Source organism: Lactobacillus sp. CBA3605 (genome assembly GCF_002970915.1).
Lineage (GTDB): Bacteria > Bacillota > Bacilli > Lactobacillales > Lactobacillaceae > Lactiplantibacillus.
The window spans coordinates 57,672-519,044 of the sequence record NZ_CP027190.1 but is presented as its reverse complement, the minus strand read 5'-3'; the positions used below and the strand labels follow the sequence as shown (position 1 = coordinate 519,044).

Annotated in this window: 447 protein-coding genes, 22 tRNA genes, 4 rRNA genes, 1 other RNA gene, 4 pseudogenes and 1 riboswitch (2 of these 479 running past the window's edge); of the genes and pseudogenes, 356 read left to right on the top strand and 122 right to left on the bottom strand. The window is 42.6% G+C overall.

Annotated elements, in window-relative coordinates:
• The 4 genes from C5Z25_RS02685 to trxA all read left to right on the top strand — a co-directional run.
• Positions 1-1,031 carry the 3' portion of a WxLIP family cell surface protein gene (locus tag C5Z25_RS02685; RefSeq protein WP_105451210.1) on the top strand. It extends 28 nt beyond the left edge of the window, so only the last 1,031 of its 1,059 coding nucleotides appear in the window; its start codon lies beyond the left edge, outside the window; the stop codon is at positions 1,029-1,031.
• Positions 1,032-1,215: 184 nt separating this feature from the next.
• On the top strand, positions 1,216-1,467 hold the full coding sequence (zapA, locus tag C5Z25_RS02680; RefSeq protein ID WP_105448713.1) for a cell division protein ZapA: 252 nt from the start codon (positions 1,216-1,218) through the stop codon (positions 1,465-1,467).
• A 55-nt stretch (positions 1,468-1,522) separates the two neighbouring features.
• A complete protein-coding gene (locus C5Z25_RS02675; protein WP_105451209.1) occupies positions 1,523-3,889 on the top strand; it encodes an endonuclease MutS2 in 2,367 nt (788 codons plus the stop codon).
• A gap of 84 nt (positions 3,890-3,973) precedes the next feature.
• The gene (gene trxA, locus C5Z25_RS02670) at positions 3,974-4,291 is read left to right on the top strand and encodes a thioredoxin (protein WP_105448711.1); all 318 of its coding nucleotides are present in this window, start codon (positions 3,974-3,976) and stop codon (positions 4,289-4,291) included.
• A gap of 128 nt (positions 4,292-4,419) precedes the next feature.
• Here trxA and C5Z25_RS02665 read toward each other — a convergent pair whose 3' ends face one another.
• A complete protein-coding gene (locus C5Z25_RS02665; RefSeq protein ID WP_234002773.1) occupies positions 4,420-4,950 on the bottom strand; it encodes a YslB family protein in 531 nt (176 codons plus the stop codon).
• A 199-nt stretch (positions 4,951-5,149) separates the two neighbouring features.
• On the opposite strand from C5Z25_RS02665, the gene racE reads away from it, so the two are divergent.
• From racE to C5Z25_RS02635, 6 genes are all read left to right on the top strand, one after another.
• Positions 5,150-5,962 (top strand): glutamate racemase, encoded by an 813-nt coding sequence (gene racE, locus C5Z25_RS02660; RefSeq protein WP_105451208.1) that lies wholly within the window; start codon positions 5,150-5,152, stop codon positions 5,960-5,962.
• Position 5,963: 1 nt separating this feature from the next.
• Positions 5,964-6,566, top strand: coding sequence for an XTP/dITP diphosphatase (locus C5Z25_RS02655; RefSeq protein ID WP_199774926.1), 603 nt, complete (start codon positions 5,964-5,966; stop codon positions 6,564-6,566).
• Positions 6,563-7,081, top strand: coding sequence for a metallophosphoesterase family protein (locus C5Z25_RS02650; protein WP_105451206.1), 519 nt, complete (start codon positions 6,563-6,565; stop codon positions 7,079-7,081). Before C5Z25_RS02655 ends, C5Z25_RS02650 begins: the two co-directional genes overlap by 4 nt.
• Positions 7,082-7,169: 88 nt before the next feature.
• Entirely contained in the window at positions 7,170-7,661 is a 492-nt protein-coding gene (gene cbpB, locus C5Z25_RS02645; RefSeq protein WP_105451205.1) for a cyclic-di-AMP-binding protein CbpB, read from the top strand.
• Positions 7,662-7,683: 22 nt separating this feature from the next.
• Positions 7,684-8,394, top strand: coding sequence for a 2,3,4,5-tetrahydropyridine-2,6-dicarboxylate N-acetyltransferase (gene dapD / locus C5Z25_RS02640; protein ID WP_105451204.1), 711 nt, complete (start codon positions 7,684-7,686; stop codon positions 8,392-8,394).
• Positions 8,395-8,411: 17 nt separating this feature from the next.
• Positions 8,412-9,566, top strand: a complete 1,155-nt coding sequence (locus C5Z25_RS02635; protein WP_105451203.1) for an N-acetyldiaminopimelate deacetylase — start codon at positions 8,412-8,414, stop codon at positions 9,564-9,566.
• 63 nt (positions 9,567-9,629) lie between these two features.
• Here C5Z25_RS02635 and C5Z25_RS02630 read toward each other — a convergent pair whose 3' ends face one another.
• Positions 9,630-10,520: a mechanosensitive ion channel family protein gene (locus C5Z25_RS02630; RefSeq protein WP_105451202.1), complete on the bottom strand. Its 891-nt coding sequence runs from the start codon at positions 10,518-10,520 to the stop codon at positions 9,630-9,632.
• Between the two features lie 231 nt (positions 10,521-10,751).
• On the opposite strand from C5Z25_RS02630, the gene C5Z25_RS02625 reads away from it, so the two are divergent.
• The 3 genes from C5Z25_RS02625 to C5Z25_RS02615 all read left to right on the top strand — a co-directional run bounded on the left by C5Z25_RS02625 (position 10,752) and on the right by C5Z25_RS02615 (position 12,738).
• Positions 10,752-11,168 carry a DUF948 domain-containing protein gene (locus C5Z25_RS02625; RefSeq protein WP_105451201.1) on the top strand — a complete coding sequence of 139 codons (417 nt, stop codon included), beginning with the start codon at positions 10,752-10,754 and terminating at the stop codon, positions 11,166-11,168.
• A gap of 2 nt (positions 11,169-11,170) precedes the next feature.
• Complete coding sequence (locus C5Z25_RS02620; protein ID WP_234002772.1) at positions 11,171-11,704, top strand: YtxH domain-containing protein; 534 nt, start codon at positions 11,171-11,173, stop codon at positions 11,702-11,704.
• A gap of 80 nt (positions 11,705-11,784) precedes the next feature.
• On the top strand, positions 11,785-12,738 hold the full coding sequence (locus C5Z25_RS02615; RefSeq protein WP_105452834.1) for an aldo/keto reductase: 954 nt from the start codon (positions 11,785-11,787) through the stop codon (positions 12,736-12,738).
• Positions 12,739-12,802: 64 nt separating this feature from the next.
• On the opposite strand, the gene C5Z25_RS02610 is transcribed toward C5Z25_RS02615, so the two are convergent.
• Positions 12,803-13,912 (bottom strand): M24 family metallopeptidase, encoded by a 1,110-nt coding sequence (locus tag C5Z25_RS02610; protein ID WP_105451200.1) that lies wholly within the window; start codon positions 13,910-13,912, stop codon positions 12,803-12,805.
• 269 nt (positions 13,913-14,181) lie between these two features.
• Between C5Z25_RS02610 and ccpA the strand changes: the two genes are divergently transcribed.
• The 20 genes from ccpA (at position 14,182) to C5Z25_RS02510 (ending at position 30,352) form a co-directional block, all read left to right on the top strand.
• Positions 14,182-15,192, top strand: coding sequence for a catabolite control protein A (gene ccpA / locus C5Z25_RS02605; RefSeq protein ID WP_105451199.1), 1,011 nt, complete (start codon positions 14,182-14,184; stop codon positions 15,190-15,192).
• Positions 15,193-15,271: 79 nt separating this feature from the next.
• Entirely contained in the window at positions 15,272-16,138 is an 867-nt protein-coding gene (locus C5Z25_RS02600; protein WP_105451198.1) for a TIM barrel protein, read from the top strand.
• A 4-nt stretch (positions 16,139-16,142) separates the two neighbouring features.
• Positions 16,143-16,463 (top strand): DsrE family protein, encoded by a 321-nt coding sequence (locus tag C5Z25_RS02595; RefSeq protein WP_105451197.1) that lies wholly within the window; start codon positions 16,143-16,145, stop codon positions 16,461-16,463.
• A 128-nt stretch (positions 16,464-16,591) separates the two neighbouring features.
• Positions 16,592-17,320 (top strand): YebC/PmpR family DNA-binding transcriptional regulator, encoded by a 729-nt coding sequence (locus tag C5Z25_RS02590; RefSeq protein WP_105448698.1) that lies wholly within the window; start codon positions 16,592-16,594, stop codon positions 17,318-17,320.
• A 136-nt stretch (positions 17,321-17,456) separates the two neighbouring features.
• A complete protein-coding gene (gene rbsK / locus C5Z25_RS02585) occupies positions 17,457-18,377 on the top strand; it encodes a ribokinase (RefSeq protein WP_105451196.1) in 921 nt (306 codons plus the stop codon).
• A 119-nt stretch (positions 18,378-18,496) separates the two neighbouring features.
• Positions 18,497-19,474, top strand: a complete 978-nt coding sequence (comGA, locus tag C5Z25_RS02580) for a competence type IV pilus ATPase ComGA (RefSeq protein WP_105451195.1) — start codon at positions 18,497-18,499, stop codon at positions 19,472-19,474.
• Positions 19,410-20,459 carry a type II secretion system F family protein gene (locus C5Z25_RS02575; protein ID WP_234002771.1) on the top strand — a complete coding sequence of 350 codons (1,050 nt, stop codon included), beginning with the start codon at positions 19,410-19,412 and terminating at the stop codon, positions 20,457-20,459. The genes comGA and C5Z25_RS02575 overlap by 65 nt, the downstream gene beginning before the upstream one ends.
• Positions 20,456-20,803, top strand: a complete 348-nt coding sequence (gene comGC / locus C5Z25_RS02570; RefSeq protein ID WP_105451194.1) for a competence type IV pilus major pilin ComGC — start codon at positions 20,456-20,458, stop codon at positions 20,801-20,803. Before C5Z25_RS02575 ends, comGC begins: the two co-directional genes overlap by 4 nt.
• Positions 20,787-21,239, top strand: a complete 453-nt coding sequence (locus tag C5Z25_RS02565) for a type II secretion system protein (protein ID WP_105451193.1) — start codon at positions 20,787-20,789, stop codon at positions 21,237-21,239. The genes comGC and C5Z25_RS02565 overlap by 17 nt, the downstream gene beginning before the upstream one ends.
• Positions 21,223-21,432: a histidine kinase gene (locus tag C5Z25_RS02560; RefSeq protein WP_158682893.1), complete on the top strand. Its 210-nt coding sequence runs from the start codon at positions 21,223-21,225 to the stop codon at positions 21,430-21,432. The genes C5Z25_RS02565 and C5Z25_RS02560 overlap by 17 nt, the downstream gene beginning before the upstream one ends.
• Entirely contained in the window at positions 21,425-21,847 is a 423-nt protein-coding gene (locus C5Z25_RS02555; protein ID WP_158682891.1) for a prepilin-type N-terminal cleavage/methylation domain-containing protein, read from the top strand. Before C5Z25_RS02560 ends, C5Z25_RS02555 begins: the two co-directional genes overlap by 8 nt.
• The gene (locus tag C5Z25_RS02550) at positions 21,844-22,041 is read left to right on the top strand and encodes a hypothetical protein (RefSeq protein WP_105451190.1); all 198 of its coding nucleotides are present in this window, start codon (positions 21,844-21,846) and stop codon (positions 22,039-22,041) included. The genes C5Z25_RS02555 and C5Z25_RS02550 overlap by 4 nt, the downstream gene beginning before the upstream one ends.
• Before the next feature lie 98 nt (positions 22,042-22,139).
• The gene (locus tag C5Z25_RS02545) at positions 22,140-23,150 is read left to right on the top strand and encodes a class I SAM-dependent methyltransferase (protein ID WP_105452833.1); all 1,011 of its coding nucleotides are present in this window, start codon (positions 22,140-22,142) and stop codon (positions 23,148-23,150) included.
• 12 nt (positions 23,151-23,162) lie between these two features.
• Positions 23,163-24,359 carry an acetate/propionate family kinase gene (locus C5Z25_RS02540; RefSeq protein WP_105451189.1) on the top strand — a complete coding sequence of 399 codons (1,197 nt, stop codon included), beginning with the start codon at positions 23,163-23,165 and terminating at the stop codon, positions 24,357-24,359.
• Positions 24,360-24,693: 334 nt separating this feature from the next.
• On the top strand, positions 24,694-26,076 hold the full coding sequence (locus tag C5Z25_RS02535) for an amino acid permease (protein WP_105452832.1): 1,383 nt from the start codon (positions 24,694-24,696) through the stop codon (positions 26,074-26,076).
• 129 nt (positions 26,077-26,205) lie between these two features.
• Entirely contained in the window at positions 26,206-26,814 is a 609-nt protein-coding gene (locus C5Z25_RS02530) for a metallophosphoesterase (RefSeq protein WP_105451188.1), read from the top strand.
• A gap of 68 nt (positions 26,815-26,882) precedes the next feature.
• Positions 26,883-28,268 carry a bifunctional metallophosphatase/5'-nucleotidase gene (locus tag C5Z25_RS02525; protein WP_105451187.1) on the top strand — a complete coding sequence of 462 codons (1,386 nt, stop codon included), beginning with the start codon at positions 26,883-26,885 and terminating at the stop codon, positions 28,266-28,268.
• 16 nt (positions 28,269-28,284) lie between these two features.
• Positions 28,285-28,920, top strand: coding sequence for a YutD family protein (locus C5Z25_RS02520; protein WP_105451186.1), 636 nt, complete (start codon positions 28,285-28,287; stop codon positions 28,918-28,920).
• A gap of 15 nt (positions 28,921-28,935) precedes the next feature.
• Positions 28,936-29,727: a TIGR01457 family HAD-type hydrolase gene (locus tag C5Z25_RS02515; RefSeq protein ID WP_105451185.1), complete on the top strand. Its 792-nt coding sequence runs from the start codon at positions 28,936-28,938 to the stop codon at positions 29,725-29,727.
• The gene (locus C5Z25_RS02510) at positions 29,711-30,352 is read left to right on the top strand and encodes a TIGR01906 family membrane protein (RefSeq protein ID WP_105451184.1); all 642 of its coding nucleotides are present in this window, start codon (positions 29,711-29,713) and stop codon (positions 30,350-30,352) included. The genes C5Z25_RS02515 and C5Z25_RS02510 overlap by 17 nt, the downstream gene beginning before the upstream one ends.
• A gap of 55 nt (positions 30,353-30,407) precedes the next feature.
• Here C5Z25_RS02510 and C5Z25_RS02505 read toward each other — a convergent pair whose 3' ends face one another.
• On the bottom strand, positions 30,408-31,064 hold the full coding sequence (locus C5Z25_RS02505; protein WP_105451183.1) for a VTT domain-containing protein: 657 nt from the start codon (positions 31,062-31,064) through the stop codon (positions 30,408-30,410).
• A 178-nt stretch (positions 31,065-31,242) separates the two neighbouring features.
• Between C5Z25_RS02505 and C5Z25_RS02500 the strand changes: the two genes are divergently transcribed.
• From C5Z25_RS02500 to C5Z25_RS02365, 28 genes are all read left to right on the top strand, one after another.
• Positions 31,243-31,827, top strand: a complete 585-nt coding sequence (locus C5Z25_RS02500; RefSeq protein WP_105452831.1) for a peptidylprolyl isomerase — start codon at positions 31,243-31,245, stop codon at positions 31,825-31,827.
• 128 nt (positions 31,828-31,955) lie between these two features.
• Complete coding sequence (locus C5Z25_RS02495; protein ID WP_105448684.1) at positions 31,956-32,360, top strand: CvfD/Ygs/GSP13 family RNA-binding post-transcriptional regulator; 405 nt, start codon at positions 31,956-31,958, stop codon at positions 32,358-32,360.
• Positions 32,357-32,737 (top strand): hypothetical protein, encoded by a 381-nt coding sequence (locus C5Z25_RS02490; protein WP_105451182.1) that lies wholly within the window; start codon positions 32,357-32,359, stop codon positions 32,735-32,737. The genes C5Z25_RS02495 and C5Z25_RS02490 overlap by 4 nt, the downstream gene beginning before the upstream one ends.
• A 362-nt stretch (positions 32,738-33,099) precedes the next feature.
• Positions 33,100-34,673 (top strand): 16S ribosomal RNA (locus C5Z25_RS02485).
• 206 nt (positions 34,674-34,879) lie between these two features.
• Positions 34,880-37,800 (top strand): 23S ribosomal RNA (locus C5Z25_RS02480).
• Positions 37,801-37,874: 74 nt separating this feature from the next.
• Positions 37,875-37,991, top strand: a 5S ribosomal RNA gene (gene rrf, locus C5Z25_RS02475).
• Between the two features lie 6 nt (positions 37,992-37,997).
• Positions 37,998-38,070, top strand: a tRNA-Val gene (locus tag C5Z25_RS02470).
• 3 nt (positions 38,071-38,073) lie between these two features.
• Positions 38,074-38,146 (top strand) — tRNA-Lys (locus C5Z25_RS02465).
• Positions 38,147-38,193: 47 nt separating this feature from the next.
• A 5S ribosomal RNA gene (gene rrf / locus C5Z25_RS02460) occupies positions 38,194-38,310 on the top strand.
• The 16S, 23S and 5S rRNA genes sit together here with 21 tRNA genes alongside, the layout of an rRNA operon.
• Positions 38,311-38,316: 6 nt before the next feature.
• Positions 38,317-38,389, top strand: a tRNA-Val gene (locus C5Z25_RS02455).
• 3 nt (positions 38,390-38,392) lie between these two features.
• Positions 38,393-38,465, top strand: a tRNA-Lys gene (locus C5Z25_RS02450).
• A gap of 95 nt (positions 38,466-38,560) precedes the next feature.
• A tRNA-Thr gene (locus C5Z25_RS02445) sits at positions 38,561-38,633 on the top strand.
• A 16-nt stretch (positions 38,634-38,649) separates the two neighbouring features.
• Positions 38,650-38,721, top strand: a tRNA-Gly gene (locus tag C5Z25_RS02440).
• A 14-nt stretch (positions 38,722-38,735) separates the two neighbouring features.
• A tRNA-Leu gene (locus C5Z25_RS02435) sits at positions 38,736-38,821 on the top strand.
• A 10-nt stretch (positions 38,822-38,831) separates the two neighbouring features.
• Positions 38,832-38,905, top strand: a tRNA-Arg gene (locus C5Z25_RS02430).
• 5 nt (positions 38,906-38,910) lie between these two features.
• A tRNA-Pro gene (locus C5Z25_RS02425) sits at positions 38,911-38,984 on the top strand.
• Between the two features lie 32 nt (positions 38,985-39,016).
• A tRNA-Met gene (locus tag C5Z25_RS02420) sits at positions 39,017-39,090 on the top strand.
• 15 nt (positions 39,091-39,105) lie between these two features.
• Positions 39,106-39,179: transfer RNA gene (locus tag C5Z25_RS02415), tRNA-Ile, on the top strand.
• A 43-nt stretch (positions 39,180-39,222) separates the two neighbouring features.
• A tRNA-Ser gene (locus C5Z25_RS02410) sits at positions 39,223-39,312 on the top strand.
• 8 nt (positions 39,313-39,320) lie between these two features.
• A tRNA-Met gene (locus C5Z25_RS02405) sits at positions 39,321-39,394 on the top strand.
• A 2-nt stretch (positions 39,395-39,396) separates the two neighbouring features.
• Positions 39,397-39,470, top strand: a tRNA-Asp gene (locus C5Z25_RS02400).
• A gap of 33 nt (positions 39,471-39,503) precedes the next feature.
• Positions 39,504-39,576: transfer RNA gene (locus tag C5Z25_RS02395), tRNA-Phe, on the top strand.
• A 14-nt stretch (positions 39,577-39,590) separates the two neighbouring features.
• Positions 39,591-39,661: transfer RNA gene (locus tag C5Z25_RS02390), tRNA-Gly, on the top strand.
• An 8-nt stretch (positions 39,662-39,669) separates the two neighbouring features.
• A tRNA-Ile gene (locus tag C5Z25_RS02385) sits at positions 39,670-39,743 on the top strand.
• A 2-nt stretch (positions 39,744-39,745) separates the two neighbouring features.
• Positions 39,746-39,833 (top strand) — tRNA-Ser (locus C5Z25_RS02380).
• Between the two features lie 20 nt (positions 39,834-39,853).
• Positions 39,854-39,926: transfer RNA gene (locus tag C5Z25_RS02375), tRNA-Glu, on the top strand.
• A gap of 13 nt (positions 39,927-39,939) precedes the next feature.
• A tRNA-Met gene (locus C5Z25_RS02370) sits at positions 39,940-40,013 on the top strand.
• Between the two features lie 2 nt (positions 40,014-40,015).
• Positions 40,016-40,089 (top strand) — tRNA-Asp (locus tag C5Z25_RS02365).
• Positions 40,090-40,210: 121 nt separating this feature from the next.
• On the opposite strand, the gene C5Z25_RS02360 is transcribed toward C5Z25_RS02365, so the two are convergent.
• A complete protein-coding gene (locus C5Z25_RS02360; protein WP_105451181.1) occupies positions 40,211-40,711 on the bottom strand; it encodes a hypothetical protein in 501 nt (166 codons plus the stop codon).
• A 130-nt stretch (positions 40,712-40,841) separates the two neighbouring features.
• Here C5Z25_RS02360 and C5Z25_RS02355 point away from each other — a divergent pair, with 130 nt between their 5' ends.
• From C5Z25_RS02355 to pepF, 5 genes are all read left to right on the top strand, one after another.
• The gene (locus C5Z25_RS02355; RefSeq protein ID WP_105451180.1) at positions 40,842-41,585 is read left to right on the top strand and encodes an MBL fold metallo-hydrolase; all 744 of its coding nucleotides are present in this window, start codon (positions 40,842-40,844) and stop codon (positions 41,583-41,585) included.
• Positions 41,586-41,878: 293 nt separating this feature from the next.
• Positions 41,879-42,277: a transcriptional regulator SpxA gene (gene spxA, locus C5Z25_RS02350; RefSeq protein WP_105451179.1), complete on the top strand. Its 399-nt coding sequence runs from the start codon at positions 41,879-41,881 to the stop codon at positions 42,275-42,277.
• A 138-nt stretch (positions 42,278-42,415) separates the two neighbouring features.
• Entirely contained in the window at positions 42,416-43,147 is a 732-nt protein-coding gene (locus tag C5Z25_RS02345; protein ID WP_105451178.1) for an adaptor protein MecA, read from the top strand.
• Positions 43,148-43,239: 92 nt separating this feature from the next.
• The gene (locus C5Z25_RS02340) at positions 43,240-44,325 is read left to right on the top strand and encodes a competence protein CoiA (protein ID WP_105451177.1); all 1,086 of its coding nucleotides are present in this window, start codon (positions 43,240-43,242) and stop codon (positions 44,323-44,325) included.
• Between the two features lie 78 nt (positions 44,326-44,403).
• Positions 44,404-46,212 (top strand): oligoendopeptidase F, encoded by a 1,809-nt coding sequence (gene pepF, locus C5Z25_RS02335; RefSeq protein ID WP_105451176.1) that lies wholly within the window; start codon positions 44,404-44,406, stop codon positions 46,210-46,212.
• Between the two features lie 76 nt (positions 46,213-46,288).
• On the opposite strand, the gene C5Z25_RS02330 is transcribed toward pepF, so the two are convergent.
• Positions 46,289-46,921: a DsbA family protein gene (locus tag C5Z25_RS02330; protein WP_105451175.1), complete on the bottom strand. Its 633-nt coding sequence runs from the start codon at positions 46,919-46,921 to the stop codon at positions 46,289-46,291.
• A 299-nt stretch (positions 46,922-47,220) separates the two neighbouring features.
• Here C5Z25_RS02330 and yjbM point away from each other — a divergent pair, with 299 nt between their 5' ends.
• The 3 genes from yjbM to C5Z25_RS02315 are packed head-to-tail and all read left to right on the top strand — an operon-like array spanning position 47,221 to position 49,571.
• Positions 47,221-47,880 carry a GTP diphosphokinase gene (yjbM, locus tag C5Z25_RS02325; protein ID WP_105451174.1) on the top strand — a complete coding sequence of 220 codons (660 nt, stop codon included), beginning with the start codon at positions 47,221-47,223 and terminating at the stop codon, positions 47,878-47,880.
• A 3-nt stretch (positions 47,881-47,883) separates the two neighbouring features.
• Positions 47,884-48,687 carry an NAD kinase gene (locus tag C5Z25_RS02320; protein WP_105451173.1) on the top strand — a complete coding sequence of 268 codons (804 nt, stop codon included), beginning with the start codon at positions 47,884-47,886 and terminating at the stop codon, positions 48,685-48,687.
• A complete protein-coding gene (locus tag C5Z25_RS02315) occupies positions 48,684-49,571 on the top strand; it encodes an RluA family pseudouridine synthase (RefSeq protein WP_105451172.1) in 888 nt (295 codons plus the stop codon). Before C5Z25_RS02320 ends, C5Z25_RS02315 begins: the two co-directional genes overlap by 4 nt.
• 47 nt (positions 49,572-49,618) lie before the next feature.
• On the opposite strand, the gene C5Z25_RS02310 is transcribed toward C5Z25_RS02315, so the two are convergent.
• Positions 49,619-50,257, bottom strand: a complete 639-nt coding sequence (locus C5Z25_RS02310) for a copper homeostasis protein CutC (protein ID WP_105451171.1) — start codon at positions 50,255-50,257, stop codon at positions 49,619-49,621.
• Positions 50,258-50,273: 16 nt separating this feature from the next.
• Positions 50,274-51,299, bottom strand: coding sequence for a lactonase family protein (locus tag C5Z25_RS02305; RefSeq protein WP_105451170.1), 1,026 nt, complete (start codon positions 51,297-51,299; stop codon positions 50,274-50,276).
• A gap of 134 nt (positions 51,300-51,433) precedes the next feature.
• On the opposite strand from C5Z25_RS02305, the gene C5Z25_RS02300 reads away from it, so the two are divergent.
• The 3 genes from C5Z25_RS02300 (at position 51,434) to C5Z25_RS02290 (ending at position 53,597) form a co-directional block, all read left to right on the top strand.
• The gene (locus tag C5Z25_RS02300) at positions 51,434-51,793 is read left to right on the top strand and encodes a PTS glucitol/sorbitol transporter subunit IIA (RefSeq protein WP_105451169.1); all 360 of its coding nucleotides are present in this window, start codon (positions 51,434-51,436) and stop codon (positions 51,791-51,793) included.
• A gap of 19 nt (positions 51,794-51,812) precedes the next feature.
• A complete protein-coding gene (locus tag C5Z25_RS02295) occupies positions 51,813-52,940 on the top strand; it encodes an AI-2E family transporter (RefSeq protein WP_105451168.1) in 1,128 nt (375 codons plus the stop codon).
• A gap of 108 nt (positions 52,941-53,048) precedes the next feature.
• Complete coding sequence (locus tag C5Z25_RS02290) at positions 53,049-53,597, top strand: hypothetical protein (protein WP_105451167.1); 549 nt, start codon at positions 53,049-53,051, stop codon at positions 53,595-53,597.
• Between the two features lie 127 nt (positions 53,598-53,724).
• On the opposite strand, the gene rpsN is transcribed toward C5Z25_RS02290, so the two are convergent.
• Positions 53,725-53,994, bottom strand: a complete 270-nt coding sequence (rpsN, locus tag C5Z25_RS02285) for a 30S ribosomal protein S14 (RefSeq protein WP_105448667.1) — start codon at positions 53,992-53,994, stop codon at positions 53,725-53,727.
• A 192-nt stretch (positions 53,995-54,186) separates the two neighbouring features.
• Between rpsN and C5Z25_RS02280 the strand changes: the two genes are divergently transcribed.
• Complete coding sequence (locus C5Z25_RS02280) at positions 54,187-55,038, top strand: methyltransferase domain-containing protein (protein WP_105451166.1); 852 nt, start codon at positions 54,187-54,189, stop codon at positions 55,036-55,038.
• A 267-nt stretch (positions 55,039-55,305) separates the two neighbouring features.
• Here C5Z25_RS02280 and brnQ read toward each other — a convergent pair whose 3' ends face one another.
• Positions 55,306-56,649 (bottom strand): branched-chain amino acid transport system II carrier protein, encoded by a 1,344-nt coding sequence (gene brnQ, locus C5Z25_RS02270; protein ID WP_105451165.1) that lies wholly within the window; start codon positions 56,647-56,649, stop codon positions 55,306-55,308.
• Positions 56,650-56,791: 142 nt separating this feature from the next.
• On the bottom strand, positions 56,792-57,439 hold the full coding sequence (locus tag C5Z25_RS02265; protein ID WP_105451164.1) for an NAD(P)-dependent oxidoreductase: 648 nt from the start codon (positions 57,437-57,439) through the stop codon (positions 56,792-56,794).
• A 154-nt stretch (positions 57,440-57,593) separates the two neighbouring features.
• Between C5Z25_RS02265 and C5Z25_RS02260 the strand changes: the two genes are divergently transcribed.
• From C5Z25_RS02260 to C5Z25_RS02220, 10 genes are all read left to right on the top strand, one after another.
• Entirely contained in the window at positions 57,594-58,106 is a 513-nt protein-coding gene (locus C5Z25_RS02260; RefSeq protein ID WP_105451163.1) for a tRNA (cytidine(34)-2'-O)-methyltransferase, read from the top strand.
• A 319-nt stretch (positions 58,107-58,425) separates the two neighbouring features.
• Positions 58,426-58,500, top strand: a complete 75-nt coding sequence (locus C5Z25_RS12610) for a hypothetical protein (RefSeq protein ID WP_234002793.1) — start codon at positions 58,426-58,428, stop codon at positions 58,498-58,500.
• A gap of 15 nt (positions 58,501-58,515) precedes the next feature.
• A complete protein-coding gene (locus tag C5Z25_RS02255) occupies positions 58,516-59,655 on the top strand; it encodes an RNA-guided endonuclease TnpB family protein (RefSeq protein WP_105451162.1) in 1,140 nt (379 codons plus the stop codon).
• 205 nt (positions 59,656-59,860) lie between these two features.
• Positions 59,861-62,191, top strand: a complete 2,331-nt coding sequence (locus tag C5Z25_RS02250) for a DNA translocase FtsK (protein ID WP_105451161.1) — start codon at positions 59,861-59,863, stop codon at positions 62,189-62,191.
• Positions 62,192-62,394: 203 nt separating this feature from the next.
• Positions 62,395-63,198: an SDR family oxidoreductase gene (locus C5Z25_RS02245; RefSeq protein WP_105451160.1), complete on the top strand. Its 804-nt coding sequence runs from the start codon at positions 62,395-62,397 to the stop codon at positions 63,196-63,198.
• A 15-nt stretch (positions 63,199-63,213) separates the two neighbouring features.
• Positions 63,214-65,070 (top strand): BglG family transcription antiterminator, encoded by a 1,857-nt coding sequence (locus C5Z25_RS02240; protein WP_105451159.1) that lies wholly within the window; start codon positions 63,214-63,216, stop codon positions 65,068-65,070.
• Position 65,071: 1 nt separating this feature from the next.
• A complete protein-coding gene (locus C5Z25_RS02235) occupies positions 65,072-65,575 on the top strand; it encodes a transcriptional regulator GutM (protein ID WP_234002770.1) in 504 nt (167 codons plus the stop codon).
• A gap of 16 nt (positions 65,576-65,591) precedes the next feature.
• Positions 65,592-66,158: a PTS glucitol/sorbitol transporter subunit IIC gene (srlA, locus tag C5Z25_RS02230; protein ID WP_105451158.1), complete on the top strand. Its 567-nt coding sequence runs from the start codon at positions 65,592-65,594 to the stop codon at positions 66,156-66,158.
• Between the two features lie 14 nt (positions 66,159-66,172).
• Positions 66,173-67,174, top strand: coding sequence for a PTS glucitol/sorbitol transporter subunit IIB (srlE, locus tag C5Z25_RS02225; protein WP_105452829.1), 1,002 nt, complete (start codon positions 66,173-66,175; stop codon positions 67,172-67,174).
• Positions 67,175-67,198: 24 nt separating this feature from the next.
• Complete coding sequence (locus tag C5Z25_RS02220; protein WP_105451157.1) at positions 67,199-67,582, top strand: PTS glucitol/sorbitol transporter subunit IIA; 384 nt, start codon at positions 67,199-67,201, stop codon at positions 67,580-67,582.
• 59 nt (positions 67,583-67,641) lie between these two features.
• Here C5Z25_RS02220 and C5Z25_RS02215 read toward each other — a convergent pair whose 3' ends face one another.
• Together C5Z25_RS02215 and C5Z25_RS02210 are read right to left on the bottom strand one after the other, a co-directional pair.
• On the bottom strand, positions 67,642-67,764 hold the full coding sequence (locus C5Z25_RS02215; protein ID WP_105448656.1) for a DUF4044 domain-containing protein: 123 nt from the start codon (positions 67,762-67,764) through the stop codon (positions 67,642-67,644).
• Between the two features lie 76 nt (positions 67,765-67,840).
• On the bottom strand, positions 67,841-68,797 hold the full coding sequence (locus C5Z25_RS02210) for a magnesium transporter CorA family protein (RefSeq protein ID WP_105451156.1): 957 nt from the start codon (positions 68,795-68,797) through the stop codon (positions 67,841-67,843).
• Positions 68,798-68,910: 113 nt separating this feature from the next.
• Here C5Z25_RS02210 and C5Z25_RS02205 point away from each other — a divergent pair, with 113 nt between their 5' ends.
• The 36 genes from C5Z25_RS02205 (at position 68,911) to C5Z25_RS02030 (ending at position 106,315) form a co-directional block, all read left to right on the top strand.
• A complete protein-coding gene (locus C5Z25_RS02205) occupies positions 68,911-69,273 on the top strand; it encodes a DUF3397 domain-containing protein (RefSeq protein WP_105451155.1) in 363 nt (120 codons plus the stop codon).
• Positions 69,274-69,456: 183 nt separating this feature from the next.
• Positions 69,457-69,882: a division/cell wall cluster transcriptional repressor MraZ gene (gene mraZ, locus C5Z25_RS02200; protein WP_105452828.1), complete on the top strand. Its 426-nt coding sequence runs from the start codon at positions 69,457-69,459 to the stop codon at positions 69,880-69,882.
• A 33-nt stretch (positions 69,883-69,915) separates the two neighbouring features.
• Positions 69,916-70,875 carry a 16S rRNA (cytosine(1402)-N(4))-methyltransferase RsmH gene (gene rsmH, locus C5Z25_RS02195; RefSeq protein ID WP_105451154.1) on the top strand — a complete coding sequence of 320 codons (960 nt, stop codon included), beginning with the start codon at positions 69,916-69,918 and terminating at the stop codon, positions 70,873-70,875.
• Positions 70,876-70,895: 20 nt separating this feature from the next.
• Positions 70,896-71,279 (top strand): cell division protein FtsL, encoded by a 384-nt coding sequence (gene ftsL / locus C5Z25_RS02190; protein ID WP_105451153.1) that lies wholly within the window; start codon positions 70,896-70,898, stop codon positions 71,277-71,279.
• The gene (locus tag C5Z25_RS02185; RefSeq protein ID WP_105451152.1) at positions 71,276-73,417 is read left to right on the top strand and encodes a penicillin-binding transpeptidase domain-containing protein; all 2,142 of its coding nucleotides are present in this window, start codon (positions 71,276-71,278) and stop codon (positions 73,415-73,417) included. The genes ftsL and C5Z25_RS02185 overlap by 4 nt, the downstream gene beginning before the upstream one ends.
• 29 nt (positions 73,418-73,446) lie before the next feature.
• On the top strand, positions 73,447-74,412 hold the full coding sequence (mraY, locus tag C5Z25_RS02180) for a phospho-N-acetylmuramoyl-pentapeptide-transferase (protein ID WP_105451151.1): 966 nt from the start codon (positions 73,447-73,449) through the stop codon (positions 74,410-74,412).
• Between the two features lie 37 nt (positions 74,413-74,449).
• Positions 74,450-75,829, top strand: a complete 1,380-nt coding sequence (gene murD / locus C5Z25_RS02175) for a UDP-N-acetylmuramoyl-L-alanine--D-glutamate ligase (RefSeq protein WP_105451150.1) — start codon at positions 74,450-74,452, stop codon at positions 75,827-75,829.
• Complete coding sequence (gene murG, locus C5Z25_RS02170; RefSeq protein ID WP_105451149.1) at positions 75,829-76,923, top strand: undecaprenyldiphospho-muramoylpentapeptide beta-N-acetylglucosaminyltransferase; 1,095 nt, start codon at positions 75,829-75,831, stop codon at positions 76,921-76,923. The genes murD and murG overlap by 1 nt, the downstream gene beginning before the upstream one ends.
• 30 nt (positions 76,924-76,953) lie before the next feature.
• Entirely contained in the window at positions 76,954-77,826 is an 873-nt protein-coding gene (locus tag C5Z25_RS02165) for a cell division protein FtsQ/DivIB (RefSeq protein ID WP_105452827.1), read from the top strand.
• Positions 77,827-77,951: 125 nt separating this feature from the next.
• Complete coding sequence (gene ftsA / locus C5Z25_RS02160) at positions 77,952-79,298, top strand: cell division protein FtsA (RefSeq protein WP_105451148.1); 1,347 nt, start codon at positions 77,952-77,954, stop codon at positions 79,296-79,298.
• A gap of 30 nt (positions 79,299-79,328) precedes the next feature.
• Entirely contained in the window at positions 79,329-80,636 is a 1,308-nt protein-coding gene (ftsZ, locus tag C5Z25_RS02155) for a cell division protein FtsZ (protein ID WP_105451147.1), read from the top strand.
• A gap of 24 nt (positions 80,637-80,660) precedes the next feature.
• Positions 80,661-81,077, top strand: coding sequence for a cell division protein SepF (locus C5Z25_RS02150; protein ID WP_105451146.1), 417 nt, complete (start codon positions 80,661-80,663; stop codon positions 81,075-81,077).
• Between the two features lie 22 nt (positions 81,078-81,099).
• The gene (locus C5Z25_RS02145) at positions 81,100-81,354 is read left to right on the top strand and encodes a YggT family protein (RefSeq protein ID WP_199774942.1); all 255 of its coding nucleotides are present in this window, start codon (positions 81,100-81,102) and stop codon (positions 81,352-81,354) included.
• Positions 81,355-81,377: 23 nt separating this feature from the next.
• Positions 81,378-82,163: a YlmH family RNA-binding protein gene (locus tag C5Z25_RS02140; protein WP_105451145.1), complete on the top strand. Its 786-nt coding sequence runs from the start codon at positions 81,378-81,380 to the stop codon at positions 82,161-82,163.
• A 23-nt stretch (positions 82,164-82,186) separates the two neighbouring features.
• Positions 82,187-82,888: a DivIVA domain-containing protein gene (locus C5Z25_RS02135; protein WP_105451144.1), complete on the top strand. Its 702-nt coding sequence runs from the start codon at positions 82,187-82,189 to the stop codon at positions 82,886-82,888.
• 309 nt (positions 82,889-83,197) lie between these two features.
• Entirely contained in the window at positions 83,198-85,996 is a 2,799-nt protein-coding gene (gene ileS, locus C5Z25_RS02130) for an isoleucine--tRNA ligase (protein WP_105451143.1), read from the top strand.
• A 180-nt stretch (positions 85,997-86,176) separates the two neighbouring features.
• Entirely contained in the window at positions 86,177-87,175 is a 999-nt protein-coding gene (gene dapF, locus C5Z25_RS02125) for a diaminopimelate epimerase (protein WP_105451142.1), read from the top strand.
• Between the two features lie 139 nt (positions 87,176-87,314).
• On the top strand, positions 87,315-87,875 hold the full coding sequence (locus C5Z25_RS02120; protein ID WP_105451141.1) for an NUDIX hydrolase: 561 nt from the start codon (positions 87,315-87,317) through the stop codon (positions 87,873-87,875).
• Complete coding sequence (locus tag C5Z25_RS02115; protein WP_105451140.1) at positions 87,868-88,119, top strand: hypothetical protein; 252 nt, start codon at positions 87,868-87,870, stop codon at positions 88,117-88,119. Before C5Z25_RS02120 ends, C5Z25_RS02115 begins: the two co-directional genes overlap by 8 nt.
• A gap of 18 nt (positions 88,120-88,137) precedes the next feature.
• Positions 88,138-88,833, top strand: coding sequence for a 5'-methylthioadenosine/adenosylhomocysteine nucleosidase (locus C5Z25_RS02110; protein WP_105451139.1), 696 nt, complete (start codon positions 88,138-88,140; stop codon positions 88,831-88,833).
• Between the two features lie 26 nt (positions 88,834-88,859).
• On the top strand, positions 88,860-90,011 hold the full coding sequence (locus C5Z25_RS02105) for a cysteine desulfurase family protein (RefSeq protein ID WP_105451138.1): 1,152 nt from the start codon (positions 88,860-88,862) through the stop codon (positions 90,009-90,011).
• Between the two features lie 22 nt (positions 90,012-90,033).
• Positions 90,034-90,375 (top strand): DUF1831 domain-containing protein, encoded by a 342-nt coding sequence (locus tag C5Z25_RS02100; protein WP_105451137.1) that lies wholly within the window; start codon positions 90,034-90,036, stop codon positions 90,373-90,375.
• Positions 90,376-90,492: 117 nt separating this feature from the next.
• A complete protein-coding gene (gene mnmA, locus C5Z25_RS02095) occupies positions 90,493-91,617 on the top strand; it encodes a tRNA 2-thiouridine(34) synthase MnmA (RefSeq protein WP_105451136.1) in 1,125 nt (374 codons plus the stop codon).
• A 148-nt stretch (positions 91,618-91,765) separates the two neighbouring features.
• Positions 91,766-93,115: a TrkH family potassium uptake protein gene (locus C5Z25_RS02090; RefSeq protein ID WP_105451135.1), complete on the top strand. Its 1,350-nt coding sequence runs from the start codon at positions 91,766-91,768 to the stop codon at positions 93,113-93,115.
• A 16-nt stretch (positions 93,116-93,131) separates the two neighbouring features.
• The gene (locus tag C5Z25_RS02085) at positions 93,132-93,794 is read left to right on the top strand and encodes a potassium channel family protein (protein WP_105451134.1); all 663 of its coding nucleotides are present in this window, start codon (positions 93,132-93,134) and stop codon (positions 93,792-93,794) included.
• Between the two features lie 172 nt (positions 93,795-93,966).
• Positions 93,967-94,632, top strand: a complete 666-nt coding sequence (locus tag C5Z25_RS02080) for a histidine phosphatase family protein (RefSeq protein WP_105451133.1) — start codon at positions 93,967-93,969, stop codon at positions 94,630-94,632.
• A gap of 13 nt (positions 94,633-94,645) precedes the next feature.
• Complete coding sequence (locus C5Z25_RS02075; RefSeq protein ID WP_105451132.1) at positions 94,646-95,332, top strand: tetratricopeptide repeat protein; 687 nt, start codon at positions 94,646-94,648, stop codon at positions 95,330-95,332.
• Positions 95,333-95,344: 12 nt separating this feature from the next.
• Complete coding sequence (recD2, locus tag C5Z25_RS02070; RefSeq protein WP_105451131.1) at positions 95,345-97,846, top strand: SF1B family DNA helicase RecD2; 2,502 nt, start codon at positions 95,345-95,347, stop codon at positions 97,844-97,846.
• A 126-nt stretch (positions 97,847-97,972) separates the two neighbouring features.
• Positions 97,973-98,938 (top strand): ribose-phosphate diphosphokinase, encoded by a 966-nt coding sequence (locus tag C5Z25_RS02065; RefSeq protein WP_105448629.1) that lies wholly within the window; start codon positions 97,973-97,975, stop codon positions 98,936-98,938.
• Positions 98,939-99,046: 108 nt separating this feature from the next.
• Entirely contained in the window at positions 99,047-100,045 is a 999-nt protein-coding gene (rbsR, locus tag C5Z25_RS02060) for a ribose utilization transcriptional repressor RbsR (RefSeq protein WP_105451130.1), read from the top strand.
• Between the two features lie 107 nt (positions 100,046-100,152).
• Positions 100,153-101,070 carry a ribokinase gene (rbsK, locus tag C5Z25_RS02055; protein WP_105451129.1) on the top strand — a complete coding sequence of 306 codons (918 nt, stop codon included), beginning with the start codon at positions 100,153-100,155 and terminating at the stop codon, positions 101,068-101,070.
• A gap of 1 nt (position 101,071) precedes the next feature.
• Positions 101,072-101,467, top strand: a complete 396-nt coding sequence (gene rbsD / locus C5Z25_RS02050) for a D-ribose pyranase (RefSeq protein ID WP_105451128.1) — start codon at positions 101,072-101,074, stop codon at positions 101,465-101,467.
• A gap of 35 nt (positions 101,468-101,502) precedes the next feature.
• On the top strand, positions 101,503-102,387 hold the full coding sequence (rbsU, locus tag C5Z25_RS02045) for a ribose/proton symporter RbsU (protein ID WP_105451127.1): 885 nt from the start codon (positions 101,503-101,505) through the stop codon (positions 102,385-102,387).
• A 339-nt stretch (positions 102,388-102,726) separates the two neighbouring features.
• Positions 102,727-103,902 carry an MFS transporter gene (locus C5Z25_RS02040; RefSeq protein ID WP_105451126.1) on the top strand — a complete coding sequence of 392 codons (1,176 nt, stop codon included), beginning with the start codon at positions 102,727-102,729 and terminating at the stop codon, positions 103,900-103,902.
• 512 nt (positions 103,903-104,414) lie between these two features.
• Positions 104,415-105,935, top strand: a complete 1,521-nt coding sequence (locus tag C5Z25_RS02035) for a C40 family peptidase (protein WP_105451125.1) — start codon at positions 104,415-104,417, stop codon at positions 105,933-105,935.
• A gap of 176 nt (positions 105,936-106,111) precedes the next feature.
• Positions 106,112-106,315 (top strand): hypothetical protein, encoded by a 204-nt coding sequence (locus C5Z25_RS02030; RefSeq protein ID WP_105448621.1) that lies wholly within the window; start codon positions 106,112-106,114, stop codon positions 106,313-106,315.
• Positions 106,316-106,364: 49 nt separating this feature from the next.
• On the opposite strand, the gene C5Z25_RS02025 is transcribed toward C5Z25_RS02030, so the two are convergent.
• From C5Z25_RS02025 to C5Z25_RS02015, 3 genes are all read right to left on the bottom strand, one after another.
• Complete coding sequence (locus C5Z25_RS02025) at positions 106,365-107,324, bottom strand: diacylglycerol/lipid kinase family protein (RefSeq protein ID WP_105451124.1); 960 nt, start codon at positions 107,322-107,324, stop codon at positions 106,365-106,367.
• Between the two features lie 82 nt (positions 107,325-107,406).
• The gene (gene rnjA, locus C5Z25_RS02020) at positions 107,407-109,083 is read right to left on the bottom strand and encodes a ribonuclease J1 (RefSeq protein ID WP_105448619.1); all 1,677 of its coding nucleotides are present in this window, start codon (positions 109,081-109,083) and stop codon (positions 107,407-107,409) included.
• The gene (locus C5Z25_RS02015) at positions 109,080-109,298 is read right to left on the bottom strand and encodes a DNA-directed RNA polymerase subunit epsilon (protein ID WP_105448618.1); all 219 of its coding nucleotides are present in this window, start codon (positions 109,296-109,298) and stop codon (positions 109,080-109,082) included. The genes rnjA and C5Z25_RS02015 overlap by 4 nt, the downstream gene beginning before the upstream one ends.
• 276 nt (positions 109,299-109,574) lie before the next feature.
• Here C5Z25_RS02015 and C5Z25_RS02010 point away from each other — a divergent pair, with 276 nt between their 5' ends.
• Positions 109,575-110,117, top strand: a complete 543-nt coding sequence (locus tag C5Z25_RS02010) for a hypothetical protein (RefSeq protein WP_234002769.1) — start codon at positions 109,575-109,577, stop codon at positions 110,115-110,117.
• Positions 110,118-110,176: 59 nt separating this feature from the next.
• On the opposite strand, the gene def is transcribed toward C5Z25_RS02010, so the two are convergent.
• Complete coding sequence (gene def / locus C5Z25_RS02005; RefSeq protein WP_105451123.1) at positions 110,177-110,737, bottom strand: peptide deformylase; 561 nt, start codon at positions 110,735-110,737, stop codon at positions 110,177-110,179.
• Positions 110,738-111,042: 305 nt separating this feature from the next.
• Between def and pdhA the strand changes: the two genes are divergently transcribed.
• The 18 genes from pdhA to holA all read left to right on the top strand — a co-directional run bounded on the left by pdhA (position 111,043) and on the right by holA (position 132,195).
• Positions 111,043-112,155 (top strand): pyruvate dehydrogenase (acetyl-transferring) E1 component subunit alpha, encoded by a 1,113-nt coding sequence (gene pdhA, locus C5Z25_RS02000; protein ID WP_105448616.1) that lies wholly within the window; start codon positions 111,043-111,045, stop codon positions 112,153-112,155.
• Position 112,156: 1 nt separating this feature from the next.
• Positions 112,157-113,134 (top strand): alpha-ketoacid dehydrogenase subunit beta, encoded by a 978-nt coding sequence (locus C5Z25_RS01995; protein ID WP_105448615.1) that lies wholly within the window; start codon positions 112,157-112,159, stop codon positions 113,132-113,134.
• A gap of 56 nt (positions 113,135-113,190) precedes the next feature.
• Positions 113,191-114,489, top strand: a complete 1,299-nt coding sequence (locus tag C5Z25_RS01990; RefSeq protein WP_105451122.1) for a 2-oxo acid dehydrogenase subunit E2 — start codon at positions 113,191-113,193, stop codon at positions 114,487-114,489.
• A 7-nt stretch (positions 114,490-114,496) separates the two neighbouring features.
• A complete protein-coding gene (gene lpdA, locus C5Z25_RS01985) occupies positions 114,497-115,909 on the top strand; it encodes a dihydrolipoyl dehydrogenase (RefSeq protein WP_105451121.1) in 1,413 nt (470 codons plus the stop codon).
• Positions 115,910-116,110: 201 nt separating this feature from the next.
• Positions 116,111-117,043: a lactate dehydrogenase gene (locus tag C5Z25_RS01980; protein ID WP_105451120.1), complete on the top strand. Its 933-nt coding sequence runs from the start codon at positions 116,111-116,113 to the stop codon at positions 117,041-117,043.
• Complete coding sequence (locus tag C5Z25_RS01975; RefSeq protein WP_105451119.1) at positions 117,033-117,320, top strand: UPF0223 family protein; 288 nt, start codon at positions 117,033-117,035, stop codon at positions 117,318-117,320. The genes C5Z25_RS01980 and C5Z25_RS01975 overlap by 11 nt, the downstream gene beginning before the upstream one ends.
• Positions 117,321-117,331: 11 nt before the next feature.
• Positions 117,332-118,108: an inositol monophosphatase family protein gene (locus C5Z25_RS01970; RefSeq protein ID WP_105451118.1), complete on the top strand. Its 777-nt coding sequence runs from the start codon at positions 117,332-117,334 to the stop codon at positions 118,106-118,108.
• 190 nt (positions 118,109-118,298) lie between these two features.
• A complete protein-coding gene (gene typA, locus C5Z25_RS01965) occupies positions 118,299-120,137 on the top strand; it encodes a translational GTPase TypA (RefSeq protein ID WP_105451117.1) in 1,839 nt (612 codons plus the stop codon).
• A 204-nt stretch (positions 120,138-120,341) separates the two neighbouring features.
• Entirely contained in the window at positions 120,342-121,508 is a 1,167-nt protein-coding gene (locus C5Z25_RS01960) for an FtsW/RodA/SpoVE family cell cycle protein (protein WP_105451116.1), read from the top strand.
• Positions 121,509-121,535: 27 nt separating this feature from the next.
• Positions 121,536-124,967, top strand: a complete 3,432-nt coding sequence (locus C5Z25_RS01955) for a pyruvate carboxylase (RefSeq protein WP_105451115.1) — start codon at positions 121,536-121,538, stop codon at positions 124,965-124,967.
• 148 nt (positions 124,968-125,115) lie between these two features.
• Positions 125,116-125,415, top strand: coding sequence for a YlbG family protein (locus tag C5Z25_RS01950; RefSeq protein ID WP_105451114.1), 300 nt, complete (start codon positions 125,116-125,118; stop codon positions 125,413-125,415).
• A gap of 15 nt (positions 125,416-125,430) precedes the next feature.
• Complete coding sequence (rsmD, locus tag C5Z25_RS01945) at positions 125,431-125,994, top strand: 16S rRNA (guanine(966)-N(2))-methyltransferase RsmD (protein WP_105451113.1); 564 nt, start codon at positions 125,431-125,433, stop codon at positions 125,992-125,994.
• Between the two features lie 3 nt (positions 125,995-125,997).
• A complete protein-coding gene (gene coaD / locus C5Z25_RS01940; RefSeq protein WP_105451112.1) occupies positions 125,998-126,483 on the top strand; it encodes a pantetheine-phosphate adenylyltransferase in 486 nt (161 codons plus the stop codon).
• On the top strand, positions 126,483-127,526 hold the full coding sequence (locus C5Z25_RS01935; protein ID WP_105451111.1) for a SepM family pheromone-processing serine protease: 1,044 nt from the start codon (positions 126,483-126,485) through the stop codon (positions 127,524-127,526). The genes coaD and C5Z25_RS01935 overlap by 1 nt, the downstream gene beginning before the upstream one ends.
• 88 nt (positions 127,527-127,614) lie before the next feature.
• On the top strand, positions 127,615-128,367 hold the full coding sequence (locus C5Z25_RS01930) for a helix-hairpin-helix domain-containing protein (protein ID WP_105451110.1): 753 nt from the start codon (positions 127,615-127,617) through the stop codon (positions 128,365-128,367).
• Between the two features lie 53 nt (positions 128,368-128,420).
• The gene (locus tag C5Z25_RS01925) at positions 128,421-128,906 is read left to right on the top strand and encodes a ComE operon protein 2 (protein WP_105451109.1); all 486 of its coding nucleotides are present in this window, start codon (positions 128,421-128,423) and stop codon (positions 128,904-128,906) included.
• A 39-nt stretch (positions 128,907-128,945) separates the two neighbouring features.
• Positions 128,946-131,195: a DNA internalization-related competence protein ComEC/Rec2 gene (locus tag C5Z25_RS01920; RefSeq protein ID WP_234002768.1), complete on the top strand. Its 2,250-nt coding sequence runs from the start codon at positions 128,946-128,948 to the stop codon at positions 131,193-131,195.
• Positions 131,173-132,195: a DNA polymerase III subunit delta gene (gene holA / locus C5Z25_RS01915; protein WP_105451107.1), complete on the top strand. Its 1,023-nt coding sequence runs from the start codon at positions 131,173-131,175 to the stop codon at positions 132,193-132,195. Before C5Z25_RS01920 ends, holA begins: the two co-directional genes overlap by 23 nt.
• Positions 132,196-132,286: 91 nt before the next feature.
• On the opposite strand, the gene rpsT is transcribed toward holA, so the two are convergent.
• Positions 132,287-132,541 (bottom strand): 30S ribosomal protein S20, encoded by a 255-nt coding sequence (rpsT, locus tag C5Z25_RS01910; RefSeq protein ID WP_105448600.1) that lies wholly within the window; start codon positions 132,539-132,541, stop codon positions 132,287-132,289.
• A gap of 238 nt (positions 132,542-132,779) precedes the next feature.
• On the opposite strand from rpsT, the gene rpsO reads away from it, so the two are divergent.
• From rpsO to C5Z25_RS01850, 12 genes are all read left to right on the top strand, one after another.
• A complete protein-coding gene (gene rpsO / locus C5Z25_RS01905) occupies positions 132,780-133,049 on the top strand; it encodes a 30S ribosomal protein S15 (protein ID WP_105448599.1) in 270 nt (89 codons plus the stop codon).
• Between the two features lie 189 nt (positions 133,050-133,238).
• Entirely contained in the window at positions 133,239-134,114 is an 876-nt protein-coding gene (gene dapA, locus C5Z25_RS01900) for a 4-hydroxy-tetrahydrodipicolinate synthase (RefSeq protein WP_105451106.1), read from the top strand.
• 15 nt (positions 134,115-134,129) lie between these two features.
• Positions 134,130-135,845 carry a ribonuclease J gene (locus tag C5Z25_RS01895; protein WP_105451105.1) on the top strand — a complete coding sequence of 572 codons (1,716 nt, stop codon included), beginning with the start codon at positions 134,130-134,132 and terminating at the stop codon, positions 135,843-135,845.
• A gap of 59 nt (positions 135,846-135,904) precedes the next feature.
• Positions 135,905-136,825 carry a hypothetical protein gene (locus C5Z25_RS01890; RefSeq protein ID WP_105451104.1) on the top strand — a complete coding sequence of 307 codons (921 nt, stop codon included), beginning with the start codon at positions 135,905-135,907 and terminating at the stop codon, positions 136,823-136,825.
• Between the two features lie 215 nt (positions 136,826-137,040).
• Entirely contained in the window at positions 137,041-138,228 is a 1,188-nt protein-coding gene (gene tuf, locus C5Z25_RS01885; protein WP_105448595.1) for an elongation factor Tu, read from the top strand.
• A 205-nt stretch (positions 138,229-138,433) separates the two neighbouring features.
• Complete coding sequence (tig, locus tag C5Z25_RS01880; protein ID WP_105451103.1) at positions 138,434-139,750, top strand: trigger factor; 1,317 nt, start codon at positions 138,434-138,436, stop codon at positions 139,748-139,750.
• Positions 139,751-139,977: 227 nt separating this feature from the next.
• Positions 139,978-141,243 (top strand): ATP-dependent Clp protease ATP-binding subunit ClpX, encoded by a 1,266-nt coding sequence (gene clpX, locus C5Z25_RS01875; protein ID WP_105451102.1) that lies wholly within the window; start codon positions 139,978-139,980, stop codon positions 141,241-141,243.
• 168 nt (positions 141,244-141,411) lie between these two features.
• Positions 141,412-142,005 carry a ribosome biogenesis GTP-binding protein YihA/YsxC gene (yihA, locus tag C5Z25_RS01870; protein ID WP_105448592.1) on the top strand — a complete coding sequence of 198 codons (594 nt, stop codon included), beginning with the start codon at positions 141,412-141,414 and terminating at the stop codon, positions 142,003-142,005.
• Positions 142,006-142,007: 2 nt separating this feature from the next.
• Positions 142,008-142,304 (top strand): nucleoside triphosphate pyrophosphohydrolase family protein, encoded by a 297-nt coding sequence (locus tag C5Z25_RS01865; protein ID WP_105451101.1) that lies wholly within the window; start codon positions 142,008-142,010, stop codon positions 142,302-142,304.
• Between the two features lie 169 nt (positions 142,305-142,473).
• Positions 142,474-142,881 carry an iron-sulfur cluster biosynthesis family protein gene (locus tag C5Z25_RS01860; RefSeq protein ID WP_105451100.1) on the top strand — a complete coding sequence of 136 codons (408 nt, stop codon included), beginning with the start codon at positions 142,474-142,476 and terminating at the stop codon, positions 142,879-142,881.
• Positions 142,882-143,085: 204 nt separating this feature from the next.
• Positions 143,086-143,592: an SRPBCC family protein gene (locus C5Z25_RS01855; RefSeq protein ID WP_105452826.1), complete on the top strand. Its 507-nt coding sequence runs from the start codon at positions 143,086-143,088 to the stop codon at positions 143,590-143,592.
• A 132-nt stretch (positions 143,593-143,724) separates the two neighbouring features.
• Positions 143,725-144,189 (top strand): MerR family transcriptional regulator, encoded by a 465-nt coding sequence (locus C5Z25_RS01850; protein ID WP_234002767.1) that lies wholly within the window; start codon positions 143,725-143,727, stop codon positions 144,187-144,189.
• Positions 144,190-144,241: 52 nt separating this feature from the next.
• Here the strand turns inward: C5Z25_RS01850 and C5Z25_RS12565 are convergent, their stop codons facing one another.
• On the bottom strand, positions 144,242-144,415 hold the full coding sequence (locus C5Z25_RS12565) for an SPJ_0845 family protein (protein WP_199774925.1): 174 nt from the start codon (positions 144,413-144,415) through the stop codon (positions 144,242-144,244).
• A 193-nt stretch (positions 144,416-144,608) separates the two neighbouring features.
• Here C5Z25_RS12565 and C5Z25_RS01845 point away from each other — a divergent pair, with 193 nt between their 5' ends.
• The 3 genes from C5Z25_RS01845 (at position 144,609) to uvrC (ending at position 148,781) form a co-directional block, all read left to right on the top strand.
• Positions 144,609-146,084, top strand: a complete 1,476-nt coding sequence (locus C5Z25_RS01845) for an ABC transporter substrate-binding protein/permease (protein WP_105451098.1) — start codon at positions 144,609-144,611, stop codon at positions 146,082-146,084.
• Positions 146,077-146,817, top strand: a complete 741-nt coding sequence (locus C5Z25_RS01840) for an amino acid ABC transporter ATP-binding protein (RefSeq protein ID WP_105451097.1) — start codon at positions 146,077-146,079, stop codon at positions 146,815-146,817. Before C5Z25_RS01845 ends, C5Z25_RS01840 begins: the two co-directional genes overlap by 8 nt.
• A 149-nt stretch (positions 146,818-146,966) precedes the next feature.
• Positions 146,967-148,781, top strand: coding sequence for an excinuclease ABC subunit UvrC (gene uvrC, locus C5Z25_RS01835; protein WP_105451096.1), 1,815 nt, complete (start codon positions 146,967-146,969; stop codon positions 148,779-148,781).
• An 83-nt stretch (positions 148,782-148,864) separates the two neighbouring features.
• On the opposite strand, the gene C5Z25_RS01830 is transcribed toward uvrC, so the two are convergent.
• The 4 genes from C5Z25_RS01830 to C5Z25_RS01815 all read right to left on the bottom strand — a co-directional run bounded on the left by C5Z25_RS01830 (position 148,865) and on the right by C5Z25_RS01815 (position 154,007).
• A complete protein-coding gene (locus tag C5Z25_RS01830) occupies positions 148,865-150,181 on the bottom strand; it encodes a metallophosphoesterase family protein (RefSeq protein ID WP_105451095.1) in 1,317 nt (438 codons plus the stop codon).
• A gap of 176 nt (positions 150,182-150,357) precedes the next feature.
• Positions 150,358-152,310 carry a PTS fructose transporter subunit IIABC gene (locus C5Z25_RS01825; RefSeq protein WP_105451094.1) on the bottom strand — a complete coding sequence of 651 codons (1,953 nt, stop codon included), beginning with the start codon at positions 152,308-152,310 and terminating at the stop codon, positions 150,358-150,360.
• Positions 152,311-152,337: 27 nt separating this feature from the next.
• The gene (gene pfkB / locus C5Z25_RS01820; protein ID WP_105451093.1) at positions 152,338-153,255 is read right to left on the bottom strand and encodes a 1-phosphofructokinase; all 918 of its coding nucleotides are present in this window, start codon (positions 153,253-153,255) and stop codon (positions 152,338-152,340) included.
• Positions 153,252-154,007, bottom strand: a complete 756-nt coding sequence (locus C5Z25_RS01815; protein WP_105448583.1) for a DeoR/GlpR family DNA-binding transcription regulator — start codon at positions 154,005-154,007, stop codon at positions 153,252-153,254. Before C5Z25_RS01815 ends, pfkB begins: the two co-directional genes overlap by 4 nt.
• Before the next feature lie 234 nt (positions 154,008-154,241).
• On the opposite strand from C5Z25_RS01815, the gene obgE reads away from it, so the two are divergent.
• Entirely contained in the window at positions 154,242-155,537 is a 1,296-nt protein-coding gene (obgE, locus tag C5Z25_RS01810; protein WP_105451092.1) for a GTPase ObgE, read from the top strand.
• Between the two features lie 58 nt (positions 155,538-155,595).
• On the opposite strand, the gene C5Z25_RS01805 is transcribed toward obgE, so the two are convergent.
• Entirely contained in the window at positions 155,596-155,877 is a 282-nt protein-coding gene (locus C5Z25_RS01805; RefSeq protein ID WP_105451091.1) for a hypothetical protein, read from the bottom strand.
• A gap of 145 nt (positions 155,878-156,022) precedes the next feature.
• Here C5Z25_RS01805 and rnz point away from each other — a divergent pair, with 145 nt between their 5' ends.
• From rnz to C5Z25_RS01745, 11 genes are all read left to right on the top strand, one after another.
• Positions 156,023-156,949, top strand: coding sequence for a ribonuclease Z (gene rnz / locus C5Z25_RS01800; protein WP_105451090.1), 927 nt, complete (start codon positions 156,023-156,025; stop codon positions 156,947-156,949).
• 19 nt (positions 156,950-156,968) lie between these two features.
• Positions 156,969-157,760 (top strand): SDR family NAD(P)-dependent oxidoreductase, encoded by a 792-nt coding sequence (locus C5Z25_RS01795; RefSeq protein WP_105451089.1) that lies wholly within the window; start codon positions 156,969-156,971, stop codon positions 157,758-157,760.
• Positions 157,761-157,772: 12 nt separating this feature from the next.
• Positions 157,773-158,123, top strand: coding sequence for a lipopolysaccharide assembly protein LapA domain-containing protein (locus tag C5Z25_RS01790; RefSeq protein ID WP_105448578.1), 351 nt, complete (start codon positions 157,773-157,775; stop codon positions 158,121-158,123).
• A gap of 23 nt (positions 158,124-158,146) precedes the next feature.
• On the top strand, positions 158,147-160,480 hold the full coding sequence (recJ, locus tag C5Z25_RS01785; RefSeq protein WP_105451088.1) for a single-stranded-DNA-specific exonuclease RecJ: 2,334 nt from the start codon (positions 158,147-158,149) through the stop codon (positions 160,478-160,480).
• 18 nt (positions 160,481-160,498) lie between these two features.
• The gene (locus C5Z25_RS01780; protein WP_105448576.1) at positions 160,499-161,017 is read left to right on the top strand and encodes an adenine phosphoribosyltransferase; all 519 of its coding nucleotides are present in this window, start codon (positions 160,499-160,501) and stop codon (positions 161,015-161,017) included.
• Positions 161,018-161,216: 199 nt separating this feature from the next.
• Positions 161,217-161,651 carry a MarR family winged helix-turn-helix transcriptional regulator gene (locus tag C5Z25_RS01775; RefSeq protein ID WP_105451087.1) on the top strand — a complete coding sequence of 145 codons (435 nt, stop codon included), beginning with the start codon at positions 161,217-161,219 and terminating at the stop codon, positions 161,649-161,651.
• Positions 161,652-161,948 (top strand): DUF2316 family protein, encoded by a 297-nt coding sequence (locus C5Z25_RS01770; RefSeq protein ID WP_105451086.1) that lies wholly within the window; start codon positions 161,652-161,654, stop codon positions 161,946-161,948. It begins immediately after the preceding gene.
• A 112-nt stretch (positions 161,949-162,060) separates the two neighbouring features.
• On the top strand, positions 162,061-162,483 hold the full coding sequence (locus C5Z25_RS01765) for an Rrf2 family transcriptional regulator (protein WP_105451085.1): 423 nt from the start codon (positions 162,061-162,063) through the stop codon (positions 162,481-162,483).
• Between the two features lie 84 nt (positions 162,484-162,567).
• Positions 162,568-164,319, top strand: coding sequence for a thiamine pyrophosphate-dependent enzyme (locus C5Z25_RS01760; RefSeq protein ID WP_105451084.1), 1,752 nt, complete (start codon positions 162,568-162,570; stop codon positions 164,317-164,319).
• Between the two features lie 131 nt (positions 164,320-164,450).
• Positions 164,451-164,870, top strand: a complete 420-nt coding sequence (locus C5Z25_RS01755; RefSeq protein ID WP_105451083.1) for a PTS glucose transporter subunit IIA — start codon at positions 164,451-164,453, stop codon at positions 164,868-164,870.
• Positions 164,871-165,566: 696 nt separating this feature from the next.
• Positions 165,567-166,757, top strand: coding sequence for an NUDIX hydrolase (locus C5Z25_RS01745; protein WP_105451082.1), 1,191 nt, complete (start codon positions 165,567-165,569; stop codon positions 166,755-166,757).
• Between the two features lie 399 nt (positions 166,758-167,156).
• Here C5Z25_RS01745 and C5Z25_RS01740 read toward each other — a convergent pair whose 3' ends face one another.
• From C5Z25_RS01740 to C5Z25_RS01705, 8 genes are all read right to left on the bottom strand, one after another.
• Complete coding sequence (locus tag C5Z25_RS01740) at positions 167,157-168,320, bottom strand: site-specific integrase (RefSeq protein ID WP_105451081.1); 1,164 nt, start codon at positions 168,318-168,320, stop codon at positions 167,157-167,159.
• 162 nt (positions 168,321-168,482) lie between these two features.
• A complete protein-coding gene (locus tag C5Z25_RS01735) occupies positions 168,483-169,205 on the bottom strand; it encodes an MAE_28990/MAE_18760 family HEPN-like nuclease (RefSeq protein WP_105451080.1) in 723 nt (240 codons plus the stop codon).
• Between the two features lies 1 nt (position 169,206).
• Positions 169,207-170,265: a DUF262 domain-containing protein gene (locus C5Z25_RS01730; RefSeq protein WP_158682889.1), complete on the bottom strand. Its 1,059-nt coding sequence runs from the start codon at positions 170,263-170,265 to the stop codon at positions 169,207-169,209.
• A gap of 1 nt (position 170,266) precedes the next feature.
• The gene (locus C5Z25_RS01725; protein WP_105451078.1) at positions 170,267-171,319 is read right to left on the bottom strand and encodes a DNA cytosine methyltransferase; all 1,053 of its coding nucleotides are present in this window, start codon (positions 171,317-171,319) and stop codon (positions 170,267-170,269) included.
• 179 nt (positions 171,320-171,498) lie between these two features.
• Positions 171,499-172,161 (bottom strand): DUF6037 family protein, encoded by a 663-nt coding sequence (locus C5Z25_RS01720; RefSeq protein WP_105451077.1) that lies wholly within the window; start codon positions 172,159-172,161, stop codon positions 171,499-171,501.
• A 107-nt stretch (positions 172,162-172,268) separates the two neighbouring features.
• Positions 172,269-172,946, bottom strand: coding sequence for a hypothetical protein (locus C5Z25_RS01715; RefSeq protein WP_105451076.1), 678 nt, complete (start codon positions 172,944-172,946; stop codon positions 172,269-172,271).
• A gap of 185 nt (positions 172,947-173,131) precedes the next feature.
• Positions 173,132-173,608, bottom strand: coding sequence for a hypothetical protein (locus tag C5Z25_RS01710; RefSeq protein WP_105451075.1), 477 nt, complete (start codon positions 173,606-173,608; stop codon positions 173,132-173,134).
• A complete protein-coding gene (locus tag C5Z25_RS01705; RefSeq protein ID WP_105451074.1) occupies positions 173,609-174,043 on the bottom strand; it encodes a helix-turn-helix domain-containing protein in 435 nt (144 codons plus the stop codon). It lies immediately after the preceding gene.
• Between the two features lie 279 nt (positions 174,044-174,322).
• Between C5Z25_RS01705 and C5Z25_RS01700 the strand changes: the two genes are divergently transcribed.
• A complete protein-coding gene (locus C5Z25_RS01700) occupies positions 174,323-174,544 on the top strand; it encodes a hypothetical protein (RefSeq protein ID WP_105451073.1) in 222 nt (73 codons plus the stop codon).
• 2 nt (positions 174,545-174,546) lie between these two features.
• The gene (locus C5Z25_RS01695) at positions 174,547-175,275 is read left to right on the top strand and encodes an ORF6N domain-containing protein (RefSeq protein ID WP_105451072.1); all 729 of its coding nucleotides are present in this window, start codon (positions 174,547-174,549) and stop codon (positions 175,273-175,275) included.
• A 197-nt stretch (positions 175,276-175,472) separates the two neighbouring features.
• On the opposite strand, the gene C5Z25_RS01685 is transcribed toward C5Z25_RS01695, so the two are convergent.
• Entirely contained in the window at positions 175,473-175,853 is a 381-nt protein-coding gene (locus C5Z25_RS01685; protein WP_158682887.1) for a DUF2513 domain-containing protein, read from the bottom strand.
• A 57-nt stretch (positions 175,854-175,910) separates the two neighbouring features.
• Between C5Z25_RS01685 and C5Z25_RS01680 the strand changes: the two genes are divergently transcribed.
• The 44 genes from C5Z25_RS01680 to C5Z25_RS01475 all read left to right on the top strand — a co-directional run bounded on the left by C5Z25_RS01680 (position 175,911) and on the right by C5Z25_RS01475 (position 212,911).
• Complete coding sequence (locus tag C5Z25_RS01680) at positions 175,911-176,171, top strand: hypothetical protein (RefSeq protein ID WP_105451069.1); 261 nt, start codon at positions 175,911-175,913, stop codon at positions 176,169-176,171.
• A 169-nt stretch (positions 176,172-176,340) separates the two neighbouring features.
• The gene (locus C5Z25_RS01675; protein WP_105451068.1) at positions 176,341-176,613 is read left to right on the top strand and encodes a hypothetical protein; all 273 of its coding nucleotides are present in this window, start codon (positions 176,341-176,343) and stop codon (positions 176,611-176,613) included.
• Complete coding sequence (locus C5Z25_RS01670) at positions 176,603-176,803, top strand: hypothetical protein (RefSeq protein ID WP_105451067.1); 201 nt, start codon at positions 176,603-176,605, stop codon at positions 176,801-176,803. The genes C5Z25_RS01675 and C5Z25_RS01670 overlap by 11 nt, the downstream gene beginning before the upstream one ends.
• Positions 176,804-176,812: 9 nt before the next feature.
• On the top strand, positions 176,813-176,980 hold the full coding sequence (locus C5Z25_RS12495) for a hypothetical protein (protein ID WP_158682885.1): 168 nt from the start codon (positions 176,813-176,815) through the stop codon (positions 176,978-176,980).
• 146 nt (positions 176,981-177,126) lie between these two features.
• Positions 177,127-177,990 carry a DUF1351 domain-containing protein gene (locus tag C5Z25_RS01665; RefSeq protein WP_105451066.1) on the top strand — a complete coding sequence of 288 codons (864 nt, stop codon included), beginning with the start codon at positions 177,127-177,129 and terminating at the stop codon, positions 177,988-177,990.
• A gap of 2 nt (positions 177,991-177,992) precedes the next feature.
• Positions 177,993-178,745, top strand: a complete 753-nt coding sequence (locus C5Z25_RS01660; RefSeq protein WP_158682883.1) for an ERF family protein — start codon at positions 177,993-177,995, stop codon at positions 178,743-178,745.
• Positions 178,746-179,099, top strand: a complete 354-nt coding sequence (locus C5Z25_RS01655) for a single-stranded DNA-binding protein (RefSeq protein ID WP_105451065.1) — start codon at positions 178,746-178,748, stop codon at positions 179,097-179,099.
• A gap of 12 nt (positions 179,100-179,111) precedes the next feature.
• Positions 179,112-179,804, top strand: coding sequence for a putative HNHc nuclease (locus C5Z25_RS01650; RefSeq protein WP_105451064.1), 693 nt, complete (start codon positions 179,112-179,114; stop codon positions 179,802-179,804).
• Positions 179,805-179,845: 41 nt separating this feature from the next.
• Positions 179,846-180,676: a phage replisome organizer N-terminal domain-containing protein gene (locus C5Z25_RS01645; protein ID WP_105451063.1), complete on the top strand. Its 831-nt coding sequence runs from the start codon at positions 179,846-179,848 to the stop codon at positions 180,674-180,676.
• The gene (locus C5Z25_RS01640; RefSeq protein ID WP_105451062.1) at positions 180,663-181,448 is read left to right on the top strand and encodes an ATP-binding protein; all 786 of its coding nucleotides are present in this window, start codon (positions 180,663-180,665) and stop codon (positions 181,446-181,448) included. The genes C5Z25_RS01645 and C5Z25_RS01640 overlap by 14 nt, the downstream gene beginning before the upstream one ends.
• Before the next feature lie 123 nt (positions 181,449-181,571).
• Positions 181,572-181,955, top strand: coding sequence for a hypothetical protein (locus C5Z25_RS01635; RefSeq protein ID WP_105451061.1), 384 nt, complete (start codon positions 181,572-181,574; stop codon positions 181,953-181,955).
• A gap of 65 nt (positions 181,956-182,020) precedes the next feature.
• Positions 182,021-182,455: a DUF1642 domain-containing protein gene (locus C5Z25_RS01630; RefSeq protein WP_105451060.1), complete on the top strand. Its 435-nt coding sequence runs from the start codon at positions 182,021-182,023 to the stop codon at positions 182,453-182,455.
• A complete protein-coding gene (locus tag C5Z25_RS01625; RefSeq protein WP_105451059.1) occupies positions 182,452-182,880 on the top strand; it encodes a DUF722 domain-containing protein in 429 nt (142 codons plus the stop codon). Before C5Z25_RS01630 ends, C5Z25_RS01625 begins: the two co-directional genes overlap by 4 nt.
• A 339-nt stretch (positions 182,881-183,219) precedes the next feature.
• Positions 183,220-184,254 (top strand): DUF6731 family protein, encoded by a 1,035-nt coding sequence (locus C5Z25_RS01620; protein ID WP_105451058.1) that lies wholly within the window; start codon positions 183,220-183,222, stop codon positions 184,252-184,254.
• A gap of 28 nt (positions 184,255-184,282) precedes the next feature.
• Positions 184,283-184,828, top strand: a complete 546-nt coding sequence (locus tag C5Z25_RS01615) for a hypothetical protein (protein ID WP_105451057.1) — start codon at positions 184,283-184,285, stop codon at positions 184,826-184,828.
• A 152-nt stretch (positions 184,829-184,980) separates the two neighbouring features.
• A complete protein-coding gene (locus C5Z25_RS01610; RefSeq protein WP_105451056.1) occupies positions 184,981-185,454 on the top strand; it encodes a hypothetical protein in 474 nt (157 codons plus the stop codon).
• Positions 185,455-185,501: 47 nt separating this feature from the next.
• The gene (locus C5Z25_RS01605) at positions 185,502-186,308 is read left to right on the top strand and encodes a terminase small subunit (RefSeq protein ID WP_105451055.1); all 807 of its coding nucleotides are present in this window, start codon (positions 185,502-185,504) and stop codon (positions 186,306-186,308) included.
• Complete coding sequence (locus C5Z25_RS01600; protein WP_105451054.1) at positions 186,308-187,582, top strand: PBSX family phage terminase large subunit; 1,275 nt, start codon at positions 186,308-186,310, stop codon at positions 187,580-187,582. The genes C5Z25_RS01605 and C5Z25_RS01600 overlap by 1 nt, the downstream gene beginning before the upstream one ends.
• 11 nt (positions 187,583-187,593) lie before the next feature.
• Positions 187,594-189,111, top strand: a complete 1,518-nt coding sequence (locus tag C5Z25_RS01595) for a phage portal protein (RefSeq protein WP_105451052.1) — start codon at positions 187,594-187,596, stop codon at positions 189,109-189,111.
• Entirely contained in the window at positions 189,023-189,316 is a 294-nt protein-coding gene (locus tag C5Z25_RS01590; protein ID WP_105451050.1) for a ribosomal-processing cysteine protease Prp, read from the top strand. Before C5Z25_RS01595 ends, C5Z25_RS01590 begins: the two co-directional genes overlap by 89 nt.
• A 144-nt stretch (positions 189,317-189,460) precedes the next feature.
• Positions 189,461-191,176, top strand: coding sequence for a minor capsid protein (locus C5Z25_RS01585; protein ID WP_105451049.1), 1,716 nt, complete (start codon positions 189,461-189,463; stop codon positions 191,174-191,176).
• Entirely contained in the window at positions 191,163-191,336 is a 174-nt protein-coding gene (locus C5Z25_RS12560; protein WP_199774924.1) for a hypothetical protein, read from the top strand. The genes C5Z25_RS01585 and C5Z25_RS12560 overlap by 14 nt, the downstream gene beginning before the upstream one ends.
• A gap of 202 nt (positions 191,337-191,538) precedes the next feature.
• Positions 191,539-192,210, top strand: a complete 672-nt coding sequence (locus C5Z25_RS01580; RefSeq protein ID WP_105451046.1) for a capsid assembly scaffolding protein Gp46 family protein — start codon at positions 191,539-191,541, stop codon at positions 192,208-192,210.
• 14 nt (positions 192,211-192,224) lie between these two features.
• A complete protein-coding gene (locus C5Z25_RS01575; RefSeq protein WP_105451043.1) occupies positions 192,225-192,575 on the top strand; it encodes a hypothetical protein in 351 nt (116 codons plus the stop codon).
• A gap of 16 nt (positions 192,576-192,591) precedes the next feature.
• Entirely contained in the window at positions 192,592-193,602 is a 1,011-nt protein-coding gene (locus C5Z25_RS01570; protein WP_105451041.1) for a major capsid protein, read from the top strand.
• A gap of 11 nt (positions 193,603-193,613) precedes the next feature.
• Positions 193,614-193,787 carry a conjugal transfer protein gene (locus C5Z25_RS01565; protein WP_105451038.1) on the top strand — a complete coding sequence of 58 codons (174 nt, stop codon included), beginning with the start codon at positions 193,614-193,616 and terminating at the stop codon, positions 193,785-193,787.
• 11 nt (positions 193,788-193,798) lie between these two features.
• Positions 193,799-194,131: a phage head-tail connector protein gene (locus C5Z25_RS01560; protein WP_105451037.1), complete on the top strand. Its 333-nt coding sequence runs from the start codon at positions 193,799-193,801 to the stop codon at positions 194,129-194,131.
• Positions 194,131-194,490 (top strand): hypothetical protein, encoded by a 360-nt coding sequence (locus tag C5Z25_RS01555; protein ID WP_105451035.1) that lies wholly within the window; start codon positions 194,131-194,133, stop codon positions 194,488-194,490. Before C5Z25_RS01560 ends, C5Z25_RS01555 begins: the two co-directional genes overlap by 1 nt.
• Positions 194,483-195,031: an HK97-gp10 family putative phage morphogenesis protein gene (locus C5Z25_RS01550; protein ID WP_105451033.1), complete on the top strand. Its 549-nt coding sequence runs from the start codon at positions 194,483-194,485 to the stop codon at positions 195,029-195,031. The genes C5Z25_RS01555 and C5Z25_RS01550 overlap by 8 nt, the downstream gene beginning before the upstream one ends.
• Before the next feature lie 2 nt (positions 195,032-195,033).
• Positions 195,034-195,399 carry a hypothetical protein gene (locus C5Z25_RS01545; RefSeq protein WP_105451031.1) on the top strand — a complete coding sequence of 122 codons (366 nt, stop codon included), beginning with the start codon at positions 195,034-195,036 and terminating at the stop codon, positions 195,397-195,399.
• 14 nt (positions 195,400-195,413) lie between these two features.
• Positions 195,414-195,887: a phage tail tube protein gene (locus C5Z25_RS01540; protein ID WP_105451029.1), complete on the top strand. Its 474-nt coding sequence runs from the start codon at positions 195,414-195,416 to the stop codon at positions 195,885-195,887.
• A gap of 88 nt (positions 195,888-195,975) precedes the next feature.
• Positions 195,976-196,377 carry a DUF6096 family protein gene (locus C5Z25_RS01535; protein WP_105451027.1) on the top strand — a complete coding sequence of 134 codons (402 nt, stop codon included), beginning with the start codon at positions 195,976-195,978 and terminating at the stop codon, positions 196,375-196,377.
• Between the two features lie 17 nt (positions 196,378-196,394).
• Entirely contained in the window at positions 196,395-196,751 is a 357-nt protein-coding gene (locus C5Z25_RS01530; protein ID WP_234002766.1) for a hypothetical protein, read from the top strand.
• Positions 196,752-196,766: 15 nt separating this feature from the next.
• A complete protein-coding gene (locus C5Z25_RS01525; protein WP_234002765.1) occupies positions 196,767-202,706 on the top strand; it encodes a phage tail protein in 5,940 nt (1,979 codons plus the stop codon).
• 13 nt (positions 202,707-202,719) lie between these two features.
• Positions 202,720-203,082 carry a DUF6711 family protein gene (locus C5Z25_RS01520; RefSeq protein WP_105451025.1) on the top strand — a complete coding sequence of 121 codons (363 nt, stop codon included), beginning with the start codon at positions 202,720-202,722 and terminating at the stop codon, positions 203,080-203,082.
• 15 nt (positions 203,083-203,097) lie between these two features.
• On the top strand, positions 203,098-209,397 hold the full coding sequence (locus C5Z25_RS01515) for a gp58-like family protein (RefSeq protein ID WP_105451023.1): 6,300 nt from the start codon (positions 203,098-203,100) through the stop codon (positions 209,395-209,397).
• Between the two features lies 1 nt (position 209,398).
• Positions 209,399-209,833 (top strand): DUF1617 family protein, encoded by a 435-nt coding sequence (locus tag C5Z25_RS01510; RefSeq protein WP_105451021.1) that lies wholly within the window; start codon positions 209,399-209,401, stop codon positions 209,831-209,833.
• Positions 209,834-209,835: 2 nt separating this feature from the next.
• Entirely contained in the window at positions 209,836-210,078 is a 243-nt protein-coding gene (locus C5Z25_RS01505; protein WP_105451019.1) for a hypothetical protein, read from the top strand.
• An 11-nt stretch (positions 210,079-210,089) separates the two neighbouring features.
• The gene (locus C5Z25_RS01500; RefSeq protein ID WP_105451018.1) at positions 210,090-210,473 is read left to right on the top strand and encodes a hypothetical protein; all 384 of its coding nucleotides are present in this window, start codon (positions 210,090-210,092) and stop codon (positions 210,471-210,473) included.
• A complete protein-coding gene (locus tag C5Z25_RS01495) occupies positions 210,448-210,672 on the top strand; it encodes a hypothetical protein (RefSeq protein WP_199774923.1) in 225 nt (74 codons plus the stop codon). The genes C5Z25_RS01500 and C5Z25_RS01495 overlap by 26 nt, the downstream gene beginning before the upstream one ends.
• Positions 210,672-210,956: a phage holin family protein gene (locus C5Z25_RS01490; RefSeq protein ID WP_105451016.1), complete on the top strand. Its 285-nt coding sequence runs from the start codon at positions 210,672-210,674 to the stop codon at positions 210,954-210,956. Before C5Z25_RS01495 ends, C5Z25_RS01490 begins: the two co-directional genes overlap by 1 nt.
• Positions 210,953-211,882: a GH25 family lysozyme gene (locus C5Z25_RS01485; RefSeq protein WP_234002764.1), complete on the top strand. Its 930-nt coding sequence runs from the start codon at positions 210,953-210,955 to the stop codon at positions 211,880-211,882. The genes C5Z25_RS01490 and C5Z25_RS01485 overlap by 4 nt, the downstream gene beginning before the upstream one ends.
• Before the next feature lie 350 nt (positions 211,883-212,232).
• On the top strand, positions 212,233-212,499 hold the full coding sequence (locus tag C5Z25_RS01480; RefSeq protein ID WP_199774922.1) for an AbrB/MazE/SpoVT family DNA-binding domain-containing protein: 267 nt from the start codon (positions 212,233-212,235) through the stop codon (positions 212,497-212,499).
• A gap of 76 nt (positions 212,500-212,575) precedes the next feature.
• Positions 212,576-212,911 (top strand): type II toxin-antitoxin system PemK/MazF family toxin, encoded by a 336-nt coding sequence (locus C5Z25_RS01475; protein WP_105451014.1) that lies wholly within the window; start codon positions 212,576-212,578, stop codon positions 212,909-212,911.
• A 379-nt stretch (positions 212,912-213,290) separates the two neighbouring features.
• Here C5Z25_RS01475 and C5Z25_RS01470 read toward each other — a convergent pair.
• Positions 213,291-213,378 (bottom strand) — tRNA-Ser (locus C5Z25_RS01470).
• A 420-nt stretch (positions 213,379-213,798) separates the two neighbouring features.
• Between C5Z25_RS01470 and C5Z25_RS01465 the strand changes: the two genes are divergently transcribed.
• The 5 genes and pseudogenes from C5Z25_RS01465 (at position 213,799) to C5Z25_RS01440 (ending at position 219,625) form a co-directional block, all read left to right on the top strand.
• A complete protein-coding gene (locus tag C5Z25_RS01465) occupies positions 213,799-215,895 on the top strand; it encodes a DUF1430 domain-containing protein (protein ID WP_158682881.1) in 2,097 nt (698 codons plus the stop codon).
• Positions 215,885-216,541: an ABC transporter ATP-binding protein gene (locus C5Z25_RS01460; protein WP_105451010.1), complete on the top strand. Its 657-nt coding sequence runs from the start codon at positions 215,885-215,887 to the stop codon at positions 216,539-216,541. The genes C5Z25_RS01465 and C5Z25_RS01460 overlap by 11 nt, the downstream gene beginning before the upstream one ends.
• Before the next feature lie 114 nt (positions 216,542-216,655).
• Positions 216,656-217,216 carry a sugar O-acetyltransferase gene (locus C5Z25_RS01455; protein WP_105451008.1) on the top strand — a complete coding sequence of 187 codons (561 nt, stop codon included), beginning with the start codon at positions 216,656-216,658 and terminating at the stop codon, positions 217,214-217,216.
• Between the two features lie 196 nt (positions 217,217-217,412).
• Complete coding sequence (locus C5Z25_RS01450; RefSeq protein WP_105451006.1) at positions 217,413-217,973, top strand: TMEM175 family protein; 561 nt, start codon at positions 217,413-217,415, stop codon at positions 217,971-217,973.
• Between the two features lie 483 nt (positions 217,974-218,456).
• Positions 218,457-219,625, top strand: a pseudogene (locus C5Z25_RS01440) (hydroxymethylglutaryl-CoA synthase).
• 48 nt (positions 219,626-219,673) lie between these two features.
• Here C5Z25_RS01440 and C5Z25_RS01435 read toward each other — a convergent pair.
• Positions 219,674-220,279: a hypothetical protein gene (locus tag C5Z25_RS01435; protein WP_105451003.1), complete on the bottom strand. Its 606-nt coding sequence runs from the start codon at positions 220,277-220,279 to the stop codon at positions 219,674-219,676.
• A 138-nt stretch (positions 220,280-220,417) separates the two neighbouring features.
• Between C5Z25_RS01435 and C5Z25_RS01430 the strand changes: the two genes are divergently transcribed.
• Positions 220,418-221,059 (top strand): DNA alkylation repair protein, encoded by a 642-nt coding sequence (locus C5Z25_RS01430; protein WP_105451001.1) that lies wholly within the window; start codon positions 220,418-220,420, stop codon positions 221,057-221,059.
• Positions 221,060-221,094: 35 nt separating this feature from the next.
• On the opposite strand, the gene lexA is transcribed toward C5Z25_RS01430, so the two are convergent.
• On the bottom strand, positions 221,095-221,727 hold the full coding sequence (gene lexA, locus C5Z25_RS01425; RefSeq protein ID WP_105448560.1) for a transcriptional repressor LexA: 633 nt from the start codon (positions 221,725-221,727) through the stop codon (positions 221,095-221,097).
• Between the two features lie 154 nt (positions 221,728-221,881).
• On the opposite strand from lexA, the gene C5Z25_RS01420 reads away from it, so the two are divergent.
• The gene (locus C5Z25_RS01420) at positions 221,882-222,121 is read left to right on the top strand and encodes a DUF896 domain-containing protein (protein WP_105448559.1); all 240 of its coding nucleotides are present in this window, start codon (positions 221,882-221,884) and stop codon (positions 222,119-222,121) included.
• A gap of 97 nt (positions 222,122-222,218) precedes the next feature.
• Positions 222,219-222,455 (top strand): YneF family protein, encoded by a 237-nt coding sequence (locus C5Z25_RS01415; protein WP_105448558.1) that lies wholly within the window; start codon positions 222,219-222,221, stop codon positions 222,453-222,455.
• 20 nt (positions 222,456-222,475) lie between these two features.
• Here C5Z25_RS01415 and C5Z25_RS01410 read toward each other — a convergent pair whose 3' ends face one another.
• Complete coding sequence (locus C5Z25_RS01410) at positions 222,476-223,111, bottom strand: lysophospholipid acyltransferase family protein (protein WP_105450999.1); 636 nt, start codon at positions 223,109-223,111, stop codon at positions 222,476-222,478.
• 112 nt (positions 223,112-223,223) lie between these two features.
• Here C5Z25_RS01410 and C5Z25_RS01405 point away from each other — a divergent pair, with 112 nt between their 5' ends.
• The 3 genes from C5Z25_RS01405 (at position 223,224) to C5Z25_RS01395 (ending at position 225,321) form a co-directional block, all read left to right on the top strand.
• Positions 223,224-223,976, top strand: coding sequence for a tRNA1(Val) (adenine(37)-N6)-methyltransferase (locus C5Z25_RS01405; RefSeq protein ID WP_105450997.1), 753 nt, complete (start codon positions 223,224-223,226; stop codon positions 223,974-223,976).
• On the top strand, positions 223,966-224,238 hold the full coding sequence (locus C5Z25_RS01400) for a GIY-YIG nuclease family protein (protein WP_199774921.1): 273 nt from the start codon (positions 223,966-223,968) through the stop codon (positions 224,236-224,238). The genes C5Z25_RS01405 and C5Z25_RS01400 overlap by 11 nt, the downstream gene beginning before the upstream one ends.
• An 84-nt stretch (positions 224,239-224,322) precedes the next feature.
• Positions 224,323-225,321 (top strand): D-2-hydroxyacid dehydrogenase, encoded by a 999-nt coding sequence (locus C5Z25_RS01395; RefSeq protein ID WP_105450993.1) that lies wholly within the window; start codon positions 224,323-224,325, stop codon positions 225,319-225,321.
• A 126-nt stretch (positions 225,322-225,447) separates the two neighbouring features.
• Here the strand turns inward: C5Z25_RS01395 and C5Z25_RS01390 are convergent, their stop codons facing one another.
• Positions 225,448-226,170 carry an HAD family hydrolase gene (locus tag C5Z25_RS01390; protein ID WP_105450991.1) on the bottom strand — a complete coding sequence of 241 codons (723 nt, stop codon included), beginning with the start codon at positions 226,168-226,170 and terminating at the stop codon, positions 225,448-225,450.
• A gap of 223 nt (positions 226,171-226,393) precedes the next feature.
• Here C5Z25_RS01390 and rpsB point away from each other — a divergent pair, with 223 nt between their 5' ends.
• The 28 genes from rpsB (at position 226,394) to dltD (ending at position 258,253) form a co-directional block, all read left to right on the top strand.
• Entirely contained in the window at positions 226,394-227,197 is an 804-nt protein-coding gene (rpsB, locus tag C5Z25_RS01385) for a 30S ribosomal protein S2 (RefSeq protein ID WP_105450989.1), read from the top strand.
• A 101-nt stretch (positions 227,198-227,298) separates the two neighbouring features.
• On the top strand, positions 227,299-228,177 hold the full coding sequence (tsf, locus tag C5Z25_RS01380; RefSeq protein WP_105448551.1) for a translation elongation factor Ts: 879 nt from the start codon (positions 227,299-227,301) through the stop codon (positions 228,175-228,177).
• A gap of 156 nt (positions 228,178-228,333) precedes the next feature.
• Positions 228,334-229,056, top strand: coding sequence for a UMP kinase (pyrH, locus tag C5Z25_RS01375; RefSeq protein WP_105448550.1), 723 nt, complete (start codon positions 228,334-228,336; stop codon positions 229,054-229,056).
• Position 229,057: 1 nt separating this feature from the next.
• Positions 229,058-229,621, top strand: a complete 564-nt coding sequence (gene frr / locus C5Z25_RS01370) for a ribosome recycling factor (RefSeq protein WP_105450987.1) — start codon at positions 229,058-229,060, stop codon at positions 229,619-229,621.
• A 119-nt stretch (positions 229,622-229,740) separates the two neighbouring features.
• A complete protein-coding gene (gene uppS, locus C5Z25_RS01365; protein WP_105450985.1) occupies positions 229,741-230,520 on the top strand; it encodes an undecaprenyl pyrophosphate synthase in 780 nt (259 codons plus the stop codon).
• 16 nt (positions 230,521-230,536) lie between these two features.
• Complete coding sequence (locus tag C5Z25_RS01360) at positions 230,537-231,322, top strand: phosphatidate cytidylyltransferase (protein WP_105450984.1); 786 nt, start codon at positions 230,537-230,539, stop codon at positions 231,320-231,322.
• Positions 231,323-231,365: 43 nt separating this feature from the next.
• Complete coding sequence (rseP, locus tag C5Z25_RS01355) at positions 231,366-232,643, top strand: RIP metalloprotease RseP (protein WP_105450982.1); 1,278 nt, start codon at positions 231,366-231,368, stop codon at positions 232,641-232,643.
• A 40-nt stretch (positions 232,644-232,683) separates the two neighbouring features.
• Positions 232,684-234,393: a proline--tRNA ligase gene (locus tag C5Z25_RS01350; RefSeq protein ID WP_105450980.1), complete on the top strand. Its 1,710-nt coding sequence runs from the start codon at positions 232,684-232,686 to the stop codon at positions 234,391-234,393.
• A gap of 132 nt (positions 234,394-234,525) precedes the next feature.
• A complete protein-coding gene (locus C5Z25_RS01345) occupies positions 234,526-238,842 on the top strand; it encodes a PolC-type DNA polymerase III (protein ID WP_105450977.1) in 4,317 nt (1,438 codons plus the stop codon).
• A 136-nt stretch (positions 238,843-238,978) separates the two neighbouring features.
• A complete protein-coding gene (rimP, locus tag C5Z25_RS01340; protein ID WP_105450975.1) occupies positions 238,979-239,455 on the top strand; it encodes a ribosome maturation factor RimP in 477 nt (158 codons plus the stop codon).
• Positions 239,456-239,474: 19 nt separating this feature from the next.
• Complete coding sequence (gene nusA, locus C5Z25_RS01335; protein ID WP_234002763.1) at positions 239,475-240,689, top strand: transcription termination factor NusA; 1,215 nt, start codon at positions 239,475-239,477, stop codon at positions 240,687-240,689.
• A gap of 18 nt (positions 240,690-240,707) precedes the next feature.
• On the top strand, positions 240,708-241,007 hold the full coding sequence (rnpM, locus tag C5Z25_RS01330) for an RNase P modulator RnpM (RefSeq protein ID WP_105450972.1): 300 nt from the start codon (positions 240,708-240,710) through the stop codon (positions 241,005-241,007).
• Positions 240,997-241,302, top strand: a complete 306-nt coding sequence (locus tag C5Z25_RS01325; RefSeq protein WP_105448541.1) for a L7Ae/L30e/S12e/Gadd45 family ribosomal protein — start codon at positions 240,997-240,999, stop codon at positions 241,300-241,302. Before rnpM ends, C5Z25_RS01325 begins: the two co-directional genes overlap by 11 nt.
• A 14-nt stretch (positions 241,303-241,316) precedes the next feature.
• Positions 241,317-243,956, top strand: a complete 2,640-nt coding sequence (gene infB, locus C5Z25_RS01320) for a translation initiation factor IF-2 (RefSeq protein WP_105450969.1) — start codon at positions 241,317-241,319, stop codon at positions 243,954-243,956.
• A 27-nt stretch (positions 243,957-243,983) separates the two neighbouring features.
• The gene (gene rbfA, locus C5Z25_RS01315) at positions 243,984-244,337 is read left to right on the top strand and encodes a 30S ribosome-binding factor RbfA (RefSeq protein WP_105448539.1); all 354 of its coding nucleotides are present in this window, start codon (positions 243,984-243,986) and stop codon (positions 244,335-244,337) included.
• 112 nt (positions 244,338-244,449) lie between these two features.
• The gene (gene truB / locus C5Z25_RS01310; protein WP_105450967.1) at positions 244,450-245,373 is read left to right on the top strand and encodes a tRNA pseudouridine(55) synthase TruB; all 924 of its coding nucleotides are present in this window, start codon (positions 244,450-244,452) and stop codon (positions 245,371-245,373) included.
• 14 nt (positions 245,374-245,387) lie between these two features.
• Positions 245,388-246,392 (top strand): riboflavin biosynthesis protein RibF, encoded by a 1,005-nt coding sequence (gene ribF / locus C5Z25_RS01305; protein WP_105450965.1) that lies wholly within the window; start codon positions 245,388-245,390, stop codon positions 246,390-246,392.
• 3 nt (positions 246,393-246,395) lie between these two features.
• Positions 246,396-247,109, top strand: a complete 714-nt coding sequence (budA, locus tag C5Z25_RS01300; protein ID WP_105450962.1) for an acetolactate decarboxylase — start codon at positions 246,396-246,398, stop codon at positions 247,107-247,109.
• 191 nt (positions 247,110-247,300) lie between these two features.
• Positions 247,301-248,344, top strand: coding sequence for a heat-inducible transcriptional repressor HrcA (gene hrcA / locus C5Z25_RS01295; RefSeq protein ID WP_105450959.1), 1,044 nt, complete (start codon positions 247,301-247,303; stop codon positions 248,342-248,344).
• A gap of 20 nt (positions 248,345-248,364) precedes the next feature.
• On the top strand, positions 248,365-248,961 hold the full coding sequence (gene grpE / locus C5Z25_RS01290; RefSeq protein ID WP_370447206.1) for a nucleotide exchange factor GrpE: 597 nt from the start codon (positions 248,365-248,367) through the stop codon (positions 248,959-248,961).
• Positions 248,962-249,002: 41 nt separating this feature from the next.
• Positions 249,003-250,862, top strand: coding sequence for a molecular chaperone DnaK (dnaK, locus tag C5Z25_RS01285; RefSeq protein WP_105450955.1), 1,860 nt, complete (start codon positions 249,003-249,005; stop codon positions 250,860-250,862).
• A gap of 104 nt (positions 250,863-250,966) precedes the next feature.
• Positions 250,967-252,118, top strand: a complete 1,152-nt coding sequence (dnaJ, locus tag C5Z25_RS01280; protein WP_105448532.1) for a molecular chaperone DnaJ — start codon at positions 250,967-250,969, stop codon at positions 252,116-252,118.
• A 438-nt stretch (positions 252,119-252,556) separates the two neighbouring features.
• Positions 252,557-253,735 carry a serine hydrolase domain-containing protein gene (locus tag C5Z25_RS01275; RefSeq protein ID WP_105450953.1) on the top strand — a complete coding sequence of 393 codons (1,179 nt, stop codon included), beginning with the start codon at positions 252,557-252,559 and terminating at the stop codon, positions 253,733-253,735.
• A gap of 34 nt (positions 253,736-253,769) precedes the next feature.
• Positions 253,770-253,919 (top strand): teichoic acid D-Ala incorporation-associated protein DltX, encoded by a 150-nt coding sequence (locus C5Z25_RS01270; RefSeq protein ID WP_105450951.1) that lies wholly within the window; start codon positions 253,770-253,772, stop codon positions 253,917-253,919.
• Between the two features lie 38 nt (positions 253,920-253,957).
• On the top strand, positions 253,958-255,484 hold the full coding sequence (gene dltA, locus C5Z25_RS01265) for a D-alanine--poly(phosphoribitol) ligase subunit DltA (protein WP_105450950.1): 1,527 nt from the start codon (positions 253,958-253,960) through the stop codon (positions 255,482-255,484).
• A complete protein-coding gene (dltB, locus tag C5Z25_RS01260; RefSeq protein WP_105452819.1) occupies positions 255,484-256,701 on the top strand; it encodes a D-alanyl-lipoteichoic acid biosynthesis protein DltB in 1,218 nt (405 codons plus the stop codon). The genes dltA and dltB overlap by 1 nt, the downstream gene beginning before the upstream one ends.
• A gap of 32 nt (positions 256,702-256,733) precedes the next feature.
• A complete protein-coding gene (gene dltC / locus C5Z25_RS01255; RefSeq protein WP_490329878.1) occupies positions 256,734-256,970 on the top strand; it encodes a D-alanine--poly(phosphoribitol) ligase subunit DltC in 237 nt (78 codons plus the stop codon).
• Positions 256,967-258,253 (top strand): D-alanyl-lipoteichoic acid biosynthesis protein DltD, encoded by a 1,287-nt coding sequence (gene dltD / locus C5Z25_RS01250; protein WP_105450948.1) that lies wholly within the window; start codon positions 256,967-256,969, stop codon positions 258,251-258,253. The genes dltC and dltD overlap by 4 nt, the downstream gene beginning before the upstream one ends.
• Before the next feature lie 121 nt (positions 258,254-258,374).
• Here the strand turns inward: dltD and C5Z25_RS01245 are convergent, their stop codons facing one another.
• Positions 258,375-259,637 (bottom strand): ISL3 family transposase, encoded by a 1,263-nt coding sequence (locus C5Z25_RS01245; protein WP_105452818.1) that lies wholly within the window; start codon positions 259,635-259,637, stop codon positions 258,375-258,377.
• A 196-nt stretch (positions 259,638-259,833) separates the two neighbouring features.
• Between C5Z25_RS01245 and lepA the strand changes: the two genes are divergently transcribed.
• Positions 259,834-261,669 (top strand): translation elongation factor 4, encoded by a 1,836-nt coding sequence (gene lepA / locus C5Z25_RS01240; protein WP_105450946.1) that lies wholly within the window; start codon positions 259,834-259,836, stop codon positions 261,667-261,669.
• A 305-nt stretch (positions 261,670-261,974) separates the two neighbouring features.
• Here the strand turns inward: lepA and C5Z25_RS12490 are convergent, their stop codons facing one another.
• Together C5Z25_RS12490 and C5Z25_RS12600 are read right to left on the bottom strand one after the other, a co-directional pair.
• A complete protein-coding gene (locus tag C5Z25_RS12490) occupies positions 261,975-262,148 on the bottom strand; it encodes a hypothetical protein (RefSeq protein WP_158682879.1) in 174 nt (57 codons plus the stop codon).
• 274 nt (positions 262,149-262,422) lie between these two features.
• Positions 262,423-262,620, bottom strand: a complete 198-nt coding sequence (locus C5Z25_RS12600) for a hypothetical protein (protein ID WP_234002791.1) — start codon at positions 262,618-262,620, stop codon at positions 262,423-262,425.
• A 270-nt stretch (positions 262,621-262,890) separates the two neighbouring features.
• Between C5Z25_RS12600 and C5Z25_RS01230 the strand changes: the two genes are divergently transcribed.
• Positions 262,891-263,268, top strand: coding sequence for a hypothetical protein (locus C5Z25_RS01230; RefSeq protein ID WP_105450944.1), 378 nt, complete (start codon positions 262,891-262,893; stop codon positions 263,266-263,268).
• A pseudogene (locus tag C5Z25_RS01225) lies at positions 263,253-264,554 on the top strand (APC family permease); the annotation flags it as partial. The gene C5Z25_RS01230 and the pseudogene C5Z25_RS01225, both read left to right, overlap by 16 nt.
• Positions 264,555-264,687: 133 nt before the next feature.
• Here C5Z25_RS01225 and C5Z25_RS01220 read toward each other — a convergent pair.
• Positions 264,688-264,981 carry a hypothetical protein gene (locus C5Z25_RS01220; protein ID WP_105450942.1) on the bottom strand — a complete coding sequence of 98 codons (294 nt, stop codon included), beginning with the start codon at positions 264,979-264,981 and terminating at the stop codon, positions 264,688-264,690.
• A gap of 259 nt (positions 264,982-265,240) precedes the next feature.
• Between C5Z25_RS01220 and C5Z25_RS12595 the strand changes: the two genes are divergently transcribed.
• The 8 genes from C5Z25_RS12595 (at position 265,241) to C5Z25_RS01180 (ending at position 271,849) form a co-directional block, all read left to right on the top strand.
• On the top strand, positions 265,241-265,525 hold the full coding sequence (locus tag C5Z25_RS12595; RefSeq protein WP_105448518.1) for a hypothetical protein: 285 nt from the start codon (positions 265,241-265,243) through the stop codon (positions 265,523-265,525).
• A 33-nt stretch (positions 265,526-265,558) separates the two neighbouring features.
• Positions 265,559-266,194, top strand: coding sequence for a DNA-3-methyladenine glycosylase (locus C5Z25_RS01210; protein WP_105450940.1), 636 nt, complete (start codon positions 265,559-265,561; stop codon positions 266,192-266,194).
• Between the two features lie 13 nt (positions 266,195-266,207).
• Complete coding sequence (prmA, locus tag C5Z25_RS01205; protein WP_105450938.1) at positions 266,208-267,158, top strand: 50S ribosomal protein L11 methyltransferase; 951 nt, start codon at positions 266,208-266,210, stop codon at positions 267,156-267,158.
• A 15-nt stretch (positions 267,159-267,173) separates the two neighbouring features.
• On the top strand, positions 267,174-267,926 hold the full coding sequence (locus C5Z25_RS01200) for a 16S rRNA (uracil(1498)-N(3))-methyltransferase (protein ID WP_105450936.1): 753 nt from the start codon (positions 267,174-267,176) through the stop codon (positions 267,924-267,926).
• Between the two features lie 69 nt (positions 267,927-267,995).
• On the top strand, positions 267,996-268,319 hold the full coding sequence (locus tag C5Z25_RS01195) for a hypothetical protein (protein WP_105450934.1): 324 nt from the start codon (positions 267,996-267,998) through the stop codon (positions 268,317-268,319).
• 93 nt (positions 268,320-268,412) lie between these two features.
• Entirely contained in the window at positions 268,413-270,677 is a 2,265-nt protein-coding gene (locus C5Z25_RS01190; protein ID WP_105450932.1) for a RelA/SpoT family protein, read from the top strand.
• 13 nt (positions 270,678-270,690) lie between these two features.
• Positions 270,691-271,137, top strand: coding sequence for a D-aminoacyl-tRNA deacylase (dtd, locus tag C5Z25_RS01185; RefSeq protein ID WP_105450931.1), 447 nt, complete (start codon positions 270,691-270,693; stop codon positions 271,135-271,137).
• Between the two features lie 88 nt (positions 271,138-271,225).
• Positions 271,226-271,849 (top strand): HAD family hydrolase, encoded by a 624-nt coding sequence (locus C5Z25_RS01180; protein ID WP_105450929.1) that lies wholly within the window; start codon positions 271,226-271,228, stop codon positions 271,847-271,849.
• Between the two features lie 69 nt (positions 271,850-271,918).
• Here C5Z25_RS01180 and C5Z25_RS01175 read toward each other — a convergent pair whose 3' ends face one another.
• Positions 271,919-272,767 carry an N-acetylmuramoyl-L-alanine amidase family protein gene (locus C5Z25_RS01175; RefSeq protein ID WP_105450926.1) on the bottom strand — a complete coding sequence of 283 codons (849 nt, stop codon included), beginning with the start codon at positions 272,765-272,767 and terminating at the stop codon, positions 271,919-271,921.
• 389 nt (positions 272,768-273,156) lie between these two features.
• Here C5Z25_RS01175 and hisS point away from each other — a divergent pair, with 389 nt between their 5' ends.
• The 7 genes from hisS (at position 273,157) to C5Z25_RS01140 (ending at position 281,065) form a co-directional block, all read left to right on the top strand.
• Positions 273,157-274,440, top strand: a complete 1,284-nt coding sequence (gene hisS / locus C5Z25_RS01170) for a histidine--tRNA ligase (RefSeq protein ID WP_105450923.1) — start codon at positions 273,157-273,159, stop codon at positions 274,438-274,440.
• Positions 274,441-274,459: 19 nt separating this feature from the next.
• The gene (gene aspS / locus C5Z25_RS01165; protein WP_105450921.1) at positions 274,460-276,238 is read left to right on the top strand and encodes an aspartate--tRNA ligase; all 1,779 of its coding nucleotides are present in this window, start codon (positions 274,460-274,462) and stop codon (positions 276,236-276,238) included.
• A gap of 86 nt (positions 276,239-276,324) precedes the next feature.
• On the top strand, positions 276,325-276,861 hold the full coding sequence (gene msrA, locus C5Z25_RS01160) for a peptide-methionine (S)-S-oxide reductase MsrA (protein ID WP_105450918.1): 537 nt from the start codon (positions 276,325-276,327) through the stop codon (positions 276,859-276,861).
• Between the two features lie 118 nt (positions 276,862-276,979).
• Complete coding sequence (locus C5Z25_RS01155; protein ID WP_105450914.1) at positions 276,980-277,855, top strand: YitT family protein; 876 nt, start codon at positions 276,980-276,982, stop codon at positions 277,853-277,855.
• A 217-nt stretch (positions 277,856-278,072) separates the two neighbouring features.
• Complete coding sequence (locus tag C5Z25_RS01150) at positions 278,073-279,200, top strand: CDP-glycerol glycerophosphotransferase family protein (RefSeq protein WP_234002790.1); 1,128 nt, start codon at positions 278,073-278,075, stop codon at positions 279,198-279,200.
• 27 nt (positions 279,201-279,227) lie between these two features.
• Entirely contained in the window at positions 279,228-280,046 is an 819-nt protein-coding gene (locus tag C5Z25_RS01145; protein WP_105450909.1) for an ABC transporter permease, read from the top strand.
• A gap of 122 nt (positions 280,047-280,168) precedes the next feature.
• Positions 280,169-281,065 carry a deoxyribonuclease IV gene (locus tag C5Z25_RS01140; protein WP_105450907.1) on the top strand — a complete coding sequence of 299 codons (897 nt, stop codon included), beginning with the start codon at positions 280,169-280,171 and terminating at the stop codon, positions 281,063-281,065.
• Between the two features lie 48 nt (positions 281,066-281,113).
• On the opposite strand, the gene C5Z25_RS01135 is transcribed toward C5Z25_RS01140, so the two are convergent.
• Positions 281,114-281,929, bottom strand: a complete 816-nt coding sequence (locus C5Z25_RS01135) for a pyruvate, water dikinase regulatory protein (protein WP_105450905.1) — start codon at positions 281,927-281,929, stop codon at positions 281,114-281,116.
• Between the two features lie 231 nt (positions 281,930-282,160).
• On the opposite strand from C5Z25_RS01135, the gene rpsU reads away from it, so the two are divergent.
• The 11 genes from rpsU to rpoD all read left to right on the top strand — a co-directional run bounded on the left by rpsU (position 282,161) and on the right by rpoD (position 293,118).
• Positions 282,161-282,349 carry a 30S ribosomal protein S21 gene (rpsU, locus tag C5Z25_RS01130; RefSeq protein WP_105448502.1) on the top strand — a complete coding sequence of 63 codons (189 nt, stop codon included), beginning with the start codon at positions 282,161-282,163 and terminating at the stop codon, positions 282,347-282,349.
• A 40-nt stretch (positions 282,350-282,389) separates the two neighbouring features.
• The gene (locus C5Z25_RS01125) at positions 282,390-282,833 is read left to right on the top strand and encodes a GatB/YqeY domain-containing protein (protein ID WP_105450903.1); all 444 of its coding nucleotides are present in this window, start codon (positions 282,390-282,392) and stop codon (positions 282,831-282,833) included.
• A gap of 174 nt (positions 282,834-283,007) precedes the next feature.
• Positions 283,008-283,985, top strand: a complete 978-nt coding sequence (locus C5Z25_RS01120; RefSeq protein WP_105450901.1) for a PhoH family protein — start codon at positions 283,008-283,010, stop codon at positions 283,983-283,985.
• Between the two features lie 12 nt (positions 283,986-283,997).
• Positions 283,998-284,471, top strand: a complete 474-nt coding sequence (gene ybeY / locus C5Z25_RS01115) for an rRNA maturation RNase YbeY (RefSeq protein WP_105450899.1) — start codon at positions 283,998-284,000, stop codon at positions 284,469-284,471.
• Positions 284,455-284,868, top strand: a complete 414-nt coding sequence (locus C5Z25_RS01110; protein WP_105452817.1) for a diacylglycerol kinase family protein — start codon at positions 284,455-284,457, stop codon at positions 284,866-284,868. Before ybeY ends, C5Z25_RS01110 begins: the two co-directional genes overlap by 17 nt.
• A 17-nt stretch (positions 284,869-284,885) precedes the next feature.
• Positions 284,886-285,791 (top strand): GTPase Era, encoded by a 906-nt coding sequence (gene era, locus C5Z25_RS01105; protein ID WP_105450897.1) that lies wholly within the window; start codon positions 284,886-284,888, stop codon positions 285,789-285,791.
• Positions 285,792-285,820: 29 nt separating this feature from the next.
• The gene (recO, locus tag C5Z25_RS01100) at positions 285,821-286,597 is read left to right on the top strand and encodes a DNA repair protein RecO (RefSeq protein WP_105452816.1); all 777 of its coding nucleotides are present in this window, start codon (positions 285,821-285,823) and stop codon (positions 286,595-286,597) included.
• Positions 286,598-286,883: 286 nt separating this feature from the next.
• Entirely contained in the window at positions 286,884-287,783 is a 900-nt protein-coding gene (gene glyQ, locus C5Z25_RS01095) for a glycine--tRNA ligase subunit alpha (RefSeq protein WP_105448497.1), read from the top strand.
• Positions 287,783-289,864 carry a glycine--tRNA ligase subunit beta gene (glyS, locus tag C5Z25_RS01090; RefSeq protein WP_105450895.1) on the top strand — a complete coding sequence of 694 codons (2,082 nt, stop codon included), beginning with the start codon at positions 287,783-287,785 and terminating at the stop codon, positions 289,862-289,864. The genes glyQ and glyS overlap by 1 nt, the downstream gene beginning before the upstream one ends.
• 252 nt (positions 289,865-290,116) lie before the next feature.
• Entirely contained in the window at positions 290,117-291,985 is a 1,869-nt protein-coding gene (dnaG, locus tag C5Z25_RS01085; protein WP_105450893.1) for a DNA primase, read from the top strand.
• Between the two features lie 14 nt (positions 291,986-291,999).
• On the top strand, positions 292,000-293,118 hold the full coding sequence (gene rpoD / locus C5Z25_RS01080) for an RNA polymerase sigma factor RpoD (protein WP_105448494.1): 1,119 nt from the start codon (positions 292,000-292,002) through the stop codon (positions 293,116-293,118).
• 81 nt (positions 293,119-293,199) lie between these two features.
• Here the strand turns inward: rpoD and C5Z25_RS01075 are convergent, their stop codons facing one another.
• A complete protein-coding gene (locus C5Z25_RS01075) occupies positions 293,200-294,060 on the bottom strand; it encodes a helix-turn-helix domain-containing protein (RefSeq protein ID WP_105450891.1) in 861 nt (286 codons plus the stop codon).
• Between the two features lie 244 nt (positions 294,061-294,304).
• Here C5Z25_RS01075 and C5Z25_RS01070 point away from each other — a divergent pair, with 244 nt between their 5' ends.
• The 4 genes from C5Z25_RS01070 (at position 294,305) to clpB (ending at position 300,004) form a co-directional block, all read left to right on the top strand.
• Positions 294,305-295,012 (top strand): tRNA (adenine(22)-N(1))-methyltransferase, encoded by a 708-nt coding sequence (locus tag C5Z25_RS01070; protein WP_105450889.1) that lies wholly within the window; start codon positions 294,305-294,307, stop codon positions 295,010-295,012.
• Positions 294,999-296,024, top strand: coding sequence for a Nif3-like dinuclear metal center hexameric protein (locus C5Z25_RS01065; RefSeq protein WP_105450887.1), 1,026 nt, complete (start codon positions 294,999-295,001; stop codon positions 296,022-296,024). Before C5Z25_RS01070 ends, C5Z25_RS01065 begins: the two co-directional genes overlap by 14 nt.
• 20 nt (positions 296,025-296,044) lie before the next feature.
• Complete coding sequence (gene pepT, locus C5Z25_RS01060) at positions 296,045-297,286, top strand: peptidase T (protein WP_105450886.1); 1,242 nt, start codon at positions 296,045-296,047, stop codon at positions 297,284-297,286.
• 114 nt (positions 297,287-297,400) lie between these two features.
• Entirely contained in the window at positions 297,401-300,004 is a 2,604-nt protein-coding gene (gene clpB, locus C5Z25_RS01055) for an ATP-dependent chaperone ClpB (protein WP_105450884.1), read from the top strand.
• Positions 300,005-300,059: 55 nt separating this feature from the next.
• Here clpB and C5Z25_RS01050 read toward each other — a convergent pair whose 3' ends face one another.
• The gene (locus tag C5Z25_RS01050; protein ID WP_105450882.1) at positions 300,060-300,260 is read right to left on the bottom strand and encodes a YjzD family protein; all 201 of its coding nucleotides are present in this window, start codon (positions 300,258-300,260) and stop codon (positions 300,060-300,062) included.
• 127 nt (positions 300,261-300,387) lie between these two features.
• Here C5Z25_RS01050 and dnaE point away from each other — a divergent pair.
• The 35 genes and pseudogenes from dnaE (at position 300,388) to topA (ending at position 337,379) form a co-directional block, all read left to right on the top strand.
• A pseudogene (gene dnaE, locus C5Z25_RS01045) lies at positions 300,388-303,740 on the top strand (DNA polymerase III subunit alpha).
• 113 nt (positions 303,741-303,853) lie between these two features.
• Positions 303,854-304,816 (top strand): 6-phosphofructokinase, encoded by a 963-nt coding sequence (gene pfkA, locus C5Z25_RS01040; protein ID WP_105450879.1) that lies wholly within the window; start codon positions 303,854-303,856, stop codon positions 304,814-304,816.
• A gap of 74 nt (positions 304,817-304,890) precedes the next feature.
• Positions 304,891-306,651, top strand: a complete 1,761-nt coding sequence (gene pyk / locus C5Z25_RS01035; protein WP_105450878.1) for a pyruvate kinase — start codon at positions 304,891-304,893, stop codon at positions 306,649-306,651.
• Positions 306,652-306,784: 133 nt separating this feature from the next.
• Positions 306,785-307,243, top strand: a complete 459-nt coding sequence (locus C5Z25_RS01030) for a DUF441 domain-containing protein (RefSeq protein ID WP_105450876.1) — start codon at positions 306,785-306,787, stop codon at positions 307,241-307,243.
• 16 nt (positions 307,244-307,259) lie between these two features.
• Positions 307,260-308,147 carry a CvfB family protein gene (locus tag C5Z25_RS01025; protein WP_105450874.1) on the top strand — a complete coding sequence of 296 codons (888 nt, stop codon included), beginning with the start codon at positions 307,260-307,262 and terminating at the stop codon, positions 308,145-308,147.
• A 7-nt stretch (positions 308,148-308,154) separates the two neighbouring features.
• Positions 308,155-309,045: a site-specific tyrosine recombinase XerD gene (gene xerD, locus C5Z25_RS01020; RefSeq protein ID WP_105452815.1), complete on the top strand. Its 891-nt coding sequence runs from the start codon at positions 308,155-308,157 to the stop codon at positions 309,043-309,045.
• Between the two features lie 14 nt (positions 309,046-309,059).
• Complete coding sequence (locus tag C5Z25_RS01015; protein ID WP_105450872.1) at positions 309,060-309,440, top strand: N-acetyltransferase; 381 nt, start codon at positions 309,060-309,062, stop codon at positions 309,438-309,440.
• On the top strand, positions 309,412-310,176 hold the full coding sequence (locus tag C5Z25_RS01010; protein WP_370447205.1) for a segregation and condensation protein A: 765 nt from the start codon (positions 309,412-309,414) through the stop codon (positions 310,174-310,176). Before C5Z25_RS01015 ends, C5Z25_RS01010 begins: the two co-directional genes overlap by 29 nt.
• Positions 310,163-310,771 (top strand): SMC-Scp complex subunit ScpB, encoded by a 609-nt coding sequence (gene scpB, locus C5Z25_RS01005; protein ID WP_105450870.1) that lies wholly within the window; start codon positions 310,163-310,165, stop codon positions 310,769-310,771. Before C5Z25_RS01010 ends, scpB begins: the two co-directional genes overlap by 14 nt.
• The gene (locus tag C5Z25_RS01000) at positions 310,771-311,487 is read left to right on the top strand and encodes a pseudouridine synthase (protein WP_105448480.1); all 717 of its coding nucleotides are present in this window, start codon (positions 310,771-310,773) and stop codon (positions 311,485-311,487) included. The genes scpB and C5Z25_RS01000 overlap by 1 nt, the downstream gene beginning before the upstream one ends.
• Positions 311,488-311,545: 58 nt before the next feature.
• A riboswitch (FMN riboswitch) is annotated at positions 311,546-311,667 on the top strand.
• 116 nt (positions 311,668-311,783) lie between these two features.
• Entirely contained in the window at positions 311,784-312,368 is a 585-nt protein-coding gene (locus C5Z25_RS00995) for an ECF transporter S component (protein ID WP_105450868.1), read from the top strand.
• A gap of 131 nt (positions 312,369-312,499) precedes the next feature.
• Positions 312,500-313,540 carry a YpbB family protein gene (locus C5Z25_RS00990; RefSeq protein WP_105450867.1) on the top strand — a complete coding sequence of 347 codons (1,041 nt, stop codon included), beginning with the start codon at positions 312,500-312,502 and terminating at the stop codon, positions 313,538-313,540.
• Complete coding sequence (locus C5Z25_RS00985) at positions 313,527-314,966, top strand: RecQ family ATP-dependent DNA helicase (protein ID WP_105450865.1); 1,440 nt, start codon at positions 313,527-313,529, stop codon at positions 314,964-314,966. The genes C5Z25_RS00990 and C5Z25_RS00985 overlap by 14 nt, the downstream gene beginning before the upstream one ends.
• A gap of 61 nt (positions 314,967-315,027) precedes the next feature.
• Positions 315,028-315,654 carry a LysM peptidoglycan-binding domain-containing protein gene (locus C5Z25_RS00980; RefSeq protein ID WP_105450863.1) on the top strand — a complete coding sequence of 209 codons (627 nt, stop codon included), beginning with the start codon at positions 315,028-315,030 and terminating at the stop codon, positions 315,652-315,654.
• Between the two features lie 34 nt (positions 315,655-315,688).
• Positions 315,689-316,372 (top strand): (d)CMP kinase, encoded by a 684-nt coding sequence (gene cmk / locus C5Z25_RS00975; protein WP_105450861.1) that lies wholly within the window; start codon positions 315,689-315,691, stop codon positions 316,370-316,372.
• Between the two features lie 89 nt (positions 316,373-316,461).
• Positions 316,462-317,757, top strand: a complete 1,296-nt coding sequence (rpsA, locus tag C5Z25_RS00970; protein WP_105448474.1) for a 30S ribosomal protein S1 — start codon at positions 316,462-316,464, stop codon at positions 317,755-317,757.
• A gap of 81 nt (positions 317,758-317,838) precedes the next feature.
• Positions 317,839-319,149, top strand: a complete 1,311-nt coding sequence (gene der / locus C5Z25_RS00965; RefSeq protein WP_105450859.1) for a ribosome biogenesis GTPase Der — start codon at positions 317,839-317,841, stop codon at positions 319,147-319,149.
• A 246-nt stretch (positions 319,150-319,395) separates the two neighbouring features.
• Positions 319,396-319,671: an HU family DNA-binding protein gene (locus C5Z25_RS00955; protein ID WP_105450857.1), complete on the top strand. Its 276-nt coding sequence runs from the start codon at positions 319,396-319,398 to the stop codon at positions 319,669-319,671.
• A gap of 118 nt (positions 319,672-319,789) precedes the next feature.
• Positions 319,790-321,058: a tetratricopeptide repeat protein gene (locus C5Z25_RS00950; protein ID WP_105450855.1), complete on the top strand. Its 1,269-nt coding sequence runs from the start codon at positions 319,790-319,792 to the stop codon at positions 321,056-321,058.
• A gap of 65 nt (positions 321,059-321,123) precedes the next feature.
• A complete protein-coding gene (locus C5Z25_RS00945) occupies positions 321,124-321,921 on the top strand; it encodes a Cof-type HAD-IIB family hydrolase (protein ID WP_105450853.1) in 798 nt (265 codons plus the stop codon).
• Positions 321,922-322,046: 125 nt separating this feature from the next.
• Complete coding sequence (dapB, locus tag C5Z25_RS00940; protein WP_105450850.1) at positions 322,047-322,832, top strand: 4-hydroxy-tetrahydrodipicolinate reductase; 786 nt, start codon at positions 322,047-322,049, stop codon at positions 322,830-322,832.
• Entirely contained in the window at positions 322,829-324,052 is a 1,224-nt protein-coding gene (locus C5Z25_RS00935) for a CCA tRNA nucleotidyltransferase (RefSeq protein ID WP_105450848.1), read from the top strand. The genes dapB and C5Z25_RS00935 overlap by 4 nt, the downstream gene beginning before the upstream one ends.
• A 60-nt stretch (positions 324,053-324,112) precedes the next feature.
• Positions 324,113-324,565 (top strand): hypothetical protein, encoded by a 453-nt coding sequence (locus tag C5Z25_RS00930; RefSeq protein ID WP_105448468.1) that lies wholly within the window; start codon positions 324,113-324,115, stop codon positions 324,563-324,565.
• A 144-nt stretch (positions 324,566-324,709) separates the two neighbouring features.
• Positions 324,710-326,602 (top strand): ABC-F family ATP-binding cassette domain-containing protein, encoded by a 1,893-nt coding sequence (locus C5Z25_RS00925; RefSeq protein ID WP_105450845.1) that lies wholly within the window; start codon positions 324,710-324,712, stop codon positions 326,600-326,602.
• 13 nt (positions 326,603-326,615) lie between these two features.
• Positions 326,616-327,566 carry a thymidylate synthase gene (locus tag C5Z25_RS00920; RefSeq protein WP_105452813.1) on the top strand — a complete coding sequence of 317 codons (951 nt, stop codon included), beginning with the start codon at positions 326,616-326,618 and terminating at the stop codon, positions 327,564-327,566.
• An 11-nt stretch (positions 327,567-327,577) separates the two neighbouring features.
• Positions 327,578-328,078, top strand: a complete 501-nt coding sequence (locus tag C5Z25_RS00915; protein WP_105450843.1) for a dihydrofolate reductase — start codon at positions 327,578-327,580, stop codon at positions 328,076-328,078.
• Positions 328,079-328,172: 94 nt separating this feature from the next.
• Positions 328,173-329,024, top strand: a complete 852-nt coding sequence (locus C5Z25_RS00910) for a DegV family protein (RefSeq protein ID WP_105450841.1) — start codon at positions 328,173-328,175, stop codon at positions 329,022-329,024.
• Between the two features lie 66 nt (positions 329,025-329,090).
• A complete protein-coding gene (locus C5Z25_RS00905) occupies positions 329,091-330,035 on the top strand; it encodes an SGNH/GDSL hydrolase family protein (protein ID WP_105450839.1) in 945 nt (314 codons plus the stop codon).
• A gap of 13 nt (positions 330,036-330,048) precedes the next feature.
• Complete coding sequence (locus tag C5Z25_RS00900; protein WP_105450836.1) at positions 330,049-330,690, top strand: YpmS family protein; 642 nt, start codon at positions 330,049-330,051, stop codon at positions 330,688-330,690.
• A 12-nt stretch (positions 330,691-330,702) separates the two neighbouring features.
• Complete coding sequence (locus C5Z25_RS00895) at positions 330,703-330,924, top strand: YozE family protein (RefSeq protein WP_105448462.1); 222 nt, start codon at positions 330,703-330,705, stop codon at positions 330,922-330,924.
• A gap of 30 nt (positions 330,925-330,954) precedes the next feature.
• A complete protein-coding gene (locus C5Z25_RS00890) occupies positions 330,955-332,454 on the top strand; it encodes a S41 family peptidase (RefSeq protein ID WP_105450835.1) in 1,500 nt (499 codons plus the stop codon).
• Positions 332,455-332,607: 153 nt separating this feature from the next.
• Positions 332,608-333,462: a ribosome biogenesis GTPase YlqF gene (gene ylqF / locus C5Z25_RS00885; RefSeq protein ID WP_105450833.1), complete on the top strand. Its 855-nt coding sequence runs from the start codon at positions 332,608-332,610 to the stop codon at positions 333,460-333,462.
• A complete protein-coding gene (rnhB, locus tag C5Z25_RS00880) occupies positions 333,455-334,222 on the top strand; it encodes a ribonuclease HII (RefSeq protein ID WP_234002761.1) in 768 nt (255 codons plus the stop codon). The genes ylqF and rnhB overlap by 8 nt, the downstream gene beginning before the upstream one ends.
• Before the next feature lie 36 nt (positions 334,223-334,258).
• Positions 334,259-335,131 carry a DNA-processing protein DprA gene (gene dprA, locus C5Z25_RS00875; RefSeq protein ID WP_105450829.1) on the top strand — a complete coding sequence of 291 codons (873 nt, stop codon included), beginning with the start codon at positions 334,259-334,261 and terminating at the stop codon, positions 335,129-335,131.
• Between the two features lie 88 nt (positions 335,132-335,219).
• Entirely contained in the window at positions 335,220-337,379 is a 2,160-nt protein-coding gene (topA, locus tag C5Z25_RS00870) for a type I DNA topoisomerase (RefSeq protein ID WP_105450826.1), read from the top strand.
• Between the two features lie 105 nt (positions 337,380-337,484).
• On the opposite strand, the gene C5Z25_RS00865 is transcribed toward topA, so the two are convergent.
• Entirely contained in the window at positions 337,485-339,023 is a 1,539-nt protein-coding gene (locus C5Z25_RS00865) for a gluconokinase (RefSeq protein ID WP_105450825.1), read from the bottom strand.
• 227 nt (positions 339,024-339,250) lie between these two features.
• On the opposite strand from C5Z25_RS00865, the gene trmFO reads away from it, so the two are divergent.
• The 5 genes from trmFO to C5Z25_RS00840 all read left to right on the top strand — a co-directional run bounded on the left by trmFO (position 339,251) and on the right by C5Z25_RS00840 (position 344,457).
• Positions 339,251-340,573: an FADH(2)-oxidizing methylenetetrahydrofolate--tRNA-(uracil(54)-C(5))-methyltransferase TrmFO gene (gene trmFO, locus C5Z25_RS00860; RefSeq protein WP_105450823.1), complete on the top strand. Its 1,323-nt coding sequence runs from the start codon at positions 339,251-339,253 to the stop codon at positions 340,571-340,573.
• 69 nt (positions 340,574-340,642) lie between these two features.
• Positions 340,643-341,554, top strand: a complete 912-nt coding sequence (gene xerC / locus C5Z25_RS00855; protein ID WP_105450821.1) for a tyrosine recombinase XerC — start codon at positions 340,643-340,645, stop codon at positions 341,552-341,554.
• A 16-nt stretch (positions 341,555-341,570) separates the two neighbouring features.
• Positions 341,571-342,113, top strand: a complete 543-nt coding sequence (gene hslV, locus C5Z25_RS00850) for an HslVU peptidase proteolytic subunit (protein ID WP_105450819.1) — start codon at positions 341,571-341,573, stop codon at positions 342,111-342,113.
• A 14-nt stretch (positions 342,114-342,127) separates the two neighbouring features.
• Positions 342,128-343,555 (top strand): ATP-dependent protease ATPase subunit HslU, encoded by a 1,428-nt coding sequence (gene hslU, locus C5Z25_RS00845; RefSeq protein WP_105450818.1) that lies wholly within the window; start codon positions 342,128-342,130, stop codon positions 343,553-343,555.
• A gap of 23 nt (positions 343,556-343,578) precedes the next feature.
• A complete protein-coding gene (locus tag C5Z25_RS00840; RefSeq protein WP_105450816.1) occupies positions 343,579-344,457 on the top strand; it encodes an aldose 1-epimerase family protein in 879 nt (292 codons plus the stop codon).
• Positions 344,458-344,638: 181 nt separating this feature from the next.
• Here C5Z25_RS00840 and plsY read toward each other — a convergent pair whose 3' ends face one another.
• Positions 344,639-345,253, bottom strand: coding sequence for a glycerol-3-phosphate 1-O-acyltransferase PlsY (gene plsY, locus C5Z25_RS00835; RefSeq protein WP_105450814.1), 615 nt, complete (start codon positions 345,251-345,253; stop codon positions 344,639-344,641).
• Between the two features lie 371 nt (positions 345,254-345,624).
• On the opposite strand from plsY, the gene parE reads away from it, so the two are divergent.
• The 7 genes from parE to msrA (C5Z25_RS00800) all read left to right on the top strand — a co-directional run bounded on the left by parE (position 345,625) and on the right by msrA (C5Z25_RS00800) (position 354,163).
• The gene (parE, locus tag C5Z25_RS00830) at positions 345,625-347,631 is read left to right on the top strand and encodes a DNA topoisomerase IV subunit B (RefSeq protein ID WP_105450812.1); all 2,007 of its coding nucleotides are present in this window, start codon (positions 345,625-345,627) and stop codon (positions 347,629-347,631) included.
• A 12-nt stretch (positions 347,632-347,643) separates the two neighbouring features.
• Positions 347,644-350,094 (top strand): DNA topoisomerase IV subunit A, encoded by a 2,451-nt coding sequence (parC, locus tag C5Z25_RS00825; RefSeq protein WP_105450810.1) that lies wholly within the window; start codon positions 347,644-347,646, stop codon positions 350,092-350,094.
• A gap of 174 nt (positions 350,095-350,268) precedes the next feature.
• On the top strand, positions 350,269-351,228 hold the full coding sequence (locus C5Z25_RS00820) for a LysR family transcriptional regulator (RefSeq protein WP_105450808.1): 960 nt from the start codon (positions 350,269-350,271) through the stop codon (positions 351,226-351,228).
• Between the two features lie 22 nt (positions 351,229-351,250).
• The gene (locus tag C5Z25_RS00815) at positions 351,251-352,180 is read left to right on the top strand and encodes a manganese-dependent inorganic pyrophosphatase (protein ID WP_105450806.1); all 930 of its coding nucleotides are present in this window, start codon (positions 351,251-351,253) and stop codon (positions 352,178-352,180) included.
• A gap of 435 nt (positions 352,181-352,615) precedes the next feature.
• The gene (locus C5Z25_RS00810; RefSeq protein WP_158682877.1) at positions 352,616-352,966 is read left to right on the top strand and encodes a transposase; all 351 of its coding nucleotides are present in this window, start codon (positions 352,616-352,618) and stop codon (positions 352,964-352,966) included.
• Positions 352,967-353,193: 227 nt separating this feature from the next.
• Positions 353,194-353,631: a peptide-methionine (R)-S-oxide reductase MsrB gene (msrB, locus tag C5Z25_RS00805; RefSeq protein ID WP_105450802.1), complete on the top strand. Its 438-nt coding sequence runs from the start codon at positions 353,194-353,196 to the stop codon at positions 353,629-353,631.
• A 13-nt stretch (positions 353,632-353,644) separates the two neighbouring features.
• Positions 353,645-354,163 (top strand): peptide-methionine (S)-S-oxide reductase MsrA, encoded by a 519-nt coding sequence (gene msrA, locus C5Z25_RS00800; protein ID WP_105450800.1) that lies wholly within the window; start codon positions 353,645-353,647, stop codon positions 354,161-354,163.
• Between the two features lie 49 nt (positions 354,164-354,212).
• On the opposite strand, the gene C5Z25_RS00795 is transcribed toward msrA (C5Z25_RS00800), so the two are convergent.
• The 12 genes from C5Z25_RS00795 to C5Z25_RS00740 all read right to left on the bottom strand — a co-directional run bounded on the left by C5Z25_RS00795 (position 354,213) and on the right by C5Z25_RS00740 (position 365,159).
• Positions 354,213-354,413, bottom strand: coding sequence for a YozE family protein (locus C5Z25_RS00795; protein WP_105450799.1), 201 nt, complete (start codon positions 354,411-354,413; stop codon positions 354,213-354,215).
• Between the two features lie 156 nt (positions 354,414-354,569).
• The gene (locus C5Z25_RS00790) at positions 354,570-355,421 is read right to left on the bottom strand and encodes a phage integrase N-terminal SAM-like domain-containing protein (protein ID WP_105450797.1); all 852 of its coding nucleotides are present in this window, start codon (positions 355,419-355,421) and stop codon (positions 354,570-354,572) included.
• A gap of 554 nt (positions 355,422-355,975) precedes the next feature.
• Positions 355,976-356,443, bottom strand: coding sequence for a hypothetical protein (locus C5Z25_RS00785; RefSeq protein ID WP_158682874.1), 468 nt, complete (start codon positions 356,441-356,443; stop codon positions 355,976-355,978).
• A 58-nt stretch (positions 356,444-356,501) separates the two neighbouring features.
• Positions 356,502-356,906, bottom strand: a complete 405-nt coding sequence (locus tag C5Z25_RS00780) for a hypothetical protein (RefSeq protein ID WP_158682872.1) — start codon at positions 356,904-356,906, stop codon at positions 356,502-356,504.
• Between the two features lie 25 nt (positions 356,907-356,931).
• Positions 356,932-357,531 carry a hypothetical protein gene (locus C5Z25_RS00775; protein ID WP_105450791.1) on the bottom strand — a complete coding sequence of 200 codons (600 nt, stop codon included), beginning with the start codon at positions 357,529-357,531 and terminating at the stop codon, positions 356,932-356,934.
• 17 nt (positions 357,532-357,548) lie between these two features.
• Positions 357,549-359,006 (bottom strand): glycosyltransferase family 2 protein, encoded by a 1,458-nt coding sequence (locus tag C5Z25_RS00770; protein ID WP_234002760.1) that lies wholly within the window; start codon positions 359,004-359,006, stop codon positions 357,549-357,551.
• A gap of 282 nt (positions 359,007-359,288) precedes the next feature.
• On the bottom strand, positions 359,289-359,546 hold the full coding sequence (locus tag C5Z25_RS00765; RefSeq protein ID WP_105450789.1) for a type II toxin-antitoxin system RelB/DinJ family antitoxin: 258 nt from the start codon (positions 359,544-359,546) through the stop codon (positions 359,289-359,291).
• 172 nt (positions 359,547-359,718) lie between these two features.
• On the bottom strand, positions 359,719-361,620 hold the full coding sequence (locus tag C5Z25_RS00760; protein WP_105450787.1) for a CDP-glycerol glycerophosphotransferase family protein: 1,902 nt from the start codon (positions 361,618-361,620) through the stop codon (positions 359,719-359,721).
• A gap of 25 nt (positions 361,621-361,645) precedes the next feature.
• The gene (locus C5Z25_RS00755; protein ID WP_105450785.1) at positions 361,646-362,758 is read right to left on the bottom strand and encodes a CDP-glycerol glycerophosphotransferase family protein; all 1,113 of its coding nucleotides are present in this window, start codon (positions 362,756-362,758) and stop codon (positions 361,646-361,648) included.
• Complete coding sequence (locus tag C5Z25_RS00750; RefSeq protein WP_105450783.1) at positions 362,746-363,771, bottom strand: ribitol-5-phosphate dehydrogenase; 1,026 nt, start codon at positions 363,769-363,771, stop codon at positions 362,746-362,748. The genes C5Z25_RS00755 and C5Z25_RS00750 overlap by 13 nt, the downstream gene beginning before the upstream one ends.
• 1 nt (position 363,772) lies before the next feature.
• Positions 363,773-364,474: an IspD/TarI family cytidylyltransferase gene (locus C5Z25_RS00745; RefSeq protein WP_105450781.1), complete on the bottom strand. Its 702-nt coding sequence runs from the start codon at positions 364,472-364,474 to the stop codon at positions 363,773-363,775.
• 265 nt (positions 364,475-364,739) lie between these two features.
• Entirely contained in the window at positions 364,740-365,159 is a 420-nt protein-coding gene (locus C5Z25_RS00740; RefSeq protein WP_234002759.1) for a MarR family winged helix-turn-helix transcriptional regulator, read from the bottom strand.
• A 149-nt stretch (positions 365,160-365,308) separates the two neighbouring features.
• Here C5Z25_RS00740 and C5Z25_RS00735 point away from each other — a divergent pair, with 149 nt between their 5' ends.
• The 4 genes from C5Z25_RS00735 (at position 365,309) to C5Z25_RS00720 (ending at position 370,252) form a co-directional block, all read left to right on the top strand.
• Positions 365,309-366,259: an alpha/beta hydrolase gene (locus C5Z25_RS00735; protein WP_105450779.1), complete on the top strand. Its 951-nt coding sequence runs from the start codon at positions 365,309-365,311 to the stop codon at positions 366,257-366,259.
• 535 nt (positions 366,260-366,794) lie between these two features.
• Positions 366,795-368,144 carry a hypothetical protein gene (locus C5Z25_RS00730; RefSeq protein ID WP_105450777.1) on the top strand — a complete coding sequence of 450 codons (1,350 nt, stop codon included), beginning with the start codon at positions 366,795-366,797 and terminating at the stop codon, positions 368,142-368,144.
• A 21-nt stretch (positions 368,145-368,165) separates the two neighbouring features.
• Positions 368,166-369,767, top strand: coding sequence for an L-lactate permease (locus tag C5Z25_RS00725; protein WP_105450774.1), 1,602 nt, complete (start codon positions 368,166-368,168; stop codon positions 369,765-369,767).
• Between the two features lie 131 nt (positions 369,768-369,898).
• On the top strand, positions 369,899-370,252 hold the full coding sequence (locus tag C5Z25_RS00720) for a hypothetical protein (RefSeq protein ID WP_105450771.1): 354 nt from the start codon (positions 369,899-369,901) through the stop codon (positions 370,250-370,252).
• 37 nt (positions 370,253-370,289) lie between these two features.
• Here the strand turns inward: C5Z25_RS00720 and C5Z25_RS00715 are convergent, their stop codons facing one another.
• Positions 370,290-371,633, bottom strand: coding sequence for an amino acid permease (locus tag C5Z25_RS00715; protein ID WP_105450768.1), 1,344 nt, complete (start codon positions 371,631-371,633; stop codon positions 370,290-370,292).
• 193 nt (positions 371,634-371,826) lie between these two features.
• Here C5Z25_RS00715 and C5Z25_RS00710 point away from each other — a divergent pair, with 193 nt between their 5' ends.
• The gene (locus C5Z25_RS00710) at positions 371,827-372,684 is read left to right on the top strand and encodes a DUF368 domain-containing protein (RefSeq protein ID WP_105450765.1); all 858 of its coding nucleotides are present in this window, start codon (positions 371,827-371,829) and stop codon (positions 372,682-372,684) included.
• Positions 372,685-372,760: 76 nt separating this feature from the next.
• Here C5Z25_RS00710 and C5Z25_RS00705 read toward each other — a convergent pair whose 3' ends face one another.
• Together C5Z25_RS00705 and C5Z25_RS00700 are read right to left on the bottom strand one after the other, a co-directional pair.
• Complete coding sequence (locus C5Z25_RS00705) at positions 372,761-373,069, bottom strand: DUF960 domain-containing protein (protein WP_105448425.1); 309 nt, start codon at positions 373,067-373,069, stop codon at positions 372,761-372,763.
• Between the two features lie 24 nt (positions 373,070-373,093).
• Positions 373,094-373,426 (bottom strand): hypothetical protein, encoded by a 333-nt coding sequence (locus C5Z25_RS00700; protein ID WP_105450762.1) that lies wholly within the window; start codon positions 373,424-373,426, stop codon positions 373,094-373,096.
• Positions 373,427-373,574: 148 nt separating this feature from the next.
• Between C5Z25_RS00700 and C5Z25_RS00695 the strand changes: the two genes are divergently transcribed.
• A complete protein-coding gene (locus C5Z25_RS00695; protein ID WP_105450760.1) occupies positions 373,575-373,886 on the top strand; it encodes a hypothetical protein in 312 nt (103 codons plus the stop codon).
• Between the two features lie 63 nt (positions 373,887-373,949).
• Here C5Z25_RS00695 and C5Z25_RS00690 read toward each other — a convergent pair whose 3' ends face one another.
• The 7 genes from C5Z25_RS00690 to C5Z25_RS00660 form a co-directional block, all read right to left on the bottom strand.
• A complete protein-coding gene (locus tag C5Z25_RS00690; RefSeq protein ID WP_105450757.1) occupies positions 373,950-374,717 on the bottom strand; it encodes a DUF4931 domain-containing protein in 768 nt (255 codons plus the stop codon).
• A gap of 70 nt (positions 374,718-374,787) precedes the next feature.
• Positions 374,788-375,075, bottom strand: a complete 288-nt coding sequence (locus C5Z25_RS00685) for an RNA-binding protein (RefSeq protein ID WP_105450756.1) — start codon at positions 375,073-375,075, stop codon at positions 374,788-374,790.
• A gap of 92 nt (positions 375,076-375,167) precedes the next feature.
• On the bottom strand, positions 375,168-375,920 hold the full coding sequence (locus tag C5Z25_RS00680; RefSeq protein WP_105450753.1) for a hypothetical protein: 753 nt from the start codon (positions 375,918-375,920) through the stop codon (positions 375,168-375,170).
• 261 nt (positions 375,921-376,181) lie between these two features.
• On the bottom strand, positions 376,182-376,922 hold the full coding sequence (locus C5Z25_RS00675) for a DUF975 family protein (RefSeq protein ID WP_105450751.1): 741 nt from the start codon (positions 376,920-376,922) through the stop codon (positions 376,182-376,184).
• Positions 376,923-377,175: 253 nt separating this feature from the next.
• Complete coding sequence (locus C5Z25_RS00670) at positions 377,176-377,607, bottom strand: GNAT family N-acetyltransferase (RefSeq protein ID WP_105450749.1); 432 nt, start codon at positions 377,605-377,607, stop codon at positions 377,176-377,178.
• Positions 377,608-377,609: 2 nt separating this feature from the next.
• Positions 377,610-378,476: a DegV family protein gene (locus C5Z25_RS00665; protein WP_105450746.1), complete on the bottom strand. Its 867-nt coding sequence runs from the start codon at positions 378,474-378,476 to the stop codon at positions 377,610-377,612.
• 91 nt (positions 378,477-378,567) lie between these two features.
• A complete protein-coding gene (locus C5Z25_RS00660; protein ID WP_105450745.1) occupies positions 378,568-378,990 on the bottom strand; it encodes a MarR family winged helix-turn-helix transcriptional regulator in 423 nt (140 codons plus the stop codon).
• A gap of 220 nt (positions 378,991-379,210) precedes the next feature.
• Between C5Z25_RS00660 and C5Z25_RS00655 the strand changes: the two genes are divergently transcribed.
• Positions 379,211-380,914, top strand: coding sequence for an NFACT RNA binding domain-containing protein (locus C5Z25_RS00655; RefSeq protein ID WP_105452810.1), 1,704 nt, complete (start codon positions 379,211-379,213; stop codon positions 380,912-380,914).
• 65 nt (positions 380,915-380,979) lie between these two features.
• On the opposite strand, the gene C5Z25_RS00650 is transcribed toward C5Z25_RS00655, so the two are convergent.
• The 9 genes and pseudogenes from C5Z25_RS00650 to C5Z25_RS00610 all read right to left on the bottom strand — a co-directional run bounded on the left by C5Z25_RS00650 (position 380,980) and on the right by C5Z25_RS00610 (position 393,353).
• Positions 380,980-382,758, bottom strand: a complete 1,779-nt coding sequence (locus tag C5Z25_RS00650) for a glycosyltransferase family protein (RefSeq protein WP_158682870.1) — start codon at positions 382,756-382,758, stop codon at positions 380,980-380,982.
• A 296-nt stretch (positions 382,759-383,054) separates the two neighbouring features.
• Positions 383,055-383,537: a PTS sugar transporter subunit IIA gene (locus C5Z25_RS00645; RefSeq protein ID WP_105450741.1), complete on the bottom strand. Its 483-nt coding sequence runs from the start codon at positions 383,535-383,537 to the stop codon at positions 383,055-383,057.
• A gap of 17 nt (positions 383,538-383,554) precedes the next feature.
• On the bottom strand, positions 383,555-384,400 hold the full coding sequence (locus C5Z25_RS00640; RefSeq protein ID WP_105450740.1) for a MurR/RpiR family transcriptional regulator: 846 nt from the start codon (positions 384,398-384,400) through the stop codon (positions 383,555-383,557).
• Between the two features lie 39 nt (positions 384,401-384,439).
• A pseudogene (locus C5Z25_RS00635) lies at positions 384,440-385,924 on the bottom strand (PTS transporter subunit EIIC); the annotation flags it as partial.
• Between the two features lie 18 nt (positions 385,925-385,942).
• On the bottom strand, positions 385,943-386,830 hold the full coding sequence (gene murQ, locus C5Z25_RS00630; RefSeq protein WP_105450736.1) for an N-acetylmuramic acid 6-phosphate etherase: 888 nt from the start codon (positions 386,828-386,830) through the stop codon (positions 385,943-385,945).
• Entirely contained in the window at positions 386,827-387,882 is a 1,056-nt protein-coding gene (locus C5Z25_RS00625; RefSeq protein ID WP_105450735.1) for a MupG family TIM beta-alpha barrel fold protein, read from the bottom strand. The genes murQ and C5Z25_RS00625 overlap by 4 nt, the downstream gene beginning before the upstream one ends.
• Before the next feature lie 336 nt (positions 387,883-388,218).
• Positions 388,219-389,970 carry a hypothetical protein gene (locus C5Z25_RS00620; RefSeq protein ID WP_105450733.1) on the bottom strand — a complete coding sequence of 584 codons (1,752 nt, stop codon included), beginning with the start codon at positions 389,968-389,970 and terminating at the stop codon, positions 388,219-388,221.
• Between the two features lie 349 nt (positions 389,971-390,319).
• Positions 390,320-392,362 carry a hypothetical protein gene (locus C5Z25_RS00615; RefSeq protein WP_105450731.1) on the bottom strand — a complete coding sequence of 681 codons (2,043 nt, stop codon included), beginning with the start codon at positions 392,360-392,362 and terminating at the stop codon, positions 390,320-390,322.
• Complete coding sequence (locus C5Z25_RS00610) at positions 392,355-393,353, bottom strand: glycosyltransferase family 2 protein (protein ID WP_105450729.1); 999 nt, start codon at positions 393,351-393,353, stop codon at positions 392,355-392,357. The genes C5Z25_RS00615 and C5Z25_RS00610 overlap by 8 nt, the downstream gene beginning before the upstream one ends.
• Positions 393,354-393,678: 325 nt before the next feature.
• Here C5Z25_RS00610 and C5Z25_RS00605 point away from each other — a divergent pair, with 325 nt between their 5' ends.
• Both C5Z25_RS00605 and C5Z25_RS00600 read left to right on the top strand, forming a co-directional pair.
• Positions 393,679-396,255, top strand: coding sequence for a YfhO family protein (locus C5Z25_RS00605; protein ID WP_105450727.1), 2,577 nt, complete (start codon positions 393,679-393,681; stop codon positions 396,253-396,255).
• Between the two features lie 530 nt (positions 396,256-396,785).
• Positions 396,786-397,190 carry an iron chaperone gene (locus C5Z25_RS00600; protein ID WP_370447204.1) on the top strand — a complete coding sequence of 135 codons (405 nt, stop codon included), beginning with the start codon at positions 396,786-396,788 and terminating at the stop codon, positions 397,188-397,190.
• Between the two features lie 61 nt (positions 397,191-397,251).
• On the opposite strand, the gene C5Z25_RS00595 is transcribed toward C5Z25_RS00600, so the two are convergent.
• The 8 genes from C5Z25_RS00595 to C5Z25_RS00560 form a co-directional block, all read right to left on the bottom strand.
• Entirely contained in the window at positions 397,252-398,322 is a 1,071-nt protein-coding gene (locus C5Z25_RS00595; RefSeq protein WP_105450725.1) for a GDSL-type esterase/lipase family protein, read from the bottom strand.
• A gap of 225 nt (positions 398,323-398,547) precedes the next feature.
• The gene (locus tag C5Z25_RS00590) at positions 398,548-401,115 is read right to left on the bottom strand and encodes a carbamoyl phosphate synthase preATP-grasp domain-containing protein (RefSeq protein ID WP_234002757.1); all 2,568 of its coding nucleotides are present in this window, start codon (positions 401,113-401,115) and stop codon (positions 398,548-398,550) included.
• Entirely contained in the window at positions 401,112-402,194 is a 1,083-nt protein-coding gene (locus C5Z25_RS00585; protein ID WP_105450723.1) for a carbamoyl phosphate synthase small subunit, read from the bottom strand. The genes C5Z25_RS00590 and C5Z25_RS00585 overlap by 4 nt, the downstream gene beginning before the upstream one ends.
• Before the next feature lie 31 nt (positions 402,195-402,225).
• Positions 402,226-402,750, bottom strand: coding sequence for a bifunctional pyr operon transcriptional regulator/uracil phosphoribosyltransferase PyrR (gene pyrR, locus C5Z25_RS00580; protein WP_105450720.1), 525 nt, complete (start codon positions 402,748-402,750; stop codon positions 402,226-402,228).
• 125 nt (positions 402,751-402,875) lie between these two features.
• The gene (locus C5Z25_RS00575) at positions 402,876-403,799 is read right to left on the bottom strand and encodes an RluA family pseudouridine synthase (RefSeq protein ID WP_105450718.1); all 924 of its coding nucleotides are present in this window, start codon (positions 403,797-403,799) and stop codon (positions 402,876-402,878) included.
• A 20-nt stretch (positions 403,800-403,819) separates the two neighbouring features.
• Positions 403,820-404,269 (bottom strand): signal peptidase II, encoded by a 450-nt coding sequence (gene lspA, locus C5Z25_RS00570; RefSeq protein WP_105450716.1) that lies wholly within the window; start codon positions 404,267-404,269, stop codon positions 403,820-403,822.
• Positions 404,270-404,409: 140 nt separating this feature from the next.
• Positions 404,410-406,065 (bottom strand): formate--tetrahydrofolate ligase, encoded by a 1,656-nt coding sequence (locus C5Z25_RS00565; RefSeq protein ID WP_105450714.1) that lies wholly within the window; start codon positions 406,063-406,065, stop codon positions 404,410-404,412.
• Between the two features lie 118 nt (positions 406,066-406,183).
• The gene (locus C5Z25_RS00560; protein WP_105450712.1) at positions 406,184-406,561 is read right to left on the bottom strand and encodes an EbsA family protein; all 378 of its coding nucleotides are present in this window, start codon (positions 406,559-406,561) and stop codon (positions 406,184-406,186) included.
• A gap of 35 nt (positions 406,562-406,596) precedes the next feature.
• Here C5Z25_RS00560 and C5Z25_RS00555 point away from each other — a divergent pair, with 35 nt between their 5' ends.
• Positions 406,597-406,983: a ribonuclease HI family protein gene (locus C5Z25_RS00555; RefSeq protein WP_105450710.1), complete on the top strand. Its 387-nt coding sequence runs from the start codon at positions 406,597-406,599 to the stop codon at positions 406,981-406,983.
• Here C5Z25_RS00555 and C5Z25_RS00550 read toward each other — a convergent pair.
• The 6 genes from C5Z25_RS00550 to C5Z25_RS00525 all read right to left on the bottom strand — a co-directional run bounded on the left by C5Z25_RS00550 (position 406,980) and on the right by C5Z25_RS00525 (position 418,781).
• Positions 406,980-408,086, bottom strand: coding sequence for an NAD(P)/FAD-dependent oxidoreductase (locus C5Z25_RS00550; protein ID WP_105450708.1), 1,107 nt, complete (start codon positions 408,084-408,086; stop codon positions 406,980-406,982). The two genes, C5Z25_RS00555 and C5Z25_RS00550, sit on opposite strands and share 4 nt — an antisense overlap.
• A gap of 148 nt (positions 408,087-408,234) precedes the next feature.
• The gene (locus C5Z25_RS00545) at positions 408,235-409,770 is read right to left on the bottom strand and encodes a GH25 family lysozyme (RefSeq protein WP_199774919.1); all 1,536 of its coding nucleotides are present in this window, start codon (positions 409,768-409,770) and stop codon (positions 408,235-408,237) included.
• 318 nt (positions 409,771-410,088) lie between these two features.
• Positions 410,089-410,691 carry a nitroreductase family protein gene (locus tag C5Z25_RS00540; protein WP_105450704.1) on the bottom strand — a complete coding sequence of 201 codons (603 nt, stop codon included), beginning with the start codon at positions 410,689-410,691 and terminating at the stop codon, positions 410,089-410,091.
• 292 nt (positions 410,692-410,983) lie between these two features.
• A complete protein-coding gene (locus tag C5Z25_RS00535; protein WP_105450702.1) occupies positions 410,984-416,596 on the bottom strand; it encodes a beta strand repeat-containing protein in 5,613 nt (1,870 codons plus the stop codon).
• Positions 416,597-417,055: 459 nt separating this feature from the next.
• On the bottom strand, positions 417,056-417,829 hold the full coding sequence (locus C5Z25_RS00530; RefSeq protein ID WP_105450699.1) for an ABC transporter permease: 774 nt from the start codon (positions 417,827-417,829) through the stop codon (positions 417,056-417,058).
• A gap of 16 nt (positions 417,830-417,845) precedes the next feature.
• A complete protein-coding gene (locus C5Z25_RS00525; protein ID WP_105450696.1) occupies positions 417,846-418,781 on the bottom strand; it encodes an ATP-binding cassette domain-containing protein in 936 nt (311 codons plus the stop codon).
• Between the two features lie 144 nt (positions 418,782-418,925).
• Between C5Z25_RS00525 and C5Z25_RS00520 the strand changes: the two genes are divergently transcribed.
• The 6 genes from C5Z25_RS00520 (at position 418,926) to C5Z25_RS00495 (ending at position 423,775) form a co-directional block, all read left to right on the top strand.
• Complete coding sequence (locus tag C5Z25_RS00520) at positions 418,926-419,444, top strand: MarR family winged helix-turn-helix transcriptional regulator (RefSeq protein WP_105450694.1); 519 nt, start codon at positions 418,926-418,928, stop codon at positions 419,442-419,444.
• Between the two features lie 153 nt (positions 419,445-419,597).
• A complete protein-coding gene (locus C5Z25_RS00515) occupies positions 419,598-420,701 on the top strand; it encodes a hypothetical protein (protein WP_105450691.1) in 1,104 nt (367 codons plus the stop codon).
• A 184-nt stretch (positions 420,702-420,885) separates the two neighbouring features.
• Positions 420,886-421,641: an alpha/beta fold hydrolase gene (locus C5Z25_RS00510; RefSeq protein ID WP_105450688.1), complete on the top strand. Its 756-nt coding sequence runs from the start codon at positions 420,886-420,888 to the stop codon at positions 421,639-421,641.
• A gap of 146 nt (positions 421,642-421,787) precedes the next feature.
• Positions 421,788-423,089 (top strand): Y-family DNA polymerase, encoded by a 1,302-nt coding sequence (locus C5Z25_RS00505; protein ID WP_105450687.1) that lies wholly within the window; start codon positions 421,788-421,790, stop codon positions 423,087-423,089.
• Complete coding sequence (locus tag C5Z25_RS00500) at positions 423,082-423,402, top strand: acetyl-CoA carboxylase (RefSeq protein WP_234002756.1); 321 nt, start codon at positions 423,082-423,084, stop codon at positions 423,400-423,402. The genes C5Z25_RS00505 and C5Z25_RS00500 overlap by 8 nt, the downstream gene beginning before the upstream one ends.
• On the top strand, positions 423,395-423,775 hold the full coding sequence (locus C5Z25_RS00495; protein ID WP_105450680.1) for a hypothetical protein: 381 nt from the start codon (positions 423,395-423,397) through the stop codon (positions 423,773-423,775). The genes C5Z25_RS00500 and C5Z25_RS00495 overlap by 8 nt, the downstream gene beginning before the upstream one ends.
• 272 nt (positions 423,776-424,047) lie before the next feature.
• On the opposite strand, the gene C5Z25_RS00490 is transcribed toward C5Z25_RS00495, so the two are convergent.
• From C5Z25_RS00490 to C5Z25_RS00465, 6 genes are all read right to left on the bottom strand, one after another.
• Positions 424,048-424,401, bottom strand: a complete 354-nt coding sequence (locus tag C5Z25_RS00490; protein ID WP_158682868.1) for a hypothetical protein — start codon at positions 424,399-424,401, stop codon at positions 424,048-424,050.
• Positions 424,402-424,589: 188 nt separating this feature from the next.
• The gene (locus tag C5Z25_RS00485; RefSeq protein ID WP_158682786.1) at positions 424,590-425,021 is read right to left on the bottom strand and encodes a hypothetical protein; all 432 of its coding nucleotides are present in this window, start codon (positions 425,019-425,021) and stop codon (positions 424,590-424,592) included.
• A 231-nt stretch (positions 425,022-425,252) separates the two neighbouring features.
• Entirely contained in the window at positions 425,253-426,401 is a 1,149-nt protein-coding gene (locus C5Z25_RS00480) for a THUMP domain-containing class I SAM-dependent RNA methyltransferase (RefSeq protein WP_105450676.1), read from the bottom strand.
• 181 nt (positions 426,402-426,582) lie between these two features.
• Positions 426,583-426,961, bottom strand: an RNA gene (gene rnpB, locus C5Z25_RS00475) — RNase P RNA component class B.
• 15 nt (positions 426,962-426,976) lie between these two features.
• Positions 426,977-427,318, bottom strand: a complete 342-nt coding sequence (gene gpsB / locus C5Z25_RS00470) for a cell division regulator GpsB (protein ID WP_105448383.1) — start codon at positions 427,316-427,318, stop codon at positions 426,977-426,979.
• Positions 427,319-427,392: 74 nt separating this feature from the next.
• A complete protein-coding gene (locus C5Z25_RS00465; protein ID WP_105450674.1) occupies positions 427,393-427,962 on the bottom strand; it encodes an SLOG family protein in 570 nt (189 codons plus the stop codon).
• Between the two features lie 275 nt (positions 427,963-428,237).
• Between C5Z25_RS00465 and recU the strand changes: the two genes are divergently transcribed.
• Together recU and C5Z25_RS00455 are read left to right on the top strand one after the other, a co-directional pair.
• The gene (gene recU / locus C5Z25_RS00460) at positions 428,238-428,846 is read left to right on the top strand and encodes a Holliday junction resolvase RecU (RefSeq protein WP_105450672.1); all 609 of its coding nucleotides are present in this window, start codon (positions 428,238-428,240) and stop codon (positions 428,844-428,846) included.
• Between the two features lie 32 nt (positions 428,847-428,878).
• A complete protein-coding gene (locus C5Z25_RS00455; RefSeq protein WP_105450669.1) occupies positions 428,879-431,200 on the top strand; it encodes a transglycosylase domain-containing protein in 2,322 nt (773 codons plus the stop codon).
• Between the two features lie 91 nt (positions 431,201-431,291).
• On the opposite strand, the gene C5Z25_RS00450 is transcribed toward C5Z25_RS00455, so the two are convergent.
• The 5 genes from C5Z25_RS00450 to C5Z25_RS00430 all read right to left on the bottom strand — a co-directional run bounded on the left by C5Z25_RS00450 (position 431,292) and on the right by C5Z25_RS00430 (position 438,010).
• On the bottom strand, positions 431,292-432,023 hold the full coding sequence (locus tag C5Z25_RS00450; RefSeq protein WP_105450668.1) for a DnaD domain-containing protein: 732 nt from the start codon (positions 432,021-432,023) through the stop codon (positions 431,292-431,294).
• A 72-nt stretch (positions 432,024-432,095) separates the two neighbouring features.
• The gene (asnS, locus tag C5Z25_RS00445; RefSeq protein ID WP_105450666.1) at positions 432,096-433,394 is read right to left on the bottom strand and encodes an asparagine--tRNA ligase; all 1,299 of its coding nucleotides are present in this window, start codon (positions 433,392-433,394) and stop codon (positions 432,096-432,098) included.
• A 17-nt stretch (positions 433,395-433,411) separates the two neighbouring features.
• Complete coding sequence (locus C5Z25_RS00440) at positions 433,412-434,611, bottom strand: pyridoxal phosphate-dependent aminotransferase (protein ID WP_105450664.1); 1,200 nt, start codon at positions 434,609-434,611, stop codon at positions 433,412-433,414.
• 22 nt (positions 434,612-434,633) lie between these two features.
• The gene (locus tag C5Z25_RS00435) at positions 434,634-435,134 is read right to left on the bottom strand and encodes a cell wall elongation regulator TseB-like domain-containing protein (RefSeq protein WP_105450662.1); all 501 of its coding nucleotides are present in this window, start codon (positions 435,132-435,134) and stop codon (positions 434,634-434,636) included.
• Positions 435,135-435,205: 71 nt separating this feature from the next.
• Positions 435,206-438,010 carry a helicase C-terminal domain-containing protein gene (locus C5Z25_RS00430; protein WP_105450660.1) on the bottom strand — a complete coding sequence of 935 codons (2,805 nt, stop codon included), beginning with the start codon at positions 438,008-438,010 and terminating at the stop codon, positions 435,206-435,208.
• A gap of 358 nt (positions 438,011-438,368) precedes the next feature.
• On the opposite strand from C5Z25_RS00430, the gene mvk reads away from it, so the two are divergent.
• The 4 genes from mvk (at position 438,369) to fni (ending at position 442,597) form a co-directional block, all read left to right on the top strand.
• Positions 438,369-439,307, top strand: coding sequence for a mevalonate kinase (gene mvk, locus C5Z25_RS00425; protein WP_105450658.1), 939 nt, complete (start codon positions 438,369-438,371; stop codon positions 439,305-439,307).
• Between the two features lie 14 nt (positions 439,308-439,321).
• Positions 439,322-440,302, top strand: coding sequence for a diphosphomevalonate decarboxylase (mvaD, locus tag C5Z25_RS00420; protein ID WP_105450656.1), 981 nt, complete (start codon positions 439,322-439,324; stop codon positions 440,300-440,302).
• 69 nt (positions 440,303-440,371) lie between these two features.
• Positions 440,372-441,463: a phosphomevalonate kinase gene (locus tag C5Z25_RS00415; RefSeq protein WP_105452807.1), complete on the top strand. Its 1,092-nt coding sequence runs from the start codon at positions 440,372-440,374 to the stop codon at positions 441,461-441,463.
• Positions 441,464-441,556: 93 nt separating this feature from the next.
• Entirely contained in the window at positions 441,557-442,597 is a 1,041-nt protein-coding gene (fni, locus tag C5Z25_RS00410) for a type 2 isopentenyl-diphosphate Delta-isomerase (RefSeq protein WP_105450654.1), read from the top strand.
• A 479-nt stretch (positions 442,598-443,076) separates the two neighbouring features.
• Here fni and C5Z25_RS00405 read toward each other — a convergent pair whose 3' ends face one another.
• Positions 443,077-444,444, bottom strand: coding sequence for an RsmF rRNA methyltransferase first C-terminal domain-containing protein (locus tag C5Z25_RS00405; RefSeq protein WP_105450652.1), 1,368 nt, complete (start codon positions 444,442-444,444; stop codon positions 443,077-443,079).
• Positions 444,445-444,590: 146 nt separating this feature from the next.
• Here C5Z25_RS00405 and C5Z25_RS00400 point away from each other — a divergent pair, with 146 nt between their 5' ends.
• Positions 444,591-445,400 carry a Cof-type HAD-IIB family hydrolase gene (locus C5Z25_RS00400; protein WP_105450650.1) on the top strand — a complete coding sequence of 270 codons (810 nt, stop codon included), beginning with the start codon at positions 444,591-444,593 and terminating at the stop codon, positions 445,398-445,400.
• Positions 445,401-445,445: 45 nt separating this feature from the next.
• Here the strand turns inward: C5Z25_RS00400 and C5Z25_RS00395 are convergent, their stop codons facing one another.
• From C5Z25_RS00395 to C5Z25_RS00370, 6 genes are all read right to left on the bottom strand, one after another.
• Positions 445,446-445,781, bottom strand: coding sequence for a hypothetical protein (locus tag C5Z25_RS00395; protein WP_105450648.1), 336 nt, complete (start codon positions 445,779-445,781; stop codon positions 445,446-445,448).
• A gap of 196 nt (positions 445,782-445,977) precedes the next feature.
• Positions 445,978-446,751, bottom strand: coding sequence for a potassium channel family protein (locus C5Z25_RS00390; RefSeq protein WP_105450646.1), 774 nt, complete (start codon positions 446,749-446,751; stop codon positions 445,978-445,980).
• Between the two features lie 162 nt (positions 446,752-446,913).
• The gene (locus C5Z25_RS00385) at positions 446,914-447,306 is read right to left on the bottom strand and encodes a tautomerase family protein (protein WP_105450644.1); all 393 of its coding nucleotides are present in this window, start codon (positions 447,304-447,306) and stop codon (positions 446,914-446,916) included.
• 118 nt (positions 447,307-447,424) lie between these two features.
• Positions 447,425-448,747 (bottom strand): diaminopimelate decarboxylase, encoded by a 1,323-nt coding sequence (gene lysA / locus C5Z25_RS00380; protein ID WP_105450642.1) that lies wholly within the window; start codon positions 448,745-448,747, stop codon positions 447,425-447,427.
• An 86-nt stretch (positions 448,748-448,833) separates the two neighbouring features.
• Positions 448,834-449,028, bottom strand: a complete 195-nt coding sequence (gene thmT / locus C5Z25_RS00375) for a 2-hydroxymuconate tautomerase (protein ID WP_105448366.1) — start codon at positions 449,026-449,028, stop codon at positions 448,834-448,836.
• A gap of 51 nt (positions 449,029-449,079) precedes the next feature.
• Complete coding sequence (locus C5Z25_RS00370) at positions 449,080-449,973, bottom strand: YitT family protein (RefSeq protein ID WP_105450640.1); 894 nt, start codon at positions 449,971-449,973, stop codon at positions 449,080-449,082.
• A 125-nt stretch (positions 449,974-450,098) separates the two neighbouring features.
• Between C5Z25_RS00370 and C5Z25_RS00365 the strand changes: the two genes are divergently transcribed.
• The 3 genes from C5Z25_RS00365 to C5Z25_RS00355 all read left to right on the top strand — a co-directional run bounded on the left by C5Z25_RS00365 (position 450,099) and on the right by C5Z25_RS00355 (position 452,946).
• Entirely contained in the window at positions 450,099-451,538 is a 1,440-nt protein-coding gene (locus C5Z25_RS00365; RefSeq protein WP_105450638.1) for a C69 family dipeptidase, read from the top strand.
• Between the two features lie 129 nt (positions 451,539-451,667).
• Positions 451,668-451,883, top strand: a complete 216-nt coding sequence (locus C5Z25_RS00360; RefSeq protein ID WP_105448363.1) for a CsbD family protein — start codon at positions 451,668-451,670, stop codon at positions 451,881-451,883.
• Between the two features lie 433 nt (positions 451,884-452,316).
• Positions 452,317-452,946: a hypothetical protein gene (locus tag C5Z25_RS00355; RefSeq protein WP_105450636.1), complete on the top strand. Its 630-nt coding sequence runs from the start codon at positions 452,317-452,319 to the stop codon at positions 452,944-452,946.
• 91 nt (positions 452,947-453,037) lie between these two features.
• On the opposite strand, the gene C5Z25_RS00350 is transcribed toward C5Z25_RS00355, so the two are convergent.
• The 11 genes from C5Z25_RS00350 to ftsY all read right to left on the bottom strand — a co-directional run.
• Positions 453,038-453,904 (bottom strand): SPFH domain-containing protein, encoded by an 867-nt coding sequence (locus C5Z25_RS00350; RefSeq protein WP_105450635.1) that lies wholly within the window; start codon positions 453,902-453,904, stop codon positions 453,038-453,040.
• A gap of 149 nt (positions 453,905-454,053) precedes the next feature.
• On the bottom strand, positions 454,054-455,598 hold the full coding sequence (locus C5Z25_RS00345; protein WP_105450633.1) for an MFS transporter: 1,545 nt from the start codon (positions 455,596-455,598) through the stop codon (positions 454,054-454,056).
• Positions 455,591-456,166, bottom strand: a complete 576-nt coding sequence (locus C5Z25_RS00340) for a PadR family transcriptional regulator (RefSeq protein ID WP_105450631.1) — start codon at positions 456,164-456,166, stop codon at positions 455,591-455,593. Before C5Z25_RS00340 ends, C5Z25_RS00345 begins: the two co-directional genes overlap by 8 nt.
• A 192-nt stretch (positions 456,167-456,358) precedes the next feature.
• Positions 456,359-456,715 carry a 50S ribosomal protein L19 gene (gene rplS / locus C5Z25_RS00335; RefSeq protein ID WP_105450629.1) on the bottom strand — a complete coding sequence of 119 codons (357 nt, stop codon included), beginning with the start codon at positions 456,713-456,715 and terminating at the stop codon, positions 456,359-456,361.
• Between the two features lie 117 nt (positions 456,716-456,832).
• Positions 456,833-457,573 carry a tRNA (guanosine(37)-N1)-methyltransferase TrmD gene (gene trmD, locus C5Z25_RS00330; RefSeq protein ID WP_105450626.1) on the bottom strand — a complete coding sequence of 247 codons (741 nt, stop codon included), beginning with the start codon at positions 457,571-457,573 and terminating at the stop codon, positions 456,833-456,835.
• Positions 457,573-458,097, bottom strand: a complete 525-nt coding sequence (gene rimM / locus C5Z25_RS00325) for a ribosome maturation factor RimM (RefSeq protein WP_105450624.1) — start codon at positions 458,095-458,097, stop codon at positions 457,573-457,575. Before rimM ends, trmD begins: the two co-directional genes overlap by 1 nt.
• Before the next feature lie 70 nt (positions 458,098-458,167).
• Entirely contained in the window at positions 458,168-458,425 is a 258-nt protein-coding gene (gene khpA, locus C5Z25_RS00320) for an RNA-binding protein KhpA (protein WP_105448352.1), read from the bottom strand.
• Between the two features lie 17 nt (positions 458,426-458,442).
• Entirely contained in the window at positions 458,443-458,715 is a 273-nt protein-coding gene (gene rpsP / locus C5Z25_RS00315; protein ID WP_003638633.1) for a 30S ribosomal protein S16, read from the bottom strand.
• A gap of 96 nt (positions 458,716-458,811) precedes the next feature.
• Positions 458,812-460,251 carry a signal recognition particle protein gene (ffh, locus tag C5Z25_RS00310; protein ID WP_105450622.1) on the bottom strand — a complete coding sequence of 480 codons (1,440 nt, stop codon included), beginning with the start codon at positions 460,249-460,251 and terminating at the stop codon, positions 458,812-458,814.
• A gap of 24 nt (positions 460,252-460,275) precedes the next feature.
• The gene (locus C5Z25_RS00305) at positions 460,276-460,623 is read right to left on the bottom strand and encodes a putative DNA-binding protein (RefSeq protein WP_105448350.1); all 348 of its coding nucleotides are present in this window, start codon (positions 460,621-460,623) and stop codon (positions 460,276-460,278) included.
• 76 nt (positions 460,624-460,699) lie between these two features.
• A protein-coding gene (gene ftsY / locus C5Z25_RS00300; protein ID WP_105450620.1) for a signal recognition particle-docking protein FtsY crosses the window boundary here: on the bottom strand, positions 460,700-461,373 show its 3' portion. The gene runs 664 nt beyond the window's last position; 674 of the gene's 1,338 nt are visible here — the last part of the coding sequence; the start codon falls outside the window, past its right edge; the stop codon is at positions 460,700-460,702.

Sequence of the window (461,373 nt, the reverse complement as noted above, 5' to 3'; positions counted from 1 at the left end):
TAACCGGTTGGTGGCTAATTGCGTTGAGTTTTTGGCTGCTAAGTGTTCCGTTATTAGCGAAAGCCGATACGGGCGCCGGCTTTACGCTCCAAATGGTGCGTGATCACCACCAGTTAAAGCAAAAGCGGGTGTCGTATTTTGATTTACAAGTTAAGCCGAACGAGCAAGGCACGTTAAAGGTGTTGGCGACTAACTTGACAGATCAGCCATTGACGCTCAAGTTGGCGGTGAACAGTGGCTATACAACTGAAAGCGGCTCAGAAGCCTATGATACGACAAACTTAACTGCGCAACAAACGACGGTGCCGTATCAATTGAAGGAACTCTTTCAAGTGCCGCAGCAGGTGACACTTCAGGCACATGAAAAACGCCTAATTAAGCTAACGTATCACGTCCCACAAGCGGCGTTTAAGGGCATGTTAGAAGGGGCGCTCTATGTTGTCAATACCGCAAAGTCGACGGGAAAAGCGACTAACAAAAAAGGCTTTCGAATTCACAATCAATATGCATTAGCGCTAGGAATTGTGTTGCGTGAAGATGTGGTCGACGTAGTTGCGCCACAGCTGAAGTTAACTAAGATTACAACGGGGACGGATAGTCAGGCAAAGTTCAGTCCGGCCGTGTTAGTTAATTTAGCAAACCCGGCGCCACAGCTCATTCAGAAGTTAACGATTAATAGTAAGGTGATGACGCAAACTGGTAAAACTGTTTATACGTCTCGCCAAAATGATTTAGGGATGGCGCCGGATTCTGACTTTGATTATAAAATCAATACGAATCAGCAGCGATTAAAGGCTGGCAAGTATCGCCTACACTTAGTGGCGAAGTCAGGGACCCAGAGCTGGGTTTTTAATCGGAACTTTACGATTACAGCTGCGCAGGCCCAACATGCCAACCGGAACTTACAAAAAACGACTCATTTCTGGTGGTGGTTGCTCATTGGGCTGCTCTTACTCATTATTTTATTGGTCCTATTAGCTTATTACTTGGGTCGAAGACGATCGAAGCGTTCTGCAAAAAAACACGAATAAGTTAAGTTTGGCCATTGTTGGTAATCGATGCTTGATTACTGGCAATGGCTTTTTTGAGATAGCCTGATTAAGTTAATGGTGAGTTTGGGTCTTCTTAGGCTCAAAGGTCGCATAACCACGGCTTTCATGCTAAAATATACTTAGGTTACAAAGTATGTGTTATTGAATAAGGAGCTGGATGTTGATGACTGCGAACAAGCGGCGTTTTAAAGCCGAGATTGATGGTCACACCTATACGATCATCGGCAGTGCATCCGATCGTCACATGCAAACGGTGACGCGGATGATGAACGACCAAATTGAACAATTAAAGAAGTTAGCCCCGGATCTGTCCGACCAAGAGATTGCGACGTTACTCGCTTTCAATGCGATTTCAGATCAGGTGGATAAACAAGCAGAATTATTAAAGATGCAAGCGGATGATGCCAATGAATAACTGCATCGTCTTTTTTTTGCCATCTAGGTAAGTCGTACAATGAGAGGGGATTACATTGAATTCCAAAGTATTAACCACCTTAGAATACCAACAAGTTAAACAGCAGCTCTTACCCTATGTGGTCTCGGCTGCTGGTCAAAAAGAACTGAATGAGTTACAGCCAATGACCGCTTTAGACGCTGTTCAATTGGCCCTAGATGAGACCAACGACGGGGCCGAGGTTTACCGACTTAAAGGCGGTATTCCAATTGCTCGGTTAGCGGATATTGCGCCACATATGAAGCGTTTAGCCATTGGTGCGACGTTAAATGGGAGTGAACTTGGACAAATTGGCCGGGTCTTAAAAACGACGCAAGCGATTACGCGCTTTTTTGAGGACCTCTTAGCGGAAGCACCAGAAAATGGCGTCCGCCGCTTATTTGATGAAGTCCAAGCACTGGTCACTTTACCAGCGGTGACGAAACAATTAGCGAATGCTATCGAAGGTGACGGTCACATCACTGACTCAGCGTCACCGGAGTTAAGCAGCATTCGAGGGCATATCAGTAAAACAGCAGCTGAGATTCGGGCAAAAATGGAACAATATACCCGTGGTAAGGATTCCAAGTATCTCAGTGATCCAATCATCACCATTCGTAATGATCGTTACGTGATTCCCGTTAAGGCTGAAAACCGCAGTCGCTTTGGGGGAATCGTCCATGATCAAAGTGCCAGTGGACAGACGTTATTCATTGAACCACAAGCTGTGATGGCACTAAATGACCGGTTACGACAGAATCAAGTTGCTGAAAAGCAAGAAGAACAGCGTATTTTAGAGGAACTATCCAATTTGATTGCCCCTTATCAGACAGAAATTTTAGCTAATGCCGCGATTCTGGGCCATTTTGATTTTATCAATGCGAAGGCGCGATACGCCCATGCCATGCATGCGACTGAACCACAAGTTTCTAGCAAAAATGAAGTCTTTTTACGTCAAGCCCGGCATCCGTTGATCGATCAAAAGAAGGTCGTGGCTAACGACATTACATTGGGGACGGATTACCAAGCGATTGTCATTACCGGTCCTAATACTGGTGGGAAGACCATCACGTTAAAAACGTTGGGACTCTTACAATTGATGGGGCAATCTGGGTTGTTTATTCCCGCGGATGAAGGTAGTCGGATTGGGATTTACGATGAAATTTTTGCCGATATTGGTGATGAACAGTCGATTGAACAAAACTTAAGTACGTTTTCATCCCACATGGAAAATATCGAAAGCTTTCTGGCCCAAATCGATGACCGTAGCTTGGTCTTAGTGGATGAATTGGGTGCCGGGACTGACCCACAAGAAGGGGCCGCATTAGCTATTGCCATTCTGGACGCCATTGGGGCTAAGAATACCCAAGTGGTTGCTACGACCCATTATCCCGAATTAAAAGCATATGGATTTAACCGGCCGGATACCATCAATGCCAGCATGGAATTTGATGAAGCCACGTTGAAGCCGACTTATCGCTTATTGGTGGGTATTCCTGGGCGGAGTAATGCCCTCGATATTGCACAACGATTAGGGATTCCAGCTAGTATTGTTGCGCAAGCTCGGTCATTAACAGATACGGATAGCCAAGACCTGAATGCGATGATTGCCGACTTAGTTGCTAAGCGCAAACAGGTTGAAGACGAACAGTTGCAGCTTACAACTGACCTAGCTGACGCGGATAAACTCCATAAGCAGTTAAAGAGTGAGTTCAATGCTTATGAGCAACAAAAAGATCAATTAGTTGAGGCTGCTAAGGCTCAGGCTAATGCAATTGTTGAAAAGAGTAAAACGCAAGCGGATGCGATCATTAGTGACCTGCGCAAGAAGCAATTAGCTAGTGGGACAGCGACAATCAAAGAAAACGAGCTAATTGATGCGAAGGGCGCCTTAAATGCCTTGGAGCAGCAACCTAAGCTTAAAAAGAATCGGGTCTTGCGACATGAAAAGGCGAAACAAGATTTCCATCAAGGCGACGATGTGCTAGTTAAGTCATATGGGCAACGCGGCGTCTTAGTACGGTCGATGGGGGCCAAAGCTTGGGAAGTCCAACTGGGGATTCTAAAAATGAAGATCTCAGTGGCTGATTTAGAAAAGGTCAAGCCCGAAGCCGAACCAAAGCGAGCCCGCGCAACGGTCCAAAGTGCTAATGCCAGTCATGTGGCACCGAACCTTGACCTACGTGGCGTGCGGTATGAAGATGCAATGACGCAAGTCGATCGCTACATTGATGCGGCCTTGTTAGCAGGCTATCCTGCCGTCACGATTGTGCACGGTAAGGGGACTGGTGCGCTGCGACAAGGAATTACTGACTATTTACAAACGAACCGCCAAGTGAAGTCATTCCACTTTGCTGCGCCGAACCACGGTGGCAATGGGGCGACCGAAGTTAATTTCAAATAGGTTGTAGGCAAATTAGTTGTTCTTTTGGGCATAACTGATATACTTACAAATAGTAAATAACTAATTATAGGGAGGCCGATCAAAATGGTCGAAGCTACTACTGATAAGACTTTTGAAACGGATACTGCAAAGGGCGTTACACTAACTGATTTTTGGGCAACATGGTGCGGTCCTTGTCGGATGCAATCACCAGTAGTTGAACAATTAGCCGGTGAGATGGGGGATCAAGTTACTTTCAACAAAATGGACGTAGATGCGAACCCAAACACGGCGCAAAACTTTGGTATTATGAGTATTCCAACTTTATTAGTTAAAAAAGACGGTGAAGTGGTCGATACCTTGGTTGGTTACCATTCAAAGGAACAAATTAAAAAGACCTTAGCAACTTACGTTGAAGCATAGACGGTTATGACGAGGTTAAGGAGGCGCGCAGTTCAGGCTGTGCGTCTTTTTTTGCGACAAAAAAGGCTAAGTGATGGCGGTTGGCCTAACTTAGTCTTTTTTTCAACCATCAGTTAAAAAGTGATGGGTTAGTTTTGATTCTCAGGGGTGGTCTCGTCAGCTGGGGTGTCGTCAAGTAACGGCTGCACGATTTCAATTGGGGTGGCTGGATCGTGATTGGTGATGGGTTGTTTATGATCAATCGTAACGGCAATCCGGATCCGCATCTTATTTTGAAAGGTCAACTTAGCCTCGCTAACACAGCCAACGCGTTGAACAGCTTGTTCAGCGAGAAAGCCAGTTTCGAGCATAAAGTCTGGTTTTTTGATGGCATAACTTCGACGAGCGACGGGTTCGCCGGTTAATTCATAGGTAATTAAATCTGCGCTTTCTTTGATGACTAGTAAGTGTCCCCAACCAGCCTGTTCAAAAAAAGTGACCAAGTCAGCCGTCGTTGCGACTGGAAATTGGCGCGCTAAATCCTTACCAGCCCAGTAAAGAATCCCACTACTATCTGCTCCCAGCAAGTTTGGTAACAAGGCATCACGTAAAACTTCAACACTTAAAACTGAAGTCTTAATCGTGTTACCTGCAAATTGAGAATAAAAGGCATTCGTCATGATAAGTCCTCTCCATGTCTAATCGCGGCATCATTGCCACTTCATAATAAATATTATACCTTGTTTCTGGACAGATGCAGAACTTTTTCGACCATCTGAGTGGAAACTTTACTAATTTAAGCCGCTGGGTCTGGCTTGAAATCAGTTTCAAAAAAGACCATAATGAAGTTTCAGAATTCAGCGAACGGAGATTTTTAATATGGCAAATGAACATGCAATTGGTTTCATGGATTCCGGCGTGGGTGGCTTAACGGTCGTCAAGCAAGCGCTTAAGCAATTGCCACGGGAAACCATTAATTTCATTGGCGATCAGGCCCGGCTCCCTTATGGGCCGCGACCGAGTGAACAAGTCCGCGACTTTTCCTGGCAGATGGCGTCTTTTTTGCTAAAACAAGACATCAAAATGCTGGTGATTGCCTGTAATACGGCCACCGCTGCAGCTTTGCCCGATTTACGTGCGAAACTTAAAATTCCAGTGATTGGGGTTATTTCTCCGGGGTCACGAGCGGCGCTCAAGGCATCCAAGAACAACCGAATTGGTGTGATTGCGACAGAAGGGACGATTCGCAGTAATGCGTATCGAGATGCAATTCTAGCCAAAGATCCGACTGCTACGGTGATTTCCAAGGCTTGTCCGAAGTTTGTTCCATTAGTGGAATCTAACGAGTATCAGTCAACAGTCGCTAAAAAAGTCGTTGCAGAGTCGCTGCAATCGTTTAAAACGAGCGGGATTGACACGTTGGTCTTAGGGTGCACCCATTATCCATTGTTGCGTCCCTTGATTCAAAATGTCGTTGGCCAAGATGTGACTTTGATTGATTCGGGGGCCGAAACGATTAATGACGTCTCTTTCATGTTAGATTATCTTGGGATTGAAAATACGAGTGCGACCAAAGCTTATCCAGATGCCTATTATACGACTGGCTCGCCGGAACATTTTGCGACGATTGCCAAAAATTGGCTTCAACAACCAGCTTTTCAAGTCACACAAACAACTTTAGGTGGGGACTAAATTGAAAACTTTAATTATTGCGACAAATAATGAAAATAAAGCCCGTGAATTTAGCGCAATGCTTGCGGCATATGCGATTGAGATTAAAACGTTAGCGGATTTTCCAACGATACCACCGATTAAGGAAAATGGGATAACCTTTGAAGAAAATGCGACTAAGAAAGTGACTGCCGTCGTTCAAGCGACTGGGTTACCAGCTATTGCTGATGATTCGGGATTAATGGTGACGGCGTTGCATGGTGATCCGGGTGTTTATTCGGCGCGGTATGCGGGTGATCATAATGATGCGGCCAATAATGCGAAATTATTAGCCAACTTGGGTGGTGTGCCGGAAGCGCAACGGACAGCGACATTTCACACGACTTTGGTTGCGCTGCAACCGACTGGCGAAAAATTAGTTGTCACCGGTGAGTTAAAAGGACGTATCCTAATTGCCCCCCGTGGCGATAATGGTTTTGGCTATGATCCGTTGTTTTGGTCAACTCAGTATCAAAAATCATTGGCGGAATTAACGGCGGCTGAGAAAAATGCGATTAGTCATCGCGGCGCAGCCTTACGTCAATTAATGACTAAATTTGATGAATGGTGGGCACCTCAAAAATGAAATGTTTAGTTGTGAGTGACAGTCATGGTGATCGCGATATTTTGGTGCAATTACTAGCGGCTTATCAAGATAAAGTAGATGCTTTTTTCCATTGTGGTGATTCAGAGTTGGCAGCGGATGATGCTGTCTTTGATCAGATGCATGTCGTTCAAGGTAATATGGATTTTGATAATCAGTACCCAACGGCGGTGACAACTACAGTGGCGGGCGTTAAGGTTTATATGACGCATGGTCATCTAGTTGGTGTTAATCTGAGCTTGGATCATCTGATTGCGACTGCACAAGCGGCAAAAGCCCAGCTGGCTTTCTTTGGGCACACCCATCAATTGGGCGTAGAACGGCATGCTGGTTTATTGGTTTTAAACCCTGGCAGCATTAGTTATCCGCGTGGTGAATTCACCCAGTTAGGTGGGACATATGCGATTGTCGATGTGCAAGCAACCGCAATTGATGTGCAGTATTATGACCGTCAGCAACAGCCAGTTACAGCATTGAAATTTCACTTTGCTCGCTAAAAAATCCTTAAAGATGAGCAGATTCCCCGCAACTTACCTTGATTTTCGGTTAGAATAAAGGGGTAGCTTCTTAAGGGAGGGTCACACGATGCTAATTAAACCAGTAGCGGATTTATTAATGCGCAATACAGACCATTTTTTAATTCCGGCCGATATTGTCGCTAACGTCCAAACTGATAACAATTTGTACCATGCCTTTTTAGTATTGACGAAGATTAAATATTCGCGAATTCCGGTATTGGATAATGGAGGGCATTTTGAAGGCCTGATTTCATTACCATTAATTACTGAACAGATGCTTGGTTTTGATCAATTGAATACGGATGTTTTAATGAAAAAACGGGTCTGTGATGTGATGGAAACCGAGGTTAAAACCGTGGCAACCGTGACGGATGTCGAAACCACATTACACTTAATGGTCGATAATCCATTTGTGCCGGTGGTAACGGCTGACCGCGTTTTCCGTGGGATTATTACGCGCCGGGAGTTTATGAAGAGTTTTAACTTCTTAGCCCACGAAATTGGTAAGCAATATGATATGATTGAGAAAGATTTTTCCGTTAGCGAAAAAGCTAAATAAAAAACATCATGGAGGGGTTCCAATGGCAAAATTAGATGCACAAGCAATTATTAACTACATTGGTAATGCGAAGAAAAAAACACCAGTGAAAGTTTATGTGAAGGGTCAATTAGACCAATTAGACGCACCAGCGACAATTAAGACTTTTTTTAGCGGTGACGCTGGCGTTTTGTTTGGCGACTGGACCGACGTTGAACCCTTTTTAAAGGCTAATGCAGCATTAATCACGGATTCTGAATTAGAAAATGATGCGCGCAACTCAGCGGTACCCTTAACTGATTTGAAGCAATATAATGCGCGAATTGAACCTGGTGCGATTATTCGTGATCAAGTTTTGATTGGCGACAATGCCGTGATTATGATGGGGGCCTTAATTAACATTGGTGCCGAAATCGGTGAAGGTTCCATGATTGATATGGGCGCTGTTTTAGGTGGCCGGGCCATTGTGGGTAAGAATTGTCATATTGGTGCCGGTACTGTGTTAGCTGGTGTGGTAGAACCACCGTCGGCACAACCAGTTCGGATTGATGACGATGTTTTGATCGGAGCCAATGCCGTCGTTTTGGAAGGCGTGCATGTTGGTAAAGGCGCCGTGGTTGCAGCTGGGGCCATCGTGATTAATGATGTTGAACCAAACACCGTTGTCGGCGGGGTACCTGCACGTAAATTAAAAGATATTGATGATAAAACTAAGAGTAAAACAGAACTCATGAGTGAATTACGTCAACTCTAAGCGTGGAGGGACAACCAATGGTCTTACAGGAAACTGAGTTAATACCAATTTATAAACATCTCCACCAAATTCCTGAGCTTGGCTTGGAAGAACACGAAACGCAGGCGTATCTGCTATCAATTATTAAAGCGATGCCACAAACATGGTTGACCATCAAAACGGTCGCTGCGGTACCAACGGCTATCTTGGTTAAAGTGAGTGGTCAACGCCATGACTATCGCATCGGTTATCGGACTGATATTGACGGGTTACCCGTGACGGAAGCAACCGATTTACCATTTGCGTCACAACATCCAGGTAAGATGCATGCGTGTGGGCATGACATTCACATGTCAGTTGCACTGGGAATTCTAAGTTATTTTGCCGCTAATCAACCAACGACGGATATGATTTTCATGTTTCAACCAGCGGAAGAAAATGCTTCTGGTGGCAAACGCCTGTACGAAAGTGGCGCTTTGGATGACTGGATGCCTGATGAAATTTTTGCATTTCATGATAATCCTGCTTTACCAGCGGGGGCCATCGGGTGTCGCATGGGGACTTTGTTTGCGGGAACGTGTGAGATTCACGCCCATTTAATTGGCAAGAGTGGTCATGCCGCTTTTCCACACCAGGCCAATGATATGGTCGTTGCGGGTGCCGCTTTGGTCCAACAATTACAAACAATTGTCGCGCGTAATGTCGATCCCATTCAAAGTGGGGTGGTCACGTTAGGCCACTTTACGGCGGGAACCATTGGGAATGTCATTGCGGGTGAAGCCCAGATTGATGGGACGATTCGGGCGTTAACGCAGGAAATGAATTTGCATATTCAACGACGTGTACGAACGATTGTCGAAGGCATTGCGTTAGCTTACGATTGCCAAATTGATTTGGATTTGCATCAGGGTGGTTATTATCCGGTCGAAAACAATGACCAAATTACCGCTGATTTTATGACGTACATGCAAAATGATGCTGCTGTTAACTTTATCGAAACTCAGCCAGCAATGACGGGTGAAGATTTTGGGTATCTGATTCACCAAATTCCTGGGACGATGTTCTGGCTAGGCGTGGATAGTCCGTATTCTCTTCATTCAGAGCACATGGTGCCAAATACTAGTGCCATCATGGCCGGAGTTAATGCGATGACTGGCTATTTGACGCATCGTAATCAGTTACGAACTGTGTAGAACTGCAAAAACAAGCCTCAGTCGAACCCATTAGGGGCTCGGCCGAGGCTTGTTTTTTGTCACTTAAGCTTTCGAATGCGGTTGTAACGTTAAGGTTGGTGATGGGAGTTGAATGTCAGCTGCTTGTGCTGCGGCCAAGTAAGCCGCTAAAAAATCTCGTTGAATGGTTACTTGCATCCCATTTTTTACGTAAAATTGCACGCGAAAGACTAAGGTGCCATCTGTTTGAGTGGCCACACCCTGAATATCCGGGTCACCGATAATGTCTGGATACTTAGGGACTAAAGTACGATTTGTTGCTTTAATCACAGTCGCCAAGGCCTCAATCGGGGTGTCGGTATTGATATGTAAGTCAATTAAAACGCGCATATCGTTGCGAGATTGATTACTGATAATCATAATCTTACGATTGGGAATGAAGTTCAATGAACCGTCGGGACTAGTGACTTGGGTCGTTCTTAGGCCAATTGCTGAGACAGTGCCTTCAATAGTTTCAATCTTAACGTAATCCCCCACGTCGATTTGATCTTCTAATAAGATAAAAAATCCGGTGACGATATCACTAACAAAACCTTGGGCACCTAAGCCTAATGCAACACTGAAAATCCCAGCACTGGCAATTAAGGTCCCCACAGGAACTCCCAAAACGGATAGGAGCGCATAGAGCCAGAAGAAGATAATCACATAATGGAAAATGTTCAAGGATAACGTGAAAATCGTCGAAATACGATTAGAAGCCGTATCATTGGTCTGAGCGTTAGTGAGAAACACATGATGAATCAAGTGTTTACCTAAGCGGTCGATGATCCAAAAGAGTAAACTGAATAGTACGATTTCGAGTAGCTTACCACCAATGTTGATTAAGATTTGTTGCCAATCAATTTTAGCCGCGAGTTTTACCCACACGGAGACTTGCTTGGGGGTATTGACCCCTAAGTGTGTTGAAAAAAACATGTTTTCACCCTCGTTAAGTTGGTCTGCAGTCTAGTTTAGCAGATTTGAACGTGGGAACCAAGCTAGCGGTTGGGTATTACAGGGCGTGTGCGAGCTAACAACAGTGGTAACGGTTTAATAGAACTGGTAGACTATGCTCACGTGGATGTAAGCACTTTTTTCGTTGCAGTATTTTTATGACAATGCTATGCTTATTCTAATGTTAAAGGCAGTTGAAGGAGGAATTTTAAGATGATTACACATATTGCGGGAATCATTGCCGCTATCGCATTCTTACTACTAGTTTGTTTCATTGGGATTTTCTTAGTGCGAATTACGAAAACGATGGGAGAAGTTAACCGGAGTTTGAGTGCCATCACGGATGATGTCGATGCACTCTCACATGAAACTGAAAAAATCATGTCCAATGCGAATGAATTATTAAAAGATGTTAATGGTAAGGTCGCCACCATTGATCCAGCGTTCCAAGCAATGGGAGACTTAGGCCAGAGTGTTTCTGATTTGAATGCAGCGACCCGTGAATTAACGGCTAAAGTTGGAAAAAGCAACGAAAAGCGCAGCAAGTTTTCAAGTGCTTCCAAGGTTGGTAAAGCGGCCTTTGATGTTTATCGGAACCGGCGATCAAAGAAAAATAGCGAGGAGGATTAACAATGTCAAAAAAAGGATTCTTATTCGGATTAGTATTGGGTGGCGCCGCGATTACGACGGCTGTCATGAAGCTAGATGCTGATAAAAAAGCCGCTTTAAAGGAACGGGCACAACAAGGGGTGGCTGACTTTAAAGACCGGGCGATTGACTATGCCTTTTACGCTAATGATGTTGCGGCTGATTTTAAAGATGAAGCTAGCCAGCAATTTGCAGATGCTAAACAAAAAGTCGCTGATTTTGCTGATCAATATCAAGCCACTAAAGGTGAGGCGGGTGAAAGCTTCAGTTCTAGCTTAGATCAAGCTACGGATAGTTTACGCTCTGAATTAGCTCGTGTTGAAGCTGATTCAACGGACACCAATGATGATATTGTAATTGATAGCGCAGCGGCTTTTGGTGATTCAGCAGATGCTGACTTAGCTACGGCAACTAGTGAGGCGACCAACGCAATGCCAGATGATGCGGAAAGTGACACAACTAACGTGGCCACTGATGCTGATGATTCAAGCATTACGCCGGACACCACTAAAGAATAAAATAATGATATCTGCTAGACTGAGCATTGAGCTCAGTCTTTTTTTGTGTAGCTAATGAAGTTGGAGGGAGTTTTATGGCAATGAAAACAATTCAATTAGGATCAACGACCACGTCGGTTTCGGCTGTGGCCTTGGGCATTATGCGGATGGTGAGCTTGACACCCACTCAGGCAGCACAGGTATTAGCAACTGTCCACGATCAAGGGGTTAACTTTATTGATGGTGCCGATATTTATGGGAATGGTCAATCAGAGACGACTTTTGGGATGGCGCTTAAACAAAGTGGTTTAAAGCGTGAGGATTTCTTTATTCAATCTAAAGGTGGCATTGTGCTTGACCCCAAGCGAAGTAAGGGCGACTTAGTATTTGGACAACGGTATGATTTTTCAAAGGCCCATTTAATTTCGGCTGTCGACGGTATTTTAGAGCGCATGCAACTTGATTATTTGGATGCATTCTTATTGCATCGCCCGGATGTTCTGATGGAACCAGCTGAAGTAGCCGCAGCTTTTGATGAATTACAAGTCGCTGGCAAAGTTCGTCACTTCGGGGTATCTAACTTTAACCCAATGCAAGTGGACTTATTACAATCAGCTTTAAGTCAACGCTTAATTGTTAACCAATTACAATTTGGGGTGATGCATACTGGGCCGATCGACTTTGGTTTGCATACCAATATGCAAGATAATCGCAGTATTAATCATGACGGTGAAATCATTGAATATTCGCGGTTACACCAGATGACGATTCAGGCTTGGTCGCCTTATCAATATGGGATGTTTGCCGGAACATTTATTGATAATCCTAAGTTTCCGACCTTGAATACGAAACTGCAAGCCTTGGCAACCAGTCGCGGGGTGACTAAAAATGCGATTGCGACAGCTTGGATTCTCCGGCATCCGGCAAATATGCAAGTCATCCTTGGTTCAATGAATCCGCAACATTTAACGGAAAGTATTGCTGGGACTGGCGTAAATCTGACCCGGCAGGAATGGTATGATATTTACTTTGCTGCGGGCAATGATTTACCTTAACGCAAAAAAAATCGCTCGGCCATCAGCTATCCAGCTGGTGTCCGAGCGATTTTGACGTTAGTGATTAAAGGGCTAAGATCTTCAAGTCTTTGGAGGTGTGTGTGAATGGTTCGAAGCCATCCTTAGTAACGACCCCACAGTCTTCAATCCGGACGCCGGCTACTCCTGGAATATAGATTCCAGGTTCAATTGAGAAGCACATCCCTTCAACTAATGGCATGTGATTCCCGGCCATGATAGATGGAAATTCATGGTCAGTTTGGCCGAGGCCATGACCAAGGCGGTGAATGAAGTAGTCACCATAGCCTGCTTTGGTAATGACATCGCGGGCTAGCTTGTCGACGTCTTCAGCTGGCATTCCTGGTTTAACAGCGGCTTGGGCCGTCAACTGGGCTTCGAGACAAACCTCATAGATTTCTTTTTGCTTAGCAGTTGGTTGACCGTAAGCAATTGTCCGCGAAGCGTCTGAGGCATAACCGTCCCACATCACACCTAAGTCGAAGAGCACTAATTCATTCGGTTTGATTTGGGTTTGATTGGTGGCGCCATGAGGTTCGGCCGCGTGGGTACCTGCCTGAACTAACGTGCCGAAACTCATTTCCATAACCCCTTTTTTCATTAAGGCATATTGAAGTTCGGCTGCAATTTGTTGTTCAGTCCGGCCAGCTTTGACGGCTGCAAAGCCTTGTTCAAAGGCAAAGTCTGCCCATTTGCCGGCAACGTGTAGTTTTTCAAGTTCGGCCGGTGTTTTGACTAGGCGTAACTTCTGAATCATTGGTGACAGATTTTTATCGAAGTGAGCTGCTGGGAATTGTTGTTGAATCGCTTGGAACCGATCTAACGTTAAGTTGCCAGCTTCTAACGCCCAAACTTTAGGGTCAGTTAATTGGGCCGTAATATGGTTGGCAATTAAAGCATAGGGATCTTCATGATCTAAATAACCATATACAGGGTAAGGCCAGCCGGTACCTTTGATTGCTTCAACTTCTAAAGCTGGCGCGAATAGGAAGGGTTCCGCATCCGCAAAAACGAATAAGGCTAATGTTCGTTCAATCGGGTCACTACCGAATCCGGTTAAATATGAAATTGTGTGAAAGTCACTTACATAGGTGACGTCAACGTGATTATCGACGGTCCATTGGCGTACTTGTTGCAGGTTGGTGTAATCTGCCACTTCAATCACTCCTCAAAAATAAGTTTTTGTTTCCTACCATATAAGATAGTATAGCGCTGTTGCTTGAGAAAAGGGGCAGATTTAATGGTGAAAATTTGGTTAAGGCGTTGCAAAATCTTGAATTTTGGAAACAAGTAAGGTATTATTTTCATGAAAGCGATTTCAACAGGTTATAAAGTTGCAACAATGCCATAATTTTGCTATATTGGTTGATGTTGCATGAAAACGAATGAAAACAAATGATACCAAGTAAGAAAGGGCTATTTTATATGGAAAAACAAACAGTAACGATTTATGATGTGGCACGCGAAGCGGCGGTTTCAATGGCGACAGTTTCCCGGGTCGTTAATGGGAACCCAAATGTTAAACCAGCTACCCGTAAGAAGGTTTTGGCGGTTATCGAACGGCTTGATTACCGACCAAATGCGGTTGCACGTGGATTAGCTAGCAAACGTTCAACGACGGTCGGGGTCATTATTCCCGACGTCACTAATATTTATTTTGCGTCACTTGCTCGGGGGATTGATGATATTGCGATGATGTACAAATACAATATTATTTTAACGAACTCCGATGATGCCGGTGAACAAGAAGTTAACGTGTTAAATACGTTGATGGCTAAGCAAGTTGATGGGATTATCTTTATGGGGAACCATATTGATGATAAGTTACGTGCTGAATTCAAACGGGCTAAAGCACCAGTTGTTTTGGCCGGGACGGTTGATCCTGAAGGGGATACGCCTAGTGTCAATATCGATTATGTGACAGCAGTTGAAGAAGCGGTGACTAATTTAATTAAGCGTGGTCATGAAAAGATTGCGATTGCCTTAGGACCCTTGTCACAATCAATTAATGCAGAATACCGCTTAGCTGGTTACAAGCAAGCTTTGAGCAAAGCGAATGTGGCATTTGACGATAGCTTGGTTTATGAAGCGGGCTATTCTTATGATGCCGGTAAAAAATTACAACCGGTCATTGCAGACAGTGGCGCCACCGCAGTTTTCGTTGGTGACGACGAAATGGCTGCCGGTATCATTAATGCTAGCATGGCTTCGGGTGTAGATGTCCCTGGTGACCTAGAAGTGATTACGAGTAACGATACGATTATTACTCAGATTACGCGGCCTTCAATTACGTCAATTACCCAACCCTTATATGATATCGGGGCAGTGGCGATGCGGATGTTGACCAAATTAATGAACGATAAACCACTCGAAGAAAAGACAATCACCTTACCATATGGGATTGTCCGGCGTGATTCAACCAAATCCGCTGAATAGTTTCAGGTAGGGTATACTAGGCTTAGAACTTCGGTTCTGAGCTTTTTTTGCGATAGAAGTTAGAAAGAAGGCATGCGAGATGGCAACATTGAAGTTACCGAAACGACCGGGAATTGTCCAATTAGGCTTAAAGGCGTCTACCGAGCCAGACCAATTGATGAATCGGTTGCAATACCGACCGACGACCTTTGAATTTTTTACGAGTGCAGCCGATTTTGAACCCGCGGCCTTTCAGCGGTTAAAACAAGCGATTACTTTTGTTAAGGAACAGGTTACAGCGGATGTAATCGTCCATCATCCGATGAGTTATCAGGGTGTTCATTTAGACCAACTATTAGACCCTAACCGTGAAGCTAAGGCATATCAATTTTTACAGCAATCAACGACTCAATTAATAGAAGTAGCCATTGAACTGGATGTTCGATTGTTGGTTCATGGTGGCTATGGTGGTCCTGAAAGTGAAGCATTGGTTGCAGAATACGCCTCGCTGGCTGATGCTCGAACTACTGTTTTTGAACGCTTAGATAGGTTAGTACGGCAAGGTCAAGGGCACGTGATGATTGAGAATGGCATCACGCCAAGTTTTATGTATGGTGATCCGCAGTTGGATGAACTTATTATTCAACATCACTTACCGTTAGTTTGTGATTTGAGCCATGTTTTTATTGGGTTGCACGGAGATATGGCATTGACCATGCTGAGCTTAAAACGGCTCCGACCATTAATTCAACATTATCATTTGGTGGACTCATTGGGCCAACAACATGATAGTTTACCTTTAGGTGCCGGGCTGATTGATTGGCAACGCGTCTTGCCAGTACTAAACGCAACGGCCAGCATGATTTATGAGGTGCCCGATGAAACGGATGCAACTTGTGCGAACATGTTGGCGAGCTATCACTATTTAAGAAATCTTGAAGTTAAAGGATTAGAAAGTCGACGGTGAAATAATGGCAAAAGTTGTGGTGCATTTAGATGAAGTGGCAAAAGTTGCAATGGCGATGAGTAATATTGAAAATTTGCTGGCGGCGGATGCGACTAGTGAAATTGTGCTAGTGGTGAACGGACCGGCTGTGACCACTTTAACGTCAGCTTCGTGGCAACCATTTATTCAAGCACAGCCCCAAGTTGAGATTGATGCCTGTCAAAATGCATTGAATAGTCATCACGTTGCCACTAGTGAGTTAGTGACCGGGGTGACGGTCGTGCCAGCCGGGGTTGTCCGGATTGTTGAATTAGAGGGTCATGGCTTTGCCTACTTACGACCTTAATGGATGCCTGAGTTTGACGTGAAATCGGTTAGACTAGGTCTAGACCTTGAAATGAACCGTTTTATTTGTTAAACTACTAACCGTATGTTTAATCATAAATCGAATAAATAAAGAAAGAAGGAGTCACAATGTCAGGACATTCAAAATGGCATAACATTCAAGGACGTAAAAACGCCCAAGATTCTAAACGTGGGAAGATTTTCCAAAAAATCTCTCGCGAACTTTACATGGCTGTTAAAGCCGGAGGTCCTGATCCAGATTCTAACTCGCAATTGCGGTTGATTATGGATAAGGCTAAAGCTGCCAACATGCCTAAAGATAACATCAAACGGGCAGTGGATAAAGGTAGTGGCTCCGGTGCGGCGAACTACGAAGAAGTTACCTACGAAGGCTATGGCCCTGGTGGTATCGCTGTTCTGGTTCACGCATTGACGGATAACAAAAACCGGACGGCCGCAGCGGTTCGTTCAGCTTTCACCCATCATGGTGGTGCTTTAGCGGCCTCTGGTGCAGTGAGCTACATGTTTGATCGTAAAGGTTACATCGTGATTGTGCGTGAAGATTTAGACACGGACGAAGACACGATGTTGATGGATGTTTTAGATGCTGGTGGCGATGATTTACAATCCAGTGATGAAGCCTTCGAAATCTATACGGATCCAAAGCAATTGGCTGAAGTTCGGGATGCCTTGGAAGCTAAGGGGTATAAGCTTGAAAATGCGGAATTAACCATGATTCCTGAAACCTTGACGGATGTCCCAACGGATAAAGTTGAAAAGTTACAACACATGATTGATGAACTTGAAGATAATGACGATGTTTCAGAAGTTTATGAAGCCGCTAATTTCCCAGATTAATCAATTTAAAGTGACTGGTTTAGTCTTATAATGAGACTAAACCAGTCTTTTTTTATAATTATATTGGCTCAAACTGGTGATTGAGACGGCACTTTGCTAAAATTAGGCTAGCGTATTTTTGAAGGGACGAAAAATAATGAATAAAGTAACCGTATTAGGTAGTTTGAATGTCGATACTATTCTTCAGGTGAAACGCTTTCCTAAGCCTGGTGAGACGTTGCCGCTGACTGGTAAAAGTATTGCTGGCGGTGGTAAAGGGGCTAATCAAGCCATTGCCGCGGCGCGGGCCGGTGCTCAAACTACATTTATTGGTAAGGTCGGCCAAGATGCTGAAGGGCAATTTATGGTCAAACAATTAACGGCTAGTGGTGTGGTGACCGATTATGTGCAACATAGTACGGCTGCTAGCACTGGTTCGGCCTTTATCTTGTTGGATAATAGCAGCGAAAATCGAATTCTAATTGATGGTGGGACAAATCAACAAGTGACCCCGGCGGATGTGGATTTAGCGCAGCCGGTGATTGCCGCCAGTGATTTTTTGATTGCGCAATTTGAAACGCCACAAGTAGCGACGCAACATGGCTTTGAATTAGCACAAGCCGCTAATCGGCGAACTATCTTGAATCCTGCACCGGCGACAAACACAGTGCCCGCACAACTATTAGCCGTGACTGATTTGATTGTCCCAAATGAAACGGAAACAGAAACCTTGACTGGGGTGCACATCACGGATGAACACTCTATGATTAAAGCTGCAGAAAAGTTCCAAGCGATGGGGGTTAGCACCGTCATCATCACTGTTGGTAGTCAGGGGGCTTTTTGGATGCGAGAGCACGACCATGGATTTGTCCCTGCTTATAAAGTGGCTGCGATTGATACCACCGCTGCGGGGGATACCTTTATTGGTGCCTTGAGTTCCGTATTGCAAGCTGATTTCAGTAATTTAAATGCGGCGGTACGCTTTGCCAACCGGGCTTCTTCATTGGCTGTACAAAAGTTGGGTGCGCAACCGTCAATTCCAACGGTTGCTGAAATTTCTGCTGCTGAACGCGCTTAGACGAAAAAAGACGTTAATTATGTGACCACCTGAATTAAGTTATTTCTTAATTCGGGTGTTTTTTTTTCGTCTGAATAAACTGATTTTACGGAGTTGTGGGATGAAAGGAGCGTGAAGCGATGTCCGTTGAAACACAATTAATGACGATTATTCAGGCAGCCGTTGCGCAACAAGCTAGTGATATTTATTGGCTACCAGCGACGACTGAGTATCAAGTTTTGCTGCAAGCAGCGGGACAATTACAACCATTAATGACATTAGATTTAGCAACTGCTCAACAAGTCATTAATCATATTAAGTACCAAAGTAATATGGCCATTAGCGATCATCGGCGGCCACAATTAGGGGCGATGACGTATACACTAGCGGCGACCGTTTTGAACTTGCGGATTTCTACTGTGGGGGATTTCTTGGGGCGGGAGTCATTAGTGATTCGATTGCTTTATCAGGCCAGTGAGACGCCTTTACAGTATTTGATTCCGAGTCAACGCAACCAATTACAGCAGTTGATGCAACGTACTGGGTTAGTGCTGTTTTCAGGACCAATGGGGTCAGGCAAAACGTCAACTATGTATGATTTAGTTCGCCAAGTTGAACGACCTCAGGTAGTCATGACGATTGAAGATCCAGTTGAAATATATGAACCTAAATTTTTACAGCTACAAGTTAATGACGCAGCCCAGATGACCTATGCTGATTTATTAAAGGTGGGGTTGCGACACCATCCGGAAGTTTTTATTATTGGTGAAATCCGGGACGAAAAGACGGCCCAGGTGGCTATTCAAGCAGCCTTAAGTGGGCATTTGGTGTTGAGTACGATTCATGCCCGGGGCGTGTTTGGGATTGGTCCCCGGTTGCAACAGTTAGGGATTGCACCGGCGACTTTGCAACAAGCCTTAGTGGCGGCGACTTATCAACGGTTAGTCGCCACGACCGATGGCTCACAGGCTGCGTTATTTGATATTGTGACGACACCGGCGCAGGTCACTGCACAATCAACGACGATGATGACGGCAAGATGGGGGCAATTAATTGAAGAACAACAAGCCATTGGCCGGATTAGTGCGACACTGGCCCAACGACTCCAGGCCGAATAAACGGTTGAGCATCCGGGTACAAGCTATTTTATTTGAAACCTTAGCTGATTTGATTAGTAATGGGTTTTCATTACGTGATGCCATGCGGTTCATTGTTGATATTCATGGGCAAAAGTTTAAACGTCTTACCCCGGTTATTGCACGACTGCAGGCGGGGGATAACTTAGCAGCTGCCTTGCAAGCTTATATTGGCATTGACTTATATTATCAATTGTTGATTGCCGAACAACATGGTGATTTAACGCCAACTTTAGTGCAAGCCGGCCATTTAATGCGGACCAAAGCACTTCAACAGCAGCAAATCAAACGCTTGTTACAATATCCACTGGTTTTATTGTTACTACTTGTGGGAACTTTAGTGATGGTGAAGACGACCATTTTACCGAATTTTAGTCAGGTTGCTACGGCGCCGGCCCAAGCACGGACTTGGCAATTATTACTGGGAAGCTTCGGTACGCTAGGCTTATTGAGTTTAAGCATTGTTGGCGCACACCTAAAGCACCTGCCAGTCCGTGAACGTTTTCGCTGGTTAGCACCATGGCCGTTAATTGGGCCATTGGTGAAAACATATTGTGGATATTATTTGACCTTAAATGCTGGCATGCTGTTATCAGGTGGACTGGGGTTACGAGCAATCTGTGAGGTCAGCGCACACTTTAAAGCCCAATCTTTATTACAGCAACAGGGCACTTTTGTTGAACAGGCTTTATTAGCCGGGCAAGCACTGCCAGCAATTATTAAGGCTGATCGGTTATTACCGAATGAGTTAGCGTTATTAGTTAGTAAAGAAAGTCCAACTGAACAACTGAGCCAAGAATTACTCTATTTCGCCACTGTCCAATATGACCGCTTGATTCGCGACTTAAATCGGCTAATTAGCTGGATTCAACCGCTGATGTTTATGGTGATAGCGGTGGTGATTGTCGGAACTTACTTGAACTTGTTATTACCAATGTATAATTCAATGGGGGATATTTTAAAATGAAAACTGTCAAGCAATTCTGGCATAAAGTCAGCGCACCACGCCGAGGGTTCACGTTAATCGAAATGGTGATTGTTTTGTCGATTATTGCCTTGTTAATGCTAATCGTAGTCCCAAATTTAAATGCCCAACGCAAGACGGCGGGGAATCGTCAAAATAAAGCGTTGACTGAAGTCGTACAAAATCAAGCTGAAATGTATGCTAATGATATGAATAAAGATATTACGACAGTCAACATTCAAGATCTTCAGACCGCTAAATATTTGAATTCACAACAGGCCAAGCAAGCGTTAGACCAAAAAATTGATCCAGTCCGGCCAGAAAATAAAAATGCGAAAACCACTTAAAGGTTTTACGCTAATTGAAACGACCGTGGTTTTGGCCTTGCTGGGGACGATGTTACTAATTGGCGCTTATCGATTTCCTAGTCAACCGCAGCAGCGAGTGCATGAAAAACTTTTTTGGGAGCAATTTCAAACATTATGGCAAGAACAAGTCTTTTTGGCGAGCGCCTATGGTCATCGCCAACAGGTTGAAATTCACGGTAATTTCATTCGATTTAATCAGTGGATTCCAGGTGAACCGACGACTTTTTCCCAAACGGATGTAAAAATGCCGGCGACACTTTTTCATGCTGGTGTTGTGCAATTCATTAGTATTAATAAAAATGGTCATGCAAATTTATTGACGGTGTATCTACAGTCAAGTTTAAGACCAAATGTACGAATTAAATTAACGTCAATTATGGGGTGGGGAGCGTATCGAATTGCCTATGTTACTTAAACGACGACCGGGTTTTGTGATGGCTGAAACGCTAGTGGCATTAAGCCTATTAACGATGGCGGTCAGCTTTTGGGGTGGTCTGGAGGTCATGATGCAACGACGTGATCAAGCAATGATTCAACAGATTGAACAAGCGCGTTATCAGTATGAACAGCAACGATTACCACAATTGAATGCGGTTGCGGATGCGTAGGCGGGCTGGATTTACCCTGATAGAAGTCGTGCTGGCGCTAAGTGTGTTATTAATTGTGGGTCAATTTTTATTTCAAGGGCAGCGTGATTTAATGAGTCGCGGGAAGAAAACCATGCCTGCTATTGAGTGGTATCTGATGTTACATGAATTAGAAAACCCAGCTCATCATTTTAAAGTTGGTCGAATTTCGCCAGGTGGCACGGTTGAGTTGTTTGCAGACCAGAAAACGTATCTATTAAAGTATGATGGGCGACAAATTAAATTAGTCGATGTCCATACAAAAAGTGGCTATATTTATTTAATGGCACACGTTAAAAAGTATGCCGTCACTGCTAATCAACAAATGACGATTGTGACCGACCGTGGACAGACCTTTAAGGCCCGGTTATTGTTACCTAAACAGGTGCCAGCATGAAGAAACGGCGTGGCATGATGCTATTATCAGTCATGAGCTTTTTATTGATTTTTGGTGCCTTTGAAAGTCATCGGTATATCAGTTACGTGCAGCGACAAACGATTTATCGGTATATGCTTAAAGCGTATCGTGAACCATTGCTGTTGCAACCTAGTCCAATCACTAAAACATCAAACTCGGTTGCGACTAATTAACGGCTATTTTTAGCGCATCATCAAAGCTCCAGCTTGAACTCAACCCATAAAATCGGTAAGATGAGTGAGTATTTAAGTTTTTTGGAGAGGTGAGTATTCTGGCACAAACAGCAACTGAGACGCTTTTTAAGGTCTTAGATCAATCAGTGACAATTTTAATGCAACAGCTATCAGTCTCTTATGTCGATGCGTTGATTGAAACCGGCGATAATTTATTAAGTCAATCAGTCCATGTCGAAGATGGGAAGCCTGATGCTGCCCAGGTGACAACTTTGGAACAGCTCTATCAGACGGTAACGTTAAGCCAATATGATGCGGAGACGATCCGCCGATCATTACAACTCGCATTATTAAAAGCGATTCATAATGACCGGGTAGACCCGAATCATCAAATGACGCCAGATTCAATTGGGTTATTGACTGCCTATTTAATTGCTAAGTTAGTTGGGTCGAATGAACAATTAGCCATTTTAGATATTGCAGTCGGTACCGGTAACTTGTTGACAACGGTGATTAATCAGCTACAGCCAACGCGGTCAACGCCTATTCAAGGTTATGGGGTTGATAACGACGATAACCAATTGGCAATTGCAGCGATGAGCATGGAATTACAACAGTCACAAGTTGAGCTATTTCATCAAGATGGGATTGATCCATTAGTGATGCCTAAGACTAATGTGGCGATTGGTGATTTACCGGTCGGTTATTATCCATTAGACGAACGGGTTAAAGATTTCGAAACAAAAGCAACTAATGGGCATTCATATACCCATCATCTGTTGATGGAACAGGCCATGTCACAATTATTACCAGGCGGTTGGGGCGTTTTCTTAGTGCCAACAACTATTTTCCAATCCCAAGAAGCCCAGGGCCTATTGAAATGGATGAGTTCAGCGGCTTATTTGCAAGGCTTGTTGAATTTACCGGCTAATTTGTTTTTGGATGAAAAGTCACGTAAATCAATAGTCGTCTTACAAAAACGGGGCGGGCAAGCGCAGCAAGCTGGTAAAGTCTTATTAGGCGAATTTCCATCCTTTGAAGATAAAACCGCTTTTGAGGCGTTTACTGCCCAAATTGATACTTGGGTTGGTCAAAATATTATTCGCTAGGAGTGAATCGGTATGGGGAAAACGATTGCAATTAATGCTGGTAGTTCGACGTTAAAGTTTAAATTGTTTGAAATGCCACAAGAACGGGTGATTGCGAGTGGGGCGATTGAACGGATTGGCTTCAAACAGTCACCAGTTCATATTCGGTATGGATTAGATCATAAATATCGTGAAAATGAGACGGTACCGAACCATCTCACTGCTGTTAATATCATCTTAGATGAGCTTATTAAGTTACACATTATTGAAAACTACGATGAAATTACGGGCGTGGGCCATCGGGTGGTTGCGGGTGGTGAAATCTTTAAAGACTCTGTTGTGATTACAGCTAAAGTCTTACAACAGATTGAAGATTTAGCTGAATACGCACCGTTGCATAATCCGGCTAATGCGGTTGGCATTCGGGCCTTTAAGCGGGTATTACCCAATGTACCAGCCGTCGCGGTTTTTGATACGTCATTTCATACGAGTATGCCGGCCGTGAATTATTTATATTCACTACCCTATGACTACTATGAAAAATTCGGTGCCCGTAAATTTGGGGCTCATGGCACCAGTCATCGTTATGTGGCTGAACGTGCCGCCCGTTTGCTAAACCGACCGTTGACCGCTTTAAAGTTAATCACGGTTCATTTAGGGGCGGGCAGTTCCATCACTGCGATTCAGAATGGCAAAAGTATCGATACGTCAATGGGTTTTACGCCACTGGCGGGGATTACGATGGCGACCCGTTCTGGTGACTTGGATCCATCGTTGATGGTTTATTTGATGAAAAAACTCAAGTTAACTGATTCTGATGAGATGTTGAAAATTTTGAATACGCAGTCAGGATTATTGGGGCTGGCGGGTTCTGCCGATATGAAGGAATTAGAAGAACGGTGCGATTATGATCCGATGGCCCAATTAGCCATTGATATCTTTGTTAATCGCATCGTCAAGTATATTGGTAGTTATATTGCCGAACTACAAGGCGTTGATGCAATCGTAATCACGGCTGGCATTGGTGAACGTGATGCCCGGATGCGCCAACGGATTGCTGATAAGTTGAGCTATTTTGGCATTAAACTTGATCCTACTAAGAATCAGGTTAGTGGGGTTGAACGGGACTTGAGTGCTGATGAGGCTCAAGTACGTGTCGTATTAATTCCAACTGATGAAGAATTAATGATTGCGCGTGACGTTGAACGTGTTGGTCATCCTGAAGGTTAGCTGATAACTAGTGAGTTAGACGTAACGCTGTAAAACCAAATTGGTTTTACAGCGTTTTTTCATGGTCACGTTTTAAGGCCATGCTGTATTCAATTGAAACTTATTCATCTTAATGTGCTTTGACTTCATGTTGTTCATGCTAATTGGTTAGTTAGTTGACTCAATGATAATCCATAGCTAATGCTGAAATGGTCGAACGCAAGCGACCCCGTGGCGACGTACATTGGCGCTAATCACCGTCACTGGACTATACCAATAGCGGTAAAAACTAGAGCGTGCCCTTTTGAATGCGGTTCTGATGACCCGTATAATGAGTGCTAAGGGGAGTGCTGATATTATGAAAGAAAATCAACAGCCTGCCGAGAAGACGCAACTTTCTCGCGGGTTAAAAAGCCGCCATGTGCAGTTAATTGCGATTGGTGGCACGATTGGGACCGGTCTGTTCTTAGGTGCTGGTCAGTCCATCCACTTAGCTGGCCCGTCGATTTTAATTGCGTATTTAGTGACGGGACTGGTGTGTTTCTTATTAATGCGGGCTTTAGGTGAGTTACTATTGTCTGATTTAAATACCCATTCTTACATTGATTTTATTAAGCAATATCTAGGTGATCGGACTGGTTTTGTGGCTGGTTGGACCTATTGGGTTTGCTGGGTCACAATTGCGATGGCTGAAATTACCGCTGTCGGTGAATATATGCAATTCTGGTTTCCAAAGTTGCCACAATGGATTCCAGGGTTTGTCATCCTGATTTTGTTACTAGGTTTGAACTCAGTCAACGTTTCGGCTTTTGGGGAAACCGAATTTTGGTTCGCAATTATTAAGATTGCGGCAATTGTGGCGCTGATTGCAGTTGGTATTGGCATGGTCATTTTTCGGGTGAAGACGCCCGTTGGTCATGCTGGTTTAGGCAATTTAGTGAATTATGGTGGTTTTATGCCACATGGACTCAAAGGGTTGATTCTCTCATTTCAAATGGTCCTTTTTAGCTTTATTGGGATTGAAATGGTAGGGATGACTGCTTCAGAGACTGAAGATCCTAAAACAGTTATTCCGAAGGCCATTGATAATATTCCCCTCCGAATTATTTTATTTTACGTGGGGTCATTATTCTTCTTAATGTGTATGTATCCATGGCGGTACTTTTCAGCGGCGCATAGTCCATTTGTGCAAGTTTTTACGAACCTTGGGATTACCGCTGCGGCCGCGATTATTAACTTTGTCGTGTTAACGGCGGCGGCCTCATCGTGTAACAGTGCGTTATTCAGCACCGGGCGTATGCTATTTTCATTAACCTATGGTGGTCAAGGTAAGTTTGCTAAAAAGATGGGGCGCTTATCAACACGTCAGGTGCCAACACACGCCTTACGGTTTTCAACGTTAGTTATCGGTTTTGCCGTTTTATTGAATTTGTTTATGCCAGGGAAGGTCTTTTCACTGATTGCCAGCATTTCAACGACGTGTTTTATTTTCATCTGGGGCGCGATTGTGCTCGCTCATTTGGCTTATCGCAAACAGGCTGGTCGTCAACCGAAAAAGCGATTTAAGATGCCATTGGCACCATATTCAGATTACTTCATTCTGATTTTCTTGGCCTTTATTGCGGTGGTACTTTGTCTGAAGACTGAGACGTTAATTGCGCTTATTGCGTCCTTGATTTGGTTAGTCTTACTATATGTCATCAAAGTTGTGCAGGAACGGCTTGCGACCACTAAATAATAAAAATTGGGCATTTGGTATTAAAAACCAAATGCTTTTTTGGTGCGCTGAAACGTAGGACAGTGTGTTTTAGGAGGCGAAGCGGTACAATTAAAGCTAACGTCAATTAATAAAAAACGAGGGACTAGTATGCAATATTTTACTTCGGATACGCATTTTTATCATGCCGATTTGTTAGGTCAAAATGATTTTGCACCGCGATTATTTCCAGATGTCGCAACGATGAATCAAGCGATTATCACGCATTGGAATGCGCGGGTGACAGATCAAGATACGGTTTATCATTTGGGTGATGTTGCCTTGTACTTTACCCGGCCGGCTAAGTTATCTTACGAACGGGTCTTAGCGATTTTAAGTCAGTTACATGGTAAGATTATCTTCATTAAGGGCAACCATGATTCGCGTGACTTTTTTAAGTATTTGGCGGCGCATGATCCGCAGTTAAATGGGCAGCCTAAGTTTGAGTTCCATGATGTGGGCGTCTTGATTAAGTATGATCACCGGCAGTATTACATGACCCACTATCCAATGATGTTGGGTATTGTTAATCAGATTATTAATCTACACGGGCATATTCATCACTATGCTGTTAACGTTAAAGAGAATTTAAACGTGGGTGTTGATACGCCAGAAGTGGCCTATCTAGACCATTCGGTGCCCTTTGGTGCGCCGTTATCATTAGCAGAGATTGAACAAATGGTCATTGGCAAAGCTGCTGATTTTGCTAAACGGCACTAGTCGGGTGCTTGACCGGTTTCGTGGAATGCTTTAGGATTAACAGAGATAATTATTGAGAGGCGACGATGATGAGTGAACAAGTAACCATTTTGCATACGAATGACTTACATTCACATTTTGAAAATTGGCCACGGATTCGCCGATACTTACTAGCGCAACAGGCATTTCAACGGGCGGCTGGAACAACGGTCGTTACCTTAGACTTAGGTGATGCGGTCGATCGGGCGCACCCGTTGTCAGAAGCGACGCGTGGACAAGCGAATGTTCAGTTATTGAATCAAATTGGGTATGATGCGGTCACGATTGGCAATAATGAAGGCTTAGGTTTGACTCATCAGGAGTTAAATCAGTTATATGTAGCGGCTAATTTTGAGGTGGTTTTAGATAATATCACGACTACTCAGACTGGCGCGCTACCAGACTGGGCTCAGCCGGTTAAGTTCATTACGACATCTGCTGGGACTCGAATCATGTTGTTGGCCTTTACGGCGCCGTTTATTTTAACGTATCCGCTTAATGGGTGGACCCCGACGAGTGTTAAGGTACGTTTACCACAACTACTGCAAGCCTATGCCGGTCAGTATGATGTATTAGTAGTCATGTCACATTTAGGTATTAATGTGGATCGTTGGTTAGCGAAGCACTTTCCGTCCATTGATGTGATTATCGGGAGTCATACGCATCATTTACTGGTGAATGGTGAAAATGATCATGGCGTCTTAGTTGCCGCCGCTGGTAAATATGGGGAGTATGTCGGTCAGATTAATCTTACGTTAAACGGTCACCACCAAGTCGTAGCTAGTCAGGCACATACGGTCGCAACCAAAACGTTACCAGTAGTGGCAACGGATGCAGGTGAGATTACTGGGTGGCAAGCACAAGGCGAAGCGTTATTAGCGCAACAGGTTGTCGCCGTGTCGCCGCAACAGTTGCGACCACATTGGCATCATAAAAGTGATTTGACCAAGCTTGGTTTAGCGGCGATTACGAGCTATGCTGGAACTGAATTGGGGATGCTAAATGGCGGCCTGTTCATGCGTGATTTGCCGGCTGGACCGGTGAATCTGAATGACTTGCATACGATGTTACCCCATGCCATGCATGTTATTAGTGTCACTTTATCGGGGCAAGCATTATGGCGCTTGGTTTACGAGATGGAAATTGCCCGGCCATTTTTGAATAAGTATCAAATTCATGGCATGGGATTTCGCGGCCAAGTCTTCGGCTATATTCAGTATCAAGGCCTCCAATGGTTGCCGCAAGAGCATCAGTTATTAGTGGCGGGTCAGGCTGTTGATTTCACAAAAAATTATCAAATTGCTTTGTTAGATCATCATTTATTCATCCCGTTTTTCCCGACCTTAACGATTGATGGTCGGACAGAAATTTTATTTAAAGCATTGTTTAGAACGGTTGTCGGGGATTATTTACGAACCCAATGGCCGTTATCATAAGAAAGGTGGTGTCGCTTTGAATCGCGAGCATATTGATGAACTTGCTGAACAACAAGCCGAACGACGGCGAAATCTGTATCAAGGACTGCGAACGGATAAAACGCATGTCGAAGTCAATAAACACCCGTTTGAGATTGTTTTTGAGTACCATGATGGCTTTGATCTCGATAAATTTGTCGAGCGGTTTAGCCCAATTTTAAATAAATATGATTATATTGTGGGCGACTGGGGCTTTGAACAATTACGGTTAAAAGGTTTTTTCCGTGATGAAACTAAAGAAGTCCAGCGGTCACAAACAATCGGGGCTGTTCAGGATTATTTGTATGAATACTGTAACTTCGGTTGCGCTTATTTTATTTTAAAAAACGAACGGGTCATTAAGCCGAAACGGACCAGCCATCCGCGTAAGGATGACCGACATGGCAAACGGGGCAGTGGTAATACGACTAACCAGTCACGCGGCCGCAGCAATCGCAGTAGTAGTAAGAGTAAGCAGCGCCATAAGAGTAAGAGCTTTACGACGAAGCAAAAAGCGGCGCCGTTCAGCGAAAAACGTCAGACACCTGCAAAAGTTAATGCTGGCAGCGGACGACAAGCACAGACCACTAAACAAACGAGCGGTAAACGGCATTTTACCATTCGGCAGAAGTAGAGAGGATTTTTTAGATTGGGTAAGTATAAGGGTTATTTAATTGATTTAGACGGAACGGTGTATCGTGGGCGGGAACGGATTCCAGCAGCCAAGCGTTTTATTGAACGCTTGCAGGCAACAGAAACTGATTTTTTATTAGTGACTAATAATACGACGAAGTCACCAGCGGATGTTGCGGCGAACTTGGCGGACAATCATGATATTCATGTAAGTCCCGCCAATGTTTATACGGCGGCCTTAGCCACGGCTGATTATGTCAACGATTTAGCGGGAAATGGTGAAAAGTCGATGTATGTCATCGGTGAACTTGGTTTAAAAGGTGCGATGTTGTCGCAGGGCTTTTACTTTGATGAAACGACGCCTAAGTTCGTTATTGTCGGCTTGGATTATGATGTGACTTACCATAAGTTTGAATTAGCGACTTTAGCGATTAAGCGGGGCGCAAAGTTTATTGGTACGAACGCCGACACTAATTTACCTAATGAGCGTGGACTTGTGCCGGGGGCCGGATCGGTTATTGCGATGGTTGAACGGGCCACGCAACAGCGGGCGACGTATGTCGGTAAACCTGAAACCATCATTATGCAAAAGGCGGTTGATCGCATCGGTTTAGCCAAGCAAGACTGTGTCATGGTTGGGGACAACTATATGACTGACATTTCAGCAGCAATTAACTTTGATATTGATTCATTATTGGTTTATACAGGCGTTTCGACACCGGAATTAGTGGCGCAACAGTCGATTAAGCCAACTAATGAAGTGAATTCATTGGACGAATGGGACTTAGACAATGGTGTGGCTAAATAAGCTAAAAAATTGGTTACAATGGCTAGGATTGTACCTATGGTTGCTTAGTGGGACCATTATCTTAACCATTAATGCAACTTGGTTGTATTATATCAATGCTTGGAGTCAACATCTCGGAGCTTTGGTGAATCTGTCGCTTGGTCGGCTAATGACGAATTATTTTCAATTGTTGGCCTACCTTAACTTTCCGTGGGTCAGGCAATTAAAGATGACTGATTTTACGGATTCAACTAGTGCTTTGGTTCATTTTGCGGATGTTAAAAATTTATTTTTGTTAGATTACGTCGTCTTTATCGTGACTAGTGTGACAACCTATTATTTTTGGCGTCGGTTAAAGCGACAACGGCAACTATGGCGGTTAGTTTTACCTATGCAGACTGCGCTGTGGGTGCCCTCATTAGTAGCAGCAATCATGGCAGTTAATTTTGATCAGTTTTTTATTTTCTTTCATGAAGTTCTGTTCCGCAATTCAGATTGGTTGTTTGATCCCTTATTGGATCGCATCATCATTGTTTTGCCGGATACGTTTTTCTTACAGTGTTTTGGGTTAGCCATTATAATTTTAGAATGGGCTTTCGCATACGGTTTGTCAGTTGGAAAGCAAGCCCTAAAAACCTTAGATTAAAGCAAAAAAGCACGTCACCGTGAATGGGTGACGTGCTTTTTTGCTGAATTAGATATTAATCATCACTAGTTGTTGGTTGACCAAAGCGGGCCTTTAGGGCGGAATAAACGGCTGGAATTAAGGAAACTAAGATAATGCCGATGACCACCATGGAGAAGTGCTCTTTGACGAACGGAATGTTACCAAAGAAGTAACCCCCACCACAACATAATGCGACCCAAAGGAGACAGCCAATGACGTTATAGCGGATGAATTGACGATAGTCCATGCGGCTACTAGCGGCTACGAAGGGGACGAAGGTCCGGATAATGGGCATGAAGCGAGCAATTGTTACGGTGATACCACCATGTTTCTCAAAGAACTTTTCAGATTTAGCCAGTTGTTTTTGATTAATGAGTTTACCAAACCACGACGTTCTGGTCAGTGCTTCACCTAAGGAGTGGCCAATTAAGAAGTTCAACGAGTCACCGGCTAAGGCTGCAACTAAGAATAATCCAACAAAGGTCCAGATGTGCAGGCCATAGCTGGGGTTAGCTGCCAAAGCACAAGCAGCAAAGAGTAATGAATCACCAGGTAGGAAGGGGAGAATGACCGCACCGGTTTCAATGAAGATGATGGCGAACAGGATTAAATACGTCCAGATGTCAAAACTATTGACGATTGTGATCAAGTGTTGATCAATATGTAGCACAAAATCAATTAAAAAACTCATAGGTACCTCCAAAGTAGTTATAAATATTTCTGATATAGCATACCAGATAACGTTAATGAATACTATTCGTGTCGACAAATCGCAAACAAATCGTTAAGAAATTAGACGAACTTTACTAGCATTTATCGGGATTCTCTTGTATCATCGAAGTATTCTAAAGAGAAGACAGGTGATTTTGGTGGCTTATCCACAATTAGATTTATCCAAGGTCGAAGGACCAAAAGCAACAATTAAGACTAACTATGGGGACATTAAGGTACAATTATTCCCAGAACAAGCACCTAAAAGTGTTGAGAACTTTGTTGGGCTAGCGAAAAAAGGTTACTATGATGGCATTATTTTCCACCGTATTATTCCAGACTTTATGATTCAAGGTGGTGACCCAACTGGAACTGGCATGGGCGGCGAAAGTTTGTGGGGCAATCAGTTCGAAGATGAATTTTCACCAGAAGTATTTAACATGCGCGGGGCCTTATCAATGGCTAATGCTGGGCCAAATACTAATGGTAGTCAATTCTTCATTGTGCAAAAGCCACAGTTAGATGCTGGCATGGCTGATCAAATGAAGTCAGCAGGTTATCCAGAAGAAGTTGTCACAGCTTATGGTAATGGTGGCACACCATGGCTTGACTTTCATCATACTGTCTTTGGTGCAGTTAGTGATGGCATGGCAATCGTTGATCAGATTGCAGCTGTTGAAACGGGTATGCAAGATAAGCCAGTTAAAGACGTTGTTATTGAAACGATTACCATTGAAGATTAAAGTTTTAAAGAAGAGGGTTGCGAAAGCAGCGCTCTTTTTACATATCTTTTGAAATCCAATTGATTCAGGTTATAATACATGAGACTATTAATTTAATGACGATAACTTATTTTAGGGAGGGATTACGAATGAGCGATTATCGAATTGGCATGCAAGTCCATGGACACGTCACTGGTATTCAACCTTATGGGGCGTTTGTCACATTAGATGCTGATCATCAGGGACTAATTCATATTTCCGAATGTCATGAAGGCTATGTTAAAAGCGTGGCTGATTATTTAGAAGTTGGTCAAGCTGTGGATGTTGTTGTTTTAGACATTGATGAATATACGGAGAAAATCAGCTTGTCGTTACGCTGTGTTGAACAACGACCAGACCAGACGACTAGTGATCTAGAGATTTATAAGACGTTCCGGCATAAACACTTTTGGACGAATCGCCATGTCCATAATGGCTTTCAACCAATTGCAACTCATTTAGATGGTTGGATTGAAGACTCATTACATCGTTTGAAAACGGAGGCCCATTCATGACTAAGCAAGTAGCGGCAACGATTATTAATATGGATACGACTGGGACGAGCTTTTTAGTTCAGCAGCAAAAGAATCAGTATCGCTTCTATCATTTAACGGTTCTAACTGGGCAAAGTCCCTTAGCGTCAGTGTTATCGGAATTAAGAAATGGTGTTGGGATAGATGTTAACCAACTCCGACTATATGATTCCGTCACTGCTGAAGTTGATGGTGAAAAGATTGCACTATTTGTTTTTAACCATTTGCAAGTTAATGCTGATGTTCGTCAATCCTTTGCCAATAGTGGGTTAAACTTTGTTTCTGCTAGTCAGTTACATGGATTATTTACTAGTGTTAAAGTGGATATGACCCCTGCATTTGAAAAATTATCAAAATAAATTCAAATAAGGGGTTGACCTGCATACTAATTCTTGATAATATATATCTTGTCGCTGCGAGAGAGCTAGCAAACAGCTAGTCCAAAACGTTTCGATAGTATAATTGAAAATCATCGTTGTTGTATAAATATTCAACTTTTGAAAAAAGTTGTTGACACGATAAAGATGAGATGATATTATGTAATAGTTGCGTTGAGGTAATCAACCAACAAATTAGACCTTTGAAAACTGAACAAAGTTTCGACAAATCAAATGTGTAGGGTCTATCAATTCTTGAATTGGTAGCAAACATTTGCGAAGTCAATTCGTAAACAAACAATTTTTAAATCAAGTACTAAATGAGCTTTTTTAGAACTCATCATTAATTTGAGAGTTTGATCCTGGCTCAGGATGAACGCTGGCGGCGTGCCTAATACATGCAAGTCAAACGAACTCTGGTTGTTGAATGACGGTGCTTGCACCTGAGTGATATAACATTTGAGTGAGTGGCGAACTGGTGAGTAACACGTGGGAAACCTGCCCAGAAGTGGGGGATAACACCTGGAAACAGATGCTAATACCGCATAACAACTCGGACCGCATGGTCTGAGTTTGAAAGATGGCTTTGGCTATCACTTTTGGATGGTCCCGCGGCGTATTAGCTAGATGGTGGGGTAACGGCTCACCATGGCAATGATACGTAGCCGACCTGAGAGGGTAATCGGCCACATTGGGACTGAGACACGGCCCAAACTCCTACGGGAGGCAGCAGTAGGGAATCTTCCACAATGGACGAAAGTCTGATGGAGCAACGCCGCGTGAGTGAAGAAGGGTTTCGGCTCGTAAAACTCTGTTGTTAAAGAAGAACATATCTGAGAGTAACTGTTCAGGTATTGACGGTATTTAACCAGAAAGCCACGGCTAACTACGTGCCAGCAGCCGCGGTAATACGTAGGTGGCAAGCGTTATCCGGATTTATTGGGCGTAAAGCGAGCGCAGGCGGTTTTTTAAGTCTGATGTGAAAGCCTTCGGCTCAACCGAAGAAGTGCATCGGAAACTGGGAAACTTGAGTGCAGAAGAGGACAGTGGAACTCCATGTGTAGCGGTGAAATGCGTAGATATATGGAAGAACACCAGTGGCGAAGGCGGCTGTCTGGTCTGTAACTGACGCTGAGGCTCGAAAGTATGGGTAGCAAACAGGATTAGATACCCTGGTAGTCCATACCGTAAACGATGAATGCTAAGTGTTGGAGGGTTTCCGCCTTTCAGTGCTGCAGCTAACGCATTAAGCATTCCGCCTGGGGAGTACGGTCGCAAGACTGAAACTCAAAGGAATTGACGGGGGCCCGCACAAGCGGTGGAGCATGTGGTTTAATTCGAAGCTACGCGAAGAACCTTACCAGGTCTTGACATACTATGCAAATCTAAGAGATTAGACGTTCCCTTCGGGGACATGGATACAGGTGGTGCATGGTTGTCGTCAGCTCGTGTCGTGAGATGTTGGGTTAAGTCCCGCAACGAGCGCAACCCTTATTATCAGTTGCCAGCATTAAGTTGGGCACTCTGGTGAGACTGCCGGTGACAAACCGGAGGAAGGTGGGGATGACGTCAAATCATCATGCCCCTTATGACCTGGGCTACACACGTGCTACAATGGATGGTACAACGAGTTGCGAACTCGCGAGAGCAAGCTAATCTCTTAAAGCCATTCTCAGTTCGGATTGTAGGCTGCAACTCGCCTACATGAAGTCGGAATCGCTAGTAATCGCGGATCAGCATGCCGCGGTGAATACGTTCCCGGGCCTTGTACACACCGCCCGTCACACCATGAGAGTTTGTAACACCCAAAGTCGGTGGGGTAACCTTCGGGAGCCAACCGCCTAAGGTGGGACAGATGATTAGGGTGAAGTCGTAACAAGGTAGCCGTAGGAGAACCTGCGGCTGGATCACCTCCTTTCTAAGGAATATTACGGAAACCTTACACATGATTGTTGAAACTTTGTTTAGTTTTGAGAGGTCTAACTCTCAAACTTGTTCTTTGAAAACTAGATAATATCAAATATAATTTTTCATAATTAAACCGAGAACACCGCGTTTTTTGAGTTTTTTAAAGAAGTTTTAAATCGCTAAACTCATTAATCGCATTTTCCGTTAGGAAAATGAGGTTAAGTTAACAAGGGCGCATGGTGAATGCCTTGGCACTAGGAGCCGATGAAGGACGGGACTAACACCGATATGCTTCGGGGAGCTGTACGTAAGCTATGATCCGGAGATTTCCGAATGGGGCAACCCAGCAGTTTTAATCAACTGTTACCGCTAGATGAATACATAGTCTAGTCGGAGGTAAACGCTGTGAACTGAAACATCTCATTAGCAGCAGGAATATAAAGAAATTTCGATTCCCTAAGTAGCGGCGAGCGAACGGGGAACAGCCCAAACCAGAGAGCTTGCTCTTTGGGGTTGTAGGACTGAACATTTGAGTTACCAAAACGTTTGATAGTCGAAGGATTTGGGAAAATCCGCCATAGATGGTGATAGCCCAGTAGATTAAATTAAACGTTCTCAGTTCAGGATCCTGAGTACGGCGGAACACGTGAAATTCCGTCGGAATCCGGGAGGACCATCTCCCAAGGCTAAATACTCCCTAGTGACCGATAGTGAACCAGTACCGTGAGGGAAAGGTGAAAAGCACCCCGGAAGGGGAGTGAAATAGTTCCTGAAACCATGTGCCTACAATAAGTCAGAGCGCGTTAATGCGTGATGGCGTGCCTTTTGTAGAATGAACCGGCGAGTTACGATCCCGTGCAAGGTTAAGACTTAAAAGTCGGAGCCGTAGCGAAAGCGAGTCTGAAATGGGCGTTTTTAGTACGAGGTTGTAGACCCGAAACCAGGTGACCTATCCATGTCCAGGTTGAAGGTGCGGTAAAACGCACTGGAGGACCGAACCCGTGTAAGTTGAAAATTGCTGGGATGAGGTGTGGATAGCGGTGAAATTCCAATCGAACTTGGAGATAGCTGGTTCTCTCCGAAATAGCTTTAGGGCTAGCCTCGGATGAAGGATCATGGAGGTAGAGCACTATTTGGACTAGGGGCCCGTCTTGGGTTACTGAATTCAGATAAACTCCGAATGCCATTGATTCATATCCGGGAGTCAGACGATGAGTGATAAGATCCACCGTCGAAAGGGGAACAGCCCAGATCACCAGTTAAGGTCCCTAAATGTATACTAAGTGGAAAAGGATGTGGAGTTGCACAGACAACTAGGATGTTGGCTCAGAAGCAGCCACCATTTAAAGAGTGCGTAATAGCTCACTAGTCGAGTGATTCTGCGCCGAAAATGTACCGGGGCTAAGTATACTACCGAAACTGTGGATGTGACCATTAGGTCACGTGATAGGAGAGCGTTCTAAGGGCGGTGAAGCAAGATCGTGAGGACTTGTGGAGCGCTTAGAAGTGAGAATGCCGGTATGAGTAGCGAAAGATGGGTGAGAATCCCATCCACCGAATGACTAAGGTTTCCTGGGGAAGGCTCGTCCTCCCAGGGTTAGTCGGGACCTAAGTCGAGGCCGAGAGGCGTAGACGATGGATAACAGATTGATATTTCTGTACTAGTTAAATGCGTTTGAACGATGGAGGGACGCAGTAGGCTAAGATGTGCATCCTGTTGGATTAGGATGTCCAAGCAACAAGTCTTTTGATGAGTCAAATGCTTATCAATTTAAGGACAAGTTGTTATGGGGAGCGAAATTTAGTAGCGAAGCGTCTGATGTCACACTGCCGAGAAAAGCTTCTAGTGAGTATTTAACTACCCGTACCGCAAACCAACACAGGTAGTCGAGGAGAGAATCCTAAGGTGAGCGAGTGAACTCTCGTTAAGGAACTCGGCAAAATGACCCCGTAACTTCGGGAGAAGGGGTGCTGATCGCAAGATCAGCCGCAGTGAATAGGCCCAGGCGACTGTTTATCAAAAACACAGGTCTCTGCAAAATCGTAAGATGACGTATAGGGGCTGACGCCTGCCCGGTGCTGGAAGGTTAAAAGGATGGGTTAGCTTCGGCGAAGCTCAGAATTGAAGCCCCAGTAAACGGCGGCCGTAACTATAACGGTCCTAAGGTAGCGAAATTCCTTGTCGGGTAAGTTCCGACCCGCACGAAAGGCGTAACGATCTGGGCACTGTCTCAACGAGAGACTCGGTGAAATTATATTGTCCGTGAAGATGCGGACTACCCGCGACAGGACGGAAAGACCCCATGGAGCTTTACTGTAGCTTGATATTGAGTGTTTGTACAGCTTGTACAGGATAGGTAGGAGCCATAGAAACCGGAACGCTAGTTTCGGTGGAGGCGTTGGTGGGATACTACCCTCGCTGTATGACCACTCTAACCCACACCACTTAGCGTGGTGGGAGACAGTGTCAGGTGGGCAGTTTGACTGGGGCGGTCGCCTCCTAAAGAGTAACGGAGGCGCCCAAAGGTTCCCTCAGAATGGTTGGAAATCATTCGCAGAGTGTAAAGGCACAAGGGAGCTTGACTGCGAGACAGACAGGTCGAGCAGGGACGAAAGTCGGGCTTAGTGATCCGGTGGTACCGTATGGAAGGGCCATCGCTCAACGGATAAAAGCTACCCTGGGGATAACAGGCTTATCTCCCCCAAGAGTCCACATCGACGGGGAGGTTTGGCACCTCGATGTCGGCTCATCGCATCCTGGGGCTGTAGTCGGTCCCAAGGGTTGGGCTGTTCGCCCATTAAAGCGGTACGCGAGCTGGGTTCAGAACGTCGTGAGACAGTTCGGTCCCTATCCGTCGCGGGCGTAGGAAATTTGAGAGGATCTGTCCTTAGTACGAGAGGACCGGGATGGACATACCTCTGGTGTACCAGTTGTGCCGCCAGGCGCATCGCTGGGTAGCTACGTATGGATGTGATAAACGCTGAAAGCATCTAAGTGTGAAACACACCTCGAGATGAGATTTCCCATTCCTTTATGGAAGTAAGACCCCTGAAAGATGATCAGGTAGATAGGTTAGAAGTGGCAGCACGGTGACGTGTGAAGCGGACTAATACTAATCGGTCGAGGACTTAACCAAGTAATTGGTGTTCCGGTAAGATGAAAAATACAATTTGATATTAGCTAGTTTTGAGAGCACAAGTTTCTCAATAGTGTGGCGACGATGGCAAGAAGGATACACCTGTTCCCATGTCGAACACAGAAGTTAAGCTTCTTAGCGCCGAGAGTAGTTGGGGGATCGCTCTCTGCGAGGGTAGGACGTTGCCATGCACATTTGGAGGATTAGCTCAGTTGGGAGAGCGTCTGCCTTACAAGCAGAGGGTCACAGGTTCGAGCCCTGTATCCTCCATTTGAGCCGTTAGCTCAGTCGGTAGAGCATCTGACTTTTAATCAGAGGGTCGACAGTTCGAACCTGTCACGGCTCATTTAACCGCAAGGTTAAATGTAACATTTGAAAATTTAGTTCCAATAGTGTGGTAGCGATGGCGGGAAGGATACACCTGTTCCCATGTCGAACACAGAAGTTAAGCTTCTTAGCGCCGAGAGTAGTTGGGGGATCGCTCCCTGCGAGGGTAGGACGTTGCCATGCACATTTGGAGGATTAGCTCAGTTGGGAGAGCGTCTGCCTTACAAGCAGAGGGTCACAGGTTCGAGCCCTGTATCCTCCATTTGAGCCGTTAGCTCAGTTGGTAGAGCATCTGACTTTTAATCAGAGGGTCGACAGTTCGAGCCTGTCACGGCTCATTGGCACGGTTCAATAGTTAAGTTTTAAAAAGTTTTTATTGCTTTACATGACCTAACATGATAAGATGTTATAGTTGTGGTAATCGTTAAGTCATGCCGACTTAGCTCAGTTGGCAGAGCATCTGTCTTGTAAACAGGGGGTCGGAGGTTCGAATCCTCTAGTCGGCATTAACTGAATAATTATGCGGAAGTAGTTCAGTGGTAGAACATCACCTTGCCATGGTGGGGGTCGCGGGTTCGAATCCCGTCTTCCGCTTTTCAATAAGTGTTGCCGGGGTGGCGGAATTGGCAGACGCACAGGACTTAAAATCCTGCGGTTAGTGATAACCGTACCGGTTCGATCCCGGTCCTCGGCACTTTTATGAAGCACCCATAGCGCAATTGGATAGAGTGTCTGACTACGAATCAGAAGGTTGTAGGTTCGACTCCTACTGGGTGCATATAACGGGAAATAGCTCAGCTTGGTAGAGCACCTGGTTTGGGACCAGGGGGTCGCAGGTTCGAATCCTGTTTTCCCGATTAGATAGTCATTATTGATTATTTATCAAAATCGCGGTGTAGCTCAGCTGGCTAGAGCGTCCGGTTCATACCCGGGAGGTCGAGGGTTCGATCCCCCCTGCCGCGATAGGAATAAGTGCTCGGACCTTTAGCTCAGTTGGTTAGAGCAGACGGCTCATAACCGTCCGGTCGTAGGTTCGAGTCCTACAAGGTCCATCTACTAACAATAGTGGACAAGTTCCTAGTTACAACTTTATATGGAGGATTACCCAAGTCTGGCTGAAGGGAACGGTCTTGAAAACCGTCAGGTGGGTCAAACCACGCGAGAGTTCGAATCTCTCATCCTCCTTTTATTATCGCGGGATGGAGCAGTCTGGTAGCTCGTCGGGCTCATAACCCGAAGGTCGCAGGTTCAAACCCTGCTCCCGCAATTGGTCCGTTGGTCTAGCTGGTTAGGACGCCTGCCTGTCACGCAGGAGATCACGAGTTCGAGTCTCGTACGGACCGTTACACTAAGTAAATATTTTTTATGGCTAAAATGGCTCGGTAGCTCAGTCGGTAGAGCAATGGATTGAAGCTCCATGTGTCGGCAGTTCGATTCTGTCCCGCGCCATAGCATTAAATGATGCGGGTATAGTTTAGTGGTAAAACGACAGCCTTCCAAGCTGTAGTCGCGAGTCCGATTCTCGTTACCCGCTTTTATTAGGGGCCTATAGCTCAGTTGGTGAGAGCGCACGCCTGATAAGCGTGAGGTCGATGGTTCAAGTCCATTTAGGCCCATTGGAGAAGTACTCAAGTGGCTGAAGAGGTGCCCCTGCTAAGGGTATAGATCGCGCAAGCGGTGCGAGGGTTCGAATCCCTCCTTCTCCGTTAGTTCCATATATAAACATGACCCCTTGGTCAAGTGGTTTAAGACACTGCCCTTTCACGGCAGTAACATGGGTTCGAATCCCGTAGGGGTCATTATACAAATTATCGCGGGATGGAGCAGTCTGGTAGCTCGTCGGGCTCATAACCCGAAGGTCGCAGGTTCAAACCCTGCTCCCGCAATTGGTCCGTTGGTCTAGCTGGTTAGGACGCCTGCCTGTCACGCAGGAGATCACGAGTTCGAGTCTCGTACGGACCGTCTTATTGAACTGATATTCTTATAGAATATCAGTTTTTTTGTGGTCTTTATTTTATGCCAAACCAAAAGCATCCAAACCGCAAGATAACATTGGTTTGGATGCTAAAGTTAAATTTTGAAATTATGATTTTAATGAACGAACAAAGGCGTAACGACTTTCGTGGTAATCGTAATCCGAGCTAAGGTACTTAGCAAAGGGCTTGAAAGACTCGCTCCGTAACCAAACTGCATATTCAGAATCACTATGCCAATTAGTTACAATCACGAAAGCAGCATTGTTTTTGGCTTCACGTAAAATCCAAAAGTGCTTAAGGCCATTGGGCTTTTCGAAATCAGCCCGAAAAGCTGAAAATTTAGAATTGAAGACTTTTTGTTCTTCAATTGGTAGATCGACAAAAATAAAACTAGTCATGCCATGCCAATCTTCATTACCTTTAGCAAGTAGCACATCATAAGCGACGGGGCTGGCAAAAACAGTATTATCGCCAGAAAGATCAAGTAGCATATAGCGATCTTCCGTAGCGTTGGCTTGCATGAGTAGTAAGTCGCGGTCCGCATGCTTTTGTTGAATCATCGTCAAAATTTTACGGGTACCAAATGTTGCTGAAATAGATTTACTCATCATTATCACTCCTTAAATTATTACACTTATTATTATACGTGTTTTCTAAAACAATTGAAAATATGTTAGGTGAACGGTTTCAATTTTCTTAAAATCTAAGTTAGAATAGAGCCAGAAGGGAATGGTAATAATGAAATTAACAGTATTAGGATATTATGGTGGCTATCCCTATAACGGTGTCGGGACAAGTGCTTATTTAGTTACGGCTGGAAATTACCAACTATTATTAGACTGTGGTTCTGGCGCGTTGAATGCTTTAGAGGAAATTCTCGATCCTTTGCAGCTAGATGCCGTTTTATTAACCCATTATCATCATGACCATACAGCCGATGTCGGTGTTTTACAATATTATTGGCAATTACGTCAAGGCAAGCGTAAAACGCCAATTCTGCCCATTTATGGTCATACTGAAGACCCCTTGAACTTTGGGGCACTGACTTGGGCCGGTGCAACTGAAGGTCGTGCATATGACGTAGCAGCGGTTAACCAGATTGGTCCATTCGATGTGACTTTTATGAAGACCAAGCATCCGGTCCCAGCTTTTGCGGTCAAATTAGTTGAACGGGAGACTGGTGAACAATTGACCTTCTCAGCGGATACAGCTTGGATACCAGAATTAGCTGAATTCGCAGCCGAATCTCAGTTATTAATGACGGATACTAATTTTACGGCTGATAAGACAGGGAAAATGTGGCATATGACCACGGCACAATCAGGTGCAGTTGCCAAGCAAGCGCACGTTAAGCAGCTATTGTTAACACATTTACCACAGGATGTTGATGTTGAGCAATTACGAACTGAAGCTCAGACGACTGCTGGACCAGAAATTCCAGTCGTTGTTGCAAAAAAATATTTACAATTAGCATTAGATTAATTATATAATTCTAAGCCAAGTCGTGAAGATTTGGCTTTTTAATTTGTTTTAATTGTCTTATGTTTATAAACATAATAAGCCATTTCTAAATTGTGCACTATTAAATAAACGACGAAATAGTGATGATTTGTATTTATTAGCTCGATATAGAACATATTAAAGAGATATGTATAATATGTTTAAAAATTAGATTAAATTATTTTTAGGAAAAGTATTCACAATTATAGTAAAAAAAGGTATAATATTATTTGTAGCAAAGAATAGATGTTGGCGACGCAAAAGGAGGATACTCAATGGTTACTTTATATACTTCACCAAGTTGCACCTCATGTCGAAAAGCAAAAGTTTGGTTAAAGGTGCACGATATCGATTTTGTTGAACGCAATATTTTTTCCAATCCGCTCTCAATTGAAGAAATTAAAGGTATTTTGCAAATGACTGAGGATGGCACGGAAGAGATTATTTCGACACGGTCCAAGGCTTTTCAGAAATTGCAAGTAGACATTGATGATATTTCTTTAAATCAACTTTATGAGTTGATCAGTCAGGATCCTAGTTTATTGCGTCGACCGATTATGTTAGATGAAAAACGGCTACAAGTTGGCTATAATGAAGATGAAATTCGGCGCTTCTTACCACGTAAAATTCGGACGTTAGCCTTACTAAAAGCACAACAACTCGCAAATTTATAACTTAAACAATTGGCTAATTGGGTGACTAATTTAGTCAATTTTTTTATTTTCAGATAGATTACTTTACAATGCGCTAAAATAAGTTAAAATTATGATAGTGATTATGGCCCTTGACACTTAGAAAGGGGTGGATCTGCAATGGAGATGGAACGAATCAATGAAGATACGATTCGAGTTCTAATCGGCAACGATGATCTCAATGAGCGCGGTATTCGCGTACTGGATTTACTGGGGAATCATAAGCAAATTGAAAGTTTCTTTTATAGTATCTTAGAAGAAGTTGATGTTGATCATCAATTTCAAGATAATGATGCGGTAACATTCCAAGTTTTACCTAATCGAAATGGGTTAGAATTATTTATTAGCAAGAATAGTGAGAGCTTGCAGGATACGATTGCTAAGACGACCGATTCGTCCGATCAATCAGATGACCATGCGATGCAAGATGATGTTTCAGATTATTTAAAGCGTAAATTAATGCAAACTGATACTGATGATAATGATCAACCACAAGGGGTCAAGCACAATCAGACTAAGGATACGAATGATTTAGATCCGTATATTGATGATCCTGATACACCAACCAAAGAATTCGTATTGCAGTTTGATAATTTTGAAGATGTGATTTCATTGGCACATATTTTCCGGCCGGAAGGTTTGGCGTCAAATTTATTCAAATATCGTGATAAGTACTATTTGGAACTTGTCTTCTTTGTTGACCAGTCTTCTAGTGGTGTCATTAAAGATGATGTGGCCGTTGTGCTGGAATACGCCAACGCCACTAAGGTAACGGCAGATGTTTTACTAGAACATGGTGAAAAGATTATGTCGAATGCCGCTTTAGAAACTGTTCGTCATTACTTTAAATAGTGTTAAAAAAGTCGCTACCGATTTTGGGGCGGCTTTTTTAGTGGGGATAAACGGCATTTACGGAGTTGGTGGGTAAAGGGAGCGTGACGACTATGTTGATGGCTCATGATGAACAGCACCACTTAATTGCGGCAGCCAATGCACTACGCCAGACAACCTATCGTTGCCCGGGTTGCCGGGCACCTGTGCGATTAAAGCACGGCTCCGTCATGGTTGCCCATTTTGCCCATCAATCAGTCCAGGAGTGCCACACTTTTTCAGAAGGGGAGACGGCTGAACATTTACAAGGGAAACAACAATTAGCGGCGTGGTTTAAGGCCAGTGGTTATACGGTTCAATTAGAAGCCCCCTTGCCAGCAATCCATCAACGACCGGATATCTTAGTGCAATTAGGTCAGCATCAACCGCTTGCGTTAGAATTTCAATGTTCACCATTGTCAGTTGAACGTTTAGCTGAACGCACACAAGGTTATCGCAATCATGGCTATCGTGTCTTATGGCTGTTGGGGTCACCTTATCAACGAGCGTTACGGATCAATGCCAAAGCTTTGAAGTTCTTACACTATAATCAGCAATGGGGCTGTTACTTGGCTTTTTGGCAGGTCAATCTTAACGGCCTATTGTTGGTCTTGAACTTAGCCACGTATGATGGAGAACCACTGACATATCAACGCCAGCTGGTATTAGCTAAAACGACATCGGTGTTAGGCATGCTAGCTTACCAACCAGACTTGGTTGCGCCAATGCAAGTTCCAGCACGTTATCAAATGTATCAACAGCGCTTAACGCTAGGCCGCTTAGCACATCAGGCATCAGCTATTAAGTTACAAAAAATTTGCTATGCTCAAGGTGGAACGCTGAGTCAACTGCCAGCTTGGGTTGTCCCCGTAAGTGCGAAACCACCAATCTTACGGACGGCCTATCTTGTCTGGTATTTGCAACTTTTCATCCAATTACGTCGGCAGCCCATGGTCCTTAGTATGGTTCAATTAACTACGGTTATTTGGGAGACCTTACAGCCTTTATTGGCTTTAAGGTCATGTTTGCCTACTAAAAATGGCTTATCCCGCCAGCTAATCATTGCCGTTGTGCATGAGTTAAAGCAAGCACAGGTGATTGAATCAGAAGGGACTGACTGGCGTTTAAATCCAACTCAGCTTAAATGGCAGTCCCACTAAAATTGAGACAAGTAAGCCAGTGCTGATAGAATTTTGTGTTAATCTAAATTATATCAATTTAATTGGAGGGACTAACATATGGTAGCAACGAAGCACCTACCGACGCGGTCAGCCGTCCCGACGCAACTGACCTGGGACTTAACGCCCATTTATGCAGATCAAGCCGCTTATGATGCGGATGTTAAACAAATTCAAGTGGCTTTGCCAACGGTTTCAGCTTTAGCTGAACATTTTACAGATTCGGCAACGACTGTTTTAGCAGGGATTCAAGGTGTTTTAGACCTGTATCGGCGGTTAGAAAAAGTCGCCGTTTATGCGAGCTTAAAGAGTGATCAAGATACAGGTAATAGTCAAAATCAGGCATTAGATGATCAAGCGGGGAGCTTGACGGCGCAAGTTTCATCAGCGACCGCTTGGTTTGAACCCGCAATTTTAACGTTGACACCGGCGCAATTGGACACGTATTTGGATGATAATGTCGCTTTACGTGATTATCGCCATTTATTAGACACCGTGCGGTTACAAAAAGGGCACGTCTTATCAACCGCTGAAGAATCGCTTTTAGCTGGGGCCAGTGATATCTTTGCGGCTTCTGAAAAAACTTTTGGTGTGTTGAATAATGCAGATTTTGAATTCCCAGTTGTTAATGATGAACAAGGTAATCCCGTTAAGTTATCACAGGGCGTTTATGGCGTCTTACTGGAATCAGTTAACCCCGCTGTTCGCCGTGAAGCTTTTACGGCATTATATCAAGTTTATTCTCAATTTCGGCGGACGTTGGCCACTACTTTGGCTAGCCAAGTGAAAGTGCATAATTTTGTGGCCCAAGCGCATCACTATCCAGATGCCCGGACGGCAGCTTTAAGTGCGAATCAAATTCCAACCCAGGTTTATGACACGTTAGTTACGACGGTCGATGACCATTTAGACTTACTTCATCGCTATGTCGCACTCCGAAAATCAATTTTAAACGTTGATGAGTTGCATATGTATGATTTATATACACCATTAACTGGGCAACCAGAATTGACCTATACTTATGAACAGGCCCAAGCGACTATCTTAAAGGCGTTAAAAGTTCTCGGCCCTGATTATTTAAAAGCAGTCAAAACAGCCTTTAATTCACGCTGGATTGACGTTGTGGAGAACCAAGGTAAACGGAGTGGGGCCTACTCGTCGGGAATGTATGATACGGCGCCTTATATTTTATTGAATTGGCAAGATAATATCGATAATTTATATACGTTGGTCCATGAAATGGGTCATAGTATGCATTCGTATTTTACGACGCATCAACAACCTTATCAGTATGGCGATTATGCGATTTTCGTGGCTGAAATTGCTTCCACGACAAATGAAAATTTGCTGACCAATTATCTGTTAGCCCATGAAACTGATCCTAAGGTTCGTGCTTACGTGCTTAACTATTATTTGGATGGTTTTAAGGGGACTTTATTCCGACAAACGCAGTTCGCTGAATTTGAGCAGTGGTTACATGAACAAGCAGCTGCGGGTCAAGCGTTAACGGCTGACCGACTTTCAGCACACTATCTAAAGCTCAATCAGCACTATTATGGCGATGCTGTAGTCAGCGATCCTCAAATTGCGGATGAGTGGGCACGAATTCCACATTTCTATTATAATTATTATGTTTATCAATATGCGACTGGTTTTGCTGCTGCGTCAACGCTGGCTCAAAAGATTTCCACAAATGAACCAGGAGCGGTTAAAGCGTATCTGAGCTATTTGAAGGCTGGCTCTTCCGAATTTCCAATTGAGGTGATGCGAAATGCGGGCGTAGATATGACACAGTCAGCTTATTTAACAGCTGCCTTTACTGTTTTTGAACAACGGTTAACTGAATTTGAACAATTAATTAAAGCCTAATTAAAGCCATACTAAAAGGCCTAGAAACTCATTCTAGGCCTTTTAGTATGGCTAATAATTGCAATAACTAAGTTGGTTATAACACGTGCAATTGCGTTGCATCTAAATCAGTAAAGCCCGCTTGTTGATGGGCTAGGTCGTTAAATGGATCTAAACGACCGTTAACTAAATTAAACAAGGTTGTGTAGTTAAATTGTTCCAATAAAACCCCATAATCATATTGATCACAGTCGAAAACAACTGCGGATGAAGCTTCGGTAATATTCATCTCGGAAGCTAATCGTTGGTCGGCATGAAAGGCTTGCTTTGCTAAGCGGCCATTACGATCCTCCATAAACATATCAAGGTCAATCTGGCATTGTTCGGCAACGGACTGTACTAAGGTTTCCGAATAACGTTGTCCCGCTTTCAACATGGCATCTTGAAGGGCGATTAAAAAGTTACGGCCGCGTTTTTTACCTTGAAAAAGGGCGGCTTTATAATCTAAGATGACCCGGTACAATGTCTGCGATTGCTGATTCTGAGCTTGCCAGTCAGCGGTTTGAATACCCTGACTTTTAAGCGCTTTTTGCACCACGTTGATATTTAGTAAGGGGATGAATTGAAATCGAATTTGTTTATCCGAATCGTTGGCTAACCGCAAAACATTTTTTTCATCACGGACACATTGAGTTGCCAATGGATTTACAAATAAATACACTTCTAACACGTCATAATTCCTCCATTTTCGCTTTTCGCGTCATAGTGCAGAATACCAAATGAACCATGGTATTTGCAAGTCTTAAATTTCATAATTATTTTTATACTAATTTCAGTTAAATCGTAACTTCAAATAAACCTTCGACTGTTATCATGCACCGATTTAAGTGATTCGTAAAGTAATTTGCTCTTGACTAATGGGTTTGTAAGGTTGTTGCAATCATTTATTAAACTGGGAAGCCTGCGCTTTTTATTCTGCGAAATTATGGTAGAATTTTATAGGTATAGTTTTTAAACGGAGGTGCCACAATGGAAGACTGGAACCATTTTTTATTGCCTTATCAGCAAGCTGTGGATGAGTTAAAAGTTAAGTTACGGGGAATGCGGAAACAATTTCGGGACTTAAACCAACACGAACCCATTGAATTTGTGACGGGACGGGTGAAGCCCATTGACAGTATCAAGGAAAAAGTGGTGCGGCGCAAGGTTCAAGAAGAGCGATTAGAACAAGATATGCAGGATATCGCTGGTCTGCGAATCATGTGTCAGTTTGTCGAGGATATCTATCAAGTGGTGGATTTATTGCGTAAGCGCACGGACATGACAATTCTAGAAGAGCGCGACTATATTAGTAATGAAAAGCCATCTGGTTATCGGTCTTATCATATCGTGATTGAATATCCGGTCCAAATGGTGGGTGGCGAAAAGAAAATTTTAGCAGAAATTCAAGTTCGCACTTTGGCAATGAATTTTTGGGCGACAATTGAACATTCTTTGAATTATAAGTATCAAGGTGATTTTCCAGAAAGTCTCAGCCAACGGTTACAACGGGCGGCGGAAGCAGCTTTTAGTTTAGATAAAGAAATGTCCGAAATTCGGGAAGAAATTCAAGAAGCACAGAGCTTATTCTCATATGGCAAAGGGACGCCGACAAGTGAAGCGCCCACACCGACAAAGGAAGATCAATAAGTCATGAAAGTAACGATATTTGCTAACTCAAATCAAAAAACCAAAAAAGTGGCAGCAGAACTACATACAAAATTAATCGCGGCAGGGTTTGAAATTGATGATATTTCACCAGACGTTGTGTTAACGGTCGGCGGCGACGGCACGCTCTTGTCAGCCTTTCATCACTACAGTAACATGGTTGATCAGGTTCGTTTTGTCGGCGTGCATACGGGGCATTTGGGCTTCTATACTGACTGGCGTGATTACGAGATTGATCAATTGGTTGCTGGCTTATTGGATGACAATGGTCAAAGTGTCACGTATCCGTTGTTATCAATTGAAATTACGTATGCGGATACCGAGGAGACAGATCATTATCTGGCGTTGAACGAGTCAACGTTAAAGAAGCTTGGGAGTACGATGGTAGCGGATGTCTTTATCCAAGATGACTTATTCGAACGATTTCGAGGCGATGGCCTATGCGTGTCTACGCCGACTGGATCAACAGCTTATAATAAGTCAGTTGGCGGCGCTGTGATTCATCCACGCTTGGATGCGTTACAGATGGCTGAAATCGCCTCAATCAATAATCGTGTGTTTCGAACGTTAGGGTCGCCAGTAATTGTGGCGCCCTATGAAACAATTACGATTAAGCCGCAACAACAGTCGCATTTTATTTTTACGGCGGATCAGATGGATACGCAACCACGACCAATTAAACAAATTCGGTATTCAATTGCAAATCGGCGGATTGCCTTTGCACAGCATCGGCATAATCGCTTTTGGCGTCGAGTGGGCACATCCTTCATCGGATTGGATGAAAAATGAGGTTTACGTGGATCAATCAAATGACGACGCCGGTTAAAGTTAAGACTATTTTGGCGCAACATGGGGTTACCCGCAGCTTACTAAAAAAGGTGAAGTTTCATGGGGGCGCCATTTTGGTTAATGAGCAGCCTGTTTTAGCAATTCATATGCTAACGGGTGGGGAGACCGTTACAATGGTGACGCCACGTGAAGTTGGCAACGACCACCTAGGCGTTTCAACGCTACCAATTACGGTCCTATATGAAGATCGTGATTATTTGATTGTGAATAAGCCTGCTGGGGTGGCGTCCGTGCCAGCGCATTTGTATCCGGACAACACCTTAGCTAATCGGGTTAAAGGCTATTATCAAGCACATGGCTATGACAATGAAGTCGTGCACATTACGACGCGTCTCGATCGGGATACTAGTGGGATTGTCTTGTTTGCTAAACACCACTTTGCTCATTCGGTCATTGACCGCCAATTAAAAGCACACGCGATGCGCAAGATGTATCTAGCAGTTGTTAGCGGAACGTTACCAGTTGACCATGGTTGGCTAGATCAACCGATTGGTCGCGCGCCGGGTTCATTTATTAAGCGTGCCATTACACCGGACGGGAAGCCCTCATTAACGGAATACTGGGTCGTCAAACGACTCCCAACGATGACCGTCGTCCGGGTTCGCTTACACACTGGGCGTACGCATCAAATTCGGATTCACTTTGCAGCAGCTGGTCATCCGTTAGTTGGCGATGAATTGTACGAAGGACCTTGGTCGCCGTTCATTCAACGGCAGGCATTGCATTGTATGCAGTTAGAATTTGAGGATCCTTTTATTCAGCAGACGTTAACAACCTTTGCGCCGTTACCGGCAGATTTGGCTAACTTAATTAAGTCCAATTAAAAAATCGTTTAACGACAACTTTACTAAGCTGTCGTTAAACGATTTTTTTAATAGGCGATAATTTTTGTCCCGTGTGCTTGGGGGACATTTAAAGTGGTTGTAATTTGATCGACATTCGCGGCAGTAATGCCACCACCAGGTAAGATTTGAATCCGTCCTGCGGCTAATTGCAAGGTCGCTTGCAACGTTGGTAAGCAGGCTTCAATAGGGGTGCTCAAAGGACCACCATGAGTTAAAATTCGGTCCACTTGATGGGCCACTAACCACTCTAGGGCTGGTGCCTGTTGGTCAGGTGCTAAGGCATCAAAAGCCATGTGGAAAGTCACATTCATGCCACCAGCAGCGCCAATTAATAGGGCCATGGCTTCTGTGTCTAATTGGCCGTCTGCAGTTAATGCGCCTAAGGCCACGCCATCGACGCCTAAGGCCTGGGCTTGTAGCAGATCGGCTTCCATGATTTTCAGTTCGGTATCATTATAAACGAAGTTACCACCTCGTGGTCGGATCATCGCAATTAAGGTGACGCCATGTTCTTGAGTGTACTTAGCGGCTTCAGCCATGACGCCACGGCTAACAGTCGTGCCACCGACGGCTAAATTATCATTTAATTCAATCCGTTGGGCGCCAGCAGCAATTGCTGCTGGCAGGTTAGTATAGTTTTCAAGGGCGACTTCTTTTAATAGCATATCAGTTAATCATCCTTTACTTTGCGAATAGAACGCAAACGCCTTCGGGAACGGTGAGGTCTTTTTGCAATAAGCTGAGTTTACCAGAGCTTAGATCACGTTCGTACAGCGTTGCATTATCAGTGTTCTGATTGACAACGACGACGAATGCTTCAGTTGCATCTAAGTCAAAATCGCGAGGAAAATCGCCTTCAGTACTGATTTCTTGAATCAGAGTCAGGTGAGCATCAGCTGCGACTGCAAAAACAGCTAAACTGTTATAACCGCGATTGGAAACGTAGAGGTAATGGCCATCGTTGCTTAAGCGGATTGCGGCAGCACCGTTATGGTCAGTGTAATCTTCAGGAATGGTTTTGACAGTTCCTAGTTGCATGAAGCTACCGGTAGCTGAGTCATAGGCGAGACTGGCTACTTGGCTGGATAGTTCGCCAGCTAAGAGCGCGTGGGTACCATCTGGCGTAAAGACTAAGTGGCGGGGGCCAAAACCAGGCGTTAATGTTAAGACTGATTGAGCAGTTAACTTACCAGCGGCGCTTACATTATAAACGTAAACTTTATCACTACCAAGGTCAATCGCAACGAGGCGGTTATCTGGTGTTAAGTCGGTGTAGTGAATATGCGCACTATCTTGTTCTGGCCGAGGGCCATTACCGGTATGGGTCAGCTGGTCAACTAATGTTAAGTCACCATTTTCAGCAATCGTCATGACGCTAGCGGTGCCTTGATGATAATTGGCGCTGTAGACTAATTGGCGGGCTTCATCAACTGCGACGTAAGCGGGCGGCGTGCCGGGAGCCACAACTTTGTTTAAAGGGGTGGCGCCTTGGTCAGTTAATTGCCAAGCAGCAACACCACCTTGATCAGCGTCTTTAGCCACGCTGTATAACCGATTTTTAGCAGATAAAGCTAAGTAAGTTGGGTTAGCGGTTTTGGCTAAGAGGCCATCATTAGTTAATGTTTTTGCCGTGGTGTCCAGGGTGCCTTGATAAATCCCCTGACTCGTTTTTTTCGTATAAGTTCCAAATAGAATTTTTTCTTGCATGCAAAAAAGCCTCCTCAATAATTAGTTTTAGTATAGCATAAGTTAACGGCTTGTAAGCGATGACAAATTGGCGTGAAACATTTAGGCTATGCTACAATTAAGACATCTAATATAAAGAATGGGGTTTTGTAACTATGGCAACGACAGCAACGGTACAATCAATTGGACAACAAGCCATTTCACCAGCGGAACCAATTTTAATCTTATTTAATGAAACGGCCACTGCCGCTTTACAACAGATTGCGATCATTCAAAAGTTTGCACAGCCAGTGACCGACTTGGCATTACAGATTGGCAGTACAGTGCAAATTGATGATCAAAAGTTTACGGTTGCTTATGTGGGTGAACTGGTGAATACGAGCCTCGCAAGTATTGGGCATGCTACGTTATACTTTACTGAGGTTCCTACTAAACCGATGCAAAACGGCGTTTACTTAGCACCAACGACGTTACCCACAATTAAAGTTGGGAGTGTTATTACGTATCGCGCATAATTAAAAAGGGGGCGGTAATTTGAAAGATCAACCAAGCCGAAAGCGGTGGACGAGTACCAAAACAATCCGCACACTGGTTATTATTTTATTAGTGTTGGCCTGTTTCTTTTTAGGAAAACAAGTTGATTGGCTATTGACCCCGGTGCAGCAGTTCTTTAGCATTGTTGGGTTTCCGATTGTGTTAGCTGGGGTGTTGTATTACTTGATGAATCCGCTCGTTGATCGGTTGGAAACGAAGTACCACATTCGGCGTACTTGGACGATTATTGCGTTATTTGTGATTATTTTAGGGCTGATTATTTGGGGGATTGTTGCGATTATTCCGACGATTCGCACTCAGACTTTGGCGATCATTAATGAATGGCCAAAATATTGGCAAAATGCTAGTAGCGAGGTCAATCACTGGTTAAATGATCCAAAATTATCAGCGTTACGTGATCAAGTCGATCAATGGAATACGGATACGAGTAAGTTATTAAATGGTAAGGTCACTAAATATTTAACTGGGACGGTCTCCTCGATTACGAGTGTGGTGAGCACTGTAACGACGGTTATTATCGGGCTAATTACGATGCCATTTATTTTATTCTACCTGTTAAAAGACGGGCATCAATTGCCGAAGTATTTAGTGAAGTTCATCCCTGACAAGGGCCGAACCAGCTTCTTACAAATGCTGACCGAAATTAATACGCAAGTTAGTAACTACATCCGTGGTCAATTAACCGTTGCTTTCTTTGTCGCAGTGATGTTTGCGATTGGGTATTGGGTGATTGGCCTAAAATTCGCTTTAACATTAGGGATTGCGGCGGGAATTTTGAACTTAATTCCATATCTGGGATCGTTTCTAGCAATGGTTCCGTCGGTTGTGATTGCGATGGTCATTTCACCGTGGATGTTAGTTAAGGTGTTAATCGTCTTTGCAATCGAGCAAACGATTGAAGGCCGCGTGATTTCACCGTTAGTTTTAGGCAGTAGCTTGGCGATTCATCCGGTGACCATATTGATTGTGTTATTAGCCGCAGGGAAAATCTTTGGGTTATTGGGTGTAATCTTTGGGATTCCCGGGTACGCTATCTTGAAAGTGTTGATTACCCATTTATTTACGTGGTATCGGCACCAATCGGGACTGTACGAAGCGGATGATTGAGTCAATATGGGTGCGGGCTTAGTATGACTCGCAGCTAGAATCTTGTTACTGAGAGTGGCACTGAACGGCGGCAAGAATGTTAGTTAAGTCAATCAATTGAGGCAAAAAATGGCAGAATTAATTTGGATGGGTTGCGTCGTTGTGACGTCAGTTTTGGCTTTTATCAATAGGCTGAAGTTAAGTAAATATAGTGAAGCGATTGTGAATGGTACGTTAGTGAGCACTGAGGAATTGGATTTGTTAACGGCAACTTATCACCGGCAGCTGTTGTTTAATCGGGAACAGCCACTCGTGCATCGCTATCAACAACGTTATCGGTATGCGCTGATTATCTTTTATGTGAACTTAGTGGTGAGTTTAGGTGGCTTACTGCTATTATTGACGAAGTTACCATTATGGGGGGCGTTTGCAGCCTTGGCAGTAGTGACCTTTGGACTAGGCAGTGGATCGATTTATAGTATGGCGCATACGCTACGTCAATTGCGACAACTTTATCGGCAGCATCAGTTGTTATTATCGCAGAACATTCCTAGCTTTCATGGTCATTCGCAGGCACGATCAATAGCGACATTAGTTTATTTGTGGTTATTACAAGTTGAAACGTGTGGCTTTATGTTGTGGCTGAGCTGGCTTGCTTATGAGATCAACTCGTTTTAAAGGTGGATTAAACTGGTTAACTTTTTAGTTAGCCAGTTTTTATTTCTGGGCTTAGTTAAGAGCTAAATCAGCCACCACAAAAAATAACCACCCGTTTTAGGGATGGTTATGATTTTAGTCGGTGAAATTACCAGCTGGCTTTCTTGACACCAGGAATTTGACCGGCATGTGCTAAGCGTCGGAAGTTCAACCGGGACATCCCAAACTTTCGTAAATAAGCGTGGGGACGACCATCAAGGTGATCCCGACGATGAATACGAACAGGCGAAGCGTTGCGTGGTAAGGTTGCTAACCCAGCGTAATCGCCGGCAGCCTTCATGGCAGCGCGCCGGTCGGCATAACGGGCAACTGTGGCTTCGATGCGGCGTTCTTTAGCAATTTTAGATTTTTTAGCCATTTTAACTTATGCTCCTTTGCAATTGAATTTTAGATGCGATTCATTAGCAAAGCATTCGGAACAACAATTAGTGTTTTTTTAGAACGATATTTAATCTATCATAGCTAAATCGTAATAGCTACTATTTTGTTCCAATCCGGTGGAAGGACTATGGTATGATTGATTTAAATCAATTTAGAGAGTGTGAAAATAGTGAATAAAATGGCGCGCGGTATTCAGTTTGTCCAAGCTAATCTGGGCTTGTTTCGGTGTTTAGTTTGTGACCAACCTTATGACCGGATTGAAGGACAGAGTGTCGGTTGTGTTAATGGCCATCAACTTGATTTTTCCAAAAAAGGGACGTTGTATTTTTTGACGCATCAAGTGCAAAGTGAATATGATGCGGCGATGTTAGCAGCGCGGCGACGAATTCTACAGGCTGGCTTTTTTCGGCCAATTGTTGAAGCAATCAATGCCCAATTACCGGCAAGTCCACAACGGATTTTAGATATCGGTAGTGGGGAAGGGACGCCATTAGCCGATTTGTTGCAATTGCATCAACAACCAAAAGATGTGGGAATTGGGTTTGATATTAGTAAGGCGGGGGTAAATCTTGCAACCCAGTTACCCACGGCGGCTTACTATTGTGTGGCTGATTTGGCCCAGCTCCCCTTTACAGCCCAGTCTTTTACAGCAATCATGGATGTCTTTTCACCATCCGCTTATCAGGAATTTGAACGGGTCTTGGTACCGGGTGGCCGACTATTAAAGGTTATTCCAAATAGTGACTATTTAGTGGAATTACGGCATTTATTATTCAAGCCAACAGACCGTCAATATCATTATGATAATCAGCGGGTCTTAGATTTGTTCCAGCAACACTATCCCCATGCCACCCAACAACGGATTCATTATGAATTTGATTTAGGGGCGGTTGATTTTGCTGACTTATTGGTGATGACACCCTTACATTGGGGGGCCAATGCGGCTAGTTTAGCTGCGGCAACCGCGACTGGTTTGGACAAAATCACGGTCGATGTTAGTTTGTTAACGATGACCAAGTAGTTGCAACCCGACGGATGCTTGCATGATTGTAAAACGGGTGTTAAGATAACCCATGAGAAATCGTTTGATAGCTAACATCGGTGTAAATCGTTGGTGACTACCGAGTTGTACTTCATTAACGTAGCGTTTCGCCGTGCCCACACCGAAATACTACGTTTTTTTATTAGCTTGTATTTATCGTAGATTAACAAATTTAATATCAAAAAAAGGCATCAGGGATAAACTCTGATGCCTTTTTAGGCTTGAAAGATAGCTGAAATGGCCAATTTAAACAGTTTGCCGGCGCTGCCAATAACGACCACCCAGACCCAGAATTAAGCCAATTAGAGCTGGAACAGTCCAGCCAAGACCGAGTTCTGCCAATGGTAAGGAGGCATTTAAATGCACCAGGACACGTAGCCAATGGGCTTGGCGCAAGGATTGTGGTAAGGCGACTAAGCCTGCTAGCAATGCGGGAATTAACGTCCAAGCGGTGGTCATCGCAAATAACCAGCGAGACGTGCCCAGCCATGGTGAGAGCACAGCCAATGAAATAAGGACAATTGCGAGTGGATACAGGCTCATTAAAATGGGCGTTGAGTACGTAATTAATTGCGTGAGACCGATATTAGCTAAAATAGCTGGAATTAAACAAGCCCCACTAATTAAAAAAATGTAGGAAACTTTAGGAAACATGGTGTGTAATGTGTCACCAAAAGCCGCAGTCAATCCGACGGCCGTTTTGAGACATGCGGTGATGACAATCAAAGCTAAGAGCGCATTCCCAAAGCGACCGAAGTAGGCATGCGCAATCTGTGCCAAGGTAATCCCACCGTTACTTGCGGGACTAAAGCGCCCTAAACTCATTGTCCCAATCACGGCTAATAAAGTATAGATCAAGGCCATGAGTGCCATACTGATTAGACCAGCTTTGATAGTGTCAGTGGCAATTTGTTTTGGTTCGGTGACGCCCAATCCACGAATCGCATCAACCACGATAATACCAAAGGCTAAAGCCGCCAAGGCATCCATGGTATTATAGCCTTCAGTGAATCCGGTTAAAATGGGATGGGTAACGTAAGCGCCTTGGGCTACGACGTTGAAATTGCCCAACGGTTTAACGAGGGCGACTAACATCAGACTACCTAATAAAAGCAAAAAAATTGGTGTTAACCATTTGCCAATATAAGTCATGATTTGGCCTGGATTGCGCGCTAACCCCCAAGTAACGCCGAAGAAGCCTAAGGAAAAGGCTAGTAAGGCCCAAGATTGCTGCGATTTGGTTAAAAACGGCACTAATCCGATCTGAAAGGCCGTGGTCGCTAACCGCGGCATTGCAAATAGTGGACCTAAAGTGAAGTACAACAGGATTGTAAAAATATAGGCGTAAGGCCGACTTACCTTTGTTGCGAGTGCAAAAACGCCGGCACTGCGCGTTAGTCCAATCCCAATTACGCCCAACAATGGTAAGCCAATACCTGTAATTAGAAGACCGATAATCGCTGGCCCGACATGTTGGCCGGCCTGTTGCCCAAGATAAATTGGAAAAATTAAATTACCAGCGCCAAAAAATAAGCCAAATAACATGGTACTAATAAAGAGCAATTGACGACCGGTTAAACGGTTTTGCATGGAATCACTACTTTCATGACAGAATTGAATAAGATTTAGCTTAGCATGTTTCCGTGAAGAAAAGATTAAAGCCGGCTAATTTAGGCACATAAAAAAAGAACTTAGTCCCGAATGAAGCGGGGTTAAGTTCTGCGAATAATGTTTACTGATTAGCAACTGTAAAACGAGTTTGATGGTGTTGTGGGTGTTCAATTTCATCTAAGACTGCAACAGCCATGGTCCCACTTGTTGTGACTGATTGACCTTGCGCGTTAACGAGTAACGTGTCGGTCCCAATGATAGCTGGAGTTGCCGGGCCATCATGAAAGTCAGCGGCTGGTGAAATCCCGACCCAGCTCACGTTGGTGACTGTCCGTAAGAAGGTAAGTTCGCTCAACTGATTTTTAGGAATTGCAACAAAGGCATCATTAGCAGGGTCACTTTCAATATCACGAACAACTAAATGATGGTCATCGCCAGTTGTTAAGCTTCCGGCACCTAAAATAAAGACTAAGCGTGGTGCCGTCGTTTGCCGTAAAGTGGCAACCAGTTTAGTGGCTAAGTCCACGTGTAAGTATGCATGGTCGGGGGCGCTTGCCATGGCATCAACGACGATATCAACTGCTGAGAGGTCGGCCTTAGTTAGGCTAAAGGCATCTTTAACTTGTGTCGTTAAGTTAGCATGTGCCGGTAGGGCGGCTAACTTTTCAGCGGAACGGGCCACGGCCAAAACTTGATGGCCACGGTCAAGGGCGGTTGTAACTAAGGCACTTCCGGTCATACCGGTGGCGCCGATAATCATAATTTTCATTATTTGAATTCCTCCTTTATTTAAGTCACAAGTTCAGTATAGAGAAAGTTCGGTAGGTTAGCGAATAATCAGTTTTTACGATAGAAACACTAGGTGTTGCCCTGTTAGTCATGGTATGATAATGATTAAGATTATAATTAAAAGGAAGATTATTTTGACAAATCATATTGCCTTATTTGAACCATTGATGCCAGCTAACACTGGTAATATTGCTCGAACTTGTGCCGGTACGGATACGGCCCTGCATTTAATTGAACCACTGGGCTTCAAAGTTGATGATAAACACCTCAAACGTGCTGGATTAGATTACTGGGATAGTGTAGATATTACTTATCATGCTGATTTACCGGCCTTTTTAGCTAGTATTCCGGATTTGGACCAGTTATACATTGTCTCAAAATTTGCAACCCATGATTACACGGATGTTGATTACCATGATACGACTAAAGATCATTATTTCTTGTTTGGCAAGGAAACGACTGGTCTACCCGAACCCTTTATGCGCCAATATCCAGAAAAAGCGATTCGGATTCCCCAAGATGATTCACATATTCGGGCATTGAATTTATCTAATTCAGCAGCTATCGTCATCTATGAAGCATTGCGGCAACAAAACTTTTTGAGTCTGGAACGGTCGCACCGTTATGAGGATGATAAATTAAAGTAACCTAGTGATTAGCACTAGACGTGACTTAGCGGCGCACTTGGCGAACGCTGGGGCACGTTTTTTTGAAACTAGGCGAGGAAATACGTTCTTTTAAGGACGTGATGAATCGTTTTTTATTTTATATGTGGTGCATAGGGTTAAGCTACAATAATTATATCTATAAAAGATACTAGCAGGCTTACGTATGGTCAATCATCTTAATTACCCTGTTATTGGGGGTACTAAATACTGCAATCGCATGTTAAAAAGAAACATCGCGGTTGCTTTGAAAAGAATATTGGTAGAAATCGTTTAAAAATACGGATTTAGTATTGAACAGATGAAAATTGGTCAAGACGACCATGTCCACTTATTGGTTAGGGCACCGCCAAAGCTAGCTGTGACCAACGAATAAAAGAGGTGCTTTTAAATGACGCTATGGGCGATTAAAACAAGGATCTATCCCCAAATTGACCAAAAGAAAAAAATCATTAACAATTTTGGCTGCTGTCGTTTCGTTTGGAACCAGTTATTAAGCATGCAGATTGAGCGTCATAACAACGGTGGAGATTACGTCAATGAATTTGGTATGAATTATCTGATTAAGTGCCTCAAACAGGAATACCCTTTTCTTAAACAAGCCGAATCAACCAGTCTTTTACATGTTAGCCGTGACTTGCATCATGCTTTTCAGAAGTTATTTCAGGAGCACACTGGTTTTCCGAAGTTCAAATCGCGTAAATTCCCCAAACAGAGTTATCGATCTAATTCAGTCAATCATAATATTAGTCAAATCAGTCAACACTATATCAAATTACCAAAATTAGGCCGTCTTGCATTTAAGTCTGGCCGACAACTCACCGGTAAGATTAAAAATGTCACAATCCGTTTATCCGCTACCGGCAAATATTACGCTATTTTGTTAGTTGATAATGACGTACAAAATCTGCCTAAAACTAAGCAATCGGTGGGGATTGACATGGGTGTTGCGGATTTAATGATTACCAGTGATGGTGTCAAATATCCCACTATTCGCTTTGACAAAGCCTTATCGCGAAAGAAACATTATTGGGAAAAACGGTTAGCCCGACGTCGGTTACAAGCCATGAAAGAAATTGCGTGGGATAAACACAATCAAGTCTTAGAACCGCGTGAATTAATCGATTTCAGTAATCATCGCAAGGCACGTATCATGGTTGCTAAATATAACGAAAAGATCGCTAACCAGCGGAATAACTATTTACATCAACTCACTAAGAAACTAGTAACGCTCTACGATGTGATTAAAATCGAAGATTTGAAAACCAAAAATCTTCTCAGCAATCATCAGCTCGCTCGCGCAATTGCCAATCAAGCTTGGCGTGAACTACGCACGCAGCTTGAATATAAATGTGCTTGGTATGGTAAACGGTTGGTCACTGTGAACCCTCGAAAAACTAGTCAAATCTGTGCTGACTGTGGTTACGATGATGGTAAGCATCTACTATCTATCCGGCAATGGACATGTCCAAAGTGTGGTGTTAACCATGATCGGGATATTAACGCCGCCAAAAACATATTGAATGCTTAAAGACTAACTAGGCTCGGAACGAGCCGTGATAAATAGCTGTAACCGCTGGGCATAGTGCTTGCCGCTATTGTGTAAGTTAGCAGTGTTCTCAGAAGCTCAGTCATTTATGACCGAGTAGTTCACAGATGGTTATTAAAAATAGCACTATTCAGAACATAAGTTTGGTACAATGGAATTAATTTAGAAATGGAAGGACGATTACAGCGTGGCACGAAAGCAACAAACAACTAAAAAGCGTCGGCCAGCCCGGACTAAAAAAACAAATCGGACCGTACAGCGACAAATGACCGGCAATATTATTGGGTTTGTCGGCAGTTTGATTACCGTACTGGCGCTGTTTAAGCTTGGTCTAATTGGTGTCTTCTTTATAGAATGTTTTCGGTTAGTTGCCGGGGATGCTTATCAGGTGCTGGCAATTCTGACACTGGGCTTGATGGGTTATTTAACGATTTTTGGCCGATTGCCCCGAATTGGCTGGCGTTGGTGGACTGGGCTGAACTTAATCGGGTTTAGCTATTTACTCTTATTAGAAATCCCCATGTTTAATCAGCTTAATCGACATACTGATTTTTGGTCGATTACATGGCACTTAATTAAGAATGATTTTGCTAAGGGTGGTGTATCTGTACACCTTGGTGGCGGCCTAGTTGGTGCAGCAGGATACAGTGTAACATATCCATTAGTGGCCAATTTAGGAACGGTGTTAGTCGCGCTTATTTTAATCGTCGCCGGGGTCTTTATTGCCTTTAATTTACCTTTTCATCAGACGATGATAGCGGTTCGAAAGGCATTAATCATCAGCGGTACTCATCTAAAAGATGCTTACGAAACGATAGCGCATTATAGTCGGATTCAGATTGCGCGTTGGCGGGCACAACGCCAAGTTAAGGCCAACCAACAAGCGGCTGCAGCTGAAAAGCAACCACCCGTGGCCCCAAAACCAGCACCAGTCGTGACTACACCAGCTAGTGCGGCATCGACTGAGCCAATGAAAATTGTGGTAGCTAGTGAACAAGAAGCACCAATCGCTAAAACGGCAGCACCAGTTGAGCCAGATTTACAGGGACTGGAGACAGTTGATGAGACAAATTATCAGTTACCATCGTCAGCGCTGTTGACGAAAATCCCGAAAACTGATCAAAGTGCTGAATATGCCACAATTGAAAGCAATTCGAAAAAATTAAAAGAGACTTTGGCTAGTTTTGGTGTCAGTGTTGAAGTGAAAAACGTTAGCTTAGGGCCTTCTGTCACTAAGTATGAACTACACCCCGCAGTTGGGGTTAAAGTTAGCAAGGTTGTTAACCTAGCTGACGACTTGGCATTAGCGTTGGCAGCGAAAGACTTGCGAATTGAAGCACCGATTCCGGGAAAGTCGCTGATTGGGATTGAAGTTCCAAACAAACAGGTTTCGACAGTCTCATTTCGCGATATTGTCGAAGCTCAACCAGCACATCCAACGAAACCGTTAGAGGTACCGTTGGGACGCGATGTGTCAGGTAATTTAGTTACCGCAGATTTATCGAAAATGCCGCATTTGTTAATTGCTGGCTCGACCGGGAGTGGGAAGTCAGTGGCAATCAATGTCATGATTACCGGTCTCTTGATGACTACCAAACCGAGCCAAGTCAAGTTCATGCTGATTGACCCTAAAAAAGTTGAGTTGGGGATTTATAATGGGATTCCACATTTACTAACCCCGGTCGTGACGGAACCGAAAAAAGCGGCACGGGCGTTGCATAAGGTTGTCGCTGAAATGGAACGGCGGTATGAGTTGTTTGCTGATTCCAAACAACGTAACCTGCAAGGCTATAATCAGTATATTCGACAACAAAATGCGGCTGATGATAAAAATCGGCCCGTACTCCCTTATATTGTCGTGATTGTGGATGAATTAGCTGATTTGATGATGGTCACGTCTAGTGAAGTTGAAGATGCAATTATTCGGCTTGGTCAGATGGCACGAGCGGCAGGTATTCACATGATCCTAGCTACGCAACGTCCCTCGGTTGACGTTATTACGGGTCTTATTAAAGCGAACGTCCCATCACGAATGGCATTTGCTGTTTCAAGTGGGACGGATTCGCGGACGATTATTGATAGTAATGGGGCAGAAAAACTATTGGGTCGCGGGGACATGTTGTATCAACCAATGGGCATGAATAAACCATTGCGGGTCCAAGGAGCCTACGTTTCGGATCATGATGTTGAAGAAGTTATTAATTATATCAAGGCACAGCAAAGTGCAGATTATGATGAAAGTATGCTCGTTAAAGATGATGAACCAAGTGAGGGGAGTGATCCTCGTGATGGTGAAGATGCATACTATGCCGATGCGGTTGAATTAGTGACGGAACAGCAGTCGGCCAGTGTATCGATGCTGCAACGACGTTTTAGAATTGGTTATAATCGGGCGGCGCGAATTGTTGATGAGATGGAAGAACGTGGCGTGGTAGGACCTTCTGAAGGTAGTAAGGCGCGCCAGGTTTATCGGCAAGCCCCAGCGGATGATTCGGCGCCAACTTCTGATGAACCATAAAATAATATGATGACGATAGCCTGATGATGAGTGTTCCTTATCTCATCATCAGGCTTTTTTTACGTGTTTTCGTAGGCAGGGGTCAATTAAATACGATATTTTCAAATGGTCGTGAAATTAACGTTCTTAATTAATGAAAGCGTTTGCCATATGATGAGGATGTTGAAAAGAAAAAAACAAAAATTTGATTGGAGTGCATGAATATGTCAGAAGATTGGTTAGAATTAGTAAACCGGGTCATGATTGTTACCGGAGGCTCATCTGGAATTGGGGATGCCATTGTTCAAGAATTAATTGGTCATGGCGCTCAAGTTATTAATGCTGATTTAAAGGCTGGTGAATTTAAAGCCGATAAGTTAACCTTTATTAAGACGGATGTGACTTCAAAAGTGGCGGTCGCCAGTTTAGTTCAACAAGTCATTGACCAGTTTGGTAGAATTGATGGGTTAGTAAATAATGCTGGGATTAATTTACCACGACTATTAGTCGACAATCAAATGCCAGCAAGTCAGTACGAATTGGATGAAGGGGCCTTTGATAAGATGTTTGCTGTTAATGTTAAGAGTGTCTTCTTGATGTCACAGGCAGTTGGACATTATATGGCCAAGCAAAAGCAAGGTGTCATTGTGAATATGTCATCTGAGGCTGGGTTAGAAGGGTCACAGGGTCAAAGTATTTATTCAAGTACTAAGGGCGCTATTAATGGGTTAACGCGTTCTTGGGCGAAAGAATTGGGTGAATTTAATATTCGTGTTGTTGGGGTTGCACCAGGCATTATGGAAGCAACTGGGTTACGAACACCGGCATATGAAGAAGCACTAGCCTATACACGGCATAAGACTGTTGCGGATTTAAGAGCTGGGTATAAGAGTACGACTACCACACCGTTGGGTCGTAGTGGACATCTAGTTGAAGTTGCTGATTTAGTCAGTTACTTCCTATCCACACGTGCTAGCTATATTACGGGTGTTACCACGAATGTTGCGGGTGGTAAGTCGCGCGGATGAAAGGATTTGGTTTGATTGGATAATCAAGATTTTCGTTTATTAAATTACTTGGTGGCTAATGATTCAGTCCAGATGGCTGAATTACTTGCCCACGAGCACGTTTCTAAACGGACGATGCACAAGTATATTCAAAATTTGAATGATGATCTTGAAGGAATTGCAGAAGTTCGACAAAAACAGCAGCGCTTTTTCTTACAAGTTAATGATTATCAGCAGTTAGCACAATTACAAACTAGTCAGTTAAAACAAAAGTTGGATTTTAACGATCCAGATAAGCGTCAGGCATATATCGTGAATCAATTGATTCAAGCAACTAGTTACGTTACTTTAGATGCTCTGGCTGAATCGCTGTCGATTAGTAAGCCGACGCTAACCCGTGATATTACGAGTTTACGGAGAAAATTAAGTCAATATCGAGCTACGATTGAATCGATGACCAATAATGGTATTCGGTTAGTTTTTAATGATGAGTATCATGTGCCAATTGTGATTGAACAGCTTGTCTATGATTATTATCCAGTGACGACGTTACCAATAAAGTCACGATTGGCGGAGTTACGTAATACTTGTAATGAACTACAGCTGACGAGTCATATTAGTGCTCAAATTGAGCGCAAAGTCGTTGCTGATTATCTGGCTTTTAATGGGGGACATCAGCTCACAAAACCGATTCCTCATTTCCAGCCGCTGTGGCAACATAGTGAAGCTGTCCAAGAATTAGCGGCGACCATTGAGTTTGTTTTGAATCGGCCAATTGCTGAAGCTGAGATGACCTATTTACTGGCGCCCTTAACCTTTCAAACCAATGAGTTATTATCCGATGAGTTAGTAGCTAAGCAGGTGGCTACCAACCAGCAATTATTCCGTACAGTCGCCCAAACGGCGGCTTTGAATGTTCAATTTGATTTTACGCACTTTTATCAACAAATTAAGTATCATTTACTATTTTTAATTAATCGAGCAATCTTTCAGGTAAGCTCAACTGCTTTATTACCTGAAAATGTCGCTAATCAGTATCCCGTGGCTAATGATTTAGCGGTTCTGACGATTCAAACGCTGGAACAAACGTTGTCAACGTCCATTAATCCAATTGAAATTAGTTATTTAACAATTTATTTTGAAATGGAATTAGAAGAAAATCAAAGCGCATTAAAAAATACTGTCGCAGTTGCGATGGTGGGTGCGATTGGAAAAAATGTGACGCGCTTTATTGAACACCGATTGAATGCTATTTTTGAAGGATCAGTTACGATTACAGTGTTCAATGATGTAACCGCTTTAAAGTCGCAACATCAACATTTCTTATTAATTTTTACCAATGGCCCAATCAATTATGATGATGGGGTATCGTCGATTGTCCGAATTAGCACAGTCTTTCGTGCAGATGAGTTGCAAAGTAAATTACAAGTTTCTTTGATTGAAAAGGCGATTAAAAATCAACAATGTGACTTTAGCTATCAAATTTTAGATGATCAAGATGGGTATTTAGTCGCAACGCAAAAAATGATCGAACAAAAAATTGCAGTTGGAAAATTAAACAAAACTTTTTTAAAAGACTGGCAATTGCGAGAACAAAAATCGTCATGTGTCTTTGAAGGTGGCGTGGCCATTCCACATGTGATTGATCATACCAATCAGCACCGAATCCTGATTAGCGTTGGTGTTTTTGACCATGAAATTGAGTACCAAGATCGAAAAGTACGCCTAGTCTTCTTAATTGGGATTCCGGCTGAAGTTGATCAATCGCTGAGTCGGGTACTATCAGAAGTCTATGATTTTATTTTTTCAATCGCAAAAAATCAAGGCGTTTATCATAATCTATTGAATTACGATCCTAGTCGACCATTGATTCAAATTACGGAGGGAATTTAATATGTCACCAATGTTGATGATTGGTTTTATCTTAGTTGCTGCATTTTTATTACAAGGTGTCTTGGGTTTCTTTCAAATTCGAAATTTTGCACATCAATATCGACTGTTAAGACAACAAGGTAAAGTTTTAATCGGTAAGAATCCACGTAAGATTCAAGCCGGAAGCTTGATCTTAATGGCAATTGACCAAGATGGCAATATTCAATCGGCGCAATTATTACAGGGCGTGACAGTTTTTGCCCACTTTCGGCCGGTTAAAGCATTAGCAGGGCAAAATATTGCCGTATTAGTGGCCGACTACACACAGCTGCATCAATTTAAACGTTTGACACGGCAATGTATTCAAAATGCGTATAAAAATTTTATCGATTATCGAACAGGTCATTTAACGACGGAAGCGTTTGATACCCACGTTAATATTTTTTCATTGCCATTAGTTGATCAAGTGAAAGCACAAGGGAGCCAAATGTTGGGAACCCTTAAGCGTCATTTCGTACGCGGATAGAGAGGGAGAATATCAAATGAAAATTATTACTGATTTTGCGTCTGGGTTTATGGGCTTGTTTCAAAGCGGTGGGAAAACTTTTATTGGTTGGATGTCATCAATTGTACCGGTCGTGTTACTGTTACTCGTGTTAATGAATACAATCATTGCATTCTTAGGTGAAAAACGGATGACGCGGTTAGCACAGGCCTCCTCACGTAATGTGTTAACACGCTATATGATTTTACCGTTTCTTTCGGCCTTTATGTTAGGTAATCCAATGGCATTCTCACTAGGACGATTCTTACCAGAATACTATAAACCGAGTTATTATGCGGCTCAAGCTCAATTCTGTCACACCAGTAATGGGGTCTTTCCACATATCAATCCAGGGGAGCTCTTTATTTGGATGGGAATAGCCCAAGGGGTTCAAAAACTAGGGTTAGATACGATGGATTTAGCGATGCGCTATTTATTGGTTGGTTTAGTGATGAACTTTATTGGCGGTTGGGTAACTGATTTTACGACTGCGTACGTTTGTCGAACATCTGGTGTTAAATTATCAAAGACCGTTGATCTGACGGCAAGGCAGACAACAGTCTAAGGAGAAGATAAATGATGGCATGGAAAAGTATTCGGATTGTAAAAGGCACCGGTGGTTTTGGTGGTCCATTAATCATTACCCCCACGGAACAAAAACATAAATTTATTTATGTAACCGGTGGTAATCGTCCGGCAATTGTTGATAAAATTGCTAGGTTAAGTGGGATGGAAGCAGTCGATGGCTTTAAGACCTCAATCCCGGATGAAGAAACTGCCCTAGCTGTGATTGATTGTGGCGGGACCTTACGATGTGGTATTTACCCTAAAAAAGGGATTTTAACGGTTAATGTTTTACCAACTGGAAAAAGTGGCCCGTTAGCCCAGTTTATTACGCCAGAATTATATGTATCCAATGTCGATGTTGACCAAGTATCAGCTAATGACCACGATGGGCAAGCCTCTGAGACGATGGGCACTGAGGCAGCTCAGCCAACGCCTCAGTATGATCAAACTAAATCTTTGACTCAGCAACCTAGTAATCAGCCTGGTCTGATTGCTAAAGTTGGGGTGGCAGCTGGTCGGGTCGTGGCAACTTTTAATCAAGCTGCTAAAGATGCCGTTCAAACGGTGATTAATACGATTATTCCATTTATGGCGTTTGTCTCTTTATTAATTGGCATTATTAATGGTTCAGGACTAGGTAAAGCGTTTGCTAAGTTAATGTCACCGTTAGCTGGTAATATTTGGGGACTCATGATTCTTGGCTTTATCTGTTCGTTGCCATTTCTATCACCATTACTAGGACCTGGTGGGGTCATCGGTCAAGTTATTGGTACGCTGATTGGGGTTGAAATTGGTAAAGGTAATATTTCACCACAATTTGCATTGCCAGCGTTATTTGCCATCAACACTCAAAATGGGTGTGATTTTATTCCAGTTGGTTTAGGACTAGAAGAAGCGGACGCCGCAACAGTTGAAGTTGGTGTGCCATCAGTATTATATTCACGTTTTATTAATGGTGTGCCGCGGGTATTCGTAGCTTGGATTGCAAGTTTTGGATTGTACGCTGGTAAATAAAAAAGAATGTGAGGGTCATTTACGATGTTAAATAATAAGCAAGAATTAGTTTTTGAAACGCAAGTCATTGAAGTCGGTCAAGAAGCTCAAGATTTTAGTGCGATTAATATGTTGATCCTATTCGGTCAAGAAGCGCCGGATGCCTTACGATCATCTTGCTATATCATTAATGTTCAGCCAGTTAAGGCGGCAATTACGACTGGGATGCAGTTGAAAATTAATGATACCAGTTATCAAATTACTGCCGTTGGCGATGAAGTGCAACGAAATCTCACGAATCTAGGGCACATTGCCATTAGTTTTACTGGGAAAACGACGGCGGAATTGCCAGGAACGCTATACGTTGAACAAGGCGATTATCCTGTAATTGAAGCTGGCGCAGCGATCGCCATTGGCACTTTAAGATAAAAAATAAGTTGTTAAATTTCTAATTTAGAAATTTAACAACTTATTTTTTTGCAATCGCATTAACCAAAGGATAATAACCCTAGCCCGGATAAGGCGGTTAAAATCAGTGAACCAATCATTGAGATAATCATGACCCAAACAATGACCATTGTAATTTTCTGGAACGTTGATTTTTTCTTCATTAGTTTAATATGCACCACACTTTTTCAGTAATTCTTTCATAGTTTAACGTGGAATGGGCCTTTTTTCAATTAACAATTAAAAATAGTCATGATTTTTTAAGTATTCGATACTTAAAATGCATAAGATGATAGTCCCTAACATCAGCCAACTAAAGGCGTGAACGAGGTTAGCACCTGGTAAATGGACGTTCATGCCGTAAATGCCACCAATAATTGTTGGGATAGTTAAGATAATCGTTAATGAAGTTAAAACTTTCATCACATCATTTAGATTATTCGAAATAACGGCACTGACTAATTGACTATACTGCTGTAAAATCTGATTGGTGGTGGCAGCCATGTCAGCTGCTTGCTTAGTTTCAACAATAATATCAGTTGTTAAGGCTTGGTGTTTAGGCGTGTTAAATAAAGTTGGTGAATTTTCGACCATTTTTAAAATGGGGGCATTCTGAGTTAAGGCCGCTTTAAATCGGATTAAAGATTTTTGATAAGCCATAATTCGGAAAATTTCGGCATTACGTGTGGCCCGTGTTAAACGTCGTTCTAAGGCCGCAGTCTGATTGTTGATTGCTTCTAACGCCGTCACGTAGGCGTGTGAAATCGACCACATAATTGTTAGCACAAAAGCTTCGTGATTATCCAAGCTCAGGCGTGATGCTGCTGGAGCCAGCACGAAATCTTGAATAAAGCTAGCTGGGTAATCGCTGATTGTGAGAATGACCGTTGGGGTGAGAATTAAGGCAAATGGAAAGACCTGGTATTCCAAGTAACCGAGGTCACTGGTGGTTAGTTTCGGAAATTGCATCACAATCAAAGCGGGTTGGTCCGGCGTTGCTTGATTCAGTTGTTCAGTTCGTGACACTTCGGCGTCGTCGAGGACCGCGGTCAGATAATCACGTGGAAAGTTAAATTTCTGAACCAAAGTATCGATTTCGCTAGCAGTGGGACGTTCAATATTGATCCAATCCGTTTGAGCGGTCTGTTTCGGTGTCATGACTAACCCAGCCGAATGAGTTGAAAAGTATTGCAACAAGGGGAATACCTCCATTTCTTAACCTGAATATTATTATAAGGCTGGTTGGACTGGTTGAAAAGTCAATCGAGAATCCCTATAATAATAGCGAACCTAATAGGAGGGAAGCCGCAATGCACGACCTATTTACAACTTGGCTAGGACAATTAAGTTTTATTGTGGTATTTTCGATTATTTTAATGGGCTTAAAACGGCTGTTAGGCCGTCACTGGCCAACCGGGTTATTAATTATTGATTTCTGGTGTCCATTTTTAATTATCTTTACTCACTTCCTAACCCTGCAGACCATGGCCGATTCAATCGTACCCTATGAAGTGATTTCGTTAATGATTTTGGGCATTGGGTTGACCATTCTGGAGGTCATTCAACGCGGAGAAATCCTTTACGGACGCTTTTTAAAGCTCTATTGGCGTGCCAGTGATTTAGTAGTTATCTTAGTTTATGGTTTAGCGTTAATTTTCCATTTTATTGCGTAAATGTGCCAATTACTGAAAATTAGCCCCACTAGCCCCCACCAATGATTGTTCATTGGTGGGGGCTTTTTTATCATTTTTATTAACAAATTTGAAAAGGTCACAAATCAATGTGGTAGGAAGTGGGGGGGTGTGGTAGACTTAATTATGTTTAATGAAAGGGGTTGATTGACTGTGGCGTCTAAGATGTTTTTTGGTGAGTTTGAACATGCCTTAGATGCTAAGGGTCGTTTAATCATCCCAGCTAAGTTTCGAGACCTGTTAGGAACAACTTTCGTGATTACTCGCGGGATGGATGGTTGTATTTTTGGCTATCCGGCCGCACGGTGGGCGACGTTACAAGCTCAATTAGATGATTTACCGTTAACTAAGAAAGACGCCCGTGCCTTCGTCCGGTTTTTTTATGCCGCAGCGGCCGAGTGTGAACTAGACAAACAAGGGCGCGTGATGATTCCGTCGTCATTGCGTCAATATGCGAAATTAGAAAAACAATGTGTCATTGTTGGGGTTTCTGATCGGTTTGAAATTTGGAGTGCCGCTAAATGGCAAGCTTTTGAAACTGAGACGGCAGCTAACTTTGATGATTTAGCTGAAAATTTGATTGATTTTTAACTTAAAAATGTAAACGTATGAGGAGGACTTGGCGTGGCAGAATTTGAACATACAACGGTGTTATTAGAAGAGGCCGTCGCGGCGTTAGCAATTAAGCCGACCGGCGTTTATGTCGACTGTACGTTGGGTGGCGGTGGTCATTCGCGGCGAATCTTAGAACAACTTGGACCAAACGGTCATTTATTTAGTTTTGACCAAGATCAAACGGCGATTGACTATAATCAAGAAAATCTGGCTGCTTACTTGGCAACTGATCAAGTAACCTTTATAAAAAGCAATTTTGCAAATTTAAAAACGGAATTAGCAGCTCGCGGTATTACCCAAGTTGATGGAATTGTGTATGATTTAGGGGTGTCATCACCCCAGTTTGATAACGCTGAACGAGGCTTTTCTTATCAGCATGATGCGCCTTTGGATATGCGGATGGATCAAAGTGCCCCGTTGACGGCGCAGATTGTGGTGAATACATGGCCTTATGCTGATTTGGTCCGAATCTTTTATCGGTATGGTGAAGAAAAGTTTTCTAAACAGGTGGCGCGCGCTATTGAGCGGGCCCGGGAAACGGCGCCAATCGAAACGACCGGTGAGTTGGTTGAGTTAATTAAAAGTGCGATTCCAGCGCGAGCCCGGCGAACGGGTGGTCATCCTGCCAAGCGAGTTTTTCAAGCGATTCGGATTGCTGTTAATAATGAATTAGGCGTACTAGAGACGTCCTTGGAACAAGCCGTTGACCTGATTGGTGTTCAAGGCCGTGTTAGTGTCATTACCTTTCAATCATTAGAAGATCGATTAGTAAAAACAATTTTTAAAGAGCATAGCGATTTGCCAGAATTGCCGCCAGGGTTACCAGTAATCCCAGACGACATGCAACCGGATTATCGACTAGTGAGTCGGAAGCCGATTGTGCCTAGTGAAGCTGAAATTACGGCTAATCGCCGGGCGCGTAGTGCTAGATTACGCGTGATTGAACGTTTAAATAAAAAACATAATTAGAACTTAAGGAGTGAAATGAAATGGCCCAAAATGGATTGGCGCGGGAGTTGCCCCGCAAAGCCCCGAATACGTCGACGACCCCAGTACATAAAACTGTCGTAACCCCAAATCCAGCTATTGAAACGCAACGCATCCCATTTTCAGGATTTGAAAAGGCGCTGTGTGTTAGTTTTAGTTTGGTTGTCTTTGCCCTTGCAATCGCTTTAGTTTCGATTAATATTACAATTGGCAATACTGAAAGCCAGTTGCAGACAGTTCAAAACAAAATCACAAAGGTTGAGGCTAGCAACACTTCAGCAACGCAACAAATTAGCGAGCTTTCCAGCCGGACGCGCTTAAATAAAATTGCGAAAGAGTTTGGGCTATCGTTGAATAATGGTAGCATAAGGAATGTTTACAAATGAATAAGAATAAACAACGAATGACTTCGAAACGGTCACCAAAACAAAATCGTAGAATCTTTGGCCAATGGCTATTCTTTGGGGCGATTGTCGTTTTTGGTGTTTTGATCATTCGTTTTTCATATATTGCGATTGGTCGTCATGTTAATGGGGTTAACTTGGCGAGTGCGACGAAACAACTTTATACCGAAGATCAAACAGTTGCCGCTAAGCGCGGGACAATTTATAGTGCTAATGGAGATGCAATTGCGGAAGATACCAGTACGTATACGATTTATGCGATTATGGCTAAGAATCAGCGAAGTGCCAATGGGAAAGCTTTATATGTTAAAAATGATGCCAAAGCCGCACGAGTGTTAGCTAAGTATCTATCTATTAGTTATAAGCAGGCCCTGACAACGCTCCAAAAAGGCAATGGTAAGTTCCAGATTGAATTTGGGACGGCTGGTCAAAATATCTCATTGACAACTAAGAAGAAGATTGAAGCTCAAAATATTACTGGACTTCATTTTATCCAATCAGAGGCACGGTTGTATCCAAATGGGACCTTTGCGTCACACTTGGTTGGATTAACGACGTCTAAGAATATTAAGAATTCCGAACGGACACGTCTAACGGGGTCGATGGGGATTGAACTAGCCTTCAATAAGCAACTCTCAGGGACTGACGGTCATAAAACCGTGACTAAGAGTGGCTACCAAGGGACGACCGATAGTGTCAAAAAAGTTAAAAATGGGAATAATATTTACGTGACTATCGATAGTAAACTCCAAACATTGTTAGAGAGCAAGATGGCTGAAGTTGAAAAACAAGTCCATCCTAAAACAATGACGGCTACCCTGATGAATGCGAAAACGGGGGCTATTCTGGCGACTAGTCAGCGGCCGACGTTCAATTCGCAAACTAAGTCGGGCTTATCGAAAATGTGGCGTAACTTATTAGTTGAAGACACGTATGAACCCGGGTCGACCATGAAAGTCTTTACGATGGCGGCGGCTATCAATAGTGATAACTATAATAGTAATATTACCGTCCCAACTGGTGAATATAAAATTGGTGGCAAAACTGTCCCTGATTGGAACACGGCTGGTTGGGGGAATATTACGTATGCCAAAGGGTTCGCCTTATCTAGTAACGTGGCGATGGCGCACTTGGAACAAACAATGGGTGCGAAGACGTGGCTGAAATACATTAAGCGGTTTGGGTTACGAAGCAGTACAAATAGCGGCTTAGCTAATGAACAGACTGGTTCGATTCAATTTACGTATCCAATTGAACAGGCTGATACATCATTTGGTCAAGGTATTCAGATCACGGCGATGCAGATGCTCCGTGGTTTCACGGCAATTGCAAATCATGGTAAAATGCTACAGCCCTATTACATCTCTAAAATTAATAATCCCAATACGGGAAAAACCACCTACCAAGCAAAAACTAAAGTCGTGGGTCAACCGGTAACGTCCAAAACGGCGGCCGCCGTTTTGGAACATATGCAAGATGTGGTCTATAAGTCTTATGGTACGGGTTCTGCTTATAAAATCAACGGTTATCGAATTGCTGCTAAAACTGGGACAGCTCAGGTTAGTAATGGCTCTACTTACGAAACAGGCGATAATTCTTACCTGTACTCGGTAGTAGGGATGGCACCAGCCAAAAATCCGAAATACATCATGTATATTACGATGAAACAGCCGACCTTGGCAGGAACTTCTGCTTCTGAAGACATGGCCGAGATTTTTAAACCGGTGATGCAACGAGCTTTAGATGAACAAAAAGCCAGTGAGACTAAAACGACAACGATTAAAATGCGGGACCTGACAGGGAAAGCCACCAGTGCGGCCCAAACAACGGCCAAAAAGATTGGCGTTAAACCGGTAGTTATTGGTAAAGGTGCCCACATTGTGAAGCAGTCGGTCACGTCTGGTACGGTGTTGACACGTCAGCAGCGCGTCATTCTAGTCACGAACGGACAGATGTATATGCCGAACTTAACGGGCTGGTCTGCCAGTGAAGTCGCTGATTTTGCCTCATTAACTGGCTTGAAATTAACAACTAACGGCACAGGTTATGTGACGGCTCAAGGGATTTCAGCAGGCAATCCGATTGAGGCCAAGCAAGCTTTAAGTGTCACGTTGAAATAAATGATTAAGTTTTAGAATGGAGAATTGTTGTGAGTTTAATGGAATGGATAGTGACCTTAGTTAGTAGTTTTGTGATTGTATTTGCGTTAATGCCGTCTTTGATTCGATATTTTCGTGCACGCAAAGAAGGGCAAATGATTCGAGAAGAAGGCCCTAAATGGCATGAAAAAAAATCAGGGACACCAACGATGGGTGGCTTATTATTTATCATCGCCATTCTGGTGACCACCATTTTAGTGGGGTGGTGGCAAGGTCAATTACGGCCAACTACCTGGATCTTAATGTTTATTCTAGTGCTTTATGGGGCCTTAGGATTTTGGGACGATAGTATTAAGCTATGGCGAAAACAAAATGAAGGTCTGAAAGCTTGGCAGAAATTATTGGGTCAGATTGTTGGCGCGGTGGTTTTCACTTTAGTCTATCAACATGAACATTTGCCAATGGGCTTACGGATACCTGGTTTAGGTGATTGGTCCTTAGGGCTTTGGTATATTATTTTCGTCATTATCTGGCTCGTTGGTTTTTCTAACGCGGTTAATTTAACAGATGGTTTAGATGGCTTAGTGGCCGGCCAAGCGACGATTGCCTTTGGCGCCTATGCATTAATTGCCATTCATCAACATCAATTAGACGTGGCACTATTTTGCATCGCCGTAGTGGGGGCATTACTTGGCTTCTTTGTCTATAATCATAAGCCCGCTAAAATCTTTATGGGCGATATGGGTTCATTAGCATTAGGTGGTGCTTTAGCGGCAGTTTCGATCTTACTGCATCATGAGCTATCGCTACTATTTATTGGGATTATCTTTGTGATTGAAACGGCATCGGTTATTTTACAAGTCGCTTCATTTAAATTAACTGGCAAACGGATTTTCTTAATGAGCCCCATTCATCATCATTTTGAGATGAAAGGCTGGAGTGAATGGAAGATTGATTGGGTATTTTGGACAGTCGGGTTAGTGGCAGCGGCAATCAGTGTGGCAACCATTATTTAGAGCGGATAATTAAACAAATTTAGGGAGATCTTGGCATATGAAGTCGGTTGAACAATATCGCAACCAAAAAGTATTGGTATTAGGTTTAGCAAAAAGTGGGATGAACGCTGCCCGTTTGCTCCATCAATTGGGGGCTTTCGTGACCGTTAATGATAAAAAAGATTTTGAAAACAATCCGGATGCCCAAGAGTTATTGAGTGATGGCATTAAGGTGATTACTGGTGGGCATCCGTTATCACTTTTGGATGAAGATTTTAAAATTGTGGTCAAAAATCCGGGTATTCCTTATACGAATCCGATTGTCGCTGGCGCCTTAGCTAAGCACATTCCGGTGATTACGGAAGTGGAATTAGCGTCACAAATTTTGGCTGGTGAATTGATTGGGGTAACTGGGACCAACGGTAAAACGACGACCACGACTTTGATTGCGATGATGTTGAATCAACGGCAAAATGCAGGTAAAGCTTACGTGGCCGGTAATATTGGCGTGCCGGCTTCGGCTGTGGCTCAAAAAGCGTTACCAACGGATACGATGGTCACTGAATTGTCTAGCTTTATGTTGGTCGGAATTCAGACGTTACATCCACATATTGCGGTTATTACGAATATTTATTCAACCCATTTGGATTATCATGGGTCCCGCGCTAACTATGTTAAAGCTAAGATGCGCATTACTGAAAATCAAACGGCTGCCGACTATCTAGTGATTAATTGGGATAGTGAAGAATGGCGAACTTTGAGTCAGCAATCGGCGGCCCAAGTTGTGCCATTTTCTCGGCAAGGTCATTCTAAGTCTGGGGCCTATGAACAAGACGGGCAACTTTACTTTAAAGATGAGTTGATCATGGCTGCTAAAGATATTAAAATCCCTGGTGACCATAATGTTGAAAATGCCTTAGCTGCTATTGCGGTGGCTAAGTTGCAGCAAGTCCCAACTGCCGGAATCGTGCAAGTCTTGAAGACCTTTTCCGGTGTTCGCCATCGGACGCAATACGTGGAGACTTATCAAGGGCGACAATTCTATAATGACTCTAAAGCCACTAATTTAGTGGCAACTGAGATGGCATTAAAAGGGTTCGATCAACCCGTTGTTTTGTTAGCAGGTGGCTTAGATCGTGGGAATACTTTTGAAAAGCTGGCACCAGCATTGAAAGCGCATGTTAAGGCTTTGATTGTTTTTGGTGAAACGGCTGATAAGATGACGGCAGCTGGTCAGTTGGCTGGTATTCCAACCATTGAAGTAACTGAAAACTGTGAAACAGCCGTGCCAGTTGCGTGGCGGCTCAGCGCCCCAGGTGACATTATTATGTTATCGCCGGCATGCGCGAGCTGGGATCAGTATCCAAACTTTGAAATTCGTGGTGACCGGTATATTAAGGCCATCGAGCAAGTTACTGGAAAGGCGGAGGAAAATTAATGCGATTAATGATTTCTGGCGGTGGCACTGGTGGACACATCTATCCAGCCTTAGCGTTAATTGATGCGCTAAAAGCACACGATGCACAGGCAGAAGTCCTGTATATTGGGACGCACCGGGGACTTGAGAGTCGAATTGTCCCCGAACGTGGCATTGACTTTAAAACGATTAAAATTCAGGGTTTTAAACGATCATTATCACTTCAAAATTTTAAAACGATTGGTTTGTTTTTAAAGAGTGTCGTTACTGCTCGACGCTATATTAAAGATTTTAAACCGGATGTGGTTGTGGGAACCGGGGGTTATGTCAGCGGCGCAGTCGTTTTTGCGGCGAGCCAGATGCATATTCCAACGGTGATTCATGAACAGAATTCGGTTGTCGGCGTGACCAATAAATTTCTGAGCCATTTTGTCAATAAAATCGCGATTTCCTTTGAAAGTGCGCGGGCTCAATTTCCAGCCAAAAAAGTTGTGATGACTGGTAATCCACGTGCCCAGCAAGTTGCTAACATTCAGAAAACGGCGGCTTTAAAGGCGTTAGGGCTATCAGATGAGCAACCAACTGTACTGATTTTTGGTGGGAGTCGGGGTGCGGAACGCATCAATCAAGCGACCTTAGCGGCTGTGCCAGAGTTGAATCAACGGCCCTATCAGACGCTTTTTGTTACCGGTCAGGTGCACTATGATAAAATTCGTAATGGTCTTGGAAAGACAGCGTTAGCACCGAATGTTAAAATTGTGCCGTATATCAAAAATATGCCAGCAATTTTACCTGAAATTGCGGCCATTCTTGGGCGCGCTGGTGCAACGAGTATTGCTGAAATTACGGCATTAGGGATTCCATCGATTTTGGTTCCCAGCCCGTATGTTACCAACGACCACCAAACTAAGAATGCGCAAAGTTTGGTTGATGCGGGAGCGGCTGAATTAATTAAGGAAGCTGATTTGACAGCGGCCAGTCTATTGACAGCTGTGGACGGCTTGATGCTGGCTGATGATCAACGGCAGAAAATGGCCGCTAATGCAAAAGGGTTAGGCATGCCGGATGCAGCGGATCAATTATTAACTGTTTTAGAAACGGCAATTAACCACTAGGCATCGGTTAAGAGTGAAAGGGTGGGCGTGATGGCCATTTTTAAACGGCAGCCAAAAGAAAAGAAGCCTGACCAGCTAACCCCTTGGGAACGGTATCAACGGCAAGCGGCGACGAATCATGAGAATGCCCAAAAACGGCATTTTAATTGGTCAGGCAGACGAATTCGAATTGGTGATAAGTTGCCTAAACTGATGTCGCAACGACGTAAGTTAGTGGTCAAACGCGCCAGTATTTTGATTGGATTATTCTTAATGGGCATGGTGATTGCTGGGTATTTTATTTCACCGTTAAGCCATGTCCAAAAAATAACGGTAAGCGGTACTGAACAATTAACGGCGACGCAAGTTAAAACTGCGGCGAATTTAAAAAATGGTGATGCAATCTGGGCCATAATCGGTCAAGATGCCACAACGAGCAAGGTGGCGCGGCGAGCTAATCCACAAATCGGGCGGGTAACCACCAAACTGGTTGGTTTTAATCAGATTAAGTTACAGGTTAAAGAGATTCGAATTGCTGGTTATTTAGTCAGTGGGAATTATTATCAGCGGGTCTTAGAGAATGGCTCGATTTTGACTAAAAAAGTGACCCAACCAGGTGGCGGTTATCCTATTTATGCTGGTTTTAAAAGCGGGACGCGTCTGCAAAAAATGATTGCCCAGTATGCTAAGTTACCAGCTGCGGTAAAGCATAATATTTCAGAAATTAAATATTCGCCGAACCAAGCTAATCCTGAGCGAGTTCATTTGTATATGAATGATGGCAATGAAGTTTATGCGACAATTACCACGTTTGCTAGCAAAATGACTTATTATTCAGGAATTGCTGCGAAAATGAAAACCAGTGGTGTGATTAACCTTGAAGTTGGCGCATATTCGTATTCGTTTAAAAAGTCGAATAATTGAGTTAAATGTAGGCGGGAGCCTTTATTAAAGCGCTTAGTATATGGTAAACTAAGGGATAATTAGTTCTGTTAGCTAAAGCTTTGAATATTTAAATATTTATGTAATTACTAGGAGGTTCCTCTATTATGGATAATTCAGGAATTTATGTCGGACTTGATATAGGGACCACCTCAATAAAAGTCATTGTTGCTGAACGTGTGAAGGGACAAATGAACGTTATTGGTGTGGGCAGCGAACGTTCTAATGGTCTGAGTCGTGGGGTTATTGTCGATATTGACAAAGCCGCTACTGCGATTCAGTCGGCAGTGCGCCAAGCGGAAGAAAAAGCAAGTATCGAAATAAAAAAAGTTATTGCGGGTGTACCGGCCAACTTAGTTAAGATTGAACGTTGTCGGGGCATGATTGCTGTAGCTGATGAATCAAAAGAAATTAACAATGAAGATGTAAGAAACGTTGCGGCAGCAGCTTTGGTTCAAAGCTTACCGCCTGAGCGTGAAGTGTTAGATGTGATTCCAGATGAGTTTGTCGTTGATGGCTTTGACGGAATTAAGGACCCTCGTGGGATGGTCGGTGTCCGGCTTGAAATGCATGGGACATTATTTACGGGACCTAAAACGATTATTCACAATACACGCAAGGCCATTGAAAAGGCCGGTTTGCAAATTGAACAAATTGTGATTGCGCCGTTAGCACTAAGTTCATTAGTGCTTAATGACGGCGAACAGGATTTTGGATCAATTATTGTCGATATGGGTGGTGGTCAAACGACCGCTGCCGTAATTCATGACCATCAGCTTAAATATACTTATGTGGATCAAGAAGGCGGTCAATACATCACGAAAGATATTTCAGTCGTCTTAAATACGTCGATTGAAAATGCCGAAAAGCTCAAACGTGACTATGGTTATGCAGATGCGCAACAAGCTTCTGATGATGATGAGTTCCCAGTTGAAGTTGTCGGTCAAAGTACCCCAACTCAGATTAGCGAACAATATCTAGCCGAAATTATTGAAGCGCGCTTAGATCAAATCTTTGATAAAGTAAAGCAACACTTAGATGAAGTCCGTGCGTTAGAGTTACCTGGTGGTGTCGTTTTAACTGGTGGTGTTGCGGCGCTACCAGGAATTACGGATTTAGCCTCACAGTTATTCGGAACGAATGTACGCGTCTTTATTCCCAACCAAATGGGCTTAAGACATCCGTCATTTGATGAGGCCTTGGCTGTCATCAAATATCAAGCGGCCTTAAGTGAAGTCGCCTTATTGGTTAAAAGTGCGCTAACCGGTGATACCCGTGCTAGTGTGGCATTAGATTTTTCAGAAGCAATCAGCACTAGTACGGCTGATCGCCAAACAACTGCGGTGCCAACAACGCCTAAATCAACGAAATCTAAACCGGCACCAGCGCAAGATTCTGATCGCACCGGGACATTTGACCGGTTCAAAGGCTTCTTTAATCACTTTTTCGATTAAAACTATGATAGGAATGACGGAGGAAAAATTATGGAATATTCTTTAGATTCAGCCCAAGAATCAGGGGTTAATATTAAAGTCATCGGGGTTGGTGGCGGTGGTGGTAATGCCGTTAACCGGATGATTACGGAAGATGTTAAAGGCGTAGAATTCATCGTTGCTAATACCGATGTGCAAGCCTTACAAACCGCTAATGCCGAAACTAAAATTCAATTGGGACCTAAACTGACCCGTGGACTTGGTGCTGGCTCTAATCCAGACGTTGGTTCCAAAGCAGCTCAGGAAAGTGAAGAGGCCTTAACGGAAGCCTTACAAGGAGCCGACATGGTCTTTGTAACGGCCGGTATGGGTGGCGGAACCGGTAACGGGGCCGCACCAGTGGTTGCTAAGATTGCAAAGGACTCTGGCGCTTTAACCGTTGGGGTTGTCACGCGACCATTTACGTTTGAAGGTCCTAAGCGGGCTCGCAATGCCGCTGAAGGAATTTCGCAAATGAAAGACAATGTTGATACTTTAATCGTCATTGCTAACAATCGTTTGTTAGAAATCGTCGATAAAAAGACGCCGATGATGGAAGCCTTCCAAGAAGCTGATAACGTGTTGCGCCAAGGGGTACAAGGGATTTCCGATTTAATTACCTCACCTGGTTACGTTAACTTGGACTTTGCGGATGTTAAGACGGTTATGCAAAATCAAGGTTCTGCTTTGATGGGAATTGGGTCTGCTAGTGGTGAAAACCGGACTGCAGATGCAACCAAGGAAGCTATTTCATCGCCATTGTTGGAAGTCTCTATTGATGGGGCTGAACAAGTCTTACTTAATATTACTGGTGGTCCAGATATGTCCTTATATGAAGCAGAAGCAGCTTCAAATATCGTGACCCAAGCAGCAACTACTGACGTTAACATTATTTTTGGGACGTCAATTGATGAAAGCTTAGGCGATGAAGTTCGTGTGACGGTTATTGCGACTGGGATTGACAAGAAGCAACGAGAACTAAAGACCGGCGTAACGCATAATCGTAGTGAACAAGGGCAACAACGTGGCGGCATGTTTACGACGCCAGCTGACAATCAAAGTCAAGCAAAGCAGTCTAACCAGGATGCCACTGCTGAAACCCAAACACCAGCTAATAATGATCCTTTTGGTAACTGGGATATTCGCCGCGAACCTAACAGTGCGCGACCAACGACGCCTAACAATGGGCAAGAATTTAAAAATGTTGAAAAAACTGATTTTGATGTCTTTAATGACAATCAACCAGTGGAAGAAACCAAGACTAATGACAATGGTGATTCATTAGATACGCCGCCATTCTTCAAACGGCGCCGTAAATAAGCCGTTGAAGGGGAGCGATGAATAATGGCCGGACGCTTTAGTTTGAGTAACTTTTTTGGGGTTAGTGACGAGCAAGCTGAGGAAGCGGCAACGAATCTCAATACGCCGCGTGAGACCCCCGCAAATGCTGCAACTTCACCAAAGGTAGTGCCGATGCAAGGTGGTAAGTCTGTCAATAGTAAGATTGCCCTGTTTGAGCCTAAAATTTATTCAGATGTTAAAGAAATTGCGGCTCAGTTATTAAAAAATCAAGCGGTTATTATTAATTTCGATCATGTTGATGACCAGATGGCCCGCCGCATTGTTGATTTCTTAACTGGGACCGTGTACGCCATTAACGGCGAAATTGAACGGATTGGTGATCAAATCTTTCTCTGTATTCCTGAAAATTATGAAGTTTCAGGAAGTACAACCAATCAGTTCAATCCCAACACGTTGTAAGTAAGGAGTGATTGCGCTGCTAATTTCATTAATTTCCCGCTTGTTCCAAATTTACCAACTGGCGTTGATTGTTTATATTTTAATGTCCTGGTTTCCAGGCGCTTATAATACAAGCATTGGGCGTTTCTTGGGGCAGATTTGTGAACCGTTCTTAAGCATCTTTCGGCGGTTTGTGCCCGCAATTGCGGGACTTGATTTTTCACCGTTAATTGCGCTATTGGTTTTACAATTTGCTGAGCAAGGCTTATATTATTTATTAACCTTTATTGGATTTTAAACTGAAATAACGAGGATAGGATCGTGGATGAAAATTTAAAGCAACATTTTCGCGCAAACGAGGCCCCCTTTATTGAACAAGTGACCGGTTGGTTACGGCGAGTAACTGATCAGTACCGGCCCATTTTGACGGCTTTTTTGAATCCTCGCCAAGTCTATATTGCCCAGACCATGGTCAATCAATTAGATGGGGTTCGGATGCAGGCTAACGGTGGTTACGCAGGTGCAGAATTAAAACGGATTTTATTTTATCCGGATTATTATGACCCAGAGTCAGCGGATTTTCAAATCACTTTAGTGAATATTGTTTATCCGATTAAGTTTGCCACGTTGAAACACGGGCATATCTTAGGCACCTTGGCTAATTCTGGTGTCGAGCGCGATGTATTTGGTGATATTATCTCGGATGGCGAGACGTGGCAGTTTTTCTGTGAGACCGAACTGTTTGATTATTTTACGGAACAAATTGATCGGTTAGGCAAGACGAAAGTTCATTTAACGGCCGTACCATTAACGGCGGCGGTTAATCCGCAGAATGATTGGGAAACCATCACGACGACAGTTAGTTCACTACGAGCTGATAGTGTTATTAAAGCAGCCTTCAATCTTTCACGGCATCATGCCAAAGAATTAATTGAAGGGGCACACGTCCGGTTGAATTGGGCCGATTTACCAAAAGCTGACTATGAACTAGCTTTGTTAGACATGTTAAGTGTCAATCATTATGGGCGTGTTCAGTTGGCTGAGATTGGCAGTGAGACTAAAAAGGCCCGCTTGCGGATTACGTTAAAGATTATTCATAGTAAATAGATAGATATTGGAGGAAATTTAGTATGGTGTTAAGTCCTGACGACATTCATAACAAAGAGTTTTCCACGAAATTACGTGGTTACAATATTGACGAGGTCAATGATTTTCTTGAACAAATTATTAAGGATTATCAAATTACTCTGAAGCAGAATAAGGACCTCCAGGAACGTTTAGACGCTAGTGAAGGTAAATTGAAATACTTCAATGAATTGAAAGATTCTTTGAATCAATCCATCTTAGTGGCTCAAGAAGCTGCGGATAAGGTTAAGACAAATTCGAAGAAAGAAGCTGACATTATTACGCGTGAAGCCCAAAAGCAAGCGTCTGATATTGTCAGTGAAGCGACGGATAAATCTAACCAGATGATTGATGAAGCTTCACAAAAGGCAAAACGTTTGTCGGTTGAAACCGATGACTTGAAGAAGCAAACACGGGTCTTCCGTCAACGGTTACAAGTGATGCTTGAATCACAATTAGAAGTGGTTAAGAGTAAGGATTGGGACCAATTACTGAGTGAAACCGATACCTCTAGTTACGCAGAAATCCAACACGTTTTGAAGCAAGACAACCTTGACAATGGGGTTAATGCGAGCGTAAACTCAGAAGCAGCCGCTGAAATCACGAATGCAACGGTCGGTGAAACCCCAGTAGCTGATGGTGGCGATCAAGCACAACAGCAAACGGTTGTCATTTTCCCAGATGATAATGTTGACGCCACGAATTAAGTCGACTAAAATCAGGGTATAATTTAATGTTACTAAAATTTTGAGGAGAACAGCAAACAACCTTGCTAAACGCTCAGAGAGCCGATGTGAATGTGAATTCGGTCGTCCCTGGCTTGGTTGCAGATCATCTCCGAATGTGGGCCTGAAATTCAGTAGGGTCGACCGGCTCATGGCCGTTAACCATGCTAAGAGAGAATCTAAACAATTCTAAATTTGGGTGGTACCACGATAACTTCGTCCCTTGCGGATGGAGTTTTTTTGTTGCCAAAATTAGATTGATTAGCACCAAAAATTTTAAGGAGTGATCAAATGCGCATTAAAGAAACACTTAATCTCGGTAAGACCAAGTTCAAAATGCGAGGCAACTTACCCGTTAAAGAAGTCGAACGGCAAAACGTTTGGAGCGAAAATAAGGTCTATGAACAACGGCAAAAATTAAATGAAGGTAAAGACACTTTCGTTTTACATGATGGACCACCATATGCGAATGGCGATATTCACATGGGGCATGCGTTAAATAAAATCACAAAAGATTTTATTGTCCGCTATAAGTCGATGAATGGCTTCCGGTCACCTTATGTTCCCGGCTGGGATACCCATGGATTACCAATTGAACAGAAATTAAAGCAAGCGGGTTATGATCGTAAGAAAATGACCACTAATGAATTTCGAGAATTGTGTCGTGAATATGCTTTGAAACAAGTCGATCGGCAACGTGATGAATTCAAACGCTTAGGGGTAGCTGCCGAATGGGACCAACCTTATTTGACGTTAAATCCAGAGTTTGAAGCAGCCCAGATTCGCGTTTTTGGTGCTTTTGCCAAGCGTCATTTGATTTATCGTGGTAAAAAACCAGTCTTTTGGTCATGGTCATCAGAATCAGCCTTGGCAGAAGCCGAAGTTGAATATCATGATGTGACGTCACCATCTGCGTTTTATGGGGAACGCGTCATTGATGGTAAAGGGGTTCTAGATACTGAAACATACATGGTTGTCTGGACCACAACCCCTTGGACCATTCCTGCTTCTGAAGGGATTACGATTGATGCTGGCTTTGACTACGTGGTTGTGCAACCAGCCGGCGATTCAAAGAAATATGTGTTAGCTGCTGATTTATTGGCCGAAAATGTGACCCGTTTTGGTTGGGAAGATGTTAAAGTCCTCAAAACAGTTAAGGGTGCCGAATTAGACCGCGTTATTTGTCAGCATCCATTTGACACTGATCGCCAAATTGTGACTATGTTAGGTGATTTTGTTACCTTAGACGCTGGGACCGGATTAGTGCACACGGCGCCTGGTTATGGGGAAGATGATTACAGAATCGGTCAGAAGTATGGTTTGCCAGTATTTGCACCAGTTGACGGCAAAGGGGTTTTAACAGCTGAAGCTGGTCCTGATTTTGCTGGCGTCTTTTATGAAGATGCTAATCAAATTGCGTTAGATAAGTTAAAAGCTAATGGCGTATTATTGGATTACATGCCTTATGAACATAGTTATCCATTTGATTGGCGGACTAAAAAGCCAATTATTTTCCGCGCAACACCGCAATGGTTTGCATCTGTTGGTGATATGCGTGATGAAATTCTGGGGGCAATTGACGAGGTTCAATTTTCACCAGAATGGGGTAAAAAACGGCTCTATAACATGATTCGTGACCGTGGTGATTGGGTTATTTCACGGCAACGTGTTTGGGGTGTGCCACTACCAATTTTCTATGCAGAAGATGGGACGGCCATCATGACTGAAGCGACGATTGCACATGTTGCTGATTTAATTGGCCAATATGGATCAAACGTTTGGTTTGAACGAGATGCGAAAGACCTGTTACCAGCTGGTTTTACTGATGAACATTCACCTAATGGGACCTTTACCAAGGAAACCGATATTATGGATGTTTGGTTTGACTCCGGTTCTTCTCACCAAGGTGTTCTAGCAGAACGGCCTTATCTGACTTATCCAGCGGATCTTTACCTGGAAGGGTCTGACCAATATCGTGGTTGGTTCAACTCTAGTTTGATTACAAGTGTGGCTGTAACTGGTCAGGCACCATACAAACAAGTCTTATCACAAGGCTTCACGTTAGACAACCAAGGCCGAAAGATGAGTAAGTCCTTAGGCAATACGATTGCACCTGCCGAAGTTATTAAGCAAATGGGTGCTGAAATTGTGCGGCTCTGGGTGGCATCTGTTGATACAAGTTCTGATGTGCGGGTCTCAATGGAGAGCTTCAAGCAAGTTTCTGATGGGTATAAGAAGTTCCGGAATACAATGCGGTTTATGTTGGCGAATACCACGGACTTTGATCCAAAAGTGAACCGGGTCGCGACGACTGATTTAGCAGCTGTCGACCAATATATGGAAGTTCGACTTAACCAATTCGTTGCTGAAGTAAAAGATCATTATGATCATTATGACTTTTTGGATATTTACAAAAAGCTTCTAAACTTCTTAACGGTTGATTTATCAAACTTTTACTTGGATATCGCTAAGGATATCATGTATATTGATGCTGAAGATAGCCATTCACGTCGGTCAATGCAAACGGTCTTTTACGATGTCTTGGTTGCCTTGACGAAGTTGTTCACGCCAATGTTGCCACATACGACGGAAGAAATCTGGCCATTCTTGAAAGAACCAGAAGAATTTGCGCAATTGACTGAAATGCCAACTGTACAAACTTTACCAAATGCGGCAACGTTAACGACTGACTGGGGTCAATTCATGGAACTTCGGAGTGCCGTTTTAAAGGCCTTAGAAGAAGCCCGGGATGCGAAACTAATTGGGAAATCATTAGAGGCTCATTTGGACTTATATGTGGCTGATACGACGCAAGCCTTATTACAACGGTTAGATACGAACGTCCAACAAATGTTGATGGTTTCAGCCTTAACGATTCATGACTTAGCAGAGGCTGATCAAACGGTCGAAAAGTTTGGTGATCAATTAGCCATTAGAGTGAGTCATGCTGAGGGCGAAGTTTGTTCACGTTGTCGAATGACGAAGACTGATGTTGGTCAAGACGACGCTTATCCAATGTTATGTGCGCGATGTGCCGAAATTGTTCGGGCTAATTATCCTGAATCAGTAACCACTGGTTTAGAAGATTAGTCACTGAAGATTAATCCTAAACAGTTACTGCAAGAATTCACAGCTTCTTGTAGCAACTGTTTTTTATTTTGGCGCATGTCTTTGTAGGCTTAACTTTGGTCCTTAGGAATTGAATTCTGCTTGAAAAATCAGTATGATAGTAGAGTAGTTAACTCGAGATTATAAATAGATAGGATGCTGATGGTAGTGAAAATGATCAAAGTGCACGGTTCCGGTAATGATTTTTATTTATTGGATCAAGCGCAATTTCCAGAACCGTTGACGGATACTGACTTGAAACAACTGGCAATTAATAGTTGCAAACGAAATGGTGCTGGCCTTTATGAAGGGGCCGATGGCATTTTAGTGGTTGATAAATCTGACCATGCGCAAGTGCTTGGCCGGATGCGGGTCATCAATGCTGATGGGACCGAGGCTAGCATGTGCGGTAATGGCTTACGGACCGTTGCCCGCTACTTAGGCACTCAGAATGGTCAGACTGATTTCCGAGTGGAAACGATGTATGCGGATTTAAAGGTGCAAGCGGTCGCTGATTTTGCGGATCATGTCCCAGCATATAGCGTTGAAATCTCACCAGTTTCCTTTGATGCTAAAAACTTAGGCATGCATGTTAATCATGAAGCCACTACGATTATTAATGAAGCTATTCCAGAAATCTCTGCGGACTTAAAGTTTTCAGCAGTTTCAGTTCCCAATCCACATTTAATTGCGTTTGTTGATCATACGACCTTGACGGGTTCTGAGTTAGGCCGAATTGGGCAATGGCTAAACGATGGTCAAAATAAACTCTTTCCAGACGGCGTTAACGTGAGCTTTGTTGAAGTGCTTGGTGCTAACTCGATTTTTGTTCGGACGTTTGAACGGGGTGTTGGGTTCACCGATGCTTGTGGTACGGCAATGTCGGCGTCCTCATTGATGTACGTGTTATTACACCAAGAAAGCACTGACTTCAACCAAGAAATTCACGTCACTAATCCAGGCGGCATGGTCAAAACAGTCGTCCACCAGGGGGCCGATGAAGAATATTGGATGGAATTAATTGGCAATGCAACCTTTGTTAAGTTTGTGACGTTGCCATTAGCGGCGGCTTTAAAGGCGGACTTTAGTGAAGCCACCACCACTATTACTGGTGAACAACCAGCTTATGAAGCGTTTATTGCAGGGTTAGCCACAGTTTAGAAGGTCGTTTGAAGAGGCGTTGGGTGGTCGATTTGGCTAGCTGACGCTTTTTTTGTTGGTAGCTCCGGCTAAGAATTGCATTCAGACGTAAAAATCGGTATCCTTATTGAGAACGCTTGTTATCAGGAGGTTAAATCGGATGGATTTTGAAGAGCAGGTACAGACGCGAACTCAAGTTTTTGACGGTAGCTTGGTGCAGGTGGAACGTCAAGTCGTGACCTTACCCAATCAGACGACGGCGACGCGTGAAATTGTCCACCATCAACCAGCCGTAGCGATTTTGATAGTGACGGCCGCACAACAGATGGTGCTCGTTAAACAATGGCGAGCGGCCACGAACGGGATAACCTTCGAGATTCCAGCTGGCAAGGTTGAACCCGGTGAAACGCCGATGGCCGCAGCAGTCCGTGAATTAAATGAAGAGACCAGATTAGTGGCTAATCAGTTAACACCAATTGCTGAATTTTACACGTCTCCAGGCTTCACCGATGAATATATGACGTTATACGTCGCCACAGGATTGCAGCCGGTCACCACGGCATTGCCGCAAGATGCTGATGAACAGCTCCAACTAGTTTATCGGGATTTACCAGTGGTGATGGGTCAAGTGACTAGTGGTGAATTAGTGGATGCTAAGACGGTGATGGCGGTGTGGTATTGGCAAAGTCATCAAGCGTTAGGAGTGGATTTACATGGCTGATGAAGATCGCATGACGCGGCAACAATATCATCAAAAACAAACGCAACCCACGGCTACTGAAACCGATGATATGCCGGAAAATGAATCAGATACAGCGGCTTCTCGGCGCGGTTACGCGGCTGAGAACAACCGTTTATTGGAAGAGGCCAAAACTAAACGATTGGGTCGCAAGCTCAATTGGGTTATTTTAGGCTTAGTTTTAGCTATTGTTATTGTTTTTTTAATTTTATTTTTGACCCCTTAAAGAAAGTAGGCAACTTACATGAAATTTGGCATTATTTGTGCAATGGAAGAAGAACTTAAGACGCTCCGAACTGCATTACAAGATGAAAAAGTCACCCCAATTAAAGATATTGTCTTTTATGAAGGCACGATTGATCAACAAGCGGTCGTTTTGGTGCAATCTGGAATTGGTAAAGTTCAAGCTGGGATGACCACCGCTTTAATGATTACGAACTTTGATGTTGATGTTGTGATTAACTCAGGTTCAGCCGGTGGTATTGGGGCCGGCCTTGCAGTTGGCGATGTAGTAGTCGCAACTGCGACGGCTTATCATGATGTTGATGCGACGGCCTTTGGTTACGACTATGGGCAATTACCACAACAACCGTTGTATTATGACACGGACAAAAATTGGGTCAACCAAATCATTCAGGCTGCTACTGCAACCGGTTTGAAAGCCAAGACGGGGCTAATTGTGTCTGGCGATCAATTTATTGCCAGTCAGGCTGCAACCGATCAAATTTTGAGCCATTTTCCAACGGCACTTTCGAGTGAAATGGAAGGCGCAGCGATTGGACAAGCCTGTCATCAATTTAACACGCCGTATGTTGTCATTCGGGCGATGTCTGATGTTGGCAACGAAGATGCTGGTGTCAGCTTTGATGAATTCATCTTGGCCGCTGGTAAGCAATCGGCAGCGATGTTATTAGCGTTATTCGCTGCTCAAAACAAGTAAATTTATTTTTAAAAGGAAGCGTTCAAATGAAGCAAGTGTATTTAGATAACGCGGCGACCACTCCCATGGCGGAATCAGTTGTCACTGAAATGATGACGCGCATGACGAATACGTTTGGCAATGCCTCGAGTACCCACGCGTTTGGTCGGGCTGCTCGCGAAGTCTTAGATGATAGTCGCCATGTCATTGCGCAAAGTATCAACGCGCCTGACGATGATATTATTTTTAATAGTGGTGGGACGGAAGGCGACAATACGGCCATCATGCAAACGGCGTTAGTGCGGCAAAACTTAGGCAAGCATATTATTACCACGGCGATTGAACACCAAGCCATTTTAAAGTCATTAGCCGTTTTAGAGCAACAAGGCTTTGAAGTGACATACTTACCTGTGGATGCCAACGGTAATATTAAGTTAGCTGATTTTAAAGCCGCTTTACGTCCAGATACAATCCTAGTGTCAATTATGATGGGGAACAATGAAGTCGGATCCCACATGCCGATTCATGAGATTGGTGAGCTTTTGAAAGATCATCAAGCTTGGTTCCATACAGATGCAGTGCAAGCATACGGTTTATTGGATATTGATGTTCAACGTGATCACATTGATATGTTGTCGACTTCAGCGCACAAGATTAATGGCCCTAAGTTTATTGGTTTCTTGTATAAACGTAATGGCATTAACTTTCCTAGCTTAATTACAGGCGGTGAGCAAGAAGACAAGCGGCGGGCTGGAACTGAAAATGTGCCAGCCATTGCGGGATTTGCGCAAGCCGTTAAGGAACTGACACCGACTGAAAAAGCACATCGCCAAAGTAAGTATGCTGATTTCAAGCAATATGTCGTGGACCAATTGACTGCTAATCATATTGATTTTGAAGTGAACGGCGCTTTGGGACCAGATAACTTACAACATGTCTTGAATCTTTGGATTAAAGGCATTTCGACTTATACGATGCAAACGAATCTAGATTTGGGTGGTATCGCGGTTTCAGGTGGTTCAGCTTGTACTGCGGGGAGCTTGGAGCCGTCACATGTGTTAATTGCGATGTTTGGCAAAGACTCGCCACGGGTGAATGAATCTATCCGGCTGAGTTTCGGGCGTTACACAACTAAGGCGGACTTGGATCAATTTATCACTGTGTTAACGAATACGGTTAATCGGTTATCAAAGCGTTAAACTTTAAAAGGAGGTCGTCACCATGGCTTATACAACGACGGTGAAACTTGCGGGTGCTACGAAAACGTATCAATTAAGTCCTGCAATCAAGAAGTACACATTAATGGATCTGGGCTTTGCTAAGGGCAAATCCGGGGTTTTTACTTTTGAACGTTCGCTGGACCCCAATACACCTTATCAAGCAGCTTTTAAGTTAAAAATGACGGTTAATGCTGATTTAACGGCTTTTAAAATGTCGACAGTGACAGGCAATGGCCTGCAACGCGCGGATATTTTTAAAAATGACGCTCATCCAGAAGCAGTTGAACAATTACAGTTCATTTTAGCAAGTTTTATTGACCGTGAAGTCTTAGTTGAAGTTTAATCAGGAAACGCCTGGCTTGCAGCTGGCGTTTTCTTTGTTATAATGGTAATTACTGGAATTGTACGACCTTCAAATCGTGGATTCTCCAGAATCTTTTGGAAATGATGGTGAAAAAGTATGACTGATCACAGTAACACGCGTGTCGTTGTCGGCATGAGTGGTGGGGTTGACTCATCCGTAGTGGCGTTGTTGTTAAAGCAGCAAGGCTATGACGTGGTGGGGGTCTTTATGAAGAATTGGGATGATACTGACGAAAACGGGGTTTGTACCGCGACCGAGGATTACAAGGACGTGGCTAAAGTTGCCGATAAAGTTGGGATTCCATATTATTCAATCAACTTTGAAAAGGAGTATTGGGATCGGGTCTTTACGTACTTCTTAGATGAGTACAAAAAAGGCCGGACGCCAAATCCGGATGTTATCTGCAACAAGGAAATTAAGTTTAAGGCTTTCTTGGACTATGCGATGGATTTAGGGGCCGATTATATTGCCACTGGTCATTACGCACGGTTGCAGCATGATGAGGATGGCACAATGCACCTATTGCGCGGCGTTGATAGCAATAAAGACCAGACTTATTTCTTAAGTCAGTTGGATTCTAAGACGTTGTCAAAAGTAATGTTCCCACTTGGCGATATGATTAAGCCAGATGTGCGGAAATTAGCTTTGAATGCGGGCTTAGCAACGGCGAAGAAGAAGGACTCAGTCGGAATTTGTTTCATTGGCGAGAAAAATTTCAAGGAATTCTTAGGCCACTACTTACCAGCAACACCTGGTAAGATGATGACGGACCAAGGCGAAGTTAAGGGCGAGCATGCCGGGTTAATGTATTACACGATTGGACAGCGTCGTGGTCTTGGAATCGGTGGCGATGGTGAGGATAACGAACCATGGTTTGTCATTGGTAAGGATTTGAAGCAAAATATTTTGTATGTGGGGAAGGGGTATCATAATCCACACCTGTATGCAACTTATTTAGAGGCGTCCGATTTGCACTTTGTAACTAATGAAGATTTAGGCAATGATTTTCATGTGACCGCTAAGTTCCGGTATCGGCAGACTGATTCTGGTGTGACTGTGCACTTTAATGACGATCATACCCAGGTGCGGGTTACCTTTGATGAACCAGTGCGTGCCATTACGCCTGGTCAGGCTGTGGTCTTTTACAATGGTGAGGAATGCTTAGGTTCTGGAATGATTGATGCTGCTTATAATGAAGAGCGTGTTTTGCAATACATCTAAGTTCGGTTAGTGACTTAAATGAGCTTATTTAGGGCTCCTGATGACGACTTGTCGCCATTAGGGGTCCTTTTTTTGAAATGGGGTCTTGCATTTCTAGCTAGGGTTGCTTAAGCTAAGGGAAAGAATGGATATATAGGATTGGGCGATTATGGAAAAATTACGGCAGTTTAATTTTTTTGACACGTTATCAAAAAAAATGGTAGCGGGATTTATTTTAGTGATTGCGATTGGGACGGGCTTATTGGCGTTGCCGATTGCAGCCCAAAGTGGACAATCGACAGCATTGATAAATACGTTATTTACAGCCACTTCAGCCACTTGTATCACTGGGTTGAATGTGGTTGAAATGACCCATTGGACGTTGTTTGGTAAAATCGTCATTATGGGATTATCGGAAGTTGGCGCACTGGGTTACATGACGTTTGCAGTCTTGATTTCAAATTTAATGCGGCGCAACTTGGGCTTGTCAACGCAATTATTAGTTAAGGAATCACTAAACCTTGAGAATTTAAGTGATACGAAAAGTGTCATGCAATATGTCATTGGTCTGTCATTATTATTTCAATTAGGTGGTTTTGGGCTATTAGCCCTTGATTTTGTCCCGCGCTATGGCTGGCAGTCAGGTCTTTTTTTATCGTTATTTCATGCCATCATGTCATTTTGTAATGCCGGCTTTAATATCTTTACCAATGGCATGGCGACTTTTCAGAGTGATCCGTACGTCTTGTTTGTGACGATGGTGCTCGTGATTGCTGGTGGCCTGGGCTTCCTAGTCTGGCGTGACTTATTGCTCTATCATGAACGACATCGCTTAAGCTTGAACTCAAAATTAACGTTAGTCACGACCATCAGTTTATTTATCCTCGGTTTTATCTTGTTGCTAGTGACGGAACGGGGGCTAGCGCTATTGCCAGCGAATACCAGTTGGCTTGACCGCATCATGAACACCTTATTTATGAGTGTTTCACCACGAACTGCGGGCTTTTCAGTGATTCCAGTCACCCGGTTACAGGCTGGGAGTGTCTTAGTGATTATGGTTCTGATGTTTATTGGTGGGACACCTGGGTCAACTGCTGGGGGGATTAAAACGACTACTTTTGGGATTTTGGTCTTTCAAAGTATTGCCCAATTGCGTGGTCGTGCGGATGTCGAATACGGTCATCGGCGTTTTAGCCAGAATAACTTGAATCGGGCACTATTATTAGTCTTTTTAGCGAGCGTGGTTTTAACCGTGGCGGCGTTGATTTTAGCACAAACGGAGACGATTCCTAAAGGGATGGGCTTAGAATACATTGTTTTTGAAGTCTTGTCAGCTTTTGGTACGGTCGGTTTAAGTCTTGGTTTAACGGCTAAATTAACACTAGTGGGAAAATTTGTGATTATGCTACTGATGTTTATTGGCCGGGTGGGTATTTTTACATCGCTCTATGCATTATCACGGCGACAAGCGAAAACGAATTTGATTCGTTATCCTGAAGAAAATATTTTGATTGGTTAAGGGGGGACGATGTCGCATGAAAAAGAATTTTGCAGTATTTGGCTTAGGACGCTTCGGTGAAAGCGTGGTCCGGACGTTAGCGGCTGCGCAACAAGAGGTGTTAGCCGTGGACATTCAAGAGGGCCCTGTTAATAAATTGATGGACGTTGCGACGCAAACGATGATTGCGGATACACGCGATGAGGCTGTTTTAAAAGAATTGAATATTGATAGTTTTGATTATGTTATTATCGGGATTGGTAATAACATGGAAGCCAGTATTTTAACGACAATGTTAAGTAAAGAGCAAGGCGCTAAACACGTGATTGCGAAGGCCGAGACGAGCGATCAGGGGCGAGTCCTAGAACGTGTCGGGGCTGACAAGGTGGTCTTCCCTGAGCGCGATATGGGGCATACCATCGTCCGAAAATTACTGACGAATCATATTCTGAATTTTATTGATTTAAGTGATGAATACACTTTAGCGGCAATTGAGATTACAGATGATAGTTTAACGAACCAAAATTTAATTGATTTAAAATTTCGCAAACGGTATGGGTTGACCGTGATTGCCATTAAACACGGGGCCGATATTAACGTGTCACCACAACCAACTGATACGATTGCGCTACACGATGTGTTAACTGTCGTTGGACCGATTAAAGGGGTGCGAGAATTAGATGCAGCGTTAACGAAGTAAACTAAAACGGTTACCATGACGGGACCGTTTTTTTGTCGCTGCGTTTAATTTTCTAGTTGACATAATTTTAATTTATATCAGTTTGAGAACTTTTTGAAAACTAAGGTTAAAACTGGCATAATAGAAAGTATAATTAGGGTCGAAATTGTGATTGAGATGAGGAAGTAATGATTTGACAAAACTACTATTTGTTCGCCATGGAAAGACGGAATGGAACTTGGAGGGCCGTTATCAAGGTTCTCAAGGTGATTCGCCGTTGTTACCAGCGAGCTATGACGAAATTCATCAATTAGCGGCGGCTTTACATGATATTCAGTTTAGCCATATTTATGCGAGTCCCTTAAAGCGAGCACGGGATACGGCGATGACACTTCAACAAGATTTAAGCCAACCGGGTTTGCCCTTGACGATTTTGAGTCGCTTACGTGAATTTAACTTAGGAAAAATGGAAGGGATGGCGTTTACTGACGTGGCGGAGCGCTATCCACTGGAATTTGAAGATTTTCGGCAACATCCTGATCATTATGATCCTACAATGATTCATGGTGAGAGCTTTCAGCAATTATTAAAACGCATGACGCCGGCAATTAATCAAATTGTTGCGGCTAATCCACGACGGACAGATAATGTGTTGGTCGTGAGTCACGGTGCGGCTTTAAATGCCTTAGTGAATACATTACTGGGAGCCTCATTAGCGACCTTACGCCAACGTGGTGGCTTATCAAATACGAGTACGACGATTTTAGAAACGCGTGATCGTGGCAAGCATTATAACTTATTACTATGGAATGATACGTCATATTTGTCCCGGGAACCTGATCCCACGGATACGATTTAGGAGGTGGCCGGATTTGGCTAAGACGGCGGCAGCAACCAAAGCAGCACAACAAGCTTTAATTCATCAACTGGTCACGACGATTGACCACCATCCAGATGATTATCAAGCTTACTATGATTTGACCGTGGTCTTAACGGCTGGTCAAGATTATGAGCAAGCGGAGGCGTTAGCGATGAAAGCGTTAGGCCGTTTTGATCAAGTGGCGCGCGCACATAATCTCTTAACGTATGCGCTTGGTAATATTTATTATCAAGCTGGGGAGTATAATCGAGCATTAGCGGCTTACCAAACGATTGATGATCCAAAGTTAAAAGCAGATGCTTATTTAATGATGGCGCAGACGTTAATGGCTAAAAAAGATTATCAACATGCGCTGGTCTGGGCGTTAACAGCCCAAGAACAACGGCCCACGGCGATTGACGTGAATCTGTTAACGGCAAATATATTACTTGCGTTAGGCAATAATGAGCAGGCATACGATTTTTATCAAAAAGTTTTGGTTCAAGATCCACAACATGGTCCGGCTAATTTCAATGCTGGTTTAACAGCGATGGTGCTGGGCAAACCGTATGCCCAATTGTTTGCTAGGGCCAAACAATATGATGCGGCCTATTTTAAAGCCCATCAACAACAGTTAAGTGATATTGAAAAGACTGTTACGGTAGCGGATAAAGTGCCACATAAAAATCAAAAAAAGTAAGGTGGTGTCCTAGTGACGACAACGAATCCAAGTTTATTTTCTGCGGATGATAATAGCCAAACGGTGACTCACTTTGTAGTTGGTAAAGTGGCGACCGTTTTTTTTAGTAGTGCGGATAGTTTTTACAAAGTTTTATTGGTCAAAGTAACGGAACAAAATATTGATTGGTCAGAAGACGAAATTGTAGTCACTGGGAGTTTTGCAGATATTCAGGAAGAAGCCACCTATAAGTTTACGGGTAAGACCGTCCGACATCCTAAATATGGGACTCAATTTCAAGCTGATAATTATCAAAATGAGACGCCGACTTCGCGCAGCGGGCTCATTGCGTATTTAGCGGGGAGTGACTTTCCCGGATTAGGTCGCCGTACAGCTGAACGGATTGTTGATACTTTAGGTGAAAATGCCATTGATGCAATCTTAGCTGATCCTAAGGTTTTAAGCCCAATTGGATTAAGAGCTTCAGTCCAGCAGACCCTGTTGGATACGTTACGAGTGAATAATGGTTTAGAGCAAACCATCATTGGCTTGAATGCGTACGGTTTTGGGAGTCGGTTAGCGGCTGCCATCTATGCCAAATATCAAGGCGACACGTTAACGGTGATTCAGGAAAATCCCTATCAATTGGTAGAAGATATCAAAGGGGTGGGCTTTAAAAAAGCGGACCAAATCGCAACACAATTACAAATTGATCCGCAAGCCGATAGTCGGTTACGAGCAGGGCTATTAACTGAAATCACTGAAACCAGTGCTCAAAATGGTGATACGTATACGACCGCTAAACCGCTACTAACGGCGACGATGCAATTACTTGAAAATTCGCGCAATGTCGCCATTGACCCACAAAAATTAGCCGATCAATTAGTGGTTTTAGCACAAGCTAATCAAATTGTTGGCGATGAGAATCGAATTTATTTGCGTGACTTGTACGAGGCCGAATGGGGCATTGCGGAGCACCTAAAACGTTTAAATGATGCGGATAATGATGGCAACTTAACGGCAAAAGAAGTTGATCGGGCGATTGAACATGTTGCTAAGGCGAGTCAATTAACTTATGATGCCTCGCAGACCCAAGCATTAAAGTCAGCGATTACGGCCCATCTGTTTCTCTTAACGGGGGGGCCGGGGACTGGTAAAACAACGATTATTCGTGGGTTGGTGGCATTGTTTGCTGAACTCCATGACGTGTCATTAGATTTAGAACAATATAAAGATAAATCTTTTCCTATCTTGTTAGCGGCACCCACGGGTCGTGCTGCCAAGCGAATGGCTGAAACAACTGGTTTACCAGCTAGTACCATTCATCGGTTATTGGGGTTGACGGGGCGTGAAGATGGTCCGGAGATGCCAACGAAAGATTTAGAAGGTGGTATTTTAATCATTGATGAAATGTCGATGGTTGATACTAAGCTCTTCCGGTTATTATTACAAGCAGTACCCAGTCACATGCAAGTCATTTTGGTGGGGGATAAGGATCAATTACCATCGGTTGGCGCGGGACAAGTCTTCCATGATTTACTCAAAAGTCCGCAATTACCGCAAATTGAATTAACGACGATCTATCGCCAAGATGATGATTCGAGCATTATCCCATTGGCCCATGCGATTAAGAATGGGCGCTTGCCAGCGGATTTTACGGTCAATCAAAAGGACCGCTCATTCATTGCTTGCGGGGCGTATCAAGTTGACCATATCATTGAACAGATTGTGGCTAAAGCTCAGGCGCGTGGCTTTTCAGCGGACGATGTCCAAATCTTAGCGCCAATGTATCGGGGTGCCGCTGGTATTGATCAATTAAATACGACGGTTCAAAATATTTTTAACCCGGTTAAGTCTAAGCGACAAAAACAATTAACCTATGATGGACAACAATTTCGGGTTGGCGATAAAGTTTTACACTTGGTCAATTCGCCGGAAGATAATGTTTTTAATGGTGATATTGGAAAAATTGTTGGCATTGATTTGGCAAATGACCCACATAATAAGAGCAAAAAGGATCAAATCACGATTGCTTTTGAACAAAATGAAGTGGTTTATCAACGGAGTGATTGGAACCGATTAACATTGGCTTACAGTATGTCAATCCATAAGGCACAAGGCAGTCAGTTTAAGATGGTGATTTTGCCGATGGTGCCACAATTTTCACGGATGTTACAACGCAATCTATTGTATACGGCCGTAACTCGCGCCGAGCAGATGCTGATTTTAGTGGGTGATGTTAAATCATTTGAGCGGAGCGTTAGCAATGAATCGGTCAATCGGTTAACGACATTGACGCAACGATTACAACAAGTTTTTGCGGGTGAAACAGGCACTAATCCTGCCACTAATCCAGTTGAACCTGAACCAAGTCCAGCAGTCACTGCGCCAACGCCAGTGACCTCGGCTGAACCAAGCCAAAGTCCAACCACCAATCAGCGATTAACACCGACTATGATTCGAAATGGCCAGATTGATCCGATGATTGGAATGCAAGGAATTAAACCGACTGATTTCATGGGGCAATTAACCTAGTTTGAATTAATTGCTAGTTACAACTAGTTTAAAAAGCGACGATTCAGTCAGATTGGGCCTGTTTTTGTTAGACGACACTGCTATAATTAAGAATGTTTGTCATGAAACTATTTTTTGGAGGTTGTTATGTCAGTAGATGAATCAAATACCAAGCTGAAATTATTTGCCTTGAATTCTAATATGCCATTAGCGCAAAAGATTTCGGAACGCGTCGGTATTCCGTTAGGTCAAAGTTCGGTCAAGCGGTTTAGTGATGGCGAAATTCAAATTAATATTGAAGAAAGTATTCGTGGCGCCGAAGTATTTGTCATTCAATCGATTTCAGAACCAGTCAATGATACGATTTTAGAATTATTGATTATGATTGATGCGCTACGTCGGGCTAGTGCGGCTGAAATTAACGTGGTGATTCCTTATTATGGCTATTCACGCCAAGATCGGAAAGCTCGTTCACGGGAACCAATTACAGCTAAGCTAATTGCAACCTTGTTAGAAAAGGATCGGGCTACGCGGATTTTAACGATTGATTTGCATGCCGCTCAAATCCAAGGGTTCTTTGATATTCCAGTAGATCATTTAATTGCCGCACCAATTTTGGCAAGTTACTTTAAGGATCGTGGCATTACCGATAATTTGGTCGTGGTTTCACCTGATCACGCTGGCGTTTCACGAGCCCGCAAAATGGCTGAATTATTAGGGGCACCAATTGCGATTATTGACAATCGTCATCCTGATGATGATAGCCAAGTGCCAAGTAGTATTATTGGTGAAGTTAAGGATCGCATTGCGATTGTTATTGATGATATGATCGATACTGGAACTCGGTTCGATGTTTCAGCGCAGGCCTTAAAACAAGCTGGTGCAGCTAAGATTTATGGTTGTGCAACGCATGCCATCTTCTCACAAGATGCGCCGGAAAAACTACAAAATTCAGCTTTAGAAAAAGTTATTGTGACGGATACGATTCAAATTCCGGCCACTAAACATTTTGACAAGTTAGTTCAACTTTCAGTGGGCCCATTGTTAGGGGATGCCATTAAGTTAGTTCATGAACAACAGCCAGTTGATCGGTTATTTAATTCAGAAATTTAAAGTTGTTTAATAATGGGAGCCCAGTTACCAGGGGTTCTCTTTTTTGGCTAGGTAAAGACACCAATCTGTTATACAATAGGGCTATTGTTATTAAGGGGGTGGCTGTAATTGAAGAATAAAGCCATTACGATTAAGGATGTCGCAAAGCATTCAGGGGTATCAATTTCAACGGTTTCACAAATTTTAAATGGTAACGGCGATAAATTTAGTGCTAAAACAGTCGCCAAAGTTATTGCCGCTAAAGATGATCTTCATTATGAGCCCGATTATTTTGCCCGGCGGATGGTTATGAAACGGAGTCAAACGATTGGGGTATTAGTTCCGGATATTACGAATCCATTTTTTAGTGCCTTAATTCGGGGAGTTGAGGCTGGTTTGTATCAAGAGAATTTTATTACGATGCTCTGTAATGCCGATTTGGATGAAGCTAAGGAGCAAAGTTATCTGGCTGAGTTAAGTCGTCGCGGTGTTGATGGGTTTATTATTGCCAGTTCAGCGGTTTCTAATCAAGCCATTAATCAGATTTTACGGGCGAATCAGCATCCGTTTATTGTTTTAGATCAAAAGAAGGCTGAAGGCGTTAGTGATGCGGTTTTAACGGATGATTTTATGGGTGGTTGCTTGGCAGCTGAGCATTTAAAAAAATTGGGACATCAACAAGTCGCTATCCTATTGCCAGCCGCAGCGCCTGCCAATATTTTGCAACGATTAGCTGGATTTCGAACGGTCTATGCACCAGAAAATAGTCCAATCATTTATACGGCGTTAACGAAGCAAGCGGGGTGTCAGGCGGTACCAGCCATTCTAGCGACGTCAGTCACGGCTCTATTTGCCGTTAGTGATGAAATTGCAATTGGACTGTACTTAGGATTGGCACGGGCCGGTAAACGAATTCCGGCTGATTATAGCGTCGTGGGTTATGATGACATTGAAATGTGTCAATACGTGGTCCCACAGTTAACAACCGTGGCACAACCGATAGTTGAGCTAGGACAAACGGCCGCCGCCTTATTGTTAGAACGTATTCAACAGCCGCAGAAACCATGGGAGGAAAAACGGTTACCGGTTCAATTAATTGAAAGATATTCAACTGCACATTTGAATTAAGTTTCAAAATGTGCTATATTTTTGTTGGCCTATTAAAACGTTTTCATAAAACGTTTTAATCAGCAAATGATTTTATTAAAACACACAATTAATTGGAGGTCACAATAATGAAGACAATCACAATTATCGGTAGTATCAATTTAGATCGAACAATTCGAGTTAAACAGATGCCTAAGCCTGGTGAAACGATGCATACAAAAGAAATTTTTTCAGCTGGTGGTGGTAAAGGGGCTAATCAAGCTGTCGCAGCGCAACGTTCAGCAGCGAAAACTAACTTTATTGGTGCAGTTGGTGATGATGATGCTGGTAAAGCGATGTTGGAATTGTTGACGCAAGAAAAAATTGATTTGACCGGAGTAACCACTTTAAAAAATCAATCAACTGGTCAGGCTTACGTGGTTGTTGACGATGCTGGTGAGAATCAAATTATGATTCATGCCGGGGCTAACATGGCCTTTACGCCAGCATATGTTGCTGAACAAGCCAATCTGATTAAAGCCAGTGATTTTGTCATTGCTCAATTTGAAAGCGCTGTCGATAGCACAACGACCGCCTTCAAAATTGCCCGGCAGGCTGGTGTGAAAACAATTTTGAATCCAGCACCTGCGATGGTTAAGGTACCAGCTGATTTATTAGCCGTTACTGATATGATTATCCCCAACGAAACTGAGACCGAGACTTTGACAGAAATTAAAATTACGGATGAAGCGAGCATGTTAAAAGCGGCGGCTGATTTACATCAACTCGGCATTGCTGCAGTCATTATCACGATTGGCAGCAAAGGCGCCTTTTATGATGTGGCTGGTCAACATGGGATTATTCCGGCTTTTAAAGTGAATGCCGTGGATACGACGTCAGCGGGCGATACCTTTATTGGTGCCATGAGTAGCCAATTAGAACCCGACTTTAGTAATTTAGCCACCGCCATTCGTTATGGCAATCGAGCTTCATCATTAGCGGTGCAACGGTTTGGTGCGCAACCATCTATTCCATATAAAAGTGAATTAATCGAGGAGGATAAGTAAAATGAAAAAAGGTAAAGTGATTAACTCTGATTTATCTCGGGTCATTGCCCAAATGGGTCATTTTGATAAACTAAGTCTTGGAGATGCTGGGATGCCAGTCCCAATGGGAACTGAAAAAATTGATTTAGCTGTAGACAACGGCATTCCTAGTTTTATGCAGGTCTTAAACAATGTGTTAGAAGAATTAGAAGTACAACGGATTTATCTAGCTGCTGAAATTAAAACGGATAATCCCCAAATGTTGACGCAAATTAAAAAGCGGTTACCAGATACGCCGATTACATTTATTCCGCATACTGAAATGAAGCAAGCATTAAGTGAGTGTCGCGCGTTTGTTCGAACTGGTGAAATGACACCCTACGCAAATATCTTATTGGAAAGTGGCGTCACCTTTTAGCTTATTAGCTTAAAAACACCTAGGAGGAAAACAATATGCACGCAACGGCATTACTAATTGGGCTAGGGCCCTTAATTGGGTGGGGATTATATCCTACCATCGCTTCAAAAATTGGGGGACGTCCCGTTAATCAGATTTTAGGCTCAACGCTAGGGACTTTCATCTTTGCCTTAATTTTTGCTTGGACCCAAGGCTTGTCACTCCCCCAAGGGCATGATTTATTTTTTGCCATTTTATCAGGAATTGGCTGGGCCAGTGCCCAAATTATTACGTTTAAAGCTTTCGCAATGGTTGGATCGTCCCGGGCAATGCCTGTAACCACGGCCTTTCAATTGTTGGGAGCCTCGTTATGGGGCGTCATTGCTTTGGGGGATTGGCCAGGGATGACTGCGAAAATTCTCGGCGGCTTGGCCTTGATTTTAATTATTATTGGGGCTAGCTTAACAGTTTGGTCAGAGCAGCGAGATGCTGGCAACATGCGTTTGTTGCGGCGTGCTGTATTGTGGTTAGCTGGTGGTGAGATTGGATATTGGGCTTATTCTGCCGCCCCACAAGCAACTAAACTGAATGGGATGCAGGCCTTTTTACCACAAGCTATTGGGATGTTATTAGTTGGGCTAGGTTATGCACTTTGGTTAGCCATGCGTGGTGAAAAAATGGCGCTGGCTGAAAAAGTTTCTTACCAGCATATTTTTTCAGGACTCTTCTTTGCTTTTGCAGCGTTGACCTATTTAATTTCGGCCCAACCGGATATGAACGGGTTGGCAACTGGATTTATCTTGTCGCAAACGTCGGTTGTCTTAGCAACGTTAACTGGAATTTGGTTCTTAGGCCAAAAGAAAACCCCAAAGGAAATGCGAATTACGATTTTTGGACTGCTCCTGATTTTAGTTGCAGCTACGGTCACTGTTTTGATTTAAAATGAGTTTTAAAAATGATTTGAGAGCGTTTGGGGCCATCCAAATGCTCTTTTTATTTGGTATTCAATTGACAAATTAAAATCTGATGTTAATATTAAAATTAATTGAGAAATTGAAAGAACGTTTAATATAGCAATTTTAGTGAATGACACATCAGTGGTTAATAGCATTCTAAAGGGCGATATGACAAGGGCTTTAGCTTGATCTGTTGCCTTTTTATTTTGTCATAATTGGGATACCACTTTCATGATAGCAGCTGCTAACTTTATCTTGGGCGAAAAAGTAAAGCAATTAGAAAAAACAGCAACACCAGTAAATACACGTTAGGGAGATTAAGTCATGACAATCGTAAAAAGAAATAGATTATATGTTTATGCGTTTTGGGGGGCGTTGTTTTTTGAGCGTTCTATTTGGATCAACTATTTACACCATCAGGGATTTACGACTTTACAAATTGGGTTCCTGCAAACGCTATTAACCTTAGCCATGTTCATTTTTGAATTGCCGTCTGGAGTTTTAACAGACCGACTTGGGCCTAGAAGGACGATGAACTTTGGCCATGTTTTAATCATCATCTATTTATTAACGATGCTCTTTGCGGTTAACTATTTTAGTTTAATCGTTGGATTTTTAGCCTATGGTATTGGCTTGTCGCTTATTTCTGGTAGTGATCAAACGTTGATTTATCAGATCAATCCAGAGCAAAGCTATCAGCATAAGATAGGTATCTTTGAAGCAATTACGATTATTGGACTCACGATAAGTTCTTTGATAGGTGGGGCCTTAACAACTATTTCATGGGATGCTATTTTTATTGCAGGTATTCTGACGCAACTAGTTGCCATAATATTGTTAATCCTCTTAAAAGAACAAACCCATGAAGAGAAGCTTAGCGATGATGAACTGCCTATGTCATTGAAAAACTTGGCTATTGAACTGCTTAAAATGTTAAAAAAAAAGCATGTCAGATACTTGGTCATGACAATTTCAGTTTTTCAAAGTGCGATTTCGGTGTTGCTTAACTTTGCGCAACTTTTATTCTCTGCCAAACATTTTTCAGCTTTTCAAACGGCGATTATTTTGACGATTGCGCTAGCTTTTTCTGCTGTAGCGTCAGTGTCGATTGAAAAAATCTCAGCAAAAATTGGCAACAGACGTGCTATCTTTTTATTTTTGTCTGTCACAATTGCGATGTTTGTTAGTTTAAAGAGTAATACGGCTGCGGTAATCGTACTGGGGTTTCTCTTAATCCAATTTAGTTTTGAATTTGTCGATACTTCATTAAATGCGGTTGTACAAGACTTAGCTAATGACAAAATACGCACGTCGCTCATTTCAAGTGTGAATACATTGACTGCGGGATTAATGTTTTTCGAGACCATGTTAACGTCGGTGTTATTTTCGGTGTTTGGTGTTGAGAACTCATTCATTTTATTTGGGATTGTGGTAGCCAGCGTGACCTTGTTGTTATATAATGCTTTCCTAGTCACTCAAAAGCGAACTAACCGCAATTAGAATTGACTGACACAGATCATCAATGTGCCTTATCTGGGACTAACGTTTTGATTAGTGAAATTCATGTTCGACCGATCGAACGAAATGGTTAAAGCACAATATTGGACTTGGAAAATAGCAAAACTAACGATTTAAATGAGTAAATAGTCAGAATAAGGCCTGCTAAAAGGTCTTTTTTTGTGCGAGCGGTTGAGACTCGAAGTTGACCAGCTTGAATTTGGTTTCAGTCGCCATTAAAACCGTTGGGTTATCAAACTGTTAGAAAAATGATAGTGGTTTCAAACATTGGTTTACCGGCTAATTGTATTAATCTGGCAATAGCAATTAATTGACGAAATTAAACGGATCGTTTTATAAAAAAGTAAGTGATTGTAGTTTGTATTTTTCTAAAATGTGCTACAATAAAGTTATGATTTGTAAAAGGTGTTAAGTTTTTCTTAAAGTCTAATTGCGGCGCACCGGTATTTTAATTCTGATTTAGGAAATTTTAATTTTCCAAAGGAGTGAAGTTAATGTCACAAGCACATACAACGGGCAAGGTTCTAGCCAGTACGGTTGGTGCCGTTGGGTTATTGCTTGCCACAGGACAAGCTGCCAATGCGGCTTCAGTCACCGTTAAGCAAAACGATACGGTCTGGGGCCTCGCTCAGCAACATGGGGTGTCGGTTAAGAGTATTGAAAAGTTAAATCAACAAGCACTTAACGGAAACACAAGTTTAATTTATGTCGGTCAAAAATTACAAGTTAGTGGTAAATCAAGTCAGACATCATCAGCAAAAGGTACATATACCGTTAAAGCTGGCGATACGCTGTGGGATTTAGCTGACGCGTATCAAACGACAGTTCAAAAGTTACAAAAGCTAAATGGATTGTCTAGCAATCTTATTGTCGTTGGTCAAACATTGAAGGTTTCTGGGACAAGCACACAGCAAGCAACGCGCTCAGTGGCTAAGACCAGTGCCAACGCAACGACGGCGAATAAGACGTCAGTTGCAGCGTCTTCATCAGCAACGAAGACTACGACTGACAATAATAGTAGTAGTACTGCAGCGACTAGCGCTAGCTCAACAAGTCAGGTTAGTGCTAGTTCAGCTGCATCAACCAGTAGTAGCGCTACAAGCGATACAGAAGTTCAGGGTTCTGTAAGTGCCAGTCTCAGTTCATCAACAACCGATGCTACCAGTGCTAGCTCTGAAACTAGCAGCAGTCAAGTTAGTTCATCAGCAGCAACGTCTTCAAGTTCAACGTCCGCCGTTGCTGAATCAGTTGTCTTGAATACTGTGGCGACTAGCAGTAGTAGTACGACCGCTAGTCAAAGCAGTAGCTCTGCCGCTACTCAAAGTAGTAGTACAGTGAGTCAAAGTAGTTCATCGGCGACACAAAGTAGTTCCGCTGCTAGCCAAAGTAGTAGTACAGTTAGCCAAAGCAGCACAACTACGGCGAGTCAGAGTAGTAGTTCAGCGAGTCAAAGTACCAGTACTGCAAGTGCTAGCAGTTCAGTTGCAACGCAAAGTAGCTCTGCTGCTAGTCAAAGCAGTTCCACTGCAGCAGCTACAACAACGACTCAAAGCAGTAGTTCAGCAACATCAACTGCGTCACAAGCAAGTTCAAGCTCACAAGCAGCGACGACTAGCAATAGTAGTACTGCCACAACCAGCACGTCTGATTTGACGACTGGTTCAGTGACTAGCCTAGCTTTGAAGTTAGCTGATGCCAATATTCCTTATGTTTGGGGTGGCGCAAGCTTGTCCGGGATGGATTGTTCTGGCTTAGTTTCTTACGTCTTCCAGCATGCTGCAGGGATTAGTTTGCCACATAACACTGTCTCACAAGAAGGCTATGTTACAACGCATTCAGTTGCAGATGCTAAACCAGGTGATATTTTATTCTGGGGTAGCCGGGGTTCGACTTGGCATGACGCGATTTATATTGGTAACAACCAATACGTCGCCGCACCAACCGAAGGTGAAAATGTGCAAGTTCAAACAATTAGCACCTATTTTGCACCAAGTTTTGCCGGTACAGTGAACTAATAAATTAACGATAAAACTAACAGCCAGCTTCCTACGATCAGTGGGCTAGCTTGGCTGTTTTTGCGTTAGTTGTTTTTTAAAAATTTTGATTTATTATTTGGTGGCGTTGTGGTATATTAAATCTGCTGTTTTTAAATTAAAAAATTAAGAATGCTGGTTTTAAGGGAGTGTTTAAGGTGAGTAACAGATTTGAAATTCTGGAAGAATACCAAGAAGCTAATACAGAATTGGATCATTTGAAAGGATTAGCTGATCGGCAACGTGATCGTTCACGAGTGGTCACGATTTACCCACATTTGAATGAGCGGGTTAGTCATCTTTCAAAAAAATGTGAACAGCTTAATATGCTTCTGGAAGCAATTAACGCTTCTGAAGATTAATTAAAAAGTCGGACTTACGAAAACACATCTTTTCGTAAGTCCGACTTTTTTAATAATGATCATGAATACTAGTATCAATCCAAAAAGGATAAGATTGAGTTGATAGATATAAATCGTAATTTCGATTACCGATAATCTGACCATCCATTTGACCAATTTCAACGGAATTAACTAACAAATGTAACTTTGCACTACGATAATGATGGACAAAGCGTGAGTTCAGATGCCGACCACCCATTAATAAGAGGGTAAACAGCCACAGGATAATCCACCAATGCGGTTCTTCCACGACGATTAACTCTAGTTGTTCATCGTGGATATTCGCTTGGGGCAGAATCTTAACGCCACCACCAAAGTACGGGTGATTAGAAACCGTGCATAAAAAGGCATGCCGGTAAGTATCCCGTTGCCGGCCAACATGAACAGTTAATGGATAGCCGATCTGTTGGGAGTATGCTTTGAGGGCGTTACTCAAGTAGGACCAACGTCCTAAGCGGCCTTTTTGTTTACTCCGATTGGTATCGTCAACGATTTGAGCATCAAAGCCTAGGCCAACATTATTGACAAAGTAACGGTGGTCATTTTTTAGCGTTTCATGATAGACACCGATGTTTAACGGTCGGGGACGTAAATTATTTAGAATTTGAGCGAGCGCAATTTCTGGATCAGTTGCCATACCGAGCCCGCGAGCAAAGTCATTACCAGAGCCACCGGGGAGGTATGCGATTGGGATGGGTTCTGCTAATGGGACCTGCATGAGGCCATTCAGTGCTTCGTTTAAGGAACCATCACCGCCAATCACTAGCAGGATGGGGGTGATATTTGGCTGCCGGTGCAAATCTTTCGCAAATTGGGCGGCTAGCAAGGTGGTGTGTCCTGCATATTCGGACACGTGATACTCGAAACGGATTTGACGTTGTTCCAAGATTGGTTTAACAGTTTCCCAAACGGTTTTACCATGACCAGAGCCAGCTAGTTCGTTAATAATAATGTTGTATTCAGCAATCAAATTTACACCTCACAAAGATCGAATCAGTTAAAACTGACCCTTACACCACAAAAAGCCGGAACAGGTTCGTTCCGGCAAGGTGCTAATTCATAATTAACATTGGTAAAATCATTGGGTGACGTTCTGTTTTCTCAAATAAGAAGCTTTGGAGGTCATCAATGATGGCATTTCGGATAGTCGCTTCACTGACTTTATCACTCTTCATCTTACGACGAATGGTTCGGAAAACATGCCGTCTGGCTTCATTAATCAAGTCACCAGATTCACGCATATAAACAAAACCACGAGATAAGATGTCTGGTCCGGCTTGAATCTCTTTCTTGTTCAAATCAATTGTGGCAACTACGACCACTAGACCTTCTTCAGAAAGCACTTGACGATCGCGCAACACAACGTTACCGATATCGCCAATTCCAGAACCATCCACGTAAACATCACCAGCACCAAAGTGGCCAGCAACACGTGCAGAATCTTTAGTGAGCGCTAAAACATCCCCATTTTCTAGGATGAAACTGTGGTCTAATGGTACCCCACATTGTTCTGCTAATTCAGTGTGAATCTTAAGCATCCGGTATTCACCATGAATCGGCATAAAGAATTTTGGTTTCATGAGGCGCAACATTAATTTTTGTTCTTCCTGACCACCATGGCCGGAAGTATGAATGTTGTTGACTTTCCCATGGATAACATGGGCGCCAGCTTCTTCAAGTTCGTTGATAACATGGTTCACACTTAAGGTGTTACCAGGAATTGGCGAACTCGAGAAGATGACCGTGTCACCAGGTTGAACTGAAATCTGACGGTGGGTCCCATTAGCAATGCGTGATAGGGCCGCCATTGGTTCACCTTGTGAGCCGGTACATAAAATCATTACTTTGTTAGCCGGTAGGGACTTAATGTCATTGGCATCGACCATCGCATCATCTGGAATATCGAGGTAGCCCAGTTCACGACCATTAACAATGGCGGCTTCCATACTACGACCGAAGACGGCGATTTTTCGATGATGTTCGAGCGCAACTTGGGCGGCTTCTTGAATTCGAGAAATATTCGAGGCGAAGGTGGCAAAGATAATCCGACCTTCGATTTGATCGAAGATTTTACGAATCGACTGTGCGACCCATCGTTCGGACTTAGTGAAAATTGGTCGTTCAGCATTGGTACTATCAGATAGTAATGCCAAAACACCTCGTTCACCTAAGTGTGCCATCCGTTGCAAGTTCGGCGGCTGGTTCGTAATTGGTGTCAGGTCAAACTTGTAGTCCCCAGTTTCAACAATGGTACCAGGTGGTGTTTGAACTGCAATCCCTAAAGTATCTGGAATCGAGTGGGTCGTTCTAAAGAACGAAACTCGGGTTTTACGAAATTTTAAGACAGTGTCTTCATTGATTTCATGGAGTTCCGTGGTTTTTAATAAGCCGTGTTCCTCTAACTTACCCTTGATTAAGGCTAAGGCGAGGGGCCCAGCGTAAACTGGCACGTTAATCTGTTGAAGTAGGAATGGAATCCCACCAATGTGATCTTCGTGTCCGTGCGTAATCACCAATGCTTTTATTTTTTGCTGGTTTGCAACTAGATAAGAATAATCTGGAATGACGTAATCAATTCCCAGTAATTCGTCTTCAGGGAATTTGATGCCGGCATCGATTAGAATAATCTCATCTTGAAATTGGACACCATAAGTGTTTTTCCCAATTTCACCCAAACCACCGATTGCAAAGACGGCAGTTTCGTTATTTTTGACGTTTAAGCGTTTCATTTATTAAACTCCGTTAGTTGATACTCTGGATTTTCTTGTTCATAATCCAAGAAGTTACCTTCTAACGGTTCGATAAACTCAATATTGTACGTTGTGTTGTCTTCGACCAAAACACGAGCTGCAACTTCAGTATCCGCTTCCAGATAAAGTGATTGCGTGGTTTCGCGTTGAGGATTCCGTTTTTGGTTTTCTTGGTAATAAATTTTGTAAATCATTAACAAAACTCCTTATAAAAAATATTTATTTAGAATTGAAGATTCTAAATAGCAGCAAAAATAAAAGTTTGATCCGCACACTAGGTTGTGTAAACACAACAATTAACTTACATTTTAGCATAATTTTGGAGAGGTGTATACAATGTTAATTTTCCTCAAAAACGATGCTGGGAATGTCTTTTTTTTTTGCAAACATGCTATGCTAATAATAATTAAAAAAAGGGTTTATTATTGAAATTGTGAATAAATAAACAATTGAATTGTGAGGAAACAGTGATGGGCAAATGGCTAACACTCTTAATTGGCGTAATTTTAGCTATCGTAATCTATGAAGTGTTACGACGGCGGGTTTTAAAACGTGCTGCTTTTAAAATTCGTTTGCAAGGTCAACGAACGGCGGATGCAGCGATGACGACGGTCTTGCAACAGCTAAATAGTGTCACGGCGGCACAAACCGTTAGTGGGGCAGTCCATTCGGCACCGGTTGCCGATGTTTGGGGGCGTGGTGTGATGGCCTTTGAATATGTTTTAACTGCACCGGGAATGGTTCGAGCTGATCTGCCGGAAATTCGACGAATCTTAAATAATCATCTACAGGCTTATGCTCGTGATGAACAGCTTGCTACTTTTCAGGCCGGTGAACCCGCTTTGCGGGTGACTGATACTTGGTTACGGGCTGGTCAATTGCACATTGATATTGCTTATTTAATGAACGAAGCGACTTTAGAATATTTAGAGGATTTACGGCGATTAAATCATGAGGCCGTGACGACCGAAACTGCATCACAATCTAAAATTGATAAAACTGATGACTTGTGAGTGCAAAAAATGCTCAGGTGCGATTGAATCGCAGTCCTGAGCATTTTTTGCATTATTTTTTATGAAATTAAGACGAGGTCGTCATCGGCACCAAAGGGATTCTTAGTATCAATGTGATCGTAAAATAAAATACCATGTAAATGGTCGATTTCATGTTGACAAACAATCGCCGGATAATTCTTTAACCGCAGCTTTTTTTGTTCGCCGGCCATATTATAGTACCGGAGGGTGATGCGATCATGTCGGACAACGTAACCAGAGATATCACGATCAACGGAAAGGCAGCCTTCGCCCTCTGTTAAAGCCCCTGGTTGAACGGAGTGGCTAATAATCACGGGATTAATGATAACGTCTTTAAAGACCGGTTCATCACCATCATTTTCCCCAGGAACTAGGACTGCGGCCATTTGTTCAGAAACATCGACTTGGGGTGCAGCTAACCCAACGCCGGCGCGTAAGCCATATTTTTTAGCCAATTCTGGATCTTGGCTATTTTCTAAGTAAGCCATCATGTCAGTGGCCAACTGCTGGTCAGTTGCACTTAGTGGAAATTTGACCGGTTGGGCCTCTACCCGTAGCGTATCATTACCTTCACGAATGATATCTTTCATTTTAATCAACCCAAATTACCTCCAAAAACTATTCTATGGTAGGAATTGCTATTCACAATTCACGCTTCCAAATAAGTTTAGCATAACTAAAAATGAAAAAGTAGAATGATTCTCGAAAAAAAACTGAAATCGTTGGATTAAGCCTAATGAAGTAATTCACAATCCAAAACGGCTAAAAAGGCGTTATTTAGCGTTTTGAAAGGGCTTGCAAAAATTGAAAACCAATGGTAAATTAGACTTGTAATTATGAAAACGATTATGAGCTAAGCGAATCAATTCAAGGCTCATACGTTCATGAAAGGGATGTGTCATTTATGGACAACGAAAAACCAATTGTCGATTTTAGCGCGATCCGGGATGCACTTGGAAAAGACTTTAAACCAGTCCAAGTGATGGATGGTCAAGCTAAGGTGATTAAACCAGAAATTATTGCTAAATATTCAAATGATGAATTAGTTGATTTCTTAAAACTAATGATTTGGGAACGGACTTTACACCAACGCTCTAATGCGTTAACCCGTCAAGGTCGGTTAGGTTTTTATGCCCCAACTGAAGGTCAGGAAGCCAGTGAGATGGGCACTAACTCAGCCATGAAGTCGACGGATGTGTTAATGCCAGCCTACCGGGATATCCCACAATTGATTCAACATGGGTTACCAGTATATAAAGCATTCCTCTGGTCACGGGGACACGTCTTAGGTAATGAATATCCAGCTGAATTGCATGCGATGCCACCACAAATTATTATTGGGGCACAATATATTCAAGCTGCGGGTGTCGCTTTAGGTATTAAAAAGAACGGCACCGAAGATAAAGTTGCGTACACTTACACCGGTGATGGTGGGACGTCACAAGGAGACTTCTATGAAGGAATGAACTTTGCCGGTGCTTTCCAAGCGCCAGCTGTCTTCATTGTACAAAACAATGGTTACGCGATTTCAGTACCACGACGGAAGCAAACGGCCGCTCGAACCTTGGCGCAAAAAGCAGTTGCTGCTGGGATTCCAAGTGTTCAAGTTGATGGGATGGACTTCTTAGCTGTTCATGAAGTGACCAAGGCTGCCCGCGAATATGCGGCAGCTGGCAATGGCCCAGTCATGATTGAAACCTTAACTTATCGGTTTGGGCCCCATACGAATGCCGGCGATGATCCGAAACGTTATCGGACGCACGAAGAAGAACAACCTTGGTTTGACAACGATCCATTAATTCGTTATCGCAAATATTTAACGGATCAAGGCGTTTGGTCAGAAGACCTAGAAAACGACTATGTTGAACAAGTTAAAACTGATATTAAAGCCGCTGTTAAACAAGCGGATGATGCACCTAAGCAAAAAATGACCGAATTCTTGGAAAATGTTTTTGAAGAACAACCACAAAACATTCAACAACAAATTACGGAATATCAAGCAAAGGAGTCGAAGTAACATGTCAAAGAAAACGTATATTCAAGCGATTACTGATGCACTTCGATTAGAGTTAGGGTCTGACGAAAAAACCTTACTTTTTGGTGAAGATGTTGGTAAAAACGGTGGGGTTTTCCGAGCAACCGATGGCCTCCAAGCTGAATTTGGTGAAGACCGAGTTTTCGATACTCCTTTAGCTGAATCCGGAATCGGTGGTCTTTCAATCGGGTTAGCCCTAGAAGGGTTTCGTCCAATTCCAGAAATTCAATTCTTAGGGTTCATCTTTGAAACCTTGGATTCAATTGCTGGTCAAATGTCACGTGAACGCTTCCGGACCGGTGGCACGCGTCACATGCCAATTACGATTCGGTCACCTTATGGTGGTGGGACCCATACGCCCGAAATGCACGCTGACTCCTTAGAAGGTTATTTAGCACAAATTCCAGGTCTTCGGGTTGTGACACCATCGAATCCCTATGATGCCAAAGGGTTATTAATTGCCTCAATTCGTAATAATGATCCGGTTTTCTTCCTTGAAAACCTGAAACTATATCGTTCAATGAAAGCCGATATTCCAGACGAAGCCTATACGGTACCGTTGGACAAAGCCAACGTGGTTCGAGAAGGAACTGATATTTCGTTAATTGCTTACAGTGCCCAAGTTAATCAGTCACTCAAAGTTGCTGAGAAGCTTGAAAAAGAAGGTATTTCGGTTGAAGTGGTCGATTTAAGAACCTTATCTCCATTAGACGAAACCACCATCTTGAAGTCCGTTGAAAAAACAGGGCGGGCTGTTGCGATTCAAGAAGCGCAACGTCAAGCTGGGATTGCGGCCAATGTGGCCTCATTAATTGCTGAAAAGGGTGCCCTTTATTTAAGTGCTCCTGTTGGTCGCGTTTATGCACCTGATACGGTTTATCCATTTGGATTAGCCGAAGATGACTGGCTACCAGCTGAAGACGACATTGAAGCAAAAACCCGTGAAATTTTAAACTATTAATTATTTTACGGTCGTGATAAGCAACCGTGACGGTTGTTATGAAAGGAAGTTATCCAATGGCTTACGAGTTTAAACTACCAGAGCTTGGTGAAGGACTTGAGGAAGGCGAAATTGCATCATGGCTCGTTAAACCTGGCGATCAAGTCAAGGAAGACGATTCTCTAGTTGAAATTCAAAATGATAAATCAGTTGAAGAATTACCATCACCAGTTAATGGGACGATTGTCAAAATTTTAATCCCTGAAGGCGAAACTGCTAAAATTGGCGATGTGATTGTTGAAATTGATGATGGTTCTGGGACTAATGCTGAACCAGCTACAGCACCGGCTGAAAATGCAACCGTTGCCACACCAACGCCAGCGGCGACTGAACCAGCGAAAGCTGCTCCAGCTATGGCCCCAGTCGCGCCAGCTGATCCTAATCGGCGGATTTTGGCAATGCCATCTGTCCGGCAATATGCCCGTGATAAAGGGGTTGAAATTACCGCTGTGACTGCCAGCGGGGCCCATGGACAAATTACCAAACAAGATATTGATAATTATACCGGTGCGCCAGCCGCAACTGGTGCGCCAACACCGGCTGCAGCAGAAGCAGCACCCGCACCAACAGTGGCGCCAGAACCAGTGAAACCTTATGTTTCTGACACTCCCGAATTAGAAACCCGTGAAAAGATGACGCCAATTCGGAAGGCGATCTCTAAAGCCATGGTCAACAGTAAACATACTGCGCCACATGTGACTTTATTTGATGAAGTTGAAGTCAGCGAATTAATGGCTCATCGGAAGAAGTACAAGACTTTAGCCGCAGATCGTGATATTCATTTAACGTTCTTGCCATACATTGTCAAAGCGCTAGTGGCAGTCTTACAACAGTTCCCAGAATTCAATGCATCAATTGATGATGCGAATAAAGAAATTGTTTACAAGCATTATTACAATATTGGTGTGGCGACGGATACTGACCGTGGATTGTTAGTACCAAATATTAAGCATGCTGAAGGTAAAGGGTTATTTGCCATTGCCAAGGAAATTACTGACAATACGCAAAAAGCCTATGACGGCAAGCTAAAGTCGCAAGAAATGAGCGGTGCTTCAATTACCATCAGCAATATTGGATCAATTGGTGGTGGTTGGTTTACGCCAGTTATTAACCAACCAGAAGTTGCAATCCTTGGGGTTGGACGGATTGGTAAAGAACCCTATGTCAACGATGATGGTGAAATTGTCGTTGGTAAGATGCAAAAATTGTCCTTAAGTTTTGACCATCGACTAATTGATGGCGCAACGGCGCAAAAGGCCATGAACTTATTGAAACAATTGCTGCATGATCCAGAATTACTTTTGATGGAAGGATGAGGTCAGAATGGTTGTAGGAGATTTTGCTGAAGAACGCGATACAATGATCATCGGTGCCGGCCCTGGGGGCTATGTCGCCGCAATTCGGGCCGCTGAACTCGGTCAAAAAGTTACTGTAATTGAAAAAGAATATATCGGTGGCGTTTGTTTGAACGTGGGTTGTATTCCATCGAAAGCGTTAATTAGCGCTGGTCACCGGCTACAAGAAGTTAAAGATAGTCAAATCTTTGGCATTAAGAATATTCAAGCACCAGTTTTGGACTTTAAGACGACCCAAGATTGGAAGGATCATCAAGTAGTCGACCGTTTAACTGGCGGGGTGGCAATGTTACTCAAAAAGCATAAGGTTGAAATTGTACGTGGGGAAGCCTACATGCATGATAACCATACCTTACGGGTTATGAATGGTGATCATACGGGTCAAACGTATAAATTCAAACATTTAATCATTGCGACCGGATCACGCCCAGTTGAAATTCCAGGCTTTAAGTTTAATGGTCGCGTCGTAGATTCAACAGGTGGCTTGAATTTGCCAGTGGTGCCTAAAGAGCTAGTCGTAATTGGTGGCGGTTACATCGGTTCGGAATTGGCGGGGGCTTATGCAAACTTAGGCGCTCACGTGACGATTCTTGAAGGGACGCCCCAAATTTTACCTAACTTTGAAAAAGACATGGTTAAGCTAGTTTTGAATAGCTTTAAAGCCAAGGGCGTGGATGTTGTCACTAATGCCATGGCTAAAAATTCAGAACAGGATGACAGCGGTGTGACGGTCACTTATGAAGTTGACGGCAAAGCCCAAACGGTTCGTGCTGATTATGTGATGGTCACCGTTGGTCGGCGGCCGAATACGGATGACATGGGCTTAGAGTATACCGATGTTAAATTAACGGATCGTGGTCTGATTACAGTTGATGAACAGGGTCAAACAACCGCTAAAGATATTTATGCCATTGGTGATATTGTTGCTGGACCAGCCTTAGCGCACAAAGCGTTTGCTGAAGGTAAGGTTGCGGCAGGCGCCATCAGTGATAAAAAGACGGCAAATGACTATGTTTCAGTGCCAGCGGTTTGTTTCACTGATCCAGAACTTGCAACTGTTGGCATGACTAAAGCCGAAGCTGAAAAAGCTGGTTTGAGTGTGATAACCTCGAAGTTCCCATTCGCTGGGAATGGCCGAGCAATTTCATTGAATACCACGGACGGGTTCTTCCGCTTAGTGACAACTAAGGATGAAGGTACGATTGTGGGCGCCCAAATTGCTGGTCCTGGCGCTAGTGATTTGATTTCTGAATTGAGTGTCGCCGTTAATGGTGGGATGAATGCAGAAGACTTAGCTTTGACGATTCATCCACACCCAACTTTGGGTGAAGTGGTTCAAGAAGCTGCTGATGTTGCGATGGGTTACCCAACGCATATTTAAAGTGATTGACTTAAATTAAGTTTGAGTAAGCGAAGTTTGAGGCCACGCAGGTGGGCTCAAACTTTTGTTTTTTAGCAAAATTGGCGGGGTAGCCGGTGATGATACTGGCTAAGATGACAAAAGGGTAAGCATTTCGTTAACATTTACTTGAATTCATTGACAGCTTAGGTACAATTGTTAGCGAAGGTTGGGAGGGATTTCATGAACAATTCAGTTATTATTCGTGGATTATTCGAATTTGTACAACAACTCATATTAATTGCAATTGCTAAAGATTTACCAGTGAATTTAATTGTCGCCACAGATGTGGATGACGCACCGCGGTATCAAGCTTTGATTATGGCTAGTCTAGCTTGTCGAAAATTTTCGTTATTAGCACAAGCCAAACCAGATTATTCACAAGCTGATAGTTTAATTATCGGTAATTTGGCACCATTAGCGACCGATAGCGGACCTGAGGCCGATTTACAGCAAACGTTACCGTTATTTCGGACGTTTGTTAATCTTGCGATGGCGAACGGGTTTAACGGTAAGTTAGTTTTGGCCGGGAGTAATGATGCGGTGCTAAGCGTGCTGGCGGCACGTTTTAGCGGTGTGGACCATCAGCGCGTACTGGGGTTAGGGACCTTGTCGCAAAGCCGATTATTAGAACAATTATTACGCGACCAATTAAATGTTGGTCAACATGATGTGCATGCGTTTGTCGTCGGTACGGCGCAGGCACCATTGATTGCGTGGAGTCGGTCATATATTGGTGCGGCGCCGGTTTTAACCTATGTGGCTAACCAGGATACGAACTTTAGTGCGGAAGTCATGGGCACGGCGTTGGATCAAATTGATAATCCAGCCATCGTTACCAATCAAACGTTGAATGTGTTAGCATTAATGCAAGTCTTACGGGCATTCTATGACCAAGCACCATTTATTGGGACTGTTACCAATGTCCAAAGCGGTAGCGATGAACAATTGGTGGGGTTAGCGTCACCAGTGCTAGTTAGTGCCAATGGCATTAAACGTCTGGCTGACATGGTGTTGTCGGATGAGGAACAAAAAGAATATGCTGAAATTGCGAGCCAAATCCGTGGTGACTTGGATCGGGTTGAAGCAGGGGAGTTTGAACAAAATGACGGCTAGACATGAAAACTATCAATATCCACTAAATGAAATGTGGACCACCGCTGAAATTATTACAGTGACGACCTTTTATCGTCAAATTGAGGCGGCGAATGAAGCCACGGTTGTAACAGCTGAGCTATTAGCCGCTTATCAGGCGTTTAAAACGGTGGTACCTGCTAAGTCAGAAGAAAAACAATTGTCTCGAGAATTTGAAGCGGCAGCTGGGTTAAACATTTATCGGACGATGCAAGCTGCTCAAGCAACGAATACCCGACGTTTTAAGTATCGAATCTAGGTGATTCTATAATGGAAGTAGCAGCCTTACAGCAACTTAATCAGGCCGTTCAAACGGTGATGCAGCAAGCACGCTCACAGGTATTAGTTAAGATGGGGACTGCCATGACGGTCATGGAAAAAACGAGTCGTAAAGATTTGGTGACCAACGTTGATCGCAGCAACGAACATTTTTTAGTGCAAGCGTTACGGCAATTAGATCCCGGGGCCCAAATTTTAGGTGAGGAGGGGGCCGGTGACCAGGTGACTACGTTAGCAGGACATGTTTGGATTGTGGATCCTATTGATGGCACCATGAATTTTGTGCATCAACGCAATCATTTTGCTATCATGGCTGGCTTGTATATTGATGGGCAACCTACGCTAGGCTATATTTATGATGTGATGGCGGCCAAATTATATGCTGGTGGCCCAGCGATTGGCGTAACCTTAAACGGCACCACACTAACAGCGCCGCTTGATTTAGCTTTGTCAGCGGGATTATTTGGTGCGAGTGCGCCATTGCTGATTCATAATCGGTATCAGATGCAGACAATTGCGGCGACTAGTTTAGGGCCACGTATCATTGGCAGTGCTGGTATTCAGATCAGTCAAGTTTTGGCTGGGGAACTAGTCGGTTACCTGTCGTATCTACGACCGTGGGACTTTGCGGCTGGTCGAGTACTGGCTGAGACCCTCGGCTTGAGCGTGACACAAGTTGACGGCACGCCCGTAAATATGTTATCATCTGGTGCTGTACTAATAGCGACTAAAAGTGCGCAGCGTGCTATTTTGGCAATTGTCAAGTAAACGGTGTGACTGTGACCCATCCGTCACAGCTTTTTTTATGCCAAGCGATGAAAACCAGATGAAAGCGTCGTTACGAGTTAGTCAGTGCGCATCATTAACTTGATAGTAGCGCCAGTTTGTATTAATATATGTAAGATTTCAGCTATCAATTGGATAGTATGAATTTTGAAGGATGAAAGGAAGATCAATTTTGAAATTTAGAGATGATATCCGCAACATTGCCATTATTGCCCACGTTGACCACGGTAAGACAACCTTGGTTAACGAAATGCTTAAACAATCGGATACCTTAGATGAACATGTCCAGATTGACGATCGGGCGATGGACACTAATGCCATTGAAAAGGAACGCGGTATCACGATCCTTTCAAAGAACACGGCCGTACGTTACGGCGACAAACAAATTAACATTTTGGATACCCCTGGACATGCCGATTTCGGTGGTGAAGTTGAACGAATCATGCGAATGGTCGATGGGGTTCTACTTGTTGTTGATGCTTTCGAAGGGACGATGCCACAAACGCGTTTTGTGCTTAAAAAAGCCCTCGAACAACATTTGACACCAATCGTTGTGATTAATAAGATTGACCGTCCTGGTGCGCGTCCTGAAGAAGTTGTTGATGAAGTTCTGGACCTATTCATTGAATTAGGCGCTGACGAATCACAATTAGACTTCCCAGTCGTTTATGTTTCAGCTTTAAATGGGACTTCAAGCTACGAATCAGATCCTGAAAAGCAAGAACATACGATGAAGCCTATCTTTGAAACCATTATCAAGACCATTCCAGCACCAATTGACAACTCAGACGAATCATTACAATTCCAAGTTGCTTTACTTGATTATAATGACTACGTTGGCCGAGTTGGGATTGGGCGGGTCTTCCGTGGCGAAATCAAGGTTGGTGACAGTGTTTCAGTCATGAAGCTTGATGGGTCTAAGAAGAACTTCCGAGTAACTAAGCTCTTTGGTTTCTTTGGCCTACAACGGCTTGAAATCAATGAAGCTAAAGCTGGGGATCTAGTTGCCGTTTCTGGGATGGAAGATATTAACGTCGGTGAAACCGTCGCTGCTTCTGACAATCCAGAAGCTTTACCAATCTTACGGATTGATGAACCAACTTTACAGATGACTTTCCGGACCAACAACTCACCATTTGCTGGTAAAGAAGGTAAATTTGTTACCGCTCGTCAATTGGAACTTCGTTTGAAGTCCGAATTGGAAACTGATGTTTCATTGCGGGTTGAAGACACTGATGAACCTGGTGCTTGGGTTGTCTCAGGCCGTGGTGAATTGCATTTGTCAATCTTAATCGAAACGTTACGGCGTGAAGGTTATGAATTACAAGCTTCTCGTCCAGAAGTTATCTATCGTGAGATTGATGGCAAACGTAGCGAACCATTTGAATCAGTTCAGATCGATACGCCTGATGAATATACTGGGACGATTATCGATACGTTGTCACAACGTAAAGCTGAAATGAAGAACATGGAAAGTACTGGTAACAACCAGACTCGTTTGACATTCTTAGCCCCATCACGTGGTTTGATTGGTTATTCAACTGAATTCCTTTCATTAACTCGTGGTTATGGGATTATGAACCATACGTTTGCAAAATACATGCCAGTTATTACGAACTGGAATCCTGGTCGTCGGAATGGTGCCTTAGTTTCTATTAACTTAGGTAAGACGACAACTTATGCAACTATGGGTGTTGAAGAACGTGGGACGATTTTTGTCGATCCCGGTACGGATGTCTATGAAGGTATGATTGTTGGTCAAAATAGCCGTGAAAATGATATTTCAGTTAATATCACAAAGGGTAAAAATATGACCAATGTGCGTTCATCAAATAAGGACCAAACTGCCAGCATCAAGACGCCAACCCATTTGACGCTTGAAGAAGCTTTGGAATTCTTGAACAGTGATGAATACTGTGAAATTACGCCAGACCATGTTCGTCTACGGAAACAAATTTTGAACACGAATATGCGTGAAAAAGAAGCTAAAAAACGTAAGACTGGTAAGTAAATTAACAGTCGATGCATCAAGATGGTATGACCTGCAAGGGTTGTGCCATCTTTTTTTGTTAAGAAAAATAAAAACTACTCGGTTTTAATAATTTCACGGGTTGTGGTAATTGCGACTATGCTATAATTATTGCAAGTTAATTTTTATGATTATTATTGACGAACGTGCCATGAATTTAAACGTTTTAAGGTGGGATTAAAGGTCATGTTGAAGAAGTTGCACTACTTGGACTATGTTATCTTCATCCCGTATATTATCCTATGTGGGATTGGGATTATCATGGTTTATTCGTCAAGTTCATACGTTGCTGCTAGTAATGGCTCGTCGCCAACCGGCTATTTGATGAAACAGTTAATCTGGGTCATTGGTGGTTTAATGATTACGATGATTAGTATGAATCTAAAAATCACTTATTTTAAGCGCACTAATTTATGGGGGACATTTGGATTTATCATGTTAGGTATCTTGGTCATCATGCGGTTAATTGGTCATACGATCAATGGGGCTGCTGGGTGGATTACGCTTGGGCCGATTGGAATTCAACCGGCTGAATTTTGTAAGTTTTACTTAATTGTTTACTTGTCGGCCATTATCGCCCAACGTGAAGAACGACTAGGCGTTGCTAAATTTCGCGATTTAGGTGCGCAGATTTTAATGTTAGCTATGATGATTTTTTTAATTGTCATTCAACCAGATATTGGTGGGGCGACAATTAACTTGGCAATTGCGGCCGTCATTTTATTTGCCACTGGGATGTCTTATCTCGTTGGAATTGGTGCTTTTGCGACCGTTGTCGTGGGGTTTGAGTGGGTACTAGTGCCATTGATGAGCCATTTGCCTAAGAGTACGTTATCTAATTCTTATCAACTCCGACGGTTTTTAGGCTTTTTGAATCCATTTACCACGGTTTCAGGAGCGGGAACCCAGCTAGTTAATTCGTACTATGCCATTTCAAATGGCGGTCTAACCGGGGTAGGTATCGGGAATAGCTTGCAAAAACGTGGCTACTTACCAGAACCTAATACCGATTTTATCATGTCCATTACAGCCGAGGAGCTTGGCTTGATTGGGGTATTGATTGTCATGGGGCTGTTGCTCGTCATTGTGGGGCGGATAATTTATATTGGTGTTCAAGCCACGACGACATTTAATACGCTCGTGTGTTATGGCGTAGCAGCTTACTTGACTATTCAAGCTTTTATCAATGTTGGTGGGATTGTGGGTATTATTCCGATTACTGGGGTAACATTCCCATTCATGAGTTATGGTGGTTCCAGTATGATGGTATTGACGCTGTCGCTTGGACTAGTGCTCAATATTAGTGCGTTAGAAAAGATGGCGCAAGCAAATGCCGTTCGCCAGGCGGATTGATTTAATCTGGAAATGAGGAGAATTCTGATGAAAAAAGTATTGATTGCTAATCGTGGTGAAATTGCGACGCGGGTCATTCGGGCTTGTCATGAATTAGGCCTACAAACCGTTGCGATTTATGCTAAAGAGGACGAATTTTCGGTACATCGTTTTAAAGCGGATGAGGCGTACTTGGTTGGTGAAGGTCAAGCCCCAATTGCGGCTTACTTGGATATCGAAGACATTATTCGAATTGCCAAAGAAAATCAAGTTGATGCGATTCATCCTGGGTATGGCTTCTTGTCAGAAAATGCGACCTTTGCACGTCGCTGTGCTGAAGAAGGGTTAACTTTTGTGGGGCCTAAACCCGAACATTTAGAGATGTTCGGTGATAAGATTACCGCTAAACAGGTCGCTCAGGAAGCTGGGGTCGCGTCAATTCCTAGTACCACGCACCCAGTTACCAGCTTGAATGAAGCACTCCAATTCACTCAAAAATATGGCTTTCCCATTATGATCAAAGCGGCTATGGGTGGTGGCGGTCGTGGGATGCGTATCGTCCGGGCGGCTTCAGAGTTACAAGAAGCCTTTGACCGAGCGCGTTCTGAAGCCATGCAATCTTTTGGCGATGATGAAATTTACTTAGAAAAATTTATTGCACATCCAAAGCACATTGAAGTACAGATTTTAGGGGATGCGCATGGGAACATGTTACATTTATTTGAACGAGACTGTTCAGTGCAACGGCGGAACCAAAAGGTGATTGAATTTGCACCAGCTGTTTCATTGCCAGTAGCATTACGACAACGTATTTGTGAGGCAGCGGTGCGTTTAATGCAACACGTCCATTATTTGAATGCTGCAACGGTTGAATTCTTAGTCGAAGGGGATCAATTCTACTTCATGGAAGTTAACCCGCGGGTTCAAGTTGAACATACCGTGACGGAAATGATTACCGAAATTGATATTGTCCACGCCCAACTAAAAATTGCCCAAGGTGGCGATTTATTTAAAGACCTGCATTTACCACAACAATCAGATTTAACATACACGGGGGTTGCCATTCAATGTCGGGTAACCACTGAAGATCCGGCCAATGACTTTATGCCAGATACTGGCCGCATCGAAACGTATCGTTCTCCTGGTGGGAATGGCGTCCGGTTAGATGCTGGGAATACGTATTCAGGTGCAATTGTGACACCATACTTTGACTCCTTATTAGTTAAAGCCTGTGTTGTCGCTCGTAATTTTAAGGCAGCAGTGCATAAAATGCGGCGCGTGTTAGTTGAATTTGATATTCGCGGGGTTAAGACCAACATTCCATTTATGTTAAATGTGATCGATCACCCGACATTTCAAGCCGGTCAGGCCAATACCCGCTTTATTGATATGACACCGGAACTCTTTAAATTTCCTGAGGGCACCCAACAAGAAGATAAGATGTTGAAGTATATTGGCAACGTGACCGTTAATGGGTTTGCTGATGTAGCACAACATGCTAAGAAATACTATCCAGACGTCGAGTTTCAAGATAATTTTGCCCCACTGTCTAAAAAGATTGTGACGGCTAAGGATGTTTTAGATGCGCAGGGCGTTTCTGGCTTACAGGACTGGTTGTTGGGTCAAAAGGATGTTTTACTGACGGATACGACCATGCGAGATGCGCATCAGAGCTTATTTGCGACTCGGATGCGGACTAAAGATATGTTAGCCGTTGCTGCGGCGTCACAAAAGGCATTGCCACAACTCTTCTCTTACGAAATGTGGGGCGGGGCGACGTTTGACGTTGCCTTTAGATTCTTAAATGAAAATCCATGGGATCGGTTGAAAAAGCTACGGCAAGCGATGCCACGGACATTACTTCAGATGCTATTCCGTGGGAGTAATGCGGTTGGTTATCAGAATTATCCTGATAATGTCATTCGGGAATTTATTCTAGAAGCGGCGCATAGCGGGATTGATGTTTTCCGGATTTTTGACAGTTTAAACTGGCTACCGCAAATGGAAAAAAGTATTTTGGCAGTTAAGGAAACAGGCAAAATTGCTGAAGCAACAATCTGTTATACGGGCGATATCATGGACCCTCATCAGCAGAAGTACTCGTTAGCTTACTATCGGCAATTAGCGTTAGAGTTGCAATCAGTTGGTGCGGATATAATTGCGATTAAAGATATGGCTGGTGTCTTGAAGCCAGAGGCTGCGTATGAATTAGTAGCCACTTTAAAGGATGCCCTGGACATCCCAGTGCACTTGCATACACATGATACAACTGGCAATGGTATCTTTACCTATGCGCGAGCTGTTGATGCTGGCGTCGATGTGGTCGATGTGGCCGCCAGTGCCCTATCTGGGACGACTAGTCAACCATCGATGAGCTCCCTTTATTATGCCTTGGCACATAATGACCGGCAACCGCAAGTCGACATTAACCAGGTTGAAGCGATTAATCGTTACTGGCAAGGGATTCGCCCTTATTATCAGGACTTCTCTAATGGGATGACCGGACCGCAAACTGATATCTATCAAACGCAAATGCCAGGCGGCCAATACTCTAACTTACAACAACAAGCCAAAGCCTTAGGGTTAGGCGATCGTTGGGAAGAAGTTAAACAAATGTATGCCACGGTCAATGACTTATTTGGCGATATCATTAAAGTGACGCCAAGTTCAAAAGTGGTCGGTGATATGGCCTTATTCATGGTGGAAAACCAGTTGACGACGGCTGATATTTACGATCATGGGGAGAAGTTAGACTTCCCTGAGTCGGTTATTAATTTCTTTGCTGGTAATCTTGGTCAACCAGTCGGCGGGTTCCCAGAAAAACTACAAAAAATCATTTTGAAGGGCCATCCGGCATTAACGGTCCGACCAGGTAGCTTGGCGAAGCCTGCTGATTTTGAAGCAACTAAAACGGCTTTAGCTAAATTAATCGGACATACACCGTCGAAGCAAGAAGTTTTGAGCTATCTCTTATATCCGAAAGTCTTTCTAGACTATCAGGCGCAACATAAGCAATATGGGCACGTTTCACTATTAGATACACCGACCTTCTTCCAAGGCATGCGTTTAGGTGAAACCGTAAATGTCACGTTAGCTAAAGGAAAAGTCATGATTTTGAAATTAAATCAGTTAAGCGATCCTGATGTTGATGGTATGCGGACTTTGTACTTTAGTGTCAATGGGCAAAGCCAAGAAATCACGATTAAAGACAATGCCGTGCACCAAACGGCTGCCAGCACGCGCAAGGCTGAACCAACGAATGAAAATGAAGTTGGGGCAACGATGAGTGGCTCAGTCTTAAAGTTGTTGGTTAAAAAAGGCCAGACAGTTAAGAAAGGTGAACCGTTGCTCGTAACGGAAGCCATGAAGATGGAAACGACGATTCAAGCACCGGAAGCTGGCGTGATTGAACACGTCTATGTTCAAGCTGGCGATGTCATTCAAACGGATGATCTGTTATTAGAAGTGTTACCTAAATAACCTAAATTAAGTCTGAGATGAGCGCCTCTCAGGCTTTTTTAGTGGTCAACGAAATGAAACTTAAGTTATCGCCATACTCTTAGTTGACGAAACTTCTAATCTAGCCTAACATTTAAAAAGATAGAAAGTTAAAAGAGGTGACCGTTCGATGGAATTTACCGTAAAACCACGTCGCTCATTGATTGTTTATTTGCATTCAATGAAACAGGTGCGTCAATTGAAACGTTTTGGCAATATTCAATATCAATCGCGCCGCGGCCATTATGTTGTGATTTATTTAGATGAAAGCCAAGTGCAACCAGTAACTGTTCGCTTAAGAAAACTCAATTTTGTTCGGCGGGTCGAACCATCTTACCGACCAGATGTTGATATGAACTTTGGTGAACGAGTGGATCAAGGCTTCTTTAAACCCCAAACTGGTGTGGCACCCGAAGATGATGATGATTAAAGTTGGTGAAAGTATATGCGGATTGTAGCAGGTGATTTTGGTGGTCGGCGCTTAAAGGCAGTACCGGGCATGCAAACCCGACCAACCACAGATAAAGTTAAAGAAGCTGTTTTTAATATGATTGGGCCTTATTTTGATGGTGGCCGCGCATTAGATTTGTTTGCGGGTAGCGGTGGCTTGAGTATTGAAGCGGTGTCACGCGGCATGGATGCAGCTGTTTTAATTGATCGACAGTATCAAGCCATTAAGACAATTAAGGATAACGTCGCAGTGACCAAATCCTCAGAAAAATTTGAGATTATAAAGGGGGATGCGCAGCGGTTAATGTCCCATTTGGCCGCTCAGCAGCAACGGTTTGATATGGTCTTTTTAGATCCGCCCTATGCTAAGCAACAAATTGTGAAGACCATTCAAACGATTGATTCACTAGGGTTATTAAATCCGGGCTGTCGGATTGTTTGTGAAACGGACACGACAGCTGAGTTGCCGACGATGATTCCCGGTTTTGAACTGGTTCGGCGGCAAACGTATGGGATTACAGTCATTACGATTTATCAAAAAGTAGAAGTGGAGGCCTAGTCCATGACAATTGCGGTTTTTCCTGGTAGTTTTGATCCGATTACGCGCGGCCATTTAGATTTAATCCAACGGGCGAGTCGATTATTTGATCAATTAATCGTAGCGGTGATGGTCAATACCAGTAAGCAAGCACTATTTACACCCGCTGAGAAAGTTGCCATGATTGCGGCTGAAGTGCAGGACTTGCCCAATGTCCAAGTTAAGGCGGCCACTGGTCTGACAGTCGATTTTATGGCCGCAGAACAGGCCACAGTCTTAGTTCGTGGCTTACGTAATGAACAGGATTTTGGTTACGAACGAGATATTGCTTGGATGAATCAATCCTTAAATGCCACGATTGAGACAGTTTGCTTGGTTGCTCGGCCACCGTATGCTTATTTTTCGTCGAGTTTAATTAAGGAAATCGCTAAAATGGGCACGGATATTTCGACCTATGTGCCGACCGCTGTTGCAATTAAGCTACAACAACGGTTACAGAGGCAGGGCTAATGAAAAATGTGCGCCAATTTATCCATCGTTATTGGATAGGCATTTTAGTAGTAATCGTCGTATTAGGGCTTTTTTTAGTGCCTTTACCAGATTATATTGAAGGCCCCGGGAGTGCTAATAACTTGAAATCGTTGGTCACAGTTAAGGGGCATCCAGACAAGCGGGCTGGTAAATTTATGTTGACTTCGGTTACCTTGGCAAAAGCACGGCCGATTACGTGGTTATATGCGCAACTAAACCCACATTATTCCGTCGTTAGTGCGGCTGAGATTAGCGGGGGCGAGGATGATGCTACTTACGACAAGGTCCAGACCTTTTATATGCAAAGTGCAATTAATGAAGCGATTGCAACGGCCTATCAGGCAGCTAAGCAAACGACTCATAAAACTTATCGTGGTATTTATGTTTTGGCAGTTCAAGCAAACTCTAAATTTAAACGAGCGGTCAAAGTGGGCGATACGATTACCAAAGTCGATGGCCGTCATTTTACTAATGCACAAGGTTATCAGACCTATATTGCGAAACAAGGTATCGGCAGGTCGGTGACTATTACGTATCGGCATAATGGGCACACTAAACAGTTCACTGCGCCATTAATTAAATTAAGTACTAAGCGTGCTGGAATTGGGATTGCATTGACCGATAATGTTAAAGTAACAACTAAAATTCCGGTCAAGGTTAATCCGGGTGAAATTGGGGGACCTTCGGCAGGGTTAATGTTCAGTCTCCAAATCTATCAACAACTAACCAATCAGAATTTACGGCGTGGTCGTAAGATTGCTGGAACTGGAACGATTGGGGCGGATGGGTCAGTCGGTGAAATTGGTGGCATTGATAAAAAAATTATTGCAGCTAAAAAAGCAGGTGCGACAATCTTTTTAGCCCCTTATGTGAAGCCGACAAAGGCCATCTTAGCATTAGAGGATGGGCATCAAACCAATTATCAGGTTGCAAAGGCGACGGCTAAACGTTATGCGCCTAAATTACGGGTCGTACCAGTAACGTCATTTAAGCAAGCAGTTAATTATTTAGCACGACATTAGGGATTCGGTGGGAAACCGGTCCCTTTTTTGCGAAGTTAAAACGAAAGGCTAATCTTCCACGTAGTTGATGACTATAAGGGAGGTTATTATGGGATTAGAAATTTTAGCATGGCTAAAAGGCCATCGGTGGGTTGCCATTGCCCTAGGTGGCTTGAGTTTAGGCGTGGTTAGTATTGGACTGATGATGAGTTTGCAATCTCCAAGAGCGCCAGCACCAGTAGCCGATGATGCGCTAAGCAGTCAATCGCAACCAGTTGCCAGTCAGCATAGCAGTTCACCTGCCTTAGTTAGCAGTAGTAGCATTGCCACACCGCCGGCTAATGCTACGGCTAGTTCGGTAGGACCATTGTATGTTGATGTTAAAGGTGCGGTCAACCAGCCAGGTCTTTATCAGGTACAGGCCACAACTCGAATTGCGGATGTAATTGCTTTAGCGAAAGGGTTACAACCTCAAGCCGATCAGACCCAACTTAATCTAGCTGCCAAGGTTACCGATCAACAAGTTGTTTATGTGCCAGTAAAAGGTGAACAGGTGCCAGCCACTGCTAAACAACCAGCAGGTGCCAGTGCCAGTTCAGTAGCTAGCGGTAATGGTATAAGTCAGGCTGCAACGACGGTGCCCAGTCAGGCCAATGCTAGTACAAGTACGGGGCCGATTAATTTAAATACGGCGGATGTCAGTGCATTACAGCAGTTAGCCGGAGTCGGGCAAAAGAAGGCAGAAAGAATTATTGCCTATCGTGACACGCATGGTGGGTTTAAAAGTGTTGACGATTTGAAGCAAGTCAGTGGAATTGGCGATAAAACGTTAGAAAAATTCCGTGATCAGCTCACGGTCTAGGCGGATTGTCTGCTATTTGGTATACTACGGTCATTGAAAGTGAGGCAAAATTAATGCAAGATCAACGAATTCCATGGGATCAATATTTTATGATGCAGGCGGTACTGTTATCAACGCGCAGTACGTGTGAACGATTATCAGTTGGTGCAACTATCGTGCGGGATAAACGCATTATTGCGGGTGGGTATAATGGCTCAGTTTCAGGCGATGTCCATTGTATTGATGAAGGATGTTATTTAGTTGACGGGCATTGTATGCGAACGATTCATGCAGAAATGAATGCTATTTTACAGTGTGCTAAGTTTGGTGCCGCCACGGACGGTGCTGAAATTTACGTGACAGATTTTCCTTGTTTGCAATGTACCAAAATGTTATTGCAGGCTGGGATTAAAAAAATTCATTATTTACGAAATTATCATAATGACGCTTATGCGATGTCATTAATTGAACGTAAGCAAGTCGAATTACAACAAGTTAAATTTGACCAAGCTGACTTAGATAAATTAAGTTTGGATCAAATTTTATTAAAAAATAACTAATTGCGGGGCTTATTTTTTGCGGCCATTGGTAGTGGCTTATTGAGTAGTTGGCTTGTTGGACAACAATGGCCAGCAGCCGGGTTGTTAGGTCTGTGGGGACTACGACTTATTTATATGCGACAACGGCGACTACTAATGGGCTCGGTGTGTATCATGGTGGTCATGGCCGGTTGGTTGATTTTTAAAAACCGACAGTTTGCTCAGATTAGTGGCGAAATGCCACAAACGGTTACGTTATCGATTACGGTTCAACCCGACCAAATTAGGTTTAAAGGTGGTCAGTATCAGTTGCTGGCAACCAGTGTCCATGGTCGGCTAATCAGCTATGGTCGGCTAGCTTCAGCTGCTGAAAAGCAACAGTTAAGTCAGATCACGCAACGGACGCAGTGGCAAGTGGTGGGCGAACTAGCACCGGTTGGGCCACCGACCAATCCTGGTCAATTCGATGGGCCTAGTTATTATCGTAGTCAAGGTATTTATCGCCAATTAACAATTAAAAAAATAACGGCTTTAACCTCGGCACCACGAACTGGTTGGCTAGGTGGTCTAGACTGGATTCATCAAGTGCGACAACAGTTTAGCTTGACATTGGAACGGTTACCACCGACGTTGCAATTATATGCTAAAAGCTTGTTGGTGGGACTACGGCCGGTTAATTTTCGGCCGCAAATGACGAGCGTGCAACAGTTGGGATTGATGCACTTATTTAGTTTGTCAGGACTCCATGTGATTTTACTGGTTAGGATGTTGCGGTGGGTACTAGTTCGGGGACACTTGAGCCAGACGGCGATTGATTATTGGCTATTAGGCTTATTGCCAGTATACTTGGTCTTTGGCGGTGGCGCGGATAGCTTGCAACGTGCCGTAATCACTGCTTGGTTACCGCTGGGCTGGCAATTGCTAACGCGGCAAGCTAGTGGCGCATTAGCGGGGTGGAGTCTGGCCTTGTTAATCGGGATTTGGACGAATCCCTTGGTGTTATTACAATTAGGTGGGCAATTAAGTTATGGGTTAGCATTGCTCTTGATTTTAGCGCCACCAATGCCAGCTTGGCGGTTAAGCGGTTGGGTGCAACTGCTTAGTTTGCCTGTGATTTTAACGGCAACTGCCCAGTGGCATCTATTGACGCTGCTGGTCAATTTAATTGTGGCGCCACTATTTAGTTGGGGGTTACTGCCATTGACTATCATTGGCGCCAGTCTAGGACAATATTCGCTAACAATTGCGACTTGGTGTGAGCAAGGATTAGCTCTTTTTCAACGAGGGATTGATTGGGTCGGGACACTGCCAGGGTTATTGACGATAGGCCGCCCGGTCCCCTGGTTAGCTTGGGGGCTGACTTTAACCACGCTATGGCTATTACGGACTCCCGCTAAACGCTGGGCAATTCGCTTAGGATTAGCGTATTTAGGGCTGATTTTGAGTATTCGCTGGCCGTTACGTGGCGCAGTACAATTTATTGATATCGGTCAAGGTGATTCGATTTTAATCCGACAGCCATTTAATCGACAAGTTAGTCTGATTGATACAGGTGGTCGCTTACATTTTCCAACACCGGCCTGGCAAACTGGTGGGCAATCGCAAGCACGAGTTGAGACGATTACGGTTAATTATTTGCATCAACTAGGGCTGAATCATCTGGATACGGTTTATTTATCGCATAAAGATGTGGATCATATTGGTGATTTAGGCCGATTGTTGCAACTGATTAAGGTGCAACAAGTGGTGGTTCCGGCTGGCATGGCAGGTTTGCCTAAATTTAAGCAACTATTAGCACAAGCGAAGTGGCGACCACGGGTTAGAGAAGTCGTTGCCGGACAACGGTTTGCCGATGGCTTAACTGCGCTCCATCCGTTTCAGCCCGGTCATGCAGAGAATGCTGATTCATTAGTACTAACGGGGCGGTTTGGGGGGCAGCAGTTTATGTTCACTGGTGACCTGGATCAGGCTGGAGAGCGTGCCATTGTAGCTCGGTATCCGATGTTAAGAGTGGATGTGTTAAAATTAGGACATCATGGTAGTAAGACGGCCTCAAATTATCAGGCCTTACAACAGTTACAAGTCCGCCGAGCAATTCTGTCAGTTGGCCGGCATAATCGGTATGGTCATCCCAACCAGGAAACGTTGACGACGCTTGCACAACAACACATTATCACGTATTCAACAGCGTTGCAGGGGATGATTACGTATCGTTTTGGTGGCGGTCGCGCAAGCACCTGGCAAACATTTTTGAAGGAAGGTAATTTCTATCAACGCACAGCAGGCCATGCAGGACCTTCAGCCCGGTAAATTAGCCTCAATTTATGTGGTTTTAGGGACGGTTAATTATTTAGCAGATCAACTGAAAACCAAGTTACTCCAAGTGATTCCCAGTGAAGAACAGACCATGAATGTGGGGAGTTATGATATGGAAACGACGCCCGTTGCGGTTGCATTAGACGACGCAATGTCGGCGCCTTTCTTTGGTGAACGTCGGTTAGTTTTTATCAATCATCCTTATTTTTTAACCGGTGAGACTAAAAAAAATAAAATTGATCATGATTTAGACACGTTACAAAGTTATTTCGACCATCCGGAACCAGATACAATCATGGTTTTGATGGCGCCTTATGAAAAGTTAGATGCACGGAAAAAGCTAGTCAAAACGTTAAAAAAACAAGCGACCATCATTGAAATCAATCAGGTTTCAGAACATGAGACGCAAAAGTATGTGCAGTCGGAACTAGCGGCCAAAAAGATTTCGATTGATCCGGATGCGTTACAAGCGTTGGTTAGCCGGACTGATGGTCAATTAGGACTAATCATGGCGCAGTTACCCAAACTGATGATTTATGCCGCCCGGTCGCAACGAATTGATTTGCCAGCTGTGGATGCCTTGGTCACTAAGTCGTTAACACAAAATGTGTTTGACTTAGTCAACAATGTCTTACGGTATCAAACGCAAGCGGCCGTCGAACTCTATCATGAGTTAGTGACGGCCCAAGAGGCCCCATTAAAAATCAATGCGATTCTGTTGGGCCAATTTCGTTTATTGTTACAAGTTAAAATTTTGGCACGAGCCGGGTACAGCCAGGGGAGCTTGGCGAGTACTTTAAAAGTGCACCCATATCGTGTGAAGTTAGCACTGCAAACGGTCCGACAATTTAATCAGCCAGCATTGCGAGCGGCTTATCTAGGCTTATTGCAAACGGAAGTCCAAATGAAAACGACGCAACGTGATCCTGAATTATTATTTGAATTATTCATGGTGCAATTTGTGAATGAACGGCAAGTGTTAGCTAAAAACTAAAAAGTGCTTCAAAACTCATTTAGATGAGTTTTGAAGCACTTTTTAGGTATTAAAAAACTCCTAAGCAAATGCTCGGGAGTCGAATTGCGCTTTACTTAGCGTAACGAACAGCCATCCGTGACTTGTCACGGGCAGCCTTGTTACGTTTGATAAGCCCCTTAGAAGCAGCTTTGTCAACCGCGCTAACGGCTGCTAAGTATAAATCATCGACGTTATCGGCGCCGGTAGTTTTAGCAGTTTCGAATTTTTTAACAGCAGTCCGCATTGCACTCATTTGAGTGGTATTACGAGCATTTGCTTTATTGTTTGTTTTCACGCGTTCAATAGCGGATTTGATAATTGGCATATAGATTCACCTCCATCAAGGACCAACTTTTTTTCAACAAATGTTATTATACATAAGGCCCGGCCTGATTGCAACTGTTATGTGTAAAGTAATTTAACTTGATATGCAATGAAACTTGCTTTTTAAACGTGACTTTGCTAGACTATATCAAGTGTTCAGCAACCCTTTACTTAGTTTATCGAGCACCACCAACGATTTACTCAGTTTAGGGCAATTATTCGAAAGGTGGTTGATACACATGGCAATTTCACGCGAAAAGAAGACGGAACTTATTACTAAGTATGCCCGTCACGAAGGCGACACTGGTTCAGTTGAAGTCCAAGTTGCAGTTTTAACGGAGGATATCAACGAATTAAACGAACATTTACGTGTTCATAAGAAAGATTTTCACTCACAACGTGGGTTGATGAAGAAAATTGGTCATCGTCGTAACTTATTAGCTTACTTGCGTAAGGAAGACGTTAACCGTTACCGTGACTTAATCCAAAGTCTTGGTCTTCGTCGTTAATATTGAGATTGAGGGAACTGCCAATTGGCGGTTCCTTTTTTTTACATAAAATGCAGGATTACGCCTAATTAGAGTGGTTAAAGGTCTAGCTATTGCTTTAGTTTAAAATGTGGTAAACTGGGGTGAGTTACTTATTCGGCGCAAGTACAATGGTACTTGTAAATTTTTATTATGAGGAGTTTTTAATTCATGAACTTTGAAAATGTTGATTTAATGACTGCGATGGTGACCCCGTTTAATGCGCAACAACAATTGGATGATGAACGGTTAGTTAGTTTGATTGAACATTTGTTGGCTCACGGTACACAAGGTTTAATCGTGGGTGGCACAACGGGTGAAGCCCCAACGTTGTCAGAAGCAGAGAAACTAGCTTTATTGACTAAAACCGCTAAGATTGTGGCTGGTCGGGTCCCAATCGTGGCTGGGACTGGATCAAATAATACGGCGGCAACGATTGCATTTACCCAAAAAGTGAGTCAAATTAAAGGCATTGATGCAGCCTTAGTTGTTGTCCCTTACTATAACAAGCCTGATCAAGCTGGGATGATTGCGCACTTTACGGCAGTTGCCGAACAGGGTGGGTTACCTGTGATTATTTATAATATTCCTGGTCGGGTTATTGTGAAAATGACAGTTGCGACCATCTTAACGCTTGCCAAACAGCCTAATATTATCGGGGTAAAGCAGTGTGCCTCAATGGAAGAATATGGGGCCTTAGTCGAACAAGCGCCGGCTGACTTTTTAGTTTACACCGGTGAGGATGCGCAAAGTTTAGCTGCCAAAGAAATTGGCGGTGCTGGCGTCATTTCGGTAGCGAGTCATTTATACGGCGATGAAATGACAGCGATGTATCAAGCTGTAACGACGGGTGACGTGGCATTAGCCGCGAAGTACCAACGGGACTTAACGCCTAAAATGGCCGCTTTGTTCAGCGCACCATCGCCATCACCGGTGAAAGCGGCGTTGAATTATTTAGGGCAACCAGTGGGCGACCCCCGGTTACCAATCTTACCGTTAAATTCCGAACAAGAAGCTAAGTTGTTTGTCACTCTAAATATTAAATGAATCAAGGTGAAATAATTGAGTAGTGAAGTTAAAATTACCCCCTTTGGTGGGGTCCGTGAAAACGGTAAAAATATGTACGCAGTCGAAGTCGATGAAGAAATTTATATCTTGGATTGCGGTTTGAAATACCCTGAAAATGAATTACTTGGTATCGACGTAGTGATTCCCGATTTCAGTTATTTGCGTGAAAATGCGGACCGCATTGTTGGGGTCTTCTTAACCCATGGACATGCGGACGCAATTGGCGCCTTACCGTACTTTTTAAATGAGTTTAATGTGCCAGTCTTTGGGTCAAAATTAACCGTTGAATTGGCTAAGATTCAATTACAAAAAGATCCTAAGGCTAAGCAATTCGATGATTTTCATATTATTGATGAAAAAACTGAAATTGATTTTGGAACGGTGACGGCGTCATTTTTCCGGACGACGCATTCGATTCCAGACTCTATGGGAATTGTGTTGCAAACGAGTGCCGGACAAGTCGTCTATACCGGTGACTTTAAGTTTGATCAGACAGCTATTACTAATTATCAGACTGATTTTGCTCGGCTAGCTGAGATTGGATCCAAAGGTGTCTTGGCACTGTTGAGTGATTCAGCAAGTGCTGAAAACTTTGATCAACCTGTCAGCGAACACGCCATTGCGGCATACGTTTTGGATACTTTCAAATATCATACTGGGCGCATTATTGTGGCTTCAGTGGCTTCGAATATTTTGCGTATTCAACAAGTGTTAGATGCTGCTGAAAAGTCAGGTCGTAAAGTGGCCTTGATGCCCGGCGATGTCGAAAGCATTATTAATACGGCCTTGAAGCTCGGTAAGCTGCGGATGCCAGCGGATGTTGTCGTACCATTGGATTCAATTGATAAGTTAGACCCAGCTCAAGTGGTTATTTTACAAACTGGTCGGATGGGTGAACCTATCAAGGCACTACAACGAATGGCCAATAAGCAAGAAGGCAAGTTGAATATTGAAACTGGTGATTTGGTCTTTATTACGACGACCCCCTCACATTCAATGGAAACAGTGGTTGCCAAGACTCGTGATATGATTTATCGGGCGGGAGCAGATGTCAAAGCGATTGCGGATGAGATGAATTCATCAGGTCATGCAACTAAGACTGATTTACAGTTGATGATGAACCTAATGAAACCTAAATACTTTATGCCAATTCAAGGTGAGTATCGTTTATTAGATACGCATGCTGAATATGCGAAAGAGGTTGGTATTCCTGCTGACCATATCTTCATTGCTGCTAAAGGTGATCAATTCGTTTATGATGGGACCGACATGCATCTTGCTAATTCGATTGAAGTTGGCGATACAATGATTGATGGCATTGGTGTTGGCGACATTGGGAATATCGTCTTGCGCGATCGTAAGATTTTATCTGAGGATGGTATTTTTGTTGCGGTAGTCACGATTGATCGGAAGAAAAAGAAAATTATTGCGACACCTAAAATCACCTCACGTGGATTTGTTTACGTGAAGACGAGCAAAGATTTGATGCAAGAAAGTGCGGAACTGGTCAAAGAAACCGTGCAATCTAACTTAGATAATAAAGAATTTGATTGGGGTCATTTAAAACAAGCTGTTCGTGAAAAATTGAACCACTATTTGTGGGATCAGACGAAGCGGCATCCTGTGATTTTACCCGTGATTATGGAAGTCAATCAACATCATCGGCGGACAAAAAAGGCGAAACCAGCGCCAGCCGAAACAGAGGCTTAAGCAAGCAATTAGTCGGGAACTTCCCGGCTTTTTTGCTTACTAACGGAAAGGAGGAGCCAATGACACCTGACACTGAACAACAACTTAAAGCGGCTCAGGTTGCCGCTGACCAAGCAGACTGGTCCACAGCGGCAAGCTTGTTTGAAACGGTTTATCAAACGGCGCAAAGTTATGCGTTGAACTTACAGTTAGTCACGGCCTTGGTCGCCACGCAAAAGTATACACTGGCCAGCGCCTATGCAGCTGAGTATGAACCCACTTATTTGGCAACAGATGCAGCGGCAAGTTTATATCTGACTGCTTTACTTGAAAGCCATCAATTTATTAAAGCGCGCATGGCTGCAGAATTACGAGTTGCCCAGACTGACTGGTATGCACAGACGCTTGCCCAAATTACGGCAGCTGAGACGCTGGCAACGACGACGTTGCAACAGACGTTAAAGACGACGATGCGTCAGTTCTATCACATGTCCGATCAACCAGTGGCGGCACAAAATGACCAGTTGTTGGCCGCCCAACATTTAACCTATGCACAATATGTGACGGCCGCTAAATTTTTATTAATTGATCCATTTTTACACCAATTGTCACGAGTGGAGGTCCTGTACACGTTGCGGGCGTTAGGCGTCGCAACCACCGTTCAGTTCCTCTGGCTTGACGAGACGCGTTTGGCAGTCATTCCGTCAGCTTTGCCAGCAATGGGCCAAGATTCAGGGAGTCGAACTGTTCAGCATGCCTTACAACAACAATTTGCGCAAACTGATGTCACGATGTTTGAAAATTTACAGGCAGTTTTATCCTTACAATTGATGTATTTATACCCAGAAACTGAAAAAATAATGACGGATGCGCAACTCTGGTTAACCTTATTATTGGCAGCTCAAACAGGGACCGTGCCCCGAAACTTAACAGTGACTGGTCAAAAAATGCTTGACATTCAGCAACAAATTCAACAACTGAACCTTGATTTTGCCCAATAATTGAAAACAATGCCCTTTAATTTACAAAAATTAAACTTTTTGAATAATATCTGTTTACAAACCAGATGGTACTATATATAATGTTTAAGGATTCCTAGTGATAGGCGAGTGATTTGGCCTTTTCATTAGGATGTAGTATAATATTAACTAAAGAATTGTCGGGGCATTAATTTGGCCTGACATCATTCTTGCGAAAATCACAGGAGGTTTCATTAATGGCAAAAGAACATTATGAAAGAACAAAACCCCATGTAAACATTGGTACTATCGGCCACGTTGACCATGGGAAGACTACTTTGACAGCTGCTATCACAAAGGTATTATCTGAAAAGGGCTTAGCCCAAGCTCAAGATTTTGCCTCAATTGATGCTGCTCCCGAAGAACGTGAACGTGGTATTACAATCAATACTGCTCACGTTGAATACGAAACAGAAAAGCGTCATTACGCTCATATCGATGCCCCAGGACATGCTGATTATGTTAAAAACATGATCACCGGTGCTGCGCAAATGGACGGTGCTATCTTAGTTGTTGCCGCAACTGATGGTCCTATGCCACAAACGCGTGAACACATCTTGTTGGCTCGCCAAGTTGGTGTTGACTACATCGTTGTCTTCTTGAACAAGACTGATCTTGTTGATGATGACGAATTAGTTGACTTGGTCGAAATGGAAGTACGTGAATTACTTTCAGAATACGATTTTCCTGGCGACGATATTCCTGTCCTTCGCGGTTCAGCACTTAAAGCGCTTGAAGGCGACGAAGAACAAAAGAAGGTTATCTTACACTTAATGGACGTTGTTGATGAATACATCCCAACTCCAGTTCGTGATACTGAAAAGCCTTTCTTAATGCCTGTTGAAGATGTCTTCTCAATCACTGGTCGTGGGACAGTTGCTTCTGGTCGTATTGACCGTGGGACTGTTAAAGTCGGTGACGAAGTTGAAATCGTTGGTTTGCATGACGAAACACTCAAGTCAACTGTTACAGGTCTTGAAATGTTCCGTAAGACTCTTGACACTGGTGAAGCCGGCGATAACGTTGGTGCTTTGCTTCGTGGTGTTAACCGCGAACAAGTTGTCCGTGGTCAAGTTCTTGCTAAGCCAGGTTCGATCCAAACTCATAAAAACTTCAAGGGTGAAGTTTATATCTTGAGCAAGGAAGAAGGAGGCCGTCATACGCCATTCTTCTCAAACTATCGTCCTCAATTCTACTTCCATACCACTGACGTTACTGGTGTTATCGAATTACCAGAAGGCGTTGAAATGGTTATGCCTGGAGACAACGTTACATTTACAGTTGAATTAATTTCCCCTGTTGCGATTGAAAAGGGTACTAAGTTCACTGTTCGTGAAGGTGGCCATACTGTTGGTGCCGGGGTTGTTTCTGAAATTGATGACTAATCTCTAATTGATTTTCATTGATTCATCTAAGAGAGACTTGGGAGATTCTTCCAAGTCTCTTTTTTTAAGAAAATCGCAAATAAGGCGGCCACATCTAGCGCTTTTTTAACTGATTTGGTTTACTTTATGGATTTGATAGGTTAAACTTAACAAGTATGCAATTGACTTGAATTGTAGAAAATATTAATGTTTCGGAGGAAATATAATGGCTGCAAAGTGGGAAAAGAAAGCAGGCAACCAAGGCGAATTAACATTCGAAATTGGTGCTGACAAGATCAAAGAAGGAATCGACAAAGCCTTCCAAAACACGAAGAAGAACTTAAATGTCCCTGGTTTCCGTAAGGGTAAGGTTCCACGTCAAATTTTCAATCAAATGTATGGTGAAGAAGCCCTTTATCAAGATGCTTTGAACATTGTGCTTCCTGAAGCTTACGAACAAGCCATTAAAGATACTGAAATTGAACCAGTTGATCAACCTAAGATTGATGTTGACAGCATGGAAAAAGGCAAGCCTTGGGTTTTGAAGGCTGTTGTAACGGTTGAACCTGATGTTAAATTGGGCGACTACAAGGAACTCAGTGTAACGCGTCAAAACACACGCGTTTATGCTAAGGACGTTGATGCTGAATTAGAATCACGGCGTGAAAAGCAAGCTGAATTAGTTTTGAAAGAAGACCAACCAGCTGAAAATGGCGACACGGTTGTCATTGATTTCAAGGGTTCCGTTGATGGCGAACCTTTTGAAGGCGGCGAATCAGAAAACTATTCACTTGAATTGGGTTCTAACTCATTCATCCCTGGTTTTGAAGATCAATTAGTTGGGGTTAAAGCCGGCGATGAAAAAGACGTTAAAGTAACTTTCCCTAAAGATTACCAAGCTGAAGATCTTCAAGATAAAGAAGCAGTCTTTAAGGTTACCGTTCATGAAGTTAAAACTAAGGAACTCCCTGATTTAGACGACGAATTTGCCAAGGATGTTGACGAAGATGTTGATACGCTTGAAGAATTAAAAGCTAAGATTAAAGATGACCTTAAAGATCAAAAAGAAAAGGCTGCTCATGATGCCATTGAAGACGAAGCTTTAAACCAAGCTGTTGACAATGCTGAAATTGAAGCCGTTCCTGATGCGATGAAGGAAGACGATATTCATCGTCAAATGGATCAATACTTGGCTAACATGCAACAACAAGGTATTGATGCTAAAACTTATTATAAGTTAACTGGCACAACTGAAGACGACTTACGTCAACAGTTCGCTGCGGATGCTGAACGTCGGGTTAAGACAAACTTAGTCTTAGAAGCCATCGTTGAAGCTGAAGCCATCAAACCATCTAAGGATGAAATTGATGCTGAAGTTAAAGATTTAGCTGGTCAATACAACATGGAAGAAAGTGCTGTTCGTGGCGCTTTAACTGATGATATGTTGTCACATGACATCGCAATTCGCCAAGCGGTTGATATGATTACTGATTCTGCTAAGCAAACTGCTAAAGCTGATGAAAAAAAGGACGATAAAGACTAATTCATTTATCGGTCTAAAATGAGAGAGGTCTTGAAGGGTTAACCTTCGAGGCCTTTTTCTTTGTTGGAAATCAATTGGTTGGTTTTGAAACTTAATAGACAAATTATTTTTTGTTTTCATGGGAGCATGTTATAGTAATGAGCGTAGATGACCGGGTCGCAGCTGGTTTTGACCCGGATTTTCTGTTATGATTAGCTTATGTAAATACATCGATGAGGTGAGAATGAATGTTTGAAAATACCGAGACAAATGGCCCAGTTAACTGCTCATTTTGTGGCAAGTCACAAGATCAAGTTAAAAAAATTGTTGCCGGACCCGGCGTTTATATCTGTAATGAATGTATCGATTTATGTAAGGAAATAATCGATGAAGAATTCAGTGAAGAACGCACACACGAATTAACAGATACACCAACACCTAAAGAAATTGTTGACGATTTAGACCAATACGTCATCGGTCAAAGTGAAGCTAAGCGGACACTTTCAGTAGCGGTCTATAACCATTATAAACGGGTTAAAGCAATGGCTGAGAGTGACGATGAAGATAATGATGGTCCTGAATTACAAAAAAGTAATATTAGTTTAGTTGGTCCCACTGGTTCTGGTAAGACCTTCTTAGCTCAAAGCCTAGCTCGAATTTTAGATGTGCCATTCGCTATTGCGGATGCCACGACCTTAACTGAAGCTGGTTATGTTGGGGAAGATGTTGAAAATATTCTTTTGAAGCTGTTGCAAAATGCCGATTATGACGTTGAACGGGCTGAAAAAGGTATTATCTATATTGATGAAATTGATAAGATTGCTAAGAAGAGTGAGAATGTTTCGATTACGCGGGATGTTTCCGGTGAAGGGGTTCAACAAGCCCTTTTGAAGATCTTGGAAGGGACCATTGCCAATGTGCCACCGCAGGGCGGACGTAAGCACCCACAACAAGAGTTCATTCAGATTGATACGACAAACATCTTATTCATCGTAGGTGGCGCGTTTGATGGGATTGAAGACATTGTTAAGCGGCGACTAGGTGATAAGACAATTGGTTTTGGCACGGATACTGATGGCAAGAATACCATCTTGGACGACTCGAAGAGCTTGATGCAACAAGTTGTTCCCGAAGACCTATTACAATTTGGGTTAATTCCTGAATTTATTGGACGCTTACCAATTTTAACGGCGTTGGAACGGTTAACTGAAAGTGATTTGGTCCGGATCTTAACGGAACCTAAGAATGCTTTAGTTAAACAGTATCAACGATTGATTGCCTTGGATGATGCTGAGTTAGACTTTAAGCCAGAAGCCCTACAAGCCATTGCCCGTGAAGCACTAGCTCGTAATACGGGTGCGCGGGGACTACGGTCAATCATTGAAGATACGATGCGGGATATTATGTTTGATATTCCAAGTCGCAAAGACGTTAAAAAAGTGATTATTAACGAGGCTACAGTTGAAAATCACGCTGAACCAGAATTGGTTTTAGCCGATCAAAAGGCATCTTAAGTAGCAGGATTAATTAAAGTGAATTAATTTAATTTCAAGACCGCGGTGACTTTGTTCATCGTGGTCTTGAATGCTGTTTAAGACCTTTTCGGTTTTGATTGAATGCCGTATGTGACGGATGAAATGTGTTAGAATGGAAAAAGACTATTTGGTAAGGGAGCTATTTTGATGGAAGTGCATAACGTAGAACTTGTCATGAGCGCGGTCGCGCCCAGCCAATATCCGATGACTGGCTATCCGGAAATTGCGTTGTCGGGTCGTTCCAATGTCGGAAAATCATCATTGATCAATGTGTTGATCAACCGTAATAGCTATGCGCGGACGTCGGGGCAACCGGGGAAGACGCAGACGCTTAATTTTTACAAAATTGAAGAACAACTGTACTTTGTTGATGTTCCTGGTTATGGCTATGCGAAAGTTTCTAAAAAAGACCGCGAAAGATTCGGTCAAATGATTGAAACTTATTTAACTAACCGTGAGACATTACGTGGTGTCATTATCTTGGTAGATGCACGCCATGCACCGACCAAAGATGATGTGGCAATGTACGACTGGATGGGCTACTATAAGATGCCAATACTAGTGGTTGCCACTAAGAGCGATAAAATTCCGCGGGGTAAGTGGAACAAGCAAGAGAGTCTCATTAAAAAGACGTTAGGGTTCCAAGCGAAGGACGACTTTATCGCCTTTTCTGCGAAGACGAAGGATGGTAAAGACGCTGTTTGGCAGTGGATTGAAGCACATACAGTAGGGGGCAAGTAGGATTGGACTTTAATGACTATCAAGCTTTAGCAAATCGAACACTTTACGGCAATGAACAAGTTTTAACGAATTTATCGTTAGGCTTAGCTTCTGAGACTGGTCAAGTGGTTGATTTAGTTAAAAAATATACGTTTCATGGTAAGAGCTTGAATAAAGACCAGTTAACGAAGCAAATGGGCGATGTTTTATGGTATCTGTCGCAAGTTGCTGAGTGGGCTGATATTCCTTTTGATGACGTTGCGCAACAAAATATTGCCAAACTTAATCAGAAATATCCTAATGGTAAGGCACCCAAGTAAGTGGCGTAATAGTTAATTTAGTCATGATTTCGACGCATTCAGGCGTTGAAATCATGGCTTTCTTTGAATAAAAGGCATCTTGATTGCAATTTAAACCGGTCTGCGTTATATTATTAAGTGTAGAAGAGTTGTGCACAACTAAATTGCTGTAATTGAAAGGGTGTTGACGATGAAGATTAACATTAAAGATGACGCACAGGCCTATTTGGCAGATAAGATTCCAGCTGGGAGCCGTGTAATTCTGACTACTGATGATGGTTCCAATAAATACTCCAGTTTGGGTGGTAGCTGTGCGATTGGGAATAAGTTCCAATTGGTTATTTTAAAGCAGGCCGATCCAGATTATACGATATCATTGGAAAATAATGCCGACTATGACATGGCAACAGCACCAGCTGATGAAGACTTTCTTGGTAATGGTTTGAACATCTCACGTTGGCACAATGCGCTCGCCTTAAAAGATGACAGTGGGATGTTAGATGGTGCATTATCAGTAGTTGACTGGCGGAACGTTAGCCCTGAAACAGAAGCTGAACGGCGCGAAAAGATGCAAACAATTGGGACTAAAATTTGCTAATTAAAAATTTGAATCAGTGATTAAGTGGCAGTGATGAAAATCACTGCTTTTTGCGGTACGCCATGCAGCAACTATTAATATATAGCAGGCTGAAAATAATTAAGATTAATGGCAACTTTCTCCTTGACCTAAAGTCAGCTCCAGGTCGTATGCTAAGTCCATCATCAAAAATGATGAGCTAAGTCAAGGAGGACGATAACTATGATGAATACAATTAATTGGCCAAGTAAATATTTACCAGGCACGACCGATAACTTTGTGTCGAATGAGGTGATTGTTGCTGGTTTGACAGTTGAACAAGTTTGGGTGTACTTAGTGGATACCAGTAAGTGGGAAGGGTATTATGAAAATGCCGCAAAGATTGTATTGAGTGATTCAAGTACGACGGACTTGCAACAGGGTGAGCGCTTCCATTTTGAAACTTTTGGTTTCCCTATTGATGCGCAAGTTATGGAATTAGTGAGCCCACAGGATAATCAATTGGCTCGCATTAGCTGGCATGGTTGGCAAGATGGGGATGCCCAAACGGCGTTGGATGTCTATCATGCCTTCTTAATCGAGGCGTTGCCTGGTAACCGGGTACGGGTTTTGACCCAAGAATCACAACTTGGACAGCCGGCCGCTGACATGGCTAAACAAACGCCTAACCTGATGCTTAATGGCCATCAGGCTTGGCTTGATGGGCTTGTTAACGCAGCAGCTAATGCTTGATTACAGTTAGCTGCTGGGGATAAAAGTCGGATTAAACGGCACCAATTGTTACTTGGTTATGTTATAGTAACCTGATTAAAGGAGTGAGGCTTAACGAGTGTTGGCATTGGAACAGTTGCCAAACAATTAGGGGTGACGGTCGATACCATTCGTTATTATGATAAGGCTGGTTTACTCCCATTCGTCAAACGGGATACCGCCGGACGACGACAATTCACTGCGAATGATCTGCATCTGATGCAAACGATCATGTGTTTGAAAAATGCCGGGGTGTCAGTTGCGGATATTGCAACTTTTGTGCAGTTACGCCTAGCTGGTGATCAGACGCTGGATGAACGTTATGCCTTATTGACGACGCATGAGCAGACCTTGAAAACCAAAATTTCAGATTTACAGGAAACTTTGGCTTATCTTCAATTTAAAAAATGGTATTATGAAACAGCCGTGGTAGCTCACACTGAAACGATTCATTTTACACCGGGAACTAATGCGGTTCAGCCAGATTTAGCTCAGAAGTATGCACAATATTTAGAAGCGACTAAGCAATTCGCTGAACTGGCACTATTCAGCGAGGTTGTTCATTTACCCATAAACTAAAAAAATGACAAGTTTAAGACGAAAGTCTCAAACTTGTCATTTTTAGGTTAGCCTATTTTTTGGTCGCTTGATCCTTAGGCTTAGGTTCAACCGTTTGCCGTTTGGCATGTTCATCAATAGTCGTTTGAATCGCTTTAGTCGTTAATTTATCCTTGTCATCGGGACCAATCGCAAATTTATCGAATAATTTGTCGAGGTTGTCTTGACGCTGAACTTTTAAACTCATCCAATCATTCCTTTCAATTATGGCTAATCATAGCAAATTTTGCCGCGTTTGTCAGTTATCCGCTTTATATACATTAAAAATCGTATAAATGGTCCTTTTATGCATAAAATAAAGAAATAATCAAAATTACTTGCATAAATAATCATATGCGTTTATACTTTGTTCTTGTAAACCAAAAACAAGGAGAACGCTTATGAAAAAAAGAGTTGGATTATTATTAGCAATTATAACGGCGTTAGTCATGCTGGTGATGCCATTAGGGACGCAATCAGCACATGCCGCTGATACATCGTTACAAGATATTCAAAAAAAGGGTGTCCTAGTCATGGGAACTTCGCCAGACTATCCACCATATGAATTTCAAGCGACGGTCAATGGTAAGAGTAAAGTCGTCGGGATGGATGTGCAGATTGGCCAAAAAGTAGCTAAAGATTTAGGTGTGAAACTGAAAATCAAGTCAATGTCATTTGATTCACTATTAGTTGCCCTCCAAACGGGTAAAGTTGATATGATTATTTCTGGGATGAACCCAACGCCCGCCCGGCGTAAAAATGTCGCGTTTACAAATACTTATTATCAAGGTGGCTATGATATCGTCATTAACAAGACGGATGCTGCCAAGTATAAGAACAAAGATTCATTTAACGGGGGGACGCTAGGCGCTCAAACCGGGACGACCCAATATAATGCCGCTAAAAAGCAAACTAAAAATACCCAGGTTAAAGGGATGACGTCGCAGTCGGACTTAATCCTAGCCTTACAAAGTCATAAAATTGATGGTGTTGCGATGGAAAAGCCGTCCGCAGAAGCCTACGTTGCTAACAACAAACAATTAGCGGCGATTCCTAGTAAGTTCAATATGAGTTCTTCTGCAACAAGTTCAGCGATTGCCTTTCGGAAGGGATCTACGAGCTTAGTTAACAAAGTTAATCAGACTGTTGCTGAAATTAAGCAAGAAAAGTTGGTTAAAAAGACGTATTTGCCAACTGCTGGTAAATACTTAAAAACGAATACAGTTAATACCTCAATGGGGCATTACTGGCAAGCCTTCTTGACGGGGATTGAATATACGTTAATTATTACCGTTTGTTCTGTCTTCTTCGGATTTATCATTGGGATTGTCTTGGCCTTAGCACGGATGGCCAAAGGTGGTGTCTTCAAGACAATCTTGCGGTGGATTGCCACGGCCTACGTCGAATTTATTCGAGGAACGCCAATGATGGTTCAAGTGATGTTTGTATACTTTGGCTTAGGGTTATTCGTCAATCTACCGGCATTAACATCGGGGATTATTGCGATTTCATTAAATTCTGGCGCTTATGTGGCTGAATATATTCGGGGTGGGATCAATTCCGTGGATGTTGGTCAAACCGAAGCCGCTCGTAGTTTAGGGATGTCAAACGGTCGGACCATGCGATACGTGATTTTGCCACAAGCCTTGAAGAACATTTGGCCTTCCTTAGGAAATGAATTTATTACCTTAATTAAGGATAGTTCAATCGTGTCAATTATTGGGGTAACCGAATTAATCTATCAAAGTAATATCGTCCGTTCAGATACTTATCGTGGGGTGGCACCAATTGTGGTCATCATGGTCTTATACTTCATCTTGACCTTCACTGCCTCTCGGATCTTGAACTACTTCGAAAGGAGAATGCAACATGCCTAAACCAGTTATTGAAGTTGAAGCCTTGGCGAAAAGCTTTGGTGAAAATGAAGTCTTAAAAAATATTACCGAACAGGTGGATGCCGGCCAGGTGATTGTCGTTATCGGACCTTCTGGTGGTGGGAAAAGTACCTTCTTACGGTGCTTGAATTTACTTGAAACCCCAACTAGCGGTAAAGTGGCATTTGAAGGGCAAGACTTAACGACGCTTGATACAAAGAGTGTTAATGCGTTACGCGAAAAAATGGGCATGGTCTTTCAGGGGTTTAATTTATTCCCGAACATGACTGTTTTGGAAAATATTAAGCTGGCACCAATGAAAGTCAAAGGCACCGATGACGCCACTGCGACTAAAACGGCACATTCTTTATTAGAACGTGTGGGGTTAGATGATCATGCGGATGCGTTCCCTGCCAGCTTATCAGGTGGTCAAGCGCAACGGGTCGCAATTGCCCGCGCATTAGCCATGAATCCCAAAGTGATGTTATTCGATGAGCCTACCTCGGCCTTAGATCCAGAGATGGTCGGTGAAGTTTTGAATGTCATGCAGGAGTTGGCTAAAGATGGGATGACGATGGTTGTTGTCACCCACGAAATGGGCTTTGCAAAAGAAGTTGGCGACCGAATTTGGTTTATGGCGGATGGTTATATTCAAGAAAATAACACGCCAGAAGATTTCTTTGCTCACCCTAAAACGGAACGGGCGCAAGATTTTCTATCAAAAATTTTAATGTAGCATTCTATGAGTGATAAACGGGTTCGATTGGGGAATAGTCCAGTCGGGCCCGTTTTTTTATTAAAAGTAGCTTAGCGAGTAGATTGCTTGTCACACCTAGTGTCAGGCGGTATACTAGTATCGCTAAATTAATGAGAGGAGCGCGCGTCATGGCATTGGCACATATTGAACATAAACTTGCTTTACTACCTGATTTACCAGGCTGTTATTTGATGAAAAATCTAAATAGTCAGATTATTTATGTGGGTAAAGCGAAGAATTTAAAGAATCGCGTCCGGTCGTATTTTAAAAGTAGTCATACCGGTAAAACCGCGCGCCTAGTTTCTGAAATTGCCGATTTTGAGTTTATCGTGACTTCAACAGACAAGGAAGCTTTTTTGTTAGAAATCACGTTGATTCAAAAGCACCAGCCGTATTTTAATATCAAATTAAAAAAAGGCACTGGTTATCCGTATATTAAAATCACGAATGAACGTGACCCACAAATTCTGATTGTGAGTGATGTGCGTAAAGACGGTGGTTATTACTTTGGCCCATATCCGAACGTTTACGCTGCTCAAGAAACGGTTAATTTTATTCAAAAGGTTTATCCGCTACGGCGTTGCAATGGGTTTCAACATCGGCCTTGTTTGTATTATCATATGGGACAATGTTTGGGCGCGTGCTTTAAGACGGTGCCGGAGGCTGAATATACGGCCCAAATCAAACGGATTAAGTCCTTTTTAAATGGGCATGTTGAGACAGTCAAACAACAATTAACGAAACGGATGACGCGTTCCGCAGCGGCTTTGGAATTTGAACGGGCCGCTGAATTAAGGGATCAGTTAACTTATATTGAAATGACCGTTGAAAAACAAAAAATTATTTCAAATGACAATACCCCCCGAGATTTATTTAACTTTTATTTGGATAAAGGCTGGTTGTCGATTCAAGTTTTCTTCATTCGACAAGCCCGGTTAATGAAACGGGAAAAACGCTTGTTTCCAATTGTCTCGACGGCGCCTGAAGAAATGACAAGTTTTATTTTACAATTTTATAATCGTAAAAATAATATTTTGCCACGCGAGGTCTTAGTACCAGCGGGGCTAGATAAGACGGTGTTAAGCGAAATTCTAGGGATTCCAGTGCGAACGCCACAACGTGGACAGAAACGTGACCTGCTTGACTTAGCAGAAAAGAATGCCCGGATTGTGTTAGAAGAAAAGTTCCGGCTGTTAGAGTTGGATGAGCAAAAAACGACGGGTGCCATGCAAGAGATTACGGATGCATTAGGTATCCCAGCCGGTCATAAGATTGAAGCATTTGACCACTCGCATATTCAAGGGACGGATTTGGTCTCAGCAATGGTCGTCTTCACGGATGGTCAACCGAATAAAAAGCTTTATCGAAAATATAAATTACGAACGGTCGATCATGCGGATGAAGCGGCATCGACACGGGAAGTCATCCGGCGTCGGTATACGCGGTTACTAAAAGAGCACGCAGCTTTACCAGATTTGATTCTAATGGATGGCGGGGACATTCAGTTGGATGCCGCTAAAGACGTCTTAGAAAACGAATTAGGCCTAACGACGCCAGTAGCGGCCATGGTTAAAAATGATCATCATAAAACGGCGGATTTATTAGCCTCCGCGGGTGATGCTCATTTGAATCTTGATCCGAAGAGCCAGGGGTTTTACTTGCTACAACGAATTCAAGATGAAGTCCATCGCTTTGCTATTGCGTTCCATCGACAAGTGCATACGAAACATTCATTAAGCTCACGCCTAGATGAAATTCCAGGAGTAGGTCCGAAAACGCGTAACAAGCTGTTACGTCAGTTCGGTTCAATGGGAAAGATTGCGGCCGCTCCCGTGGAAGAAATTCAGAAGCTAGGTGTTGCAAAAAATGTCGCACAGACCATTAAGTTTTCATTAGCTGGTGGTGGTGTGACACCTAAACATTATCAAAAAGGGGCTACTTAGCCCGTAGACCAAAAGAAAACCAGGCACTGCAAGAAGTTGTGAATTCTTGCAGTGCCTGGCTTTTTAGTGGACGTCCAATTTAGTTACCGAACGGGGCCGTGCCAAGCGAGATTACCACTTAAATGGCGGGTGGCCAATACAAATTGGCGTAGTGGCGTTGACTTGGGTAGCTGTTCCCAGGCCGTGATGTTCGCACTAGCTTGAACAGCAGTGCCACGAAAGACCGCAATGTTAGCTGCGGCCATGCCTGTTGCTAACGTTTTTGTTTGCTTAGTTGAGTATTTAAGATCAGGGTCTTCTAGTAGTGATTGTAAGGCGGCGTTATAGCCGGCCGCATATAAGACGTCATGGTCGTATTTTTGATAAGTTTGAACGGCCGCTGCGCCTTGATGAGTTCGAATGTAATTGTCGACATTGGTGGCTTGTGCTTGATAACTGGCAGTCCCAGTCGTTTGATTAAGCTTGAGCGTCCCGTAATAATGGCTGCCAAGAATAAGGGCGCCACTAGCAATATCAGTTAACGATTGGCCGTTAGTTGTCGTTTGTTTGATGTTTTGCGCATGTAAGTGCCCAGTTAATGCTAATTTAATACCCGCTTTAGCGAAAACTTGTTGCACTTCATCCGCGTACCCAATGGTATAGTCTTGGTGAATAGCGGTGTGATTCATTAAGTTGTGGTGCATGACTGGAATTAACGTCGCATGCTGTTTCTTAGCTGTGCGACCAACTTTGGCAATCCAGTCCAAGGTACCGGCATTAAAGCCGCCACCAACAGTTGAGCTGCCTTGCTGGTAATTACTACGATAAATGGCTGAGTCAAGCATTAAAAACCAAGTTTTTTGGCTCGGTTTAACCAGATAACTTAATGAATTTTTGTCGGTTTCGGTGGCTTGCTGATAGCCATCGTTTTTATAAATATGTTTAAAGTCACTAGGACTCACGGCAACTGTTTCTGCTTGCTTCTTGCCCTTGAAACGCCGAGTTAGGGGATTATTAATGTCATGATTGCCGGGGACGACATAGACTCGTATATGAGCCTGAGTTAACCGCTTAAGTTGTTTTGCCACGTATTCATGACTGGCCTTTTCACCGTTGTTGGTAATATCGCCACTGATAATAACGACATCTGGTTTTTTGGTTAAAGCAGTCGCAATAAACGCTTTAAAAATAGTGGCACTATATTTTAAATCAGCACCTGCGTCACTGGCTGCATAGGATGTGAAGGCTGCGCCGTTATCATGCAGACTGGGGGCAATCACATGGTCGTCACTAATCACCATAGCGGTGAGCGTGGGTTTATTGACCGCTGGCATGCTTGTGATAGCTGCTTGATGGCAGCCGGTTAGTAGGAGTAGGGCGGCAATTACCAGGCCACCAAGGACTGTTGCTTTGACTCTCAAAAGTATCGTCTCATTTCAAATGATAAATTAATTTATATCTTTATTATAACCGTTTGATTGCAGGATTAAACTAGTGCTGCAAAATAAAAATGCTCACCTGAGGCAGCATCGGTTAATCAAAAAAAGTGATTGCTGAAAATCAAAAGATCTTCGGCAATCACTTTTTTTTGTTTGAATTAAGCTTTTTTAGCGGGCTTCCAAATACCGAGAATTACCCCAGCAATGACAGCGCCAATCACAGTAGCAGCAACGTAGCCCCAAATGTTGGTGGCTAAGAGTGCGACCCAGAGGCCACCATGAGGAGCAGGAACGGAAACTTGCCATAGTTGGGTTAAACCACCGGCAATAGCAGCGCCGACGACACTTGAACCAATGACATGCAATGGATCTGCAGTGGCGAATGGGATAGCACCTTCGGTAATAAAGGAAATCCCAAGCAACCAGTTTGAAATCCCAGCTTTACGCTCGTCATCCGTAAACTTCTTTGGCCAAAAGGCAGTGGCGATGGCAGTTGCTAATGGTGGGACCATCCCACCAGCCATAACAGCAGCCATTAGGTTACCATCGTTGGTGGCGGTAAAGGCCCCAGTTGCAAAGACGTAAGCAGCCTTGTTGAAAGGACCACCCATATCAATTGACATCATCCCACCGAGGACAATTCCTAAGAGAATGGCATTCCCAGTGCCCATAGATTCCAAGAAGTTGGTAATCCAGATGTTAATGACTGAGAAAATTGGGTTAACAATGAAGAACATTAAGAGGGCAGTTAATAGTAAGCCCAAGATTGGGAAAATCAGCATTGGTTTCATACCGTCTAAGGAAGCCGGAATATTCTTAGTGGCTTTCTTCATCCAAACGGTAATGTAACCTGCTAAGAACCCAGCGACTAACCCACCTAAGAAGCCGGCTGGACTCTTGGCATTGGCCACGATGGAAGCTGTGTAAGCACCACCATAAGCGCCAGTGTAGACGGTTGCCATAAACCCACCAACAAACCCAGGCATTAAGGCTGGACGATCACCGATTGATTCGGCAATGAAGGCGGCTAATACAGGAATCATAAAGGCAAAGGCCATATTCCCAGCTTGGTTCAAGAAGACAAAGGCCGTGCTCTTGTCACCACCAGCAAATTGTTCAATGACGAAGGAGAGGGCCATTAAGATCCCACCACCAACGACGAATGGCAACATATGTGAAATCCCATTCATTAAGTTCTTGTAGATTTCATTCCAAACACCGCTACCAGCATTGCCAGTTGTATCAGCGGCAACATCACTACCATCAGCATGATAGACAGGGGCGTTACCACTAATGGCTTCGTTGATTAATTTTTCTGGCTCTTTAATCCCATCGGTAACTGGACGGTTAACTAAATGTTTGCCATCAAAACGGGCCATTTCAACTTTTTTATCGGCGGCAATGACGACGCCATCAGCTTTGGCGATTTCGTCAGCGGTTAAAAGATGTTTTACCCCTTCAGAACCATTGGTTTCAATTTTAATATCAACGCCCATAGCTTCAGCTTGCTTAATTAGGGCTGCTTCAGCCATGTAAGTATGCGCAATCCCAGTTGGACAAGCGGTGACCCCAACGACGTAGTGACTAGTTGGTGCGGCTGGTGCGGCGGCTTTTTCAGCGCGGGCTGCTTCATCTTTAGCATCTTTGGCTTCCTTAGCAGCCTGGGCATCACCGAATAACGTTTGAACGTCATCTGGCGTTTGCGCTTGCTTCAATTTAGCGACTAATTCAGGATCAATCAAGAGGCTTGAGAGCGCGGCTAAAGCTTGTAAATGAGTGTTGTTAGCTCCTTCAGGTGCAGCAATCATGAAGAATAAGTGGACGGGTTGACCATCTAAAGCATTAAAGTCAACACCGGCGTCACTCTTGGCAAACAAGACAGTTGCTCGTTGAACGGCCTTATCTTTGGCGTGGGGCATCGCAATGCCATCGCCAATCCCAGTAGTTGATTCAGCTTCACGTTTAATAATGTCTTTTTTATACAGTGCCTCGTCATTGATGACGCCTTGTTCAGCGTATTTATGAACTAATTCGTCAATGGCTTCGTCTTTGGTCGTGGCAGTCATGTCCATGATCATGACATCTTTTAGTAATAAGTCGCGGATATCCATGTTGTGTAACAGTCCTTTCTGAACTGGTTAGTTAGTTAAATTTTCAATCTTAATCAAAGGTAAAATTTCATCAATCTTAGCCCGGGTGGCAATATCTTCAGAGAAAGCAGTTGCGGACCCACAAGCTAAGCCATAACGAAAGCTTTCAACCGCATCGTGGGTTTTAGCAAAGGTACCGACAAAGCCTCCGATCATTGAATCACCAGCACCAACAGAGTTGATTACATGACCCTTCGGTGCGGGACTAAAGTAAACGTGGTTTGGTGTGATTAGCAAGCCACCGTCACCGGCCATTGAAATTAAGACGTGTTGGGCACCTTCTGCTAACATCCGTTGACCAGCAGCGATAATGTCGGTTTGACTATTGAAAGTCGTGTTATAATAAGCGGCTAATTCATGATTATTTGGCTTGACGACCAATGGCTGGCTTGGCAAGGTTTTCTTTAAGGCTTCACCAGTAGTGTCAATTACGAAGTTTGCGCCAGCCGCTTTTACTTTTTGAATGATGTCATAGTAGAAGCTGTCGGGAAGGCTAGGTGCTAAGCTCCCTGACATGACAACCACGTCGTCTGGTGTTAATTGGGCTAATTCTTGGTAGAATTGGTCGATTTCGGTTGCGGTAATCTGGGGGCCAGCGCCATTTAATTCGGTTTCAGCATCCGCATGAATTTTAACATTAATACGGGTGTCATCGGCGATTGGCGTAAAGCGACTGGTCAAACCTTTGGCAGTTAAAGCGGTGCTGATAAAAGTACCCGTGAAACCGCCTAAGAAACCAAGTGCAATATTGGGTTGCGCCAATTCGTTTAAAATTTGTGAAACATTGATGCCTTTACCACCAGGTAATTTAGCGGTATGGGCAAGGCGGTTAACGCTGCCGAGTGTCATGTGGGGCAGTTGAACCACGTAATCAATCGAAGGATTGACGGTAATGGTGTAAATCATGATGTGACCTCCTGGATAGTGGTTAATGGTTGATATTGTTCCGCCAAAGTTGGCGTTAAATGGTCGGTAATGATCGTCGCACTAGCGAGATCGCCAACCCGGGCAAAGGAAACATGGTCAAATTTAGTGTTATCCACTAAGATAAAACTTTCTTCACTTTGCGCAATCGCAGTCTTTTTGACGATGGCTTCATCAGGGTCAGGCGTCGTGAGCCCAAACTTAGGATGGACACCGTTAATCCCCAAGAAAACTTTATTGAAACGATATTCTTGTAAGGATTTTACGGCTTCCGGTCCGATGACGGCTTTGGTAGTATTTTTTAAATTGCCACCAAGTAGATAAGTCTTAATGCCCATGTCGGCTAAGACTGAAGCGTGCACGACGCCATTAGTGACGACCCGCAAGTTGTACCGCGGGCTGAGGTGGGCAATCATCGCTAAAGTTGACGTCCCAGCATCTAAGTAAATGACATCATCAACTTGGATGTTGGCGACGGCCTGTTGGGCAATTCGATCTTTGGCATCCACATTACGAGAAACCTTGTCATTCATGGCAGGTTCTTCTTGGAGTGAGTTCATATATTTAGCGCCGCCATGGACGCGCAATAAGTCACCTTGTTCTTCTAATTGTTGTAAGTCGCGGCGAGCCGTAGACTCTGAACAATTAGTTTTTGAACAAATGTCCTTGATTTTAATAATGCCCTTAAAACGGATTGTATTTAAAATGTATTGTTGACGCTCTTCTGTAAGCACTTTCAAATCCCTCCGAAGAATAATATACACGTTCAATCGTCAAAACGCAACAAAAAGCTTCAAAAAACGTCAATTTAGTTCAAAAGCAGTCATTGTGATTTAAGCGTAGTCACAAACGGGCGATTACAGCGGATACTTTGACGTAGTCACTGAACATTTGTATACTAGGTCAGGTATCTAATTTCGCACGAACCATTTCGTAGATAAATAATATAGAAGAAACAGGAGAAAACGATGTTTGTTGATCAAGTAAAAGTAGATGTAAAAGCCGGTAACGGTGGCAATGGGATGGTTGCATTCCGGCGCGAAAAATTTGTGCCTAACGGTGGTCCAGCCGGTGGTGACGGTGGTCGCGGTGGGAGTATCGTGCTGGTTGCCGATGAAGGGTTACGGACGTTAATGGATTTTCGGTATACCCGTAAGTTTAAGGCAGAATCCGGTGGTAACGGGATGATTAAGCAGATGACAGGACGTTCCGCTAAAAATCGCATCATCAAAGTGCCACTTGGCACAACCGTAACGGATGCTGAAAGTGGTGACTTAATTGGTGATATTACCGAAAAAGACCAAAAACTCGTCATTGCAAAAGGTGGTCGTGGTGGTCGTGGTAATATTCATTTTGCCAGTCCTAAAAATCCGGCTCCAGAAATTTCCGAAAATGGGGAACCCGGCGCTGAATTAACGATTCGCTTAGAATTGAAAGTGTTAGCGGATGTTGGTTTAGTTGGCTTTCCATCTGTTGGTAAGTCGACGCTCTTATCCGTCGTTACTAGCGCCAAGCCTAAGATTGCGGCTTATCACTTTACGACGTTGGTGCCAAACTTAGGGATGGTTCGGTTGGATGACGGGCGTGACTTTGTTATGGCAGATTTACCGGGATTGATTGAAGGCGCCGCGAATGGTGTTGGTCTTGGGATTCAGTTCTTACGGCATATTGAACGGACGCGTGTTATTTTACATTTGATTGATATGAGCGGTGTCGAAGAGAATGACCCATTTGAAGATTACTTAAAAATCAATCATGAATTGACGAGTTACGATCCTGAATTGCTAAAACGACCACAAATCGTGGTGGCGACAAAGATGGATATGCCTGATTCAGCCGAACATTTAGCTGAGTTTGAAGCGAAGTTAAAAAAGGATGATACGTTGGCCACGGTGCCAGCAATTTACCCAATCTCTTCCATTACGCAACAAGGGATTAAAGCCTTACTTGCGCAAACGGCGGACTTATTAGATACGACGCCTCAATTCCCAATTAAAGGGATTGATGATGTGGCCCATCGTGAGTATCAAGCTGAACCTAGTCAAGAATTCACGGTTGATAATCCAGAACCAGGCTTGTTTGTCCTTTCTGGTGAAAAGTTGGAACGTTTATTTAAGATGACCAATTTAGATCGTGAAGAAAGCTTGATGCGGTTTGCACGTCAGATTCGCGGAATGGGAATCGACGATGCTTTACGGGCTGCTGGTGCAAAGAACGATGATACCATTCAAATTTTAGATTACCAATTCCAATTCATGGACTAGTACCTAGTCCTAAAAAGAGACGTGAGCCCATTTTTGAGCTGACGTCTCTTTACTATTTTTAGCCTAATAATAGGTGGTGTTGGCTTAACCGATAGCCAAATAATGGGATTAGGTCGGCCGCCGGTTGTACCATCAGTTGAACATGACCATTGACTTGGCGCGTGCGAGCCGTTAATTGGTCTAAGGTCATGGGTTTCGCCTGGGGGTGTGACTGTAAAATCAAGTGTGACGCGACTAAGGTCAAGGTGTCAATCGGGAACTGTTGGTGGTCGTGTTCCCAATAGAGTGGGAGCTGGCGGTCCAAATCCACCGTTGAAAGTTTGAAATCAATTAAACGCATCGGGAACCTCCAATAATTCGTTACTAATAATTCCGTCTGAAATGATACAATAGGTTGAGACTAAATACAAAGACTAATCGTTGTCGAATTCAATTATTTTCGGTAAAATGATTAGCAGACTGTACAGATAAGGACGAACAAAAATATGCAATTAGAATTTTTAGGTACCGGTGCCGGTTCACCGGGGAAATTTAGAAATGTAACAAGCACAGCTTTGCGACTACTTGATGAGCGCAATGAGGTCTGGTTATTTGATGTGGGCGAAGGGACACAACATCAAATTTTACGGACGACGTTAAAGCCACGCAAGATTACTAAAATATTTATTACGCATTTACATGGCGATCATATTTTTGGGTTACCAGGATTCTTAAGTTCACGATCGTTTCAAGGCGGTGATGAGGACTTGACCGTTTATGGGCCTAAGGGAATTCGTGACTTTGTGATGACTGCACTGCGGGTTTCTGGCACGCGGCTATCATATCCACTCCATTTTGAAGAACTGGGTGATGATGGGGTTATCTTTGAAGATGCGACGTTTAAAGTCTCTTTCCAACATTTGGAACATCGGATTGAAACGGTCGGTTATCGGGTCGAGGAAGCGGCGCATCCAGGCGAGTTACAAGCCGAGAAGCTGAAAGCTATGCAGATTCCAAGCGGTCCGATATATGGTCAATTAAAGGCTGGTCTCACAGTGACGTTGCCCGATGGTCGGACGATTAATGGTCAAGATTTTATTGCAGCACCGCAACCTGGTCGGATTGTGACGATTCTAGGGGATACGCGCAAAACGGCGAATGCCATTAGTTTAGCTGAAAATGCGAACGTGTTAGTTCACGAAAGCACCTTTGGCAAGGACGAGGGCAAGTTGGCCCGTAATTATTATCATTCAACTAGTACGCAAGCGGCACAAGTGGCGAAGCAAGCTGGTGTGACCCAGCTTTTATTAACCCATATTTCTGCTCGTTATACGGGTAAATTATCAAAAGAACTCCAAAAACAAGCGCAACAAGTGTTTAAAAACACTAAGGTCGTGCGGGACTTTGATTTAATTGAGGTGCCGCTTAAATAAGAAAGTTGAGGTGACCAATATGCCAGATTTAACGGGTCAAACGGTGCTCATTACCGGGGCATCTAGTGGACTAGGTGAACAGCTCGCTTTGGCAGTGGCTGCACAGGGGGCCCATGTTGTTTTGATGGCCCGACGTGCAGAACGGTTACAAGCCGTGGCTGCGCAATGTCGGGTGTTATCTCAGGCGCAAGCGTTAGTTTGTGCCGGCGATATTAGCCAAGTGGCAGCGGTTGAACGGGTCTTTACGACGATTGATCAACAGTTTGGACACTTAGATATCGTTATTAATGCGGCCGGCTTTGGGTATTTAGCGCCAGCAGTGGCGATTTCACCGGCTATGATGACCCGCATGTTTCGGGTTAACACACTGGGCGTCATGTATGTTAGTCAATTAGCGGCTCAACGCATGGTGTTGGCACAACACGGGGAAATTGTGAATGTGGCGTCAATTGCTGGCAAGCTGGCTACTCCGAAGTCAGCGGTCTATGCTGCGACTAAGGCCGCCTTGATTGCTTATGACAACGCACTACGGTTGGAATTAAAGCCGGCGCAGGTCAATGTGATGACGGTTAATCCTGGACCAATCACGACTGATTTCTTTAAAACAGCCGATCCGACTGGTCATTATTTGGAACAAGTTGATAAAATTGCGTTAAATCCCGTTAAATTAGCGGCGTTAATTGTGAGTAAGTTAGGGCACCAACGCCGCGAGCTTAATCGCCCACGGCTCATGGCTGCCGCTAATCTAGGGTATCAGATGGCGCCCAAACTTGGCGATTGGTTAGCTGGGACAGTATTTAATTTTAAATAAGGGGTTGGTAGGATGAAGAATCAATGGCGGTTAGTGAGTGCTTTAGTGATTGTTTTGGTCATTGTCGTTTTTGCTATTTTAAATGTGGATCCAGTCCAAGTTAATTTTGGGGTAGCCAAAGTTCAATGGCCGTTAATTCTCGTTATTTTAATTACACTGATTTTAGGAGTTGCGATTGCTGTTTTAATGGCAACGTTTAATTCAGTGAAAAAGAATAACGAATATAAGCAAACTTTAACAGATGCTCAAGCAAAAATCGCTGATTTAACGGCGGAAAACAAACGATTGACGTTACGCTTAAATAATAAAGGAAAGCAAACTAGCGGTAAAGGTGCTGCGCAACCAACGACACCAACTAAATAAAGCATTTTGAAAGGAAGCATGCCATGTTAGCGGCTAAAAAACAATGGATTTTACCGACAGCGGTAGCTGATGATACTGCGGTGACGGCGTTAGCAGCGGCGGTCGATGTCCCGCCGTTAGTTGCAAAACTACTGATTGAACGTGGGTTTACGACGACGGTGGCAGCAGAACAATTTTTAAATGCAGCGGCGCAACCGTTGAATGACCCGTTACAAATGCACGATATGGAACGGGCCGTTGAACGGATTCAAACGGCCATCATGGCGGATGATCAGATTACAGTTTACGGAGATTATGATGCCGATGGGCTGACAAGTACGGCAATTATGTACGAAACGCTGGAACAAATTGGGGCTAACGTAAATTATTATATTCCTGACCGCTTTAAAGATGGTTATGGCCCCAATCAGGCGGCCTTTGACCGGTTGATTGCGGCGGGGACTCAACTCTTTATTACGGTAGATAATGGGGTTGCAGGCAATGCCGTGATTGATGCGGTACAGGCTGAGGGCATTGATGTGGTGGTGACCGATCATCATGAATTGCCGAGCACGTTACCAAAAGCCTATGCGATTGTGCATCCGCGACACCCAGAAGGGCACTATCCATTTGGAGACCTGTCTGGTGCTGGGGTTGCTTTTAAAGTGGCGACAGCGTTATTAGAAGAAATACCAGAAGAGTTAATGGACTTGGCCGCCATTGGGACGGTGGCTGATCTAGTTAGCCTAACTGGTGAGAACCGAACCTTAGTGACTTTAGGGTTAAAAGTTTTGCAGCAAACGTCCCGGCCAGGTTTAGCAGCGTTAATCAAAGCAGCCGGGCTTACGCCGGATCAGCTCGATGAAACCAGTATTGGATTTGGGATTGCGCCGCGGCTGAATGCTTTGGGGCGGCTACAATCGGCGCAGTCTGGCGTAGAATTATTAACGACTTTGGATGAGGCCCGTGCAACTGAGTTAGCCACTCAAATCAATCAGTTGAATGAACAACGACAAAGCTTAGTTCATGATATTGCGGATCAAGCGTTGGCCCAAGCCCAAGCAGCTGAAAACCAAGCACGACAAACTTTGGTTATTACGGGTCACGATTGGCACGAAGGCGTTCTTGGGATTGTTGCGAGTCGGATTGTGGAAAGTACCGGTAAACCAACCTTAGTCTTAAATGCGGACGAAAACGGTCGCTTGAAGGGCAGTGGTCGGAGTATCGAGGCCTATAATCTATTTGCGGCGATTGATCCAATTCGGGAAAATCTAGTAGCTTTTGGTGGGCATCATATGGCCGTTGGGTTAACCGTGATGACTGATCAATTAGCTGAACTTAAAGCGGCACTAGAAACGGCAGCTGCGTCGCAAGCTTTGGCTGAAAATGCGCAACCAAAGCTAAACTTGGCCGGTGAATTGACTATTGAAGCGGCTTCGCTAGCAACACTGACGGCACTCAAACGTCTCGCACCATTTGGCACGGATAATCCAGCGCCACTCTTTGAATTAAAACCAACCGCAGTCCCACAAGTACGGGCCATTGGGTCGGAACATCAGCATTTAAAGTTACAATTAAGTGATGGTAAGCAACAAGTAGATGCGATTGCCTTTTCAATGGGGGCTGCAGCGCCAGCTATTCAGGCTAGCCCAACGGATGTTAGTGTGGTTGGTGAACTAAATGCCAATACATGGAATGGACGGACGACGCCGCAGATTATGATTAAAGATTTAGCCATTACGGGGTCGCAAGTGATTGATGTCCGAACGCAACATTTGGCTGCAACTAATTTTAGTACGCCGGGGATTTATTTATTTTTCCATGCTGCATTGTTGAAACGGTTGTCGGATTATTTAAATCCAAGTGCGCAAGCAATTTTAGTGAATGATCAGACCACTGATTTTAGTGCGATTAAGCCAGATCAGCCGGTCTTTGTAGTGGATTGTCCGGATACCTTGGCCGATTTAACGGCTGTATTAACCGCCTTGCCGCTTAATCAATTAACTTTGTATTTATATCGGCGGGAGTCGCTCTATTTAGCAGGAATGCCAAGCCGAACACAATTTGCGAATTTATATAAATTTGCGATGACCCAGCAAGATGTGGACATTCATCATCAATTATCATTAGTTGCTAGTCACTTACATTTACAACGAAATTTGCTTATTTTTATGATACAGGTGTTTTTTGAGGTCGGATTTGTTAAAATAAATGATGGTGTCATGAATGGCGTTTCGAATCCGCCTAAAGCGGACTTACATCACGCCCCTAGTTATCAGTTACGTGAGCAACAAATCGTCGCTGAAGAAACGCTTTTGTATAGTAAATCTGCGGCCCTCCAAACCTGGGTAAAAAATCAAGCCGCAGAGAAGAATTGAAGGAGCTGTTATTAAGCAATGGCATTAGATTTAACAAAGTATGTTGCAAGTATTCCCGATTATCCAGAACCTGGGATTATCTTTCGGGATATTTCGCCTTTAATGGCGGATGGTGAAGCCTACCGTGAAGCGACTGACCAAATCGTCAAGTTTGCGCGTGATAAGCATGTTGATATGATTGTTGGACCAGAAGCGCGGGGCTTTATCGTGGGTTGCCCAGTTGCCTATGAATTAGGCGTGGGATTTGCACCTGCCCGTAAAAAGGGAAAGTTACCACGGGCAACCGTGAAAGCAACTTATGACTTAGAATATGGCCAATCAGCCCTTTATTTGCATAAAGATGCGATTAAACCAGGTCAAAATGTCTTGGTGACAGATGATTTATTAGCAACTGGTGGGACCATTTCCGCAACAATCAAGCTCGTAGAAGAGTTGGGTGGTAACGTGGTCGGTACGGCTTTCTTAGTCGAATTAAAAGCGTTACACGGTGACGACAAGCTAAAAGGTTACGATAAATTAAGCTTGATGGAATTTTAAGAAATGAAAAAAGTGTGCTACTTTGAAGATTAACTCAAAGTAGCACACTTTTTAGTTGTGACTGAACGGCGTATCGGCTTTCAGACGTTACTTAGTCGGCTGTTCAGCGCTATTGGTTTAGTTAATAGTTTTATCTAAAACACTTGTGATTAAAACTATCGGTGTTATGATAGTCATGGTAGTAAGGAGGCTACAAGTTATGCAGACGCAACCATCATTGGCCAGTTTGATTTATCAAATTGCCAAATTAGAAGAGCAGCAGTTGAGTCGTCAATTGAAACAATGGAGGATAAATCCTGAGCAAGCACGTACCTTAACTTATATTCATCATCACCCTGGAACGAACCAGCGGGCAGTTGGAGACCACCTGAATCGGCAAGCGGCCAGTACCTCTAATTTATTAAAAGGGCTAAGCCAGCGACAACTTATTGAACGGCGGTCGGCACCGGCGAATGATCGCGAAAAACAGCTATTTTTGACAGTTACCGGGACGGCGTTAAGTCAAAAAATCAAGTTAAGTTTTGCCGCTTTGGACCAACGAGTTCAAGGTGGCCTAACAACAGCACAACAGACACAGTTACAAGCACCACTATTACAAGTCATGCAAGCTTTATTGGAAGGGACCGCTGATTAAATGTCATTAAATCCAGTTGAACGTCAAACGACTAGCCAAGAGTTACAAGCGAATTTTACCCGTAGCGGGTTATCATGCGCACAAGTTGCGGTAGCGTTACAAACAACGCCAGAACGGATTAAAGCCGTGTTAGCATTGAAGGTGCAGCGGATTGAAGACCCTTGGATCTTACGGAACTATTTAGCGCAACAGTTAGTCCAACAAGGGATTACACCAGTACCCTATCATCATTTGGTGGGGGATGCTGCGGATTATTGGTTTCTAAATCAAGCCCGTATCAACCGTGAACGACTATAAAATGGGCAATCAATGACCCAAACGAGCTTTGGCAAGTTGCTAAAGCTCGTTTTTTTAGTTATGATGTGCTATTATTTAACACAACATTAGGGCCTAGATTGAGGTGAAAATGATGGCAAATACCCAATTAAGTGATGCAACCCATATCATGGCTTATGTGGCTCTCCATCAGGCGGATGAGTTAAAGAGCGACCGCATTGCAGCTAGCTTAAATACCGATCCAACGATGGTGCGGCGATTGATGAGTAAGTTACGAAAGGCTGGTTTATTACAATCAACCCGTGGCATCGCTAAGCCACAGCTTGCTTTTCAGCCAGCAGCAATTAGCCTAAAAGCGATTTATCTGGCAGTTAGCACGCATCGTGAGTTATTATCAGTTGACCGAGATACGTCGGTAACTTGTCCAGTTGGTAGTGTGATTCCGAAAGTGATGACGACGTATTATCAACAAATTCAAAGTAGTGCTGAGGGTCGCATGGCAAAAATAACCTTACAAGATGTGCTAGATGATTTGGCAAGTTATCAATCGATTTAGACAAAAATTTTGACAAGGCTTACAGTTAGCTTTAAAGTAACGATGTGCTTAAAATTGACACAAACAATCTAGGGGGAATTAAACATGACAAAAATGACTGCTGGTCAAGCGTTAGCAAAAGTATTAGAAAGCTGGCAAATTGATCACTTATATGGCATTACAGCTGATTCAATTAATAATACTGTGGATGGATTATATCAAGAGCGTGAACAAATTAAGTATATTCAAGTACGCCATGAAGAGATTGGCGCCTTAGCTGCAGTGGCTGATGCAAAGTTAACCGGCAAAATTGGCGTTAGTTTTGGTTCCGCTGGGCCGGGCTCGGTACATTTATTAAATGGCCTTTATGATGCTAAAATGGATAAAGTGCCAGTTTTAGCCTTAGTTGGTCAATCCGCAACGGAGATTATGAATACGAACTTTTTCCAAGAAATGAACCAAGATCCCGTCTTTGCGGATGTTGCAGAATTTCATAAGCAAGTCACGAATGCAGCACAAATCCCATATGTTGTTGACGAAGCAATTCGTTCAGCCTATGCGACCCACTCAGTTTCGGTTGTGATTTTACCGGATGATTTATCAGGTCAAACGATTGATTTTGATGGGTTTAAGACGGCACCGTTAGCTAAAGTGATGCAAAAACCCGTATTGGATTCAGCTGATGTGACCACGGTCGCAGCTAAGTTACAAGCAGCTGAGCATCCAATTATGTGGGTTGGTCAGGGAGCTCGTGGTCAGCGTGAAGCGGTGGTTCAAGTTGCCGAACAATTCAATTTACCAGTGTTGACGACCGCACCTGCAACTGGTGTGATGCCAACTGATCATCCATTGTTCATGGGATCTCGTGGGCGTTTGGGTACCAAGGCCGCTTTTGAAGTTTCACAAGCTGCTGATTTAGTCTTATTTGTTGGGACCAACTATCCTTTTGCCCGCTTCCTGCCAGCAACCATTAAATTTATTCAAGTGAACAATAATTTAGCAGATTTAGGCAAGCAACGGGACGCGGATCAAACTGTTTTGGCGGATGCGGGTGAGTTTTTAACCGCCTTAGCTGCGACGAAGATCACACGTCCTGAAACAACCTTTGTTCAGGCTGCTAAACAAGACAAGGCCAACTGGGATAAATGGTTAATCCAATTAGCTGAAGATGATCATGCTGGTTTAGCGGCTGAAGGCGTGATGGCAGCGATTAAAGCTGCTGCAACACCGGATGCAGTCTTTGGCTTAGATGTTGGGAATAATACAGAATGGGCAATTCGACAATTACCGTTTAACCAGCAACAACGGTTTGCTATGTCAGCTTGGTATGGCACGATGGGCTTTGGTTTGCCAGCTGGTTTAGCAGCTAAGTTGAGCTATCCTGATCAACAGGTTTGGTCCATTTCAGGTGATGGTGGCTATGCCATGGTCATGCCAGACTTGCTAACTGAAGTGAAATACCAGTTACCGGTAATCAATGTGGTCCTAGAAAATAAAGCACTGGGCTATATTGGTCATGAAAAGATTGCAGCTGGTCAAGCGCCATACGGGATTGATTTGATTGGTGCTGACTGGGCTGGCATGGCGGAGAACATGGGCGCTATTGGTTTGAAAGCCACTAATTTGAGCGAATTAAAAGCAGCCATGGCAAAGATTGCCCAACTTCAAGCCGCTGGGAATAAATTGCCAATCGTGTTGGACGCAAAGATTAAGAATGTTGATCCAATTGACACGAGTTTTATGCCCGTTGATCCTACTAATTTTGATGCAGACACGATTGCAAGTTATCGGCAACAATATGCTTTGGATGAAGCAACTCAGCCAGCATTATCAACATTAATGCAAGAATTAGCTTAATTAAAGAATCTATCAGCGAATCGCGTTTTATTAGCGGTTCGCTTTTTTTGAGGAATTCTGATTATCGCCTTGACCTGATACGGGTTTCATAGGTTAGAGTAAAGGCATAGAAAAATAGAGGGGGTCATTTCATGGGATTCTGGCGACAACAGCAATTATCGAAACTTTCGGCACCTGTTCAAGGCCGGACGGTGGATTTAGCAGCAGTGCCAGCAATGACGGCGGCGACGGCAGTCTTAGCATTACAACCAAGTAATGATGCGGTTTATTCACCGGTAAATGGTGAGGTTTTGGCATTAACCAGTCAACGAATTAAATTTCAAGCCCTGGATGGCCGCCAATATTGGTTACGGCTAGCGGCTGGTGCGACGCAATTGGTTGGTCAATTTGAGTGGCAAGTGCGTGTTGGTGATACAGTATCGCCCATTACGTTATTGGGTACCTTAAGTATTGCTGCAGTGGATTCAGCGGTAGTGGTTTGTGATGAATTAATACCTGTCGCTCGCCGCAGTGCGCATGGCCGTGGCTTGGTTGCACAATTATTAGGATGAGGAATTTACAATTGAAGTGCAACCTGTAGCTGAACAAAAAAATTCATAGCGAGTACAATTACTTAACGACTAAGAAAAGTAAAAGGGTACTCGCTATGAACTATCATCATCTTACTATATCTGTACGAGAATGTATCTTAGAACTTTTTACTAAAGGCATAACGAGCAATCTCCGTACGGCTAAAGTGTTCGACCAGTTTTGTTTCACGTGATTGCACTTGGTTGACAATTTGTCAGTACAAACTAAAAATCAGAAGTCTAGCTAAACGTTGGGTTAGCTAGGATTCTGATTTTTTAAGCTATTTGAGATCATTTTCATGTTCATTAATAAGTTCTTCTGATTCTTTTAAATCATCAAGAGTAGCCTGATTTTTAATGAAACTACGTGCTGCTGATTTAGCTTTACGTTGTTGCGCCTGTTCAGGATGTTTAGTGTCATATTTTTTTGCTTGCCCGGACCGTGCATCACTTACAGCCGTATTCTCACTCTTTATTTTATAAAGCTTATCAGTGCTTGGACGGCCGTTACTAGTTCATATACTACTAGCAGTATCATGCCAATGATAACTACTTTTTTCCATATTTTCCAATTTTTCCAACCATGCATATTGTTGCACCTCAGCATAATGGCTGGTGTGGGGATTTTTTTGCTTTAGTGACTATTGTATAATTACTTTAACGAAAGGTTGTTATCTAATGAATATGAATGAAGATAAAAGAGTATTTCTAGACTACTTAAGGCAAATATATGATCAGACGAACGAGCATTTGCGTGAACAAGAACATAAACGTGATCAGGTGGTTACCTTTTACGCAGTATTAATTAGTTTTATAATAACCGCAAATCACACGATTCAAGCGAATTTTGGTGGGCCAGTCATGATGATGATATTAGACTTGGCACTTTGTGTTATTGGTGCGATAGTATGTATTTCAATTGCTAGTTTAAGAGGGTGGCATACACAGTATTTGGATGCAATATATGTGATTAACTATGCCATGGCTCATCAAAACCAGTATGTGACAGTTGATGATTTGAAAAATACAATTCAGGAAATGCTGGTAAATAATAGGGCAAATGGAAAGGAAAATAAGAGTAAGAAGCGGTCAATCATAAAATGGTTCAAACACACTATTAATTCTACTGAAGATAGTATGTTCTACGGGGTTTGGATATTTTCAATGGTTCCGCTGATTATGATTGAGCATAGTATCTACAAACTAGTTAATTGGGGAAGCAAACAGGCAGTATTATTTACCATTCTAATAGTGGCATTTGCTCTGGTGTTCATTGTTTATTTTCGTCATATGTATAAACTTTTAAATGAAAGTGTTGAAAGCGCAAAAAGCTATAAAACTTGGATACTAGACTTTGATTATTACAGTAATGGTAGGAAAAACTTCAGTTATTATGATATCAATATTAATCATGGGGTTTTATCATTAAAACAAAATACAGCTGGTGTAATTACTGTTACAACTATTGGAAATCAGTATTTAATGATTAAGATTAAAAGGTCTGACGGGCGGTTTAATTGGGAGTTTCCGAGAGGGTTTGTTGAGCCAGATGAAATAGACGGTAGGGTGGTTAACTATTCAGCAGCAGCCAAACGTGAGTTGAAAGAAGAACTAAATGTAAATTTATCGACTGTAATAAAGACGATTGATTTAGGAGAAGTAGAACCCGATTCTGGTTTGATTAAAAGTTCAATTCATGTTGTACGAGTAGAACTCTCTGAATTGAAAAAAATTAAACTACAGTCCTCGGAGAAGATAGTAGAGTACAGGTTAATGAATGAAGCTAGTCTTACAAATGAAGTCAAGAAAAGAACAATCATCGATGGTTTTACATTAAGTGCGATTACGCTTAGCCGAAACATAAAATAAACACTAATCTCCGTACTGGTCTTAATTGACTGGTACGGGGATTTTTCGTTTAAATAATTTTGCGCGCGCACCTTCAAAACGTTGGTGTATCAAAGTTGTCAAATCCTGTACTCAACCAATTGCGCAAAATGCTAAATTCAAACAAAGGCTAACCCTATACGTATCAATCGATGTTACGCACAAAATATGCGCAAAATGCTTTTCTTTTCTATCCCTTTCTAGCCTTTTCTAAAAAAATAGAACCCTGACAAACGTTGATTTGTCAGGGTTCTTATTTTTTGAATCTGGTCTCTACTGTTTTAATAAGGAGAGTACAACCTTTCGAGTATACTCTCGTATCATTGATATCAAGCCTTTTAGCGCCATCATTTTTGTTGAGTGCACCAAAAGTGCACCATGTTAGTTGACCTGAGAGAGGGCTTTTAAGGTCCGTTCGTCTTCCTGTCGTTGGTCTTCTTTAATCATATGAGCATAGACGTTACGAGTGATGGAACTGTTCTTATGACCTAGTCGTTTGGAGATGTATTCCATCTTTACACCACAGTAGAGTAGGTAACTAGCATGGGTGTGACGTAGGCCGTGAAAGCTAATTCGTTTAATACCCAATGAGTCATGGTATTTTTTAAGCAGATTATCGCATGCTCCCGGACTGGGAATACGGCCACGTTGATTCCAGAAAACTAAATGGTCAGGGTTAGCTAACTTAGCAGCCATCTGTAAAGCGTGCAATGTTTTCAGATGGTTTAAAAGATCGTCAGTTACGGTGATTGTCCGGATACTGGATTCGGTTTTAGTTTTCTTGAATGTTTGACCATAAACATAGTCCCATGACTTATTAACGCATATAGTTTTGTTTTGCCAATCAATATCAGGCCAAGTGAGTGCAGAAACTTCAGCTACTCGCATTCCAGTTAGTAAGCCGGTGTAGATCATCGATTTACTGGTAGAGGTTAGCTTGATGTCTTTATTGACCTCAGCAGCTAGTTTCTGCATGTCCTCAGCATCAAGATACTTCAATTGTGCTGATTTACCAGCGTGACCGCCTAACTCCGTATGCAGACAGAAGTCGGACTTAATTAATCTGTCCGCTACTGCATCTACAACAGCGGCGTGAATATGGCCGTGCAGTTTTTCAACGGATGATTTACTATGATAGGGCTGGTCGTCTTTAAGGTCACGTTTGTCACGTTGTTCTGAGTTACCATGAACAAAGTCGTTGATGAACTGTTGGTACCGTAACCGGGTCATTGCTGATAGTTGAACCTTTGGTAAGAGTTCAACTATTTGACGCAGTGTGTATCGGTATTCCTGTTCAGTAATTCGTGCGACTTTGCCAAATTTATAAGTTTCCAACCACTGTTCATAGTAATCTGAAAAGAGTATTGTTGTATCAGTTTTACCAATGGATTTATCAAACTTAGCTTGCTCTAATTCGGTAGCCCATTGTTCAGCTTCTTTTTTGCGAGTGAAGCCACTTTTATTTTTAAAGCATCGTTTGCCGAATTCGTCATAGTAACTAACGCGGACGGCCCACTTGCCATTTCTTTTAGTAATACTTGCCATTAATATTTCCTCCTTAAATTTCACCTAGGCGGGTAGAATTTTAAGGACTTGTCGGCATCACCTCCTTTGTTGTGATAAAATTATGTATGTAAAAAGAGTGGATTATTCCACTATGTTTTATGTGTAGCACATCCAACTTCTTGGCGGGAGGGGATGTGCTTTTTAATTTTGAAAATATTCTTTCTGAATAAGTCTGTCGGTCATACGAATTAGATACTCCAAAAACTTAAAAATATGATCTGAAATCTTTTCAAGATCTACGATTGTGGTGTCCCTACCTAGATCGATAAATGATTGTCTACCATGGGCTAAGCTGTTTCTTGAGTTTTTAACACTCCATAAATCAGATTTGTATCTTTTCGTTGTGTTTTTATCCAACTCAATACCGTGGGAGTGAAATAATTTAGAGATAGATCTTAAATCTGCATCACCTGATAATGATATATCCTCATTATTAAACTGAATGGAGCTCTCACTAAATATTTCATCGATCATTTTGCTTGCTGTATCAATGAAAGTTTGTGACGAAGCATGAATTTCAGACTCTATTTTGCGAAAATGATAGTCTTTCCATAAAATCTGAAGTTTGTCATTGATATCTTGGTAGCGTAGGGAAGATCCGTTGACTTCATCGTATATGTGAGAAATCAACTCTCGAGTTGTGGATTCAACTATGTTGTATACCATTAAATAGGTGTTTGATTTCAAAATTACTATGAAATCTCCCAGCTCATAGCTATATTTTGAAAATTTTGTTTGGAAGTGTTTTCCATAGGGAATACCTGAGTTTGCCTCAAGTTCAATCTCGTACGTTGCGTTTAAACACTTTAAATAAAACTTTAGTTCCTTTTTTTTGTCATTGTAACCTTCTTTGTCAAAGTCCATGCTAATTTTCTCCACTAAGAAGATATTCTTTTACAAATTCGATTCGTGCAGTGACTCGTTTAAGCGAATTACTACCATCCGATGTTGTTAGTATCTTGAATTCGTCTGTGGCAACCATCTCATTGATGAAAGCTGCATCTACTTCTAAGTTGTTGTTTTCTTGTAAGGCTAAAAATGTCCCAACTGTCAGAGCCTCAAATCTGACACGAGGTGTCTGACCGTTCGCATTCTTGAATACCCCCTGTGGGTAATTATGTGAGATGTAATTAATCGTATTTTTGAATTCTGCAGAAAAAGTTTTTTTCATATTAGACTTGAAATTTTCTCCAGTTATTTTTATATATTCATCCACAAACTGACCTACATTATGTTGGAATTTTTTATAGTTATGAGCAAACGCGAAAAAACGAGAAACAAGTTCAACATTTTCTTGCCTTTTAAGCTTGTTGTCTGATAAATTAACTAGGTCTAAAAAAGTTTTATGATTGGCTAATTCTTTTATAAGTACCATAAATTTATTTAGGGCCTGAGATCCGCCTCGTATTTCAGCAGGATTTGCATTAGTTCCAGAGGTGTTAATTCTGTTAAATAAATCAATTCTGGTCTCTTCATCCGTACTTTTTCTCAGAACAATTACGCGCAATGGTTTAGCCTTTAGGCGTCGTTGTTCGGAAAGCGGCAAGTTAGTAAATTTGAAGCTTTTAAGAGAGGTTAACTTATCCATTTTTTTCAGAGTTAATTCATCGTTTATAAATTCTTTTAAAGTTGTAATTCGCTGAAGGCCATCTACAATTTCCAGTTGACCGTCTTCAGTATCTGATAAAAATATAAGTGGGATTGGATAACCAAGTATTAAGGATTCGATAAACCGTTCTTTATCATGTTGAGGCCAGATGCTTTGCTTACGCTGATAATTAGGGATTACAAATAAATCTGTTTCAAAGCCGTCCACCAAATACTTTATTGGATAATCTCGAGTATCGTAATCAACTTGTTTCTGGAGTAAGTTGATTTGTTTTGCTGCTTCTTTTAGCTTTGTATCATCTATTATTTTGTTCAATTCATTGCCTCCAATTTTGATATAGTCTGTTTAGTATACTTTTTCCAATGGCTGCACCTAATTTTACTGGTACAGCATTACCAATCATGACCCCTAAGTCTCGAGTCGAAATTGGATGTTGATTGTCAAAAAAAACATATTTTTTAGGAAATGTCTGTAACATAGCACCTTCTCGATAAGACAAAGCGCGATTTTGTTCGGGATGACCGAAACGGCCGTTACCATACCCATAGAATTTTGTTGTTATTGTGGGTGCTGGTTTGTTCCACTCCATTCGACCGTAAACCGCAGTATATGATTGTCCTGATTTCTTTTTGTAAGCTTCAAGTAGAAGATCATGATCCCAGTCGTGCCAAGTTCCACCAGGTACGGATTGTTTTATCCTCTTGAGATTTAGATCAGAAAGTTTAACAGATTTGTGCATTGGGTCAGTTGCACAGGTATCACCAGATTCAATATGTGGAAGCGTACCAATCGTCTCACGTACAGTTGGATAATTATCTTCGTCGAAGAGAGGAGGAATTAAATCAACTTCTTCCACGCGACTTGCTAATAATACAAGCCGTTTGCGCTTTTGCGGAACTCCGTATTTTGGTGCAAATACGACATGCCAGCGTGTTTTGTATCCTAGAGAATCTAGGGTAGCAATAAATTTTTCGAAAATTGGTTCTTTTGCTAACTGTGGAACGTTTTCCATGGAGACGATGTCTGGTAGAATATCTTTAACAATTCTTCCAAATGTATCCAAGAGATCTAATTTGTTAACGGAAGTGTCAGTTCCTTTGTAACGATAGCTGTAAGAAGAAAATGGTTGGCAAGGAGCACACCCAGCAAGAATTTTAATATCTGTGTTGGCCGGATATAGGGACTCAATAGTTTTACTTGAGATCTTTTTCAAATCACCTTGAATAAAAATTGTGTGATTATTTTGTTCATACGGAAAGCGGCATTTTTCTTCAATGTCAATTCCAGCGACAACGTTAATGCCTGATTGTTCCAATCCATGTGTTAATCCACCTACCCCACAGAAGAGGTCAACTGCGTTAATATTCATAGTGCAATGCTCCTTAGTTCACGTGTTTTTCTATAGTATACACAAATCAGACCAGAAACTCGAGTGGGCTGATTCATTCTGTATTTAATTTTAGCAATATTCCCTCGACTGGAGTCGAACCAGTACTACCTACCGAGGAGGGTGGCACATCTAATCTTCTAGTGGAGAGATGTTCATTATTAGGAATCTTTCCGAAGCTTTTGCTGAATTAGTTGTTGTTCAGAACGCGGACCAGTTTCATTGGGAGTATAAATTACGCTGATGTTTTCGTCTTTAATTTTAGAATAAAGATCTGGTAATAAAATGCTGGTTTTGTGTCGATTAGTCAATGTAACGTGTTTGTCTTTTCCACTTGATAAGCGATTGATTTTATCCCAGTTTTTTAAGCCCTTGAAGTAAACTGCATTTGGATCAGGTAGCTTAAACTTAGATGTCTTATATATTCTTGAATATTGAGAGTAGTTTGCGAATTGGAAAGCTCCATCAATTTCATTAATAAATGTCAAAAGTGTGAAACTAGTTGTAGCGTTTCGATTGTAAGGTATTTCAAAGAAATAGCGAAGCTTATAGTAGTCTTTTTTATCCAAAGAGCTAGGCATCTGAAACTTATGATTAAGCTTCAATGTAAATTCTTTGTTATCAGTGGCTCCGACCTTGTCAAAAGTGAGACTATAACCAGTAACTTTAGGATTGTGAAATTGAGCGTTTATTCTATCATCAAGTCCTTCCATGACGATAGAATATTCTCTTTTGTTATAGTGGAGTGAAATAAGTGCTAAATTCAAGCTATTGGGAAGAAGTTCTTTTTCATAATATTGTTTTAGAATTTCGAACGTAATCATAATAATCCTCTCCTTAACTAGTACTCTCTTTAGTTATTTACAGTTTTTAAAGACATCAGTATTTGGTCAGAGCACATCCAACTTCTTGGCGGGAGGGGATGCGCTTTTTATTTAGTCCATTTAAATTCGGAGCTATTGGTATATTTAGAGTGGCCAACACGATCAGCACCATAATGTACATTGGTTTGAATTGGTGAACTGTCTGCACTTATATCCTTACCAATAATAACAAGTTGAGCTGCGGCTAATTTCTGTGCACCATTAGCAACAGTCGTCTTCTGTGCATCGTTAAGGGTTGTAAATTCAGAGTTAACTTTCACAATTAATCCTTTGTTATGATCAAATGCTAATGTGTCAATGTAAGTTGCATATTCATAACCTTTCTTACCATCGTTTGCATAGCCTTGATCTTCATTTAAACTTTTGAGTAGACTATCATTGTATTCTTTTAATTCTTTTGCATCCATATTACTGAGAATATTGCCAGCTGTTTCATCTTTTTCAGAACTACTACTGCTACTTTCTTTTTTACTGCTGGATGAAGAGGACGATATGACCGAAGAACTCTGTTCTGTTTCGGTATTGGACTTGTTTGCAGGATTTCCAAAAAATAGCCCAGCAACGATAAAGATTAGATACAAAACTATCGCAGTTGCTAATGAATAAAGCACTATTTTTCCAGATATGAATTGCCATTTACCGGCCTTCTTGCCATAAAGCCATGTTCCTGCAAGTATTGCAAAAATAACTAAAGATAGATAATAGATTTGCTGTAAAACAGTCATTTTAAATTCCTCCAAGATAATATTGATCCCCATTAAGATTGACGGTAAAACTTGTTACCCCCCCCGTATAACAACGATATTCCCCAATATTATTGTTAGTTGAAACACCTTTTAATGACATGAGATCGTTGGTCAGTAGTTTTAGACTTACTAGGAAATGGGTGGCTTATGGATTGGTCAGTTATTTACAAGCCGAAAGCGCCACTGTTAATTTTGATTTTAAGCATTTTTTCCGCAGCGTTCCGAGCGTTTAGAAGATATTTAGTGTCGATGTTATAAGCTTTTCCAAATCGCAGAATATCAAAGTCTTCTGGCTCAATTCCAGATTTTGTGATGTAATCCATTACCATAATACAGAAGGCACCAAAATTTGCTCTGAATTCAATTTTAGTGTTTGATACCATGGCAGTCTCAATAAGTGGCTCGCTACTAGAATCAGTTAGACAGTGCATCAATTCATGATCCTGTACATGGTAAGGAGAGGCAGCTCTTTCGTTTACAAACATAGTTCGAGTTAATGGGATACTATATCCATTTACATTTTCGGGTAAGTCGTCCGTGTATTGACAGCTAATATCATAGTGAGCGATTAGACGGTCAGAATCCCATGTACCCAGCTTGCTGATATCAGCAAGTGCGTCGTCCAAGGTTTCAAAAATCATCTAATCACTTCGCTTTTCAGTTTTATTTCCCTCGTTGTCATAGCCACCATATTTGCGTAGTCGGTCTTGGCCTTCTTTACTATTGAGGTAAGTTGATACTAGTGCACTGATGGCAGCGCGGTCCTCATCCGATAGGGCGTGGTCACGTGAAGTTAGCATAGCCGAATTATTCACGATGTCATCAACGTCGATGTGTTTTGGATCACTCTCTATATTTTCGTCATCCGTTTTACCAAGCAGATAATCAGTGGACACACTTAACACATCTGCTACTTTGTCTAGCACGTCGCGGCTTGGATTCACTCCGTTAGGATATGTTTTAGATGGTTTCCAAGTATAAATACTTTTTTCACCGATATTTGCTTGACGTGCTACTTCGGCAAGTGAAAATCCGTTCTTTTTAGCAATTTTTTTAACGCGCTCAAACAGCGTCATATCAACACCCCTAAGGGTACAAATATTATTAGTATTATAAAAGTACTATTTTTCTTTGACAAAGTACTAAATAAGTACTATATTAATAAACGTACCAAGTTGTTAAACAGTGTATATAAAAAGTTTCTGATTTCAAGCCAACTGGCAGGCGGGCAATAATCAAGAATTAAGCAGCTATTTATATGGCTTATTTATGATTGTAATTTTAGTACTAAAAGTGTATTAAGTCAACTAAGTTTAACAACTTTAGTACTATATTTTAGGAAAGAAGGTGACGTTATGAAAGATAAGTGGACATGGGAAGGTGAATTAAATAAAGCACATCTTCTACAAGAAGATGCTGGTAAGATTGTTGGTCTCAGCAAAAGTCAGATGTCTCAGTTAGTAAAAAGAATGGTTCTTGGCAAAGAATTAACTGCTTCAAAATTGGATGAGGAACGCTGGTCAAGGATTATGGAATATGTGCGCTTTAAGCAGCATCAATTAGTAAAGGAAGTGTAAAAATGAACGAATTAAAGCAAGTGAAATTTAAGGGTGACTTAATTTTAACAACTGAGCAATTAGCGAACTTCTACGGGACTACTTCTAAACGAATTAAGCAAAATTTCAATAATAATCGAGATAAATTTACTGAAGGAAAACATTACTTCAAATTGAATCGTGAACAGTTGGCACACTTTAAATTGCAAGTCGAAAATTTCGACCTGCAAATTAGCCCCATGACTCGGTCACTTTATCTGTGGACTAAGCGTGGCGCAAGCCGACATTCAAAAATGTTAGGTACTGGTCGAGCCTGGGACATGTTTGACGAGTTGGAAGAAAATTATTTTAATCCATCACGTCCAGCATTACCAACGTCACCACGTGAACTTGCAAAATTGGCACTGGACGCAAACGAAGAAACTAATCAACGACTAGATGATGTTGAGGATGATTTAAAGGATCTAAAAGAGAACCAAGTTATTCCTCAGCCAGATTACAATGTGCTGGCACGTCGGATTAATCAGCGAGTGTCTGAGTTATCAAATAGCTATGGTCAGATTACTCAACAGCAGCGCGGTGAGTTGTTCAAAGATATTAATGGGGGCGTTAAGAAGATTGCCGGTGTAAGTGCTCGGTCAATGTTACGTAAAAAGGATTATCGGATGGTAATGGACTTCGTTAATGATTGGGAGCCGTCAACAGCGACTAAGACCATTATTCGACAAACATCGTTAAGCTTGAACGAATAAACATGAGGTAGATGTAAATGAAGCATGACTACGTGTATTTCTATAAATTAGCGAAAAATAATATTCCAGTATTAACTGGTGGATCAACAGATTTAAACAATATTCTATTTCCAAGTGAACAATTAAAAAAGGATATCTTTAGCTTAGTTCCGTCTAAAGATAATCTATATGTCTTAGTTGATAACTATGTTTTCAAATTAATTTAATCCTAGTTTGTTTTTGACTACGGCAGTAGCGACAGCCCCCAGAACTTGTAGAGAAACAGATAAACCTGATTTTTTCACTTTATCCTTGGTCTCCTCCCAAACAGAGGTATTCCGAATATTATTGAGATACTCGTTTCCGTCCCAAGTCAGATTGCCAGGAGAGACAAGATATGGGCCGCTAAGTGTATATGCAACCTTATTTACAACTAGACCAGCCTGAAACAGACAAGTCACGGTGTATGCCAACTGATCTAAAGACACTTCATAATCGTCAGCAAGTTTTCGAATCTCATCTTCAGATGGTCCCATAGGATGTGTAGAAGCAGCACAGGTGAGTAAAATCTCACGAACGAAATCGTAATTAAGTTCCACAATTTTTACCTCGATTTAATAGATTAATAAAATTATACACCGAAAGGAATGATAAAAATGGATAGTTTGGCAGCAAGCTTAGCGGGATTGTTTCAACGGGCTTATGAGCAAGGTGTTGCAGATGGGCGTAGAGAACAGGCTGTTGACCATAAGATGATTGGTCGTAAAGCGTTTGATGCTGAATTTGGAATTAAAGTTGATTCGTTTGATAAGTATTATCGGGATGCTAATGGATTCCCAAAACCGGAGAAAGACGGTAAATGGTATGCACCGGCAGTCGAAAAATGGTTAATGGATCATCAACAGTTGCACATTTAAAACCTAGGCGGGTAGATGATGATTCAAAAATATTTAAGTGGAGGTGCAAAATGGAAATGTTTTTTGGAATTGTTGTACTAAGTTTGTTATTCCGGTCATTTCAAGTTGGCTGCCGACAAATGATTAAGGAAGTAATTAATTTATTTGGAATTTAAGGAGGAGTTTCAGTATGTACAACGAAGATGAAGTTGAAGCGGCTTTAAGCTATCGCAAGCATAAGGCTGTGTGGGACAAAATTATGGCTGATGAAGCCGATTTGTTAACTACAATTAAATTTATGGCTTATAAGTCAGAATTCACTAAGCCAGCGAATAAGACATATCGTCATTCATTTTTAGAGGCATTGAACAAAAGTGGTATCAATTACCGGGCCGCAGATTTAGCGGATGATGGCCAATGGCATTTTCTGTTACCAGAATTGGGTGAATATCATGGTTATTAAAGTCAATGACCGTGTCAGTTATCCAGATGTTATCACTTTAGGTCAAGTCATTATTGAAGGTGGGACTGGTCGAGTGATTGAAGTTAAGCCAGATTCGTATGGTAAGACTTCGCGGAAAGTTGCAGTCATCAAAGGTCGCCATGGACGACAGTTTGAAATGTTTGTATCAGCATTGAAAGTAGTCGGTTAGGAGGATTAGATGAAAAAAGTAAGCAGAATGCTGTTTGAAATTTGGCCGGAACAACAAAATACCCACCACCGGGTGCAACCAGTCGTGGGTACCAAATTAGAAACACAGCATATCATTTTTCGAGTTAATAATACGCCTAAAAAGACGTTTTGGCAACGTGTTAGGGGATGGTTGTAATGGAAGATTTTTATAACTTGCACATCGACATCATAAAAACGTTGATTGGAAGTATCTGGATTGGTGACACGGTATCACTGCGTAAGTTGTACCGTCAATTAGACTTTGACAACGAACAACTAAACAAACTACGGGGGCTTGTTTAAATGGACAATTCATTAATTAACTTACCAGACTACACGGTTGACTATAAGCCGGTACCAATCATTATCAATAATTTGGATGGTTTGCAAGCTGCTATTGCTCAGTATGTAGCTCGATATTCTGACCTGGTAATTACTGAGGGCAATGTTAAAGATACTAAGCAAGTACGAGCGAAACTGAATTCTTTGAAGCGAGCACTTGATGAACGTCGTAAGGAAATTAAGCGTGGCTATAATCAACCACTAAAAGAATTTGAAGTAGTAGTCAAAACGCTTGAAAACCAGATTGATACGGTCATTGCGCCGATTGATATGGGACTAAGTGAACTTGAAGTTCAGCGTCGTCAGCAACGTGAAGATGAGCTGCTGGTGCTACTTGATGAAATGGCGCCGAACTATGGGATTGAAGTCAACGAAATTGAAATCGATCCGCGCTGGTTGAATAAGTCAATCAGCCATAAGCAAGTCATTACTGAAATTGCTGCTAGCATGACTACAATAAAAAATGCTAAGGATAAATTAGAAACTGATACTCAAATGATTAATCGCTATGCGACTGTCCAGCATGTTGATCCGTTACCATGGGTTGATCAGCTAGATCAGGGTCAGGATGTTCAGCACTTGCTAGTTGCAATTGACAAACAAGTTAAATCTACCAAGGAACGGCAGCGTCAACAAGACTTGCAAGCACAGGTGGATGCGGAACATCAGGTTCAAACAAAGAGCGGGAAAATTGTAGATACCAATACGGGCGAAGTGGTGTCATTAACACGTATTTTAAAAATTACGGCTACTAGAGATAAGATGTGGGACTTATCCACCTATATGAAACAGCATGATATTAAATTTGAAACAGTGGAGGGATAAATGTGGCTGATGTAACGAATAAAATGGCACCGTCGGTATTACCACCTGAAAAACAAATTGAATTACAAGCTGCGTTCAACGATGGGTTAACTAAGTTCAGGGAACAGGTTAAAGCACCAGCCAAAAATGGACATGTTGGTTATGCCGTTAAAGGTGGAAGTAAGTCGTACGATTATGTATTACTAGATGATCTGATTAAATCAATTGATAACGGCCTAAAAGAGACCGGGTTGGCCTGGTATCAAGAGGCTGAGGCTGATGTTAATGCCATCAGAGTGCGAACAGTTATCACGCATAAGGATGGACTGATGTACCGATCACCTTGGATGAAGTTTGCAACTAGTGGGCAACCACAGAATGCTGGTAGTGCCATTACGTATGCGAAAAGATATTCACTTGGAACGTCATTTGGGGTTAGTTCAGAGGCAGATGATGACGGAAGTGCAACTAAAGCAGACAGCATACAGAGTGGTAATCGGCAGCATAAATCAAACGCTCAACGTAGTCAGAATCAGCGTCAGCGTAATAATGTGAAGCCACGTGAAAATATTGACGCTAATAGTGGCCCGTTACATCAGGCTATGCACCAAATTGAGCTAATTAGTAAAATCAATGGTCAAGACCAGGCAGCTATTTATCGTGAACTGATGGGCCAGACTGGCTACATGGATACGGAATTGAACGATACCAAGAATGCAGTAATATTTTTCAATGCCGCAAAAGAATTGCGACATAGTTTGGAGGGTGAGAATTAAATGAATGCAGTTAATTTATACGGTCGAATTGCTAATGATTTGGAATTGCAATACACAAAATCTAATAAAGCTGTACTTAGACTTTCGATTGCAGTTCGTGGTTATAGCAAAGATCAGACCGATTTTATTCGCTGCCAAGTGTGGGATAAGCGGGCGGAAACACTTGCTAATTATTTCCACAAAGGTAGTCGAATTGTGATTAATGGGCGGCTAGCCAGTGGCAAATATGAAAAAGATGGTCAAACTCACTATACACAAGATGTAGTCGTTGATGGGTTCGATTTTGTAGATAGCAAACAGGAGTCACATCAAGGCAATTCGATTGAAGTAACAGATCAAGAATTACCCTTTTGAGAGGTGAATTAGGTGCAACGGTCTCGGTCGAAGTATTTTGAACACAACGGCAGATATTACTTGCTCGTAGAATTGGATAAGCGCCCTAATTTAGAACATGCTGAGACGGTTAGTGGCATACGAGACCAATTCTATATGGATTGGGAAATAGCCGATACACGCAAAGCCAGACCCCAACAACGGCGACTGTTCTTTGCTTTACTAAATGACATCGTTGATGAATTTATCGTGCCACCAGATTTTCTTAAAGCGATGTTTTACCTGCAGTATCAGATTTATACCGATGGTAAGCAAATTAGCCTATCAGACGCCACAAAATCGAGTGTAAGTGATGTTAATGAGCTACTCGACCTAGTTATCGACTTCATGTTTGAATGGCGTGTGCCGTTTAAAAAGGGTTATGAGTTATTGCCTCGTGATCAAGACTATTACTTGTTTGAATGTTGTCGACATCGGGTTTGCATGATCTGCGGTAATCGTGCTGATATCCATCATGTTGATGTTGTTGGCTCAGGTGTGAATCGGACGCATATTGACCATACCAAGCGTCACGTAATGGCATTGTGTCGCAAGCATCATAGTGAGATTGAACAGATTGGGACAATGGCATTCAGTGCCAAGTATCATGTTCCAGTGGACGGCATAAAATTGGACAGAGAAACCTTAAAACGAATTGGCTTGAAAGGCAAATATAGCAGTGACTAACACACCGGATGGGTGGAAGGCCCGTAGTGAGGAGGAGCCTAATGGCTGAGAAAACTTATTATTGGATTAAACTCCAAATGGATTTTTTTAAAACACCTGTAGTCAAGTTGTTAAGAAAGATGTCAGGTGGTGCGACCTATACAGTTATTTATTTGAAGATGATTCTGTTGTCATTAGATGATGGTGGCTATATCTATTTCACGGGTATTGGAAAATCGTTTAGTGAGGAAATCGCGTTAACTTTGGATGAAGAACCTGTTGATGTGGAGTTTCTACTAACATTTCTGCGTAGCAAGCGACTAGTTGAATTTTCTGCTGAGCAGGACGACATGGCCTTTAAATTTGCCGATGATGTTGTTGCAGGATTAATTGGTAAAGAGACCGGTTCAGCCAAGCGTGTCAGGGCTTATCGTAAGCGTGCCAAACAATTAGCGTTACAAAGTAACAACGATGTAACGATGTGTAACACAGAGAAAGAGTTAGAACTAGAACTAGATTTAGATTCAGAATTAGAGCTAGATAAAGATAAAAGAGAAGTACGTAGTCCGGCTAAAGCCGAACCATTTGACTGGAAGTCAGTAATTAACTATCTCAATGACAAAGCTGGTAAGCATTTTAGACATACAGCGTCCAATAAAAAAATTATCATGGCTAGGCATAAGGATGGCAATTTTGCTGTCGATGACATGAAACAGGTAATTGATAATCAATGCAGCGCTTGGCTCAATAAGACCATTAATAATCAAGATATGACTCAGTATTTACGACCAGAAACCTTGTTTAGGGCTTCTAAATTTGAAGGTTATCTCAATAACAACCCCCAAAATGGTGAGCCAAAATCACGAGAGGACTGGTTTGGTGAAACGAGCTAAAGAATTATTCGATCTAGATAAAGTCCAAGCAATTGCAGTGGCTAAAGGTATCGATATGAGTAAATTACCGACCAAGGAACAGTTAGACGAGGCAACATTAAGACAAGCCAAGCAAGTGGTCAAATCTAATTATCAACGTTATTACCGTGCCATGTCTGTATGGTCAGGGAACGTGCACCTACAGTTTAAATTCAAAGATTGGGACGTGCAAAAGCAGTCAAATATCGAAGTAGCCAGAAAACTAGGTAATCAAGCATTTGTATTAACCAAACAATTGAAATCGGCCAAATTCAATGTGTTACTATCTGGTGTTTATGGCGTTGGCAAGACGTCACTTGCATTAGCAATCGCCGACCAACTACGACAATCTGGTCAAACTGTCATGTTTGTTTCAACAGCTGAACTGCTGCGTCTTGTTAATGACAAGTATGAGGCACCAGATGTACGAGTGAAGTTAATCGAGATTACCCAAGCGATGAAGTCAGTTGATGTGTTGATTCTTGACGACTTTGGTACCGAGGGTGGTAAGGCGACTGAAAATGGCTATTATCGACCGGTTCATCGTGACTTGCAGGCGATGATGTACCAAGTTGCCAATGCGCGTTGCGACTTTGAACGTAACGAAGTAAAACATTCGACTATCGTGACGACAAACAATACACGTGGTCAACTAGAAAATATGTATGATACAAAGATTGTTGATCGGCTATTGAGCAAAGTTAAAGAACACCAATTGCTGTTTGATGAGATGAAAGGGGTACGAAGTGTATGACGTGCGAATTATGTCATGACACAAAGATTGCGCATATCGAGATTATGCCGGGGGTAGTAATCATTCAACCTTGCTCAAATTGTGCAAATACAGCTCATAATTTATAAGTGGAGGCAATTAGCAATGGCACGAATTGATCACAAACTATTGCTGGCTAAGATTCAAGATGCTGAAGGTAAGTATGATTCGGTTACCGAAGCGCCATCGGATGTGCTGGCTAAAATTCAGAAGTTGGCTCATGCGGGCCCAGAGGACAATCAAATTGAGCTAACACGTTATGAGGTTGAGATTATGAAGCGGAGATTTAACGGTGAGATAAGTGAGGCCGTTACTGCTCAACTTTTAGGCCATTCTAATTCTTGGTTACGTAGAAGAATGGCTAAGGTCGTAGATAGAAATTATCTAGTTATGGAGGACGGGTTAGATGACGAAGCAACGGAAACACACAAAGAAGTCAGCACTCAGAAAAAAAGCTCGGCGGATGCGACAACACGCACGCGAACATAGCGCAGAATCACGAGAACGGGCACGGATTAAGCATGACTATGCGCCATATAAGGTGGCGAAACAAAATGTTTAAAAAGTATTATAAAACATCAGCCATCAAAGCCGAGCAATTTGACGGTAGCAAGAGAATGATAGATAAATATGGCATATGTCGTTATGCTCAATACGGCTATACAGGGCCTGAACACTGGGAAATTAGAACAAATAACGGTTGGGTAGGCGTATATGCTGGTGACTGGATTGCTACCGACGACAACGGTAAATGTTGGCCAATCACTGATGATGTCTTCAAGCAGAGATATGCCGAGCTACCTATGATTCCTAAGTACGTGGCTGAATTTATTAAAGGGGAAAAGGAAGGCAAGCACCCGCTGGTAGGAGCTATTGTAGCGGCCGAGTATGAGAAGTCCGGGTATTGGATTGCCTACCACTCGAATCAATTTGCACGTGCATGGCTAGACGGATACCAAGTGGGGACAGACAGAGGTGAATTAAATTGAAGCGATCAACTATTCGAAAAGTAGAAGATATCTTGCGAGACTATCCCAAAATTAATAAATATATCGAAGAGCGTGAGCAAGAGTTGCGCTATCCAACTGGGATTAGCGATGAGAATGTAGGCGGTGGTCGAGCGCAGTACAAGTACAGCAATCAGACTTTGAGTACATTAATCACTATTGACGAGGACCGACGCCTCAATGCGCTTAGACGGCAACGTGAAGTGATTGATGACTGTTTAGATGGTGTGGGTGAGGATACAGAAGTTATTGTTAGCGAGTTATATTTTCGCAAACGGCAACGGTATACGATTGACGGATTGATCGTTAATCATTTGTTGCATTGTAGCCGTGCAACCGCATTCAGATTAAAGACACAGTTTATTACGGAATGTGCTGAGGGTTTTGGACTATATGATATAAGTTGAGACTATTTTGAGGCTAGTTCTACTTGTAATAGTGATAAATTGGTAGTATGCCAAGTGTCTTAATTGATACGCAATTGCATTAATACTCCTCCAAAGTATTATTACAGATGTACGGTGTTGCTGTGGCTCTGGACTAATTGGTAAGCCTAGTAGGATATGGGTTCGAGGTCCGTCAGCAATCTATGAACGAAAAAAGAACTCATCAATTGACTGCGAACGTGCGTTCTGGTACGATGTAAGCGTTCCAAATATTATTAGTTAAAGGTGATAGTTTATTGAACTATTGCCTTTTTTATAGTTTACTGAATATAACTAATAATATTGTGGGGATGTAATGAAATGGTAAATGAACCTAAAACAAATTTAAAAAATGTCAAGTTTGATTATTTTCAAGTGCAGGTTTCTGCGACAAAGTCTGCAAAGGCAAAAAAGGCAGAAGTAAAAATGTTTGACTTAACTCGTTGGATGGATATGATAAGACCAAAATATGAAAAAGAACCAGCTAGTGTGACGCTAAACTTCTTTGGAGAACAGATACGATGTGATCATTCCGGGATGGTGGGAGTAAGCACTAGGTTACCGTTAGCGAGATTGCATTTTACAAAGTTACGTGAAAAGAATTCTCCAGCGGTCGGTAGTATTCATGATGTCAAGCTTGATCCAGTTAATTTAAAGCCAGATGAATATATTGCGGAAGATGTTACAGCATTGTTCGATCCTGCAGACAGTGTTCTGATGCTTCAAAAAAATATATATAGTTTGTCTCGAGGAGTGTTAGAAGCATATGTGAGTGAGCTGTGGAATGCTGGAAAGAAAAAGGAAGATTTAGAGTATGTACATCTTGTACCAGTCTTTCAAAAAAATAATTTCAGTAAAGGAAAACGCGCTAGTAAGTTTGAGTCAGTTGCGTTTAAAACGGCAAATAAGGTCTCTAAGGCTTCATTTTCAAATCCCTTTAAGGGACAGGTCGGAGCAATTTTTGATACTATGAAACCGCTAGATGGGGTAGATATTGAAGTGAAAATAACCGCATCTAGAAAACCAGATACTTTTCTTAAACGGTCTGGTGTGGTAGAGATGATTGATGAAATCCAAAAGAGTAGGGACTTATTTAAGAAGGCAGAGGTTTCTTTTAGGAACGGAGAGAAAGTTAATACAAATTCTGTTGAGGCAACTGGTGGTGACAATGCCGGACTCGCTTATATAGATTTAATGCATGGGAAGGTTCAGAGCACACTCCCATTTAATATTCCAAAGAAACAACCGTTAGATCAGGACGCTGTTTGGACTTCTATGTTGGCTGAATACAGAGAAGATGGTGGCAACATGGTGAACGTCGTAAAAGACTGTTTGACTATAGTACCGACAAATTAACATATTGACGGGATGGGAGTGATTGTAGATGGATGAAAGGTCTCACAAACTAGGTACCTTGCTGAATTTAATCTATCCATTACTATTCTCAGCTTTTTTCATAAGCATAAAGTTCTTGTTGGATTTGAACTATACTATTCATGGATTTGACAAGATACTTGAATCAACAATAACGTTTTCATCCATAATCATTGGATTTTATACAGCAATGTATGGCGTATTAATCACTTTGAAAGATTCAGATATAATGCGCGCATTTAGAAAAAATCAATTAACTGGGATTCTAAAATTTCAGTTATATGATTCGTTAACTGTATCATTTTGTGTGTTAATCACAAGTGTGGTAATGCAGAGTCTAATTTACTATCCTGGTGTTCTTGCTGGAAGTGTTACAAACATCTGGACTTTGCTTGTTGGATACTTTGTTGCCACATCTTTTCGTGCCATTACTTTGTTATTGAACATTATGTTCAACTCAGATGATGAGAGTCGTAAAAAACAACAACATTGTGAAAGTGATAAAAGCACTAAAGATCGCTATCAGCGCTTGAATGATGAAAAAGATGATAATTAGATTGTATTAATGAGTTCTGTCTGGGTTTTAAACTGAAAGTTATTGCTTATATAGTAAGTATGTAAATGCGTTTTAATATAAATATCATTCAAACTGGCTCTCGCTTATTGGCGGGAGTTTTTGTATAGTTGTATTAGTTTGGGGGAGATAGGTTGTTTTCAAAGAGAAAAGCCACAAATTGTTTTATGTTAGCTCTTATTTTGACAGATTTAAATTTGATGATGCTCAAAGATTTTGATGAGGGAATTCAGACATCCAAATATGCCTTAAACGTGATGATACTGATAGTTGCACTGGGCATTATTTTAAGCGTCAATCATGATAAGTGGTCAAAAGTTAAAGACGCCGCTGGATTTATCTTCTTAGTTTGTACAGTGGTGATACCGGTTACTAATTTAATGTACTCGACTACCGCCGATGACATTGAAAGAATCGGATTAATGGCATTCATGTATTTTGGTTACTGTGGATTTGTAGTGACATTACCGCTGGTATTTGAAAAATATATTTGGCAAAAATTTCTCAAGCAAAGTAAGGATGATAAATGGAAGTTGCTGCCCATTGTTATTGCGTTTATAAGTGCGGTATTGTCTACAATCGGATTAGTAATTAGTATGCTTAATTGATAAATTGTACGTTTATTGGATTTTAGTTGGAGGTGTGGTGATATGTAATGACAGAAAAGTATGAACAGGCCGAGCAGAATTACATGTCTGGTATGAAGTACAAGGACATCGCTACCAAGTATGATGTTAGCTTGAATACAGTTAAGTCGTGGAAAGGCCGCTATGGCTGGCAACGTGTTAGCCGCAAAAAGGATGTACCTGTTAAGTCAAAAGGTGTGCACACAAAAGCTAAAAGTAGTGCACCCAAGGTTGCACCTAAAATAATCGATGAACTAGAGGCAAACAGTGAGCTTACAGATAAGCAAAAACTGTTTTGCCTCTTTTATTTACAACGATTTAATGCAACGTGGGCGTATATGAAAGTTTATGACACTAACTACGATAGTGCACTTCGAGCCGGTCCAAGAATGTTGGGAAATGTTGGAGTAAAGCGACAGCTTGCTGTGCTAAAAAAACAGCAGCAAGCTGAGTTGCTTGTAACAAGCGAAAACATCACCCATGAATACGCTAAACAAGCGTTTGCCAGTCTTGGTGATGTATTGGACTACGAGGTGCATGAGGAATATGTCGAAGATGCTAAAGGGATTGCATATGAAGACGTAGACGGTGAACCGATTAAAAAACACGTTGCTGATATTTACTTAAAGCCAAGTGATCAGATTGATTGGTCACTAATACAAGATATTCATCGAGGTAAAGATGGATTGGTCGTTAAGCTTTACGATAAACAGAAAGCTATGAAAGAGTTGATTGACCGGCTGCCTGATGAAGTTCATGAGGCTTCTAGTGACACATTGATTGAGGCTTTAAAGGCTGGGCTTGAGTTGAACAATGACAAAGGAGGCACTGACTAATGATTAAGGCACATCAGTTTGAGTTTGCCCCTTTATCTACCAAACAGTTCGAAGTCCTTAGTTGGTGGCTAAATCCGGATTCAATGGACGATGAAGCAATTATTTGTGACGGCTCCGTGCGTGCCGGCAAGACACTGATTATGTCGCTGTCTTATGTGATGTGGTCAATGAGCCGGTTTCATGGTCGAAACTTCGGCATGGCTGGCAAAACTATCGGTTCACTACGGCGCAACGTTGTGAGTACCCTGATTCAGATGTTAGAGGGTCGTGGCTATCACGTCACGGACCATCGAACTGAGAATCGTTTAACCGTAGTGTATGGAGTGGCTAGCAATGATTATTATTTATTTGGTGGTAAAGATGAATCTAGCCAAGACCTTGTTCAAGGTTTTACAGCGGCGGGATTCTTTTTTGATGAAGTAGCTTTGATGCCACAATCATTTGTTAACCAAGCGTTAGCTCGTTGCAATATTTCCGGTTCAAAGTACTGGTTTAACTGTAATCCGGCAGGCCCCTACCATTGGTTTAAGACAGATTGGATAGACGACTTAGACAATAAAAAAGCACTGCACATTCACTTTACGATGGCTGATAATCCGATTAACGGTAGAGAAGTGCTTGAACGTTATGAGCGAATGTATTCAGGTGTCTTCTATCAGCGTTACATCTTAGGGCTATGGGTCCTTAGCGACGGGATTGTCTATGACAACTTTGACCAGCAAATGATGATTCAAGAGCCAGACGAGGCTCCAACTAAGTACTACGTGTCCTGTGACTATGGCACTAAGAACCCAACAGCATTCCTACTGTGGGGGCTTATTAACAAGACGTGGTATTGCCTAAAAGAATATTACTACGATGGTCGGCATAGTAGTCGCCAGAAGACGGATGATGAGTATGCCAAGGACTTAGACAAGTTCTTAGGAGATATTAAAGCACCAATCATTGTGGACCCATCAGCGGCATCCTTTATCACAAAACTTAGGCAACGTGGCTATCGGGTCATTAAGGCTGATAACGATGTTCTTGATGGTATTCGAGCAACTCAATCGGCGATGAATCTCGGCAAAATTATGTTTGCACCGGGATTATCAAACCTTTTTAAAGAGTTTGCTAGCTATGTCTGGGATGACAAAGCTGCACAGCGTGGCGAAGACAAAGTCGTCAAGCAGCACGATCATGCGATGGATGCGATGAGATACTTTGTCTTTATGGTTATCTATAAGAACCGGACTGGTAGGATTACCAAGAAGCCATCTTGGTTGAGAGGATAGGTGATATAAATATGAATTTTAAATCGAGTGAGAAGCGCGGCTCAAACATTGCGATTGATAGTGATTTGGTCGGAGATATCGCTGATCCAAGCTTTGACGTCATTAACTATGCGATTGACCAGCAACGACGACGAGTTAAGCGATATGACAATCTTGAGCATTATTATGAGGGTAAGCAGGATATTTTTTACCGAACTCTTAATTCTAGTGGCCTTGACCAAGCTAATGAAAAAATTATGACCAATCATGCTAAGTATATTACTGACATGATTACAGGATTTACGACAGGTAACCCGATTAGTATCTCAGCAGCGCAAGGTAAAGACATCACTGCAATTAGCGACGTTCAAGACCAAATGGATGTGGATGCCCACAATACAGAGCTCGAAAAGGATTTAAGCGTATTCGGTTGTGCCTATGAGTTGTTATATTTAAAACAGACCACTGATGAGACAACTGAACTAGCGATTGAGAAGATTGACCCCCGCGGCTGTGTTTTAGTCACTGATGATACTTTGGATAAGAACCCGTTGTTCGGAATTTATTACGTTGAGAAAAAGGATCTGCGTGGCAGTTCAAACGGCTATTTGATTACTATCTATACTGCAACGAAGGTTATTCAGTATCGAACCAAGACAGGCTATCATCTATCAGCGACTAACGTTACTAGTATGAATATTAAGCCGCATTACTTTAAGGGCATCCCACTGATTGGCTATAGGAATAATGAGGAAAAACAGGGTGATTTTGAACAAACGATTAGCTTAATCGATGCATATAATGAACTGCAAAGTGACCGGCTCACGGACAAACGTAACTTTGTTGATGCCTTATTAGTGCTATACGGATTCAGCCTTGGTGATGACAGTCATTTAAAGGATGGTGTCTTAGAGGCTCCCGGTAAAGGTGAAGATGGAGTTAGTGTTGAGTGGCTGACTAAGAGCTTTGATGAAACCGAACTACAGGTCTTAGTTAAGTCTATCAAGGACGATATCCATCAAACTTCCTACGTCCCGAACATGAATGATGAAAACTTTGCTGGCAATATTAGTGGTGAGGCTATGAAATATAAGCTATTCGGTTTACTACAACTGCTAGCGACTAAGCAACGTTATTTAACGCGTGGGATTCGTCGCCGGTTGCAACTGATTCAGAACTTCCTAGCTTTGAAAAACCCAGTAGATAAATCAAGGGCTGACGCTGCTGGCGCAACGATTCAAATTGTCCCGAATATCCCGGTTAACATGGCTGATATTATTGGCAACATCAAAAATGCAGATGGCATTATCCCACAACAAATTGCATTAGGTTGGTTGCCTGGTACAAATAACCCAGCAGAACTGATAAAAATGTTAGATCAGGAAAAAGATAAATCAATGAAATTACAGCAGGCAGCTTTAGGTGGTGACCCACAAACTGACAGTCAAGAGGTGACTAGTGATGATCAAGGCAAAGTTTCAGTACAAACAAAACCAGATAGTGAGCTACCAGATAACGGGACACGCAATGCACGCCTTAAAGGGCTATGATATTGTTTGTGCGGCCGTTTCAGTAATGAGCACTGTAATTACTAACGAGTTAACCGAAGCTACTGTCAGCGATGATGGTGGCCTTTTTGTTGGCCTGATTGTCCCTAGCCAGAAGAATGCTGTGTTATGTAATGCATTATTACATGGACTACAGCAGGTCAGCGACCAACATCCTGAAAATTTGCAGGTGATTATTAATGTTTAAAGTGAAGCTAAATAAGGCTATGAAAACACTTGGTGTCTTTGCAATCGTGATATTAAAGCTGCTGGGGTTGGCTAACCTCGGATGGGTACCGGTCGTATTCATTTTATTTTGCTTGTATATATTCCTTTAACGGGGGTGTAATGCATGGTGAAAGAGCGCAAGCTTAATTATTGGCAACTCCGAGCAATTTACAACGAGCAGCATGCACATGATGCGGCTAACGATGTCATTCCGACAATTACACGGGCATATATCCGTGCTCAGAACTATCTGACTGGTGAGGTCAACCAGATTTACCGACGTTACTTTACTGATGGCGATTATACGGAGGCTGAGGCCGAACAGATATTAAACACAGTAGTTAGCCCAACTGAATTAGTCACGTTACGTGCGTTGGCTGATAATGTGAGTGACAAGGAGTCCAAAAAGCAAGTTAACAAATATCTGTCTTCAATGGCTGCCAAAGGACGTATCACACGACTAGAAGAACTGAAGGCTAAGAGTTACATTGCCGCTAAACAAGCTGCTAGTATCGAACTGGATAAGTCCACGGACCTTTATACCAAAGTTATTCAGGATGCGTTTGACCAAGTCAATGCGGATGGCTTGCTTAATAACTTTCATAAAGATGTTGAGGTGTCTAAGCAGCCTAATGGGTCCCGTAAGCCGGAGAAGCATATTATTGCGGATTCCAAAACAGGCAAAGAGATTACTACAGTCGATGTGCAACCTGATCCGGCAATTAATGGATTTAAAGAGCTATCCGGTAAGTATGTAAGGGCTGCACTTGATACACCGTGGTACGGCCGCAACTTTTCACAGCGAATCTGGCGCAATACTGACAAGTTAGCTGAACGAGTAAGTGAGTTGTTTACAGCTCAACAGATGAGCGGTATGCGTCAACGTGACATGGCTAAAGCACTAGCAGATGAATTTGGTGCTAGTATAGCTCAAGCCAAAACATTGATTCGTACTGAAGCTAACTACTTTCACAACAAGACTAATTTGGATAGTTGGAAGCAACGCGGCGTTAAGCAGTATAAGTTGATAGCCGTTTTAGATATGCGAACTTCTAGATTTTGTCGCGATATCGATGGTGAAATATTAGACGTTAGCCGGGCGGTGATGGGAGTAACTTTCCCGCCATTTCACCCTAACTGCCGGACCATTGCTGTTATTTACTTGCCAAACAGTCGGTATAAGTTAAAGCGAACTGCTAACGATCCAATTGATGGTAAGCTAATTAAATTAAAGCCTGATGCTACATACACTGACTGGGAAAAAGCTTTAGTGATGAAGCATGGTGATCATGGGGTTAGTGTGTTTAAGCAAAGAGCTGCTAATTATCGTTCGGATAAAGATTTGTATGGTAAGATGTCCGAGTTTATTAGTGATGAACACATGCCAGCCTTCGATAATTTCCAAGAGATGAAGTATAATGATGATAGAGATTGGCGTAACTTACATGTTGATTACTTACGTCAGCATCGTCTTAAAAATAATCCCAAGTTATCATTACCTAATCAGGATAATTTGAATTTACCTAATGCTAAGTTTGAAAAGTACTTGTTTAATCTGGAAAATAAACGCGGATATGAAAAGGGTAAGTTGATTACTAAGGAACTAGGCTTTGATAAAACAAACTACTCTAGTTTGCAGAACCTTATTACGGACAATGTAGGAAAATACCCAGCAGTAGACAAGGGCTATAACGGGCATGGTGAGTTATATCAACAGGACATGATTATTTATAATAAGCATAATCGTCCGATCAACTTGCGAGTAACTTGGATTAATGAACACGGTGAAACAAGAATGACTACGGCACTTATTAAGGAGGTCAAACATGAAAATTCATGAGTTTGATAATGTTACGTTAATGGATGGACGTGAGGCGGCCATTGTAGAAGTGTTTGATAGTTCGCACTTTTTGGCAGACGTCGGGACTAATCCGAGTGACTGGGATACTATTTCAATCCAATTGAAAGATATAAAAGAAATCACATATCATGCAGAGTAAGCTCTTGATCAATCAACGTAGATCAGGGGCTTTTAATTTGACCTGAGTAAGTCTCTAAACTACTCAAACTAAATAGCATGCGTGGGTCTGATAAGGATGCCACGATCAATTTAGCACAATTTGTGGGGCCTTCGGGCAATGCATGGGGTGCTTTTTTTGTGGGCTGATTTATCAGGAATGCGTGGGCAGGAGGAACTTAATTATGAAGAAGCTACTGAAAATAAAGATGAATTTACAAATGTTTGCCGAAGGTGGCGATGGAGCCGGTGGTGATGGCGACAACGCTGCTGATGCTGCGGCCGATAATGACAATGCTGGTCAAAATGATAGCAAGGGCGGCAACGATGAGGATGGTAAACCAGCCGCACCATTTAAATCGTTTGCCAACGAGAAAGAATGGCAGTCAAGTGTTGACAAGCTAATCCAGACAGCCATTAAGACACATGACGAAAAGCAAGCCAGCGCAGCTGAACAGAAAAAGGACTATGACAAAATGTCAGACCTTGAAAAAGCGCAGTATGATCGTGATAATTTGCAGACTAAGCTAGCCGAAGCAGAACGTCACGGCAAGATTATTGAAAACCGGGCTAAGATGACTGAACAGCTTGGAGCTGATGGCTTGCCTACTGGTCTTATTGCTATGTTTGGTGAAAGCACGCTTGCTGCTGATGATGGGCTTGGAGAAGCCTATAAAGCTATCAAAGAGGTATTTAAGGATAACTTGCAAAAGGCAATTGACAAGCGAATCACGGCCTCGGCGACAACCCCGCCTACTGGCACTAGTGATGCTAAAAAGTCAGAAGGAGCCACAGTAGCTGAACAATTGAATGGTTCACAACAAGGTAGTTCGTCCAGTTTATGGACGACAAAATAAGGAGGAATTAGATTATGGCCTATGTAAGCAAAACAGACGAAGTTTCAGAAATTAATTTTCTTGCGTCAGAAAAGTTTGTGTCATTCCCACGACAAGTGGACGATACAAGCTATGCGGTAAAGACTGATTCGCGAGGGCACAAGATTATCCCAGCAGGAGCAATTTATCCAACCAATGATGCTAAAGCCGAGGGGGTAACGATTGATGAAGTGGATGTTACCTATGGTGCTCAACCAGTTGGCGTTATTGTAGAAGGCTATTTACACGATAGTAAGCTACCGGCTGAACCAGAAGCTACTGCGGTAGCTGCGTTGACTAAGATTACTTTTGTTGATACTCCAGCTACTGCTGGCGTTGAAGCTTAATTAAAAGGAGGAACTCATGACAAAAATTGCAGATTTATTTTCACAACATGATTTAATTGATTTTTCGTTGGATCGTCAATATCCAGCAATGACCGGAGACGAATTATTTCCAGCTACTAAGGTGAATTCTTTGACGATTGATGTTTTAGATTGTCAAAATCGAGTACCAGTTATTGCATCTGTTTCAGCGTTTGATTCCGAAGCTGAAATTGGAAACCGCTCAGCGGCAAGTAAAGCAATTGAACTAGCTCTAATTAAGCGGAAGATGCAGATTAAAGAACAAGATTTATATGCCTTACTTAATCCACGGACACCAGCCGAAGCAGCCTATTTAAAGAACCACGTCTTCGATGACTTTGATGTGCTTAACCAAGGTATCTTTGCTCGTGTTGAGAAAATGGCAATGGACGTTTTATCAGATGGTAAGACTGTCTTAGCAGATGAAAATGGCAAGTTGAGTGTAACACTTGACTATGGTGTTCCAGAAGCTCACAAAGAGGCGTTGACTGGCAGCAAAACTTGGGATGGGTCAGAAGCCGATGTGCTAAATGACATTTACCGCTGGTGTGACACGCTAGATATCACGCCGACCAGAGCATTGACTAGTCGCAAGGTTTACCGTCAAATTACGACTAATGCTAAGCTACTACAAGCCGTATTTGGTACTTCAACCCGAGCTTTGGGTCAAGCTGACTTCGATGCTTTCATGCAAGCGCAAGGCCTACCAATCATTCGAACTTATGATCAGAAGTATAAGGATGCTGCAGGTAAATCAAGTCGTTACTTCCCAGAAGACCGGATTGTCCTAATGAATGACGATCCATTGGGGAACAAAGTTTATGGTCCAACCCCAGAAGAATTAGCACAATTTAATGGTTCGGCACAAATTAGTTCTGTTGGGAATGTCTACGATATGATTTATACGGAATCACACGACCCAATTGGTACTTGGGAAAAGGCATCAGCGGTAGCCTTACCAGCCTTTGCTGCAGTTGACGAAGTTTTCCAAGCAAAAGTTTTAGCATAGAGGTGATTTAAATGCGGGTACGAGTTAAAGATTTTCCGGTTCGCTATAAGAATAAGCGATATTTGAAGAACGAGGAGCTTAACATTGCGCAAGACGCATTTAACGATGGTCTTTTTATCTGCCTCGATACCAAAAAAGATGACCAACTGGTGGATGATGATCAGAGCGAAACGGATGAAGAATAGAGGGTGACAGTATGGCTAAACTAAGCCCACCTGATAAGGTGGGACAGCTAGCCAAGTTGTATACACGACTTGATATCACGGCTGACTCAGGTGAGGCATTAAAAGTTTCGGATATGTTTGATGATGCAATTCAGATGTGTTTGGATTACACGCAATCAAAACTTACCAACCCTATTTTGATTCAGGCTAAAAAGTTAGCGATAGTTATGTATAACGGGCAAGGGACTGAGGGTGAAGTGTCGCGTTCAGAGGGTGGCGTGTCGCAAACGTTTGAGACGGGCATTCCCAGTAATATTCGAGTAGCATTAGCACCTTATCGGGTAGCTAAGACGAGGCGCTTCTAATGAGACTTAAATCGGCTGACTTAAAGACAGTTTATTTACGGGCTCCTCAAAAGAGTGTTGATGATGAGGGCAATGTAATTACAGGCGGTTGGAGTGTCCCAGTCGAGTTAAAGATGAATGTTCAAAGTGCCGGCGGAGCAGTTAATGCTCAAATCTGGGGTAAAGACCTTAAGTATATCAAGTCTTGTAAGTACCAAGGAAATTCGATTACTGAGGGTAAACAAGAAAATTGGGGTCTTTGTCTAAATGTAGATAAGGGTGATAATCCAGACTATCTAATTAATTCGATTCAGACTTTTAGCACTCACAAAAACATCATGCTTGAAAAGCGTAATAAGGGAAGTGTCGCTAATGGCTGACGTTGAATGGAAAGGCTATGACAGCCTAAAGGCCAAGCTAACTAAGCTACCTAAGGTCGCACATGATGCTATTTGGGATGGCAATTTTGATATTGTTGAGAAGGTCCAAGGATATGCCGTTCAAGAACTGCAATCAAGTGTAAAGCATGGCAATGGCGAGCTGGCCGGAAGCCTTAAGTATGAAGTTGTTGATCGTGATGGTAAGTGTGTCGGTCGGGTCTGGTCAGATGACCCCGTTGCTTTATACCGGGAACTTGGGACTGGCCGTGTTGGTGAGATGTCACCAAAGGATTTGCCAGACGGTATGGAACCAACTTATCGGCAAACGCCTTGGTTTATTCCAGCCGATGCCGTTGACATTGATCTTAATGAGATTTATGGCATGCCCAAAATTAAAATTAACGGTAAGGTGTTCTATCGGACAAACGGGCAACCGGCTCGGCAGTTTTTAACGCCTGCTATCAACAATGTTAAAGATGAGGCACCTAAGATTATGAAGGACAAGGTCAAGGCAGCCATTAAAAGTGAGTTGGGGGACTGATAATGACGATTTATAATGTGAAATCGCTAGTCTACAAAACGTTGACTTCAATCCCAGCTATCAAGCAAATCACGACATCTTATCCAAATAGCTTTGCGCAATATCCAAGCGCGGTCTACTACACTAGTCATAAGGCTTATTTTCGTGATGGCAATATGCACGAATTACAGACTGAATGGACGATTACGATTGATTTGTTCACTGATGAGGGCAAGTTAACCAACATTGCTGATGAGCTCATATCACGTTTTAGTGATATGGGCTTTTCTAATGAAGTTGGTGATAGTAACTTAGCTGGAATGGTCCGGTGTGTCATTAGACTTACTGGGATTATTGATAACGAAGAACAAAGAGTTTTTCAAAAATGAAAGGATGATTTAAATTGAAAAAAACGAAACTAGTATTTGATTTACAACGCTTTGCTGCTGATGCAAGTGCTGGATTAGCCGCTACTGGTACCAAATTGGAGATGTCTACGGATGGCACTAAGTTTGACGTATTGGGCGGTGTTAAGACCGTTCCTGATATGGGAGCTGACCCAGAAAATATTGATGTTACTGACTTGTCTGATGACAAAAAGAAGAGCATCCCTGGAATTGAAAATACAGCGACGTTAGCATTCACCTTTGTTTACAAGGGTTCAAACTTTGCAACTGTATTAGAACACAATGGGGACAACAAACAATATCACTGGAAGGTTACTTATCCTGATGGGATGACAGCTACATTTGTTGGTTCTTATACTGTCAAGATTGGGAACTTAGCAGTTAATGGTGCGTTGGAGTATACCGTGTCAATCATCTTATCTGATGGTCCCAACTTTACTGCAGCTGAGGCTGTTTCAGCTGGTGCTTAAGCGATAATCTGATTAAGTAATGATGTAAGAGACGAGTAAGCTTAACGGCGGATATGAGACGATCACTTAAAATAATGGAGGAATTATAATGACTGTAAAAAAAGCAACTGATAAATTTGAATTTGGTGGGCTACAGCTTGACTTAAAGCTAACAGGTAGCAGTGTTTTGAATATTGAAAAACGTTTGGGTAAGTCGATGATGTCACTGTTTATGAGTGCGGATGGCGGGATGAAGTTACCACCTTTGAATGAAATGTTAATTGTATTACAAGGGGCTAATCAAACTCATGGTATTACTGACGATAAAATCATCAAAGCTTTTGACAAATACTATGAAGCTGGCAACGTCCCAATGGATTTGTTCTCTGTCTTAACCGACTTATTCCAAGAATCTGGTTTTTTCGGCAAGACGGATTCGGCTTCGAAGACAACTACGGAATCGGAACCAACACTAGACAGCGAACCAGCGAACACGGACAGCAAGCTGTAGAAGACAGTTACAATACTGTGTCCGAATTGTTGACTGCCATTTATCCGATGGCCGTTCAATCTGGAATTGATTCAGATCACTATTGGGAGCTTAACTTTAACGAGTTAATGGTTCAAATTATTGCTAACAATCGCAATCACATGTTAGATATGCGGACACGAGCACTTATGGATCATAAGCAGTCAGAGATGATGGCCTTTGCACTTAACGATCCATCTAAGATGCCTAAGCTTGAAGAGGCTTATCCATTCTTAAAAGATAGTAGTCCTACTCCTAAGCCGGTCGAACAAGTTCAAGAATGGCAGCAAGACCAGCTTGAGTTTATAACACAGGCAAATAAAATCAAAGCAGCACGTCAAGCAAAAAATACATAGGAAGGAGGTAATGACTTGGAATTAGAAGAGCTTGAAGTCCTATTTAAAGCAAATACAGAACAAATGGAGGCACAGTTTGCCAGAGTCCAACCAATGTTTGATCGGTTTATGGGTAAGGTAGTTGATTCCACTAAAGCCGGCATGACCAAAACTGAGGAATCTATGGATGTTAGTAAGGGACTGACAAAGATTCAAGAGCAATTGTCAAAGTTAAATGAAACTGCGAGCGGTTCGTTTGAAAAAGTTCGTAGCACGGCTTCGACTGGCGCTAGCAAGATTGGTCAAGCTACCGGTAAAATGTTTTCTGGTAGTCGAATCAAAGTTAAACAAGATTTACAAGCGATGGTTTCTGATATCAACGCTAAGATGGACCAAGCAAGAGCGGCTCAAGCTCGTATGCGCGACTTAACTAATCGTAAAAACACTTTAAGCACGGCTCAAAAAAGTGGTACCGAGGGTGTTAAGTTCGATGGTCAAATCGCGTCGGCCCAAGCGCAACTGACACGCTATCAGAACCAAGCTAAAGCTTTAGCTCAATCCATGCGACGCGAGTTTGACGCTGTCCCAAGCTCCTTAAAAGAAATCGCCCAAGCCATGGACCAGAACGAAGTCAAAATTGAAACTTATCGGCGCCAATTAAAATCCTTAGAAACGTCTAATAAAGACGTTCAAGAATCTATGAGTACCATGGGTCGCAGTGACCGACTGACTAAGCAAAGCAGCGCTCTCGAAAAAAGTATCATGAGTACGCGTAGCAAGATGGATAAGCTTATCAGTTCCAACGATAAACTAAATAAATCTTATGCGTATGTTTCTGATCGTGGTACCGAACTTAAATCAGTTGTTGGTAAGTTAAATACAGAACTTGGCGAGTCTAGCGTTAAAGCGGGTCGCTCAAGTGGTGCATTCGGTCAATTGGGGAACTCCGCTCGTAACGCTATGAGTAGAATAGCTGGTTCTGGTAAAGGTCCGTCTGGAATGTTTAGCCGTATTGGCAACTCAATCAAGTCAGCTGCAAACCGTATGACTAGTTTTGGTAACAATGGCAGTCGTTCAATGGGTAAAGCGGCAGCTGGTACTAAAAAGGCCAGTGGTGCCATGGGTGGTCTAGCACAACAGCTTAAATATTTACCGTCGCAATTAATCGTGTTCGGGCTACTCTATCAAGGAATTATGAAGTTATCGCAAGGCTTTGCTTCGGCACTCCAAACTAACAAGCAATTTGCAACTAGTCTAAATCAAATCAAGGTTAATTTATTAACGGCGTTTTATCCGATTTATAGCTATATTTTGCCAGCAATTAATGCGTTGATGAAGTCATTATCTAAGGCAACGAGTTGGCTAGCTCAATTTAGCTCGGCTTTGACTGGTATGAGTTACTCCAAAGCACGTCAAGGGGCCCAAGGCCTGTATGAACAGACTAAAGCCATGAATGATACGTCAACAGCTTCTAGTAAGGCAGCAGCTTCAGTAAAAAAAGCCAATGCTGAAATTACTAAGCAAAATCAAGCGCAAGCCCGATCAACCCGGGAAGCCAATGCCCAAATTCGAAAGCAGAATCAGGCACAGGCACAATCAGTTCGCGAGGCCAATGCTCAAATAGCTAAGGCTAATCGGCAGGGAGCTGCGCAAGTTAAAGCGGCTAATGCTCAAATAGAAGCAGCGAATAAGCGTTCACAACAGGCCATGGAAGCCACTAAGAAGAAAAATCAGGAATTGATGCAGTCTTTGATGGGCTTCGATGAACTGAACGTTTTGGATAAGAGTAGCAGTGACGACGACTCGTCCTACGACAAGAAAGAGAAAGAAATCTTCACGCCACAGGATAAGCAAGCTTCACCAGATTCTACTCCGACACAAACTGCACCAGAATCAACGCCGTTACAATCTGCTGATGATTCTGGAACTGATAGTGGTGATGATGGTGGTGTTAATTTTGACACGCCATTAGGTGCAACATTTAACAGTGCTGCCGATGCTGCCAAACGGCTTAAAAAGATATTGGGCGAGCTTTTTGACCCCATGCAAGCCGCATGGAACTCAAAAGGTAAGGCAGTTACTGATGGCGCTAAATACGCATGGCGAGAAGTTGAACGAGCACTTGAAGATGTCGGCAAATCTTTTATGCACGTTTGGGACAATGGTACTGGTAAAAAGACGGTTGAAAACTTGTTGCAACTACTAGCTGACATGTTAAATATTATTGGTGATGTGGCTAAAGCGTTCTCTCAAGCATGGGAGGGCGGTGGTGGCCGAGGAACCCGGTTAATTCAAACAATCTTTAATTCGTTGAATAACGTCCTTAAACTGATTCACGATATTGCAACATCATTTCGAGATGCTTGGAATGGCGGTAATTTAGGTGAACGAATATTTGTTAATCTGATTAAACTGGTTACTAACGTAGTTGGCGCTATTGGTGATATTGCTAAAGCGTTCGACCGTGCATGGACGCATGGCAATGTGGGCACCAAACTAATTCAATCAATTCTTAACGCATTAAACAAAGTTATTTTTGTGTTAAATGACGTTGCAAAGGCGTTTAGGAATGCTTGGAATGATGGAACTGGCGAAAAAATAGCCACTAATATTTATAAGATATTCACTAATGTTTTCAACACAATTGGTGCCTTGGCTGGTCAATTTGATAAGGCTTGGAAGCACGGCGATGTGGGAAGCTCCATCTTTAAGACTCTTCTGGGTATGGTTAATGACATGCTAGATGCCTTAACTGATATAACCGGAGCAACCGTTACTTGGGCCTCTAAGCTAAACTTTACGCCACTATTGGAATCAATCGACGGATTACTAAAAGCTATCCGTCCGGTTGTTAAAGATGTGTGGGATGGCTTAGATTGGGGTTACAAGAATATCCTGTTACCTCTTTCTAAGTTTACAATTACAAAATTAATTCCTGCATTTCTAGATGCGCTTGCAGCAGCACTTAAAGTAGTGCATAGCGTCATTCAGGCGGCTAAGCCGTTTTTTAATTGGATTTGGGAATCTTTCCTAAAGCCGATAGCAAAATGGTCTGGTGGTGTAGTAGTCGGTGCTTTGAAAGCATTAGCTGGCGCCTTGAAGGGCATATCATCATGGGCCGATAAACATCAAACGATTGTTAAGTGGTTGATTGGCGCCATTGTTGCGATGATGACCATTAAGTATACTAGCAAAGCTTATGCTGGCTTAATTACTGATCTTGGCAAAGTGATTTCAAATGTTAATGATGCTAAAGGTGTCGGGTCAATTATTAAAGGCATGTTTGGTAAAATAACTGGACTTGATGATTTAAAGAAAGCCGTTAGTTATACTAAAAGTTTGAAGAATATCCCAGGGTTAGGTAAAGTCGCTTCTAATTTAGCCGATGGCTGGAAAGCTCTTAAAGGTTGGTCGGTTTGGTCTAAGCTAGCTGCCGCAGGTCAAGCAATCTTTAATGCGGTCATGGATGCCAATCCTATAGTATTAGTTGTAACTGCAATCGTGGCTTTGGTGGCCGGCTTTGTACTTTTGTACAAGCATAATAAAAAATTCAGAGAATTTTGTAATGACGTTTGGAAGAGCATTACAAAATGGTTTGGCGACTCGATTAAATGGATTCAAAAAAACTGGGGAGCCGTGATCGAATTTATTATAAATCCAATCTCTGGCGTTGCCACTTGGTTCTTGACTGATACCAAAACAGGCAAAAACATCCTCAAATGGGCATCTAAGTTACCCGGTAAGGCAGCCGATTGGGCCAAAGGCGTTGGCACTAAGGTTGAGGGGCATATTTCGGACGCACAGAAGACCTTCAAATCAGCAGGTCAAAAGATTGGTAACTGGACTTCTGGCTTTATCACTGGAACAAAAAAGAAGATTGGTACTTGGGCATCTGGCGTCGGAACTAGTGTTAATAAGAAGATTGACGATGGCAAGAAGTTGGCTCAAAAGGCTGGTAAAAAGGTTGGTGACTGGACGGCCGAATTTACTGATGGTGCTCATGGAACAATCGTAGGTATTAAGAAATGGGCGGCTGGTGTTGGTAGTAATATCAATAAAAAGGTCGATGACGGCAAAAGTAAAGCTAAGTCTGCGGGCTCCAAGCTTGGGTCATGGACAGCAGAGTTTACAGACAGCGCTCGTGGAACGATTACTAAGATTCATTCTTGGGCATCGGGAATTGGATCCAATATCAACAAAAAAGTTGATGATGGAAAGAGCAAGGCCAAAGACGCTGGTAGTAAGTTAGGTGGCTGGGTCAATAACTTTAGAAGCGGAGCAAGTAGTAAGCTTTCAAGCTGGTCAAAAGGCTTAGGTTCTGTAACCAATTCCGGTATTAACGGTGCTAAGAGTCTTGCTAAAAACGCTGGTTCTAAGTTAGGAAATTGGGTATCTAGTTTTAAATCTGGTACTGGTAAATCCTTATCCAAATGGGCCGGTGGCTTGGGCGGTAAAATTGGTGGTGGCTTATCATCAGGATACAACGCTGTTAAAAATGGCGCTGCATCGATTGGTAACGCCATTGTTGGTACGATTGGCAAGGCAGTCAATGGAGTTATTGATGGGATTAAATGGATTCTGAATCACGTTGGTGCTTCTGGTAGAGCAAAATCAATGCATCATTGGTCTGTGCCACACTGGTCAACTGGTGGTCGCCATCCTGGCGGACCTGCTGTTGTTAATGATCAAAAGGGTCACAAATATCGTGAAGCGTTTAAATTGCCCAATGGTAAAACTGGTGTATTCCCGGCTGTTCGTGACATGATGGTCAATTTGCCAAAAGGAACTCAAATTTTAAATGCTAGCGAGACAGAGCGTAAAGCTTCGACGATGATTCCACGCTATGCTGGTGGGATTGGTGACTTTGATCTGTCTGATTTGAAGAACATGAATTTAAATATTCCTAAGATGGACTTTAGCTTAGGGAATATTTTCGGCAGTATTGGGAGTAGTGTTAGCAATGTTGCTGACAGTGTGGCAGATAAGGCTAGCGAAATTTGGGATGATTTCAAACACCCCGAACGAATCTTGAAGACTGCTATGAAGAAATTTGTTAGTTTCTCTGGCTTGTCAGACTATCCACTAGACGTTGCTAAGAGCATGGTTGACTATAGTGTTGATAGCGCAAAAGGCTGGATTGGCAGCACGCTAAAGAAATTTAGTAGCGATGCTGGTGGTAGTATAAATAATCCAAGCGGTAGCTCAGTTAATCGTTGGCGTGGCTCCGTTCGTAAGGGCTTATCAGCTAATGGATTGAGTACTGGTAATGCGATGATTGCAAAGGTTTTACGCCAAATTAAAACTGAAAGTGGCGGTAATCCGTCGGCAAGGCAACCCGGAGCGGACCCGGATGGAGATGGTAGTGGACCAGCACTTGGTTTGATGCAAACGAAGCGGTCGACTTTTAATGCAAATGCTTTTAGCGGGCATAAACAGATCTTTAACGGTTATGACAATATTTTAGCCGGCTTGCATTATGCTAAGGGACGTTATGGTTCAGCGCTTGGTTTCCTTGGTCAAGGTCATGGCTATGCCAATGGTGGCTTGGGTAATCAAGCGGGACTATATCCACTATTTGAGAATAATAAGCCCGAGATGGTCCTGCCGTTAACTAACATCCCGCGTTCAATGGCATTAATTAAGCAAGCCCTTAGTTTCATGGGGCAGAACTTTAGCAACGGTTTACAAATGCCGGATGCTTTAACACAGCAGGTTGATTTAAGCAGCTTTGGTAGCAGTTCAACTACTAATACGCAGAATGTTAATAGCGGCGGTATCAATGAGCTCGGTTCCAATATTGTCAACGCTTTACTGCAGGGACTACAAATGGCGAACACTACCGGGATGCCATCGAGCTCACAGCCAATTAATGTGAACCTGACGTTACAAGTTGGTGATGAAAAATTCGGTAATGCCGCCATTAAAGGTATTAATGCAGTTAACCAAAAAAATGGTAAAAACATGTTGAAATTATAGGAGATGATTACGATTGTCATATTCGCTATCAATCGGCGGGACACAGGTTAAAGCACCTGCGTCTTTAGAATGTATTATTCAAGATATAGATGCCAAGGCTTCTCGTGACGCTAATGGGTTATTACATCGTGACCGAGTAGCTGTAAAACGCAAACTAACAATTAAATGGGGACCATTAACGGTCACTGAATGTAGCGCAATCCTAAAAGCTGTCTCCGGACAGTTTTTTTCTTGCAGTTATTTGGATGCGCAAGAAGGTAGCATAGTCACTAAAACTTTTTATGTTGGTGACCGAACGACACCTATTTACACTTTTAACACGGATATGTCCAAATATATTTGGCAAAATGTTCAAATGGACTTTATCGAACAATAGTAAGGAGGTGATAAAGTGATTACACAATCAGATCAAGCCCGAGCTGCGTGGCAAGCTACCGAACGTCTTTTAGATGCGGTAGTAGTCATCAATGGCGCTAGCTATAAAACAACTGATTTAGCGTCTGTTGAGTACGATTCAGGTGGCTACACCGGTGACACGTTCGGCATCGGGTCCAATTACGAAAACAGTGTGACAATCAAATTCTCACATCTGGTTGAGGGACTAAAACCTGGGATGACGGTTAAGCCTAAAATCGGCATCAAGACGTCAAGTGGCTATGAATATAGTCCACTAGGCGTCTTTATTATTTCAACCGACATTCAAATGGACCGTAATAACGATGAGACAATCATCAAGTGCTATGACCAGATGTGTTTGATGGAGAACATATATACTTCGAAGCTATCTTATCCGGCTAAGGTAATAGATGTCATAGCCGAAATTGCTAATAAAGCTGGCGTTGTACTCAATACAGATGATATTAGCCGGCTACCAACGCAAGTAAACTTGCCTAGTGCAATCAAAGGACAGACGTATCGTAACGCTATAGGAATGATTGCCCAGTTTTATGCGGGATTTGTAACCTTTGATCGTGACGGTAAGTTAACTATCAGGACGTTAACCGACCCAGATTATTTGCTTGCCCCTAGTAGCTATGAACAGGCTGGACTAACAAAAAATGAAGCTACTTATAGAATTGGTGGTATCTCATGTGAAGTAACCACGACTAGTAAAGACTCAGCTGGCGATAGTACTGATACAACCAGTACGCTGCAAGCTGGGTCAACGAGTGGCGCTCAAATTCAGCTAACTAATAATCTGATGACAGTAGACCGGCTCGAAGCTATCTGGGAACAATTAAAAACATTAAACTTTTACCCATTTAGTCTTAATTGGTTTGGCAATCCTGCAATAGAAGCTGGTGACTGGCTAACGCTACAAGATACTAAAGGTAACAAATTCAACGTACCTAACAGTTCTTATACAATGACCTTTGATGGAAGCTTATCAGCAGTATCTAAGGCCGACCAAACTTCAACTGCTAGCGATGGGTATGCTTGGCGTGGCGAACTAACACAAGTTGTCCAAGACTTGGCTGGACGAAACGGAGCCACAGGTAACTATATCTATGGTCCCGATACTATCTACCCACCAACCAATGCTAAGTTTAATGATCTATGGTACAAGCAAAATGGTAATCATCTAGAGATGTGGACCTTTGAACGTCAAAGCGACGGCTCTGGTAAGTGGGTATTAACGGTGTCTGATAGTACCGGTGAAGATGTCAAGGCCATGGTCAAAGAGGAACAAGAAGCAACAAAAAAGATGACCGGCAGCGTCAACTCAGCTGTGGCTCAAGCCAATGTTGCAGTAGCACAAGCCGGCTTCTCAAACAGCACCGCCAGTGAGGCTAAATCGCAAGCGGCGGTAGCAACGGTAACGGCTGGTAATGCAATGACTAATGCCACGCAGTCACTTGGCAAAGCAAGTAGTGCTTTGACAGCTGCTAACTCAGCGATTGCTGATACTAAAACGGCTAATTCGACTGCCACCCAGGCTTTGACAACGGCTAGTGGTGCGGTTGGGACGGCGAATAGCGCTTTAACGGTTGCGAATGATACAATGGCTGACTTTAAACAGCTTGATACGCTAGGCCGAAACTACTTTAGCCTAAGTTTTTGGAAAGAAAACAATTATGTCGAGGGTAACTTTACTGATGTCGACATTAAGCTAGCAGCTAACACTGCTTATACCGTCAGCAGCGATATGGGGCTAAATGGTGATCAGGGTGCTTATATTTTTGCCGGGGTAAAAGGCTTTACACCTCAAACCGGGAATAATGGCGTTTACCTTGACCACCCCATCACAGTCACAACAGGCACCGATGGAATTTTAACAATTAAAACCCGATGGTTTGACCCACTAGATTTAAAGACACTCATCATGATAGCTAAGGGTGATAAAGCTTTACCATGGGTATCCGCCCAAGAAGATATCACGACGCAGTTTATCGACGTCTATGGTCAACTAAGCAGTAAGGTCGAACAAACGATTTATGACACGCTTAAAGGCACTGTAAACACCCAAGGAACACAGCTATCGCAGACGCAAACGGAACTAGCTGCTAAAGCCAGCTCACAATCGGTAAATAATCTGACTAAGACCGTCACAGATAACACGGCGGCGGTCAAAGTAGTTGCTGATGGTTTGCAAGCTAAAGCAGATAGCAAAACGGTCGACACGCTAAAGCAGACGGTAACCAGCAACACAACAGCAGTCAAACTTGCCAGCGATGGACTAAAGCTAAAAGCTGATAGCTCGGTTGTGGACGCCATCAACAACACAGTGGCCACGCATACTGCTGAGATTGCGGCTAACGCTAATGGGTTGACGTCTAAAGTGTCACAGACTGACTTCGATGCGATGAGCATCGGTGGCCGGAATTATGCATTAAATTCGTATGATTATTCTGGCGGCCATTGGACCATCCAAGGCAGTGTACTCGCAGATGAATATATGGGTACTAAGATCTTTAGTAGTGCAGTTGAATGGGGTGGCCCTGAATACAAGGTAGCCGATTTAGCAGGGCCTTTTTCTCCGGATGATTATGTGACAATCTCGGCTTACATGCGAACAGTCGCTGATGGGCAAATTGCCAAAGTAGGGGTATATGGTAACGCCCCGTCATTCAATCCAATTGGACGGGTAACTAATGAGTGGCAACGTTTTAGTGCCACTTTTAAATTTTCAGACATTGCCGCATATACCATTCGAATAGAACCGCATGAATTTGATGCGACTATCCCAGATATGACAGTCTATCAGGCTGCGGTTCAAATTGAAAAAGGCACCAAGCCAACCGACTGGTCGCCAGCCCCCGAAGACTTAGCGACTAACACTGACCTGACAGACTTAACAAAAACCGTTACTACCCAGTCAACAGTTTCACAGCAGACGCAAGCTGAGGTGGCGCTTAAAGCTGATAGTAAAATAGTTGATACGCTTAAAAGCACTGTGGCAAACAATTCAACATCTATTTCAACTACAGCAAAGGGCCTAGCACTAAAGGCCGATGCATCCGTGGTCAACACGCTTACTAAGACCGTGTCAAATAATTCACTAGCAATTACCGCCAATGCGGACCAATTTAAGTTACAGCTGAGTGATACCAACACAAAACTCAACAGCGCCCGAGATAACTTAATTTTAAAACCATGGTTTGATGACAAAGATATCGGGAAGTGGCAATTTGGCACTTCTTACTACGAAGCTGATGCCGCTAAGACGCTAACCGGCCACATCGGACTGCTAAAATTTACCCTCCGTGACAGTGGCGAGGGTGGCAATAGTTTCCCGGTTTCGGCGGGTGAGACTTACTATCTCGAAGCTTATATGTCGGCTTTACATGCAAACTATAATCTGGCATTTGGTATAAAAGTGGTGAAATCAGATGGCAGCAGTGCTTGGATATCAGCATTTATCGTTCCTAAGGGAACGGGACTAGCTAAGTACACGGGGACAATCACTATCCCAGCTGATGGAGCCACTGGTTCGCCATGGCTACAAATTTATGGGCCAGCTACCGAAGACTTAGGTTTTGCGTGTGGTAATGGCTTTCGGATTTCGAAGAATGCTTCGATTGGTCAAGTCAACGGCTTGGCCGGAACAGTCTCAACTCACACAACCGAGCTAGCTACGAATACAAAAAATATCGCTTTAAAGGCTAGCCAAACAGATGTCAGCACTTTAACCGGACGGGTCACGACTGCCGAGGGTAAGCTGACGGTGGCTAACAACCAGATTTTACAGTCGGTCACGAAAACTGATTTAAAGACGACTTTGGGTAGCTACGCCACGCAGTCTTGGACGTCAGGGCAAATCAGCACTACGGCGGACAGCTTGAAGCTATCGGTTAGCAAGGTGCAAAGTAACTTGGATGGACTAGAACTTGGCGGTCGTAATTATTTGATGGGTACTGCTAACCCGTTCGTAGCGACGTATAATGCGACAACGACCAGCCAATATGGGTCAATTACTCAATGGAAATATTCATTTGGCGAATTCAATAAGTCCAATTTTAACATCGGTGATATTTTGACTTGGTCATTTGATTGGCAAGTAAGCGGTGTAAAAGCCTATGGCAACATTGGTTTGTATATCGAAACCAGTCCATACGCTATTGTTTCTGCTACGGGAACATCTGGATCAATCTCACAAGAGGTGACTACAAGTGCAAATAGCACGCAAGGCCATGTCACAGTAACGGTTAAATTGAATGCTGTTACGAGTTCTTCGCTAAATTGCATGAAAATATTTGCTCGGCCAGCTTTTAACGGGACGGTTACCATAACTAACGCAAAGCTTGAAAAAGGAACTAGAGCTACTGACTGGTCACCGGCACCTGAAGATGCGGCTACGCAAGTTCAGTATTCAAGCTTGGAAGTTAAGCTGAATGGGATGCAGGCTACGGTAAATGGCAAAGCTAGCACATCACAAGTCACACAGTTGTCTAATCAGATTACATCAACAATCACATCTAGTGGCGCTACAAATTATGTTTATGATCCGTTATTTTTAGATGGTTCTAAATCAAACTGGTATAACGACGGTAGTAATTTTTTCTATGTTTCTAACAATGCTGTCTCAGCTAAAGACGGCAGTGCTTCAATGGGAACTTTTCAAAAAAATATTGGCACTGCAGGAACTGTTACCTATAGAGTAATTAATAGTAAAAAGATGTTTTTCTCAAATGATGGTTCACAAACTATAACGGCGACTGCATGGGTTAAAATCTATTCAGAAACTGCTGGTGATGTCCGATTCTTTATTGATATCGCTACTTTTAGTAATGATAATCTTGCCGACTGGGCACGAGTAGAATTCAAAGATTCAAATCAAGTTTCAGCGACTACTGCGGCAATAGGTGTGTGGCAAAAGGTAACTGCTGTTTTTAAACCGACAAAAGCTTTCCAATATATTTCTTTGGGATTGTATACTGCATATCATGGAATTGGCTCAGCTCATGGGATGTTCTCACAACCAATGATGAGTATAGCCGGTGATATTCCCTTTACTGATAGAGAACCATCAGCATCACAAATTACCCAACTACAAGACAACATCAACCTCCGTGTGGTTAAAAATAACGTCATCAATCAAATCAACATTTCGACTGAGGGCGTCTTAATTGCCGGTCAGAAAGTTCACATCACGGGGACGACTACCATCGACGCCGCAGTGATAAAATCAGCAAATATCGCTAGCATTGCGGCAGATAAGATTACTACTGGGACACTAAATGCGGCCAACGTCAATGTGATTAACTTGAATGCTAGTCACATTACTACCGGTACTTTAACTGGTTCTAATTTGCAAATTAATCTTAATACTGGTGTCGTTACCTTTCAAAAAGGCCGTATTCACAATTCGACTAACACTCTTGATATTAATATCGACAGTGGGTATGTGTCGGTTGCCGATGCTTCGTCACGTGTACTACTAAAAGGCGGGTCAATACAATTTGTTGGACCGCAAATATTTGATTTACAAACTACACCTTATTTAAATATTACTAATACAGTTGCTGGAGCGTCATTTGCTGGAGCATCATTTATTGGACGCGATTATGCTTTGCTTACAAACTCAGCTAATTCTATGGATATATTTGATTTTGGATTTGGCGTTGAGACATTTAGTGGAATTTCTACAGGGAAATCCACTTTTGGTTGGCAGCCTACCAAGGTAGGCGGGGCAGAACGAGGAATTGTTATGTCCGGAGGGGCAAAAACAAAGTTCAATGGTTATGGCGCAGACAGTTCTCCTAAAATTTCGATTGGCGTTACAGATAGTTCAGGGACAAAATTTAATGGAAATAGAATTTTAATTTGGGGTGAATATGTTCACATTCCAAGTGCTTTTATCCACACAACCAGTAAATCATCAAATGTTTTTATCAGTGACGATGGCGCATTGGTACGGTCAACATCTGCATCCAAATACAAGACTAACATCGTGCGAGGGTTCTCAACAGATTACGGTGAGAAGCTTATTAATTTACCAACAGCAACATGGATTGATAAAGCTAGTCTTGAACGATATAGCGAAGACCCAACTCAGCCAATTCCTGAACTTAATTATGGGATGATTGCGGAAGATTTAGCCGCTGCTGGGGTAGAAAAATTAGTGGTTCGTAACGAGAACGGAGGTTTGGAAGGTATTCAGTATGACCGGATTGCTGTCGCATTACTACCACTAATTAAGAATATGAAAGAACAAATTGAAGAACTAAAACAAAAACTGGAGGCTTCATAAAATGAAATTCACAATTGAAAATCAATATATTAGCGGCGCAGTGGTTTTAATGCAGCAGCTACCACTGGCTGGCTACCAATCAATGGCTCGGACCCGCTTTATCCGGGTCTTAAAGGACCAAGTAAAGTCACTTGAAGACGCACGTAAAGATCTATTTGACGAGTTTGGCGAAAAGGATAAAGATGGCAAACTCATCGTTGAAAACGACAGCTACAAGCTTAAAGATGGTAAGTCAGATGAGTTCCAAGACGCATATACTAAGCTGATGACGGAAACTGGCGAAGTTGATAAGGCTACTTATACTGATCACAAAGCCGATATTCAAGATGTTTTAAAGAACTGCAAGCTAGAATTGTCAGGTGATGACGCCACTATTTATGCGGCTTTATGCGACGCTTTGGATGTAACTTTCGACGACAAAAAAGGAGATAAATAATCATGTTAAAAACAAATAAGTCTACTACTATTACAGGTCAATCAACTATCGACGGTCAGACAGTCATGAGCTTTAGTGCAAACCTTGGTCAAGATTCAAGTAGCAACAATTCGAACCAATCAGTCATTGACTACGCCTTATACGAAGCCAATAAAGCGGCCGTTCGTAAAGATGCGGCTGATTTCCAAGCCAAGGTTTACGATGAAGAAGACAAGCTAGCTAGTGACACTGATACGACCGAATAGGCGGTGATAGAATGTTTTATCACTTAAATAAAAATAGATTTTGGCTGTGGAAAGCTTTAGAAACGTACGGCTTGGGGATTTATTTCATCATCAAAAGTAATACGTTTCAGTTTCAGCCACCAAGGCCGACTTTATTAGACATTTTTGATGATCCACCAATTATTTTTATACTAGCGGTAGTGGGAACTTTTGCGCTAGTCTACACATTGTGGGACGTCAATTTATACTACTACAAACCAATCATGACCGGACTATTAACTTTTGTCTGGTTATTTTTTATGATTGCATTTGTGTTCCATGACTTTGAAACAGGTCAGTATTTAAGCTTTGAAAGTATGTACGCATTTTTTGTCTTGGGGTCAATGTTACATGAGATTTTATTTGGGGATGATTGATTTGAGTGACGCGGTTATCGTTGCCTTAATCACAGTGACCGGTTCAATCCTAGTCGCGTCCCTAACGCAGTTTGTATCAATTTATAACAGCAATAAGGTGAGTGGTGGCAACAATTTGAAAAAAGAGAATGAAGGACTGAAGAAACAGGTTGATGATTTGCAGGAAATCGTTGACTATTATCGGAAGAAGGAAAAGTAATGATGGAATTTATTCAACTGATTAATGGTGGCACAATTTTTTTGATTGCAGTCGCAACGTATTTAATCGTGTGGGGGGTCAAAATGAGCAAGTTAAGTAATCAATTCTTGCCGTTAGTAGCGCTAGTAATTGGGGCGTTGATTGGGTTCCTTGTTAGTACAGTTCAGGGCGATGTGACTTGGCTAGTAGGCCTGATTGATGGCATGGTAGCTGGTGCGGTCAGTGTCGGCGGTAACGAAGTATTCAAATCAATTACACATGTGCTAGATGGAGGTGTAGAATGATGAGCTTAAACGGTATTGATGTGGCGAGTTATCAAACAGGCCTGAATGTTGGTAAAGTCGCAGGTGATTTCGTCATTGTGAAAGTGACTGAAGGGACAGATTATACGAATCCGGCATGGAGCGGTCATGTTAAGCAGGCACTCGCGTCAGGCAAAAAACTAGGACTTTACCATTTTATCCGGAATGATAGTGATGTAAGAAAACAAGCTGACCATTTTCTGTCAAAGGTAAAGCCATACATCGGCAAAGCTGTTTTGATTCTCGATTTCGAAAATACGAGTGGTTCGACAATTCAAAATCAAACTGGCGTTGGGCTAGCAAAACAGTGGCTCGATTATGTTTATAGCCAGACTGGTGTACACTCGATTCTATATACGGGAATCAATTGTGAGAACGTATTGAATTGGGACACTGTCGTGAATGCCAATTACGGCCTGTGGATTGCACAGTATAATAATTACAATACGGTAGATGGATTTAATCCACGTGACCTTTATGGGTCACTGAAACATTGGAAGACTGCGACAATGTTTCAGTATACGAGTACTGGCCGTCTATCTGGTTGGAATGGTAATCTTGATTTCAGCGTGTTTTATGGGAATAAGGCTACCTGGGATAAGTATGCCAAGGCAACTAAGACAGCGGTACCTGCACTAAGCAAGCCTAAAACGGCTGTCCCTAAGTGGGTCAAGGAGAAAAAGACGTACACGCTCAAAACGGCCGTGAAGCTTCGGACCGCACCATCAATGGATGCGAGTGTGATTGCAGTTCTCTCTGCTGGCCAAACAGTTGACACGGATCAGGCCATCATTCAAGGAGGCTACCGCTGGGTACGTCAACCGCGGTCGGACGGATACGGTTATTTAGCAACTGGTCCCGCAAACGATTCACTAGCTTATGTAAAAAGCAATGTTTCTCACACGTAATACACAGTCGTTTCGGGCGACAGCTGGTGGGCGTGCTCAACAATTTAGTACTGATATGAATGATTTAGCTAAATTAAATGGTATGAGCATAGATTTTATAATTTATTCAAATGAAAAGTTGACTATTAAGTAGTGAATGTTAATGAACCTTACGCTAAGTATAATTTTTAGTGTAAGGTTTTTTATTTTGCTAAAATGTAGTCAGGGGTGTATACTTGTTTTGCTGATAAAATATCAGCACTAACTAATAATGGTTTGGAGGATGCTGTTATGACTGTACGAGGATATGTAATACGAATATGTAGACCAATGTCAAGTAGATTTAGAATCAGAAACTGAGGTGAATTATTATGATGTTATCCACAAAGATTGTTAAGTTAGGCAACTCGCAAGGTCTGCGGCTTCAAAAGTCGCTCCTCAAAGAGATTGGAATTGTTAACCCAATTAATACGCCAGTTCACATCTCTGTAGAGGATGGCAAAATTTTAATTACACCCGTGAAATCAGAATCCAAGATTGCACATAGATTTGATAATTTTGATTTAGAAAGTTATCGAAGAGTGAACAAACCTGTAGAGTACGATTGGGGAGAACCTGTAGGAAAAGAAATGTTTTAAATCTATTGCCTAATTATGCTGGTCACTATATAGATAATTGGGCGATAAAATTAAAGCATAGGGAGTTGTGTTAAAAATGCAACAAGATATTTTTTCAAAAGGTTCCATTATTAAATTTTCTTTTGATCCGACGGTTGGACATGAACAGGCGGGGTATCGGCCAGCAGTAGTTGTTTCTAATGAAGACTTCCAACGATACACAACACTGGTACGGGTTATGCCAATCTCAAATCGAGAAAATCTATTTCCATTGCATATTCCTTTGGATGGGCGTACCAAAACAACTGGCAGTATTTTCACCGAGCAGATGAAAACAATTGATCCGATTGGTCGTCATGCTAAATATGTGGAAAATTGTCCTATGGATAAAGTAGATTTAGCAAACGAGATGTTGGCTGAGTCTATAGAATAAAAAAAGTGATATTCAATTGAATATCACTTAATATATGTATGAGAAGATGATTCCCCTGACAAGGACATCTTCTCATATTTTTTTTTGAATTACAAGTAATAACGTAGTTTTAAGTTATATATAAATCCCCCGCCTAGGTATTTGTGTGCTTTTGTCGTCGCTGTAATCCCTTGGGGCACAAGGAGTTACAGCGACGTGGATTTTTTTGGTGCACTTTTAAGTGCACTAAATCATCAAAATTTGGTGCTTTTTCGTAAAAGTGCACCAAAAAGTGCACCATTATATCAATTAAAGCCGTTTTGAAGCAATTAGATTAAAACAAAAACGCCGTCAATTCAACGATTGACGACGCTCAAGGTTGGTACCGATAATCAATTTAAGGAGAGTACAGGATTTGAACCTGCGCGCCGGTATTAGCCGGTTCGCCGGATTTCGAGTCCGGTGCATTACCACTCTGCCAACTCTCCAAAAGGTACCTAAATAGTATAGCATAATTTTGATTCAGAACAAATATTTATTCAAAATTTCCAGCATTCGACAGATAATCATCAGACACTACTTTTATCATTTCAAAAAATTACTCGATTGGTATCGTATAGGTATCTTTGCTAAGGTTTTATACACTGTTCTGAACCACTAGTTTAGCCAAGTTTTAATCTTAATAATCTCTCAACAAAAACACACCTTTTAATTAATCTAAGATGTAAAATAAACTCAATAGCCATATTTGAGTCTTTATTTTTACGACGGATTTATAATTGAAGTGCAGTGTATCATGGAATGAACCGTTATTTGAAGTGCTTTCTGATCCATGAGTTATTGATTTTTTATATGTAGTAGTGCATCATTAAATGAAAACGTTCTCTTTGGAAATGAAGGGTGCCAATATGAATCGGAAAATACTAGTCGCAGTCCTCTCAATTTTGTTGATTCTTTATGGTTTTATTGGATTAACTCAAAGTCAATCTAAAACTGATATTCGGCAGGCACAGCGGGCAACGAGGGTTTCTTCACAACGTTATCAATTATTTACGGTACCGAAAGTTCCAACTTCTCAAAAAAATTATGGTCAATTGATTGCGGCATTGAATCATGCGGCTAAAAAAACGCATACAAATTATTTCAAAAGACAAATTAAATACGGATGGGTGATCAAAAACCAGCAAGTTAATTATAGCCAGTCGCTAACACAGGTCACTTTTCAGATTGCAGGGGTCAAGCCAACGACGATTTTGGCTAATATCAACCAACCACGTGCAAGAGTTACAAGCCGTCGTTACCTGCTAAAAAAGCCACGCCTAGGTTTCAAACTGACCATGGAACCAATCGAGCAGAGTGTTCGAAAAGATCAACGTGAAGGAGACTATTACTTAGAAAGCTCAGATTCAAAGACGTATCAGCGTTTCTTAAAACTGAGCGCCTACTATTTAAATCAAGAAACTCACGAGCAAACCACCAGTAAAGAGTTCAGACCAAGCAAACAGGATAAAGCTGTACCGCTAGTACTTGAAGCAACTGATTTATCAGGGTATCAAGTTACAATATTATGTTTCCTAGGTATCTTTATCATTATTTTACTACTTGATAGTAGTCAAATGATTGCGGCTTATCGCTTGAATGGATTTACTGTTTTTAAGATTTTTACTAGTTTTTTTAGCAAGATAATTATGGTTGCGATTGTCATATTGGGTGTAGAATTCGTGATAACGATGTTAATTGGTTGGAAAATTTCAATTTTAGAAATGGGTACGTTATTACTTGGATTAGTACCGATACTGATGATTGCTTGGTTGACTATCTGGGGGATGACGTCTTTATCTCTAACGAATCAAGTGCGACGCCGAAATTATAATCGTTGGACCTTTTTAGGGCTATATGTGGTCAAAGCATTTTTTATTGTGTACATGTTTTTAGGTCTAATTCCATTGTTACAAGTTGCGACTGGTTCCTATAATGTTCTTAAAGGGCATACGGAGGCTTCAATGGTGGGAAACCAGTATGCGGTCTTTTATCCCCATGTCACGGGCAATGATTTTGTTGCGGGTAATATCACCTGGGCAGAATTAAATCAATTGGATACGACAATGTACACTGCTATTAATAAGCGAGGTGGCCTATTTTTTAATGATGACAGCATTTATCAAGCAATTCCTAAGTGCTATCAGTATCTATCAGTTAATCCTAATTATTTGCGCCAATATCCACTTTATGACACGGCAGGTCAGCGAATTACCATCGCCGAAAACACGTCTTCAATTTGGATGTTGATGCCAACTACAGCTAAGCCATTGACAACAAAAATGGTTGCCAGTATCAAAACAAATTTTGTTTATGACTTCGGGTATCGGCCCGCTGTAAAGGTCGTTTATTATCCTGCTAACCAAGCATTGGTTGATTTAACCAATGGCAAAACAATCAAAGCATGGCCGATGTTAATTAGCACACAAAATAATACTGGCAGTGCCTATCGTTCTGTGATGAACGGTCAAGGTGCTAGGGATGGTTTAAAAGTACCGGTTAAAGGTAATGTACGTAAAACCTATATGTCTCTTAGGCCGATTTTGGTTAAAAATAATTATTTGGATAACTATCCACAGCTGGTTAAGTTGAATGATTTACCGATGGAAGACTTAAAGATGGCCGTTGGTAACCTGCTTCACAACAGCGTGGCAGTGACGATTAGTGCGATTGTCACGTTCTTTCTAACTGGCTATATCACATTACTCTATTTCAAAGTTAATAAAAATTCGCTGACAATTAAACTTGTCAACGGCTATAGTTTGTTTAAAACATATCATCCCTTAATGATAATGCTAATGACCCAGGCAGGTGTAATGAGTTATCTAACAGTTAGCCAGCATCAAAACAATTTCTATTATTGGGCGCTAACCGGTTTGATAACAATTGTTGAGTTTGGCATCGTTTGTTTAACAGTTAAAAGATTAGAGCGTCAGAATATGAAGGAGCTTTTAAATGACAAATAAACCAACCGCAGTTGAAATGACGCACGTTAATAAGCATTATCGAGAGCGGGTTCTCTTCGACGACTTGAACTTGTCAATTAATGCCTATGAATTGACAACTATTTTTGGTAAAAGTGGTGCCGGTAAGTCAACGATTTTGAATATGATTGGTCTGTTGGAGTCAGTGGATGCTGGACAATTGAAGTTGTTTGGTCAAGTAGCGCCTAGCAGCCGGTCAACAGCCGCATTACGATTACGTCGAACTAAAATCAGTTACCTTTTCCAGAATTTTGGCTTGATTGATGATGGCACAGTTAGTCAAAACTTGGATATTGGCCTAGCTTATGTCAAGGCGAATCGAGCGGAAAAACGAAAACTTAAGGTGCAGGCTTTGCAAGATGTTCAACTGAATTGTCACCTTAAAACCAAAATTTATACGCTCTCTGGTGGTGAACAACAACGAGTGGCCGTGGCACGGCTACTCTTGAAGCCAGCAGACTTAATTTTAGCTGATGAACCAACTGGTGCTTTAGATTCAGAGAATCGAGAGATTTTAGGCCAATTACTCGTAAAATTACGTGAACAAGGTAAGACAGTTGTGGTTGTTTCACACGATCATTATTTTGAACAAATTAGCGACCGAATTATTGATTTAGCAGCTTTCTGATCTATGGAAATGATGTCTTTGCAAGACGTACAAACGCTTAACCATCATGAGCGATAAGTTATTTGACTTAGACCTAACTGTAAGAGTTATCCTGGTTATGAAAGGACTGATTATATGAAAAGTGAACTTGAGAAACTTAAAGCAGGAGATTGGTATGATTTTTCTGATCCAGAAGTTGCGGCACGTAAGGCCAGAGCTGCTAAGTTATGTCAGGAATTTAATGTGATCTCTGCAACGGAACCGGCTAAACAAGTGCAAAAGATACAGGCTATTTTAGGTTCCTATGGTGCTCGTTTGTCGGTGCAAGCGCCATTTAATTGTGATTATGGAAAAAATATTCGAGTAGGACATGATTTTTTAAGCAATTATAATCTAACGGTTTTGGATATGGCTCCAGTTACGATTGGCAATAATGTCATGATTGGTCCTAACGTTGGCATATATACAGTTAATCATCCGTTAACGGCGGCTGGTCGTCGACAATATCTAGCACAAGCTAGTCCAATTACGATTGGTAATGATGTCTGGATGGGTGGTAGCGTGACAATTCTGCCAGGAGTGACAATTGGTAACAATGTGGTACTTGCTGCGGGGGCTGTCGTAACTAAGGATGTGCCAGATAATGTTATTGTTGCCGGTGTGCCAGCTAAGGTAATAAAATCCCTAGAAGCTTAAACGGGGAATTAACTGCTAGTCCAGTTAATCATATTAGTTGTGGCCAGCTTTGATTCTAAATTAAGTTATTTTGCTACGGATAAAGCTAACATGGTATGCTATAAATGATGAGAGCGTAAGTTACTGGGGAATTTAATTCAATAACCCGAAGTCACTAGTATGCGCTGAGTTAACCATTTAATTTTAGAGGTGTAAGATGACAAAGAATCGTTTAGAGGCATTTTTCGACGCTGTGATTGCTATTGTAATCACGATTTTAGTATTAGAACTTAAATTACCAGCGCAACATAGTTGGCATGGCATCGCCCAAATGGGGCCGGCTTTTTTAGCGTATTTGATTAGTTTTATTTTGCTAGCTAATATTTGGGTCAATCATCATCGATTATTTCAAGCCGTTAAAAAAATTGATAATCGGGTTTTGTGGGCTAGTATGAATATGTTGTTGTGGATTTCGTTAGTACCAGCAACCACGGCTTGGTTTGGGACGAATCTATTTTCGGTGCCAGCAGCATTCCTGTATTCAATTGTGATTGCGCTATTTAATATCTCATTTATCATTTTAACGGCAACCTTGGTGCGAGCTAATGCAGAAAATACCATATTAATACGTGCGGCGGCTGATAATCGTAAAATTAACCGTTGGTCGTTAGTGAATAATGTGATTAATTTGGTGATTTTATGGTTTTGGCCGCCATTTGCCTTGATTTCAACGATTATTAATTCGCTAATGTGGGTTAAACTCCATGGTAAAGCGTAAGTAAGTGTGGTATTCTAATGAAGAGGTAGTCACGTATCTCGTTTTAATTCAGAAGCTGATGGTTCAGCTTCTCCAAGAAGACATCCCAGTTTACTGGGGTGTCTTTTTTTATGTTCCAGTCATTTCAAATCAACCTGTTTTCGAGTAAAATGAAAGCATGGGTAAGTGAGCGTATGGATTTTGTTGAATTAGTCACGATTAACTTACAGCATACGCCGCTAGGGACTCGTTATCAGTTACCTAAACGGCACAATTTAGGATGAGGAGCAAGGCTATTATCGATATCCCAATGATAACCGCGATTTTGATGATACCGTTTTTGGGGTAGCTTCAACTTGGGCTACGTCAGCAATTTTAGTAATATTTCACCACGAATCAACCCAAGCGTTTGCGTGTTACAAAAACGGTAGCAATCCAGATTTCAAACGACTTGGATAAGTAATCAATCCCTAAAGATTGTAACTAACAAAATGGAGGTATAACATGGAAATTGGAATTGATAAGTTGCATTTCGCAACGTCACACTTGTATGTAGATATGGCCGAATTAGCGGCCGCTCGTAATGAAGCTCCTGATAAATATTTGATTGGGATTGGGCAGGCCAAAATGGCGGTTATCCCCCAAGTCAGGATGCGGTTACCTTGGCAGCTAACGCGGCGTATCCGATGTTGACAGCGGCTGACATTGATGCGATTGATTTACTAATTGTTGCGACTGAATCGGGAGTAGATAATTCTAAGGCGGCAGCAATCTATGTGGCACAGTTGTTAGGGCTTAAAAGACGGGTACGCACGATTGAATTAAAAGAAGCGTGTTATGCCGCCACTGCTGGTGTTCAGTTTGCACGAGATCATGTGCAGGTGCATCCAGATAAGAAAGTACTAGTAATCGGCACGGATGTGGCCCGTTATGGCTTACATACAGCTGGCGAGCCGACGCAAGGTGGCGGGGCAGTTGCGATGTTGATTAGTGCCAATCCGCAAGTGTTGGCTTTAAATGATGACGCGGTTGCCTTGAGCCAAGATGTCATGGACTTTTGGCGGCCGTTGTATCATACCGAGGCGTTAGTTGATGGTAAATATTCATCAAATATTTACATTGATTACTTTCAAGATGTCTTTAAAACTCATTTAACAGAACAGCAACGAACTTTGGCTGATTTTAAGGCATTAACATTTCATTTGCCATATACAAAAATGGGTATCAAGGCGTTACGGTCAGTGCTGCCTTTGGCGGATGCAACACAACAAGCCGCCTTATTAACCCATTTTGAGGCTGCTCGAGCTTTAAATCGACAAGTGGGTAACCTGTATACCGGGTCCCTATATTTAAGTCTATTGTCTTTGTTAGTATCAGATGCCAATTTGCAAGCTGATGACTTAATTGGGCTCTTTAGCTATGGTTCAGGTGCTGAAGGTGAATTCTATACTGGTCGGTTGCAGGCCAATTACCAACATGGTTTAGATTTAGGATTGCCCCAACGATTGGCTCGGCGGCAACGGGTGGCTGTTGCGACATATGAGGACCTGTTTACACATCAATTACAATGGCAAGCTGCGGATCAGACTATCGATTATGCAACTGATCCACATCGCTTTGTCTTAACCGGTCAGAAACAAGAGCAACGACAATATCGTGATCAACGGGTTTAAAAAAACATCATTGTAGTTAGCAATAACTGGCTACAATGATGTTTTTACTTATTTTTGTAATTGATTAATAATGATTTTGCCGTCTTTAACACTCAATAGGGTATTATCAGGTTGTTCTGGTTGCATGAGACGAATAGTATAACCTGCTGCTAAGTTTTTTTGAATTGAACTCGAGAGTGTTTGAAAATTTGTCGTAATCGTTGTCCGAGCTTTTTGGTTTTTATCCGGATATTTTTGAATTGTTTTTAATGATTGAACGTAGTCTTTATTTGTTGGGTTGACGGTAAAGGTTTTTGTTGTTCGGTCTAAAGTGACAGTACCAATCGTATGATAATTTGATTTTAATTGTTTGAGAATGTTGTTTTCTTTCAGTTTAATCGTAGCCGCCGCTTTTTTAGTGGTGTCTTCATTAAAAACGGCATGTGACGAACTGAGTTTTGCTGAGCTCTGACTAGCTGACGAATTTGATTGGGCGGCGGTAGCTTGATTGTGGGACCAAAATGGTAGCTTATAAACAGCATAACCAATTGTGAGAGCACTAATTACGGCGATGATTGCAAAGGTTTTCCAACCACCGCCAGTTTGACGAGCGGCAAAGATTGAAAAGATGGCCATTGTGAAAACTAGCAAGCCAATAATGGCTAGAAATAACATGTCAACAACTCCCTGTATAAAATTAGTGTAACCATTATACCATTCAACCAGCGTTCAACCCATTAAGATTAGATCAGCTGAGAAAAAAATCAGCATTAATATTAAATAAGTTAGTAAGCAACTTGAGGGGGAAACAGCATGCCAGATTTATTTTTACCGGTTCAACCGGCGAATCAAGCAGCGATGGCGGGCTATATGCGACATCAATTCAAATTTTTAGGTGTGCGAGCGAGTGAACGACGGCAATTAACGCAGCCATATCTTAAAGCTAGTCAAACATTGACATCAACTGAGCTACAGGATTGGCTAGTATTTTATTATGAGCAACCTTTTCGAGAGTATCACTATGTTGCGATTGATTTGGCTTTAGCAAATGTACGTCGCTTAACACCAAGTCAGTATGAGTGGTGTAGGCAACAGGTGACACACAATGCCTGGTGGGATAGCGTTGATAGCTGGCGTAAGTTGTTGGCGACTTACATTGAGCAACAGCAGGCATTGCCAGAATTGGGGCCAGCATATATACAAGCATCAGATTTTTGGCTTCGGCGGGTAGGTATTATCCTACAATTGGGACGCCGTCAAATGACCGATCAGGCCTATTTGACGACGGCGATTCTAACTAATCGAACTGATGATGAATTTTTTATTCAAAAAGCGATTGGTTGGGCATTGCGAGATTATAGCAAAACCAATCCGGCTTGGGTGACGCAATTTATTGCGGCACACGCATTATCACCACTAGTGATACGTGAAGGCAGTAAATATTTACCCAAATAAAAGACCGGCAACCAACGTCACCGGTCGATAAAAGCTTATTGATAGAGCATGTCGCGATATAATCCAACTACTTTACCCAAGACAGCAACGTTGGTTAAAATAATTGGTGCCATCGCATCATTTTCTGGTTGTAGCCGATAATGATCAGCTTCTTTAAAGAATCGTTTGCAAGTAGCTTCATTTTCGTCGGTCATTGCAATGATAATGTCTCCATTGTCGGCGGCTGTTTGCCGGCGCACGATGACTTGGTCACCGTTTAAGATGCCGATGTTAATCATACTTTCACCACGAATGGTGAGCATGAATAAATCGCCACCGAAAGTTTCCAAATCTTTTGGAATTGGGAAATAGTCAGTCGCTTCCTGAACCGCCAAGATTGGTTGTCCAGCGGCCACTGTGCCAAGCATTGGAATTTGATGGGGGGTGGTTTCGACCCCTAAAGCTTCAAAACCAGCTGCGGTTACTTCAATGGCACGTGGCTTTGTGGGATCTTTTTCAATTAACCCTTTTTTCTCCAACCGAGAAATGTGACCATGGACCGTTGATGTTGAAGATAGTGACACGGCTTCGCCAATTTCGCGGACAGTTGGCGGATAACCTTTTTCATTGACGCGTTCATAAATAAAACGTAGAACGGCCATTTGTTTGCTTTCTGATGTTTTACTCATCTTGGCACCTCATTTTTTATTTTCATAGTTATTATGTCAATTGTAGCATAGCTTTTAGTGGCTTTCAAACAAATGTTCGGTTGACAAACCCTGAGAATTGATTTAAGGTCAAAAATCGTGTATTCTATTCTTGCTTTTGAAAGGAGTGAGTGGATTGATTTCAAAAGAGCTACTTGCCCGGATTAATGAATTGGCACACAAAGCCAAGGCAGAAGGGTTAACTGAGCTGGAAGCGGCTGAACGCCAAGAATTACGTGAAAAATATTTAAAAGAATTTCGGGCCGGATTCCGGCAACAAGTTGAAATGTTACAAGTTTATGATAAAGATGGTCAAGAAGTGACTCCTGAAAAGGTTCGCCAGGTTCAACGTGATCGGGGCTTACGCGACGATTAAGCGCTTCAAGGAAGATTTGTCAATTGACAAATTTTCCTTTTCTTTTATAAGTAATTTGTGTAGACTAGTTTAATGAATACGGTAATAAAGGAGGGGAATGACTGTGTCTACTGGTATTTGGATCTTAATCGTGCTTGTTGGTGTTTTAGTTGGGATTACTGGTGGTTTCTTTGGTGCGCGGCACTACATGCAAAACTACTTAAAACAAAATCCACCAATTAGTGAAGAAATGTTGCGCAGCATGATGATGCAAATGGGTCAACGCCCATCCGAAAAGAAATTGCATCAAATGCTTAACTCAATGAAGGCTTCGGCTAAAAATGACAGCAAATAAGTGCTAATAAAAAACACGCCTTAGTTGGCGTGTTTTTTTTCGGCTGGATCGATGTAATGAAAATTTGGATTAATTTTTTTATCGAGGTCATCAAAAGCGGTAAGCATTTGAGTTTCGATTTGCTTCTGACCAGCTTCATCAAGCTTTAACTTACGATCAACATAGATGGGCTTGCCAAAGCGGACCGTGATGCGACGCCGACTAAACAAACGTCCGAAAGTTAATGGTCCTTGATAGACCGTGGGAATGAGGGGGACACCAGCCATTTTAGCAATGACGGTTGCGCCACCTTTGAGTTCCTGAGAATGCCGAGTCCCAGAAGGAAACATGATTAACGATAGTTGACCACTACGTAGAAATTTGACCGGGGTTTTAATCGCTGATGGTCCTGGATGTTGGCGATTGACAGGAAACGCATTGGCCTTAGTTAAAATTGTGCGTAAAATCGGATTTTTAAAAAGTTCTTCTTTAGCCATGAAGCTAAATTGCATGGGGCTACCCGCTAGTGCATATAACAACGGGTCAAACCATGAGCGGTGGGGCCCAACTAGAATATAGGCACCTTGCGGTAAGTTTTCGCGACCTTGGTAGTGGGTATTGCCATTAATGATGGCAACTAACCCCCGTACCAGTCCCCGCATAAATGAATAAAACATCGCAAACTTCCTTTCGATTGGTTATTGGTCATAGTATGACCAATAATCTTAATTTCTGCAAGCAAATTATGGTATGCTGACACTGATATTTTTTTGAAAGTAGGCTATTTGGATGACGACGGTCCCATTACGCGCTGATGAGCGCATTGATCAATTATATAGTAAAGATATTCAAATTATTCAAAGTTCACAAGTGTTTTCTTTTTCATTAGATGCGGTTTTACTGGGGGCTTTTGCGCAAGTACCGCGTAGTGCTAAAACGCTGACAGTTGATTTGTGCGCTGGCAATGGTGCGGTGGGCTTATTTGTGAGTCAACAAACTAACGGTGCAATCGTTGAAGTTGAATTGCAACCCCGACTTGCGGATATGGCACAGCGGAGTATTGAACTGAACCAACTCACTGATCGCATGACAGTGTTGAATCAGGATTTATTGACAGTGACGACAAAAATCGCCAAAGATTCAGTTGATGTGGTATTATGCAATCCACCGTACTTTAAAGATCAGCCTCAAAGTCAAAAGAATCCCAATCCACATTTAGCAATTGCCCGCCATGAAATTTCAGCTAATTTGGATCAAATTTTAATGGTGACTAGTGGCTTACTTAAAATGACGGGCAAAGCGTATTTTGTACATCGGCCAGATCGGCTAGATGAGTTATTCCAAGCAATGGCGCAGCATCGATTAGCACCGAAACGAATTCGTTTTGTACATCCTAAGGCTGATCGTGAAGCTAATATGGTGTTAGTTGAAATGATTAAGGATGGCCGTTCAAATGGCGTTCGAATCTTGCCACCAGTAGTTGTTTACCAAGCAGACGGGACGTATGGAGACGAGGTGCGGCAGTTACTTTATGGCAACTAAAGTTTACTATTTTTATGTATTGTTGTGTGCAGATCAAACGTTGTACGGGGGCTTTACTGATGATTTGGAGCGCCGGTTAGCGACGCATAATGCAGGCAAAGGGGCTAAATACACCCGGGCCAAAACACGCCGTCCGTTAAAAATGATCTATCACGAGTGTTTTGCAGATAAGTCGTCAGCTTTAAAGGCTGAATATGCGTTTAAACATCAACCTAGAATGGCTAAGTTACGGTATTTAGCAGCACATGGTGTGGAAATTTAACAAAGTTTTCATAAATAGTCATTCTATTTCTGACATTTACTGTTATAATATTTAATGTATCAATATATAGGAGGAATTTTTGTAATGAAAATTATTGCATATGCTGTACGTGATGACGAACGTCCATTCTTTAAGACTTGGATGGAAGAACATCCCGATGTTGAAGTTAAGTTAGTCCCAGACTTACTTGACGAAAAGACTGCCGAATTGGCTAAGGGCTTTGATGGTGCCGATGTATACCAACAAAAGGATTACACCGCTGCTGTTTTAACTAAGTTAGCTGACGAAGGCGTTAAGAACATCTCACTTCGTAACGTTGGGGTTGACAATGTCGACGTCCCAACTGTTAAGGAACGTGGCTTAAACATCTCTAACGTACCTGCATATTCACCAAGTGCCATTGCTGAATTATCAGTTACCCAATTGATGCAATTACTACGTCAAACCCCTAAGTTCAACAAGAAGTTAGCTAACCAAGACTTCCGTTGGGCACCAAACATCAGCAAGGAATTAAACACCTTGACTGTTGGGGTTATCGGTACTGGCCGGATTGGTCGCGCCGCAATTGACATCTTCAAAGGCTTCGGTGCCAAGGTTATCGGTTACGATGTTTATCGTAATGCTGAACTTGACAAAGAAGGGATGTACGTTGACACTTTGGACGAATTATACGCCCAAGCTGACGTTATTACGTTACATGTTCCAGCTTTGAAGGATAACTATCACATGTTAAATGCTGATGCCTTCGGCAAGATGAAAGATGGTGCTTACATCTTGAACTTTGCTCGTGGGACCCTTATCGATTCAGAAGATTTGATCAAGGCTTTAGATAGTGGCAAAGTTGCCGGTGCTGCTCTTGACACTTATGAATATGAAACTAAGATCTTTAACAAAGACCTTGAAGGTCAAACGATTGATGACAAGGTCTTCATGAACTTGTTCAACCGCGACAACGTTTTGATTACACCACATACAGCTTTCTATACTGAAACTGCTGTTCATAACATGGTGCATATCTCAATGGATAACAACAAACAATTCATCGAAACTGGTAAAGCTGATACGCAAGTTAAGTTTGACTAAGCTCGTTTGAAGATGAAAACGTTCGAATCTTTGGATTCGGACGTTTTTTACATAGAAGAAGTCGCTTTAATGAAATAAGTTGAAAAAAAGAACCTGGCAAATTTGCCAAGGTTCTAAGTAAGGTGTTTAAACTGTCGCAGCTTGTGCTAGCGCTAATAATAACTCGGCGAGCTCAGCTGGACTTTGAATGATTTGGTCAGGAATAACATTGGGCTGGGCTTGTAGATTTAGTCGATGGTTAAACCAGAATGTCTGCCAACCAGCGTGTTTAGCGCTGGTCATATCTAAAGCGATGTTGTCACCGACGTAGGCCGCTTGGTTAGCTTTAATACCTGCTTGGTGGGCCCAAGTTGTGAAAATTGAAGGGTCTGGTTTAGCAATACCGAGCTCTTCTGAAATAAAAATATTATCTGGATGAACATAACGTTCAATTTGTAATTGGTGTAACTTTTCCCGTTGTGTGTTGGCCGGACCATTAGCAATGATACCAATTTGAAAACAGTGACTTAGTTTTTCAAGCGCTGGTGCTAATTCCGGGAAAAATTGAATTTCCTTGAGTGCTTGTTGATAAGCTATTTCAAATTGGATAGCCTTGTCAGTTTTGATTTTTTCCGTTGTGAAGGTAGCCAGCGCATGCCGTAAACGGGCCGTTTGCCAAGCTTCCAGGGTTAAATCATGAGTCGTGACTTGATTAAAGGTTCGATCAGTAAAGTCGCGAAAACGGTTAAAAATTTGTGCCAGGTCAGTGGGCGTCACCAGTGTTTCGAGGGTCTTGGTGAGAGCCATACCAAATGGCGATTTCTGATCATAGAGCGTATCGTCTATGTCAAAAACAATGGCTTTGATCATGTTATAATTGAGCCTCCTATGCGAGATAGTATTCTAACATATAAATTTAAATTAACAAATACCGATTAAAGTTATTGCAAGCATCGCGTATTTTCGGTATACTAGTTTTCGGTGTTAAAACCAATTCACACTCGTAGTGATGACCCGGTAGTGCTCATTGAGTCCCGTGGTCAGTTGAGCTATGAGGAGGATCAAAACTAATTTTTTGGAGGCACATTATATTATGGCTGTTATTTCTATGAAACAATTGCTTGAAGCCGGTGTCCATTTCGGTCACCAAACTCGTCGTTGGAACCCAAAGATGAAACCATACATCTTTACGGAACGTAACGGAATCTACATCATTGACTTACAAAAGACGGTTAAGATGATTGATTCAGCTTACAACTTCGTTAAAGATACCGCTGCTGATGATGGCGTTATTTTGTTTGTTGGGACTAAGAAGCAAGCCCAAGATTCAATCGAAGAAGAAGCTACCCGTGCTGGTCAATACTACGTTAACCATCGTTGGTTAGGTGGGACTTTGACTAACTGGAATACCATCCAAACTCGAATCAAGCGCCTTAAAGATTTGAAGAAGATGGAAGAAGACGGGACTTTTGATCGTTTGCCTAAGAAGGAAGTTTCATTATTGATGAAACAACGGGCAAAGCTTGAGAAGTTCTTGGGCGGTATCGAAGATATGCCTCGGATTCCAGATGCTATCTTTATTGTTGATCCTCGTAAGGAACAAATTGCGGTTAAGGAAGCTCAAAAGTTAAACATTCCAATCGTAGCGATGGTTGATACTAATACTGATCCTGACGATATTGATGTTATCATCCCATCAAATGACGACGCTATTCGTGCTGTTCGTTTGATTACTTCTAAAGTGGCTGATGCCATTATTGAAGGTCGTCAAGGTGAAGACGAAGACGTTACTGAAGCCTCTTTCAAGGGCGACAAGGATGCTAAAAAGTCAGTTGACTCTTTAGAAGACATCGTTGAAGCTGTTGAAGGTGACAACACTAAGTCTGACAATAAATAATTGAAATAATTAGGCTGTCTAAAAAATCGCGGACCTCATCGGCCTGATTTTGTGGGCAGCCTTTTATAAAAAAATCAAACGTACTCAAAGGAGAGTAAACTATGGCAAAGATTTCAGCAGCACAAGTTAAAGAACTCCGTGACAAAACGGGTGTTGGTATGATGGATGCTAAAAAGGCATTAGTTGAAACTGAAGGCGACATGCAAAAGGCCGTTGATGTTTTACGTGAAAAGGGCGTTGCTAAGGCTGAAAAGAAGAGTGGCCGTGTTGCCGCTGAAGGAATGGCTGTTGTTGCGATTCATGATGACCACGCTGCCATCGTGGAAGTTAACTCAGAAACTGACTTTGTTGCCTCAAGCGACCAATTCAAAGACTTAGTTGATATCGTTGCTGACCAAATTGCTTTAGAAGCACCCGCATCTGTTGAAGACGCTTTGACTCTAAAGACAACTAAGGGCACGATCAATGATGCAATCATCGAAACGAGTCAAGTAACTGGTGAAAAGATCAGCTTACGTCGTTTCAAAGTGATCGAAAAGAGTGCAGACCAAAACTTTGGCGCTTACTTGCATAATGGCGGCCAAATTGGGGTTCTAGTAGTCTTAGATGGTGCTGATGCTGAGACCGCTAAGGATGTTGCAATGCACGTTGCTGCTATTAACCCAGAATACGTTTCTCGGGCTGAAGTTCCTAGCGAAACCTTAGCACACGAAAAAGAAGTTTTGGTTAAAGAAGCCCAAAATGAAGGTAAACCTGAAAAAATCATCGAAAAGATGGTTGAAGGTCGTTTGAACAAATGGCTTTCAGAAATCAGCTTAGATGATCAAGAATTTGTTAAGGATTCTGACCAAACAGTTGCCCACTACGTTGAATCAAAGGGTGGCAAGGTTAATACCTTTGTTCGCTTTGAAGTCGGCGAAGGCATCGAAAAACAAACTGGTAGCTTCGTTGATGAAGTTATGAGTCAAATCAAAGACTAACTGTCGATTTTTCGACTTTACTAATGGGGATTGCGACAAAACATTGTTTTGTGGCGATCCCTTTTTAGCAAAATCAGCGGCTAATTACGGCTTTGCTATAATGGTTATTAATATTATGGTAGAATAGTTACAGATAATCTTGAGGAGGACAAAACGATGTCGGAAGTTAAATATAAGCGAGTAATCCTAAAGTTGAGTGGTGAAGCTTTAGCCGGTGAAAAAGGGTTTGGAATTAACCCACCGGTAATTAAGACTGTTGCTGAAGAACTGAAGGATGTTTATGATATGGGTGTTCAGATTGCCATCGTGGTTGGCGGTGGTAATATGTGGCGTGGTGAAGCCGGTGCTCAAATGGGCATGGAACGTGCGCAAGCTGATTATATCGGTATGTTAGCAACTATCATGAACGCTTTGGCGTTACAAGATAACCTAGAATCAATCGGCGTGCCGACGCGCGTTCAGACTTCGATTGAAATGCGTCAAATTGCAGAACCTTATATTCGGCGCAAAGCGATGCGACATTTAGAAAAACGGCGGATTGTCATCTTTGCGGGTGGCACGGGTAGTCCTTACTTTTCAACGGATACGACGGCCGCTTTACGAGCAGCTGAAATCAACGCTGATGCCATTTTGATGGCTAAAAATGGGGTTGATGGGGTTTATTCAGCTGATCCTAATAAAGATGCGAGCGCCGTTAAATTCGATAAGTTAACTCATCTTGATATTATCAATAAAGGCTTACAAGTGATGGATACTACGGCTAGCTCATTATCAATGGATAATGATATTCCAGTCGTAGTCTTTAACTTGAACGAGCCAGGCAATATTCGCAAAGTTGTTGCTGGTGAACACATCGGCACAACCGTCAGGGGGAAATAACATGGCAGTCACAGAACCAATCTTAAAAGAAGCACAAAGCAACATGAAAAAGGCCGAAGTTGCCTTACAACGTGAATTAGGTAATATTCGTGCAGGTCGCGCAAATGCATCTTTATTAAGCCGCGTTTCAGCAGATTATTACGGTACTCTAACCCCATTGAATCAAATGGCTTCAATTACCGTCCCAGAACCACGGGTCTTAATGGTAACCCCATTCGATAAAACGGCTTTAAAAGAAATTGAAAAAGCTATTTTGGCTTCTGATTTAGGTATCAGTCCTGCTAATGATGGTTCGGCAATTCGGTTAGTGATTCCACAATTAACTGAAGAACGTCGTAAAGAATTGGCGAAGGATGTTAAAGCCGAAGGTGAACGTGGTAAGGTTGCCGTTCGAAATGCGCGTCGCGATGCGATGGACGCTTTAAAACGTGGCCATAAAGCGGGTCAATTTACGGATGATCAATTACATGAACTTGAAGACCAAGCGCAAAAATTGACAAATACTGCTGGTAAAGCAGTGGAATCAATCGTTGCTGACAAGGAAAAAGAAATTCTTGAAGGCTAATAAAGCTTGTAGATTTATTAAGGCTTGAAGAAATTCAAGCCTTTTTTTGTTGACTAATAGTTTAATCGGTCTTTTTTTGGTAAAATAGTGCTTGGTTAAGCTTTTTTTGGAGGTGCAATTTGTTCGCTTTTTTAAATAAGAATAATGCAACGACTGCGGCCGCGGTGGAACTTGATCCTAAACGGATTCCGGCACACGTTGCGATTATCATGGATGGTAATGGTCGTTGGGCCAAAGCACGGCATTTACCGCGAATTGCTGGGCATAAAGAAGGTATGAATACGGTTAAGACAATCACGATTGCGGCGAGTGACCTCGGGGTCAAGGTGTTAACCTTGTATGCCTTTTCAACTGAGAACTGGAAGCGACCAAAGGCTGAGGTTAATTATTTAATGCAGCTACCGGTGAACTTTTTTGATACATTTGTACCAGATTTGGTTAAGAATAACGTTCGGGTGCAAGTGATGGGCTATACGGATCAGTTGCCAGCCGCAACCCAAAAGGCGGTTAACAAAGCGATTGCAGATACCCAAGCCTGTGATGGTATGGTACTAAACTTTGCTTTAAACTATGGCTCACGAGCTGAAATGATCACAGGAATCCAAGCACTTGCCCAACAAGTTGCTGACGGGCACCTTGCAGTTGACGCGATTGATGAGACGGCAGTTGACCAAGCTTTAATGACTGCTCAGTTGGCACCGTATAATGATCCGGATTTATTGATTCGGACCAGTGGTGAAGAACGAATCTCCAACTTTTTGCTATGGCAGATTGCTTATAGTGAACTGGTCTTTACGGATGTAAAATGGCCAGACTTTTCAGCGACAACTTTACAGGCTTGTATTGCTGACTTCCAACGGCGGGATCGCCGGTTTGGCGGGTTGTCGGATCAAAAATAAAAAGGGGTTTTAAGTTATGAGACAACGGGTCATTACGGCTGTAATTGCGTTAATTCTATTTATACCAGTGATTTTTGTAGGTGGCATTACCCTCGATATTGTCGCAATGTTATTAGGCGCGATTGCCATGAGCGAGTTATTAATCATGCGAAAGAAGTTATTGATTTCGTTTGAAGCGTTAATCAGTATGTTGGCCGTTATGATTGAGATTGCACCTAATCAGTGGTTTAATGGGTTGCCAGATCAGTTAAACAAAGCGTACGTCGTTTATTTTCTCATTATTTTATTATTGTTACGGACAGTTTGGTCGCGTAATCGGTTTTCATTTGATGATGCGGGGATGCTGACCCTAGGTGTTTTCTATATCGGAATGGGCTTTAATTACTTTACTGCTGCTCGTGGTGTTAACGTGGAAATGCTTCTCTATCTGTTATTCATCGTTTGGGCGACTGATAGTGGTGCATATTCAGTTGGCCGAAAATTAGGTCAACATAAAGTAACACCAATTAGTCCAAATAAAACCTGGGAAGGCTGCATTGGTGGTAGTCTGATTGGTGTTGTGATTGGGATGGCTTTTGCCCTCTGGTTCCAAGTGGGATATACCAATTGGCTTAGTATGTTAGCAATCACGATTATCTTATCAATTGTTGGTCAATTCGGTGATTTAGTCGAATCTGCGTTGAAACGCTACTATGGTGTGAAGGATTCTGGTAAAATTTTACCAGGACACGGTGGTATTTTAGACCGGTTCGATAGTATGTTGCTGGTCTTCCCAATTGCACATTTATTTGGTCTCTTTTAAGGCTGGCAGTTCCCCGGATTAGGTGGGAGAAAGGAACGTTAATTTGATAGTTACGATTATTACGTTCATTATCGTTTTTGGGATTCTCGTTATTGTCCATGAGTTTGGACATTTCTTTTTTGCCAAACGAGCCGGAATTTTAGTGCGCGAATTCTCAGTCGGTATGGGGCCTAAGATTGTGGCCATGCGACGGCATGCAACTACCTATACGTTACGCTTATTACCCATTGGTGGTTATGTACGGATGGCTGGTGTTGCCGATGATGAGGATGAAGAACTGAAGCCTGGTACGCCGGTTAGTTTACAAATTGGCGCTGATGGGTTAGTTCATTCCATTAATGCTAGTAAGAAAACAACTTTATTTAATGGAATTCCCATGTCGGTTACGGCGACAGACTTAGAAAAAGAACTTTGGATTGAAGGCTATGAAAATGGCGATGAAACTGCGGTTAAACGTTATCAAGTGCAACATGATGCGACTATTGTCGAACATGACGGGACTGAAGTTCAGATTGCACCGGTAGATGTCCAGTTTCAATCAGCTAAGTTATGGCAGCGAATGCTCACTAATTTTGCTGGTCCGATGAATAATTTCATTTTAGCCATCATCACGTTTGCTATCTTAGCGTTCATGCAAGGTGGCGTAACGACGGTGACCACGCATGTTGCCGGAACGACGGCTAATTCGGTCGCCCGCCAAGCAGGTATTAAGAAGAATGATCAGATTGTCGCCGTTAATGGCAAAAAAATGACGGATGCCCAGTCAATCTCATTACTTATTCAAGATAATCCCAATAAACGGTTGCAACTAACCCTTAAACGGGCGGGGAAAGCGCAAACAATCGCTGTCAAGCCAGCGGCTAAGAAAGTTGCGGGTAATCGAGTTGGTCAAATTGGGGTTAAATGGGCGACGGTCACGGATACGAGTTTAAGCGCAAAATTAGGCTATGGCGTGACTGGTGCATGGAATATTACCAAGCAAATCTTCCAAGTATTAGGCCATATGGTAACCCATGGGTTTAGTTTAAATGACCTCGGTGGGCCAGTTGCAATTTTTGCAACGACCTCACAGGCGGCCAAATCCGGGGTGCGGCAGGTGATTTATTTATTAGCAGTCTTGTCGATTAACTTAGGAATTGTTAATTTATTACCCATTCCGGCCCTGGATGGTGGTAAAATTTTATTAAACATCGTTGAAGGTATTCGCGGTAAACCACTACGACTTGAAACTGAAAGTGTGATTACATTAATTGGTTTTGGCTTGTTAATGTTATTAATGGTTTTAGTGACTTGGAATGATATTCAGCGTTATTTTTTCTAAGCTTGACTTAGAGCAGCACAATTAAGGAGAAGATTTGTAGATGAAACAATCGAAATTGTTAATTCCAACTTTAAAAGAAGTGCCTAATGACGCAGAAGCGTTAAGTCATCAAATGATGCTACGGGCCGGCTATATTCGCCAAATTTCAGCGGGAATGTATGCCTATTTACCACTTGCCTATCGGGTATTGACGAATATTGAACAAATTATTCGTGAAGAAATGGAAAAAATTGATGCGGCCGAAATGTTAGTTCCAGCTGTAATTCCAGCGGAACTTTGGCAAGCAACGGGTCGTTATCAAACTTATGGCCCAGAACTTTTTAAGCTAAAAAACCGACATGATCGGGAATTCATCTTGGGTCCGACCCATGAAGAAACGTTCACTTCCATCATTCGTGACGAAGTTAAATCATATAAAAAGTTGCCCTTAACGTTGTATCAAATCCAAGCAAAGTATCGTGATGAAGATCGACCACGTTACGGCTTATTACGGGGACGGGAATTTATCATGAAGGATGCCTATTCATTCCATGCGGATGAAGATTCCTTAGATGAAACGTTCCAAGGAATGGCGCAAGCTTATCAAAATATTTTTGAACGGTGTGGGTTACAATTCCGTTCAATTATTGGTGATGGTGGTGCCATGGGTGGCAAAGATTCACGTGAATATTCAGCTATTGCGCCAGTTGGCGAAGATACAATTGTCTATTCTGATGCCAGCGACTATGCTGCTAACCTTGAAATGGCCCGGAGCTTGTACGTGCCTAAGAAGTCACATGCCTCACTAAAAGACTTGGAAAAAATTGATACACCAGGAGTTGGCACGATTGATGAATTAGCTGAATTCTTGCAAGTTGATGCTGATCAGTTGGTTAAGAGTATGCTATTTATGGCAGATGACGAACCAGTAATGGCATTAGTTCGTGGCGATCATGAAGTTAATGACATTAAATTAAAGAATTACCTCGGTGTGGATACCTTAGTAATGGCGACTCCCGAACAAGCGCAAACGTATCTTAAAGCCAGTTTTGGGTCATTAGGTCCAGTTGGCGTTAGTGATGAAGTTAAAATCATTGCGGATGTTTATGTTAAGGATATGGCGAATATCACGGTTGGCGCTAATGAAGATGGTCATCATCTGATTAATGTCAATCCAGAACGAGACTTCCATGCTGAAGCTTATGTTGATATTCGATTTGCGCAAGAGGGCGAATTGTCACCTGATGGCGCTGGGGTATTGAAGTTTACCAAGGGAATTGAGATTGGACATATCTTTAAATTAGGGACGCGTTATTCTAAAGATTTACATGCCGAAGTCTTGGATCAAAATGGTCGCAATATTCCAGTTATTATGGGATGTTATGGAATCGGGGTCTCACGGTTACTTTCAGCCATTGCCGAACAGCGCTCAGACGAAAATGGGTTAGTGTGGCCCAAAGCCATCGCCCCATTTGACGTGCATGTGATTCCAGTTAATCCTAAAAAAGCAGACCAAGTCGAAGTCGCTAATCAGGCTGAAGCACAATTGGAAGCAGCTGGGTATCATGTGCTTTATGATGACCGGAAAGAACGGCCAGGAGTTAAGTTTGCAGACTCTGATTTAATGGGCATTCCCGCACGGATTACGATTGGGAAAAAGGCCAGTGAAGGCATTGTTGAAATTAAACTTCGTCAAACTGGTGAAACATTAGAAGTTAAACAAGAAGAAATCGCAAATAATTTGGCAGTTTTATTAAAAAACATTAACTAAGCTTTGCAGTGCAATCGTTGCAAGTTAGTCTAAAAATGCGTACACTTAATTGTAATGTAGGCAGAAGTCACCTAGTTTCGGCAACCTAGAAACTAGGTGATTTTAGTTAGTTGTAACCAAGGAGGAACCAGCGTGAGTTTAAATCAGCAAGAAATGTTTTCGAAATTGCTTGAACAGATTGGGATGGCGATGGATCCCGCCTTTACCGATGCGACGATTGAAAAGTTAGTCGTGCATCAAACGTCAAAGGTCTGGGAATTCCAACTTCATTTCCAACATGTGTTGCCATATACGCAATTTATGACATTTCAGAACCAGTTGAGTGCCGCTTTTCATGACATTGCTGGCGTTCAGCTACGGATTACTACGGATGATGAGGCAGTCAATCAACGGTTGTTGGCTGATTATTGGGAATGGATTGTTCAAAATAGTGGCATCTCATCGCCTTTAGTACAGTCATTGTGTAATAGCAATGTGCCAACGTATGAGGATGGTCGGGTCTTGTTATTAGCTGAGAATGAAGTTATTCAGAACTTTTTGAATAACCAGGCGCTTGGCCCCATTGAAGCGACTTATCAGCAACTTGGGTTTCCTAAGTTTTCAGTGCATACGATGATTGATGAATCAGCCTCACAAGCCAAAATCAATGCTTTCCATGCACAAAAGGCTAAATCTGATGAAGCCTTAGCCAAAAAAGCTGCGGTAGCGATTAAAAAAGCCAATGAAAAGCGGCAGCAGCAATCTGATGCCCCTGCTCAAATTGATGGTCCAGTTCAATTAGGAAAACAAATTAATCCAGCTGAACCAGCCAAACAAATGGTTCAAATCACTGAAGAAGAACGTTCAGTCATTGTTGAAGGCTATGTTTTTGACATGGAAGTCCGGGTTTTACGTTCACAACGTCAACTCCTAATTTTGAAAGTGACTGATTACAGTTCTTCAATGGTTATTAAGAAGTTTTCTCGTAATAGTGAAGATGAGGCGCAATTTGCGGCACTAAAACCAGGGATGTGGGTCCGCGCCCGCGGGTCAGTGCAAGAAGATAGTTTTATGCGGGATTTGACGATTAATGCTTATGATATTAATGAAACGTCGCATGCGACACGGCAAGATACGGCGCCCGCTGATGAAAAACGAGTGGAATTACATTTACACTCGAATATGAGTCAGATGGATGCGACTAATGGCGTGAGCGATTATGTGAAGCAGGCGGCCAAATGGGGGCATCCAGCGATTGCGATTACTGATCATTCGGGGGCCCAAGCGTTCCCAGAAGCTTTTGCTGCTGGTGAAAAGAACCATATTAAGATTTTATACGGTGTGGAAGCGAATATGGTCGATGATGGGGTGCCGATTGCTTATAATGATGCCCACACGGACTTAAAAGAGACGACTTATGTTATTTTTGACGTTGAAACAACGGGGTTATCGGCAATTTACGATAAGGTTATTGAATTATCAGCGGTTAAAATGGTCAAGGGGAATGTTGTTGATCAATTTGAAGCATTTATTGATCCTGGGTTTCATTTATCAGAAACGACGACTAATTTAACCAGTATTACGGATGATATGGTTCGTGGTTCTAAGTCCGAAGAAGCGGTTTTTAAGGACTTTCGTGATTTTTACGATGATGCAATTATCGTTGGTCATAACGTTACTTTTGATGTGGGCTTTATGAATACCGGGTATGCACGCCACGGGATGGGGCCAATTGAGAATCCGATTATTGATACCTTAACTTTGGCTCGCTGGTTGTATCCAACTTTTAAAAGCTATCGGTTAAATACCTTGGCTAAGAAGTTTAACGTGGCTTTGGAACACCATCACCGGGCGATTTATGATGCGGAATCAACCGGACACTTGAACCATTTGTTTTTGAAAGATGCTGAAGAACGTTATGGCGTTCAATTCCATGATCAATTAAATGATCATATGAATGAAAATGCAGCGTATCGACATGCTCGGCCTTTTCATGCGACATTATATGCGCAAACGCAAGCTGGGCTTAAGAATTTATTCCGGATTATTTCACTATCAAATGTGGACTACTATTATCGCGTGCCCCGAGTGCCTCGCAGTGTGTTGAACAAATATCGTGATGGCATTTTAGTGGGCTCAGCATGTGCCAGTGGTGAAGTCTTTACGGCAATGATGCAAAAAGGTCAGGCAGAGGCGCGGCAAAAGGCCAGTTACTATGACTTTTTGGAAGTCCAGCCAAAACCAGCGTATGCACCATTGATCGAAAGCGGCTTAATTGCAGATAATGCGCATTTGGAAGAAATTATTAAAAATATGGTTGATTTGGGCCACAACTTAAAGATTCCGGTTGCTGCGACTGGGGATGTCCATTATTTAAATCCGGAAGATAAAATATATCGGAAGATTTTGATTCATTCGCAAGGTGGGGCTAATCCGTTGAATCGGACGGAGCGCCCAGATGTTCATTTTCGAACGACCACGGAAATGTTAAAAGATTTTAGTTTCTTAGGTGAAGCCACAGCGCATGAGATTGTCGTGACGACCCCGCAACAAATTGCAGCTCGGTTTGAAGTGGTTCGGCCGGTCAAAGATAAGCTTTACACCCCACGAATGGCTGGCGCTGAAGATGAAATTAAAAAGTTAACCATGGACCGAGCACATGCTTGGTATGGTCAGCCACTCCCAGAAATTGTACAGAAGCGGGTCGATAAAGAATTAAAGAGTATTGTCGGCAATGGGTTCTCAGTTATCTATCTGATTGCGCAGCGGTTGGTATTTAAGAGTAATAAAGATGGTTACTTAGTTGGTTCACGGGGGTCAGTTGGCTCTAGTTTAGTGGCTACCTTGTCGGGGATTACTGAAGTTAACCCAATGCCGCCGCATTATCGATGCCCAAACTGTCAATATTCGCACTTTTATACAAATAATGAATATGGTTCTGGTTATGATTTGCCACCCAAGGCCTGTCCTGAATGTGGGACTAACTTAGTACGCGATGGTCATAATATTCCTTTCGAAACGTTCTTAGGATTTTACGGGAATAAAGTCCCTGATATTGATTTGAACTTTTCAGGTGACTATCAGCCAATTGCCCACAACTATACGAAAGTCTTGTTCGGTGAAAAAAATGTTTATCGAGCTGGGACGATTGGGACGGTTGCCGACAAAACGGGTTATGGCTATGTGAAGGCGTATGAACGGGATACCAATCAAACGTTGCGGAATGCCGAAATTGATCGGTTGGCGAAAGGGACGACTGGGGTCAAACGAACGACTGGTCAACATCCGGCTGGGATTATTGTTGTTCCAGATTACATGGATATTTATGACTTTACGCCGGTTCAGTATCCCGCGGATGATCAGAGTGCAGCTTGGCAAACGACCCATTTTGATTTCCATTCGATTCATGATAATATTTTAAAAATTGATATTTTAGGCCATGATGATCCAACTATGATTCGGATGCTCCAGGATTTATCGGGGGTTAATCCGGAAAGTATTCCACCGGTTGATCCAAATGTTATGAAGATTTTTTCGAGTCCGGAAGTTCTTGGGGTGACTTCAGAGCAAATCTTTTCCAAGACCGGGACCTTAGGAATTCCAGAATTTGGGACGCGTTTTGTTCGTGGCATGTTAGAAGAGACTCATCCGTCGACCTTTAACGAATTATTACAGATTTCGGGCCTTTCTCATGGGACGGATGTTTGGTTAGGAAACGCTGAAGAATTGATTAAGGATGGGACCGTCACTTTAGCTGAGGTTATTGGTTGTCGGGATAATATCATGACCGACTTGATTCATTATGGGATGGAGTCAGATATGTCATTTCAGATTATGGAGCACGTGCGAAAAGGACGTGGGATTCCTGACGATTGGCAACAAGCGATGAAAGATGCTGATGTTCCTGACTGGTATATTGAATCCTGTCTGAAGATTAAGTATATGTTCCCACGGGCCCATGCGGCGGCGTATATTTTGATGGCGTTACGAGTCGCATATTTCAAAGTTTATTTCCCACTGATTTATTACACAGCCTATTTCTCAGTCCGGGCTGATGACTTTGACTTAGTTGCGATGGCTCATGGCAAAGAAGCTGTGAAGGCCGCAATGAAGACGATTACTGATAAAGGTATGGATGCGTCAACGAAGGAAAAAAATCTATTGACGGTGTTGGAATTAGCCAATGAAATGCTTGAACGGGGGTTCAACTTTTCGATGGTTGATTTAGACAAGTCGGATGCTTCTGATTGGTTAATTGATGGTAAAACATTGATTGCGCCATTCCGATCAGTGCCTGGATTAGGGCTTAACGTGGCCAAACAAATCGTGGCAGCTCGGGCAGATAAGCCATTCTTATCAAAGGAAGACTTGTCTAAACGGGGTAAAGTTTCGAAGACGTTAATTGACTTTATGACTGAAAATGGGGTTTTAGAAGGCTTGCCTGATGAAAACCAACTTTCACTCTTCTAATTGTGACGTTAAAACAGCGTAGAGTTGCGGATTTAGTCCAATTATGGTAATATATGAGTGTATTTTAAAACTCGTTAACGAGTGAGCAGCGATGCTCACTCTTTTTATTGGACTAATCTGGATAGGAGGCGTAGACGTGAGCAATACTGTTGTTGAGACCATTCAACCTTTGGCACAAACGATTGTGACTGCCCATCAGTTTGAATTAGTCGATGTTGAATTTGTTCGTGAGAGCCAAAGTTGGTACTTGCGAATCTATATCGATAAACCAGGTGGCATTAACATTGAAGAATGTGCAATGGTTAGTGATGAATTAAGTGAAAAATTAGATACAATAGATCCAGACCCAATTCCACAAGCCTATTTCTTGGAGGTGTCCTCACCGGGTGCTGAACGGCCTTTGAAAAAAGAAGCCGATTACGAAATGGCGATTGGACAATACGTCCACGTTGGCTTATATCAAAAATTAGATGGTAAAAAAATCTTTGAAGGCGACTTAAAAGCAGTTACCCCAACCACTTTGACCATTGATTACTTAGATAAAACGCGGCACAAGACCATTACCATTGATCGGCAACAAATTGCACAGGCCCGATTAGCGGTTAAGTTCTAGTTAGCAAAGGAGTTTACACATGAGTAAGGAATTATTAGGGGCGTTAGACACCCTTGAATCAGAAAAAGGCATCAAAAAAGAAGTCGTCATTGAAGCCTTAGAAGCGGCGTTAGTTTCAGCTTATAAGCGTAATTACGGACAAGCCCAAAACGTGGAAGTTGACTTTGATCAAATTAAAGGTAATATTCATGTTTATGCGGTTAAAGAAGTCGTGGAAGATGTGTTTGATTCCCGTTTGGAAGTTAGTTTGCAAGATGCCCTAGCAATTAACCGGGCTTACGAATTAGGCGATGATATTCGGTTTGAAGTCACGCCTAAAAACTTTGGTCGGATTGCTGCCCAAACCGCTAAACAGGTTATTATGCAACGGGTACGCGAAGCTGAACGTGGGATTATCTTTGATGAATACAGCCAATACGAAAATGAAATCGTCACTGGTGAAGTTGAACGCCAAGATAACCGGTTTGTTTATGTCAGCTTAGGTAAAGTTGAAGCTGTTATGAGCCGTGCGGATCAATTACCTGGTGAGACTTATCGTATTCATGATCGGATTAAGGTTTATGTTTCGAAGGTTGAGAATGCTGCTAAAGGGCCTCAAGTCTTCGTTTCACGAACTGCTCCGGATTTATTGAAGCGATTATTCGAACAAGAAGTTCCTGAAATTTTTGATGGGATTGTTGAGATTGTTTCGATTGCTCGTGAAGCTGGCGATCGGGCAAAGGTTGCGGTTCGTTCTAATAACCCTAATGTTGATCCTGTGGGGACTTGTGTCGGTCCTAAGGGTCAACGGGTCCAAACCATTGTTAACGAGCTTCACGGCGAAAACATGGACATTGTGGAATGGACGGATGATACGGCGGTCTTTATTGCTAATGCCTTGAATCCAGCTGAGGTTTTGGATGTTATCTTTGATCCTGAAAATGAACGTGGCTGTACAGTGATTGTACCGGACTATCAATTGTCATTGGCAATCGGTAAACGGGGGCAAAATGCCCGCTTGGCTGCAAAATTAACTGGATTTAAGATTGATATTAAATCTGAAACCGAAGCTTCTGATATAATGGATGAAAAGCCAGCTGAAGTAGCACCTGAAGTTACCCCCGACGCACCTGAAATCGACGTGGTTGCTGACAGTGCTGCGCCAGTTGAACCATCAATTTCTGATGATGACGACTTAGACGTTACCGCAACGGTAGCTGATGATCCGCACCCTTCAGCGAGTGATGAGGCGTAATTAGAGGAGGTCCGGGATATGAAAAAAAGAAAAGTGCCGTTACGCAAAGATATTGTAACGGGTGAGATGCATCCAAAAAAAGACTTAGTCCGGGTTGTTAAAAACAAGCAAGATGAAGTGTCTGTTGATCCGACCGGTAAAAATCCGGGTCGTGGCGCTTATATCGCACTAGATGTTAAGATTGCTGAGCAGGCTAAAAAGCAAAAGACTTTTGATAAGGCTTTTGGGATTAAAGTGGACGCCGCTTTCTATGATGATTTAGTGGCATATGTTGATCATCAACAAGCCCGAAAGGAATTGTTCGGTGATGACGCCTAATCAAGCTTGTTTAAACCTACTGGGTCTTTCAAGGCGTGCCAGAAAACAAATTGCAGGTGAAGGATTAACCCTAGCCGCAATTCGTAACCAATCGGCAAAATTGGTCTTTATTGCCAGTGATGCCGGTCCCACGACTGCTAAGAAGTTTCATGATAAGGCCCAATTTTATGATGTACCAGTGATCGATACGTTTACAAAAGCGGAAATGAACACGGCAACCGGTAATCAACGTACGGTTTATGCGATTACCGACCGGGGGTTTGCGCGGAAGATGGTAGCGATCATGACTAGTTAAAGGAGGGTGAAGATATGGGGAAAAAGCGAATTTATGAATTAGCGAAGGAGCTAAATATCCCAAGTAAACAGTTGATTGCGCAAGCACAACAGTTGGGATTCTCCGTCAAAAATCATATGTCGACACTCGGTGACAATGAAGAGCGGCAATTAAAAGGCGCTCGCACTGCTACCAATCCGAAATCTACAACGACTGGGGCAACCAGTCCGGCTTCAAAAACTGAAGCCAAAAGTGTGACACGAACTGCTAACCAGCAGCAATCCAACTCGCGTCATCAACAGAGTGGTGATTCTTTGAATAATAATCGAAATAATAACAAAACTAATAATAGTAGCAGTAACAGTAGTAGTAGTCAAAACCGGAGTAGTAACAACAGTAGTCGGACTAGTTCAACTAGCTCACGGCCATCAAGTTCACGGTCAAATACAACTAATAGCAACCGGAGTAACGGTAATGCTAGTCGTTCTAATACGACTAACAACCGGACGAGTAATAACACTAACCGGAGCAATGGCAACTCAGCTAATCGCTCAAACAGTACGACTAACTCGCGGAGCTCATCGAATAACTCGAGTCGTACTAGCAATAATACTAACCGATCAACAACTAGCTCAAATCGGTCAACGACCAGCTCAAACCGTTCCAACACCAGCAGTAACCGTTCAACAACGAGTTCTAATCGGACCAGTAACAGCAATCGAACTACTAGCGGCAGCAACAACAATAACAGCAGCCGTAATGGTAGCGGGCGCTTTGGTGGCGGTTTAAATAACAGTAATAGTCGTTATCGTGGCGGGAATAACAATCGTCGTCGTAATAAGAAACAAAGCCGTAAGAATCAACGGATTCGTCAAGTTAGCAACAAGCCAGTTTCAGTTCGTAAAGACCGGCCATTGCCAGAAACGTTGATTTATACAATCGGGATGAATGCCCAAGATTTGGGTAAAATTTTGCATCGCGAACCAGCTGAAATTATCAAGAAGTTGTTCATGTTAGGGGTTGCGGTTAACCAAAACCAATCCTTAGATAAGGACACGATTGAAGTTTTAGCAGCTGATTACGGCATCAATGCGCAAGAAAAAGTCCAAGTGGATGTCACCGACTTAGATAAGTTCTTCGATGATGAAAACAACAATACTGAAAACTTAGAAACACGAGCACCAGTTGTTACGGTTATGGGTCACGTCGATCATGGTAAGACAACGTTGCTTGATAAGTTACGGCATACACATGTTACCGCTGGTGAAGCTGGTGGGATTACCCAAGCAATTGGGGCTTACCAAGTCAAACATGCTGGCAAACCAATTACATTCTTGGATACACCTGGACATGCGGCCTTTACAGAAATGCGGGCGCGTGGTGCTGACATTACCGATATTACAGTCTTAGTTGTGGCTGCTGATGATGGTGTTATGCCACAAACAATCGAAGCGATTAATCATGCGAAGGCTGCCAAGGTGCCAATTATTGTGGCGGTTAACAAGATTGATAAGCCGGGTGCTAACCCTAACCATGTCATGGAACAATTAACTGAATATGGGTTAATTTCTGAAGACTGGGGTGGCGATACGATTTTTGTTCAAATCTCAGCTAAATTCGGTAAGAACTTGGATGAATTATTGGACATGATCTTATTACAAGCAGAAGTCTTAGAATTAAAAGCTAATCCGAAACAAAATGCGGCTGGTTCAGTGCTAGAAGCTAGTTTGGATCGTGGTAAAGGTTCAACAGCAACCTTGTTAGTTCAACAAGGGACGATGCATGTTGGGGACCCAGTTGTTGTTGGGAATACCTATGGTCGTGTACGGACGATGACTAATGATCAAGGCCGACGTCTGAAAGAAGCCATTCCATCAACACCAATTGAAATTACTGGGTTAAGTGATGTTCCTGAAGCGGGTGATCGTTTCGTGGTCTTCGATGACGAAAAGACAGCGCGTGATGCTGGTGAACAACGGGCTAAACAAGCTTTAATGGATGAACGGAAGCAAACTGCACACGTTACGTTGGATAACTTGTTTGATTCAATGAAACAAGGTGAAATTAAAGAAGTTGACGTCATTATTAAGGCGGATGTTCAAGGTTCTGTGGAAGCCTTAGCGGGTAGTTTACGGAAGATTGAAGTTGAAGGCGTGCGGGTCAATATTATCCATACCGCAGTTGGGGCCATTAACGAAAGTGATGTCGCTTTAGCAGAAGCAAGTAACGCTATCATTATCGGGTTCAATGTACGGCCAACGCCACAAGCCAAGTCCCAAGCTGATACTGACGATGTCGATATTCGATTGCATCAAGTTATTTATAACGCAATCGACGAAATCGAAAGTGCGATGAAGGGCATGCTCGAACCAACTTACGAAGAAAAAATCACTGGTCAAGCCGAAATTCGTGAAATCTATAAGGTTTCTAAGATTGGTACAATCGGTGGTGGGATGGTCACTGATGGGGTTATCCATCGGGATTCTGGTGTTCGAGTTATCCGTGATAGCGTCGTTATTTATGATGGCAAGTTAGCCAGCTTACGGCGGTTCAAAGATGACGTTAAGGAAGTTAAGCAAGGCTTTGAATTAGGTTTACGGATTGAAGACTATAACGATATTCGTGTTAACGATGTTATCGAAGCTTATGTCATGAAGGAAGTTCCGGTTGAATAAACGGACGCCAACGGAGGTGCATTAGCGATGGCACAACATTATCGAGTCGGTCGACTAGAGCAAGAGATTCAACGTGAAGTCGATGACATTTTATTGAAACGAGTTCGGGATCCACGCGTGGCTGGGTTAACGATTACCGGTGTAACGGTAACGGGAGATTTACAGCAAGCAACGATTTACTACAGTATTTTATCTGATAAAGCATCAGATGATGCGAAGACGGCTGCGGGGCTTGAAAAAGCGAAGGGGCTGATTCGGAGTGAATTAGGGTCACGTCTCAGTATTTATAAGACGCCTGAACTTACTTTTGAGCGGGATCATTCCGTTCAATATGGGAGTCATATTGATCAATTAATTAATAACTTGAAACGTCAAGATTAAGCAAGACATCAACCTTAAAAAGCGTCGCCAAATCCATGTGGATTGGCGACGCTTTTTTGGCGGTCAAATGGTGTGGTATACTGAACAGAGTTAATTTTAAGGAGCAAAAATAATGCCAAACGGAATTTTACCATTATATAAACCCCGTGGTCTGACTAGTTTTGACTGCGTTGCCAAAATTCGTAGATTATATCAAACTAGAAAAGTGGGCCATTCTGGCACCCTCGATCCGAGTGTAGATGGTGTGTTGCCAATATGTATCGGTAATGCGACCAAAGTTGTACAGTTTTTAGTCGCTTCTGGCAAAGAATATCAAGGGAGTATTACCTTTGGTTTTGCGACGACAACAGAAGATTTAGATGGTGAAGAGGTCGCAAGAACACCGATCACTAAGCCGTTTACGGCGGCCGAAATTGATGCGGCTTTAGCACAAATGACGGGTACCATCACCCAAATCCCGCCAATGTTTTCAGCGGTGAAAGTGAATGGTCGGCGATTGTATGATTATGCGCGGCATGGTGAGACAGTTGCACGGCCAGAACGGCAGATTGAAATCGCTAGCTTCAAGCAACGTCAAGCCGCGACTTATGATGAGACGACTAAAACGCAGACGGTTTATTTTACTGTGGCTTGTAGTAAGGGGACTTACGTTCGAACTCTGGCGGTCGATGTTGGAAAAAAGCTAGGCGTCCCCGCAGTGATGAGTGATTTAACGCGTTTAAAAAGTGGTGGTTTTACACTGGATCAAACCGTTACTTTTGAAGAAATTGCGGCTCAAGTTGAAGCAGGGACCGCTGATGACTTATTAGCACCCATTGATCGAGCTTTAACGCAGTATCCACAAGTGGCGCTGACGGCTGCTCAATGGGAACGTGTACGGAATGGGGCCTTTTTAACGGCTGATGAAGGCCAACAAAAAGCCCCTAATGCAGACACGTTGGTTGCATTGACCTACCAAGGCAGTCTAAAATGTCTATATGGTTATCGTGAGGCCGAACAACGTTATAAACCATTTAAAATGTTTTCGGTAAATTAAGGAGTTTTTTTGACATGCAGGTGATTAATTTAACTTATCCTGATGTCACTGGTCAAATTCCAGCTGGGCCAGTTGTTCTGGCACTCGGCTTTTTTGACGGTGTACATCAGGGCCATCAACAAGTGGTGGCAACGGCACGAAAAGCAGCTCAAGCACAAGGTGCCCGGCTTGCAGTGATGACGTTTGATCAGCATCCCTCCGTTGTTTTTCAAAAGACAGACCCACAACAAGTGCGCTATTTGACGACCATTGAGCAAAAGGCCGCTTTGATGTCAGAATTAGACGTTGATTTATTGTACGTTTTACATTTTGATGCAACTGTCGGGGCATTACCGCCCCAAGTCTTTGTGGATCAATTAATTGTTGGCCTCCATGCAGAGACAGTGGTTGCTGGTTTTGACTATACGTATGGTCCTGCGTCGATTGCAAATATGACGCTTTTAAGTTCCTATGCGCAGGGTCGATTTGACATTATTGAGGTGCCCAAAAAAATTGATGCACAAGCTAAAATTAGTTCGACCCGGATTCGAACAGCGCTGGATTTAGGTCAAATTGATGAAGCTAATGAATTATTAGGTTATCAATATGAAACGACGGGGCTGGTTGTTCACGGTGAAGCTCGTGGGCGAACGTTGGGCTTTCCAACGGCAAATGTTGCGCATAATACCAATACCCGAGTACCTGGTATTGGTATTTATGCCACGATGGTTCAAGTTGGCTCACAGTGGGTGATGGGGATGGCTTCAGTTGGTCACAATGTCACCTTTGGTCAAGATCGGCCGATTACCGTTGAAATTTATTTGTTAGATTTTATTGGCGATATTTACGGCCAAACTTTAGTGATTCGCTGGGGTCATCGGATGCGTGGCGAAGTGAAGTTTGAAGATGCGGCCGGTTTAGTTACCCAGCTAAAGAGTGATGAACAGGCGACTCGGGCTTATTATGCGAGTCACCCGTTTCAGGCCAAACCGAGATTATGGTCAGCTGTTGCAGCGAACGTGCACGATGAGGAGGACTAGCAAATGGTAGCAACAAATACGATTTTTCAACATGGGACGTTAGGGTTATTAGTGCCAGGGTTATATACGGGGACGATCACTGCTGGTGAATTGTTAACACATGGTGATACTGGGATTGGGACTTTAGATGGGTTAGATGGTGAGGTCATTATTTTAAATGGCACTGCTTATCAAGCACGCGAAGACGGCCAGATTCGTGAGATTGCGGCGACCGAAACGTTACCATTTGCCTCAGTTCATTTTGAAAAGCCAGCGATCAGTAGTCCTGTTGCCGAGCTGACACAAGCGGCGTTTGAAAAGCAGTTGTTAAAGGACTATCAATTAATGAATGTTTTTGCAGCAGTCCGAGTAGATGGCCGGTTTAAACACATCAAGACGCGGGTCGCCCCACGTCAGCAGCCACCTTATCAGACTTTGGTAGCGGCTACGGCCCATCAGCCAGAATTTGAAGGGCAAGCCGTCGATGGGACGATTATTGGCTACTTTGCGCCACAGCTTTTTCAGGGGGCGACAGTCGGTGGGTTTCATTTACACTTCTTAAGTCAAGACCATCAGTTAGGTGGGCATGTCTTGGGTTTTGAAATTGACCAAGCGACGGTTAAGGTTCAACGTTTTGCAGACTTTAAGGTACATTTACCAATTGACAATCTGGCTTATCTACAAGAACCATTTGATAATCAAGCCATTGATTCTGCCATCAATCGGGCAGAACGCTAAATTGAAATCATTGCCATTAGCCTTGGACCATGGTCCGAGGTTTTTTGCGGTCTTGGTGGTTAGCTAGACTAAATTAGCAGTCCAACAATTATTTTGCTAAAAAACTTTGTCTTCCCTTGACTTTAACCTAGGAGGTTGTTATATTAGTAACTGTGTTAGCACTCTATTGAGTTAAGTGCTAAAAAGAGGTGATGATCACGTTAACTGAACGACAAAGCCTAATTTTGAAGGCTATTGTCCGTGACTATACCGAAGGCGGTAACCCGGTCGGGTCTAAATCCTTAGTACAAGAGCTGCCCATGAAGGTTAGTTCGGCCACCATTCGTAATGAAATGGCCCAACTTGAAGATTTAGGTCTAATCGTCAAAACGCATCTATCTTCTGGTCGGATTCCGTCAATTAAAGGCTATCGTTATTATGTTGATTATATCTTGAAGCCTGAAAAAGTTGACGGCAACGATTTGAAGGTCATCCAACATTCATTGGGTGGTGAATTTCATAAAATTGATGAGATTGTCGCACAATCGGCGGAAATTTTGTCACAATTGACAAGTTATACGACGTTTACACTGCGACCGGAATTAAAAAACAGTCGGTTAAGCGGCTTCCGGTTAGTTCCACTAGGTAATCATCAAGTGATGGCGATCTTGGTGACGAATAACGGCGATGTCGAGAACCAGACGTTTACAATTCCAAATGACTTAACCGGTGATGAGCTGGAACCAGTTGTCCGTTTCATTGATGACCAATTGATTGGCCTGCCGTTACAAGACGTCTTGTCAAAGTTACAGCAAGAAATTCCGTTGAAATTATCGCAGTACTTGCAAAATCCCAACGGGTTCCTGGATATCTTTGGCAGTGTATTGTCCAAGGCAGCTTCTGAACGATTTTATGTGGGTGGCAAATTAAATTTATTTAATTATACGACCATGCAGAATCCTAAGGAAATGCAGTCATTGTACTCGTTGCTTGATCAGACCGACAGTCTCGCAAATGTGATTGGGTCGCCTGGTCAGCATATTCAAGTACGAATTGGTAACGAAATTACCAATGATTTGCTGAAAGACTATAGTCTAATTACCGCAACGTATGATGTTGATCGGCACGGGCAAGGCATGATTGCCTTGCTTGGACCGACCGCCATGCCATACTCACGAATGATTGGCTTAATGGGCGCGTTCCAGCGTGAACTGGCCCGCAAACTGTTAGAATATTACCGGTACTTTGATGAGTGACGGACAGGGAGATGAAATCATTGGCAAAAAAACCAACTACTAGCGAGCAAGCTGATGAGCAGATGGCTAGCCAAACGGCACAGTCCGCAGCTAAGCAAACCGCATCAACTGATGATCAAACAGACGCGCAAACCGATACGGCGACAGCGCCGGTTGATCCCGCGAATGCAAAACTCGCAGCTTTGCAGCAAGAACTAGATCAAAAGGATGACCAATTATTACGGACGCAAGCTGAAATTGTGAACATGCGAAATCGGTTTAAGAAGGAACAAGCGTCAATTATTAAGTATGATGGTCAAACTTTAGCTAAAGATGTGTTACCAGTGCTTGATAACTTGGAACGGGCTTTAGCCACCGATGCCACCGATGAGACTGCACAACAGTTGAAGAAGGGTGTCGAAATGGTTTATGGTCATTTACAAGAAGCCTTGAAGAAAAATAACGTTACCGAAGTCTCAGCTGATGGGGCAACGTTTGATCCGACTATTCATCAAGCTGTTCAAACAGTACCCGCAACGGATGACCAACCAGCTGAAACGGTGGTTAAAGTGTTGCAAAAAGGGTATATGTTTAAAGACCGCACCTTACGACCAGCGATGGTTGTTGTGGCGCAATAATATTAAATCAAAAAAACTATTTAAAAGAGGTTTGTTAATTTATGGCAAGTAATAAAATTATCGGTATCGACCTTGGGACAACTAACTCTGCAGTTGCAGTTCTTGAAGGTAGCGAACCAAAAATTATCACAACACCTGAAGGCGGCCGGACGGTCCCATCAGTTGTTGCATTTAAAGATGGCGAAACTCAAGTTGGTGAAGTTGCCAAGCGGCAAGCAATCACTAACCCTAACACGGTTGCTTCAATCAAGCGTCACATGGGCGAAGCTGGCTACAAAGTAAACGTTGAAGGCAAAGATTACACGCCACAACAAATTTCAGCAATGATTTTACAATATATCAAGGGTTTTGCTGAAGATTACTTAGGCGACACCGTTGAAAAAGCGGTTGTAACCGTACCTGCATACTTTAATGATGCGCAACGACAAGCAACTAAAGATGCTGGTAAAATTGCTGGTTTAGATATCGAACGGATTATCAATGAACCAACCGCAGCGGCCTTAGCTTATGGCTTAGACAAAACTGACAAAGATGAAAAAATCTTAGTTTATGACCTTGGTGGTGGGACCTTTGATGTTTCCATCTTGGAATTAGGCGATGGTGTGTTTGAAGTCTTATCAACCAATGGGGATACCCAACTTGGTGGGGATGACTTTGACCAAAAGATTATTGATTGGTTAGTAGCTAGTTTCAAGGCTGATAATGGCGTTGATTTAGCACAAGATAAGATGGCCTTACAACGGTTAAAGGATGCTGCTGAAAAAGCTAAGAAGGACCTTTCAGGTGTTTCTGAAGCACAAATCAGTTTACCATTTATCTCAGCCGGTGCTAGTGGTCCCTTGCATTTGGAACAAACTTTAACTCGGGCTAAGTTCAATGAATTGACTGCTGATTTAGTTGAAAAGACTCGCATTCCAGTTGAAAACGCCTTGAAGGACGCAAACTTAACAACTGCTGACTTGGACGTGGTTATCTTAAACGGTGGCTCAACTCGGATTCCAGCTGTTCAAGATGCCGTTGAGAAATGGACAGGTAAAGAATCAAATCATTCAATTAACCCTGACGAAGCAGTTGCTTTAGGTGCTGCTGTTCAAGGTGGGGTCATTACTGGTGATGTTAAAGACGTGGTCTTACTTGACGTTACACCGTTATCACTTGGAATTGAAACCATGGGTGGGGTCTTCACGCAATTAATCGAACGGAATACCACCATTCCAACTAGCAAGTCACAAGTATTCTCAACGGCCGCTGATAACCAACCAGCTGTTGATATTCATGTCTTGCAAGGTGAACGTCCAATGGCTGCTGACAACAAAACCTTAGGTCGTTTCCAATTAACTGATATTCCTGCAGCCCCACGTGGCGTTCCTCAAATCGAAGTTAAGTTTGATATTGATAAGAACGGGATTGTTAATGTTTCCGCTAAGGATATGGGGACTAATAAGGAACAAAAGATTACTATCAAGAGTTCAACGGGTCTTTCTGACGAAGAAATTGATCAAATGGTCAAGGAAGCCAAAGAAAACGAAGATGCTGATAAGAAGCGTAAAGAAGAAGTTGATTTGAAGAACGAAGTTGATCAATTAATCTTTACGACTGACAAGACGCTTAAAGAACTCAAAGGCAAAGTTTCTGACGACGAAGTTAAACAAGCTCAAGATGCGCGTGATGCTTTGAAGAAAGCTCAAGATGACAATAACGTTGATGAAATGAAGACTAAGAAGGACGAATTGAACAAGATTGTTCAAGACTTATCAGTCAAGTTATATCAACAAACGCAACAAGCCCAAGGCGATGATAGCGGTGCTGCTGATGCCGCAGATCAAAGCAAGGAAAACGGTGATGACAACACTGTTGACGGTGACTTCGAAGACTTAGATAAAGATAAGGATAAGAAGTAACCATTATCGGTTGCAACAAAAAGCCAAGGCCGCGCGGCTTTGGCTTTTTGTGTCAGATATGCTAATATTAATGGGACTTTATCAAGGATCATTAGGAGGTTACAATGGCAGAACAAGATTTATATAAGGTTCTGGGTGTTGCGAAAGATGCGAGTCAGGACGAAATCAAGAAAGCTTATCGGAAGCTTTCAAAAAAGTATCATCCTGATTTAAATCATGAAGCGGGCGCTGAGGACAAGTTTAAGGCTGTCAATGAGGCTTATGAGACATTAGGTGATCCACAAAAACGGACCCAGTATGATCAATATGGCTCAACGGGCGGTCAACAAGGCGGCTTTGGTGGCGCTGGCGGTTTCAATGGTCAAAGTTACGGTGGCTTCGGCGGCGGTGGCGGTGGTTTCGAAGATATCTTTAGTTCATTCTTCGGTGGCAACGCTGGTGGCGGTAGTCGGCGGCCAAATCCGACTGCACCGCAACAAGGTCGGGACTTACAATATGAAATGACGTTGAAGTTTGAAGATGCCATTTTTGGGAAACAAACTAATATTACCTATAACCGTGAAGAACAATGTGAAACTTGTGGTGGTTCTGGGGCTAAGCCTGGGACGTCACCAGTGACTTGTTCGAAGTGTCAAGGGAGTGGCTATATTCAAGTTCAAACGAATACCCCCCTTGGCCGCATGATGAGCCAACAAGTCTGTGATGTTTGTCATGGAACTGGTAAAGAAATCAAAGACAAATGTGCAACTTGTGGTGGCGCCGGTCATACTGAACAAAGTCATTCCATTAAAGTAACGGTGCCAGCTGGGGTTGAAGAAGGCCAACAGATGCGGTTACAAAATCAAGGAGAATCCGGAGTTAACGGTGGTCCTTACGGTGATTTGTTTATTATCTTCCGAGTTGAACCCAGCGACGAGTTCGAACGGGATGGTGCTACGATTTACTTTAAATTGCCAATTGATTTCGTCCAAGCGGCGTTAGGTGACGAAGTGCAAGTTAAGACGGTCCACGGGGATGTTAAGATGAAAATCCCTGCTGGTACGCAGACTGGCACCACGTTCCGTTTACGTGGCAAGGGCGCACCACGTTTACGTGGTAACGGTACTGGTGATGAACGGGTCACGATTATGATTCAAACGCCAACCAAACTCAATAAGGGTCAAAAAGAAGCCTTAAAGACGTTTGCAAAGGCCAGTGGTAAAACAGTTGCCGGTAATGGAAAAAGTTCACTATTTGATAAATTACGTGGCGTGTAAGTTAAATGATTAAAAATTAAGTTGAACGGCTTGTCTTCTGGCAAGTGTTCAACTTTTTTTGTGTCAAGAAATGGGTGATATCGTAAAGTAAAGACGCTTGTTTATTAACTAACCTTCCTGGCGTGTGATTTTTCAATAAACGGTTTCGATATATTACAGGTGGCTGATTTAAGGGTGCTAGAATTAATCAAGGAGGTGAATCAATGGCCACTTTTCAAAGGTGTGCCGCTAAAACTAACGGTAATGTTACAAAACCGTTACAAAACCGACCTTTGATTAGACGGACAGGCAAGTTTTTATCCTTTTCAAGTGCAAAACGGGTTCAATTCAGCTAGCCTGCTAAACTAGTACTATTGAACTTGATGAATCAGGATTGAGGCTAAGTGTAATCGTTGGCTAGGATTCATCATAAATTAACGGATGGGGAAGTTAATAACTTTGAAACGATTAAAACTAGTTTTATTGATTATATTGGGAATTGGTGTGATTGGTGGCGGTTTTGGGGCTTATCATTACCATACTAAACGAGTTGAGCAGGCACAGCAGCAAAAAATTGCCGCAAAAAAGGCGCAAGCACGCCGGACAGCTCAAAAGCAGCGGGTGATTGCTAAAAAGATTAAAGCCGCTACATTTTCGAAGACTAAGAACGCTAATGCGCAGATCACAAAAATTTTAAAGACGAGCCAGTTCGTGGGGACTGCCTTAGTCGTTAAGAATAACCAAGTGATTTATCAAAGGGGTTTTGGTTACGCTAATAAGGCAAAGGAAACATTGAATGGACCGACGTCTAAATATCAAATTTTGTCGATTCAAAAATCAATTACTGCAGTTGGTATTATGCGATTAGTCCAAGCTGGTAAGTTGAAGCTAACTGATCCGGTCAATAAATATTATCCAACTATTAAAGGTGGCACGACGACTATCCGGCAATTATTGGATATGACTACTGGTTTTCGATTAAAGGATGGCTCAACTGATACCTTAGATGAACAACAAGTCGTTGATTATGCAGTTAAACACTTAACATTTACACCGGAAAAATTGGGGACCTTCAACTATTCTTCCGTAAACTTTCTATTATTAGCGGGGATTATCCGTCAAATTACGGGACAATCTTATAAGACGTTTTTCAACCAACAGATTATTAAAAAGCTTGACTTGCACCAAACAGGTTTCGTGATTAACGGTCAAGGCAAAGGTGCGACGACTGGCTATCAGGCTGTGACGGGGCAAATGACGCCTACTTATGCGACAAAAGCTCCTGAAACGACTGCCCAAATGGCAAATGAACTTGGAACCGGTCAAGTTTATATGAGTGCTGGCGATTTATTCAAAACGGAACGGGCGATTGTGGATGGTCAATTGTTAACGCCTAAAAATGTGGCAATTTTGCATAAGCGTACCGCTACAGGAACTTACGGTGGTGGTGTCTATAATGATCAACCAACCGCATTGCGTTCACACGGGGTTGGCTATGGTTATGAATCTGGCATCCGCTTATCTAAAGATGGCAAAAACGGTGTCGTGTTATTATCCAACTATTATCGGTCGACTGACACGTTATTAACAGCGATGAATAAAATCTATCAGGAAATGATGCGCGGTAATCTGAAGTGACCTGTTGATTGACTTATTTTGAGGAGGTGAAGGCATGTTCGCAAAATTGAAACTCTGGTTCCAACGTCCAGTTGTTCAATTCATTGCGCTTACAGTATTCTACTTTGCTGTCATGCTTGCCCTGGTTTATTTGTACGGGTATAGCGGTATTAATCAGGCCAAGTTTATCTACAATGAATTTTAATTGAGAACGGATTAATTTGTTTTTGGGGGAGATTACTAATGATCAAAAATATAATCAGTACCATTGATGATTATGCACGGACGCAACCTGAAAAAGTGGTTTATGATGTCCAGGGCGTGACGCACACGTACGCTGAATTAAAGGCTTATTCAGATGCGTTAGCAGCTCACCTCGAGACATTAGCTTTAACACCAAAGGCACCAATCATTGTCTTTGGTGGGCAAACTTTTGAAATGATTGCCACTTTCTTAGGCGTGGTTAAAGCGGGACGCGCGTACATTCCGATTGATACGCATTCACCAAATGAACGCTTAACGATGATTAATGCCATTGCCAAGCCCGCAGCAGTGATTGCGGTTGCCGATTTGCCAACTGGAGTAGGCACGACACCTGTTATTATTCCAGATCAATTAAAGGCAATTTTTGCAACGCCTGTACAGTACCAGCCACAGCATGCGGTAAGTGGTGATGAAGATTATTACATCATCTTTACTTCAGGCACGACTGGTCAACCTAAAGGGGTCGAAATTAGTCACACCAATTTATTGAGCTATGTTAATTGGATGTTAGGCGATGATTTTGGTTTACCTGAGCACCCTAAGGCGTTATCACAACCACCGTATTCATTTGATTTATCGGTCATGGATGTGTATCCAACTTTGGCTAGCGGAGGGACCCTGTATGCTTTACCAAAGGCAGTGACGGATGACTTCAAACAGTTATTCGCAGTTTTACCAACGTTACCGATTAATGTTTGGGTTTCAACGCCCTCATTTATGGATATCTGTTTGTTAGAACCTAAATTTGATGCCAGTCATTTACCTAACTTAACGCATTTTCTGTTTTGCGGTGAGGAACTGACGCATAAGACGGCCGCAACGCTCAAAGCGCGTTTCCCGGCCGCACGAATCTTTAATACGTATGGTCCGACAGAAACTTGTGTGGCGGTGACACAGATTGAAATTACAACTGCGGTCCTTGAAAAATTTACCCGCTTACCAATTGGTTATGCAAAGGCTGATACGCAAATGTTGGTCGTAGATGAGGCTAATCAACCGGTCGCCACCGGGGTTGAAGGTGAATTAGTAATTGCTGGACCTAGTGTATCTAAAGGCTACTTGAATAATCCAGTTAAAACGGCGAAGGCCTTCTTCAACTTAGCTGGTCAACGTGCTTATCATACTGGTGATATTGGGACGATGGATGCGGATGGGTTGTTCCGTTACTGTGGTCGGGTAGACTTTCAGATTAAAATGAATGGTTACCGTATCGAACTAGAAGAAGTCGATCATTTTCTCGGTCAACAACAGCACATTAAGCAAGCAGTCGCAGTGCCTAAATATAATAAGGATCATAAAGTCACACAGATGATTGCGTATGTTGTGCCTAAAGCCAATGATTTTGCCAGTGACTTTGCCTTAACGACTGCAATTAAGAAAGACTTACAAGGAATGATGATGGAATACATGATTCCGCAACGGTTTGTTTATCAGACCAGTTTGCCACTAACGCCGAACGGTAAAATTGATGTTAAGTCGATCATTAAAGAGGTTAATCCCGAATGATGTCCTTTACGTTTGATCCATATGGTAATCCTACGTATTTCATCCTACTATTCATTGCGCTATTACCATTGATGATTGGGTTACTTTATGGTCACCGCTCGCATATTTATGAATCAATTATTTCCTTTGTATTCTTGTTGCTGACTTTTGGTGGCGTGAAGTGGCACACAGGGATTGCATTGTTGATTTACTTGGTTTACCAGATTTGTCTAGTTTGGTTATATTCGCGGTACCGGCAACGCGCCGATTCACCGAATAAAGGCTGGATATTTGTGGTTAGCGTCATTTTAGCGATTATTCCGTTGGCAGTGGTAAAAATCACGCCGGCCGTTTCACATGGCGCTAGTTCTATTATTGGGTTTTTAGGTATTTCCTACTTAACCTTCAAAGTGGTCCAAACTATTATGGAAACTCGTGATGGGACGATTAAAGAGTTCCATCCGATCTTATTCGGACAGTTCTTACTATTTTTCCCAACCATTTCTTCAGGACCGATTGACCGTTATCGTCGCTTTGTTAAAGATTATGATAGTGTGCCAACGCGAGTGAAGTATTTAGATTTGGTGGAAAAAGGCGTCCGGTACATTTTCTTGGGATTCTTGTATAAGTTTTTATTAGCTTATATTTTTGGCACGTTAATGTTACCAACTGTGGGGCATGCGGCTCTACAAGCGCATGGTATTTCATGGGCCTTGCTGGGGTACATGTACGTGTACAGCATGGATTTATTCTTTGATTTTGCCGGCTACAGTTTGTTTGCAGTTGGGGTCAGTTATTTAATGGGGGTCGAAACCCCAATGAACTTTAACCAACCGTTCCGGTCAAAGAATATTAAAGATTTCTGGAATCGTTGGCACATGACGCTGTCATTTTGGTTCCGTGACTTTATCTACATGCGGATGGTGTTTTTCTTCATGAAACATAAAGTCTTTAAGAGCCGGATTACGACGGCCAACGTCTGCTACGTGATCAACATGTTAATTATGGGGTTCTGGCATGGTGAGACGTGGTACTACATTGCATATGGGTTGTTCCATGGCTTGGCGATGGTGGTCAACGATGCTTGGTTACGCTTTAAGAAAAAGCACCGTGAGCAAATTCCACATAATAAGTTTACGGAAGGCTTTGCAATTTTCTTAACGTTTAACGTTGTTTGTTTAAGTTTCTTATTGTTCTCAGGCTTTTTAAACACTTTGTTCTTTGTTCCACGGCATTAAAAAAATAAATTAATATTAGGGGCGTAATAACAATGGATGACACAAAATCAACAGTATTATCAATTTTACAAGATTTAACGGGTGAAGATGTTTCTGGACATATGGACACGAACTTATTTGATGAAGGTATTTTAGATTCAATGGGCTCAGTTCAGTTATTATTGGAATTACAAAGTCAATTGGGCATTGAAGTCCCAGTTTCTGAATTTGAACGTAGTGAATGGGATACCCCCGAAAAAATCGTTGCTAAGGTCGAGAGCATGCAATGAGTGTTCCAAAACGCCTTTTTAAGATTTTTGGGCCAATTATTTTGGCAGCAATCTTATTATTGGCCGTTCTGCTTTCACCATTTTCATTCGGATTAAATCATGTGTCTAAAACGACCGAAAAAAAAGCGGCCGTTTCATTATCACCAAACATTTTGAAGGGGCGGTTAGTTAAACGACAAGCGCTAGATGATGGCTACGTGCCATTCTTTGGTTCTTCAGAATGGTCACGATTTGATCCGATGCATCCATCTGTATTGGCAGACAAGTACCAGCGTAATTATCGGCCATTTTTACTGGGGGCACGGGGGACACAGTCGTTGACCCAATACTTTGTGATGCAATCGGTAAAAAAGCAGTTAACTAATAAGAAGGCTGTCTTTGTAATTTCGCCACAATGGTTTGTCCCACAAGGAACGCGAAAGGATGCTTTTGGGTATTACTACTCACCTTTACAAACGACCGATTGGTTACAGACGGAACAAAATACCGCCATGGATCGCTACGCGGCTAAGCGCTTATTGCAAATGCCGTCAGGTTCTTCGGACCGCGTTTTATCAGGTGCATTAGCGCGGGTAGCGGCAGGCTTAGAGCCAACTAGCACTCAACGGGCTTACATTAATTATAAGGCGCGCGTTTTAGGTAGCGAAGATGAATTCTTTTCTAAATTTGGTATTTCTGGCAAAAACTTGAATAAAGTTAAGACCCAGGAAAAACAATTACCAGCGACTTATAATTACACTAATCTAGATGCATTAGCGGGTAAGCTTGGTCAGCAATCGACCACTTCAAATAATCTAGAAATCAGTAATACCTTTTGGCGGACACAGTTAAAACGGAATTACAAACGACTTAAAGGTAGTCAAACGACTTTAGATTATACGAAGTCACCAGAGTTTGCTGATTTTCAATTGGTTTTGAATCAATTTGCTAAAAATCATACTGACGTTGCCTTTATTATTCCGCCGATTAATCAAAAATGGGCGAACTACACGGGGTTATCGATGAAAATGATGACAGCTTTTGATAAAAAGATTCGTTATCAATTGACCAGTCAAGGATTTAATAACATTATTGACTTATCGAAAGATGGTCAAGAGAACTACTTCATGACTGATACCATTCACTTGGGATGGCGCGGTTGGTTAGCAGTGGATCAGAAGTTGGATCCATTCTTAAGCAAACCAACGACAACGGCTCCAAGCTATCAGATAAATGATGCTTTCTACACAAAACAATGGCAACAATTAAATCCGAGCGCTATTAGCGCTTTTGAACAACAATAGCGTGACCAAAAAGATCTAATCATCTGGATTAGATCTTTTTTGGCGCCTAATGGGTTAGAATGACCGGAACAATTGTGGGTTCTTTGTCAACCGGTGTTGATGAGGAAAATTGGGGTTCAATTCATTTACGAATTGGGCTTCTTTTTTTTATTTTTATTTTGAATTCAATCTGTATTCTATAATTAAAATTCATCCAGTTTCGGTAGCCATAAGCTGTTCGTTTTATTTGTTTGATTTTACGATTAACACCCTCGATGGGCCCATTTGAGAGTGAACATTCCGTCATGTTTTTAATAAATTGCTTATTCTTGATAAAGGTCTTAATCGTTTGTAAGAGCTGAGGACTAACGTTCTCAACTCTACCTAAAGCTTCAATATATGCGACATAGTTTCGACTACGAATGGCCTCGACTAATTCGTGAGCTGAATAATAAGTGTTCGCAAATTCTTCATTCAGATCCAGTCCCTCCAGGATTAGTTGTTCCTGAGTTAGATGGTCTTTTAAATGCGAAAACCATTGTGGTTTATCTTTTTCAAGTTTTGAATAATCTTTGAGATAGAGCCGCCAGTAATACTTAAGCACGCGGTATTCACGAGTGTCTGGGGCAAATCTTTTCATCAATTGAACACGAGTCTGGTTTAAGGATCGTAAGACCATTTGAACTAAATGAAAGTTGTCGGCGACAACTTTGGCGTTAGGGAAAATACTGTGCATAATGGTGTAGTAGTTTGCGTTAAAATCCATCACAACCTGGGTCACTTGCTGGCGATTTTTCAAGGAGTAATGATTTAAGAAGAATGCCTTAATCTCTTTAGTTCTACGTCCTGGAAGGATGGCAATGAGGTCGTGTTTCTGTGCGTCAATGGTGATGAAACTCATTTGTTTACCGGTAGAACGGAATTCATCGATGCATAAAGTAGTTGGTAGACCATCATAGGCTGGTCTAGTTTGTTTCCCCAAAGCAACTAATTGACGACTGACAGTATTAGTTGATACATTGTACTCTGCGGCAATATTGACCATTGTGCGGTCTTCTGTTAGTGCTGTAGTAATACGGTGCTTAACATGTTGAGAAATCTGATGTTGCTTGGCCACTACGGGGGTTTGGGCAAGTAGGCTATGACCGCAAGCCCGACAGAGAAAGCGTTGCTTACGTAAAATTAACAATGCCGTTCGCTCGCTGATGTTGGAAATCCTGATATTAACTGTTTTAAAACCATTTCGAACGATTTCGTGTTGCCCACAACGTGGGCAAACACTAATTGAATAGGAAAGATCCGCGTAAATCCGTAAAGCATCCCGGCTATTATCTTGAATTTTAAAATTAGTTATATTTTGGTCTTTAATTTGTAGAAGAATTCTTGTAGACTGGTCTTGAGACATATTAATCTTCTCGCTTTCAATTAGTTTTCGTCGACTTGATTGTAGCACGTAGAGGTGGTATGCCTCTTTTTTTTTACAAAAATGGTGTCGCTGGATTCCTCCATCAACACCAAATATCATAGAACCCAATTGTGCTTGTTGAGGTTAGTTGGTATAATTGCTAAGACTAGGAATTAGTAAGAAAGTAGGAACATACATGGATAAAGCGACAATGCAGGATCGACAAAAACATATCCGTAATTTTTCAATCGTCGCCCATATTGATCATGGTAAATCAACGTTGGCAGATCGAATTCTCGAATTAACGGATACGATTTCCAAGCGTGAGATGCAAGATCAAGTGCTCGACTCAATGGATTTGGAACGTGAACGTGGGATTACCATTAAGTTGAACGCCGTGGAATTACACTATACTGCCAAAAATGGCGAAACTTATATTTTTCATTTGATTGACACCCCCGGTCACGTGGACTTCACGTATGAAGTATCACGGAGCTTGGCAGCGTGTGAAGGGGCTGTCTTGGTCGTTGATGCCGCGCAAGGGGTCGAAGCTCAGACCTTGGCGAACGTGTATCTAGCGATTGATGATGACTTAGAAATCGTTCCAGTAATTAATAAAATTGATTTGCCATCAGCCGAACCGGAAAAAGTTCGTCAAGAAATTGAAGATGATATTGGAATTGAAGCTGATGATGCGGTCTTGGCTTCTGCTAAGGCGGGTATTGGGATTGAAGAATTGCTAGAACAAGTTGTGCATAAGATTCCAGCGCCAACTGGCGACATTGAAGCACCCTTAAAAGCATTAGTCTTTGATTCCGTCTATGATGATTATCGTGGTGTTGTTTTAAGTATTCGGGTCCACGAAGGGGTCGTTCGCCCTGGTGATAAGATTCGCCTAATGAACAGTGGTAGTGAATATGAAGTAACCGAAGTGGGGGTCAATTCACCTAAACCGATTGCGCGTGATTTTCTAATGGCAGGTGATGTTGGTTATATTACGGCCAGCATCAAAGATATTCAAGATACGCGAGTAGGTGATACGGTTACGAATGCGGCTCATCCGACTGAAAAAGCGTTGGCAGGTTATCGGGAAATGAATCCAATGGTGTATGCCGGGATTTATCCAACTGATAATGCGAAGTTTACCGATTTACGTGAAGCATTAGAAAAGCTAAAGCTAAATGATGCTGCCCTTGAATTTGAAGCAGAATCTTCGCAAGCGTTAGGCTTTGGGTTCCGGTGTGGTTTCTTAGGTCTGTTGCACATGGATGTGGTGCAGGAACGGTTAGAACGTGAATTTAATTTAGAGTTGATTACGACGGCGCCATCAGTGACTTACCATGTTAAGTTAACGGATGGGACGGAGAAAGCTGTTGAAAATCCTGCCGACATGCCCGAAGCATCAGCTTTAAAGGAAATCCAAGAACCTTATGTCAAGGCGCAAATTATGGTCCCTAATGATTACATTGGCGCAGTTATGGAACTAGCACAACGGAAGCGTGGCGAATTTGATACGATGGCTTACTTGGATAATAATCGGGTAAACGTGGTCTATCATATTCCACTATCTGAAATTATCTTTGATTTCTTTGATAAACTAAAATCCAATACACGTGGTTATGCGTCATTGGATTATGATATTGAAGGCTATCGGCCGAGCAATTTAGTTAAGATTGATATCTTATTAAATGGTGATAAGGTTGATGCCTTGAGCTTTATTGCGCATCAAGACTTTGCTGCGGCCCGTGGGCGTGAAATCACGGCTAAGTTGAAGAATATCATCCCCCGGCAAAACTTTGAAATTCCAGTCCAGGCGACAATTGGGGCTAAAATTATTGCGCGGACGAATATTAAGGCTTACCGTAAGGATGTTACGGCCCATCTGTATGGTGGTGATCGTACGCGGCGGATGAAGTTACTTGAAAAGCAAAAAGTTGGTAAGAAACGGATGAAGGCCGTTGGGCGGGTTGAAATCCCACAAGAAGCGTTCATGGCAGTTTTGAAAACTGACGAGGAAGAAAATCCGTCATAATGGCGGTGTTAAGGGATGAAGTGCAACACAAAAGTTAGACAAAGCTAGATGTTTCTATGCTGCTAAGGAATGTTCTCGATATTCAATCGGGTGACATTCCTTTTGTTTTAAACGAAATTCGATGGTTATTATATCAATCAATATAACTCAATATAACTCGCTGAGACTTTTTAAGTGCCTCGATATCTGTGCAGGGTGGGAAAACACAACTCATCTAAGCTATTGATTATTCATTCACGGTTAGGGGTATTACTAATTTGAAAGGCTAAAATTTTCTTGCTGGCTTCATCGGTAATCGCAGAAATTTAGGCCCAGTTTTTATCCGCTAAGCGAACTTGGGTCACGTCGGTATGTAGGATCTCATATGGATGTGTCTGACTAAAGTTTTGCTTTAAAACGTTATCTGCTACTTTACCAATGGATCCCTTGTACGAAGAATGTTTTCCATTCTTGTGACGATTATACAAACTTACTTGCACATGTAATTCGTCCATCAAGTGCCGAACAATCGTATCGGCTCGGGAGCTTCGCTTGATCCACCGTGTTCTGATTCACTATTTGTGTTTTCTTCCGTCCTTTGAAGGTCCGAACAGGGTCATTGATTTTTTTAGAATATCGTTCTCTAATTTCGTATCATAGAGCTCCTGATTCTTCTGCACAAGCCCACTTTGTTTTGCGAGCTGACGGTGACGGACTTGTTTTCTCTAACGTTTTATTTGAGATGGCCTACCTTTAAGATGGGACTTTAGGCCTTCATACCATCACGTCTAAGTATGATCCGCCAATACTTATTTGTGCAGGTGAGAGATCATATTTCGATACGACAACGGCTAAAGACTCATTACGAGTTTGAAAGTAGTCTACCACATTCAATTTAAACTCTGACGAAAAAAAGCGTTTTCCTTTTCTCCGGGTTAAAGTTTCTACGCCACCTAGTTTATATTGTTGAATCCACTTTCTGACTTTCCGTTTAGGTAAGCCATATTTAGAAGCGAGGGTCCATAGCGCTAAGATAACTATTCAGATACGTGGCAACAACTTCTGCTTTTAATTTTGGACTATATTTAGTCAATAAAAAAAGCCTCACAATCATTACCCTGTTTGTCTAACAGTTATGAAGCACTTCAAGCAATTTGTTTAGTGTGAGTTCTTTTGTATTCGAAATCATATATAATAAGGTCATGAACATAAAAGTAATCTGATTGGAAGTGTAAGAAAATAATGGATGAAGTGAATAAACGGATGATTTCAGAATTTAAGGCAGAAATCATCAGGCTCGGCTTAGAAAAAGGAGCATCTCGGACCAAATATGCGAAGCTGAGAAGCAATGATGCGCCAAGCCCAACGACGATGATGGACCGTTTGGATCAGTCCTGGAATGAAATCGTAACTGAATGTGGTTTTGAAGCTAAAACTGTTTCTTGGAAAAACGCCGACGTAGAAGACGTTTATCAAGCAGCTGCGCAGTTCGTGACTGAAAATGGAATTAAGTCTTCGGCTGATTATATTGAAAAATGTGACGTTGTAAAGACACCATCATTTTGGGTTGTTCAAGGGGCGATAGGTTGGCCAGAGTTTAGAATACGCTACCAGGCGTAGTCGCCGCCGAGCATGCCGGTCCGGCTGTGGTATTCTCATTTTTAGTTGCCGCAATTGTGGCAGGGTTAGTCGCTTTTGCCTATGCTGAAATGTCGGCGGCCATGCCATTTGCGGGCTCAGCCTATTCTTGGATTAATGTAATGTTTGGTGAATTCTTTGGTTGGATTGCTGGTTGGGCCTTGTTGGCGGAGTATTTCATTGCGTTAGCTTTTGTTGGTTCAGGGCTTTCGGCTAATTTCCGTGGGTTATTGACCCCATTGGGTGTGACCTTTCCTAAGGCGTTAGCGAATACCTTTGGGACCGATGGTGGCGTCGTTGATATCGTGGCGGTGGTCGTGATTGCCTTAGTATCTTGGTTATTAGCTCATGGCGTCCGTGAAGCTGCCCGGGTTGAAAATGTGTTAGTGGTTTTAAAAGTAATTGCCATTTTAGTTTTCATTATTGTTGGGGCGACAGCCCTACATGTTAATAATTACGTGCCGTTCATTCCTAAATACCATCTAAACGCTGATGGGACTGCTTTTGGTGGTTGGCAAGGTATTTATGCCGGTGTTTCAATGATTTTCTTATCTTATATTGGTTTTGATTCCATTGCAGCTAATTCAGCTGAAGCTAAAAATCCAGGCAAAACGATGCCACGAGGAATTCTAGGTTCCTTAGCAATTGCCGTTGTGTTGTTTGTTGCAGTAGCACTAGTATTAGTCGGAATGTTTAAATATACGTCGTATGCGAACAACGCTGAACCTGTTGGTTGGGCCTTACGCCATGCTGGTCATCCGATTGTCGCTAGTGTGATTCAAGGCATCGCAGTGATTGGGATGTTTACCGCACTCATTGGGATGACGCTGGCGGGGTCACGGTTAATTTATTCCTTTGGTCGTGACGGTATGCTGCCAAGTTGGCTAGGTAAGCTGAATAAGAATAAACTGCCAAACAATGCATTGCTGGCCTTAACGATTGTCGCTATTATTATTGGCGCATTTTGTCCATTTGCCTTTTTGGCACAATTGATTTCGGCCGGCACCCTAATTGCATTTATGTTTGTCTCACTAGGCATTTATGGGCTGCGGCGGCGTGAAGGCCATGATTTGCCAATACCGGCGTTTAAGATGCCATTTTATCCAGTTTTACCAGCGATTGCTTTTTTAGGGGCCTTGTTTGTTTTCTGGGGCTTGGATATTCAAGCTAAATTGTATGCTGGAATTTGGTTCATTTTAGGATTAATCATTTATTTTGGTTATGGTATTCGTCATTCTTATTTAGGGCAACAACATACTAAAAAATAACAATCAAAAGAACTTGCTTTCACTGGCTGAGTAGCCCGGTGAAAGCAAGTTCTTTTATTTAGCACTAAAAGTCATTATTAATCAGATCTTGTTAGTAACAAATTCAACGGATTAGCTTAATTGTAGTTGGCAATTAGCCCCAAGCGTTGTCCATCAATGGTAGTTGCAATAAGCCATCCGTGGTCGGGTCGGTGTTACCGATGGTCTTTAACTGCCATTGACCTTGAGCAGTTTTAGCCGCAACTACTTTTTTACGTTTGCCAGTAGTCGGGTCTTTGTAAAAACAATTCTCATTGTCAGCGCCAATCTCACGCGCTAAAACTTGATTGGTCGTAATGTAACCATCATTAGTTTGAAAGCTTTCAATTTGCGTAACGTTGGTCAGTTGCGCGTGACCACGGTGATAAATTTTTTCAACTAAAATCATGTGTGAATAGCCCCCTAAAAATAATAAACCCCTAATTCACTTTATTTTAACATAGTTATTTTTCTGTATCGGTTAATTGCGTTTAACTTTAGTAAATAAGCAAACTTTGCAAGCAATTTCTTGCGTAACCAGTTGTGAATTGATACAATAACTGTTTAAAATCTGTTATAATATTTTAAGATATGACTGAAGTGAACTTCCTTAAATTGAGGTTCTTTTTATAAAATCAATTTCACGTTGTGAAGGAGAGATAACCGACATGCTAAAACGCACGAAACAGTTCCTGCGATCGATACATTATGAATACGATAAGACATATATCAGACCGCTTATGGTTCCTGACAGCGTTTACGTGTTGAAATTCGGCAAGGACCATCGAAATAATCGCGTGGTCGTAAAGTATAGCCATACTTGGACGGGGCGCGTAAAGATTAATGAGATTGCCTTGCGGTTGCACAAGCAAAAGCATCCTCGGATTTTTAAACACGAGGCGGATCTGGTCAAGTATTTAAATAAACATTTAACAAAAAAGACGGCTGAGTAGTCGCTTTTTTATTATGTAGGTAGGTGACGGGTGATGACAGAACTCACAGACTTTCTAACGGGCCGGCCCACAACAACGATTGCCGCGGACTTGTTAGGCAAACAATTACAATTAACAACTACTGATGGCCCACTGACCGCCTGGATTACTGAAACCGAAGCCTACTTAGGCGAACGGGATGCCGGGGCGCATGCTTTTAAAAATCATCGTACGCCCCGTAATCAAGCCTTATGGTTGGCACCGGGGACCATTTACATTTATCAGATGCGGGCACAATTCTTATTGAATTTTGTGACGCAAGCGGTTGGGACCCCACAAAGTGTCCTGATTCGAGGAATTGAACCAGTAGCTGGCCTGGATCAGATGCAACGCAATCGGCCGGTCCCATTGGCTAATTTAACGAATGGTCCGGGTAAATTAATGCAGGCGTTAGGGTTACAGCACGAGTTAAATGGGCAACCATTGAGTCCCCAGACGTTGAATCTGAGTTTGAAAACGCAACGCCAACCACAGACGATTGTTAGTAGTGCCCGAATTGGGATTGTTAACAAGGGTGATTGGTCAACCGTTCCGCTACGTTACTATGTTGCCGGTAATCCGTTTGTGTCGCAAATGCGCAAACGAGATGTTGACACGGTCAATGCAGGTTGGCGACCCCTTAAAAATTAATGGAGGCTATGTTATGAAATGGACAGAAGTAACCGTAAGCACCTCAAATGAAGCCGTCGAGGCCGTTTCGAATATCTTGATGGAAGCTGGTGCTAGTGGGGTTAAGATTGATGATGCCCTGTACTATCAGAATTTGAAACCTAATCGGTATGGTGAAATTATTGATTTAGATACAATTCCGCACGTCACTAGTGGCGCATTGATTTCGGCATATTACCCTGAAACCGTATTTGTGCCAGAGATTTTACCCACGATCAAACAACGCGTGGCTGAGCTTGCTAAATATGGTTTAAATCCAGCACCAAATGAGGTCAGTATGGTGGATTTGTCGGATGAAGCTTGGGCGACTGCTTGGAAAAAGTATTACCATCCAGTCCGGGTCACGCGGTACTTAACGATTGTCCCGAGCTGGGAAAGCTATCAACCGGCGCAACCAGGTGAATTGGTCTTAAAGTTAGATCCTGGCATGGCTTTTGGGACTGGGACGCATCCCACGACTAAATTATCGTTGCAAGCGTTAGAAACGGTGATTAATGGTGGCGAACACTTAATTGATGTTGGAACCGGTTCAGGAGTATTAAGTATTGCGGCTAAAGCAATGGGCGTGGGTCAAGTGGAAGCTTATGATTTAGATGAAGTGGCAGTCACTGCGGCCCAGGCTAACTTGGATTTGAATCCAGTTGCGGCGGATGTTCAGGTGGCCGCTAATGATTTATTGACGGGCATTCAGACGCAAGCGGATATTATTGTCGCCAATATTTTGGCTGAAATCATTGTGCCCTTGGTCCCTCAAGCTAAGTCTAACTTGAAACGTGGTGGTTATTTCATCACCTCTGGCATCATCGATGATAAGTTTCAAGTTGTTTTAGTGGCCTTAAAGGCGGCGGGGTTTCAAATTAAGCAACATACGCAAATGGGTGATTGGCATAGTATCGTGGCTTATTTACCAACGGCGACGGATTAATGGAGGATGACGACCATGCAACGTTATTTTTTGACAACGGCAATTGCAACGCAAGTTGGCAGTCAATTTGCCTTAACCGGTGATCCAGTTCATCATTGGCTTAAAGTCATGCGGGCTCAAGTAGGCGACCAAGCTGAATTCGTGACCCCCAGCCAGCAAGTCGTTATCGGGCAGCTCGCTGCGGTTACAGCTGAAGCAGCCCAAGTTGAGGTTATTACCGTCACCATGCCACAAGTGGAACTGGCCCTTAGTGTGACGATTGCTTGTGGGGTTTCCAAGGGAGATAAAACGGAACAAATCGTGCAACGGGGAACTGAGCTAGGGGCGGCTAACTTTGTTTTCTTTGATAGTCAATATGCCGTGGCTAAATGGGCACCTAATAAACGCGAACGCAAACTTGCGCGGTTAGCAAAAATTGCACAATCGGCAGCGGAACAATCCCATCGGACGGTTGTGCCAACAGTGAGCTATCAGTCTAATTTAACGACGTTGGTCGCCCAAGTACCACATGATGCGGGGATTGTTGCCTGGGAAGAATCAGCGAAGCAAGGTGAACGGGGCCAGTTAGTAAAAATGTTGACCAAATTACAGGATAAACAGCGTTTATTAGCTATTTTTGGTCCTGAAGGTGGGTTAACAACGACCGAAGTGGCCGATTTGGCAACGGTGGGCGTTGTTGCGGCGGGATTAGGCCCGCGGATAATGCGGGCTGAAACAGCGCCAATGTACCTTCTTAGCGCGGTTTCTTTTTGGCAGGAATTAGTGTAATTTGCTAGTTGATGGTGTACAATGAATTATTATAATTAGTAAGCAATTTATCGTAAGCGAGGGATTAGTTTGACGGAAAAATTTCGTGAATTTAGTGGTCAATATTGGTTAGTTGCGATTATCGTTGGCATCGGGTTGCCATGGCTATTAAAGTTATTAAGCGTTAGCCGTTTTCATCAAATCGTATGGCTGTTATTTGTTTTTGACTTTTTAGTTGCCGCCATTATTGGTTGGCAGATTCGACGAACGGCACGAACCGGTTGGCTAGTTTGGCTATTGCCAGTGTTTTGTTTGCTGGGTCTATATTTATTTTTCCCCTCGTACGTTTATTACTTGGCTTTAGTGGACTTGGGGATTTCGTATTTGGGTTACGGTATGAGTCGCCCACGGTAGTTAATAAATGTGATAAGTGAGCGACAAGACACGTGGTGACAAGCTAACGTGTCTTTTTATAAAATTTGAATCTTTTGAAATCGTGGTGATAGAATGTCTAAACAACCTACTTGGACTGCGCAAGATGTGCTTGACGCGGTTCAAAAATATATGAATGCGGAACATGTCGCGTTGGTCAAACGGGCCTGTGACTTTGCAACGTATGTGCATAAAAATCAGTCGCGGCAATCTGGTGAACCTTATATTATGCATCCGATTCAGGTCGCCGGTATTCTGGCAGATCTTAAAATGGATCCGGAAACAGTGGCATCTGGGTTTTTGCATGATGTGGTTGAAGATACTGGCGTAACCCTGGGTGACGTTGAAGAAGTCTTCGGTAAAGACGTGGCCGTCATTGTCGATGGTGTGACGAAGTTGGGCAAGATTCGTTATAAATCCAACAAGGAACAATTAGCTGAAAATCATCGTAAGCTGTTGTTAGCGATGTCAAAAGACATTCGCGTGATGATTGTGAAGTTAGCGGATCGGTTACATAATATGCGAACCTTACAGCATTTGCGTCCGGATAAGCAACGTCGAATTGCCAATGAAACGTTGGAAATTTATGCGCCAATTGCAGACCGGTTAGGGATTAGCACGATTAAATGGGAACTGGAAGATATTTCACTTCACTATTTAAATCCGCAACAATACTACCGGATTGTTCATTTGATGAATTCGCGACGTGAAGACCGTGAAAAGTATATTGAAATTGCCATTCAAGATATTCATCAAGCTTTGCACGATCTTAATTTACCGGATGCGGAGATTTATGGGCGGCCAAAGCACATTTATTCTATTTACAAAAAAATGCGTGATAAGCATAAGCAGTTCAGTCAACTCTATGATTTGCTCGCTATCCGGGTAGTGGTTGACTCGATTAAAGACTGTTATGCCGTTTTAGGTGCGATTCATACGCAATGGAAACCGATGCCTGGGCGATTTAAGGATTATATTGCTATGCCTAAGGCTAATATGTATCAATCTTTGCACACGACCGTTGTTGGTCCTGAAGGCAAGCCATTAGAGATTCAAATCCGCACTTATGAGATGCATCGAGTAGCTGAATATGGGGTTGCAGCTCACTGGGCCTACAAAGAAGGTGTGCGTGATCAAGTTCAGACGACACGTTCTGGTAATAAATTAAACTTAGTTAAGGAAATTATCGAATTACAAGATGAAAGTAAAGACGCGGCTGACTTTATGGAAGGCGTAAAAGGCGATTTGTTTAGTGACCGCGTCTATGCTTTTACCCCGAAGGGCGATGTCACGGAATTACCTAAAGGCGCTGGCCCACTGGATATGGCTTACTCTATTCATACTGAAGTTGGCAATCATACAACCGGTGCTAAAGTCAATGGCAAAATCGTGCCATTAGATTATCAGATTAAAAATGGAGACATTGTTGATATCTTAACGTCAACAAGTTCAACCGGACCTAGTCGGGATTGGCAGAAATTAGTCTATACGCGACGGGCACGTAATAAGATCAAACAGTTTTTCCGTAATGCGGATCGGGAAGGCAATATCGGTACCGGTCGTGACTTGCTAGATCGTCAATTACGTGATTTTGATTTTAACCCCAAAACGGTTATGACCAAAGAAAAGGTTGAAGCAGTCGCTAAAAAGATGCATTATGCAAGTGATGACGATTTGTATGCGGCCTTAGGGTTTGGCGATATTCAGCCGGTGGGGATTGCTAATCGGTTAACGAGTGATGTGCGGAAGCAACGTGAAGCTGATCGCCAGCGGGAACGCGAACGAGCGATTCTGGAAGAGCATCATGAGGCGACACCCAAGAAAAAGGCTAAAGATCAACATGAGGATAAGGACAAACAAGATGATAAACGCAAAAAGGTGTCGTCATCTGGTGGGGTCATTATCCAAGGCGTTGATAATCTCTTAGTGCGATTGAGCCATTGTTGCTCACCAATTCCTGGCGATGAAATCGTGGGGTATATCACTAAAGGTCGTGGTGTCTCGGTGCACCGGATAGACTGTCCTAATGTCAAGAGCGCTGAGTCTCAAGGTGAGCGGTTGATTGAAGTGGCTTGGGAAGATCCAGAAGGCGATCGGACGAACTACAATTCTGATTTAGAAATTCAAGGTTATAACCGGAATGGGCTGTTGAATGACGTGCTCAAAGTGGTCAACAATAATACGAAGTTTTTGACGAACGTTAATGGGAAGGTTGATCATAACAAGATGGTGATTGTTAGCGTTTCGTTGGGTGTTCGCAACTTGGCACATTTGCAACGTATTATTGAGAGCCTTAAGAATATCCAAGATGTGTACGTTGTTGAACGGAAGCTATTTTAGGAGGTTTAAGCGTGTGCGAGTTGTCTTACAACGAGTTCAAGAAGCCCAGGTGACGATTGCTGGTCAAGTTCATGGGGCTATTCAAGCGGGTTATGTGTTACTCGTCGGTTTTCGTGATGGTGATGGTCAACCAGAATTGGATTATTTAACGCATAAGATCTTAAATTTACGTGTTTTTAGTGATGCGCAAGGTAAAATGAATTTAAATATCCAGCAAGTTGGCGGGGCTATTTTATCGATTTCACAATTTACCCTCTATGCGGAGACGCAGCATGGCAATCGGCCTAGCTTTACTGCTGCAGGTAACCCGGTTATGGCTAATCAGTTGTATCATACATTTAATGAACAACTGGCAGCAACCGGTCTTAAGGTTGCGACCGGTGAATTTGGTGCTGATATGCAAGTCACACTTGTGAATGATGGTCCCGTGACCATTTGTTACGATACTGAAAATAAATAAGGTTAACAACGTGGGACCAAGGTGAGTGATTACCGATTGGGGCCCACGTTTTTGTGAGCACTAAACAGGTTAAAGGAGACTATAGACGATGCATGAATTTATTTGGGATTTAGATGGGACCTTATTGAACACCTATCCAGCAATGGTAGCAGCTTTTCAGCAAGCTGTGCGAGTACTAGGGGGGCAAGTAGGTGCTGATGAGACCTATCAACTGATGCGCCAACACTCGGTTGGCATGGCGGAACGGACGATTGCTGAGCGCTATGGCTGGGATTGGCACGCGATTAGGTCTGGTTATCAGCAAATCGAACCGACCTTACAAGTCGCGCCGAATGCATTTGCTGGCGCTGAGGCGGTTTTAGCAAAAGTTCAAGCGGTTGGCGGTCATAATTATTTGATGACACATCGTGGGGCAAGTGCATTAACTTATTTAGACCAGACCCAACTGACCACTTATTTTACTGATTTTGTCACGGCAGCCCAACCTTTTCCACGCAAACCAGATCCGGCTGCACTAAACTATTTGTTAACGAAGTATCAAGTGGATCGCTCGCAGGCGGTGATGGTTGGTGACCGCAATTTAGATATTGATGCCGGACATAATGCTAAGATTGCCGGTTATTTATTTGATATCGATCACCTGATTACGGTAACTAGTCATCCAGAACTGCAGGTCGATCAGCTGCCGGCTTTATTACCTTGGATTAAGTAGGGTCAGCGACATAGTAAAAGCCCAGTTACCGGCAAAGATGCGGCGGTAACTGGGCTTTTACTGTAGTGCTTATTGATTGGCAAAGTAGGTCGATAAACCGGCGTAAACGGCGTGGGCTACTTCATTTGGGTATTTCTTAGAGCTGATGGTTTTAAAATCAGATTTATCATTGATATAACCGAGTTCCATTAACACTGCTGGAACTTGATTATCCCGAATGACTAAGAAGTCACCAAAGTCAGTTCCTTTATTTCTAATAGGCAGGGCGTCCACATCGCTACTTAAGGCTTTAGCTAGGCCTAATGAAGTCGACTTGTGATAGTAATAGGTGGTAATACCGGAGGCCTGATTTTTTTCGGCGGTGCTGTCAAAATGGAAGCTGATAAATGCATCGGCGTGTAATTTATTGGCGACTGCGGGCCGATCATTCAGACTGACCCATTTATCAGTATTTCGTGTTAAGACAACGTGGGCACCAGCAGCGCGTAACCGTTTTGCCACGACTTTAGCCACACGTAGCGTATAGGTCTTTTCCATTTTACCTTTACTGGATAGGGCCCCGGAATCGGAGCCGCCATGGCCGGGATCAATCACGATAGTGGCCTCAGAAATCTTAGTCGTTCTGGTGAGTTGACTGTTATTTTCATTAACGAGCCAACTCGCAATCCAACCAAATTTATGGTCCGCATAGCGCACATACAACCAATTGTTTTTACGCCGCACGATGTGAACCTTTGTGCCTTTGGTTGTTGCGTCTGTGACGGCATAGCTCATTCCAGGCCCTTGCCGGATGTTAACATTGGCGATATTAACAACGGCGGTATTGTGCGTAGCGAGCAGGAAGGTAAAGCCTGCTACTAAACCAATAAAAATTAGTGTGACGGTAATTTGACGCCAAAAGCGTTTTAATACTTGCATGAGTTTCACCAACTAGTTAAATAATGACTGTTTTTTAAGTACCAAAGTAGTATACCAAAAAAGGACACCTTGTAACGGATTATTCCGGATAATTTTAATGGCAATAGTTGACTTTTGCTAGTATTTCGTGTAACTTTAATCGTAAGTTAATAAATCGACCGCAGAGAAAGCCAGAGCATCAGGCAACGCTTTAACCAGAGACCGGTAGTGCTGAGAATTCCGGAAAGCATCCTAATGAGGAGACACTTTTGAGGTGAACGTAAAGTTCCGCCTGTGTTGAACAGACGTTATCAGTTAGTGCTCATAAAGGTGGTACCGCGCATAAAAGCGCCCTTGGATAAACAATCAAGGGCGCTTTTTTTGTCGATTTACTGAAGGAGGAAAATAAAATGAGATATCAACGGCCTAAAGGGACGGCCGATATTTTGCCCGGCGATAGTGAAAAGTGGCAATATGTCGAAGCAACGGCCCGACAAGTGTTTAAGACTTACCAGTTCAAAGAAATTCGGACCCCAATTTTTGAAAATTTTGAAGTTTTCTCACGTTCAGCGGGAGATACTTCGGATATTGTGACTAAGGAAATGTATGACTTTCATGATAAAGGAGATCGTCACATTACCTTACGGCCAGAAGGAACTGCCGGGGTAGTTCGGGCCTTTGTCGAAAATAAATTATACGGGCCGCAAATTTTGAAGCCTTACAAGGTTTATTACATGGGACCAATGTATCGTTATGAACGGCCACAATCTGGTCGGCTCCGTGAGTTCCATCAACTTGGGGTGGAGGCTTTTGGGAGTGAAAGTGCAGCTTTAGATGTCGAAGTCATTGCCATGGGCTTTAACCTATTGAAGCAATTCGGCTTAAATGACTTGAAACTGGTGATTAATACCTTAGGTGATCAAGCGACACGTGATGCTTATCGGCAAGCACTAATTGATTATTTGGAACCTCATTTTGAAGAGTTGAGTGATGACTCTAAGGCTCGGCTACACAAAAATCCACTCCGGGTGCTTGATAGTAAAGCCCCTGAAGACCAAAAGTTTGTTGCTGCTGCACCCTCAATTTTAGATTATTTAACGCCGACTGCGAAGAATCACTTTGAACAAGCCCAGCAGTTTTTAACGGCGCTGGAGATTCCTTTTGAAATTGATGCAACAATGGTTCGTGGGTTAGATTACTATAACCATACTATTTTTGAAATCATGACGAATTCAAAAGCATTGGGTCAAGGCTACACCACGATTTGTGCCGGTGGACGCTACAATGGGTTAGTCAAAGAACTTGGTGGCCCAGAAACGTCGGGGGTTGGTTTTGGCCTCGGAGTTGAACGGCTATTAGTGTTAATGGATGCTGAGCAGAGTGCTTTTCCAACCGATGATGGGTTAGATGTATATGTCGTTGGGATTGGTGATACTGCTAGTGCCACGACTTTGAAGTTGGTTCAAGCGGTCCGAGGTGCCGGTTTAACTGCCGAACGGGATTACTTGGATCGTAAACCTAAAGCGCAATTTAAGAGTGCTGATCGCTTGCATGCCCGTTATACCATGACTGTCGGTGAGAGTGAAATTGAAGCGGGCGTTGTGAATGTAAAAGCCATGGCGACCGGAATTGAAACCCAAGTTAGCATGGCTGACATTTACGCCAATGTGAAACAAGTTTTAACTGCACAATAATTAAGGAGGTCCTATTTTAATGAAACGAACAACTTATGCTGGTTTAGTTAATGAAGAATTTTTAGGCCAAGAAGTAACCTTACAAGGCTGGGTACAAAAACGTCGGGATTTAGGCGGCTTAATCTTCATTGATTTACGGGATCGTGAAGGCATCGTTCAATTGGTATTTAGCCAAGAATTTTCAACGGACGCATTAGCGATTGCTGATCAATTACGGAATGAATACGTGATTGAAGTTCAAGGTAAGGTCGTTAGTCGTAGTGATGCTGCCATTAATCCACGGATGAAGACGGGTAAAGTGGAAGTCGAAATTCAAACGGCTAAAATTTTAAACCAAGCTAAGACACCACCATTTTATATTCAAGATGACATCAATGTATCGGATGAATTACGATTGAAATACCGGTATTTGGACTTACGTCGGCCAGAAATGCAACGGGGCTTAAAGATTCGTAATGGGATTACGCGTGCCGTTCACAGCTATTTTGATGCTAATGACTTTTATGACATTGAAACGCCTTTCTTGACGAAATCAACGCCGGAAGGTGCGCGGGATTACTTGGTCCCTTCACGAGTTTATCAAGGCCATTTCTATGCGTTACCACAATCACCACAATTATTTAAGCAATTATTGATGGGGGCTGGCTTTGACCGGTACTATCAAATCGCGCGTTGTTTCCGTGATGAAGATTTACGGGGCGATCGGCAACCAGAATTTACCCAAATTGATATGGAAACTTCATTCTTAACGGCGGAAGAAATTCAAAGTTATACTGAAGGCTTGATTAAAAAGGTGATGCACGACGTTAAAGGCATTGAAATCAAAACGCCTTTTGATCGGATTACTTGGCAATCAGCAATGGACCGGTTTGGTTCTGACAAGCCAGATGTGCGTTTTGGCATGGAACTAAAGGATATGTCCAAAGTAGTCGCTAATAGTGATTTTAAAGTCTTTACTGGTGCCCTCGAAAATGGTGGTTGTGTTAAAGCGATTGCGGTTCCTGGTGGCGCTGACCAGTATTCACGCAAAGCCATTGATGCTTATACGAGTTATGTCGAACGGTTTGGTGCTAAGGGCTTAGCCTGGATGAAAGTAACCGACGACAGCTTTAGTGGTCCCGTTGCGAAGTTCTTTAAAGATGACTTTGAAGCCATTACGACGGCGGCTGATGCTAAGCCTGGCGATTTACTCTTATTTGCAGCGGACAGCTTTAAGATCGTTTCAGATACCTTAGGTTACTTGCGGAAAGCGATTGCGAAAGAACAAGGACTGATTGATGATAGCAAGTTTGCGTACCTCTGGGTCGTTGACTGGCCTTTGTTCGAATATGATGAAGGGATTGAACGCTGGGTTCCTGCGCATCATCCATTCACGATGCCGAATGAAGAAGATGTGCATTACCTAAATGAGGGTGAAGATCCCCATCAAGCGCATGCACAATCTTATGATATCGTCTTGAATGGTTATGAATTAGGGGGCGGCTCAATCCGGATTCATACCCGCGACTTGCAAGAAAAGATGTTCAAAGCGTTGAACTTTACGCCAGAACGGGCACAAGAACAATTTGGATTCTTATTAGATGCCTTAGATATGGGCTTTCCACCGCATGGCGGCTTAGCAATCGGGTTAGACCGGTTCGCAATGTTGCTGTCCGGTAACGATAACATTCGTGAAGTGATTGCGTTCCCAAAGAATTCCAAGGCTTCCGAACCAATGACCAATGCGCCAGCTGAAGTTTCTGAACGACAATTACAGGATTTGGCCTTATTTGTAACTAAACCAACTGATAAAGCTTAATTTTAAGCGAGAACGTCCGGTGAATAACTGGACGTTCTTTTTAGTTAGTGTTAAATTTATATTAAAATTTAATTGGAGTGATTTTAATGAGCAATGAAACTGCAATTTTTGCTGGTGGGTGTTTTTGGTGCATGGTTCAACCGTTTGATCATCAGCCCGGAATTATCAGTGTTGTTTCGGGGTATACAGGTGGTCATACTGTTAATCCAACATATGAACAAGTAAAATCACATCAAACTGGTCATACCGAAGCAGTTAAGATTACCTTTGATTCGGCCCAAATTACCTACGCAACGTTAGTTGATATTTATTGGCGACAAACGGACCCGACGGATGCTATGGGACAGTTTCAAGATCGTGGTGATAATTATCGGCCAGTGATTTTTGTCAATAGTGAGCAACAACGACAGCTGGCTACGGTGTCGAAGCAACGGTTGCAAGCCGCGGAACAGTTTGACAAGCCCATTGTGACTAAGATTGAAGCCGTTCAACCATTTTATCCAGCTGAAGCACAACATCAACGGTTTTATGCGAATAATCCAGTAGTTTTTGCAGCTCAAGAAGCGGGTGGTCGTGCGGACTTTATTGCGGACCATTGGCAACAAGCGCCAAAAGTCGATTGATAGCCTGTGAATTTGCTGAGAACCGTGAGACTTTCGGTAGAAAAGTGCATAGCCCTGTTTGTCGCAGTTTAGTAATGTTAAAATAACGAAGACAACATATAAAGGAGCATTTTCAGCCATGAATGATTTTCAGCAGTTGACTCGGCGGCACCGTGATGTGACGAAGGCCTCAACGGCATTTATTTACGCGATTTTAGTGTCCGTCGCGATGAATTTCTTTTGGACACCGGGACACATTTATTCTTCTGGGATTACTGGGTTAGCGCAATTAATTAATAGTTTGATGACGAAGTTCTTGCCCGTGCAATTTTCAACAGCGTTACTATTGTTCCTATTGAACGTGCCAATGTTTATCATTGCGTGGCGCTCAATCGGCCACCGGTTTACGATTTTTACTTTCTTAGCCGTCGCACTTTCAAGTATTATGATTAAAGTTGTGGCGCCAGAAAGTTTGACCCATGATCCAATTATTTGTGCGATTTTTGGGGGCGCAGTTAACGGATTTGGGACTGGGATGTCATTGAGAAATGGAATTTCAACGGGGGGCTTAGATATTATTGGGATCGTCTTACGGCGCAAAACGGGCCGTAGTATCGGGACTATTAATATGGCGTTTAACTCACTCATTGTTATTGCGGCAGGGTTCATCTATGGGTGGCCTTATGCTTTTTATTCTGCTTTAGGCTTATTGGTTAATGGCCGAGTCATTGATATGACGTATACGCGCCAACAAAAGATGCAAGTGATGATCATTACCAGTCGCCCGAAAACGGTAATTGATAGTGTTCAGAATCGGATTCGTCGCGGGGTGACTATCGTGCATAATGCTGAAGGTGCCTATCGTCACGATGACAAGACAATCTTGTTTACGGTAATTACCCGGTATGAAATGTCGGAACTTACTGCCGCAATGGCGGAGTCTGATCCCCATGCCTTTGTCAGTATTTCAGATACAGTTAAAATTTTGGGCCATTTTTATGAGCCTGAGCCGTAACGATTTAGGCAGCTGTCAATTGTGATTGATGGCTGTTTTTAGTTAACTGCACTTGAAAAAATGAGTGGTTATCAGCAACTATTTGTTTATTAAAATTATCTTATTTTATAAGAATGGCATACTTGGATTTTTTAAATATGCTAAACTGATAAATAGTGCTTAATAACGGGCTAGATGAAGGTAGTTTAGCTGCGAAAGGGTGACTAGCTTGAAAAAGATGGGCTATTTGTGGCTACTCACGTTGGTTTCGTGGTTAGCCCATTTCAAACGCTCACAACGGATTATTTATTTGATGAGTTTTGCGGATAATCTCGAGTTTATCATGGCACTGGCACAACGCGTCCCCGGACGCTTAACGGTGTATTACTTACCGTCAGCTACGGTAGGCGCTGAAAAATTAGCTGCTCAAGGGGTGGCAATTCAGCCATTTCAAGATTCGTTGCACTTTGTATTAACCGGAATTCCCGTGATTACTCAGGCCGTGGATGTGTATTGTGACAATTATTTTGCGTTTACCGCTGGGTTAACACGCACTAAAGGGCAACGGCTCATTCAATTGTGGCACGCTGGGGGGGCGGTTAAGGCGTTTGGTTGGGGCGACCCGCAAACGGCGCAACGTTCAATCGCTGATCAGCATCGCTTTCAAAAAGTTTATAATCAGTTGACCGACTATGTGGTTGGGGCCGATAAGATGGGTGCGGTGTTTGCGACGAGTTATCATGTTCCACGTGAACGGATGCGAGTGCTGGGGTATCCACGCTCGGACCGCTATCGTCAGCCGACTTGGGTGCAACAAACTCGGGCGGCGATTTATGCGCGTTATCCGCAATTACATGACCGCGAAGTGCTTTTGTATGCCCCTACTTATCGAGCCGGGGTCACCTTTGACTTACCAGCTGATTTTGGGGAATTACAGTTAACGGCTAGGCAAGTGTTGATTGTTAAGTTACATCCGCACTTGGCGGCGCAAGCGGAAGCTTTGTTAAAGCAGTATCCAGGGCTAATTATGCTAGTGCCGGACTTTAGTACTGATGAATTGTTAACCATCACTGAGACGTTAATTAGTGATTATTCATCCGTTATTTTTGACTATGCGCTCTTGCCAAATTGTCAAAAAATGGTATTCTATGTTTTTGACTGGCAAAACTTTCAGCAGGCCGTGGGCTTACAACCTGATTTTGAACAGTGGGCCCCAGGGCCGTTAGTTCAAACGATGGCCGAACTGAATCGTGTCTTAGCAGCGCCAGCTAAACGGCAACCTGTGCAGGCTTTCAATCAATTGTGGAACACGCATAATGATGGGCAAGCAACTGCACGAACGTTAGCCTATTTTTATAAAAAATAAACAGTACAGATAGGGAGTGTCAGTGCCTTGAAAGAGGTCGTATCAATTATTAAAGAGCAATTCCAGAATTGGGGAATTATTTGGCGGATTTCTAATTATGAAGATCAAGCCAGTTATCAAAGCCATTATCTGGGATTAGCTTGGGAATATTTATATCCGTTAATTCAAATTGCTATTTATTGGATTGTCTTTAGTGGTGGGTTTAAAAAGGGCAGTGATCTGGATGGCGTCTCATACTTAATGTGGATGGTTATTGGGATTACCCCGTGGTTCTTCATGAACCGAGCAATCTTGGATGGTTCTAAGAGTATCTATCAACGGGTTAACATGGTATCAAAAATGAAATTTCCAGTTTCCGTGTTACCTTCAATTCGAATTGTTGGTAACTTGAACGCATTTTGGACGATGTTAGTGTTCTCAATTGGGTTAGGCTTCTTTAATGGCATTTACCCTTCAATTGCTTGGTTGCAATGGATTTATTACTTTATTGCGATGATGGCACTAATGTTTGCTTTGAGTGTCTTTAACTCGACGGTTTCTGTGCTGATTCGGGATTGGCAGATTTTGTTACAATCCATTATGCGGATGTTATTTTATCTATCAGGTGTGTTATTTAATTTCCAAACAACGGGCTTTCCAGCGCCGTTTGTCCGGATTCTTGAATTGAATCCGTTCTGGTACATTATCTCAGGGTTCCGCCAATCAATGTTTAATCAAGGTAGCGGCAACTATATCTGGGATCGACCATTGTTAACGCTCATTTTCTGGGGCTTTATCTTAGTTGTACTACTAGTCGGTTCACATTTACATTATAAGTTCCGTTCACGCTTTGTGGACATGATTTAAACGATAATTTGATGACAGGTCATCCAAATCCATGCCATTAAAGGACTTGCTTACAAAAGGGCCTGGGACAATTGTCTCGGGCCCTTTTATGGTTAAAAACTAAAAAAGGTTAGGTGTAAAAAATGCTTAGATTAGGCTCACACGTTTCAATGAAAGCGCCAGACATGTTACTGGGTTCTGCCAATGAGGCTGTTAGTTACGGGGCCAATACGTTTATGATTTATACTGGGGCGCCACAAAATACGCGTCGCAAGCCCATTGCAGATTTGAATATTCCAGCCGGTCAAGCTGTTATGCGGGCCCATGATTTACAACAAATCGTGGTGCATGCGCCGTACATCGTTAATCTTGGTAATACCAAGAAGCCGGGATATTTTGAGTTTGCCACTGATTTTTTATACCATGAGATTGAACGTGCTGAAGCCGTTGGTGCAACTCAATTAACGTTGCATCCTGGGGCTCACGTCGGTGCGGGGGCCCCGGCAGCAATCGCCCAGATTATTAAGGGGTTGAATGCAGTGATTCGACCGGAACAAACAATTCACATTGCCATTGAGACGATGGCAGGGAAAGGGACCGAAATTGGACGAACTTTTGAAGAACTGGCGGCCATCATTGATGGGGTTACTTATAATGAAAAGCTGTCGGTGACATTTGATACTTGTCATACGAGTGATGCGGGTTATGCGATTAAAACTGATTTTGATGGGGTTTTAAATGAATTCGACCATGTGATTGGGTTAGACCGGTTACAGGTCATTCACTTGAATGATTCTAAAAATCCACAAGGCTCACATAAAGATCGCCATGCTAACCTCGGTTTAGGGACGATTGGCTTTGAAACATTGAACCAGATTGCCCATCATCCACAATTAACCGCAATTAGTAAAATCTTAGAAACCCCCTATGTTGGACCAGATAAAAAACACCAACTGGCACCTTATAAATATGAGATTGCAATGCTTAAAGCAGGTCAATTTAATGCGGACCTGTTGGCAACGATTGAACAGCAAGCTTAGATGGTCACAAAAAAGCGAGCTTAGATTTTATCCTAAGCTCGCGCTTTGTTATTGGTTAGCTTCGTTATAACCGAGACTTTCTGTAATCAGAGTCGCAGTTTCCTCAATGGATTTGTTGGCTACGTTAATTACGAGACAACCGGCCTTTTTGAAAATCTTATCGGCGTAAGCCAATTCTTCTTTGATTTTATCGGTATTCGAATACATGGTATCTGGATTTAAGCCGTATTGCACCATACGTTGCCGACGAATGGTGTTCAGCTGTTCGGGATCGTTAGTGAGACCAAAAATCTTTTTAGGATCGACTTGCCAGATTTCATCTGGAATTTGGGCTTTAGGAACCAATGGTAAATTAGCAACTTTTAAGTTTTGGTTAGCCAGGTATAGCGATAATGGTGTTTTAGAAGTTCGGGATACGCCTAGTAAAACAACATCCGCACTTAAAAAGCCAGTAGGATTCTTACCGTCATCATAGGTCACGGCAAACTCAATCGCATTAATTCGGTCAAAATAGTTATCATTTAGAGCGTGGACTGTACCAGGATGATTGGCCGGTTGTAAATGGGTCACTTCGGAGAACGTATCTAAGGCCGGGGTGATTACATCATAGTAAGGCAAGTGATTTTCCTGACAAAAAGCATTCACACTTTTACTAAGCTGGCGATCCACGAACGTATGGAAAATAACGGCATGATCCTTTAAAGCTTGTGCTAAGACTGTATTTAACAGTGATGTTGTCCGTACGAATGGAAAACGCTGGTAGTTAATCTCAACGTTTGAAAATTGGGCAGCGGCAGCTTGAGCGACGGCATGAGCAGTGGCACCCACTGAATCAGATAAAATAAATATTTTTATTTCTTGCATTGTCAAAACCCCATTTCAGTATCAATAATGTCTTCAGTGTAGCATAGCACCGCGGTTATGAAAACGATTTATCATTTCAATTTGGTTAAAATAATCAGATTATTTTTATTTATTTTTAAACTTTTGTTGACGCCGTTTTTCTATTTATGTATAATTTACTAGAACAGTTGTATTATGTAAGTATGCATAATTTGACAGTTACTTTTTAAGCTCGGAGGGAGGGAATTTCATATGGCAAAAACAGTCGTTCGTAAAAACGAATCTCTTGATGATGCTCTTCGTCGCTTCAAACGTAACGTTTCAAAAAGTGGTACTTTACAAGAATACCGTAAACGGGAATTTTACGAAAAACCAAGTGTGAAGAAGAAGTTAAAATCTGAAGCAGCTCGTAAGCGTAAGAACCGTCGTCGTTTCAAGTAATTCGATTTAATTGAAACACTTGAGTCGAGGAGGGTACCCAATGAGTTTAGCAGAAACACTCAATGGTGATCTTAAAGCTGCAATGAAGGCACGCGATAAGCAAAGCCTTAGTGTTTTACGGATGCTTAAATCCGCATTAGTGAATGAAAAGATTAATGCTGGGCATGAGTTAACGGCAGATGAAGCAACAAGCGTGATTTCACGTGAGTTGAAGCAACGTCGTGAATCATTAAGTGAATTCGAAAACGCTGGTCGGCAAGATTTAGTTGATGGGGTTAAAGCCGAAATTACGATTGTTGAAAAGTATATGCCAAAGCAATTATCTGACGATGAAGTCAAACAAATTGTTGCGACTACGATTGAACAAATCGGAGCTACCGGTAAAGGTGACTTTGGTAAAGTAATGGGTGCAGTAATGCCAAAACTTAAAGGTCAAGCAGATGGCAAGCTTATCAATCAAACAGTTAAATCATTATTGAATTAACGGTTAAGTCAGGGAATTCGTTCCCTGACTTTTTTTATTGCCCCAAAACCGCTAAGCTGGTAGCGGTTAGGCTTTTATGCTATGATTAGTTCACAAAAGTACACTTAAATAAGTACAGGTAAACTGTTTTAGTGTGCCCGATGATGAGAATTAAATCTGTTAATAAAGGGGTCCATGTTTTTGACTGAAAACTCAAAATATGAACAAAAATTTCTAATCGCTGACCCAGCACAATCAGTAGCGTTACTGGGCCCAGAAGATCAGCATTTAGCAATGTTGGAAGACGGGCTACATGTCAGTTTGCACGTCTTCGGTGATCAGATGACAATTAGCGGTGATGACGAAGGTGCTGTTCGTAATGCGCAAGCTGTTTTAGAAAATTTAACGAGTTTAATGAAACAAGGTATTCAGATTGGGGCTCCCGATGTGATTAATGCCATTAAGATGGTTAATCGCGGGACTTTAGATTACTTTAAAGACTTATATGCTGAAACCTTGATTAAAGATAATCGAGGACGTCCCGTCCGGGTTAAAAATCTTGGTCAGCGCCAATATGTGCAAGCGGTCAAGCAGAGTGATATTACGTTTGGCATTGGACCTGCTGGGACTGGGAAGACTTATTTAGCTGTTGTAATGGCAATTGCAGCTTTAAAGCGCGGTGAAGTCGAGAAAATCATTTTAACCCGTCCGGCGGTTGAGGCTGGTGAGAGTCTGGGATTCTTACCTGGTGACCTCAAAGAAAAGGTTGATCCATATTTACGGCCAATTTATGATGCGCTCTATGACATTTATGGTGCGGAACATACGCAGCGGTTAATGGATCGGGGTGTGATTGAGATTGCGCCGTTGGCTTATATGCGTGGTCGAACCCTTGATCGTGCTTTTGTTATTTTGGATGAAGCTCAAAATACGACTAATGCACAGATGAAGATGTTTTTAACCCGGTTAGGCTTTGGCGCTAAGATGATTGTTAATGGCGATGTGTCACAGATTGACCTACCACGGCATACGGCCAGTGGTTTAATTCAAGCGGAACAAATTTTAAGCAACATTAGCAATATTACGTTTGTGACGTTTACGGCGGATGACGTGGTTCGTAATCCGGTGGTTGCCAAGATTATCACGGCTTACGATGATGCGACACAACGCTAAACGGAGGAAATCATGGATTTAGAATTATATGACCAAACGACTGCTGGTGCTGCCGCGGCAGATTTGCAATTAATCCGCGAATTAATTGCATTAGCCGGCAAACGCTTAAAATTACGCGATGATACGGAAGTTTCCGTGACATTGATGAATAACGCTGATATTCAAAAAATTAATGAAACGTATCGTGGCGTTGATCGCCCCACGGATGTGATTAGTTTTGCAATGCATGATGACGATGAGACGATTATTATGGACCCAGAAATGGCCGCGGCGATGCCATTGAACTTGGGTGATATTATGATTTCAGTTGATAAGGTTGATGAACAAGCTGTATTTCTACAGCATTCTCGTGCACGGGAACTAGGTTATTTGGTGGTGCATGGCTTTTTGCATTTAAATGGCTATGATCACTTACAACCAGCTGACGAAAAAGCCATGTTTCAATTACAACGGGAGATTTTAGATGACTATGGCCTCGCAAAATAAGCCACAGCGCCCGCAAGTTGGGAAGAATCATTCTTTTTGGCAGTCTTGGCGGCATGCTTGGACTGGCTTAACGACGGTGGTTCGCGAAGAGCGTAACATGCAGACTCATCTGGTCTTAGGAGCGGTGGCAATCATTGCGGGATGGTATTTTGGGCTGTCAGTTAATCAATGGCTCTGGCTGTGTCTAGCCATCTTCTTAGTGATGTTATGTGAGATTAATAATACAATTGCTGAAAATATTTGTGATTTAGTCACGGGCCCGCATTATCATCCGTTAGCCAAAAAGGTGAAGGATATTGCGGCCGGTGCCGTCGTGTTTGCTGCGGCGTTTGCAGTATTAGTCGGCTTAATTTTGTTTATACCAAAAGTTTGGCAATTAGTGCTAACTTGGTGGTAGAAAGGGATTACAATAATATGGACAAAACAGAGTTTCACTCAGGGTTCGTCGCAATTATCGGCCGACCTAACGTTGGTAAATCAACTTTATTAAACCGGGTTGTTGGTCAAAAGGTTGCAATTATGTCAGATAAAGCTCAAACGACGCGTAACCGGATTCAAGGCATTTATACAACCGATGATACCCAGATGGTGTTTATTGATACACCCGGAATTCATAAGCCACAAAGTCGTTTAGGTGATTTCATGGTTAAGTCAGCATTGTCAACTTTAGGTGAAGTTGATGCGGTTTTATTTATGATTAATGCTGATGAACGTCGGGGTGCGGGCGATAATTTTATTATTGATCGGTTAAAGACGGTTAAAAAACCGATTTATTTGGTGATTAATAAGATTGATCAAATTCATCCAGATCGTTTATTGGAAATTATGGACCAATATAAAGATGCGTTAGAGTGGGCTGACGTTTATCCAATTTCCGCTTTGGAAGGCAATAATGTGAATGAATTGGTTGCAACGCTTAAACAAAAGTTGCCAGTTGGACCACAATATTATCCTGCTGATCAAGTGACTGATCATCCCGAACGTTTCATTATTTCGGAATTGATTCGGGAAAAGGTTTTGGAATTAACACGGCAGGAAGTTCCTCATTCAACGGCCGTGGTGATTGAATCCATTAAGCGCCAAGATGAAGAAAAAATTCATATTCAAGCGACAATTATTATTGAACGTTCTTCGCAAAAAGGGATTATCATCGGTAAGGGCGGAAGTATGCTTAAACGAATCGGGTCGATGGCTCGGCGTGATATTGAGAACTTGTTAGGTGATAAAGTCTACTTGGAATTATGGGTTAAGGTGCAAGAAAATTGGAAAGACCGGGAAAACTTATTAGCAAGCTATGGTTACCGGCAAGATGATTATTAGAAACGTTAGGTGATTAAATGGCCCAACAAATGATTACCAATTTTAATGGTATTCTATTATATCGGCGTGATTATCGGGAACGCGATATGTTAATTAAGTTTTTAACTGCGGAGTATGGCAAAAAAATGTTCTTCATTCGCGGGGCTCGGCGCCGGGGCTTTAAAATGGCCGCGGAGTTATTGCCGTTTACAATGGGCGAGTATGTCGGTGATTTACGGGATCAAAGTTTATCCTATATTAATAGTGTTCGGTCAGTTCAATATTTTGAACAGATTAGTCAAGACATTGCACTTAATGCTTATGCGACATATGTGATGAACCTAATTGATGTGGCTTACCCAGATAATCAACCGGTAGGACGTTGGTATCAACAACTAACGAGTGCTCTACAACTGATTGACCAAGAGATTGCACCGGCCTTAGTTGCTAATGTGGTTGAGGTTCAATTATTAGGTGCTTTTGGGGTTGCGCCCGAGTTACGGTGGTGCACGGTTTGTGGCCGTCAAGATTTACCATTGGATTACTCGGAAAGTTATGGTGGATTATTATGTCAGCAACATTGGCATTTAGATCCACATCGGTTACATGCTAGTCCAGCAGCTATTTTTTATCTGCGGCAATTTTCGGTGTTAGATTTAGCCAAAGTTAAGTCGATTAAAGTTAAACCAACGACAGCGGCTGAGTTAAGACGGATTTTGGATGAGATTTATCAAAATTCAGTCGGTCTGCGGTTGAAATCTAAAAAGTTTATTGACCAGATGGGAAGTTGGTATCAACCGCTCAAACCACGGTCAGCCGATGATTGACAAATACGAATGGGTCGGCTATGATGATGAAGAACTGAATAGTTAAGTGTTGATGAGAGAAGATTATGACAAGTTTTTTTTAGTGAGACCATGTTGGTGGGAAATGGTCAAAAGCTGTGATAATTGGCGCTTTCGGAGCTTTTTAGAACTTAATTAAGCTGCTGGGGTGACTCAGAAGTAGGGTGGAACCGCGAATTCAATCGTCCCTATGTCGTTATTTTGAACGGCAGGGGACTTTTTTTGTGGGATTAAAAGCTAGTCAGTCACTAAATTTGGGAGGCAGAAAATGAGCAAAAAATTATCAGTGCAGGATATTATCTTAACCTTGCAAGAATTTTGGTCAGATCAAGGTTGTATGTTAATGCAGTCTTATGATACGGAAAAAGGGGCCGGGACGATGAGTCCATATACCTTCTTACGGGCAATTGGTCCAGAACCATGGCATGCAGCATATGTGGAACCCTCACGGCGACCTGCCGATGGTCGGTACGGTGAGAACCCTAACCGATTATATCAACATCATCAATTCCAAGTTGTGATGAAGCCTTCGCCTGAAAACATTCAAGATTTATATCTACAAAGTTTACAAAAACTTGGCATTAATCCCTTGGAACATGATATTCGTTTCGTGGAAGACAATTGGGAAAATCCATCTATGGGTTGCGCCGGGGTTGGTTGGGAAGTTTGGCTTGATGGAATGGAAATTAGCCAATTTACGTATTTCCAACAAGTCGGGGGTCTCGAAGTTGATCCAGTGACTTCTGAAATCACCTATGGTCTAGAACGACTATCATCGTATATTCAAGACGTTAACTCTGTTTTTGATTTGGAATGGGGCGACGGTGTTAAGTATGGTGATATCTTCTTGGAACCAGAATTTGAAAATTCAAAATATGCCTTCGAAACGAGTAACGAAACGTTACTACTAATGCTATTCGATGAATATGAAAAAGAAGCTAAACGCCAAATTGAAAATGGTTTGGTTCACCCGGCCTATGACTATTGTTTGAAATGTAGTCATACCTTTAATTTAATGGATGCACGGGGAATGGTTTCTGTTACAGAACGAGCCGGTTACTTGGATCGTATTCGGAACATGGCGAAGTCGATTGCCAAAGAATTTGTGGCGCAACGTGAAAAACGGGGCTTCCCATTGTTGAAGCATGCGCAGGAGGAGACAAAATAATGGCTAAAACTTATTTATTAGAAATTGGTTTGGAAGAAATGCCTGCCCACGTCGTTACGCCAAGCATTTTGCAGTTGAAAGAACGGCTGACAACTTTTTTGAAGGATGAACGGTTGCCGTTTGAATCCATGACTGTTTTTTCAACACCCCGGCGATTGGCGGTCCAAATTACAGGTTTGGCAGACAAGCAAGCTGATGTAAAAAAAGAAGTCCGTGGTCCCGCTAAAAAAATCGCTCAAGATGCCGATGGTAATTGGACGAAAGCGGCGATCGGCTTTTCTAAGGGTCAGGGCGCTTCAACTGATGATATTGTCTTTAAAGAAATTAAAGGGACACCGTATGTTTTTGTTCAAACGTTTACGCCAGGTAAGGCGGCTAGTGACGTTTTAGCTGGGGTTAAAGCTGTCATCACTAAGATGAACTTCCCAACGATGATGAAATGGTCCACATTTAGTTTTAAGTATATCCGACCAATTCGGTGGTTAGTTTCATTGCTCGATGATGAGATTGTCCCAATTAAAATTTTAGATGTTGAAGCGGGGCGTGTTAGTCGCGGGCACCGTTTCTTAGGGCATGATGTGACGCTTAAAACGGCGCTGGATTATGAAGCTGCCTTGGCGAAAGTTGCGGTGATCGCGGATGCCGCTAAACGGAAAGATCAGATTCGGCAACAAATTGCGACTTTGGCAACGGCTCACGCTTGGCACATTGTGGTCGATGAAGATTTACTTGAAGAAGTGAATAACTTAGTTGAATTTCCAACGGCCTTTGCCGGTGACTTTGATACCAAGTATTTAACGATTCCAGATGAAGTTTTAGTGACGTCAATGCGCGATCATCAACGATTTTTCCACGTGACGGACGAAAATGGCGGCCTCTTACCACATTTCGTATCGGTTCGTAATGGGAATACTGATCACTTACAAAACGTGGTGTTAGGGAATCAAAAAGTCTTAACGGCTCGGCTGGAAGATGCTGCCTTCTTCTACCATGAAGATCAACAACAGTCAATTCAGGCCTATGTTGAACGGTTAAAGAAGGTTAGTTTCCATGATAAGATTGGGTCGATGTATGAAAAAATGCAACGGGTCATGTATATCAGTGGTTTCTTAGCTAACCGCTTCGGCCTGACTGAAACTGAAAAGAATCAATTACATCGTGCCGCCCAAATTTATAAATTTGATTTGGTCACGGGGATGGTTGGTGAATTTCCAGAGTTACAAGGGGTCATGGGCGAAAAATATGCCGTCTTAAAGGGTGAAAATCCGATGGTCGGCCAAGCAATTCGGGAACATTATTTGCCAATTAATGCAGATGGTGCCTTACCGCAATCAAAGGTAGGCGCAGTGTTAGCGGTTGCTGATAAATTTGATTCAATCACGAGTTTCTTCGCAGTCGGGTTAATTCCAAGTGGGTCGAATGATCCCTTTGCGTTACGGCGCCAAGCTTTTGGAATCGTTCGGATTGTCCGTGACCAAGGTTGGGACTTCCCTATTCAACAACTTGAAAAAGAGATTCAAGCTGAATTGCAAGCCCATGATGCGACTTATAACTTAGATTTTGCTAAGCAGACGCAACCAGTGGTCGACTTCTTAACAGATCGGGTTAAGCAGTGGTTTAGCAATCGGAATCTTCGTTATGATATTGTTGATACGGTCATTAAAGGTCGGCGTCAAGACATTCGTGAAATGTTTATGGCCGCAGATGTTTTAAATGCCCATCAAGATGATCCTAAATTTAGAGCAATAATTGAGGCGTTGACCCGTCTATTACGGATTACGGAAAAAGCAAACTTGACGGTTAATGACTTAGTTGTTGACCCTGCGTTATTTGAAAATGATGCTGAACAGGCGCTTTATACCGCCGTTGAAAAATTACAACAGCAAATGACACCAGCAATGGCGATGGAGGACCGGTTCAAAGCTTTGGCCGGCTTACAACCACTGATTGCGGCTTACTTTGACCAAACAATGGTGATGAGTAAAGATGATCAGGTTCGCGATAATCATTTGAAACAACTATTGATTATTGCTAATATGGTGACGGTTATGGGTGATTTGAACCAATTAATCGTTAAATAGTATTGAAGCGCGTATAATTAAGACATCAGGTTAGGTGAGTAGCCATAACTTGATGTCTTTTTGATTTCAAAACCGACGAACTTGACAAAAGTGTCTAATAGTCGGGACTTATTATTGCATAGCTGTCAAACTTGTGATAATATATATTCTGTATAAATTTGCCCGTTAATAGTCGCATCTCGTTGACGTGATGCGATTTTTCGGTGCTGTTAGCGGTTTGTCAGTCGATTAAGTGAGAAATGGGGTGGCAAAGTGGCCAATCTGATTCCGGAAGAAAAAGTTGACCAGATTCGTTCAGCGGTCAACATTGCGGATTTTATCGGTCAGTATGTGCAACTGAAAAAAGCAGGGAAGAACCTTTTTGGACTCTGTCCATTTCATGAGGAACGGACCCCATCGTTTTCAGTTAATGAGCAAAAACAAATTTTTCATTGTTTCAGTTGTGGTCGTGGTGGCAATGTTTTTTCATTTATCATGGATTTAGAAAATCTCACTTTTCCTGAAGCCGTGGCACAGGTCGCTGAGTTTGGTCACATTGACTTGCCAGCGACTTATACTGCGCAATCCCAGCCAACTGCGCCTAAAGATCAAGTACAAGCAGATTTACTAACGTTGTATGCTGACAGTGCCAAGATGTATCAACATATTTTAGTGAATACTGCTTTAGGCGAACCTGCATTAGCGTATCTACATGCACGTGGGTTAGATGATGAGACTATAAAAACTTTTGGTATCGGCTATGCACCGGCCAATCAATTATTATTAGATTTTTTTAAAGAACATCAAACCGACTATCAATTACTACGACAATCTGGATTATTCATTGAAAATCAAGCAGGTGAGTTACGGGACCGGTTTGTTGATCGGGTCTTATTTCCGATTAAGGATGCGAGTGGGCGCGTCATTGCGTTTTCTGGCCGGATTTTAAAAAAATCTCCCGATGAGCCTAAATATTTAAATAGTCCTGAAACAAAGTTATTCAACAAACGAGCGGTGCTATTTAATTTTGACTTAGCACGTGGCGCCATTCGTCAGCAAAAAGCCGTTATCTTATTTGAAGGGTTTATGGATGTCATCGCGGCCTATCGGGCTGGTATTCAAAACGGGGTCGCTTCCATGGGGACTAGTTTGACGAATGAACAAATCTATATGTTGGAACGGGTGACGGACCAACTGTACATTTGCTATGATAGTGACATGCCCGGGCAAAAAGCGACTGATCGTGCCTTGAAACTTTTAGGTGATAATAGTCACTTGCAATTGGGTGTCGTGCAAATGCCTGATGGGATGGATCCGGATGAGTATTTGCGTGCCACGGATGCAACCAAGTTTCAACAAGTCTTTGATGATGGTAAACAAACACCGACTGCCTTTGAAATGCAATATTTACGACATGATTTAAATTTGCAAAATACGCAGGATCAACTCACGTATTTAGAAGCAGTGCTGGCACAATTAGCCAAGTTATCTTCCAATGTTGAACAAGACTTATATCTAAACCAATTAGTGCAAGAATTTGGGTTGGATAAAGGTGACTTGCGTCAACAATTACGATCATTAGTTGGGCAGCAAACCGTTCATCGGCAACCGACGACTCGGCCAGAGCAAGTGCCACCGCCGCAGACGCCACCACCACTATCAATAACGGGAGTACCGGCTGCTGCGGGACCACTTAGTCGCACAGAACGGGCGGAACGACTACTTTTATATCGGTTACTGCACGATCATGATGTGTGGTTACGGGTTATGGCCATAGCGGGGTTTAACTTTATTCATGACCAATATCAACAAATTCTCGTGTATGCGGAGGCTTATTTTAAGACCCATTCGCAATTTGAGTTAGCTAACTTTACTGATTTTATGGCGGATTCGGCATTACAACCGGTTCTAACCGGACTAGAGTTTATGGATGTGGCCGAGGAGACGTCTACTGAAGAAGTGGCAGACCTTGTGAATGTCATCATGAACCAGCAACCGGTGGCCGAAAAAATCACAGGTAAAAAGGCAGAACTCATGGCAGCTAAGCAAATCGGTAACCACGATTTAGTTCAGCAACTAACGCTCGAATTAATTACATTATATCGGCAACAACAGCAAGTCAAACAAGCTGACAATTTATAGGAGGCTACTACTTTATGGCGAAAGCAAAAGCAACAAAAACCACGACGGCTGAGTACAACAAGACGGTTAAGGCTTTAATTAAAGAATATAAGAAAACGGGCAGCATCAAGTATGATGAATTATCAGACAAGATTGCTGCGCCATATAAATTAGATGCTAGTGGTATTGATAAATTATTGCAAAAAGTTGAAGACGCTGGGATCAGTGTCGTTGACGAAAAAGGTGAACCCGATGTTCGGGCCGTTAAGAGTGTTAAAAAAGTTAGCAAGAAAGAATTAAGTAGCGCCGGATCTTCTTCGGGGATTAAAATTAATGATCCCGTGCGGATGTATCTAAAAGAAATTGGCCGGGTTGATTTGTTGACAGCTGATGAAGAAGTGGCGTTAGCTTTACGGATTGAACAAGGTGATGAATCGGCTAAACAAGAATTAGCTGAAGCTAACTTGCGGTTGGTCGTTTCAATTGCGAAGCGTTATGTTGGTCGGGGCATGCAATTCTTGGATTTAATTCAAGAAGGTAATATGGGCTTGATGAAGGCGGTTGAAAAGTTTGATTATCGCAAAGGATTCAAATTTTCAACCTATGCCACTTGGTGGATTCGCCAAGCGATTACGCGGGCCATTGCGGACCAAGCGCGGACCATTCGGATTCCCGTTCATATGGTTGAAACGATTAACAAGTTAATCCGAATTCAACGACAATTATTACAAGATTTGGGCCGGGAACCAACCCCTGAAGAAATTGGGGCTGAAATGGATATGCCAACGGAAAAAGTTCGCGAAATCTTGAAGATTGCGCAAGAACCAGTTTCCTTGGAAACGCCAATTGGTGAAGAGGACGATTCCCATTTAGGTGACTTCATTGAAGACCAAGATGCGACTTCACCTGCCGACGCTGCTGCGTATGAATTATTAAAAGAACAATTAGAAGGGGTCTTAGATACCTTAACTGATCGGGAAGAAAATGTGTTACGATTACGTTTCGGCTTGGATGATGGTCGGACGCGGACTTTAGAAGAAGTGGGGAAAGTTTTCGGGGTTACTCGCGAACGGATTCGCCAAATTGAAGCCAAAGCCTTACGGAAGTTACGCCATCCTTCACGCAGCAAACAATTAAAAGATTTCTTAGAATAAAAACAGCTATTTAAATGGCGCCAAAAGACCCCTGCAATGAGGGGGCTTTTGGCGCCATTTTTAGTTAAGGCTTAATTTAGGTTAAGCGGGCGAAAAATAGCTAATAACGTCTAAACTAGTATAACTAACGGGAAAGGCTTGTTGCTGGCGGAACTGTTCTTGACGTTTGGTAATCCCATTAGTGGCCAAGGATTCAGGGCTTTCAGCCAAGTTGAAGTTAAAAACACGGAAAGTATCGGGAATGCCCCAGGGAACCGTGATGAGTTGGGGGTCACCTAAAAATTGCGGAAAACTATTATAAATGGCGGCTAAAAAATTCATCGCTAAGGGTTCTAATAACCGATGTAGCTTTTCATATTGGGTCCGGGCCACTAAATTACCGACTTGCAAGTAGCGTTCAAGTTCAGCATCGGTCGGCTCATCACTTAATTGCATGCCGGCGGGTTCAAACCAAGCCTGTTGTTCAGGATGAGCCTTTAATAGTGCCAATAGCTGTTGCTTTGTATGCGTCACGATTTCGACAGGTTGCAACTCATCTAAGCGTGTGGCGATACCATCTCCATCCAATTGGTCGTCAAAGGCATCATTCATGGTGAATGTAAACAGTGAACCGGTCTGGCGATAGGCGCCGGTTAGTGGCAAGTCAACGGTTAGTTGTTGCTCATGGTCGATAAAATGAAGTGTACCGGTGAAGTGTTTGGTCGTTTCGTTAATACTGGTCAGGTCAACGTCCAAATCTAAATCGGGCGTAACTGTGAAAAGCGTTTCCAATTCAATGTCTAATGCCTGAATGATTTTATTCAGGTGACTAAAAGTGATACTTTTGGCGTGACCATTAATTAACTTGGTCAAAGTATGATGCTCAATCCCCGTTAAGCGGGCCAATTCGGCCGGGGTCATTGTTCGATCTTGCAAAATGGTTTCAAGTTGCGATTGAATCATATTGAAGCACTCCTTTTAGTGTGGGTCGATTAGATGGTAATGGTGGCGCTTAGCACCGTGAATTGTCACGATGCTGGTTCACTGACCTCCTCATATCATTAAGCTACGATAACAGTTGGAAATTAATTTTAAAAAACGGTTAATTTAATCCAACAATTTTTAAAGTTCAATCTGAAAAAGCGGGTTAAAGCATGTTAAACTATGATTAGAATACTAAAATGACTTAATAAAAGGGGTTATGTCGGTGGATGCCAAACAATTATCACAACGGTTAGCAACGGTGGGGGCTTTTGTCCCGCTGGGAGCACGGCTAGCCGATATTGGTTCCGATCATGCTTATTTACCAGCTAATTTGGCTTTGAATCAGCGAATTAGCTATGGTATTGCGGGTGAGGTCGTTCGTGGACCATTTGAAAATGCACAACATGAGATTGAAAAATTGCAATTAACGGCCAGGGTTCATGCTCGCCTGGCTGATGGCTTAGCAGCGATTCAACCAGCTGATCGGATTGACGTGGTGACGATTGCTGGTATGGGTGGGCCATTGATTCGGCATATTTTGGATCAAGGGCAAGCCCAATTAGCTGGTGTGCAACGGCTGATTTTACAACCTAATGTTGGTGAAACGACGTTGCGGGCTTGGTTGATGGCACATCAGTTTCAAATCGTGGCTGAACGGATTTTAGCTGAAGATGGTCATACGTATGAAATCATTGTGGCTGAACCGATTAGTCACGCTGTTCAATATACGGCGAAAGAATTGCTAGTGGGGCCGTTTTTGGGGGCTGAAAAGTCACCGGTGTTTAGCGCAAAATGGCAACATGAATTAGCTCGTGCGCAAACTGCTGTGACTCAGATGCAACAAGCAAAAGTGGTGCCAACGGAACAGTTAGCCACGATTAACGCTAAAATAAAATTAATTGAAGGAGTCTTAGCAGATGTTGGCAAGTGATTTAATCACCCGTTTTGAACAATTTGCACCGCTGACCTTAAAATGGGATCGTGATCCTAGTGGGTTACAAATTGGCGATCCTAAGCAACCGGTAAAACGTGTTTTGGTTACCCTGGATGTCCGGCCAGCGGTCGTTGATGAAGCCATTCGGGTCGGTGCCGATATGATTTTTGCGCATCATCCAGTGATGTTTCGGCCAACAGCTAATTTGGATTATCAAGATCCTCAAAAGGCGATGTATGCGAAGATTGCCGCTCATCATATCTTGGTCTATGCAGCGCATACGAATCTAGATAGTGCTGATAATGGGATGAATGACTGGTTAGCGGCGGCGTTAAATTTACAGCATGTGACGGGGTTAGTGCCTGGTCATCGGACGGAATTTGTAAAGTTAACCGTCACGGTCCCGACGGATCAAGTGGAAGCAGTCCAAGAATACTTGACCGCACGTCCCCAAGTTCGTTTGAATCGGTATGCTTTGAATTCTGGTGAACAATTTAGCGTGAATTTACCGCGGCCAGATTTAGCGGCGGCAGTTGCTGGCATCAATCAATTCGTTACGCCAGGAACTTGGGATTATGAAGCCCTCCCGTTATTAACTGGTGGTCAAACGTCGTCGATGGGGCGTATTGGTGATTTAGCCCAGCCGATGACCGTTGCTGAATTTGCGCTTAAGTGTAAGCAGGTCTTTCAATTAGGCGGATTAAGGCTCATTAGTGACCGACCTGATCAATTGATTCAGCGTGTGGCCGTTTTAGGTGGCGATGGTGGTAAATTTTATCAGCAGGCACTACAAAAAGGCGCTCAGGTCTATGTAACGGGTGATGTATATTATCATACTGGCCACGACATGCTGGCTGCGGGCTTATCGGTAGTTGATCCTGGTCACCATATTGAAAGTATTTGTATCCCTAAGTTAACAGCCTTATTTGACCAATGGCGAATTGAAAATAAGTGGTCTTTGGCAGTTGTCCCATCTAAAATTAATACTGACCCCTTTACCTTTATTTAAACCTCGAAAGGAAGATTCATATGACAAAATATCCACAGTTGATTTCTGATTTTTTAACGTTTGTAAAAATTAATAGCCGGTCAGATGAGCAATCTGAAACGGTACCTTCATCACCACGCGAAACGGCATTTCTAAACCAGTTGATGACTAAATTAACCGCTTTAGGGTTAAGTGATGTTCATCAAGACCCACAAAGTGCCTACGTGTTTGCAACGTTGCCAGCAAACAGTACACAACCAATGAAAACATTGGGTTTTATCTCGCATATTGATACAGCCGACTTTAATTCGGAACATGTGAATCCCCAAATCGTCGAAAACTACGATGGTCAATCTGTTATTAAGCTTGGTGAAAGCGGCTATGAACTCGACCCAAAGATTTTTGCTAGCTTGAAAAACTATGCTGGCCAGACGTTAATTACGACGGATGGGACGACTTTGTTGGGGGCTGATGATAAGGCCGGTGTGGCTGAAATTATTAGTGCAGCGGCGTACTTGTTAGCCCATCCAGAGATCAAACATGGCACGATTCGGCTGGGCTTTGGTCCAGATGAAGAAATCGGGACTGGTGCAGATCATTTTAATGTTGCCGATTTTAATGCGGATTATGCTTACACTGTTGATGGTGGGCCTTTAGGTGAGTTGGAATATGAAACGTTTAACGCTGCTCAAGCTGAGGTCCAAATTACAGGCGTTAATGTGCATCCCAGTGAAGCCAAGGGAATTATGGTGAATGCGTTACAATTAGCTGTCGATTTTCAGAAGGCTTTACCTGCACATGACGTGCCAGAAAAAACCAGTGGCCGGGAAGGCTTTTTCCACCTGTTGGCGTTAGATGGAACGGTTGATAATGCGAAAATGACCTATATCATTCGTGATCATGACCGTGCGACTTTTGAAGCCCGTAAAAAGACTTTTCAAGCGGCTGCTGACCAAATCAATGCGCAATATGGGGTTAACCATCTAAAAGTAATGATGAAAGATCAATATTACAATATGCGTGAAGTAATTGAAAAGGATATGACGGTAGTTGACCTCGCTAAACATGCGATGGAGACCCTAGGGATTAAACCAGTTATTTATCCAGTTCGTGGTGGGACTGATGGCTCAAAGATCTCGTTTATGGGCTTACCTACGCCGAACCTGTTTGCCGGTGGTGAGAACATGCATGGCCGTTTCGAATACGTTTCAGAACAAGTTATGGCACAAGCAGTGGACGTTATTTTACAAATTGTGCAAGATAATACCCAGCAAGCTAAATAGTTGGCAAGTGATGCGATTCGTTATATAATTTAATAGTCAATAAAGGTCAAACAATAATTGGTAGCTATTTTAGCTACCTTTTTGCTAACCGAATTTTAGGAGGTTATGATAATTATGAATCCAGAACAACTAACAGAAAGTTTACAACAAGCGTTAGCGCAAGCCCAACAAATTGCGCAAACTCGGCATCATCAAGAAGTCGGCGTACCACATCTATTTAAATTTTTAACGCAACCAGGCGAACTGGTTCGGCAAATTTTCAGTGATGCCGGCGTGGATCTTGATCAGTTACAAACGGAATTAGATCGTGAATTGGATGATATTAGTACGGTCAGTGGTGGCAACGTGCAATATGGTCAAAGTTTCAGTAACAGCTTAGCGACTCTAATGCAGGCAGCTGATGCCAAACGCAAAACCCTCGGTGATGAATTCTTAGCGACTGATGCCGTGGTGCTTGCGTTAATGGATCAAACTAGTGATCAGTTAACTAAGTATTTAACCCAACAAGGGATTACGGCCGGTCAGGTTAAGAATGCGGTGGACCGAATTCGTGGGGGCCAACGGGTGACATCACGTAACCAAGAGGATCAATATCAGGCTTTAGAGAAGTATGGCGTGGATTTAGTTAAAGACGCTCGGAAAGGCAATCAGGACCCAGTTATCGGGCGCGACGAAGAAATTCTGGCTTTGATTCGGATTTTGTCACGGAAAACTAAAAATAACCCGGTTTTAATTGGTGAACCTGGGGTTGGTAAAACGGCGATTGTCGAGGGCTTAGCCCAACGAATTGTCCGCGGCGATGTGCCGGAAAACTTAAAGGATAAAACGCTATTCTCTTTAGATATGGGTGCTTTAATTGCTGGGGCTAAGTATCGTGGTGAGTTTGAAGAACGCCTTAAAGCGGTCCTTAAAGAAATTAAAAAGAGTGATGGGCAGATTATTATGTTCATTGATGAAATCCATAATATTGTGGGTGCCGGCAAAACAGAAGGTAGCATGGATGCGGGGAATTTATTAAAGCCAATGTTAGCCCGAGGTGAACTGCATTTGATTGGTGCCACGACGTTGGATGAGTATCGGCAATATCTTGAAAAGGATAAAGCGCTTGAACGGCGGTTCCAACGGGTCTTAGTTGCGGAGCCATCTGTGGAAGATACGATTAGTATCTTACGCGGACTCAAAGAACGGTTCGAAATCCATCACGGCGTCCGAATTCATGATAATGCCTTAGTAGCCGCAGCCAAGTTATCGGATCGATACATTACCGATCACTTCTTACCGGATAAAGCACTTGATTTGATTGATGAAGCTTCAGCAGAGATTCGAGTTGAAATGAATTCCAACCCCACGGAACTCGATCAGGTTAACCGGCAATTAATGCGATTACAAGTTGAAGCTGCGGCTTTGAAGCAAGAAACGGATGCGGCTTCGGTGCAACGTTTGGGTGAGTTACAACAGGAACTCGCTAGTGCCCAAGAAAAACAACGGGCCTTGGCTGAACGTTGGACAGCTGAAAAGAAAAGCTTACAAACGTTAAGTGCTAAAAAATCAGCTTTAGATCAAGCTAAACATGACCTTGAAAATGCTGAAAGCCAGTACGATTTGGAAGCCGCCGCCCGCCTACAACATGGGACAATTCCGAAGTTGACGGCAGAATTACAACAATTAGAAGCCGATGATCATCATGCAGACTGGCTGGTTGAAGAATCCGTTACGGCTGACCAAGTCGCTAATGTGGTCTCACAAATGACTGGGATTCCGGTGAATAAGTTAGTGGCTGGAGAACGGGAAAAACTGTTGCATTTAGCGGACAACTTACACCAACGGGTTATTGGTCAAGATACCGCCGTAACTGCGGTAGCGGATGCCGTTTTACGTTCGCGCGCGGGATTACAAGATCCTAACCGACCACTGGGGTCATTCATGTTCTTAGGTCCTACCGGGGTTGGTAAGACCGAGTTAGCCAAAGCGTTAGCTGAGAATTTGTTTGATGCTGATGATCATATGGTTCGAATTGACATGAGTGAATATATGGAGAAGGAGTCTGTCTCACGATTAGTGGGTGCGGCACCAGGTTATGTTGGTTATGAAGAAGGTGGCCAATTGACTGAAGCAGTACGTCGTAATCCTTATTCAATCGTGTTATTTGATGAAATTGAAAAAGCCCATCCCGATGTCTTTAACATCTTGTTACAAGTATTAGATGACGGGCGTTTGACGGATGGTCAGGGTCGGACGGTTGATTTTAAGAATACGATTTTAATCATGACATCGAACCTGGGATCGGAATTACTATTAGCTGGTATGGATGATCAAGGGCACTTAGCGACTGGCACGCATGATCAAGTAATGCAGTTGGTTCAAAGTCGCTTCAAACCTGAATTTTTAAATCGGGTGGATGATATTATCATGTTCACGCCGTTACAGTTGTCTGCGATTGAACAAATCGTGGTTAAGTTGATTGATCAATTATCAGCCCGGTTAGCAGATCGTGAAATTACTTTGAAAATTTCAGATCAAGCCAAAGCCTGGCTAGCGCAAGAAGGCTACGAGCCGGCTTATGGTGCGCGGCCACTACGGCGGTTGATTACTAAAGACGTGGAAACGCCATTAGCCAAAGCGATTATTGCTGGCGAAGTAGTGCCACAGTCAACGGTATTGATTAAATTAGTGGCTGACCAGTTAACTTTTGAAACGCAACCGGCCGTTAAAGCTTAAACAAAAACCCGACTTAGTCAATGACGACTAAGTCGGGTTTTTATTTTTAGCCAGTTTACTTGTTTTTGGCACCTTTAATGGGCATAGAATGATTAGTAATGTATGAAATGCCGTTGACCATAATTAAGGCGAAAATTGCTGAAACCAAGCCGATTTCTCCGAAATTATAAGTCATTTGTTCAAGCGCACCACCGATATAACCGATGACTTCCCCGAAAATAACACTCCAAACGATTACCATGATTTGTTTAGTCATATTCTAACACCTCCCAGTAAAAGTAATTTTAGCACATCTAATCAGAAATGCAATTACCTTATGACTGCCGTCTGGAACAACTGTTTGGTATAATGAAATTAATTAACCTTCAGAAAGGAGTCCCAAGATGCAATATATCCCATTACAAGTGATGAGTACCTTTAGTTTACTGCAAAGTACGAGTACCGTCACTGATTTGGTCCAAGCGGCGAAAAAACAAGGTTACCCAGCGTTAGCACTGACTGATATTGACGTGATGTATGGAATTGTGGATTTTTACAATGCCTGTCGTCAAGCAGAAATTACGCCGATTTTAGGGATTAATCTAACATTGGCTAGTCAGCAGCTGTCAGGTGAGCAGACGTTCAGCTTAATCGTTTTGGCTAAAGACTGGACGGGTTATCAGGCGTTAATGCAATTATCAACTTTGAAACAAACAGCCACTAAAGTGACGCCTTTAACCTTAGAAGCGGTTACGCCACATTTGGGTCACTTAATGGTGTTAACGCCAGCCCGTAATAGTGAGTTGACCACGTTATTATTACAAGATAACCCACAAGCCGCAACCGCTTTGGTGCAACAATTACAGGCGGCAACTGCTGCCGATAGTCTTTATCTAGGCGTCTCGTTAGACCAAGCACCAGCTTTGCGCACAACTTTAGTGCAATTTGCGCAGCGGTTACAAGTACCAATTGTCGCTTTAGATCCGGTGGATTATGTTCACGCCACGGATTATTTTGCGGTTTCGGTCTTGCAAGCGATTGGTGGTGGGCAACAAATTGATCAGCCGGAACAATTGCAGACGGTGCCGGGCAATCATTATTTACGGGCTCCCGCGGACTTAATTGCGGCGTATGCTGAGTTGGATTTGACGGCAGCCGTTGCAGCTACGGCTGAAATTGCAGCCGCTTGTCAAGTCACGTTAGTTTTTCAAAAGCCCCAACTACCAAAGTTTCCCACGCCTGACCAACAACCGGCAAATCACTATTTACGCCAGCTCTGTGAACAAGGCTTGCAACAGCGTTTGGCGGCGATGCCGACGACAACTGCTACCGAGACCTATCATCAGCGCTTGGACCACGAATTACAAGTCATTGATCAGATGGGATTTGATGATTACTTCCTAATTGTGTGGGATGTCATGAATTATGCCCATCAGGCTCAGATTACAACCGGACCAGGTCGGGGATCGGCGGCGGGCTCGCTTGTGGCTTATGTCTTGCAAATTACGGATGTCGATCCGATTCAATATGAGTTATTGTTTGAACGGTTTTTAAATGCTAAACGGGCCAACATGCCAGATATTGATTTAGATATTCCGGATAATCGCCGTGAGCAAGTTCTGACCTATGTCCATGACAAATATGGTCATGATCGGGTGGCACAGATCATTACCTTTGGGACCTTAGCGGCTAAACAGGCTTTACGAGATGTTGGTCGGGTTTTTGGACTGTCAACTTTTGAGATGAGTGATTGGAGTGCGGCTATTCCTAACCAGTTACACATTACCTTGAAAGCCGCTTATCAGGCTTCACGCCGATTACAAAATTTAGTAGCTGATTCGAGTAAAAATCAGTTGCTTTTCCAAACGGCACAACGTATCGAAGGTCTGCCGCGACACTATTCGACACATGCAGCGGGTGTCGTATTAAGTCAGGTCCCGTTGATTCAAATCGTCCCTCTGCAAGCGGGTAGTGAAACGATGCTAATGACCCAATATACCAAAGATACGGTGGAAGCCGTGGGATTATTAAAGATGGATTTCTTGGGTTTGCGAAATTTATCTTTAATGGCAAGTGCGCTTCATTATGTGCAACGTCAAACGGGCCAGCCTTTGGCCCTGACAAAAATTGATCTAAATGATGAAAAAACATTGCAATTATTTCAAGCGGGAGATACGACGGGGGTGTTCCAATTCGAATCAGCTGGGATTCGGAACGTCTTACGTCAACTGCACCCTGATAATTTTGAATTAGTTGCTGCAGTTAATGCCCTTTATCGGCCGGGACCAATGGAAAATATTGATCACTTTATTGCCCGTAAAAAGGGGACTGAAGCGGTCACTTACCCCGCTGCTGAGCTACAACCTATTTTAGGTCCCACTTATGGTATTTTAGTTTATCAAGAACAAGTTATGCAGGTGGCCGCCGTTATGGGGGCTTTAGCCTAGGTGAAGCGGATTTGTTACGGCGTGCGATGAGTAAAAAGAAAAGAACCGTTCTAGATGAGATGCGGCAAAAATTTATTGCTGGGGCAGAACGCTTACATTTTTCAACTGCGGTAGCGACCGAAGTGTACCAATATATTGAACAGTTCGCCAATTATGGCTTCAATCGGTCACATGCGGTAGCTTATAGTAAGATGGCATTTGAATTAGCTTACTTAAAAGTGCATTATCCCGGTGCTTTTTTCACGTCACTCATGAATTCAATTCTGGGTAACGGGACCAAGTTAAAGCAATACTTGGGAGAGGCTAAACAACATCATGTCAAAATCGTACCGCCAGATATTAATCGTAGTCGCAACTATTTTGATTGGGATGGCGATAGTATCATCTTTGGCTTGAGTTCGATTAAGGGCTTACGGCGTGATTTTATTAGTAGCATTGTGACTGAGCGGCAAGCAAATGGGCCGTTTAAAAGCTTGCAGCAGTTGATGCAACGGCTCGATTCGCAATGGTTGAAGCCGGATTTGATGACGGCATTGATATATGCGGGTGCTTTGGATCATTTTGGCTTGAATCGAGCGGAACTATTAACTGCCGTGCCGGAACTAATGTCTAGTGCTGAATTAGCTGGAAACAGTATGAGCTTATTTGCCTCATTAGCGCCGACAATTAAAAAACAACCGGAATTACCTCTGGGTGAACGATTGGCCAAAGAGGTCGAGTATCTGGGAGCATACGTGTCAGGACACCCAGTGGAAGCTTTTCGTTGGCTGGCACAACAACAGCGAACGACGTTAATTAGTGCTTGCCGTGCTGAAGCACGCGTGAAAGTATTGGTCTATATTACGAAGACCCGGGTCATTCGGACAAAGCGCGGGCAACCGATGGCTTTTGCCACTGGAAGTGATCTTTCTGGCGAAATTGATTTAACGATTTTTCCCAACACGTATCAACGGTTACAGGCCGACCTAAAATCAGAAACAGTTGTGTTAGTTAGTGGCAAAGTGGAACAACAGCGTGGTCTGCAACTAATCGTTGATCAATGGCAACTGGAGACTAGTTTCACAGCGCCAACTAGCCAGCTGTTTTTGCGGTTGCCAGCAGACCAGGCAACGCCAGCGATTCAAAAGCAGATTTTAACGATTTTACAGCAAGCCCCAGGGCCTAACCCTGTTTTGATTTATTCTGTTACTGCTCGTAAGACAGTTGAACTAAATTCCCAGTATTGGGTGACGGATGATGAAAAAATGGTTGGAGCGCTTACAAGCCTGTTAGGTCGCGATAACGTTGTCTTGAAAAGCGAAATCCCTTGATGTGACGGCGTTTTTAATCATATTTAATTTCAAAAAATAACAGACAACTTTTGGTAAAAGTGTTAAAATTACTCATGGAGTTACGAACTCAATTTATTGCCTGAGGTGAAAAAATGAAACGCATTGGTATTTTAACCAGTGGCGGTGACGCTCCTGGTATGAATGCGGCCGTTCGTGCGGTTGCTCGCAAAGCAATGGCCGAAGGGTTAGAAGCATACGGCATCAACTACGGTTTTGCCGGATTGGTTGCTGGCGACATTCATAAATTAGAGTCAGCAGATTTGGATGGTGTGATTGAACAAGGTGGCACGTTACTTTATTCAGCACGTTATCCTGAATTCGCTCAAGTTGAAGGTCAATTGAAGGGTATCGAACAACTAAAGAAATTTGGTATTGATGCCTTGGTAGTTGTTGGTGGCGACGGGTCTTATCATGGGGCTTTGCGCTTAACTGAACATGGTTATAACACTATTGGATTACCAGGAACAATTGATAACGATATTCCATTTACTGATTTCACGATCGGGTTTGATACGGCAGTTAATACTGACGTTGAAGCACTTGATCGGATTCATGATACGGCACACAGCCATGACCGGACTTTCGTTGTGGAAGTTATGGGCCGTGGTGCTGGTGACGTTGCCATGTGGGCTGGCGTTTCAGCTGGTGCCGATGCTATCGTGATTCCTGAACAAGATTGGGATATGGAAACCATCGCCAACAAAATTAAGTACAACCGGGCTAACGGCCATCGAAGCAACATTGTTGTTTTGGCGGAAGGTGTCATGGGTGCAGCTGAATTTGTTGAAAAGTTATCTGAATATGGTGACTTTGATGCCCGGGCCAATACAATTGGTCATATGCAACGTGGGGGTCGTCCAACTGCTAAAGACCGTGTTATGGCCAGCAAGATGGGCGCCTATGCTGTTGAACTCTTACTTGCGGGTAAGGGTGGCGTAGCCGTTGGGATTCAAAATAACCAATTGGTTAACCATAGTATTTTAGATTTGTTTGATTCTAAACATGAATCTGAACTATCTTTGACTAAGTTGAATGATGAGATTTCATTTAACTAATTTGTTTTTTACTAATTTGATAAAAATGACGTAAATGTCTTTTTATAAAAACTTTCAAGGGAGAGATTTTTCTTATGAAGAAAACCAAGATTGTTTCAACACTTGGTCCTGCCAGCACCGATATCGACACTATTGTTAAATTGATTGAAGCCGGCGCAAATATTTTCCGCTTTAACTTCTCACATGGAGATCATGAAGAACATTTGGATCGTTTAAACAAGGTTCATGAAGCTGAAAAAATTACTGGTAAGACTGTTGGTATCATGCTTGATACTAAGGGTGCTGAAATTCGGACAACTGTTCAAAAAGATGGTAAGTCTGAATACAAGATCGGTGATAAGGTACGTATTTCCATGGATGATTCTCTAGAATCAACTCATGACAAAATTGCCGTTACCTATGATGGCCTTTATGACGATGTTCATATTGGTGGTCATGTCCTCTTCGATGATGGTTTATTAGACATGAAGATTGACGAAAAAGACGAAGCTAACCGTGAATTGGTTACCACTGTCCAAAACGCCGGTGTTCTAGGTTCACGTAAAGGGACCAATGCTCCTGGCGTTTCAATCAACTTACCAGGGATTACTGAAAAGGACTCAAGCGATATTCGCTTCGGTTTGGATCACGAAATCAACTATATTGCTGCTTCTTTCGTTCGTAAGCCACAAGATGTCTTAGACATCCATGAATTACTCGAAGAAAAGCATATGGAACATGTTCAAATCTTCCCTAAGATCGAATCACAAGAAGGTATCGACAATGTCGATGAAATTCTTAAGGTTTGTGATGGTTTGATGGTTGCTCGTGGTGACATGGGTGTTGAAATTCCAGCTGAAAATGTACCTTTGGTACAAAAGAGCTTGATCAAGAAATGTAATGCCTTAGGGATGCCAGTTATTACGGCTACTCAAATGCTTGATTCAATGCAAGAAAACCCACGTCCTACTCGTGCCGAAGCTTCTGACGTTGCCAATGCTGTCTTTGATGGTACTGACGCAACGATGCTTTCAGGTGAAAGTGCTAATGGGCTTTACCCAGTTGAATCAGTTGCTATGATGGCTAAAATCGACCAAAAGGCTGAAAACACTTTGGCTGAAAACGGGAGTTTACAATTAAACCGTTTCGATAAGACTAGTGTTACTGAAACTATTGGTATCGCGATTGCTCGGGCTGCTAAAAACTTGGGTATCAAGACAATTGTTGCTGCGACTGAATCTGGCTACACTGCTAAGATGATTTCGAAGTACCGTCCAGATGCTGATATTTTAGCTATCACTTTCGACGAACGGACTCAACGTGGTTTGATGGTTAACTGGGGTGTTCAACCAATCGTGGCTGAAAAACCAGAAACAACCGATGACATGTTTGATTTAGCTGCTTCTAAAGCTGTTGAACTTGGTTTTGCCAAGGAAGGCGACTTGATCTTGATTACTGCTGGGGTTCCAGTTGGTGAACGTGGGACAACTAATATCATGAAGATTCAATTAATCGGCTCAAAATTAGCTGATGGTCAAGGTGTCGGTGACGAAACTGTCATTGGCAAGGCTGTTATTGCTACTTCTGCGCAAGAAGCAATTGACAAAGCTGTTGAAGGCGGCGTTTTAGTTACTAAGACGACCGACAAAGACTACTTGCCAGCAATCGAAAAGTCTAGTGCTTTGATTGTTGAAAACGGTGGTTTAACTTCACACGCTGCGGTTGTTGGTATCTCAATGGGGATTCCAGTTATCGTTGGTGTTAAGGATGCAACTTCTGTTATCGCTGATGGTCAATTGATCACAGTTGATTCACGTCGTGGTTTCATCTACCGCGGTGCATCTAACGCACTTTAATTTCAAATTTAATTTGAACGTAAAAAGTCGTCGCTTTGCGGCGGCTTTTTATATACATATTAGGAGTTAATTGCGGTCAAACCTCGCTATCTGGTGCGTTTTCAGTTACAATTAATAACACGTGAGGTGTCATATGGAAAGTTGGCTATTTTTATTAGCTATTTTAGTGGTGGCTTGGTTGGGTAAGAACCAATCCTTGCAAATTGCCACCGTGGTTGTCTTAATGATTAAGCTCATTCCAAATACGAATAAATTATTGACGACGATTGGGCAAAAAGGGATTAATTGGGGTGTGACCGTCATTACGGTTGCTATTCTCATTCCGATTGCCACGGGTCAAGTTGGTTTTAAGGATTTATGGCATGCTTTCAAGTCGCCAGTCGGTTGGATTGCGGTTGCCTGTGGTGTATTAGTCTCAGTGCTGTCATTTCATGGTGTCGGTTTATTATCGGCAACGCCGGAAATTACAGTTGCATTAGTTTTTGGGACCATCTTAGGCGTGGTGTTGTTACGTGGAATTGCGGCTGGTCCGATTATAGCGGCCGGCATTACTTATTGCATTATTCAAGTCTTACATTTGAGTTTGCAATAATATAAAGGAGTTAAACATGGAAAGTATTATGGGAACGGTCGTTACAGGTAAGGTAACGGATGAAAACGATGACGCATATTTTGTACAAGTTAATGGTGAAACGTTCTGGGTTGATAAGCTGGAACCGGAACAACCGTTGCATATTGGTGGTTTATATGAAGGCTTTGCTTATGAAAATGAGCAACATCGCTTACAATTAACGCGGCATATTCCTGAAATTTCATTTGACCATTATGTTTGGGGGACTGTTGTGCGGACACGCCATGATTTAGGGGTGTTTGTAGATGTTGGTTTACCAAACAAAGATTTAGTGGTTTCATTGGATGAGTTGCCAACGATTAGTCGGTTATGGCCTAAAAAGGACGACCGATTAATGGTTAAGCTCGCTCGAGATAATAAGCAACGATTATGGGGAACTTTAGCTGATCAAACTTATTTTGCGGAAATTGCGACGCCTTATGATCGTAATCAAGTTAAAAATACAGATACGGTCGTGACCGTCTTTCGTTTAAAAATGGCAGGAACTTCAGTGATTACTGACGATGGTCATTTGGGCTTTGTGCACCCTTCAGAACGAGATCAAGAACCACGTCTCGGGCAGCACATGAAGGCACGGGTCATCGGGAACTTGCGTGATGGCGAAATGAACCTTTCTCTGAAGCCCCGAGGCTATGAAGAAATTGGGGATGATGCCCAGATGTTATTAGCGGCATTGCAACATCAAGGCACACACACGCTACCTTTTTGGGATAAAAGTGACCCAGAAGATATTCGCACTTATTTTGGGATTAGTAAGTCACAATTTAAGCGGGCCGTCGGTAATTTATTGAAGCAGCGACTCATTACGCAACAACCTGGTGAAATTAAGTTAATTGAGGTTAACGATGACGAAGCCGACGATTAATCGAGAGATGCAGGACCAGCTTGCTGACTACCTGCATTTTTTGCGTGTCGAACGCGGGCTAGTGACGAATAGTATTAAAAGTTATCGGCAGGATTTGACTGAATTTTGTGGTTATTTGACTACCCAAAAGATTTCGTCATTTAAGGTAGTCGATCGTTATGTAATTTTAAATTATCTTCAAGTTTTAGATGAGACAGGCAAGTCGCGGAATACAATTATTCATGCAGTTTCTAGTTTACGGAAGTTTTTTCAGTATTTAGTTCAGTTACGACAGATTGATCAAGATCCGATGCTAAAAATCGATACCCCTAAACGGGCGCAACATCTACCACAGGTCTTGTCGGCTCACGAGGTCGAACGACTATTAGCGGTCCCTAAGCTAGATACTGCTTTAGGCTTACGCGATCGGGCGCTACTGGAAGTGATGTATGCGACTGGTCTACGAGTCAGTGAAACCATCAATTTGAAAATGGATGATTTACATTTAGACTTGGGTCTGGTTCAAACGATTGGTAAGGGTGACAAGGAACGAATTATTCCAATCGGTGATATTGCGATTGATTTTGTCGAACGTTACTTAAAAACGGCCCGGCCCAAGTTAGTTTCACCTAAGCGACGAAACACTTATATATTTCTTAATAATCACGGTGGGCAGCTGACAAGACAAGGCGTTTGGAAAAATCTGAAAGCCAGCGTGAAAGCGGCTGGCATTGAAAAGGATGTCACCCCGCATACCTTGCGACATTCGTTTGCAACGCATATCCTGGAAAATGGCGCTGACTTGCGGGTGGTGCAGGAATTATTGGGGCATGCAGATATTTCAACGACGCAAATTTATACGCATATTACCAAAAAACGGCTGGCGGAGGTTTATAATAAATACCATCCTCGAGCATAGTAAGGAGGGGTCTGATGTTAGTTAAATATCGTAAGGACTATGAAAAAGTGGCGATGGGCTTACTCTCTTTTATTCCTGATTTTAAAGATATTGGTCATTTACAGACTGAAATGAAATGGTATCAAGCTACTGGTAACCATCAATTATTATTGTGGCGGCAAGCGAGTGGTGATTTTAGTGGTATTGTGGGGTTAGAAGTCGGGGCTGATTTTGTCTTAGTTCACCACGATTCATTATCGCCAGAAGAACGGACGCCGGCCAATCAACATCAAATGTTAGATGAGCTAGCAGCATTATATCCAGATAAACGAGTGATGGGTACCTTAGAAATGGCCCCAATTATTGGGGAATGGGAGCGCAATCGTGATGAACAACGAACAACCAATCACCATTAAAATCTCAGAATTTGAGGGTCCTTTGGACTTGTTATTACACCTCATTCGGCAAAATAAAATGGATATTTACGATATTCCAATCGCTGAAATTACGCAGCAATATTTGGATTACTTACATTCCATGCAGGCATTGCAATTAGATGTGGCGGGTGATTACTTGGTCATGGCGGCGACTTTAATGACGATTAAGAGCCGATATTTATTGCCACCGTCACCAGAGACCGATGAGCTAGCTGAAACCGAGGTAGATGAAGATCCTCGCGATTCACTGGTTGCGGAATTATTAGCTTACAAAGTGTACCAAGAAGCGGCGGGGGAATTGCGTGTTAAAGAGCAGGCCCGTCATCAGCATTTTACACGGGAGGCCATGTTGGTGCCAACAGAGTTAGCGGCGCCAAAACTTACTGCGGGGATTACGGTAGCAGATTTGCAAGCGGCATTTCGACAATTGGTTGCCAAACGTCGTCGTGCACGGCCACTCGTAAAAACAGTGACCGCTGATCCTGTCAATATTGAAGATCGGATGCAACAAATTACCCAGCAGTTGCGGCAGCAGCCACAAGGCGTCGATTTTGCGGCATTATTTACGATTACCGCTAGTGATGATATGCTAGTCACGACTTTTATGGCCGTGTTAGAATTAACTAAACAGGCACAACTAAGATTGGTTCAGACCAATGGCCTTGGACCGATTCATTTATATTTACGACAGGATGAACAGCATGACGAACATTGAACAAATTGAAGGCTTACTTTTTGTTGCTGGGGATGAAGGCATTACAGTTGCCGAGTTAGAACACGCGACTGGTTTTGCCAAACCAGCAATCAATACGATGTTAACGAACTTAGCTACTAAGTATGAGCAGGATGCGGATAGCGCTTTGGTGATTTTATCCACAGCGAACACTTACCGTTTAGCGACTAAGCAAGCGGTCGCACCGATTCTGAAGCGTTACTTTGAGGCCCCATTATCGACGAGTCTGTCGCAGGCTTCACTTGAAGTGCTGGCGATTATTGCTTATCGGCAGCCACTCACACGGATTGAAATTGATGAAATTCGGGGTGTTCAAAGCGGCTCCACAATTCAAAAATTAGTGTTACGCCAGTTGGTAACGGAAACTGGGCGACTAAGTGAGCCTGGCCGACCAATTTTGTATGGGACAACCGAACTATTTTTAGATTACTTTGGGCTGAAATCATTGGAAGAGCTACCCAAGATTGATCTGGATGTCTTAACGGATACCACACATCCAGCACCAGAAACTGATTTATTTTTAACGGCATTTCAAGATAGATTGAATGGACAACATGAAGATAGTGAGGAAAACTAATGGCAGAACGATTACAAAAAGTGATGGCCGAAGCGGGCGTGGCATCACGGCGCAAGTCAGAAAAATTAATTACCTCGGGACATGTCCGCGTGAATGGACAAACGGTGACCACCTTAGGGGTTAAAGTAGAGGCTAGCGATCGGGTTGAAGTTGACGGGTTACCCCTATTGGCAGAAAAGCCGGTTTATTATTTGTTTTATAAGCCGCGTGGTGTTGTGACGACAGTTCATGATGAACGTGGTCGGAAGACTGTGATGGACTTTTTTAAAGATGTCCCGGAACGAATTTATCCGGTGGGCCGTTTGGATTATGATACTTCAGGTCTATTAATCATGACTAATGATGGTGCCTTAGCTAATCGGTTAACGCATCCAAAGTTTGAAATTAAAAAGACTTATTTGGCTAAGGTGGAAGGTGTGCCAACGAATGCCGATTTAAAGCAATTACGCCTTGGGGTTGAAATTGATGGTCGCATGACGGCACCGGCTAAATCTAATTTACTAGATAGTGATCACAAGAAAAATAATGCATTGGTGCAATTGACCATTCATGAAGGTCATAATCATCAAGTTAAAAATATGCTAGCGGCGATTGGCCATCCCGTAACTAAGCTAAAACGCGAACGATATGGTGTCTTAGATTTACAAAGTTTACAGGCTGGTGAATACCGTAAGTTGAAGCCAATCGAAATTAGTAAATTAAAAGGTGAAAGATAACGCTTGCATTATGGCTTAAAAATCGTTAAACTTAACTTGTTACAAAAATAAATATTTGGTTCATCTTCAGGGCAGGGTGTAATTCCCGACCGGCGGTTATAGCCCGCGACCTACGTTTGTTGTAGTGATTTGGTGTGATTCCAAAGTCGACAGTTAAAGTCTGGTATAAAGAAGATCGAGCTTATTTGGCATGAGTCCGCAAATAACCTCACCCTGATGACCGTTTAGGCTCAGGGTGTTTTTTTGTAGAAAATGACGAAATAGTTCATTGAAGATGACCCATAGGAGGGTACGTTATGCAACAAACGACGTTACGCCGACTAGTGGGCATTGCCTTGCTTGGCGCGTGTGCATATATTGTCATGTTACTAGAATTTCCAATCATTCCGATGGCTTCGTGGATGAAGATTGATTTTTCAGATATTCCTATTTTGATTGGCCTGTTCTTATATGGAATGGGCGGTGCCTTCGCTATTACTTTGGTCAAGCTGGTCTTACATTCGGCGACGATGGGCTTTGCATTACCAGATTTAATCGGCTCATTGTCCAGTTTCATGGGGTCGGCAGTCTTGATTATCGTATTTGCACTGGTTTTGCGCTATTATCGTGGTAATCCGAAGTGGCGGATGCCATTAGCGATTGCGTTGTCAACGATTGGCTTGATTGTAGTTGAGTCGTTGGCCAACTTGACCTTTGTCTTACCATTTTATATGCAAGTGATGGGGTTAAAGCTAAACGTGTCACTTAATACCATGATATTAGTCGCAGTTGTCCCCTTTAACTTAATTAAAGGGGTGTTGGTTGGCAATGTCTTTTGGCTGGTCTATCATCGCCTAGCCAAATGGTTAAGCAAGCAAAATCAACTCATGAGTCGTACTTAATTAAATCATTAAAGTGGGTCTGAGACAGGATGTCTCGGGCCTTTTTTGCGCAAATTGCTAGCTACTTTTTAAGTAGTCAGCAGGACGCTAACATGCTATGCTTAAAGATAACGATTGAAAGGTGGTTGGGGATGTTTGCTGATTATTTATTATTAATGTTTACGACGACTCCTCGGCGGTCCAAGGCACTCTTTAATCTCTTACGTGGTCGTCGGACAGTCTCGACCTTGTTTGCTGGGTTGGTCTACCAGCGGCTAGATCAATTGGACAGTTGGCATGGGGTTCCGCTAGCTAAGTTTGAGGCGGCTACGGGAGAATTGATTGCAGCCGGTTGGTTGAGTTCTCCAGCCGCCGGACAACTACAATTAACGACTGCTGGGCAAGCACAACAGGCTAAGCTGCAACAGACGTTATATTTACCGCAAGCTTGGGATCAATTTCAACAAGTTGATGTCCGACGCTTTGAAGCTTTAAGCCAGCTAGCATTGCAAGTTGTTTCAGAAGCGGTTCACCACCAACGACAGTATTATCCAATTAGTACTGATCCAGGGTTACAAGCGACGGTAAAACAATGGTTGCGGCAATGGTATCGACCGGAATTAGGGGCGACAATTTATCAGGAGTTACGGCAGTTTTTACAGACGGTCTCACCGGACCTAGCGACGATTTTTGCGGCGAGCTTAACGGGACATGCGTTTCCAGGGCAAACTGATCAACAATTGGCTGAACGGTTTGAGTGTTCTGCAATCGAAATTTTGGTGATACGTAAGGATTTGACCTGTTTGTGGATAAAATGGCTACGGCAGACCAATCAAGGGCCATTAGCAGCCTTATTACGGCCTTTAGTGAAGTCGACACCGGTTAGTAACAGTGCCTGGCAAACGTATCAAGCGCTTAAAGTGACGCCAGATTTAATGCAAATCGCACGGCAACGACATTTAAAATTAAGCACTGTCCGGGAGCATTTGCTGGAGGTGGCAATTCTAATGCCGGAATTTCCGTATCAGCAATTATTGACAACCGCGCGTGTGCAACGTTTAACGGCCATTTTTGCAACTAATCCAGCGGTTGAAACGTGGCAGTTTGCCACGGTTAGTGCGGTTGAGCCACAATTGGATTTCTTTTGGTTCCGACTTTTTCAGATTATGAGGTGTCATAATGCAACGCACTGAAATTTATCGGCTTTTAAAAAATAAATATGGGTTTGATGATTTTCGACCCGGGCAATATCCGGTGATTGCGGCGTTACTTGCAGGTGAAGATGTGTTAGCTGTTTTACCAACCGGGACGGGTAAATCGTTAATTTATCAGTTCTTTGGGACAATTACACCGGGATTGGTCATTGTCGTTTCACCGTTGATTTCATTAATGCAAGATCAAGTGGCACGGTTGAACTATCAAGGCGAGAAACAGGTTGCAGCCTTAACGTCGCAATTGGATTACGGCGCTCGCCAGCGGGTCTTAAATCAGATCTCAGAATTAAACTATTTGTTTATTTCACCGGAAATGCTCAAACAACCGTTGGTATTAGCCGCACTGAAACCGATTAAAATAGCTTTGTTAGTCGTTGATGAGGCCCATTGCATTTCAACTTGGGGGCCCGATTTTCGTCCTGATTATTTAGCGTTAGGGGCGTTGAAACACCAACTAAACGAGCCGCAAACATTAATGTTAACGGCTACTGCGACTGCGACTGTCCGGCAAGATATTGTCACTCAACTACGAGTCAAGACGGCTAAGCAGGTCGTTTATTCGGTTGATCGGGCTAATATTTATTTAGCAGTGGAAGCCACTGCGGATGAAGCTGCTAAACGGTCGCGGTTGCAGCAATTAATTACCACGGTTAAGGGGCCAAGTATTGTCTATTTTAGCTCTAAACGGCAAACTGATTTGATTGCCGAATGGTTGCATACGACGACTGGACTGCGGGTTGCAGCGTATCATGCTGGGTTGACGTCTACGGAGCGTTACAAGATTCAGCAGCAGTTTATGGCGGGTACTTTGGATGTGATTTGTGCCACATCAGCATTTGGCATGGGGATTAATAAAGCTGATATTCGAATGGTCGTTCATTATCATTTACCAACGACTTTAGCGGATTATGTGCAAGAAATTGGTCGTGCTGGTCGGGATGGCGAGCAAGCATTAGCCGTTTTGCTGTATGCCCCTGGAGACGACCGGTTGGTTCGTAATTTAAATGAGTTAACTGCGGCTAGTCCAGCGGAAATCCAATTAGATTTTCAACGTTTCCAAAGTCAACGACCAGCCGAGACGGCTCAAAGTCAGGTCTTACAATTTTATTGGGAGCATGCTTATCCAGTGGCCCAAGTGACAACATTATTTGAGCAACGGCAACAGGCTAAGACGGCGGAACTAACCCAACTAATGGCTTATATTCAAGCTTCAACTTGCCGTCGGGCCGTCTTATTAGCTTATTTTGATGAGCCAGCTAAAGGGCACACACCGGCTTGCTGTCAGTTAAACGGTGTGCCAATTCCAGTGGCTTCATTAGGATTAACGGCACCTGAAAGGCCAAACTTGGCACCGATGCCAGCTTGGCATCAAATTCTAACACAATTGTTTTTACAAAATTCTTAAAGAAATCAGTTAAGGGTTATGTTACAATATTTGATGAAAGTTTTTTGAGGAGGAACACCCTATGAGTCAAAAGAATGATAATGAAAAGTCCCAAAAGGATAAACCATGGGACAAAACTTTTGAAGACGATCGGGATGATTCGGGTAATTTATCGCGAACTCAAAAACGCAAACGAAATAATAGTAATTCAACGTTAACCACCATTTTAGTGGTTTTAATTTTGTTGCTCGCCTTAGCACCAATTGGGTATTTCTTGGTGCGTAAAAATTCACTGAATAGTCCACAACAAACTGAGCAAGTCGCTAGTTCGAGTTCCAAGAAAAAGTCATCGAGTGCGGCCCTTGCTAAATCGACTTCAAAAGCCGCAGCTAAAAAAAGTGCCTCAACTGCAGCGGCCAAGAAGCAAGCCGCTAAGCGTAGCAGTAGCTTAGCAGTTGCGAGTTCTAAGGCTAAAGCTGCCTCGGCTTCAAGTAGTGCGGCCGATAGCAGTGCTAGTTCAAGTAGTGTTAGTAGCAGTAGTAGTTCCTCATCATCTTCAGCAGACACCAAGTACGTCACCGTTGAAGCAGGCCAAGGCGTTTATCGAGTCGCAACCAATGCTGGGATTTCAGTTGATAAGCTACTGGAATTAAATGGGTTATCGTCTGGCGCAACGATTTCAGCTGGACAACGGTTACGCGTCCGTTAAAAATGCGATTTTTAGATTGTGAGGGTAAAAGTTAATGGTTAAGCAAGGACTTCAAGTTGCCATCGATGGCCCAGCGTCAGCTGGTAAAAGCACGGTGGCAAAGTTAGTGGCAAAACGGTTTGGGTATGTATATGTAGATACCGGTGCCATGTATCGAACCGTTACTTATTGGGCGATGCAACATCACGTTGCCTTGACTGATGAAGCGGCCGTAATTGCTTTAATGCCAACGTTAACCATTGGTTTTAAGCCAGGGGAACCAAATCAATTGGTTTTTGCTAATACGGTCGACGTGACAATGGCGATTCGGCAACCGGATGTGACTAATAATGTGTCAACCATTGCTGCACTGCCTAAAGTTCGTGAGATTTTGACTGACCAGCAACGCCGAATTGCGGCAGCTGGTGGGGTCGTCATGGATGGTCGAGATATTGGGACCACTGTCTTGCCACAGGCAGAAGTAAAGATTTTCTTAGTGGCTTCGGCGGCGGAACGAGCGCAACGGCGGTATACGGAGAACTTGAAAAAAGGTATTCAAACCCCGCTCGCACAATTACAAGCTGAAATTGAATTACGTGATCATAAGGATTCAACCCGGAAGGTGTCACCTTTGACACAGGCAGACGACGCAGTCTTAGTTGATACGACGCCAATGTCGATTGAAGAAGTTGTGACAACCATTGCGGATATTATAAAAAAACAAAATTCAACAATCTAATTGCATTACTTAGTGCTTTTAGCTAGCTTTTCATTGCTTTTTCAGCTATGATATAGGTTAGAGTTATTGTTGACAGGAGGAAAATTTGCATGAGTGAAAACGAAAACAGTCAAAATGAGAAAAATGAACTTTTAGACGCTTTAAATAGCGTTGAAGAAGTTAACGTCGGTGACGTAGTTAAGGGTGAAGTCTTAGCTATTGACGATGACAAACAAGTCATTGTTGGGATCCAAGGCACCGGTGTTGAAGGGGTGGTTCCTTTGAAGGAACTTTCAACACAACGGGTTGAAGATGTCAATGAAGTTGCCAAGGTAGGCGATGTATTAGACTTAGTTGTCATTTCTCGGATTGGTACCGATAAAGAAAACGGCAGTTACTTACTGTCACATCGTCGGTTAGAAGCTCGCAAAGTTTGGGACGACGTTGAAAAAGAATACGAAGCAGGCCATACCATCAAGGCTCCTGTAACCCAAGTGGTTAAGGGTGGTTTAGTTGTTGATGCTGGTGTGCGTGGGTTTATCCCAGCCTCTATGATTGATGATCATTACGTTGAAGACTTGAGCGCTTATAAAGGTCAAGAACTTGAACTTAAGATTATTGAAATCGAACCTAGCGAAAACCGATTAATCTTGTCACACCGTGCGGTTGTTGAAAAGCAACGCGAAGCACAACGTGCTGAAGCTTTACAAACGTTACAAGCCGGTTCAGTTGTTACTGGTAAAGTGGCTCGTTTAACTAATTTCGGTGCATTCGTTGATCTTGGTGGTATTGATGGGTTAGTGCATGTTTCAGAAATTTCATACGACCGTGTTGAAAAGCCAGCTGACGTTTTGAAGGTTGGTCAAGAAGTTGAAGTTAAGATTTTATCTGTTGATGCTGATCGTGAACGGGTCTCATTGTCAATTAAGGCAACCTTACCTGAACCATGGGATGGCATTGAAGAAAAAGCGCCACAAGGTGCCGTACTTGATGGTAAAGTTAAACGTTTGACTAGCTTTGGGGCCTTCGTGGAAGTCTTCCCTGGCGTTGAAGGTTTGGTTCATATTTCACAAATCTCACATCAACACATCGCAACACCAAACGATGTCTTGAAGGTTGGTCAAGAAATTAAAGTTAAAGTTTTGGATGTTCGTCCAGATGAAAAACGGTTGGCATTGTCAATTAAGGCTTTGGAAGAAAAGCCACAAGCTGTTGAAGGCGAAGAAGAAAGCCACAGCAACAACAATCGCGGTGGTAACAATAACCGTCGCAACAACCGTTCAAATCGTTCTGCAAGCGAACGCTCAACGGCTAACGCTCCAGAAGAATCAACTGGTTTTACATTAGGTGATTTGATCGGTAACGAATTGAAGAACGCCGAAAACAACAATAATGACGAAAACTAGTCATTGTTAAGTTAAAAATACCCTTCAAGCTTGCCTTGAAGGATATTTTTTTATGATTTTTAAGGTAAAGGAGGAATTTAAATGCCAAAACCAGTTGTGGCCATTGTTGGTCGCCCAAATGTTGGGAAGTCCACGATTTTTAATCGGATCGCCGGTGATCGAATTTCCATCGTTGAAGATACCCCTGGGGTCACGCGTGACCGAATTTACGCGAATAGTGAATGGCTTGGTCAAGAGTTTAGTTTAATTGATACCGGTGGGATTGATATGGATGATGCCCCGTTTATTAAGCAAATTAAGCAACAAGCTGAAATTGCGATTGATGAGGCGGATGTTATCGTCTATTTGGTCAGTGCTAAAGAAGGCGTGACAGATGCGGATGAACACGTGGCACGGATTTTATATCAATCGGATAAACCAGTGATTTTAGCTGTCAATAAGGTTGATAATCCGGAGTTGCGAAATGAAATTTATGATTTTTATTCCTTAGGTTTTGGAGAGCCATATCCAATTTCTGGGGCGCATGGCTTGGGTCTTGGAGATTTGTTAGACGCCGTGGTTAAAAACTTCCCTGAGGGAACTGGCGAAGATGAACCTGGAACGATTCGATTTAGCTTAATTGGTCGTCCCAACGTTGGAAAGTCTTCAATCGTCAATGCCTTACTAGGTGAAGACCGGGTTATTGTGTCCGATATTGCCGGGACGACTCGTGACGCGATTGATACGAAGTTTACGGATGCGGATGGCAATCGGTTCGTGATGGTTGATACGGCCGGAATTCGTAAAAAGGGTAAAGTGTATGAAAATACGGAACGGTATAGTGTCATGCGTGCACTTAAAGCGATTGACAACAGTGATGTAGCCCTATTTGTGATTAATGGTGAGGAAGGCATTCGTGAACAAGATAAGCGAGTTGCCGGATATGCTCACGAAGCTGGTAAAGGGATTATTATTGTGGTTAATAAGTGGGACCTCGTTAAAAAGGATAATCACACGATGAAGGAATTTGAGGCGTATGTGCGTGATCAATTCGTTTATCTCAGCTATGCACCGATTATCTTTGTTTCAGCTAAGACGAGTCAACGTTTGGAACAGTTGCCAGCCTTGATTCAAAAGGTTGACCTGAACCACTCCCGTCGAATTCAATCGTCCGTCTTAAATGACGTTATTATGGATGCCATTGCGATGAATCCAACACCGAGTGATAATGGGAAACGGCTGCGTGTTTACTATGCGACACAGGTGGCAATTCAGCCACCAACCTTTGTGGTCTTTGTTAATGACCCCGATATGATGCATTTTTCGTATGAACGCTTTTTGGAAAATCAGATTCGAAATGCTTTTGATTTTTCTGGGACGCCAATCCATATGATCGAACGACGCCGAAAGTAGCATAAAAGGCTTGAAACCGGCATTTTAGCATAAGAATTTAAAGTTGTAAATGATTATTACTCAAATTTAGATTTTTAAGCAAAAAGTCTAAAAAAGCTTGCTATTACAGCATTCCTATGCTATCTTTGATGAAGAAATGATGCTTGTCATCGTTTCTCTCATTTTTGGACCACTCAAAAATGATCATCTGGATGTAGTACTTAGAATACTGACATCTTCACTCTGTAAAGGGGAGGTGAATCAAACATGGCAAACAAGGCTGAATTAGTTAACAATGTTGCTACTGCAACTAGTTTAACTAAGAAAGACGCAACTGCTGCGGTCGACGCAGTATTTGCATCAATCCAAGACACTCTTGCAAAGGGTGAAAAAGTTCAACTAATCGGATTTGGTAACTTCGAAGTACGTGAACGTGCTGCTCGTAAGGGCCGTAACCCACAAACTGGCGACGAAATCCAAATTCCAGCAAGCAAAGTACCTGCATTTAAACCAGGGAAAGCTTTAAAGGATGCAGTTAAATAGTTTCCACAAAGTAACTTTAAAGTCAGTATAACAACCGTTATACTGGCTTTTTTGTTGTCAGTTGCGTTATGATGGTAAGTCGAGTGATAGGACTAAATAGGCTAAAAGGATGGGTGCGATGACTTATTCAGAAAAGATGCTCGCGGCACTTTCAAGCGGGCAATTAGAAACAGCGAACAAACAGTTTGCATGGGCATTACGAAAAGATGACGATGATACCCTGTATAGCTTAGCAGAAGAATTGTATGGGTTAGGCTTTATTAAACAAGCCACTCGGATTTATAAAAAATTATTAGAAAAATATCCAACGGAAGATAGTTTACGGACGAGCTTGGCGGATATTGCAATTGACGAAGATGATTCTGATTTGGCCTTGCGTTACTTAAATGAGGTCAAACCGGATTCACCAGCTTATGTGCAAGCATTACTAGTCGCTGCTGATCTTTACCAAACGCAAGAATTATTTGAAGTCAGCGAACAAAAGCTTGTGACCGCATATCAACTAGCCCCGGATGAACCGGTCGTGGAATTTGCGTTAGCTGAATTTTATTTTCTAATTCGTAATTACAATAAAGCCATTCAGTTTTATTTGGATTTAATTAAGCAAGGGCAATTAGAGCTTTCTAAAGTTAATTTAGTCGAACGACTCGGAGTCGCTTATGCGGAAGCAGGTCGTTTTGAGCAAGCGGTCGGCTATTTAGAACAAATTAAGCCAGCGCAATTAACACCGGATAGTCAATTTGAATTGGGTTTTACTTACTTGCAGCTCAATGAACCACAAAAAGCGATTGATATTTTTAATAAGTTACGTGAACAAGATTCCCAATATGCGACGGTCTATCCTTATTTGGCAGAAGCTCAAGAACAATTAAATGAGCTAGATCAGGCGTTATTGACGCTACAAGAAGGTCTAGCGGTTGATCAGTATAATGAACAGTTGTACTTGAAGACGGCACGTATCGCGCTTAAATTAGACGATGCGGACCTCGCTGAAAAATATCTACGAGAAGGCTTGAGTATTGATCCCGATAATTTGACGACTATTTTGGAATTGTCTAACTTATTAGTTAAGGAAACTCGTTACCAAGCTAATATTGAGTTGTTAGATCAATATTTACAAAGTAATGAATTTGATCCGCAATTCTACTGGAATTTAGCAGTCTCTAATGCTCAGTTGGATCGTTTTAAGGAAGCAAAAGCTAATTATTTGGCGGCATATCCCTTCTTTGAACATAATGCTGATTTCTTAAAACCAGCCATCTATTTCTTCCGGGAAGCTGGCTTGCCAGAACAAGCAGCAGCAGCGTTACGTAATTATTTAGTGATTGAGCCAGATGATGGTGAATTAGTCGCCATGTTAGAAGATTTTGAAGACCAGGGCTATTAACGGATTGAAAATGCTTACAAATTTGGTAAAATAAGAAGTAATGAGTTAGCTTAGGAGGCCAAAATTTGAAAGTAGCGTTAATTGCCACCGATTTAGATGGCACGTTTTTACGAGATGATCATCAGTTTGATCACGACCGTTTTCAGTCGCAATTGGATCAGATGAATGCTAATGGACAACATTTTGTGGTTGCTAGTGGGAATCAATTGCAACATTGTATTGACGTATTTGCTGGGATTCATGGTGAGTTAACTTATGTGGCAGAAAATGGCGGCCTCGTGGTGACCAATGACGGCCAAGTCTTACATGAAAGCTTATTAACGCGGCCCGTGTTGCATGAGCTTTTGACCATGGTGATGACTGATCCGGTGTTAGCCACCGCAAAAGTGTCGTTATCTGGTAAGCGGGGTGGTTATATTCGGCCGCAAGATAATAGTGCTATCATGCAGTATTATTTAAGTAATATTAAAATTGTTAATGATTTAATGGCAGTTGATGATCATATTTATAAGGCCACCTTCAGTTGGCCGGGTGCCGATGCTAATGCCCATGCTGCGTTAATTAATACCCGTTTTAAAGGTCGATTACGGGCGACTGTTAGTGGTGGTAACGGGTTAGATGTCATTGCGCCTGATGTGAATAAAGCGCAAGGCTTGGCATATTTACAAGCGCACTGGCAGCTAACCGCCGCTCAGACGGCGGCTTTTGGCGATAATGGCAATGATCTTGAAATGCTACGCGAAGCGGATTATAGCTTCGCTATGAAAAATGGAATTTTACCAGTGCGGCAAATGGCAGCATATACGACGACCCATGATAATAATCATGACGGAGTTTTACGCACAATCGCCACGTTAATTTAAAATTGCGAGTTTGGGTAACCGCCCAAGCTCCTTTTTTTTATTAAAAATTAACCAATGTGCGATAGTCTGGTAAACTATAAGATAACTAAGCTAGTAACAGACGTTAAATTTGAGGAGGATTTATTTTGATAAAAGTAATTGTCGCGGGCTATCAAGGCCGCATGGGTAGTACAGCTGCACAAATGGTTATTGATAACCCTGATTTTGAATTGGTGGGCGTGTATGATGCGCGTGGAACTGATCAAAACTTAAATGAAAATAATCAGTTCAGTGATCAGGATGTCCCAGCTTTTCATGATTTAAAGCAATTAACTACGGATGCGACTGTCTGGATTGATTTTACCGTCCCAACTGCAGTCTATGAAAATGCCCAATTTGCTCTTAAACATGGGATTTCTCCCGTAATTGGCACGACTGGCATGACGGATGAACAAGTAGCAGCATTACAAAAATTAGCTAAAGTGCAACAAGTCGGTGGTTTGATTGCCCCTAATTTTGGGATTAGTGCGGTTTTACTCATGCAATTTGCCCAGCAAGCAGCCAAATATTTTCCAGATGTTGAAATTATCGAAATGCATCATGATGATAAAATTGACTCGCCTAGTGGGACTGCTATCAGCACGGCTAAGAAGATTGCTGAAGTCCGTCAACCTAAGGAACAAGGAAATCCGGATGCCACAGAAACCTTACCGGGAGCTCGTGGCGCCGATTATGAAGGCATGCGTATTCACGCTGTTCGGTTGCCAGGATTAGTTGCGCATGAAGAAGTCATGTTTGGCGGTCCAGGTGAAGGTCTAACGATTCGGCAAGACTCTTTTGATCGAATTTCATTTATGACGGGGGTTAAAGTTGCGGTTGAAAAGGTCAACCAGTATCAGGAACTCTTCGTTGGCTTGGAGCACTTACTATGATTTTGAATCAACTACCGATTGAATTTCAACAGGCCAAGCCGATTATTGAAACCATTGAAGCTGCTGGTTTTGACGCTTATTTTGTTGGGGGTAGTGTGCGGGATACTATTTTAGGTCAACCCATCCATGATGTTGATATTGCGACTAGTGCTTTTCCAGCTGAGGTAAAAAAATTATTTAAACGTACCGTGGATACGGGAATCGAGCATGGCACGGTCATGATTTTAGATCACGGGCAAGGCTATGAAACGACCACTTTTCGGACGGAATCTGGTTATCAGGATTTTCGCCGACCAGATCAAGTGACCTTTGTGCGCTCGCTTAAAGAAGACCTAAAGCGTCGAGATTTCACCATTAATGCGCTTGCGATGCGCGCCAATGGCGAAGTTATCGATTTGTTTGCGGGGCTGACGGACTTGGAAAATGGGGTTTTGCGGGCCGTGGGTGTTGCTGAAGAACGGTTTCATGAAGATGCTTTACGGATGATGCGCGCGGTTCGTTTTGCTAGTCAATTGGGCTTTGAAATTGAGCCGGTGACCAGCCAAGCGATTCAAGACAATGCTGAGTTACTCACCAAGATTGCGATTGAGCGTACCCGCGTTGAATGGGAAAAGTTACTAATGGGAACTGAACCTAAGCGTGGGCTAACGGCGTTGTTAACGACGGGTCTCTATCGTTATTTGCCACAGTTTTCAGATCAACGAGCGGTCTTAGCTCAATTGGTGGCGTTACCTGACTGGCAATTACCAACGATTGAGAGCACTTGGACGCTATTGGTCTGGTTGTTACCATTACCAAACCAAGCCGCGCTTCGTCAGAGTTTGAAAGCTTGGAAGACGAGCAACGACTTAATTGAGCATGTCACGGCCGCCTGGGTAGTTCTAACGGCGCTTAAGGCGAACGGTCAGCTAACAGCGCCTGAGTTGTTCAATGCGGGTACAGCAGCTTTAACGACCGCTAATACGGTGGCTAACTTATTAGGCTTTGGTCAACCCCTGGCGACGCTGTTGGCTGACTATGCGGCGTTACCGATTCAACATAAACGTGACTTGGCAATTAATGGTGGTGATTTATTAAAAAATCACCTTGTAACGCCAGGTCCGCAAATGGGTCAGATTTTGGCACAAACCTTACTGGCCGTTGTCCAAGGACAAGTGCCAAATGAGAGTAAGAAATTGCTTGATTTTGCAAGGATGGTAGCGGATACAAAAAGTGATTGATATTTTCTGTTAATCTGTTAGGATTGAAGTGGAACTAATTCTTCAATGAGGTGATCGAAAATGGATAGAGCATTAGAAGCGTTAAAGTTTTATTTTCGGAACGGGGATACTTGGGTTGTTAACCACAAGGACATTTCTGATCTTTGGATTAGCCGAGTAACCACGAGTTATGGTCGGATTAAAGGTGGCAAAATGACAATTATTCATCCTTGCAAGTCATTCAAGGCTGAATTTGAACCGGATGCCGATGCAGTTGATCCCGACACCACGCACTTAGCTTCGGTAACCAGTGGGATGTTTGAACGGGTGACACATTTCCAAGATATTGAGAAAGTGGATATCTTGTTTGGTGACGAACGCGGCAGTGAACAAGTTTACTTGCCATTCAAAGCGAAAGATGTTGACGGGTTGGATAATGTTTATCAAACCAGTTCATTATCTGCAAATGGGTCGTTACATTTAGTTGTTGACGCTGAAAACACTGTTTTAGATGTTTATGGTGATCAAAAATAATTAAAAGTTAGCTGAAACTTCTAGTCTTGAGGGCTAGAAGTTTTTTTGTCGATAAACAGCGAATGACCATGTTTGTTAGTTGTGTTTTGGCAGATTTCTAGCTAAGATAGAGTTTAATGATGTAAAAAAGGGTGGTTTGTAAGAATGCAAACATTGAGAGCAGAAAATCTGACCCGAACTTATGGTGAGAAAACGTTATTTGATGATATTTCATTTATCATTAATGAACATGATCGGATTGGCGTGATTGGCGTCAATGGTTCTGGTAAGACGAGTTTATTAGATGTCTTAGCTGGAATCACTGCACCAGAAGCTGGTCAATTAGTCCAGCCCAAAAATTATGAAATTGGTTATTTAAAGCAGCAACCAGAGTTAGATGAAAACTTGACGGCCTTAGATGCCGTGCTTGCTGGGAGTCAACAGATTTTTAAAACGATTCGACATTACGAAGCGACCTTAGCTGCTTATGGGCAAACGCCAGAAGATTCTACTGCGCAGCAGGCCTATTTAGATGCCGAAACAAAGATGAATCAAGCCGATGCTTGGACAACCGAAAACGATGTAAAAACCATCTTAACACAATTGCACATTACGGATCTAACACAGGTAGTGAAGACCATGTCCGGTGGGCAACGTAAACGGGTGGGTCTCGCACAGGTGTTAATTCAGTCGCCTGATTTATTATTGCTTGATGAACCAACCAACCATTTGGATTTTGATTCGATTGAATGGTTAGAAGCCTATTTATCCGCCTATAAAGGGGCTTTAATGGTAGTGACACATGATCGGTACTTCTTGGACCAAGTGGCTAATCAGATGTTTGAATTGTCTTTTGGGTCACTTTATAAGTATACCGGGAACTATCAAGATTATGTGCAAGCTAAAGCCGAACGGGTGGCCCGTGATGTGACTGCAGAACATAAGCAACAGCAGCTTTACAAACAAGAATTAGCTTGGATGCGTGCAGGGGCACCGGCCCGAAGTACCAAGCAACAAGGCCGGATTAACCGGTTTAATGATTTAAAGGATAATCTGAACACCTTACAAGTGGATGATGATGTCGATATTTCGTTAGGACAACAACGGTTAGGGAAAAAGGTTATTGAAGTTAAAGCGGCCAACTTGAAATTTGATCAGCAGACGATTTTAAAAGATTTCTCGATCTTGATTCAAGCTAATGACCGCATTGGTATCACCGGCTTGAATGGTGCAGGAAAATCCAGCTTACTCAATGTGATTGCGGGACGCTTACCGTTAGATTCGGGAACCGTGACGATTGGGGAAACTGTCAAGCTAGGTTATTATACCCAGCAGACGGAACCCATTCCAGGTGATAAACGGATGATCAATTACTTGCAAGATGTTGGAGAAAACGTGCTTAATAAGCAAGGTGAACGGGTTTCAGTGACCGAACTATTAGAAGAGTTTCTTTTTCCACGAGCCATGCACGGGACACTGATTCGAAAGCTTTCAGGTGGTGAAAAGCGTCGGTTGTATCTATTGAAATTATTGATGCAGCAACCGAATGTGTTATTACTCGATGAACCAACTAATGACTTGGATATTGGGACATTGACGGTGCTTGAAAATTATCTTGCCTCGTTTGCAGGAACGGTCATTACCGTCTCACATGATCGTTATTTCTTGGATAAAGTCGGCACTGAATTGTTGATTTTTGATGGTAATGGCAAGATTGACCGCTATGCCGGACGTTTCTCAAGTTACTTAAAAGATCAAAAAACAGTTTCGAAGCCAGCTAATTCGGCAGTCAAAACGACGCCGGTTGCCTCGACGGCCACAACTAAACCCAAAACTAAAGTAAAGTTAACGTATGCTGAACAATTAGAGTATGAAAAAATTGAGGGTAAGATTGAAACGCTGGATAGTCATAAAACTGAAATTGAACAAGCCATGGCGGACCATGCAAGTGATTACGGGCAATTAGCAGAGTTACAAAAAGAATTAACGATGACGGAGCAAACAATTGATGAACAGATGGATCGGTGGGATTATTTAAGCCAATATGCTGAGGCATGAAAGGATGGCGGCAATGTTAGAGGATAGTTATTTAAACTTAGCACGCGATATTTTAGCACATGGGACTTATAAAGATGATCGGACTGGGACTGGAACCTATAGTCTGTTTGGTTATCAAATGCGCTTTGATTTAGCCGCAGGATTTCCGTTATTAACGACCAAAAAAGTTCCCTTTGGCTTGATTAAAAGTGAACTCTTGTGGTTTTTACACGGTGATACGAATATTCAATATTTGCTGCAACATCATAACCACATTTGGGACGAATGGGCGTTTAAAAATTGGGTGACGAGTCCAGCCTACACGGGTCCGGATATGACTAATTTTGAACATCGGCGATTAACAGATCCAGATTTCAAGTCAATTTATCAAGCACAAATGCACGCTTTTGACCAGCAAATTTTAGCGGATAATCAGTTTGCAGCGCAGTATGGGAATTTAGGCGACGTCTATGGTGCTCAGTGGCGTCATTGGCAGACCCGGACGGGCTCGACAATTGATCAGATTGCCAATGTTATTGAGATGATTAAAACCCATCCGGACTCACGGCGGCTCATTGTATCGGCTTGGAATCCAGAAGATGTGCCTAGCATGGCCTTACCACCGTGTCACACGTTATTTCAATTTTACGTGGCGGATGGCAAGTTAAGTTGTCAACTTTATCAGCGTTCCGGCGATGTCTTTTTAGGGGTTCCCTTTAACATTGCAAGTTATGCGTTACTAACGCACTTGGTCGCCCAGGCGACTGGTTTACAGGTCGGCGAATTCGTGCATACATTGGGGGATGCGCATCTGTATACTAATCATTTAGATCAAATCAAGCTACAGTTAACCCGAACGCCAAAACCAGCGCCACAGTTACAATTGAGTGGTCATCCTGAAAGTATTTTTGATTATCAAATGCAAGATATTCAGTTAGTTGGTTATGACCCCGCACCGGCGATTAAAGCGCCAGTTGCAATTTAGGAGGGACCACGATGCTAGCTTTAATTTGGGCCCAAGCGGCCAATGGCGTAATTGGCAAGGATGGGCAATTACCCTGGCATTTGCCAGCTGATCTCAAACGCTTTAAGGCGTTGACTTTGAATCATCCGATTGTCATGGGACGTAAAACTTTTGCGGGTTTTAAACGACCGCTACCACGTCGGCAAAATATTGTGTTATCGCATCAACCGCTCACCTTACCAGCGGGCGTTCAGCAATTCAAACAGCTTGATGACTTATGGGCGTTGAATGCGCAACATCCGGATGAATTAGTGTTCGTGATTGGTGGTAGCACCGTTTTTGAAGCGGTTTTACCACGAGCTGATCGTTTGTACCGAACGATGATCAACCAGGATTTTACTGGTGATACATGGATGCCGGCAATCGATTATACGCAGTGGCAGTTAACCGCGCAAACCCCGGGGGTTGCAACTGCTGAGACACCTTACACCTTTAGTTTTGATGAGTTTAACCGGCGGAGATTCGATAAGTAACCGTGAAACACGGCGCTATTTCTGCTATACTAAAAGCATTAATTTATTGTAACGGTATTGTAACCATTACAAGTATAAGAAAGCGTGGCAAAGTATGACGAAAATCAAGATTGTGACCGATTCTTCGGCAAATTTAACAGATGCCGAGATTCAAAAATACGATATTACCGTGATTCCGTTGTCCGTCATGATCGATGGCACAATTTATGTTGAAGATGAAACTATTACGCGTGACGAGTTCATTCAAAAAATGGCGAGCGCTAAATCACTGCCTAAAACGAGTCAACCAGCTTTAGGAACGTTCATCGAAACTTTTGATCGTCTCGGTGCAGATGGTGCTAGTGTGGTTTGTATCAACATGTTGGAAGCTATTTCGGGGACCGTGCACACGGCGGAACAGGCGGCTTCAATTACCAAAACCGATGTGACCGTGATTGATGCACGTACCACTGATCGGGCAATGGCATTTCAAGTTTTAAATGCGGCTAAGTTAGCGCAGACTGGCGCGGATAAGGCTGCTGTGGTTGCTCAAGTTCATGCCACTCAAGCACACACTAAATTATTCATGGGCGTGATGACGCTCAATAATTTAGTTGCTGGCGGGCGTATTAGTCGTTTGACAGGCGCTATCAGTACATTACTGAATGTCAAAATTGCGTTAGAAGTTGATGATGGTTCGTTAGACGTTAAGATGAAAGGTCGCGGCGTTAAAGCGATTAATAAATTTTTTGATAAGGTTATCGAAGATATTATTCAGACCCCGAATGTTGTCGAAGTCGCCATTTCACATGTTGGCGCCACAGAACGGGTGGAGACTTATCGGGAACGCCTGCAAGCGGCTATTCCAAGCTTGAAGGTTAGTGTGCAACCAACCGTACCGATTATTGCGACCCATGGTGGTCCAGGTGCGTTTGCAGTGGAATACCACACGCAGACCTTAGTTTAAGCAGATGGGACGCAATTGTGGCGTCCTTTTTGCTTAAAATGATTAAAGAAAGGGTGCTAAAACGGCATGCGGAAAATATGGGAAGTTGTTAAAGTGGCGTTGGTTGTTGTCATTTTAGCCGGAGGCGTTTTTTGGGGTTTAAACCGAGGCCTTCATCGCACGACGACCACTACAACGTCCAAAACTGCTACGACGGCGTCATCAGTTAAGAAAAAAGTGGCGCATAAAACTAAAATTAAGTTAGTCGCAGTGGGTGATTCATTAACTGAAGGTGTGGGTGACGAAGCCGAGGGCGGTTACGTTGGCCAAATAAAAAAGACGTTGACGAAACGGCAAAATTTGACCGTAACGACGACCAATGCAGGTAAGTCGGGTGATCGTAGTGATCAAATTTTAGCACGAATCAATAAATCTAAGTCGTTGCAGCAAAAAATTGCGGCTGCCGATGTGATTACTGTCACAGTTGGGGGCAATGATTTGTTACAAACTTTGGAAGGTTCGATTACATCCAATAATACGGCAAAAAATAATACCACGGTGGCGACGGCCCAAACGACTTATGCCAACAAACTAACAAAACTATTCAATAAGTTGCAAGGGTTGAATCAACAGGCCTCAATTTTTGTCTTTAGTATTTACAATCCAATTTACGTGAACTTTCCGAATGTCACGGCGATTACGCAATATGTCAGCCAGTGGAATGATCAGACCCAAACGACGATCAGTCACTATCAAAAGACTTATTTCATGGATATTAATACTACCATGTCGCACGGTCAGTACACTACTGCTGCCCAAATTAGTCGGCTGAAGAAGGCTTCCACAAATACGGATTTAACTAAAATTACGAATTCAACGGCGCTGGGAACGGCTTTAAATGCCAAGTCTAAAGCCAATCGTTTGATTTCTAAAAGTGATAATTTCCACCCTAATCAGCGGGGGTATCAAGTGTTTACCAATAAGTTATATCAAACCATGGTTGCTCATCCAGCCTGGTTAATTAAAAAGTAAGGGGGACGCACGGATGCGTGAAGAACAACGAACACAAAAAAAGACTCCGAGTCCCAAGGATCCTCGGGGTCCCATTAATCTTTGGAAATGGATTGCCATTATCTTGATTGCTTTGATTCTAGGATTAGGGCTGTATGCGGGGACGCAAGTATTACGGTCACCCAGTGAAACGGCGACGGTCAATACTAAGACGAGTACGAGTGCGGCTAGTGTCCCAATCAAGATGAATCGGCAACAATTGAATGCATTGGCAGCTTATTATTTGGCAGATGTGCAAAAAGGCCAGGATTTGAAATATAAGTTTGTGGTCCGCGCGGATGCAGCCTATTTATTAGGGACAACGCAGGTCCTCGGACAAAATATTTCATTTGTAATTACCATGCAACCGAGTGTCATTGATAATGGTAATATCTCGCTAAAGGCGACGCGATTATCGGTCGGTACAATGTCAATTCCAATTAGCTTTGTGATTAATTACATTAATAATAATTATAAAATTCCAAGTTGGGTTCAATTAAGTGCCAAGCATAAGACGATTAACTTGTATTTGAATAAGCTAGTCGGCAAAAATGATGTGCGGTATAGCGTTGATAAGTTAGATTTAAAGGCCAATACCTTTAATTTCAAGATGCATATTCCACAAAGTAATGATTAGTGAGGCGATCTCATGCATAGAACATTTTATCAATATTTAATGACGCAGCGAAACCCTGATAGTACCGAATCAATTGCTGAATTCGCAAATAATGCGTTTTTTGATCAATCGTTTCCAAAACAGGGTAAGGATTTTCATGAAGTTTCACAGTATTTAGAGTTAAATGCAGGCTATTTACCATCGATGACTATTTTCGATGATGCTTGGCAAGCTTATTTAGCCAGTGAAGCCTAACTGATTTAGCAAGGAAAGAGGATTTTTGGCATGCCAAAAGAACCAAAGCAAACAAAGACGACCTCCAAAAAAAAGGTCAATTCACACCTGAAGTCACACCAACAACGACCGAAACGGCGCGTGGGTCTATGGACGTATGTGATTTCAATTGTGGTGGCTTTAGGCATTGGGATTGGTGGGACGTACTGGGTCTTAGGCCGAGCAGTTAACCAACAAATTGCTAGTATGCAACAGACGAGTCAGGCCATGAAGAAGATTCAATCAGTCTATGCAACCATCAGTGATAACTATTATCAACCGGTTAATGCCAATAAATTGGCGAATGGGGCGATTAATGGGATGGTCAGTTCCCTTGGTGATAAATTCTCTGAATATATGGATAAGAGCGAGACTGAAAGCTTGAATGATACTATCGACAGTTCATTTTCAGGGATTGGTGCTCAAGTTCAGAAATCTGGGAACTATGTCCAGATTATTTCTCCAATTGCGGGCACGCCAGCGAAAAAGGCCGGTTTAAAACCTAAGGATGTTATCAAGTCCGTGAATGGCAAGTCAATTGCGGGTAAAACTTTAACGCAAGCAGTGAACTTAATGCGTGGTAAGGTTGGCACCACCGTTAAGTTGGTCATTGACCGTAGTGGTAAGACCTTTACGGTGACCTTGAAGCGGGCTAAAATTCCGGTGACAACTGTGAATTATAAGCTTGTTGGTGGGGACAAAAAGATTGGTTATGTGACCGTTTCAACCTTTTCAACGAATACGGCCAAAGAATTTAAGACGGCTTTAAAAGCACTCGATAAAAAAGGTGCTAAGAAACTCGTAATTGATATGCGTGGGAATCCTGGTGGCTTAATGACCGCCGCTTTGAAGATGGCATCGATGTTTGTCAAGAACGGCAAGACGATCATGCAAGTTCAAACGCGCGGTACGCAGGCTGAAAAGTATGTGGCCGGCAAGAAATATGACGGTGGTTATAAAGAGACTAAGCCAACCACGGTATTGATTGATGGCGGGAGTGCTTCGGCGGCCGAGATTTTCTCAGCGGCATTGCAGCAATCTGCTGGCGTGAAGTTAGTGGGCTCACAGTCATATGGGAAAGGGACCGTTCAAACGGTCAGCACCTTTAGTGATAAGACTGAGATGAAGATTACCGTGGCCAAGTGGCTGACACCTAATGGGACTTGGATTAACAAGACCGGGTTAACACCGGATGTTAAGGCGAGTGAGCCAAGTTATGCTAGTTTGACTGTTATTAGCAAATTAGCCGACTTAAAGACTGACCAGGTGAACGATAACGTGAAGACGTTGCAAGCTTATCTAAAGGCCTTAGGCTACTTTAAGGATTCAGCGAACGGCTACTTTGGTGCCACCACAACCAATGCGGTTAAACAATATCAAAAGCACGCTAAGTTGAAGCCGACTGGGACCGTTGATAAGACGACTTTAAGTAAGTTGGAAACCGAATTAGCAACTAAAATTAGTGACAATGATCGGGCATACAATGCTGCACTTAAGTTAATGTCAGACTAAACATGATCAAGTGAGCACTCAGTGTTTCTGCTGAGTGCTTTTTTGTGCGTTGTAATGCGTTTAAGCTGGCGTTTTTAGCGGAATATCGGTATGATGGAGCATAGTGACTAAAGCAGACCACCGTGTTAAACGGCATGAGAGGAAGCGCTTATTATGGCAAATATTCAATGGTATCCCGGACATATGGCAAAAGCCATCCATCAAATTCAAGATAATTTGCATTTAGTGGATATCGTGTTCGAGTTAGTAGATGCGCGAATTCCAGAGGCATCGCGGAATCCTGATATTGAGAAAGTAATTCAAAGCAAGCCCCATTTATTAATTATGACAAAAAAAGATTTGGCCGATCCGCAAAAAACCGCTGATTGGGTCGCCCATTATGAGGCGCAAGGTCAAACGGCGATTGCGATTGATTCTCGTAACCGGTTGACGGGCAAGCAAATTACCCAAGCGGCAACCACGATGCTAGCCGACAAATTAGCCAACATTGCGGCGCGCGGAATTACTAACCGGCCAATTCGTGCGGTTTGTGTGGGCATTCCTAACGTTGGAAAATCGACGTTGTTAAACCATATCGTGAATAAAAAGATTGCTAAAGTAGGCGATCGTCCGGGGGTGACTAAAGGCCAGCAATGGTTAAAGGCATCGAATAAGTTGGAATTACTCGATACCCCGGGGATTTTATGGCCTAAATTTGAAGATCAAGTGGTGGGGACTAAGTTAGCCGTTACCGGCGCAATCAAAGAAAACATTTATCCCAATGATGACGTGGCGTTATTTGCATTGGATTTTTTCAAAACTTATTACCCACAACGTCTAATGGAACGGTACCACGTAACGGCATCCCAAATTGAATTAGCTAATCCGGAGTTATTGATTGTGATGACCAAAAATGCCGGGATGCGAGATGACTGGGAACGTTTCTGTGTGGCCTTTTTATTGGATATTCGTAAGAGTCGTCTGGGGCGGTTCACGTTAGACTTAACGGGAGATGATCAGCGTGACTGAGCAGCTGACCATTGCGACGTTTAAAGCCTTACTAGCCGATCACCCGACGACTGCGACCCTGCAAGCGGCCCAAGCTGATTCCCGTAAAGGCGTTCAGCAGGCCTATCAGCGGTATTTGCGGCAGACGGAAAAGCAGGCGCAATTAGTGGCTCGACTGGAACAACACTTAAAGTTTGAAAAGCAGTTTTGGGAACAAGGCGATCCCTATGTGGCTGGAATTGATGAGGTCGGTCGTGGACCATTAGCAGGACCGGTCGTAACGGCGGCGGTTATTTTACCGCCTAATTTTAATTTAGTTGAAGTTAATGATTCTAAGCAACTGACGGCTAAAAAACGGGCAGAACTTATGCCTAAGATTTTAGAGGCGGCCGTGGCCGTCAGTTTAGGTGTCGCGGATGCACAACAAATTGATCGTTTAAATATTTACGAAGCAACGCGGGTGGCGATGCGCCAAGCCGTTGAAAATTTAACTGTTCGTCCGACGCAATTATTGGTTGACGCTATGCAAATCCCGGTACCGATTGCCCAAACCCGACTCATTAAAGGTGATGCCAAAAGTGCTAGCATCTCAGCAGCTAGTATTGTTGCTAAAGTTGCCCGTGACCACTTAATGACCATGTATGATCAAGTTTATCCGGGCTATGATTTCGCTGACAATATGGGTTATGGCACGGCGAAACATTTAGCCGGCTTGCGCCAATATGGGATTACCCCAATTCATCGACATTCTTTTGCTCCCGTTCGAAACGCAGAAGGCTAGTTATTGCGGAGTTGTTACTCAAAAGGAGTGACGAACATGCAATTACGAAGTTTACTGATTCGACTGCATTTGGCACAAGGCATTGGTTATCAGGGAATTGTGCGAGTCTTACAACACTGTCGACAGACAGCAACCGTCTTAACAACGGTGTCAGCCATTGCGACTATCGCTCAGCTTTCAACAGCTGCAGCGCAAAAATTCAAAATAGATTGGGCTAGTGACCGGTTTCAACACGTCCTACGGCAACATGAAACGGTGACAATTTTAACAATCCTGGATGCTGATTATCCCGCGTCGCTATTAGCGAGCTATCAGCCCCCGTTAGTCTTGTTTTTACAGGGGCAGCGCCAACTATTAGCAACGACCCAGTTAGCGGTGGTCGGAGCCCGGCAAGCGAGTCCATATGCGCAACGGGTTCTCAACCGATTGTTGCCGCCATTAGTTGGGGCAGCGTTACCTTTAACGGTGATCAGTGGGTTAGCTGCTGGTACGGATGGTTTAGCACATCAAACGGCTTTACGGGTTGGCTTGAAGACAATTGCGGTTATTGGTACCGGGTTAGATATCAGTTATCCACGTCAAAATGCCGCCATACAACGACAAGTTGGTCAGGTCGGTTTACTAATTAGTGAATATCCGCTAGGCAGCCCACCGGCGCGCCATCATTTTCCAGCCCGTAATCGCATTATTGCAGGACTTTGTCAGTCGTTAGTTGTGATTGAAGCACGGGCGCATTCTGGGAGTTTAATTACGGCTAATCTAGCGTTACAAGCGAATCGAAATGTATTGGCAGTTCCTGGGCCAATTGATGCCCCCATGTCGGTCGGTTGTAATGAATTGATCTTAGCCGGTGCGAAACCAGTCTTAAATTCGGGGCATATAATAGAAGAGTTTTTACCGATAATTTGACAAGTGCTAACTTTTGAAATATGATTACATGGATTTGTAAGTATAAGTCTCATGATAATGATAATTAAAAGTTTAAGGAGCTGATCAAGTGGCTGCTAGTACAACCAAAGCTAAGCAAGCGGCACCAAAAAAGACCGGAACGCGAAAACCGGCCAAGAAAACTGCCACGAAGCGGCGCACTCGGCAAACTGGAAAGAAATTAGTAATTGTAGAATCGCCTTCCAAAGCCAAAACCATTGAAAAGTATTTAGGCCGTTCTTATAAGGTCGTTGCCAGTTTAGGGCATATTAGAGATTTACCGAAAAGTAAAATGGGCGTTGATGTTGAGAATGACTATGAACCGCATTATATTTCGATTCGCGGTAAAGGTGATGTCATTAAAGGGCTACGGAAAGAGGCTAAAAAAGCCAAAGCTGTTTATCTGGCATCTGACCCGGACCGTGAAGGTGAAGCCATTGCTTGGCATTTATCTTACTTACTTGGACTAGATCCTAAAGCCCAAAATCGCGTGGTTTTTAATGAAATTACGAAAGACAAAGTAAAAAATGCCTTTAAAGAACCACGTTCGATTGATATGGACCTGGTAGATGCGCAACAAGCGCGGCGGATTTTAGACCGATTAGTGGGTTATTCAATTAGCCCATTACTTTGGAAAAAAGTCAAAAAGGGGTTATCGGCAGGACGGGTACAATCAATTGCGTTGGATTTGATTATTCAACGGGAAAATGAAATTAAAGCCTTCAAGCCGCAGGAATATTGGACAATTGAAAGCGAATTTCAAAAAGGTCGTTCCAAGTTTATGGCGAGTTTCTATGGTACTAAGCAAAAGAAACAAGCTTTGGCTGACAACGCTGCCGTTCAAAAAGTCTTGGGTCAATTGGACCGAGACGGCGAGTTCAACGTGGTTAAAGTCGTAAAAAAGGAACGTAAACGGTTCCCGGCACCGCCATTTACCACGTCAACGATGCAACAAGATGCGAACCGTAAGCTAAATTTCCGAACGCGTAAAACGATGATGGCTGCGCAACAATTGTATGAAGGGATCAATGTTGGTAAAGATGGTAACGTGGGGTTAATCACCTATATGCGGACCGATTCAACGCGAATTTCATCAATTGCAAAGCATGAAGCGTCTCAATTCTTGCATAAAGAATATGGGGCGGAATATGCGGCCACTAAGCCCGTCAAAGGCAAGTTGCCTGAAGGGGCACAAGATGCCCATGAAGCGATTCGGCCTTCATCCGTCTTTCGGACACCAGCTAGCATCAAAGATTATCTGTCGAAAGATCAATTCCGATTGTATCAATTAGTCTGGTCACGGTTTGTGGCGAGTCAGATGACACCGGAAGTCTTAGATACCATGGCAGTGACGATTGATCAAAACGACGTTCAATTTCGGGCGAATGGGTCGCAGACCAAATTTGCCGGTTTCACGAAAATCTATGATAAGACCGAAAAAAACAACGTCTTACCTGCTTTAAGTGAAGGCGATGTGCTCAAGTTAAATAAGACAGATCCACAACAACATTTCACTCAGCCGCCAGCGCGTTATTCAGAAGCCAACTTAATTAAGGCATTGGAAGAAAATGGTGTTGGCCGACCATCAACGTATGCCCCAACCTTGGATACGATTCAACGACGGTATTACGTTAAGATTGAAGCCCGGCGGTTTGTCCCGACCGAGTTAGGGACCATCGTCAATGATATTATTCAGGAGTATTTCCCGGATGTCGTGAACGTTGGTTTTACGGCTAAGTTGGAAGAGCAATTAGATGCCACTGAAGAAGGCCAAGAGAACTGGGTCAAAGTCGTCGATAGTTTCTATCAACCATTTTCGAAAGAAGTGGCGGATGCGGAAGCTGGGATGGAAAAGATTCAGATTAAAGATGAATTGGCTGGGTTCAACTGTGATATCTGTGGGGCGCCAATGGTGGTTAAAATGGGCCGTTACGGGAAGTTCCATGCTTGCTCCCGTTTCCCAGATTGCCGCAATACGAAGCCGATTGTTAAAGAAATTGGCGTGATTTGTCCCCAATGTAAACAAGGCCAAGTCATTGAACGGAAATCCAAGAAGAATCGTATCTTCTATGGTTGTTCTCGTTTCCCTGAATGTGACTTTGTTTCTTGGGATAAACCGATTGGTCGTGATTGTCCAAAGGATGGTCATTTCTTAGTTGAAAAGAAGGTCAAGGGCGGGAAACAAGTCCTTTGTCCAAATGGCGACTATACTGAAGATAAGCAAAAATAATTAAAAATCAATCTTAACGGCTAAGGACAATTGCTCTTAGTCGTTAAGATTGATTTTTTTAGTGGCATAATAAATTTAAAGCTACATTAAAAATTAGAAAAGACATTAGCTATGACCGCCTGACATCAATTGGTGTTGAGCAACTGCTAGTTGATGATATAAAGGCACCAGTTGGGTGGTAATTTGATCAAATAATGGCTGGAGCTGTTGGTATCGGCGTTGATTGGCTGGTTGTGGCGCATAGACGGTCGTTTGACCGATCATCTGATGAATGGCGGTTAAGTCGGTTAATTGTCCCAGTGCTGTTAGTCCCATGACCGCTGCTGCGAGACAGGAACTTTCGAAACTGGTTGGAATGGTGATTGGTTGACCTAAGACATCGGCTAAAATTTGGCGCCAAAGCTGTGAGCGGGCAAAACCACCGGTGGCCCGAATTTCATGGATTGGTACCGCCGCCTTGGTTAAGTTTAAAACCGCATTTAGATTAAAAACAATGCCTTCAAGAACGGCGCGGGTGATTTCAGCTTTCGTAGTAGTGGTGGTCAAGCCAACTATCGAGCCACGGGCATCCGCATTCCATAAGGGGGCGCGTTCACCACTTAAATAGGGTTGAAATAATAATCCGTTAGCGCCCGCAGGAACTTTAGCCGCTGCGGCAGTGATGCGGTCATAAGGGTCTTGGCCTTGTTGGCTAGCCTGGGCACTTTCTGGGGCAGCTAGTTCATCGCGAACCCAGCGTAAGACTTGTCCACCGTTATTGACCGGTCCACCGACAATCCAACGGTGGGGTGCAACGTAATAACAAAATAACCGACCAGCAGGATCTAAGTAAGGCGTTTTGGTCATGACACGGACCGCCCCGGAGGTCCCGATGGTGATTGCGGCTACACCGGGTTGATCGGCACCTACGCCTAAGTTGGACAAGGCCCCATCACTAGCGCCCATAATCACCTTGGTGGTTGTTGGTAACCCTAAAGCTTGGGCACTCGCAGGAGACAGGTGGTCGATCACCGCATCCGTATCGACTAACGGTGGGAGTTGGTCAGGGCTAATTTTGGCCCACGCCAAGGCTTGCGGTTCCCAGTCAAAGGTATGCAAGTTAAATAAGCCAGTGGCATTGGCCATTGAGTAATCCATTTGGAGAGTGCCAGTCAGCTGGTTGATAATGTATTCTTTAATCCCAACAATTTGTTTAGCTTGCGCTAATTTTTCAGGCGCACTTGTGGCTAACCAGTGCAGCTTATTAAGGGGACTCATCGGATGAATTGGCGTCCCAGTTGCCGCAAATAGCGTTGCCCCTAAGGGTTGCGACTTGAGTAAGGTTGCGGCAGGGGCGGCTCGGTTATCTGACCACGTGATGACCCGCGTCAGCGGCTGGCGCTGGGCATCTAATAAAATCAGGCTATGCATGGCGGCTGAAAAGGCGATGCCTAGTACTTGGGTGGCATCAATTTGAGCCGTCACTTGGCGAATTGTGGTCTGGACGGCCTGCCAGATTTCAGTCGGGTCTTCTTCAGCCATGTCAGGAACATCATGGTATAACGGATAAGTGACATTAGCAGTTGCTTGGACGTGCCCCGCTAAGTCATATAGGACCGATTTGGTGCTCGTGGTCCCTAAGTCAGTGCCAATAATATAGTGCATCTATTTGTCCTCCTCAGGATTGTTTGTCAACGGTGTGACCGTCAAATTCATTTCGAAGTACGGTCATATATTACGCCTGCGTATTTAATGCTAAGTTTAAGCCGATTTTCATTTTACCCCTGCTGTAAGCAATGATAAACGTATTAAAGTTTGTATAATCAATGGAACTCCGGTATGATGACGCTAGTACTATCAAGGGTACGTTTCCAAGAAAAGAGGAAAATTGGATGGCATCAATACCAACCGTTAACGTCATCGGTGCGGGGCTAGCTGGCTCCGAAGCCGCTTGGCAAATTGCAAAATTAGGCGTCAATGTGCGCATTTATGAAATGCGACCGACTAAGATGACGCCAGCGCATCATACCGCTCAGTTTGCAGAACTCGTTTGTACGAATTCACTGCGAGCGAATCAATTAAGTAATGCGGCGGGGCTGTTAAAGGCCGAAATGCAGCAATTAGATTCAGTTGTGATGCAGTCCGCGACCGCCCATGCAGTTCCTGCTGGCGGCGCTTTAGCTGTTGATCGTGATACTTTCTCACAAGCGATTACTGATAAGCTGACAAAATTACCTAATGTTGAAGTAATCAACGAAGAGGTCACTAGCTTGCCAGCTGGCATCACAGTGGTTGCTACCGGTCCATTAACTGCGGCTGCTTTAGCCCAGTCCATTCAAAACTTTAATGAAGAAGATGACTTACACTTCTTCGATGCCGCTGCCCCCATCTTAACGAAAGAATCTATCGATCTTGACAAGGTCTATTTAAAGTCTCGATATGATCGTGGTGAAGCGGCTTATCTCAATTGCCCGATGACGGAAGCAGAGTTCGACCGATTCTATGAGGCATTGATTCATGCTGAAATGGCTGAAGCCCATGACTTCGAGAACTCTGAAGTCTTTGAAGGTTGTATGCCAATTGAAGTGATGGCGCAACGTGGACGGCAGACGATGCTATTTGGCCCATTGAAGCCAGTTGGATTAGCGGACCCTAAGACGGGAAAACAACCTTTTGCGGTCGTGCAACTGCGCCAAGATGATGCTTCAGGCGAACTCTTTAATATTGTCGGTTTCCAAACCCATTTAAAGTGGGGCGAACAAAAACGTGTTTTCCGGTTAATTCCAGGGTTAGAGCACGTTGAATTTGTTCGTTATGGCGTCATGCATCGTAACACCTTTATGAAATCACCTAAATTATTACAACCAACCTACCAGACTAAACAACGCTCGGACTTGTTTTTTGCAGGTCAAATGACGGGGGTTGAGGGCTATATCGAGAGCGCGGCTAGCGGGATTGTCGCTGGGACTAATGCGGCTCGGTTGGCGTTAGGGTTAACCCCGGTCGTCTTTCCAAAGCATACCATGATGGGCGCCATGGCGCACTATATTACCCATACTAGTGCCGCTCATTTTCAACCTATGAATGCGAACTTTGGCATTGTACCGAAGTTAAAGCAGCGGATCCACGATAAGCGCGAACGTAACACGGCATTATCAGAACGGGCCTTATCTGAACTAACTGACTTTCAAGCCACCGCTTTAAAAGTTGACTAAGCCCCGAGAATCTTAATTGTTTTTTCCGCCATACTTTGCTAAAGTAGCAACGTATGGAGGTTTTTTTGTATGGAACAACAGTACTTGGATTTGTTTTTAAAATATGTACGAGTTGAACGGCAGTATTCGCCAGAAACAGCGGCGGCTTACCGCGAAGACATTCAAGCGTTTGACACCTTCTTAACGGCTAACGGGGGCGCTAAGTCCTATACGGCAGTCGACCATCTAGATGTGAACGTTTACTTAAGTGCGTTGTATGACCGCCATTTAACGCGGAATTCAATTGCCCGTAAAGTTTCTAGTTTAAGATCTTTTTATAATTTTCTCGTTAAAAATGATTTGGCAAAGTTGAATCCGTTTATTTATGTGCAATTAAAAAAACATGCCGCACGGTTGCCACGCTTCTTTTACCAAAAGGAATTAGACGTGTTGTTTAAAACCGTCTATGCGGATGAGTCCTTGATGGGGTCGCGGGATGCGGCCTTGTTAGAAGTCTTATACGGGACTGGTATTCGGTTGAGCGAGTGTGTTGATTTACAACTAGCTGACATCGACTTTGACTTAAAAATGATGCTGATTCGTGGGAAGGGTGATAAAGAACGTTACGTACCATTTGGACGTTACGCTGCCCAAGCCTTACAACAGTATTTTGATCAGTGTCGGACGCCTGTGATGGCACAATATGATCAGACCCATACCACGGTGTTTATTAACCGCCATGGTGGTGCTATTACGGGTGGTGGGATTGAATATGTCTTAAATCAAATTGTGAAGAAAAGTAGTTTGACGGCGGATATCCATCCCCATATGTTACGTCATACGTTCGCAACCCAAATGCTAAATAATGGGGCTGATTTACGAACGGTGCAGGAGTTACTGGGACATACGAGTTTGTCAACTACGCAAATCTATGCCCATGTCACTAAGGAACATTTACAGCAAGATTATCGAAATTTCTTTCCACGCGCAACGCGGGAATAGTTGAGGGAGTTTTATCATGACAGTAAAATTTGAAGCAACGACCATTTGTGCTGTTCGTCAAAATGGACATAATGCAATGGCCGGTGACGGTCAAGTAACCATGGGTGAAAAAGTTGTAATGAAAGGGACCGCGCGGAAAGTTCGGCGTATTTATAATGATGAAGTCGTTGTTGGATTTGCCGGCAGTGTTGCAGATGCCTTCACGCTAGAAGAACGGTTTGAAAAGAAACTAAACGAGTTTTCTGGCAATTTACAACGTGCCGCAGTCGAACTAGCCAAAGATTGGCGGAGTGATCAAGCTTTACAGAAGTTAGAAGCTTTGTTGATTGTCATGAATAAGGATGACATGTTGCTTGTTTCTGGGAGTGGTGAAGTGATTACCCCGGATAATGATGTCTTAGCAATTGGTTCAGGCGGTAATTTTGCCTTAGCTGCGGCGCGGGCGATGCAACTGCATAGTCAGGATATGAGCGCCCAAGCAATTGCGGAAGCTGCTATTAACATTGCTGGTGATATTGATATCTTTACAAATCATAACGTGATCTCAGAAGCCTTATAAGGAGGAACCTTATTATGGAACAAATTAATCAGACACCTAAACAAATTGTGGCGGCATTAGATAATTATGTTATTGGCCAAGGTGCTGCTAAAAAAGCCGTTGCAATTGCCTTACGAAATCGGTATCGTCGGATGGAACTTTCAGCGGATATGCAAGCTGAAATTACGCCTAAAAATATGTTAATGATCGGTCCAACCGGGGTTGGTAAAACCGAAATTGCGCGCCGCTTAGCCAAAATTGTGAACGCCCCCTTTGTCAAAATTGAAGCGACAAAGTTTACTGAAGTTGGCTACGTCGGGCGTGATGTTGAATCAATGGTGCGGGATTTGGTTGAAATTGCCATTGAAATGGAGAAAAAGCAGGCTTACTCACGCGTTCGTTCCTCTGCTGTGCAGGCGGCTGATCAACGGCTAGTCAAATTACTAGTGCCCGCCCCAGCGCAAAAGCAAGCGACTAACAAGCGTAATGGCAATGATTTTCAAAATATGATGAACATGTTAAGCCAAATGCAAAATGGGCAAACCCCGGATGCGGCTACCAGTAGTGAAGAAACCGTCACGGATGACGTCCGTAACCAACGGCTTTCAGTCGCTGAACAACTGAAAAAAGGCGTCCTTGAAAATTCCGAAGTAACCATTGAGATGGATGACCCGCAACAAGCGGCCAGTGGCAATAGCAACATGCTAGGGCAAATGGGCATTGATCTTGGGGATACCTTGGGTCAGATGATGCCTAAAAAGCGAATCCAGCGGACGATGACGGTTGCTGAAGCGCGGGAAATCCTAGTGCGAGAGGAATCTGAAACGTTAGTGAATAATGCGGATATTTATCATGATGCGATTGTTCGCGCTGAAAATACTGGGATTATTTTCTTGGATGAAATTGATAAGATTACTGCAGGCGGTCAACAAAACTCGGGTGAAGTTTCCCGGGAAGGCGTGCAGCGTGATATTTTACCAATCGTTGAAGGGTCCCAAATTACGACCAAGTATGGTCCGATTAATACGGATCACATTCTCTTTATTGCGTCCGGTGCTTTTGCAGAAAGCAAACCTAGCGACTTGATTGCGGAATTACAAGGTCGGTTCCCAATTCGGGTTGAATTAGATGATTTATCAAAAGATGATTTTGTCAAAATCTTAACGGAACCTAAAAACGCTTTAATTAAGCAATATATTGCCTTGATTGGCACGGATAATATTAAAGTGACATTTACGATTGAAGCGATTGAAGCAATTGCTGAAATTGCATATAACGTCAATCATGAAACCGAGAACATTGGCGCGCGGCGTTTACACACGGTGTTAGAGAAATTATTAGAGGAATTGCTCTACGAAGGTCCTGACATGGAAATGGGTGAAGTGACGATTACCGAAAGTTATGTCAATGAACGGATTGGTAATATTGCCCAAGATAAGGATCTTAGTCGGTATATTCTCTAATTAAATCAAGGGAGTCAGCGGTAATGACAGTTGAATTGAAAAATGAATACCTCACCGTCCAGATTAATGAAGCGGGCGCAGAGTTAAGCAGTGTAAAGGCCGATGACGGGCTTGAATATATGTGGCAGGCTGATCCTAAATTTTGGGGTCGACATGCGCCGGTGCTATTTCCAATCGTCGGTCGGTTAAAAGACGATCAGTATACGATTGCTGGTCAAAGTTATCGGATGGGACAACATGGGTTTGCACGGGATCAAAAGTTTCGAGTCGTTTCACAGACGTCAACGCAAGCGGTACTAGAATTAACCGATAGTCAAGCGACCCGAGCGATGTATCCTTTTGCATTCCGGCTACGGTTACACTACACGTTAACGGATCATGAATTAACGGTCGGCTATGACGTGCATAATCCAGCTAATCAAGAACTATTGTTCTCAATCGGTGGTCATCCTGCGTTTAATGCCCCATTAGCGACGCCTGAGGGGAGTTTAACTAATTATCAAGTCACAGTGGCGCCCAAACAAAAGTATCAGCACATTCCATTACAAGCCCCTTATAATGATGTTGATCAGGCGACGACGATGGACCTGACTAAGCCGTTGCCATTAACTCGAGACTTGTTTAAAGATGATGCAGTTATTTTGGCCTTGAATAAGCAAGAAACAACTTTATTGTTAAGTTCAGACCTAGACGACCATGGCGTTGCAATGACAATTGAAGCGGCGCCATATGTGGGGCTGTGGTCACCATATCCACAAGCGGCGCCATTTGTTTGCCTTGAACCTTGGTGGGGAATTGCGGATAACATCAATCATGATGGGCAACTAAGTCATAAAATGGGTATTAATCGGTTAGCAGCCAACCAAACATTTAATGCGAGCTATGCAATTAAGTTTTTCTAATTGGTTCGTTGGAAGTAGTTGTCATCACGGATGGCGACTACTTTTTTGTTCTTTTTAGAATAATAGTTTTGTATTGTGTTACTTTAACTATCTTAATCAAAACCAAACCCAGTAACAAACCAATTTTTAACCCATTAGCCCAGCAAAAAGGCTGAAACGAGATGTTTCAGCCTTTTAAAGGTTACTGTTTACGTTGATAGTGTCGCCAACCAAGGCCAAAGTGCACTAGTGATTCGGTCCCAGCTAGAATGCGTTTAATATTAGCCCGATGCCGGTAGAAAATGAAAATAGTTAGTATCACTGCAATGACGGATAAAATCCAATCTTGATAATAGAAAATTGCAATTAGGCTAACTAATGTTAACGAGGTCATGCTAGCAACACTGACCATACTAGTTAGATAGACTAACGTGAACATAATGGCACTGGCAATTAAGAAGAAATGCCAGTTATAGGCTAATAAAATTCCTGCACTAGTGGCGACAGCTTTTCCACCTTTAAAACCAATAAAGACTGAAAAAGTATGACCGACGATGGCGCCTAAACCAATTAAAAGCGCATTAACGGGCAAATGAAAGAGCGCTGGTTGTGCAGCCGCTAGGGTCCCTTTTAAGATATCCATGGCCATGACAATTGTTCCAGCAGTTGGTCCTAGTACCCGATAAGTATTAGTCGTACCAATATTCCCGCTACCGGCTTGGCGAATATCCGTATGAAAGAAAAGCTTGCCAATGATGACACCCGAAGGAATCGCACCTAAAAAATAGGCGACAATCAGCATGAGTATAATTTCCACAATTGAGTCCTCCTGTAATAGAGTCACCCAACATTTTAGCATGCTTTGAGGATAAGCGGGTCAGTTTTGATTAAAAAAATTTCAGTTGACAAACGATAGAATGATTGATTACAATAAAGCGAACGTACATTCGCGTGCTTAAATCTGTATTCTGATGTTTTAAATATATATTTACTTAAATATTAAACGAAGTGTGGCTTAAAATTCGTCTCACAATCATTTAATATCGCAAAATAAGTAAATAATTACAATTGCTGTGCTATAATTTAATCTGCATAGTTTCGAGTTAGCATTACTACGGCCGGATAATCGGCGACAGTAAAGGGTTAATGAAACAATTATGAACAGAAAACCAAAGGAGCAAATGATGAATGGCAAAGAAAATGCAAACATATGATGATTCTTCAATTCAAGTGCTTGAAGGATTAGAAGCTGTTCGGAAACGACCCGGGATGTATATTGGGTCAACCGATGGCCGTGGTTTACACCATTTGGTTTATGAAATAGTTGATAACGCGGTTGATGAAGCCTTAGCGGGTTTTGGGAAAGAAATCAATGTTATTATTCATGCTGACAATAGTATCACGGTCGTGGATCATGGTCGTGGAATGCCTGTCGGAATGCATGCCTCAGGCGTTCCAACCCCAGAAGTTATTCTAACGGTGCTCCATGCCGGTGGTAAGTTCGGGCAGGGAGGCTACAAGACCTCAGGGGGTCTACATGGCGTTGGTGCTAGTGTTGTGAATGCGCTATCAACTGAATTAACGGTCACCATTGTTCGTGATGGTTATCGTTATCAAGAAAAATTTAAAAATGGGGGACATCCGGTTGGTACCCTTGAGAAAAAAGGGAAAACTAACAAGCCAACTGGGACCACCCTAACATTTAAACCAGATTCTAGTATTTTCACAACAACGGTTTATAATTTCCAAACTTTATCGGAACGTTTACGTGAATCTGCCTTTTTATTAAAAGGTGTCAAGATTACGTTGACCGATGAACGCGAAAATCAAGCGCAAGAGATTGTTTTTCATTATGAAGCAGGTATTAAAGAATTTGTGACTTACCTTAATGAAGACAAAGATACCTTGGGTGATGTCATGGACTTTGATGGTACTAAGGATGGTGTCGAGGTTGAAGTGGCAGCGCAGTATAATGACGGCTATTCTGAAAATTTATTGTCGTTCGTTAATAATGTGCGAACGCCTGATGGTGGGACTCATGAAGCCGGTTTTCGTAGTGCCTGGACAAAAGCTTTTAATGAATATGCGCGGAAGGTCGGCCTTTTAAAAGAAAAGGATAAAAACCTAGAAGGTGCCGATGTACGCGAAGGGCTGTCAGCGGTGATTTCTTTACGGATTCCCGAAAACCTGTTGCAATTTGAAGGGCAGACTAAGGAAAAACTTGGAACCCCAGAAGCGCGGACCATTGTCGATAGTGTGATTAGTGAGCAATTACAATTTTTCTTAATGGAAAATGGAGAATTTGCCCAAATGCTAATCCGTAAATCAACTAAGGCTCGGCAAGCGCGTGAAGCGGCCCGAAAGGCGCGTGATGAGAGTCGAAATGGGAAGCGTCGGCATAAGCAAGAACGCTTACTATCAGGTAAGTTGACACCAGCTCAATCGAAGAATGCTAAGCGGAATGAACTTTTCTTAGTTGAAGGGGATTCCGCCGGTGGTTCTGCTAAGCAAGGTCGTGATCGTAAGTTCCAAGCGATTTTACCTTTACGAGGTAAGGTTTTAAACACCGAAAAGGCTAAGCTACAAGATATTGTTAAAAATGAAGAAATCAATACCATGATTTATACGATTGGGGCTGGCGTTGGACCGGAATTTGACATAGAAGCCAGTAATTATGACAAAGTCATTATTATGACTGATGCGGATACTGATGGCGCTCATATTCAGATTTTGTTATTAACTTTTTTCTATAAATACATGCGACCGATGATTGATGCCGGTAAGATTTATATTGCTTTGCCACCATTGTATCGGCTACAGAAGAAACAAGGGAAAAAGTTACGGACCGAATATGCTTGGACTGATGAAGAATTAGCTTTACGGACCAAGACTTTCGGGAAAGGCTATGCTTTGCAACGTTACAAAGGACTTGGCGAAATGAATGCGGAACAATTATGGGAAACGACTATGGATCCCGATATGCGAACGCTGGTTCGAGTTCGGATTGATGATGCCGCATTGGCTGAAAAACGAGTGACGACATTGATGGGTGATAAAGTTGAACCGCGACGGAAGTGGATTGAAAACAACGTTCAATTTAGTCTCGATGAAGATGGTTCTTTGCTAGATAATCAGGCCGTGACTTCGGCTCATGAACAGGCCGATGAAGAGCTGGCCCAGCAATTGAAAAAATAGGGAGGTCGCAAAATGGCAACTAATCAATCAAAAATTCAAGAATTGACGCTTGAAGACGTCATGGGCGACCGCTTTGGCCGTTATTCTAAGTATATTATTCAAGAACGGGCACTACCAGATATTCGAGATGGGTTAAAGCCGGTACAACGTCGGATTTTATATGCGATGAATCAAGATGGTAACACTTTTGATAAAAGCTTTCGGAAATCTGCCAAGTCAGTCGGGAACGTGATGGGGAATTTTCATCCGCATGGGGATTCTTCCATCTATGAAGCGATGGTTCGACTTAGTCAGGACTGGAAGTTACGTGAACCCCTAATTGAAATGCATGGGAATAACGGGTCCATGGACGGTGATCCTGCGGCCGCAATGCGTTACACAGAAGCTCGTTTAAGTAAAATTGCGGGTGAAATGTTACAAGACATTGATCGAAAAACCGTTGATATGGTTTTAAACTTTGATGATACTGAATATGAACCAACTGTTTTACCAGCACGGTTTCCTAATTTACTCGTTAATGGTGCTACTGGAATCTCAGCCGGTTATGCGACTGAGATTCCACCGCATAACTTAGGCGAAGTTATTGATGCCATCCTATTTTTAATGAATCATCCCAAAGCAAATCTGGCTGATTTAATGGACTTCGTGAAGGGACCAGATTTTCCAACTGGTGGGATTATTCAAGGCTTAGATGGTATTAAGAAAGCTTATGAAACCGGTCGCGGGCGGATTGCCGTTCGTTCACGGACCAAAATTGTTCCCTTGAAGGGAAATAAAGCCCAAATCGAAGTTTCTGAAATTCCATATGAAGTCAACAAGGCCCAATTGGTTAAGAAGATGGATGAAATTCGGATTATGAAGAAAATTGAAGGCATTGCTGAAGTTCGTGATGAAAGTGACCGTAAAGGTCTATCAATCGTCATTGAACTAAAACGTGATGTGAATGCAGCTGGTATTTTAACTTACCTGTTTAAAAATACTGATTTACAAATTACGTATAACTTCAATATGGTGGCTATCTATCATCAGCGACCAGAACATGTGGGCTTAAAAACCATTTTAACGGCTTACTTGGAACATCAACGTGATGTGATCACGCGTCGGACGCAGTTTAATTTAACTAAAGCGGCTGATCGACAACATATTGTGCAAGGCTTGATTAAAGCCATGTCAATTTTGGATCAAGTCATTGCTACTATTCGAGGTAGTAAAGATAAAAAAGATGCTAAGACCAACTTAGTGCAACAATTTGATTTTAGCGAAGCTCAAGCTGAAGCGATTGTAACGATGCAACTTTATCGGTTAACTAATACCGATGTGACACAATTGGAAAGAGAAGCAGCTGAATTAGCTGCCGCAATTGAACGCTACCATGCTATTTTAGAAGAACCTAAAGAACTTGATAAAGTCTTGCGCCGTGAGTTAAAAGTGATTCAAAAAGCGTATCCTAGTCACCGTTTAACTGAAATTCAAACTGAAATTCAAGAATTGAAGATTGAAACGGAAGTTGTGATTCCACAAGAAGATGTTGTGGTGATGATTAGTCATGATGGCTATATCAAGCGGACTAGTTTACGGTCTTACACAGCATCTGATGTCGAGGATAATGGCTTAAAAGAAGCCGATTTTCCAATTTATTTGGCTAAAAATAATACGTTGGATCATTTAATGATGTTCACAAATTTAGGGCACTTAATTTATCGACCGGTCTATGAAATTGCTGATGCCAAGTGGAAAGATACCGGTGAACATATTTCGCAAACCATCGGTCTAGCAGCCGATGAACGGATTACGTGGGTCTTTAACTTTACTGACCTACAACAAACCGGAAAGTTTCTAATTGCGACTAATGATGGCTATATTAAGCAAACTGCTTTTGCAGATTACTTACCTGGGCGGACTTATAAAACCCGCGCCAGTCAATTCATGAAGCTAAAGACCGCTACATCAGCAGTAGTATCGGTCCAGTACTTGCCAAGTGCACCAACAGGAACCCTAGTTTTATTGACTCAGCATGGGTATGGCTTGCGCTACGATTTGAGCGAAGTGCCAACGATTGGTGCTAAGGCTGTAGGTGTCAAGTCGATGGATTTACGGGATGATTTAATTGTGCGCGCTACTATTGCGACGACAACTGATTTGGTCGCTATGATTACCCAACGTGGTTCCTTCAAAAAAATGAAGGTGGCCGATATTCCAGTGACCAGCCGTGCTCGGCGGGGCGTCCAAGTCTTGCGTGAATTGAAGAGCAAACCGCACCAGATTGCAGACTATGTTTTAATTGATGCCCAACAAAGTGGCGTCGCTTTAGAAGTCTTAACCGACCACTATAAGCGCCATTCCATTTTGAGTGATGAGCATCCTGTGAGCGCCCGCTATTCCAATGGTTCCTTTGTCATTGATACTGACAAGGAAGGGACGCCGGTATCGATTCAGGTTCATCCGGTGCCGTTAACGGTTTAAAAGAACGCTTGCATGCGTTCGAATGTTGGCTTACTATGAAAATAAGACTAAGATACAATTAATAATTAGTTAAGGTTTATTTACTGATAACAATCGCTTGCTTTCAATTCTAAACTTGTATAATATTATAGCTATTATAAGGTTACGATAAGACGAAAGGATCAGGTAAAATTCATGAAAACAACTCAAGAAAGTATTTTTTCATCTAAAACTTTAACTTATTTTTTGCAATTAGCTGAAACAATGAATTATACACAAGCTGCCCAAATTTTAGGAATCACGCAGCCCGCCTTAACGCAACAAATTAAAAAATTGGAACGAACGGTCGGCGCACCTTTATTCTACTCAGTGGGTAAAAAGCTGCGCTTGTCAGATGCTGGCTATACGATGTTGAATGCAACACACAGTATCTATAATGTCCTTAATAAGGCAACTGATGAAATTCAACAAACAACAAGCGCAACTCAGGGTTCTATCAATATCGGCGTCTTGGCGTCGATTGAAGATCATGTGTTTGAGGATTTTGCGATTAAGTATTATGATGCCAATCCAAACGTGATTATTTCGTTCCATATGTTAACGCGTAAAGAGATTTGGGAACGTTTAGAAAATAACCGAATTGACTTGGCAGTTATGTATTTACCAGATGAAAGCATTAAAAACTGGAAACCATACCAATCAAAGCGGATTATTCAAGATGACTTGCTATTCATTACTAGTGATCCTAAGCAAGCCAAAAAGAAACGCATCAAATTTAAAGATACAACCAGCGAACCATGGGTTATGTATCCTGAAAATTATTATTTGGATCAAGTTATCAAAGAATCTTACAAGAACCAATTGGCGGATTTGCCAACGGCGATTGCACGGTTCACAACGCCACAACAAATTTACCGGTTTGTGGCTGCGACAGGCACGAATACAGCGTTGCCAAATTCGTTTATGGTGGCTAATCCAACAACTGATAATTTACACACGGTTTCATTTGAACCGGCGATTAAATTTGATTTGAACTTCGTCTTTCGTAAGGATAAGGATCAAATTCCGCGGATTAAGAACTTCTTGGATGAATTTGATAATTACTTACATGCCGAAGACTATATTTCTCGGTTACAAAAAATTAATCAAAAATAGTTATTAAGGGAGTCTTTTACTAATGAGCAAAGAATTAATTTTCGGTCATCAAAGTCCGGATACTGACGCAATTGTTGCTGCTAAGGCACTTTCATATTTAGATAATAAATTGGGGATGGATACTGAAGCAGTTGCTTTGGGCGAACCTAATGAAGAAACTAAATTTGTTTTAGATTATTTTGATGAACCAGCATTGCGGGTCATCACTAAAGCAGCACCAGAAGTTAGTGAAGTTATGTTAGTTGATCATAATGAACCACAACAAAGTGTTAGCGATATCGCTGATGTTACAGTGACCCATGTGGTTGATCATCATCGGATTGCTGGCTTTGAAACTACACAGCCATTGTTTTACCGGGCCGAACCACTTGGCTGCTGCAGTACCGTTATCTACAAGTTATTTAAAGAAAGCAATGTTGAAATCCCAGCTAAGTTAGCCGGATTAATGCTTTCAGCAATCATTTCAGATACGCTATTGTTGAAGTCACCAACAACAACACCAACTGATGTAGCCGTTGTTAAAGACTTGGCAAATATTGCAAAAATTGATTACGAAGCTTATGGGTTGGACATGCTTAAAGCAGGGACTAACTTAGCTAGCAAGAGCGAAAAAGAATTAATTGACGCCGATGCTAAATCATTTGAATTGAATGGCTCAACGGTTCGAGTTGCCCAAATCAATACCGTTGATTTAACTGAAGTGCTTGATCGCCAAGCTGCCTTAGAAGCAGCTGCTAAAGCTGAAAATGCTGCTGAAGGTTATGATCTATTCTTAATGTTAGCAACCAACATTTTGGATAGTAACTCTGAATTAATTATTGCTGGGGCCCCAACGGAACCAGTTGAAAAAGCTTTTGGTAAGAAAATCGAAAATAATCGTTTGAGCTTACCAGGAGTCGTTTCACGTAAGAAACAAGTTGTGCCACCATTAACTGACGCATTTAATGCTTAAATAGGGTCTCTTCACGAAAGGTCTCGTTGAAAAACGAGGCCTTTTTTGAAATTAGGTGAGGAAACACGTTCTTTTAAGGACGTGATGAATCGCCTTTTGTTTTGTACGCAGTGCATATTTAGTAGAAATCGTTTCAAAATGCGGATTTAGTATTGAACAGATGGAAATTGGTCACGACACAACGGTGGATCCTACGTCAACGAATTTGGCATGAATTATCTGATCAAGTGTCTCAAACAGGAATACCCTACAGAGTTATCAGTCTAATTCAGTCAATCATAATATTAGTCAAATTAATCAACATCAGCTTAAAATTCTAAAATTAGGCCGTCTTGCCTTTAAATCTGGCCGACAGCTCACTGGTAAGATTAAGAATGTGACAATCCGGCTATCCGCTACCGGTAAATACTATGCTATTGTGTTAGTCGATATGACGTGAAAAAGCTGCTGGAAACTAAGCAAGCGGTGGGGATTGATATGGGCGTAGCGGATCTAATGATTACCAGTGATGGTGTCAAATATCCTACTATCTGTTTTGATAAAGTGCTGTCCAATAAGAAACATTATTGGGAAAAACGGTTAGCTCGTCGAAGATTACAAGCCATGAAAGAAATTGCGTGGGATAAACACAATCAAGTATTAGAACCGCGTGAATTAGCCGATTTAAGTAATTATCGTAAGGCACGTACAATAGTTGCTAAGTATAACGAAAAGATTGCCAATCAGCGGAATAACTATTTGCATCAGCTTACCAAGAAACTAGTAACGCTGCCAAGAATATACTAAGTGCTTAACTAGGCTCGGAACGAGCCGTGATAAATAGCTGTAACCGATGGGCATAGTACTATTGCGTAAGTTAGCAGTGTTCTCAGAAGCTCGGTCATAAATGACCGAGTAGTTCACGAGCCAATTAGTTGTACTTATGAAATTTTGCGGTATGATAAATAAGGTAATTAAGTTGTGCACAACTTAATTATCAAAAGTCAGATATCATCTTAGGAGGAATCGATAATATGAGTGAAGATAAGGCTGCTTTACGACAACGATTGACTTCGGAGCAATATGCAGTGACCCAAGATGCCGCTACTGAGCGTCCTTTCAGCGGTGAATACGATGATTTTTACCAAGCAGGGATTTACGTAGACGTGGTTAGTGGTGAAGTGTTATTCAGTTCATTAGATAAATATGACGCTGGCTGTGGTTGGCCATCATTCACTAAGCCTATTGCATCAACTCAGTTAGATGAACATACGGACCACTCATTCGGCATGCGTCGTACGGAAGTCTTGAGCAATGAAGCGAAATCGCACTTGGGACACGTTTTTGATGATGGTCCGCAAGACAAGGGTGGGTTGCGCTATTGTATTAATTCAGCAGCGTTAAAGTTTATTCCTGCTGCTGACTTACAACAAGCTGGCTATGGTAAGTATTTGACACTTTTTAATAAATAGGAGGCGTATCAGCATGGAAACAACAGCAATTTTTGCCGGTGGCTGTTTTTGGTGTATGGTTAAGCCCTTTGATAGCTTGCCGGGAATTAAAAAGGTTGTCTCCGGTTATACTGGCGGCACGGTTGCTAACCCAACTTATGAACAAGTCGCTAGTCATACGACCGGCCATACCGAAGCCGTTGAAATCACATTTGATCCTGAAGTGATTAGTTATGCGGCGTTGGTTGAAATTTATTGGCATCAAACAGATCCAACTGATGCTGCGGGGCAATTCCAAGATCGTGGTGATAGCTACCGACCTGTCATTTTTGTGAAGGATGCGGCACAACGGAAAATTGCGACTGCTTCGAAAACACGTTTGGCTGCTAGTGAGCAGTTTGATGCGCCAATCGTCACCCAGATTGAGGATGTGCAGCCATTTTATCCGGCGGAACCTGAACATCAAGACTTCTATCGCCGTAATCCATTCCGTTATCAGATTGAAGAAATGGGTGGTCGCGAAAAATTTATTAAACAACATTGGACTAACTAGTCATTAACGTAATAGCGTCCTCATTGATTTTTCAATGAGGACGCTATTTTTAGGCAGTTTGATAGGCATTTAAAGCCGAATAAAATGATTTTTTAACTGAATCACGGATATTTAAGTAAGTGATGTAATCGGATAATTCATGGACATCACTAGTTAACGGAAAATCAAAATCTGAGTGGGCGTAGCAGGCAGCCGAATAATACGGTCCGTGTTGGTTAAGAAACGGTTCTAGCCAGCGATAAAAAGTCATCTGAATCCATCCTTTCAAAACTTAGCTTACTTGGTTAAAGCCTAGTTTAAGGGTTAAAAACTTTGAAGTACAGCGATTTAAGCGTTTTTAACGAACCTGCAAATGACCTGTAAAGCTTGTGATTGAATCGTAACTTCTTGTAAACGAAATGCAATGCTACTGTTTGGCTGAGCGTAAGCGTTTCAAATCTTGTTTGCGTAGCAAATTTTGATAATAATCAAGACTTTCAACGTCTAACCGCAATGTTTTTAGTACGGTAGCTGAATCAAGTGACCGATGCTGACGAAGGTACCATAAAATATAGCTCTGACGCATGGTGGTGGGTTTTAATGGTAAGCCGAGGCGTTGCCCGTCACCAGATAAATATTTGTGAAGTGCAGCTAAGCTGAGATGCGGATCCTGACCACGTTGACGGGTCTTTAAAAAGATATCATTGGTTTGGTAATGAGTTTGTAAAGGGCTCAAAAAGGTCTTTAATGTAGATAAGAACACTTGTTCTGAGGTGGAAAAAGTGTTCTTTTTAAAGACCTGGTAAAAATCGACGGCTAACATTTCACTTACGGTATAACCTTTGCAAGTTAATAACAAGAATGCCCGTGTATAGACATGGAGATCATCGTTTTTAAGCAATTCTGGTAAGGTTGCCGGCCAATCCGCTGGGAGTTGTTCATTAGTTAGTGGCTGGCCCTTGATGGCAAAGGTCGGTAAAGTCGTCATAATGCGGTGCTCAAATAAATAGCTAAAATAGCCATTTAAATTGGAAAGTGTTTTGTTTAAAGTCGATTGTTGATAGTGACGATTATCCTTTAACATTGCTAAATAAAGTTTAATGTCATTCTCAGTTAAATCTACTAGTAAATTGCTGGCAGCAAAGGTATCGTTAAAGTGTTGCTCATAGTTAAAAAAATCGGTTAACGTTAATTGATATTGCGCGACAGTTTTGGGTTGCTTATCAGCAGCAGTTAAGTGTGCGATAAAACTTTTTTCGTATGGAAAATTGATTGTCATGGGGATTAGGCATCCTTTCTAGTTGTGATTCGTTACTTTAACTAAAACATAAAATTAAACACAAAACAAGCCATTAACTGAATGCTGAGAGACGGATTCTAAGCGTTGATTCAATCATAAAACGGATAACTATCAATCTAAATACCGTAAAATAACCATCACAGATTTATATCTGACTATGATAGTTTAAAAATAAAATCATGTTTTATTAATCAACAATAAACTAAGTCAAAATAAGTGGTCTGCAAATAAGATTATTGGTAGCGAGTTTAGAAATGAAATCGAACAAAAAATTAACATTGCAATTGAAAGTACCAAAAAGTGGTCTAAATAGTTAAAATGAGCCGTGGGGGACTCATTTTGATTCCAGCTTCTACTTTGTATAATATATATTATGTAAACTAGAATATGTTTAAAAACACCCCTCTCAAAATATCAGCATGGATTCCGCAATTAACCTAAAAACAACGATTTACAGCAGCTGTTTTATTTTAAACTTAAAGACAATAAAAAACTCAGCCAAAATAATTAGAGCTGAGTTTTTTAAGTTGCAATCATTTATTGGATTTTGGATTATCTGGTTTATGAACCTTAATAGCTGCTAATCCGGTACCAATCAACATGATGATTGGGATGTATAATACAATCTGATAACGACCCTGAACTTCTAAACATAATGTGCTAATTGTTAGCCCAATCAGCAGTAACGTTTCAAAAAAGAAACAATTGGCACTACGATAATCATTGCTGCTGAATAATGTCCATAAACCAACTAGAATACTGATTAAAGCACCGACTAGCAGTAAGCCTAAGTAGTTAAATGATAATAACGTGATTGGTCCACGTAATTGATACCAATGTCGATTAATCGCTTGCTGCGATCGCTTAGAATTCAGATTGTAGAGCGTCCAGTTGTAGCCGTAAGCAGCACTCATTAAATTTTGCATTTTTACGTTGATAAATGCGCCCCAGCGGCCTTGCTTAGTTAATTCCTGTAGGTGTTGGTGTGTATCAGCCTGCAAAGTTGACGTTAATTTAGGGTAAACTTGGTTAGGATTAGCTTTACCTTTACCTTTACCTTTACCTTTTAATCATGATAGCTGGATCATACTGGCCGGCACTATGTGAATCTGTACCAGTAGCTAAACTATAAGCCGTACTAACCCTCGTTGGTGCCAGCGGTATCCCGTAAAGCCAGTTATAAATTAATGGCGAACAGCTGATAAGTAAGACTGTCGCCCCAATATAAATGATTAATTGGCGTAAGTGTCTTTTTAAAGCTAATTTTTGTATCCAGAGCCATAGACTTAAGATGATTAACGCTAAGATAAAAACCAACATAATTGGCCGTAACATATTAGCAGCTAAAGTGGCTAACCATGCTAGTCCGAGATTTAACCATTGGTCACTGGGAGTAGCTGTTTTTAATGGAAAGAATGCCTTTGTCAGGGCTAACATCGCTACTAAAATGGCTGTTAAAAACAAAGGTTCGGCACCATTTAACAAAGTGCTATACAACCAATATGCAGGAATACCGTAAAAATAACAAGCCGGCCGTTATCCCAACCTCACGAGAGAACCAGCGTGATCCTAGCCAATACAGGAGTAGCATATCAAGCCAGGTACTGCTGATATTAATTAATTGGCTGATAAAAAAATTAGTACCCCCAAAGGCTGCGCCGAAGCTAAAAAAGTTAGCAATATTCAGTGTGTGTGGGAAAATAACATAAGCGCCCAACCGCCCCGTTTCGGCCATGGTTTTCCAGGTCATCCCCTGCGCACTATAGGCTGCTAAAGCATGATAATTCCAAAAATCTGAAGTGGGTGCAATCTTTAATAGACCGACAATTGGTAATTTAATAAGCGTTAAAATTGTAAAAGCTAAAATTATCCCACTGGTTTTGCGTCGTGCTAGTAAATGCGCAAGCATCCAAACCCCAATTAATAGTGCTAAGCTCAGAAAGCTGATTAAGCTGATCGTTAAACCAGTGATGGCTGGTAGCGCTATTAACATAATCTGAATCATAGCCACTAGCATCCAACCGACTAAACCACCAGCGATAATCAGTGTTAGCCCCTGACCACCCTTGATAATACCTCGTTTTAACATCGCCGACCCTCCTATTACTAATATGAGCGTTTCAAGTGTGAGTACACTTGTGTGGCTTCATGACGAGTCTTCGTCCAATTAGTTTTGCCGACTAGTTGGCGATAAATCGCTGCATATGGCGTCACTGCAATAATTAAGAGATAGCCCTGAAAACCAATACTAGTCAACATAGCCCGCCAAAATGGTAGTTTTTGATGAATATCGGCATAATTTCGTTGACAAATACCAGCTAACAATGCACAGCTTAATAAGGCAATCAAAAAAATCGTTATAATTGCTAAGTGATGCCACCCGCCCGTCCAATCCTGCATGCTACGACTGATGAGTGTGATTAACGTTATCAGACTAGCCAGTGGCACCAAACAACCAGTAATTGGCATTAAAATCCAAAAAGTTATATCAATTTTTTGAAACCAATTAACATAAGCCGAACGCCAAATAGCTGGTAAATAGTGCATACATTGTAAAGCCCCTTGGCACCAGCGCACCCGTTGGTTGAAAAATGGGCGCAAGTGATCAACTGCTTCCTGTTGAACGACAATGGTATGCGTAAACTCAACTTGGCCACCCAGTAACCAGGTTCGTAATGTAAACTCTAAGTCCTCTAGCAAACTATTCCCCCAGGGATTCTTTAAGGCTAATGGTAGCCGGACAAATTGCCCGTTACCGGATGCAATCCCCTGGCCTAAACGTTCACGTAACTGTTGTGTTGCACTATTAACCCCCATGAACTCAAAATCTTGCATGCGGGTGAGCCAATTAGTTTGATTATAAATATTAACACCCGTTTGGAGCATGGCTAACTTAAATGGTAGCCGGACAAATTGCCCGTTACCGGATGCAATCCCCTGGCCTAAACGTTCACGTAACTGTTGTGTTGCACTATTAACCCCCATGAACTCAAAATCTTGCATGCGGGTGAGCCAATTAGTTTGATTATAAATATTAACACCCGTTTGGAGCATGGCTAACTTAGTCGTCCGCTCAAATCGTGCAACGACTTGAATGAGGTCGGCACTGCTCATAAACGCATCTGCATCTAAAATACCAATAATGCTTTGTTCAGGAGCGGTCCCTTGAGCTAAAGTGTGTTCTAAATATTGGATAGCCGTGTTAATGACAGCCCCTTTCCCCTGCTGATCATTGCCGGCACGATGTAGTACTTGTAAGTATGGCGATTTAGAAGCAGCTAAGGTTGCTAAACTATTGTCAGTTGAATTGTCATCAACCGTGATAATTTGAGCGTGAATGGTGGCGGGTAATTTTGCCAATTGTGTCGAAAGGTGGCTAACTGTTTTAGCGATGATTTGATCCTCGTTTAAAACTGGAATCACTAAATATAAGTTGAATTTGGCAGGATCTTTAGTTGCCGGCTGAACGGGTTCTCGATAGTGATTCATTAAAATGATATCTAATAAAAAATAGAAATAAAATAAGCTTGAAACGGTAATGCCAATCCCCGTAATAATTTTCATGATAAAATGCTCCCCTTCAGCCAATGATAATCTTTCACCTATTAGCTAGGTAATCAATTGTCATTATAACCATCGTTTCGGCACAACAACTACTAATTGGGGTGGGAAAACATAGTAAACTTATAAATTACTGTATTCAAAAAAATTACTTTTTAATATGGTTTTCAACGGCAATGATGTTTAGCTATCTATATAAACTAAACAAAAAAATCTATTGTTAATAATCAAATTATTGATTATTAACGATAGATTTATGACATTGTCAATCATTATAAAGTGCTTTTAATTTTCATCATCAGGTGTGGGCAGTTGTCCATTGCGGATAGCAGCTAATTGTTGTTTAAGTGCCGCAGTTTCAGTGTGTTGTAAATCCGAATTAGTGACATCGAATGGCACACCACCAACAGCGATTGTACGCTTTAAAAACATACTGAAGGCTGTCGACAGGTTTAAGCCTAGTGCCTCGTAGATTAATGCTGCTTGTCGTTTGTCTTGCTCATTGACTCGGAATGAGATTGCAATATTTTTACTGTTGTCCATCTTAATCACCTCAGCAATAAGTATATCATTTGTATAGTAAACGTCAATACACAAAAATCGGTGATTGAATTTCCAGCCATGCCGAGTACCCTCACCCACCGTTGCTGAATACTGCAACTACCAAATGATTCACAAAAAAACACCCTGACTGTCAAGCGACCAGCCAGGGTGTTCATGCTAATTTAAGCTTTAGGGGTCTTCTTACCCAAGTTGGGATAATTTTACCATCCTCGCTCATTTCTGGACCATCACCAGTATCAATCAAGGCTTCGTCTTCCCCGAAGTTATCTTGTAAGGCATCAACGAAGCGCGCTGTTGCATGCCCATCTAAGTCATCGAAGAAGAAGTTAATAAATCCATCTAATTTGGCTTTATTTAAAACCGGATGTTCAAGCTGGTTAATCAGGTCACCGGTGTTTTCCGCTAAACTACCTGGAATGAAATCAAAGTAATTAAAGTAGAAACTACGTGATTGCATGTAATCAGCCAAGTCAGGTGCAAAGAACACCATGGGCCGTTTTAGCAAGGCGTATTCAAAACAAACTGATGAATAATCGGTAATTAATTGATCGGCAACTAATAGTAGATCATTAATTTCACGATAATCTGAAACATCATAATAGAAATCTGAGTATTCATATGGCAAAGTTGGTTTGTTTTGCACAAATGGGTGAATCTTTAGTAAGAAGACGTAATCCTCATGTAAGGCTTCATAGATCTCTTTGAAGTTTAACATTTCAAACGGATAATACGCTGATTGTTGCCCATTACCACGGAACGTTGGGGCGAACAAGATTACTTTCTTCCCCTTAATAAATGGGAGTTCCGTTTCCAAACGGGCTCGAATCTCAGCCTGCTTGGGCTCATCAAAGAAGATATCCGTTCGTGGAATCCCAAGTGGTGCAATTTTATCGGGGGCAATCCCAAAACCTTCCGCATACTTATCAGCGATATTATGCGATGAAACTAAAGCTTTCGTATAATTTCGATGATTAAGTGATTGGAGTTTCGGCCCACCAGGCATGCCTAAACGACTATAGCCAAAGGTTTTAAAAGCACCGACTGCATGCCAAACTTGAATTAAGTCGGCATTCTCACGAATAGCCAAGGGATAGACTAGCGGATAGAAGTCATCAAGAATGATGTAACGACTAGTTGCTAAGGCTTTAGCCAACGTGCGGACTTCTTTCCAAGATTTTTTAGCTTTGATGCTAGGTTTCAAATAAAAGGAAATCTTGAAATCGGTTTGACGTTGCTTTAATTCTTGATAAATAAACTCAAAGTTCCCTGAAATGGTTACTCGACTATCGGAAACAAAGGAAATCTGTTTCTTGCGAACTGGCTGTAAACAGTACCACCGATACCAAAGTTTTAAGGCTCGCCGTTTTAAAGCTCGCATAGCAGCTGTATCAAGGCCCTCATCACTCGTGAATTCGTTTTCCAATGGATTGATTTCACTTAATTGATAAGAAGTCACATTCAAGGCCTGGGCAGCTAAGTTATACCGAAAAATCAAGCTATATGATTTGTTGCTCTTAGCGGAGTAACTCGTCATCTTTGTCGTATAATTTAAATCTTGATCGGTATCAGCAATCTTACCAATAGTGGTCCGGCGAATTAGCCAACCTTTATTCAAATATTGCTTGAGTTGTAATTTAACTTCATAAGTTCCTGGTTGTAGTGGCTTACCATTATTAATGGTTGAAAAATTAATAGCGCCTCGATAACCAGCTTGGGGATAATGATCATCCGTGATAGCTTGATTGACCAAGGGAATCTCCAGCTCATCATGCTGGTCACTGACCAACAACAAACTTTTAACAATTCGTTCATCATCCGTCTCTGGATATTTTTCAAAATAAGCTTGACCTTCAATGACTAAGTAAGAACTGTTAAATTCTAAACGTGTCACTTGTCGCTTGATGAGCGATTCGGCATCGTTATCTAAACGTGGTTCATTCAGATACTTCAACGAGGTATCAACTGTTTCAGTTGGAACCGTGCCCACGGTTGGTGCTGGTCGACGACGACCGTAAAGCACCCGTCGAGCGACTCGTTTTAATCGTTGTAACATAAATACATGCGCTCCCCGCTAATAATTAGAGTAATTTAGTTAGAAATTGGTAGACCCGGCGACTATTTTGACCGTCTTGGTGTGGAAATGTCTTTGCCTTTAGCTGGTGCACATACGCTAAATCTAAACCAGGCAACTGTTGATTAATAAAGTCAATCAATTGGTCTGCTTGTGCAAAGTGTGGTGCTCCCAGATAGTCATAATAATCAACGTAGAAGCCACAGACCGCCATATAAGCCTCATAATCCGGCGTAAACAACAGGATTGGCCGGTCAAAATAACTGAAATTTAACGATAACGAAGAATAGTCAGTTATAAATAGATCAGTCGTTGGCATACTAGTTTTGACCCGCGTGGCGTCTTGAAAAATATGCACGTTAGCTGGCAAGTTCAATGATGCCGGTAATTTCAAGTACGGATGCAATGAGATATTGATTTCCCAGTCCGCCGTTAATTGAGCCGTTGCTTTAATAAATGCTTGCACGTAAGCTAAGACCTGCTGCTCACCGTGGATGCCTGAACGATAGGTTGGTGAATACAATAGCCGTTTAGGCCCCGGATGAGCTTCTGGCTGCATCACCATCAGTTGATCCATCATGGGCTCGCCTGTTGCTAGGATGTGCTCAGGATCAATATCAAAGGCATCCGCATAGGCTGGTTTATCAACCGCCGAATTAATAAAGACCCAATCATAATTAGTATGGGGCTTTAGAATGCTTTGATCAGCATGCGGTAAGCTCAGGCCGAATTTTTTCAATGAACCAATGGCATGCCACAGTTGCACGACTTGATTGTCTGCATGTTTGTTAATGGCATACAACGGGAAAAAGTAATCGTCAACGATAAATAGCTCGGACCGTGCCAACGCATGCAACGCCCGAATTGAGGCCCATAAAAAGCCTAATCTACTTTTAAATGAATGATCGTAGTGGTAGCAGAAAACCGTCATTTGATAATCCGTATCCGCTGCTGAAAATTCTTGGTAGAGGGCTTTTAAATTGTCGTTTAACTTGGTGCTTCGCATTGTTGCAAAAGTGACGCGATGCGACCGTGGTCCACCTAGATGGTAACAAGTCTGATAAAAAAGATTAAAGCTAGCGCGTAATAGCGTTAGCTTAATAGTTTTCAGACGTCCCACTCCATCACCGCCTTACCCCAATAATTCGTGAGGTCACTTTCAAAGAATTCAATGATGTCTTGGATGGTGCTAACCTTGCGAGTTAACCCGACTAGATTTTGTAATCGTTCCCGGGTGACGGGACTCTTCGCCAAGATGTCTAAGGCGCGTTCAAAATCGACCCGACCACTACGACTAACGCCACGCAACGTTAAACCGGCTGCTAAGACGGACCGCGTATCAATATCAACGGGGTCTTCAGATACACCCATTAAGATGGCAGTTCCCATTGGCCGGATGTGTTCAATGATTTGACCGATGGCCGCTTCACTGCCTCGTCCACCAGTACATTCAAGCGCTTGACTAACTTTTAAATCAGCTGGGATATCATCAACTAAGTAAGTCTTATCTGCAAATGAGAAGTAATCTAGCTTAGACTGATGACGACCAAAGATAACCAATTGGCTTTCTGGGAAGAGCTGTTTAACTAATGTTGCGGTAATATAGCCTAAGTTGCCATCGCCCCAAATACCGATGACTTTTTGATCGGCATCCATCGTCGCTTCTAATTGCGTTAAAGCATGGACACCAACCGAAATCATTTCGATAAAAGCGGACATTTCCATATCGAAATCCGTTGGCAAGGCTAAGACCCGGTCACGTTGTAAACAAACGTATTCTTGCATGAAACCATCAAAACCACTAGAACGAAACTTTGACGTTGGTAAGTAATTTTCCTTAATAATGGGATCTGTTTCAACCGGCGTATTCGGAATCATCGTGACCAGGGTTCCAGGAGCAAACTCGCCCTTAGGATCATGGACCACTTCGCCAACCCCTTCATGAATTAAGGCCATCGGTAATTTTTGCCGTAACACTGCTTGCGAGCGTTGACCAGAGAAATACCGTTGGTCAGCGTGACAGACGGACAAATACCGTGGTCGGACAACGATGTCTTGATCGGTAACCGTTTCAGCGACGGTTTGGACTTCAAACTGGCGTGCCGCTACGAGCCGATAAACTTGATTTAACATCTTAAGACCTCGTTTCCACTAGCGCAGTTGCGACCCGTAGATCGTAAGGCGTTGTAATTTTGAAATTGAAGTTTTCACCGCGAACCATGGTAACTGGTTGACCGGCTAATAAACAAATTTTGCATGAATCAGATAACGTTTCTTTTTGAGCCGCTGATAGGGCAGCATACGAATCAACTAAGGTCTTAATGTTAAAGCTTTGTGGGGTCTGACCTTGATACATTTTCGACCGCACTGGGATATCTTCAATCTGATTTTCAGCGCCTTGGACAATCGTGTCAATGGCTGGGACAACCGTATCAACCGCTGGATTCTTTAAAACGGCTTCAATATTATCATTAATAATTCGTTGCGTAATAAATGGACGGACGGCATCATGGGTGACCACGACATCATCATCATGGCTTCCATAATTTTCACGGATGTAGCTAATCCCTTTCATTAGGGTCTCATTCCGTTCTGAACCACCAGTCACCACATGCACACGTTCATCGTGCACGTACTTGCTAACGAGATCTTGCGTGTGACTCAACCAGTCCGCTGGGCAGACAACTAAAATGGCATCAAAGCGACTTTCCAGAACAAACTTTTCAATTGTGTGGATTAAAATTGGCTTATCGGCCAACGATAAAAATTGTTTGGGCATTGGTACATTACCCATCCGGGTACCTTTGCCACCGGCTAAAATCTGAGCATAAATCATATCAACATTACTCCATTCATGGTTCAAATTATTAGGATAATCATAAAGAAAATATATGACTTTTTTGTGAATTTTTTATGACGGAACTGTGACCAAGCTGGTGGTAATCCTTGAATATCGGCTTTTTGTTTGACCTAAGCATGAGAGAAATCACGCCTTAGCCACTGCCATCACGCTTAACCCGTGCTGCACCGCCTGCTATGTGGTTAAAGTTAACCCCCATTAATTGGTGTGATAATAGCACTTAATGGGGGTTAAGATATGCTTAATTTTTAAGATTAGTCATGAGTTTATGGACTAATTGCGTTAGCTGTGTCCATTCTGCCGGGCTAAGTTGTCCTTTTTCAACCAGAACTTCTGGCAAATCACTGATAGCCAGCCGTTTAGCTGTTCCGGTCGGTGTCAGTTGAATACTTACTTGACGTTCATCAGTTTGACTACGTTGCCGGGTAATCAAGCCTTCATCCGCCATCCGTTTTAACAATGGCGTCACAGTCCCAGTACTGAGATCCAACCAACGACCAATGGCTTTGACTGTTAAGTTGGGTTGCTCATACAATAGCACTAATACTAAATATTGCGGATAAGTGAGCGTTTGCGCCGCCAGTTCTGGTTGATAGGCCCGCTGAATAGCCCGGGATGTGACATACATTAAAAAGCAAAAATGATCTTCTAGTTTGCGCATGGTACGTACCTCCTTCGATAGCACCCCCATTATAAAGCGATTGATAATTTTAAGCAATTTAATTGTTGACAACCTAAACTAGTTGTTTATAATTGAAGTTGTCTTAGGACATACACGATTAAATCGTGTAAAACACAAGGGGAATCATTATGTCTAAGGAAGTTTTGTTGGAATCAGCTGCGCAAGCATTTAGTTTGGCCAATGCACCACATCCACGGATTTATGAACTCGCACCAACTGCGGGCCGTGAGTTGCTGGAACAAGTGCAAACGTCACCCGTTAACAAGTACAATGTGGATATTGAAGATTTGGCAATGGATGCAGGTTCTTGGGGGAATCTGAATGTTCGTTTAATTCGCCCGGCTGGGAATCATACGAAGTTACCTGTTATTTTCTATATTCATGGAGCTGGCTGGGTTTTTGGGAGTGCACAGACGCATGATAAGTTAGTTCGGGAACTAGCCGTACGGACTAACTCAGTCGTCGTTTTCCCAGAATATACCCGGTCACCAGAAGCACAATATCCAACGGCCATCGAGCAAAACTACGCCATTTTACAACAATTACCCGCATTAGCCGCTCGTTACAACTTGTCATTAGATAAGTTGACCGTTGCTGGCGACTCAGTCGGAGGTAACATGGCTACCGTTATGACCTTAATGACTAAGCAACGTCAAGGCTTACCTATCAGTCAACAATTACTCTACTACCCTGTTACGGATGCTAATTTTGAAACCGAATCATACAATCAATTTGCGGAAGATCATTATTTAACTAAGGCTGGTATGCAATGGTTTTGGGACCAATATACCACGGACCCAGCTGAACGTGCTGAAATTACAGCGTCGCCATTACGAGCAAATCTAACTGAATTAGCCGATTTGCCAGAAGCTTTAATCTTAACCGATGAAGCTGACGTCTTACGTGATGAAGGTGAAGCCTATGCAAACAAGTTACGTGCCGCTGGCGTCGCCGTTACCCAAGTCCGTTTCCAAGCCATGGTGCATGATTTCGTCATGGTTAATGCACTCGATCAAACACATGCAACTCGGGCGGCAATGGATCTATCAACCGGCTGGGTCATGCAACGTAACCACTAAGCCACTTTAAATTAAAATAAACTGTAATCCCCGATAATCGGCTGTAATTAGCTGGATTGTCGGGGATTTTTAATACTATTTATCTAAATTATATAGGAAGTAGTCTGATGATGTGAAAGTTTAAAGCAGTTCCTGAGACTTAATGGGCCTATGGGATTGTACCTAGTTCAAAAAGTTGTAAGCTGGTGGCTGATTTTGGGTGTGATTATTTTTAGTTAAAGTAACACAATACAAATGCCCTATCACAACAAGTTCATAATTAAATTCACTAACAATTCAGGGCGACTATCGGTGTAAGGCTATCTTTCATTATACAGGAACGTGCGTTCTAATTGAAGGCTTAAAGAGTGTTGATTCAAGCTACGCACTTTGTATGTACAAAGTACATACAAAACGTTAGCACTGATTTGTTTCGCTGTTTAAGTTCCAAAATGACTGTCCCCTATAGCTGTCTTTTTTAGTCATTTTGTAAGCTTTTACCACTATAAATTGCTATACTTAGCCATATAAGCTTATGAAATGGTGTGTGAAACTTTTGAGTAAATTACGGAATACGTTTTTAGATTTTTCCATTGCAACGCTAAACTTTTTAGCCAACATTGGAATCGTCCTCCCTTATGTTTTGATTTTGTTTAAGTACCAACAGACCCACAGTATTAATTACTTAGTCGCCATTATTGTTTTCTACGTTGCTCGCGCCGCAAGTGTTTTTTCGACGAAACGTCTTAATTTAAAAGCCAGTACTTACTTACTACTCTGTCTTTGGCTAGGTGTTATCGGTAGCATCATCTACAGTGTAACTAGTAGCTTAGCTTGGCTGATCGTCGGTGGCCTTTGTCTTGGGTATACGTCATCTAATATTTGGCCCTACTTTCTAACGATTAAGTTACACTTAACAACTAGTACCAACTTCAAATTAAAACGCCTTTACTGGGTTATTTTTTTAGCCCTGGGTTTATTGTTTGTCGCTGATTTCTTATTTGACCTGCACTACCAGTTAGCATTCGTTATCTTAGCCTTACTATTTATCTTGGCTCTCCCTGCCGGACGATTACTGAATCAATTTTCATTGGCTTTTTATAATCATCAAACAAGTTCGCAACGACAACCAATCAAGTTGTGGCGTGTGCTTGGATTCATCATTTTCTTTGCAGCAATCGGTTTACTGACCTTACTAAGGAAAGTCAACTTAACCATCGCATTACCTTATGTTCTCGGCGTGGTAATTTTAGCAATTATTTTGTTAAACATAGAATTAGCAGCTGATTGGAAAGCCATGCCGGCGAACAAATTGCGAATTGTGAACCGCGGATTTTTAGTGAGTTTCGTCTTATTGTTTAACAGTTTCTTTGGTTACTTTATCCTGGGTAAGAATGGGATGTATATCATTTTTGCTATCTACTTACTGGGCTTTGAAGGCGGCCGGCCATTATACTTAAGCTTAGCTCATCAGGTAGTTGCCGTTGCTAAGAAACGGGCACAATTTGGTCTAATTATTGGCCATCTTTTAGCATTGACCACCATTCCAGCTTTATACATGCTTGGACTCCTACTAATCGCCCTCTATGTTGGTTTCGAAAACCCGGCAATTAATACGAGTGTCTACACGGCCGATGCGAACGACCCGGATCTAGCTATCATTAATAAGTATCGTTTTTCAACTTATGGTGGGTTACTTTGTCAATTATGCTTTTTCGGGCTACTAGTAACGGTCAGTGCTTGGCACCATTTAAGTTTGATGGCCTTCTTCAATCCAACCACTACGACTGAAAAGTTGACTTATTTGCATGGGATGACTTGGCCCTTGATTGGCTTGTCATTACTTATCTCACTAATTACGATTTATGGTCAGCAAATTTTTAAAGCTCACCGACAATCTGCTTAGTATCCAAAGGAGACCTAAATTATGATTTTCATTGCTTTAGCCGCTATTATCTTGCCACTGATCTTACTTGGCGTTTTAAATATGCCGGCCACGCGCGGTATGAGTATCAGTGCAATCATTGTGATTATCACTGGTTACTTCTTTTGGCATTTAACGCCCAAAGTGATTGGTGCTTCAATTCTACAATCATTACACAAATCTTTGCCAATTCTCTGGATTTTATTTGGTGCCTTATTAATGCTCAACAGTCTGCGGGCCACCGGCGCTATCAACCGCATCAACCAAGGATTTCAAGCCTTGACCGCTGATATGCGGTTACAAACCGTCCTCGTCGCCTTTCTTTTTGGTGGTTTAATTGAAGGGGTCTCCGGCTTTGGGACTCCGGCCATGGTAACAGCGCCTTTGATGATTGCTTTAGGTTTTTCACCGATGGCAGCCGTCGTTTTAGCATTAGTCGCTGACTCAACCGCCGCTGCTTTTGGGGCTGTGGGGACGCCTTTAACCGTGGGACTTAGTAATGTCACTGAAAAAACACAGCTCTTAAATTTAATTGGCTTACGAGTCACACAACTAGATTTATTCGTAGGGGCGCTCATGCCCGCCTTATTAGTGTTCATCTTAATTTGGTTATTCGGCCCCAAACAACACCGGTTTCGGCAATGGTTGACCATTTTACCATGGGCGCTACTCATCGGTTTAGTTTATAGCAGCATTGCACTGGTTAGTGCTTGGTTAATTGGTTATGAATTTATCTCGATTTTAGCACCCCTTGGAACTTTAATCGTCGCAATCATTAGCATCCGTCAACATTGGTTATTACCTAAAAGTACCCAAGTCACACCCTGGCAAGTTGCCACCATTACAACGGATACGACACAAACAGCGACAGCACCTTCAGAAATGTCTTTAATTAAAGCTTGGTTCCCTTACATCTTGGTCATCGTCTTACTATTGGCCAGTCGCATTTTAGTTCCTCTAAAGGCCTTTTTAACGCATTATCTCAATTTATCATGGCAACAGATTCTAGGCTTTCAAAGTATTAGTTCTGATTGGGAATTTCTTTACTCGCCAGGAACAATGTTAACGTTGGCCGCCATCATTGGGTTAGCTGTCCAAGCCAAGTCTTTACGACCGCTATGGCCCACAACTAAAAAAGTGGTCAGTTCAATGGGCGGGACGGCAATCGCCTTGATTGTGACGTTAATTATGGTGCAGGTCTTTACTAATTCTGGCCTGAACACGGCCGACCTACCTAGTATGCCGATGTACATCGCCAAATTTGTCGCCAAATATTTAGCGGGCATCTGGATTGTTATTGCGCCATTCTTAGGCGAATTAGGCTCATTTGTCACTGGTAGTGCAACAGTCTCTACCTTGACCTTCAGTCAAATTCAAGCAGACATTGCGTCCAATGCACAGCTCAATGAACCAGTTGTTTTAGCGGCTCAATTAATCGGCGCCGCCGCCGGTAATATGATCTGCGTCCACAACATCGTTGCTGTCAGCTCTGTGGCGGGGCTTAGTGGCAAAGAAGGCGTTATTTTACGTCAGACAATTCTACCAGCACTAGGTTATGCCGCCTTAATTGGCGTGGCCGGTGTTGTCTTACTCAATTTAATCTAACCACCACTGGCGCTTGGGACAACCCAAGCGCCTTTTTGAATGTCTCGTAGTTTGACTTTTTATTCTGCGTCAGCCAGTTTATGCACAAAATGCCGACTTGGCTTAAAATAGAGCTAACTGGAGGTGGGCATTTGAAAATAATCTTAGTTCCTAATCTGCATCTCGGGACCCGTACCGTTGGCCCGACTGATGATGCGGCTGCTAACTTAGCCTTATTTCAGCGTTACAGTAATCGACTGCAAGCACGTTTAGGGATTGGCTTTCAAGTTTACGTTGATCAAAGTGCCGGATATGACTTACTTAAAGCCCCCGCGGACGACGATACTGCAAAAACTTGTTGGGTCGTCGCCGCTGCTGTTTATCAAGCCTTAACTACGGAAATAATTGCACGGCATCACCTATTAACCGTGTCCGATCAAGCGGTCATCTTAAAAATGACCGACTCAATTGAACAACAGCTTAAGCCTCCCACTGCAACCACCTAAAAACGTCATCGGCAATTTTGCCAATGACGTTTTTAGGTTAACTCGTTTTTTTTCGCAGTAACGTTTCAATCAACAATAACCCGATGAACCAGCCAATTGAGCCAATGACGGCCCAACGATTAACGGCATCAAAACACAAAATTATTGTTACCCCAATAAAAAACGCTAGTGTCAATAGATTTGAAGCTGGGAACAATGGTAATTTAAAAGGATTTTGACTACTATCCATCGTCTGCTTATAAACATAATGACAAACTAATATTGCACACCATACAATAATAAAATTAGTTGTCGCTATATTGGAAATTAAGGTAAAGACCGTGCTAGGCATCACATAATTAAGCACCACGATGATTAATAAAATCAATGATGAAAACAGTAACGACCGCGCTGGGACATTTTGTCGGTTCACCTTGCCCATCCATTTAGGCGCATTTTGACCATGCGCTAACGTGAACAACGTGCGACTCGTACTAAAGATAGCACTATTGCAAGCTGATAATGCCGCTGTTAAGACAACAAAATTGATGATGCTAGCCGCCGCTTTAATACCAACATCACTAAAGACTTGCACAAATGGTGATTGGTTAGTTGCAATTTGGTCCCAAGGATAGATTGACATAATGACAAACAAAGCACCTACATAGAAAAAAGAAATTCGAATCGGTAAACTATTAATTGCTCGTGGTAATTCTGTCTCGGGATTTTCAGCTTCTCCGGCTGTAATCCCGACCATTTCAATCCCGGTAAAAGCAAAGATAACTAACGAGAATGACGTTAAGAAGCCACCAGCCCCTTTGGGAAAGAAGCCGCCGTGACTAACCAAATTAGTCACGGAAACCGTTTGACCGCCAACGTGCGCCGCTGAACCAATCAAAATAGCCCCAGTCACAATCAAAGCGACAATGGCGACGACTTTGATCATCGAAAACCAGTACTCTAACTCGCCAAATACACTCACCGATAGTAAATTAAACACTAGCAAAATGAGAATAATAATGAGTGGCGTCACCCATTGCGGAATTGCTGGAAACCAATAGCGAATATAAATTCCACTAGCCGTTAAGTCTGCCATGGCCAAACTGATCCAACAGAGCCAATAAGTCCACCCAATTGCAAATTCAAATTTTTTCCCTAAATACAAATTAATAAATTCCAAGAAGGAATGTAGCTTCGTATTCGATAAAAGCAGTTCACCGAGGGCCCGCATCATTAAGTAACAAAATAAACCACCAATGGCATATGCTAATAAAATTGATGGTCCCGCTTGCTTAATTGCCGCGCCAGAGCCTAAAAATAACCCAGTTCCAATCGCACCACCAAGGGCAATCATTTGAACATGGCGTCGCTTCAGCTTACGCGCGAGTTGTTGATTTTCCATATTGTCTCAACTTTCTTTTACTCATTTTCATAAAAAAACGCATATTTTCATATTAATACATTTTATGCTAAAAAGCTTTTTCGAGCAACTCAATTCATTTTCTAATCATTTTTCATGTGGTCTGGATTGCTTTACGTAGTCACTTTTGGTATGTTTAATTTATTAGCCAATAATTCAACTAAAGGAGCTTTTCATGCAAACTAAACAAACTGACAGTTTTATCAAGCGATTCTTCAAAGGGGTCATCATTGCCTTGGGCTTTATCTTACCCGGCGTTTCTGGTGGTGTTTTAGCCGCAATCCTCGGGATTTACGAACGGCTATTAGGATTTATGGCCCATTTTCGTCAAAATTTCAAACGTGACTTTTGGTACTTTGTTCCCGTCGGTATTGGTGGAATTGTTGGGATTGCACTGTTATCGGCGCCTTTAGCCTATTTATTGGCTCACGCTCAGGTGATTGTCTTATGGGGATTTGCTGGTGCAATTATCGGGACCTTACCTGCATTAGCCCAGACCGCTAGTGCTAAAACACCGCGCGATGCCATTGACTACCTCTGGTTTTTCGGCACCTTATTAATCAGTAGTGGGTTGTTGTACTTTATGAGTGAGCTATTTGGCCCCTTACCCGCCAATTTTAGTGGTTTCGTTGTCGCTGGGGTATTGATTGCTTTAGGTGTATTGGTCCCAGGACTAAGCCCTTCCAACTTATTGCTGATTTTGGGCCTCTTTACGCCAATGCTAACAGGTTTCAAGCGTCTCGACCTGTTAGGCACCTATTTGCCAATTGCATTAGGCGGCATCCTAGCTATGTTGCTATTTTCCAAAAGTATGGACTACTTAATTCATCGCTTCCATTCACGGGTATACCACTTTATTTTAGGAATTGTCGTGGCCAGCACGATTCTAATTTTAGTGCCTAATCCGCATGCTGCTGAAAGTATTGTCTATACTGGCGTGACAACCACGACACTCTTCATCAGTCTAGTTGCTTGTCTAGTGGGCATAGGGTTAGGTTACTGGATGAGCCGTTTAGAAACCAAATACAAATAAAAATCAATCACTGCTAACTAAACAAACCAAGCAATAACTGAGCCAACGTGGGCTAGTTGTTGCTTGGTTTGTTTAGTTAGGCGGATAATTCCGCCAACAACATCATCGTTTGATAATGACCATCATCCAAAACCGCAATCGTTTCTGGAAAAGCCCGTTGATAATCATCCGGTAAATCAAATTCTAAAATCGAATCATGCTGATCATCAAAGACGACGGTAACCGTTCCATGGCGTTCAATTAACGCAAACTGTAACACCTGTGATAAGGTCACCACACCCTTTAGATCCTCATCAATGATTTGCCAAATCTGATCAATCACTGAACTAGGCAATTTCGCGACAAGGCCAAATGTGGCATATCGCTCTGCATCTTGATCAAACATTCTTGCCACCTCACTTCTTGGTCACTAATTTTTACGCACGACCACCGCAACTTCTTTTTCAATCCGAATAAACAACCGTTGTGAATCTTGTCGAAAATCAGCTTCCAAGCTAGTGCCAACCGGTTTGATTGTCCCGACAATGGTGCCATCAGACCCATAAATAGCCACATTTTGATGTTGACTATCCCACTTGACCGTCCAATAGCTACCTTCCAAAGCCTCATCCACGAAATACTGAGTGCCAGCTAATACGGCATCGTTGATGACACTCTGTTCATCTGCCGTCATCCCAGTATCTAATTCCCACCTTAACTTTTGACCCACTTCAAGCATGTCACCTGGAATTAAATTTTGCACGCTGCATTCCTCCACTTATCAACTTTGAATCACTAAATGATTTCTTACCTATTATGATAACATATCAACCCCAGTTCCTTGCTAATTTTCATCGCCAACGCTAGCATCTAACCCTCATAATCGGTATAATTTAAATTGAGGTGTAAATATGAAATTGGCAGCAATTGCAAGTAATATCGCTAAAAGTATCCAAATCTATCAAACGAATAAACGGACGGACTGTGTTATTTATGCCGTTGAATTTACCGATGACAGTCATAAGGCCGCTAACGGATGTGTCGTGGCCCGCTTAGAAACTGGCGACTATAATCTAACCAGCTATGATGAACGCTATATGGATACAGGGGACGATATCTTAAAACAAGAACTCGGGGCTTTCTTTGAATGTGACGATGACATTGATCAGCGAGAGGCATTAATCACCGCAATCAAAGCTGATTTAGCAACGTTACAAGCTTAAAACAATCTAAAAATCCTGGTAAAATGACTGTCAGTCAGCTTACCAGGATTTTTTTACTTTAAGTTATGCTTGAAATCGTTGCCGAACAGCAGCCGCAATCTCACGCATTCGATTTGGGGTATCTGCCTGTGATAACCGATAGCCGATATAATAAGGTGAAACATTAAATAACGGATCAATTTTACAGACAACGCGGTCACCAACTGGATAGAAAAACAGATTATAACTGTCACAGCGACCATTAAAATAGTCATTCAAAACATATTGAACGACCTTTTGGACGGCATCCGCTAATCGTTCATAAGCTGTCCAAGCAGTGGCAACGTTAAATTCAACAAATCCCATTACAGGTTGATCGGAGACGGTCACACTTAGATCTCCATCCGTTAATACTGGATAGCCAGATAAATTAGCTGGCGTAATATTAGCATAACCATCAATGTCATTTAGGCCAACAATCTGCATGTGCGGATGGCGCAAGCTACCACCTGAATGGGGGCCAAAATTTTTATACAATAATACGGATTCAAACCGTTGACTCGCAATTGCCTGCTGCCAATTTTCCAAGGCAAATGCAAAAACAGCTTGATTTTGCGCCCGCGAATACGTGGCAATATCACCTTGATGATCGGCAGTTTCAATCACAATTGTCTGCCAAGTTGCTTGTAGTGTTGGGAACTTATTCATGAGCCAGATACGATCTTCTGTTTGCGCCAGCACATCAGTCAACTGGCTTGGATCACAAAACGGACAAGCGTTATGGGGATGCTGAATGTTTTCAGGTTTATCTTTTGCAATATTAGTATCAAAAATCAACGGGTGTGCTTGCAATGCTAATTCATCCTTTCAACAAGAAAGAACGGCCTGCTCTTAGCAAACCGTCCCACTTTAGTGACCACTTCTATTTAAGCGATGGTGATGACGCCGAATCTGGTCCAAATTCAACGTTAGCCATGGTAATCCAAACAACAAATTCCGTGGAGGCTAACCGCCAATATTGCGGATTTGATGCTGCTGGTAAGGCTTGTCCAAACAAGGCAACGGCTAGCGCATTGGCCGCGTTATCTGCTGCAACTTGCACACTTGAGCCAAAAGTTTGGGCTGCCGGCACATCTGGGAAACGGACATCCCAATAAGTCCCTTCATCCCGAAAAATAGCTGGATATTTCACTTCAACATTTTGATTCAATCCCACCACTCCGATTCTATTGCTTTAAAGCTATCATACCGGGATTCATCTAAAAAGAAAAGGGTCGGTTAAATTCTTAAAGCTTACCTAAATTATTCAGTCGTAACCTTATAATATGTCCCATTGGTATCGCCATTCACAACCGTGTAATTACCACTGTGTGATTGGCCATATTTAATGGCATCTTCACGGGTACTAAAAGATTTTGTTGACCCACTCGTACTGGCACTACTGCTGCTGGCGGTGCTTGACGAAGCGGCACTGCTAGAACTGTTTGCTGTCGCACTACTACTGCTACTGCTAGCATTAGTGGTCGACGACGCTTGCGCCGCTGAGCTGTGATGACTACTGCTGGCAATGGTATGACTACTGCTAGTTGCTTGCGTGGCTGTCGTCGCATTGGTCGTATGACTTTGCGCCGAACTGCTACTATCATTGTCGGTACTACTGCCATAGTCAGCAGTATTGTCATTGCCAGTATTATCCGTTAGGTCACTATCATCACTCGTACTGGAACTTGACTTACTAGACTGTTTTTTGGCCTTTTTCTTTTTTGAGGACGATGAACTTTTACGCGACCTACTGCTACTTGAGGAACTAGTGGTTTCAACTAAATCTTGATCAGTTGAAGCTTTCACAAAATATACAATCGTTCCCCCAAGCGCAATCACGATTAGAGCCAATAACCATAACGAAAGATGGCGCTTCTTTTTCGGTGATTTCGGCGATTTGGGTGACTTTGGCGTCTTAGGTGGTTGCGGCGTATTTGTCTTTGATCGCTTACTACTCGTCGATTCCTGTCGCGACTTTAAACGTGACATCCGCGTCGGCTGTTGTTCAGGCATTAACTATCGCACTTCCTTTCTTGCTTCCGCAAGTTTACCATATTTTTAGGCACTTGTCGTGACGGTTTTTACTCACTTATACCTAAATATTAATCTAATTCCAGCAATAAATCACGAAATAAATTGTAATTTGGCGATTGATGCTAATCTTATAGCACTTAAAGCGCCATAAGGCCGCCGCTGATTTACACGGCTAAGGACTTTCACACCTCGAAAAAAATAACTTGATTCTATCAAGCTAGAATCAAGTTATTACTCAAATTAAGCGGCTAAGTCCACTAGGGTCTGATAATAATTAGCAAAAACCCCATAACGATACGGTGTTAACCAGAGTTGTCCAATACCTAGGGTCATCACACTAAGAATCGCCCAACCGATAAAACTCAATTGTAAGACAAAGTATTCAAACTTATGTCCGTGCATTAACTGGCGACTACGGGTAATCGCATCACGAAAACGTGGCCGTGGCTGCCCGGCCGGCGTTGCTGCCAACATATCTTTATACACATAGAAGGTCTGTGAATACGCAAAGGACTTGATAATCCCCGGTACGATTAATAATAGCCCCCACAATAACGTCAAGACACCTTGAAGAATTTGTAAGGCGATAATTGGCCAAGCGTATTTTTTGGTAAAACCAACTGTTGAATCACTAACTGCATGAATTTCACGGTCTGGTTGGCGAACCCAATCGAGCATTGAATAAGACGTCCCAACCGCAAAAATACGAACAATAAAAGCAAAGACTAATTCAATTAATAAGACCACTAAGAAGGCCACTAAAGCCGTTATTAGCTCTTGCATCGTAATCTTATCAAATAGCGCAGTTACCATTTGGTGGTTGTCACTTAAACTGTCTGAATGATTAATCCGGCCTGAATAATTAGATAAAACACCAAACATACTAAGCAGACTAACCACAATACAAAGTAAAATGGCATTCTTCCAACGCCCTTTAAATAATTGCTTAACTTCTTGTTTGAGCTCAGCTCGAGTTTTCATTCCGCTATTTCAACTCCCTTTTAGGTATTTATCATAACATTTTAGGATTATCAAGCAAACCTAATTACGGCATGAAAAATAAAAAAGATGTGAGAATTTAATCTCAACATCTGAATAAGTGCTGTGAACTACTCGGCCATAAATGACCGAACTTCTGAGAACACTGCTAACTTACACAATAGTGACTAGCACTATGCCCAGCGGTTACAGTTATTTATCACGTCCTTAAAAGAACATGTTTCCTCGCCAGATTTCAAAAATCTTTATGCAAGCTAACCACCGGTGCGCCATCTTCAGCGAACGTCCCGACTGAGACAGTATACCCACAACGTTCATAAAAAGATTGCGCGGTCAGCTCACCATGTATCAGACCTTGCGTATACCCGTGTTCGACGGCCCACTTTTCAGCAGCCATTAATAGTTGTTGCCCCAGTCCACGTCCACGATAGCTTTTCCGAGTACAAACCCGACCAAATCGCATAATCTGATTGGCTTGTGGTTCTAATCGTAAGGTCGCCACCGGTAACGACGGCTGCGCATAAACCACCGCATATAAGCGTTGGTCATCATCTTTATCGTCAAATTCGACCTGCGCAGCAATACCACGTTCTTCCACAAAAACAGCTTGCCGCAACGCCATTGCAGCGGCCCGATTATAAGATGCCTTTGAAAAAACAATTGTCATTATTAATACGCCTTATCAATATCTTTCAGCCAAGCTAACGCCAATGATTTATCACCTAAGTGGGTCCCAATCACCGGTCCAAAATACGTAATATCAATCGGCATGTCTGGGTATTGGTGTTGTAACTTTTCTTTCCAGGCTTGTGCAGCTTCTAAGTTATTACCTTGCACAATAATTGCGCGCAACGGATAATTCAGTTTAGCCTGAGCTTCAGCAAACAGTTGCTCAACTCGTGCGATTGCTTTTTTAGTTGAACGCACTTTCTCAAACGCCACAATTTCATGTTTTTCATTAAAAGTTAAAATTGGTTTAATGCGTAGGACGCTGCCAATAAAGGCGGATGCATTGGATAAACGACCCCCGCGCACGAGATTTTGTAAATCATCGACAATAAAATATTCGCCCATGGAAGCCCGTAAATCGTTCAAACGTGCTAAAATTTCAGCCACCGTATGACCAGCTTTAGCCATGCGAGCTGCTTCTAGCGCTAAGTATCCCATTAGTCGCACCGTGATTTGCGAATCATAAGGGTAAAGTTTAACCCGATCAACCGCATCACGCATGTTTTCAAGACTATTGTAAAATCCCGAAATAGTACTGGCCAAATGAATACTAATCACCGCATCATAGCCAGCATCGCCTAAATGATTATAAAATTCAATCATTTCACCAACAGCCGGTTGTGACGTACTTGGAAATGACTTAAAGGACTTCATATTAGCATAGAACTCTTCCGTCGTAATATCGACGCCTTCTTGATACACTTTTCCATCTATAATAACCGGAATCGGCACAACATGAATATCGTTGTCAGCAACCTCTTGCGGTGTCAAATAGCTAGTGCTGTCAGTAACAACAGCAATCTTCATGACATACACCTACTTCTCATCTAAATAATATTCATCATCATAGCATAAAACTAAGTTCGACTCCACCTTGTCGTCGTCAACCAAAAGTGGCTTAGTCGACTAAAGTCCGCTCAACCGATTTATTTAGCCGGTTCAATAGAATTCGTAATAAATTTTGCTCATCTTGCGGCCATTTATCAAAAACAGCTGCTTCATAGGTCGCATAATCGGCTGCCACCACGGTGACGGCTTGTTGACCCGCAGTCGTCATCGCATAGATAAGTTGCCGGCGATCTCGCCCAACCGCCTGCTTACTCAACTTCTCTTTTTTTACTAAGCTGGCGAGTTGCCGACTTAACGTCGATGTATCTAACTGCATTTCAATCGCTAGCTTTTCTTGCGTATCAAACCCAGCCAATAATTTAGTGAGTAATTGCCACTCAGCCACCGTGATGCCCTGGGCTTTCGTAATTTTCTTCAAGACGGCGGTCTGTTGCTTGGCAGTGGCTGCCAAGGCTGCTAAACTTGATTTCATGTTAGTTACCTCCAAAATATAAAGTCATATGTATTATACAATAAGCAGACTTCGTCGGAAAGTGGTTTTTCTAGAATCTCTTGGTAAATTAGTTTTTGTATATAACATTGAGTTGGCCGACCAATTATTTTGCACCAAATTAGTTCCCAAGGTATACTAGTAAAGGTTGACTGTTAATCACCAGTCAAATTGAAACTACTATATGAAAGCGAGTGATCACATGTCTTTTGATGGATTATTTACCCATGCCATGGTCACCGAATTACACGAAAATTTATTAAATGGCCGCATTACTAAAATTCACCAACCCTATCAAAATGAATTAATTCTAACGATTCGTTCGAATGGTAAAAATTGGCCACTGTTGCTATCGGCGGACCCTACGTATCCACGGGTCCAAGTGACGCAAATTCCATACGTTAACCCAGCGGTCCCCACTAACTTTGCCATGATGATGCGCAAATATCTTCAAGGTGCTATCTTAACTGGCATTAAACAAGTTGCTAATGACCGTGTCGTCCACTTTACAATTACTACTCGCAACGAATTAGGCGATGCCGAACAGCTCACTTTAATCATTGAAATCATGGCTCGTCACAGTAACGTTATTTTAGTTGACAATCAAACGGGTAAGATTTTAGACGTCATTAAACACGTTGGGGCAGATCAAAATCGCTACCGGCTACTGCTACCAGGGGCAACTTATATCGAGCCACCTAAACAAGATAAAGTTAATCCCTTCATCGCAAATCAGGATTTTCTGGAATTGGTTAAGCAATTCCCCAATCAAGAGGTTTTAGCGCAACAACTGCAACAACATTATCAAGGACTCGGCCGTGATAGTTCCCTTCAATTAGCGGCTGATTTGCATCAAACTGGGGATGTTTCAGCTCACTATCAGACTTTCTTGGCGCAATTCGATCATCCTAACGCAACCCTGTTGACCCTTGCCAATCGCAAGACGATGTTTGCTGTCGGACCTTACCCATTTTTTGGCTCGAAAACACGACAGTTTGACTCATTGAGCGCACTGTTAGATTTCTATTATCAAGATGCCGCTCAACGGGAACGCGTGCAACAGCAGGCCGGTAATTTGGTTCGAGTCGTACGAAATGATTTAAAGAAAAATCGAAACAAATTTAAAAAGTTGCAGCAAACATTGGTTAACACTAAGCAGGCCGATGAACTACGGCTCAAAGGTGAAATTCTAACGACTTATTTACACGAAGTCAAACGGGGTATGACTGAAATTAGCCTGCCGGACTATTATCATGATAATGTCCCTTTAAAAATTACCCTGTCTAATCAATTATCACCTTCACGTAATGCGCAAAAATATTTTTCACGCTATCAGAAACAAAAAAATGCCGTGATTTATGTTGGCGAACAATTAAAGCTAACCCAAGCTGAAATTGATTATTTAGACAATGTTCAAACACAGATTGAATTAGCGACTCCTGCCGACATTACCGAAATTCGAGAAGAATTAACGCAACAGGGCTATTTAAAGGCCCGTAAGACTAAGAAAAAAGCCCGGCGGCGCCAACCCAGCCAGCCCCAAAAATTCGTGGCTAGTGATGGCACCGAAATCTCTGTTGGTAAAAACAACCGCCAGAATGATCAATTGACCTTAAAAACTGCCCGCAAGAGTGATTATTGGTTGCATACGCAAAAGATTCCCGGCTCTCATGTCATTATTCATTCAAACAACCCTAGTGAACAGACTTTGACTGAAGCTGCCAATCTAGCGGCCTACTTCTCAAAAGCTCGTGATTCAGCTACGGTTCCAGTCGACTATGTTCAAGTCAATCGCATCCGCAAACCTAATGGCGCTAAGCCTGGGCTAGTTATTTACGAGGGACAAAAAACGTTATATGTCTCACCAGACGCTGATTTAGTTGACACATTAGCTGTAAAAAAATAAATCATATTAAAATAAACGAATCACCGTTATTGGTGGTTCGTTTATTTTGGTATGCGCTATTTTAATCAATATTTTTCTATAAATCTTAAAGTGCCTCTAACAAATAGCCATAGCACTATCAATAAATAGGTAAACCAAGCAATTAATGAGAGCGTAATTCCTACTTTAGTCGCAGTTCGCGGATGATAACTGACTTGTAAGCTATTTTTTCCAGTTTTTGCTCGTACTCTGACAGTGCCAATCTTAGTCTGCTTTACTTTAGTATTTTTTATTAATTTCCCATTCAATCTTAATTGGGTATTACCATAACTAGCAACTGGAACACCCATAATACGCGATTTTCGCTTGTTTTGCCACTCTAATTGTAAGCTACCACCGGCTTTAACCGTATACTTAAAGTTTCTCTTTTGCGCAATAACGTCATCATTGTACAAATCGTAATAAGGAACCTTTTCATTATACTTCGTAATTGGCATATAATCTGGTGTCGTTCGGTCAACAATTCTAATTAAATCTGAAAGTTGTTTCCCATGAAATGCGGGTTGAATATCAACAATACTTCGAACCGGTTTGTCAAGATAACGTTTCCCATGAACGTTGTTAGGTCCAGTGCCTAATCCCTCAGAAATACTGACATCCGGCTGATTATAGCGAGTAACTGTTCCAGCCAATGCAACCGCTAATGAAATCGCTGAAGCAATCGCAAAAACGATACTTGTAAAGTCAACCACCTGATTAAGCCCCCGATTATTATCGGATTCAGCTATATCTCTGAATAAGGCTAAACTGCCGAGAATTAAAAATGACATCCCGACAATCGTGAATCGGCGTGGTAACTGCAAATAATTTTCCAGAACTGGAAATGAATCATCAATAACTTGCCAAGGAATTAAATTAGTTCCCAAAATAATATAGATGGTTGCAGTTATAAATAAGATTTTTGAAAAACCGGTTATTCGTTGCCAGAAACAAAAAAGTCCCGCTAAACCGATATAAAAGATCAAACAAAATATGGTGATACCTAACGAATCACCCCGACCAACGAATGGTACGATGACGTTTGAAATACCGTTAATTAATGGCAACATTGTTGGTGGTAACATGACACTGTTTTTGGCAATATCTAAATAAGGTAAGATTACATTTAAACTCAAGATTAGCGCAATCAGTATCGCAACTAACAGGTAACCTAATTGCCGGAGTTTCTGACTAGATTTTACCAATCCAACCACAAAGAACGGAATCAACAAGGGTAATGCTAGTATCGTCGTTAAAATTTGTGCCTGTGCGAGACCGCCAACAATGACACCTAAGCCTAACATTGACTTGAGTGACCAATTTCCATGATAAAAATCAACCATTGAACCTACTAACAACGGCACCAATGCCAGCGCAGTTGCACGCCAACTAACATTGTATACAAAACCAACAATCGACAAAGATGTTAGATAGAGCACCCCAGCTGCAACTGAAACTTTAAAATTTAATTGGAGACGACGGGCGGCATAATACATGGTTATACCAGCTACAAAACTAACTAGCATTACCGAAATAATCTGAAAATTCATCCAATTACCCGCCATTAAAAGGATGGCACCAAATAAATATGTTAATAATGGACTATAGACTTGATTAACAATCCGCCCTGCTTGTTGGAATGAATACAGATTCAAGAAACTAAAATTATAATTTTTTAGTTGCATTGCGGCATCATAAATTCGGTTATATTGAAAATAGCCATCAACCCCCAAAATAGCCGTCTGATTTAAAATTAATGGTGAGATCACAACAAGCGATATTAAAATCATTAATATCGACGCTCTGACTGCCTTAGTTCCCCTCATGATTAAGCTCCTTTTTATTTAATAATTTGTAAAAAAATATTATTATTCAATAAACAACAACTCATCAATTATACTAGAGACTTAGTTAAATTTCATTGCTTTTTATAAAATTGGCTCAGCACCTAGACTGTCTATATAATAGTTGTAACACCCAATAACACAATTTAATCAGCATTGCTAACAATTACAGTAGCGGTACCAAAAAAGTTGTATCACACAAACTCAAATTTAAAGCGTGTGAATGCTTAAAAAAAGCTAGTTATCAAGGCTTAATCCTTGATAACTAGCTTGATTGTTTAGGCCAAAGTCGCTTCAACAGCAACTTCGCCAGCAGTAATTGCTTGATTATTAGCTGTAGTGAGGTTGGTCACTTGATCCATATTAGTCACGACGGTCATTACGGTCGTCGCTTTTCCGGCTGCTTGAATAGCTGCTAAATCCATCGTCACCAGCGGCGTTCCTAGTTTTACTTGATCGCCAACATTAACTTGAATGGTAAATGGCGCACCGTTTAATTCAACCGTATCTAGTCCTAAGTGAAGCATTAATTCCAATCCAGTCGCCGTAGTCATCATAATCGCATGTTTCGTGGCCGCAATTGTTTTAATCTCGCCAGCAGCCGGTGCGACAATTTGACCAGTACTAGGCGTGATGGCAAAGCCATCGCCCATCATCTTTTGTGAAAACACTTGATCAGCAACCGCGGTAATTGGCATTAACTGACCTGTGGCAATAGCCCCTAAACGAACCAATTTATTCTTCTTTTTAAGTCCAAACATGACCTGATTCTCCTTAATTAAAAATGTTCTTGAATGGCATCCCGTGACTCAATTAATTGTTGAATATGCGTCTGATAATCAGCTTTAATGTAGGTATAATACAGCAAATCCACCACATAAAGTTGCGCCAATAATGAGGTTGTTGCTGCACTCCGCGCCGTTTGATTTTCTTCGCTATCATCATTCAGTAAAACAACGTCTGCCAATTGGCCAAGGGGGCTTTTGGCATTGCGTGTTAAAACAATAATCGGGACCGCAACAGTCTTGGCTACTTCCGCTAATTGTTGCCCTTCGGCTTTTTCACCCGAGTTTGATACTAAAACTAAGACGGCATTAGCTTTCTGCGTCGTCAAACCGACTGCCACCAAATGACCATCGGCCGCATGCATCACTGATTTACCGACGCGCATGAATTTCTGTTGAAAATCAGAAGCGACAACATCAGAGGCGCCAATTCCATAGACATAAATATTTTGTGCTTGCGCCAATAACTGACTGGCTTTTTTTAACGCACCATTTTCTAAAACCACATTAGTTTCTTCGATAGTATGTGATACCCGCAAAGCTAGCTTGGACTTGACCGCCGTCAAACTATCTTGAGGATTGATTTCAGCATACAATTTTTGATCAACGTTCGTTTCAGCAGATAATTTTAATTTTAAAGCCGGGTAACCACCGTCTGGAATAATCGCTTTACCAAAGCGCACGACTGTCGCCGTACTAACTCCAGCAGCGGTTGCCAATTCAGCAGTACTCATCGTAATCACGGCATGTGCATGTTTTAGAATATAACGCCCAATTTTTTGGTCCGCTTTAGAAAAATCGGCTAGCCGACTATGAATGGTAAATAAAATATTAGTCATTATATCCCTCCCACCTCATTTTACCGTTAACTAAGCATTTAGCAACTTGCCATCTTTATCCTTAGCAGCCATGGCATCTTTGGGAATGCCGAAGAAGTAAGTCGCCACAAATCCACCAATATATGCGGCTAATAATCCAGCAACGTAGCCCAACCAATGACCATTAGCAATCAATGGAATCAGAGCGACACCGGAAGGTCCAATGGCAATCGCGCCAATATGACCCAAGCCACCAACAACGGCTCCGCCAATCCCACCACCGATACAAGCAGTAATGAATGGACGTCCTAATGGTAAGGTAACCCCATAAATCAACGGTTCACCAATTCCTAAAATTCCGACTGGTAAGGCACCTTTAATAAGATTTGTTAATTCTTGATTATTACGGCAACGAATCCATAATGCTAACGCTGCCCCAACTTGACCACCGCCAGCCATGGCTAGAATTGGTAAAAGTGGTGTACTCCCCATACTGTTAATCATTTCAATATGGATTGGGGTTAAAATTTGGTGCAACCCAAACATCACCATCGGTAAGAAGAATAGCCCTAAAATGAAACCGGAGAAGGCGCCACCAACGTTTAAGACCCATTCCACACCACCAACTAAGCCCGTTGAAATAACACCCGCAATTGGCATGACCAAGAAAATGGTAAACACCCCAACGACTAGTAACGACACCATTGGCGTAATAATAATGTCAATTGAATCCGGAATGACCTTATGCAACCATTTTTCAATAATTGATAAGACCCATACAGCAAAGATGACACCGATAATCCCACCTTGACCAGCTGATAAGGCCTGACCATTAAAAATATTATGAATCGGTGCTTGTGGCGTAATCCCGGTTAACATCGTAACGGCACCAATTACCCCACCTAATCCAGCAGTTGCGCCAAACACTGTCGCACTATTAATCCCAACATAAATAACTAAATAAGTGAATAAGCCACTGTTGATGACCTTTAAAACATTGATAAAATCAGTCCAACTCTTACCAATATCACCGGCCAACATCATGTTAGATAAAATAGCCGCAATCCCAGAAATCAAACCAGCACCAACAAAGACTGGTATTAATGGAATAAAAATACTTGAGATTGCACTTAATATCTTCCGCATCGGCGTTTGTTTAATCTTCGCCTTTTGAGCGGCATGCACTTTTTTCGCTTTCGCTTCAACCAGTTCTTTATCTGTCAACTGACTTGTAGCCGGCGTTGTTTTCGTCGTAAAAGTTTCCGGTGCTGGAAAGGGATCACCTAGCTTTACCCCGACGGCATCTACCATCGCTTGTGCGACCTTGTCAACCGTCCCGGGACCGACAATCACCTGTAGCGTATCCTCTTGAACAACTCCCATGACGCCCTTAATCGCCTTCAAGCCATCCATATCAACTAATGATTCATCCCGAATTGTCATTCGAACCCGTGTCATACAATGAATTAACTTGGCAATATTTTGAGGTCCACCGACATTATCATAGATTTCCTGCCCGATGCGTACATATTTATCTTCAGCCATCTGCTTAATCCTCCTTAATTAAATTGCTTTCCTAACAAAACCTTGCCCAGCTTGTAATCGTTTAGCCGCCTCATCATGATCCAAATCCGTCAAAACCATTACGATTGCCAATTTCACATCTTGATCTGCTGCGATAAACGCCGTCGTTGCCGTTGTACTTGAACAATCCGTGGCTTGCATGATGATGCGCTTAGCACGTTCAACCAATTTTTCATTAGTAGGTTTAACATCGACCATTAAATTTTGATAGACCTTACCAATGCCAATCATTGAAACAGTCGACAACATATTCAAAACTAATTTTTGAGCCGTCCCTGACTTTAGCCGGGTTGACCCAGTTAAAATTTCAGGACCAACATCCACTTCAATGGCAGTATCCGCATGCTCACTAATAAGTGCTCCTGGATTACAGGCCAAGCTCACCGTTGCTGCCCCCACCGTCTTGGCATAATCTAAACCACCAATCACGTAAGGTGTCCGACCGCTTGCGGCAATCCCGACAACCGTATCATTAGCGGTTAAATGCGCAGTGACGAGATCTTGTTTGCCAAATGCTTTAGAATCCTCTGCACCTTCGACTGCAACGGTCATGGCAGTCATGCCACCAGCGATTAAGCCTTGAACCATCTCGGGCTCAGTTCCAAAGGTTGGCACACACTCCGCAGCATCTAATACGCCTAAGCGTCCACTAGTGCCAGCGCCAATATAAAATAAGCGACCACCAGATTGGAAACTTTTAATGATGCTTTTGACAGCGGTTTCAACTTGGGGTAAAACTTTTGCAATCGCTGTCGGTACCTTTTGATCTTCCTGATTCATTAAAGTTAAAACATCTGCAACCGGCATGGTGTCGAGCGCCATCGTTTTCTGATTACGCGTTTCAGTAGTTAAGTGACTTAAATTCATTGGTTAGGTTCCTCCTTAATTATCTTCACGGCCTGATTACCACCAATTAATGGTAATAACGCCACATCTGCAGCACTGATTTGACCGACAACGTTCACCCGTTGATCCGGCGCCAACCCGCGTTTAATCAGTTGTAATTCGCCAACATAGCGACCGTATGCGTCATTATCAATTGTAATGGCGCCAATTGGTCGACTAACTGGCGGCACAGGCATAATCGCAGTTAACCGTTGACGGCCTTCGACGAGTCGCACCACATCACGCGCCACATCAATCCGATTATGCCAAAGCTGATCATACAATGCTGGGACAGTCGTTCGACCAGTTAATTGTAAAATATCATTTTTAAAATACTGTTCGAATTGGTAGCGAACGCGGCAACTCAGTGCTGGGTCCCCAATATAGACACGATCGACATGATCATATCGTAATAAATTCAAAGCCGCGGCTAATGGTTGACGATTACGATCACATTCTAACGTTGGTAACCCCGCCTTAATGGGACCACGTCGCTCAGCATCACCGGCAACAAATGCCATAGTCGTAAACCCTTGTGCTTGTAACCATTGATTCTTCGTTTTCAACCAGGCCTCATCTAATCCCGTTTCGGGACGTGGATAATAGTTGTGCCAAGCTTCCAAATGATCAAAATTGGCATTAGCCGCCTTTAACGCCAAAATATTGGCTGTCGTAATCGTACTTGCATTCAGTGCAATTGGAAGTTGCTGTGACAGGGACGCAATAGTTGCCATCTCAACACCATCATCAATTCTTAAGGTAGTAACGCCTAATGCCATCATGTCGTTGGGATTCTCAATGGCTAGTCCCATCCGTCGCATACCCGCCGCCGACACATCAGCGGTCAACGTTAGACCTAATCGCTGGCAGGCCGCACCCAAAGTCTTGAGCCGTGCTAAATATTGCGTCGCATCCTCTTCAGGAATATGTAACGAGGTGAAGACGCCGGTAAAGCCGGCTTGTTGTAAGCTGGCCATTTTTTCAAATTGATGCGTATCTAATGGCTGATTCAAATAAACCGAAAAACCAAGCATGAGTCTCGCTCCTTTCAATGAAATCGTTTTCATTTGCTTGTCATTAATATACCATCAATGTATTTAAATTACAATATGTTTTAATATATTCTTTTATTTTTGAAACTATTATTCAATAAAAGACTTTAAAAACAAATTTATTTTTAAATTCTCAAGTCAATAACTAATAAATCACTTATAAAACCTTCCAAAATAAAGTGCGACGAAAAACTTAACAACCGTTTTTCGTCGCACTTTATTTAAGTTACAGTTTTTTCAACTGGTAAGCATCGTTTAATTAAATAGCTAATTTCATAGTAATCAGCTGTTTATGACTCAAAGTCACGAACAACCAATTTACACAACCAACCGGCGACGTCGCAACTGACTAAATGCCTGCTGAATTATCGCTAAGATAACGACCACCCACACCCCAAGCGTTACGTTCGTACCCAGCGTAGTGATCCGGCTAGGGGTATACCGAACAGTCAAGACATTACGCCCCCGATGCTGCTTAATGGAAATGTCCCCAACCCAATTATGTTTCATTTGCTGATGTGTTAATGGTTTTCCATTTAAAGTTAATGTTGACCGTCGATAAGCTACGACAGGCACAGAGCGCGTCTTAGCTTGCTTGGCCGTCCATGTTAACCGAACACCAGCCCTCACAACCCGATAGCTAAACTTATGCTTTTGCGCTGAAAATCTCTTTAAATAAGCCTTGTAAACATTCGCATGGGTTTCAACTTTATGCGTAATCGGAATATAGTCCGGCGTCGTCCGATCAGCTTCTCGGATTAGTTTGCTTAAATCACGTGTATGAAAAGCCGGTTGCAATTGCATAAAATGCGTCAATTTAGAATGCACATTATTGTCCGCAGTTTGCAGGCCACTAGCCAAGGAGGTGGTCGGTTGTAACGTCCGATGCACATTTTTTACAACTTTTTGCGTGCAGAGTAACAATGATAACAGCGCTAGCAATAGACTCGCAAAGACCAGTCCCTTATGCAATTTTACACTTTCAGTGCCGCGGGCAGCGTCATGATAGATGAGCGCCGCCGCAACAATTAGAAATGGCGTCCCAACTAGTGAAATACGGCGCGGCATTTGTAAAAATGATTGCAAATATGGCATGTTTTTTTGAATTAAATCCCAAGGAATTAAACTTGTACCCGCGATTGCATAACATAAAGCAACGACGGCCAGTAACTTGGTAAATCCATGTAATCGCGACCAGAACATAATTAGCCCCATCACCATTGCGTAGACGATTACCGTCATGACAATATCACTATTGGAATCAACGCTATTATAAATTGGCTGTAGAATCAAACTGGTATTGCTCATCATATCCATTGCAACCGGTGGAATTAACGTATTGCCACGGTAAACCTCTAACAACGGGAGTAGCGCATTTAAACTAAGTAAAAGTGCTAACAACACTGCTACTAATAAATTTAATAGGGCTTTTAGTTTGAATCTAGATTGCCACAAACCACGAACAAAAAATGGGATTAAGAACGGGAGCAATAACGCAACTGTTAAAACTTGAAATTGAGCCAAGATGCCAATATAGATGCCCAGTTTAAGCATTGCGGGTAATCGCCAGTCCCCCTTATACAGATCTAGCATTGGCCCGATAAATATCGGCAGTAGCCCAAACGCAATTGATCGCCAAGTGACCCCAAAAATAAACCCATAGACCGCATTAGAACTTAGAAAAATAATCCCTAATGCCAATGATAGCCGTTGTGATAATTGAAAATGACGTGCGGCATGATAGGTCACATAGCCACTAATGAAGTAAACTAGAAAAATACTTACTAATTGGAAACGATACCAGGTACCCACTAGCAATAACACGGCCCCGGCAAGATAAGTAATTAGTGGACTATATAGACTATTAACAATTCGTCCAGCTTGTTGAAATGAATAAATATTAATAAAACTAATATTATGGTTCTTTAATTGCATGGCAGCTTCATAAATTCGACTATATTGAAAATAACCATCAACACCTAATAAGGCCTGTTGATTAAAAATCAGTGGACTCATCAATAAAAGTACGGCAAGGCAAATAATAACAATCGCCCTTTTATTCTTAGACATAAGTAACGTTTCCTCCCCAAATGGCGCATCTAAAAATTGTTTATACTATGTCAATGTTAAAGCTAACCCCTCAAAAGTTATCAATAACTGGTTAGCATTGACATTTAAATGAAAACGACCTTTTTAATTATAGGCGATTTTCATATTTTATACTACTCATTTTAGCATATCCAAACTAGCGTAACTCAGTGCCTATTTTCCGGCCTTCAGTTCACTAAATTAATTGTGATTATAGCAAACAACGCTGACGCTTATCAAGTTGATCATTTAAATTTGAACAAATCAAAATAATTACGATTAATAAAAGGTCCTAGGCTAATCACTATAATCTGATTAGCCTAGGACTTAGTTAATTAACCTGGCGTGGTCGCCACCACAAACGAGTCAAAACAAACACTAATACAGTACCAACAAACCCAACAATTGTTTTAGTTCCAGTTAAACTGGTAGGTGCATGCGTCATAGCAACTGAATACTGTAAGCTATTTTGCGGCTGCCGCAGGATACGTCCCGTTTGTTGACTATATTGCGTCTGCACTGAACCATATTGAACCGGCAACTTGCCGCGATTAATAATGGTCACCGTTAAAGTTGCCGCTGGCGTAGTCGGATAACTCATTTTAGCAACCTGCTTTGGCTGGCCGGTACGTTGTAGTCGCTGCTGACCAACCTGTAACTTAACTGTCACTAACCCGTGCGTTGATTTAGGCAGTAATCGTAACTGATTACTTGCCACCGACACTGGTAATTTAACGCGTAATACTTGTCCTGGCTGCAGCGTTCGTCGATTTGGTGTAAAGTACGCACCATTCCCTTGACGAGCGGCACTATAACCGGTTATTGATGTACTACGACTAGTCTGACGAATACTCCACAAACTGAATCCAGCACCTAAAATAGCCAAACCGCTATAAAGTTGCCGGCGGTGCAAGGTTAATTTCCGGTCTGGCCGGTGGGCCCAACCAAGACAGCCGAGTAACATGACTACTGGCAATAAGGGCAAGGCATACCGTGGTTCAACTTCCCACAACAACACGTGAAAACTCGTTAGCCCTAATATTGTTAGGACCAAGAAACCGACCATTAAGCGATGCTGACTGCGCGTCACTAAAACACCGATACTCCCAATTAGTAAAACCAGATACCAGGATTGGGTTACCATCACTAACCAGAATTGAATCGTACGCTGTCGTTGCCGATACCAACCAGGTTCCCGTAACCATTGTGTTGTGAGCTTAAAGCTATCGAAATCGCCAGTTGCTAAAAATACCCGTAATTTCCTAATCACATGAACTGCGATTCCAGTTGGTCGTAAGGTTTTCAAGCGTGACCTAATCATCTTCTGCGTCATTTTTTGTTTGCCCGCCTGTGTCGGGATACGGCGAACGCGAGTAAAATCGGCATTATTATATTGCCCATTAGTCTTCGGATTCAAACTCATTGCAATCCAACTAGTCACTGGTACCGCAGCATTCACATCTTTTTGATAGCCAGCTTGCGTTGCTAACTTAGATAGCCCCGCTGACATTAAGCCTAAAATAACGATACTACCAACCAGCCATTTTAGCACTAACTGCCATGATAAGTGCCGCTGTACACCAGCAACTAGTAAAGTAATCACCGCCGCCAACCATAACACAATCATGTTACTTTTCATCACGACGCCTAAACCAAGCAAAATCCATGTCGTGCCACCAGCTAGCCAACGTGACCACCCCGTTTTAGTGCCCCACCACCAACTAAGCGCTAAAATATCAATTATTAATGGCATAACTAAGGCATCCGTATAAGCGAATAATGCATAGGCATACACAGGCACACTAACTAACCAAGTCAGCATCAAGCCGAACGCCCCAGGTCGCCAACGTTGCCAATGCCACAGTAGACTTAATCCAGCAATTAACCCAGTATCTAACCAGATAAAACGTAAGCAATTTAACAAGACCCATGGCGTTTTTAGACCTAACGCTAGCACCCCTTTTAGTAAGCCCGCTTCCAATAACGTAAAATTAACATTGTTCGGATAGACTTTAAAATATTCCGCCCAGTTAGACTTACCTTGAACCAGCGCTAGCGCTTGATTACGGACAAAAAAGGCATCGGCCCGGCTGGCATCGACAAAGTGCACCGCTACCCAGACTTGAACAATGACAATTAAGCCACCTAACCCCCACAACCAATACCGATAAGCACGGACCGACCACTGGTTAATCCAGGCTTTTAAACCACTTAAAATCAAAATTAAGCCTAAAACAAGCAAAACACTGACGACTGGTGACACCCAGTCTTGGTCAGCAAAAAAATGAATTGGCAAGAAGATGGCAAAGCCAACAGCCCAGCACAAAATCCCAGCAGCTAACCAATTCAGGCCAACCAGTAATCGCTTAGTCATTGTACTGTTGGTGCTTCGTAAATAAGGCGGGTTGCTGAGCCGCACTGTAATCATCCGTTTCGATAATATAGCGTGGCCGGTGTTTAACTTCCGCAAAGATCTTACCGATGTATTCCCCAATAATACTTATGCCAATCAATTGAATACCTCCTAAGAACCATAAACTCATCATTAACGAGGTCCAGCCATCAATCACATTTCCTGTAAAAAAACGTACAGTCGCGTAAATTAACATCAATAGACTAATCCCGATGACAAACAACCCGAGCGTCATAATCGCTTTAATTGGCGCTACCGAAAATGATGTAATCCCATCAATGGCAAATGCCATCATCTTTTTAAATGGATACTTTGATTCACCAGCCAGACGGGGCTTACGCCGATAATATAGCTTACTTGTTTTTAACCCAAGTTGCGGTACAATGCCACGCAAAAACAAATTCGTTTCATGATAACGCATTAAAGTCGCTACCGCCCGCTGGCTAAGCAACCGAAAATCTGCATGATCTGGCACTAATTGAACGCCGATATGCCGCATCAAGCGATAGAATGTTTCTGCAGTCCAACGTTTAAAGTGTGAATCACTCGTCCGGTCGTTGCGGACCCCTAAAACCACTTCATTGCCTGCTTTAAAACGAGCGACCATTTCGGGAATTAGATTTGGATCATCTTGTAAATCCGCATCAATCGTCACTACCGCATCCGAAAATTTGCCAGCGACTTTCATACCCGCCATTAACGCATTTTGATGACCAAAGTTGCGACTAAATTTCAAGCCACTGAAAACTTTATTCTGCGCCTCAAACTGGCGAATTAATTGCCACGTTTTGTCCGCACTACCATCATCAACAAAAAGCACCTGGCTATCTTGATTGATTTGTTGCGCTTGAACCAATTGGGTCACAATTTCACCCAACACGGCGGACGACTTTGGTAAAACGGCTTCTTCATTATAGCATGGTACCACAATGGTTAACCGTGGCTGCTTCATCATGGAACTCCCCCTTAAATAAACAAATCTAACTCTGAAATTTTGACATACTAGCTCGTTAGTACCCCAAATACTAACCAACTCAGACACTAGTCTAGTCCTATGCTTAATATTATACCGATATCGTTAACTTAATACGAAGTAAACTGCATTATAATTAACCGGCTAAATAATCGACTTAACTAAACAATCCAAATGGTTGCTTTCTAACACTGACTAAATTATTGTATATTGAAACGCTAATTTAAGCACTGAACGACTTATGACTAGTCCGTTGTCCTCCCCAATCTATTTTTAACAACCTAAACTTATTGAGGTGGTTCAGATGCAAAGAAACGTACAGCGTGCATGGACAGTCCCGCTAACAGCGGGGATGCTTGCGCTAATGATTGTCAGTGCCGTCTTATGGCAACAACAAATTACACCATTTGGTGATCATAATTTATTGATTAGTGATATGGGAACACAGTATCTCTCATTTTTCACGACTTATCGCCATGCATTGCTTAATCATAATTTCCAATTATATTCCTTTTCCCAATCTTTGGGTGGGAGCATGGTCCCCACGATTGCTTACTATTTAATGAGCCCGTTTAATTTGATTATTTTAGCGTTCCCAGCTGCACAATTGCCGACTGGTATCACGATTATTATCATGGTCAAAATCAGTACAATTGCGATAACGACCACGCGTTTTTTACAATCGCACTACCAAACCAATCGACGGTCAGCCGCCTTATTTGGGTTGGCCTTTAGCTTATGCGGTTTCGTGGCCTTGAATTATTTTGACCTGATGTGGCTAGATGCCCTCATTTGGTTGCCTTTAATTCTTAAAGGTCTCGATCATTTACTCGCCACTGGTCATGCCGCCCGTTTTTTTTGGTGGCTATGGATCAGTATTGTCACTGACTTCTACTTGGGATACATGACTTGTCTCTTTGTGGGCTACTATCTCATCTATCAATTAGTCCTAACTAAAAAGATCAGCTTTTGGCAAACTGTTTACCAACGCCGATATCGACTACTACAAGTCTTAATGACCGGGGTACTAAGTGTGGTTAGCGCGTTGTTTTTGTTGATTCCAACTGCACTAGGGATGCTCCAAACTGCGAAGACCGCGCAAACTATCACAAATTTTTTGCCCTTACCCCAATTTGGACTCGAAGTTTTTAGCCAGTTAGGGTTAGGTGCTAATAACTATGCCCAACGCCTAGCACATGCGCCGACCATTTTTTGTACGACTTTCGTCATCTTGTTGGTGATGACTTATTTTGTTCATCCACAAATTACGAAACGCCGGCGTCAAGCGGCTGGCGTTTTATTACTGGCGCTATTGCTAAGTATGCTCATTCAACTATTTAATACCATTTGGCATCTGTTTCAGCAACCAGCTGGTTTTCCATTCCGGAATGCCTTCTTCTTTAGTTTTGTTTTAATTATGTTAGCCTATGAGACTTGGTTAGCTGGCCCCCGGCAAATCACCTGGCGCTGGCAACGGCGACTCCCTAGTCTTTTAACCGTTGGCCTTATCATTGGCTGGTTAACTAATTATGGGCTTAAACACCCTCTTACCAGTTCAACCTTAGCCTTAAGTCTAGGCTATGTGTGGCTTACAACGGCCGCCATCTTTCTTGTCAAACGACAACAAGCACTCTTAATCACAGGCATCGTAATGACTGAGTTAGGCAGCAACCTACTATTAAGTATGCAAACAACTTCATTCGGTAGTCAGGCCATCTATCAAATAGCCTACACGACGGAAGCAAAACAGATGCAAAAAGTCAGTGACCCTGATGGACAACTTTATCGGGTTAATAATACAAATACCCTCATTAATCATGCTTATCGTGAAAAATATAATAATTATAATGATCCATTACTGTTTAACTTTCACGGCATCAATTATTATAGTTCAACTTTAAATGAACAATCTCGCCTAACCTTGCAGAACCTAGGTCTCTATAGTCGCAATGCCCGCCGGATTAATTCGGAAGGGTTAACGCCAGTCAGTGCCATGCTATTGGGCATTAAATACAATGTCTTTCTGCGGCATAACGGGCATGCACAAACCGAACTCAACTCTAATTATCTGGGAATGGGATTTGTTATTCCAGCACAACTCACTCAGGTAACGTTAGCACCTAATCAAGCCCTCGCTAATCAAGAGCAGATTTTACAAAATATTCAGGCTAGCATTTCGCCGTACTACATGGCAACGTCTTTCGAACAAAATGCAGTAACCACGAATGGACATCACTATCAGCATCGGTTGAAAGTAAAGATTAATGCCAGTGGCCCCCTGTATTACAGTGATCCGCACCAAGAGACCCGCTATTCAACATTTAAAGTTAATGGCCGGCCAGTGACACCTAGCGTCAATGCTGATTATCAAAGCTTGTTATGGCAGTTAGGGACTTATCGCCGTGGTCAAACGGTCACCTTACAATTTGAGACCAGTCATCGGCAATTAACGACTAGCCAACAGCTTGCCAGTCTGGATAGCGCCACTTTCAAAGCCGCTTATGACACGCTTAAATCAAGCGCCTTTATTCCGAAGTATCATGCGCGTGGCTTGACTACTACCGTCACTGGACACATTAATAACCACAGTAATAAGCATTGGTTATACGTTGCTATTCCGTATGATACGGCTTGGCAGGCCACGGTTAATGCCCAACCGGTTAATACTAAAAAAATCATCGGTGGCTTAACTGCACTGCCAGTTAAGGCTGGTCAAAATAAGATTCAGTTGCAGTATCATGTCCCGGCATTAAAATTTAGTAGTGTGCTCTCACTACTAGGTTTCATAACCTTTGGTTTTTGGACGGGATATCAACACTACCATACGAAACGACGACAACTTGACCAGCAACGTTTTAAACACTACCATGCACGTAAATAGTGACCATCTTTTTCTAAGAAAATCTTATTTAATGCTTATCTAAAGGCAATAGTTATCCGAGTCAATTTTGGCTAAACTAAGGTTATTCAATGATGAAGGGACCTGACACTAATGCCAAAACAACGACTACATCTGCAACATCAAACGAAAACCAACCTAAAAGTAACCTCACCGGCAGTACACTATACTACTGATTTACCAGCAACTTGGCAATGGCAACTGTTTTCTTAAGCGGGTTGAATAATCGCATAAAATGAACGGCGTGAATCGTAGTGGGCTTACAAACTTCATTTTGCTAAATTATGAAACTTTAACTTAAAGAGCTGCTTTACCGTGCCAGTCAGTGGTTAAACGACAACAAAATAAAAAGGCCGTAACTTTTAAAGCTGCAGCCTTTTTATTTTTGTCTTAATTCAGATTATCGTAGGCACCTACCATCATTTATGACTGGATAAAGCAACTTTGATTGACGCTACTAGGTAAATTCGCTACACTTTGCCTAATATTAAATAAGGTGAGAGGTTAAGCCCATGTCAACCATGCTAGCGCCAAAATTAGCAGTCTTTAAGTCCTTCACGACCGCCATTCCCGACACAATCCATCGAGAACAAGTCATAACTGTCTTAAACTGGGTCGTCACAACATTCCCAGAACTTGCCCCGCGTTATGCTTGGAATCAAACAATGTTTACCCATCATGCCACATTCATCGTCGGCTTCAGTGTTGCCAAGCCACATTTTAATATTGCTTTGGAAAAGATCACCCTCGACCACTTCGCGCCCCAAATTAATGCTAGCGGTGACCGTGTTACGACCATGCTTTGGCAAGTCACTTATGGTCACTCTGTTAACTATTCGCTACTACAACAAGCTATTCAGTACAATCTTGACACCAAACAAACAATTACCACTTTCTGGCGTCCTAAAGCCAACTAATTGTATTAACCATTTAATTAGTTGCTAGTAACAACATCTTAACGAATTAGAGTTTCTCATTTCACCACAATTGACTGGCAATATAATCAGCAACTAGCTTGCCACCCGTCGCCGAAAAATGAATATGGTCGCCACAATCAAATCTTGGCGCTAACTTAGCTAAATCTGCTGGTTCAGCTACATAACTTGCCACGTCAATTGTAGTGTCAAATTGACGTAAATAGTGATTGATTGCTTGTCGCCGTGTCTCTTTTTCGGCTGTCCAACCAGCTTGACTATCAATAACGCTGGTTTTAAATGGTGTCACCGTTAGCCGAATAAGCTTAGTCTGAGTTTTTGCTGCTAATTGTTCAACCTGCAATAAACCTGCAATCATTTCAGTGGCAGTTGGGAGTTCTGATACCGGTGACCCAGTCCCCGGATGTAACAAATCATTCAGTCCCGCCATAAAAATCAATTGATCCACTGGCTGTTCAACTAATAATTGCGCTAAGCGGTCTAACCCAGCCGCACCAAAACTAGGACTCCACACTGAAGTAGAGTGTCCTGGCCATAATAGTCGATTGCCAGAAATTCCACCATTAATCACACCCCACTGGTCTGGAAACCGAGTTGTAAAAATTTGCGTCAGCGCCGCTGAATAATAGCCTTGATTGGTTAATGAATCACCAAAAAACAAGAGTTGCTGGGCGGGTTGTCTGCGGTCAATCTCAATCGCATCAACGCCAAAGAACCGTTGCGTCGCTGCCGATGTCAGCCTAATCCGTGATTGATCCAAAGTTTGCATTAATGTCTGTGGGCTAGTTGTGGGTGAGACCGTGACTATCTTTAACCAATCTCCCGCCTGCACTGTCAGCGTTAGCCAATCCGTCCAGCAGCGCTGATGAGCTGGTACAGAAAAATTGGCCTGACCATTAACCCGCCCCAGCAAGGTCTCGGTCCGATCATTCAAACTGATTTCCAATTGTGAGATAACTAGAGCCGTAGCCCCAAAATCATTGGCAATTTCTAGCCTTAGCCGGTGAGTCCCTAACGATTGTTTAATCTGAACGACTTGCTTATGCGCCTGATTAATCGCCTTAATATTAGGAAAATTTGCTACCATTTGCCGCCAAGCGGTGACTTTAACCATCTATATCCCCAACCTCTCCTCATGATAAACTCAGTTTAATCACCCCGCGCTTAGGATGCAACTATTTGAAAGTTTACTGGTCATAAATTAACCGTAGTTTACATAATTTTAATTTATTGTAGTTAAATTGGCAACAAAAAAACCATCCCAACCTAACTTTGATTAGTTATGGGATGGCCTAAAAATCATTTAGTTGCGATTATCGCATAGCTGCAACGTTTTTAACTAGAAATCAGTACTTTCATTACCAGCATTTAAGGCCGCTAATGCTGCTTTTAACGTCTCCCCATGGGCAATTACCGTCCCAGTCGCATGCCCTGGCTCACCTGTAATTTCTGCTTCATCATATATTTGTAACTGATTGTAAGGAAATGTGTTGGCTTGCACAAAAACCGTTTTAAGATGCGTTATATCTGGATAATCGTACATCACATCGGCTAACGGCTCACCTAACTTAACGTGTAATAACAAGCGTGGTACACTCGAGCCGCTGGCCTTACTAATCAAGGCAATGGTCGCTAGACTCATTGGTTCTACCGTCGCCAAGCGCAACGCTTCATCAATAATCGTTAACCGGACAGTATATAACCCGGGCACCCCAAAAGTCAGTACCCGCCGTTTAATTTCATCACGTAAGGCATCAATCGCCTGATTTTCAGCCTTATCTTGAATTGGAAAAACCGAGATGGCACCATGCACATTGGTCCGTAGATTATTGCCTGCAATAATCTCACTAATGCCAAAAATCATGACTGATTCACCATCCGTAATCACTTCAACGGCAGGAGAATCATTAGTCTTAATCTGTTCACGTGGTAAGCTATTATTAATTTGAATCACGTGATAACCAAGCTGGGTTAATTGTTGCCCCAACCGATAATCATGATACGTGGTAAAAATGACACTTGGTTTTTCAATCGCTAACACATTCAATATATCTGAAACCTGTTTCGGTTCAATATACCGTTTCGTCGCTAATTGCGGCGTCATCGCCACACTATTAGGATTCGCATTAATTAGAATTGGCCGATAATCGGCCTTCTTTAAATAGAACAATAGTTGCGAAATCAGATAGTCATTGGCATGATTCGTCCCAATACGATTCGCACCGGAACCAATCACCAGCGCACTACGTTCAGCAATGGGCTGACTTTCATTATCGAACTCATATGTTGAATAATACGTATTGGTCTGTTCAGTAAACTCGCCAGCGGTTGGTTCAACTTCTTTAAACGTCGGCTGAATTTCATTCTCGATGGCAAAGTGACTGACCTTACTAGGTTCAACATTCCAGGCAGCTGCAGCATCTTCATCCGTGAAGCCGAAATACTTGGCACGCCCCAGCGCATGTACATCTAACGGATGCGCTCGTAAAGCTTCTTCAATTTCGATGATATGACGTAATTTATAAAAGTAAAACGCATCTATCTTCGTCAATTCAGCTAATTCGTCAATTTGATACCCTCGATTGAGAGCTTCCAATAAAACTAACATGCGTCCGGCTTGCGGATGAATCAAACGCTGAATTAATTCACCTTCAGAATAATTCTGTGGTCGGTTGGCGATGACGTGATAACGTGACTCATCGGTCGAACGTAACCCTTTTAATAGCGCTTCTTCCGTGGAACGGCCAATCCCAATCACTGACCCCGTCGACTCCATAACCGTATCTAATTGGTGACTGACCTTTTTTAACACGTTAAACGGCCAGACTGGAATCCGGCAAACAATGTGATCGAGAACCGGTTCAATTAAAGCAGTCTGCTTCCGATAATTAGCCGGTAATTTAACTTCTGCCAAACTAACCCCCACCATTAAACTCGCAGCAATCATCGCAATCGGATAACCGGTTGCCCGCGCAGCTAACGCCATGGTGCGATCAAAATAAGGGGTCACTTTAATCACATAATAGTGTTGGGTCGTCGGATCTAACGCAAACTGAATATGACAAGCACCAACTAAATGTAACGCCCGCATAATTTTTAACGTTGCTGATCGAAATTGCTGATACTCCTGATCGGTAATCGTTTGGGTCGGGACAAAAATAATGGAATCAGCGGAATGAATCCCAACCGGATCAAAATTTTCCATACCACTGACTAGTAACGCAGTATCTTTCACATCGCGCATGCCAACAAATTCAAGTTCTTTATAGCCCACGATACTTTGTTCCACAATACATTGCTTAACCGCCGAGAGTTTAAACCCATGTGATAATGCTACTGCTAAATCATCTTCATCCTCACACAATTGCCGACTAGTTTCGATGCGGGGCGCAACCGCTTTTACAATCACTGGGAACCCCACAGCTTTAACCACTTGGTCAGCCTCGACTTGACTTGCCACAACCTGTGACGCAATCACCGGTTGACCTAAGGCTCGTAACCGATTGCTCATTAGCGCTGGATTAACCACCATATCAATGGTTTCAGTATCCCACTGTAATAATCGAACTTGATTATTTTTTAAAACATTATTACGAATCAACCCTTGCACTAAATTGACGCCTTGAATGCCGCCTAACGATGCAATAAGGCCGGTTGGTTGCTCAGCTTCAATAATCTTAGTTAAGGCCGCAACTGTTAATGGTTCCAGATAAACTTTGTCCGCAAAGTTATTTTCCGCAGCCACTGAAAATGGATTGTTATCGACTAGAATAACCGCAATCCCCAGTTTATGAATGGCTTGTCCAATTTGAGTAACCGCCGCATCATGCTGGCCCTCACGACCGATGTCATTATGGCCGGCGCCGATAATTAAAACCTTTTGTAATGTTTGACTGTCTATATTCACCAGACCGGCCCCCTTGCTTGCTGCATTGATTCGACAAATTCATCAAAGATATCACGCGCATCAGTTGGACCTGGCGCACCATCCGGAAAGAACTGTACCGAAAATGCTGGGAAGTCACGATAACGTAACCCTTGAATCGTCCCATCAATCAAATCCACAAACGTCGTAATTAATTTGTCACGATCCACAGTTTCTGGATTAACTGTAAAACCTTGACCTTGCGATGCATAAATAATTTGATTCGTAATCACTTCGCGAATCGGATGGTTGGCACCGTGATGTTCTGGTGAAAGCTTCATAATTTTAGCGCCGTTAGCCATCGCAAATAATTCATGACCTAAGCCAATAGCAAATAACGGCACCCGGGTCTGGACATTCTTAATCATCGTTAAGACACTATCTGGTAAGTCTTGCGGTTTCCCTGGGCCGGTCGATAAAATGACCCCATCGGGATCTAAATTAATGATTTCCTCCATCGTAGCCGTATACGGTAAAACGGTGACATTGCAAGCACGCTTGCTTAACTCCCGTAAAATACCATGTTTCAACCCGAAATCAACGACCACCACATTTAGCCCGGTTCCGGGATTAGGAAATGGCTTTGGGGTCGCGACAGCAGCAACTTGCTGATTAGTTAAAACGGTGGCGCCCAATTGATCAAAGGCATGAGCATCCGCAACATCCACAATACTGGCTTTCATAGGGCCACTCGCGCGCAATTGCTTGGCAAGATGCCGTGTGTCAATATGACTAATTCCTGGAATGTTTTGCTGCTTTAAATACTGATCAAGTGACCAGCGGCGCTGACGATTGGTTGAAATGCTTGCTACATCACGCACCACCACGCCTTTAACCGTGGGCAAAATCGATTCATAACTATCGTGATTAATCCCATAGCTCCCAATCGTTGGCTGGGTAAAGGCAATAATTTGATTATGATAAATTTGATTTGTAATAATTTCTTGATAGCCCGTCATGCTAGTGTTTAGCACAATTTCACCGGTAGAAACCGCTGGTGATCCAAAACCCTCACCAAGATAGGCACTGCCGTCTTCAAGAATCAAATAGCGGTCTGCCATGTCGATCCCTTCTCATCCTTTAATATGAAACTTAATTAATTATTTCAATACCATCATGACCATCAACTTCGGTCACTGAAACTTTGATGCGTTCTTGGCGCGCAGTCGGAATATTCTTGCCAATGAAATCAGCTCGAATCGGTAATTCCCGATGACCACGGTCAACCAATACAGCCAGCGAAATACTTAACGGCCGGCCACCGCCCATTAGGGCATCTAAGGCAGCCCGAATCGTTCGACCAGTAAATAAAACATCATCAATTAAAATGACTTTTTTACCACTCACATCAAAATCCAATTGATAGTCGGTTGGCGCTGCCGTAATCACCATTGGCTGGTCATCACGAAAAGCAGTAATATCCAACTCACCCACTAAAATCGTCACACTTTCAAGCTGACGTAGTCGATCTGCAATCCGTTGTGCAATGTATACGCCACGGGTTTTAATGCCCACTAACGCCACATTTTTAATGCCTTTATTTTGTTCAATAATTTCATACGTAATTCGCGTCAAAGCTCGTTTCATTGCCATAGAATCCACTACTTCTTTTTGCATGATGGCCTCCTAATTTAAAATAAAGACGGTCGGACATTAAACTTGTCACGACCGTCAAAGGTAATGGTTCCCGTTTGCCTTTCAGTCTCACTGGACCGGATTAAAGGACTATCTTTACTGTTAGATTAATGAGTTGCATCCGTTTTGTCAAGCTTCGCCAAAGTCGCCGTAAAGATGGCTGGTAACGGCGCTTCAAATTGCATCAATTGGCCCGTTACGGGGTGCTCAAACCCTAACGTCCGGGCATGCAAAAATTGGCCATGCCCAGTAATTGTTTTTTTCGGGCCGTATAACGGGTCACCAACAATGGGATGACCGATAGATTGTAAATGCACCCGAATTTGATGGGTCCGCCCGGTCTCTAGTCGACAAGCAATTAACGTGTAGTGTTGATAACGTTTTAATACCTCAAAATGGGTCACTGCCTGCCGACCATCCTTGACAATTGCTTGTTTTTTTCGATCCTTGGGTGACCGACCAAGTGGTGCATCAATCGTCCCAGTGGTTTCTTTAATAACACCATGCACTAACGCCCAGTATTCTCGCAAATTTTTTTTAGCCTTTAACTGAGCCGCCAATGCATGGTGGGCTCGATCGTTTTTAGCGACCATTAGCAACCCTGAAGTGTCCTTATCAATACGATGAACAATCCCTGGCCGAAATTCGCCATTAATCGTGGACAACGGGCTATGATAAAGCAAGGCATTCACCAGTGTTTGATCTGGATGTCCTGGTGCCGGATGCACTACCATCCCTTGCGGCTTATTGACCACAATCACATCATCATCTTCATAGACAATGTCTAACGGGATATTCTCTGGAATCAATTCAGTCGTCTGCACGGTTTGGGCCGCTACCACAATCTGGTCACCAGCTTGAACCTGATACTTACTCGGCTGCTGCTGACCATTAACGGTCACTTGCGCCGTCTTAATTAGTTTGTCAATTTGTGAACGTGACCAAATTGCTTGTAATCCCGCCAAGACCTTGTCCAACCGACCCGTTTCGTGACTAACCTTAAATTGTTGTTCTGTCGTTGCCCCTGCCAAATTCTTAACTCCTTTTAGTGCTATTTATCGAACGTATCATCTCGCAAAACGGCAATCAAAATGAGAATAACGCCAACGGTCAAACATGAATCCGCAAAATTAAAGATTGGAAAATTAATGAAATCTAATTGAAACATGTCAACTACGTAACCGATACGGACTCGATCAATAAAATTACCTAAAGTCCCCGCAATCATTAATGCAATTCCAAATTCATAAAGTCGATGTTCCCGTAAGCGCCATAATAAATAGACCATGACGCCTAACGCGACGATGGAAATCAAGTAGAAAAAGCCCATTTTGCCTTGCAGTATGCTCCAAGCTGCACCACTATTATGTAAATTAGTTAATGAAAATAAGCCAGGTACCACCGTTTTAGTCGCACCCAAAGCAATTTGACGTACCACTGCTGATTTTATAATTTGGTCAATGATGACCAAGATAAACATTAGACCCCAATAAATCCACATTTTTCACGCCTCACAATCCGCTAAACTTGTTTAATTATACCAGACAATCACAAGTTAGTAAGTGGTCTTCCACCGTAAATTTCATTTTCCATAACAAGTCAAAAAAAGCGCTTGGGCTTGGCCCAAACACTTCTTAACGTCTAAAACAATCCTGAAATCTGACCGTCTTCAGTAATATCCATATCTAATGCTGCCGGATGCTTCGGTAATCCAGGCATGGTTAACACATTGCCAGTTAAGGCCACAATGAAGCCGGCGCCTAACTTAGGCACGAATTCGCGTACCGTAATCGTAAACCCGGTTGGGGCCCCCAACAACTTCGGATTATCACTCAATGAGTATTGCGTTTTAGCCATACAAATTGGTAATTTATCCCAACCATACTTGGCAAAATCACGTAGTTGTCGTTTCGCTTTACCACTATATTCGACGTTGGCACCACCATAAATCTTGGTCACAACTGCCATAACTTTAGCTTCAACGGAGTCATTGTTATCATATAACGGTTTGAAAGTGCTTGGTTGATCTGCCAACTTAACGACCGCCGTTGCTAAATCAGTAGCGCCGGCACCACCTTGTCCCCAGACATCGGCCAAGACTGCGTCAACCCCTAGTGCTGAACAGTAGTCCTGAACCGCTTGAATTTCAGCTGCCGTATCTGCCGTAAACTCATTAATTGCAACAACGACTGGAATACCATATTGCTGCATCGCTTGAATATGATGGCCTAAATTAGCTGCCCCTTGCTTCAACGCAACCACATTTTCGGTAGCTAAATCAGCCAAAGCGACGCCACCGTGTAATTTCAACGCTCGAATCGTTGCAACAATCACCACGGCATCCGGCGCTTGACCAACCGCCGGCACATTAATGTCCATGAACTTTTCGCCGCCCAAGTCGGCACCGAAACCAGCTTCAGTGACCGTGTAATCGGCCAAATTCAAGCCAGCTTGAGTTGCTAAAACGCTGTTACAGCCGTGGGCAATGTTAGCAAAGGGCCCACCATGGACCATCGCCGGTGTATGCGCCAATGTTTGGACCAGATTAGGCCGTAACGCTTCTTTTAAGAGCAGCGTAATTGCACCGCCCACCTTTAAATCAGCCACAGTTACTGGTTGCCGGTCATGCGTATAGCCAATCACAATCTGATTAATTCGCCGTTTTAAATCTGCGATGTTTTTTGAAAGACATAAAATTGCCATCAACTCGCTGGCAACCGTAATATCAAAGCCATCTTCACGTGGGACCCCTGATGTGGGACCGCCTAATCCAATCACAATCCGGCGTAATGCCCGATCATTAATATCTAATGTGCGCTTCCATTGAATACGACGTTGATCCAATCCCAAGGTATTTCCTTGTTGAATATGATTATCAATTAAAGCGGCTAACGTATTATTAGCAGCGGTCAAGGCATGCATATCCCCGGTAAAATGAAGATTAATATCTTCCATCGGAATAACTTGCGAATAACCACCGCCAGTTGCGCCACCTTTCATGCCCATGACTGGACCTAAGGATGGTTCCCGTAGCGCAATCATGGTTGACTTACCCAACTTTGTTAGTGCATCGCCAAGCCCAATGGTAACAGTGGACTTACCTTCACCGGCAGGCGTTGGATTAATCGACGTTACCAAAATTAATTTTCGTTGTGTCGCCTTTTTAGGCAATGGCAACTTCAACTTAGCTTTCGCACTCCCATACTGGTCAATCTCATCGCTGGTTAGACCAGCTTTGGCCGCAATGGTCGTAATCGGTTCGGGTGTTACTTGTTGTGCAATATCGATGTCTTTCATTCAAAATCCGCCCCTTTTGTCATATTACAAGTTTAGTATAACCGTTTTCAGACTAAAAAACGACAAAACACGGAACAATTATTTTATCATCACGTTTAAAGTTCGGTTATTTATTGACTTAAATTAAATCAAGTAACGCCCGACAACTCTTTTTAGGCATTAAAAATCGATAGGCATTCCCATCAATTTTAACTTCGATTCCGCCGCGAACTTTAGTCACTGATTCAAGTTGGTCGCGCGGAATAACGAGCCAAGACCGATTTAAGACCGTACTAAAAATCATTAAATTACGATCAATTGAAACGCGTCGTAGGCCAACTTGAACGGCACACGCCGCAATAAAGATGACCCCTAATAAGACAAATGGCCATTTAAACTTTAATGTTTCTAACCACCAAATAATCGTGCCCATTAGAATGATCAGCGTCCATGACCAAACAATTAAGCTGGAAGATAGATTTGGTTGGTATTTAAAGGTATGCTTAGAATTATTCAAAATATTAAAATCCTTTCAAAATGGAGTGCTTAAACATGCAATTATATACGGATGCTGCCACTACCCCGGCCAATCACCAAAGCGCCGCCGGAATTTTATTGGTTGAGGCTGGTAAACAACATCAATTCAAGCAAGTCTTACCACCTAGTGATAATCACACCGCCGAATTTTTAGCTGCCATCGCTGGTTTTAAACTGATTTTAGACACCTATGGACCCAATCAAGCGGTCTTCTTTTTTACCGACAGTCAAGTGGTCGCTGAAAGCGTCAGTAAAGCTTATAGCAAAAGCTTCTCAGTTGAGCTAAAAACCTTACTACACTTACAAGATCAATGCCAAGTCGTCATTACTCGTTGGATTCCCGAAAGTGAAAATCATGGTGCACATCAATTGGCCCAGCAAGGCCTACACTTAAAGGCTTAATCATCAACTTCCAAATAAGTCTCAATCGGTAACTGATATTGATCCCAATCATGACGGCCAGTCTGCACATAATCTGCCAATAGCTTGCCAATCATTGGGCCCGTCGTTAATCCAGAAGAACCCAAACCACTCGCTACTAGAATATGTGGATTGTCTGGCAACGGTCCAAAGAATGGGGCAAAATCGCGGGTATACGCGCGGGTACCAACCTTAACCTGGCTGATTTGATCGTGCGTTAAATTGGCATCTAACTTGACAGCGCTCGCAAATAAATCAGCTTCAACCAACGATGACGCTTGAATGTCGTAACCCATATCATTTTCATGGGTTGCGCCAACGACTAACTTGCTACGTGTAAATGGAATAAAATCGCGTTCACCTTCTGGCATTAAAACTGGGACTTCATCCCCCCAAGTTTCTGGCAATTGTAACTCAATTAATTGCCCCTTTTGCGGACGCACATCGGCGACAATTTGCATTGGTAACAATAGTGGCTTCAACCAGGCACCCACTGCTAAAATCAACGTATCATAAGCTTGTTGCCCATGGGGCGTTAATAGTTGGCCTTGATCGCCTAAGGTAACTTTGCCCTTATGCCGAATTAAATTACGCTTTTCAGCATATTTCAATAAATTATGGGCAAACTTATCACCATCAACGCGCGCTCCACCACTCACAAAGACGCCAGGTTGTGGCTGCGTCAATAACGGAATTTTGGCTTGCACTTCTTCAGCGGTCAATTGCGTAATCGTCCCCATCTGCGGTGCATCCTGATGCCGCTTGACTGCTAACTCATATAAGGCTTGTAAATCGGCTGCATCATGCCGCGTGACAATCGTCCCGGACTGTTGATAGACAGAATACCCCATCTGGGTTGCTTCAACAATTTCTGGATAAAGGGCAGCCCCGGCTTTAGCAAGGTTATACCAACGTTGATTGCGGCGCTTTGACAACCATGGTGAAATAATCCCCGCCGAATTCTTAGTGGCCTGTCCAATTCCATCATCATAAATAGTGACGCTTAGATTAGGATCTGCACTTAAATAATACGCCGTAACAGCTCCCACAATTCCACTACCAATAATCGTTACCTGTTTTCGCATTTTGACTACCTCCACACCCATGTTAGTTTCTATTTTAGCATACCCTTGCTAGCGTGCTTTAGCGAATAAAATTGGTTTGAGATTTTCTTAACCAAAAAATGATCTTGCCATCATCATGACAAGACCATTTTAAATTAACTTAATTAAGTTAGTGATTTGTTTCTTGGACTGCAGCGGTAATATAGCCACCTGTAGTTAATTTAATCCGATATAACTTACCGTATTGAACAACTGTCCCGGATACTTTAGCCCCTTTAGCAAGGGTCCGCCCAGATTTAGTAGAAAGTGCCGCATTGCTATAAACATTGGCATTATACTTCAAAGTGAACGTCCCGCTTTGACCAAGACCCCAATAACCGCCAACGTCTTGTGAAAGGACCCATTGGTTTAGTCCGGCCAAGTACAACAATTGTTTGGAATCACTCTTGGTTACTGATTTAACCGCGGTAATTTTATACATCTTTTGCTTAGCTGAACTTGGAACTTTACTGCGATCATAATACATGCTAGCTTTCGAATAAACGTAAGCGTATTGTCCAGCTTTATAGCTACTATAGGCATAAACCTTTGGTGCTGGGGTGAAGTTAGTTTCTTGCACTGCGGCAGTAATGTAACCACCACCATCTAACTTAACCCGGTACAACTTACCATATTTAACAACAGTTCCGGTTACCTTGGCACCTTTGGCAAGAGTCCGGCCTGACTTAGTCGAAAGCGCCGCGTTACTATAAACATTGGCATTGTAGTTTAAGGTAAAGGTGCCCTTTTGACCTTGACCCCAATAACCACCGACATCTTGTGAAAGGACCCATTGATTCAACCCTGACAAGTAGACGAGTTGTTTGGAATTACTCTTGGTCACTGACTTAACTGCGGTAATTTTGTACATCTTTTGTTTGGCTGAACTTGGAACTTTGCTACGATCATAATACATGCTAGCCTTTGAATAGACATAAGCATATTGACCCGTCTTGTAACTACTGTAGGCATAGGTCTTTTTGGCAGTACTAGTATTCAACCACCAACTCAATGGATGATAATTGGATACTGACGCACTATCAAACAAATTATTATCAACATATTGATTTAACGCTGATAAATAGTAATTGCTTGAATACTGCCATAATGAGAACGAAACCGTTGGTCGATATGAATAGTTCGCAATCCACTGGGCATCAAAACTTTGACGCGCGGTATTGGCATAGGTGGTCGCAAATGATTGGTAAGAATAGAAAATTAACTTTTTACTCGTTAACTTACGCATTTCAGTATACCAAGCCTTTACTGCCGCATTCGCAGTTGAACTATTCATTGACGTTGTTTCAAAATCCAATACGTAAAACTTCGTATTTTTATTTGAACGTGCATAAAAGTTCTTTGCATCGGTTACCGCACTGCTTGTACTCGTAAACGTCGAATAATCATATGACCCAAATGGCACACCGTATTTAACATACAAGTTTTCATTACTCTTATGATAAATATCTTCATAACCAGACCCATACTGAACCCGGTTAATAACAAAGCTGGTTTGTGACTTTAAACTGCTAACCTGCGTGCTAGTCAACTGGCCTTGCCATTCAGAGATGTCTGGTACAGCCGCTGACGCTTTCGTTGACACGCCGATAGCTAACAAAAAGCTCAATCCCATGAGGAGTAAACCCCATTCTTTTCTTACTTTCAAACTAAATTCACCTTTCCAACTAAAAAATATGTAAATAACAATTACTTTGTTAATAATACTAATAAAATATTGAAATTTAGCAACAAACATGTATCAATGATTTTACAAAATGTTTACAAATAAATTGTGATTGTTCACATTCATAAAAAGTCTTTTTACATAAATGTTTATACTTAATAATACACAAAATTTATTAATCATTCAATGCGAAAACTGCTATCCGCAGTTACAAATTGATTACAAGCACCATTTCACTTACAAAAAAAGAGTCAATTACCAACTAGGCAATTGACTCTTTAGCATTATTAAACTATTTATTTATTCAAAAACCTTAAATCGATCAGCATCCGCCATAAATTCTTTATCCCCGGCACCAGCTTCGATTGAGCCAAATGGCATTTCAGCCCGTAATTTCCAGTTAGCTGGAATATCATAAGCTTTAGCAACACCGTCGTCGATTAGTGGATTGTAATGTTGAAGATTAGCGCCAATCCCATTTTCAGCTAACGCCGTCCACACACTATATTGAGCATTACCTTGACCCTGTTCTGACCAATCAGCAAAGTTAGCCGCGTATAATGGAAAATCAGCTTCATTTTGTTTAACAATATCAGTATCTGTAAAGTACAAGATGGTACCATAAGCCGCTTTAAAGCCATTTAATTTTTCGACTGTCTTTTGGTACGCTGCTTCAGAAGGCACTTCTGATTTCAACCGATCAGCAGTCATGTCCCAAAGTTGATCATGATATTGATTGAATAGAATCACAGCCCGAACAGTTTGGTTGTTGAAAGCTGAAGGTGCATTTTTAATCGCAGTTTCAATGAATTTAGCCAAGTCGGCATTAGCCTGCGTTAAATTCTTACCTAGGGCATAAATTGAGCGACGTTTACTTTGTAGATTAATGAATTGATTTTCCATGAATGATCGACTTCCTTACTTGTTTGATAATTTTAGTATATCACTTACTTTTAGTTAGTAAAGCGTTTTATTCTATTTTTTTGCATTATCCTCTTTAACGGATTAATAATTGGCATTGTACCAAACCGATATTTCGATTTAATCACTGCCAGTCATGCCTGCCCACCATCACTAAAATTATCATTATTATATTATTGCTAGTATTGACTGGTTTCGATGAATATTGATTTTTGTTAATAACAACTAGTTTAATTTCGCCACCCATTAGTCAATAAAAAGTTCCGATTCTCATTTAGTGTTCGTTAAAACGGCGCCGTAATTTCACTTCCATCATGCTAATTACAATTAAAGTTAGTAATCCTAACCAACGCCAACTTATCCTAGCTTCATTAGTTTTAGGCAAAATAGTTTGATTAGTAGATTTAATCGGTTGTGCAGGTTTTGGTGCTTGATTAACTTTCACCTTCGAATACGGCATTGCTGAAAGCGTTGACGATCGATTACCTATCAGGTGTGAAACTTGCCGACGCGATGTCGTCAATTGTTGCAAATTCAATCGATTGCCTAATCTCAAACGGCTAATGATATCGACAGTATTCATAATCTGCAGTTTGCCTTTAGCTATAACATTGGGATGAACCCGTGCTAGCACGACTACAGGTTTGACCATATTCCCTTTAACTCTAGGGAGCGTAGCTAGGACATTGGTCCCCACTTGATCATTAACTTTTTTTACAGCTTGTTGGCCTAAACTACTTGTAACTTTCACACCACCGGTGACCTGTATACTCGTATAGGAAATTGTTTCACTGGTCGTGATTGTCCCATTCGTATTCACCATAGCCGTTACACTAGTTTTGTTAGCTGTATAGCCGATTAAATTTGGCACTGCAATTTGGATAACAGCCCCCACTCGTCCGCTAGCAGTTACATATTGGTTACCTTGATTACTCCTAATAAGAACATCACCAGTCACATAATTACCGGTATAAACAATGACTTGTTTCGTCGTAATCGTGTCATTGGGATTCACGATCGCCGTGATATTGGTTTTATCTGCGGTATAATCGGCCACAGCTGGGACGCTTACTAGTACAGTGCCCCCAACCTGGCCAGTCACTGCTGGAACAAGTTGATTGCCTAAATTACTATTAATTATGACATCACTAGTGACTTGATTACCCGTATAGACAACTGCTTCATCAGTCGTAATCGTGCCATTGGCGTTCACCACGGCTGTCACACTAGTTTTGTTAGCGGTATAGCCAAACACTACTGGAACATTTATGGACACAGTACGACCAACTTGACCGCTCACTGCTTGAATAAGTCGATGACCTAAGTTACTGCTAATTGTAACATCATTAATAACCCGATTACCCGTATAGACAATTGTTTCATCAGTTGTCATTGTGCCATTGGGGTTCACGGTTACCATTACCTTGTTTTTATCAGCAGCATAACCGGCCACATCAGGTACTATTACTAATACCGTGCTACCAACCTGTCCGCTTACCGCCGTAACAACTCGATGACCTAAATTACTGTCAATCGTCACATCACCGGTAACTGGATCACCCGTATATACAATTGTCTCGTCAGTTGTAATTGTGCCATCTGCATGCACTACAGCCACCACACTAGTTTTATCAACGGTATAGCCGGCCACAGCTGGAACGCTTACTAGTACGGTACCACCAACTTGTCCGTTTACTGATTGAACAAACTGATCACCCAAATTACTACTAATTGTGACATCACCAGTGACCTGATTACCCATATAGACAACTGCTTCATCAGTTGTTATTGTTCCGTTAGCGTTCACCATGGCAACAACGCTAGTCTTATCCGCGGTGTAACCTGCCATTATTGGTACGACAACCTCGATTGCAGTACCAACTTGACCACTTACCGATTGAACAAGTTGATTGCCTAAATTACTGCTAATCGTGACATCATTAGTCACTTGATTGCCTGTATAGACAATCACTTCATCAATTGTAATCGTCCCATCTGGGTTCACCACTGCTGTTACACTAGTTTTATCCGCCGTATAGCCAGTCACTACTGGAATAGTTACCGATACAGTACTACCAACTTGACCACTTACTGATCGAACAAGCTGATTGCCTAAATTACTGCTAATCGTGACATCATTAGTCACTTGATTGCCTGTATAGACAATCACTTCATCAGTTGTAATCGTCCCATCTGGGTTCACCATGGCAGCAACGCTTGTTTTATCCGCCGTATAGCCAGTCACTACTGGAATAGTTACCGATACAGTACTACCAACTTGACCACTTACTGATCGAACAAGCTGATTGCCTAAATTACTGCTAATCGTGACATCATTAGTCACTTGATTGCCTGTATAGACAATTACTTCATCAGTTGTAATCGTCCCATCTGGATTCACCATGGCAGCAACGCTTGTTTTATCCGCCGTATAGCCGGTCTCCACCGGAATAGTTACCGATACAGTACTACCAACTTGGCCACTTACTGATTGAACAAGCTGATTGCCTAAATTACTGCTAATCATGACATCACCAGTGACCTGATTACCTGTATAGACGATTACCTCATCAGTCGTAATCGTCCCATCTGAATTCACCACTGCTGTTATACTAGTTTTATCCGCCGTATAGCCAGTCACTACTGGAATAGTTACCGATACAGTACTACCAACTTGGCCACTTACTGATCGAACAAGCTGATTGCCTAAATTACTGCTAATCATGACGTCACTAGTCACTTGATTGCCTGTATAGACAATTACTTCATCAGTTATAATCGTCCCATCTGGGTTCACCATGGCAGCAACGCTTATTTTATCCGCCGTATAGCCGGTCTCCACCGGCACTGTAATTTGGATAGTGCGACCAATTTCACCCGTTGCGTTAACCGATTGAACCCCTAGATTACTCGGAATGTCGACCACCGCTGTAACCATCTCTGGTGACAAATTTAACGTCAAAGTATTAACACCGTATTGACCAGCTCCCGTCGACGTTAACGTAACAGCTAAACTGGCATCACTAGCCTTAGTTAGTGCCGCTACCGTGATTGGCAAGGTTAACGTATCCGTGGCTTCATCATATGCTAAAGATTGACCGTCCATCGTCAAGGTTAAACCGGCTAAATCTAAATTATTCAAACCAAGCTTAGCAATCAGTGCAGCTTTAATCCCCACCGCTGTCGTTGCCGTTGCGGCTACCGTAACCGTCAAAGTAGTCTGTTCAGCAAATGCTGCCGTTAAAATTTGGTTAACTGCGGCGGTAGCGTTTAATTGCTGCAGGTCATTATTCGCAAAAGCTCGTTCGGAAACATTATTTAACCCTCGACCTAATTGGAGGGTTGTTAAGTGATTGTTTTCAAACGCTGACTGACCAATATCAGTCACACTATCAGCTAAGCTTAGCTGCGTCAGCTGGTTGTTCGCAAAGGATTCAGTACCAATCGTCTTAACTGCGGTCCCACCGGTCAATGCTGCCAAATAATTGGTGGTAAACGCCTGGTCGCCAATATACAATAGCGTACTTGGTAAATTCAATGTCCCACTGATATTATCATTCGCAAAGGCCGACGTCCCAATTGATGTCACCCCGGCACCTAAAGTTAAAGCAGTGACACCACTAGCTTCAAACGCCTGATTACCAATGTAAGTAATACCAGCTGGAATCACCAACACGTTTAACTTGTTATGACTAAAAACCGCATCATTAATCGTCGTTAGCCCGCCAAAACTAATGCTCGTAATCTGATTCGTTTCAAATGCACCCGTTTCCACCGTCACTAGTGAAGTCGGCAACGCCAACGCACCAGTAAGCTTATTGTCAGCGAATGCCAATGTGCCAACCATCGTTAAAACCTGATTAAAAGTCAGCCCCGTTAGTTGATTGTCATAAAAAGCCCGTTTATTAATCGTGACTAAGGCCACATCTAATATTAAGTTGCCAGTTAATTGGTTATCCTCAAAAGCCGAAACCCCCAGCGTATTAACAGAACGACCTAATGTGAGTTCTGTCAGTTGATTACCATAGAAGGCCCGGTCAGCAACTGTTGTTAAAGCATTATCTAATATGAGTTGACCAGTGAGTTGATTTTCCTCAAAGGCCGACGTTCCGATTGTCGTTACATCAGCTCCCAATACTAATCCAGTCAATATATTATTGTAAAAAGCTTGTTCATCAATCGTCGTTAAGCCATTATTTAAGGTTAAGGTCCCCGTCAACGCATTATTGGCAAACGTTGCTGCCTTAATTTCAGCCAGCTGACTGCCAAAGCTAACCTGTGTCAAATCATTGTTTTCAAACGCCGCATCACCCAAATCAGTTAATCCAGCCGATAAAACTAGCGTGCCACTAAGTTGGTTATTCGCAAATGCTGACGTTCCGATTGATTTCACGCTCGACCCCAAAATGAGCTGCGTGAGGTCATTCTGATAAAAAGATTGATCCCCAATTGTGGTTAGCGTTGCTGGTACAACTAAGGTTCCCGCCAGTTGATTGCCCGCAAAAGCTGAGTCACCAATCGTCTTAATTGCTTGGCCTAACGTTAAAGTTGTCAATTGATTATTTAGAAAAGCTTGATCCCCAATTGAAGTTAGCGTATCCGGCAAACTTAACGTCCCCGTCAACTGATTACCGGCAAAGGCCGCTGTCCCAATTGAACTGACTGCCGCTCCCATCGTTAACCCCGTCAACGCATTATTCAGAAAAGCTTGATTCCCAATTGTCGTTAGTGCCGCTGGTAGCATTAAGGTTCCTGACAATTGATTATTCGCAAAGGCACTCGCTCCAATCACTGTTACCCCAGGAAATGTCACTGTCGTTAATTGATTATTGGCAAAGGCGCTGGCCCCAATTAACCAGGTCTGTGTTGGTAAATCAACCACTTTAATCGCATTATTAGCAAAGGCACTCGCCCCAATTTGGGTCACTGCCGGTAACGTCACCGTCGTAATTTTATTATCAGCAAAGGCATTATCACCAATTGACCAAGCCGAATCTGGCAAACTAACCGCTGTGAGTTGGTTAGCTTGAAATGCATTCGCACCAATTGTCTGAATATTTTTACCAAAAGTCACCGCTGTTAAAGCGCTAACAATTGTTAAATTATCATTTTCGGAACCATCATTATTGAAAGCATTATCAGCAATGCTCGTCACATCATGGCCATTATAAGTATCCGGAATCGTGATAGCTGTTTGGTAACCAGACGCTGGCGTTTGACCACCCGCATTTTGTTTCTGGCGCGCACCTGTGTAACCAGTTACTGTATAAGCTGTGCCGGCTGTATTTAAGCTAAAGTTAAAATCAGATACGTCATCCGCTGTCGCAGTCACTTTTAAAGTTTTGACAGTTGACCGAGCCGTTGTAACTAGCACCGCCTGACTTGCAACCGTTGCTGGTTGCCCATGGGTACTGTTAGGCGTAACTGCGGCTGATGTGGTAGCAACAGCAACCTTACTTTCGGTTGAAGCCACCGTTGCAGTACTCGTTTGTGCCTCAACTGCCACAGGGGCTGTGCTGGTCGACGTTGAAACGGCACTAGCTTTTGTTGGGCTGGTTGCCGAACTAGTCGAAGCAGCGCTAGCGACAGCATTACTGCTAGCACTTGATACAGTTGAACTGGCCTCCTCGGTTGAAGATGCCGTGTTAGCAGTCGTCTGACTATCAGCACTACTTTGATTACGCGTTGCAGTTTGACTTGGCGTTTGTTCAGTTGCTGAAGAAGCACTGGTCGTTGCAGTCTGCACAGTTGTTGTCGTACTAGTCGCTGCATTAGCAATTACCCCATTAGTCAAGCCAATTTCGGCGCCAATCCCTAAGACTGTAATCCCGGTATATAACCACTTTTTCTTTGCTATCAATTGTTTTTTTAGTTGCTCATCGTGCATCTGGCTTAACTTCCCTCAGATAATTATTTGTTAGTAGCTCATTACTAAAAAGGCTAACGCTACTCTGCGTTCATAGGTTCTACTATTTAAACGTTACCACTTAATTTAGTCAGCGTACAGCCACTAATTTATTAAAAGCACTCCCAATTTTTTCATTAAATCAAACGTGTCAGGATGACCTGCTTAAGCCCCCCGGAGCAATATGGACAATCTTAAAAAGAAGCAACCCATTTAGTGGTCTGCTTCCTCAATGGTGTTTTAATAAAATGTACGATAGTTGACGATTCCTTCTCTAAGTACAATTAACCATTAATTTTTATGCAATCTAATTCTAATTAAGCGAAAAAACAGGCTGTGCTATAACTAGCTTCTACACAAACAAATAGGACGAGCAGCCGAATTTTGGTTACTCGTCTTATTTGCTTAAGACCTTGCTTTTTATACGGGACAGCTGCCTACTTAATTACGATCATATGCCCAAACAGCTAACGGGGCACAAACCACAACAATTCCAACGTCAAATAGCAAGACGAGTAACGCCTCAGATGTCCAGCTACCAGTTGCCAAAATCTGGCGGATTGCGGTAATGACATAAGTCACCGGATTCAAGCGCGCAATCACCTGCAGCGGCTTGGTCAGCGAATGTAGCGGTACAAAAGCATTTGACATGAATGACAACACTAACATCGTCATTAACGAAACACTTTGAACGGCCCCCGCACTTTTAGCCAACAAGCCAAGCAATGCAAACAGCCATGACAACGCCCAACCTGAAAAAATAGCTAATAGCCCAATCACCATGACCCAGCCCAACCCCACGGTAGGACGCCAACCCATGACATACCCGGTCGCCAACGACGTCATTGCCGCAATTAGTAAGCGTAAACTATCGGCAAAAAGCTGGCCCGCCAGCGGTGCAATGTGTGCCATTGGCAATGATTTAAATCGATCAAAGACCCCTGAGTCGAGATCTTCTCTGATTTGTGCTCCAGATCCAGACGCTGCTGAGAGCATCGTCTGAATCAAAATCCCGGGCACAATAGTTGGTAAGTATGCTTTGACACCACCCGCAATCGCACCCCCAAATAAATAACCAAACATCAACATAAACATAATCGGTTGTACAATCACATCCATAAATCTATCCGGATTATGAATTGTCTTCAATAAATTTCGATAAGCCATCGTGGCTGTATTCATCAACAAATGACTCCTGTATGTTTGTCGTTCCATCTTGCATCCCACTTTCTTAATTCTTACCAACCGTTAACTTCATAAAGACATCGTCCAGCGATGGTTCCTGAACAACTAATTGGCTGAACGTAATTCCAGCCTGATTAAGCACCGTCAAGATTGGTGCCACCTGCGCCAACTTATTTATCCGCAGGCTGAGTTGTTGCCCATTTTGCTGAATATTACCGGTCACTTGTGCAGCCAATACCTGTACTGCTGGTATCACTTGTCCGGCTTGGTCAATCGTCAGATTTAACTTAAGCCCGCCAACTTGTTGTTTAAGCTCGGCCGGCGTCCCCATGCGCACTAGCTTACCATGATCAATGATTGCCAACTCATCTGCTAATTGATCAGCCTCATCTAGATACTGGGTGGTCAGAATAATAGTTGAACCCTGCTTCACTAATTGGCGAATTGTGGTCCACATCTGGGTGCGAGTCCGCGGATCTAACCCAGTGGTCGGTTCGTCTAAAAAAATGAGGGCCGGTCGCGTAATCAGACTAACTGCCAGATCTAGCCGGCGACGCATGCCACCGGAAAAGTGTTTCAATGCCTGATCTGCAGACTGCGTTAACGAAAATTCAGTCAGTAATTCGTCCGTGCGTTTCTTAGCAGCCAAGCGTGAGAGGCCGTTTAACCGCGAAAAAATCATGAGATTTTCGCGTGCCGAAATGTCTTCATCAACGGCTGCATATTGTCCGGTTAACCCAAACATTGACCGTGCCAATCGCCCTTCTAGACGCGTATCATGGCCAAAAATTTTCACCTGACCGGTGGTTGCTTGAAGTAACGTTGTCATCATCCGTAACGTTGTCGTCTTGCCAGCACCGTTGGGGCCTAGTAGCCCAAAGACCGTCCCTTGACGCACGTTAAACGAAATATCATCCACCACTGTCTTTTGTCCAAATTGCTTGCTCAAATGATTAACTTCAATTGCATTAATAGCTGCCATGCTGATTCCCTCTTAAGTCGTTTTTTAATCAGGTCCCCCTGACTAAATATATAATAAGGCCCCCTGATTAATTTGTCAAGAATTTATCTAACGCCCACACTTAAAGTTATCGTCGGGTATAATGGCTATAGGAGCGTGATTAATATGCCTAATTTAAGTAAACAAAAAAAAGCGACTGGCAAACTGATAGAATTCGGTATGGTACGACACACCGCTGACGAATTAAACCACCGTAGCCATTCAGCTAAAGATGACCACCCATTGCGGTTTCAAGGACAAGGCAAGATTCTACTGGCACTCTCACAAACTGACGGTCTCTCACAAAAGGAACTGGCCACTCGGTTAAATTTAACAGCGCAATCAACCGCTGAATTTGTCAACAAATTGGTCAAAAGAGCACTAGTCACAAAAGAAAAATCAACGACCGATCGCCGTAAAACCATCATTCATCTGACTGCTTTGGGCCGTGAAACCGCTGCTGCAGAAATAGAAAAAGTGCCAGAATTTTTAAACGTGTTGAGTGACACTGAACTAGATCAACTCACAACAATTCTGACAAAAATTAATGACAGTCTTTATAACGAAATTAACACGGCCAATCCCACATTATTTAATAAGTTCCAGCAAACGGTAACTAATCATTTACGCGACTGGTTCCTTTAAATGCCAGCGTAACAATTAAATGACACTGTTTTTTCACAAAATAGCCATAGAACTTAAGAAAATCTCAAGGTTTGATCGAAGTCCCACCTTTCATTTCAATTAGCTTTAAACTTAATTGGTTATACTATAATTCATTTAAAAGGACTTACGTATATGCTAATTATAATTTTTGTGCTTCTAGCCCTTCTGTTAATTTTACTTGGATCACAGCTTGGCTTGAACTGGTTTCATCCGTATTTAGAACCACTTACAGCGCCTGCGAATTTGTCAGCTCGGCTAGCCTTGCCACGACAAGCTCGCCAGACAACGACTAATGCTAGTCCCAAGTTAAAAAGACTGTTTTATTTTAGCCAGATTAGTACTTGGTTAGGCGTCATCTTAATCTTGATCAGCGCCTACCTAGTTGAAGCTAAACTAGATTTATTGGTTTTTCCGACACGACTGGCCTTCATCAGTGCCATCCTAATCGTGCTGGGAACTGCTTTGCTTATGGTCTACCCCTTGGTTTGGCCGACACAAAACTATCATTATTGGGCAACACATCTCACTAAAAAACAGCCCTTTACCTTAGTTGATGGTAAGACCTTCAAACGCTACCGGCGTCATCAATTATGGGCCACCTGGGCTGCAATTGGACTCATCTTAGTGATTTGGATTGGCCGGGTTTGGGCAAGTAGTACGACGCCAAGTGTCGCGCTCGAAGACCTAGCAATGACAGTTATGTTGGCAATTCCAGTAATTGCCTGCATTACTGCCCTAGCGCAATTACCTTACCTGCACCAAAATCGTTACCTGCTCGTTCAACCTGGTAAAATCAGCTGGGGAAAACGTCACTATCAAGCAACTAAAACACTCTTAAAACAGCAACCAGCTTTAAAAAACCGAGTTATTTCCGTCCACGTTATCCGCTTAATCGGTTACGTCTTAGCACTTTGGGCACTAGCTAGTCTGTACTTTAACATCGTGTCACCAACCTTTTCCGTGGACTTAACCGCTGTTTTCCCAGCTGCTATTATGGCGCTCCTCGCCATTTGCCTAATTGTCGGGGTAGGCTTTACTTGGCCACAACGTAATTACGACTATTTACAAACTTTAGATACCACTAAATTACCTTTCAAAATTAGTGACCGTGATACTTTTGATCGATTCCGGTATCATTTACGCACCTTCCATGTCAGCATAACCATTATTTGGTTAGTCGTTTGGATCGTTATTCTAGGGGCTTATTACTATTACACGCTGTTGTTAGGCTACTAAAAGTTAATTCCCACCAAAAAACGCCCAGATTTTTTCTGAGCGTTTTTTATATTACTGTAAAAATCAGACTTAACAGCACACACAGCTCCAACCGGCAACTATTTGAAAGCCCTTAACTTGTTTTTTGCCGTCGTTTCTGGCATGGTTAAGTTATCTAAAACCATATTAAAGTGAGCTTAACAAAATGATTGAAATTTTGAACCGGAAACTTCAAGATATCCCGCTCCTTGAAGTCGTCAATGCCGACGACCAACATCAAGCTTTACCACTAGTCATCTTTTATCACGGCTGGCAATCAAGTAAAGCACTCGTCTTAACCCAGGCTCGCAAACTTGCAGCTAAGCGATTACGCGTCATTTTACCAGATGCCCCAAACCATGGCGCCCGTCAACAGCCGATTAGTCGCTTACCATCATGGACATTTTGGCAAAGTATTCAAGGTAATCTCGCTGAATTTCAATTAATTATTGATTTTTATCAGCAGCAGCACCTCATTTTGGCTGACAAAATTGGCGTCGGTGGCTACTCGATGGGTGGCATGACAACTGGAGCCTTATTAACGCAACACCCTGAAATTAAGGCTGCTAGTATTATCATGGGGACCCCCAACTTAGCTGCCTATGCCCAACTAGTCCGCGATTCAGCAGCCAAGCGCCAAATATATCTCCCAACGGACATGGTGCAATTAACCAGTTGGCTCAACTATTATGACTTAAATCAGCAACCGGAGACCCTTAATCACCGGCCCGTCTTGTTTTGGCATGGCACCGCTGATGAGCGGATTCCATATGCCCAATCCCGTGATTTTTTTGACCGCATCCATCTCGAATCCTATGCCGAACAGGTGGCCTTCATTACCGGCTATCAGGCTAAACACCTGGTTAAAATTCCACTAATGAATAAAATTGCCAACTTCTTTGACTATTATCTCAATACTTAAACTTCCCGCTAATCTTGACGTTTAAACACGTCAGGTTAGCGGGTTTTTAAGCAATAAAATTGTTGACCTAATATCGCACTATCCAGAACACAAGTTCCCCTTTTTGTGATAAAATATAAAACATGTTATTAGAAAGGTTGAGCGTTATGTTCATAGATAAGGAACCCCGGGGCGTCTACTTCTTAATTGATAATAAGTCGTTTTATGCGAGTATTGAGGCCATTCAGCGTGGGCTGAATCCGCTCAAAGTGCCATTAGTCGTTATGAGTGAACAAGCCAATACTAATGGTGGACTCATTCTGGCAACCTCACCGACTGCTAAACAGTTATTTCATTTGAAAGCTAACGTGTCCCGCCAACGTGATCTACCTCGGGATCCACGCTTAATGGTCGTTCCACCGCGGATGAATTTATATATTCAACGCAATTTACAAATTAACCAGATTTTTTCACGTTTTGTCGCCGAAGAAGATCTATTACCATACTCAATTGATGAAAGTCTCCTAAATTGTACCCATTCACTGCGTCTTTATGGTAAGAATCCCAAGGAGCTAGCACAATTAATCCAAAAAACAATTCGGCAAGAATTAGGGCTATATACAACCGTTGGTATTGGTGATAACCCGGTCCAAGCTAAAATTGCCTTAGACATTTATGCCAAACACAATCCAGACTTGATTGGTGAAATCCATTACGAAACTGTGCCGCAAAAAATCTGGGAGATTCCTGAAATGACTGATGTTTGGAGTATTGGCTCTCGAACAGCTAAACGCCTGGCAGCACTTGGCATCCAAAACATGTATGACCTAGCCCACTATAATCCTTATTTACTCAAACAACAGTTAGGCGTCATTGGTGCACAGCTATTTGCAATTGCTTGGGGTGTCGATCGTAGCGATATGCGTTATCGGCCACAAACACGTGCAGCTAGTCTGGGTAATTCACAAGTACTGCCCCGTGATTATCGTAGTCCGGTTGAAATCAACACAGTTATTAAAGAAATCGGTGAACAAGTCGCTGCTCGTTTGCGTAGCCATAATAAATTGGCTAGTCAGCTATCATTGAGTCTGGGCTTTTCGTTTGCCACAACGCAAGATGACGGTCGTAGTGGCTTGACAAAAACGATGGCGATTGATCCAACCAATGACAATTTTGAAATTACTAGGGCCTTACACTATTTATTCAAAACCAATTGGGCGGGCCAGTCAATTCGTAACATTTCGGTTTACGCCGCTAAATTAAGCCCTAATACTGGTCAACAATTAAATTTATTTCAAGATACGCAGCAACAACAGAAAAAGGCCCAAATTAATCAGGTCGTTGACGACATCCGTAACCGTTTTGGCTTTACTAAGTTAGTCTATGGCAATAGTTTATTGACTGGTAGTACAGCAATTCAGCGGGCATCGTTAGTTGGTGGTCACAATGGTGGTAATGCCTATGACTGATGATACCCGGCTGATTAATACTCGTATGCAACTGTTATTCAAACGCGTAACAGCTACTAAATATTGGCTTCAAATTGTGAATGATCCTTATGATGACGAATTCAATATTTTCTTCAATTCTCAACGAAAATGGGAACGTTTAAAGTCAGTACCATTACACAGTCTCCATGGCCGCGACTTGGTTCACTTGGAATTAGTCGTGACCGAGTTACACCACTTAACACAACTAACGATTGAATACGAAGGGTTTGCTGGCATTCAATGGCCGAAAAACCACCACCTTATTCAGAAAGTGCGCAATAACTATGAATAAACCAGATGATTTTGATATGACTATCGTTAACCGCTTTTTTACGTCTGACTACCATGATCGCGGCATGGTCAAATGGCAAGGATTCTACCTTTCGGATCATACGAGTGCCTTAAATAAGCAACATGCTCAAATGCAACTAACCTATGAAGAACGTCCTCAACAGTCGCTCCAAACCATTTCGACTATTTTGGCAGCGAGTTATACCCAGCATACTTTGGTCGCCATTCAGTTACAGTCAGTGGACCCTAATGGGAACTTGTTTCCAGACCAAGTTGGCACTGTTAGTGGCTACAATGACACTGATATCATTATCAATGAGACTCACTTTATCGCCTTAGCATCGATTCGAAACGTTCGACCGCTGACTAACTAAGTTTTGGCACATCTGTAGCCAACAACAGCTAGCCAATTTAAAAATAGTGCTTTCGGGCGCTATTTTTTATTTTCAAAAATTTCGTCGTCAATCGAATTAAAAGACATCACATCAGTCACTTATGGTCGTCAAGAACGCTACGATCGTACTGAATACCAATATCAAACTTTTGATTTTAGTATACGTATTTAGTCACCAAAAAGGTTCGGACAGACTGGTTCGAATCTTTTTGGTGTGACGAATTGTGGCAATGATAAGGACTTTCAAATACTTTAGAAATAAACTCCGAAATTTAACATATAAATCATAAAGGATAGAGTCATAATAGTTGTACCAATGATAGTACTTTTATATAACGTCATTCTTATTTTAAACACTTCTTTAGAGGCCAGTGTAAGTCCAGCAGCTTTTGCATCATGTTTTTCCCAATAATCTCTCAGTAGGTAGACAGCCTTAGCGGACCACCACTCTAATCCATACAAGGTGCATCCAACTACTGCCGCTTCAACGGGATAACCAATTTGCATGACAATAAGCTGGCCCACAATGCTTAAAGCAGTCAGAGCACTTATTATCAAGTATCTAATATAAGCCTTGCGAATTTTTGGATTATTTTTCATCGGCATTGAAACATAACTCTTCCTAGCACGAAATCTTGCTTTGAAGTGCAAGGGACCTACTGATATGTGAAAGCTTCTGACAAACGTTAAAACAATGGACACAACTAGTAAATACAGTATAACCATTATAAAGACGCAACTTACTATCGCTTCTTGAACACTATTCTGCACAAACCACCCTCCATTCAATCATATTATGCGGTAAGCAACATTGCGACTATGAATATTGCCACACCTGTCATTGTACCTTCCTCGAACGCAGCAACTGGTGCAAATTGCAAATCTGGATGCAAATCATTTAGGAAATTCATTGAGTTTTCAAACTTTTGTAAGGCGTTCGCCAAGTTCGCATTGTAATCAGTCGCCTGTGTTTCTGTGACTCCAACTGGCAATGGATCTACAAATTCCTTGAAATGAATTTTCAAAGTCATGACATACTCAATGGAATATGTCCGACCGTTACTTGCCTTGTGCTCATAAGTGGACTTGATTTTTAGCGTAATATCCATTTTAGAAGCACTAATCGATGTATTACTGGTGATATCACCATTTTTAATGATGCCAGCAATTTCGTTCATCGCATTAGTCATATCCGATGCGCCAATGGCAGTCTCGTTTTGAGTCAACATTTCCTCCACCGCACTACTTATGGTGAAGTTTGTACTACCGTCATTCACATTATATGTCACCGATGCATTACCGTCATCATCGCTTATGCTACCTTCAATATCAAAACAGTATTAAAGTGTTTGAATTGAGTGGTATTCAGCCAACATTTAGGCTAAAAAAGAAGCTAGTCAAAAAATGACTAGCCCCGATGACGCACGATTACTTAAAGTGTCATTAAAAATGGTAATCTAATTTTCAATCCGCGCTGGTCGAATACGTTTCCCCCAATATTGGAAGTAATCCGTTCGTAGCGCCCCATTATACAATTTCCGTCGTTTAGTGGCTTTTTTACCGAAGTAATCTTCAAACTCAAGATCACTGGTTAAAATGTATTTACTCCAACTAGGTAACTTGGCATAAACATCACCCATTTGTTCGTAAAGCACTCGGACACTCTCACGATCACTTAACCGTTCCCCGTAAGGTGGATTAGCAATGATGACACCATTCACTTTTTCCGTTGTGAAGTCTTTGACTGCCAACTGTTTAAAGTTGATATCATCTAACAACCCAGCTTCTTGCGCATTCAGCTTAGCAATATCAATCATCTTGCCATCAATATCATAACCGCTGATATCTAATTCCGTCTCATAATCAGCTTGGCTGTCCGCTTCATCCCGTAATTCTTGGCTGAGACCCTTTGGAACCCAGTCCCACTTCTCACAAGCAAAAGAGCGGTTAAAACCGGGGGCTAAATTCCGGGCTAGCATCGCTGCTTCAATCGGAATCGTTCCAGAACCACAAACCGGGTCGACAAACGCATTATCTGGATACCATTTGGCTAACATCACTAAGGCAGCAGCCATATTTTCCTTTAATGGCGCACTCCCTTTTTCAACCCGATAGCCTCGCTTAAACAAGCTACTTCCCGTGGTGTCCAAAGTTAACAAAACTTTATCTTTATTAATGGCAACTTCCAATGGGAACAAAGCACCAGTTTCTGGTAAATGGCCACTCCGATGATAGGTACTGGACAATTGATTAACGATTGCTTTTTTTACGATTGATTGCACATCTGGCACACTGTGTAGCTTTGAGTTTCGTGACTTACCTTCAACCGGGAATTCCGCATCCATTGGTAAAAATTGATCCCAAGGTAACGCCAATGTTTTTTCGAACAGTTCGTCAAAAGTATAGGCGTTAAATTCACCCACAATAATTTTAATCCGATCAGCCGTTCGTAACCATAAGTTTGTCCGTAAAACATCCTTAATCGTCCCATTAAACCGAACTCGGCTATTTTCAACTTGAGTTTGATACCCTAAATCCCGTAATTCGCGGCCAACCAAAGCTTCAATCCCGCTGGCAGCAGTCGCAATTAATCTAAATTCTTCCATGTGTTCCTCCTACATAGTAAAACAATTATAATCATTTATTTTAAGTGCTTACTTCATCGCGACCACAACTAATGCGGCCGCCCTATCTAGTTTAGCATAGTTTTATGATGGTTAACTTGACCGTATAAAAAAACTAGGACAAAAGCGAACTTTTGTCCTAGTCTCCTGTCAAAATGTAAATTCCTGTAGGCCATGTTTTGTACCTAACCAAAGCACAGGTGGCTGTTGATTAGGCGGCAATCATCTATCTCGAGATCACAAGGATCTCCCCCCACATTTAGTTCATTTACTTATGTGAAGCGCCCCTACCGTAGTTTGGGTTGCCCGCTCGAGGGGTTTACCGCGTTCCAACTTAGCCGTTTCCAGCTAAGTATCGTCACTGTGGCACTTTTCAGGGATACTCGGGCATAGCTTGCGCCTTAGCCGTTTTTCCCGCCGTAACCGATAAAATCGGTTCCCCAGCTTATTTTTTCACCGAGCACGAACACTACAAGCATCGCAGCTTGTGCGGGCATGGACCTTCCTCAGCCGACATAAGCCGACCGCGATTACCCAGAATTTACATCGAATCACATCTAAAGTCGATGCGATTCATTTTGATTGTTATCTAATTGGGCGCCAAACACGTGACGTTCCAAATTAGATAAGCGTTTCAGAATATCCATATTCGTCACCGTGCTAGTTGGCTGTGAAGATGGACTGGTTGCACCAACTGCGACTTGCTTAGTAAGTTCATCGACTTTGGCCCGCAACCGTTCGTTTTCATCTGAAAGTTGTTGGTTATCTTTATTAAATGACTCATAGTCCTTAATGACATTATCTAAGAAACCATCCACGTCAGCTGGGTCGTAACCCCGCATCTTTGGCTTGAATTCTTTTTGTAGGATGTCTTTGGGAGTAAAATTATGTTTAGCCATACTTAAAAACACCTCATTGTTATTCGCGCAATACCGAAACGGCATCCGCATTACTTAAAACATTGTAGCAGACTTTATTCAAAATTAAAACCATTATTCTGTTTTTCTGCATACTCATTCGCACTTTCTTGCAACCAATCGAAGTCAATTACTGTTAACGGGTACGGTTGCGTCTCAGCAAATGACTGGATAGCATCGTAGTCATACGAAGGTTTTCCCGGATTATCTAAATCATAAACTAACGCAGCCGCATCCGTATGGGTAACCATGAATTCTTGATAATTTCTTAATTGTTGCGGATTTTCATAAGGTTGTTTACTAATAGCGGCATGAAAATCAACTTGAGCCAATAGTAGTTGTAATTTAGCCTGGTTATTTTCTTTCCAGCGCCCGCCAAATTCCGCATAGGGTAACATCATGGCCACTTTTAATTCAGGATAGGTTTGTTTTAAAGCAACCCCAACCTCTGCACACCATTGTTCAACGCCCAATTGACCACCGGTAATCAACCAATCAACCCCATCTTCAATCTGGGCCGTTAAATAACTGGTCAACGCATACTTAATCACTTTTAATTTATCATCGGTATCACTAAAAACACCCAGTTCATAGCTACGATAGCCGCTCATCCATAAACGACTCACAAAAAAGCCTCCCTTAAGTATTAGTTAATCCTTAATTATTACTTTAACCGGAAACGTCGCTTTTAACAAGTTCATTGCCTACGTTACTCAATTACGGGAATTTTGACCAATTTACGTTATGATAGGAACAACTAATGACATCATTAAGTCATCAATTCGTCATCAAAACTAGCCACTAAACACCTTTAAAACGCCTCATTTTTAAAAGGACTTGAGTCCATTATGTAAAAACGGCATTTATTGGTATAATATGTGATTATTAGGAGGTTGATAATGTGACGATTCGTTATCCAAACGGCAATCCCTATCACCAACCGGCCCATGCCAAATCGCACCCATCAAAGTTCGCTAACGTTAATTTTGGCGATCGCGGGATGAGCTTGGAGGAAGAGATTAACAACAGTAATACCTATTATCTTGAACATGATATCGCCGTCATTTATAAAAAACCGACGCCCATTCAAATTGTTAAGGTGGATTATCCTAACCGGAGTGCCGCCGTCATCCGCGAAGCTTACTTTAAACACGCCTCAACAACTGATTATAATGGCGTGTATCAAGGCAAATATCTTGATTTTGAAGCTAAGGAAACCAAAAGTAAAACGGCCTTTCCACTCAAAAATTTCCATGAGCACCAAATTGAACATATGCGAAAATGTTTGGCCCAAGCGGGCATTTGTTTTGTTATTATTCGATTTGCGGTTTTAAATCGGTTATTTTTATTAAAAGCTTCAGATTTATTTACTTATTGGGATCACCAAGCTGATGGTGGTCGCAAATCAATTCCACTTGCTGACATCGAACGACTAGCCAGTGAAATGCACTACCAGATTAATCCGCCCATTCCTTATTTAGCGGCGGTTGATACCCTTATTAAGCATTAATATTAATTATCAAGTCATTAAAGGAGACCATCATGGCAGGTAACAATAATCAAAACTCACGGGTAGCGCGTAAACGAAATACCACCCAACCACCCAAAAAGCATTGGGTACGTCGAATCATCTTAACGTTAATTGCATTAGCCGTCGTCGGTATTCTGGCTGGCATTGGCCTATTTTTCTACTTTGCCCAAAGTTCCCCGACAGTTACTGAAAGTAGTCTCAAAAGTGAAAACACGACGCGTGTTTACGATGCTAACGGTAAACTATTCGCTAATTTAGGTAACAGCAATCGAGAATACGTTAAATCTAATCAGATTCCTGCCACTTTAAAAAGCGCAGTTGTTTCCATTGAAGATCGCCGTTTTTACCAACATAAAGGGGTCGACTATTACCGGATTCTCGGCGCAGCGCTAGGTAACCTTAAAGGGTCCTCACTGGGGATGCAAGGCGGGAGTACACTGACCATGCAACTGGTCAAGTTATCCGTTTTCTCAACCAAAACTTCCGATCGAAATCTTAAAGTTAAGGCCCAAGAGGCTTGGCTAGCACTAAATGTTGAAAAACACTTTAGCAAATCCCAGATTTTGGAATTCTACATTAACAAGGTTTATATGGGAAACGGTGTTTATGGCATGGGAACCGCCGCAGAATATTACTATGGTAAGTCCTTGAGTCAACTTAACTTGAGTCAATTGGCCTTATTAGCTGGGATGCCACAATCACCAACTAACTATGATCCAACGACCTATCCTTCATATGCTACTAGCCGGCGTAACCTCGTCTTAGAAGCAATGTATTCAAATAAAGCCATCACGAAACAACAAATGACAGCCGCTAAAAGTGTGAATGTTCAAACTGGGTTAGCTAAGACACATACCAGCTTAGTCACCCAGCAACATAAAAACAAAGTAGTCGATGCCTATCTAAAAGAAGTCATCACGGCCATTAAAGCCAAGGGTTACGATCCATATACTGATGGCCTAAAAGTCTATACTAACTTAAATATGAACGCCCAGAAACGGCTCTATCAGATTGCCAATAGTGATACCTATGTCTCCTACCCCAACGATAAGTTTCAGTTAGGGGTTTCAGTAGTCGATTCGTATACCGGGAAGATTTCAGCCATGATTGGTGGCCGTAAAACGGGGAACGTAACGTACGGCTTGAATCGAGCAGTCCAAACTGACCGTTCCAACGCCTCCACCATGAAGCCAATTCTGGATTATGGACCAGCAATCGAATATCTCAACTGGCCGACCTACAAGACTGTTTCTGATACTAAGTATAAGTATCCTGGTAGTAAGACTTCAGTCAATGACTTTGATAACAAGACATTAGGCAATATGACGATGCGTGAAGCGCTCGTACAATCCCGAAACATTCCTGCCGTACGGACATTGGAACAAGTTGGCCGGACTAAAGCCAAAACATTTGCCAATGGTCTAGGGATGAATTTCACCGGTACGATTCCTTATGCTTACGCAATTGGGGCTAATGTATCGACCTTGCAAGTTGCTGGCGCTTATGCAGCATTTGCCAATGGTGGGGTTTACCATAAGCCCTACTATATCAACAAAATTGTCAGTCAAGATAATGAAACAACCACGTACAGCAGTACTGGTAAACGCGCCATGAAAAAATCAACTGCTTATATGATTACAGATATGTTAAAAGGCGTCATCAATAGTTCCACTGGGACTGGGACCACCGCTAAGATTAGCGGCGTTTACCAAGCTGGTAAGACCGGGACCGATGGTTATCCAAGTGATTGGAAGAGTAAAGTGCCATCAGACGCCGATATCGACTCTTGGATGGCAGGTTATACGAAAAACTATTCAGTTTCAGTTTGGACTGGTTATGATCAAGCTTATTCTAAGAATGGCTATATTGATTCAACGACGTCAAAAATTTCGCAAGATATTTATCGTGAAATGATGACCTACTTACAACAATATTCACCAAATTCTGATTGGACCAAGCCTAGTTCAGTTGCAACAACAACTAGAAACGGTCTCCAAGAATTATACGTAGTCGGTCATGTTTTCTCGTCATCACAGGCCTCATCAGGAACCACAAGTGCTTCTTCAGCCTCATCGACGAGTTCTACTCCCGCTGCCAGTTCTAGCAATGCAACCACTAGCAGTGCCGCTAGTTCTAGTGAATCGTCATCATCATCTAGTGCCTCATCCGAAGCTTCAAGTAGTAGTTCGGAAGCCGAAGCTAGTAGCAGCAGTAGCTCCGAAGCTAGTTCTAGTTCGGAAGCCGCTAGCAGTTCTAGTTCCAGTGAAGCCGCTTCGTCATCAACCGCCGCTAGTTCCACTGAGCCGGCGACTGATGACAATACGGGTAATTAATTATCTGCAACCTAAAAATGCACCAACAGACCTAAAATGGCCTGTTGGTGCATTTTTAGTTTATGCTTCCAAGTTCAATGGGTTTAAGCCCTCAATTTTGAGTCTCACCTAACTTAAACAGTGGCATCTGGGGCCCAGCATTCTCCCCCGTCTGTCGTTGGGGTTTCGGCGCTGAATTCAAACGCTGTTCAATCCCCTGGCGCCGATCAGCTTCAATTTGAACTGCCGTCGTCAGATGCCGTTTTTGCCAATTAAGCAAAATACGATCAATATAAGTCAAATTATAAACCTGACGTAAAACGGCTTCCTGTAAGCCTAACTTAATGATTTCGGGATCGTAGTGATCTTCGTCAAACCAACGACTAATCCGTTCCATCTCCATCGGTGAAAGTGCTCGACCAAATTCAGTTTCAATCGCTTTAAACACTTTTTGACGCGGGTTTTCAGTGGACGCCGGCTCAGTCCCGGTGGTGGTAGTCGTAGCTGGCGCTTGCTTCAAAGCTACCGCCAACTTATCATAGAGACCATCAAAATTATACCGATCATGAATTTTTTGATCAGCAGCCGTAATCGACTCAATCGTCAATAACTTTTTAGCTAACATTTCATGTAATCGCTGAAAAACAGTATTCGTTGTCTCACCTAAGCTTTGTGCGACGACCCCCGCATCCGGAAATTGATCGCCCTGATCCATCAACCGTTTAAATTGCAAATACACTAATAATTCGTCATTCGTGAGACCAATGGTGCGATAATGACTTAATAAACTATTGGCAATATTGGTCTGACCACCATTGACTAATGCTTGTGCTAATGGTTCCATCACATAACCTCCTGAACAAACAGAGAGTGCGACAAATTCGTCTCACTCCCTGCCTACTAACCATTTAAAATTTTACGGGTAAATACGGTTCAATAGCCGTGGGAATGGGATCGTTTCACGAACATGGTCCTCAGAGGTAATCCACGTCAAGAAACGTTCCAAGCCCAAACCAAAGCCAGCATGCGGCACACTACCATACTTGCGCAAATCTAAATACCAAGCATAGTCTTTAGGATCCAAGCCTGCTTTTTTAATTTGATCAAGTAAGTAATCGTAATCAGTAGCCCGTTCAGAACCACCAATAATTTCACCATAGCCTTCAGGCGCTAATAAATCGGCACAAATCACAACGTCTTTACGCGTTGGATGTGGCTTCATGTAAAATGGCTTGATGGCCTTAGGATAGTTTAGAACGAAAACTGGTTGGTCGAAATGGTCCGCCAAGAAAGTTTCTTCTGGTGAGCCAAAATCAGCTCCCCATTCCACATCAAAATCATTCGCTTTTAATAAATCAATCGCTTCATCATAACTAATTCGTGGGTAAGGTAATTTCGTATACTTTTGTAGTTTTTCAACATCGCGATCTAAAATATCCAAGGCATACTTACAGTTGTCAATGACGCTTTGAACTAAGAAAGCAATATAGCGTTCTTGGACTTCTAAGCTTTGTTCTTGATGCATGAAGGCCATTTCAGGTTCAATCATCCAAAATTCAATCAGGTGCCGACGAGTCTTAGACTTTTCAGCTCTAAAGGTCGGGCCAAAGGTGAAGACCTTGCCATACGCTAAAGCACCAGCTTCAGCGTACAATTGCCCACTTTGTGATAAGTAAGCATCCCGATCAAAGTATTCAGTATGGAACAATTCAGTGGTCCCTTCTGGGGCACTCCCAGTCAAGATTGGTGAATCCATCTTGATAAAGCCTTCTTGGTTGAAGAATTCGTATGTTGCGCGGATAACTTCGTTACGAATATTCATAACCGCCCATGGCCGCGTTGACCGTAACCATAAATGACGATGATCCATTAAGAAATCAACCCCATGTTCTTTCGGAGTAATCGGATAGTCTTCACTTTCGCCGACGATTTCAATATCTTCAACTTCGATTTCGTAACCAAATTTTGAGCGACTATCTTCATGAATGACCCCAGTTAACCACATACTGGTTTCTTGTTTAACTTCTTTAGCGAGTTCAAAAACAGCAGGCGTCACTTGACTCTTAACGACAACCCCTTGGAAAAAGGCCGTCCCATCACGTAATTGTAAGAACGCAATCTTACCGCTTGAACGCTTGTTTGTTAGCCAGACCCCAATTTTAACCTTTTCGTCAACATGGTCTTTAGCTTGTGTAATGTTGATTTCTTGCACCATTAATTTAAATCCTCCAATTATTTCGCTTGTTCAGCAATTTTTTGATCAATAAATGTTTTTAACCGGTGATAAGCGGTATGTAACGACTCTAAATCCGTCGCATAACTCAACCGAATATGACCAGGCAATCCAAAGGCTTCCCCTGGCACTAAACCAACATGGGCCTCTGTCAGGATAGCACTCACTAGCGCCGGTGCATCCGCATATCCAGTCAGACGTAACGTTTCCGTTACATCTGGGAACAGGTAAAAGGCCCCCGCTGGCTTACCACTTGGCAACTTGAAGCCCGGTAGCGCATTAATTAGTGGATACAAGTCGTTCAAGCGTTTTTCAAACCCTTGACGCATTGTTTCCACGGACGTCTGGTCACCTCCAAACGCCTCAATGGCCGCATATTGTGAAACCGCCGCTGGATTACTAGCCGCGTGCCCTAAAACCACACCCATTTTAGCCATAATTGCTTTGGGACCAGCAGCATAACCAATCCGCCAGCCAGTCATCGAATAGGCTTTTGAGACCCCATTGATTAGCACAATGTGGTCCATATTGGCGGCATCTAATTCTAATACCGACGTAAAATGATTGCCATTATATAATAGTTTCTCATAAATTTCGTCTGCAATGATTAAAATATCATGTTGAACCGCCCAATTAACGATTGCCGTTAATTCTGCCCGACTAAAAACTAACCCGGATGGATTTTGTGGTGAATTTAAGACAAGCGCCTTGGTCTTAACCGTCCGTTGCGCTTCCAAATCCGCAATCGTAAACCGTAGTTGTCGGTCGGTCCCAACTTCAACGGGAACCCCACCAGCCAGCTTAACTTGTTCCGAATAGCTCACCCAATAAGGCACTGGTAATAAGACTTCATCATCTGGATTCAAGATAACCTGAAATAACGTAAATAACGCCATTTTGGCCCCATCAGTCACGACAATTTGGCTCGGGTCAAATTGATAGCCATGATCGGCCATAATTCGTTGACTAATTGCCTGTTTTAATGCAGGTAACCCGGTTGCCGGCGTATAAAAGCTAGCCTGACCATTAGTGATACTCGTAATTGCCGCTTGCTTAATGTTTTCCGGCGTTTGATAATCCGGTTCACCAATTCCCAGATTGATAACGTCAATACCGGCCGCAATCATTTGTTTTGCTTGCGCACTAATTTTTAAGGTTGCGGATGGCTGAATCTGCATGACTTTGTGCGATAATTCCATTGATGAACGAGCTCCTTTACATTTAAATATTAATAATTGATTTTACTTCACTACCATTAGCATACTGTAAAATTTCATAACAAAGGGCTTTTTTCTGATTTAAATACGTAATTTCCCAAACAACTTGACCTTCGTACACGCCTAACGTGGCTTTGATAACCTTGCTAGGATTACGTTTTGACCAAACTTTACGTAATGCTTTCGTACGGGTAATCCCTGCCGATTGCTTCACAATTGTCGTCTGATGCGGCTTTTTAGTCTTAATCAAGGCATATACTGGTACATTCTTTTTAGAAGTCCCGGTCACCACATAATAACTAGCCGTCCCATTATACTGAGAAAATGCCGTCGTCGTTTTTAGCTTGCCTTTACTAACAGCTAAACTATAAGCTGTTTTTTGCGCATTGTGCACCGGACGTTGGGCCACCCATAGGGTCCCATAGACGGCCACAATAATTGCTAAGACCACTAATAAAATGATCATGATTAGTCGTTCTGGACGTCTTCTACGTTGAACTCTCATAGTTTTTCCGGATCCTTTCAAAAAATAGATAGCCTAATTATAGCAAATTACACCGGGCACGGAACGCTTTCTTACTTAGTTTTGAAAAAACTTTGTAGTTCCGTTGTAATTTCAGCAATTGAGCCATTAATTGGTGGCATTGTTTTGGGTAACGCCTTTAAAATCGTTTGTCCGTACCGCTTAGTAACAAGACGATCATCTAAAATAACCGCAGCACCCGTATCTTGTTCCGTACGAATTAACCGGCCGATGCCCTGTCGTAACCGTAAAGCCGCTTTCGGCAAGGCTTCATTATAGAATGGATTAATCTTAGCTTGTCGTAATTGTTGGTAGCGGGCCTTAGTCGTGGTGCGATCTGGTGATTCAAAGGGCAATTGAGTGACGATTAATAATTCTAATTGGTCTTGTGGCAAATCAATGCCTTCCCAAAAACTGGCCGCCCCTAATAGAATCGCATGATCACCTTGGACAAAACGCCGCAATAATTTTTCGCGACTGCCATTGACACCTTGGGCCAAGATTTCACGATCTGCACTTAACTTCGTTTGATGCAGCCCATGAAAGACCGCTTCAATCATGTTCAACGAATTAAACAAGACTAACGTTTGCTTGGGCGTCGCCATCGCAATAGCATTAATTGCCTGCGTTAAATAGGCGACCCGCTGCTTGCCACCTGGTGATTCTTGACCAACGGCATCCGTGGCAATCAATAACCGCGCCTGCTTTTCTAAATCAAAGGGGGTTGATAATTGATGGTGGGCTGTGGTCTTTTCATCAAGGTCTAATTGGGTATAAACGTACTGTGACTTGCCAGTCGCAAATAACGTGGCGCCCGTAAACAAAGGCGCACTAAAATACGGATAAAGCTGTTCCTTAAAGTACCCCTTTGTATCAATCAAACTTCCTGACAAACTCAAGCTACCACGATCGTGCCACTGATTAAGCGTAATCCAAAAGACCCGCTGTTCACGCGTCGCTGGCATTAACCACGTTCGTAACAAATCATAGCCTTGTCGTAAATCCTGCATCCGATTATAAAAATCATCTAAGACATGTTGTTCTGAAGGTAAGACCTCCGCTTGATCGTGTTGATATTGTTCATTCAATTGTTGAAATTGTAAGAAACAATTTTCAATCGCCGTCTGCAACTGCTTAATCAAACTATTATGCGTGGCAAAAAAGGCTGTGACTGCTTCCGTCGTAATCGCAATTTCAACCGGCTGACTGCCACCTTTTTGTGTGACCACAAAGTCGCGCGCTAGCGCCGCTTGTAGTTGCTGCAAATGTAAATCCGTATCATTCAAGGAATTATCTAATAATTTTAACCGATAATCGGATTGTGGTTGTTCTGCAAACAGTGCCCGTAGATTCAGCCCGTGTTCTTGATCAATCCGACTGGTCAAACTATGACAAGCCGCCATGAAAAAGTTGAAGTCGAAGCGTTGTCGTGATTCTCGTAAAACACCGTCAGCGAGATGCTGCGCTTCATCTAAAACCAATAACGGCTGCTGCTGCCGACTGCCTAATTGCGCCACATGTTGCATCAAATAAGCATGATTCGTAATGACGAAGGTTGCTTGGGCCATCTGCTGATCCCGAAACCGTAAAAAATCATCTTTAAAGAACGGATCATCCGCCTTGAGTGAGGCCACCCCATGATGCGCAATTTCTTTAAAGTAAGGCGCCTGGTAAGTGGTCAGATGGAGTTCATCCAAATCACCCGTTGTGGTCGTAGTCAACCATACTAACACACGTAATTTTAGCAGTTGCGTCTGCTTGGAATGCTCATGTAATGCCAGTCCTCGCGCAAACCGGTCTAAATCAACGTAATGCTGATTCCCCTTAATGACGACTGCGGTGACCGGATTAGGTAATAACACGTTTAAGAGTTGAATGCCTTGGTCTAATAATTGATTCTGCAGCACCGTTGTGGCCGTACTAATGATAACTTGCCGTTGTCCTTGCGCCAAGTACGCCAATGGCAATAAATAGCCTAGCGTCTTACCAGTTCCGGTTGGTGCTTCAATTAATAACGGTTCATTTTGACTACTAGCTTTTGTATAATGCCGATAAATTTGGTTCATCATCCGTGCTTGCTGTGGTCGATACCGTAAATCCGTACCAAACAAATGCACTTTTTGCGCCTTAGTCAGCGGATAGCGGGCATCACTACGGCCAACTGGTTGTTGCGGCAACTTTTTTTTGCGCAATGCTAAACCGTTCTTAATCATCAAATCATGTGGTAATCGTCCCGGATGCTTTTTTCCTTGTTGCAACGCATACGCAAATAATTCCGCGGTATCGCGTGGTAATTCAGGTGTTAACTGCACCATTTGTTGCAACGTTGTCAGCGGTAAATGTGCTAAGCGTTGTTGCAAGAAGATAAACAAATGGGCTGTCGCAATTGCATCACTATCAGCAGCATGCGGATGTTGGTGTTCAATCGTTAATAGTGCACTTAAATCCCGTAACCGAAAGCTTGGGGCTGTTGGCAATAAAATCTGACTCAGCGAGACCGTATCAACTGCTTGAATCGGCAATTCTGGATAGCCAACTCGTTGTAATTCAGCGTTGATGAACGGTAAATCGAAATTAACATTGTGCGCCACAAAAACAGTGCCTTGTAAAAGACTATAAATCGTCCCTGCCAAGTCATCAAATGGCGGCGCTTTACGCACCCGCGCATTACTAATACCGGTTAGATTTTCAATCACCGGTGGCACTTTCGTTAGTGGATTAACATCCGCTGCAAAAGTATTAATTATTTTATTGTTTTTGACGAACGCACAGCCAATTTGAATGATACGATCGCCATCCTTAACACTAGTACCAGTTGTTTCAATATCAACAACGGCATAGGTCGTGTTTGGTTTCATGGTCATTTCCCCAAATTCAGTCTTTAATATTATTTTTTCTGAAAAAAATTATTCTCTTTAAATTATAGCATAGACGTAAAGCGAATTATGGTCGATTTCAAGCGTTATCGCACCCAATCAGTCCTAAAATTTAGCCCTAAGCTTACCATAATTGTTAGCCTAACTGGTCAGATTCAACTTTTAGCCACCAGACTCGTTCTAACCAGTCCAATTTTTATTAGGTTTAACTCAAACTTTTGTAACTGTTCTTTATAAATCCGATAAATTACTAACCGTCCCCTAATGGAACATAGCAAAAAACCAAATTCTAAGGTATCATTATCCTATTATTAATCCATTTAGAAAGGCAGCGACACGATTGAAAAATCTAGCTACCGGCACTAGTCATGCCAAAATCATTTTAATTGGCGAACATGGCGTCGTCTACGGACAACCTGCCATCGCCTTACCAATTTCGACGATTCAAATGCAAGCCGTCATTCACCGCCGTGATACGGCTCAAACGGTTAAAAGTCGTTACTTTAATGGGGATTTTCAAATGATGAGTGCTAACTTAGGGGGCATTCAAGCCTTAATTAAAACTTTGTTAGCTCGTTTTGAGCGCCCTAATCAAGGCTTCGACATCCACATCACCAGTGATATTCCTTCAGAACGCGGCATGGGTTCCTCAGCAGCGGCGGCGGTCGCGGTGACACGGGCGCTTTATGCTTTCTTTGAACAGCCTTTATCTCATCAGGAGTTACTCCGAACTGCTAATATTGCCGAAAGTTATACTCATGGGCAACCAAGTGGCTTAGATGTGGCAACCGCCAGTGCTAATTCACCGGTTTGGTTTATTAAAGATCGTGAAAACTTTCCAATTCCCATTAAATTACCAGGTTATTTAGTGATTGCAGATACTGGCATTAAAAGTCAGACCAAAGTAGCCGTAGCCACCGTTAAAAACCTCTTAATGGTTGAAGGCACAACTATTCAAAGTCGAATTGAGCACTTAGGTCAGCTCACCGAACAAACACGTTCAGCCTTAGCGACTGGCAATTTGACGGCCTTAGCAACGGCTTTGAACGGTGCACAAGATGATTTGCGTTCGTTAGGTGTTAGCCATCCGGCATTAGAACAGCTCCTAGCAGTGGCCCGTCAAAATGGTGCCGTTGCTGCAAAGTTAACGGGGAGTGGCCAAGGTGGCTGTCTCATTGCCATCGCGCCTGAAGCTAGCATTGCAAACAATCTTTCACAAAAGCTTTCCGCCGCTGGGGCGACCGCTACTTGGGTTGAACCCCTATTACCAACTGATTAATTTGGAGGACCCACATGTCAAAAACTGTTACCGCTAAAGCACATACCAATATTGCACTCGTTAAATACTGGGGGAAAAAAGATTCCACGTTGATGCTCCCCCAAAATGGCAGTATTTCATTAACTTTAGATCATTTTTATACCGAAACGAGTGTCACCTTTGATGCTAAGGCTAATCAAGATGTTATTTATTTTAATCAAACCAAGCTGGCCCCGGGCAAATCACACCGCATGGTCAGCTTTCTTGACCTGGTCCGCCAGTTGAGTGGTCAAACTGCCCGGGCAATTGTCAAAACAAGTAACCACGTCCCCACTTCGGCCGGCTTAGCCTCATCTGCTTCTGGGTTTGCAGCCCTAGCGGCAGCCAGTAGCCAAGCAGCGGGCTTAACCCTTACGCCGACTGAATTAAGCCGGCTAGCGCGGCGCGGATCTGGTTCAGCCACGCGGTCCGTTTTCGGCGGCTTCGTCGAATGGCATGCCGGCCATGATGATGCCAGTTCCTATGCAGAGTCCATTCAAGACCCCGTTGATTGGGACATCCAAATGATTGCAGTTGTCCTACAGGCGCATAAAAAGCCCGTCAGTTCAACTACCGGCATGGCTCGGGTCGTCCAGACATCTCCCTATTATTCTGCTTGGGTTAAAACAGCTAATCACGATTTAGCTCAGATGCGTACAGCCATCGCTGACCGGAACTTAACCGCTGTCGGTGAAATTGCTGAAACCAACGCCATGCGGATGCACGCTTTAAATCTAAGCGCCAAACCAGCTTTTAATTATTTTACCGCAGATACGTTAACAACTATCAAAATCGTCGAAAACTTGCGTGCACGGGGGGTTAACTGTTATTATACTTTGGATGCTGGACCCAACGTGAAGATTATTTGTGCTAGTAAAGATACCGCTAAAATCACCAGCGCCTTACAAACGCACTTTACTGCCGAACAACTCATCATTGCTAAACCCGGCCCAGGAATTACAATGACAACCAATTAATTTTGACTTAATTTTGACTGGTAGTGACTAACTGCGTGTGGTTCCACTACCATGAAAGGACATGATGGCATGATTACGGTGAAAGCACCTGGAAAACTCTACATTGCAGGGGAATATGCAGTGGTCGAGTCTGGCTTTCCGGCCATTATTGTGGCTCTCGATCAATTCGTAACGGCCACAATTTCACCTAGTGATACTTTCGGGAGTATCGTTTCAAAGCAATATCAAGAAAACTCAATCTTTTGGCAACGCCGTGGGAACAAGATGGTTTTTGACAATCGGGATAACCCATTCCACTATATTCTTTCAGCTATCAGCCTAACTGAAAGTTATGCCCGTGAAGCTGGGCGTGAACTGGGCGTGTATCACCTCGGGATTAATAGCGAGCTAGATAGTTCCGATGGCAAAAAATACGGTTTAGGCTCATCTGCCGCCGTCACTGTTGCCACAGTCAAAGCGCTCTGTGAGTTCTATCACTTATCAATGGATAAAAATAAACTTTTTAAATTAGCTGCGATTGCCCACCTCTCCGTCCAAGGTAACGGGTCACTAGGAGATATTGCGGCAAGCGTTTATGGCGGCTGGATTGCTTACCATTCATTTGATCGGCAATGGTTAGCTGAACAACGAAAAACAGCGTCACTAACTGACTTACTGGCAATGGACTGGCCAGACTTAAATATTGAACTGCTAACACCGCCAGCAGATCTTCGCCTGATTATCGGTTGGACCGGCTCACCCGCTTCAACTTCACACTTAGTCGACAAGGTGGCCTTGGTGAAAGCGAAGCAAAAGTCCGAGTATCAGACCTTTTTAGCTGCTAGTAAAGCTTGCTTAAAACGAATGATTCAGGGCTTTCACGCGCATAATCTAGCTGAAATCCAAGCTGAACTACGTCAAAATCGACAATTACTACAAACATTAGGGACCTTTAGTCAGGTCACGATTGAAACACCCATGCTCAAAAAGATGATTACCATCGCCGAAGCCGCCGGTGCGGCCGCCAAAACCTCTGGTGCTGGTGGTGGTGACTGTGGTATCGTCTTAATTGACCAAGCCATCAATCCAACCCCACTTTTAAAACAATGGGCGCATGATGGCATCGAACGCTTAAACTTAAACGTGCATTTAGTTGGTGATAGTCCAATCTCGAAAGCTTAAACCGACTTTAAATACGAATCGCTCCGGCCACTAAGCAGGTCGCGGTGCCGATTCGTTTTTTTGAACTTAATTTTATTTATTTGGAGGTGGCCCATGCCACAAAGTATGCAATCTCATCGTAAAGATGAACACGTCTCATTAGCTGAAAAATATTACCATGCCGATCAACCAAATGGATTCGACGAGCTCCGCCTGCGTCACGATGCCTTGCCAGAAACCACAGTGGCAGAAATTTCAACCCAAGCTACCGTTGGAAAATGGCACTGGGCTACCCCGCTTTATATCGAAGCGATGACGGGTGGTTCAGTTCAAACCGGACGTTTAAATACCCGTCTAGGCAAAATCGCCGCCGCCTGTCACTTACCAATTGCCACTGGTTCTCAAAGTGTCGCTATTAAAGATCCCAGCTTAGCCCCAACTTTTACTAGCTTGCGTACCGCTAATCCAACGGGCTTAGTCTTTGCCAATCTTGGTGCTGGTCATTCTCTAACCGCTGCTAAAACAGCTATTCAAATGTTAACAGCTGATGCGCTAGAATTGCACTTAAACGTTGTTCAAGAAATCGTCATGCCGGAAGGTGACCGCGACTTTAAATGGTTAGCGAACATTCAACAGTTAGCGACTTCCTTGCCAGTTCCAATCATTGCTAAAGAAGTGGGCTTTGGTATCTCTAAGCCCACGATGACTCAGCTTTATCAAGCCGGCGTCCGCTACCTTGACTTAGGCGGACACGGTGGTACTAACTTTGTTGAAATTGAAAACCGTCGCCGCCCAGCGCGTGATATGGCTTATCTAAACAACTTCGGTCTCTCAACTGTTGAATCTTTATTAGCCGTTCAAGACCATCCGCAAGATTTAACGATTTTAGCAGCCGGTGGTATCCGGCAGCCATTAGATGCCTTAAAGGCCCTAATCCTCGGTGCTGATGCAGTGGGCATCGCCGGCGTCGTGTTACACGCCCTTTTACATCACACCGATGCCGAAGTCATTGACCAGTTAAATGACTGGCAGGCGCAATTCAAATTACTAATGGCGCTAGTCGGAGCTAAAAAAATTACTGACTTACATCAAATGCGTGATAAATTAATCTTTTCTCCCACCCTGTTGGCCTATACCAAAACGCTGGCACACTAATAAGCACGTAAGCCAATTGTTAGCTTGCTGACGCGTATTTATCTAAATGAGCGGCCATTCTATTTTTTGGAATGACTGCTCATTTTTAGATTAAGCGCTATAAACTGCCTTTTAGCACACGTTTCAGCACTTTTGGCGATAAATACTAGATTTCTTTAGATATGCCACTATCCTTTCAAACGTCAATCTTATCCAATTAGCGTTACTTTCGGTAAGCTAAACTTAAACGGATGGGAGCGATTAAAATGTTAATTTGTCAAAACTGTGGTAAACCATTAAACAAACGTGATCGGGCCTACTTTCTTTTTGAGGTCCCCAAACCAGCGCTAACTGAAATTCGCTCATTTTTAAAGACCAATTCGGTCAGCTACTGTACCTATTGCATTCAGGTCCTCCGTCAACGGACGGTTAGTCTTTAACGCAAAAAACCTCGCGCTGCTATAACTGCGCGAGGTTTTTTTACATTAAAGATAGTCCTACTATAGCGTTGAATTTTCCGTTGTCGCTAAGAAACGTAACCCTTTTGGAAAGAAATTTTTCACGGTCCGGCCAACAACTTTCCCAAAACCAACTGGTAAGCCGGCACAGGTTAGTACCACAAAACCGGCCGTTGCTGGCGCCGTTAGTTCAAAAGTTTCGCCATGAACATATTTTGCCCATTGCGTTGCAGTGATGGACAATTTAGGTAGGTTCAAATCATCACTAGCCAAGGCTAAAGCATAACTAGGTTCAAATCGTTTTTTCTTAAAGGTGCCTAATTGAATGCCTGGGCGAAAAACTTTTAGCCGGCGCGTGACTGGCATCATTGCTGGTAAGCCATACAACTGATCACCATGTGCTTGCAAGACCAGCTCAGGAAAGTTAGTCACCTGCAATTGCGTTAAGAATTGGTGCCATAATTGCCGCTGAGTTGGCGTTAAGCTATCACGAACAACTTTGACTGGCTTAACCTTGGTCTCATCGCGGTAAACCAGCTTTGCAATAAAATGGCCTTCACCACGCACTAAGTGTGGAAATAACCGGACAGCCTTCGCTAATTCAGGATTATTATCAGCCCATTCGGGTTTAGCCGCCACCATGCCGGCACTTTTTTCGATTGGTTCTAACGCCAAGGCTGGATAAGTCGCCAATAACCATGCAATCATTTGTTCGTCTTCTTCAGGCGCAAACGTACACGTTGAATAAATCAAATGCCCACCTGGCCGTAACATCTTAACCGTCTCAGTTAGAATTTCACGTTGCCGGGTAGCACATTCGGCGGGATACGCAGGAGACCAATATTGCATCGCATCGGGGTCCTTACGAAACATCCCTTCGCCAGAACAAGGGGCATCCACTAAAATACGGTCAAAAAACTGTGGTAGAGCCTTCGCTAAATGGGCGGGTGTTTCATTCATAATCACAGCATTGCGGGCCCCATACCGCTCAACATTATCGCCCAACGCGGTGACACGCTTGGGATTGATTTCATTCGTGACTAATAACCCTGTTTGCTTTAAATAACTTAATAGATGCGTCGTCTTGCCACCAGGGGCCGCACATAAATCTAAAACCCGCTCATTCAATTCTGGTCGCGCCACTTCCCCAACAGTCATCGCACTAGGTTCTTGGCTGTAGACAGCCCCAGCTAAGTGTTCTAGCGAGTTACCATTAACCTTGCCATAATAGCCAATTTCACTATAAGCAATCGGATCAGCCATTTTAGCACGCATTGCGGGCGTCACTGATTTTTCTGGATTAACGCGGAAGCCTTTTTCAACCGATTCATCAAACGCCGCAAAAAAAGCAGGCGCTTCTGAACCAAGTAATTTTTGATATTTTGTAATAAATTCTGCTGGTAAGTTCAACCGTCAGTCCTCCTAATTCAAAACATGATCATAGAATAGATTACCACACTTCGAACTACCCTCGCTGGTTCACATTCGCATTCTTTCAGAAAATATGCTAAATTGAAAAGACTAAGCGTATTTCTGATAATTGAGGTGTTTTTTTAATGGAACGAAAACTAATTGCATTAGATTTAGACGGCACCACGTTGAATGCCAGTTCTAAATTAAACCTACCCACCATCAAAATCATGCAATGCCTGCAGACGGCCGGTCACTTAGTTAGCATCATTACCGGTCGTTCTTATCAAGGCTCGCAACTGATTTATGATGAGCTCCAACTAACCAGTCCCATGATTAATTTTAATGGTTCACTGGGTCATTTACCCCACCAACATTGGGATTCAGAATATCAATTCACGGTTAATAAAGCGATTGTCTTAGCTTTGGTGCAACATCGTGAACAATTGGGAATTAATCAAATTATTGCTGAAAACAAAAACAGCACCTTAACAGCGGGAAAAGACTTAATTGCAGGTCAATTCTTTCCTGAAATTGCCAAAAGTCGGCCAATTACGCCAGCCAATTTAACCCATAATCCTAACTCACTGGTTTTACTCGTCAAATCCGCCCAACGACCAGCCATCATTGCTTGGATTAACGACCACTTTGGTGATTTCGTCGATGTTGGCGTTTGGGGTGGGCCAAATGCTATCTTGGAAATCACGTCTAAGGGCGTGCATAAGGCCAAAGGTGTCGCTTACTTAGCTGATCAATTCCATATTCAACGCCAAAATATCATTGCCTTTGGCGACGAACATAATGATTTAGAAATGTTACAATATGCTGGCCTCGGCGTCGCCATGCGTAACGGTACTGCTAGTATCAAGGCAACCGCGGATGACGTGACCGCCTATGACAATGAACAAAATGGTGTGGCCCGCTATCTACAAGATTATTTTAAATTAGCTGAATAGGTCCAAACTAAAACCTCCATGTCGCCATGGAGGTTTTAGTTACGATTATTTCTCATAATGGCGCGCCCGATACCAACAGGAGCCACCAATCACCAATATTGCAATAAAAAAAGCAATACTGATTTCATTCACTTTAGTTGTACTATCATTTTCATTAGTTGCTACTAACAATAATGCACCGCTGCGGCTATCAATCACTTCTTGGCGTTTAACCTGATGTCTATTTTTTGACGTCGTTTGCACCACAGTCGGTTCTGCTTGGTGCGCTTGAGCAACTTGGGTCATGCCGCCTACAACTAACAACAAGCTCGCAATTAGTCCCCCCATCACGCGCCAACTAATTCGATTTAACCAGTCGAATTCTGGTTGTTTTTTTTTCACGAAAAACCGCCCCTCCAAGTCAGCTTAGTTACAGTGAATAAGTCTAATTTAGCGCAGTTGGTCGTGAATGAAAAACTTATTGTTTTATTTGGAAGGCTTATTAATATTCCCGTGTATTTATGTCTGACCCAAGGCGATTATTATTAAATTTTAGTCGTACAAAGGCACTTGGGGGTTGCCCCAAATGCCTTTCAATTCAGTGATGCTTTTTAGAACTCTGACGCCTTTCACTACGTTTAACCTCGGTCTGTAATGCGTCTACTTTTTGGGTTAAGGTCTCAATTTTAGCTAGCAATAACTGAATATCAGCTTGACTGTCATCAGGCTTCAGCACACTATTTTCGCTAGTCTGAGTCGTGAAGAAATCCGTAATCGTACTGGTCAATAACCCAATAAAACCAATCCCACCAAACATTAGCGCTGCGGCGATGATTTTACCTACTGGCGTATGCGGTGTCTCATCGCCATAACCGACTGTTGTCGCCGTGGTAATCGCCCACCACAGGGAATTCGATAAACTTTGATGTTCAAATACTGAAAACAGTAACGCGCTTAACACAATAATTGCAATACTAATTGAAAATAGATAAATAAAGCCCGTACTATATACAAAACGATGAAAATCATGCGACCACTTGCCATCTAATCCTAAACGCCAAAAAAGATGGTGATACTGAATCATCCGCGCCAACCGACCCAAACGAAACAGCGCAAAAATTGGATGCATTGGGATAATCCCAATCAAATCAAACGCTGAATGAATCAAAAACGTTTTACGATCATGGGCAGTCACAAAGCGAACTAAGTAATCAATCGCAAAGACCGCCAATAAACTATTAGCCACCACCCGTTCCACTTGCCAATCACCAATATGAAACGTCATTAATATAACATTGCCAACGGACAAGAGGGTTAGTATCGTGACTGCTAAATGATAGCCGACGACTAAACTTTGCTGTCGTTTCCCCATATAATCAGACTCCTAAATATAAACTAGTTAATAATATAGTCTTATCGACTTAAATTAACTAGTCACGACCCCCTAAATTTATTGGTTTGTTAAGATTCTCAATCCGCACAAACAAAATGACGTCCAGACTAACCCCGCAAAGAGTCGTTGGACGCCAAATGATTAACCTAAATCGCCAGTTAAGAACTGCGCTTGACCCTGACCAAAACTCCAATCAGCATCCGTATTGACACTCAAATTAATCATCACATCTTCTGGCCGCAACCCCAGCTCCGCCTGTAACGTTGCCACTAAGTCTCGATAAAATGCTTTCTTCTGGGCTTCCGTCCGCGGTCTTGTCACGAGACTAAAAACCAAGACTTGCTCCGTCCGCTTAAACCCCAAACCAGTGTCTAAAATTTGCATTTCAACGGGCTCGTGCTGCGTCACGATCTGATACCGATCGCCAACTGGAGCATCAAATGCCTTTAACATGACCGCATAAGAAATATCCAAAATTTGTTTAATTTCTGCATCCGTCCGACCTTTAATCATATCAATTTTCATAAATGGCATGCGCTAATCTCCTTAAGTTAAATCTAATAGTTGCGGTAATATCTCAATGACCAAACAAACTTAACAACTTTGAGTGACCGCTAATCAAGAAAACACAATCCAAGCTAGCATCATTAATTTAATTATTTACCTTCGTCACCAACGGCACATCTAACCGGACCAAATCGGCATATGTCTCGCGCTGAACAACCAACTGGCTATGACCATCCTCACAAAAGACGACTGCTGGCCGCGGATTGCGGTTATAGTTACTTGCCATTGAATATCCATAGGCACCCGTATCTAAGACAGCTAAAATATCACCTGGTTGGGTGGCCGGCAACTGCTGATTCCAAATTAACATATCGCCAGATTCACAATATTTACCGGCAATCGAAACAACTTCATCACTTGGTAACGTTGGATTCTTAGCTAAGACAGCTTCGTATTTGGCTTCATACAAGGCTGGTCGAATATTATCACCCATCCCACCATCAACGGCCAAATACTTTCGGATTCCAGGAATTTCTTTAGTGGCCCCCAACGTATACAATGTCATCCCGGCCGTTGCGACTAATGACCGCCCCGGTTCAATCCAGATTTCTAACATTGGCACAGCATGTGCTTGCGTTTGCGCGATGGTCTCCTTAATGATTGCATCCACAAATTCAGTTGGTAATAGCGGTTGATCAGCCGACGTGTACTTGACGCCGAAGCCGCCCCCAACATTCATAATTTTAGGATAAAAGTTTAACTCGGTCTGCCAACGGGCAAATAAAGCCACTAGCTTATCCACGATCAACTTAAAGCCATCGACTTCAAAAATCTGAGAACCAATATGACAATGAATCCCGACCAAGTCTAAGTATGGCGCAGCTTGTGCTTGTTTAACCGCCGTATCTGCTTGACCACTAGTCAAGTCAAAGCCAAACTTAGAATCAGCTTGACCGGTCGAAATATACTCATGGGTATGCGCTGAAATTCCAGGTGCAATCCGTAACATAATGGTCGTTAATTGTTCACGTTCAGCCGTTAATTGCGCTAATAATTGCAATTCATAAAAGTTATCAACCATAATGCAACCGACACCATAATCAAGCGCCATCGTTAATTCTTCAATGGACTTATTATTACCATGAAATGATAACTTAGCCATCGGAAAATCGGCTTGTTTGGCAGTATATAATTCCCCACCAGAAACGACATCACAGTGAATCCCAGCTTGGGCTGCCAACTGATACATCGCAACTGTCGCAAAAGCCTTACTAGCATAACTAATCTGATAATGCACTTGATTGGCTTCAAAGACCTGTTTGAACGCTGCAATTTCAGTCCGGATTGCCCCTGTATCATAGACATAGAGTGGGGTTTGATACTGTTGCGCTAACGCCAGCGTATCGACCCCACCGACCGTTAAATGTTTCGCCGTATTCAAAACTGCTGGCGTAATTTGTTCATTCACAATTTAACCTCACTTTTTATTAGACGACGTGACTTGATTCAAAAAAAACCGGCCCTTTAAACCGGCCGGTCCAAGTAAATCACCGCTTATTCAGCAGCTTCGTCACTCTTTAACACCCCACCAACACTGTAGCGGTCTTTTTGCATTTCATTCAAGATGACATGAATATGTTCAGCCGGCGCGCCAGTATTCTTACTAACGGCCGTCGTCACGTCCTTAACTAGTGCTTTAAGTTGTGATTGTGAACGTCCGGCAATTAAATCAATGTGTACGATTGGCATGTGGTCACACTCCTATTATTATCTTATAAAATCTAATCATACCTTAATTTTCTAATTTTGCAACTGTTGGCGTTGTTCCGCCTGCTCCCGCTCATTCATAAATAGGCCACTAGTATCAACTGTATTTAAAATATTAATAAACGCATGCGCATCAGTGGTACTCACTGACGCCTGTAACGCGTATAATTCATAGCGATTTAAAACGACCATTAACGTCGCATTCGGTTGACCAGAATACGCCCCTTTGGAATCAGTCATCGTGACACCCCGTAGAATCGCCGTTTGAATGGCTTGTGCCACTGCATCTGGCTTAGTTGTCACAATAATGGCGGTCAACTTTTGATGCCGCGTATGAATTAAATCAACCATTCTTGTTGCCGCATAAATCGAGATGATTGTAAATAACGCATTTTCCCAACTAAACAACAGGCCCGACATTAGAATAATGACAAAATTTATCAAGAACATCAAACTGCCAACGGTCCGTCCTGTTGCTCGCTCTAATACGAGGACGATAATATCAAAACCGCCCGTCGAAAAGCCGTAACGCATCGTTATGCCAATACCGACCCCGGTCAAGATTCCCCCAAACAAAGCGCCCAGTAGCGGATTATGTGCAATATTTGTGACCGGCATCAAGACTGCGGCCAGCGACGTTAAAAAGGCCGTTACAAAACTCATAATCGTAAAGCGATGTCCTAACTTAAACCAACCTAACAAGGCAATTGGGACGTTAAATGCTAGGATATAGTATCCGGTATTAATTTGCAGTCCAAGTGGTTTGCCTACTGAATATAACAGCTGAGCAATCCCATTAACCCCACCACTAAACGTGTTTGCCGGAATTAAAAATTCATTCAATGCAAATGCTGAAACCACCGCCGAAGCCACCATGACAACTAGCTGCCAGAGAAAGGCTAATCGTGGATTTGAAAGATGTGACATGCCCTAACCTTCTTTTCCTATTTTCTCACTTGCTATTATAGCGAAAAAGCCCCATTTATTCATATAAATGCTAAAATTAGATTAGAAATTTTTTTGTCGGTTTACTTTTAGAAAGAAGGTCCCTTATGCTGACCCATCAGTTTAATCCTTATTCCGCTTGTACCAGTATCCTAGTCGGTAAAAATGCCACCGCGGATGGCTCGACCATGATTGGCCGCAATGAAGATTCACGAGCCGCTTGGGCGAAAAAATTCGTCGTTCACGCACATGCTGAATTTACCACTGCTCCAACGTTTAAATCGGCGGATGCTGACCATCCGTTTGAGCTGACTTTACCCAAAATCCGTGCTAAATATACCGCCACCCCCGAATGGACCCCGAAGTTTGGGTTATTTGAGGAAGACGGCATTAATGAATATGGCGTCGCTATGAGTGCCACCGAGAGTGCTTATTGTAATACACGGGTCCTCGCCGCCGATCCATACGTGCAAAATGGTATTGGTGAAGAAGCGATGGTTACCGTAACATTACCCTACATTCATTCAGCACGGGCCGGGGTGGAACGCCTCGGTCATATTATTGAAACCGCTGGGACTTATGAGACTAACGGTATTCTTTTTAGCGATGCCGAAGAAGTCTGGTACATGGAAACAGGTGCTGGCCATTATTGGGTGGCCCAACGGATTCCTGACGACGCCTATGCGGTCGTTGCTAACCAGTTAGCTATTCAAGAAATTGATTTAGCCGACCACGAGAATTTCTTATATGCGAAAGGGATTCGTGATTTCGTTGTGGACCATCAGTTAGCCTCAATGACCAACGGCTTGAATTTCCGGGAGGTCTTCGGAACCGCCGACGTTTCAGATCAACACTACAATACCCCTCGCGTTTGGGATGGGCAGCGTTACTTTAGTCCCGAAATCGACCAAACACCTGAATCATTTAACTTACCCTTTATTCAGCGTGCGAACCGATTGATTCATATTGACGAGGCGCAACACTTCTTAGCCTCACACTATGAAGGTACCCCCTTTGATCCCGTTGGCGGTGGTAGTGATGCCGATAAGCACCGCTATCGTCCAATCAGCCTAGCCAAAACTCAGGAATCACACGTCCTGCAAATTCGGCCGGACCAGCCAACCGCAACTAGCGGCATTCACTGGTTAGCGATGGGCGTCGCCGCCGAAAGTGTCTACGTACCCTTTTATGCGGGCGCAGACACTACTCCAGCTGCCTATCAATTAGCGACTGAAAAGTTTGACCCGCAGTCCGCCTATTGGATTTTTAAACACGTTGGCGTCTTAGTCGATGCTCATTATCACGACCTGCATCCCCAATTACAAACCGTACAACAGGATTTAGCGATTCAGCTCGGTCATCACCTAATAACGACGGATGCCACCCTTAAAACCTTAGCAGCGACTGCCTTGCCAGCCGCACTTGATCAAGCCAATACAACTGCGGCAACCTTAGCTTTAACGGCCATGCAACAACTGACGGCCGACTTGATTACCACTAGCACGGACCTGTCACCCTTAAATTATCAAACCGATTTGAATCTATAACTAGTTGAAGTAAACCCGTTATTTCCTGATATACAGTTATCGTTTTGATAAGTGTGAGCATATTATTGGTCATCCTTTAAAATCTACGTCATAATAATGACAATTCTTATTATTAAGGGAGGTTATCTTATGAGTTTAGATGAAAAGATCGACAGCACTAAAGATAAAGTTAGTGGTAAGGCTAAAGAGGTTGAAGGAAAAGTTACCGGTGATAAAGCCCGCGAAACTGAGGGTAAAACAGAAGGATTGATTGGCAAAGCTAAAGAAAAATTAGCGGATGCCAAAGACTCAGTCAAAGGTGCCGTAGATGGTGCCAAAGAAAAATTAAATCAGTCAGATAAATAGATTGTCACACGAATCAGCGTCGCCTAATTTGCCGAACTTATGGCTTTGGGCGACGCTGTTTTTTATTACATCAGTTCACCACTTGCCGCTTGAAATAAATGACGACATCACCACATCTAAAACCAACTGTATTGGTGAAGATAAGTATGACAGTATATTAATTACCAGTGCTGTCTGGATCTGATAAAACCAAGATAATTCGAGCAACACTAACAATTTTCTTGTTGCTGCTCACATTATTAGTCAAAATACCCCATATTATTAGTTTAATCAACTGCGTTTTATATTTATACTTAATTTAATGGTCTTTTTAATAACTGGGGATTTTTAAGGCCTATTAATCAAGCTATGTTGCCATAGTATGACGATTTAAATTAGTACTACGACCAGATACGGAAGTCGCTAAAAGCTGAGAAATTTTGGAGGAAACAGAATGTTATTTGTTAGTGGTCTCGGCCTTATTTTATTGATTATCGGTGCAATCTTCTTTTTTATCGATTACGCTAAAGGAACTCATAAGAAATTATCTTACATTTTAATGGCTATTGGACTCATAATTGCCATTGGTGGTTATTTTGGTAACACCTATCAGATCAAGCAGGAACAAATCCGGCAGGCAAAAATTGAAAAAAATAAAGAAAAAACCTTTGCCAGCAATTATTCAAATATACGTTACTATACTTATACTACCGGTATCAAAGCTGAAAAGATTGGTGATAAACTGACGTCCGTTTGGCATGATGCTATTTGGAATGATAACGGTGTTACCGTTGATGGCAAAAGCTATACTGACTTCAACAAAGCAATTGAAGCGCAATACGCTGTTTACACATCCGAAGGCACGATTGATAAAATGGATACGGCTTTGAGCCATCTTGAATCAACGTATGCCACGCTCAAGCAAAATGTCACCAATAAGAATGAAACCAAACTGGCTGATGCTAAAAAAGCAGTCAAAGATGCCAAAAAGTTTGTTAATTTGGTCGAAAATCCTAGTGGTAATTACAGCACCTTTTCAGACAATATTAGTGAAGCTGACGCTAATTTAAGTGATGATTTATAAACTTTACTAATTACTAACTTATCGTTAAAAATCAATCGACCCGCTAGCCAAAAATGGTTAACGGGTCGATTGATTTTTACCAGTTTAATTGCTATTTAACTTCCGAAGTATTAATAATCGGTTGTGAACCCCGCTCCGAAATAATGGTGACCATCATGTTATTTATCAATTGTAATTTCTTATCATCTGAAAATTGCATCCCGGTATCCTTCTCCAAACGCCGAATCGTCTCTTCCGTAATTGAAACAGCCCCTTCTACAATCACCTTACGCGCCGAAAGAATTGCAGAGGATTGTTGGCGCTGTAACATGGCACTGGCAATTTCAGTTGCATAGGCTAAATGAGTCAACCGTGTTTCTAAGATTTCTACACCAGCGACAGTTAACCGTGCCTGTAATTCAGCCGTTAGTCGATCAGACACTTCCGTTGGATTACTACGTAACGTTAACTTCTTGTCATCATCAAAAGTATCATAGGGATACTCAGAAGCAACGTGGCGCACAGCCGATTCACTCTGAATCTGCACAAACTGTTCATAATCATCAACTGCAAACAAGGCCATACTGGTATCAACTACTTTGAACACAATGACAGCCGCAATCTCAACAGGATTACCACGTAAATCGTTCACTTTTAAAATGGCACTATTAAAATTACGTACTCTTAGTGAGATTGAAAACTTACTCGTTAAGGGGACTGTCATAAATAAGCCAGAATCACGAATTGTGCCAATATATTTTCCAAAAAAGGTCATCACCCGTGCCTCATTAGGCCCCACAATAGTTAACGAGCTTGCACCAAGACCCGCAATAATAATTAAAATAGCGCCTAAAAAGACTGTCATCAACTGATTAGTCGTGCTTCCCGACCAGACTAACCAGCCACCACCGAAAACAAATAAAATAGCTAAGACTAACCCAATATACCCATTAATATGAAAAACTTGCTTTTCTTTCATACTTAAAAGCCCCCTTTTATATTCTAAGTATACCTGTCAAAATTAGTAAAACCAGTTTAATTGCTTCAATTCTATCCCCGCAACCTAAAAATGACATTTAACCAGCCAATGGCTACTTAAATGTCATTTTAATATTAATTTGAGCTGAACTAATGTGTCATCTGACGATTGCGCATAAAGATTGCTGCACATAACCCACCAACAAGCACAATGCCGGCCGCAGTCAAGGTCACTGCCCGCGTCCCATTAGCATACGCTTGCCAAACAAGTTGTTGAACCGTCTTAGCAAACGGCATTTGACTCAATCGGTGACTGTAAGCAATCGCATGACCTGAGAACGGCCCCGCCTTTACTAAAGCCGCATGGATGGCAGTAGCGGAAACTTTTGGTAACTTAGCCTGACTGAAATGTTGGGTTAAATACTGCTCGTAGACATTACTTTGAACTAGGCCCATGGTCACGATACCAAGTGTGACCCCAATCTGCCGAAAGACATTAATTAAGCCGGATGCCATCCCCATTTCACGGACAGCAACTCCTTCCATACCCGCAGAATTCAGCAAAGGATTAACCATACCGTTAGTGATCCCCATTAAAACCATGCCGGGCCACAATTGCGCAAAAGATACTTTAACCGTCATGGCATTGGCTAACATCAAAAACCCAATGCCGCCCAAGAACAGGCTACCGCTAATCATCCATTTCTTAGAATACCGATTCCCTAAATACCCTGTGACTGGCCCTAAAATTAGCGACCAAATACTGATTGTTAATTGCCGGACCCCCGCATCCAACGCTGAATACCCCATATAGTTTTGCATGAGTGCAGTAAGATAAGTGTTATACGAATAAATCCCAGCTCCCAAAGTTAGGGCAACAATGACAGTCCCAATAAAATGAGGATTTTTAAACATGGTTAAGTTGACCATGGGTTGCTTCGTATGGGCTTCCACAAAAATGAAAAGTCCAAAACATACGACCGCAGTACCTAACCATAGCAACATATGTGTGCTTGTCCAACCCCATGTTGGATGATTTTCTTTTGAAATCAACCCATAAATCAAGGCAAATAAGCTCGCTGCTGACAAAAACATCCCAATAAAATCAATTTTCTTACTAGTGCTGATATCAGGAACCTCGTCGACATAAATCAACGTTAAAATAATGGCAATTAATCCAATCGGAATATTGACGTAAAAAATAGACCGCCAACCAAATAACGCCACCAAATAGCCGCCAATTAGTGGCCCTGAAGCTGAAGATAGCCCAATCACGGATCCTAAAATTCCTAACGCTACGCCCCGTTGGCTCCCTTTAAAACTAACGGCTACGAGTGCCATCGCCAAGGCATTCATCCCAGCACCACCAAGTGCTTGAACGCCACGACCAATGTCGAGGACTAACAAAGATGGTGCAAGTCCGTTAACTGCTGACGCTAAGACAAAAATCCCTAGTGAAATCACAAAAATTTTCTTTAAGCCATACATATCACCAATTTTAGACACGATCAGTAGCGTGACCCCTAAAACTAGCGAATATGCATTTAACACCCATTGCACATTATTAAATGATTCATTAAAATCACGGACCATTGTTGGTAACGCCACATTTACAATCGTGACATCTAAAAGTGCCATAAAGACGCCCAGTGATAGAGCAACTAACCCAATCCATTTCCGATATTCTTTAGTCATTGTTGGTTATTCCTCCATGTGCTGCAATCGCTTGTTGCACTTTTTCTAATTGTTGATTACTCCATTTGATTTTAGCTTCACTCTCAGCAATCTGTAAACTGAGTGTACGCAGTCCCCAATCGATTGAATCCTGGTTTGAGCCTGCTGCTGCTACTTTTCTTTCTACATGCACATAAATCCGTTGATAACTTTGTAAATCAGTCAAGACAGCATTTTTATAGTCATTCAAAATTTGGCTTTGAACTACCGGTGTTTCCGCTGCCATCCCCTTAAACTTAAACCGATAGATGGATTCTCGTTTCGCATCCATCGGTACTGGCGCTAACAACATCGCATGTAAATGCGCCTTGCCAGTAGGTGTCAAATGAGCCAACCGCTTACCACGTGAATTTTCGGTAGCGGCCAAAAAAACAATATCATCAGCGGCTGCCAATTTATCCAGCAAGGGATACATGACGCCATTTGAGATTTTACGCCGTGGCACCAGCGCATTCTCGAGCACTTTACACAGCTTATAACCCGACCGATCATGCTCAAGTAATGCCCCCAATACCAATAAATCATACATTCGAGGATCCTCCTATCTGATAAGTCTTAACGACTTATTAAGTATAGGTCTTTTCGACTCATTGTCAATTGTCATTTAAAATTTTTCTAAATCAAGATTGACAAAAAAACACAAAAAAAGCCAATTAACTGAAAACTCAGTTAATTGGCCCATTAAACTTAAGCAAATGCTTGTTGTTTAATTAATTTTAAATTAGTTACGGCGACGTTCTGGAATCCGCGCAGCCTTACCATGTAAGTCACGTAAGTAGTATAACTTAGCACGACGAACACGACCTTGACGGACAACATCGATTGAAGCAACCCGTGGTGTGTGTAATGGGAAAGTCCGTTCAACACCGACACCGTTACTGATTTTACGAACTGTATAAGTTTCGCTAATTCCAGAACCGTGACGCTTGATAACGACACCTTCAAATAATTGGATCCGTTCACGTGTGCCTTCAACAACTCGGGCATGGATGCGAACAGTATCACCGGCACGGAAATCAGGGACATCCGTACGGAGTTGTTCATTGGTAAGCTTTTCGATCAATTGGTTTTGACGCATAATTTAGTTCTTCCTTTCGCCGAAATTCGTGACACTTTGGTCAGCGGAATGTCGTTAATGGGCTCAATAGCCAATAAATAGAATACCATATTTCAGGAGGCCGTTGCAAGTTTTTCTTTACAGTCCCTCGGCATCCGCCTTAATATCGGCCAACAATTGCCGGGCCTTACTCGACAATTGCAATTTTGCTAGCATATCTGGTCGCCGTTCATAGGTTCGCTTTAAAGCCTGCTGTAACCGCCAGTCAGCGATTTTTCCATGGTCCCCACTCAATAAGATATCTGGGACCTTCAACCCCCGGAAATCAGCCGGACGCGTGTATTGTGGATATTCCAATAATCCAGACGAAAACGAATCACCAGGTGCTGATTCAACATTCCCCAACACGCCCGGAATTAATCGAACCGTGGCATCAATCATTACCATGGCGCCTAGTTCACCACCCGTTAAAACATAATCACCGAGTGAAACCTCATCAGTTACCAATGACCGAATACGTTCATCATAACCCTCATAATGCCCGCAAATAAACGTGAGGTGGTCTTCTTTGGCAAAGTCTTCCGCAACCGTCTGAGTGAACTGATACCCAGCTGGATCAAGTAGAATGACCCGCCCCTTGGTAGGATATTTGGCTTCAACATCCGCTAAGGCGTCAAAAATCGGTTGCGGTTGTAATAGCATCCCCGCACCACCCCCATAAGGGTAATCGTCGACATGTCGATGCTTATCAGTCGTATAGTCGCGAAAGTTCGTAACACCCACGTCAATAACTTGATTTTCCACAGCATTGCCAATCATGGATTCATGTAATGGTCCGGTGAACATCTCTGGAAATAAACTTAGAATGTCAATCCGCATTAATCAATCAATCCTTCCATCAATTCCACCGTGACCGTTTCAGTAGCTAGATCAACCGTTTTAATGACTTGCGGAATTTTCGGTAGCAAGACGTCAGCCTGACCATGTTCGCGTTGCACAACCCAGACATCATTGGCGCCAGGTGCAAGAATTTCTTTAATATGACCTAACGTTTCCCCAGTCGTAGTCACCACTTTGAGACCAACGATTTGGTGATAATAATATTGACCAGCTGGCAACTCCTGTAACTTATCTGCCGTTACTTTTAACGTCCAACCTTTATACTTTTCGACGTCATTTATGTTGTCAAAGCCAGCAAAGGTCAAAAAGAATAACCCTTTTTGTGCTCGTGAACTTGTGATAGTGACAGTTAACCCACCGGTAGTGTCATCGATGTCTTTAAATAACGTTAATTGTTGCCCTTTGGCAAAACGTTTTTCTGGAAAATCCGTTACTGCGACGACCTTCACTTCACCACGGATACCATGGGTATTAACTAACGTACCAACTCGATAATAATCCATTTGGTTGCCTCCTCAAAAAATCAATTTAATTGTAATAAAAAAACACTTAAACAAAACATTGCTGCTTCGCTCAAGCGTTTTTTTTCTGTCCATCTTCGATCGTAAGACGGACGCGTTTAGGTCCAGAAACTCGGACACTATAAACAATCGTTCGAATTGCTGAAGCAACCCGGCCCTGTCGACCAATGACCCGCCCGATATCCTCAGGATTAACGGTTAAGTTATATTCTAAGTAACGACTAGTTTCTTGGAAACCAATCTTAATATCAGTTGGATGTTGGACTAACGGCGTAACGACCGTTTGGATTAAAGCTTTAATATCTGCCATGATCAATTACCGCTTTATTATTTAGTGAACTTAGCTTCGTGATACTTCTTCATGATACCGGCTTTTGATAAGATATTCTTAACCGTATCTGAAGGTTGTGCACCATTGTTCAACCAACCGAGGATATCTTCCTCTTCAAGTTTAACTTGGGCTGGTTCTGTAAGTGGGTTGTATGTGCCGACTTGGGCGATAAAACGACCATCACGTGGTGACCGTGAGTCTGCGACAACAATCCGGTAAAATGGATTTTTCTTAGAACCCATCCGCTTTAGACGAATCTTGACTGACATTTAAACACCTCCCGAATTCTTTAACAGGTAATAATATACCAGTAAATCAATAGCTTGTAAAGGTTTTTTTCTTGACAGGCTAAAAAATGGTTTAGATTAGCGTTTGCGACGCCGCATTGCCTTGGCTAATCGCTTCTTTTTTTGCTTTTTAGTTTGACGAACCATTCGATTCATCGCCATCTGTTGCATTTTACCACCGACACCATTGCCCATTAAGCCTTCCATCCCAGAAAAGTTACCTTTAGACATTTGGTTCATCATTTTCTTAGTTTGGTTGAATTGCTTAATCATCCGATTAACTTCTTGCACTGGTCGGCCAGACCCAGCGGCAATTCGCCGGCGCCGGGATGGGTTCAACAAGTCAGGATCAGTTTTTTCTTTCGCTGTCATTGAATAAACAATGGCTCGGATATGGGCAATATCCTTTGGGTCCATATTCATATTCTTCATGGCCGGATTATTCGCCATACCTGGAATCATCTTCATGATGTCTTCCATGCTCCCCATCTTGTCAACTTGATCCAGTTGATCGATGAAGTCATTAAAATCAAAGCTGTTTTCCTGAATCTTTAAATTCATTTCTTCAGCTTGTTTTTCATCATATTGCTGTTGCGCCTTTTCAATCAAGGTCAACATATCGCCCATACCTAAGATACGATCAGCCATGCGGTCAGGATGGAAGACGTCTAAGTCAGTCATCTTTTCGCCTTGACCAACGAACTTGATTGGCTTGCCCGTCACAGCCCGAATAGATAGCGCAGCCCCACCACGGGTATCGCCATCTAATTTCGTCAAGACGACCCCAGTCACATCCAGCTTATCATTAAAGCCTTGCGCCGTATTAACTGCATTTTGACCGGTCATTGCATCAATGACTAACAGGATTTCGTCCGGATGGACCAAATCCTTAATGTTAGCTAATTCATTCATGAGCTGTTCATCAATTTGTAACCGCCCAGCTGTATCAATAAAGACATAATCATTATGATTAGCAGCTGCTTGTTGCATCCCTTGGCGCACAATTTCAACGGGATCAACGTCCGTCCCTAATTGGAATACTGGCACGTCGATTTGATCACCGACTTGTTGCAATTGTTCAATCGCAGCAGGCCGATAAATATCCGCCGCAATCATTAAAGGCCGCGCGTTTTGTTCGGTCTTTAATTTTAAGGCCAGTTTCCCAACTGTGGTCGTTTTACCGGCCCCTTGCAGCCCAGCCATCATAATGACGGTTGGGATTTTATCTGATTGGTTCAACGGCACAGCGGTCTCACCCATCGTCTTGGTTAATTCTTCATTAACAATCTTGACGATTTGTTGGGCAGGGTTCAACCCTTCGAGAACTTTAGCTCCGAGTGCACGGTCCCGAACAGTTTTAACAAAATCTTTGACCACCGTAAAATTAACATCGGCTTCTAATAGTGCCAGCCGAATTTCACGCATGGTTTGTCGTAAATCGCTTTCGGAAACTTTCCCTTTCCGTCGGAGATTGGTCATTGCCTTTTGTAAACGTTCTGTTAGGCCTTCAAATGCCATTAGTGTCACCTAACCTTCATTTTATTATTCTGAGTCAGCTTCTAAGTTGACTAGTTGTTGAATCATTTTTAACAGGTGTGCATCACCATGATAAGACTTTTTTATATAATCAGAAATCGCATCTACTTGGTGATTACGAGCAACAAACGCCTGATAAAGATGCAATTTGGTCTCGTAATCTTCCAAAATCTTTTCGGTTCGCTTGATATTATCATAGACGGCCTGCCGTGAAACGGCAAACTCCGCCGCAATTTCACCTAATGAATAATCGTCACCATAATATAACTGAATGTAACTTTTTTGTTTATTCGTTAATAGGGGTTCATAGAATTCAAATAACGAATTGATGCGATAATTCTTTGCAATTTCCATGCGAGGCTCCTTCAATTGACAGCGCAGTAATACAAGCTTAATCTAGAGTACCGATTTTACTGAGAAAGGTCAACTCTTAACCAGTAATCACGTCTTTAAATAGCCCATAAACAAAGTCATTTGCATTAAATGGCCGTAAATCAGTGACTTTTTCACCTAAACCAACGTATTTAACCGCTAAATGTAACTCGTTACGAATCGCTAACACGATCCCACCACGAGCGGTACCGTCTAACTTCGTCAAAACGATGCCCGTCACTGCAGTTGATTGTTTAAATAACTTCGCTTGGTTCAACGCATTTTGACCCGTGGTCGCATCCAAGACAAGTAAAACCTCTTGGGGTGCCGCTGGAATTTCACGCGTAATCACCCGCTTAATTTTTTCCAATTCATTCATCAAATTAACTTTATTTTGTAAACGACCAGCGGTATCGACGAATAAGATATCATAATCTTCAGCTTTGGCTCGCTTCACGGCATCAAAACAAACGGCCGCCGGATCACTCTTTTCGGGACCCGCAACCACGTCAACGCCATCACGTTTGCCCCACACCTGTAACTGTTGAATGGCGCCCGCTCTAAAGGTATCACAAGCCGCTAGCAACACTTTTTTGCCCTGTTGCTTATACATATTCGCCATCTTACCAATTGTGGTTGTTTTACCAGCGCCATTCACGCCGACAAATAAGATCACAGTCGGGCCGGATTCAGCTAAATGAATACTATTATCTTCACCGGCGCCGGCTTCAC

What these genes read in the sequence shown, in the direction of transcription:
- zapA (WP_105448713.1), top strand. Translation starts at nt 1,216, where the DNA reads ATGACTGCGAACAAGCGGCGTTTTAAAGCCGAGATTGATGGTCACACC.
- trxA (WP_105448711.1), top strand. Translation starts at nt 3,974, where the DNA reads ATGGTCGAAGCTACTACTGATAAGACTTTTGAAACGGATACTGCAAAG.
- C5Z25_RS02665 (WP_234002773.1), bottom strand. Translation starts at nt 4,950, where the DNA reads ATGACGAATGCCTTTTATTCTCAATTTGCAGGTAACACGATTAAGACT.
- racE (WP_105451208.1), top strand. Translation starts at nt 5,150, where the DNA reads ATGGCAAATGAACATGCAATTGGTTTCATGGATTCCGGCGTGGGTGGC.
- C5Z25_RS02650 (WP_105451206.1), top strand. Translation starts at nt 6,563, where the DNA reads ATGAAATGTTTAGTTGTGAGTGACAGTCATGGTGATCGCGATATTTTG.
- cbpB (WP_105451205.1), top strand. Translation starts at nt 7,170, where the DNA reads ATGCTAATTAAACCAGTAGCGGATTTATTAATGCGCAATACAGACCAT.
- dapD (WP_105451204.1), top strand. Translation starts at nt 7,684, where the DNA reads ATGGCAAAATTAGATGCACAAGCAATTATTAACTACATTGGTAATGCG.
- C5Z25_RS02635 (WP_105451203.1), top strand. Translation starts at nt 8,412, where the DNA reads ATGGTCTTACAGGAAACTGAGTTAATACCAATTTATAAACATCTCCAC.
- C5Z25_RS02630 (WP_105451202.1), bottom strand. Translation starts at nt 10,520, where the DNA reads ATGTTTTTTTCAACACACTTAGGGGTCAATACCCCCAAGCAAGTCTCC.
- C5Z25_RS02625 (WP_105451201.1), top strand. Translation starts at nt 10,752, where the DNA reads ATGATTACACATATTGCGGGAATCATTGCCGCTATCGCATTCTTACTA.
- C5Z25_RS02620 (WP_234002772.1), top strand. Translation starts at nt 11,171, where the DNA reads ATGTCAAAAAAAGGATTCTTATTCGGATTAGTATTGGGTGGCGCCGCG.
- C5Z25_RS02615 (WP_105452834.1), top strand. Translation starts at nt 11,785, where the DNA reads ATGAAAACAATTCAATTAGGATCAACGACCACGTCGGTTTCGGCTGTG.
- ccpA (WP_105451199.1), top strand. Translation starts at nt 14,182, where the DNA reads ATGGAAAAACAAACAGTAACGATTTATGATGTGGCACGCGAAGCGGCG.
- C5Z25_RS02600 (WP_105451198.1), top strand. Translation starts at nt 15,272, where the DNA reads ATGGCAACATTGAAGTTACCGAAACGACCGGGAATTGTCCAATTAGGC.
- C5Z25_RS02595 (WP_105451197.1), top strand. Translation starts at nt 16,143, where the DNA reads ATGGCAAAAGTTGTGGTGCATTTAGATGAAGTGGCAAAAGTTGCAATG.
- C5Z25_RS02590 (WP_105448698.1), top strand. Translation starts at nt 16,592, where the DNA reads ATGTCAGGACATTCAAAATGGCATAACATTCAAGGACGTAAAAACGCC.
- rbsK (WP_105451196.1), top strand. Translation starts at nt 17,457, where the DNA reads ATGAATAAAGTAACCGTATTAGGTAGTTTGAATGTCGATACTATTCTT.
- comGA (WP_105451195.1), top strand. Translation starts at nt 18,497, where the DNA reads ATGTCCGTTGAAACACAATTAATGACGATTATTCAGGCAGCCGTTGCG.
- comGC (WP_105451194.1), top strand. Translation starts at nt 20,456, where the DNA reads ATGAAAACTGTCAAGCAATTCTGGCATAAAGTCAGCGCACCACGCCGA.
- C5Z25_RS02565 (WP_105451193.1), top strand. Translation starts at nt 20,787, where the DNA reads ATGCGAAAACCACTTAAAGGTTTTACGCTAATTGAAACGACCGTGGTT.
- C5Z25_RS02555 (WP_158682891.1), top strand. Translation starts at nt 21,425, where the DNA reads ATGCGTAGGCGGGCTGGATTTACCCTGATAGAAGTCGTGCTGGCGCTA.
- C5Z25_RS02550 (WP_105451190.1), top strand. Translation starts at nt 21,844, where the DNA reads ATGAAGAAACGGCGTGGCATGATGCTATTATCAGTCATGAGCTTTTTA.
- C5Z25_RS02540 (WP_105451189.1), top strand. Translation starts at nt 23,163, where the DNA reads ATGGGGAAAACGATTGCAATTAATGCTGGTAGTTCGACGTTAAAGTTT.
- C5Z25_RS02530 (WP_105451188.1), top strand. Translation starts at nt 26,206, where the DNA reads ATGCAATATTTTACTTCGGATACGCATTTTTATCATGCCGATTTGTTA.
- C5Z25_RS02525 (WP_105451187.1), top strand. Translation starts at nt 26,883, where the DNA reads ATGAGTGAACAAGTAACCATTTTGCATACGAATGACTTACATTCACAT.
- C5Z25_RS02510 (WP_105451184.1), top strand. Translation starts at nt 29,711, where the DNA reads ATGGTGTGGCTAAATAAGCTAAAAAATTGGTTACAATGGCTAGGATTG.
- C5Z25_RS02505 (WP_105451183.1), bottom strand. Translation starts at nt 31,064, where the DNA reads ATGAGTTTTTTAATTGATTTTGTGCTACATATTGATCAACACTTGATC.
- C5Z25_RS02495 (WP_105448684.1), top strand. Translation starts at nt 31,956, where the DNA reads ATGAGCGATTATCGAATTGGCATGCAAGTCCATGGACACGTCACTGGT.
- C5Z25_RS02490 (WP_105451182.1), top strand. Translation starts at nt 32,357, where the DNA reads ATGACTAAGCAAGTAGCGGCAACGATTATTAATATGGATACGACTGGG.
- C5Z25_RS02360 (WP_105451181.1), bottom strand. Translation starts at nt 40,711, where the DNA reads ATGAGTAAATCTATTTCAGCAACATTTGGTACCCGTAAAATTTTGACG.
- C5Z25_RS02355 (WP_105451180.1), top strand. Translation starts at nt 40,842, where the DNA reads ATGAAATTAACAGTATTAGGATATTATGGTGGCTATCCCTATAACGGT.
- spxA (WP_105451179.1), top strand. Translation starts at nt 41,879, where the DNA reads ATGGTTACTTTATATACTTCACCAAGTTGCACCTCATGTCGAAAAGCA.
- C5Z25_RS02345 (WP_105451178.1), top strand. Translation starts at nt 42,416, where the DNA reads ATGGAGATGGAACGAATCAATGAAGATACGATTCGAGTTCTAATCGGC.
- C5Z25_RS02340 (WP_105451177.1), top strand. Translation starts at nt 43,240, where the DNA reads ATGTTGATGGCTCATGATGAACAGCACCACTTAATTGCGGCAGCCAAT.
- pepF (WP_105451176.1), top strand. Translation starts at nt 44,404, where the DNA reads ATGGTAGCAACGAAGCACCTACCGACGCGGTCAGCCGTCCCGACGCAA.
- yjbM (WP_105451174.1), top strand. Translation starts at nt 47,221, where the DNA reads ATGGAAGACTGGAACCATTTTTTATTGCCTTATCAGCAAGCTGTGGAT.
- C5Z25_RS02320 (WP_105451173.1), top strand. Translation starts at nt 47,884, where the DNA reads ATGAAAGTAACGATATTTGCTAACTCAAATCAAAAAACCAAAAAAGTG.
- C5Z25_RS02315 (WP_105451172.1), top strand. Translation starts at nt 48,684, where the DNA reads ATGAGGTTTACGTGGATCAATCAAATGACGACGCCGGTTAAAGTTAAG.
- C5Z25_RS02310 (WP_105451171.1), bottom strand. Translation starts at nt 50,257, where the DNA reads ATGCTATTAAAAGAAGTCGCCCTTGAAAACTATACTAACCTGCCAGCA.
- C5Z25_RS02305 (WP_105451170.1), bottom strand. Translation starts at nt 51,299, where the DNA reads ATGCAAGAAAAAATTCTATTTGGAACTTATACGAAAAAAACGAGTCAG.
- C5Z25_RS02300 (WP_105451169.1), top strand. Translation starts at nt 51,434, where the DNA reads ATGGCAACGACAGCAACGGTACAATCAATTGGACAACAAGCCATTTCA.
- C5Z25_RS02290 (WP_105451167.1), top strand. Translation starts at nt 53,049, where the DNA reads ATGGCAGAATTAATTTGGATGGGTTGCGTCGTTGTGACGTCAGTTTTG.
- rpsN (WP_105448667.1), bottom strand. Translation starts at nt 53,994, where the DNA reads ATGGCTAAAAAATCTAAAATTGCTAAAGAACGCCGCATCGAAGCCACA.
- brnQ (WP_105451165.1), bottom strand. Translation starts at nt 56,649, where the DNA reads ATGCAAAACCGTTTAACCGGTCGTCAATTGCTCTTTATTAGTACCATG.
- C5Z25_RS02265 (WP_105451164.1), bottom strand. Translation starts at nt 57,439, where the DNA reads ATGAAAATTATGATTATCGGCGCCACCGGTATGACCGGAAGTGCCTTA.
- C5Z25_RS02255 (WP_105451162.1), top strand. Translation starts at nt 58,516, where the DNA reads ATGACGCTATGGGCGATTAAAACAAGGATCTATCCCCAAATTGACCAA.
- C5Z25_RS02245 (WP_105451160.1), top strand. Translation starts at nt 62,395, where the DNA reads ATGTCAGAAGATTGGTTAGAATTAGTAAACCGGGTCATGATTGTTACC.
- C5Z25_RS02235 (WP_234002770.1), top strand. Translation starts at nt 65,072, where the DNA reads ATGTCACCAATGTTGATGATTGGTTTTATCTTAGTTGCTGCATTTTTA.
- srlA (WP_105451158.1), top strand. Translation starts at nt 65,592, where the DNA reads ATGAAAATTATTACTGATTTTGCGTCTGGGTTTATGGGCTTGTTTCAA.
- srlE (WP_105452829.1), top strand. Translation starts at nt 66,173, where the DNA reads ATGGCATGGAAAAGTATTCGGATTGTAAAAGGCACCGGTGGTTTTGGT.
- C5Z25_RS02220 (WP_105451157.1), top strand. Translation starts at nt 67,199, where the DNA reads ATGTTAAATAATAAGCAAGAATTAGTTTTTGAAACGCAAGTCATTGAA.
- C5Z25_RS02215 (WP_105448656.1), bottom strand. Translation starts at nt 67,764, where the DNA reads ATGAAGAAAAAATCAACGTTCCAGAAAATTACAATGGTCATTGTTTGG.
- C5Z25_RS02205 (WP_105451155.1), top strand. Translation starts at nt 68,911, where the DNA reads ATGCACGACCTATTTACAACTTGGCTAGGACAATTAAGTTTTATTGTG.
- mraZ (WP_105452828.1), top strand. Translation starts at nt 69,457, where the DNA reads ATGTTTTTTGGTGAGTTTGAACATGCCTTAGATGCTAAGGGTCGTTTA.
- ftsL (WP_105451153.1), top strand. Translation starts at nt 70,896, where the DNA reads ATGGCCCAAAATGGATTGGCGCGGGAGTTGCCCCGCAAAGCCCCGAAT.
- C5Z25_RS02185 (WP_105451152.1), top strand. Translation starts at nt 71,276, where the DNA reads ATGAATAAGAATAAACAACGAATGACTTCGAAACGGTCACCAAAACAA.
- murD (WP_105451150.1), top strand. Translation starts at nt 74,450, where the DNA reads ATGAAGTCGGTTGAACAATATCGCAACCAAAAAGTATTGGTATTAGGT.
- murG (WP_105451149.1), top strand. Translation starts at nt 75,829, where the DNA reads ATGCGATTAATGATTTCTGGCGGTGGCACTGGTGGACACATCTATCCA.
- C5Z25_RS02165 (WP_105452827.1), top strand. Translation starts at nt 76,954, where the DNA reads ATGGCCATTTTTAAACGGCAGCCAAAAGAAAAGAAGCCTGACCAGCTA.
- ftsA (WP_105451148.1), top strand. Translation starts at nt 77,952, where the DNA reads ATGGATAATTCAGGAATTTATGTCGGACTTGATATAGGGACCACCTCA.
- ftsZ (WP_105451147.1), top strand. Translation starts at nt 79,329, where the DNA reads ATGGAATATTCTTTAGATTCAGCCCAAGAATCAGGGGTTAATATTAAA.
- C5Z25_RS02150 (WP_105451146.1), top strand. Translation starts at nt 80,661, where the DNA reads ATGGCCGGACGCTTTAGTTTGAGTAACTTTTTTGGGGTTAGTGACGAG.
- C5Z25_RS02135 (WP_105451144.1), top strand. Translation starts at nt 82,187, where the DNA reads ATGGTGTTAAGTCCTGACGACATTCATAACAAAGAGTTTTCCACGAAA.
- ileS (WP_105451143.1), top strand. Translation starts at nt 83,198, where the DNA reads ATGCGCATTAAAGAAACACTTAATCTCGGTAAGACCAAGTTCAAAATG.
- dapF (WP_105451142.1), top strand. Translation starts at nt 86,177, where the DNA reads ATGGTAGTGAAAATGATCAAAGTGCACGGTTCCGGTAATGATTTTTAT.
- C5Z25_RS02120 (WP_105451141.1), top strand. Translation starts at nt 87,315, where the DNA reads ATGGATTTTGAAGAGCAGGTACAGACGCGAACTCAAGTTTTTGACGGT.
- C5Z25_RS02115 (WP_105451140.1), top strand. Translation starts at nt 87,868, where the DNA reads ATGGCTGATGAAGATCGCATGACGCGGCAACAATATCATCAAAAACAA.
- C5Z25_RS02110 (WP_105451139.1), top strand. Translation starts at nt 88,138, where the DNA reads ATGAAATTTGGCATTATTTGTGCAATGGAAGAAGAACTTAAGACGCTC.
- C5Z25_RS02105 (WP_105451138.1), top strand. Translation starts at nt 88,860, where the DNA reads ATGAAGCAAGTGTATTTAGATAACGCGGCGACCACTCCCATGGCGGAA.
- C5Z25_RS02100 (WP_105451137.1), top strand. Translation starts at nt 90,034, where the DNA reads ATGGCTTATACAACGACGGTGAAACTTGCGGGTGCTACGAAAACGTAT.
- mnmA (WP_105451136.1), top strand. Translation starts at nt 90,493, where the DNA reads ATGACTGATCACAGTAACACGCGTGTCGTTGTCGGCATGAGTGGTGGG.
- C5Z25_RS02090 (WP_105451135.1), top strand. Translation starts at nt 91,766, where the DNA reads ATGGAAAAATTACGGCAGTTTAATTTTTTTGACACGTTATCAAAAAAA.
- C5Z25_RS02085 (WP_105451134.1), top strand. Translation starts at nt 93,132, where the DNA reads ATGAAAAAGAATTTTGCAGTATTTGGCTTAGGACGCTTCGGTGAAAGC.
- C5Z25_RS02065 (WP_105448629.1), top strand. Translation starts at nt 97,973, where the DNA reads ATGTCAGTAGATGAATCAAATACCAAGCTGAAATTATTTGCCTTGAAT.
- rbsK (WP_105451129.1), top strand. Translation starts at nt 100,153, where the DNA reads ATGAAGACAATCACAATTATCGGTAGTATCAATTTAGATCGAACAATT.
- rbsD (WP_105451128.1), top strand. Translation starts at nt 101,072, where the DNA reads ATGAAAAAAGGTAAAGTGATTAACTCTGATTTATCTCGGGTCATTGCC.
- rbsU (WP_105451127.1), top strand. Translation starts at nt 101,503, where the DNA reads ATGCACGCAACGGCATTACTAATTGGGCTAGGGCCCTTAATTGGGTGG.
- C5Z25_RS02040 (WP_105451126.1), top strand. Translation starts at nt 102,727, where the DNA reads ATGACAATCGTAAAAAGAAATAGATTATATGTTTATGCGTTTTGGGGG.
- C5Z25_RS02035 (WP_105451125.1), top strand. Translation starts at nt 104,415, where the DNA reads ATGTCACAAGCACATACAACGGGCAAGGTTCTAGCCAGTACGGTTGGT.
- rnjA (WP_105448619.1), bottom strand. Translation starts at nt 109,083, where the DNA reads ATGAAACGCTTAAACGTCAAAAATAACGAAACTGCCGTCTTTGCAATC.
- C5Z25_RS02015 (WP_105448618.1), bottom strand. Translation starts at nt 109,298, where the DNA reads ATGATTTACAAAATTTATTACCAAGAAAACCAAAAACGGAATCCTCAA.
- C5Z25_RS02010 (WP_234002769.1), top strand. Translation starts at nt 109,575, where the DNA reads ATGGGCAAATGGCTAACACTCTTAATTGGCGTAATTTTAGCTATCGTA.
- pdhA (WP_105448616.1), top strand. Translation starts at nt 111,043, where the DNA reads ATGGACAACGAAAAACCAATTGTCGATTTTAGCGCGATCCGGGATGCA.
- C5Z25_RS01995 (WP_105448615.1), top strand. Translation starts at nt 112,157, where the DNA reads ATGTCAAAGAAAACGTATATTCAAGCGATTACTGATGCACTTCGATTA.
- C5Z25_RS01990 (WP_105451122.1), top strand. Translation starts at nt 113,191, where the DNA reads ATGGCTTACGAGTTTAAACTACCAGAGCTTGGTGAAGGACTTGAGGAA.
- lpdA (WP_105451121.1), top strand. Translation starts at nt 114,497, where the DNA reads ATGGTTGTAGGAGATTTTGCTGAAGAACGCGATACAATGATCATCGGT.
- C5Z25_RS01980 (WP_105451120.1), top strand. Translation starts at nt 116,111, where the DNA reads ATGAACAATTCAGTTATTATTCGTGGATTATTCGAATTTGTACAACAA.
- C5Z25_RS01975 (WP_105451119.1), top strand. Translation starts at nt 117,033, where the DNA reads ATGACGGCTAGACATGAAAACTATCAATATCCACTAAATGAAATGTGG.
- C5Z25_RS01970 (WP_105451118.1), top strand. Translation starts at nt 117,332, where the DNA reads ATGGAAGTAGCAGCCTTACAGCAACTTAATCAGGCCGTTCAAACGGTG.
- C5Z25_RS01960 (WP_105451116.1), top strand. Translation starts at nt 120,342, where the DNA reads ATGTTGAAGAAGTTGCACTACTTGGACTATGTTATCTTCATCCCGTAT.
- C5Z25_RS01955 (WP_105451115.1), top strand. Translation starts at nt 121,536, where the DNA reads ATGAAAAAAGTATTGATTGCTAATCGTGGTGAAATTGCGACGCGGGTC.
- C5Z25_RS01950 (WP_105451114.1), top strand. Translation starts at nt 125,116, where the DNA reads ATGGAATTTACCGTAAAACCACGTCGCTCATTGATTGTTTATTTGCAT.
- rsmD (WP_105451113.1), top strand. Translation starts at nt 125,431, where the DNA reads ATGCGGATTGTAGCAGGTGATTTTGGTGGTCGGCGCTTAAAGGCAGTA.
- coaD (WP_105451112.1), top strand. Translation starts at nt 125,998, where the DNA reads ATGACAATTGCGGTTTTTCCTGGTAGTTTTGATCCGATTACGCGCGGC.
- C5Z25_RS01935 (WP_105451111.1), top strand. Translation starts at nt 126,483, where the DNA reads ATGAAAAATGTGCGCCAATTTATCCATCGTTATTGGATAGGCATTTTA.
- C5Z25_RS01930 (WP_105451110.1), top strand. Translation starts at nt 127,615, where the DNA reads ATGGGATTAGAAATTTTAGCATGGCTAAAAGGCCATCGGTGGGTTGCC.
- C5Z25_RS01925 (WP_105451109.1), top strand. Translation starts at nt 128,421, where the DNA reads ATGCAAGATCAACGAATTCCATGGGATCAATATTTTATGATGCAGGCG.
- holA (WP_105451107.1), top strand. Translation starts at nt 131,173, where the DNA reads ATGCAGGACCTTCAGCCCGGTAAATTAGCCTCAATTTATGTGGTTTTA.
- rpsT (WP_105448600.1), bottom strand. Translation starts at nt 132,541, where the DNA reads ATGCCAATTATCAAATCCGCTATTGAACGCGTGAAAACAAACAATAAA.
- rpsO (WP_105448599.1), top strand. Translation starts at nt 132,780, where the DNA reads ATGGCAATTTCACGCGAAAAGAAGACGGAACTTATTACTAAGTATGCC.
- dapA (WP_105451106.1), top strand. Translation starts at nt 133,239, where the DNA reads ATGAACTTTGAAAATGTTGATTTAATGACTGCGATGGTGACCCCGTTT.
- C5Z25_RS01890 (WP_105451104.1), top strand. Translation starts at nt 135,905, where the DNA reads ATGACACCTGACACTGAACAACAACTTAAAGCGGCTCAGGTTGCCGCT.
- tuf (WP_105448595.1), top strand. Translation starts at nt 137,041, where the DNA reads ATGGCAAAAGAACATTATGAAAGAACAAAACCCCATGTAAACATTGGT.
- tig (WP_105451103.1), top strand. Translation starts at nt 138,434, where the DNA reads ATGGCTGCAAAGTGGGAAAAGAAAGCAGGCAACCAAGGCGAATTAACA.
- clpX (WP_105451102.1), top strand. Translation starts at nt 139,978, where the DNA reads ATGTTTGAAAATACCGAGACAAATGGCCCAGTTAACTGCTCATTTTGT.
- yihA (WP_105448592.1), top strand. Translation starts at nt 141,412, where the DNA reads ATGGAAGTGCATAACGTAGAACTTGTCATGAGCGCGGTCGCGCCCAGC.
- C5Z25_RS01860 (WP_105451100.1), top strand. Translation starts at nt 142,474, where the DNA reads ATGAAGATTAACATTAAAGATGACGCACAGGCCTATTTGGCAGATAAG.
- C5Z25_RS01855 (WP_105452826.1), top strand. Translation starts at nt 143,086, where the DNA reads ATGAATACAATTAATTGGCCAAGTAAATATTTACCAGGCACGACCGAT.
- C5Z25_RS12565 (WP_199774925.1), bottom strand. Translation starts at nt 144,415, where the DNA reads ATGAGTTTAAAAGTTCAGCGTCAAGACAACCTCGACAAATTATTCGAT.
- C5Z25_RS01845 (WP_105451098.1), top strand. Translation starts at nt 144,609, where the DNA reads ATGAAAAAAAGAGTTGGATTATTATTAGCAATTATAACGGCGTTAGTC.
- C5Z25_RS01840 (WP_105451097.1), top strand. Translation starts at nt 146,077, where the DNA reads ATGCCTAAACCAGTTATTGAAGTTGAAGCCTTGGCGAAAAGCTTTGGT.
- uvrC (WP_105451096.1), top strand. Translation starts at nt 146,967, where the DNA reads ATGGCATTGGCACATATTGAACATAAACTTGCTTTACTACCTGATTTA.
- C5Z25_RS01825 (WP_105451094.1), bottom strand. Translation starts at nt 152,310, where the DNA reads ATGGATATCCGCGACTTATTACTAAAAGATGTCATGATCATGGACATG.
- pfkB (WP_105451093.1), bottom strand. Translation starts at nt 153,255, where the DNA reads ATGATTTACACCATTACCGTCAATCCTTCGATTGATTACGTGGTTCAA.
- obgE (WP_105451092.1), top strand. Translation starts at nt 154,242, where the DNA reads ATGTTTGTTGATCAAGTAAAAGTAGATGTAAAAGCCGGTAACGGTGGC.
- C5Z25_RS01805 (WP_105451091.1), bottom strand. Translation starts at nt 155,877, where the DNA reads ATGCGTTTAATTGATTTCAAACTTTCAACGGTGGATTTGGACCGCCAG.
- rnz (WP_105451090.1), top strand. Translation starts at nt 156,023, where the DNA reads ATGCAATTAGAATTTTTAGGTACCGGTGCCGGTTCACCGGGGAAATTT.
- C5Z25_RS01795 (WP_105451089.1), top strand. Translation starts at nt 156,969, where the DNA reads ATGCCAGATTTAACGGGTCAAACGGTGCTCATTACCGGGGCATCTAGT.
- C5Z25_RS01790 (WP_105448578.1), top strand. Translation starts at nt 157,773, where the DNA reads ATGAAGAATCAATGGCGGTTAGTGAGTGCTTTAGTGATTGTTTTGGTC.
- recJ (WP_105451088.1), top strand. Translation starts at nt 158,147, where the DNA reads ATGTTAGCGGCTAAAAAACAATGGATTTTACCGACAGCGGTAGCTGAT.
- C5Z25_RS01780 (WP_105448576.1), top strand. Translation starts at nt 160,499, where the DNA reads ATGGCATTAGATTTAACAAAGTATGTTGCAAGTATTCCCGATTATCCA.
- C5Z25_RS01775 (WP_105451087.1), top strand. Translation starts at nt 161,217, where the DNA reads ATGCAGACGCAACCATCATTGGCCAGTTTGATTTATCAAATTGCCAAA.
- C5Z25_RS01770 (WP_105451086.1), top strand. Translation starts at nt 161,652, where the DNA reads ATGTCATTAAATCCAGTTGAACGTCAAACGACTAGCCAAGAGTTACAA.
- C5Z25_RS01765 (WP_105451085.1), top strand. Translation starts at nt 162,061, where the DNA reads ATGGCAAATACCCAATTAAGTGATGCAACCCATATCATGGCTTATGTG.
- C5Z25_RS01760 (WP_105451084.1), top strand. Translation starts at nt 162,568, where the DNA reads ATGACAAAAATGACTGCTGGTCAAGCGTTAGCAAAAGTATTAGAAAGC.
- C5Z25_RS01755 (WP_105451083.1), top strand. Translation starts at nt 164,451, where the DNA reads ATGGGATTCTGGCGACAACAGCAATTATCGAAACTTTCGGCACCTGTT.
- C5Z25_RS01745 (WP_105451082.1), top strand. Translation starts at nt 165,567, where the DNA reads ATGAATATGAATGAAGATAAAAGAGTATTTCTAGACTACTTAAGGCAA.
- C5Z25_RS01740 (WP_105451081.1), bottom strand. Translation starts at nt 168,320, where the DNA reads ATGGCAAGTATTACTAAAAGAAATGGCAAGTGGGCCGTCCGCGTTAGT.
- C5Z25_RS01735 (WP_105451080.1), bottom strand. Translation starts at nt 169,205, where the DNA reads ATGGACTTTGACAAAGAAGGTTACAATGACAAAAAAAAGGAACTAAAG.
- C5Z25_RS01725 (WP_105451078.1), bottom strand. Translation starts at nt 171,319, where the DNA reads ATGAATATTAACGCAGTTGACCTCTTCTGTGGGGTAGGTGGATTAACA.
- C5Z25_RS01720 (WP_105451077.1), bottom strand. Translation starts at nt 172,161, where the DNA reads ATGATTACGTTCGAAATTCTAAAACAATATTATGAAAAAGAACTTCTT.
- C5Z25_RS01715 (WP_105451076.1), bottom strand. Translation starts at nt 172,946, where the DNA reads ATGACTGTTTTACAGCAAATCTATTATCTATCTTTAGTTATTTTTGCA.
- C5Z25_RS01710 (WP_105451075.1), bottom strand. Translation starts at nt 173,608, where the DNA reads ATGATTTTTGAAACCTTGGACGACGCACTTGCTGATATCAGCAAGCTG.
- C5Z25_RS01705 (WP_105451074.1), bottom strand. Translation starts at nt 174,043, where the DNA reads ATGACGCTGTTTGAGCGCGTTAAAAAAATTGCTAAAAAGAACGGATTT.
- C5Z25_RS01700 (WP_105451073.1), top strand. Translation starts at nt 174,323, where the DNA reads ATGAAAGATAAGTGGACATGGGAAGGTGAATTAAATAAAGCACATCTT.
- C5Z25_RS01695 (WP_105451072.1), top strand. Translation starts at nt 174,547, where the DNA reads ATGAACGAATTAAAGCAAGTGAAATTTAAGGGTGACTTAATTTTAACA.
- C5Z25_RS01680 (WP_105451069.1), top strand. Translation starts at nt 175,911, where the DNA reads ATGGATAGTTTGGCAGCAAGCTTAGCGGGATTGTTTCAACGGGCTTAT.
- C5Z25_RS01675 (WP_105451068.1), top strand. Translation starts at nt 176,341, where the DNA reads ATGTACAACGAAGATGAAGTTGAAGCGGCTTTAAGCTATCGCAAGCAT.
- C5Z25_RS01670 (WP_105451067.1), top strand. Translation starts at nt 176,603, where the DNA reads ATGGTTATTAAAGTCAATGACCGTGTCAGTTATCCAGATGTTATCACT.
- C5Z25_RS12495 (WP_158682885.1), top strand. Translation starts at nt 176,813, where the DNA reads ATGAAAAAAGTAAGCAGAATGCTGTTTGAAATTTGGCCGGAACAACAA.
- C5Z25_RS01665 (WP_105451066.1), top strand. Translation starts at nt 177,127, where the DNA reads ATGGACAATTCATTAATTAACTTACCAGACTACACGGTTGACTATAAG.
- C5Z25_RS01655 (WP_105451065.1), top strand. Translation starts at nt 178,746, where the DNA reads ATGAATGCAGTTAATTTATACGGTCGAATTGCTAATGATTTGGAATTG.
- C5Z25_RS01645 (WP_105451063.1), top strand. Translation starts at nt 179,846, where the DNA reads ATGGCTGAGAAAACTTATTATTGGATTAAACTCCAAATGGATTTTTTT.
- C5Z25_RS01635 (WP_105451061.1), top strand. Translation starts at nt 181,572, where the DNA reads ATGGCACGAATTGATCACAAACTATTGCTGGCTAAGATTCAAGATGCT.
- C5Z25_RS01630 (WP_105451060.1), top strand. Translation starts at nt 182,021, where the DNA reads ATGTTTAAAAAGTATTATAAAACATCAGCCATCAAAGCCGAGCAATTT.
- C5Z25_RS01620 (WP_105451058.1), top strand. Translation starts at nt 183,220, where the DNA reads ATGGTAAATGAACCTAAAACAAATTTAAAAAATGTCAAGTTTGATTAT.
- C5Z25_RS01615 (WP_105451057.1), top strand. Translation starts at nt 184,283, where the DNA reads ATGGATGAAAGGTCTCACAAACTAGGTACCTTGCTGAATTTAATCTAT.
- C5Z25_RS01605 (WP_105451055.1), top strand. Translation starts at nt 185,502, where the DNA reads ATGACAGAAAAGTATGAACAGGCCGAGCAGAATTACATGTCTGGTATG.
- C5Z25_RS01600 (WP_105451054.1), top strand. Translation starts at nt 186,308, where the DNA reads ATGATTAAGGCACATCAGTTTGAGTTTGCCCCTTTATCTACCAAACAG.
- C5Z25_RS01595 (WP_105451052.1), top strand. Translation starts at nt 187,594, where the DNA reads ATGAATTTTAAATCGAGTGAGAAGCGCGGCTCAAACATTGCGATTGAT.
- C5Z25_RS01590 (WP_105451050.1), top strand. Translation starts at nt 189,023, where the DNA reads ATGATCAAGGCAAAGTTTCAGTACAAACAAAACCAGATAGTGAGCTAC.
- C5Z25_RS01585 (WP_105451049.1), top strand. Translation starts at nt 189,461, where the DNA reads ATGGTGAAAGAGCGCAAGCTTAATTATTGGCAACTCCGAGCAATTTAC.
- C5Z25_RS12560 (WP_199774924.1), top strand. Translation starts at nt 191,163, where the DNA reads ATGAAAATTCATGAGTTTGATAATGTTACGTTAATGGATGGACGTGAG.
- C5Z25_RS01580 (WP_105451046.1), top strand. Translation starts at nt 191,539, where the DNA reads ATGAAGAAGCTACTGAAAATAAAGATGAATTTACAAATGTTTGCCGAA.
- C5Z25_RS01575 (WP_105451043.1), top strand. Translation starts at nt 192,225, where the DNA reads ATGGCCTATGTAAGCAAAACAGACGAAGTTTCAGAAATTAATTTTCTT.
- C5Z25_RS01570 (WP_105451041.1), top strand. Translation starts at nt 192,592, where the DNA reads ATGACAAAAATTGCAGATTTATTTTCACAACATGATTTAATTGATTTT.
- C5Z25_RS01565 (WP_105451038.1), top strand. Translation starts at nt 193,614, where the DNA reads ATGCGGGTACGAGTTAAAGATTTTCCGGTTCGCTATAAGAATAAGCGA.
- C5Z25_RS01560 (WP_105451037.1), top strand. Translation starts at nt 193,799, where the DNA reads ATGGCTAAACTAAGCCCACCTGATAAGGTGGGACAGCTAGCCAAGTTG.
- C5Z25_RS01555 (WP_105451035.1), top strand. Translation starts at nt 194,131, where the DNA reads ATGAGACTTAAATCGGCTGACTTAAAGACAGTTTATTTACGGGCTCCT.
- C5Z25_RS01550 (WP_105451033.1), top strand. Translation starts at nt 194,483, where the DNA reads ATGGCTGACGTTGAATGGAAAGGCTATGACAGCCTAAAGGCCAAGCTA.
- C5Z25_RS01545 (WP_105451031.1), top strand. Translation starts at nt 195,034, where the DNA reads ATGACGATTTATAATGTGAAATCGCTAGTCTACAAAACGTTGACTTCA.
- C5Z25_RS01535 (WP_105451027.1), top strand. Translation starts at nt 195,976, where the DNA reads ATGACTGTAAAAAAAGCAACTGATAAATTTGAATTTGGTGGGCTACAG.
- C5Z25_RS01510 (WP_105451021.1), top strand. Translation starts at nt 209,399, where the DNA reads ATGAAATTCACAATTGAAAATCAATATATTAGCGGCGCAGTGGTTTTA.
- C5Z25_RS01505 (WP_105451019.1), top strand. Translation starts at nt 209,836, where the DNA reads ATGTTAAAAACAAATAAGTCTACTACTATTACAGGTCAATCAACTATC.
- C5Z25_RS01500 (WP_105451018.1), top strand. Translation starts at nt 210,090, where the DNA reads ATGTTTTATCACTTAAATAAAAATAGATTTTGGCTGTGGAAAGCTTTA.
- C5Z25_RS01495 (WP_199774923.1), top strand. Translation starts at nt 210,448, where the DNA reads ATGAGATTTTATTTGGGGATGATTGATTTGAGTGACGCGGTTATCGTT.
- C5Z25_RS01490 (WP_105451016.1), top strand. Translation starts at nt 210,672, where the DNA reads ATGATGGAATTTATTCAACTGATTAATGGTGGCACAATTTTTTTGATT.
- C5Z25_RS01485 (WP_234002764.1), top strand. Translation starts at nt 210,953, where the DNA reads ATGATGAGCTTAAACGGTATTGATGTGGCGAGTTATCAAACAGGCCTG.
- C5Z25_RS01480 (WP_199774922.1), top strand. Translation starts at nt 212,233, where the DNA reads ATGATGTTATCCACAAAGATTGTTAAGTTAGGCAACTCGCAAGGTCTG.
- C5Z25_RS01475 (WP_105451014.1), top strand. Translation starts at nt 212,576, where the DNA reads ATGCAACAAGATATTTTTTCAAAAGGTTCCATTATTAAATTTTCTTTT.
- C5Z25_RS01465 (WP_158682881.1), top strand. Translation starts at nt 213,799, where the DNA reads ATGAATCGGAAAATACTAGTCGCAGTCCTCTCAATTTTGTTGATTCTT.
- C5Z25_RS01460 (WP_105451010.1), top strand. Translation starts at nt 215,885, where the DNA reads ATGACAAATAAACCAACCGCAGTTGAAATGACGCACGTTAATAAGCAT.
- C5Z25_RS01455 (WP_105451008.1), top strand. Translation starts at nt 216,656, where the DNA reads ATGAAAAGTGAACTTGAGAAACTTAAAGCAGGAGATTGGTATGATTTT.
- C5Z25_RS01450 (WP_105451006.1), top strand. Translation starts at nt 217,413, where the DNA reads ATGACAAAGAATCGTTTAGAGGCATTTTTCGACGCTGTGATTGCTATT.
- C5Z25_RS01435 (WP_105451003.1), bottom strand. Translation starts at nt 220,279, where the DNA reads ATGTTATTTCTAGCCATTATTGGCTTGCTAGTTTTCACAATGGCCATC.
- C5Z25_RS01430 (WP_105451001.1), top strand. Translation starts at nt 220,418, where the DNA reads ATGCCAGATTTATTTTTACCGGTTCAACCGGCGAATCAAGCAGCGATG.
- lexA (WP_105448560.1), bottom strand. Translation starts at nt 221,727, where the DNA reads ATGAGTAAAACATCAGAAAGCAAACAAATGGCCGTTCTACGTTTTATT.
- C5Z25_RS01415 (WP_105448558.1), top strand. Translation starts at nt 222,219, where the DNA reads ATGACTGTGTCTACTGGTATTTGGATCTTAATCGTGCTTGTTGGTGTT.
- C5Z25_RS01410 (WP_105450999.1), bottom strand. Translation starts at nt 223,111, where the DNA reads ATGTTTTATTCATTTATGCGGGGACTGGTACGGGGGTTAGTTGCCATC.
- C5Z25_RS01405 (WP_105450997.1), top strand. Translation starts at nt 223,224, where the DNA reads ATGACGACGGTCCCATTACGCGCTGATGAGCGCATTGATCAATTATAT.
- C5Z25_RS01400 (WP_199774921.1), top strand. Translation starts at nt 223,966, where the DNA reads ATGGCAACTAAAGTTTACTATTTTTATGTATTGTTGTGTGCAGATCAA.
- C5Z25_RS01395 (WP_105450993.1), top strand. Translation starts at nt 224,323, where the DNA reads ATGAAAATTATTGCATATGCTGTACGTGATGACGAACGTCCATTCTTT.
- C5Z25_RS01390 (WP_105450991.1), bottom strand. Translation starts at nt 226,170, where the DNA reads ATGATCAAAGCCATTGTTTTTGACATAGACGATACGCTCTATGATCAG.
- rpsB (WP_105450989.1), top strand. Translation starts at nt 226,394, where the DNA reads ATGGCTGTTATTTCTATGAAACAATTGCTTGAAGCCGGTGTCCATTTC.
- tsf (WP_105448551.1), top strand. Translation starts at nt 227,299, where the DNA reads ATGGCAAAGATTTCAGCAGCACAAGTTAAAGAACTCCGTGACAAAACG.
- pyrH (WP_105448550.1), top strand. Translation starts at nt 228,334, where the DNA reads ATGTCGGAAGTTAAATATAAGCGAGTAATCCTAAAGTTGAGTGGTGAA.
- frr (WP_105450987.1), top strand. Translation starts at nt 229,058, where the DNA reads ATGGCAGTCACAGAACCAATCTTAAAAGAAGCACAAAGCAACATGAAA.
- C5Z25_RS01360 (WP_105450984.1), top strand. Translation starts at nt 230,537, where the DNA reads ATGAGACAACGGGTCATTACGGCTGTAATTGCGTTAATTCTATTTATA.
- C5Z25_RS01350 (WP_105450980.1), top strand. Translation starts at nt 232,684, where the DNA reads ATGAAACAATCGAAATTGTTAATTCCAACTTTAAAAGAAGTGCCTAAT.
- nusA (WP_234002763.1), top strand. Translation starts at nt 239,475, where the DNA reads ATGAGTAAGGAATTATTAGGGGCGTTAGACACCCTTGAATCAGAAAAA.
- rnpM (WP_105450972.1), top strand. Translation starts at nt 240,708, where the DNA reads ATGAAAAAAAGAAAAGTGCCGTTACGCAAAGATATTGTAACGGGTGAG.
- C5Z25_RS01325 (WP_105448541.1), top strand. Translation starts at nt 240,997, where the DNA reads ATGACGCCTAATCAAGCTTGTTTAAACCTACTGGGTCTTTCAAGGCGT.
- infB (WP_105450969.1), top strand. Translation starts at nt 241,317, where the DNA reads ATGGGGAAAAAGCGAATTTATGAATTAGCGAAGGAGCTAAATATCCCA.
- rbfA (WP_105448539.1), top strand. Translation starts at nt 243,984, where the DNA reads ATGGCACAACATTATCGAGTCGGTCGACTAGAGCAAGAGATTCAACGT.
- truB (WP_105450967.1), top strand. Translation starts at nt 244,450, where the DNA reads ATGCCAAACGGAATTTTACCATTATATAAACCCCGTGGTCTGACTAGT.
- ribF (WP_105450965.1), top strand. Translation starts at nt 245,388, where the DNA reads ATGCAGGTGATTAATTTAACTTATCCTGATGTCACTGGTCAAATTCCA.
- budA (WP_105450962.1), top strand. Translation starts at nt 246,396, where the DNA reads ATGGTAGCAACAAATACGATTTTTCAACATGGGACGTTAGGGTTATTA.
- hrcA (WP_105450959.1), top strand. Translation starts at nt 247,301, where the DNA reads ATGATCACGTTAACTGAACGACAAAGCCTAATTTTGAAGGCTATTGTC.
- dnaK (WP_105450955.1), top strand. Translation starts at nt 249,003, where the DNA reads ATGGCAAGTAATAAAATTATCGGTATCGACCTTGGGACAACTAACTCT.
- dnaJ (WP_105448532.1), top strand. Translation starts at nt 250,967, where the DNA reads ATGGCAGAACAAGATTTATATAAGGTTCTGGGTGTTGCGAAAGATGCG.
- C5Z25_RS01270 (WP_105450951.1), top strand. Translation starts at nt 253,770, where the DNA reads ATGTTCGCAAAATTGAAACTCTGGTTCCAACGTCCAGTTGTTCAATTC.
- dltA (WP_105450950.1), top strand. Translation starts at nt 253,958, where the DNA reads ATGATCAAAAATATAATCAGTACCATTGATGATTATGCACGGACGCAA.
- dltB (WP_105452819.1), top strand. Translation starts at nt 255,484, where the DNA reads ATGTCCTTTACGTTTGATCCATATGGTAATCCTACGTATTTCATCCTA.
- dltC (WP_490329878.1), top strand. Translation starts at nt 256,734, where the DNA reads ATGGATGACACAAAATCAACAGTATTATCAATTTTACAAGATTTAACG.
- dltD (WP_105450948.1), top strand. Translation starts at nt 256,967, where the DNA reads ATGAGTGTTCCAAAACGCCTTTTTAAGATTTTTGGGCCAATTATTTTG.
- C5Z25_RS01245 (WP_105452818.1), bottom strand. Translation starts at nt 259,637, where the DNA reads ATGTCTCAAGACCAGTCTACAAGAATTCTTCTACAAATTAAAGACCAA.
- lepA (WP_105450946.1), top strand. Translation starts at nt 259,834, where the DNA reads ATGGATAAAGCGACAATGCAGGATCGACAAAAACATATCCGTAATTTT.
- C5Z25_RS01230 (WP_105450944.1), top strand. Translation starts at nt 262,891, where the DNA reads ATGGATGAAGTGAATAAACGGATGATTTCAGAATTTAAGGCAGAAATC.
- C5Z25_RS01220 (WP_105450942.1), bottom strand. Translation starts at nt 264,981, where the DNA reads ATGATTTTAGTTGAAAAAATTTATCACCGTGGTCACGCGCAACTGACC.
- C5Z25_RS12595 (WP_105448518.1), top strand. Translation starts at nt 265,241, where the DNA reads ATGCTAAAACGCACGAAACAGTTCCTGCGATCGATACATTATGAATAC.
- C5Z25_RS01210 (WP_105450940.1), top strand. Translation starts at nt 265,559, where the DNA reads ATGACAGAACTCACAGACTTTCTAACGGGCCGGCCCACAACAACGATT.
- prmA (WP_105450938.1), top strand. Translation starts at nt 266,208, where the DNA reads ATGAAATGGACAGAAGTAACCGTAAGCACCTCAAATGAAGCCGTCGAG.
- C5Z25_RS01200 (WP_105450936.1), top strand. Translation starts at nt 267,174, where the DNA reads ATGCAACGTTATTTTTTGACAACGGCAATTGCAACGCAAGTTGGCAGT.
- C5Z25_RS01190 (WP_105450932.1), top strand. Translation starts at nt 268,413, where the DNA reads ATGTCTAAACAACCTACTTGGACTGCGCAAGATGTGCTTGACGCGGTT.
- C5Z25_RS01180 (WP_105450929.1), top strand. Translation starts at nt 271,226, where the DNA reads ATGCATGAATTTATTTGGGATTTAGATGGGACCTTATTGAACACCTAT.
- C5Z25_RS01175 (WP_105450926.1), bottom strand. Translation starts at nt 272,767, where the DNA reads ATGCAAGTATTAAAACGCTTTTGGCGTCAAATTACCGTCACACTAATT.
- hisS (WP_105450923.1), top strand. Translation starts at nt 273,157, where the DNA reads ATGAGATATCAACGGCCTAAAGGGACGGCCGATATTTTGCCCGGCGAT.
- aspS (WP_105450921.1), top strand. Translation starts at nt 274,460, where the DNA reads ATGAAACGAACAACTTATGCTGGTTTAGTTAATGAAGAATTTTTAGGC.
- msrA (WP_105450918.1), top strand. Translation starts at nt 276,325, where the DNA reads ATGAGCAATGAAACTGCAATTTTTGCTGGTGGGTGTTTTTGGTGCATG.
- C5Z25_RS01155 (WP_105450914.1), top strand. Translation starts at nt 276,980, where the DNA reads ATGAATGATTTTCAGCAGTTGACTCGGCGGCACCGTGATGTGACGAAG.
- C5Z25_RS01150 (WP_234002790.1), top strand. Translation starts at nt 278,073, where the DNA reads ATGGGCTATTTGTGGCTACTCACGTTGGTTTCGTGGTTAGCCCATTTC.
- C5Z25_RS01140 (WP_105450907.1), top strand. Translation starts at nt 280,169, where the DNA reads ATGCTTAGATTAGGCTCACACGTTTCAATGAAAGCGCCAGACATGTTA.
- C5Z25_RS01135 (WP_105450905.1), bottom strand. Translation starts at nt 281,929, where the DNA reads ATGCAAGAAATAAAAATATTTATTTTATCTGATTCAGTGGGTGCCACT.
- rpsU (WP_105448502.1), top strand. Translation starts at nt 282,161, where the DNA reads ATGGCAAAAACAGTCGTTCGTAAAAACGAATCTCTTGATGATGCTCTT.
- C5Z25_RS01125 (WP_105450903.1), top strand. Translation starts at nt 282,390, where the DNA reads ATGAGTTTAGCAGAAACACTCAATGGTGATCTTAAAGCTGCAATGAAG.
- C5Z25_RS01120 (WP_105450901.1), top strand. Translation starts at nt 283,008, where the DNA reads ATGTTTTTGACTGAAAACTCAAAATATGAACAAAAATTTCTAATCGCT.
- ybeY (WP_105450899.1), top strand. Translation starts at nt 283,998, where the DNA reads ATGGATTTAGAATTATATGACCAAACGACTGCTGGTGCTGCCGCGGCA.
- C5Z25_RS01110 (WP_105452817.1), top strand. Translation starts at nt 284,455, where the DNA reads ATGGCCTCGCAAAATAAGCCACAGCGCCCGCAAGTTGGGAAGAATCAT.
- era (WP_105450897.1), top strand. Translation starts at nt 284,886, where the DNA reads ATGGACAAAACAGAGTTTCACTCAGGGTTCGTCGCAATTATCGGCCGA.
- recO (WP_105452816.1), top strand. Translation starts at nt 285,821, where the DNA reads ATGATTACCAATTTTAATGGTATTCTATTATATCGGCGTGATTATCGG.
- glyQ (WP_105448497.1), top strand. Translation starts at nt 286,884, where the DNA reads ATGAGCAAAAAATTATCAGTGCAGGATATTATCTTAACCTTGCAAGAA.
- glyS (WP_105450895.1), top strand. Translation starts at nt 287,783, where the DNA reads ATGGCTAAAACTTATTTATTAGAAATTGGTTTGGAAGAAATGCCTGCC.
- rpoD (WP_105448494.1), top strand. Translation starts at nt 292,000, where the DNA reads ATGGCGAAAGCAAAAGCAACAAAAACCACGACGGCTGAGTACAACAAG.
- C5Z25_RS01075 (WP_105450891.1), bottom strand. Translation starts at nt 294,060, where the DNA reads ATGATTCAATCGCAACTTGAAACCATTTTGCAAGATCGAACAATGACC.
- C5Z25_RS01065 (WP_105450887.1), top strand. Translation starts at nt 294,999, where the DNA reads ATGTTGGCAAGTGATTTAATCACCCGTTTTGAACAATTTGCACCGCTG.
- pepT (WP_105450886.1), top strand. Translation starts at nt 296,045, where the DNA reads ATGACAAAATATCCACAGTTGATTTCTGATTTTTTAACGTTTGTAAAA.
- clpB (WP_105450884.1), top strand. Translation starts at nt 297,401, where the DNA reads ATGAATCCAGAACAACTAACAGAAAGTTTACAACAAGCGTTAGCGCAA.
- C5Z25_RS01050 (WP_105450882.1), bottom strand. Translation starts at nt 300,260, where the DNA reads ATGACTAAACAAATCATGGTAATCGTTTGGAGTGTTATTTTCGGGGAA.
- pfkA (WP_105450879.1), top strand. Translation starts at nt 303,854, where the DNA reads ATGAAACGCATTGGTATTTTAACCAGTGGCGGTGACGCTCCTGGTATG.
- pyk (WP_105450878.1), top strand. Translation starts at nt 304,891, where the DNA reads ATGAAGAAAACCAAGATTGTTTCAACACTTGGTCCTGCCAGCACCGAT.
- C5Z25_RS01030 (WP_105450876.1), top strand. Translation starts at nt 306,785, where the DNA reads ATGGAAAGTTGGCTATTTTTATTAGCTATTTTAGTGGTGGCTTGGTTG.
- C5Z25_RS01025 (WP_105450874.1), top strand. Translation starts at nt 307,260, where the DNA reads ATGGAAAGTATTATGGGAACGGTCGTTACAGGTAAGGTAACGGATGAA.
- xerD (WP_105452815.1), top strand. Translation starts at nt 308,155, where the DNA reads ATGCAGGACCAGCTTGCTGACTACCTGCATTTTTTGCGTGTCGAACGC.
- C5Z25_RS01015 (WP_105450872.1), top strand. Translation starts at nt 309,060, where the DNA reads ATGTTAGTTAAATATCGTAAGGACTATGAAAAAGTGGCGATGGGCTTA.
- C5Z25_RS01010 (WP_370447205.1), top strand. Translation starts at nt 309,412, where the DNA reads ATGAACAACGAACAACCAATCACCATTAAAATCTCAGAATTTGAGGGT.
- scpB (WP_105450870.1), top strand. Translation starts at nt 310,163, where the DNA reads ATGACGAACATTGAACAAATTGAAGGCTTACTTTTTGTTGCTGGGGAT.
- C5Z25_RS01000 (WP_105448480.1), top strand. Translation starts at nt 310,771, where the DNA reads ATGGCAGAACGATTACAAAAAGTGATGGCCGAAGCGGGCGTGGCATCA.
- C5Z25_RS00995 (WP_105450868.1), top strand. Translation starts at nt 311,784, where the DNA reads ATGCAACAAACGACGTTACGCCGACTAGTGGGCATTGCCTTGCTTGGC.
- C5Z25_RS00990 (WP_105450867.1), top strand. Translation starts at nt 312,500, where the DNA reads ATGTTTGCTGATTATTTATTATTAATGTTTACGACGACTCCTCGGCGG.
- C5Z25_RS00985 (WP_105450865.1), top strand. Translation starts at nt 313,527, where the DNA reads ATGCAACGCACTGAAATTTATCGGCTTTTAAAAAATAAATATGGGTTT.
- C5Z25_RS00980 (WP_105450863.1), top strand. Translation starts at nt 315,028, where the DNA reads ATGAGTCAAAAGAATGATAATGAAAAGTCCCAAAAGGATAAACCATGG.
- cmk (WP_105450861.1), top strand. Translation starts at nt 315,689, where the DNA reads ATGGTTAAGCAAGGACTTCAAGTTGCCATCGATGGCCCAGCGTCAGCT.
- rpsA (WP_105448474.1), top strand. Translation starts at nt 316,462, where the DNA reads ATGAGTGAAAACGAAAACAGTCAAAATGAGAAAAATGAACTTTTAGAC.
- der (WP_105450859.1), top strand. Translation starts at nt 317,839, where the DNA reads ATGCCAAAACCAGTTGTGGCCATTGTTGGTCGCCCAAATGTTGGGAAG.
- C5Z25_RS00955 (WP_105450857.1), top strand. Translation starts at nt 319,396, where the DNA reads ATGGCAAACAAGGCTGAATTAGTTAACAATGTTGCTACTGCAACTAGT.
- C5Z25_RS00950 (WP_105450855.1), top strand. Translation starts at nt 319,790, where the DNA reads ATGACTTATTCAGAAAAGATGCTCGCGGCACTTTCAAGCGGGCAATTA.
- C5Z25_RS00935 (WP_105450848.1), top strand. Translation starts at nt 322,829, where the DNA reads ATGATTTTGAATCAACTACCGATTGAATTTCAACAGGCCAAGCCGATT.
- C5Z25_RS00930 (WP_105448468.1), top strand. Translation starts at nt 324,113, where the DNA reads ATGGATAGAGCATTAGAAGCGTTAAAGTTTTATTTTCGGAACGGGGAT.
- C5Z25_RS00925 (WP_105450845.1), top strand. Translation starts at nt 324,710, where the DNA reads ATGCAAACATTGAGAGCAGAAAATCTGACCCGAACTTATGGTGAGAAA.
- C5Z25_RS00920 (WP_105452813.1), top strand. Translation starts at nt 326,616, where the DNA reads ATGTTAGAGGATAGTTATTTAAACTTAGCACGCGATATTTTAGCACAT.
- C5Z25_RS00915 (WP_105450843.1), top strand. Translation starts at nt 327,578, where the DNA reads ATGCTAGCTTTAATTTGGGCCCAAGCGGCCAATGGCGTAATTGGCAAG.
- C5Z25_RS00910 (WP_105450841.1), top strand. Translation starts at nt 328,173, where the DNA reads ATGACGAAAATCAAGATTGTGACCGATTCTTCGGCAAATTTAACAGAT.
- C5Z25_RS00905 (WP_105450839.1), top strand. Translation starts at nt 329,091, where the DNA reads ATGCGGAAAATATGGGAAGTTGTTAAAGTGGCGTTGGTTGTTGTCATT.
- C5Z25_RS00900 (WP_105450836.1), top strand. Translation starts at nt 330,049, where the DNA reads ATGCGTGAAGAACAACGAACACAAAAAAAGACTCCGAGTCCCAAGGAT.
- C5Z25_RS00895 (WP_105448462.1), top strand. Translation starts at nt 330,703, where the DNA reads ATGCATAGAACATTTTATCAATATTTAATGACGCAGCGAAACCCTGAT.
- C5Z25_RS00890 (WP_105450835.1), top strand. Translation starts at nt 330,955, where the DNA reads ATGCCAAAAGAACCAAAGCAAACAAAGACGACCTCCAAAAAAAAGGTC.
- ylqF (WP_105450833.1), top strand. Translation starts at nt 332,608, where the DNA reads ATGGCAAATATTCAATGGTATCCCGGACATATGGCAAAAGCCATCCAT.
- dprA (WP_105450829.1), top strand. Translation starts at nt 334,259, where the DNA reads ATGCAATTACGAAGTTTACTGATTCGACTGCATTTGGCACAAGGCATT.
- C5Z25_RS00865 (WP_105450825.1), bottom strand. Translation starts at nt 339,023, where the DNA reads ATGCACTATATTATTGGCACTGACTTAGGGACCACGAGCACCAAATCG.
- trmFO (WP_105450823.1), top strand. Translation starts at nt 339,251, where the DNA reads ATGGCATCAATACCAACCGTTAACGTCATCGGTGCGGGGCTAGCTGGC.
- xerC (WP_105450821.1), top strand. Translation starts at nt 340,643, where the DNA reads ATGGAACAACAGTACTTGGATTTGTTTTTAAAATATGTACGAGTTGAA.
- hslV (WP_105450819.1), top strand. Translation starts at nt 341,571, where the DNA reads ATGACAGTAAAATTTGAAGCAACGACCATTTGTGCTGTTCGTCAAAAT.
- hslU (WP_105450818.1), top strand. Translation starts at nt 342,128, where the DNA reads ATGGAACAAATTAATCAGACACCTAAACAAATTGTGGCGGCATTAGAT.
- C5Z25_RS00840 (WP_105450816.1), top strand. Translation starts at nt 343,579, where the DNA reads ATGACAGTTGAATTGAAAAATGAATACCTCACCGTCCAGATTAATGAA.
- parE (WP_105450812.1), top strand. Translation starts at nt 345,625, where the DNA reads ATGGCAAAGAAAATGCAAACATATGATGATTCTTCAATTCAAGTGCTT.
- parC (WP_105450810.1), top strand. Translation starts at nt 347,644, where the DNA reads ATGGCAACTAATCAATCAAAAATTCAAGAATTGACGCTTGAAGACGTC.
- C5Z25_RS00820 (WP_105450808.1), top strand. Translation starts at nt 350,269, where the DNA reads ATGAAAACAACTCAAGAAAGTATTTTTTCATCTAAAACTTTAACTTAT.
- C5Z25_RS00815 (WP_105450806.1), top strand. Translation starts at nt 351,251, where the DNA reads ATGAGCAAAGAATTAATTTTCGGTCATCAAAGTCCGGATACTGACGCA.
- msrB (WP_105450802.1), top strand. Translation starts at nt 353,194, where the DNA reads ATGAGTGAAGATAAGGCTGCTTTACGACAACGATTGACTTCGGAGCAA.
- msrA (WP_105450800.1), top strand. Translation starts at nt 353,645, where the DNA reads ATGGAAACAACAGCAATTTTTGCCGGTGGCTGTTTTTGGTGTATGGTT.
- C5Z25_RS00795 (WP_105450799.1), bottom strand. Translation starts at nt 354,413, where the DNA reads ATGACTTTTTATCGCTGGCTAGAACCGTTTCTTAACCAACACGGACCG.
- C5Z25_RS00790 (WP_105450797.1), bottom strand. Translation starts at nt 355,421, where the DNA reads ATGACAATCAATTTTCCATACGAAAAAAGTTTTATCGCACACTTAACT.
- C5Z25_RS00775 (WP_105450791.1), bottom strand. Translation starts at nt 357,531, where the DNA reads ATGTTAAAACGAGGTATTATCAAGGGTGGTCAGGGGCTAACACTGATT.
- C5Z25_RS00770 (WP_234002760.1), bottom strand. Translation starts at nt 359,006, where the DNA reads ATGAAAATTATTACGGGGATTGGCATTACCGTTTCAAGCTTATTTTAT.
- C5Z25_RS00765 (WP_105450789.1), bottom strand. Translation starts at nt 359,546, where the DNA reads ATGGACAACAGTAAAAATATTGCAATCTCATTCCGAGTCAATGAGCAA.
- C5Z25_RS00760 (WP_105450787.1), bottom strand. Translation starts at nt 361,620, where the DNA reads ATGTTACAACGATTAAAACGAGTCGCTCGACGGGTGCTTTACGGTCGT.
- C5Z25_RS00750 (WP_105450783.1), bottom strand. Translation starts at nt 363,771, where the DNA reads ATGTTAAATCAAGTTTATCGGCTCGTAGCGGCACGCCAGTTTGAAGTC.
- C5Z25_RS00745 (WP_105450781.1), bottom strand. Translation starts at nt 364,474, where the DNA reads ATGATTTATGCTCAGATTTTAGCCGGTGGCAAAGGTACCCGGATGGGT.
- C5Z25_RS00740 (WP_234002759.1), bottom strand. Translation starts at nt 365,159, where the DNA reads ATGCGCAAACTAGAAGATCATTTTTGCTTTTTAATGTATGTCACATCC.
- C5Z25_RS00735 (WP_105450779.1), top strand. Translation starts at nt 365,309, where the DNA reads ATGTCTAAGGAAGTTTTGTTGGAATCAGCTGCGCAAGCATTTAGTTTG.
- C5Z25_RS00725 (WP_105450774.1), top strand. Translation starts at nt 368,166, where the DNA reads ATGATTTTCATTGCTTTAGCCGCTATTATCTTGCCACTGATCTTACTT.
- C5Z25_RS00715 (WP_105450768.1), bottom strand. Translation starts at nt 371,633, where the DNA reads ATGGAAAATCAACAACTCGCGCGTAAGCTGAAGCGACGCCATGTTCAA.
- C5Z25_RS00710 (WP_105450765.1), top strand. Translation starts at nt 371,827, where the DNA reads ATGCAAACTAAACAAACTGACAGTTTTATCAAGCGATTCTTCAAAGGG.
- C5Z25_RS00705 (WP_105448425.1), bottom strand. Translation starts at nt 373,069, where the DNA reads ATGTTTGATCAAGATGCAGAGCGATATGCCACATTTGGCCTTGTCGCG.
- C5Z25_RS00695 (WP_105450760.1), top strand. Translation starts at nt 373,575, where the DNA reads ATGAAATTGGCAGCAATTGCAAGTAATATCGCTAAAAGTATCCAAATC.
- C5Z25_RS00680 (WP_105450753.1), bottom strand. Translation starts at nt 375,920, where the DNA reads ATGCCTGAACAACAGCCGACGCGGATGTCACGTTTAAAGTCGCGACAG.
- C5Z25_RS00675 (WP_105450751.1), bottom strand. Translation starts at nt 376,922, where the DNA reads ATGAAAACTCGAGCTGAGCTCAAACAAGAAGTTAAGCAATTATTTAAA.
- C5Z25_RS00670 (WP_105450749.1), bottom strand. Translation starts at nt 377,607, where the DNA reads ATGACAATTGTTTTTTCAAAGGCATCTTATAATCGGGCCGCTGCAATG.
- C5Z25_RS00665 (WP_105450746.1), bottom strand. Translation starts at nt 378,476, where the DNA reads ATGAAGATTGCTGTTGTTACTGACAGCACTAGCTATTTGACACCGCAA.
- C5Z25_RS00660 (WP_105450745.1), bottom strand. Translation starts at nt 378,990, where the DNA reads ATGAAATCAAGTTTAGCAGCCTTGGCAGCCACTGCCAAGCAACAGACC.
- C5Z25_RS00655 (WP_105452810.1), top strand. Translation starts at nt 379,211, where the DNA reads ATGTCTTTTGATGGATTATTTACCCATGCCATGGTCACCGAATTACAC.
- C5Z25_RS00650 (WP_158682870.1), bottom strand. Translation starts at nt 382,758, where the DNA reads ATGAGGGGAACTAAGGCAGTCAGAGCGTCGATATTAATGATTTTAATA.
- C5Z25_RS00645 (WP_105450741.1), bottom strand. Translation starts at nt 383,537, where the DNA reads ATGTTTGGACTTAAAAAGAAGAATAAATTGGTTCGTTTAGGGGCTATT.
- C5Z25_RS00640 (WP_105450740.1), bottom strand. Translation starts at nt 384,400, where the DNA reads ATGACTAATATTTTATTTACCATTCATAGTCGGCTAGCCGATTTTTCT.
- murQ (WP_105450736.1), bottom strand. Translation starts at nt 386,830, where the DNA reads ATGAATTTAAGTCACTTAACTACTGAAACGCGTAATCAGAAAACGATG.
- C5Z25_RS00625 (WP_105450735.1), bottom strand. Translation starts at nt 387,882, where the DNA reads ATGCTTGGTTTTTCGGTTTATTTGAATCAGCCATTAGATACGCATCAA.
- C5Z25_RS00620 (WP_105450733.1), bottom strand. Translation starts at nt 389,970, where the DNA reads ATGTCTAAGAATAAAAGGGCGATTGTTATTATTTGCCTTGCCGTACTT.
- C5Z25_RS00615 (WP_105450731.1), bottom strand. Translation starts at nt 392,362, where the DNA reads ATGACTAAGCGATTACTGGTTGGCCTGAATTGGTTAGCTGCTGGGATT.
- C5Z25_RS00610 (WP_105450729.1), bottom strand. Translation starts at nt 393,353, where the DNA reads ATGAAGCAGCCACGGTTAACCATTGTGGTACCATGCTATAATGAAGAA.
- C5Z25_RS00605 (WP_105450727.1), top strand. Translation starts at nt 393,679, where the DNA reads ATGCAAAGAAACGTACAGCGTGCATGGACAGTCCCGCTAACAGCGGGG.
- C5Z25_RS00600 (WP_370447204.1), top strand. Translation starts at nt 396,786, where the DNA reads ATGTCAACCATGCTAGCGCCAAAATTAGCAGTCTTTAAGTCCTTCACG.
- C5Z25_RS00595 (WP_105450725.1), bottom strand. Translation starts at nt 398,322, where the DNA reads ATGGTTAAAGTCACCGCTTGGCGGCAAATGGTAGCAAATTTTCCTAAT.
- C5Z25_RS00585 (WP_105450723.1), bottom strand. Translation starts at nt 402,194, where the DNA reads ATGGCAGACCGCTATTTGATTCTTGAAGACGGCAGTGCCTATCTTGGT.
- pyrR (WP_105450720.1), bottom strand. Translation starts at nt 402,750, where the DNA reads ATGCAAAAAGAAGTAGTGGATTCTATGGCAATGAAACGAGCTTTGACG.
- lspA (WP_105450716.1), bottom strand. Translation starts at nt 404,269, where the DNA reads ATGTGGATTTATTGGGGTCTAATGTTTATCTTGGTCATCATTGACCAA.
- C5Z25_RS00565 (WP_105450714.1), bottom strand. Translation starts at nt 406,065, where the DNA reads ATGAAAGACATCGATATTGCACAACAAGTAACACCCGAACCGATTACG.
- C5Z25_RS00555 (WP_105450710.1), top strand. Translation starts at nt 406,597, where the DNA reads ATGCAATTATATACGGATGCTGCCACTACCCCGGCCAATCACCAAAGC.
- C5Z25_RS00550 (WP_105450708.1), bottom strand. Translation starts at nt 408,086, where the DNA reads ATGCGAAAACAGGTAACGATTATTGGTAGTGGAATTGTGGGAGCTGTT.
- C5Z25_RS00540 (WP_105450704.1), bottom strand. Translation starts at nt 410,691, where the DNA reads ATGGAAAATCAATTCATTAATCTACAAAGTAAACGTCGCTCAATTTAT.
- C5Z25_RS00535 (WP_105450702.1), bottom strand. Translation starts at nt 416,596, where the DNA reads ATGCACGATGAGCAACTAAAAAAACAATTGATAGCAAAGAAAAAGTGG.
- C5Z25_RS00530 (WP_105450699.1), bottom strand. Translation starts at nt 417,829, where the DNA reads ATGGAACGACAAACATACAGGAGTCATTTGTTGATGAATACAGCCACG.
- C5Z25_RS00525 (WP_105450696.1), bottom strand. Translation starts at nt 418,781, where the DNA reads ATGGCAGCTATTAATGCAATTGAAGTTAATCATTTGAGCAAGCAATTT.
- C5Z25_RS00520 (WP_105450694.1), top strand. Translation starts at nt 418,926, where the DNA reads ATGCCTAATTTAAGTAAACAAAAAAAAGCGACTGGCAAACTGATAGAA.
- C5Z25_RS00515 (WP_105450691.1), top strand. Translation starts at nt 419,598, where the DNA reads ATGCTAATTATAATTTTTGTGCTTCTAGCCCTTCTGTTAATTTTACTT.
- C5Z25_RS00510 (WP_105450688.1), top strand. Translation starts at nt 420,886, where the DNA reads ATGATTGAAATTTTGAACCGGAAACTTCAAGATATCCCGCTCCTTGAA.
- C5Z25_RS00505 (WP_105450687.1), top strand. Translation starts at nt 421,788, where the DNA reads ATGTTCATAGATAAGGAACCCCGGGGCGTCTACTTCTTAATTGATAAT.
- C5Z25_RS00500 (WP_234002756.1), top strand. Translation starts at nt 423,082, where the DNA reads ATGACTGATGATACCCGGCTGATTAATACTCGTATGCAACTGTTATTC.
- C5Z25_RS00495 (WP_105450680.1), top strand. Translation starts at nt 423,395, where the DNA reads ATGAATAAACCAGATGATTTTGATATGACTATCGTTAACCGCTTTTTT.
- C5Z25_RS00490 (WP_158682868.1), bottom strand. Translation starts at nt 424,401, where the DNA reads ATGCCGATGAAAAATAATCCAAAAATTCGCAAGGCTTATATTAGATAC.
- C5Z25_RS00480 (WP_105450676.1), bottom strand. Translation starts at nt 426,401, where the DNA reads ATGGAAGAATTTAGATTAATTGCGACTGCTGCCAGCGGGATTGAAGCT.
- gpsB (WP_105448383.1), bottom strand. Translation starts at nt 427,318, where the DNA reads ATGGCTAAACATAATTTTACTCCCAAAGACATCCTACAAAAAGAATTC.
- C5Z25_RS00455 (WP_105450669.1), top strand. Translation starts at nt 428,879, where the DNA reads ATGGCAGGTAACAATAATCAAAACTCACGGGTAGCGCGTAAACGAAAT.
- C5Z25_RS00450 (WP_105450668.1), bottom strand. Translation starts at nt 432,023, where the DNA reads ATGGAACCATTAGCACAAGCATTAGTCAATGGTGGTCAGACCAATATT.
- asnS (WP_105450666.1), bottom strand. Translation starts at nt 433,394, where the DNA reads ATGGTGCAAGAAATCAACATTACACAAGCTAAAGACCATGTTGACGAA.
- C5Z25_RS00440 (WP_105450664.1), bottom strand. Translation starts at nt 434,611, where the DNA reads ATGGAATTATCGCACAAAGTCATGCAGATTCAGCCATCCGCAACCTTA.
- C5Z25_RS00435 (WP_105450662.1), bottom strand. Translation starts at nt 435,134, where the DNA reads ATGAGAGTTCAACGTAGAAGACGTCCAGAACGACTAATCATGATCATT.
- C5Z25_RS00430 (WP_105450660.1), bottom strand. Translation starts at nt 438,010, where the DNA reads ATGAAACCAAACACGACCTATGCCGTTGTTGATATTGAAACAACTGGT.
- mvaD (WP_105450656.1), top strand. Translation starts at nt 439,322, where the DNA reads ATGTCAAAAACTGTTACCGCTAAAGCACATACCAATATTGCACTCGTT.
- C5Z25_RS00415 (WP_105452807.1), top strand. Translation starts at nt 440,372, where the DNA reads ATGATTACGGTGAAAGCACCTGGAAAACTCTACATTGCAGGGGAATAT.
- fni (WP_105450654.1), top strand. Translation starts at nt 441,557, where the DNA reads ATGCCACAAAGTATGCAATCTCATCGTAAAGATGAACACGTCTCATTA.
- C5Z25_RS00400 (WP_105450650.1), top strand. Translation starts at nt 444,591, where the DNA reads ATGGAACGAAAACTAATTGCATTAGATTTAGACGGCACCACGTTGAAT.
- C5Z25_RS00390 (WP_105450646.1), bottom strand. Translation starts at nt 446,751, where the DNA reads ATGGGGAAACGACAGCAAAGTTTAGTCGTCGGCTATCATTTAGCAGTC.
- C5Z25_RS00385 (WP_105450644.1), bottom strand. Translation starts at nt 447,306, where the DNA reads ATGCCATTTATGAAAATTGATATGATTAAAGGTCGGACGGATGCAGAA.
- thmT (WP_105448366.1), bottom strand. Translation starts at nt 449,028, where the DNA reads ATGCCAATCGTACACATTGATTTAATTGCCGGACGTTCACAATCACAA.
- C5Z25_RS00370 (WP_105450640.1), bottom strand. Translation starts at nt 449,973, where the DNA reads ATGTCACATCTTTCAAATCCACGATTAGCCTTTCTCTGGCAGCTAGTT.
- C5Z25_RS00365 (WP_105450638.1), top strand. Translation starts at nt 450,099, where the DNA reads ATGCTGACCCATCAGTTTAATCCTTATTCCGCTTGTACCAGTATCCTA.
- C5Z25_RS00360 (WP_105448363.1), top strand. Translation starts at nt 451,668, where the DNA reads ATGAGTTTAGATGAAAAGATCGACAGCACTAAAGATAAAGTTAGTGGT.
- C5Z25_RS00355 (WP_105450636.1), top strand. Translation starts at nt 452,317, where the DNA reads ATGTTATTTGTTAGTGGTCTCGGCCTTATTTTATTGATTATCGGTGCA.
- C5Z25_RS00350 (WP_105450635.1), bottom strand. Translation starts at nt 453,904, where the DNA reads ATGAAAGAAAAGCAAGTTTTTCATATTAATGGGTATATTGGGTTAGTC.
- C5Z25_RS00345 (WP_105450633.1), bottom strand. Translation starts at nt 455,598, where the DNA reads ATGACTAAAGAATATCGGAAATGGATTGGGTTAGTTGCTCTATCACTG.
- C5Z25_RS00340 (WP_105450631.1), bottom strand. Translation starts at nt 456,166, where the DNA reads ATGTATGATTTATTGGTATTGGGGGCATTACTTGAGCATGATCGGTCG.
- rplS (WP_105450629.1), bottom strand. Translation starts at nt 456,715, where the DNA reads ATGCGTCAAAACCAATTGATCGAAAAGCTTACCAATGAACAACTCCGT.
- trmD (WP_105450626.1), bottom strand. Translation starts at nt 457,573, where the DNA reads ATGCGGATTGACATTCTAAGTTTATTTCCAGAGATGTTCACCGGACCA.
- rimM (WP_105450624.1), bottom strand. Translation starts at nt 458,097, where the DNA reads ATGGATTATTATCGAGTTGGTACGTTAGTTAATACCCATGGTATCCGT.
- khpA (WP_105448352.1), bottom strand. Translation starts at nt 458,425, where the DNA reads ATGGCAGATATTAAAGCTTTAATCCAAACGGTCGTTACGCCGTTAGTC.
- rpsP (WP_003638633.1), bottom strand. Translation starts at nt 458,715, where the DNA reads ATGTCAGTCAAGATTCGTCTAAAGCGGATGGGTTCTAAGAAAAATCCA.
- ffh (WP_105450622.1), bottom strand. Translation starts at nt 460,251, where the DNA reads ATGGCATTTGAAGGCCTAACAGAACGTTTACAAAAGGCAATGACCAAT.
- C5Z25_RS00305 (WP_105448350.1), bottom strand. Translation starts at nt 460,623, where the DNA reads ATGGAAATTGCAAAGAATTATCGCATCAATTCGTTATTTGAATTCTAT.